This is a genomic window from Faecalibacterium sp. I4-3-84 (assembly GCF_023347255.1).
GTDB lineage: Bacteria > Bacillota > Clostridia > Oscillospirales > Ruminococcaceae > Faecalibacterium > Faecalibacterium taiwanense.
The window spans coordinates 1,544,229-2,005,601 of record NZ_CP094466.1 but is presented as its reverse complement, the minus strand read 5'-3'; the positions used below and the strand labels follow the sequence as shown (position 1 = coordinate 2,005,601).

The window sequence follows — 461,373 nt, the reverse complement described above, 5'->3', positions numbered from 1 at the left end:
CATGGCAAAAATTCCCGCACGATCTTGCCCGTGCCAAGAATGCCTAATTTCATCTGATTTTTCTCCCCATCCTGTCGTTGGTCAGCCTACCAGCGCTTCCGGCTCGCGGCGGGTGCGCTTTTTGGGGTAGGTGCGCTGTTTTGCATGGCCGTGCTGGTTCTGCCGGCCATAGTGCCTGCCGCCGCCCGCACTGTGGTGCTGCGGCTGGGACGCATTGAGCTGGTACAAAAGGGCAAGTCCCTTCATCAGCAGCTCCGGGTCGTAGGTCAGCGGGTGGCGGCACAGCGGTGTCACATACTTTGCCAGCCCTCCTGTTACCACCAGAGTGGCCGGACGGCCCAGCTCTTCCTCAATGCGCTGCACCATGCCGTCAATGAGCACAGCCGTGCCCATCACGGAGCCGGACAGCATGCATTTTTCGGTGTTGGTGCCAATGGCACTTTTGGGCGAGCCAAGATGCACCTGCGGCAGCTGGGCACAGCGGTCGCCCAGTGCCCGCAGCCCGGTGGAAAGCCCCGGGCAGATGACACCGCCCCGGAACACGCGGTTCTCGTCCACCACATTAAAGGTCGTGGCAGTGCCAAGATCCACCGTGACCACCGGCAGCGGAAAATTTGCCGCCGCATAAGCCGCATCCACAAGGCGATCCTTGCCCACGGCGTGGGGTTCCTCCACCCCCATGGTCAGTCCGGTTCGGATCTCCGGCGAGACGATGACCGGCTTCCTGCCCGTATAATGGCGGGCGCACTCGGCCAGTGCCCCGGTGATCTGGGGCACCACGCTGGTGAGCACAGCGCCCTCAAAGCGCATGGGGCGCTCAGGATGGCGGCGGTGCGCAAAAATTTTATCCATTTCGACACGATATTCTGCAGCCGTGCGGGTGCGCACCGTGTCCATGCGCGCCACAAAGCATACACGTCCGTCCCGAATGCCCCCAAGGGCGACGGTGGTGTTGCCTATATCAATGGCTAAGATCATAATTCTGTTTTCCCTTTATAACGCGGCAGTATCCGGCAGGACGGCGGAGAAAGTTCCCCGATGGCCTGCCCCTCACCGCAGTCTGTCTATTCTTTGTCAAGCTGTATTTTACCGCATTTTGTCCCCAGTTACAAGCCCGTACAAAGATTTTGTTGTGCTGGCGGAACTTTTGCATTATACTAAGGTAAGAAATGTGGAAACAGTACGTTTTTGCAGGAGGTTTGACCAATGGATCTGAACGGAAAATGCGTCCTTTTGGGCGTAAGCGGCGGCATTGCCGCCTATAAAATGGCCAATGTGGCCAGCGCACTGCGCAAGCTGGGAGCCGATGTGGAGGTCATTATGACCCGGAACGCCACCCAGTTCATCACTCCTCTCACCTTTGAGACCCTCACCGGCCACAAATGCATGGTGGACACCTTTGACCGCGATTTCAAGTTTGATGTCACCCATATCTCGCTGGCCAAAAAGGCAGATGTGATCCTTGTAGCACCGGCCACTGCCAACGTCATCGCCAAGATGGCCCACGGCATCGCCGATGATATGCTCACCACCACAGTGCTGGCCGCAAAGTGCCCCAAACTCGTTTCTCCGGCCATGAATACCGGCATGCTGGAAAACCCCATCACGCAGGATAATATCGCCACGCTGGAACGCTACGGCTTCACGGTGATCCCCTCCGAGAGCGGCGTGCTGGCCTGCAAGGATGTTGGCAGCGGCCGTCTGCCTAAGGAAGATGTTCTGATCGAGTATATCCTGCATGCCATTGCCCGGCCCAAAGATCTTGCCGGTCTGCGCATTGCCGTCACCGCCGGCCCCACGCAGGAGCCGCTGGACCCGGTGCGCTACCTCACCAACCATTCCACCGGCAAGATGGGCTATGCCATTGCCCGGGCTGCCGCCATGCGCGGCGCGGATGTCACCCTTATCCACGGCGAGACTGCCCTGCAGCCGGTCAAGTTTACCACCGATGTGCCCGTGACCACCGCCCAGCAGATGTACGAAGCTGTCACCAGCCGCTTTGATGCTGCGGATGTGCTCATTATGGCCGCTGCCGTGGCCGACTACCGCCCCGCTGCCGTGGCAAACGACAAGATCAAAAAAAAGGACGGCGACATGTCCATCTCTCTGGAACGCACGCCGGATATTCTGGGCACCATCGGCCCCCAAAAGACCCACCAGTTCCTGTGCGGTTTTTCCATGGAGACCCGCGATCTTGTGGAAAACTCCTCCGCAAAGCTGACCAAAAAGAATCTGGACATGGTGGTTGCCAACAACCTGAAAGTGGCCGGTGCCGGTTTTGGTGTGGACACCAATGTAGTCACCCTCATTACCCCGGACGGCACCCGTGAGCTGCCGCTGATGAGCAAGGCCGATGTGGCCGATGCCATTCTGGATGAAATTCTAAAACGCCGCTCCCAGTGAGAAAAAGTGGCTGTCGCATGTGCAACAGCCACTTTTTATTTTTCCTTCCGTGCAAACACGATGCCAATGGTACCCGGGCCGGAATAGCCGCCGATGGTGGTGCCGATGTCTGTCTCGTGGCATTCCTTGAAGCTGGCGTATTTCTTCAGCCCCGCCTTCACTGCGTCCATGCAGCCGGGCTTCGGCTGGCAGGAGGAGATGAACACAAGGCTGTCCTCGATGTCGTCGCGTTCCACCAGACGGTCGGTGATGTACTTGCCCACGCAGATGGGCAGGCTGCCGCGGTATTTTTTGACTACCTTCAGTTCGCCGTCGATCACTTCCAGTGCGGGCTTGATGCCCAGCAGGTTTGCCCCGAAGGCCAGCACACCGGAGCAGCGGCCGCTCTTGGCCATAAAATCCAGCCGGTCCAGTACAAAGCTCAGCTCTACCCGTTTGGCAAGGCTCTGCAGACGCATCGTAATGTTGCGGGGGGTCAGGCCATCTGCAGCCCACTTGGCCGCTTTCAGCACCAGATAGCCCTGCCCGGTACAGATATTCTGGCTGTCCACCACATAGACATTCTCGAATTCGCCTGCCGCCAGCTTCGCATTCTGGAAGCAGGACGAAAGCTTGCTGCTGACCGAAATATGGATCACCGCATCGCACTCTTTGGCAAACGGCTCAAAAAAATCGGTATATTCCACCAGATTTGCAGCGGCGGATTTGGGCATTTTGCCGCCCGCATTCACATAGGCAAACACATCTGCCGGGTGGATCGTTACGCCGTCCAGATAGCTGTCCTCGCCCATCAGAATGTGCATGGGCATCAGGGCAATGTCCCACTGTGCCAAAAGCTCTTCGGACAGGTCGCAGGTGCTGTCCGCTGTGATCTTGATTCTCACATTATTTCTCCTTTTATAAAACCGTTCTGCATCCTCTGTCGGCCGCGCCTATGATCCCTCAAAAAAATTGTCCTTTTCTATTTTACCACAGATGATTCAAAGTTGTTAAGTATTTTGGAAAGGCAAATGTAAATCTTTTATGAAGCAGTTCCCGGTTTCGGTTTTCTTGTACACTTATCACAAATTCCGAATTGGATTTATGGTTCTTTCCGAAAATTCGGGTTTACCTGTTTATTTTGTCCGCCAAAAATTATATAATAAGATGTATCCTAATAGAATGGATTGAATCGGTCTGCTCTGCGGCCGTTATTTATTTGGAGGTTGCCTTATATGTTCATGTACACCGATTACAACCAGCACCTGCTGGACAATGTAAAAAAGATCCACTTCATCGGCTGCGGCGGCAGCGGCATGTATCCGCTCATCCAGATCCTTGCCGCAAAAGGCTACGAGATCTCCGGCAGCGATGTGCTGGATGGCAGCATCATCCGCTACGAGCGTGAGATGGGTGTCAAGGTCAGCCTGGGTCACAGCGCCGATAATGTGATCGGCACCGACATGGTGGTCTACTCTGCCGCCATTTCCAAAGATAACGTGGAGCTGAATGCCGCTGCCTCCTACGGCATCCCCACCATCGAGCGCAGCGTTCTGTTGGGTTACGTGAGCCGCCTGTACAAACAGAGCATCTGCGTCTCCGGCACTCACGGAAAAACCACCACCACTTCCATGATCACCACTGCGCTGGAGTTGGCAGGCCGCGACCCGTCTGCCGTCATCGGCGGCAAGCTTCCGCTGATCAATGGCTACGGCAAGGCCGGCAAGGGCGACGATATCGTAATTGAGTCCTGTGAGTTTGCCGAGACCTTCCTGAAACTGACCCCGTACCTGTCCGTTGTGCTGAACATCGACAACGACCATCTGGATTACTACGGCAGCATGGGCGAACTGAAGTTTGCCTTCAAGCGCTTTGCCCTGATGACCAAGTTCATGATCTTTGCCAACGCCGACGACAAGAACACCATGGATGTCATGTACACGCTGGACCGCCGCGTGCGCACCTTCGGCATCCAGAACGACGGCGATTATCAGGCACTGAACGTGAACGAATACAAACCTGGCTTCTTTGAGTTCGACCTGAAGGAGTGGAGCAAAATCACCGGCCACATCCGGCTGGCCGTGCCCGGCTACCACAACATTTACAATGCGCTTGCCATGTGCGCCGTCTGCCGCTTCATCGGCCTGACCGTGGAGCAGTGCGCCGATGCAGCCCTGAATTTCAAGGGCGCTGGCCGCCGCTTTGAGGTTTACGGCGAGTGTAACGGCGCTCTGGTGGTGGACGATTATGCGCATCATCCCACCGAGCTGCGCGCTACCCTGAACACTGCCAAGGAGATGGGCTACAAGCGTCTGATCGCCGTCCACCAGCCGTTTACATACAGCCGCACCAAGATGCTGTTCAACGACTTTGTGGATGTGCTCAAGATCCCCGATATCACTGTGCTGACCCCGATCATGGGCAGCCGTGAGCCCAACGATCCCACCATTACCAGTGCAAAACTGGCCGCTCAGATTCCCGGCTCTGTTCTGGTGAACAGTCTGGAGGAGGCCGCCGAGTGGGTCAAGCAGAACGCCCGGGAGGGCGATCTGGTCATCACCCTCGGCTGCGGCGACATCTACAAGGCCAGCAAGATGATGGTGGCTGATAATAAGTAAAGTCCAGCCAATAAAATATGCGGCCCCGTCACGTTGAATGCTCAACGCGGCGGGGCCGCTTTTTATGATTGTCTGTCATTGGGAAGATACAATAACACCTCACAATGCCTGCCGACTTCTCCAATATCTTAAACTGTACTTGCTTCGAGGTCTTTTAATGCTCTTCCATCCGTTGTTTTCCATGTTCTGGGCCCACTCACACTATACCCTAAAAGGAAATCAGCTGCCGCCGAAGAACTCGAAAAAAGGATATCATCTGTCAGTACTAAATCTTTTACATGCCCATCCTGAAAATACTTTTCTCGCAACTTCACTGCACCCGCGGTCAAAGATTTGTCGGATGTTTTTTCATTTACTGTTGCACCTTTCAGCACAACGAAACCTTCCGTTGTCACTTTACCATTTGCTTTAACATTTCCAATTTCAATGCTCAACATTTCATCATCAAGTAAAGAATCATTTTGCGTAGGTGTATTTAAAACAGCTTCCAAAACCTTATATCCCAATGCACTAATCAGAATTTTCACATTGTCAATAAATTCTTCCATTACAGCAATTTGAGATTCTTTCATCACAGTATTGCGATATGTATTTTTTGTAAGAACCTCATAGCGTTTACAATTTCTCGCAATTTCAACAAAGCGATTTTCAAGATACCGTATCAATGCTTTATTCAAATCCCGACCAACAAAAATCACAGCTGTAGTCCAGTAATACTTTTCTTTTTCGGCTTGATAATCACGGATATGCTGTACAAGTCTTTCTTTTACATTTTCCGCTTCACCAATGTATACAGCTTCTGTTCCATCATCCTCTTTGCAAAATAAGAAATAAACGCCCGCCTGCATAATATCATTTCTCGTACAGGACGGAACGTCAATCCTTGGAATTTTTATTGCTTTACCGTTCCAGTTCGAAAGCTCTGCCGTTATAATGCTGTCTGGCGACCCGTTCACCAAAAATAGCTCAATAGATTTTCCATATGCCATATTCTCTTCACCTGCCCTTTTCATTCTATCGCATCGTACCTTGAATTTCAATTATTGATTTTCCGACAAAAAAAACGCCTCAGAATTTCTTCTGAAGCGTTTTCTGTTCAAGTCGGCAACTACCTATTTTCACGCGCCGTTTCCAGCGAACTATCTTCGGCACAAGTGAGCTTAACTTCTGTGTTCGGAATGGGAACAGGTGGAACCTCACCGTCATCGACACCGACCGATCTGACTGAACCAGTATAACATGTTTGTTGTACTTTGTCCAGTGTTTCTTAGAAGGACGTGCCTTCAAAACTGAATAATCACTGCTTACATTTTTTCGTTGACTCTCAGAGTCTCAAGCGAATTGTGGTCAAGCCCTCGACCTATTAGTACACGCTTGCTGAATGGATCGCTCCACTTACACATCGTGCCTATCAACCTTGTAGTCTTCAAGGGGTCTTACTTGTTTGAAACAATGGGATATCTTATCTTTGGGTCGGCTTCACGCTTAGATGCTTTCAGCGTTTATCCGATCCGTACATAGTTGCCCAGCTATGCTCTTGGCAGAACAACTGGTGCGCCAGAGGTACGTCCGCTCCGGTCCTCTCGTACTAGGAACAGCTCCCATCAAATATCCTGCGCCCACGACAGATAGGGACCGAACTGTCTCACGACGTTCTGAACCCAGCTCGCGTACCGCTTTAATTGGCGAACAGCCAAACCCTTGGGACCGAATACAGCCCCAGGATGCGATGAGCCGACATCGAGGTGCCAAACCTCCCCGTCGATGTGGACTCTTGGGGGAGATCAGCCTGTTATCCCCAGGGTAACTTTTATCCGTTGAGCGATGGCATTTCCACTCACATACCACCGGATCACTAACTCCAACTTTCGTTACTGCTCGACCCGTCAGTCTCGCAGTTAGGCTCGCTTCTGCGTTTGCACTCTTTTGCTTGATTTCCGTTCAAGCTGAGCGAACCTTTGAACGCCTCCGTTACTCTTTAGGAGGCGACCGCCCCAGTCAAACTGCCCACCTAACAATGTCCCCCGCCTTGATTCAAAGGCGCAGGTTAGAATTCCAATATCGCAAGGATGGTATCCCAACGGCCACTCCACAAGCGCCAAAGCACCTGCTTCCCAGTGTCCCATCTATCCTGTGCATGCAACATCGAAACCCAATATTAGGCTACAGTAAAGCTCCATGGGGTCTTTCCGTCTTGTCGCGGGTAACCGGCATCTTCACCGGTACTACAATTTCGCCGGGCGGGCTGTTGAGACAGTGCCCAAATCATTACGCCTTTCATGCGGGTCAGAACTTACCTGACAAGGAATTTCGCTACCTTAGGACCGTTATAGTTACGGCCGCCGTTCACTGGGGCTTCGATTCAATGCTTGCACATCTCCTCTTAACCTTCCAGCACCGGGCAGGCGTCAGCTCGTATACGTCATCTTTCGATTTAGCACAAACCTGTGTTTTTGGTAAACAGTTGCTTGGGCCGATTCTCTGCGGCTGCATTGCTGCAGCACCCCTTCTCCCGAAGTTACGGGGTCAATTTGCCGAGTTCCTTAACAACCCTTCTCCCGTTGGCCTTAGAATCTTCTTCCTACCTACCTGTGTCGGTTTGCGGTACGGGCACCGCAGAAATACACACAGCTTTTCTCGCCATCTTCCATCCCGGACTTCGGTACTAACTTCCCTCGATCGCTACCGGAACCAACACCCGGCTCCGAGACTTCATATGTGTCCCTGTGTTTAACTCTTTTGGTGGTGACGGAATCTCTACCGTCTGTGCATCGGCTACGCCGTTAGGCCTCACCTTAGCTCCCGACTAACCTGGAGCGGACGAACCTTCCTCCAGAAACCTGAGGCTTTCGGCCATGCAGATTCTCACTGCATTCGCGCTACTCATTCCGGCATTCTCACTTCTATACACTCCACAGCCGCTTGCGCTACTGTTTCACCGCGTATACAACGCTCCCCTACCCAGCATGTAAACATGCTGCCTAAGCTTCGGTGTCAGGTTTAGCCCCGTTAAATTCTCCGCGCAAAGACGCTCGACCAGTGAGCTATTACGCACTCTTTGAATGAGTGGCTGCTTCTGAGCCAACATCCTGGTTGTCTACGTATCTTCACATCGTTTTCCACTTAACCTGACTTTGGGACCTTAGCTGTAGATCTGGGCTGTTTCCCTTTTGACAATGACATTTATCTGACACTGTCTGACTCCCAAGCATCAATACTCTGGCATTCTGAGTTTGATAAGCTTCGCTAACCTCTCGGCCGCTAGGCTATTCAGTGCTTTACCTCCAGGTATCTAACTTGAGGCTAGTCCTAAAACTATTTCGGGGAGAACCAGCTATCTCCGGGTTCGATTGGAATTTCTCCGCTACCCACAGTTCATCCGCCGCCTTTTCAACGGAGGTCGGTTCGGTCCTCCATGGAATTTTACTTCCACTTCAACCTGACCATGGGTAGGTCACCCGGTTTCGGGCCCATTATATGCAACTTAACGCCCTTTTCAAACTCGCTTTCGCTTCGGCTCCAGACCTTAAGTCCTTAACCTTGCTGCATACAATCGCTCGCCGGACCGTTCTACAAAAAGTACCCTATCACGCTTTGACGCGCTCTAGGTGCTTGTAGGCACAGGGTTTCAGGTTCTTTTTCACTCCCCTCCCGGGGTGCTTTTCACCTTTCCTTCACAGTACTATACGCTATCGGTCACTGGGTAGTATTTAGGGTTGGAGGGTGGTCCCCCCGTGTTCCGACCAGGTTTCACGTGTCTGGCCGTACTCTGGAATTCGCTCGGCTCTTGTCGTTTTCACCTACGTGGTTCTCACACTCTCTGACCGGCCTTCCCATGCCGTTCGGTTAACAACTTAAGTCCTAAATGCGCTCCGTACCCCGAAAGTATTTCTACTCTCGGTTTGCCCTCTTCCGCGTTCGCTCGCCACTACTTACGGAATCTCGTTTGATGTCTCTTCCTCGCCCTACTTAGATGTTTCAGTTCAGGCGGTTCCCTCGATATACCTATTTTGAAGTTCAGTATAACGTACCTGAGTATGAACTCAGGTGAGTTTCCTCATTCAGAAATCTCCGGATCAATGCTTATTTGCAGCTCCCCGAAGCTTATCGCAGCTTATCACGTCTTTCATCGGCTCCCAGTGCCAAGGCATTCGCCCTGCGCCCTTGTTCGCTTGACCTTTCAAACGTTCTCTTAAGAACATTTGGTATCCTCTTGATTCTCTCTTGCCAACGAAGATTATTGTTACCCTTCCTTTTGAAATTGTAATATTTCTTAAAAAAGAACTTACTATAATCTTTGTTTCGCAGTTATTATTCAGTTTTCAAGGTACGTCTTTGAGTTCCCTTTTCAGGGCCCTCAAAATCGAACAATATCTACTCTACTCGTTTGTTACCTGTCCAAGGACTGTCCATCTTTTGATGTCCTGTCCTTGCCTGACTCCTTAGAAAGGAGGTGATCCAGCCGCAGGTTCTCCTACGGCTACCTTGTTACGACTTCACCCCAATCACCAGTTTTACCTTCGGCGGCGTCCTCCTTGCGGTTAGACTACCGACTTCGGGTCCCCCCGGCTCTCATGGTGTGACGGGCGGTGTGTACAAGGCCCGGGAACGTATTCACCGTGGCATGCTGATCCACGATTACTAGCAATTCCGACTTCGTGCAGGCGAGTTGCAGCCTGCAGTCCGAACTGGGACGTTGTTTCTGAGTTTTGCTCCACCTCGCGGTCTTGCTTCTCTTTGTTTAACGCCATTGTAGTACGTGTGTAGCCCAAGTCATAAAGGGCATGATGATTTGACGTCATCCCCACCTTCCTCCGTTTTGTCAACGGCAGTCTGGCCAGAGTCCTCTTGCGTAGTAACTGACCATAAGGGTTGCGCTCGTTGCGGGACTTAACCCAACATCTCACGACACGAGCTGACGACAACCATGCACCACCTGTCTCCTTGCTCCGAAGAGAAATACTGTTTCCAGCATCGTCAAGGGATGTCAAGACTTGGTAAGGTTCTTCGCGTTGCGTCGAATTAAACCACATACTCCACTGCTTGTGCGGGCCCCCGTCAATTCCTTTGAGTTTCAACCTTGCGGTCGTACTCCCCAGGTGGATTACTTATTGTGTTAACTGCGGCACTGAAGGGGTCAATCCTCCAACACCTAGTAATCATCGTTTACGGTGTGGACTACCAGGGTATCTAATCCTGTTTGCTACCCACACTTTCGAGCCTCAGCGTCAGTTGGTGCCCAGTAGGCCGCCTTCGCCACTGGTGTTCCTCCCGATATCTACGCATTCCACCGCTACACCGGGAATTCCGCCTACCTCTGCACTACTCAAGAAAAACAGTTTTGAAAGCAGTTTATGGGTTGAGCCCATAGATTTCACTTCCAACTTGTCTTCCCGCCTGCGCTCCCTTTACACCCAGTAATTCCGGACAACGCTTGTGACCTACGTTTTACCGCGGCTGCTGGCACGTAGTTAGCCGTCACTTCCTTGTTGGGTACCGTCATTATCTTCCCCAACAACAGGAGTTTACAATCCGAAGACCTTCTTCCTCCACGCGGCGTCGCTGCATCAGGGTTTCCCCCATTGTGCAATATTCCCCACTGCTGCCTCCCGTAGGAGTCTGGGCCGTGTCTCAGTCCCAATGTGGCCGTTCAACCTCTCAGTCCGGCTACCGATCGTCGCCTTGGTGGGCCATTACCTCACCAACTAGCTAATCGGACGCGAGGCCATCTCAAAGCGGATTGCTCCTTTTCCCTCTGGTCGATGCCGACCCGTGGGCTTATGCGGTATTAGCAGTCGTTTCCAACTGTTGTCCCCCTCTTTGAGGCAGGTTCCTCACGCGTTACTCACCCGTTCGCCACTCGCTCGAGAAAGCAAGCTCTCTCTCGCTCGTTCGACTTGCATGTGTTAGGCGCGCCGCCAGCGTTCGTCCTGAGCCAGGATCAAACTCTTTATAAATGATATTTATCACTTCTAAAGTGTTAAATCTTGTTCGCTCAGCACGCAATCGCTTGCGTCCTGTGTGAATTACTTTTGGAATTGTTTTTAGTGTTTTTCCAAACACTTAAAAGGTTCCTTACAAGTTTTTCGATATTGTTCAATTTTCAAGGTCCTGTGCGCCTCAGCCTTGCGGCTGACGACCTGTTTATTTTACCACCGAAGTGGTTTTTTGTCAAGCCTTATTTTTTAGAAGCTTTTGAACTTTCTGAACTTGGACATCTAAGAAGTTTCTCAGAACAAACCGAAACTTTTCAGCGTCTATTGGTTCTTTTCAAGGGCTTCCTGCTGAGGCTTCGGAAGTCATTCTTTTGCCTCAGCGCTTGGCGCTCAAATATAATACCACACCTCCCGCTCTCTGTCAACACTTTTTGACAACTTTTTTCCAATTTCTTTGCAGAGCAAAGAATCCCCCTGTTTTTCACCCGTTTCGGGGCGCGCCTTTTTCTTGACAAGGTGACGGGCAGAACGTATTATGGAGTCATCCCCATATCTTGTATAACATAGCTATACTTATTACATAAAGGAGAAGCGCCATGTCCCGTGTCAACATCCGCGGCTGCTGCATCGGCGAGGGCCGCCCCAAAGTTATTATTCCTATTGTAGAGCCCACGGAAACCGCCGTTCTTGAAAAAGCTGCCGAGTTTTCCACATTGCGCGCCGATTGTGTGGAATGGCGCATCGATTGCTTTGAAGGCGCAAAAGACCTTCCGGCTATCGTGCACTGCGCCGCGAAGCTCCGTGTTGCCTTGAAGGATCAACTGCTGCTTTTCACCTTCCGCACAAAAGCCGAAGGCGGCAAGGCCGCTTTGGCTCACGAAGAGTATCTTCATTTTATCCGCACCGTTCTTGCCACCGACTGCGCCGATCTGATCGACATTGAATTTTTCACTGCAGGCGCAGAGCTTCCCGCGCTGATCGAAGATGCCCACACCGCCGGGGCTGCAGTGGTGTGTTCCAGCCACGACTTCCATAAAACGCCGCCGCGCGCCGAACTGGTGAGCCGCATGGTTGCCATGCAGCAGGCCGGGGCTAATCTGCCCAAGCTGGCTGTGATGCCCCAGAGCCGTGCCGATGTGCTGGAGCTTCTGGCTGCCACCGCTGAAATGGCCGACCGGCATCCGGAGACTCCCATCATTACCATGAGCATGGGAGCTCTGGGCGCGGTGAGCCGCCTTTCCGGCGAAGCCCTTGGCTCCGCCATGACCTTTGCCAATCCCGGACAGGCAAGTGCACCGGGGCAGGTATCGCTGGACATCGTAAATGAAGTACTGGATGCACTGCATTTGTAACCAACAACTCGGAATTTGTGGAGGAAACAAACATGGAAGATAATAAATCAACGAATGTCAAGAAAACGGTAAAATCAGGAATAACTTTTGGAAGTGCATTAGCTATGGTTATTAGTTATACAACGTGGAAGTCTGTCGGTTGGGCGATTTTTCATGGATTACTTAGTTGGGTATATGTCGTATATTTCCTTTTGCGTTACTAAATTCCAGTTTGTCGCACATCCTGCCTAAAACAAAAACCGGAACGATCGTCCCTTTTTTCGGGTGGATCGTTCCGGTTTTTATGTTATATTGAAAATCGTTTTATGCCAGCTTGGCTTCCAGACGGGTGCGGATGGCCTTGATAAAGCCCTCGCTGTCCACAGCGGTGGGGGTGATGCCCTCAGCCAGACCGCACAGGTCTTTCGTCATGATGCCGTCGTTCAGGGTCTGCAGGCTGGCGGCTTCCAGTGCCTCGCCAAACTTCACCAGCTCCGGCAGGCCGTCCAGTTCACCGCGCTTCTTGAACGCGCCAGACCACGCAAAGATGGTAGCCATGGGGTTAGTGGAGGTCTTTTCGCCCTTCAGGTACTTATAATAGTGGCGGGTAACGGTGCCGTGGGCGGCCTCGAACTCATATTTGCCGTCCGGACTGACCAGCACGCTGGTCATCATTGCCAGAGAGCCAAAGGCGGTGGAGACCATATCGCTCATCACGTCACCGTCGTAGTTCTTGCAGGCCCAGACAAAGCCGCCCTCGCTGCGAATGACGCGGGCAACGATATCGTCAATGAGGCTGTAGAAGTAGGTGATGCCTGCGGCCTCGAACTTTGCCTGATACTCGGTGTCGTACACCTCCTGGAAGATATCCTTGAAGGTGTGGTCGTACTTCTTGGAGATGGTATCCTTTGCGCCGAACCACAGATCCTGCTTCACATCCAGTGCGTAGTTGAAGCAGCTGCGGGCAAAGCTGCGGATGGAATCATCCTTGTTGTACTGGCCCTGCAGAACGCCAGCGCCCTCAAAGTCAAACACGGTGGCGCGCTGCTCAGAGCCATCGGCACCGGTGAACACCAGTTCAGCCTTGCCGGCACCCGGGATGCGGAACTCAGTGCACTTGTACACATCGCCGTAGGCGTGGCGGGCAATGGTGATGGGCTTTTTCCAGTTCTTGACCACCGGCTTGATGCTGTCGATCATGATGGGCGCGCGGAACACGGTGCCGTCCAGCACAGCGCGGATGGTTCCGTTGGGGCTTTTCCACATCTCATGCAGCTTGTACTCGTCCATGCGCTGGGCATTGGGAGTGATGGTGGCGCACTTGACCGAAACGCCGTACTTCTTGTTGGCAAGGGCGGCCTCCATGGTCACCTTGTCGGCGGTAGCGTCGCGGTTGGGCAGGCCCAGATCGTAATATTCGGTCTTGAGGTCCACAAACGGAAGGATCAGTTCGTCCTTGATCATCTTCCACAGAATGCGGGTCATTTCGTCGCCGTCCATCTCGACGAGGGGCGTGGTCATTTTGATCTTTTCCATAGCAGGGTTCCCTTTCCTCTCTTTGGATCGTTTCTCCAGCCGCGCTGCACTGCCAGATGCCGCGCGGGCAGTTCGGCAGAATGTTTATTTGCGGTAAGCGGCTGCCAGCTTTTCAAGGGCCGGCAGGCTGCGCTTGACCTTTTCGGTATCGATGCAGTAGGCAAGGCGCACATAGCCCTTGACACCGAAGCTGTCGCTGGGCACCAGCAGCAGGTCAAACTCCCGGGCCTTCATGCAGAAAGCGTTGGCATCCTCTTCCAGAGCCTTGGGGAAGATGTAGAAGGTACCGCCGGGGCGCTCCACCTCAAAGCCCAGCGCGGTGAGCTTATCGTACAGCAGGTTCATGTTGGTCTCATACACACTCAGATCACTGGTCACATCCTGACAGCGGCTTACGGCCCGCTGGATGATGCTGGGCGGGCAGTTATGGCCGGTGAAGCGGGAGATCTGGGCCATCATGTCCACCAGCACATCCTCGCCCTCACAGCCCGGACGCACCGCCACATAGCCAAGGCGCTCGCCGGGCAGGCTCAGGCTCTTGGAATAGGAAAAGCAGGTGAGAGTGTGGGGGTAGAACGCCGCCGGGTAGGGCACCTTTTTGCCGTCGAATGCGATATCCCGGTAGGGCTCATCGCTGACGAGGAAGATGTTGTGGCCAAACGCCTTGCTCTTCTCGGTCAGGATCTCTGCCATGCGGGTGAGCGTCCCGGCAGAGTAGACCACGCCGGTGGGGTTATTGGGGGTGTTGATGAGCACACAGGTGGTCTTTTCGCCGATCATCTGCTCGAATGCGTCCAGATTGGGCTGGAAGGTCGGTGCCTGCGGCGGCACCACCTTGAGGACTGCCCCGGTGCCCGCCACATAAGGGCCGTACTCCGGGAAGTAGGGCGCAAAGGTGAGCACCTCGTCGCCGGGCTGCGTGACCGCACGGATGGCATGGGCAATGGCACCCGCCGCACCGGTGGTGGGGAAGATGTGCTTCTGCTCATAGGGCAGGCCAAAGGTCTTTGTCAGGTGCGCTGCCACATCGGTGCGGAAGCCCGGGTCACCCTGACTAGGGCAGTAGCCGTGCAGGTTTACCGGCTCTTCGTTGGTCAGCAGATCCTGCATGGCGGCAGTGAACTCCTGCGGGCAGGGCACGCTGGGGTTGCCCAGCGAGTAATCGAACACGTTCTCATATCCGATCTCGGCAGCACGCTGCTTGCCGTACATGAAGGTCTCGCGGATGACGCTCTTATTGCCGAGCATCGCGCGGTAGGTCTCATTCAGCATAATACTTCCCCCTGAGAGTTTATTTGTGGGCAGCCGTATAGCTCTGTTCCACCTTGATGATGCAGCTGTAGGCTGTATCCTGTTCCTTGATGAACTGTTCCAGCTGTGCCAGCAGCTCTACCTTATCCCCTGCATAGCCTGCCGGCAGCACCAGATCGAACAGCACGTTGGTGTGGGTCCTGCCCGGCACGATGCGCAGATCGTGCAGAGAAAGCTCCGGGTCCATCTGACGCAGCTTTTCGGTCAGGCGGGCGCGCAGCACGCCCACGGCAGCGTCCGAGGTGACGATGGGATCGTAGTGGATGGTAACCAAAAGCCGGTCATTCTTAAAAAAGTCCCGCTCAATGTTGTCGATCAGGTCGTGTGCCTCCAGCGAGTCCTGCTCGGCGGGCAGCTCCACATGCAGGGAGGCGAACTGGTGTCCCGGGCCGTAGTCGTGCACCATCAGGTCATGCATTCCCAGCACGCCGGGATAAGAGAGCACCTTCTGCTCGATGTGGTCCACCAGATCCTCGCTGGGGCTTTCGCCCAGCAGCGGGCTGAGCGTATCCATCACAAGGCCCCAGCCGGAGATCAGTATGAACGCCGCCACGCCTACACCCATCAGGCCATCCAGCACATCCCAGCCGGTCACGCGGCACAGCACCGCTGCAATGAGCACCGCGCTGGTGCTCAGCACATCGTTGCGGCTGTCCGCAGCAGTGGCAATGAGGGTCTCGGAGCCGATGATACGCCCGATGGTGCGGTTGAAGCCGCTCATCCACAGCTTGACGAGGATGGATGCGATCAGCACGGCCACCGTGAGCCAGCTGAACACCACCGGGGTGGGGTGCAGCACCTTGACCACAGATTCCTTCAGCAGCGAAAAGCCGATGCCGAGAATGGTCACGCTGACTACCAGCCCCGCCAGATATTCATACCGGGCATGGCCGAAGGGATGCTCTGCGTCCGGGGCCTTGCCGGCCAGCTTGAAGCCCACCAGACTGACCACGTTGGACGAGGCATCCGACAGGTTGTTCAGGGCATCTGCCATGATGGCAATAGAGCCGAACAGAGTGCCTACGGTCAGCTTGCCCAGACACAGCAGCAGGTTGCATGCCACGCCCACCCAGCAGGCAAGGTTGCCGTAGGCGGCGCGCACCTTAGGGTCCTGCGCATGGTCGGGCTGGCGGATGAAAAGACGAATCAAAAACTGAGTCATAACGGTCCTCCATGGGCAGCGCTGGACACCTGCATACCCTGTCATCGCTTATAGTATAGCATTTCGCTTTATCGTTTTAAAGTATTTTCCGAAAACTTTTGCCCGGTATAGAAAGACCCCGGCAGAGCGGGATGCCCTGCCGGGGAGCTTTATGGGAACGGTAAACCGGGATTCTCGGATGAATTACTTCTCAGAAGGCTTGCTCAGGTCCACGCTGCGGATGATCTTGCGCACCGGCAGGATGCTCTTGGCATTCATGGACAGCTCGTCCACGCCCATGCGCAGGAAGGTCTCGGTGAGGGCGGTGTCGGCACCCAGCTCACCGCAGATGCCCACCCAGATGCCGTGGCGGTGGCCCGCCTCAATGGTCATCTTGATGGCGCGCAGCACAGCGGGATGGTGCGGGTTGAAGAACGGCTCCAGCTTTGCATTCTGGCGGTCCAGCGCACAGGTGTACTGGGTCAGGTCGTTGGTGCCGATGGAGAAGAAGTCGCACTCGGCAGCCAGCTCGTCCGCGATCAGTACAGCGGCGGGGGTCTCGATCATGGTGCCCACCTCGATGTTCTGGCCCATCTTCACGCCCTCGGCGGTCAGTTCTGCGCGGCATTCTTCCAGAACAGCCTTGGCATCCTGCAGCTCCCGCAGGCTGGTGATCATGGGGAACATGATGCTCATGTTGCCGTAGGCAGAAGCACGCAGCAGAGCGCGCAGCTGGGTCTTGAAGAAGTCCCTGCGGGTCAGGCAGATGCGGATGGCGCGGTAGCCCAAAGCGGGGTTCTCCTCGTGATCCAGCTTCATGTAATCGACGGTCTTATCGGCACCGATGTCACAGGTACGGACGACCACCTTGCGGGGAGCCAAACTCTCCACCACCTGCTTGTAGGCCTCGAACTGGTAGTCCTCGGTGGGGAAGTCCTTGCAGTTCAGGTAGACGAACTCAGTGCGGAACAGGCCTACGCCGCCGGCATCGTTCTGCTGCACAGCACCCACATCGCTCATGCCGCCGATGTTGGCAAAGACATTGATGGTTTTGCCGTCCAGCGTGGTGTTGGGCTTGCCCTTCAGCTCCTGCAGCAGGGCCTGCTTCTTCTGATCTTCCTGCTGGCGCTTCTTCAGGCTCTTGAGCAGATCGGGGGTGGGTTCAACGTAAACGCAGGCGTTGTAGCCATCGATGACCGCCATCTTGCCGTCCCAGTCGTCCTGAATATCCTTGCACTGGATCAGGGCAGGGATGTTCATGCTGCGGGCCAGAATGGCGGTGTGGCTGTTGGAGCTGCCCTCACGGGTGATAAAGCCCAGCAGCAGGCTCTTATCCATGCGGACGGTCTCAGACGGGGCCAGATCCTCCGCGACCAGAATGCTGGGCTCGGTGCCCTGCAGGCTGGCGTTGTCCACCCCCTGCAGGATGTCCAGAATGGCCTGTGCGATATCGATGACATCTGCACTGCGGGCCTGCAGATACGGGTCATCCATGGCGGCGAACACCGCAGCCTGATTGTTGCCTGCCGTCTTGACGGCGTACTCGGCACACTTTTTCTGGCTGTTGATGATCTCCTTGATGGCATCCACAAAGTCGTCGTCTTCCAGCATCATGGCGTGGATGTTGAACACCTCGGCGATGTCCTCGCCAGCCTCTGCCAGTGCCTTTTCATACAGCGCAGTCTGCTGCTCAATGGCCTTCTGCTGCGCTTCTTCAAAACGCGCCACTTCCGCTGCGGTATCCGCTACCTCTGCGGCAGAAATGGCAGTATCCTTTTTCTTGTAGATCTTGAGCTTGCCGATGGCGATGCCATTCAGGATGCTCTTACCGGTGCCTACCTGCATTGCACACTACTCCTTCTTCATCTGTGCCGGGGCCGCACTGCTCCGACAGTCCAAAAAAAGCCCCCGCAGCTCACCCGCGAGGGCCTTCCTCATCTTAACTGCGGAATCAGACGTTCTCGGTCAGGAACTTCTGGATGGCTGCTGCTGCAGCTTCCTCGTCGTCGCCCTCGACCTTGACGGTAACGGTCTCACCCTGCTTTACACCCATGCCCATCAGAGCCATCAGCTTGCGCATATCGCAGCTCTTGCCGTCCTTTTCCAGGGTAGCACTGCTGGCAAAGCCCTTGACAGTCTTGACGAGCAGGCCGGCGGGACGAGCGTGGATGCCGCATGCATCCTTAACGGTATACTGGAATTCCTTCATAATCATTTTCTCCTTACTTGATCCCGTGCGGCGCTTCTGCACTTGCACCAGACGCGGCCGAGCCGCGGCACGGTTGATACATCTATTATAAACCCTTGCCGGGAATTTTTCACCATTTCATATTGCTAATTTTTTATGCAAAATTTTGGTACAATTGAACATACAAATGTGACAAAAATGCACGCATTTCACTTTTTCTTCTGCTTGTGCGCAAATTTTAGGCAAATTGCGGCCTGATTTTGCATCAAAACCCGAAGCTGTTCCCGGTCGTTTCCGGCTTTGGCAGGTCGTTCCGGTGCTCATTCCACCGGATATCCCTCGGCATCCAGCGGCAGTTCCGTATAAGGCACAGCCTGCGGCACGGCATCCGGCTCACCGGAGGTCTGCTGGGCGGTCAATTCCTCGTCATGGCGTTCGCCCCAATCGCCGCTGTAGTCCTCGCCGGAGGTCTGCTGTGCCGGTTCGCTGCCGGTCAGCTCTTCGTCGTGGCGCTCACCCCAGTCGCCCTCGTAGTCCTCGCCGGAAGTCTGCTTTGCCTCAGCTTCCGCCATGGCGGCCTGCATGTCTTTCAGGCCCACCACAACGCCGGAGGGCCGTTCCAGCAGGTAAGCTCCCACGGCCTTTTTGCGGTACACCAACAGCACGCCGTAGCGGCTGGTCTCGCCGCTGCTTGCCGCCGGGATCAGCGCCGTCCATTTTTCCACGGTCTTGCCCTTGTAGCGTGCAAGGTCCATGCCGCTCTGCTGCACCACCCCGTTGAAGGCCGAAAAACTGTCATCCCACTTGCGGGGGATCTTGACCTTGTCTGCCGTGATGGATGCGCCGTCCACATCCAGACCGTAGCCGGTGAACCATGTCTGGATGTCCTGTGCACTCTCAATTTTGTTCACCGCCGCCGAGACCGCAACGGTGCGGTTGCTGATGAACCGGCCCAGCAGAGCACTGCCCACCACCAGTGCGCAGCACATGGCACCCAGACCCAGTTTTTTCAGGCTCGTTTTGCTCAACGTGACTACAAACATATCCCCATGCCTCCCCAGCCTGTTTATTGCTCTGAGAACAATTTATTCAGCACAGCTGGGGTGTATGACAAAAGGGCAGGTAAAACCTGCCCTTTTGTCAATATCGATCAATGTGCTTTTGTAAAATCTTCCGAGCTTACTTCGCCGTTCTGGCGGAGCACCTGTTTCAGCACCTGCATCACGCCGTATTCCCGGTGGGACGGTGCCAGAAACGGCACCTGCGCCCGCAGCGGTCCGCTGCCGTTCTCCATCAAAAAGCCGTACTTCGCAGTGGTGAGCATCTCGGCATCGTTGTAGGTGTCGCCAAAGGCCATCATGCTGTCGGCCGGAATGCCCAGCAGTGCACCCACCTTTGCCAGTGCTGCACCCTTGTGCACACCTGGGTTCATCACGTCCACCCAGTTTCTGCCTGCCACTGCCACCGAGAATGCACCGCCATTTCCGGTGTGGAATGCGCCGTAGATCCGGTCGAAGGCTTTCTGCGAGTCGTCGTTGGGCAGATAGACGGTAAACTTATCCGCCGCCGCTTCCACCGCAGTCAGGTCATCCACGTATTCCACCCGGGTATAAAAATTCTTGAAAACTTTATCGTATTTCTCGTCCTGCTTTTCCGCGTAGGCCGCCTGCAGTCCGCACAAAAGGCCCACGTCTCCGGCCTGCTTCGTGCTGCGGGCCAGCTGCCGCCAGCCCTCGGCAGGCATTTCGGACACAAACAGGTCTTTCCCCTTCCAGCGGGCAGCGCCGCCGTTGTCGCCAATGAGAATGATCTCCTCCAGCAGATCCGGGAACATCGTTTCCAGTGTGTACAGAGGCCGCCCGCTGGCGGCGGCAAACAAGATGCCCTGCCCGGCCAGTGCACGGATGGTCTCGGTAAACTTTGGCGGCAACTGGCTGTACTCGTCCAGAAGGGTCGCGTCCATGTCCGATGCGATCAGGCGAATGCGGTCCATTGCAGTTTCCTCACTTATCCGATGTAGCTGATGTTCACGTCCATATCGCCCTTATAGCCGGGCAGGCGTGCCGTGCAGGTGCCCTGCCACAGGGCGCAGTCGATGGGGCTGCTGGCAACACCATAATGTGCGTTCCAGATGGTATATTTTTTCAGGCTGTTCAGATCGACACGCTTGCGGTACCACAGGGTAGAGGCATACACACCGGGTTTGTAGCCCTGTGCCTTGACCTCCTCACAGAAGGCGATGGCGCACTTGGTGCGGTCCTCCATACCCAGACCGTCGGCGCGGCCGGAACCATTGGAAGCGCCGGATGCTTCGGTGTCAAAGAAGATGGGGTAATCCAGCTTGCGTCCGTTCAGTACGTAGGCGCAGGCAAAGGCTTCCTCCTTGGCTTCCTCCTCGGTGGTGGCCTGACTGAAGAAATACACGCCCACCTTCAGGCCCGCATTCTTCACATTGGTGAAATGCTCCTCGAACATGGGGTCCAGCACCAGCGTGCCGGAAGCACCATAGCCGCGGTAGCCGATGCGGACGATCACAAAGCTCACGCCTGCCTTTTTGATCTGGTTCCAGTCGATGTTCTTCTGATACTTGGAAACATCCACACCGAATGTCTTGCCATTTTCCAGCACACCATCCGCATTGAAGGAATAGAGTTTATTGTCGATGCACTGGATGCCGGTCACCGGCTTGTTGGTGGTCTGGCTGTAGTAGTAGGTCTTGCCGCCGGAGGTACGCCAGCCGGAGTAGGCCGGCTCCGGCTGGGACTCGTCTTTGCCCAGCCAGCCAAACAGGAAATTGAACAGCCAGCTGAAAAAGCCGTTCTCATCGCTCAGGTCGATGCACTGGGCCTCGGCGGCATCCATGGCACCGGCATCCAGCGCGGCACGGATCTCTTCCGGTGTCAGCACCACGCTGTTTTCCGGCGTGTGCTGGTTCGTGCTGTTCTCCTCCGCTTCAGTGGCCTGTACAGGCGGTGCTTCCGGGTCCTGTGCAGCAAGCTCCGGGGTCTCCGTCTGCAGGGTGGGCATTGCCGTTTCCTGCTGTGCAGAAACAGTCTCGGTCACTGCCGCGGTACTTTCTTCCGGCTGTGCAGCCAGTGCCAGCGGTGCCCCCATTGAAAAGGTCATTGCCAATGCCAGAACTGCCGCTGCACACTGCGTTTTGCCGCGGGTGCCGCGGGCAGTCAGTTTATTCCAGAACGTTTTTTTCATGCTGTGCTCCAAACCTCATGCATTTTTATCGGGATGCCGCCCTTCGCAAAAAGGGCAGCGTTTCATCTTCTCAATACTCTTTCAGTATACACCCGCGGGCAAGCCCCCGTCAATTGCCGCACACTGCAAAGCGCAGCTCCGAAAAGCTGCCGCCCCGGTATCAGAAAATGCTCCAAAACAGATACGTCTCAGCCCGCAAAAACATTGCACAAAGCCAAAAATTGCAGATATTTCCAGCAAAATCAGCATTTTGTCTTGCTGTCTTGACATGTGTATGGTATTATACTTGACATGCAGTTTTTGCATTGAATCCACCATCTTGAAACAGAAAGGCAGTTTCTCATGTCAAATGTGAAAGATTTCTTAAAACGCAAGGATATCGTCATCACTCCGCAGCGCTATCTCATTGAAGCGCTGGGTGCCATGGCGCAGGGCCTGTTTGCCAGCCTGCTGATCGGCACCATCATCAAGACGCTGGGCCAGCAGACCGGCCTTGACGTACTGGTAGACCTTGGCGGCTACGCCACGGCCATGAGCGGCCCGGCCATGGCCTGTGCCATCGGCTGGGCACTGCACTGCCCGCCGCTGGTGCTGTTCAGCCTGATCACCGTAGGCTACTCGGCCAATGCTCTGGGCGGCGCAGGCGGCCCGCTGGCCGTGCTCATCATTGCCATCGTGGCTTCCGAGCTGGGCAAGGCCGTGAGCAAGGAGACCCGCGTGGACATCCTCGTGACCCCGCTGGTGACCATTTTTTCCGGCGTGGGCCTTTCCATGCTGATCGCCGCACCCATTGGCGCTGCCGCAAGTCAGGTGGGCACCCTGATCATGTGGGCCACCGAGCAGGCCCCGCTGGCCATGGGCATTCTGGTATCCGTCATTGTGGGCGTGGCGCTGACCCTGCCCATTTCCTCTGCCGCCATCTGCGCCGCGCTGGGTCTGACCGGCCTTGCCGGCGGTGCCGCCGTGGCAGGCTGCTGCGCCCAGATGATCGGCTTTGCCGTGATGAGCTACAAGGAGAATGGCGTGGGCGGTCTGGTCAGTCAGGGCCTTGGCACCAGTATGCTGCAGATGGGCAACATCGTCAAGAACCCCCGCATCTGGATCGCGCCCACACTGGCCAGTGCCATCACCGGCCCGCTGGCCACCTGCGTGTTCCACTTTGAGATGAACGGTGCCGCTGTGTCCTCCGGCATGGGCACCTGCGGTCTGGTGGGCCAGATCGGCGTGTACACCGGCTGGGTCAGCGACATTGCCGCCGGCACCAAAGCCGCCATCACCCCGATGGACTGGGCTGCCATGGTGCTGCTGTGCTTTGTTCTGCCCGCTGTGCTGAGTGTGATCTTCTGCGAGATCGAGCGCAAGCTGGGCTGGATCAAAGAGGGCGACCTGAAGCTGAACTAACTTTTAGAATTGTCTCCGCTTCGCTCTGACAATATCAGCGGAAAAATATTTTTATATATAGCAAAGCCGGAATGACTGCGGTCATTCCGGCTTTGCCTTTTCACGATAAGGGGCCGGGCGGTGAACAGCCTTTTGCTACTGTCAGCCTGCAGCTGTCGCGCAGCAGATGGAGCACAAACTTGCCCGCACGGTTCGTCGCGTAAGCGACTCAAAATCGGCGCAACACAAAAAATCCTCTAGCGCAGCGACTTGGATTTTTTGTATGGAGCCCATCTGCTTTGGGATTATTAAGGGCGAGCAGCCCTTAGTTTGCAACGGCGACGACCGCAGCCAGTGGCCGAAACAGAGAGGAGCTGTTGGGGCAGCGGCCTGCAGGATGCGAGTGCCGACCAAGGCACGAAGCAGACGCAGGGAGCCGCAACCCGCCGCCTCCCGCGCCTCGAAAGTAGCGGGTGCTTTTCTGGTTCTCTTTTGGCACGCAAAAGAGAACATACCCAGCGGCGATACATTTTTCAAAAGCCATTAAACCCAACCCACACGACTACGCTCTGCACAGGAAGCGCTCAAACGATCTGTTTCCCGTCCAGCACCGCCTGTTTCAGGGTATCGCCTTCATACACCAGCTTGAGGGAGAAATAAGGCCGTTCCTCATTCAGCAGCCGGAAGAAGATCTTGTCGCCCTCCCAGATGGGCAGTTCAGCCGCCTTATCCTTCGGCACCCATTCCAGCACGCCTTCCCTGCAGGCATCGCCCTGCACCATCTCGCCCGTCCATTCATCAGCGGTGTACAGGTGGATGAACTCGGTCATGTTGCCCCAAATAAAGGTCAGCAGACCCCGGGCGCGGAAGTGCTTCAACGTCAGGCCGGTCTCCTCCTTCACTTCCCGCAGCAGACAGTCCTCCGGGCTTTCAAACCGCTCAAACTTTCCGCCCACGCCGATCCATTTGTCATGGTTGTAGTCGTCCTGCTTTTTGATGCGGTGCAGCATCAGGTAGGCATCGTCCCGTTCCAGATAGCACAGCGTGGTGCTGAAAATGGGAAATTCGGGGTTCATGAAGGCTCCTAGATTCATTGAGTTCTCCTTTTGATTTTGTTTTTGTGGAAAATGCCGTTTTACGCTGCGGCCCCTCCCGGGAAAAAGCACCCCGGCAAAGCCCGCAGGCTTTGCCGGGGTGCAAATCAAAAATAACTTTTTCCTCTGAATATGCCAGAGCAACGCGGCGGCAATTTAAAATCATTGCCCCTTCCGGCTTGCTCTTCCCTTGCCCGCATTGTTCAGCTTGCGCACAAGGTCGTTCTGATGCTTGCGCTGGCTTGGTGTGGGCTGCGGGTCCTTGGCCTCCTCGGCGCGGCGGCCGCTCTGGGCGGTGTCCGGATCGATGCGTTCCAGCGTCCACTCCTGATTGCCGCCTGCTACAAAGTTCCAGATCTGGGCCTGTGCACCGTTGGCGGTGTTCATGCCCACAAGGTCAATGTATTTATCCGCCAGCACATTGCGGATGCGGGTGCGCCCGCTGCGGGTGGGCTCCAGCGCCCAGCACTGGCTCAGCCCGCTGGTGCGGCTCCACTGGTGCAGCCATGTGCCCTCCACCACACCGCCAAGGGCCAGATCCATCATCTTTCCGGTAAAGCGGTTGCAGATGCGCCAGCGGCCCTCGCCTGCGTCCACGAACTGCCACTGCTGCCACGGATGGCCCGCATAGCTCCACAGCTGGATGGCCGCGCCGTTCTCGGTGTTGAAGTTCTTTACTTCCAGCACCTTCCCATTGGGGGCTTTGATGATATAAAATTCATTTTCCAGAATGACTGCCTGCGATACCTTTGCCATAGAGCACAACTCCTTTCCAGTTTGGTAGCCCTATTATAACGTATTTACCCTTTGGCAGCAAGGACGCTTTTTCATAATCTTTTTACGTTTTATTGTGCATTTTGACATGATTTTCATCGTTGAAACGTTTACGTGCAACAAAAGCGTTTCCTACCGGTTTCTCTTTGCACTCCGGCCTTTGTTGTGATACAATAAAGGCACATGCTTTAAGGGAGGGAATTGCTATGACCAACGAAACCTTGGAAACCATCAAAAACCGCCGCAGCTGCCGTGCCTATAAGCCGGAGCAGATCACAAACGAAGAACTGGATGCCGTGCTGGAAGCCGGCACCTACGCCGCCAGCGCCATGGGCCGCCAGAGCGCAAAGATCGTGGTCGTGCAGGACGCTGCCGCCCGCGCCCAGCTCACCCGCATGAACGCCGCTGTCATGGGCAGGGACACCGACCCTATGTACGGCGCTCCCACCATTCTGGTAGTGCTGGCCGATGCTCACGCCGCAAATGCCGTACCCGACGGCAGCCTTGTCATGGGCAACCTGATGCTGGCTGCAGCTTCGCTGGGGCTGGGCAGCTGCTGGATCAACCGCGCAAAGGAAGAGTTTGAAACAGAAGAGGGCAAGGCCCTGCTCCGGCAGTGGGGCATCGAGGGCGATTGGGTCGGCATCGGCCACTGCATTCTGGGCTACCCTGCTGCAGACCCCAAGTCCGCAGCACCCCGCAAGCCGGATTATATCGTAAAAGTGTAAGGAGAACTATGAAGCCTGATTACAAGCTGGTCGCCAAGGCCAAATATATCCACGCCACCGCCGACCTTGCCAGTGAACTCTGGCATGAGGTGTACAAGCGCTATTACCCCGCAAAACAGCTGGACACCCTTGTGGAAGAGCTGCAGAGCGCCGATGCCATTGAGGAGGACATCGACAACGATGTGAACTACTTCCTCGTGGTTCTGGGCGGCAAGACCATCGGCTACTTTGCGTGGAAGATGGAGAACACCGCCCTGCACCTGATGCACCTGTACCTCAAGCCCGAATACCGCGGCAAGGCACTGGGCCGGGACATCGTGCTCTCCTGCGAGCGGCTGGCCCGCGGCGAGGGCAAGGGCCGTGTGTGGTGCACCGTGCACGCCAAGGCCCTGCCGGTGCAGCAGTTCTTCAAGGCCCTGCGCTACCGCAATTTAAAGCCCGCCGAGCAGGAAAACGGCACCGTCCCCCGGGACGAAGTGGTGTTTGAGCACACGCTGGGCTAAAAAGCCGCAAAAGCTATTGAAATTTCTCCCCGTTTGTACTACACTGGTGTAGTGTAATAAAGTGCCTGCCTGTGGGCGGCATCTGCAAAAAAGGAGAACGACATGGCAAAAGATCATCCTACCGGCCAGTCCGGTCTGTATCAGGCATTTTTGCAGCTCAAGACCCCGGAACAGTGTTACCGTTTTTTACAGGATGTGTGCAGCTATTCCGAGCTGAGCGCAATGGAGCAGCGCTACAACATTGCCGAGATGCTGGTGGACAAGCGCATCTACACCGAGATCATGGATAAGACCGGTGCATCCAGCGCCATCATCAGCCGGGTAAGCCGGGTGCTGAGTGCCGACGACAGCGTGTTGCGCGCCTTGCTGGAAGCGGAAAAAGCTGCCGACGATCAAAACTGAACTTCCACACAAACCATGCCGCGTGCCGCCCGTGCGGTATGCGGCTTTTATCATTCAACCGGGAAGGCAGAAGTCCCCACGCCAGCGGGGTACTTCTATCGTTTTTCCTCATGCGGCGCAGATGCGCCGTCTTCATCAGAAATCAGGGAGGTTTGATTTTTATGAGCAAAGCTGTTGTATTTTTTGCCGAGGGCACCGAGGAATGTGAAGCCCTGCTGGTGGTCGATCTGCTGCGCCGCGCCAAGGTGGAGGTGACCGTGGCCAGCGCATCCGGCAGCCGCGAGATCGTGAGCAGCCACAAGGTGCATATCACCGCCGACGCACTGGCCGAAGAGGTGGATTATTCGGATGTGGACATGGTGGTGCTGCCCGGCGGCATCCCCGGCACCCCGAACCTTGCCGCCAACAAGACCGTTACCGACACCTGCGTTTCCTTTGCAAAGAGCGGCAAAAAGGTAGCTGCCATCTGCGCAGCACCCAGCGTGCTGGCATCTCTCGGCCTGCTGGAGGGCAGAAAAGCCACGGCGCACGCCGGTTTCCAAGACAAATTGGCCGGTGCCGAGGTGCTGGATACCGAAGTGGTAGTGGACGGCAATATCACCACCAGCTACGGTCTGGGCGGTGCCATCCCCTTTGCGCTGGAGCTGGTGCGCCAGCTGGCCGGGCAGGCTGAGGCCGACCGCATCCAGAACGCCATCGCCTACCGCCACTGAGGGAGGAAACTGAAATGCGTTTTGTCACCTGCCGCCTGCCGGACGGCGTAGAAGATCCGGCTATTCTTTCGCCGGACGGCACACAGATCTGGCCGCTGAGCTGGCTGGGCCTTTCCTACGAAACCCTGTCCGATGCCATCCCCTTTCTGACCCCGCAGGTTCGGGCAGGCCTGCAGCTTGCCATTGCGGGCATCCCGGCCCTGCCCGTGGATGCCGTGCAGCTGCAAAGCCCCATCCCCTGCCCGGCGCAGGATGTGGTGTGCCTTGGCATCAACTATATGGCCCACTCGGACGAAGCGGAGAAATACTCTGCCGATGCCTTTGCAACCAAACATCAGGATGCCATTTATTTTTCCAAGCGCGTTTCCCGCGCTGTGCCGGACGGCGGCTTTATTGATGCTCACACCGACCTTGTGCAGAAGCTGGACTACGAATGCGAACTGGCTGTGGTTCTGGGCAAAGATGCCAGGGATGTGCCCGCCGGGCAGACAAAAGACTATGTGTTCGGCTACACCATCCTGAACGATGTTTCCGCCCGCGATGTGCAGACCGCCCACAAGCAGTGGTACTTCGGCAAGAGCCTCGATGGCTTCACGCCCATCGGCCCCTGCATCGTTACCGCAGACGAGTTCGGCACCTACCCGCCCAAGCTCGGCATCCGAAGCTTTGTCAACGGCGAAAAGCGGCAGGACTCGAACACCGGCCTGCAGATCTTTGATATCGACCACGTGATCCACGAGCTGACTCAGGGCATGACCCTGAAGGCCGGCACCATCATTGCCACCGGCACCCCGGCAGGTGTGGGCATGGGCATGGACCCGCCGCAGTTTTTGAAGCCCGGCGACACGGTGCGCTGCGAGATCGACGGCATTGGCAGCCTGACCAACACCGTGCGGTGAGCACTGGCATTTGTGCCAAATATCCACTGCGTTTTCCGTCTGTTTGCATGAAAATCCGCAGCGACACTGCTCTTTTGCGGGTAGGTGTGGTATACTGGAACACGCGAAATACTGCGGCCGCTGGCCGTCAAAAAGAGGTAAATGAAACATGAAAGAATACGCATTCGGCATCGATCTGGGCGGCACCACCGCCAAGATCGGCCTGTTCAAGACCACCGGCGAACTGCTGGAAAAGTGGGAAGTTCCCACCGACACCTCCAACGCCGGTGAGCACATTCTGAAAAATCTGGCCGCTGCCGTGCAGGGCAAAATGCAGGAAAAGGGCCTTGCCGCTGAGCAGGTAGAGGGCGTGGGCGTGGGCGTGCCCGGCCCTGTGCTGGACAGCCGCATCGTGCCCATCATCTGTGCAAACCTCGGCGGCTGGGGCAAGCATAATGTGGCCGAAGAGCTTGGCGATATGCTGGGCGGCATCAAGGTTCTGGTGGGCAACGATGCCAACGTGGCCGCTCTGGGCGAGATCTGGATGGGTGCCGCCAAGGGCTGCCGCAGCGCGGTCATGGTCACGCTGGGCACCGGCGTGGGCGGTGGTGTCATCGTCAACGGCAAGGTCATTGATGGCACCCACGGTGCCGGCGGCGAGATCGGCCACATCACGGTGGACCGCCACGAGACCGCTGCCTGCGGCTGCGGCAAGCACGGATGTCTGGAACAGTATTCCAGTGCCACCGGCGTTGTGCGCTGCATGAAGAAGCTGCTGGACGAGAACCCGGATACCCCCTGCGCCCTGCGCGGCACCGAGTTTGCCGCCAAGGACGTATTTGATGCTGCCCGCAATGGCGACGCCCTTGCCGCCCGTGAGGTGGACGAGATGACCGACACCCTCGGCATGGCGCTGGCCAATGTGGCCAACACCGTGGACCCGGAAATGTTCATGATCGGCGGCGGTGTGTCCCGCGCAGGCGAGGTGCTGTTTGCCCCGCTGCGGGAGCACTTCAAGGTCTATGCCTTCAAGTCCTGCCGTGAGACCCCCATCGTGCCCGCCATCCTCGGCAACGATGCCGGTATCTATGGTTCTGTGCGCCTGATCGTGGGTGAATAACGCCCTCCTCAGAAGGTAAACTGCTGAACAAAAATTGAAGCTCTGCCGTTCAAGCAAAAAAACCAGCCCCCGATACGTACTGTATCAGGGGCTGGTTTTTTTCATTTTTTATATTTGTTCTGTGCTATCAAATACCCTTATCCACAGCAACGTTGACCGTGACATAGTACTTAAGACCGCTCAGCTTAACCGGCAGTGCCAGATCTTCATCGCCAACTGCATCTTCCGAAGGATGAACTTTCAGGTCGCTCGGATCGGTCTCGTCCAGCTTCCAGCCTTTCTTATCGGCCAGCAGTTTTTCAATTTCAGCCTTATCAACTGCCTGACCTTCTTTTGCTGCCTTTTCAACCACCTGAATCTTGCCGCTGGGCAAACTGCTTACAACGCCCATGCCAGACTGGCAGAAAATCACAGCGACATCAACCTTCTGCGGATCCGGAACAACATCTTCGCCCTTGCAGCCCGTCATCATACCGACTGCCGCAACAGCCAGTGCAGTCATGCCTGCACCCTTCAAAAAGGAACGACGAGAAATCTTATCCATAATTTTTTCCTCCTTATGGCTTTCCCCCGCGGCACTGTGAGTCCGTTATTTCGTATCGCATACCGCTGATGGGTTCTCGTCGAATAGTTTACCCCCCCCCCCGTATGTATTTGTCAATATGCAATCCTTGATTTCTGACTTTTTCACAAAAAAATTTTTTTCTTTTATTCAAACTGCCTGTACTCCTGCCTCTGCTCAAAAAAGAAATACCGCTGAACCCAGCGGTATTTTGTGCGAACCTGCTCAGCAGGTTCTCTTTTTTTACTCAATGCTGTCTTTTCAGGACTGAACTGCAGGAGTTGCTCAGCGTGATGAGTTTTGTGTTCATTTTTCCAGTTCCAGCGTATCCTCCCCCGGCAGCTGATTCCACAGGCGGTAGTAGACGCCCTGCTTTGCCAGCAGCTGGTCATGGGTGCCGGATTCCACGATGCCCTCTTCGCCCAGCACAAGGATGCGGTCGTAGTCCTTGATGGTGGTCAGGCGGTGGGCGATGGTCAGGGTGGTGCGGCCATGGGCCAGCTTTTCAAGGCTCTGGCCCACCAGGATCTCGCTTTCGTTGTCCAGTGCGCTGGTGGCCTCGTCCAGAATGAGGATGGGCGGGTTCTTCAGGAACACCCGCGCAATGGCGATGCGCTGCTTCTGTCCGCCGGAGAGCTTGACACCGCGCTCACCCACATAGGTATCAAAGCCATCCTTCAGGGCCAGAATGAACTTTTCCGCCCCGGCCAGACGCGCCGCTTCCATGATCTCTTCGCGGGTGGCGCCGGGCTTGCCGTAGGCGATGTTCTGGGCCACCGTGCCGCTGAACAGATACACGTCCTGCTGCACGATGCCGATATCCTGCCGCAGGCTTTTCAGGGTGACATGGCGGATGTCCTGCCCATCGATCAGGATGCGGCCGCTGGTCACTTCGTAGAAGCGTGGGATGAGGTTGCACAGGGTGGTCTTGCCGCCGCCCGAGGGGCCGACCAGCGCCAGCCGTTCGCCCGCCCGGATATCCAGACTGACGTTGTGCAGGACCTTGTTGTGGTCGTCCGGGTACTCAAAGCTGACGTTTTCAAACCGGATGTCACCGGGGCCGGGCTGCAGCGGTACCGCATCCGGGACATCGCCGATGGTCACAGGAGTGTCCATGATCTCGGCAAAGCGCTCAATGCCGGTCATGCCGCGCTGGAACTGCTCGGCAAACTCCACGATGCGGCGGATGGTGGCAATAAGGGTGGTGACGTACAGCATATAGGCCACCATGTCACCGGCGGTGATCCTGCCGTACACCAGCGAGAGGCCGCCTGCCAGAATGACCACCAGATACATCAGGCCGTCGAACAGGCGGGTGGAGGTGTTGAAGGCACCCATGGCGTAGTAGCCGAGAGTCTTGATCTGCTCAAAATCCCTGTTGCCCTTTGCAAACTTCTCGCGTTCCTCATCCTCGGCGGCAAAGGCCTTCACGACGCCCTGCCCCAGCAGGCTGTCCTCGATGGTGGAGTTCAGCTCGCCGATCTGCACGCGCTGCTGACGGAACCGCGCCCGCAGCCGTCCGTTCAGGTAAACGGACACCACGCCCATCAGCGGCACGCAGGCGAACACCGCCAGCGTCAGCGGCACACTGGCCCGGCACAGGATAATAAAGGACACCACGATCTTGATGGCCGCAATGAAAAATTCCTCCGGGCAGTGGTGGGCGAACTCGGTCACATCGAACAGGTCGTTGGTGATGCGGCCCATGATGGTGCCTACCTTGGTGTTGTTGTAGTAGGTGTGGTCCAGCTTGAGCAGGTGGTCAAAGGCATCGCGGCGCATATCCGTCTCGATGTGCACGCCCATGATATGACCGATGCTGGACATGTAATAGCTGGCTGCACCGTCGATGATGCGCAGCACAAAATAGAGTGCTGCCAGCCGCAGCACGATGCCCGCCGTCAGGGTGATGCCCACGCCCATGGCGGCGTTGGTGATAGTGCTCATGATCTTGGGCAGCACGATGTCACACAGGGTGGTCAGCGCTGCACAGAACAGGTCCAGAAACAGGGTCATTTTGTACTTTGCCAGATAGGGCAGAAAACGCCGGATCAGCGCACCGCTGCCTGCGTGGTGCGCCCCGGGGTCGTTGATCTTGGTTTTTGACATGGTTCCTCCTGTTGTAAAACCCTCTCAGGGGAGGTGGCATTGCGCAGCAATGACGGAGAGGGTTCGTTCTCTTACTTTTTACTGTAATCCCGCTCGCCGTAGATGGCGGTGCCGATGCGCACAAGGGTGGCACCTTCCCGGATGGCGTTTTCAAAGTCGCCGCTCATGCCCATGGAGAGGGTCTCCATGGACACGTTGGAATAGCCGCGCTCTCCGGCCTGCGCAAACAGCTTGTACACCTCGGCCAGATAGCGGCGGTTGCGGGCATCGTCGTCGTTCACGGGCGGAATGGCCATCAGCCCCTTGACCCGGATGTGCTCCTGTGCGGCAGCAGCATCCAGCAGCGGCCAGAGCGCTTCCGGTGCCACGCCGGTCTTGCTCTCCTCGCCGCCGATGTTCACCTCCAGCAGCACATTCTGCACGATGCCGGCCTTGGCTGCTTCCTTCTCGATGGCGTTCAGCAGATGCTCGCTGTCCACGCTTTGGATGAGGCTGGCACGGCCCAGCACTTTTTTAATTTTGTTCGTCTGCAGATGGCCGATAAAGTGGCTGGGCTTGCCGCAGTAAGCACCTGCGTCAAAGTTTGCGCACAGCTCCTGTACATGGTTCTCACCGAATACATCGATGGGCAGGGCTGCGCTTGCAGCCACGGTCTGCGCCGTGCGGGTCTTGCAGGCGGCGCACAGCTGCACCGCTGCCGGGTCGCGGCCTGCTTCACGGGCCGCGGCTGCCATCTTTTCCCGGATCTCTGCCACGGCCTCCTGCATCTGTTCCAGATTCTTTTCTGCCATGATGCTCAGTCCTCCTCGGTATACTTGGCGCGCTCGCCGCCGATGAGCTTCGGGCGGGTGCGGGCGCACAGAATGTTCGCTTCACCAATTTTGGAAAGGCTCAGCCGCACCGGCACCGCCACCCGCTTCAGGTGCATCCCGATCAGGGTGCCGCCGATATCAATGCCTGCATGGGCACGGATCTCTTCCACGGCCACAGGCTCCCGGAACTTCTTCCAGCAGGTAGTGGCCCAGCTGCCGCCTGCGTGGGGGCGGGGCACCACGCACACCTCTTCCCAGCCGTATTTTTCGGCGGCTTCGCGCTCGATGATAATAGCGCGGTTCAGATGTTCACAGCACTGTGCGGCCAGCCAGATGCCGTTTTCGGCCAGCACTGGGGCAATGCCCGCGTACACGGCCTGCGCGGCTTCCAGACTGGAATCCTTGCCAATGTGCCCGCCCACGATCTCGCTGGACGAGCAGCCCACCACGAACACATCGCCTTTTTTCAGCTTTGCTTCGGCCAGCAGTTCGGTCACTGCCTGCCGGGCCTGCATCTCGATCTGTTTTTTGAATTCTTCTGTCATAAAAAACACCTCGGTTTTTATCAAAGATCAAAGATTTGCACTGCGCACCTTTTCGCTGCCTGCAAGGCCGAGATACAGCCTGCTCTCCACCGGGCACAGAGCTGTCACGCTGCCTGCACCCTTGCTGGAGACCGTCCGCTTCCAGCTGCCGTCTGCCGTATCTACAGCTTCCGCGCAGGGCGCATCGGCAGGCAGACTGAATAGCTTTTCCTGCAGATTCCGGCCTGCACGCAGGGCAATGCCCCGCAGCAGGGTGCTGTCGGCGTTCTTTTCCAGCCAGCTGCTGCGCGCCCACCGGTAGCCGATGTACAGGGTGCCATCTGCATCCACAGCAAGCGCACCGGGATACCCCGGCAGACCGGAAACAAAGCTCTGGCAGTTTTTACCGCCCGCCGTCAGGTCGCGGGCATCGGCGGCAGCGCTCCACACACAGCGGTTCCCAAGGTCAGCCACGAACAGCGTGCTGCCGTCCCGGCTCAGGGCCAGCCCGGAAGCACCGGCCACACCGCCCAGCACCTTCTGCACCGTGCGTGCTGCCGGGTCGTATACATACACGCAGCCCGTGCCGGTGTGGGCCAGCAGTTCGGTGCGCAGAGTGCTCTCCAGCCCGTCCGCGGCACTGGCACTGGAAGCAACAGCAAAGTAGATCCTGCCGTCCGGCGCGGCTTCCACCGCTGAGACTGCCCCCAGCAGTGCACCGTCGATCTGGGTCACTACCTGCTCCACCGCCGTGCCCCAGCTGTCGTGGGCGGCGCGGCACAGGCTGCCGCCGCCGGGCGTGAGGATGCTCAGCCACAGGTCCCCGCTGCCGTCAAAGGCAAAACCGGTCAGCTCACCGTCCACGGAAAGGATGGCCGCATCGTGTCCGCCGTCGGTGCGCACAAGGTCGCTCGTGCGCTTTTTTAAGGTTGCGCCGTCGTATGCTGCGGCATACACAAGGCCGTCCTGTGTGCGGATGCAGTCCACACCCTGATATTCGCCCAGATCCAGCGTTCCCTTATGATCGGCGGCAAGGGCCGTCTGTGCTGCACCGGTGTCCTGCCGGACATCCGGCGCGGTGTAGCCTTGTGGCGGCGTATCGATGGGCCGGAACACCAGTGCGTACACCAGCGCCAGCAGGATGCACACGCCAAACACCGTGCTGGCCGTGCGGAACCGCTTGAGCAGCGCGTCCCGCTCCACCGCCATCTGGGCCGCATACTCGGCACGGCGGCGGGCAGCGCGGGCATTGGCGCGGTTTGCCCGGCGCATCCAGCGATCCACGAACAATGCCACCTGCGGCCCGATGGTGAGCGACGCAATGGCAAGGATGAGCAGAAATTCAACAAGTCCGATCCTCATAGGGCTTTTTCCTTTATCTTCAGAGCTTTTTCAGGGGATATTCCCTTATCGTTTCAGTATAGCATCTGTGGCGCGGCAGTGCAAGCACCCAACTCTGTCTCCCGGCTTTTGCCGCCGCCTGCCGCCTTTTTCTCCATCTTTCCTGCCAAAGCCTTTTTTGCCGTGCTGAAATATGCTATACTGATTATAAATATGGCATTCTGCACCGGAATGCCGCATGTCAGTGTAAAAGAGGATAACATGGAAGCATTCAAATATCATGTGCAGCCGGGCCGCTACCGGCATTTCAAGGGCAACGAATACGAGGTGCTGGGCATGGCCCGCCACAGCGAGACCGAAGAGGAAATGGTGGTGTACCGCGCCCTGTATGGGGAACGCGGGCTTTGGGTGCGTCCTGCCGCCATGTGGTGCGAGACCGTGGAGCTGGACGGCAAAGTGCAGCCGCGCTTTGTGCGCATTGAGGAGTGAACCGGCAGTTTTTGCCGATGGGATAAAACGGAGGGTGATACTTTTGTACAGTGAACAAAAACAGGCGCTTGCCGCCGAACTGAGCTTCAAACATCCGGCAGTGCTGGCTGTCAGCGGTTCCGCAGGCAGCGGCAAGACCGCTCTGCTGGCCGCGCTGCTGCCGGTGCTCAAGAGCCGCGGGCTGAAGGTGGGCGTGATCCGCGAGGCTGACGACCTGCGCCTGCCCGCCGAGACCGACCGCCTGCATGAGGCCGGTGCCGAGGGTGTGGCCGTGTTTACTGCCGGGCGCTATCTGCTCACCGAGCAGTTCCGCCTGAACGAGCAGGACCTGCTGGCTTTGTTCGAGCGCCACGGCTACGACCTTGTACTGCTGGAAGGCTTTGGCGACAGCGGCTGGGCCAAGATCGAGGTGGTGCGCAGCTCGGTCAGCCCGGTGGGCACCGCCTTCCAGCCCATGGCCATCGTGGGCGATGTACCGGACGCTGATTTCGCACTGGACGATCCTGCTGCTCTGGCAGACTGGATCGAGAACCAGATGCCGTCCCTGTAACGGAGGTTCTGCATGAAACTCATCCGTACCGAAGACGCTGTCGGGCAGGTGCTCTGCCACGACATCACACAGATCATTCCCGGCCAGTTCAAGGGAGCACGCTTCCGCAAAGGGCACATCGTCCAGCCGGAGGATATCCCTGTGCTGCTCTCCATTGGCAAAGAGAATCTCTATGTCTGGGAGAAGCGCCCCGGCATCCTGCACGAGGACGAAGCCGCTGCCCTTTTGTACAAGGCAGCGGCGGGCCGCAACATCCACGGCACTGAGCCGAAGGAAGGCAAGATCGAACTGGTTGCCGACTGCGACGGTCTTTTGAAGATCGACCGCGCCGCCCTGCTGGCTGTGAACCGCACACCCCAAATGATGATCGCTGTCATCCACGGCGACCTGCCCGTGAAAAAGGGCCAGAAGCTGGCCGGCACCCGCATCATCCCGCTGGTGATCGAGCAGGAGAAGATGGATGCCATGCAGGCCGCAGTAGGCAGCGAACCCATCCTGAACGTGCTGCCTTTCCACCCGAAAAAGTTTGCGGTCATCACCACCGGCAGCGAGGTGTTCAAGGGACGCATCGAGGACAAATTCACCCCCATTCTGGTGGGCAAGCTGGCCGAATACGGCTGCGAGATGACCTATCACAAAACCTGCGACGATGACCCCGCCGGGATCACCGCCGCCATTCTGGAAGCAAAGGCCGCAGGCTGCGAGCTGATCTTTACCACCGGCGGCATGAGCGTGGACCCCGACGACCGCACGCCGCTTGCCATCAAGAACACCGGTGCCGAGATCATCACCTATGGCGCACCGGTGCTGCCGGGTGCCATGTTCCTTGTGAGCTATCTGGACGGTGTGCCGGTGTGCGGCCTGCCCGGCTGCGTGATGTACGCCAAGCGCACCATTTTTGACCTGCTGCTGCCGCGCCTGCTGGCCGACGACCCCATCACTGCCGAGGACATTGCCCGGCTGGGCGAGGGCGGGCTGTGCTTAGGCTGCGCCGAATGCCACTGGCCCAACTGCGGCTTCGGGCATTGCTGATCTTCAGCTTGCTCGCCCTCTCCGTCTTTGCTTTGCAAATCCACCTCTCCCAAAGGGAGAGGCCTTGGCAAAGAGATGAAACTTGCGTGGACTGCCAAGGGCTCCCACTTTGAGGAAAGACTTCCCCCGCGCCGGGGGAAGATGTCGCGCAGCGACAAAAGGGGGAATCTGGCGAATGAAATGAGCCTGAGAGGGCGAGGACGTTTGAAAATTTGATTTATTTTAACAAGAAAGATACGATCTTTATGAACGAAAAGAATCTGACTCATTTTGATGCGTCCGGCAGCGCCGTGATGGTGGATGTGAGCGAAAAGCCCGTCACTGCACGGCAGGCTGTGGCCCGCGGCATCATCACTATGAATGCGGCAGCCTTTGCCGCTGTTCGGGACGGCACCGCCCAGAAGGGCGACGTGCTTGGCGTGGCCCGCATTGCAGGCATCATGGCGGCCAAGCGCACCAGCGAGCTGATCCCCCTGTGCCATCCGCTGCCGCTGAGCAAGCTGACTGTGGATTTTCACCTTCTGCCCGAACAGCAGGCCGTAGAGGCCGTGTGCACCGCCAGGACCATCGGCGTGACCGGCGTGGAAATGGAAGCTCTGACCGGCGTTTCTGCCGCGCTGCTCACCATCTACGATATGTGCAAGGCCGTGGATAAGGGCATGGAGCTGGGCGAGATCCACTTGGTCGAGAAGACCGGCGGCAAGAGCGGGCACTATGTGCGGGCCGAGGGCGGCTATGTTTGATGCATACGGCCGCAATATCCACTATCTGCGCCTTTCGGTCACCGACCTGTGCAACCTGCGCTGCCGCTACTGTATGCCGGACGGCGTGCCAAAGCTGGCTCACGAAGATATTCTGACCTATGAGGAATTTCTGCGGCTGGCTGCGCTGTTCGCCCAGTGCGGCATCGACACGGTGCGCATCACCGGCGGTGAACCGCTGGTGCGCCGGGGCGTGGAACAACTGACGGCGGGCCTGAAAGCCATTCCCGGCATCCGCCGCGTTGCCCTTACCACCAACGGCGTGCTGCTGGCCCAGAAGCTGCCCGCCCTGCTGGCGGCGGGCCTTGACAGCGTGAACATCAGCCTTGACACCTTGCACCCGGAGACCTTCCGGCGCATCACCGGCAAAGACGAGCTTGCCGCCGTGCAAAACGGCATCCGGGCGGCCCTTGCCAGCGGCATTCCGGTCAAGCTGAACTGTGTGCCGCAGCCCGGCGTGAACGAGGGCGAGCTGGAAAGCCTTGCTGCCTTCGCACAGGAGCATCCGCTGCAGGTGCGCTTTATTGAGATGATGCCCATTGGCTTTGGTGCCGGGCTGCCCGGCCTTTCCGGCCCGGAACTGCTGGAGCGCTTTTACCGCCGCTGGCCGCGGCTGCAGCCGGTGACCGGTGCGGCCTTTGGCGATGGGCCGGCGGTGTATTATTCTGCGCCCGGCTGGCGCGGCAGCATCGGGTTGATTGCTGCCGTGCACGGCAAATTCTGCGCTTCCTGCAACCGGGTGCGGCTGACAAGTCAGGGCTTTCTGCGTCCGTGCCTTGCCAGCGAATCCGGCACCGACCTGCGTGCTCTGCTGCGCAGCGGCGCGGACGACGCGGCCCTTTTGCAGGCCATTCAAAACACGATTCTGGCAAAACCCCGGGAACATCACTTCGGCCAAGGCTCCATGCCCGCCACACGAGGGATGTACCGGATCGGAGGATAACACAAATTTATGGGTAAAATTCTGGCTATCTGCACAAGCCCCCGGCGCGGCACCTTGAAAACACCGGTGCCGTCCGCTGTTCTCACCCCGGAGTGGGGTATTGTGGGCGATGCCCACGGCGGCAGCTGGCACCGGCAGGTCAGCCTGCTGAGCGCGGAAAAAATTGAAGCTTTCCGTCAAAAGCTCTGGGTGGACTACGGTGCCTTTGGCGAAAATCTGGTGGTGGAAGGGTTCGATCTTGCCACCCTGCCGGTGCCCAGCTTTTTTGCCATTGGGGATGCCGTGCTGGAAATGACCCAGATCGGCAAGGAGTGCCACAGCGGCTGCGCCATCCGCCGGCAGACCGGCGACTGCATCATGCCGCGGGAGGGCGTGTTCGCACGGGTGGTAAAAGGCGGCACCATCCACACCGGCGACGAGATGAAGCTGCTGCCCACCCCGGCAGATCTGCCCCTGCGCGCGGCAGTGATCACCCTTTCCGATAAGGGCAGCCGCGGCGAACGGGAGGACAAAAGCGGCCCGCTCATTATGGAAATGCTCACCGCCACAGGCTACAAGGTGGAGGAAGCGCTGCTTCTGCCGGACGATGCCGCCCAGCTCAAAACCCAGCTGCTGCGCCTTGCGGATGCCCGTCAGGTGAACCTGATCCTCACCACCGGCGGCACCGGCTTTGCACCCCGGGATATCACCCCGGAGGTGACTTTGAGCGTAGCCGAACGCAACGCGCCCGGCATTGCCGAGGCCATGCGGTACCATAGCCTTACCATCACACCACGCGGGATGCTCAGCCGCGGTGTCAGCGTGCTGCGCGGCAAGACCCTGATCGTGAACCTGCCGGGAAGCCCCAAGGCCGTAAAAGAAAACCTCGAGTACATCCTGCCCAGCCTTGCGCACGGCATCCGCCTTGCCGCCGGGCTGGACGGCGAATGCGCCCGGAAGTAAAAAAGTATCCCGGTGGGCGGCACCGCATCCTGTACCGTATCAAATGCAAAGATTCATTTTAAAAACAGGAGCGCTTATCATGAACAACACTAAAATTTCCCGCCGCAGCTTTCTGGCTGCTGCCGGTATCGCCGGTGCCGCTGCGGCCCTGACCGCCTGCGGCTCCTCCGCTTCCAGCACTGCATCTTCCGTGGCAGGCTCTGCCGCTGCTTCTTCTGAAGCTACCGGTGGATCCATGGAGCTGATCGTGTTTGCCGCCGCATCCCTCACCGAGACCCTCACCGCCATCGGTGAGACCTACTCGGCAGAACACCCGGAGGTGACCTTCCGCTTCAACTTCGACTCCTCCGGCACCCTCAAGACCCAGATTCAGGAAGGCGCGGACTGCGACCTGTTCATCTCCGCCGGTCAGAAGCAGATGAACCAGCTGGACAGCACCGCTTCCGCCGATGTGAACACCGAAGGACTGGACTTCGTGGACAGCGATTCCCGCGTGGACCTGCTGGAGAACAAGGTCGTTCTGTGCGTGCCCGAGAATGGCGATAAGGGCATCGACAGCTTCGATTCTCTGGCCGAGCACCTCAAGGCCGAGGACATTCTGTTCTGCATGGGCAACAGCGATGTGCCCGTGGGCCAGTACACCCAGAAGATCCTTGCCTACTACGCTCTGGACGAGGAAGCACTGGCCGCAGCCGGTGTCATCACCTACGGCTCCAACGTCAAGGAGGTCACCACCCAGATCACCGAAGCCAGCGTGGATGCCGGTGTCGTGTACCGCACCGATGCCTACAGCGCAGGCCTGACCCCCGTGGATGAGGCCACCAAGGAGATGTGCGGTCAGGTCATCTACCCTGCCACCGTGCTGAAGGCCGCCCCCAACGCCGAGGCTGCCAGGGAGTTTCTGGCCTATCTGCAGACCGACCGCGCCGCGACCGTGTTCGAGAGCGTGGGCTTCAGCGCACTGTAAATCCGTTGTTTTTCAGAGCTTCCCCTCCGGGGGAAGCCTTTTTATTCGGAGGTATCATTTATGGACTGGTATCCCCTTTGGAACAGCCTGCGCATCGCCCTCGTCAGCTGCGCGGCGGTGTTCTTCCTTGGCATTTTTGCCGCCTACTATATTGCCAAGCTGCCGCGCACTGTCAAGGGCGCGCTGGACGTGGTGCTCACCCTGCCCATGGTGCTGCCGCCCACGGTGGTGGGCTATTTTCTACTGCTTTTGTTCGGCGCAAAGCGGCCGCTGGGTGCCTTTTTCATGGAGCATTTCGGCGTGAAGCTGGTCATGAACTGGTACAGTGCCATCTTTGCATCCATCGTGGTGGCCTTTCCGCTGATGTACCGCACCGCCCGCGGCACCTTTGAAAGCTTTGACGAAACGCTGGCATGGTCGGCGCAAACGCTGGGCCAGTCGGACGTGTGGATCTTCTGGCGGGTGCGGATGCCCTGCTGCCGTCAGGGCATTCTGGCCGGCACGGTGCTGGCCTTTGCCCGCGCGCTGGGCGAGTACGGTGCCACCAGCATGATCGCAGGCTACACCCCCGGCAAGACCGCCACCATTGCCACCACCGTGTACCAGCTGTGGCGCACCAACGACGAAGCCGGTGCCATGCGCTGGGTGCTGGTGGATATCGTGATCTCGGCAGTGGTGCTGCTGGCCGTGAATCTGCTGGAGAAAAAACAGAAAGCAGGTGTCCGCGCATGAGTCTTGAAGTGAACATTACCAAAAAGCTGGATGGCTTTACCCTTCACGCCAACTTTGCCGCGCGCAGCACCGCCACAGCCATTCTGGGCGCGTCCGGCTGCGGCAAAAGCATGACCCTGCGCTGCATTGCCGGTATCGTAAAGCCGGATGCGGGCCGCATCGTACTGGACGGCCGGGTGCTGTTTGACAGCGCCCAGCACATCGACCTGCCGCCGCAGCAGCGCGGCGTGGGCCTGCTGTTCCAGAACTACGCACTGTTCCCCAACATGACCGTGGAGCAGAACGTGCTCTGCGGCCTGAAAGCCGAAAAAGACAAGGCCGCCCGCAAGGCCCGCTGCGCCGAAATGCTGCAGGCCATGCGGCTGGAATCCCTTGCCAAGCGCTACCCGGCCCAGCTTTCCGGCGGACAGCAGCAGCGCACCGCGCTGGCACGCATCCTTGTGGGCAGGCCCAAAATTCTGATGCTGGACGAGCCGTTCAGTGCGCTGGACAGCTACCTGCGCGAGGAAGTGGAGGGCGAAGTGGGCAGCCTGCTGGCCGGGTTTGGCGGCACGGCGCTGCTGGTCACCCACAACCGTGACGAAGCCTACCGCCTGTGCCGGGATATGATCGTGATGGATGGCGGGCAGGTGCTGCGCACCGGCGGCACCAAAGAGGTGTTTGCAGACCCGCAGAGCACCACCGCTGCACGGCTGACCGGCTGCAAGAACATTCTGTCCTGCACCCGCGTGGATGCCCACACCGTGCGCCTGACTGGCTGGGATGCGCCCCTTCACCTTGCCGCCGAGGTGCCGGAAACCTGCACCGCCGTGGGCATCCGCGCCCACGACTTTGCCCCCTGCGCACCAGCTGCGCCGAACGCTCTGCCAGTGCAGCTGAACTCCACCAGCGAGAATCCCTTTGACTGGAACCTGATCTTTACCGCGCCGGACGGCACCACCCGCCTGTGGTGGAAGGTGAGCAAGACGAACCTGACCGCTGCGTCGCCGGAGGCACCGGCGTTTCTGGGCACTGCACCGCAGAACATCATGCCGCTGGGGTGACGGACAGCGTAAAAACCGCCCTGCAGGGCGCTGTGGAAAGCAGCGGCTTTGCAAAGCCGCACAGCACATCCCACGGCCAAACAGCCGCACCTTATCCACAAGCTCACTATTATATGCGCCAAACTCGGAATTGTGCAGGTCGGAAAGCACCACCATCCGGCTGGGCCTGCGGTCTGCCCTGCAAACTCCGGCTGTGCAGGGCCGTTTTTCTGTGGTATACTGGTACTGGAAGCAGCCCGCCGCTGCGGGCACTTTTTTTGAAAAGCATTCACGCAAACTTCACAGCTTTTTTTTATTCTTGCTGTATGATATTCTGGTCAAGAAGTCTATTATTGAGGAAGGTGTCTGTATTATGGCTAAGATCCTGATCGTTGACGATGAGCCGCGCATCCGCGAGCTGATCCGCGAACATTTACAATATTCCGGTTATATCTGTGAAGAGGCCGCTGACGGAACAGCTGCGCTGACCCAGCTTTCCGGCGGAGCCTTCGATCTGGTCATTCTGGACCTGATGATGCCGTTCATGGACGGTATGACCTGCCTGCGGGAGATGCGCGCCCGCCACATCAACACGCCGGTCATCATCCTGACCGCCCGCGGCGAGGAATACGACAAGCTGGCCGGCCTGGAGAGCGGTGCCGACGACTACGTTGTCAAGCCCTTCTCTCCCCGTGAGCTGGTAGCCCGCGTCAAGGCCGTGCTGAACCGCACCATGCCCAAGCCCGCCGCTGCCTCCGACACCATGACCTTTGGTGAGCTGACCATCGACACGGCCAGCCACACGGTGCGCGTTTCCGGCGAGGAGGTGGCCCTGACCCCCAAGGAGTTCGACCTGCTGGTGTTCCTTGCTTCCAACAAGGGCATCGCCCTCAGCCGTGAAAAGATCCTGCAGAAGGTGTGGAACTACGACTACTTTGGCGAGGACCGCACCGTGGATACCCATGTCAAAATGCTGCGGGGCCATCTGGGCAAGTGCCGCAGCTACATTGCTACCGTGTGGGGCATCGGCTACAAATTCGACCCCGACGCAACGCGCTGATAAAGGAGCGGAGGATTCATGCGGCACCATCACTCCCCCGGCATCCGCGGCCAGCTGATGTGGTTTTTGTGTTGTATCTGTCTGTTCCTGCTGGCACTGGTGTGGTTTCTGTCCACCCAGCTGCTGGAACCGCTGTACACCAAGCACATTGAAAAACAGCTGACCACTCAGGCAGAAAGCATCACCTCCGAGCTGGACAAGGCTATTGCAAACGGCGAATCCCTTTCGGCATGGTCTTTTGGCCATCTTACGGTCAACACCACGTTTTTTGACCGGCTTGCCACCCAGCTGTACGCCAGCGGTTCGCTGAACAGCTTCTGTGTGGATATTTCCGATACCACCATGCGCACGATCTATAAGATCGAGAACCAGTCCTACTGCAACCTGCACGAAACGCTGCTCTCGGATTCCGCCAACAACGATATGATCGTTTCCACCGCTGTGGCCATGCGCAAGAAATGCCGCACCACCGGCGGCTTTGTGCAGACCCTGAATCCGCCGCGGCTCTCCGGCTCGGCACAGCTGCTGGTAGGGCGCAACACCTCCGGCGGCGAGTACACCGTTCTGGTCACTACCAGCCTTGTGCATGTGGCCGAAGCCGGCAAGGTGCTGAGCACCGTGCTGCCCATGGCAGCGGCGCTGATCTTTGCCTTTGCCATGACAGCGGCATGGCTGTTCAGTGAGTGGTTCACAAAGCCGCTGCGCCAGCTTTCCAGCGCTGCCCGCCAGATGGCCATGGGCAACTATGCCGTGCAGGTGGATACCCGCCGCAGCGATGAGCTGGGCGATTTGGCCCGGGACTTCAACCACATGGCAAGCGAGGTGCAGCATTCTTCGCAGATGCAGCGCGACCTGCTGGCCAACGTCTCCCACGACCTGCGCACCCCGCTGACCCTTATCAAGGGCTATGCCGAGACGGTGCGCGACATTACCGGCGACGACAAGGCCCACCGCGATGAGCAGATGAACATTATCGTGGACGAGACCGACCGCCTGACCGCACTGGTCTCCAGCGTGATGGAGCTGAGCAAGGTGACCAGCGGTGCCGACAAATGCGAGCGCGTGCACTTTGATATGGGCCAGCTGTGCGACGAGGTGAGTGAACGGTACGATGCCATCTGCGCCCAGAACGGCTGGCAGCTCCAGCTGGAGCTGCCGGACGAGGAACTGCCCGTTTACGCAGACCCCAACATGATGCAGCGCGCACTGCATAACCTGCTGGGCAACGCCATGCACCATATCGGCAAAGACGGCATCTTCATCCTGCGGGCCCAGCGCTGCACCGAGGGCGTGCGGATCGAGGTGGAGGACCACGGCCCCGGCATCTCTGCCGACGACCTGCCCTATATCTTTGATCGGTACTACCGCTCCCGTTCGGATGCCGGCAAGCAGGGCACCGGTCTGGGCCTTTCCATCACCAAGGCCATCTTCCAGCAGCACGGCTTCCGCTTTGGTGTGCAGAGCGCCATCGGCATGGGCACTACGTTCTGGTTCATCATGAACGACCTGCCCGCCAATGCAGCCGAGATGGCCGGGCAGGAATAATCAGGAATAATTTTAAAGCCGGGATGACCGTGTGGTCGTCCCGGCTTTTGCTTTTTCTATAGAGCATCGTTTCTGCCCGCAATGTTGCGGCCATTCCAAATGATTTACTGGCTGGAATCTGCTGTGCGATAAATTCCGAATGTATTATCCGGTGCGGGCATTTCCACCCGGGAGGCACGATCATTCACAGCCCACATCATCCAGCCCATTGCAGCCAGTGCCGCCAGAATGATGATCCATTTGACAAAATTCGGCAGTTTTTTCATAGAAGATCCTTCAAATCCGTTTTATACTTTATTTTATATTTTCCGCTTTTATTCCGGTCTGCAAAGCTTCCGTGCACATCTGAGCAGCTCTTCGGCCTGCTGGCTGTCCAACTGCTTCACCCATGCACCGCGCGGCACAGCGCCTGCGCCGGTGCTGCCCGCTTCCGCAAAGCTGGCAAGGTCCGAGTCGGTGCGGCTCTGCCAGGGCGAAAAGCCTTCCGGTGCAATGTGGGCTCCCAGGCGGCAGTCCAGCACAGCCGTTTTACCGGTGGGCCGCCACGGCCTGCCCAGAAACACCGTGCCCGCCGGGCAGTTGTCCGAGACAAAATCGCAGTCCCAGAACACAAACCCGAGGCCATCGGCACGGCCCGAGGGAGCCGTGACGTAGCTTGCAGGCAGGTGGTTGTTCACGGTGCGGATGGTGCACTGCTCAAACAGAGCGTCCGCGCCGCCAAAAATAAAATCGATATCTCCCGCGATCTCGCAGTGCCGGTAATACTGGGCCGTCGGGCGGCGGGGCGCAAAACGGCCCGGGCCAAGGAAGCCATCCTTCTCCCGCTCCTTCTCCGGCAGAGGGGCGCAGAACAGCGTATCCTGATTGCTCAGCAGCCGCACATTCTCAAAGAGGGTGTGAGCGCAGTCCACATAAGCCGCCACGGCCTGCCCCACCTTTGCCCCGGGGCCGGCATCGTTTTCAATGGTCAGGTCCCGCACCCGCAGTTCTATCCCCCGGAAAAACGCGGTATAGCTGCGGAAGGTGTGGGTGGGCCTGCCGTCCGGGTGCGGCAGCCTGCCGCCGTCGCCCCACACGATGCGGGTGCTTTCTATGCCTGCGCCGATCAGGGTGATATCCTGTTTTTCGCACACCAACTTTTCGCGGTAAACGCCCGGGCCAATGCGGATCTCTGCTGCGCAGGCATAAGGCACGGCCAGCACCGCTTCGGACACCGAAGCAAAATCGCCGCTGCCATCCTGCGCTACGGTTATGGTAAGCATGTTTCTGTCCTCCCGTTTTGTTTCTATGCTTCCATAGTATACCTTCTCCTCCGTCGAAAATCAACGAAGTTTGTATGAACATCAAACGCATTTTTCCAGCCGCAGCACCGCCGCCGTAATGTCGTCCGGCCTGCCGGTCTTCTGGGCGCGCACGCGGGCCGTTTCCACCAGCGTTTTTGCAACTTTTTCCGGCGCTTCTCCTGCCGCAGCGGAAAGCTCCAGCTGCTTTGCCACCCAGCCCGGGCCGTCCACCAGCAGCCCGTCCGAGACCAGCACCGCATAATCGCCCACCGTCAAATGCACCACCCGGCTCTGTCCGTTCACTCCGCCCAGAATGCCCACCGGCAGGCTGGTGTCGCCCACAGCACGCACCCGCCCACCGTGCACAAGGAAGCCCGGTGCCGCACCGGCCTTGAACAGCCTTGCCGTGCCGGTGTAAAGATCCACGCTGATGAGGTCCAGCGTGGCACCGCTCTCATCCTCACTTTTCAGGGCAAGGGCCACGTTGACCAGCCTTGCCGCCAGCTCTGCGGTAAAGCCCGCCTTGAGCAGCCGGGCCGTCAGCTCGGCGGCAAGGTTGCCATCCACGGCTGCAGGCCTGCCGGTGCCCATGCCGTCGCACAGGATCATCTGCGCTGCCGCCGGGCTGCAGAACTGCTGCACCGCATCGCCGGAAATACTGCCCCGCGCCGCCGCGCCCGCCATGCCGAACACGGCCCGCAGCACAGGCTTTTCGCTGAACAGCAGGGTGGTCATTCCCTTGCAGGAAAGCACCTGCGGCACTTCCAGCGTGCGGCGGCAGATGCGGCCCACCTCCCCGGCCAGCGCGGCCAGCTCCTGCGCCGAGAAGCGGGTGCGCGGCAGCGTGACCGCCGCATGGGTGCGGCCCAGATCATCCAGCGTGACGGCACACTCCTGCGGCGGAGTGCCAAGCTGCGCAAAAAAGTCCGCCACCCGGCCGGATTTATAGGGTTCCGGGTCGCCCGGACGGCCCAGCTGCTCTCCCAACACGCCCAGCGCTTCGGCCACGGCGCTGTACTGCTCGGTCAGGGCAGTGCGCATGGCTTCGGCATGAAGGCGGGCCTCCTTGCGGCTGCGGTACAGCGCAAAGGAGCGGTTTGCCGCTGCGCACAGTGCTGCCGGATGGATGCACCGGGATAATTGCCCGGGCAATTGAGCCGTTTCCAGCCCGCCGCTGCTTTCCAGCAGAGGGCGCAGTGCTTCCATGCCCTCCAGCGTGGCGGCATACTCCTGCTTCCAGCAGGTATCCCGCCGTCCGCAGTTAAAACAAAGGGTATCATGGGTGTTATCAATTACCCAATGGAAATCCTCACGCCGGTGCGGCAGCGTTTCGTAGACATCGTTCACGGTCTCTGCCAGCGATGCAAGGCTCTGGGACACCTGTTCCAGCCGGGTGGCCGCTGCACTGTACTGCTGCGGCTGGGCCTGCCCTGCCTGCGGCTTTTCTTCCGGCTCCGGCACAAGCCACGCTGCGGGCATGGCCGCTACGGCCGTGATGCCGATGCAGACGTTCAGCAGATATTGGAACGCGCTCCCGGGCGGCTGCACACAGAGTGCACCGGTCACGCAGCCGCCCGCGTAGGCGGCTACCGTTTCCATGCGCCGTCCGGGTGCCAGCACTGCCGCTGCCGCCGTGGCACAGGCAAGGCCGGATGCCGCAAAGCTGAGAGCCGGGTCTGCCGCGCACAGCGCAGCGCCCAGCACCGCGCAGGCCGCAAGCGCGGCTTTGGCCTGCCCTTTGCTGCATAAATACAGTTCCAGCGCCGCGCAGACGATCACGCCCGGCAGCAGCTGCCACAGCTGTATGCTGCCCAGTGCCGCCGCTGCGGCCGCTCCCACCAGAAGCATCCCGGCACCCGGCTTTTCGGGCGCAAACTGCCGCAGACAAAAGCCCATGGCTGCGGCCAGCAGGGCATCTGCCGCACTGTAAAACACCAGCTCTGCCCCGCCGCCGCCAAAGGCAAAGCACAGCGCCACGCCCACCAGCGTGCCGCAGCCCGCCAGCACCGCCGGGGTCAGTGTTCTGGCACCCATCCACCGCGCTGCCACTGCAGCACCCAATGCGCACAGCATACAGACACTGCGCAGCGAGAGCGCGCCAAACCCGTGCAGCAGCACACCCAGCGCCGCACCCGCCGCACAGGGGGCAAAGCAATCCTCTGCAAAGCCCAGCACAAAACCCAGACCAAAAGGCATCAGTGCACCGTACAGAACGGCCCAGCCGCCTGCAAATCCCACTGCCACAGCCGCCAGCCTGCGCGCTGCCGGGCGCAGCTCCGCCCGCCGTGCCAGCGCTGCCCGCTGTCTGTTCTGCCGCCCGACCGCTGCCAGACCCATCCGCTCTGTCATAAAAACTCCCCGCTTTCCGGCGGGGCGTTGTGGTTCTGTTCCCCGCGCTTTCTGCATATACTGTAGCGCGGGCGCGCGGCGATTTTTGGCGCGGTGCAGTGTTCTGCCGCAAACCGGCCCAAAGACGCAAAAAAGCCCTGCAGCGTTCAAAAATGCTGCAGAGCTTTGTGGTTTTATGGCAAAAATCAGCCGTTCAGCTTTTCAATTGCCGCTTTTACGCGGGCAAGGGTGGTTTCGCGGCCCATCATGCAGGCAAGGTCGGTGCCGCCGCCGGGGGTGCGCTGCTTGCCAGAAAGGGCAATGCCCAGCGGGTACAGCAGCCAGCCGTTCTTCTTGCCCAGCTCCTCAGCCTTGGCCTTGCAGGCATCGAAGACGGCATCGCGATTGCCAAAATCCAGTGCTTCGTCGCTGAGCACAGGCAGCAGGGCTTCCAGTGCCTCCTTGGCGGTCTCCGGGGTGGTCTTCTGCTTCTTGTTGGCGTACATGCTCACATCGTACTCGGGCATCGCATCAAAGAAATCCAGCTGCTCCGGGATCTCGCCCAGCACTTCGCAGCGGGGCTGCAGGTTTGCGCACAGCAGCTTTTTGTCGATGGAGGTGTGCACGGCCTTGTCGATCCACGGCTCCGCCTTCTTCTGGAACTCTTCCGGGGACAGGCGGCGGATATATTCCGCGTTGATGGCCCGCAGTTTGAGGGGATCGAAGATGGCCGGAGACTTGGAGATGCCGTCCGGAGACCAGATCTTGACCAGCTCCGGCAGGGAGAAGATCTCCTGCTCGGCATACTCGCCCTTGGGGCTCCAGCCCAGCAGGCAGATGTAGTTCAGCACGGCCTCGGTCAGGTAGCCCTTTGCCACCAGATCCTGATAGCTGGCATCGCCGTTGCGCTTGGAAAGCTTATTCTGCGCATCCTTCATGACCGGCGGGCAGTGGATGTAGGTGGGGATCTCCCAGCCGAATGCCTGATACAGCAGGTTGTACTTGGGGGTAGAGGACAGATACTCGCTGCCGCGGATCACGTGGGTGATGCCCATGAGGTGATCGTCCACCACATTTGCAAAGTTGTAGGTGGGCATGCCGTCGGTCTTGATGAGGATCTGGTCGTCCATCTCGCTGTTGTTCACCTCGATGTGGCCGTACACCACATCGTCGAAGCCGGTCACGCCCTCGCGGGGGATCTTCTGGCGGATAACATAGGGTTCCCCGGCAGCAAGACGCTTTTCCACTTCCTCCTTGGGCAGGTCGCGGCAGCAGCCGTCGTAGTGGGTCATCTCACCGTTGGCGCGCTGCTCGGCGTGCAGGGCCTCCAGACGCTCCTCGGTGCAGAAGCAATAATATGCCTTGCCCTCAGCCACCAGCTGCTCGGCATACTGTTTGAACATGCCCATGCGCTCGCTCTGCACATAGGGGCCCACGGGGCCGCCGATGTCCGGGCCTTCGTCCCACAGCAGGCCGGTCTCCCGCAGGGTGTTGTAGATGACATCCACAGCGCCCTCCACATAGCGGCCCTGATCGGTATCCTCGATGCGCAGGATGAAGGTGCCATCCTCGTGCTTTGCCATCAGGTAGGTGTACAGGGCAGTGCGCAGGTTGCCAACGTGCATATAACCCGTGGGCGACGGCGCAAAACGGGTGCGGACTTTATTGCTCGGCATAGAAAAACGCTCCTTTATTCTCATGCAAAAAATTTGCGGATAGCTATGTTTTATTGTACTGATTCTGCGCAGTTTTGTCAATGCGGGATAACATCATGCATTCACATCTAACCCTTTTCCTTTTGTTCGCAACATGCTATACTTGATTCAACAAATCGAAAGTTGACAAAGGAGTTGAGCTGATATGAAAAAGAAAATCATCCTATTGCTGTCTGTTGTGATAATTCTTTTGATGGGCATTGTTGTATGGTTTAATATTCCACTCGACTTGATGGACTTAGACCCTAATGAGGTCATGGAAATAGTTGTTTTCAATGGCAATAGCGGAAACGCAACACATATTACCGACAAAGAGCAGATTCAGCATATTGTCGAAAATTTGAATGGCGTCGAATTAAAGCGGTCAAAGCCGTCTTTGGGATATATGGGATATAGTTTCAAAGTTACTATTTATTTGTCTGATGGCAACGAGGCAGGCGATTGGAATAATTTTATTATCAATTCAGATGATACAATTAGAAAAGATCCATTTTTCTATTCTGTTACAAAGGGAAATATTGATTACAGCTATATTGAAGGTATCGTAGAATAACAAAAATTCCAGTTTGCCGTACAGCGCCAAACAGCGGAAAAGCCCCTGCATTCCAAAACGGATGCAGGGGCTTTCTCTTTGTTTACTTCAAGATGATTTCGCCGTTTTCACCAGCATCCACCACAAGGGTGCCGCCGGAAGCCAGCGTGCCGTCAATCAGGCGCTCGGCGGCGGGGTCTTCCACGGCTTTGCGAATGACACGGCGCAAATCGCGGGCGCCGAACTTGCCGCCCTGACTCTTTTGCACCAGAGCCTTGAGGGCTGCCGGGGTATAGCTGTATGCGATGCCCTTGGCCTCCATGCCGGGCTTGTACTCGTCCAGCATCAGGGCCGCGATGCCCTCCAGCGTCTGCTGGCTCAGCGGCTTGAAGGCGATCACTTCATCCACGCGGCCAAGGAACTCCGGCCGCAGGAACTGGGCCAGCGCCTTGCGGGTCTTTTCCTCGCTGAGCTGTTCCTCGCTCTTATTGAAACCAAGCCCGCCGGTGCTCTGGTCGCTGCTGCCGGCGTTGGAGGTCATGCAGATGACCGTGTTGGAAAAATCCACCGTGCGTCCCTGCGCATCGTTGATCTTGCCCTCGTCCAAAATCTGCAGCAGAATGTTCATCACGTCCGGGTGCGCCTTTTCGATCTCGTCGAACAGCACCACGCTGTAGGGGCGGCGGCGCACCTTCTCGGTGAGCTGACCGGCCTCCTCGTAGCCCACATAGCCCGGAGGCGAACCGATCATGCGGGACACCGCGTATTTTTCCATATACTCGCTCATGTCCAGACGGATGAGCGGGTCGGGGCCGTCGAACAGCTGATTTGCCAGCTGCTTGACCAGCTCGGTCTTGCCCACGCCGGTGGGGCCCACAAAGATGAAGCTTGCGGGACGGCGGCGGCCGGAAAGGTCAGCGCGGCTGCGCTTGATGGCCTGCGCCACCAGATGCACGGCCTCGTCCTGCCCGATGATCTTCTTTTTCAGCTCGCCCTCAAGGTTTGCCAGCTTTGCGAACTCGGTCTCCCGAATTTTGACCGCCGGAATGCCGGTCCACAGCTCGATGACCTTGGCCACATCGTCCATGGTCACCTGGATCTCGCTGGCAGCAGCCTGCTTTGCGGGCAGGTCGGCTTCGAGCTTTGCAATGCGGGTCTTGCGCTCGGCCACGCGCTCGTAGTCGATGGGCTCGTTCACATCCGCATTCTCCATCTCGGCTTCTTCCTGCTTCAGGGCATCCAGCTCCTTCTGCATTCCCAGATACTCGGAAATGACCGGGTGGGCCAGATTGCAGCAGGCGCAGGCTTCGTCCAGCAGGTCGATGGCCTTATCGGGCAGATAACGGTCGGTGATATAGCGCTCACTCAGGGTGACAGTGGCAGAAAGCACATCGGCAGGCACCTGCACATGATGGTGCTGCTCGTAGTAGTGCTTGATGCCGTTCATCACAGCAAGGGTATCGGCCACGCTGGGTTCTTCCACCCGCACGGGCTGGAAACGGCGTTCCAGCGCCTGATCCTTCTCGATATACTTGCGGTACTCATTGAAGGTGGTGGCACCGATGACCTGAATTTCACCACGGGAGAGGGCGGGCTTCAGGATATTGCCCGCGTTCATGGCACCCTCGCTCTCACCGGCAGAGGTGATGGTGTGGATCTCATCGATGAACAGGATCACATTGCCTGCGGCCTTCACCTCGTTCAGCAGGCCCTTGACCCGCTGCTCGAACTGGCCGCGGAACTGGGTGCCTGCCACAAGGCTGGTGAGGTCCAGCAGATAGATCTCCTTATCCTTCAGGCCGATGGGCACATCCCCCTTGGCAATGCGCTCCGCAATGCCCTCGGCAATGGCGGTCTTGCCCACACCGGCTTCGCCGATGAGGCAGGGGTTGTTCTTCTGGCGGCGGCTCAAAATCTGGATGGTGCGGTAAATTTCGCGGTCGCGGCCAATGATATCGTCCAGTTTGCCTTCCCGGGCCTTGCGGGTCAGATTCTCGCAATAGGTATCCAAAAATTTGCGCTTAGGCGGCTTTTTGCCGTTTTTGCGGTCGGCCTTTTTGTCGCCATCTTTCTTCTCGCTGCTGGTAAAGCCCAGCGGGAAGGTGGCATTGCTGCCGGGGATCAGATCTTCGTCCATGCTGTCCGGGTCAGCATCCTCGCCGCCGTTCGCCATGTTCATCATCATGGAGAGCGGGTTTGCATCGCCCATCTCCTCCATCATGCTTTCCATGCGGTTCTCCATGTTATCAAGATCCTGATCCGACATGCCGAACTGCTTCATCAGATCGTCCACCGGCTTGATGTGCAGCTCACGGGCGCAGTGCAGGCAGTAGCCCTCCTGCTTCATCTGACCATTGTCCATCCGCTGGATGAAGATGATCGCCGGACGTTTCTGGCATCGAATACAGACCATAGTTCCTCCTTTATGCAAAACCCTTTACAGGAAAGGGTTGAAGAGATTGAAGATTTTGTAGTAAAGACTGCTGCTCATCACCGTATCGTTGAGCACATTCAAGTTGCCGCCTGTGATGACGATGATGCCCCACAGGATGCACAGCACCAAATAGATATCCAGCAGCGCGGTGGCACCGCCCACAAGCCAGCCAAGGCCGCGGTTTACCGTGCCAATGACCGGCAGCTTGTTCACAAGGCCCAGCACCGTGACCAGCATACTGACCAGCAGGCGCAAAAGCGCATAGAACAAGAAGAACAGCACCAGCGTGATCACCGGTGTGAGCAGCGGCTGCAGCACGTTTTCCACAATGGAATCGGCCAGCACCACCGCGTTATCGGCCAGCACAGCGCCAATGGAGCGCTCGCAGGCTGCCACGATGGAAGCGCGGAAGGAAGCAGGCAGGAAGCCCGCATACTTTTCCGCAATGCCGGAAAGGTCTACCGCACCGCCCGCAGCAATGTTTGCTGCGATCTGGGTGCGGAAGCCGCCTGCCAGCATGTGTTCGAACACCCAGCCGGCGCAGGCAGCGGAAAGCTCCTTGGCCCCCAGAAGACTGAACAGGTTGCCCACCAGCTGCACAACGGACGAAAGAAAGCCCTTGCGCGCATAGCGCACCACCAGAATAATCCATGCTACCGTGCATATGATATCAAAAAGAAATGACGGATTCTTGAACATACCTTGTTTTCCCTGTTATTTTTATCACTTTCCCCGCAAGAGTGCTATTTACGCATGATCTTCTCACCCAAAAATCACTGTCCACTGGAAGCTGTCTGCTCCGGCGGTGTGACCACCTGCACCGTGTTGCCGGTGAACGCCAAAATCTGCCTACCCTCGATCAGCGCCCGGGGCCGGGCCGAAAGCGGCTGGCTCCACTGGAACTCGCCCACACCGTTGAAGCGCTCCACCGTGCTGTCGGTGAGCAGGTAGAAGCCGTCGTTCTTTGCCCGGATGATCTGGCTGGCCGAGAGCACGCTGCCGCTGTAACCCACGGTCAGCTCCCCGTCCAGCAGCACCGCCGTGCTGGTCTGGCCATTGCTCAGCAGCAGGGCCGCACCGTTACCGGTGTTGGACACGCTGACGAGGGTGCCGCCGCCAAAATCGTAACTGGCGCGTTCGCCTGCGCTGCCGCCGCTCGTGTTGTACAGCACGGCGCGGTTCTCATAAAGCACCAGCAAAAAGCCGTTGGACATCCAGCCCATCCACTGGGGCACACTGTTCTCGGAGCCAAGGCATACCGGGTCGCCCTGCGAGAGGGGCAGTACATAAAGGTTCGTGGTCAGCTGGCCGCCCACCGCCGATACAGCGGCCACGGCAAGGCGGCGGCTGTCCGGCGCAAAGGCCATGCGCAGCGGGGTGCCCTGCTCACTGGTCAGGTTCCACACCAGCTGCTGCTGCATACTGGAATTGTAAACGGTCAGCTTTGCCACGCTGTCGGTGCTGTCGGTCACAACAGCCACCTGTCCGGCATCTGCCACAGCGCACAGCGAGATGGTGCTGTCCATGGTTTTGGTATAAAGGTTCTGGGTGCGGCTTTCCACCCGCAGCTCATTGCCGGAGCGGTTGTACAGCACAAAGCGGGTCTTGCCTGCAGCAATGGCCGGGCGGGCATAGCCGCTCTGGATGCTGTTCAGGCGGGTGCCGCCAAGACTGTATACCACGCAGCTGTCGCCGCCCATCTCCACAAAGCTGCCAGACATCTGCGCCACCGCATCCGGGTCGGTGATGCCGGTCTGCTGCGGCCAGCCTGCGGCTGGTGCCAGCGCGATGACGGCAGTATCCACAAGGTCTTTTGCGCGCGCAATGGAAGACCCCACTGCGCCGGTGGCAAACAGGACAAGGATGGTCAGCACCGCTACGATGATGACGGTGCGGCGGATGCGCCGTGTGCGCACCCGGGCCCGGGCGGCTTCCAGATATTCGACGCGTCCGGCAGAAAGCGTCTCCCCTTCGGCGGAATGTCCGCCGCGGCGAATTTTGCTCATGAATGGTTCTCCTTACAGATCATACTCCACACACTTCAAAAACAGGCCCTTGGCGGGCAGGGTCGGCCCGGCGCGGCTGCGGTCGCGGCTTGCCAGAATGGCGGGAATTTCCGCCGGGTCCAGCCGGCCTGCGCCCGCTTCGCACAAAGTGCCCGCCAGAATGCGCACCATGTTGTACAGGTAGCCGTCGGCGGTCACTTCAATGTCGATCTCGTCTCCCTTGCGGGCAACATGACAGTCCGTGATGGTGCGCACGGTATCGCCATGGGCTGCAGCGGAAGAGCCCGCCGCGCACAGGGCCAGAAAATCGTGCCTGCCCACGAACTGCTGCGCCGCCGCCTGCATTCTGGCTTCGTCCAGATGCCGGGGCACCCGGGTGTAATAAGCCGCGTCAAAAGGCGAGTCGATGGGGTGGTTGTGGATGCGGTAGAGGTAGGTTTTGGTATGGGCCGCGTACCGGGCATGGAAATCCTCCGGCACCACCTGCGCGTCCAGCACCCGGATGTCCGGCGGCAGATGCTGGTTGAGCGCCAGCGGGAGCTTTGCCGCCGGGATGCGGGTATCGGCGTGGAAGTTGAGCTTGAAGCCCAGCGCGTGCACCCCTGCATCGGTGCGGCTGCAGCCCTTGATATCGGGGCGGCTGCCCAGCACGGCCTGCAGCGCATCCTGAAAGGTTTGGGCCACGCTGCGGCCATTGGGCTGCACCTGAAAGCCGCAGTAGTTCGTGCCGTCGTAGGCAAGGGTAAGTAAAAAGTTCTGCATGGAACTCCTTCCGTCACGGCTTTGCCGTGCCACCTCCCTCAAAGAGGGAGGCTATAAGGCCCCCTCCTCGAGGGGGCTGTCGCCGAAGGCGACTGGGGGAGTTTTAAAAATTCGGGAACACCAGCCGGGAGGCAAGGATCACTGCAAAACAGGCGATGCACACGGCAAGGTCGATATAATCCTGCTTTTCGCAGCGCAGCACCTTCAGGCGGGTGCGGCCGTCGCCGCCCCGGTAGCAGCGGCATTCCATGGCCATGGCCAGCTCGTCCGCGCGGCGGAAGGCCGAAATGAACAGCGGGATGAGCACCGGCACCAAGGCTTTTACCCGGTCGGTCATCTTGCCGGTATCCAGCTGGGCACCGCGGGCTTTCTGGGCGTTCATAATTTTGTCCGTCTCCTCAATGAGGGTGGGGATGAAGCGCAGGGCAATGCTCATCATCATCGCCAGCTCGTGCACCGGGAAGTGCAGTTTGCCCAAGGGCTTGAGCAGCTGCTCAATGGCATCCGTGAGCACGATGGGGCTGGTGGTGTAGGTGAGCAGGCTGGTGCCCGCGATGAGCGCCATGACGCGCACTGCCATCAGCACAGCATAGCGCACACCCTCGGCATAAATGGTCAAAAACCAGATGTGCACCAGCGGTTCGCCCTCGCCTGACACAAAGAACAGGTTCAGCACCGCTGTGAAGATCACAATGGGCAGGATGGGCTTCAGGCTCTTGAGAATCATTTTGCCGGGAATTTTTGCCACCTTGTACATTGCTGCAAGGAACAGAATGGAAAGGGCAAGGCCCAGCGGATTGGAAGCTGCAAACAGCAGCACGATATAGGCGATGGTCAGCACCAGTTTCAGGCGCGGGTCGAACCGGTGCACCAGACTGTTGCCCGGGAAGTGCTGGCCAATGGTGATATCTCTCAGCATCCGGCAGCGCCTCCTTCCTTCTTTGCTTCCCGCGGGAGCACAAGGCTCTCGCCTGCCTCCCGGCGGCGCTTGGCCTCCAGGATCATCTTGACCGCATAGGGGATGGTGTACACATCAGCGGGCACATCCACCCCCATCTCCCGCAGCTTGAGGAAGATCTTCGTCACCTGCGGCACGGAAAGCCCCAGCTCCAGCAGCTCCGGAGCGCGGGCAAAGACTTTTTCCACGGTGTCGTACATGGCAATTTTCCTGTTGCTCATCACCAGAACGCGGTTGGCGTACTTGGCAATGTCCTCCATGCTGTGGGACACCAGCAGCACAGTGGTGCCGGTCTTTTTGTGGTACTCCTTCACCTCGCTGAGGATGTCGTCCCGTCCCTCCGGGTCAAGGCCCGCAGCAGGCTCGTCCAGCACCAGAATGCGGGGCTTCATGGCCATAACGCCCGCCACGGCCACCCGGCGCTTCTGGCCGCCGGAAAGCTCAAAGGGACTGCGCTCCAGCAGGGCCGGGTCAAGGCCGACAAAATCGGCGGCTTCATGCACGCGGCGGTCGATCTCGGCTTCGTCCAGACCCATGTTCTTGGGGCCGAACGCGATATCTTTATAACAGGTTTCCTCGAACAGCTGGTACTCCGGGTACTGGAACACCAGACCGGTGAGGAAGCGGAAGTCTCGGATCTTCTCCGGATCTTCCCACAGGTCGCGGCCATCGATATAAATTTTGCCGCTGGTAGGCTTGTTCAGGCCGTTCATGTGGGTAATGAGGGTGCTCTTGCCGGAGCCGGTGGCCCCGATGATGCCCACAAAGTCGCCCTCTTCCACCGTAAAGCTCACATCGTCCAGCGCAGTGACCGCATTGGGCATGCCGGGGTTGTAGACGTAGCTCAGATGTTCTACTTTGATGATATCTGCCATTTGCGTCTGCCCCCCTTACTGCAAAAGCTCGTACAGAGCCTGTGCGCATTCGCCGGTGTCGATGATGCCCTCCGGCATCGGGATGCCGGCCTTCACCAGCTCGTCCCGCAGCTCTGCAGCCTGCGGCACATCCAGATGCAGGGAGCGCACCTTCTCGGTCTGGCTGAACACCTCTTTGGGGGTGCCCTCCATCACCACATGGCCCTTGCTCATCACCAGCACACGGTCTGCCTGCGCAGCTTCCTCCATGTAGTGGGTGATGGACACCACGGTGATGCCCATATTCCTGTTCAGGTAGTGGATGGTCTGCATCACCTGCTCACGGCCCCGGGGGTCCAGCATGGCGGTGGCTTCGTCCAAAATCAGGCAGTCCGGCCGCATGGCAACAACGCCTGCAATGGCAACGCGCTGCTTCTGGCCGCCGGAAAGGTTGTGGGGTGCGCGCTCGCGGTACTCATAGATGCCGGCCATCTTCATGGAGTCGTCCACGCGGCGGCGCATCTCTTCGGGCGGCACACCGAGGTTTTCCAGTGCAAAGGCAACGTCTTCCTCCACCACGGTGGCAACGATCTGATTGTCCGGGTTCTGGAACACCATGCCCACGGTCTGACGGATCTCATAGATCTTGTCGTCGTCTGCGGTGTCCATGCCCTCCACGTAGACCTTGCCGCTCTCTGGCAGCAGGATAGCGTTGAAGTGCTTTGCCAGCGTGGACTTGCCGCAGCCGTTGGCACCCAGCACGGCCACGAATTCGCCGCGCTTTACTTCCGTTGAGACACCGTCCAGTGCGTAAACCGGCTGGTCGCTGTCGTAGCGGAATTTCAGATTTTGTGCTGTTAAAATCGTCTCTTCCATTTGTGTTTCTCTTTCTGGTGGTGCGCCCCTCTGAAAGGGGCTGTACCCCATTCTATTGAAATTGATTGCTTGTTTATTTTTAGCGGCCTCGCCCTCTCCGTCATCGCTGCGCGATGCCACACTCCCCCTTTTGTCACCTGCGGTGACATCTTCCCCCGGCGCGGGGGAAGTCTTTCCTCAAAGGGAGAGGCCTTGGCAGTACGGCAAAGTTTCCGGTTTTGCCAAGGGCTCCCCCTTTGGGGGAGCTGCTGAGCAACGCGAAGCTGAGAGGGCGAGCCCGTTTACCTCTTTTATTCTTCCCAGATGGCAGTTGCGCCACAGGGCACTACGCCGCCGGTGGCGGACACCGGCAGGCCGATCTCGTCGCAGGAGGTCTGCCCGCCAAAGCGGGGCACCAGCGTTGTTTTGAGCATATACTCCATGACCGCCGGGGACAGGCCGGTGGTGTAGCTGTTCACTGCAAAAAACAGCGGCGTATCGCTCAGCACCTCTTCGCACTGGCTGATGAGATCGTAGATGCAGTCCTCCAGCTTCCAGATCTCACCGCCGGGGCCGCGCCCGTAGCTGGGCGGGTCCATGATGATGCCGTCGTAGGTGTTGCCGCGGCGTTTTTCCCGCGCAACGAACTTGGCACAGTCGTCCACCAGCCAGCGGATGGGCCGGTCGGCAAGGCCGCTTGCCGCAGCATTGTCCTTACCCCACGCCACGATGCCCTTGGAGGCATCCACATGGCAGACGGTGGCACCTGCCGCCGCACAGGCCAGCGTGGCACCGCCGGTGTAGCCGAACAGGTTCAGCACCTTTACCGGACGGTTCGCGGCACGGATCTTTTTGGCGTACCATGCCCAGTTGACAGCCTGCTCCGGGAACACGCCGGTGTGCTTGAAGCCGGTGGGGCTGACGATGAGGGTGAGCTTATCCTCGCCCTCGCCGCAGCTGATCTTCCACTTTTCGGGCAGACGGCGCTTGTACTCCCACTCGCCGCCGCCCTGATTGGAGCGGTGATAAACAGCATCTGCCTTTGCCCACAGCGAGCTTTGCTTGGGCGTTTTCCACACCACCTGCGGGTCCGGTCGGATGAGGATGGTCTCACCCCAGCGCTCCAGACGGTTGCCGTCGGTGGCATCCAGCAGTTCATAGTCTTTCCAGGTATCTGCAGGGCGCATAGCGTCCTCCCTTCTCTTTTATCCGTTTCTTACTGGCCCAGAATGCGCTTGTTGATCTTATCCACGATGCGGTCGGCGCAGCGGTGGATGGCATCCAGATCCTGGCCCTCCACCATCACGCGGATCTTCGGCTCGGTGCCGGACACCCGCACCAGCACGCGGCCCATGCCCATAAGCTTCTGCTGCTCGTTCTCAATGAAACCGGCCAGCACTTCGTCCTCTTTGTAGGCTTTTTTCTGGGCGGCGTTGGCGGTCACATTCACCAGCACCTGCGGATACTGGGCGTAGATGCCGTTCAGTTCGCTCATCTTCTTGCCGCTTTCAGCCAGCAGCTTGAGCAGCTTGCCGGCGGTCAGCTCACCGTCGCCGGTGGTGGCATGGTGCAGCAGGATGACATGGCCGCTCTGCTCGCCGCCGATGGCAAACCCGTTCTCGCGCATGTTTTCCAGCACGTAGCGGTCGCCCACGGCGGTCTTTTCGGTGTTGATGCCCTGACTCTCCATATATTTGATGAAGCCCAGATTGGACATGACCGTAACCACAGCGGTGTCGCCGTCCAGACGGCCTTTTTCCTTCATGGTCATGGCCAGCAGGGCAATGATCTTGTCGCCGTCCATCTCCTGACCCTTTTCGTCGCAGCCAAGGCAGCGGTCGGCATCACCGTCAAAGGCAATGCCGCAGTCAAAGCCGCCTTCCACCACGGCCTTTTCCAGATTTTCCAGATGGGTACTGCCCACGCCCTTGTTGATGTTCTGGCCATCAGGCTCAATGCCGATGAAGGTGCACTTTGCGCCCAGACGGGGGAACAGCTTCTGCGCCACAGCGGCAGAAGCACCGTTTGCACAGTCGATGCAGACGTTCAGGCCGGTCAGGTCGCCGTGGATGGACTCATACAGGTGATCCACATAGTCCTGCAGGCCGTCATCGCGGCGGTACACACGGCCCACCTCGGCACCGGTCTTCAGCTCAATGCCCGCGCAATCGTTGTCGATGTAGACTTCGATCTGGTTTTCCACCTCGTCCGGCAGCTTATAGCCGGTACCGGCAAAGATCTTGATGCCGTTGAACTCCATCGGATTGTGGGAGGCAGAGATCACGATGCCGGCATCGGCATTGTACTTACCCACCAGATAGGCCACAGCGGGCGTGGGCAGAACGCCCAGACTTTCCACATCCGCACCCACGCTGCACAGACCGGCGGTCAGGGCTGCTTCCAGCATATCACCGGACTGGCGGGTGTCCTTGCCGATCAGGATGCGCGGACGGTGGCCGGTGCTGCCGGTCAGCACCGCAGCAGCGCCGCGGCCGATCTTCATTGCCAGCTCACAGGTCAGGTCTGCGCCTGCAACACCGCGCACACCATCGGTTCCAAAATATTTTCCCATAATAATACCCCACTTTCTATAGAAAGAAGCAAGTTTTAATATTGTAAGCATCCTCGCCCTCTCCGTCATCGCTGCGCGATGCCACCTTGTTCCCCTTCTGGCACTTCGTGCCACCTCCCCCGGCCGGGGGAAAATGGCGAAGCCAAAAGGGGGAATAAGCTGTCGAACGAAGTGAGACTGAGAGGGCAAGCCCGTTTATCTCAGAACAAACTCTGCTGCCCGTTGTCCTCGGGCGCAACGGTCTCCGGCGCTTTCAGGCCCAGATGTTCGTAGGCCAGCCGCGTTGCGCAGCGGCCCCGGGGCGTCCGGGTCAGAAAGCCCATCTGCATCAGATACGGCTCACACAGGTCTTCCAGCGTGACGGATTCCTCGCCGAGGGCCGCCGCCAGCGTTTCCAGACCCACCGGGCCGCCGTTGTACATTTCAATGATCGCACGCAGCATACTGCGGTCCAGTTCGTCCAGACCCAGTGCGTCCACGTCCATCCGCTTGAGGCCCATCAGAGCCACATCCCGGTCGATGATGCCGTCGCCCAGCACGGTGGCAAAGTCGCGGATGCGCTTCAAAAAGCGGTTTGCCACGCGGGGCGTGCCGCGGCTGCGCTTGGCCAGCTCGTAAGCACCTTCCGGCGTGATGGGCTGGTCGAGGATGCCTGCCGAGCGCTGGATGATCTTGCTCAGTTCATCCGGGCTGTACAGCTCCAGCTTGAGCAGCACGCCAAAGCGGTCGCGCAGGGGGCCGGTGATCTGGCCTGCACGGGTGGTGGCACCCACCAGCGTGAACCGCGGCAGGTTGATGCGGATGCTCTGGGCGCTGGGGCCTTTGCCGATCATGATATCCAGCGCATAGTCTTCCAGTGCCGGGTACAGCACCTCTTCCACCTGACGGGACAGGCGGTGGATCTCGTCGATGAACAGTACATCGCCCTCCTGCAGGTTGGTCAGCAGGGCGGCAAGGTCGCCGGGCTTTTCAATGGCCGGGCCGCTGGTGATGCGGATCTGCACCCCCATCTCGTTGGCGATGATGCCTGCCAGCGTGGTCTTGCCCAGACCCGGCGGGCCGTAGAGCAGGATGTGATCCATGGGCTCCCCGCGCCGCTTGGCAGCTTCCAAGTAAATTTTCAGGTTCTGCTTGACCTTTTCCTGCCCGATATAGTCTTCCAGATGCTGCGGGCGGAGGTTGTTTTCCTCGCTGTCCGCCGCCGTCATGCCGGGCTGCATCATTTTTGCGCCGTACAGCGCAGTTTCGTCCTGCATTCTTTACCTCCTGCCTGCCATGCTGCGCAAGGCCAGTTTGATGATCTCTTCCACGGGCAATGCCGCGTCGATCTTGGAAACGGCAAGCGCTGCTTCGCTCTGGCTGTACCCCAGCGACACCAGCGCCGCAATGGCCTGACTGCTGCCCTGAGAAGCCTGTGTGTCGGCAAAAGCACCTGCCACATCCTCCAGCGAGATGCCGTCCACAAAGCCCTTGGCGACCTTATCCTTCAGCTCCAGCACGATGCGCTGTGCAAGCTTCGGCCCCACGCCGGAAGCCGCCTTGAACGCCTTGTGGTCCCCCGCCGAGATCGCCAGTGCCACGCGGTCCGGCTCCATCACGCTCAGGATGGCAAGGCCCACCTTAGGCCCCACGCCGGACACGGCGGTCAGCATCTCAAAGCAGGCCTGCTGCTCCTCAGTGGCAAACCCGTAGAGGCTCACATCGTTCTCGGTGACGCTCATCACGGTATAAATGGTGGCTTCCTTGCCCACGCCGGGCAAGGCCCCGGCCACGCTGGCCGGGCACTGGGCATAGTAGCCTACACCGCCGCAGCTGAGCACCACTGCGTTCATGTTTTTTTTGACGATTTTTCCTGTCAGACAGTAGATCATTTAAAACCCTCTCCGTTTCTGTGTCGGCCAATTTTCCTCTGTTCAGCTCGCCCTTCGGGAGAACTCCGGTGCCGCGCCGCTGCAGGCGGACGGAACCGGTGAGAGGGTCAGATCGGCCCGGCCACACGGCGGACAAAGCGGTTGAGCTGGTTGCCGTTGGTGTGGCAGAAGGTGATGGCCATTGCCAGCGCATCGGCGGTATCGTCCGGCTTTGGCACGGCGGGCAGATGCAGCAGCACGCGGGTCATCTCCTGCACCTGCTTTTTCACGGCCTTGCCGTAACCGGTAACAGCCTGCTTTACCTGCATGGGGGTGTACTCGTAGATGGGCAGGCCTGCCTGCGCTGCCGCCAGCAGGATCACGCCGCGGGCTTCTGCCACGCCGATGACCGTGGTCTGATTGTGCTGGTAGAACAGCTTTTCGATGGCAAGCACCTCGGGCCGGGTGCGCTCGATCACCTCTTTGATGCCTGCATACACCTCGTCCAGACGGCGCTCGAACGGCACGCCCGCGTCGGTGCACACCGCACCGAAATCCACCGGCGCAAATCGGTTGCCTGCGTAATCCACCACGCCCCAGCCCACGATGGCGTAGCCGGGGTCGATGCCCAAAACTCTCATGCTGCAAATACCTTCCGATACTATTCCTATTATAACTTTATTATTATATCACAACAAAACAGTGTGAGCAACAGAAAACCTTTCGCATGCCGCCGCCAAATGTGCGCTGGCGCGTAAAAAGGGCAGTCAGCGCCCCTGCCTTTAAAAAAGTTTTACAATTTTTGAAAAAGCACTTGCTTTTTGGCAGAAGGTATGGTAATATAATCAAGCTGATTTCGGCAAAACAGAATATGGACGGTTAGCTCAGCTGGTAGAGCATCTGCTTGACGTGCAGGAGGTCACAGGTTCGAGTCCTGTACCGTCCACCACGAGTCCCCAGACCAAAAGGTCTGGGGACTTTTTTCGTGGTGGACGGTACAGGTCTCGAACAGGGCGGCGGCGCATAGCGCCGTAAGCAAAGCCACAGTGCGGCTTTGCTTAGCCCGCGGTTCCCAACGGCTAGGAATGTCTACCAAGAAAGATGTCGCCCGACCATTCGGTCTGAGAATGTGGTGAGCGGTACAGAACTCGAACAGCAATAAACAAAGGCAGGGTATCACCGTGGCGCTGTGCCCTGCCTTTTGTTTTGCATCCCCCTATATTGTGCGTTTCGGGTCAATCGCTGCGTACGTCCGTACATGGTCGGTACGCACGTACGCAGGAAAAAGGGCAAGTTCTGATATATAACAGTAGTCTTTTATTGTGTAATATGATATACTCACGTCAACATAACAATTGTGAATGAGCGCAATTTCAAATGGACATCAATCGTATTTTAAGTGAACGAGCTATCTAAAAAAGGAGGCATTTGCTATGAAAAAAGCATCGAACATTTGGGTTCGCAGAGGTCTTTTGCTTCACCGTTTGCATGGACAGGAATTAGCATTAGCTCTCCTATTAAAGCAAAAACCGATGTCTGCTCCACAAATTTGCTCGTCCCTTTTGGAAAAAGAAATACGCTTTGACCGCAAGAAGATTGGAAAACTTTTGGCAGACCTTGAATGGTAGGGAGTTGTCTCTAACGATAGTGGTGTATATAGCTGCCAATGCGCTGTGCTGGATAACTGTCAAGAGCGCTATAACGAGAGCCAGTTGATCGATTTGATTGGGTTGACTCAAAACACTGTGAACGGCCAATCTTTTTATAGTTCTATGCCTCCGATGAGCGTCAGTTCTCGTGGACCCAGTGGTGCATAATCATGTAATTTCCAAATAGTAAGAAGCAGGGTTTGTGGCTCCGCACGCCCCAACAAGACCGCGTTTGCGAAGCAACGAACGCCCCAGCGGGGCGTTTGAGTGGCAGCCCGGTCTTGCGCCGGAAAATTATAAAAACCCGGAACCTTCTCAGGGCCAAAATGGCTCAAAAAGGGTTCCGGGTTTCTGATTTTTGCGCTATCTCTTTGTGCAAATTGCTATCGCATTTTTATTTTGCAACAGTCCCTCTTTTTTATTTCCGGAGATTTTATTTTCGGGTATAGGCTTCCATGCCATGCTCGGCGGGGTCGTAATATTCCATCAGGGTGATGTAGTTTTCCGGGTAGTGGCAGAATGCCGCACGCAGAACGCTGTCTGCCGGGCTGTTCACGCTCATCAGGCTGAGGATGTAGTACACCAGCAGCTTCAGCACATCGCTCTCCACCTCGTAGCACAGACCCACCGCCAGCACCGGCACCACCACCTGCTGCGCCCGCAGCGGCACGATGGCCCCCACCTGCTCCAGAATGGGTCTGCTCATGGCCGAAGCCATCATCACGCAGCGCAGCACCTTCGTCCACGACATTTTGCGGATGTTCTCCATGCTGCGCAGCCGTTCCGTCACAGCTTCATCGTCCAGGATCACGCCCTCGGCTGCCTCTTTCTCCGAGAGGGTAAAGGCACACTGCAGCATATCCATAAAGGCAGCTTCATATTTTTCGTGGTAATTTGCAGCGCTTTTGCAGAACGCCAGAGCCGCCGCGACCACCGAATCCACATCTTCCTTTGTGGCCAGCTGGTCGAACCGCAGCGGCACGCCGCCCATCCGGCTCTCGATGATGCTCAGATCATCCAGCTCGTTCTGGTACGCCGTGGAGGGCAGAAAGCGGTCGTTTCCGTTGCGGTGGTAGCCCCACTCTTCCGGCATCACGCGGGCCACGATGTCGCCGCTGGAAATGATGTTGAAGATATTGCTTACATCCCAATCCGTTTTCAGTCCGCCGTCTGCAGTGTGGTCGTTGTCGTAGTCCGCCTGCAGATCCGGGCGGTCCGCTGCCGTCAGTGCCGCCGGTGCGGCAAAGGTGTAAACAAAGGTATTTTCCTGCGCGATCTGCGGCAGCTGCTGCCGGATGCGCGCCGCCGTCAGGTTTGCCACAGCCGCGCCGCGGCTGTAGCCGCCCAGCCAGAGCTTGATGGTGCCCAGCGTTCCCGCTGCAGCCTCGGCTTTTTTCAGGTAGTCCTGCAGATCCTCAAAAAAATGCTCTGCTGCTGTCACAAAGCCATAGTGCCCGCCGCCTTCGCCCACATGCAGGTTGCTGGCCCACTCGGCACCATAGCCGACACCGCGCAGCATGGCAGCAATAATGGTGGTGCGCTGGCCATCCTGTACCAGTGTTTTCTGCGCAAAAGCACAGCCCGCAGTATCCACCGGGGTGTTCAGACTGCACTGGTAGCCCACATAGACCGCATTGGCAAAGCCAAGCTTCTGGTAGGCATCCGCAATGCTGTCCTCACGGCCCGCTTCACCCTCCACCCAGTAAAGCGCATCGCTCTGGTAGGTGCTGCCGCTTGCCGCCACAAGTCCCAGCGTTGCCAGTGCCAGCTTGTGGCTGTACTGCAGCGCCGTGTTCTCAAAAAAGGCATCTGTATAATAAAAATCGTGGGAGAGATCTGTTTCGCTGTGGTCGCTGCGGAAGGCAAAGGAGTAGTAATCCTCCGGCACCGCGCTGCCCACCACAGCCTGCGGCAGCAAAGCCTCTGCCGCCGCGTGCGGGGCCAGCACGCCTGCCACGGCAGCTGCTGCCGCCTTGCAAAAGGCACGTCGTTTTATGGTCTTCATCTTTCTGCTCCAATCAAGGCTTCTGCATAAAACCAGTCTGTTTTTCTAAGTATAGCGGATTTTGCACGCTGATACAATCGCTCTTTTTTAATAAAAAACAGCCCATGCTCCACACACAGACTGTTTTATGGTATAGTATAAAGGTGTCCGGCTCACCTCAGCTCGATCTGTCTGCAGTAGTCCACGATGTGGTGGAACATCTGTTCCACTGCTGGGGCCATTGCGGCGGGGCGCTGCACAGCCAGGCCCACCACACGGTCTTCCTCTGGCTCGATGGGATAGATCTTGATCGCAGCCTTGCAGTCGCGCAGCAGCATCTGCGGCATGATGGAAATGCCCAGACCTGCTTCCACCATGGCGATGTTGGACTGGTCGTCGATGACATGGCAGCGGCGCTCGGTGCCGATCTTATATTTTTTCAGGAACTGGCGCATCTCAGCATCGGTGGCATCGCACTGCACAACGAAGCTTTGGCCGTTCATCAGGGCGGGAGTCATCACGCCGTTTTCCGGTTCGGGCCAGTCCTGCGGCACGATGCACAGCAGCGGCTCGCGGAACAGCTCGGTGAGGTTGAACTCTTCACGGCAGGTGGAGGAAAGGAACGCGATATCCACCTGACCGGTTCGCAGCCATTCCTTCACATCATCGTAGGTGCCCTGATACACCTCGATCTCGATCTGCGGGTAGTGGGTCATAAAGCTTTTGAGCAGGCCCGGCAGCAGCGAAGCACACACCGAGTTGAATACGCCCAGCTTCACCTTGCCCTTTTCCAGGCCGTTCAGGCGGGCGATGCTCTGCTTGAGGGCCTCGTCGCTGTTGAGCACATCGCGAATAGAGGGGTACAGGGATGCGCCGTAGCTGGTCATGGATACGCCGTTCTTGCCGCGGTTGAACAGAGCAAAGCCCAGCTCCTCCTCCATTACGGCAATGGCGTGACTGATGGCCGATGGGGTCAGGTGCAGCTGCTGTGCCGCCTTGTTGAAGCTGCCCTGCCGGGCCACGGCATCAAAGATCTCGTAGGAAAAAAGCGTCATGCCCAAAGCCTCCTTCCGTCTTTACTGGTTCGGAGACGCCCGATTCTCTGTGAATCTTTTTCATCTTTCATTTGAGATAGTTCAATTATATTCTTGATTGTACTATCCCGCGCCTTTTCTGTCAAGCATTTTGCCCGATTTATGCGCTTTTCCGGCGTATTTTGTCAAAGATGACGCAGGAGCCTGCCAGCCTGCGCCGTATCATTAAAAAAGCACAAAAAGTAGATTTTTTATCAAGTGAGGGATTCCTTATGACCAAGACTGCCAAAGCCCCTGTCCGCTGTGGACTCAGCGGCACAGCGCTCAAATACATCGCCTGCATCACCATGCTCATTGATCACATCGGCGCTTCCTGCATCGAAACCGGTATCCTGCTGCCGGCCCTCGCCGCCGGTGCTGCCAGCTGCGGCGGCATCCCGGTCAGCACCCTGCTGGCTGCAGACCGTGTGCTGCGGTATATCGGGCGGCTGGCCTTTCCCATCTTCTGCTTTCTGGCCGTGGAGGGCTTTCTGCACACCCACGATGTAAAAAAATACGTCCGGCGGCTTCTGCTGTTCGGGCTTGTCAGCGAGGTGCCTTTTGACCTTGCCTTTTTCCGCACACCGTTCGCCCCGCAGCACCAGAATGTTTACTGGACGCTGGCGCTGGGCGTGCTGGCTATGGCAGGGCTCAAGCGCTTTGAAAAGGAAAACGGCCTGCCCGGCTGGCAGGGGCTTGTGTGGGCGGGCGGCTGCGCCGCGCTGGCGCTGGCTGCCAACACCGACTACCACGCCATCGGCGTGCTCATCATCTGCACCCTGTACCTGACCCGCGCAGACCGCAAGCGGCAGTGCCTTGCAGGTGCGCTGCTATTTTTGTTCGAGCTGACCGCGCCGCTGGCCTTTGTGCTGGTCTGGTTCTACAACGGGCAGCGCGGCGCGTGCAGTCCGCTGCAGAAAAAAGCCTTTTACTGGTTCTACCCGGTGCACCTGCTGGTGCTAGCAGGTATCACGAACCTTATGCTATAACAGCAGAAAGCCCGCCGTCCAAAGACAGCGGGCTTTTTTACAGCTTCTCACATCGGGAACATAACGCCTGTCAGCAGCAGCATGGCAGGCACTGTGACCAGCATACACACGGTGGAGTGGGCCACCGCCTGACTGGCAAGGGTCGCCTCGGTGCCGGTCTGCTTGGCCAGCACAGCGGCAAGGCTGCCGGCTGGGCAGCATGCAATGATGGAAAGGCCAGTGCGCAGCACATTGTCCAGCGGCAGCAGCCACAGCAGCAACATGAACAGCAGCGGGAACAGGATGCCGCGCAGCAGGGTGACCCGGTACAGGAAACCGGTGTGCAGCAGCGCACGGATGTCGCTGTCTGCCAGCAGCACACCTACGATCATGAGCGCCAGCGGCGTGGTGCAGCCGCCCACCGCACTGCAGAACTGTTGCACCGGTGCTGGCAGCCGCCAGCCGGTTGCCAGCAGCACCAGCATAGCCACCGTGGCAATGTTGGTGGGGGTGATGAAGGTCTTGAGCCGGATCTTCTCGCCGGGGCGGAACAGGCACACCACATAGGTAAAGAACCATACATTATAAGAGGCCATGGCCATGCCTGCAAACACAGTGCCGCGCGCGGTGCCCAGCAGGGCGCTGCACAGCGGCAGGCCGATGAAGCCGCAGTTGGGCATAGCTGCCGTGCCCACCAGCACCGCATACTTGCCCGGCGTGTCGTGGTGCAGCCAGCTGCTCAACCGGCACAGGCCGGTGGTCACTACAAACAGTGCCAGCAGCAGCACGAACAGCACCCCTGCCTGAGTGAGCAGCTCCGGCTCACCGTCCACGGCTGCACCAGCCAGCATGGTGCAGGGCAGCAGAAGCTTCATGATAAAATCCGACAAAAACTTGCTGTCACGATCCTTGATGATGCCGCTGCGTGCACCTACATAACCCAGCAGCACTTCCAGAAAGATCACCGTGATCTGACCCGCCAAAACGCCAAACGCCATTGGTTCCTCCTTTTTGTTCCGCAAGCCGCATTTTTCCTTTACAAAGGAAAAAGCCCATTGATTTCAACGAATCAACGAGCTTTTTCTTGGCGGAGTAGGAGGGATTTGAACCCTCGCGCCGTTGTTTAGACGACCTACGCCCTTAGCAGGGGCGCCTCTTCGACCTCTTGAGTACTACTCCAGAGCAAAGTGTGTTACACTTATTCAATAAAAAATGGCGGAGAGAGTGGGATTCGAACCCACGGTACGTTTCCGTACGGCAGTTTTCAAGACTGCTTCCTTAAACCACTCGGACATCTCTCCTTGTGGACATCCGCCTTACGCCGTGTCGAATGCCTATTTAATTTACCAGATTTGCACGCCGGTGTCAAGCCTTTGGCGCAATTTTTTTCTTTCAGCCCTTAAAAACAAAATTTACCACAACCTTTTTGGGTCTCGGCCTGTTTCAGGTCTTTACAAGTACACCTTTTTGTTGTATAATAAACACAAGAAAATTTCCTCGCGGTGTAAAGGAGAAATATACCATGTCGTTTTCAGAACTTTTGAAGCAGTGCCGCAAAAAGCAGGGCATCAGCCAGGCTGAGCTGGCTTCCAAACTGGGCGTGACACAGCAGGCTGTCGGCAAATGGGAAAGCGGCAAGTCCTCTCCCGATCCGTCTACCGTGGCCCGCATTGCCGAGCTTTTGAACACCACAGCAGATTATCTGCTGGGCCTGTACCGCCCGGTAAGCAATGTTTCCGCCCCGGAAGAGCGGTTCTTTGGCAGCTATTCTGAAAGCCTGATCCCGGTGATCGGCACGGTAAAGGCCGGTTACGGTGCCCTCGCCTTTGAGGAGGACTACGGTCAGGAGTATGCCCGTGTGAAGGACCCCTCCAACTATTTTTATCTGGTGGTACGCGGCGACAGCATGGAGCCCCGCATTCAGGACGGCGACCTTGCCCTTGTGCACAAGCAGGACACACTGGAAAACGGCGACCTTGGCGTGCTGATCTACGGCGATGAGGGCGAGGGCACCCTGAAGCGCTATATCCAGCGCGGCAACTGCGTGGTGCTGCAGCCCTTCAACCCGGCCTACAGCGAAATGGTCATCAAGGGTGAGGACCTGAACCATCTGCACATCGCCGGCCGCGTGGTGGAAACTAAGGCAAAATGGTAATTTTATAAGGGAAGCGGGCTCGCCCTCTCCGTCACTGCTGATGCAGTGCCACCTCTCCCAAAGGGAGAGGCTTTGGCAGTACAGCAAAGTTTCTGGTTTTGCCAAGGGCTCTCCCTTTGGGAGAGCTGTCGAACAAAGTGAGACTGAGAGGGCGAGGACGCTAACCGTGAAGCCATAAAAGCCATCTGCATTTTGCGTATGGCTTTTTATTTTATACCCTTTTTGAGGTAAACCCAATGGAACAGACTTTAATGGACAAGCTGACCATTCTGGCGGACAGCGCCAAATATGATGTAGCCTGCACCTCCAGCGGCGCATCCCGCACCGCGCGGGCAGGCATTCTTGGCAGCTGCTATGCGCCGGGCTGCTGCCACGCCTTTACCGCCGACGGCCGCTGTGTAAGCCTTTTAAAGGTTCTCATGACCAACTGCTGTGCCTTCGACTGCAGCTATTGCGTCAACCGTAAGTCCAACGATATCCCCCGTGCCACCTTCACGCCCCGGGAGCTGGCCGAGCTGACCGTGGAGTTTTACCGCCGCAACTACATTGAAGGGTTGTTCCTTTCCAGCGCGGTGCTGGGCACGCCGGACTACACCACCGAACGGATGCTGGCCGCCCTGCGGCTGCTGCGGGGCGAATACCGCTTTGGGGGCTACATCCACGCCAAGGCCATCCCCGGCACAAGCCCGGAACTGCTGCAGCAGCTGGGATATCTGGCCGACCGCCTGAGCGTGAATGTGGAGCTGCCCAGTGAGCAGAGCCTGAACCTGCTGGCCCCGGACAAAGGGCGGCACTCCATTTTCCGGCCCATGAAGCAGATCGCAGTTTCCGGCGCGCAGAGCAAACAGGAGCTGACCGTCTACCGCCATGCGCCAAAGTTTGCACCCGCCGGACAGAGCACCCAGATGATCGTGGGCGCTTCGCCGGAGACGGACTACCACATTTTAAAGCTCACTGAGGGCATGTACCAGAAGTACAGTCTGAAACGGGTGTTCTACTCCGCCTACATCCCGGTAGCCGAGGACACCCGCCTGCCTGCGCTGGACACCAAACCCCCGCTTTTGCGGGAGCACCGGCTGTATCAGGCTGACTGGCTGCTGCGGTTTTACCAGTTCAAGGCAGACGAAATTCTGGATGAAGCCAACCAGAGCTTCAATCCCTACCTCGACCCAAAATGCAACTGGGCCGTGCAGCACTACGGGCTTTTTCCGGTAGATGTGAACCGCGCGCCCTTTGAAATGCTGCTGCGTGTGCCGGGCATCGGCCCCAAAAGCGCCCGGCGCATCTGGCACGCGCGCAAGCTTTCCAGCCTTGGGCTGGACGAGCTGAAGCGCATGGGCGTGGTGCTCAAGCGGGCACAGTATTTCATCACCTGCAAGGGTTTTGCGGGTGCGCACCCGGGCCGCGGCACCGCCGGGCGGGAGCGCATCACGCAGGCGCTCATCGACCCCAACGTGTTCGGCGGCAGCTGCGAACAGCTCAGTCTGTTCACGCCGCCTGCGGTGGACGATCTGATCACGCAGGGCGTGGCACCGCGCGCAGCCATGCGCATGGTGCGGGAGGAGGCAGTGCAATGTCTGGCGAAGGCGCTGTAAATGTTCAAGTTCAGAAAGCCCGCAGGCTCCACGATGCGGATGTGGTCTATCTCTACGACAGCAGCTTTGAAGGCTTTCTGTGCTGCGTGTTCGAGAGCTTTGCCCAGCACGAGATCCCCTTTGCGGTGTGGACACCCCAGCGGGAAACTTCCACCCTGTACCCGGTCAAGGACATTCCCACCGACCACGCCAAGGCTCAGCGGGTGTTTGCCAGCTTTGGCAGAAAGCTTGGCCCCGAGACAGAGTATCTCGTCAGCCGGGATTTCCTCTCCGGGCGGGAGGACAAAGAGCTGCTGCTCATCCGCTTTCTGCATCTGGCCTTCGCCCTCGGCCCCGGCACCGTGAAGCGCACCGGCCACCCGGACGTGGCCCCGCTGTATGAGATGAAGAAAAGCCTTGACTGGGAAGTGGACAAGTTTCAGGGCTTTGTGCGGTTTGAGGAGCACGACGGGATGCTGGGTGCCGTCATCCACCCCAAAAACTACATCCTGCCGCTGCTGCGGCCCCACTTTTGCGGACGGTTCCCGGAAGAGAACTTTATGATCTACGATGCGGTGCATCAGGCTGTGCTGCTGCAGGAGGACCACAAGGCCCGGCTGCTGGAGCTGGCTGCACCGCTGGAGCTGCCGCCGCCCAGCGAGCGGGAGCAGCAGTTTCAGGCATTGTGGAAGCAGTTCTACCAAACGCTGGAGATCAAGGCCCGCCACAACGAAAAATGCCGCATGACCCACTGCCCCAAGCGCTTTTGGGCCGATATGGTGGAGATGAAAGATGAATTTTAACAAAAACGTTGCATCTGCGGCGTTGCAACCCCCAAAACCTATGGTATACTATAAGAGATATCCGGCAGGCCTTCTGCCGAACACTCCCGCACTGCTGCGGGGCAACACAAAAGGAGTATTGTAGCGTTATGGTTCGCATTACTATGGAAGACGGCGGCATCATCGATATCGAGCTGAACGAAGAAGCCGCTCCTATCACCTGTGAGAATTTTAAGAAGCTGGTCAGCGAGGGCTTTTACAACGGCCTGACCTTCCACCGCGTGATCCCCGGCTTTATGATTCAGGGCGGCTGCCCGCTGGGCAACGGCACCGGCGGCCCCGGCTGGAACATCAAGGGCGAGTTTGCTGCAAACGGCGTGAACAATCCGCTCAAGCACACCCGCGGCGTGATCAGCATGGCACGCGCCATGAACCCCAACAGCGCAGGCAGCCAGTTCTTCATCATGCATCAGGATGCACCTCATCTGGACGGCCAGTACGCTGCCTTTGGCAAGGTGGTTGCAGGCATGGATGTTGTGGATAAGATCGCAGCTGTCCGCACCGACTGGAACGATAAGCCCACCACCCCGGTCAAGATGAAGACTGTGGAGCTCATTGAGGGCTGATTTTTAAACCTAAAAAATCCCGACACCTTACGGTGCCGGGATTTTTGTTTTCGTTGATGCTTGTTTTTAGCAGCCTTCCTTTTCGGCCAGCTTGCGGCCCATGAGCACGCCCATGACCGAAGCCATCATCAGGCCGCGGGTCCAGCCGGAGGAGTCGCCCAGACAGTGCAGGCCCTTGATGTTGGTGTCAAGGTTCTCGTCCATCTTCACCTTGTTGGAGTAGAACTTCAGCTCCGGGCTGTACAGCAGGGTCTCGTTGGCGGCAAAGCCGGGCACCACCATATCCAGCATCTTGATGAACTCAATGATGTTGGTCATGGCGCGGTAGGGCATGGCGGCGGTAATGTCGCCTGCCACGGCATCCTTCAGGGTGGGCTTCACGTTGGACTGGGCCAACTCCTTCTGCCAGGTGCGCTTGCCGTCCAGAATGTCGCCGTAGCGCTGCACCATGATGTGGCCTGCGCCCAGCATGTTGGTCAGCTCGCCCACCTTCTGTGCGTAGGCAATGGGCTGGTTGAACGGCTCGGTAAAGTTGTGGGAGACCAGAATCGCAAGGTTGGTGTTCTCGCTCTTTTTCTCCTTGAAGCTGTGACCGTTGACCACGGCAAGATCGTTGTCGTAGTTTTCCTGCGCCACAAAGCCGCCGGGGTTCTGGCAGAAGGTGCGCACCTTGTTCTTCCAGGGCTTGGGGTAGCCGATAAGCTTGGACTCATACAGCACCTTGTTCACCTTTTCCATGACCTCGTTGCGGCACTCCACGCGCACACCGATGTCCACGGTGCCGGGCTTATGGGCGATGTGATGCTCGGCGCAGATCTTTTCCAGCCAGTCCGCACCGCGGCGGCCGGTGCCAATGACCACGGTATCCGCATACACAGGCCGGACCTGATCGCCGTCCTTCAGCAGCACGCCCTTGCACTCCTCGTTCTCAAGGATGATGTTCTCGCACTCGGTATTGAACAGCATCTCCACGCCGTTGTCGGCCAGATAGTTCTGGATGGCCAGATACAGCTGCTGCGCCTTCTCTGTGCCCAGATGGCGGATCGGGCAGTCCACCAGCTTCAGGCCGGCATGGATGGCGTTCTTGCGGATCTCCTTGATCTCCTCGCCGGTATAGATGCCCTCCACATGGGGGTCTGCGCCGAACTCAAGATAGATCTTGTCGGTGTAGTCGATCAGCTCCTGTGCAAACTCCTCTCCGATCAGGGCGGGCAGGTCGCCGCCCACCTCATAGGAGAGGCTCAGCTTGCCATCCGAGAAGGCACCTGCACCGGAAAAGCCGGTGGTGATGGCGCAGGTGGGGCGGCAGTTGACACAGTGGCCCACTTCGGCTTTGGGGCAGTGGCGCTTTTCCACGGGCTTGCCCTTTTCCACCAGCAGCATCTTCTTTTTGCTGCCGTGGCGCAGCAGCTCCACAGCGGTAAAAATGCCAGCCGGGCCGGCACCGACAATGATCAGATCATACTTTTCCATTTCTCTTTTATCCTTTGCTGTTTTGATTGCGAACTTCTTCCGTCAAACCCTTCGGGTTTGCCAGCTCCCTCATTGAGGGAGCCTTTGGCATTCCGGCAAACTTCCGCGGAAACGGAAAAGTCTCCGGTTTGGCCAGAGGCCCCATCCCAGAGGGGGCTGTCTGCGAAGCAGACTGGAGGAGTTTCCTTATTTCTCGTTCTCCTGTTCTACAGTGGCGCTCTCGTCCACCTCATCCAGCTCCACAGCGCTGGCTTCGGCATCGGTGCGGGTCACATCCGGGGCGACCACGCCGTCGCCGTTCAGGTCTTCACCGGTCAGGGACTCCAGCATGGACTGAGTCTCCGGGTGCAGCTTGGCAAAACGGCGCACGGCCAGCACCGTGTACAGGGCGCTGAGCAGGTTGATGGAACCCTCCACGATCAGGATGATGCCAATGGCCATGACCAGCGTTTCCATGGTGCCGAAGGGGTTCAGGATCATGATAACGCCCAGCACCACGCTGAGCACCGGCAGCAGCAGAAAGCTCTTCCAGCTGGAATAGCCGCAGCGGCGCAGGTCCAGTGCGTTCTGCACACGACTGATGCTGTCAAAGATCACGAACAGGCCGAACACGATGGGCAGGATACTCACCACGATGTCGCTGCGCAGGATCAGGAACGCACCCAATGCCAGACAGATGATGCCGGAGATCAGGGTGAGCTGGCTCTGGAACACACCGCGTTCCACCACAAAATAGCGGATGAGCTGCACCGCCGCGCAGGCCAGCACCACAGCGCCCAGCGCATAGCACACGATGTTCAGGGCCGTGGTGGGCTTCATGAGCAGAAAAACGCCCAGACCCAGATACAGCGCACTCATGAGCACCAGATTCCATTTGAGCTTTTTTACCATAGAGATCACGTTCCTTTCCTTTGCAGGGACAGTTTTTCACGCCCTCATTCGGCAGGGGAATACATGGGGGCAATGATGTTTTTGTTGATGCGGGCGTAGAAGCCAAGGCTCAGCAGGACACTGACGATCTCAGCGATGAGGAAGGCCCACCAGACATTGTTGACATTGCCGGTCTGTGCCAGCAGCCATGCGGCCGGCAGCAGCACGAACAGCTGACGGCAGACCGAAACAATCAGGCTGAACACACCGTTGCCCAGTGCCTGAAACACCGAGCTGAGCACGATGCTGGCACCCGCCAACAGGAAATGCAGGCAGATGATGCGCATGGCCGGGATGCCAATGTCCAGCATGGCATCACTGGCTGCAAAGATGCCCAGCACCTTATCCGGCGCGAACTGGAAGATGCAGAAACCAATGAGCATGATGCACTCGGCATAGCAGACTGCCAGCATGATGGTTTTTTTCACGCGGTCCGGTCTGCGGGCACCGTAGTTGTAGCTGATGATGGGCACCATGCCGTTATTCAAGCCAAAGATGGGCATGAACACGAAGCTCTGCAGCTTGAAGTACACACCGAACACCGCCACCGCCGTGGCCGAGAAGCTCATGAGGATCAGGTTCATGCCAAAGGTCATCAGGCTGCCCACGCACTGCATGGCAATGCTGGGCAGGCCCACCGTGTAGATGCGGCCAATGGCCTTTGCACTGGGGCGGAAGCCCTTGAAGCCGATCTGGATATCCGGGTTCCTGTTCAGGTTGAAGAACAGGGTCATGCCTGCGCCGCAGAACTGGCCGATGACCGTTGCCACAGCCGCACCGGTGGTACCACTGAGGGCCTCACCGCAGTAACCAAAGATGAAAATGGGGTCCAGAATGATGTTCACCACTGCACCCACCAGCTGACTGATCATGCTCAGGTAGGTGCGGCCGGTAGCGGCCAGCAGCTTTTCGCCCATGGTCTGGGTGAAAAGGCCCAGGCTGAAGATGCAGCACACCGAAAGATACTGGATGCCCTGCTGCGCAATAGCCGCATCACTGGTCTGTGCATAGAAATAGGGCTTCATGCAGGTAAGGCCAATGACGAGGAACACCACGAAGCTGCACAGTGAAAGAAAGATGCCGTTTTTCGCCGTGGCATTGGCGCGGCTCTGGTTCTTTTCGCCCAGACTCTTGGACAGCATGGCGTTCACGCCTACGCCGGTGCCCACGCCCACAGCGATCATCACATTCTGCAGCGAGAAGGCGAGGGACACAGCGGTGAGGGCGCTTTCACTCACATGGGACACGAACACCGAGTCCACCACGTTGTAAAGCGCCTGCACCAGCATGGAGATCATCATGGGCACGCTCAGCTTGACCAGCAGAGGGTTGATCTCCATGGTGCCCATAATGTTTTCCCGCGTTTGGGCGGGAGAGGTTTGGGGTTGCTTTGTTTCCACGTTTGCTCCTTTTTACATTGGGATTCAGGTGATATGGCAAGGCCGCTGCCGAATAACTCCTTCCGTCATCGCTGCGCGATGCCACCGCTCCCCTTTTTGTCACCTGCGTGACATCTTCCCCCGGCCGGGGGAAGTCTTTCTCAATGAGGGAGGCATTGGCAAAATCAGAAACTTCATTATACTGCCAAAGGCTCCCTCTCCGAGGGAGCTGGCACGGCGGGAGCCGTGACTGAAGGAGTAAAACAGTCGCCGTTGCCCGAAACGTGGGCAGGGTGCAAAAGCACCCTACCCACGAATCATCGTTGTTTTATTTTGAAGTGCCCGGGCGGTCAGCCAAGGTTCTTCTCCTTGGCGGCGGCTGCGTCCAGGATCATCTTCACGCAGGTCTCGCGGCCCAGAGCAGCGTTGATGGCCAGATCATAGTTGTGGGCATCACCCCAGCGGTTCTGGGTGTAGTAGTTGTAGTAGGCAGAACGGTTGCGGTCGGTCTTTTCCACCTCGTCCTTGATGCCCTTTTCGTCCTTGGCCTTGACCAGAGGATTGGTCTTTGCGTATTCCAGCCGCCACTCCTTGGGGGCGTACACGAACACGCGCAGCACATCCTTGCGCTCACGCAGCACATAGTCGCCGCAGCGGCCCAGGATCACGCAGGGGCCTTCCTCGGCCAGCTGCTTGATGATGCGGCTCTGAAGAATGAACACCTGATCGCCCAGCGGCAGCTCATTGCCCATGGTGTACAGACTGTACAGCAGGCTGTGAGTATGCCGTTTTTCACTGGCGGCAACAGCTTCTTCCGAAAGACCGGAGTGCTTTGCTGCCATGGTGATCAGCTCTTTGTCGTAAAGCTTGATGCCCAGCGCATTTGCCACATCTTCAGCGATGTAGCGGCCGCCCGTGCAGTATTCACGTCCCAAAGTGATGATCGTCTTTGCCATAATGTGTTCCTCCTATGTCTTGATCTATAGCCCAAAGGCTTTGGGTCGGGCCGGTCATTCCGCCGGCTTTTCCTGTGCCTGGGAAACAGGTTGCTCCGGCGTGGGGCGCGGCTTTGGCAGCCGCACCTCCGCCACGCGCATGGCACCGGTCTGGTCCACTGCATACACGCTGCAGCGGCAGCCTGCGGCCATGATCTTTTCCGGGAAGCGGATGCCGCCCTCCGGCGTGCGCTCCATCCGGCAGAAGCTGCGGTGGGCGGTGGTGGCGTGGGCCACACCGTCGTGGCACGCACAGGCCACCCAGCCGGAAAAGCCCTCCGGCAGCGGGTCCTTCACGCCGCGCTGCTCAAAATAGTAAACGTCTGCCGTCTCGCCGGGCACCAGCTCGCAGCGCATTCGCAGCGGACGGTTGGCGGCAACATCGCGGGGTTTTGCCCGCAGGGCGATGGCGCGCCCGGTAAAGTAACGCATAAAGTCCACCAGCGCCATGGTGCAGTTCACTGCGCCGTTGGAATCTGCGGTGGGGTCGTTCAGCAGCACATAATCTGCCATTACGGCATCGTCGTGGCCAAAGCCGCGCAGGCCCATCCAGACCCGCACCGGGTCCCGCTGGCCGCGGATGCGCCGCTCCACCTGCACTGCCACACAGCAGTCATCGTGGATCTGGGCACGCAGGTCGGCAAGGTCCATCCATGCCTGCCAGCAGGGGTAGCCGCAGCAGCCGGCGGCAGCAGCCGCAAAGGCCGCATTGGCGGTGGTGCTGTGGGCCATGTCCTCCATCACATAGGCCACTTCTTCGGGCAGGACATCCTCGCCCCAGCAGTTCATCAGTGCCGCCATGACCAGCGGCAGATCCATGGTGCGGCCAAAGCTGGGATCGTGGGCGGAAAGGCAGTATTCCGGCAGATAGAGCTGCCGGTTCAGCGGGTGGCCGTTGTGCTTTTCCCACGCCAGCGGCCGCACTGCCGCGGCCAGCAGGCGCACTGCGGGCGAGACCTTGTCATCGTTGGTGGAAAGGTTCACCTGCAGCTGCACGCCGGTGCCGCCGCCGGGCGTTGCCACGGTCACGGTATCGCCCATGAGGAAGATCATGCCGTCGTCACTCTGGGAATTGCAGCTGCAGCGGGGGTAGCCCGGCGCCCACTTGCCAAAGCTCATCCAGCCGGTCCAGTTTCCTCCGGCATATACCCGGCAGCGCACCTCCACCATGGTGTTGTGGGGCGCAAAGGCGTTCCAGCTGACATTCAGGTTGCAGAAGGCCGGCATGGCAAATTCCGGCGTGGTGTAGCTGCCGTATTGCAGGCAGCGGCCCGCCACGCTGTCCAGCACCAGTGCACCGCCGTCCAGTGCCACATTGTCCAGCTGCCCGCGGGAGAAGGTCTCGGTGCCCTGCAAAACCAGATTATTCCGTTGTTCCATGGAGCACCCCTCCTTTGCGGAAGTTCAAATTTACTCTTCGGTGTCGTCGGTTCTTTCGCCGTAATCCTCTTGGAGGGCGGCTTCCAGCTCGGCATCCTTCATTTTGCGGATGCTCTCCTCAATGTGGAACACCTTTTCAATATCGCCGTAGATGATCTGGCAGGATACTTCGGTCACGAACCAGAAGCCGAAGATCAGCATGAGCAGCAGGCCCAGCGGCATGCACAGGATCACCACGCCCCAGAACAGGATCTGCACGATGGCCGCCGCCAGTGCGTGGGGCAGGAACGCGATCATGCAGTTGATGCTGTTTTTCACGGTCAGGCTGAAGGGCTGATCCAGCAGCACCACCTGCGGCCACATGTAGGCGAACAGCATCTGGAAGATGAGCAGGTTCAGCACCGTGGCCACCCACAGCGGCACGCCCACATTGGTGCCCTTGCTCAGCATATTGAAGCAGAAATACACAAGGAAGATCTGCGCCGTGACCACCACACAGTAGAAGATGCCCGGCGCAATGCTGGCCTTGAAGTTGCGCTTGAAGGCACGGCGATAGGTCACCCACCAGTAACCGGCTTCGTCACGCAGGGCACGCAGCACGGTATCGTACATGCCGGCCAGCGCAGGCCCGGCCAGAATGCCGCCTACCACCGCGCTTGCCAGCATGACAGGCAGGCTGTTTGCCAGAAAGCCGATGTACACCAGACAGATCACCGGCAGAAAGCCGATGCAGGCCAGCAGGTTTGCAAGGAACATGCCGTTCATATCACGGCCCACAAGCTCAAAAAAACGGCCCACGCCGGTCTTGCGGGGAGCATCCTTTTCAACGCCCTTACCGGCCTTGAAGTCATTTGCGGAAGGAAATAAACCCATGTTCGTATGGTACCTCTCTCTTCATCCATTGGGCCGGCAGAAAGCATTTCGTGCAGAAAGTGCCATTGTGCTGGCTTTACAACTATAAATATACCCGCATTTTGTCAATTTTGCAAGACCGCAGATCCTCCGATTTGTAAAAAAAGTGTTATTTCTCCCCTTTTTACAAAAAGTGTGATACAATGACAATGGCATATTTTGCCGGAGGGAGGAAAACGCAATGAGCATTTTTCGCACGATTGCGATGTTTATCTACTTATTTGGTTATATGATCGTCCATTATGGCGTGCTGCGCCGGGCGGAACGCGCTCTAGCTGCAGGCGACATGCAGCTGGTGGAAGAACTTGTCAACAAGCATATCCCGCACTGGAGCCGGGGCATTTTAAAGGTGACCGGCGTTTTCCTGAGCGTGGAGGGCCTTGAGAATATCCCCAAAGATACGGCCTGCGTGTTCGTGGGCAACCACCGCAGCTACTACGACATCCCGCTTTTGCTGGCCAGTCTGGATAAGCCCCACGGCATCCTTGCCAAGGAAGAGCTGGAAAAGATCCCGCTGCTGAACCGCTGGATGAAGCTGCTGGGCTGCGTGTTCGTGCAGCGCGACGACCTGCGGGCATCCGTGCGCGCCCTGAACGACGCCACTGCCATTGTGGAGAGCGGCAAGAGCTTCGTCATTTTCCCGGAGGGCACCCGCTACAAAGGGGAAGAGGGCGGTGCCGGTGAGTTCAAGGCCGGTGCATTCCGCATTGCCGTCAAGACCGGCGCACCGGTGGTTCCGGTGGCCATTACCGGTGCACGTGCCCTGTTCGAGAACAATGGCAACCTGTGCCATCCGGGCAGCGTGCATATCAAGGTGCTGCCGCCCATCCGGACTGCAGGCATGAGCAAGGCCGAGCAGAAGCAGCTGCCGGACGCTGTGCGTCAGGCCATTCTGGCACAGCTGTAAATCAGAACTTGGAGGGAACTGCCCCATGGCAAGCTACCGTTACGAACGCGATATCGACCCCAAAGACCTCCAGCCCCGCAAACAGCGCCAGTACACCCGCAAGGAACGCTGGGCCAACTGGTGGGATTATAACCTCAAGTGGGTCATCATCATCGGCATCATCGTGGTGTTCTTCGGCTACAACTTCATCGGGCAGTATTTCTTTACCGTCCATGCAGACTATAACGTGGCCGTTGTGGCACCCCACTACCTGCCGGAAGCCACCCAGACCGCCCTGCAGGACGCCCTTGCCGCCTACGGCGAAGACCGGAACGGTGACGGCAAGGTGGTGGTAAAGCTGAACCTCTACACCATGGACTTTGGCAACGAGGACTCGGACGCCTACCTTGACATGGCAGGCACCACCAAACTTTCCACCGACATTCAGGGCGCGCTGAGTTCCATCTTCATCCTGTACGACCCCGCAGGCTTCCAGAAGACCACCGGCACCCTGCGCTACCTCGACGGCAGCCTGCCGCAGTCCGACGCAGACAGTGACTGGTGGAACATGGTCTACCGCTGGACCGACTGCCCGGTGCTGGCGGGCCTTGATCTGGGCGATTACGCTTCTGATGCTGTGCAGAGCGAAAGCGGCTCCAGTCAGGAGCTGATGAGCCGGTACTATATCGGCATCCGCGGCGCATGGAACAAGGACTCCGCCGACCTGCTTGAGGGCGGCGAAGAACTGTGGAACAAGCTGACCGCCGGGGCTGTTTCTACCGCCACTGCAGAGGGCTGAGCCATGCGGTTCCGGGTAAAGCGCGGCGGGCCTGCCGCCGGGTTCACATTTGACCGCACAGCAAAGCCGGTGCAAAGGCCAGAGCCGGAAAAGCCGGTCTCCCTTGCACAGGCGCTGGATAATCCCTATGGGAGATATTACGGCAAAGCCCGCAGCAGGGAAGAGCTGCTGAAAAACAGATAATATGCAAATAGAACTCCCCCAGTCGCCTTCGGCGACAGCCCCCTCGGGGATGGGGCCCTTGGCAGAGCCGGAAACTTTTCCGCTTTGTCAGCGGCTCCCTCTTTGAGGGAGCTGGCAAACCCGCAAGGGTTTGACTGAGGGAGTTCGTTTTCTATTTTGTTCTTTTTACACATATCTGATTTGAAATATTCTCCCCTTTGAAACGCCGGAGGTTTTGTTGTTTCTCCGTCCCAGTTATGGTATACTTACTGGGTATCTATTATCTTGATGGTATTTATCATACATGCAAAAGGATGTGAACCCATGGACGCACTGGAACAGGCACGCGCCGAGATCGACACGGTGGATGCCCAGCTGGCTGCGCTGTTTGAGCGGCGGATGGCTGCTGTGCTGCAGGTGGCCGAATACAAAAGAGCCCATGGCCTGCCCGTTTACGATGCCGCCCGCGAGACGGCAGTGCTGGAAAAGGCTGCGGCCCGCATTCAGGACCCGGCCCTGCGGCCCTACTATAAAGACCACGTGCAGAACCTGATGGACGTGGCAAAGCAGTACGAAGCCGTGGTGCTGGGCCAAAACCGCGCCGCCTATCAGGGCGTGGAGGGCGCTTTTGCTCACATTGCCCTCCGGGCGCTGTTCCCCCACGCCGAGGCTGTGAGCTATCCCACCTGGGACGAGGTGTTTGACGCGGTGGAACGCGGCGATGCTGCCCGGGGCGTCGTTCCCTTTGAGAACAGCCATGCGGGCGATGTTTCTGCCGTGCTGGATCTGTGCTACAATCACCCGGCGCTGTGGGTGGTGGATGTGTACGATCTGCCCATCTCCCAGAACCTGCTGGTGCTGCCGGGCACAAAGCTCGACCAGATCAAAAGCGTCTACAGCCACCAGCAGGCCATCGCCCAGAGCGAGACCTTTTTAAGGCAGTTCGGCCTGCCCGCCACCGCCATGGCCAACACCGCCATGGCCGCAAAGTTCGTGGCCGAAAGCGGCGACTCCTCCAAAGCGGCCATTGCAAGCGTGGAGACGGCGGCACTGTACGGGCTGGAGGTGCTGGTGCCCAGCATCAACACCGACGGCGACAACACCACCCGCTTTATCGTGCTCAGCCGCGAAAAGCCTACCGGCGGCAACCGGTTCTCGCTGCTGTTCACGGTGGACAACAAACCCGGCAAGCTGGGCGAGGTGATCCAGATCATCGGTGCCAGCGGCTTCAATATGGAGTCCATCAAGAGTCGGCCCATGCCTCATGTGCCGTTTGAATATTATTTTTACGTGGAGCTGGTGGGTGACCCCACCGCCGACGAGACCGCCGCGCTGCTGCGTGAGCTTGACCGCACCTGCCGTACCGTGCGGCTGTTAGGAGTGTATACCAAATGAGTGAATTTATCGGAACCAAGCTGACCATGAATCTGGGCGAGCGCAGCTATGACATCATCGTCAAGAGCGGCTCGCTGGAAAACCTGTACCAGTTCGCCCGGCTGGACCGCCGTGTGGCCGTTGTGACCGACAGTGGTGTGCCCGCACAGTACGCCCAGATGGTGGCCGACCAGTGCAAGGATGCCCACATCATCACGGTGCCGCAGGGCGAAGCCAGCAAGAGCTTTAAAATTCTGGAATCCGTCCTCAAGCAGATGCTGGAATTCGGCATGGGCCGCGGTGATCTGGTGATCGCCGTAGGCGGCGGCGTGGTGGGCGATCTGGCCGGTTTTGCCGCTTCCATCTACATGCGGGGCATCGACTTCATCAACTGCCCCACCACCACCCTTTCCATGATCGATTCCTCCATCGGCGGCAAGACCGCCGTGGATCTGGGCGATACCAAAAACATCGTGGGCGCCTTCTGGCAGCCCAAGCTGGTCATCGTGGACCCGGACACCCTTGCCACTCTACCCCGCCGTCACTTCATCAACGGTCTGGCAGAAGCCGTCAAGGCAAGCCTGCTGGCAGACCCCGAGCTGTTCGCGATCTTTGAAAATGGCGACGTGGATGCCCAGATCGGCGAGATCATCTGCCGCAGCCTGCGGTTCAAGAAGAACATCGTGGAGCAGGACGAGACTGAGCAGGGCATGCGCAAGGCCCTGAACTTCGGCCACACTATCGGCCACGGCATCGAGGCCGTCAAGGGCATCAAGGGCCGCCGCACCGTGGGCCTTTACCACGGCGAGTGCGTGGCGCTGGGCATGCTGCCCATGATCGAATCCAAGGCACTGCAGAAGCGGGTGCGCGCGGTGTACCGCCGCCTTGGTCTGCCCACCCGCACTACTTACGATAAGGAAAAGGTGCTGGCTGAAATGCTGCACGACAAAAAGGCACAGAGCGGCCAGATCACCATTATCAAGGTGCCGGGTCTGGGCTGCTGGCGCGCCGAGACCATCCCGGTGGAGGGCCTGCGTCCCCTGCTGGGCATTGAGGAGTAAGCCATGAAAAATACATTCGGCAGCGACCTTTCGCTGACCATTTTCGGCGAGAGCCACGGCCGCGCCATCGGCGCGGTGCTGGACGGCATGGCCGCAGGCCTGCCGGTGGACGAGACTTTTCTTGCCGCCTGCATGGACAAGCGCCGCGCCCGGGGCGACGGCCTGTCCACTCCCCGGGTGGAAGCGGATGCCGTGCAGCTGCTGTCCGGCGTGGTGAACGGCCGCACCACCGGCACCGCCATTGCCCTGATGATCGAAAACACCAACACCCGCAGCGGCGATTACGCCAAGACCGCAGACCTTCTGCGCCCCGGCCATGCAGACTACACCGCCTACGCCAAGTACCACGGCTTTCAGGATGCGCGTGGCGGCGGGCACTTCTCCGGCCGGGTGACGGCCGCCCTTGTGGCGGGCGGTGCCATTGTGCTGAGCGCACTGCGCCGTGCGGGCATCGACATCACCACCCATATCGCAGAGTGCGCTGGCATTGCGGACACCCGCTTTGCACAGGATGATGCCGCACAGCTCTCTGCTCAGGTGGAAGCCCTTGCCAGCAAGCCCGAGGGCTTTGCGGTGCTGGATGAAACCGTAGAAGAACCCATGAAAGCCGCCATCCGTGCCGCCGGTGCGGAGGGCGACAGCGTGGGCGGGATGCTGGAAACCGCCATCCTCGGCCTGCCGGCAGGCATCGGTGAGCCCTATTTTGACAGCGTGGAAAGCGAGATCGCACATCTGGTGTTCTCCGTCCCCGCCGTCAAGGGCATTGAGTTCGGCACCGGCTTCGGCTTTGCCGGGATGCGCGGCTCCGAAGCAAACGATGCCTTCCGCATGACGCCGGAGGGAGCAGTCGTCACTGCCACCAACCACAATGCGGGCATCAACGGCGGCATCGCCAACGGGATGCCGGTGGTGTTCCGCACCGTGGTCAAACCCACACCCAGCATCTACAAGCAGCAGGATACAGTAGACTATCTTGCCAAAAAGGACGCACAGCTGTCCATTCAGGGCCGTCACGACCCCTGCATCGTGCCCAGAGCCGCCATCGTGCAGACCTGCGCCGCCGCACTGGCTGTGGGCGACCTGCTCACGGCACGCTACGGCGAGGCTTGGATGACCCACCCCACCAGCTTCCGGAAGGAGGACGAGTAAAATGGAATACGGACTCATCGGCGCAAAACTCGGCCACTCCTACTCCAAGATCATCCACGAGATGCTCTGCGGCTACCACTACGACCTGTGCCCTCTGCCCACCGAGGAAGAGGCCCGGGCCTTTCTGGCAAAGCGGCAGTTCAAGGCCATCAATGTGACCATCCCCTATAAAAAGCTGGTGATGGAATACTGCTCCTACATCGACCCGCGGGCCAAGGCCATCGGGGCGGTGAACACGGTGGTGAACAAAAACGGCCTGCTCTACGGCTATAACACCGATTATATGGGCTTTGCCCACCTGTGCGACGCCCACGGCGTGAGCTTTGCAGGCAAAACGGTGGTTATTCTGGGCACCGGCGGCACCCACAACACCACCAGCGCTGTGGCCCGGGACAAGGGCGCGGCAAAGGTGCTCACCGTCAGCCGCCATCCGGACCCGGAAAAGGGCGAACTGAGCTATGCAGAGGCCGTTTCCAGCGGGGCGCAGATCGTGATCAACACCACCCCGGCGGGCATGTACCCCAATGTAGGCGTGTACAATCTGGACGTTGCCGCCATGCCGGACCTCGAGGCTGTAGTGGATGTGGTGTACAACCCCGACAAGACCGAGCTCATCCTCCGCGCCGAGGAAGCGGGCGTGCCGGTGGCTGTGGGCGGCCTTGAAATGCTGGTGGCGCAGGCGGTGTATGCCGCAGAATATTTTCTGGACCGCAAGTTTGAGGATGCGCCGGTTGAAATTCGGCGCATCACTGCCGCACTGCGCCGGGATATGCTGAACATTGCCCTGATCGGGATGCCCTCTTCCGGCAAGACCACCCTCGGCAGGATGCTGGCAAAGAGCCTTGGCCGTACCTTTGTGGATCTGGATGAGGAGATCGTAAAGACCGATGGCCGCAGCATCCCGGATATCTTTGCAGCCGAGGGCGAGGACGGCTTCCGCACAAAGGAAACTGCCGAAACACAGCGCTTTGGCAAAGAGGGCCGACAGCTCATTTCCTGCGGCGGCGGCATTGTAAAAAAGCCGGAGAATCTGCGTGCTCTGCACCAGAACGGTGTCATTCTGTTCATCGACCGGCCGGTGGATGCGTTGGCCGTGGGCGGCGGCAGGCCGCTTTCTTCCAGTATGGACGCCCTGCGCCAGATGGAAGCACAGCGCCGTCCGCTGTATCTGGCAGCGGCAGATGCCGTCATTCCCAACAACGGCACGCTGGACGATGCCCTGCATGCCGCCATGGAGGCACTGGATGAAATTTTTGATTCTTAACGGCCCGAACCTCAACATCATGCGCTGGTCGGAGCCGGGCGTACCCGGTGAGCTGGATTATAACGCCATCATGGACTATGTGCAGGCAGGCTGCGAACAGCTGGGCATCGAGACCGACTGCTGCCAAACGAACCACGAGGGCGACCTTGTGGACGAAATCCAGGCCGCAGCGGGCCGGGTGGACGGCATCGTGCTGAACCCCGGGGCCTACGCCCACTACAGCGTGGCCATTCTGGATGCGCTGCGCCTGTGCGGCGTACCCGCCGTGGAAGTGATGCTGCACGCCCCGGACGAGCGGGAGCCTTTCCGCAAGACGGACGTGGTGTCCTTTGGCTGTCAGGGCCACTTCATCGGCGAAGGCCCGCAGGGCTACCTGCACGCCTGCATTTATCTGGCCCAGCTGCTGCGCACCGACGGCTCCAGCAAGGCGCATATCGTGATGTAAAAACGAAAGGAAATTATCACCATGATCATCTCCACCAAAAAAGGGACTCCGAAGGACGAACTGGAAAAGATCGTTGACAAATTCGAGAAGCAGGGTCTGGACGTGACCCTGATCACCGGAAAGGACTACAACGTGTTCGGTCTTGTGGGCGACACCACCAAGATCGACGAACGCGACGTGCTGGCAAACCCGTGGATCGACAACGTTACCCGCGTGTCCGCGCCCTATAAGCGTGCAAACCGCCTGTTCCACCCGGCAGATTCCGTGATCGACTGCGGCGGCGTGAAGATCGGCGGCAAGGAAAAGATCGCCGTCATGGCAGGCCCCTGCAGCATCGAGGGTGCAGAGCAGGCTCTGCGCATTGCACAGGGCGTCAAGGCCGGCGGTGCCACCCTGTTCCGCGGCGGTGCCTACAAGCCCCGCACCTCTCCCTACTCCTTCCAGGGCCTTGAGACCGAGGGCATTCTGGATATGGTAAAGGCCCGCGAGGCCACCGGCATGCCCATCGTCTCCGAGCTGATGAGCGAGGACCGCATCCCCGAGTTTGAGGAGTACGTGGACGTGGTGCAGATCGGTGCCCGCAACATGCAGAACTTCCAGCTGCTCAAGGCCGTTGGCAAGATGCACAAGCCCGTGCTGCTCAAGCGCGGCCTGTGCAACACCATTGAGGAGTGGATCATGAGCGCCGAGTATATCATGGCCGGCGGCAACGAGCAGGTCATTCTGTGCGAGCGCGGCATCCGTACCTTCGAGAAGTACACCCGCAACACCCTCGATCTCTCTGCAGTGCCCATCATCCACGAAAAGACCCACCTGCCCATCATCGTGGACCCCAGCCACGCCACCGGCAAGGCCAATCTGGTCGAGCCTATGATGATCGCTGCCGTGGCCGCCGGTGCCGACGGTCTGGAAGTGGAGGTCCACTACGACCCGCAGCACGCATGGAGCGACGGCGCACAGTGCCTGACCCCGGATTCCTTCGCACAGGCCATGGCAAAGTGCCGTCAGGTGGCATGGGCCATTGGCCGGGATATGTAACGGCCTATGCTGGTAACGATTCAGAACGCGCGTCCCGTGGGCGGCACTATCACCGCACCTCCCAGCAAGAGCATGGCCCACCGTGCTGTGCTCTGTGCGGCACTGGCCGAGGGCCGCAGCCACATCACCAATCTGGAATTCAGCAAGGACATCTCCGCCACCCTGGGCGCAGCGGCACAGCTATGCGCCCGTGTGCGCACCGGCGCAGACGATGCTGTGGTGGAAGGGCTGGGGCATTTTGTGCCCCTTGCCGCGCCGGTGGACTGCTGCGAGAGCGGCAGCACCCTGCGCTTTCTCATCCCCATCGCCAGCCTGACCGGACAGGCAGTTTCCTTCACCGGCCGCGGGCGGCTGATGGAGCGGCCTCAGTCGGTGTATGAAGCTCTGTACCGGGAGCAGGGCCTGCGGTTTGAGCAGAGCGCTGCCGGGCTGACCGTGGAAGGAGCACTGACCCCCGGCGAATACCGCCTTGCAGGCAATGTATCCAGCCAGTTCATCAGCGGGCTGCTGTTTGCTCTGCCGCTGCTTTCCGGCAACAGCACGCTGCACCTCATCCCGCCGGTGGAGAGCCGCAGCTACATCGATATGACCCGCTCTGTGCAGGCAGCCTTCGGTGTGCAGAGCCATTGGCTGGACGAAAACACTCTTGCCATCCCGGGCGGGCAGCACTATCACCCCTGCGATTACACCGTGGAGGGCGATTACAGTCAGGCCGCGTTCCCGGCGGTGCTGGGTGCAGTGTGCGGCGGCGTGACCATCACCGGCCTTGCCCCGGAAACGCTGCAGGGCGATGCCGCCATTCTGGATATCCTGCGCCGCTGCGGCGCAAAGTTCACCCAAACAGAAGCGGGCATCCCCTTTACAAAGTCACCGCTGCACGGGGTGGACATCGACCTTGCGGACTGCCCGGACCTTGGCCCTGTGCTCATGGTGCTGGGCCTGCTGTGCGAAGGCACTACAGTCATCCGCAACGCAGAGCGTTTACGCCTGAAGGAGAGTGACCGCATCGCTGCCATGGAGGCCGAGCTGCGTGCCTGCGGCGGCGTGCTGGAAAGCGAGGGCGGCACCATTACGGTGCACGGCTGCGCGAACAGGCTGCACGCTCCGGCGGGTGTTCTGCATGGGCACAATGACCACCGTGTGGTCATGAGCCTTGCGGTGCTGGCCCTGAGTACGGGCATCCCCCTGACCGTGGACGATGCCGAAGCCATTACAAAAAGCTGGCCGAATTTCTTTGAAGCCATCAAGCCCTTGGGCGCGGAGGTGGAATATGCTTGATAAAACAAAACGTTATCTCGTGGTGGGTCTTGGCCTGCTGGGCGGCAAATACGCGCTGGAACTGACGAAAGCTGGTTTCCATGTGGACGGCATCAACCGCAGCGAGGGGCATTTGCAGTACGCGCTAGAGCACGGCTATATCGCCAGCGGCAAGACCCACGATTTTGAGGACCTTGTGAGCAGCGCCGACCACATCATCTTTGGTCTGTACCCCACGGCCCTCATCGAGTGGTTCCACACCTACGGCCATCTGCTCAAGCCCGGCTGCATCTTTACCGATGTTTCCGGCGTAAAGACCGGCCTTGTGGAGCCGGTGCAGGCCATGTGCCCGGCGGGCGTGGAGTTCATTGCCAGCCACCCGATGGCAGGCCGTGAGACTTCCAGCGTGGAGCACGCCGCCGAGGTGAACTTTGCCCCGGCCAACTTCATCATCACCCCCACGGAAAAGAACACGCCAGAGGCCATTCAGTGGGCAAAGGACCTGGCCGAAGTGCTGGGCTTCCACCACATCTGCACCCTGACGGTGCAGGAACACGACAAGATGATCGGCTATGTGAGCCAGCTGTGCCATGCCATCGCCGTGAGCCTGATGTGCGCCAACGATAACTCTTCGCTGTGCGAGTACACCGGCGACTCCTTCCGTGATCTGACCCGCATTGCACGCATCAACGATAAAATGTGGGCAGAGCTGTTTTTGTGGAATAAGGAAAACCTCATCAGCGAGATCGACCAGTTCGATGCTGCGCTGCAGCAGATGCGCGCTGCCCTTGTGGCCGACGACCGGAACAAGCTGGAAGAGATGTTCCGTCTTTCCACCCAGCGTCGCGCGGCGTTCGACAAAAAACTGCCCGAATAAACCGGAGGTGCTCCCATGCCCAAGCAGGAAGGCCAGAAATCCAAGCTTTTGACCCTTTTGCGTATTCTGGAACAAAAGACCGACGAAGAACACCTGCTCAATGTACCGCAGCTGGTAGAGCTGCTGGAACAGCAGGACATTCTTGCCGAGCGCAAAAGCATCTACAGCGATATCGACACCCTGCGCAGTCTGGGGTATGACATCCAGCTGCGGCGCGGGCGCGGCGGCGGCTACTGGCTGGCCAGCCGCACCTTTGAGCTTTCTGAGCTGAAGCTGCTGGTGGATGCCGTACAGGCCAGCAAGGTTGTGTCGGCACGCACCAGCAGTAAACTCATCCATAAACTGGAAGCCCTCTGCTCCGACTACGAGGGCACCCAGCTGCAGCGTCAGGTGTATGTGGACGGCCGCCCCAAAAGCGACAGCCACACCCTGCTTTACAGCATCGATGCGCTGCACAGCGCCATCAATGCGGGCAGAATGGTGCGGTTCCGCTACAAGGACGGCGGCACCCGCACCGTCAGCCCGTGGCAGCTGGCATGGGAAAACGGCTGCTACTACCTTATCGCTTATCAGGACGAGAAAGAGCCTGCGGGCATCCGCAACTACCGCGTGGACCGCATGTCTTCCGTGACGGTGCTGGGCGATGCCCGCCGGGGCAAGGCCGAGTTCCGCCAGTTCGACCTGCCCGCCTATCTGCGCAAGCACTTCAACATGTTCGGCGGGCCGGAGTACCGGGTCACCCTGCGCTGCACCGCCGACCTGGAAAGCGCCATGCGCGACCGCTTTGGCAAAACGCCGCTGTTCGTGCCGGAGGAAGACGGTGCATATTTTCACTTTGATGTGCCGGTATGCGTCAGCCCCCAGTTCTACGGCTGGGTGTGCGGCTTTGGCGGCAAGGTGGAAGTAACGGCTCCCGCCGAGGTGCGGCAGGGCCTGCGGGAAATAGCCAAAAAATTAGCGGAGATGCATCAATAGCTAAAAAAAAAACGGCTCCTGCCCATTGGGTAGGAGCCGTTCTCATATATGGAAGTTATTCTTCAAATTCCAGATCGCTGGGCAAAATCAGGTCCAGCTCGGCGGCAGGTTCTGCCACAAGGCGGCGGCTCTGGTGGAAAATGGCCTTTTCCAGCGTGTTGCGGGCAAGACGGCCGTTGCCGGCGGTGCGGCTGTCCAGCGCCTGACGGCGCTTGTAGTAGCCCAAAAGCGGGAAGGTACAGCCCTCGGCAAGGCGGTAGCCCTTGCCCTTTGCCAGCACGTTGGTGATGTCCAGCAGCTCGTCTGCCGTGTAGTCCGGGAACTCGATCTTGTTGGGGAAGCGGCTGGCAAGACCGCTGTTGGCGGTAAGGAACACCTCCATCTCCCGGGTGTAGCCCGCCAGAACGACCACCAGCTCGTCCCGGTGGTCCTCCATGCCCTTCACAAGGGTGTCGATGGCTTCGAGCCCAAAGCTGTCCTGCTCGCCGCGGTAGAGGCTGTAGGCTTCATCGATAAACAGCACGCCGCCCAGCGCACTCTCGATGACGCTGTTTGTCAGCGGGGCGGTGTGGCCGGTGTAGCGGCCCACAAGGTCGGCACGGGTCACTTCCACCAGCTGGCCGCCCTTCAGCGCGCCGATGGCCTTGAGGTACTTTGCCACCAGCCGGGCAATGGTGGTCTTGCCGGTGCCCGGGTTGCCGGTGAAGATCATGTGCATGGAAAGGCTGGCAGTCTTGAAGCCTGCCGCCGCGCGGCGCTGCTGCACCTGCAGGTTATCCGCCAGACCGAACACATACTCCTTGACCGCCCCAAGGCCCACAAGGCCGTCAAGCTCTGCGCGGACCGCTTCTGCGGCCCCCGTGTACTCGGCGGGCAGCAGGGCAGACAGCTCCTGCTCGGGCTGGTCGTTCAGGCTGAACCACACACCCTCCGGCTTTGCGGTCAGGGTGACGGTGCCGGTAAGCTTTGCATCCGTCTGCAGGCAGTATTCGCTCAGGGCGCGGAACATTTTATCGCAGCATTCCGCAAGGCCCGCTGCGCCCTTTTCTTTGGTGCACCGGGCTGCAACATAGTCCCGCACATCGGCCCCGGCAGAGAGGGTCAGCCCAAGGCGTGCGCTCACCTTCTGGGCCAGCGCATTCAGCTGCTGCGCCGCCAGCGCTGCAAGGTCCTCGCGGGCAAAGGCGCTGGTGGCGCACACATCGCCCACCGCCGCCACAAAGGGCGCACCGAACTTATCTGCCAGCGCGTCCCGGCCCTTGCGGGAAAAGAAGATGAGGTACTTGCCGCAGGGCGTGATACTGCTCACCGCGCCCGGTGCCAGCGCCGTGCCTGCATCTACAAGGATGCCCTCCTTGTTCACCAGATACCGGCTGGAAAGCGGTGCGCTGCCCTTCACAGCAAGGTCTGCAAGAGTCTTGAGGAAAGCCGCATGGCAGCTTTCGTAGTGCTCAAAGATCACGATCTCCCCGGGGGCGTGCAGGGCCGCATACAGATCCTGCAAAAACAGCTTTTCCGCACCGGAATTGGGGTAGAGGGCAAGGTCCACCACCGCGGTTTTGTCGCTCTGCAAAAGGCCCCGCGCCGCCATGATGCGGGCGGTCTCTTCCAGCGCAAAGTGCCGTCCGGTGCCTGCACCTCCGCAGATCAGGATCACATTGCGTGCCGCCGGGCGCTCAGTGCCCAGCACAAAGGGCCGGCGCATGGCGCGCACCACGCTGTCCACAAAGGCATCCTGCCCGAGAACGGTCTTTTTCACCTCGGCGGCAAGGCCCTCAAAGCTGCCAAGGTGCTCTGCGGTCACATCGGCAGTGCCCTTGGCAAGCAGGCCGTCCGCTTCCATATCCCGCAGCATCTGGCGGCTGTCCTCCAGAGCAGACTGCACCGCAGTGTCCTGCGTTTTCAGCTGGGCGTTCTGTTTTTTGAGCAGGGCATCCAACTGCTTCTGGTTTTCCAGCAGGGCAGCATTCAGGTCCGGCACTGCGGGCGCTTTGGCCTTTGGCGTTTTGCTTTCCGGCTGAGCCGTGCCGCCAAAGCGCGGTTTTCCCCCTGCGCCGAACACACCGTTCATAAGGTTTTCCCAATCGTCGGTATATGCCATGGTTTGCCCTCCGTTTTTGTCGTTTTCTTCCAGTATAGTGTACCCGGACAGGTTTTGCAATTCCCCCTTGAAAAATCCACACCGGTTGTTTACACTTACTGTATGGAAAATAAGAAGAAGGAATGAAGGAAACCATGAGTGCCAGAACCCCTGCTGAACTGAAAGAACTGTTCGAGAGCGACACCTTTGCCCGGGACACCACCTGCACCGGGCCGCTGGGGCCGGAGTATACCCTTTCCGGCACGCGGCTGCGTCTGTGGACACCTACAGCTCAGAGCGTGTGTGTGAACCTTTACCGCAAGGGCAATGGCGGCGTGTGCATGGGCACCCTGCCGCTGGAACGCGGGCCGCAGGGCGTGTGGAGCATCTATCTGCCCGGCGACCAGCACGGCCGTTATTACACCTTTACGGTGACGGTGGACGGCGTGAGCCGCGAGACCGGCGACCCTTACGCCCGCGCTGCCGGTGTGAACGGCACCCGCAGCATGATCGTAGATCTTGCCCGCACCGCCCCCTCCGGGTGGGAGCGGGATGTGCGTCCGGTCATCCCGCCGGAGCAGCGCGCGGTGTGGGAGGTGAGCGTGCGCGACTTCTCGCAGGACGCTGCCAGCGGCGTGCGCCCGGCATGGCGGGGCAAGTTCATGGCCTTTACCCAGCAGGGCACCACCCTGCACGGGGACGGCATCCACCCCACCTGCCTGAACTATCTCCGGCGTCTGGGCGTGAAGTATGTGCAGCTGCTGCCCATTTTCGACTTTGGCAGCGTGGACGAGGCAAAGCCGCTGCTGCGGCAGTACAACTGGGGCTATGACCCCACCAACTACAATGTGCCCGAAGGCAGCTATTCCACCGACCCCACCCGCGGCGAGGTGCGCATCCGGGAGTGCAGGGAAATGATCGCAGCCCTGCACGCGGCGGGCATCGGCGTGGTGATGGATGTGGTGTATAACCACATGTACCGCAATGCGAACCCGCTGAACGACACCGTGCCCTGCTACTTTTTTCGCCAGAACGAGGACGGCAGCTTTTCCAACGGCAGCGGCTGCGGCAATGAATTTGCCAGCGAGCGGCCCATGGCCCGGCGGTATATGATCGATTCCATCCTCTACTGGGCGCAGGAATACCACATCGACGGCTTCCGGTTCGACCTGATGGGCCTGTACGACGTGGAGACCATCAACGCGGTGCGCGCCGCGCTGGATGCGCTGCCCGGTGGGCGGGATATCCTGATGTACGGCGAACCGTGGCAGGGCGGCGGCAGCCAGCTGCACCGGTACGAGGCCAACAAGGCGAATCTTGCCATGCTGAACGATCGCATCGGCATCTTCTGCGACGACACCCGCGACACCATCAAAGGCGGCTGCTTCAACGCCCGGGAGCCGGGCTATGTGGAGGGCAGGCCCGACAGCTTCTGGGACATCGGCGGCGCGGTGGCGGCATGGTGCCGCAGTGACCGTCTGCCGCCCCACGCGCCCAGCCAGATCGTGAGCTATGTTTCCGCCCACGACAACTTCACCCTGTGGGACAAGCTGCTGCTGGTGCGGTACGAAAAGCCGGAGTTCACAGCGGCAGACAGCACAGCCCTTGCCCAGAACCGGCTGGCGGCGGGCATTTACCTGACCAGCTTCGGCCTGCCTTTCCTGCAGGCGGGCGAGGAGTTTGCCCGCACCAAAAAAGGGAAGGAAAACAGCTACCGCTCTTCGCCTGCGCTGAACCGGCTGGACTGGGAGCGGGCCGAAAAATATCATGCACTGGTGGACTACTACCGCGGCCTGCTGGCTCTGCGGGCAAGGTTTCCGCGGCTTTCCAGCACCGACCCCCACGCGCCGGATGCCCTGTACTTTTTCTCACTGGAGCAGCCGCTGGTGGGCTGGCAGCTGCCCGCCCAGTGGGACGACGGCGCAGCATGGCAGGCGCTGTGCGTGTTCTATAACCCCACCGAGATCAGCAAGGCCGTGCCGCTGCCGGTTGGACGCTGGCAGATGCTGAGCGACGGCATCTCGTCCAGCCTGTGGCGCGGCCCGGCAAGAGTGTATGAGCACGAGGCCGTGCTGATGCCTTACAGTGCCGCCATCTTTGGACAGATATAAAAACAGGAGCGGATGGAAAACTCTCATCCGCTCCTATTTTCTATTTTGCTCAGCTGTTGGAAGCCGTCTTTTCGCCCAGTGTCACATTGACCGTCTGCATCTGGCCGTCGCGTGCAATGGTGATGGAAAGCGTATCGCCTGCTGCGTGCTTCTGCATCAGGGTGCCAAGGTCGTCCTTGGAGGCGATCTCGGTGCCGTCCACGCTCACGATGCGGTCACCGGCCTGCAGGCCTGCCTTTTCGGCAGGGCCGCCCTTGACCACCTCCACAACGTAAACGCCGTAGGCATTCACGCCCAGTTGAGAAGCAGTCTGTGCGTCGGTCACAGCCAGATAGGTGATGCCCAAATAAGGCCGTCCGGTCACATAGCCGTTCTCCAGCAGTTCCTGTGCCACCTTGATGGCATCGTTGATGGGGATGGCAAAGCCCAGACCCTCTGCATCGCTGGAAGAGGATTTTGCATTCACAATGCCGACCAGCTCACCGTTCATATTGAACAGGCCGCCGCCGGAGTTGCCGGGGCTGACCGAAGCATCCATCTGGATCAGGGACATGGTGTTCACAGAGCTGCTGCCCTGAATGGTGACACTGCGGTTCAAAGCGCTGATCATGCCGCCGGTCACGGTGCCGCCCAGCTCACCCAGCGGGTTGCCCACAGCCATCACGCTCTGGCCCACCTTCAGGCTGTCGCTGTTGCCCACGGTGGCGGGGGTCAGGCCGTCAGCATCGATCTTGATGACCGCGATATCGCTGGTGGTATCTTCGCCCACGAGGGTGGCGGTGTAGTCCTTGTCACCAATGGTAACGGTGATGGTGGAAGCGCCGTCCACCACATGTGCACAGGTGAGGATGTAGCCGTCCGAGCTGATGATCACGCCGCTGCCGGCACCGCTCTCCACCTGATTCTGGCCGTACCACGACCACTGAGAGTAGACCACCTGCTCCGTAGTGATGACCACCACGCTGGGGCTGACCAGATCAGCCACCTGTTCAGTGGTCAGGCTGCTGCCGCTGCTGGATGCTGCGGTGATGGAACTATCCGAACCGGATGCACTGTCGGCCGTAGAGGAAGGTGCCACCTGCTGAATGACCACCTTGCCGCTTCCGCCAAACTTTGCCCCCACAAAGCCGCCCGCAAAGCCCATGGCTGCGGCCAGCAGCAGCGCCACGGCGCTGCGTGCAACGCGCTTGCCATTGAACTTTTTCTTCTTTTTAGGGGGCTGCGCGTCCTGCGGCTGTACCGGATGTACCGGCGGCGTTGCACCGCCTGCGCCGTTGTCTGTCTGCGGGGCGGTGTAAGCGGTCTCCGGTTCCGGCTGCGGGTCGTTGTACTGGTTGGCGGTGTTCATGCCGCTGCTGCCCACATTGGGATAACCGGTATCTCCGCTTTCGTTTTTATCCTGAGAGGAATAATCATATTCCCATTTGTTCTCATTGTCCATGCTGATACTTCCTTTCCGTAAGGGATACGTCCACAGGAGCCCTGTTCCGTTGAACTGCTCCTATTGTAACCATCAATTGTGAAAATCAATCGCGCGCGCCGTGAAGAAACTGTGAAATAAAGACGCGCTTTCCGCCCTTGACAGCGGCCTTTGCGCTTGCTATTGTAAAAGTGTAAATTCAGGAGGAACACACCATGGAACTGCACCGCACAGACGAGGGCTTTGCCCTCTATAAGGAAAAAACACAGATCGGCTTCTGCGCGCTCACGCCCGCCGCAAAGGGGGCTGCCATCACCGCGTTTGGCATCGAACCGCAGTGGCGGCGCAAAGGCTACGGTTCCTATCTATTAAAAGAAGCCTTGCGCGCCTACGCCGGATACGACCGCGAAAAGGCTACCGTATTTACCGCCCCGCTTCCCGCCGATGCCGCAGAGCTTGCGTTCTGGGCAAAGTTCGGCTTTGCGGCAGAAGGCAGGCAGCTGGTGCGCCGCCGCACGCCGGACCTGACCGCCGTCAAGTTCGTGCAGGACTTTCTGGCCGCGCGGCTGGCACAGCCGCGCCTTTGCATCGATGCTACCTGCGGCAACGGCGGCGACACGGCCTTCCTGTGCGGCATCACCGCGCCGGAAGGAAAGGTAGTCGGCTTTGACGTGCAGGAAGCTGCCATTGCATCCACCCGGAAGCATCTGGAGCAGCTGGGCGTGCCTGCCGCCCGGTATGAGCTGCACTGCCAAAGCCACGCAGACCTTTTACAGGTTGTGCAGCCCGGCACGGCAGATGCGGTGATGTTCAACTTTGGCTGGCTGCCCGGGGCCGACCACGCAGTGTTCTCCACCGCGCAGAGCAGCATCCCCGCCCTGCAGGCGGCTTTGGAAGCCGTGCGCCCCGGCGGCGTGGTGAGCGCCATCCTCTACAGCGGGCAGGTCATCGGCACGGATGAAAAGCAGACGGTGCTGGAATATCTCCGGGCACTTCCGCTCAAAAGTTTTACCGTTCTGGTGTGTGATTTTGCCAACTGGGCCGAAACCGCCCCTCTGCCCTGCATCATCCTGAAAAAATAACGAAAACACTTGCATTATGGAGCGTTTTCGGATAAAATAGGGTACGTATGTGTAAAAATATACTCCTTCCGTCATCGCTGCGCGATGCCACCTCCCTCTGAGAGGGAGGCTTTGGCAGGGCGAGAAGCTTTTCCTTTTCGCCAGAGGCTCCCTCATTGAGGGAGCTGTCACGGCATCAGCCGTGACTGAAGGAGTTCCATCCATTTCAGGAGAAATACTAGTTTATGACAAATCGTGAAGAAATCGAGCGCCGCCGGACGTTTGCGATCATCAGCCATCCCGACGCCGGTAAGACCACTCTGACCGAAAAGCTGCTGCTGTACGGCGGAGCCATCAATCAGGCAGGCTCCGTCAAGGGCAAGCAGAGCGCAAAGCACGCCGTGTCCGACTGGATGGACATTGAGAAGCAGCGCGGTATTTCCGTCACCTCTTCTGTCCTGCAGTTCAACTACGCGGGCAAGTGTGTGAACATTCTGGACACCCCGGGCCATCAGGACTTCTCGGAGGACACCTACCGCACCCTGATGGCGGCAGACTCTGCCGTCATGGTCATCGACGCTGCAAAGGGCGTTGAGGCCCAGACCATCAAGCTGTTCAAGGTGTGCACCCTGCGCCACATCCCCATCTTCACCTTCATCAACAAGATGGACCGCGAAGCCCGCGACCCCTTTGAGCTGATGGAGAACATTGAGGAGATTTTGGGCATCAAGACCTACCCCATGAACTGGCCCATCGGCTGCGGCAAGGAGTTCAAGGGCGTGTTCGACCGCAACACCCGCAAGGTGCTGGCATTTTCCAGCGACGGCCGCGCCAACGGCGTGAAGAAAGTGGATGAGACCGAGGCCGAGCTGGGCGATCCCGCACTGGACGAGCTGCTCACCCCGTATCTGCACCAGCAGCTGGTGGATGAGATCGAGCTGTTGGACGGCGCTGCCGAGGAATTTGACCTCGACAAAGTGCTGCGCGGCGAGCTGAGCCCCGTGTTCTTTGGTTCCGCTCTGACCAACTTTGGCGTGGAGCCTTTTCTGGAGAACTTCCTGCGGCTCACCCCCACCCCGCTGGCCCGCGTGGACAGCCTGACCGGCGAGACCGTGGACCCCTGCCGTGACGAGTTCTCTGCCTTCATCTTTAAAATTCAGGCCAACATGAACAAGGCCCACCGCGACCGCATCGCCTTTATGCGCATCTGCTCCGGCAAGTTCGAGCGCGGCATGGAGGCCTTCCATGTGCAGGAGGGCAAGAACATCAAGCTGGCCACCGGCACCCAGCTGATGGCGCAGGACCGCGCCATCGTGGACGAAGCCTACGCCGGCGATATCATTGGCCTGTTCGACCCGGGCATCTTCTCCATCGGCGACACCTTGTGCACCGGCAAAAAGAAGGTCCAGTTCGCAGGCATCCCCACCTTCTCGCCGGAGCACTTTGCCCGCATTGAGCAGAAGGACACCATGAAGCGCAAGCAGTTCGTGAAGGGCATGGAGCAGATCGCGCAGGAGGGTGCCATCCAGATCTTCCGCGAAGTGGGCGGCGGCATGGAAGAAGTGGTGGTCGGCGTGGTCGGCGTGCTGCAGCTGGAAGTGCTGGAGTACCGCCTGAACACTGAGTACAACGTGGAGATCCGGATGCAGCAGCTGCCCTTTGAACAGCTGCGCTGGGTGCAGAACGACCCCGACACCTACAACCTGCGGGATCTGGACCTGACCAGCGACACCAAGGCTGTGGAGGATATGAAGGGCAACCGTCTGCTGCTGTTCACCTCCGACTGGGCGGTGCGCTGGGCTGAGACCCACAACGAAACGCTGAAACTGAGCGAGTTCGGCAATATCTGAGTTGAAAGAGAGCTGCGGTGCGGGAATATCCTGCAGCTGCGGCTCTTTTTTCATAAAGCACAAAAAATACAACAAAGAATGCCAGTTATGGAATGAGCTGCTCCCATTGCGGGGAACACTGCTGGCATGGAGGGTAAAGTATATGCAGAATATCAATATTGGCAAAAGCGGCATTCAGGTGCCATTTCTCGGCATGGGCACCTGGGCCATCGGCGGCGGTGCATGGTGGGGCGATAACGACGACAGCCTTTCAGTCAAGGCCATCCAGACTGCTGTGGAGCAGGGCATCCAGTGGATCGACACCGCCCCCATCTACGGCCTGTACCACAGCGAGACCGTGGTGGGCGAAGCCATGAAGCACATCGACCGCGACAAGGTGGTGCTTTCCACCAAGTGCGGTCTGGAGTGGCGGCATGAAACACCGGTGCTGCACAAGGTCGTGGACGGCACCACCGTTTACCGCGACCTTTCTGCAAAGAGCATCATCGAGGATGTGGAGGACAGCCTGCGCCGCCTGCACACCGATCATCTGGATGTGCTGTACACCCACTGGCAGACCCCCGATTTCGGCATCTACCCGCTGGAAGAGACGGTGGAAGCCATGATGAAGCTGAAGGAGCAGGGCAAGATCCGTGCCATCGGTGCATCCAACGTCACTGCAGACATCATCCGCGGCTACTGCAAGTACGGTCAGCTGGACGTCATTCAGGAAAAGTACAGCCTGCTGACCCGCCGCGTGGAAAAGCAGCTGCTGCCCACCTGCAGGGAGCTGGGCGTTTCGGTGCAGGCATACTCTCCGCTGGAGCAGGGCCTGCTGACCGGCAAGGTGACTATGGAAACCACCTATCCCGAGGGCAGCACCCGCAACTCCAACCCCAGCTTCCAGCCCGCCCGCCGGGCACAAGCGCTGGACATGCTGGCAAAGTGGGGCGACCTGACCGAGAAATACGACTGCTCTCTGGCACAGCTGGTGATCGCCCTGACCGCCCGCATGATCCCCGGCCTGCATGTGCTGTGCGGTGCCCGCACTCCGCAGCAGGTAATGGACAACGCCGGTGCGCTGAACATCAAACTGGACGGTGCCGATGCCGTCCGCATGAAGTGGGACGTGGATGCTATTTCCTGAGTTTTTGATTTAAGACGCAAAAAGCCTCTGACCGCAATGGTCAGAGGCTTTTTTGCATCTCAGCTGTTCTCCTTCCAGAACAATCCGCCGCTGGTCTGGAACAGCAGCCATGGGTTCACGCTCTTGCTGCCAAGCTTGAAGTCCATGGTCAGCTCCTCGCCCAGCACGCCCACGGCCTGCCCCTTTTCCACCGTCTGCCCGGCAGAGACGGAAAGAGTCTGCAGCCCGTACAGGTAGCTGCGCATCCCGCAGCCGTGGTCGATGACCACCGTGTTGCCGGTAAGGGCCAGCTCTGCGGCCAGCACCACCACACCGTTTGCCGGGGCGCGGCAGGGCTCACCGGGGATGGTATAAAGCTTTGTGGAGTTGGAACGGCTGCCCTGCCTTCCGTTGACCACCCTGACCTGACCGTAATCCACAAGGGTGGTATAGCTTTCCACCGGGTTCACAAAGCCGCCCTGCCACATTTTTTCCCGCGCGGGCGCTTCGTACAGGCCCCAGACTGCATTGCGGAACTGGGTGTTTGCCGCATCCGATGCATCCGGTTCCGGCTCCACGTCCACCGTGCCAAAATCCTTGGGCAGCACGATGATGCTGCGGGTGATGGTCTCGCCATTCACGGTAATGTTCACCTCATGCCCGCCGGAGGAAGCGTTGTATGCCGCCGGGATGTAGGCCCGCCAGCCATCGGCTGCACGCACGCACTGCACATTGCCAAGGTCGGTCTCCACAGTGGGTGCTGCATCGCCGGTCATGCCGGAGATGCGCAGGCCCACAATGCCGCCCTGCTCCACCCGCTCGGCGGAAAGCTCCACCTCCGCGCTGGCCTGCAGGGTGAACCGGAAGGCATAACGATACCAGCCGGTGGGCTTTGCGGGCTTTTCCAGCCCCAGATTTTTGCGCACTGAGCCGGTGCTGCCGCCCTCAAATTGGGTGGCCATGCCGCCCTCCGGCACCCGCCAGACCGATAGCTCTGCCTTATATTCGCCGTTGGCCGGGAACAAAAAGCTCTCGTATTCACTGGCTGTGCCCGTGAACACCGTCTCGCCGGAAGCCGTCCGGATGGTCAGGGTGGTGTAGCTGGCCCAGTCCGGCAGGATGAGGGCCGGGTGGGCCGTGTACAGCGTGCCCAGCTTCTGCACCGTGAGGGTGGCGGGGCTGGCAAACACCTTATCGAGCTTTCCGCCGATGAGCGGCACCTGCCAGCACCAGCCGTTGGGTTCCAGCGCTTCGGTGCCAAACTGCGCGGTGCTGTCCGGGCAGCCGCCCTCGGTGGTAAAGGCATAGCTCACGCCCATCACTGCGCCCAGAAAGATGCCTACGCCCAGCACCACACCCACGAGCCAGAGCAGAAAACGCTTCATGATACACTCCTTCTATGTAGCAAAAAGGGCGCACCGGCACAGCCTTTTGCAGACTGCCGGTGCGCCCGAAGGTTTACGGTTCGTGTTTTTTATTCTGCAGCATCCTTTGCAGGGGCAGCCTCTTCGGCAGCAGCCTCCGGCTCTACCGTTGCAGCATCGTCCTCGCCGAACAGCAGACGCTCGTACTCGTCCAGCTCCTTCTCACGGCGGTGCAGGTAAACAGCAACAGCAGCAAGGGCACCGGCAACAGCGGCCAGAACAGTGATCACAGCGACCAGACAAGATTTCTTCATAGGTTCAATACACTCCTTTTTTCGTTGAAACGATGTTTCAGCTTTCATTCCAGTGCTTGTTGGCTTTTATTATACCCGTTCCTGTCAAAAATTACAACTGTTCCGGTCAAAAAGGCCAAAATTTCATACTATAAGCTTCCTGTATGCCTTGAATGCGCCGGGCAGCGTATACTCGGCCTGCAGGGCTTCCCGGCTTGCCCACACGCAGCCTGCCGGGGCATCTTGGGCGGGCACATGCAGCAGGATGCCGTTCATATGCCACTCGATGTGGCTGAAGATGTGCTTTGCAGCGGGCAGCGCTTCCGGCGCGGCGGTGCCGGTATCCACTCCCATGGCCTGCAGGCGGGCAAGGACCTCTCCGGCTGCAAGGGCTTCACCCTCCCACAGTACCGGCTGCCACAGCCCGGCAAGCAGGCCCTTTTGGGGCCGCTGCTGCAAAAGGAAGCCTGCCGGGCTTTCCAGCAGGGCCAGCGTCACAGGCTGCAGTCTGCGGGGCTTGGGCGCTGCTTTGCGGGGCAGCTCCAATGCAGTGCCCGCAGCACGGGCGGCGCACAGGTGGGCAAGCGGGCATTTTTCGCACAGGGGCGCACCGTTCGGCACGCAGACCAGTGCTCCCAGCTCCATAAGGGCCTGATTGTAGTCGCCGGGCGCATCCGGCGGCTGGTGCTCCATCACGCGGGCGGTGAACGCTTTTTTCACTGCCGGTTCGGTGACGGCAGCGGGGTCGTTGTACAAACGGGAGAACACCCGCAGCACATTGCCGTCCACGGCGGGCACCGGGATGCCGAAGCTGATGGACGCAACGGCTCCCGCCGTGTAGTCCCCGATGCCGGGCAGGGCCCGCAGGGCATCATAGTCGGCGGGCAGCTGTCCGCCGTACTGCTCGCAGACGATGCGTGCAGCCTTTTGCAGGTTGCGCACCCGGCTGTAGTAGCCAAGACCCTCCCAGAGTTTGTGCAGCTTTTCCTCTTCGCAGACGGCAAGGGCCGGAATGTCCGGCAGGGCGGCGAGAAAGCGTTCGTAGTAGGGCAGTGCCGCCGAGACCCGGGTCTGCTGCAGCATGATCTCGCTGAGCCACACATGGTAGGGGCTGGGGTCGGTGCGGAAGGGCAGGATGCGGTGGTTTTTGTAAAACCATTCCAGCAGGGCAGAGGAAATGTTTTCCACTTGTTTTGTGCTCCTTATCAAAAAACGGGCCGCCGCAAGGTGCAGCAGCCCGGTAAAAGTATGCGCGCTTATCAGAAGCCGTATGCGGTGCGGGGGAAGGGCAGCACGTCACGGATGTTCTGGATGCCCGTGAGGTACATGATCATGCGCTCGAAGCCCAAGCCGTAGCCGGCGTGCTCCACGCCGCCGAACTTGCGCAGGTTCAGGTACCAGTCGTAGTTGGTCTTGTCCATGCCCAGCTCGTCCATGCGGGCCACCAGCTTGTCGTAGTTCTCTTCACGCTGGCTGCCGCCGATCAGCTCGCCGATGCCGGGCACCAGCATATCTGCGGCTGCCACGGTCTTGCCGTCCGGGTTCTGCTTCATGTAGAAGCTCTTGATCTCCTTCGGGTAGTCGGTGACGAACACAGGCTTTTTGAACACTACCTCGGTCAGGTAGCGCTCGTGCTCGGTCTGGATGTCCACGCCCCACTCCACAGGGAACTGGAACTTCTTGTTGTTCTTCTTCAGGATCTCGATGGCCTCGGTGTAGCTGATGCGGCCAAACTCGCAGTTTGCCACCAGCTCCAGACGCTCGATGAGGCCCTTGTCGATGAACTGGTTGAAGAAGGCCATTTCATCCGGGCAGTTGTCCAGCACGTAGCGGATGACATATTTGGTCATGGCCTCAGCGGTGTCCATGTAGCCGGACAGATCGCAGAATGCCATCTCCGGCTCGATCATCCAGAACTCGGCGGCGTGACGGGTGGTGAAGCTCTTCTCGGCGCGGAAGGTGGGGCCGAAGGTGTACACCTTGCCGAATGCCATGGCCATGGCTTCGGCTTCCAGCTGGCCGGAAACGGTCAGGTTGACCGGCTTCTCGAAGAAGTCCTGGGTGTAATCCACAGTGCCGTCCTCGTTCTTGGGCACATTCTCAAGGTCGAGGGTGGTCACGCGGAACATCTCGCCTGCGCCCTCACAGTCGGAAGAGGTGAGCAGCGGGGAGTGAGAGTAAACGAAGCCGTTCTCCTGGAAGAACTTGTGGATGGCGTAGGCCGCGGCGCTGCGCACGCGGAAAGCGGCGTTGAAGGTGTTGGTGCGGGGGCGCAGGGTGGGCATGGTGCGCAGATATTCCATGCTCATCTTCTTTTTCTGCAGCGGATACTCGTCCGCCGGGCAGTCGCCCAGGATCTCCACACTGTCGGCATTCAGCTCAAAGGGCTGCTTTGCCTGCGGGGTGAGCACCAGCTTGCCCTTGACGCGCAGGCTGCTGTACAGACCGGTGTGGATCACCTCATCGTAGTTGGCCAGCTTGCCTGCTTCCAGCACGACCTGCAGGGTCTTGAAGCAGCCGCCGTCCGACAGGGCGATGAAGCCGATGTTCTTGGAGTCGCGGATGTTCTTTGCCCAGCCGCAGACGGTGATCTCGGTGCCGTCGGCGGGGGTGTTTTTGAACAGCGAAACGATCTCAGTGCGTTCCATAGTGTTTGTTCTCCCTTTCGATATAAAATGAAAAAGACAGCTTTGTTCTCCCTGAAAGTTCAGGGCGAACAAGCTGTCTTGTAATGTCCGCGGTGCCACCTGAATTACCGGAAGTGTCCGGTCGCTCACGCGCTCAATAAAAGCGCTGCCCCTGTAACGCAGGGCCTGCGGCGCACCTACTAATGGCAGCTGCCATGTTCAGTTTGCTGCTCCCGGGTGTTCGTTCACGCGGCGTGCGGGCGCGGCTCTCAGCTGTGCCGCACTCTCTGGGCCGGACGGCCCGCGCTACTTTTCCCGATCTTTGCATTTGACCTTTAAAAAATAGCACTTTGGCGGCGTTTTGTCAAGCACCGCCCAGCAATGCGGCAGCAAGGCCCTTTGCCGCCAGCTGCCCGGCATAAAGAGCCTCGTTCAGGTTATTGCCGTGCCCGCCGATCTCAATGAGCAGGCTGCCGGTGGTCAGATCCTGATTGTAGAACCGGTAGCTGAACAGCACCGGCCGGGTAAAACCGGGGTACATTCCTTCCATGCTGCGCTCCCACGCAGCGGCAAAGCGCAGATTCTGCCGCCAGCCCGGCAGCTGAACGGTGGTGCCGTTGTCGCACCCGCAGATGATCATGACCTGTGCGGCCTGCCGTCCGTCCACCGTGCACACCGGGGCATAGCGGCTGCCGCTTTCCGTTTCGATGGCATCCCGGTGGACATCCAGCACCACCTTGATGCTGGGATACCGGGCCAGATACTGCTGCACCACGGCCCGGCTGTTGGCATAGCTTCCGGTGTAGCTGGGGTAGTCGTTCAGGGTCTCGTCGTGCAGGGTGTTGATGCCTGCCGCATTGAGGGTATCGGCCACCACACGGCCCACCGCGCACATGTTCACGCTGCAGTCGGTGCTGCGGGCACCATCGCCGGGGGCAAACCACAGCCCGGCCGAAAGGCGGTAGTCCTCGGTGGCGTGAGTGTGCATCACCAGCACCTGCGGGTCGGGACTGTTCGGCTCAATGGCAAAGGGCAGCGGATTCTCAATCTCCGCCGCAATGTCTGCCGCCGTCTGCCGGGTATTGTTTTTGATGCTGCCCGCCCCGCAGGGAATGTACTTTTCGCCGCTGCCCTGCGGATAATTTTTTTCAATGACAGTACCCGCATCCGCCGGGCGGGCTTCCTCGCCCAGCAGCGGCACAAAGTAGTCCTCAATGTTCCCGGTCAGCGCCTGCACGGCCTGCGGCAGAGAGGATGCCGCCGCTTCCGGCGTGCTGTCCGGTGCGGCTTCCACCTGCACAGATGATGCGGGCTGCTCCTGTGCGGCCTGCCGCCCCAGCCAGAAAAGAGTTTCGGCCATTGGCAGCGGTGCAGTAATGGCCGCAGCCAGCATCAGTGCCGCCGTGCGGGCAAAGATACACAGTGCGGCAAACAGAGCAGCCGCTTCCAGAAACGGCACGATATGCCCCTGCGCCCGGGCGGGCGGCAGTGCTTTGCTGCGCATAAAATAACCTCCCTTCCGGCCCACCGGTGTTACCCCGCCAGCCAGAACAGCTGCGCCACGCTGAGCCTTGGCTGCAAGGCCCGGTTGATGGCACCGGCCAGCAGAGCCGAGCCGTGGGCGATCACGCTGTCCAGCGCCCGGGGCGTGACCACAAGATCTGCTCCTTCGTCCGAATCCATCAAGGTGGGGATGCCCGCCGCGATCACCGGCACGCCCAGCGCTGCCGCGTCCAGATGCTTTGCATGATCCGCCTGCGCCGGGTACAACCCGGTGTCGGAGAACTGCACGCTGCGGCCCAGCCGCGCGCCCTCGGCACTGCAAAGGCTGTCCACGCAGATCAGGGCCGCCGGCCGCACCGCTTCCACCATGGCCCCGGCCAGCTGGCGCAGAGTCAGCCCGGTGGAGGCCGACACCCCCGGCGCAATGGCGGCCACCGGCCGGATGCCTTTTACCGGCAGCGTGTGCTGCGGCCCCATGGTGACTAAAATCTTCTGCGCCGTGCGCGGGCCGAGGGCATCCGCCGTGACCCGCCGGTTCCCGATGCCCAGCACCAGCACCGGCCCTTCCGGCGGCAGCAGGGCGCGCAGTTCTGCCGCACAGGTCTCGATCACCGCAGCGTCCCGCTCGTCCAGCACGCTGACGCTGGGCATTTCCAGCGTGACATACCGTCCGCGGGGCTTCGCCAGCCCTTCGCGCGCGATCTCCACCCGCGTTATTGTGACCCCGCCGCGCTTTGCTGTGGCAAGCCTTACCCCGGCAGGCAGCGCCCCCTGTGCCGCGCCAAACATCTCGTCTGCCATATCGGTAAAACGCATTTTTCTGCTCCTCCTGCCTGTTTTGGGGCCAAATGCCCCCTCTGCACGCAGAAAGTATGGAAAAAATAAAACTTTTCTAAACAAAAATCAAAAAAACGCTTGCGCTGGTACGCGAAATATGGTATCATAGGGTGCGCTGTTATAGGTAGCCAAGGAGGTGGAACGAATGCCTAACATCAAATCTCAGAAGGACCGCGTCGTGCAGGCTGCTGCAGAGCAGGCTCACAACAAGGCCATTAAGACCAACCTGAAAACAGTCGTCAAGAAGGCAGACGCTGCCATCGATGCGAATGCCGCTGACAAGGACGCAACCGTCCTGGCTGCTGTTTCCGCGATCGACAAGGCTCGCGCTAAGGGTGTCATCAAAAAGAACACCGCCAGCCGCAAGATCAGCCGTATGGCAAAGCGTGCTAACAAGAACGCTTGATCGCTTTCTGATTGACGAACAAAACCTCTGTACCGGGTTCCCGGCACAGGGGTTTTTGTTTTGCCCGCTTTTCAGGGCACGGCAGCAGGCCGCTCAAAATCGCACAGGGTGGCAAAATCGAACCCCGGTGCCTGCTCCAGAAGCTGCTCCGGCGGCAGGCCGTCGGGCGGCTCGGCCAACAGCGCCCACGCAGCCCATGCCGTGGGCACCGCCGCCGCAAGGGCCAGCCCCGGCAGCGCCAGTGCCGGGCATGTATGGAACGCACTGCCCGGCGGCAGGGCTGCCACCGCGCACAAGGCCTGTGCAGCCCAAAGCTCCCACAAAAGGGTCGTCCAGCGGTGCTTCATCCGCATCACCTCCTGTTTTGCACAGTTTACCGCAGTGCGGTGGAAAAACAGGGCGAAGGGTGGCGGACAAAGCAGCAATGTTCTGGTGTATTTCTTCTTCAGTTCTGGTCGTGACTTTTGCCCACCCAGCTGCACACCACGCCGCACACAAGGCTGGTGGTAACACCGGCCGCAGCGGCGGTCAGCCCGCCGGTGAGGATGCCCACAGCACCTTCTTCCTGCAGCGCAGTGCGCACGCCCTTTGCCAGCAGATGGCCAAAGCCCAGCAGGGGAACCGTGGCCCCGCACCCGGCAAACTCGGCCAGCGGGGCATACCACCCAATGGCCGAAAGCACCACGCCCGCCACCACATATCCGGTCAGGATGCGGGCCGGGGTCAGGCCGGTCAGGTCGATGAGCAGCTGTCCCGCCACGCAGATGGCCCCGCCCACACAGAAAGCCCAGAAATAGTTCATCTTACTTCTCCTTTTCCGGCGCACGCAGCTCCACCAGATGCGCCACCGCCGGGATGGTCTCCTTCTGCAAAAAGGTGGTCTGGCTCATCAGGGCCCCGGTGGCTGTGAACAGCACCCGCTTCTGGCTGCCCCGGCGCAGGCGCGGCAGGATGTGCCCGCACAGCACCGCCGCGCAGCAGCCCGGGCCGGAGCCGCCGCTCTTTACACTCTGCTCGTTTGCGTCGAACAGGATGCACCCGCAGTCCACATGGTTTTTGATCAGCAAGCCTTCTGCGGCCAGCAGCTCCCGCAGCAGCTGACTGCCCACCTGCCCAAGGTCGCCGGTATAGATGCAGTCGAACTCCTGCGGTTCGGTGCCGGTATCCTTAAAATAATGCAGCAGGGTGGAAGCTGCTGCCGGGGCCATGGCAGCCCCCATATTGTTGATGTCCTTTACCTGATAATCCTGCACACGGCCAAAGGTGGCAGCGGCAATGCCAACGCCTTCGCCCTGCGGCTGCAAAAGGCAGCATCCGGCAGCGGTGGCAGTCCACTGGGCCGTAGGCGTGCGCACCGCGCCGTAGCTCAGCGGCGTGCGGAACTGCCGCTCTGCCGCGCAGAAGTGGCTGGAAGCCATGGCCAGCAGATTGCGCGCAGCACCGCCCTCGCACAGAGCAGCGCCCAGCGCAAGGCCCTCGGCCATGGTGCTGCAGGCCCCGAACAGCCCGGCAAAGGGCACGCCCAGCTCCCGCATGGCATAGCTGGATGCCGTGCACTGGGCCTGCAGATCCCCGGCAAGGGCCAGCTGCACCTTTTCCTGCGGAAGCGCCGCCTTTTGCAGGCATAGCCGCGCGGCGCGCAGCTGCAGGTATTTTTCCGCAGCTTCCCAGCTGGACTGGCCAAAGCGGTTGTCTGCGCTCAGCTCGTCGAACTCTGCCGCCAGCGGGCCTTCGCTCTCTTTTTTGCCGCCCACCGCTGCACCCGCAGAGATCACCGGCAGTGTCTGGAACAGCAGGGTATCCCCGCACCGGACCGTCATAGGCAAAATTTCTCCTTCGTGGAAAATAGATGAAAAACGTTCCATAAAATGTTGTATAATAACATCATGCTGCAATCTTACGGCACACTTGTCCGTGTTTATGACAGCACAGGCACACCCGCCATGCCCAGCACCCACAGCACCGCGCCGTACACCACCGCCGCCAGCGTGCCGTACACGATCACCGGCCCGGCAATGGTGAACATCTTGGCCCCGGTACCCAGCACCCGGCCCTCGGCCTTGAACTCGATGGCCGCGCTGACCACCGCATTGGCAAAGCCTGTGATGGGCACCAGCGACCCGGCCCCGGCCTTTGCGGCCAGCTTCTGGTACCAGCCCAGCGTGGTAAGCACCGCTGAGAGCACGATCAGGCTGCAGCTGGTCAGGGTGCCGGCAAGGTCGGCTTCCACGCCCATGGCAAGATAGCTCTGGCGCAGCACTTCGCCCAGCAGGCAGATGCCGCCGCCCACGCCAAAAGCCCACAGGCAGTCCAGCCCCAAGGGCGAGTGCGGCCCGATGCGCCGCACCCGGCGCGCATATTCCTGTGCTGTCATTTTCATATTGTTTCCCCTCCGGGCATAGCTTGCCCATAGGAAGCAAACTCTATGCACATCCACCGGAAAGAAGGTATTCCAGATGAACCTGTCTGTCCATCCTCATCACCGCCGCCATCTGCGGCCCGCCGTGCGGCGCGTGCTCACCGTTACCGTCGTGGCCTGCATTGCCGTGGGCGGGGCCTCGTTCGTGCTGCACAGCCGTTCCGCTGTGCCTGCTGCCTCGGCAACTTCCACGTCCAGCGCCTCGGCAGCATCAGAGGCAGAAAGCAGTCTGCTGACCGCCCGGCAGGCGCAGGCCATTCTGGATGATCCCCGCATGGTGCTGGTGAACCACACGAACAAAATGCCGGACGATCATACCTTTACCACCAAGGCGTGCGGCTCGGCCACCGCTGTGAACAAGACCCTGCAGACCGAAGCCGCCGATGCGTTCCTCGCCATGCAGGCCGCCGCCGCAAAGGACGGCGTGACCATCTGGATGCAGAGCGGCTACCGCAGCGTGGACTACCAGAAGAACCTCTACGACCAAAAGACCCAGTATTTCCGCAATAAGGGCCTGAGCGAAGCCGAAGCGAAAAAGCAGGCGGCAAATATCGTGAACCCGCCGGGCTACTCGGAGCACAACTGCGGCCTTGCTGCCGACCTGAACAGCCCGGAGCACACCGACCTGACCGAGGGCTTTGAAAACACCGAGGCCTTCCGCTGGCTGAGCGCCCATGCCGTGGAATACGGCTTCATCCTGCGGTACCCCAAAAACGCAGAAGCCGTTACCGAGATCACCTACGAGCCGTGGCACTGGCGCTATGTGGGGCCGGAAAATGCGGCCCTGATCCAGCAGAGCGGCCTGTGCTTTGAGGATGCCGTTGCCGTGCTGCAGAAGCTTGCTGCAGGGGAGAAGATCACCGGTTAAAAATCCGTAAAACCGAGGGGCTTTTCGTTGCATTTTGCACACAGTTATGGTAAGATAACAATAGTCTGCCCTGATGCAGGACCGCTTTGGGCAGCTGCAAGAATGTTTTGAACAAAAGAAGGAATATTTTATGATAAATCGCACAAAAATCTTTACAATTGCTCTCACCGGCGCGCTGGCTGCTGTCGCTCTTACCGGCTGCGGCGGTTCCGCCAGCTCTTCGGCCGCTCCCTCCTCCGTTTCCACCGCTGCTGCGGAATCTCCCGCTTCCAGCGCCGCCGCATCCGCTGTTGTGGACAATGCTGCCGAGAACGGCTCTGATGCACTGGACGGTGTTTTCAATGCTTTGCTGGAAGCCGACCCCATCTCCAACCAGTTCGAGATCGCAGCCATGAACATTGAGTACGATTTCGGCCTGAAGGCTGAGGACGTGGTGAGCTACAAGGGCGTGAAGAGCAACGACAACGGCGATGCCGGTCTGGTGCTGGTGCTCGAAGCTGCCGACGGCAAGGCCGAGGACGTAGCCAACCAGCTGGCTTCCTACCAGCAGGATCAGGTGGCCTTCTACGGCAACTACGCCGAGTTTGCTCAGGCGCAGGATAACGTGGAGAACGCCGTCATCGCCTTCAAGGGCAACACCATTGTCATGGTGATCGCATCCAACGAGTGCACTGCCGATCTGGACAGCGCCGTGGACAGCGCACTGGCAGACTGAATCTGGATCCACCCAAGGCCGGTGCCATTTGCGGCATCGGCTTTTTTCGGCTAAAAGGAGGCTGACGCTTTGGTTTTCAGCACCATCATCTTTCTGTTCCGGTTTCTGCCCATCACGCTGGCGCTGTATTACCTTGCGCCCGCAAAGCTCAAGAACACCGTGCTGTTCCTCTGCAGTCTGGTGTTCTACTGCTGGGGCGAGGTACGGTTTTTCCCGGTCATGGTGGCCCTCATCCTCATCAACTACATCAGCGGCCTGTGCATCGAGCACTTCGACCAAAAGCCGGCCCTGCGCAGGACATTTCTGCTGATAGCCCTCATTGGCAGCCTTGGGATGCTGTTCTACTTCAAATACGCAAACTTTGTGCTGCGCAGCGCAAACGCCCTGCTGGGCACCGCCTTTGCCGAGATCCAGGGCATTGGCACTCTGCCGCTGGGCATCAGCTTTTACACCTTCCAGACCCTTTCCTACTCCATCGATGTTTACCGCCGGGATGTAAAGGCAGAGCGTAATATCATCGACTTTGGTGCCTATGTGGTCATGTTCCCTCAGCTCATCGCCGGCCCCATCGTGAAATACCGCGATGTCTCGAACCAGCTGCACGTATACCGGCACCGCTACAGCCTGCAGCAGATCGAAGAGGGCATGACCCTGTTCACCTTTGGCCTTGCCAAAAAGGTGCTGCTGGCGGATGCCATCGGTGCTTTGTGGACAGACATCATCGGCGTTGCGGACAGCCCTTCCACCACCTTTGTGGGCCTTGCCAATGCATCCACCCCGCTGGTGTGGCTGGGCATCATCGCCTACAGCCTGCAGCTCTACTTTGACTTTTCCGGCTACTCCATGATGGGCATTGGCATGGGCAAGATGCTGGGCTTCGACTTCCCCGCAAACTTCAACTACCCTTATATCTCCGCATCCATCACCGAGTTCTGGCGGCGCTGGCACATGACCCTTTCCGGCTGGTTCCGGGAGTATGTGTATATCCCTCTCGGCGGCAACCGCAAGGGCCTGAAGCGCCAGATCTTCAACCTGTTCGTGGTGGAGCTGCTCACCGGCATCTGGCACGGCGCGAACTGGAACTTTATCTGCTGGGGCCTGTACTACTTTGTGCTGCTGGCTGTAGAAAAGCTGTTCCTGCTGCCCCACCTGCAAAAGGGCAGAGTGTGGCCCCACATCTACACCCTGTTCCTCGTTGTGGTGGGCTGGGCCATGTTCGTGGGCAACGATACGGGCGTAAGCTTCGGTCTGCTGTTCCACAAGCTGTTCGTTCCTTCCGGCGGTGTTTCGCCGCTGTACTTCCTGCGCAACTACGGTGTGCTGCTGGTGGTCAGCATCCTCTGCTGCACCCCGCTCATTGAAAAGATTTGGAACCTGCTCAAAAAGAATGCCGTCACCCGCTGTGCCGCCATTCTGGCGCTGCTGGTGGTCTCCACCGCCTATGTGGTGGGCAGCACCAACAGCCCATTCCTCTATTTCAACTTTTAAGGAGGCGTGAAGATGGACAAGCATTCCAAAAAGTCTTCCTTGCTCCTGCACTACCCGGTGCTGGTGGTGTTCAGCCTGTTCTTTATTGGTCTGTTCGCACTGGACCTTATTACACCGGACCGCGCCTACAGCGAGATGGAAAACACCACCCTTTCCCAGCGCCCGGCGCTGACCCAGCTTTCCGCCAAGGGGCTGAACAGCTACTTTACCGCCTACACAAAGTACGTGAAGGATCAGGTGTTCGGCCGCGATGAGTGGATCAGCCTGCAGAGCGTAGTGGAGACCACCCTGCTGCAGAAGGAGCAGAACGGCGGCATCCTGCTGGGCAAAGAGCACATGATGTTCCCCCGCACCTTCAGCCTGCTGGACAGCGAGAACCGCACCCTGCCCAAGAACACCGCCGCCGTGGAAGCACTGTGCCAGCGCCACCCGGGTAAGGTGGATGTACTGCTGGCCCCGGCAGCATCGGTCATTTACCCGGAAAACGTGCCTGCAAACGCGCCGCTGCTGGATGAGGATGCCTATCTCGACCAGCTTTCCGCCGCCGTACAGGCCGCCGGAGGGCGCTTTGTGGATGTGCGGCAGACCCTTGCCGAACACAAGGACGAATATATCTACTACCGCACCGACCATCACTGGACGAGCCTTGGCGCTTATTACGCCTACCAGCAGCTGTGCGGTACGCTGAGCCTGACCCCCTTCGACCCCGCCGCGCACACGGCTCTGACCGCCGAAAATTTCTACGGCACCCACTACTCCAAGGCCCGCACATGGAATGCCGTGCCGGATACTATCACCTACTATGACCTGCCGAACAGCCTGACCATCTATAATGTCACTGCTGCAGGTCAGCCCGCAGACGGCCAGACCACCGGCCTGTACGACACGGACAAGCTGAACGTGTACGATAAGTACGCCATGTTCCTGCATGGCAACAACGGTCTGAGCCGCATTGAGGGTGACGGCACCGGGCGCATTCTGGTGATCAAGGACAGCTACGCCAACTGCTTTGCACCGTATCTGACGGCAAACTACGCCCAGATCGATGTGGTGGACTTCCGCAACTACAACTACGGTCTGGATCAGCTGATCGCGGATAACGATTATGACCAGATCCTGGTGCTGTACAGCTTTGACAGCTTCAAGAGCGACCCGTACCTCTACCGTGCCGGTGTGGCCGGGTAAACATGGCAGCGCCTTTTCCGCAAAGGAAAGGGCGCTGTTGTTTTTATGTCAAATTATTGCAGTCTTTTTTCACAAATTTTTCCAGTTCTTTTCGGAAGTCTCTCCAGTTTTTGCGCACTCTGCCCATTCACCCCTTGAAAAAATGCAACGGGTGTTGTACAATGGCGATATAGAGCAGTTGCTCTTCACCGATGGTTCGATCTGGTGTGAACAGTGCATAGAATGTGCTGATACGATCTTTGATTCAAAGGAGTGTTATTATGGAAAACAAGATCATGATGCCTGCTTTCTACAACGTTCTTTCCTGCGAAGAGATGACCTACACCGAGGGCGGTGCTACCTTTACGGAAGCTCTGCTGAACTGGATTCCGCCCATTGGCTGGTACATGGGTGTTACCGCCATGCGCAACTACCGCAAGAGCCACCCCAACGACTGGCTGGATACCGGTCTGGATGCTCTGAGTCGCGATATGGATTCCAGTGCGCAGAACATGCTGCGTGATCTGGGACGCATCGTCTGGGTCACCGCGACCAGCGCTACCGGCATTGGTTTTCTGGTCAATGCTGCCATCGTCCTGCTCTGACCCTGCTCATAAGATCCGTCCGGAGAGACCAAAGACCCCTTTACCCGCGGCCTTTTCCGCCAGAGAGGGCCGCGGGCTTTTCATCAAGCAGAAATAAGAAATCGGCTGCCTGAGCACTGTATACCGTCTGAACGGCCTTTTGCCTGCAGAGAACAGCACTGCTTTCCTTTTCCTGCAAGCAACTACTCGCGTCATGCGGCGGCGCACCCTGCTTTATGAGAACGATCTCCAAGCGCATATCCCGGTTTATTTTTGGGTTTTAAACAGTGCGATCTTGCACTGTCTGGATAGCTTTGATTCAAAGGAGTGTTATTATGGAAAACAAAATGATGATGCCTGCTTCTTACAATGTCCTGTCTAATGAAGAAATGACCTACACCGAAGGCGGTGCTACTGTCGGTCAGGCACTGGCAGCTTGGTTCTGGCCCGGCTATGCTACCCAGATCGGCATTGGCAAGTGCCGTGAGGAAGTTGCAAAGGACCGCAACAACTGGCTGTCCAATGCATGGAACAACATGTTGGCCGAGTGCAAGGGCAACGTGACCAACGGCTTCTACTACGCTGGTATCATTGTCAACAACGCAGTCTTTACCATCGGCAGTCTGGGTCTGTATGCTGTTGCTGCTCTGGGCAACATCTACTTCTAATTTTCAGGAGTACACCAAAGGGCTTTTTGCGGCGGCTCTTCAGCGGAAGAGCCGCCGCTTTTTTTATCAAACCTAAAAAAGGAGTTTTGCTTTATGACGAACGCCATTACTTATCCTGCTGCATACAATGTTTTGTCCTGCGAAGAAATGACCTACACCGAGGGCGGCGTAGGTGTTGTGGAAGCCGCCATGGCATGGTTCCCGCTGTACGGCTGGTACAAGGCTGTTTCTGCCATCCACGATTACCGCAAGGCAAATATCAACTCCAACTGGGTGGAAAACGGCATGAACGCTCTGGTTGCCCATGCTGAAAAAAGCCCCACGAACACCATCCATGACATCGGCTGCAGCTTCTGGTTCATTGGTTCCTGCGCAACCATCATCGGCCTGGTGCCCAACGCCCTGCTGATCTTCGGCAACTAAGTCCCGGTCTCTGTTCTGAAAAAAAAACAAAAGCGGCGGCACCTCCCGTTTGGGAAGTGCCGCCGCTTTTTATGTTATGCGGTTTTCCGTCTCAGCTGTTGAACATGTCCTTCAGCTTTTTGAAGAAGCCCTTGCGCTTTTCGTAGTTTTCTTCTTTCAGGGTGCCTTCGAACTTCTTCAGGGCCTCCCGCTGGGTCTTGTTCAGCTTCTTGGGGATCTCCACCTCGCACTTGACGTACATATCACCGCGGCCGCGGCCATTCAGGTACTGGATGCCCTTGCCGCGCAGGCGGAAGGTGGTGCCGCTCTGGGTGCCCTCGGGCACGGTGTACTCCACCTTGCCGTCAATGGAGGGCACCTGCACGGTGTCGCCCAGCACGGCCTGACTGTAAGTGATGGGCACTGTGACCCACACATCGTAGCCATCGCGCTGGAACACCTCGCTGGGGCGCACCGTGACCATGACGATCACATCACCGGCAGGACCGCCGTTTGCACCGGCATCGCCCATGCCGCGCAGTGCAAAGCTCTGGTCGTCGTCGATGCCCATGGGGATGGACACCTCCAGCGTCTTTTTAGCAGCCACCTTGCCTGCGCCGTGGCAGACCTTGCAGGGGTTCTTGACCAGCTTGCCCTTGCCGCCGCAGCGGGAGCAGGGCTGCTGGGTCTGCATCACGCCGAAGGGGGTGCGCTGCTGACGGATCACGAAGCCGCGGCCGCCGCAGTCCGGGCAGGTCTCGGGGCTGGTACCGGCGGCACAGCCGCTGCCGTGGCACTCGGTGCACTCCTGCTGGCGGGTGATGGTGATGTTCTTCTTACAGCCGTGCACGGCCTCGTCAAAGCTCAGGGTGATGCGCACACGGATGTCCTGACCCTTGCGTGGGGCGTTGGGATTGGCCCGACGGGACGAACCGCCAAAGCCGCCGAAGCCGCCGCCAAAGATATCGCCGAAGATGTCGCCCAGATCCACGCCGTCGCCGCCAAAACCGCCAAAGCCGCCCGCACCGGGGCCGCCGCCGTTCTGTGCTGCATAGGCAGGGTCAACGCCTGCAAAACCGTACTGGTCGTACAGCTGGCGCTTTTTCGGGTCCGAAAGCACCTCGTTTGCTTCGTTTACTTCCTTGAACTTTTCCTCGGCGTCCTTATCGCCGGGGTTATAGTCCGGGTGGTATTTCATTGCAAGTTTGCGGTATGCCTTTTTGATCTCGGCATCGGTCGCAGTCTTGGATACCCCCAGCACTTCGTAGTAATCACGCTTTTCCTGTGCCATATCCACTCACCTCTCCGGGAACGTTTGATCCGGGAAACGCCCCGGTTGGTTCCTCGCTCTATAACCAGCAAGAGCCGCTCCGGCAAAACCGGAGCGGCTTTTGCTATTCCACGCGTGCGTCCGCCGGTTTGGCCGGGCACACACTGCTGTGTTTTTTATCAGACTTCCTTGAAGTCGGCATCCACAACGCCGTCATCCCCCGGCTTCTGCTGGTTGTTTGCACCTGCATCGGGGCCGGGCTGTGCACCGGCGGCCTGCTGTGCGGCAGCGGCTGCCTGATACATCTTCTCGAACACCTGGCTCAGAGCTTCCTGCTTTGCCTTGATGTCGTCCACGTTGCCGGACTGAACAGCGGTCTTCAGGTCGGCCAGCTTGCTCTCGGCCTCGCTCTTCACGTCGGCGGGCAGCTTGTCGCCGTTCTCCTTCAGCATCTTCTCGGTCTGGAACACCATCTGGTCGGCACCGTTGCGGATATCGACCTCTTCACGCTTCTTCTTATCGTCGGCAGCAAACTGCTCAGCTTCCTTCACAGCCTTGTCGATGTCCTCCTTGGACATGTTGGTGGAAGCGGTGATGGTGATGTTCTGCTCCTTGCCGGTGCCCAGATCCTTTGCGCTGACCTTCACGATGCCGTTTGCATCGATATCGAAGGTAACTTCGATCTGAGGCACACCACGGGGAGCCGGAGCAATGCCGTCCAGATGGAAGACACCCAGGCTCTTGTTGTCGCGGGCAAACTCACGCTCGCCCTGCAGCACGTTGACCTCAACAGAGGGCTGGTTGTCTGCAGCGGTGGAGAACACCTGACTCTTGTGGGTGGGGATGGTGGTGTTGCGGTCGATGATCTTGGTGCACACGCCACCCAGAGTTTCAATGCCCAGGCTCAGCGGGGTGACATCCAGCAGCAGCAGACCCTTCACATCGCCCTGCAGCACGCCGCCCTGAATGGCAGCGCCCACAGCCACGCACTCATCGGGGTTGATGCCCTTGAAGGGCTCGCAGTTCAGTTCCTTCTTGACTGCATCGTAGACAGCGGGGATACGGGTGGAACCACCGACCATCAGGACCTTCTTCAGGTCAGAGGGACGCAGGCCTGCATCCTGCAGAGCCTTGCGGACGGGGCCCATGGTACGATCGACCAGATCAGCGGTCAGCTCGTTGAACTTTGCGCGGGTCAGGGTCATATCCAAGTGCTTGGGGCCGGTAGCATCGGCAGTGATGAAGGGCAGGTTGATCTGGCTGCTCATTGCGCTGGACAGCTCGATCTTTGCCTTCTCGGCAGCTTCCTTCAGACGCTGCGCAGCCATCTTGTCCTTGCGCAGGTCGATGCCGTTCTCGGTCTGGAAGGCATCTGCCATCCAGTTGATGATGCGCTCATCGAAGTCATCGCCGCCCAGATGGGTATCACCGTTGGTGGCCAGAACTTCGGTAACGCCGTCGCCCATCTCGATGATAGAGACATCGAAGGTGCCGCCGCCCAAATCGTAGACCATGATCTTCTGGTCTTCTTCCTTATCGATGCCGTATGCCAGAGAAGCGGCAGTAGGCTCGTTGATGATACGCTTGACGTTCAGGCCTGCAATGGTGCCTGCGTCCTTGGTAGCCTGACGCTGGCTGTCGTTGAAGTATGCAGGAACGGTAATGACAGCCTCGGTAACAGGCTCGCCCAGATAAGCCTCGGCATCAGCCTTCAGCTTCTGCAGGATCATAGCGCTGACCTGCTGGGGAGTGTACTCCTTGCCGTTCAGGGTCACCTTGTGGTCGGTGCCCATGAAGCGCTTGATGGAAGCAACGGTGTTCTCAGGGTTGGTGATTGCCTGACGCTTTGCCACCTGACCAACCAGACGGTCGCCGGTCTTGGTGAAGCCCACCACAGACGGGGTGGTGCGTGCACCTTCAGAGTTTGCGATAACAACGGGCTCGCCGCCCTCCATGACAGCCACGCAGCTGTTGGTAGTACCAAGGTCGATGCCAATGATCTTACTCATAATGAAAACTCCTCTCGAAAGAACAAATCTTATTGTTTATGTGATGCTCAAATGTTTGTAAGCGGATGTTATATTCAAAACCCTTTCGGGTTTCTGCTTTGTTATTCGGCCACTACAACGGTCGCATGGCGGACGATCTTATCGCCCAGCTTGTAGCCCTTCTGGTAGACGGTGATCACGGTGCCGCTCTCCTGTCCATCCGGGGCGGGGATCTGCTGCACTGCGTTCATGAAGTTGGGGTCAAAGGGCTTGCCCAGCGCTTCGATCTCCTCCACATGGAGGGCATCCAGCGCCTTGGCGGCCTTGTCCAGCGTCATGGTCACGCCCTTTTTGTAGTTCTCGTCGGTGGTGGGGGCGTTGGCCGCCATCTCCAGCGTGTCCAGAATGGGAATGATCTGGTTCACCGCAAAGGAAATGCCATCGTTGAACTTCTGGTCGGCTTCGCGGGTGGAGCGCTTGCGGTAGTTCTCGTACTCCGCTGCCATGCGCAGCAGCTGGTCTTTGGCCTGTGCGGCGTTGGCTTCGGCAGCATCCAGCTTTGCCTTTACGGCTTCCAGCTCGCGGGCCTTCTTGTTGAACCAGCCGCCATCTTTCTTCTTGTCATCCTTCGGGTCGGCAGCTTCAGCAGCAGGTTCCTGTTCGGGTGCTGCCTGCTGGGCCTTTTCCTCGGGAGCCGTTTCGGGCTGCTCCGCTTCCTGAGCCGGAGCCGTCTTTTTTGCTTCTTCGCTCATTCCAGATCCTCCTTATAGATCACAGTCCGCCGCGGTACGGCAGCCTGCGGGGTGTCTTTTCGTTTGCCGCTCATGCCCTCGCCCAGCTGGTCTGCAAAGTAATGCAGCAGCGGCATCAGTTTCTGGAAGGGCATCCGGGTGGGGCCGATCAATGCAATGGAGCCCCACAGGCCTCCGCCCACCAGATACCGGTCGCTCACGATGCACAGGCCCGGGATCTGCGGTTCCAGATCCTCGCCCAGCAGCACGCTCTCACTGCGTTCTGCCGGAGGTGCGATCAGGCCAGCGGCCTGCTCCTCGTCGTTCAGCAGTGTGAGGATGTCGCCCACCTTGCCGTCCAGCTGGGGCCAGTCCAGCAGATACTGCTCGCCGCCCAGAAAGACATGGGGCTTGACGGAATCCTGCAGGATGGCAGCCGCCGCGCTGATGACGGGCACCAGCTCCGGGTCGATCTGGCTGCACAGCTCTGCCAGCAGCCGGGTGGAAAGATCCACCGGCGCTACAAAGGTAAGGTTGCGGTTGAGCAGTGCGGCAAGTGCTGCCGCATTCTCGCGGGAGAGGCCGGTGCGCACCCGTGCCACACGGGTACGGACGTAACCGGCCGTGGTAACGGCCAGCACAGCCGCTGCGCTGCGGCCCACCTGAACCACTTCATAGTGGGCGATGCACAGGTCTTCGGCACATGGGGTGCTGACGGCGGCGGTGCAGCCGCTGATGGCGGCCAGCGCCCTGGCGGCACCTGCGGCCAGCTTTTCCGGCTCATGGTCGAGGCTTGCGAACACCGCATCCACACGGGCGCGGGTCACACGGTCCAGCGGCTGATCGTCGGCAAGCAGATTATCAAGGTAGTAACGGTAGCCCTTGGCACTGGGCACACGGCCCGCGCTGGTGTGGGGCTGCTCCAGCAGGCCCAGCTTTGTCAGCGCCGCCATCTCATTGCGGAGCGTTGCACTGGAAACCGCCATATCAAAGTAGTTTGCCAGCACGCTGCTGCCAACGGGCTCGCCTTCGAGACCATACAGCGCCACGATCGCCTGCAAGACTCGCTGCTTGCGTGCATCCATCGTCATAGCGCCTGCCTCCTTTTTGCGTTTGCTTTGTTTGTTTAGCACTCCTTGTTCCTGAGTGCTAAGACCATTATAGCCAATTTTCCGGTGCTGTCAAGCCCCTTGGAAAAATGTTTTAAAAGATTCATAATTCTGTCATAAACGAAGAAAGCGCTCTCCTTATTATAAGGAAAGCGCTCCGGCATGTTCTTTACTCTTCCATCTGCCTTGCCAGAAATGCCGCTGCCACATTCACGGCCTTGAGCTGGGCGGCATCCGGCGTGGCCGTGCGGTCTTCGGTCAGCAGGGCCACCACGCCGGTCACATCGCCCGCCGCAATGATGGGTGCGGCGCACAGCACTGCTCGGGGCGAGCCCTCGCAGGGCAGGATGCACTTTTCGGCAATGCCCTCGCTCTGGTACGGCCTGCGGCCGTCCATCAGCTTTTCCAGCGGCTGGCTGATGCTGCGGTCGGCCAGCTCCCGTCGGCCGGAGCCGCTCACCGTCAGGATGCGGTCACGGTCGGCCACCAGTGCGGTCAGTGCAAAGCTTTTGCTGAGCACCTCGGTATACTGGGCCGCTACTGCGTTCATCTCGCCAATGGGCGAATACTTTTTAAAGATCACCTCGCCGTCGCCCGTGGTGAAGATCTCCAGCGGGTCGCCGCGGCGGATGCGCTGGGTGCGGCGGATCTCCTTGGGGATCACCACCCGGCCCAGCTCGTCGATGCGGCGCACGATTCCTGTTGCTTTCATGTTTTTGCTCCTCCGTTTCCTTAAAAATGCCTGCAGCACTAGTATCTGTCAGGCCGGGCCATTTATACCTGCTGCCCCCGCGCAAAAAGACCTGCACGGAAAGCTGCCTCTTCGTTGCGTTTCCGGCAGGGTTCTGCTACAATGATACAAAAAGCCGTTTTCATAAGCACAGCACCCCGCTTATGAAGACAGATCCTAAAATTCTGCTGAGAAAGGCAGGTGTCCGGATGCCGAACATCCTCATTCTGGGCGGCGGTGCCGCCGGTCTTGCAGCCGCGCTGGCGGCGGCACAAAGTGCCCCCGCTGCACAGGTCATTGTGCTGGAGCGCAACCCGAAGCCGGGCAAAAAGCTGCTTGCCACCGGCAATGGCCGCTGCAATCTGGATAACACCGGCATTGCACCGGAGCTGTATTTCACCGCCGACCCGGCAGCACTCCGTCCGCTGCTGGATGCCGTAAATACCGCCGACCCGCTGCGCTGGTTCCGTGCGCTGGGGCTTTACACCCGCACCGACGAGGCGGGCCGGGTGTATCCGTACTCCAATCAGGCGGCGGACGTGCTGGCCCTGCTGGAGCACCACCTTGCGCAGCACCATGTGCAGCTGCGCACCGGCTGCACCGTGCGCACCCTGAGCCAGAGCCGCAGCGGCTACGCCGTGCAGTTCGAGACGGCAGAGGGCTCTGCCGAAACGCTGCACGCCGATGCCGTCATCTGCGCCATGGGCGGCGAGGCAGGGCCGCAGTTCGGCACCGACGGCTTTGGCACCCGGTTCGCTGCCCAGTGCGGCGGCAGGGTGGAGCCGCTGTATCCCTGCCTGACCGCCCTGCAGTGCGCAAAGCCCAGCAAAGCGCTGGCTGGCATCCGTGCCAAGGCAGCAGCATCCCTGCTGGACGGTGCCCGTGTGCTTGCCTGCGAGAACGGCGAGGTACAGTTCACCGATTACGGCCTTTCCGGCATCTGCATCATGCAGCTGTCCGGCCTGCTGGCCCCGGGCCGCGGCCCCAAGGCTCCTGCTGTGGAGATGGACCTCTTCCCGGCAGTGGACGAAACCGCACTTGCCAGCCTGTTTGCGGCCCACGCCGCCCAGACGGCAGGGGGCAGCGCCGCAGACTTCTGGCTGGGCCTGCTGAACCAGAAGCTGGGCCGTACTGTGTGGTCTGCCGCCGGGCTGCAGGACAGCGACGCGCCTGCCGTGCTCACCGCCGCACAGTGGCAGAAGCTGGCCCACACCGCCAAGCACTGGCGCTTTGAAGGGCTGACCCCCTGCAGCTGGAAGCAGGCCCAGACCACCGGCGGCGGGCTGGCCCTGCGGGAGGTGGATCAGCACTTCCAGTTCAAGGGCTGTCCGGGCCTTTACTTTGTGGGCGAAACGCTGGACTGCGCAGGCAGCTGCGGCGGTTTTAACCTGCACTGGGCGTTCGGCTCCGGCCTTGTGGCCGGGCGCAGCGCTGCAGGCCATGCTGCAGCAGGCCGTTCTCTGCCAAAAGCCCCCGCGCCCGCAAAGAGCAGGAAAAAGCCGCACAGGTAAAAATGAGCTTTAAATTTTCAACAAACGCTTGACATCTTGTGCAGATCGCATTATCATAAAGACAATAAAAGTTTGTTCAGAGGATCGAGCAGAACAAGCAAGGGGAGAGTCGAAAGGCCCTTTTGTTTGTCCTGCTCTTTTTCTTTTATTCGGCAAACGGAGCGATCAGGAGGTTTTTATGCTGGATGTAGCAATTATCGGCTGCGGTGTCATTGGTGCGGCAGCCGCCTATGAGCTGTCCCATTACCCGCTGCAGACCGCCATTTTCGAGGCTGAAAATGACGTGGCAGACTGCACCACCAAGGCCAACAGTGCCATTCTGCACGCTGGCTACGACCCCGAACCGGGCACCCGGATGGCGCGGCTCAACGTGGAGGGGTCCGCACTGGCCAAGGAGATCTGCGCCCGGCTGGATGTGCCGTACCTGCAGTGCGGCAGTCTGGTGCTGGCCCTCAGCCCGGAAGAGCTGCCCCACCTGCAGAAACTGTATGAGAACGGCATCGCCAACGGCGTGCCGGGCATCCGGCTGCTTTCTGCAGAGGAAACGCTTGCCATGGAACCGAATCTGGCCCCCACTGTCGTTGGCGCGCTGTATGCGCCCAGCGCCGCCATCGTCAGCCCGTGGGAGTTTGCGCTGGCAATGGCAGAAGTGGCTGTGCGCAACGGCGTGGAGCTGCACCGCAGCTGCCCTGTGACCCGCATCGAAAAGACCGCCGGCGGCTGGGCGCTGACCACCCCCTCCGGAATTGTGGAAACGCGCTATATCATCAATGCGGCAGGCATCTCGGCGCAGGCCGTGCACGATATGGCCGCACCCCACGAATTTACCATCCAGCCCACCCGGGGCGAATACTACCTGCTGGATAAATCCGAGGGCAGCCGTGTGCACCACGTCATCTTCCAGTGCCCCAACGAAAACGGCAAGGGCGTTCTGGTGGCCCCCACCGTCCACGGCAACCTGATCGTCGGCCCAAACGCCGACCCCGTGGAAGGGGACGATACCGCCTGCACCGCCGCCGGGCTGGCCTTCGTCAGCGCCGCAGCGCGCCGCAGCGTGCCGAACATCCGCTTCAGCGAGTCCATCCGCAATTTTGCGGGTGTCCGTGCTAATGTGGACACGGGCGACTTCGTTATCGGCGAAGCGGAAGGCGCACCCGGCTTCATCGATCTGGCCGGTATGAAATCGCCCGGCCTTTCCAGTGCACCGGCCGTTGCCAGAGAAGCCGTCAAAATTCTGGAAGCTCACGGCGATCTGCCCGCCCCCAAGGCGGATTACAGGGATGGCCGCACCCGGGTGCGCTTCAAGGAGCTTCCGCCCGAAGAAAAAGCCCGGCTCATTGCAAAGGAACCCGCCTATGGCCGCGTGATCTGCCGCTGTGAGACGATCACCGAGGGCGAAATTCTGGACGCTCTGCACGAAGAGATCCCCGCCACCACCATTGACGGTGTCAAGCGCCGCTGTGGTGCCGGTATGGGCCGCTGTCAGGGCGGCTTTTGCGGGCCGCGGGTGCTGGAACTGATCAGCAAAACGCTGGGCATCAGTCCGCTGGACGTGCTGCAGGATAAGGCCGGCACCAACGTCTTACTGTGCGAAACCAAGCAGGAGGGAGAGCACCATGATTGATCTGGTCATCGTCGGCGGCGGCCCTGCAGGCCTTGCCGCAGCTTACAGCGCATGGCAGCATGGTCTGCGCGATATCCTTATCTTAGAGCGCGACAACGAGCTGGGCGGCATCCTGAACCAGTGCATCCACAACGGCTTCGGCCTGCACCGCTTTGGCGAGCAGCTCACCGGCCCGGAATACGCAGGCCGCTGCATTGAACTGCTGCGCTCCACCGGTGTCCGGGTGGAGCTGGGCACGATGGTACTGGACGTCACCCCGGACAAAAAGATCCACTGCGTCAGCCGGGAAAAGGGCTATCAGATTTTGGAAGCCAGAAGCATCATCCTCTGCATGGGCTGCCGGGAGCGCACCCGCGGTGCCATTGGCATTCCGGGCAGCCGCCCTGCCGGTATCTACACCGCCGGTGCGGCCCAGCGCTATGTCAACATGGAGGGCTATCTGGTAGGCAAGCGGGTGCTCATCCTCGGCAGCGGCGACATCGGCCTGATCATGGCCCGCCGCATGACGCTGGAAGGTGCCAAAGTACTGGCCTGCGTGGAGGTCATGCCGTATTCCGGCGGCCTGACCCGCAACATCGTGCAGTGCCTGCAGGACTTCGACATCCCCCTGTATCTGTCCCATACCATCGTGGATATTCAGGGCAAGGCCCGCGTGGAAAAGGCCACCGTTGCCAAGGTGGACGAAAACCGCCGCCCCATCCCGGGCACCGAGATGGAATTTGATGTGGACACCATCCTGCTCAGCGTCGGCCTGATCCCGGAAAATGAGCTGACCCGGCAGGCCGGGATCCCCATGGACCCCCACACCAAGGGCGCTGTGGTCTACGAGAATATGGAGACCGGTATCCCCGGTGTGTTCGCCTGCGGCAACGTGGTGCACGTGCATGATCTGGTGGACTTCGTTTCGGGCGAAAGCGACCTTGCCGGTGCTTCTGCGGCGGCCTATGTTTTTAAGGGCGAAGCCGCCGATACGGTTGTGCTTGACCTTATCCCGGGCAATGGCTTGGGCTACACCGTGCCGCAGCGGGTGCGCCCCGCTGATGTGGACAGGAGCGTGAACATTTCCTTCCGTGTGCGGCAGAACTACGGCCCCAGCCAGATCACCGTGACCTGCGGCGGCAGGCAGCTGGCCCGGTTCAAGCGCCAGCGCATGGCTCCCGGTGAGATGGAACACATCGCACTGCCCAAAGTCCTGCTGGAAAAAGCAGACGGCCCGCTGACCGTTGCGGTAGAGGAGGTTATTGCAGAATGAGCAGCATCAAAGAAGTCATTTGCATCTGCTGTCCCTGCGGCTGCCACTTGCAGGTAGACCCGGAAAATGATTATAATGTAACTGGAAACGCCTGCCCCAACGGTGCCGCCTACGGCAGGGAAGAGCTGACCCATCCCACCCGCATCCTCACCAGCACCGTGCGGGTAGAGGGTGGGCTGTATCCGCGCTGCCCGGTAAAGACTGCGCAGGCTGTGCCCAAAGAGAAGATGACCGAGGTCATGGCTGCGCTGGACCGCGTCACCCTGCACGCCCCCGTCCGCACCGGACAGGTGGTGCTGGCAGATGTGTGCGGCACCGGCGTGGACGTTGTGGCGACGCGAAATCTGTGATACACACTCCTGAAACGATACGGAGGTAGCAAAAGCATGAGTACAAAATATGTTCTGGCGTTGGATCAGGGAACCACCAGCAGCCGTGCCATCCTGTTCGACAATGAGCAGAATATCATTGCGGTGCAGCAGCGCGAGTTTGAGCAGATCTATCCGCAGCAGGGCTGGGTAGAGCACAACCCCATGGAGATCTGGTCCACCCAGTATGGAGTCATGAACGAGGTGGTGGCCCAGAGCGGTGTCGATGCCCACGATATCGCCGCCATTGGCATCACCAACCAGCGGGAGACCACCATCCTGTGGGAAAAGGCCACCGGCCGCCCCATCTACAATGCCATCGTCTGGCAGTGCCGCCGCACGGCACCGCTGGTGGATGAACTGCTGCAGCAGCCCGGCATGGCAGACTACATCCGGGAGAACACCGGCCTGATGCCTGATGCCTATTTCTCCGCAACGAAAATCAAGTGGATCCTGGACAATGTGCCCGGTGCGCGGGAGCGGGCCGAGGCAGGGGAGATCCTGTTCGGCACTGTGGACACATGGCTGGTCTGGAAGCTGACCGGCGGCAGAGTGCACGTCACCGACCGCACCAACGCCAGCCGCACCATGCTGTATAACATCCGCACGCTGGACTGGGACGACACCCTGCTCAAAGCGCTGGATATCCCGCGCTGCATCCTGCCCCGCGTGACGGATTCCAGCGAGGTCTACGGCACCACCGATCTGTGCGGTGTGCAGATCCCGGTGGCCGGCATTGCCGGTGACCAGCAGGCTGCGCTGTTCGGACAGAGCTGCTTTGGCAAGGGGGAGGCCAAGAACACCTACGGCACCGGCTGCTTTTTGCTGATGAACACCGGCGATACCATCTGCCGCAGCCGGAACGGCCTAATCTCTACCATCGCCATCAGCCTGAACGGTAAGGTGGAGTATGCGCTGGAGGGCAGCGTCTTTGTGGGCGGTGCCGTCATCCAGTGGGTGCGCGACGGCCTGCGCATGATCCAGGAGAGCCGCGATGCGGAATACTATGCCCAGAAGGTGCCGGATAACGGCGGCATTTACATCGTGCCGGCCTTTACTGGTCTGGGTGCACCGTACTGGGATATGTACGCCCGCGGTGCCATTGTTGGCATCACCCGCGGCACCACCCAGAACCACATCATCCGCGCGGCAGAGGAGTCCATTGCCTACCAGAGCGCAGACCTCGTGGCTGCTATGGAAAAGGACACCGGCGTGCCCATCACCTCGCTGAAGGTGGATGGCGGTGCATCCCGCGACCAGTTCCTGATGCAGTTCCAGGCCGACATCCTGAACAAGACCGTGCTGCGCCCGGCCATCCGGGAGACGACCGCTCTGGGCGCAGCCTATCTGGCGGGCCTTGCCACCGGTGTGTGGAAGGACCGGGACGAGATCCGCAGCCTGTGGCACTGCAATATGACCTTTGCCCCGCAGATGGACGAGACCGAGCGCACCCGTCTGCTCTCCGGCTGGCACAAGGCTGTGGGCCGAAGCTGCGACTGGGCAGAGCATTGACGATCTTTGCCCGAACCTATAGCTCATACACAAAATATTTTTTAATTGTTTATTTTCTAATGTTTATCGTCATGGTCAGCTGTTCCAATACCACTACCATTCTGGGCGGCGGTGAGCTGATTGCAACCACATTCTGATCAACCCAAAATTTTACATTACAGCCGCCGTGCAGCTCATTTACACGGCGGCTGTTTTATAGGATAATAGAAGCACTTGATAAAAAGGAGTCTTACCCAATGCATCCTCTTGCCGAAACTTTGTTGAACGAACCGGTGATCGCCGCTGTGAAAACGGACGAAGCCCTGGCTGCTGCGCTGGCCTCGCCCTGCAGTACTATTTTTCTGCTGGCAAGCACCCTGCTCACCGTAGACGGTCTGGTGCACCGCATACATGATGCCGGAAAACTGGCCGTGGTTCACATTGACCTTGTGGACGGCCTTTCGTCACGGGAGATCGCGGTGGACTCCCTCAACGCCCTATGCCACCCGGACGGCATCATCTCCACCCGCCCGACCCTGATCCGCCGGGCGCGCCACCGCGGCCTGCTGACCGTCCAGCGGGCATTCATCCTGGATTCCCTCTCGCTGACCAGCCTGTCCGGCCAGCTGGAGCAGGGCAAGCCGGATTTTGTCGAGATCCTTCCCGGCATCATGCCCCGGGTCATCGCCGAGATCAGCACCCGCACACAGGTGCCTGTCATTGCAGGCGGCCTGCTGCGGGACAAAGCCGACGTCATGGCCGCCATGCGCGCAGGTGCCGCCGCAGTTTCCACCTCTGCGCCCTCCCTGTGGGATATCTGAGCCAGAACAAGATCCCAGCTGAAGTACGAAAAGCATAATAGTATCCTGGTGTTTTATCTGTTGAACATAAACTGTATCCTGCGCCGCAGAGCGTTCTACTGTCGCAGTAAAGTCATCGTAGATGCTTTCAATTGCCTGATAATACTTTGCTTCATTCAAAATCTGCCGGTATTTTCCGCGGGCAAAACAGGGGGCCACCACCGCATTGACCGCTGCGCCAAAAACGATTGCATCTTTTGGTGTGTTATGTAAATTGGGATCGTTTTTGCTCAGATACGCTTTGTTCTGATAGGTTGCTTTTGTCGAACCAGATAAGTAGTCTTTTTCCTGATCCAGATACGCACCTCTGCAAGATAATCCATTTCTTATTGATAAGTCTAGCACAAATCGATCAATCGTTCTATCTACTTGCATCGATTCACGGCTGACTGCTCATCTGACAGGAACTTCAAAAACCGTGTAATATCATATCGATAGCCGTTCAACGTGGCTTCTGCTGTGCCAGAATACTTCTTATCGTCCAAAAAATCTTGCTTTAGATTATCAAATCGGGCTGCATTCTTCTGAATCTTCTTCATTTTTGTACCTCTGACCTCTAAAATTTTTGAAAAAATCATAGGTACAAGCTCAAAAAGCCCGTATAAAACAAAAAAAGGACGATAAACCGTTTAGTTCAACGATTTATCGTCCTTTTGGTGCGCTCGAGGGAACTCGAATCCCTGGCCCTCTGATTAAAAGAATCCAAGGTGCATCATTCGTCAAATTTCAAAAGTTCGAAGAAGCATTATTTTTATCGCATCATCGCAAAACACGCCTTTGCACACACCGCATTGTTTGCATACAGCGTAATGCTTTGCAACTGTTATCCAGCTATTCAGGTGTGCAAAAAGTGTGCAAAAATGTGCAGACGGGCAAAACAAAGCCCAATGGACAAATCAACCACCGGTTTTATGGCAGGGTTTAGGACATCCGAACAGACACCGTTTGATATAGAAATGAGGTTCACCATGAACAAACTGCTTTCCTGCCGCTTCAATATGGACACCAACCGGGTGGAAGCCCGGTTCGAGGATGGCACCACTCTTGCCATCGACTGCATCGCCGTGGAGGACGAGTACGGCAGCACCCCGGCACAGCGGGCAGAGCTGGACTGGCTGCTGTATAATAAGCCCTTGGAGTACGCCCAGCTTGTGCTGGGTGGAGAGATAGAGCGTTATCTGTCGCTTGGCTGCGACCATGGCAGACTGGAAGATTAAGTCCCTATAAAGAACACGATGCCCACCGACCTATGGTTTGCCATAAGCTGGTAGCATCGCTTCTTATCCATAAGCAACTCGCTCTTTTCGGCTAACGCTTTTTTGTAAATGTTTCCCTTGCAGAATCTTTCCAGATTCTCTATAATAAGAAAGAGCTTTATAAATCTTCTTTCAAATGTTGAATCTGCTCTTGGAGGTGAGTAAGCCCATGACCGGCAGCGGCGCAAATAACCGTGATGTTAAAAAAATCAACCGCATCCGAACGATTCGCAGCATTTTTTCCTGCGACCGAATCTCGCAGCCGGAGCTTGCGGCAAAAGTCAACAACAGCTGGCCGACCGTATTGCAGAATGTCAAAGAACTGATAGCGATGGGACTGGTGCAGGAGGTCGGCACCTTTGAATCTACCGGTGGGCGCAAGGCGAGAGCATTTGCTCCCGTGCGGAATGCCAGACTTGCGGTCGGACTGGAGATCACCCAGAATCATGTCGGAGCAGTTCTGGTCGATCTGTCCGGTAACCTTCTCCACTATGAGCGTAAAAAGCGTCTTTATGAGCGGTCGGACACCTATGCGGAAATGCTTGCCGGAATCGTGCAGGGGCTGATTGAAAAAGAGGGCTGCCCGGTCGAAAAAATCTTGGGCGTCGGCATTTCGCTGCCCGGTATTCTGGACAAAGAGGGGCAGACATTGGTTTACTCTCATGCCTTGGGTCTGCGGAATGTTCCTACCGAAGAATTCAGCCGTTACATCCCATTCTCCTGCCGGTTCATCAACGACGCGAACGCTGCCGGACTTGCTGAAGTGCGCGACCTCGAATCTCCCCGCAGCCTTGTCTACCTTTCTCTGAGCAACAGTGTCGGCGGTGCGATTCTGACCGGTGGAGCGCTCTATGGCGGCGACCATCTTCGTGCCGGAGAGTTCGGGCACAACACGCTCGTTCCCGATGGCCGCCCCTGCTACTGCGGAAAAAAGGGCTGTCTGGATGCCTATTGCTCTGCAAAAGTCCTCTCCCAGCTGACCGACGGAAATCTTGCACTATTCTTTGACGGGTTGCGCTCCGGCAATGCAGCTTTGCAAACGGCATGGAATGAATACCTTTCTTACCTTGCTGTAGCAGTCAATAATCTGCGCATGACCTTCGACTGTGATGTAATTGTTGGCGGCTACGTTGGCGGCTTTCTGGCAGAGTTTGGCGAACCGCTCCGGGAAATGCTGGTCGAGCGTAATACGTTTGAGCCGGACAGTTCCTACCTGAAGTTCAGCCGCTATAGGCTGGAAGCCTCTGCGCTGGGAGCCGCTCTGCTCCATATCGAAGCCTTTATTCAGAACCTATAAACCTTCCCATCGAGGACGGCACCTGCCGTCCTCGATTTTTTGCACAATTCCGCCGCTTTTTCCTTGTGCAGTTCTCCGAATCCGCGAAAAAGGGCTTGACTTTGGTTGTGCGGTGTGTTAATTTGTAGTCACATTCATAAACACTTTATAAAAGTCAATAAACAAATAAAAACGGAGGTCATCTTATGAAAGGCACAATGAAAGTTGCAGTCATGAACGGCATCGGCAAGATGGGCTACACCACCCGCCCGATCCCCACACCCAAAGAGGACGAAGTTCTTGTCAAGCTGGAATACGTTGGCATCTGCGGCAGCGATATGCACTACTATGAAACGGGTGCGATCGGCAATTATGTGGTCAAGCCACCGTTCGTGCTGGGCCACGAGCCGGGCGGCACAGTCGTGGAAGTTGGCAGTGCTGTCAAGCATCTGAAAGTTGGCGACCGCGTTGCGCTGGAGCCGGGCAAGACCTGCGGTCACTGCAAGTTCTGCCGTGAGGGCAAATACAACCTCTGCCCGGATGTTGTGTTCTTCGCTACCCCGCCGGTAGACGGTGTTTTTCAGGAGTATGTGGCACATGAAGCAAACCTCTGCTTCAAGCTACCGGACAACGTAAGCACCATGGAAGGTGCGCTGATCGAGCCTCTGGCCGTTGGTTTCCACGCCGCCAATCAGGGCGGTGCTCATGCCGGTCAGACTGCGGTGGTCATGGGTGCAGGCTGCATTGGTCTGGTCTCCATGATGGCGCTGAAAGCCGAGGGTGTTTCCCGTGTTTACGTTGTAGATATCATGCAGAAGCGTCTGGATAAGGCTCTTGAACTGGGTGCAGACGGTGTGATCAACAGCCGCGAAAAGGATGCTGTCCAGACGATTCTCGACCTGACCGATGGTCTGGGCTGCGACCTCGTTATCGAGACTGCTGGTACAGAAATCACTACCCGCCAGGCCATTGAGATGGCGCAGAAGGGCGCAAACATCGTTCTGGTTGGTTACTCCAAATCCGGCGAGATGACCCTGCCTATGAGCCTTGCACTGGACAAGGAACTGACCTTCAAGACCGTGTTCCGTTATCGCCACATTTACCCCATGGCGATTGATGCCGTTGCTTCCGGCAAAATCAATCTGAAGGGCATTGTGACCAACATCTTTGACTTTGACGACATCCAGAATGCCATGGACAAGAGCATTTCGGACAAGGCCAACATCGTCAAAGCAGTGGTGAAGATTGCGGAGGAAACGAAGGTATGAGCTTTCCGCAGGTTCTGACCGGTGTGGCGCACATTGGCATCCCAACAAATGATCTCGACAAGACCATTGTATTTTACAAGAAGCTGGGGTTTGTTTCTGCGCTGGAAACGGTGAACAAAGCCGCCGGGGAGCGCGTTGCGTTTCTTCAGCTTGGCGATCTGATGATCGAAACCTATGAAAACCATCGTGCGGCGGAAAAGGCCGGAGCAATCGACCATGTAGCTCTGGCAACGACCGATATCGAAGCCGCCTTTGCTGCGGCAAAAGAGGCAGGGATGCACCTGCTGCATTCCAGCATCCAGTCACTGCCGTTCTGGGAAAACGGTGTTCGCTTTTTCATGGTCGAAGGCCCGAATAAAGAGAGAATAGAGTTCTGCCAGAAATTATAAGCATCGCGTCAAGAGGAGAAAGGAGCGCGCCGTATGAGTTACACAGCAGAGCCGAAACAGCAGGATACGAACATCAAAGTCCCTCTGATCAGTAAAATCGCTTACGGCATGGGCGATGTGGGCTGCAACTTCAGCTGGATGTTCGTTGGCAACTTCTTGATGATTTTTTACACCGATGTCTGCGGCATCAGCATGGCGGCAGTGTCCCTCCTGATGCTGGTCTCCCGCTTCTGGGATGCCATCAATGACCCCGTGATCGGTTCGCTGAGCGACCGCACCCGTTCCCGCTGGGGACGCTACCGTCCATGGCTGCTGTTCGGCGCACCGGCAACTGCTGTGGTGCTCGTGCTGACGTTCTGGGCGCACCCCACATGGTCAGACAGTGCTAAGAGCCTGTATATGTACATTACTTACTGTGTACTGGTTCTGGGCTATACTTGCGTGAACATCCCTTATGGTACGCTCTGCGGCACCCTGACCCAGAACATCGAGGAGCGTGCGAAAATCAACACCTCCCGCTCCGTCTGTGCCATGATTGCCATCAATATCATCAACATCATCACCCTGCCTTTGATCTCTGCTTTTGGCGGTGATAATGCAGCACGGGGATATCTTCTGGTGACCGTCCTTTACGGCGGTATCTTCACCCTCTGTCACTGGTTCTGTTTTGCCAAAACCAAAGAGGTCGTCCAGCCCCCGGAGCGGAAAAAAGTCTCACTGAAAAAGCAGTTGGATGCAGCACTTCAGAACAAGCCCTACCTGATTGCACTGGCGGGTCAGTTCCTGTTCGGTGTGACGCTGTATGGCCGCAATGCCGACCTGCTCTATTACTTCAAATATGTGGAAGGCAACGAGAATCTGTTTACCATCTACTCGATGATCCTGATCGTTCCCTCTATTCTGGGTGCTGCGGCATTCCCCTTCGTGTTTGAAAAGCTGGGCAACAAAGGGCACACCGCTTCCCTTTTCGCTGCCGGAACCGGCGTTTCCCTGATTGCGCTCTATTTCTTCAGTGCAGTTTCTTCTCCCATTCCGTTCTATACATTCGCTGCACTGTCCCAGTTCTTCTTCTGCGGATTCAATACCGCCATCTACGCCATCGTTCCCGACTGCGTGGAGTATGGCGAGTGGAAAACCGGTGTCCGCAACGATGGTTTCCAGTACGCATTCGTTTCACTGGGGAACAAACTGGGCATGGCGATTGGCACCTCTGCGCTGGCTGGTGTGCTGAGTGCATTGAGTTTTGCCCCCAATCAGGTGCAGAATGCTGCCGTGCAGAATGCGATGCACTATGCATTCTCGCTGCTTCCCGGTGTGCTGTGGCTGATAACAGCGATTGTCCTGTTCTTCTACCGAATCAGTAAGCGTTCGTATAACCAGATTATGTCCGAACTGAACGCTAAAAAAACAGGTTGAGGTGATACCATGTTTGATGTTGTAGCTTTGGGAGAAAGCCTGATCGACTTTACCCCGAACGGAACCAATGCACAGGGCATCGAATTGTTTGCCCGGAATCCCGGCGGTGCACCCGCCAATGTCCTTGCCATGAATGCCCGTCTGGGCGGCAAAACAGCATTCATCGGAAAAGTCGGCAAAGACGGATTTGGCGATTTTCTCCGCCAGACCCTTGTGGAAAGCAGCATTGATGTGTCCGGTCTGGTGATTGACGAAAAGATTCCCACGACCCTTGCCTTCGTACAGCTTGACAGCAAGGGAGACCGCTCCTTTACCTTTTACCGGAACCCCGGTGCCGATGTGATGCTGACTTCGGCAGAAGTCAACAGGAATCTGATTGACGATGCTGCCATCTTCCATTTCGGCTCTGTCTCTCTGACCTCCGACCCGAGCCGCACCGCCACGTTGGAAGCTGCGCGGTATGCACGGCAGCAGGGCAAGCTGGTCAGCTTTGACCCCAATTACCGTCCGCTTCTGTGGGAGCACCCGGCAGATGCCGTTGTCCAGATGCAGGAAGGTGTCAAGCTGGCGGATCTTCTGAAAGTTTCCGAGGAAGAAATGCAGCTTATCACAAACGAAAGCGACCTTGCCCGCGGCTCACAAGCCCTGCTCGAAATGGGGCCATCTCTTGTGCTGGTATCGCTGGGTGCAAAGGGTGCTTATTACCGGAACGCTGTGGGCGCAGGGCATCTTCCCACCTATGATGTGCCTACCGTGGACACGACGGGTGCAGGCGATGCTTTCATGGGCGCAATTCACTACCAGCTGCGGAGAAAAGCTGCGGAGGATTTGCGTACCCTCCCCGCATTTGAGCTTGAAGAAATCGTCCGCTTCGGCAATGCAGCGGGCAGTCTGACCACGACAAAGGGCGGCGCAATCCCTGCAATGCCCTCCATGGTGGAAATTCAGAACTGCATTGCCTCTATCCCACTGATGTAAAAGAAAGGATACCCTATGACAAAATTACAGATCAGAATGCGGCAGGTCGATCAGGTCAAGGACTTTGTAGATTTGCTGTCCAAATATCCCTATGAGATGGACTTAGTCTCCGGGCGATATACCATTGATGCCAAATCCCTGCTTGGCATTTACAGTCTCGACCTGAGCAATCCGCTTACCCTTGTGATTTATTCCGATTCCTGCGAAGAACTGCTGACACAGCTCCATGCGCTGCTCCCAGATTGCATCGTCTGATTTTCTACGCTTTTCTCCTTCTTCCATTTGCACCGTTCAATTCTGGTTCTCCTTCACCAGAATCGGGCGGTGTTTTGATTTGTATAAGTCTTACTATCACTGCTTTACTGCAATAAAATTTGCAAAACCATCTTGACGTGCCCTGCAATCCATGATACCCTCTATCGCAAATCCCACCGAATTTGTAGAAAAGTACAGAACGGCGAGGATTTATTCCCCATGAAGATTTTTACCGCCCCGCAACACACCCGATTCATTTTGCCGCTTACTTCATCCGACAAAATCATCGCTGCGCTGCGTGGGCGGTATTTTTCTTTTTCACAAATAAAATCTTATGTAGTTGTTCAATCTACCAAAATTTCTTTTCGGTTGTTGACCGCACAACCGCAAAGTGTTATTCTTGTGCTTGAAAGAAGCAGGTTGTAGTGTCTGCACTGCGTCCGGCTTTCTTCATACTGTACCTTGAATCTTACATAAGCCGTCTGAACGAGATACTGCGCCATGACCTCACGCTTTCTGTGGGCGAGCCGGACAACGCCGCTGCACAAACAGGGGCAGGAACTGCGTTCGGTGTGAACGGTGACCATGAGCAGAGGCTTTGCCTTTTCACACGTTTTGTTCTGCAAAATTTTCAACGTGCATTGCGGTTCGACTTCTGAAATTTTCAGTGTTGCACGGAAAGGGCGAAAGCAAGTATCGACCTGTGGCCACAAATTTTCAATGCTTGAAAATGTTCTGTCACATGGTCTGCCACTTGTTGGGGAGTGCCTTCCCCAAACCCTGCTCCAGCGTTGCGCTGGTTTCAGCGCAAAAGCGGCGTGTCGCTTTACATAGCCCTCTCCATCCCGGAGTGGGCATTTATCATTTTCACAGGAGGTCGAATATGACTGAAATGAAAAGTCCGAACGTACACGCACGAGAGAACCGCAATGACACGCCGCGAAAACGAAAGACACACATCATCAAGGTCCGAGTGACCGCAGAAGAAAAACTGCGGATCGCATACGCCTGCAAAGAACTCCACCTCACCCAATCCGAACTCGTCCGCCGCGTCCTGTACGGCGTGAACGTCAAGCACACCGTTGTGGTGGCGCAGGGCGGCGAGGATGCACTGGCGGCGCTTGCCGCCTTGTCTGCCCAGTGCAGCAAGGTGGGAAGCAACCTCAACCAGCTTGCACGGCACTTCAACTCCGGCGGCAAAGACACCGAGCAGCTCCGGGCGCAAATTCTGGAGGAACTGTCCGCACTCACGAACTTTCGGCTGAAAGCTGAAGAAACGGTTGGTGAACTGTATGGCAACCATCAAGCATTTGACCTCGAAAAACTCTAACTATGCCGCCGCCGAAAGCTATCTCACCTTTCAGCACAACGAGTACACCGGTCTGCCCATTCTGGACGAGAAGGGCAGACCCAAGCTACGGGATTCGTACCTGCTCGACACTCTTGAGTGCGGCGAATCTTCGTTTGCTATGGCCTGCCTGATTGCCAATCGCAAGTACGGCAAGAACGGCGGGCGGGAGGACGTGAAGACCCACCATTATATCATCAGCTTCGACCCGAAGGACGCAGTAGAGAACGGCCTGACCATGGAGAAGGCACAAGCCCTTGGCTTGCAGTTCTGCAAGGACAACTTCCCCGGTCATCCCGCCATCGTCTGCACCCACCCGGACGGTCACAACAGTGCCGGGAACATCCACGTCCACATCGTCATCGGCAGCTTGCGTGTCCGCACCGTGGAACGGCAGACCTTCATGGACAAGCCGTGCGACTGGGAAGCGGGCAAGAAGCACCGCTGCACCTCTGCCATGCTCCGGCACCTCCGTGTCGCAGTCATGGAGATGTGCGAGCAAGCCGACCTGAACCAGATCAACCTGCTGGAAGCCCAAGGCGACCATGTTTCGGAGCGCGAGTATTGGGCGCAGCGGCGCGGACAACGCCGCCTCGACCATGCCAACGCCAAACTCGCCGCCGAAGGGCAGCAGCCCACCCAGACCGTCTACCAGACCGAGCTGGACAAGCTGCGAAAGCAGATCTACGCTGTGCTGAACAAGACCACCACCTTCGAGGAATTTTCTGCATTGCTCATGCAGGAACACGGCATCGCCGTGAAGGAGAGCCGAGGCCGGTTGAGCTACTGCCCGCCCGGCCGGACAAAGTTCATCACCGCCAAGAAACTGAGCAAAAAGCTGGAAAAAGAGCAGGTGCTGACCGCCCTCTCCCAGAGCATCCAGCTTGCCGCCATCATACAGCCCAGCAGCGAGAAGAAGCCGGATAAAATCAGGAAACTGGTTGACATTCAGGCGAACGTTGCCGCAGGTAAGGGCATCGGCTATGAGCGTTGGGCGAAAAAGTTCAACCTCAAACGCTGGTCGCAGACCTTGTGTCTCCTGCAGGAGAAAAAGCTGCTCAGCGAAGATGCCCTGAACCAGCGCATTGTCGAACTGAAAACCCAGCACGACGATGCACTGGCGGTGGTCAAAGACTTGGATGCCCGCATGGTCTCCCTCAAGGAGCTGCGCGGGCATCTTGTGGTCTATCGGCAGTACAAGCCTCTTGCACAGAAGCTCCAGACTGTGCGGAACCCCGCCAAGTTCAAGGAGCAGCACCGTGCAGAGTTTACTGTGTACGAGGCCGCTTGCGCCTATTTCAAGGCCAACGGGCTCAGGACACTGCCGGATCTCAAAAAGCTGGATGCCGAATATCAGACCCTTTCCTCGGAGAAAAACGGGTTCTACACCCGCTACAAGAAAGCGCAGATCGAACTGCGTGAACTCCGCACCGCACAACAGAACGTGGAAGCCTTCTTCCGCAAGGAAGAGCGCAGCCACACCGTACCGCAGCAGGAGGTCAAATGAACAACACTCTGACGGATCGATGTGTGAATAAACCCAACCTCACCCACGCCCCTCACCGGGCTTCGTCCTTTCGCCTGTACCCCACCCATTGGGACGGAGGGTAGCACCTCTGTCTTTTCGGACGTAAAGAACGCTATCTCGACCCGGCAGGCAGCGGAGCTGTACGGCTTAGCCGTAAACCGGAACGGTATGATGTGCTGCCCCTTCCACGGGGATAAACACCCCAGCATGAAGGTGGACAGCCGTTTCCATTGTTTCGCCTGTCAGGCAGATGGCGATGTGATCGATTTTGTCGGCAGACTTTTTCAACTTTCTCCCTATAAGGCCGTGGAAAAGTTGAAGAACGATTTCGGCATGGCACTTGCCGACGGCAAGGTGCGGCTTGCTCCCCGCAGACCGCCCACCGTCCGGCAGCAGTTGCTGGACTATTACCGCTGTCTGCAGCGTTGGCGGATCCGATACGCACCGCAGTCACCCACAGAAGAACTTCACCCCTGCTTCCTTGAAGCGATAAAGAACCTTGACATCGTTGAATATTATCTGGACTGTTCGGTGCTCCCGGACCCGAAGACCGAAGACGAGCTACGGAAGTATTGGGAGGGATTGCATGAGCGACTGGAAAAAGAGGAACGACGATTGGCGTGATGAGGACGAACTGGAAGAAGAGGAAGAATGCGAATGCCCTTGGGTAGACAGTAAGGGCAAAGTGCGTGAAACCGCTTACTGCCAGTACCTTTTAGAGAAACACCCCATGATGTGCCTGAAACAGAAGCTGTTCGACCAGAACGGCGAGGTAGACGAGGACGCACTGCTCTACGAAGTCCACAGCGACCTCCGTGACTTTGTGCTCGACAACCTTGCCAAGAAGGAGAAGCAGGTTCTGGACGCACTCCGTATCGAAACCTATACCCCTGAATGGAAACCCCAGCTTGACCGCATCCATCTCCAGAACGGAACCTACTTTCTGGACGAGCGGGGCTTTGTGCCGGAAAAGGAACTCTGCCTGAACCGGCTCCCCGTGGAATACCAGCCCGATGCCCCCGCACCGACCAAGTGGCTGGAATTTTTGGACGGTCTGCTCATCCCGGAGGACATTCTGACCTTGCAGGAATACCTTGGCTATCTCCTGATTCCGTCTACCAAGGCGCAGAAGATGCTGGTCATGACCGGCAAGGGCGGAGAGGGCAAATCCCGCATCGGCTTGCTGCTGAAGAAGCTGTTCGGGGAAGCCTCTCACTCCGAATCCATCCTCCGCATCGAAACGAACCGCTTTGCCAGCGCCAATCTGGAGTACAAGCTGGTCATGGTCGATGACGACCTGAACATGGTGGCTTTGCCCGAAACACGGAACATCAAGTCCATCGTCACCGCCGAGGACCGTTTGTGCATCGAGCGGAAGAATAAGCAGGCTGTGCAAGGCTTGCTGTACGTTCGTTTCATCTGCTTCGGCAATGGCAACCTTGTGGCTGCTCACGATGACAGCGATGGCTTCTGGCGTAGACAGATCCTCATCACGGTGAAAGACCGTGACCCTGCCCGGGTGGATAATCCCTTTCTCATCGAAGAGCTATCCGAGGAGCGTCCCGGCATCCTGCTGTGGATGCTGGAAGGTCTACACCGTCTGCTGGCGAACCGCTATCAGTTTACGATCAGCGAGCGCTCCATCCAGAACCTTGAAGCAGCCATGGCGGACAGCGACAACCTGACCCAGTTCATGCAGGCAACGGCGTATGTCCGCTTCAAGCCCGACACCGAGGAACGCTCCACCTACCTCTATCGCGCCTACACCAAGTGGTGCGAGGATAATCTGGAATCGCCTGTTCCGCAAAAGAAGTTCAGCCAGTTCCTGCTGAAAAATGCGGGGAAGTATGGCCTGACCTTTTCCAAGCACATCGAGGGGAAGTATCGCGGCTTCCGGGGCGTATGCGTCCACCCCGCCTTTGCTGCGGCATAAAACACACGAAAAGTGAAAATCTCCCGCCCTACGCGCCCCAAAGCATTTGTTTTTACCTGTTATCGCCGTTTTCTCCGGGCGCGTATCTGCCCTTTCCGGGCGGATGTGGGGCGGGAGAGAAACCAGGATGCGCCCCAAGAGGGCGCGTGCGTCCCAGCCATGCGCCCTGTAAAATCAGCACAGGAAGGTACTTTTGTGTGGTTTGGGGCGCGTGGGGCGCGTAAATTCAAGTTCTCGCACTTTTTTGGGCTGCTGCTTCGGGTCAGGAGCGGCAGGCCCTTACATATTAGCCAGCCCACAAGGGTGCAGCTCAACCGGAGCTGCACCGGGTCTGGAGAAGTGCAAAGGAGACATGCCTATGACGAATGTCCGCAAAAATTCCACCAAACTGACCCGTGAGGACTTGAAAATCGCGCCCGAATCCCCTACAATGAAATTGTCCGAAACCCCTGCCGTAGAACCTTCTGACCAGACCAGCAAAACCGTCCGACACGCCCCGCTTGTCTACCGGGTGGAGGAGATTGCCCAACTGTTGGCGATCTCCAACCGTGCTGCGTACAATCTGTGCAACACCACGAAAGATTTCAAGGTGATCCGCCTCGGTACCAGCATCCGGGTAAGCAAGCAGAGCTTCGATGATTGGTTTGCAGCGGTCTGAGGGAGGGAACATCTATGGCATCTATTCTCAGGCGCGGAGATTCCTACTCCGTTCGTTTCAAATACAAAGACCATGCTGGCCGGATCTGTGAAGGCTGGGAGAGCTTCAAAACCAAGAAGGAAGCGCAAGACCGCAAGATCTCGGTAGAGAAAGAACTCTTGGACGGTACGTTCCTCATACCCGATGCAATGACGGTAGCGGAAATGCTGTACAAGTGGCTTCCCATCCAGTCCAGCAAGCACAAGTGGGCACCCAAAACCTACACCCACACGGTAGCCATGATCCAGAATCTTGTCGTGCCCTATCTTGGCAAGAAACAGATTCAGAAGGTTCAGACGTATGACCTTGAACAGTTCTACGCCACGCTGAGCCGGACACCGCGCGGACTGTATAAGCAGGGTGTCAAGCAAACGCTCACCGACAAGCAGAAGCGGCAGTTTCTGACGGGTGCTTCCATCCGGGAAGTCCACGCTATGCTCAAGACTGCTTTTTCCTATGCCGTTGAGTGGGGTCTGCTCCTCAAGTCACCGATTCCGAGAGAAGCCCCGAAATCGACCTCGGAAGAACGTGCCATCTGGGACGAAAAGACCATGCTTGCTGCGTTGCAGACCATGACCGACCCTACGCTTCACCTTGCTGTTCATCTGAGCATGATTCTCTCGCTGCGTGTCGGAGAGATCCTTGGCTTGCAGCCGGGAGACATCGACTTCGATGCAGCGGATGGACGTGGGACCATCACGGTCGGCAGGAGCTTACAGCGCACCGAAAAGGCTGCACTGGAAAAGACCGACCCGAACCAGATCTACCACATCTTCCCCGACCAGCGTGAGGGCAGCAGCTCCGCACTGGTGCTGAAGAAGCCGAAAACCAAGAAATCCAGCCGCACCCTTTATCTGACGAGACCCTTGAAAGAGGAACTGCTGGCTTGGCTGGAAAAGCTCCGTCAGGACGAGCTTGCCATGGATGGCAGATATCGCAACTGTGGCCAGCTCTTCCGCCTGCCCAACGGTATGCCTGTTGCCCCGGAAGCCCTTTCTAAATGGTACCGCACTTGGCGTGCAGAGCACCCGGAGTTTGAGAAGATCGTGTTCCACGGTCTGCGCCACTCCAGTGCCACTTACCAGTTGATTGAATCCGGCGGCAACATCAAAGCCGTGCAGGGCAACACCGGTCACGCCACCACCGGCATCCTGATGGACACCTACGCCCACACGCAGGACAAGCCCCGGTTGGAGCTGGCTGAGAAGCTGGAAGCAGACTTCTATTCGCAGGACATCGGCTCCCCCAAATCCGGCTCTGTGCCGGTAAAAGAAAATCTGCCGGACAGCATCCAGATCACCCCAGAAGGGATGCTGAAAGTTGTCCGACAGATGAACCCCGAGCAGCGGCGTGAGTTCGCCCGCCTGCTGTTCGCCTGAAAAAAGTATGGAAAAAACGCTCACGATGCACAGAATGCAGACAATGCAAGGAAAAACACGGCTTTCCCGCCGGTGTGCAAAAAGTGTGCAAAAGTGTGCAGAGCCCCAGAAAATGGAAAATCCCACGAGGAATCTTACGATTCTTCGTGGGATCTTGGTGCGCTCGAGGGAACTCGAATCCCTGGCCCTCTGATTAAAAGTCAGATGCTCTACCGGCTGAGCTACGAGCGCATATTTCCGCAGTGAACATACTGCCGAATAATATTACCACAACTTGCGCAAAAATGCAAGGGTTCCCGGGCAAAAAGGCGCAAAAAGCTCCTGCATCGGTGTGGGCTTCCGCTTTTCATCCGCGCAGCAGATCGAAGATGCTCCGGTGTCGGCAGCGGAAGGGGCTTCATCCCGATAACTTCCTCTTTACAAACCCGGCAAGAATCGTTACAATCAAATCAAATCCGTCTGCAGTGCGCTGCGTTTTACTGCCCGGCAGTGTGCGCCCCGCCGCGCTGCACCCGCAAACTTTTTCCCGGCTTTGGCATTCTGCCGGGCCGCGCCGATACGTTTTTTGCAGGAGGTTTTTCCTATGAAGATCACTCGCCGTGCTGTTCTTCGCCTGACCGGTGCCGCTGCCGCTTCGCTGGCGCTTTCCAACTGCAGTGCTTCCGGCAGTGCCATTCTGGGCAGCAATTTTTCCAGCTGGCTCCAGCAGACACTGGGCATCAGTTCTTCCGGCGCAGCTTCTTCTGCTGCATCCTCGGAGGACATGGTTGCTTCCTCGCTGGCAGCAGGCGAGCAGCCCGCTGCCAGTCTTGCCGCACTGCCCGCTTACGATGCCGACCCGCTGACCGGTGAGGCCAAGCGCAGCAATGGCCGTATCGTGGGCGTGATGGTGAACAACATCTCCAACACCTCCCGTCAGAACGCCCGTCCGCAGCGCGGTCTTTCCTCTGCCGATCTGCTGATCGAGTGCAAGGTGGAGGGCGGCATCACCCGCTTCTGCGCGGTGTTCCACGATGCCGACTCCATCCCGGAGATCGGCCCGCTGCGCTCTGGCCGCGACCAGTTCCTGCAGCTGCTGATGCCCTATCAGGCGCTGTACTACCACGACGGTGAGAGCGCCGCCTGCACCAAATTCATCAGCGTATACAACTATTCCGGCCTGAACATCGGTGGCAAGAGCTACTTTAATACTCCCACCCATCCGCATGCGGCTCACCGCGACAGCCGGGGCCGGGATGTGGCCTATGAACACACCGAGTTCACCTCCGGCAAGGAGATCCGGCAGGCCGCTTCCAACGCGGGCATCGGGCTGAAGTACGATTACGACGCCACCTTCTTCCGCTTTGCGGACTACCGCACCGGCGAGGAGAACGCCATGCAGGGTGCAGCATCCGGCAAGACGGTCAGCATCACCCACTCGGACCACTACAAGACCAGCTTCCGCTATGATCCGCAGTCCCGCACCTATAAAATGCAGATGTACAGCCGCATCTCCGGCAAGTTTGAAAACACCGTGGACGAGCTGAACGCAAAGCAGCTGAGCTTTGACAACCTGCTGGTCTGCTTTGCTCCCATCGAGCGCTATTCCGGCGACTCCGGCGATGTGCAGCAGGTAAGCTACATCTCCGGCGGCGATGCCTATTATTTCAGCCGCGGCGCTGTACAGCATGGCCGCTGGGAAAAGGCTTCGCCTGAGCATCCGCTGCTGGTCTACGACAAGACCGGTGCGCAGATGCTTTTCAACCGCGGCAAGACCTATCTTGCCATCGTGGACGACGACGAGTGGTCCAACTTCAGCTATCAGTAACGAGGGAACCGCATGAAACGCATCTGGAATCTGGCCCTTGGCACGGCGGTGCTGTGCACAGCCCTGCTGTGCGGGTGTGCGCTGGCCGGCCCCACTGCCCCGGACAGTGCAGCGCCCACCGACCCGCTGACCGGGCAGGAGCTGCAGTATCCCGGCGAACGCACCGCCGCCGTGGTGATCGACAACGCCGCTTCCAGCACCACACAGTGGGGCATTGGCAGCGCATCGGTGGTGCTGGAAGCCCTGACCGAGAGCGGCCAGCCCACCAGCCTGTGCCTGGCTTATCCTTCGGTATCGGCCATGCCAACCGTCGGCCCAGTGACCCTTGGGCAGGATCTTTACTGGCGGCTGCTCAGCGGGCAGGAAGTACTGCCCATCCAGCGGGGTGCAGGGCAGTTTGCCCGCAACTATCTGGATTATTATAACCTGCGGGCCGTGGACGCGCTGGAAGTGGGCCGCAACGCCTTTTCCTGCGATGATGTCTGGAGCGGCGCGCCGCTGTGGCATACCAGCGGCGCGGAGGTCGCTTCCGTGCTGGGCAGCCTGAACCTTTCCGGCGCATTGGGCGACCACGGCAGCAGCGCTTCCTCCTCGGCCAGCACTGCCGAGGACAGCTCTGCCATTTCCGCTCTGCCCGCCCTGCTGCCGCAGGCCAAAGAGCCCCGCCTGCCGGAGCCCGGTTCCCGGGATGCCGAACAGGTGCAGATCAACTTTGCGCCCCAAAGCACCACCGGCTTTGCCTACGATGCGGCCAGCGGCACCTACGGAATGCTCCGTGCAGACGGCACCGCCCAGCTGGATGCCAACACCGGCGCGCAGGCGCAATTCGACAATCTGCTGGTCCTTTACTCCGCTTCCAGCCTGCGGGACGACGGCACCACGCTGGACTACGACCTGTCCCTTGGCGGCGGTGTCTGGCTGAACGGCAGCCAGCTGTGGCACATCACATGGACGCAGGGCACAGACTCCACCTTTGCCTTTTATGATGCCGACGGCAGGCCGCTGACCATCCGCACCGGACGCAGCTACATTGCGCTGGTCTCCAGCGTGACCGGGCAGGAGCTGACGGTATTGGATTCCGCCGGGCAGAATGTGCTGAATTGACAAAACAAAAAAGACCATCTGAGGCATTTTTAACTGCATCTCAGATGGTCTTTTATCTTTTATTCCGCTCAAGGACTTCTTCGGGAGCTGTCGAGCATATGCGAGACGGAAGGAGTTTACAGATCCACCACGCTGCCAACCTCGGCAGGAGAGGTGGGCACCACGCCCAGCACGGCACGGTCCGTGCTGCGGTTGACCGTAAAGGTCACGCTGCGGCCCGCCGCGAAATCCGGGTGATAGGTCAGCTCCAGCGTCTGCCAGTTGTCCGGCACTGCGCAGAAGCAGTGCAGCAGCGCGCCGCGGCCTGCCGTCAGGTTCAGGGTGAACACCGAAGCATCCGCCGCGTTCTCGCCGTAGAGCGGCGCAGCAAAGCTGCCGCAGCGCACCGGCTTGCCATCGCACACAGCGGTAACGCCGGTGCCCATACTGTACAGCTCACCAAGCGTGCACACCTCACGGCTCTGCAGATAGCTTGCGCCCACCGGCAGGGTGGATGCGGAGAGGTTTTCCACCGAGAGGTACACCAGCACATTGCCCATTTCCTGCGCAGGGGCATAGCCCAGCAGCTCCACGGCAGCTTTGCCGTCCAGCAGGGCAGGTTCGCCTGCAAGATGCGGCTGCTGCGCCGCAGCAGATACACCGGTGAGCAGCGCTGCCGCAAGGCTGACCGCACCGGAACCGGCACATTTCAGGAATGACCGGCGGGAAATGGACTGGGACATGGAACTTCCTCCTAAAACAATCGTTTCCTTATACAATAAAGGATTGCGCCGCTTCTGTCAAGGGATGGGCCGAAACTGTAACCGAATCCTTACTCAAAGGCTTCGTTCTCCTCGGTCTCAGCCTGACCGCGCAGGGTATCGGCATAGCCAAAGGGCACGATGTCGATGGCTTCCACCAGACGGTCCCGCATCCACAGCTGCACATCGGTCTGCACCGTGTAGCCGCAGCCGGGGTCTGCCATCCACTGCTCCGGGCGGCGGGTGGGCACGGCGCGTTGGCTGAGCATGCTCATGATCACGCCGCCATGGGTCACACAGGCTGCTTCGGTCACATCCATGCGGATCATATACTCAAACAGCTTCATCAGGCTTTCGGCGCAGCGGGCGTGGAACTGGTCGGTAGGCTCTGCGCCTTCGGGCACATAGCCGGAGCCGGGGGTGATCCACTTTTTAAAGTCCTCGTCGTGCACCAGCTCCTTGACCGGCTTGTTCTCAAACTTGCCAAAGCCGGCCTCCCGCAGGTCGTGCACGGTAAAGGTGTGCTTTGCATCCGGGAACAGGATGTTGGCTGTTTCCACCGCGCGCAGCAGCGGAGAGGAGAACACGGTATCCACCTGCGGATACTCGAACCGCTCTTTCAGTTCATTGAGCTGAGCGCGGCCCTCGTCGCACAGAGGGATGTCGGTGCCGCTGCCGATGTACAGGCCCTGCAGGTTGCCCGCAGTCATGCCGTGGCGGATGAGATGAAGCTTGAACGTTTTCATGGATAGTGCCTCTCTTTATCGCTGTGCGGCGGCACGGGAACGGGCGGCAAAACCCGCTGCGGAGAAAAAATCTGGCAGAAAAACGTGTCGTCTGCCAGATTTTTTGCTCTTTGGCGGCAGCTACGGCCCCGCGTACGCCACAAAATGTATGCGTTAATACCTATAGTTTAGCATAGATATGGTGTCCAGAGCAAGCCTTTTGACAGAAATGACGAAAATCAACGAAAAATATCGTCACTTTTCTTGCTTTACAAAAGGTTTTCCGTTGTGTATAATCAACCTGCTGTAAACCAAAAACAAGGATGTCCCCCTACATCGAACTTTGAGGAGCCAAAAATCATGGAATTCAACCGTATCATCAAGCTGCTGCGCAAGGAACGCGGCATCACCCAGAAGCAGGCCGCCGAGGATCTTGGCGTCTCGCAGGCGCTGCTGTCCCACTACGAAAAAGGCATCCGCGAATGCGGCCTGGACTTTGTGGTGCGCGTGGCAGACTATTATAATGTTTCCTGCGATTATCTTCTGGGCCGCAGTGCAGAGCGCAACGGCATGATGCTCTCGGCAGAAGACATCCCGAACCCGGACAAGATGAAGGACAACATCTACCACGGCAGCGTGCTGCCCACCATGAACAAAAAGCTGATCTCCAACAGCCTGAACGTGCTGTACGCCAAGATCGGCCAGTGCCACAGCAAGGCCCTTACCACCGAGGTGAGCGCCTACCTGATGATGGCCGTAGCCAAAATGTTCCGCCTGCTGTACTCGGCCGAGCCGCACAACGCCGCCAGTATGTTCAGCATCGATCCCATCCGCTGGCGCGGCTGCTCCGATGCCGTGATGCGCATGTCCGAAGCCAACGTGGAAGCCCTGCTGGACGGACAGGATGTGAACGGCGGCGAGGGAGTAAAGGACCCTTCCTGCCTGACCATGACCACAGAAAGCCTGACCCGCGAGTTCCCGCTTTATACGCCCAGCCTGTTAAATCTGGTCAAAACCAGCGAAACACATGTGAAGGGCCTTACCCACGAAGGGTGATATTCCTGTGAAAAAGCTGTAAATTCACCCCCAAAACCCTTGCATCTTTCGGGCAGAAAGGGTATAAACAGAATAGAACATTCTGGAATACGGTTTTTTCCTATCAAAAGGAGGATTTATTCTATGTCCAACTCCATTTCCCGCCGTACCTTCCTCAAGTGCACCGGCGCATCCGTTGCTGCTCTGGGCGCAGCAAGCCTGCTGGGCGGCTGCCAGCAGAATGGCAGCGCCACCATCGTGGATGTCAAGGTCGGTGATAAGGTCAGCAACTGGAACGGCCTTGGCGTTCAGCTGACCAGCCTGTTCAACATTGATACCGTACCTGCACAGGCCGGTTACGAATACATTGCTGTTCTGGTCACCGTGGTCAACCGCACCAAGAACCAGACCTTCAACATCGGCGCACAGAATCTGGCCGAGATCAACGCCGCTTATCCCGTGCCCCCGCAGGAGAACGTGGATGCAAACTTCCATGCACTGGCAGCAGCTTCTACCGATTTCTCTGCTTCCTGCGACGGCCAGAGCGTGGAGTGCGGTGCCAACATCTCGCTGTACAACTCCAACTCTCAGACCTTCTCGGATTCCACCAATCTGCCCCCGCAGGGTACCGGCTATCTGCAGCTGATGCTGATGGTCCCCAAGGGCTGGCAGCAGCTGAGCGTTACTTACATGCCCACCTTTGCAGCGGATAAGACCATGACCTTTGTCATGACCGCCGCAGACGTGACCCGCGCCTGAGAGAACGGTTTCCCGGGACGAAATTTCGTCGCAAAACAACGTCACAGCTCAAAATTTCATCATTTTATTTTGCCAAAAGGCATTGACATCCGGCCCGGTTTCGCCTATCTTATAGGTAGTGCCGTAAGGCCGTACTGATCTGCTTTTTAAAGGAGGAACGAACATGTCCTATACATTCTCCCGCCGTGACTTTATGAAATATACCGCACTGGCCGCCGCTGCCGTGGCAGTCTCCGGCTCCCTGACCGGCTGCTCCAACCCGAACCGTCCTGTCGGCAAGGCCGGTGACACCCTGAAGCCGGGCAGTGGCATCTGCGAAGCTACTCTGCTGAACAGTGCTGACAAAAAACCGAGTTATAATTCTGCCACCCATGCCCTGACCTGCAACTTCAAGATCGTCACCAAGATCGAACTGCTGGAGATCACTGACAGCCATTTCCAGGTCGATGTTACGACTGCTGCGGGCACGAAGCACTATTATTATAATACCACTCCTGCACCCAGTCTGGGCAATACCGCCAACCCCAAAGCTAAAAAGAACAGTGTCACCGAGGCCACTCTGACTCTCGATCTGGACCTCTCCGGCGCTACCAAAGTAGCTGTGCTGTATACTCCCAAGCATGGCGCTACTGGTGAACCCAATGATTCCTACAATGATATCTACGGCACTTGGGATATCACCGATGCCATCAAGGATAGTATCCCTACCGCTTGATTTTATATTATGTCTAAGGCCCGCACCCACAAGGTGCGGGTCTTTTTGCGTATGCGGGCCATTTGTATCCAAGTTTTGGGCGATATCATGTAAAATGTACAAAGTTTTTTAGTGGATTTATGCCTTGTGCACAGGTTTCTTTTCCGGTACAATAGGGTTATAAAAATGTGCAGGAGCATCGCAGCGATGCGGTGCTTTTTGCATTTGAGGGGCAACCCGGAAAACCTGAAAAGGAGTGCTGTTTCGATGATCAATATGGTAAAGCTTCCCACCAAAAAAAGTAACCTGTTCCTGCGCGTAGCAAAGGGCCACTTTGCTACCAGCCACAGCCATATCAACTATTACATCGATGTCACCACCCAGAAGTCCCGCCTTTCCGAGGCCAAGGCCGTGGCAAAGGAGCTGGTGGCCGCTTACCAGCACAGCACCATTGTGGACACCGTGCTCTGTCTGGACGGCACGCAGGTGATCGGCACCTGCCTTGCCAACGAGCTGACCAAGGACGGCTTTGCCAACATGAACGCCCACCAGACCATTTATGTGATCACCCCGGAGTACACCACCGGCAGCCAGATCATCCTGCGCGACAATCTGGCCCCCATGGTCAAGGGCAAGCATGTGCTCATTCTAGCGGCTTCCATCACCACCGGCTACACCGTGCAGGCCGCTGTGGAGGCCGTGAACTACTACGGCGGCACCGTGGCAGGCCTTTCCGCTATTTTTGCCACCACCCATGAGTGCATGGGCTATGAGGTCACCTCCATCTTTGACCCCGCCAGCCTGCCGGACTACGCCAGCTTTGACAGCCGCGACTGCCCCCTGTGCAAGGCCGGCCAGCACATCGATGCGCTGGTGAACAGCTTTGGCTATTCGGCGCTGTAACCCCTCTCAGTCTGCTCACTTTGTTCGCATCCAGCTCCCCCGAAAGGGGGAGCTTTCTTTGTGCTTCCCGTAAAATGCAAAAAGCTCTCCCTTTCGGGAGAGCTGGCATCGCGCAGCGATGACTGAGAGGGTTATTTTTTCGGGAACACAAAGGGCTCGTGCAGGTACACCGCCACCAGATATGCCGCCATGAAGCACCAGATGATGGGCTCGCACAGGATCACGGCGTTGTACTGGAATTTCGGGATGAACACCAGCACAAAGATCACCTTGCCCACCAGCTCGATCACGCTGGAGAACAGCGGCAGCACCTTCTGGCCAAGGCTCTGCAGCGCGTAGCGGGTGCACAGCAGCACGCCCAGAACGGCATAGAAGGGTGCGTTCCAGATCAGATACCGCGCACCGTTTTCCAGCACGATGGGTTCCGAAGAGCCGGAGATCAGCTGCACCATCCACTGAGCACCAAAGTTCATCAGCACTACGGCGGCGACCATCACCACCACCGAGTACAGATACATCTGCCGCATTCCCCTGCGCACACGGTCGGGCTGGTTTGCGCCGCGGTTCTGGGAAACGAAGGTAGAACCGGCGTTCGCCATGGAGATGAGCGGCATATCCGTAAAGGCAAACAGCTTGCGGGCAGCGGTGTGCCCCGCAATGGTCAGGGTGCCAAGCCCGTTGATGCCGTACTGCAGCACCACCGAACCCGCAGACACGATGCTGCTCATCAGGCCCATGGAGATGCTCTGGCTGAACAGCTCCCAGTAGAGATGACTGCCCACGGCGAAATGCTTTTTCTCCGGGATGAGGATGCGCACCCTTGCCAGCACGTACAGAACGCACAGCACCACCGAGATGCCCTGTGCAATGACCGTTGCCACCGCTGCGCCCCGCACGCCCATGCCAACCCCGGCAATGAACCACAGGTCCAGCCCCACGTTCAGCACCGAGCTGATGAGCAGGAACACCAGCGGCATTACGCTGTTGCCAATGGCGCGCAGCAGGCCTGCGCACAGGTTATACATAAACATGACCACAACGCCAAGGTCGATCACGATGATGTAGCTGTAGGCATCTTCCAGAATTTCCGCCGGGGTATCCAGCAGCTGCAGCAGGGCATGCAGGCCGAAAAAGCCTGCCGTTGTAATGACCAGCGAGGCGATCAGGCCAATGACGACCGACCCCACCACCGTGCGCTTGAGCAGGTCTTCGTCCTGCGCGCCGTAGGAGCGCGCTGCAACGATGGCAAGGCCATTGCCGATACCGATGCCAAAGCCGACTAAAAGCTCGTAGATCGAACCGCAGGAGCCAATGGCGGCAAGGGCTGTATCGCCCAGCACATTGCCCACGATCATGGTATCCACCGTGTTGTAGAGCTGCTGGAACAGGTTGGAAACCAGAATGGGCAGCATGAACAGCAGCAGGCTTTTTAAAATAGGCCCGTGCATCAGGTCTACGTTCATGTTGAAGAAGCTTTTCTTTTGGGGCTGCGCGTGGGTCATAGGGTTCCTCCAAAATTATAACTTTTAAGATATCTGTACATAAAACAAAACATCTGCAATCCCTTCCCGATTTATAAAAAGCAGGAAAAGGCATTGCAGATGATCGATCTTTTGCTGGCTCGCCCTCTCCGTCACCTTCGGTGCCACCTCTCCCAAAGGGAGAGGCCTTGGCATAACGATGCACTTTGCGTGGACTGCCAAAGGCTCCCACTTTGGGGGAGCTGGCATCGCGTCAGCGATGACTGAGAGGGCGAGGATGCTGGCAATAAAATAGCGCTCTTACAGCTCCTGCGTCTCGAAGCCGCTGCCGGTAAGCACCTGCACGCTGGTAAAGCCTGCAGCCTTGATGGCGGCGGCAGCTTCGTCAAAGCCGTAGGTCAGGCTGTTGATATCATGAGAATCAGAAGTGATGATGACCTTGCCGCCCATCTTCTGCCACTCGCCCAGCAGCCACGGGCCGGGGTAGAAGTCCTTGCGGTAGCCGCGGTACACGCTGCCGGTGTTCACTTCCAGCAGGCAGTCGTTCGCCTTTGCGGCCTGCAGTGCCTTGAGGGCAGCGGCCTTGTAGCGGGGCGACTCTTCGTCGAAGAACTCACCGTTGGCATTCAGCTTCTTGATGAGGTCGATGTGGGCCAGAATATCCGGCTTGAGGGCAGCCACCTTTTCCACCTCGGCAAAGTAGGCTTCCACAGCGGCAAGGGGGTCTGCGTCAAAATCATCGTTGATGCAGTCCCACAGGTCCTGCGGGCGGAAATCGATCTCGTAATACTTGCCGGTGTTCTTGCCGTACAGGTGGTGTGCGCTGCCGATCCAGTAATCGTAGCCGATGCGCTTATCCTCGCTCAGGATATCCCACTCGATGCCGCACAGGATATCCACCTTGCCCTTGTACTCAGTCTTGAGCTTGGCAATGGTGGCCTTGTACTGGGCGGTGCGGCTGGGGCTCATGCAGTATTCACGGTCGCGCTGGGTGTAGCTATGGCCGGTGAAGCCCAGCGTGGTCAGGCCCTGCGCACACGCAGCACTTGCCATATCCTGCAAGGTATTTTTGCCATCGCACATGGTGGAGTGGCAATGGACACTGGACTTCTTATAATCTGCCATAGATAATTCACTGCATCCTTTCCTGTTTGACCTTGTGGTCAATGACGTGACGTTTTTCCAGTTCACGGGTCACATCCTCCACCGTGATGCCGGCGCTGACCATCAGCACCAGAACATGGTAGGCAAGATCGCTGATCTCGTAAACGGTCTCTTCCTTATCCTCTTTTTCGCCCGCAATGATGACCTCGGTGCACTCTTCGCCCACCTTTTTCAGGATCTTCTCCTTGCCCTTCTCGAACAGGTAGGTGGTGTAGCTGCCCTCCTTGGGGCTATCCTTGCGGCCCTTGATGAGCTGGTACAGGCCCTGCCAGCTGAACTGCTTCAGCTCCGGCGAGACGTATACTTCGTTGAAAAAGCAGCTCTCGGCGCCGGTGTGGCAGGCGGGGCCGGATTTGACCACTTCCACCACCAGTGCATCGGCATCGCAGTCGGCGGTGATGGACACCACCCGCTGCACATTGCCGCTGGTCTCGCCCTTACGCCAGATCTCCTGACGGCTGCGGCTCCAGAACACAGTGCGGCCCTCGGCAATGGTGAGCGCCAGCGTCTCGGCGTTCATGTATGCGAGGGTGAGCACCTCTTTGGTGTAGTGGTCCTGCACGATGGCAGGGATCAGGCCCTTTTCATCAAATTTCAGATTCATAACGGTTCTCCCTCCCCGGATGGGGATATTACTAGTTTAGCGTATTCGGTGCGCAAACGCAAGAGTTTGCGGGTTGTTTTTGCGGAAATCCAGTTTCGCGTTACGGCTTTTCCCCGCGCCGGGGAGAAACACCCCGGCGTTACAGCCGCATCTCCACGCCGTTTGCGTTGAGGTATTCTTTCAGGTCGCGGATGGTCAGCAGCTTCTGGTGGAAGATGCCCGCCGCAAGGCCTGCGTCGATGCCCTTGTGGTGGAACAGCTCCAGAAAGTCTTCCTTTTTGCCTGCGCCGCCGCTGGCAATGATGGGTACATTCACCCGCGCCGCAACTGCATCCAGCATCTCAAGGTCGAAGCCGCTGCGCACGCCGTCGGTATCGATGCTGTTCAGGCAGATCTCGCCCGCGCCGTGGTCCACGCACCAGCTGATCCAGTCCAGTGCATCCCGGCCGGTGTCCTCGCGCCCGCCCTTGGCGAACACCCGGAACTGGCCGTCCACCCGCTTCACATCGGCAGAGAGCACCACGCACTGATTGCCGTAGCGCTGTGCTGCCGCCGGGATGAGGTCAGGGTTTTTGAGTGCGCCCGAGTTGACGCTGACCTTATCCGCACCGCACTTGAGCACCCGGTCGAAGTCTTCCAGCGTATTGATGCCGCCGCCCACCGTGAGCGGGATAAAAATTTCGCTGGCGACGCGGGTCAGGATATCCGTAAACAGCGCCCGGCCCTCGAAGCTGGCAGTGATATCGTAGAACACCAGCTCGTCGGCACCGGCAGCATTGTACATGCGGGCCATTTCCACCGGGTCGGCCACATCCCGGATGCCTTCAAAGTTCGTGCCCTTGACCACGCGGCCATTGCGCACATCAAGGCAGGGAATAATGCGTTTGGTGATCATGTCGTTTCCCCTCCGTTCACTTCTGTACCAGCTGCACGCAGCGCGCAAGGTCCAGTGCGCCGGTGTACAGGCTCTTGCCTAAAATGGCAGCGGCAGTGCCCATTTTTTTCAGTTCCAGAAGCTCTGCTTCGGACGAGATGCCGCCGCTGGCCGTAAAGTCCACGCCGGGCACCTCTTTGGCAAGCGTGCGGTACAGGCCGAGGTTCGTGCCCCTCATGGCACCGTCGCAGGCAATGTCCGTGTAGATGATGGCGGTGCATCCGGCATCTGCCAGCCGCTTACAGAAGTCCACGCCCGGCTCGGCGCTCACTTCCTTCCAGCCATGGATGGCCACACAGCCGTCCTTTGCGTCCACGCCCACGGCAATTTTATCGCCGTATTTTTTCAGCATCCGGGCGGTAAAGGCAAAATCCGTCACCGCCACGCTGCCAAGGATGCAGCGGCCCACGCCGAGGGAGAGATATGTTTCAATGCGCTCCTCGGTGCGGATGCCGCCGCCCACCTCAATGTATAAGCCGCCCTGTTTTGCCAGCGCGGCAATGGTATCGTAGTTGGAAAGGGTGCCGTCCTTTGCGCCGTCCAGATCGACGACGTGCAGATTTTTGGCCCCCGCTGCAAGGAACTCCCGCGCCTGTGCACAGGGGTCCTCGCCGTAGACGGTCATGCGGCTGTAGTCGCCCTGCGTCAGGCGCACCACCTTGCCGCCCCGCAGGTCAATGGCTGGAAAAAGCTGCATAATTTTTCTCCTTACAATTCCGCAAATGCTTTCAGAATGCGCAGGCCGGTATCCCCGCTCTTTTCCGGGTGGAACTGGGTGCCGTACACCCTGCCTGCCCGCACCGCGCCGGTGACGGGAATGGAATAGTCGCTCACAGCCAGTGTACTCTCCGTACAGTTCTTGCCGTAGTAGCTGTGGACGTAATAGACGTATTCGCCCTCACGGATGTACTTGAACAGCGGGTCGTCCTTTACAATGTGCAAGGCGTTCCAGCCGATCTGCGGCACCTTCAGGCTCTTGTCCGCAAGGTCGGGCTCCAGCGGGCAGACCTCGCCCTTCACAAAGCCAAGGCCTTCGTGCTCACCGTACTCGTAACTCTTTTCAAACAGCAGCTGCATGCCAAGGCAGATACCCAGCAGCGGCTTCCTTTCGGCTTCTTCTTTCATGACCGGCACAAGACCCGTTGCCTCCAGCTTTGCCATGGCATCGGCAAAAGCGCCCACGCCCGGCAGGATGAGCCGGTCGGCTTTGCGGATGGTGTCCGCATCCGCAGTCACAACAGCTTCCAGTCCCAGCTGTTTCAGGCTGGACTTCAGGCTGAACAGGTTGCCCACGCCATAATCGATAATTGCGATCATACCAGCAGTCCTTTCGTGGAAGGGATCTCGTCCTTGTGGGCTTCGTCGATCTTCACGGCCACGCCCAGTGCATGGCCTGCGCCCTTGAAGCAGGCTTCGAGGATGTGGTGTGTATTTTCTCCCGCAAATTGTACAAAGTGGACAGTGGCGGGCACGCTGCGGGCAAAGCCCAGCCAGAATTCCTTGGCGCACTCCACATCAAAATCGCCCACCTTTTCGGTGCTGCAATGGATGTCCCAGTTCAGGGTGCAGCGGCCCGAGAGATCGACGGCGCACAGGATCAGCGCTTCATCCATGGGCAGATAAAAGCTGCCGTAGCGCTGGATACCGCGCATATCGCCCAGCGCCCGTGCAAAGGCCTGACCCAGTGCAATGCCCACATCCTCGGTGGTGTGGTGGTAGTCCACCTGCACATCGCCGTGGCAGGTGAGCACTAAGTCAAAACGGCCATGGCGGGCGAACAGCTCCAGCATGTGGTTCAGAAAGCCGCACCCGGTGTCCACCTCGTAGCGGCCGGTGCCGTCCAGATCAAGGGTAAGGTCGATCTGGGTCTCATTGGTGTTGCGTTCCAGCGAGATCATTCGGTTCGGCATGGTTCATTCCTCCATGATCTTATCCAGCGTTTCCATAAACGTCTGCATCTGTTCCGGCGTGCCAATGGTGATGCGCAGCCAGTTCTGGATGCGGGGCGCGTCAAAATGGCGCACCAGAATGCCATTTTTCTTCAACTCTTTGTAGAGTGTTCCGCCGTCTTTCCTGTTGGTACTTGCAAACAGGAAGTTGGAGCGGCTGTCCAGCACGGCAAATCCGCGCTGTTCCAGCTGTTGTTTTGTCCATGCGCGGGTGTCCACGATGGCGGCGCGGGTCCTGTCAAAATAAGCGGTATCTTCCAGCGCAGCCTGCCCGGCCTTCAGGGTCAGGCGGTTGATGTTGTAGGGGTTCAGGCTGAACTTGACCCGGTTCAGGTCGGCAATGAGCTTTGCATTGCCCATGGCAAGACCCAGACGCGCACCGGCCAGCTGCCGGGACTTGGAAAAAGTCTGCACCACCAGCAGGTTCTCGTACTGGTCGATGAGGGGCACGCAGCTCTCGCCGCCAAAGTCCACATAGGCCTCGTCCACGATGACCACATTGTTCGGGTTTGCCTTTAAGATGCCCTCAATTTCCACCCGGGGCAGTGCAATGCCGGTGGGGGCGTTGGGGTTTGCAAGGACGATGGTCTGGTTCAGGCCGTAGTAGTCCTTCGGGTCAAGGGTGAAATCCTCTTTCAGCGGGATGATGTGGCTGGGAATGTGCATCAGCCCACACCACACGCCGTAGCAACCGTAGGTGATGTCGGCATAGGCCAGCGGGTGGTCTGCGTCGCAGAAGGCACGCAGCGCAAAGAAGAGGTTCTCGTCGCTGCCATTGCCGGGCATGATCTGCTCCGGCTGCAAACCGAAGTGGGCTGCGGCCGCCTTGAGCAGGTCGGCACAGGCGGGGTCGGAGTAAAGGCGCAGCTTTTCCACCTCGTGCTCGCTCACGGCGGCGATCACCGCCGGGGAGGGCAGATAGGGGCTTTCGTTAGTGTTCAGTTTGATGTACTGCTGATCCTGCGGCTGCTCACCCGGGGTGTAGGGGGTGACAGCGGCCAGCGTGGGAGAAAGGAATTTACTCATGGTTCAAATCCTCACTTTTCATACCGGATGGTCACGCTGCGGGCGTGGGCGTGCAGGCCCTCGCGCTCGGCAAAATCGGCGATGCGGGGGGCTACCTCGCCCAGCGCTTCCCGGGTGTAGTAGAGGAAGCTGGACTTCTTTACAAAGTCGTCTACGCCCAAGGGGCTTGAGAAGCGGGCGGTGCCGCTGGTGGGCAGGGTGTGGTTGGGGCCTGCAAAGTAATCGCCCAGCGCTTCCGGCACGTTGCGGCCAAGGAAGATGCTGCCTGCGTTTCTGATCTCGTTCAGCACGCCGAAGGGGTCCTCCACGCACACTTCCAGATGTTCCGGTGCAATGATGTTGCAGGCTTCAATGGCCTTGTGCAGGTCGGTGCAGAGGATGATCTTGCCGTTGTCGTCCACGCTGGCGCGGGCGATGGCGGCACGGGGCAGCTGAGGGATCTGCATCTCCAGCTCCGCCTGCACGGCCTTGGCCAGCTCCGGGCTGTCGGTGACGAGGACCGGGCTTGCCAGTTTGTCGTGCTCGGCCTGACTCAGCAGGTCTGCTGCCACCCATGCGGGGTTGCAGCCGCCGTCGGCCAGCACCAGAATTTCGCTGGGGCCTGCGATCATATCGATGCCCACCTTGCCAAACACCTTGCGCTTGGCGGTGGCAACGTAGATGTTGCCGGGGCCAACGATCTTATCCACCGCAGGGATGCTCTGGGTGCCGTAGGCGAGAGCCGCCACAGCCTGTGCGCCGCCGGTCTTGAAGATCCTGGTCGCGCCTGCGGTGGCAGCGGCGGCAAGGATGACCGGGTTCACCCTGCCGTCCTTTCCGGCGGGGGTGGTCATGACGATTTCGGACACGCCTGCCACCTTTGCCGGGATCACGTCCATGAGCACGGTAGAGGGATAGGCCGCCGTGCCGCCGGGCACATAGACACCGGCCTTTTCAATGGGGGTATATTTCTGCCCCAGCACGATGCCGGGCTTGTCGTTCACCACAAAATTCTTGTGCACCTGCTGGCGGTGGAAGCTCTCGATGTTGGCAGCGGCTTCGCGCAGCGTTTCGAGGAAGTAGGGGTCCATGCCCGCAAAGGCTTCGTCGATCTCCTCCTGCGTCACCTGCAGGGCATCGATCTTCGCGCCGTCAAATTTCAGCGCATAATCCTTCAGGGCATCGTCGCCCCGGGCGCGCACATCGGCAATGATGCCGTCCACCACATCCTCCACGTTCTTTTCCGCGCGGATATCGCGGTTCAGAATCTCTTCGGGCCTGAGCTCGTCAAAGTTATACAGCTTGATCATTTTGCTTCCTCCTTGTTCTGCAGTTCCGCCCGCAGCTTTTCCAGCATGGTGTCCATTTCGGCGTGCTTGAACTGGTAGCTGGCCTTGTTGGCAATGAACCGGGCCGAGATGGGCATGAACTCGGTGACCACCTTCAGGCCGTTCTCCCGCAGGGTGGTGCCGGTCTCCACGATATCCACGATGACGTCCGAAAGGCCCAGAATGGGGGCCAGCTCAATGGAGCCGTTCAGCTTGATGATATCGATGTCCCGCCCCATGGATGCGTAATAGCTCTTTGCAATGTTGACGAATTTTGTGGCCACCCGCACCGGGCGGCTGGGGTCGTCCTTGTAATCGGCCGGGGCGGCAACGCACATGCGGCATTTGCCAAGGCCGGTGTCCAGCAGCTCGTACACATCGGCAGAAGCCTCTGTGAGGATGTCCTTGCCCACGATGCCCACATCGGCGGCACCGTGCTCCACATAGATGGCAACGTCGCTGGGCTTGACGAGGAAGTAGCGGATGCCGGCCTCCGGGTTTTCCACCACCAGCTTGCGGGTGGCGTTGTAGTCCTCCGGGCAGCCGTAGCCGATGCCCGCCAGCAGGTGATACACCTTATCGCCCAGACGGCCCTTGGGCAGAGCCACGTTCAGCATCACCCTGTCGGTGCTGTTCTTCTGCACCGGCGGCAGCGGGGCGCTCAGGCGGTCCAGCTCGTCCAGATAGACCGCAAAGCCGATGGCACCGGCACCGGGGGTGAACTTCTGCATCAGCAGGTCGTAGCGGCCGCCCTTGAGCAGGGGGCGGGGCAGGGCTTTCAGGTAGCCCTGAAACACAAGGCCGTTGTAGTATTCCATCTCACCGGCCAGCGTCATGTCCAGCCGGATCACGCCGCCCGCCTTTTCCAGCGGCACAGCCAGCGCTTCCAGCTCGGCCACCGCCGCGCGCATGGCGTCGTTGCGGCACAGGGCTGCAGCCTTTTCCAGCGTTTCGGCATAGGCACCGGAAAGATCCAGCACACTGCACAGGGTATCGGCGGCATCGGCAAGGCCGGCGGCTCCGGCTGCAGCCCGCAGCTCGTGGGCGTTTTTCTCCCGCAGCTTTTCCAGCAGCTTTGCGCGGGCGGCATCCGGCACGCCCAGCGCGTCGAACAGGCCGAACAGGTAGCCCATGTGGCTCACTTCCAGCACCCAATCGGCCCCCAGCGCATCCAGCGACCGCGCCGCCAGACACACCGCCTGCTGCACCTGTGCTTCGCCCACCGCACCCAGCATCTCAAGGCCCATCTGGCTGATCTCTTTAAAGGTGTGGCTCTCGGCGGAAGGGCGGTAGACGTTCTCGTGATAGTAGTAGCGCAGGATCTCGCCGGGGGCGGGCTGCGCCGTCTTGGCAATGGAGAGGGTCACGTCCGGCTTGAGGGCCAGCAGACGGCCGTCCAGATCGGTAAAGGTAATGACCTGCTCGGACGACAAAAAACTGCGGTTGGCCTGATACAGGCCGTACTCCTCAAATCGGCCCATATGATACTTGCGGCAGCCCGCCGCTTCGTACAAGGCGCGCAGCGCAAAGGAGGCGCGCTCCTTGGGCTGCAGGTTTGCAAGGCTGAATTCCATTGTCGGTTCCCCCATTTCTTACTTGAGTTTATTTTACTTTATCTCGGTAAAGTTGTAAAGTAGGAAAGTGACGGTGTTTCCAACTCAATGATACGATTTTTCTGTGCGTTTGTACAGGGAAAAGAAGAAAAGGAGCCGTCGCATGGCGCAACAGCTCCTTTTCAGCACGCATATTTACCCAAGCAGCTCCAGCACACTGGCCTTCGGGCGGGCACCCACGGCCTGACGCACCAGCTTGCCCTGCTCAAACACCAGCAGAGTGGGGATGCTCATGACGCCGAACTCCCCGGCCAGCTCCGGCTGCTCGTCCACATTCACCTTGCCCACCTTCACATCGGTGCGCTCCTCAGCTACCTCGTCCACAACGGGGCTGAGCATGCGGCAGGGGCCGCACCAGCTGGCCCAGAAGTCCAGCAGGACAGGCTTTGCGCTCTGCAGCACCTCCTGCTCAAAATTTTCTTTCGTGATCGTAACAACTGCCATATTTCTACCTCCTGAAAGGGTTCGTTCGTGGTTGTTCTTATGGCATCAGTATACCCAAAACACCGGGGTTTTTCCGTAACCGGGTCACATTGGGGCGCAAAAAGGGGCTGCTGCACATCGTTTTGAACAAACGTGCAGCAGCCCCTTCAGCTTTTGTGAGATTCCGGCAGCTTTATTTGCCCAGCATTTCGTGGGCAGTCTTGCAGATGGTAGCGGCATCCAGACCGTACTCACGCAACAGGTCCCATGCAGGGCCGGAGCAGCCAAACTTGTCCTGCACGCCCACACGGCGCACAGGGGTGGGCAGCTTTTCGCTCAGCACGGCGCAGACAGCCTCGCCCAGACCGCCGATGACATTGTGCTCCTCGGCGGTGATGACCTTGCCGCACTCCTTTGCAGCCTTGAGGACGATCTCCTCGTCCAGAGGCTTGATGGTGTGGATGTTGATGACCCGGGCATGGATGCCCTCAGCGGCCAGCTGCTCCGCAGCAATGCGGGCTTCGTTGACCATCAGGCCGGTGGCGATGATGGCAATGTCGCTGCCCTCGGTGATCTGCTCGCCCTTGCCGATCTCGAAGTGATAGTTCTCGGCATCGTGGAACACAGGCACAGCCAAACGGCCAAAGCGCAGGTAGACGGGGCCTTCCATTGCGTAGGCAGCACGCACAGCGGCGCGGGCCTCCACATCGTCGGCGGGGCAGATCACGGTCATGCCGGGGATGCTGCGCATGAGGGCAAAGTCCTCGCAGCACTGATGGGAAGCGCCGTCCTCGCCCACCGAGATGCCGCCGTGGGTGGCACCGATCTTCACGTTCAGGTGGGGATAGCCAATGGAGTTGCGCACCTGCTCGAAGGCACGGCCGGCGGCGAACATAGCAAAGCTGGAAACAAAGGGCACGTAGCCCATGGTGGACAGGCCCGCAGCCACGCCCATCATGTTTTCCTCGGCAATGCCGCAGTCAAAATGACGATCCGGGTAAGCCTTGCGGAACATACCGGTCTTGGTGGCAGCAGCAAGGTCTGCGTCCAGCACCACCAGATCCTCGTGGCCTTCGGCGGCCAGCTCCTTCAGGGTGTTGCCGTAGCTTTCACGGGTAGCGATCTTCTTCACATCTGCCATCTTAGTTTTCCTCCTGCTCCAGCGCGGCGTATGCGGCGTTCAGTTCCTCAATTGCGATCTTGTACTCGTCATCGTTGGGGCCCTTGCCGTGCCAGTCCACAGAGTTGGTCATATAGGAAACACCCTTGCCCTTTGTGGTGTCCATAATGATGCAGGTGGGCTTTACAGTCTCTGCATGGAACGCCTGCATGGCGGCTTCGATCTGGTCGTAGTCGTGGCCGTCGATGGTGACGACATTGAAGTTGAAGGCCTTCAGCTTCTCTTCCAGCGGGGCGCTGTTCATCACGGTCTCGGTGGTGCCGTCGATCTGCAGGTGGTTGCGGTCCAGCACAACGCACAGGTTGGAAAGGCCGTAGTGTGCGGCAAACATGAAGGCTTCCCAGCACTCGCCCTCTTCCACCTCGCCGTCGCCCAGGATGGTGTAGACGTTGATGGGCTTACCGGCGTGCTTGGCACCCAGTGCCATGCCGCAGGCGGCAGACACGCCCTGACCCAGACTGCCGGTGGACATATCCACGCCCGGGGTCTCGTTCATGTTGGGGTGGCCCTGCAGATAGCTGCCGATCTTACGCAGGGTCTTAAGGTCTTCCACCGGGAAATAGCCGCGCTCTGCCAGCGCTGCATATAGTGCCGGTGCAGCATGGCCCTTGGACAGCACCAGACGGTCGCGGTCGGCCTTCTTGGGGTCCTTCGGGTCAATGTTCATTTCCACGAAATAGAGGTAGCTCAGCAGCTCGGCGATATCCAGACTGCCGCCCGGATGACCGCACTTTGCGCTGTGCGTGCCCTCGATCACGCCCATGCGGATGTGGCAGGCGTGCTTGGCCAGAGTAAGTTTTTCTGCATTTGTCATGATGGTCCTCCCGTATGAACCTCAGATTTGCACATGTTCAAAAAAGCCTTTCGTCAGCGCCGGTGCAGTCCTGCTGCCCGCAGCGCGCTCTTTTTCAAGTTTATATTAGCTATTCTATGCAAAAAGGTCAAGCTTCTTCATGCAAAATGTACACACGCGGGGAAATATGCATGGAAATTTGCCGCTTTTTGGTTAAATTGCAGGCTTTTTGCCGTATCTTGACAAAGCCAGAGGCATCTGCTATATTTTTCACAGATTCCGGTACGAAGCCGGGTGTGCGGACAGAAGCCCGTGTTCTCCATCCTGATGGAGCATTTTATCCACCGCTGCGCTTACGCAGCGGTGCAGCGCAAAGCCCACAGGGGGCCTTTGCGTTCTGCCATCTTATTTTTGCTGCTATAGACACCACGAAGGGGTCTGCCGTTGGCTTGTAAGCCGGGCAGGCCCCTTTTTTGTCTGGCCAAAAGAGGAAGCTTTTTATGAAAACGAACCCCCATTCCACCACCCGCAGCCTCGTGCTGGCTGCACTGTTCCTTGCACTGGCCTTTGTGCTGCCCATGATCACCGGCCATGTGCCGCAGGTGGGCAACATGCTGTGCCCGATGCACTTTCCCATTCTGCTGTGCGGCTTTGTGCTGGGCGGCCCATGGGGCCTTGCCGTGGGCTTCATTGCTCCGCTGGTGCGGTCGGTGCTGTTCGGCATGCCGCCGATGTTCCCCATCGCCATTGCCATGGCCTTTGAGCTGGCCGCCTACGGCCTTGTGTCCGGCGTGCTCTGGCACAAGGTGAAGCACACCGTGCCCATGATGTATGCTTCTCTTGTCACCGCCATGGTGGCAGGCCGTTTGGTCTGGGGTGCGGTACGCTTTGTGCTGGCCGGCCTGACCGGTTCCAGCTTCCCGTTCAGCGCGTTTTTGTCCGGTGCGCTGCTCACCGCCGTGCCGGGCATCGTGGCTCAGTTGGTGCTCATCCCGCTGATTTTGGTGGCTTTGCAGAAGGCAAAGGTCATCGACTGACAAAAAATGGCTGGCATCGCAGGATGCCAGCCATTTTTTTGCTCTTTTAATTCTTCTTGCCGCTCAGGAACTCCGGCAGGGGCTTGCCCTGCTTGCGCCACTGATGGTACTCGGCGGTGGCAGCGAACTCCACGTCACCGGCAGAGTTCAGGGCAGTCTCAACAGAGTCCTGCACCACGCCGATGATGAAGCCGACGCCTACCATCTGCATGGCGACATCGTTGGAAATGCCGAACAGGGAGCAGGCCATGGGGATCAGCAGCAGGGAACCGCCGGCCACGCCGGAAGCACCGCAGGCACCCAGAGCGCTCATAGCGCTCAGCACGATGGCTGCAGGCAGAGACACCTGAATGCCCAAGGTGTTGGCAGCGGCCAGCGTCATGATGGTGATGGTGATGGCGGCACCGTCCATGTTGATGGTAGCGCCCAGCGGGATGGAGACGGAGTACATATCCTTGTCCAGACCCAGCTTTTCGCACAGGGCCATGTTCACGGGGATGTTGGCGGCGGAGCTGCGGGTGAAGAAGGCGGTCAGGCCGGACTCACGCAGGCAGCAGAACACCAGCGGATAGGGGTTGCAGCCCAGATAGATAAACATGATGAGGGGGGAGACGATGAGGGCCATGAACAGCATGGTGCCCACCAGCAGGGCCAGCAGCTTGCCGTACTGGGTGAAGATGGCAAGGCCGTTGCCGGAAACATTGGTGTAGACCAGACCCATGATGCCGAAGGGTGCCAGATTGATGATCCAGCGCACGATCTGGGAGACCGCATCGGCGGTGTTTGCCATAAAGGTCTTGGTGGTGTCAGAGCCGATCTTCTTCATGGCCACGCCGAACATGCAGGCCCAGAACAGGATGCCGATGTAGTTGCCGCTCATGATGGCACTGACGGGGTTTGCCACAAAGTTGGTGAGCAGAGTGCCCATCACTTCGCCCAGACCCTGCGGCACCACGTCCGACTGGGCAGCGTCTGCCAGCACGACCGTGACCGGGAACATAAAGCTGGTCACCACTGCGATGGCCGCAGCCAGAAAGGTGGTGAGCATGTACAGCCAGATGACCGTGCCGAAGCGGCGGTCCAGCTTGGAAGAACCCTGTGCCAGAGCACTTGCCACAATCACGAACACCAGCACCGGGGCGATGCCCTTCAGTGCGCCAACGAACAGGCTGCCCAGTTCACCCACCCAGCCTGCACCGGGGGCCACCAGAGCCAGCACCGCACCGATGATCAGACCGATCAGAATGCGAACGATCAGGCTGATGCCGTTGTAGCGGGCAACTGCCTTGTTCAACGTTTTCATATAGACACTCCTCTTTCCTATTGTACGCCAACGGCGCACAGCTTCCTGTCTCTTACACAAGGACGGGTGTTATTATAGCACATACGGCAGAGAAATGAAAGCATTTTCAGACATTTTTCGTTCACAAATTTGCATTCAGGTCGGTGCCCATGGGGTTTTTCTGTCAATCTGTATTTGTAGCAAGGACAGGTTTGCTTTTCAGGAAAAATAAAAGGGGCTGTTGCGCAAGGATAAAATCCAGTGCAACAGCTCCAGAGGTTTTTGTATTTTTATGCTTCCAGCGGCTGGGTGGGGGCAAGCTTCTGGTAGGCAAAGCGGGGCGAGCCGTCTGCCACATGGATGACACCGCAGCGGGTAAAGCCGTTCTTTTCCAGCAGATGCTGCATGATCTTGTTGTCGGCGTGGGTGTCGGCACGCAGGCTCTGGCAGTGCTCCATGCTCCAGTCCAGCACTGCCGATGCCACGCCCTTGTGCTTTCCGGCCGATGCCAGACGGTGCACCGTGCCATAGGGCAGGGTATCGTCCAGCCACTGGCCGTCCTCAATGGCGGCGTAGGTGGGGTCTGCCCCCAGAATAAAGGCAAACACGGCCTCGATCTGGCCGTTGACCACATAGAGGAACAACCGGTTCGAGTCGATATCCTCCTCCAGCAGTTCCTGCGGCGGGAAATTATCCCCCCACTGGGTCGGGTTGCCGGATGCCTTCATGACTGCACGTGCATGGGCGTAGATCTTCAGGATCTGGGGCAGATCCCCTCTCACTGCTCCACGAAACATTCATTCCACCTCGTCTTTTCTGCGCTGCGCTCGGTCCGGCACAGCACTTTGAGAATTGTTCTTATTGTACTACAAATTACCATAAAAATCCAGTTCCCGCACCAAAGTACCTTAAAATGCTCCAAAACGGCAAAAAGCAGGGGCTGCTGCACTTTCGGCTAAAACGATGTGCAGCAGTCCCTGCTTTTAGAGTAAGTACCTTATGCGCTGGCGCGGCCATGGCCGGTGCGCACCAGCCGGTATTCCCGCGGGCTGAGACCATACCGCTCGTGGAACAGGCGGTAGAAATAGCTGGTGTTCTCGTAGCCCACCAGAGAAATGATCTGCTGGATGTTCATGTCGCTGCGGCGCAGCATGCGGGCAGCGGTCTCCATACGGTGCTTTTGCAGCAATTCCTTATAGGTGCGTCCGGTCTGGGCACGCACGCACTCGCTGACATATGCCAGCGAAACGCCGTACTCCCGTGCCACGTTGGAAAGGCTTGCTTCGCGGTAATTCTGGGTGATCTCTTTGAGTGCCGCCTGCACCAGTGCTTCGCGGCTGACCGTTCCGGCCCTGACTTCCGGCAGGATAGGATTCGTCTGTGTCATCTGCGTTTCCTCCGTAAAGGGTGCGGCGGGCGGGGACTGGGGGATGTCGGACGCCCGCCGCACAGGGAATGGCGGCTCCTGCCGCCCTACACCTCAGATACGAACCGACGCACCGGAATATTGCAGAAAGCTAAAAAATTTTTATTATTTTTCGTCCACGAGTTTCGTCTTACAGAAAAAGACCGCTTCCGCACCGGGCAGAAACGGCCTTTTTCAGGAGAAATAAAGAAAACACGAACCCTCAAAAATGAGGAAGGGAAATGCTCAGAACATGCTCTCGTCCTTATAGTGGCCGGTGCGCACGAACTGCACCCACTCGGCCACATTCACGGCGTGGTCGCCGATGCGCTCCAGATACTTAATGACCATCAGCAGATCCAGCGCTGCATCCACCTTGCCGGGGTCTTCGGCGATCTCCTGCGCCAGCTGATGCTTGATGGCGTTGAAGTCGTAATCCACCTCGTCGTCTGCGGCGATCACCCTGCGGGCGGCATTTTCGTCCTCTGCCGTCAGGGCATCGAGGGCATCCAGGATCATCTGGTGGGCCTTTTTGCCCATGGCAATGGCCTGACTTACCGCCGGGTCGCCCTCTTTGCGGACGGTGACAAGGTGGGGGATGATCTCGGCGATGTCGGCGGCATGGTCGCCGATGCGCTCAATATCCGTGACCACCTTCATGGCAGTGGAGATGCGGCGCAGATCGCCTGCCACCGGCTGCTGACGCAGCAGCAACGTCATGCAGCGGTGCTCGATATCCCGCTCCATATTGTTGATGCGGGCATCCCCCTTCACGATGGCCGCAGCTGCATCGGCATCAGCAACGCAGAGCGCTTCCAGAGCGTTCTCCACGGCATCGGCAGAGTTGCGGCCCATTTCGGTCAACGATTTTTTCAGCGATTCCAGATCGGTGTCGTACTGTTTACGGATACTCATAGCTGTTTCCTCCTTTAACCGAACCGACCGGAAATGTAGTCCTCGGTACGTTTATCCTGCGGTGCGCTGAAGATCTGCGCCGTGGGGCCCACTTCCACCAGCTCGCCCAGCAGGAAGAAGGCGGTGCGGTCACTGATACGGGCCGCCTGCTGCATGTTGTGGGTAACGATGACCACCGTGTAGTTCTTCTTCAGCTCACTCATCAGCTCCTCCACCTTCATGGTAGAACCGGGGTCCAGTGCGCTGGTGGGCTCGTCCATCAGCAGCACTTCGGGCTTCACTGCCAGCGCCCGGGCGATGCACAGACGCTGCTGCTGGCCGCCGGAAAGGCCCAGCGCGCTCTTTTTCAGGCGGTCCTTCACCTCGTCCCACAGGGCCGCGCCCCGCAGGCTACTTTCCACCAGCTCGTCCAGCTCAGCCTTATTGCGCACGCCGTGCAACTTGGGGCCGTAGGTGATATTGTCGTAAATGCTCATGGGGAAAGGATTGGCCTTCTGGAACACCATGCCCACCCGGCGGCGCAGGTCGGTAAGCTGCATTTCCCGGGCAAAGATATCCTCGCCCTTGAGCCGCACATCGCCCTCGATGCGCACATTCGGCACAAGGTCGTTCATGCGGTTGAGGGTCTTTAAAAAGGTGGATTTGCCGCAGCCGGAAGGACCGATGAGAGCGGTGATCTCCCGCTCGCCCACGTCCAGCGAGATGCCTTTCAGTGCCTTGAAGTCGCCGTACCAGAGGTTCAGGTCTTTTGCCGAAATGACCGGCACATTCGTGTTTTCCATAGAATACCTCATATTTTATAGGACGATCGCATTTTTTCAGCATCCTCGCCCTCTCCGTCATTGCTTGCGCAATGCCACCTTGTTCCCCTTTTTGTCGCTCACGCGACATCTTCCCCCGACCGGGGGAAGTCTTTCAAAGTGAGAGGCCTTGGCAGTCCATGCGAAGCTTTCGGTTTCGCCAGAGGCTCTCCCTTTGGGAGAGCTGTCGAGACACGAAGTGCCGAGACTGAGAGGGCGAGGCCGCTATCAAATATCTGCAATCTTTTACTGTTTCTGTTTCAGCTTGGTCTTTGCCAGCCGCGCCGCAAGGTTGATGGCCAGCACCAGCACCAGCAGCACCGCACCGATGCCCCATGCGGAAGCAAAATCGCCGTCCTCAAAGGCACGCAGGTACAGCAGCACCGACAGGGTGGCTCCGTTGGAGGTGTAGGCTTTGGCCACGCTCTTGGCAATGACCTCTGCGGCACCGGCGGTGAAAAGCAGGGCGGCACTTTCGCCCACGATGCGGCCCACAGCCAGAATGCAGCCGGTCACGATGCCGTCGATGCTGCAGGGCAGCACGATGGTGCGGATGATGTGCCACTTGCCTGCACCCAGACCCATGGCACCCTCCCGGTAGCCCTGCGGCACCGTCTTGAGGGATTCCTGCGTGGTTCGGATGATGGTGGGCAGGTTCATGACCACCAGCGTGAGTGAACCGGACAGCAGACAGGTCTGGAAGCCCAGCGCCTGACTGAACACCAGCATGCCCACCAGACCGTAGATGATGCTGGGGATGCCCGCCAGCGTTTCATTGGTGAACTCGATGACCTCGATAAGCCGCCGGTTGGAGGCATACTCGGTCAGGTAGACCGCCGCGCCCACGCCCAGAGGCAGTACGATCAGTAATGTCAGCACGATGACATACAGTGTGTTGAGGATGGCAGGCAGGATGCCGTCGGTCTTTTTCAGCACACTGGCAGTGGTAGAAAGGAACTTCCAGCTGATGTGGGGGATGCCCCGCACCAGCACCATGCCGATGATACCGGCCACCAGAACCATCACCAGAACGGCGCTGGCCCAGACCAGTGCGGTCATGACCCGGTTCCACATCTGACGGGAAGGCGAAAGGCCCTTATTCATCCCGGCTTCCTCCCTTCAGCACAACGTTCAGCACAACATTGATGATCATGATAAAGACGAACAGCACCAGCGCGATGCTGAACAGCGCCTGCCGCTGCAGACCGCCGGCATAGCTCATCTCCTTGGCGATGGCGGTGGTCAGGAAGGTGACGCTGCGGAAGGGACTGTCCGGCATGTTGGGGCTGTTGCCTGCCACCATCATCACCGCCATGGCCTCGCCGATGGCGCGGCCGATACCCAGCACAATGCCTGCGGCAATGCCGCTTTTGGCTGCCGGAATGCTGATCTTGAACCATGTTTCGGTGTCGGTGGCACCCAGTGCCAGACTGCCCTGCTCATACTCCGGCGGCACGGCGTTCAGTGCCGTGACCGACACGGACACGATGCTGGGCAAAATCATGATGGAAAGCACCACGATTGCGCTCAGCAGGCAGGCACCGGAAGCCTTGCCGAAGGTCTTTGCCACGGCGGGCACCAGCACCTGCATGCCCAGCAGGCCGAACACCACGCTGGGGATGCCGGACAGCAGCTCGATGGCGGTGACCACCACGGTGCGCAGCTTGGGGTCGGCGGCCTTGGAGAGGAACACCGCCGTCAGCAGGCCGATGGGCACACCGATGATGGCAGCGCCCAGCGTGCCGTAGATGCTGGACAGGATAAAGGGCAGGATGCCAAACAGCGGCTGGGCTGCTGTGGAGGCCCACTTTGTGCCGAACAGGAATTGGAACAGGCCGATCTTGTGGATGGCCGGCACGCCGGAGATCACCATGTACACCGAGATAAGCACCACGCAGCCCACCGCCAGCATACCGCACAGGAAGAAGATGAAGTTCATCACCGCTTCCAGCCATTCGGCGGGGGTGCGGGGCAACCGCACCCGGCTCAGATAGGATTTTTTGTTCATAGCTGAAATCCTTTATAAAAGCCGCGTCGGCCCGCAGAAACGGCAGCCCGACGCGGCAGTTTTCTTGTTCAGATGCGGGGCGGGCGGTTCACCGGGAAGCTTTCCCCGGCAAACCACCCGGTAATTACTCGTTTACCGGCACAGCGCCTGCGGTGCGGATGAGGTCGGCAGCGTCCTTGCTGGTGGCAAAGTCCACAAAGGCCTGTGCCTGCTCCGACAGGGTCACGCTCTTGTTGGTGACGAACACGAAGGGACGCTGGATCTTGTAGCTGCCGTCCTTCACGGTGTCCTCGCTGCACTCCACACCCTCCACTGTAACCATGGCGACGGTGTCGCCCACAGCGGACAGGGAAGCGTAGCCGACGGCCAGAGGATTGGCCTCCACAGCGCTGATGACTGCGCCGGTAGCGGTCAGCTCCTGTGCGTACTTGCAGCTGTCCTTCACGTCCACGATGCTCTCAAAGCCATCGCGGGTGCCGGAACCGGCCTCGCGGCCCACCAGAACGATCTCGCCGTCGTCGCCGCCCACATCCTTCCAGTTGGTGATCTCGCCGGTGAACATCTGCTTCAGCTGGTCCACGGTCAGGTCTGCCACCTTGCTGGCCTTGTTGACAACGATGGCGATGCCGTCCAGAGCCACGGTGGTGCCGTCCACGTCGTTCTTCTCGTCGTCCTTCAGGGCGCGGGAGGACAGGCCGATGTCCAGCGTCTTATCGGTAGCACCGGTGATGCCTGCGCCGGAACCGGTGGGGTCGTAGCTGACGGTGACACCCGGCTCCACCTCGGCAAAGCCCTCGGTCAGGGCAGCGATGACGTTCTTCATAGAGGTAGAACCGCCGGTAGCCACATTGCCGGACAGGGTGCCTGCAGCAGCGGTCTCAGCAGCGGCAGAAGAAGAGGCAGACTCTGCAGCAGAGGATGCCACAGTGGAAGAGGCTGCGCCGCCGCAGGCGGTCAGAGCCATCGCTGCAGCAGCAGCGCCGCAGACAGTGATAAACGAACGACGAGTGATCTTTTTCATAACCCTTTTCCTCCAATAAATGCCGGAACGTCGTTCCGGCCGATGTTTTCTTGTGTTTTCCTTGGGAACGGCCTTATTGTACCGCACCGCCGTGTGCGCTGCGACCATGTACGCGCAAAATGGAGGTAAAGCTTTTGCACAGGCTCCGGCGGCTGTGTCAAGCCTGCGTAAAGCCGGGATGAAAAACCTGCACTCGGATTTTACAAACAGGATAAATATGCCGAAAATGCCATTTTCTGGCTGGATAAAGTGACAAAAAAAGAAGGCGCTCTCTATGGAGCGCCTTCTTTTTTGATCGCTGTCTAACGTGATCTGCGTTTAAAATCACTCTGCGGGCGTCGGGTCTGTATTCAGCACAAGGAACGTTTGATCCTTTTGTACGATATACAGCTTTCCCTCTACATTGTTGAGCTTGACCGTTACCTCCACCGGGGTTCCGGCGGCGATCTTCTTATAGGCTTCCTCTGTCGGGATCGTCATTTCGACCTCGACGGTCGCCTTGCTCATAAACCAATTCAGGCCTGCAAAATTCGACATCTTAAGGCTGCCGGTCGGTTTGTCTGTATTCAGAGAAACCGTGTCGATCTTACCCGTAAACATTCCTTTACAGGGCAGTTCCTGGAATGTGCCTCCCGCATTCTTATCAAATGTAATATCTGCCTTTGCCGTGATCTTATACGAAGAGCCGCCGGTGCCCTGTACTTCTGCATGTGTATTCGCACTGTACAGTTTCACCGTATATGCGCCCAGCTTCACCTCATCGGCCGCAGCACTTCCACCGCCGCAGCCGACCAGCACGCCGGACAAAGAGATTGCTGCAGCCGCAGCTGCTGCGCCCTTCATAAAGGTACGCCGGGTCATTTTTTCTGCCATAATATTGCCCTCCTCTACAAGCATTTTGCTGTGCTTTTAGCGTACCACTTTTTGGGAGTCTGTCAACAAAAATATGACAAAAAGGCGCTCTGTACACATAATTTGCACAGAGCGCCTTCTGCTCAGCAGTATTTTGTTCCGTCCGGGCAGTAGAACTGCACGTACTTCTGCCACTCGGTCTCACTGATGGTGCGGCGGTAGCAGTCCACCAGTGCATCCACGGCCTGCCGGTCCGCAAAGGTACCGGCACCCGGGCAGTCCAGCACCAGAATGCGGAACCATGCATCGAACAGGTGCTCGGTGAATCCGGTGTCCCGCGCGCCGCACCGGGCGTAAAAGCCCAGCCGCCGCACAGCCATAGCTTCGTCCTCCGCCTTATCCGGGCATTCGGCCTCAATGAGGATGGCCTGCGCACCGCGCTCATGCTGCGGCAGGTCGGCCAGCAGCTGCGCGCCCAGCCCTGCAGCACGGTATTCCGGCAGCACGGCAAAGTAATCCAGCTGGCTCACCCTGCTGCCTGCCGGGCGCACCATGAGCAGGTACGCCGCCAGTGTTTCGCCGTCGAACACGCCCCATGTGTGGGCTGTGCCGTCCGCTTCGCTGTTCAGGATCATGCTCAGGGGCTTTAGCTCCGTGGGCGGAAAGTCCCGCCGCATTTCGTCCAGATAGACCCGCGTCAGTTCTTTTTCGTTCAGTTTCCGCCAGCTGTACACTTTGCTCATGGTTTTTCCTCCCGTATCTGCCTTTTGAACCAGTATAGCACACTCCGCGCGGGAACGCAAAAGCCGCCGGGAGCGGCAGGTTCTGCCCTTCTCCCGGCGGCTTTTATGGGAATGCAGGAGCAACCAGTCTCCCGCACAAACTCCGTTCAGAATGCTGTGTGCGTTACAGCATCTTCTTCAGCTCGTCGTACACGAACTGAACCTTGGTGCCGATGATCACCTGGCAAGCGTTCTTGCTGGGGCGGATGACACCGGCAGCACCAGCGGCCTTGACAGCCTTCTCGTCCACCTTGGCGTTATCCTTGACCTCAAAGCGCAGACGGGTTGCGCAGTAACCAACTTCCTTCACGTTCTCCTTGCCGCCGACAGCAGCCAGAACAGCGGAAGCGACTTCGGTATAGTTGTTGTTTGCCAGAACGACCTTCTTCTCGGCCTCTTCGTCCTCGTCCTCACGGCCGGGGGTCTTCAGGTCGAACTTGGTGATGGCAAAGTAGAACACTGCGTAGAACACCACGAAGGCTGCGATGCCCAGAGGAATGATCATCCAAGTCTTGGCAGCTGCGGGCAGGGAAGCGGAGAACACCAGGTCGGTGGCACCTGCGGAGAAGCAGAAGCCGGCACGGAAACCGGAGTAGTAGGTGATGACGGTAAAGATGCCGTACAGAGCAGCGTACACAACGTACAGGGGGAAGCACAGGAACATGAAGCCGAACTCGAAGGGCTCGGTAACGCCGCAGACGAATGCGCAGATGGCAGCGGACAGAACCAGACCGATGGCGGCCTTCTTGTTCTTAGCGGTCTTGACCATAGCCAGAGCAGCGCCCAGGACACCGAACATCATGCAGGGGAAGAAGCCGGACATGTACATACCAAGGCTCCAGCCCACATCAGCAGAGGTCTCGCCAGCCCAGAAGTGGCTCAGGTCGCCCAGACCGATGGTGTCGAACCAGAACACGTTGTTCAGAGCGTGGTGCAGACCGGTGGGGATGAGCAGACGGTTCAGGAAGGCGTAGATGCCGGCGCCGATGCCGCCCATGCCAGCGATGCCGTTGCCGATTGCGACCAGAGCGTCGAAGATGACGGGCCAGACGAACAGCAGAACAACGGACACCAGAATGGAGATCAGACCGGTAGCGATTGCAACGAAGCGCTTGCCGGAGAAGAATGCCAGCCAGTCAGGCAGCTGGATATCCTTGAACTTGTTGTAGCAGGCAGCGCCCACAACAGCGGCCAGAATGCCGATGAAGGAGTTGCCGGCGACCTTCTGGAAGGCGATGTAGGTAGCAGTGCCTTCTTCCAGGTGACGGACCATGCCGACCACACCGGGGTTCAGCAGCTGCTGCATCATCAGGAAGCTGACCAGACCGGCCAGACCTGCGGTGCCGTCGTTGTCTGCAAGGCCGACAGCGGCACCAATGGCAAACAGCCATGCCATGTTATCGATCAGAGCGCCGCCTGCCTTGACCAGCAGGAAGCCAACGGTGTAAGCTGCGCCGGAGGTTGCTGCACCGGGAACGCCCATAACGCCCGGAGCAAGGGCATAACCAAGACCCATCAGGATGCCGCAGATCGGCAGGACCGCGACGGGAAGCATCAAAGCTTTGCCCAGTTTCTGGAGATACTTCATCATAAAGCACATTCCTCCTTAAGAAATGTTTGTGTTTACAGACGCCTCTGGTTGCAGGCCGTCCATAATTCCGTAATAGAATAGTAACATATTTCCGCAAAAAAAGAAAGTCCCTTTCGCCTTTTTTCTATCAAAATGCATCAAAAGTCCTCATTTGGCAGTTTTTCAATCAATAATTTTTGGTTTTTCCGCACAAGGGTCGTCTTTATGTTGAAAATTCTTTTCTTTTTACGTACATTTTGCCCAAAGGCTTGCATCCCACAGCCGAATCAGGTACTATACTATTATAAGAAAAGCGGGAACCCGAAGGAGGTTTATTTTATGGAATGGACTGATATCCGCCTGACCGTGGCCAAGGCCGACGCTGACAACGCCGAAGCCGTTGCCACCATGATCGCCGAGGGCGGCATCTATATCGAAGACTACAGCGACATCGAGCAGCAGGTGGCCGAGATCGCCCATGTGGATCTGATCGAGCAGGAGCTGCTGGACAAGCCCCGCGATACCGTTATCATCCATATGTATCTGGAGCCGGGCGCTTCCCCCGTGGAGACGCTGGCCCTCATTGCCGCCCGCATGGAAGCTGCAAACATCGCCTACACCGTGGAGACCGAGGGCGTGGAGCAGGAGGACTGGCAGAACGGCTGGCGCAAGTATTATCACCCCCTGGAAATCGGCAAACGGCTGGCGGTGGTGCCCTCGTGGCAGCAGTACGACACTGACCGGGTGAAGCTGATCCTTGACCCGGGCCTAGCCTTCGGCACCGGCGGCCACGAGACCACCAGCCTGTGCATGGAAGCGCTGGACGAGCGGGTGACCGGCGGCGAGCGGGTGCTGGACATCGGCACCGGCAGCGGCATCCTTGCCATTGCGGCGCTGAAGCTGGGCGCTGCTGTGGCCGAGGGCGTGGACATCGACCCTGTGGCCGTACGCACCGCAGGCGAGAACGCCGCGTTGAACGGCGTGCAGGACAAGCTGACCGTGCTGGTGGGCGACCTTTCGGACAAGGCCAGCGGCAAATACGACATCATCACCGCCAACATCGTGGCCAACGCCATCCTGTCTCTGGCTCCCGCCGTGCCGGGCCTGATGGCGGAGGGTGCCACCTTTATTGCCAGCGGCATCATCGACAGCCGCAAGGATGAAGTGATCGCCGGGCTGGAAAAAGCCGGCCTTGCCGTTGTGGAAGTGAAGGAAAAGCGCGGCTGGGAGTGCATCGTCTGCAAGAAAGCGTAAGGAGATTTTATGCCGCACCGTTATTTTACCACCGAGATCTCTGACGGCACCGCCACCCTGCGCGGGGCCGATGCCCACCATCTTGCCCGCGTGATGCGCGCAAGGCTGGGCGATACTGTCATTCTATGCGACGGCAATGCCGTGGAATACACCGCCACCATCACCGGCTTCGGGGATGAGTGCGTAGAATTTTCGGTGGAGCCGGGCTATCCCAGCGCCGCCGAACCCAGCGTGGAGGTCACTCTGCTGGCCGGCTACCCCAAGCAGGACAAACTGGAACAGATCATCAAGCACGGCGTGGAGCTGGGCGCAGCCCATATCGTGCCCTTCTTCAGCCGCTACTGCGTGGCGGCCCCCAAAAAAGAGGAGCAGAAGAACGAGCGCTACAACCGCATTGCGGTGGAAGCCGCCAAGCAGTGCGGCCGGGGCATTCTGCCGGATGTGGCCCTGCCGCTGGCAAACTTCGGTGCCGTGTGCCGCACCTTTGACCAGTATGACCTTGTGCTGTTTTGCTACGAGTGCGGCGGTGCGCCCCTGCGCCGGCTGCTGGCAGAGACCGCGCCCGCCGATGGCGAAAAACTGAAAATCGCCATCGTGACTGGTGCCGAGGGCGGCTTTGCCGCCGAGGAAGCCGAGATGGCCGCAAAGGCCGGAGCCAGAACGGTGGGCCTTGGCCCCCGCATCCTGCGGTGCGAGACCGCCCCGCTGGCGGTGCTTGCGTCCGTCATGACCCTGACGGGGAATCTGGAATAACAAAAAAGCAGCTGCGTTGCAGCTGCTTTTTTGTTATTTTCAGGGTTTATGTCTCTGCTTCCAGCAGAGCTTTCTTCACATTCAAAAGGTTCTGCGGACTCACCGAGAAGCTGCGCAGGCCCAGCTGCAGATACTGCACCGTGTTGGCCGGGTTGCCTACGGCAAGGCCGCAGATGGTCACCGGCACATTGCGCACCTTTGCGGCATCCATCACCATAGTGATGAGCTTTTTCATGGCATTGCTGGCCGGACGGTAGTAGTGCTCGGCGCTGGCAAGCTCCCGGTCTGCCGCGTGAGTGTACTGGGTCAGGTCGTTGGTGCCGACCACAAGAAAATCGACCCCGTGCTCTACAAATTCCTCAGCGGTCAGGCAGGCAGCGGGTACGCTGAGCATCACGCCGAACTTTGTATCTTCGTTGAACGCCACGCCGCGCTCCCGCAGGTGCTCGCGGCAGCGCTCCACCACACGCATGGCTGCGTCCCAGTCCTCCACATTCGTCACCATGGGGAACATCACCCGCAGCGGGCCGCGGGCGGCGGCGCGCTGCAGCGCACAGAGCTGCGTCTCGAACTGGTGGGGCTGGCGCAGACTGTTGCGGATGCCCCGCAGGCCAAGCTTGGAAGACTGCAGGCCCTGATAAGCGTCCGCCATGGTGCGGTCGGCACCAAAGTCAAAGGTGCGCACCGTTACCGGGCAGCCCTTGGCGGCAGCAAGGCAGGAACAGTAGAAGAAATACTGTTCCTGCTCATCGAGGATGCGGCCCGGCAGCATCATATAGCTGCTGCGCAGCAGGCCCACACCCCGCGCACCGGACTGCATGGCCGTGTCGATATCTTCCGGGCCAAAGCAGTTGGCCAGCAGTTCAAAGGGCTGGCCGTCCTTTGTGTTGTCGGGCAATGCGTGCAGACGGCCCAGCTCTTCGTTCTCGCGCTGCAGCTCACAGATGCGGGTCTCGGCCTGCTGGCGGGCGCTGGCATCCGGGTCCAGTGTGCACTCGCCCTTGGTGGCATCCAGAATGACGGCGCGGCCGTCGCAGTCGTCCAGAAAATCACGGCCCACCTGCACAAGGCCGGGGATGTTCATTGCCCGGGCAATGATGGCGGCATGGCTCTGGCCGCTGCCCTCTGCCGTGATGATGCCTAAAATCATGCCGGAGGGCACGCTGAACAGGTCGGTGGGCATCAGCCGCTCTGCGGCAAGGATCACCGGGTGATCCAGCGCCAGCCACATGCGGGGGCGGTTGGTGATGATGTTGATGACCCGGCGGCTTGCGTCGAGGATATCCACGCTGCGCAGCTGCATGTAAGGGTTGTCCTTCATGTTGGCCAGCTGGTCGGCGTAGCGCTGGCCCACCTGATTCATGGCCGCTGCCGCGCCAATGCCTGCATTGATGCAGAAGCGCACCTCGTTCATCATGCCCTCGTCGTCCAGCATCATGCTCTGGAACTGGAAGATGGCCTGCTCGCTGGGTGCGGCACGGTCTGCCATGGATTCCAGCTCGTCCTGCGCCGTGCGGATGGCATCGGTGAGCAGCTGCAGCTCCCGGGACGGTTTAAAGGGGCCCACGGTCGTGGTCTCCACATGGTGCTCCAGACGGCTCACCTGCCCCAGCACAAGGCCGGGAGAAGCGCAGGAACCTTTATACACTTTCATGTTCGGTCACCTCCGGCAAAAGCTCGGCTTCCGGCGTGGTCAGGGTGCGCCAGACCAGCGCCTGCAAAAAGGTATTGGGCAGCAGCGCGGCCAGTGCAGCCCGCGCCGCATCGGCACTGCCCTCAAACAGCGGTGCAAAGCTCTGCATCCGTGCCTGATCGCACTTTGCAAGGAATGCATCGCACAAAGTATGGGTGGTGTAGTAATGGGCCGGGTCCACACCGGCATCTTCCGCGGCGGCTTCCAGCGGGGCAAGGTCGGCATCCTTCATCTTGGCCAGCAGCAGGGCCGCATCTGCCGTCAGGGTGACCGGATATTTCTCCCGCACGGCCTTTTGCACCCGCTCAAATTTTGCGTGGAACGCAGCAGCGTCCGTGCAGCTCTGGACATCACAGGAGACAGCATAGGCACACCCCCGCAGATATCCCATAGCGCGGCGGGTATCATAGTAGCCCAGCTCGATGTTGCGGCGGGCGGTGTCGGGGTCAAAGTGCAGGATGTCCCCCAGCTCCCAGTAGCTGCGCACCATCACGGTGGGCAGGCCGGTGAGGTTGGGGCGGGTGATGCCCACGCCTTCCAGATCGACGCACACCAGTTCATCCGCGCCCATGCGTTTGGCAAGACCGGTGGGCATGTTGTCGCTGTAGCCGCCATCCAGAAACTTGACCCCGTCGATGTCCCGCGCACGCAGCGCCGGGAAGCAGGCAGCGGAGGCCATCAGGTAGTCCTTGACCTTTCCTGCCGGGATCTCGTCCAGCGTCAGCTCCCGGGACTTTAAGCCCCGCTGCTCCACCGTGACAAGGCCGAAGCGGATGGGAGCCGCGCGCAGGGCATCCTCGTCCAGCACCCGCTCCACGATCTCTTCCAGCGGGGTCACATCCATGCCGCCGGCTTTCACCACGCTGCGCAGGAACTGGTGCAGGGCCGAAAGGTCGGCATCCTCCTCCGGCAGCTCCATCACATCCTTGCTGCGGATGGCCAGCCACATATCGCGGGCCGTCTCGTACTGGTCCAGCACGAACATGGCACCGTTCAGGCTGCCAACGCTGGTGCCGGTAATGATCTGCGGGTGCCAGTCCAGCTCCATCAGCGCGCGCCACACACCCACCTGATAGCTGCCCCTAGCTCCGCCGCCCGCCAGTACCAGAGCTTTGCACGGAGCACTGCGTTCATCCATTGCATCCGCCTCCTTTGATCGTTTCCGGTTTTGTTCAGATTATAGCATATTTCCAGAGAAATTTCTTCCGTTTTTTGTAAATTGATGCCTTTCTCCCGGCAAAGAAACATGGTATACTTGTCAGGATCTCAAAAGGAGGCATTCTCATGCACTGCAAGCAATGGATCTTTGATATGGACGGCACCCTGACCGACAGCATGACCGTGGTGTGGGAGGGTGCCCCCGACGCACTGCTGCGCCGCTATGGCCGCACCCCGCGGGGGGATCTGCGCGCCACACTGCTGAACATGGGAATGCAGGAGGGCGCACAGTATCTGATCCGGGAGTACGGCCTGCCGCTGACCGAGGAAAGCTATTTTTCCGTGATGCGCGAGGTGATCGCCGAATTGTACGAGACCGTGGAGCTGAAACCCGGCGTGCGCACGATGCTGGCAAAGCTGCAGGCCGAGGGCGCACGCATGTGCATCTGCTCCAACACCTGGGCCGAACAGTGCCGCACCGTGCTTACCCGGCTGGGCATCGCGCAGTATTTCTCCTTCATCGTGGAAGCGCAGGGCGTGCTGCACAAAAGCCACCCGGAGGTGTTCTTTGAGTGCATGAGCCGTCTGGGCGGTGCAGACCCCGCCGCCTGCGCCGTGTGCGAGGATGCCGTATACGCCGCCGCCACCGCCCACAAGGCCGGGTATTACGTCATTGGCATCGCAGACCGCACCTCTGCCGCCGACGAGCCGGAGATGCGCCGCATCTGCAGCCAGTTCGTGCCCCGGTGGGATATGCTGGACTGGACACGTGTGTAATAAAAAAGGGCCGCAGCGTGCGGTTCTTTTCTTTATCTGATCCTTCTTTGCTCTTGCATTTTGTTCGCAAGAAGAGTATGATATTATAAATAGGACTGCCCCAAGGGGGAAGTGTCCTTATTTGTGAGAATACACTCTGTGATTTTCAATATAAAGGTATAATATCCGTAAAGAGGAGACCTTCCGTCATGAACAACCCACTCGTCAGCATTATCGTGCCTGTGTACAACGTGCAGAATAGTGTTGCCCGCTGTCTGGAGAGCATTTGTGCCCAGACATGGAAGGATATCGAGGTCATTCTGGTCAACGACGGGTCCCGGGACGAAAGCTTTTCCATCTGTGAGCAATTCCGTGAAAAGGACCCCCGCATCGTTCTGGTGGACAAATCCAATTCCGGTGTGTCGGAGACCCGCAACTGCGGCATGTCCCTTGCAAAGGGCAAGTATGTGCAGTTTGTGGACAGCGACGATTATCTCGACCCTGATTTTACTGAGCGGCTGGTGACTGCTGCCGAAGCGAACAACGCCGATCTGGTCATTGCACCTTACTGGATGGTGATTCCCGCCAACTCTTCCAAGGCCACGCAGGCACTGGAAAACCTGCAGGAGAACCTTGGCATCGATGCCGAGAAAAAGCCTGATGATATCCGTGAATACGGCTTCCTGCCCGAGGGCATCTATGACCGCGATACCTTTGCCCTGCGCCTGATGGAGAAGCCCGCATCCTTCTTCTACAGCGTGCTGTGGAACAAGCTCTACCGCCGGGATATTCTGGCAGACCATCATCTTCAGTTCACCAGCGAGGTGCGCTGGGCCGAAGATCTGGTTTTCAATCTGGAATACATTTTGTACGCCAATGTTTTCGTATCCATTTCCAAAGCGGGCTACCACTATGTGCAGAACCCCCAGAGCATCTGCCACACCCAGATCAATCTGGCTTCCATCGTGCAGAACAAACTGCAGGTGTTCCGCTATTACAAGGAGCTGTACACAAAGCTGGGCCTGTACGATCAGGTGCAGCCGCAGCTGTATAAATTCCTGACCGCGTTCTCCGAGAACGCCTATCCCTCCGGTTCTCCCCAGAAGATCATCATGGACATGGCCAACCGCTGGGGCTTTGGTGTTCTGGATGCTTCCGACAAGGAAAAGAAACACAAAACCGAACCCGATGCCTGATCTCCGGGCACGAAAAAAAGAGCCGTGAAAGCGGCTCTTTTTTTGTTTGCCATTTTACCGGTCGATCCAGCTGCGGAAGGCTTCGCGCACTGCACCCTCCCGTCCGCGCGGGATGGGGATGCGCGCACCGCTGCACATCTGCAGCTCGCCCGCCGTCAGCAGCTGTGCCGCCGCCAGATTGACCACATAGGAGCGGTGCGGCTGCAAAAAACGCCCGTCTTCCAGCAGCGGCTTTGCTACCTCGGCAAAGGACACCCGCAGCGAAAGGGACACCACATCCTCGCCGCTGAGCAGATGGAAGTGCACCACATGGTGGGTGCACTCCAGATATTCGATCTGCGCATAGGCCAGCGCCCGCATGCCTTCGGCGGTGGCAACGGTCATTGCCGGGCCGTACTCCGGCTCGGTGGCGCGGGCAAGCAGGGCCGAAAGCTCCTGCTGGTGTACCGGCAGAAGCAGATACTGCATGGCATCCACCCGGAAAGCGCTATAGGCGTGGGCCGGTGTGCGGGCCGCAAAGGCCAGCGGAGCCCTGCGGCCCCGGCGGCGCAGCTCCGCAGCCGCCGAAAGCCCTGCCGGGGCCGCTACAGCGCCCAGCTCGATGAGATACAGGTCAAACCGCTCTCCCTCGGTGTCCCGGCGCAGCAGCGCATCTGCATCCGGCAGCTGCTGCACGATGCACGCATCCTGCCGCCGGGCAAAATATTCCATGCACTGGCGTTCCAGCCCGCTGCGCAAGGCCGCGTCCGGGCTGCATACCGCAATGTGAAATACCATCTCACATCCTCCTTTCTGCCAGCCGCCCGCCTTGATTTTTGCGCAGGGCTGGAGTATGATAAATAAAACTTTGCTGCATCGAAAAAAGAAAAAACGGAGGGACCCGCCATGCCGCAGCCGCTTGTCAGCGTTATTGTGCCCGCCTATAACGCGGCGGGCTTCATCTCCCGCTGTGTGGAGAGCATCACATCCCAGAGCTACCCGGAGCTTGAGATCCTTCTGCTGAACGACGGCTCCACCGACGACACCCTTGCTGTCTGCCGGAAGCTTGCTGCCGCCGACAGCCGCATCCGTGTGGTGGACAAGCCCAACACCGGCGCAGCAGACACCCGCAGCTGCGGCCTTGCCCTTGCCCACGGCGAATACATCCAGTTTGCGGACAGCGACGATCACCTGCTGCCGGGCTGCACCGCAAACCTGGTGGCTGCTATGCAGCGCAGCCATGCCGACCTTGTGCTGGCTCCCTACCGGATGATGGTGCCCCGCAAGGATGGCGGCTATGACACCCGGGAGTACAGCCTGCTGCCCGCTGGGGTGTACAACAAGGTGGATTACCTGTGGCAGCTCACCGGCAATGCCGCTGCCTTTTACTACGGCGTGCTCTGGAACAAGCTCTACCGCCGGGATCTCATCCAGATGGCGCACATCCGGTTCGAGCATGTGGTATACGCCGAGGACCAGCTGTTCAACACCCGGTATCTGCAGGTGGCACAGCGGTTTGCCGCCATCAACGAAGCCGCCTACTGCTACATCCAGAACCCGCAGAGCGTATGCCATACGCAGGTGAGCGCGGCGGACATGCTGCGCCACCGCAGCCGGATGTACCACACCTACAAGGAAATGTGTATCCAGCTGGGCGTGTACGATAAATTCCGCCTGCGGCTGCACGGCATCTATCTGAGCCTGTTTGAAAGCCCTCTGCCCAACGGCCCGGTGCAGAAGCTTTCCGACGCATTTGCCCGCACCCACAGCCGCATCTGAGAAAAGGAGAACCTATGGAATTTCCCCTTGTAAGCATCATCGTGCCCATGTACAACACTGCCGGGTGCATTGCCCGCTGTGTCAAAAGCATTTGCGCCCAGACTTATAAGAGCATTGAGATCCTGCTGCTAAACGATGGCTCCACCGACGACACCCTTGCCGTTTGCCGCGCCCTTGCCGCCAGCGACCACCGCATTGCACTGGTGGATAAAACCAACACCGGCGCAGCGGATACCCGCAATCAGGGCATTGCGCTGGCCCACGGCAAATACATCCAGTTTGTGGACAGCGACGACTGGCTGGCCCCCGATTTTACGGAAAAGCTGGTCTCCGCCGCCGAGGCCCACACCGCCGATCTTGTGATCGCGCCCTTCTGGATGGTGTACCCGGAAAACTATGTGGAGCGCATCCGCCCATGGGAAAAGGCGCTGCAGCATGTGCTCCAGCGCAATCCGCCCCGCACCCGGGCCTATGGCTATCTGCCTGCCGGGGTGTACACCGGACAGGAGTACGCAAAGCATCTGATGCAGAAGCCGAACACCTTCTACTATGGCAGTCCCTGCAACAAGCTCTACCGCCGTGACCTCCTGCGGAAGCACAGCCTCCATTTCCGCAAAGAATTGTTTGCGGAGGATCAGCTGTTCAACACCGAATATCTGCGCTATGTGCGCACCGCCGTTTCCATCCCGGACATCGGCTATTACTACCTGCAGAACAGCCAGAGCGTCTCCCACTCCAGAGTGACCACCGCCGGCATCCTTTCGCTGCGGCGGCGGGTGATGCTCCTGTACCGGGACATCTACACCGAACTTGGCATCTACCCGGAAACGCGGGCGGCCATCCTGCGTTCGCCCTTTGGCGAAAACGAGTTCACTCTTCCGCCGCTGGACACCCCACAGACGCACTGCTGCAAGCTGTGACCCTATAAAAAGCACCCGGCTGCCGCCGAGAGCCGCTCTGGCTCCTGCACGGCTCCGGGTGTTTTTTGCGCTTTCTCAGCAGCCGATGGCGGCACACTTCTCCGCCAGCCAGCTGCGCTCTTCGTCGTTCAGGTGCGGTGCCAGCTTTGCAAACACCTGACGGTGGTAATCGTTCAGCCATGCGATCTCGTCCTTATCCAGCACACCGGGCAGGATGGGAGAGGTGGCAATGGGCACGAACATCAGCGGTTCAAAGCCAAGGAAGGTACCGTACTGGTTATCGGCCTTGTGCACGCACACCAGCTCGTTCTCGATGCGGATGCCCACGAGGTCGGTCTCGTAAACGCCCGGCTCGTCGGTGACGACCATGCCGGGGCGCATCAGGGTGGTGTTGCGGCCGTTCAGGGCGTGGGGGCCTTCGTGGACGTTGCCCACAAAGCTGACGCTGTGACCTGTGCCGCAGCGGTAGTTGATGAGGTGCCGCCACAGCGGTTCCCGGGCAATGGTGTCGATCATCTTACACTCGCAGTAATCCAGCCAGACGGCCTTGGCAAGGTCGATGTGGCTCTGCAGAGTCCATGTGTAGAAGCGCTTTTCGTCCTCGGTCAGCGGGCCAAGCGGGTAGGTGCGGGTGATGTCGGTGGTGCCGTCCATGTAGGTGGCACCGCTGTCCACCAGCAGAAAGCCCTTCTTTTCCAGCACAGCGTGATCTTCCGGGGTGGCGTGGTAGTGCATCATGGCTGCGTTGCCGCCGTAGGCCGCAATGGTGCCAAAGCTTTCCACAAGGAATTTATCGTCCGCACTGCGGTACTTGTGCAGAATTTCATCCACCGTCAGCTCGGTCAGGGTCTCACCGGCAGCAAGGCGGCTTTCCAGCTCGATCTGGAACCGCACCATGGCCACAGCGTCCCGGATATGGGCCTGCTTTGTGTGGGCAAGCTCCGTTTCGTTCTTCACGCCCTTCATCATCAGCAGCGGGTCGGTGCCGTCCTTCACGGTGAGGGCAGGGTTCTGCTCCAGCACCTGATACACGGCGTAGTTCACCGTGGCCGTCTCGGCCAGCACGGTCTGGGGTTCCGTCTCAGCAGCGAGGAACTCCAGCACATCGTCGTACTCCGCCAGCGTGATGCCGTTGGCTTCCAGCTCTGCCTTTGCCTCCGGGGTGACGCGGGCCGTGTTGATGAAGAGTACCGCGCGGCTTGGGGTCACATAGCAGTAGGCCATGGCATAGGGAGTGCACTCAATGTCCATGGCGCGCAGGTTCAAAAGCCATGCCAGATGATCCAGCTTGCCCACAAACTGAGCGGTACAGCCCAGCTCCTTGAGCTTGCTGCGCAGCTGATCCAGCTTTTCCGCCGGGGAGAAGCCCGCATATTCCTTCGGCAGGATCCACGCTGGGGTATCCGGCAGGGCAGGGCGGCCCTCTGTCCACAGCTCGTCCTCAAGGTTCAGGGGCTTGATGGAAGCGCCCTTCTTTTCCAGTGCCTTTTTCAGGTCGTTCACGAGGGCCGTGCTGGCGGTCAGGCCGCACAGGCCCAGTGCTTCGCCCTCATTCAGGGCATTTGCGCAGTATTCCTCCACGGTGGGCACGCCGGGTTCCCCCATGCGCTGCAGCTTGATCTCGGTACCCGCAATTTCCTTCTCGGCCTGCACAAAATAACGGCCGTCGGCCCACAGGGCGCTCTCGGTGCGGGTGACCACGAAGTTGGAGTTCTCGCCGTGGAACCCGGAGAACCAGGTCAGGCTGGTGTAATGGCAGGGCAGGTATTCGCTGGCGTGGGGATCACCCACAGGGATCAGATAAACGGCCACGCCGTTTGCAGCCATGGCGGCACGCAGCGCGGCAAGGCGCTCTGGAACGGTATTCATGCTCATATGATTTGCTTCCTTTTCTCTCACCGGAAAGCCCGGCAACGGTGCATTTCTGTTTGGCCTTATTGTATCATTCCGGGAAAAAGATTGCAATGCAGGGGCGGGACGGTTTGGAATGACCTCCGCTGCCGGGGAGCATCCTCGCTGGCTGGACCCTCTCAGTCAAAGCCTTGCGGCTTTGCCAGTTCCCCCGAAAGGGGGAGCTTTATTCGTGCCGACCTTCAGAAAACAAAAAGCTCCCCCTGAGTGGAACGACTTCCCCCGGCCGGGGGAAGATGGCGAAGCCAGAAAGGGGAACGGTTGGCGAACGCAGTGAGCCTGAGAGGGTTGGCGTCCTCTCAGCAAAACCGTCAGGTTTTGACTGAGGGAGTTCGTTCTCCCTCAAAATGCCGCCAATTTGCAAAAAAAGTTACAATTTTTTCTTGAAAAAGGCCGTTTTCCCATTGACAGCCTTGTTATAATAGGAGTGTAAGATTTTTGAGCCAGCACTCTGCGGCTCTGTGTGCTATTCAAAGAAAGAGGCAATTGAATCATGACCAAAATCGATATTTTCTCCGGCTTCCTTGGTGCCGGTAAAACTACCCTGATCAAAAAGCTCATCAAAGAGGCCTTTGCCGGCCAGCAGGTGGTGCTGATCGAGAACGAGTTCGGCGAGATCGGCATTGACGGCGGCTTTCTGAAGGAAAGCGGCATCCAGATCAACGAGCTGAACGCCGGCTGCATCTGCTGCTCTCTGGTGGGCGATTTCCGCACCGCCCTGCAGCAGGTGGTGGAGCAGTACCACCCCGACCGCATCGTCATCGAGCCCTCCGGCGTGGGCAAGCTCTCCGATGTGACCCGCGCTGTGGAAGGCGTGGCCGAGCATCTGGATGTGCAGCTGAACAGCTTTGTCACCGTGGCCGATGTGAACAAGGTGAAGATGTATATGAAGAACTTCGGCGAGTTCTACGACGACCAGATCAGCCACGCAAGCTGCATCCTGCTCAGCCGCACCCAGACCGCCAGCGAAGAGAAGATCGCCGCTGCGGTCGCCATGCTGCGCGAGAAGAACCCCACCGCTACCATCGTGACCACCGCATGGGACGAGCTGACCGGTGAGCAGATCCTGAAGGCCATGTCCACCAAGGACGACTTCAAGGCAGAGCTGATCGCCATGGCTGCAAAGGCCAACGAAGAGCACGCCCACGAGGACGAAGAAGAGCATCACCACCATCACCACGATGACGAGAACGGTGTGTGCAGCTGCGGCCACCATCACGACCACGATCATGACGATGATGAGGACGAACACGAGCATCATCACGACCATGACGGCCACTGCTGCTGCGGCCATCACCATCATCATGACCACGACGCCGACGAGGTGTTCACCAGCTGGGGCGTCGAGACGGCCCGCAAATTCACCAAGGCAGAAGTGGAGCACGCCCTCACCGAGCTGGATACCGGCAATTACGGCATGATCCTGCGCAGCAAGGGCATCGTGAACGGCGGCACAGACGGCTGGCTGGAGTTCGACTATGTGCCCGGCGAATGGGAAGTGCGTGCCCGCGGTGCAGATGTGGGCGGCAAGCTGGTCGTGATCGGCTCCAAGCTGAACGAAAAGGCCATTGCAGAGCTGTTCGGCTGCTGAGCTTAAAGTAAAAAGGAGAAACCATTCCTATGGCAAAAGAAATTCCGGTCTACCTGTTTGTGGGCTTTCTGGAAAGCGGCAAGACCAAATTCATTCAGGAGACCTTTGAAGACCCCAACTTCGACTCCGGCGACAAGACCCTTCTGCTGATCTGCGAGGAGGGCGAAGAGGAGTACAACGAGAAGAAGTTCGCCTTTCCCGGTGTGACCGTCAAGGTGCTGGAGGACAAGGCCGAGCTGAACCCGCAGAATCTGCTCAAGCTGGAAAAGGAATCCGGTGCAGGCCGTGTAGTCATTGAGTACAACGGCATGTGGCTGCTGCAGGATCTGGCCGAGGCTCTGCCCGAGAGCTGGATCGTGTACCAGTGCATCGCCACCGCCGACGGCACCACCGCCTTGACCTACGCCCGCGACAACTCCATGCGCAGCCTGCTGCTGGACAAGATCGCCCGCAGTGAGCTGATCGTGTTCAACCGCGCTGAGGCCGTGAACAACGATGCCGCCCGTCAGGAGCTGCACAAGCTGGTGCGTCAGGCTTCCCGCAAGTGCGATATCGCCTACGAGTTTGCCGACGGCAGCGTGGCCTACGACGATATCCCTGATCCGCTGCCCTTTGACATCAACGCGGACATCATCGACATTCCGGATGACGATTTCGGCATCTGGTATATGGACTGTCAGGACGAGCCCCAGAAGTATACCGGCAAAACGGTCAAATTCCTTGCACAGGTGTGTCAGACCAACCGTGCCGGCAAGAACAGCTTCGTGCCGGGCCGTTTCGCCATGACCTGCTGCGTGCAGGACATCCAGTTCGTGGGCTTCCCCTGCAGCTACGATGGCTACAAGGCGCTGGAGCAGCGCGCATGGGTGCGGGTGACCGCAAAGGTAGGCTACAAGTTCCACAACATCTACCGCGGCAAAGGCCCGGTGCTCACCGCCATTTCGGTGGAGCCTGCCGAAAAGCCGCTGAACGATGTGGTAACATTCTCTTGATCTGATCTTTCAAGGAGGTCCCGGCATGAAAACACTGTTTCGTATCCTTGGCACGGCCGCTGCTGTGGCCGTTACCGGTGCTGCCATTGTGGCACTGGACAAGATCCTGAACCAGAAAGACCCGCTCCATGTGGAGGAAGTAGAGTTCCCGGAGGACGCCGAGCAGAACGCTGAGGAAGCCGCCAAGACTGCCGAAGCCTACGCCGAAGCGGAAACCAAAGCCTCCGATGCTGCCAACGAAAAGGCTGCAGAAGAAGCTGCGCCGGAAGCTCCTGCCGAAGAAGCGGCAGCTGCTGCCCAGCCCGCCGAAGAAGCCTCTGCCCCGGCGGCACCCGCAGAGGGCGGCGAGAAGCCGGTGTTCGACCCGGAAGCTCCCAACCAGAACCCTGTGGAAGCAGGCCCCGCTGTTGCTCCCAAAGACGAGAGCGGAAAATTCGACCCCACCAAGATCGCCGAAGCCAGCGACTTTGGCGACTGGGAAGAACAGGGCTGCAAAGGATAACCTATGACCCAAAAAGGGACGATGTGATGTTCACATCGTCCCTTTTTTGTTATTGTCCTCTTGCCAGCTGCTGCAGCTTTTTCCTGTCCAGCACCTGCACGCCGCCCCGGAACAGCCGCACCCAGCCCTCCTGCGCAAAGTATTTCAGCATCCGGCTCACCACCTCGCGGGCAGACCCCATGTATTTTGCCATCTGGTCGTGGGTCATGCGCACCTCATCACCGCCGGTCTTGGCCAGCTCATCGGTAAGAAAAATGGCAAGCCTGCGGTCTGCGCTCATGAACAGCACCTGCTGCATGGTCCACATGCTGTCGGAAAAGCGCTCCGCCGTCATCTGGTAGGCGTAGCAGCGCACATGCACGTTCTGCTGCATCAGCCTGCGGAAAACGCCCGCGCTGATGCAGTAGGCCTCGGTGTCCTCTTCGGCATCAATATACAGGTCGATGTTCACCGAGTCCATCACGCAGGATGCCGACAGGATGCACACCTCCCCGCCGAACAGGCGGTAGAGCGTCACGTCCCGCCCGTCCTCCGAGAGCAGGTAGGCCCGCAGCTGGCCCGAGCGCAGCAGCAGGATGCCCACGCAGCTTTCCAGCGGGCTGTGCACCCGGGCGCCCTTTGCGTAGTGCACCGGCCGGGTATAGCGGCAGAGCATGTCCTGTTCGTCGGGTGTCAGGTCGTTCCAGAAGGGAAAACCTTTGGCCAGACAATCGCGGTGTTCCTTTGTTGTTTCCGACATTGCTTTTCATCCTTTCCGCAGGGCCTTGGCGGCTTCAGTGCCCGCCTGCGCGCCCTCATACACGGCCTTTGCCACCTGCAGAAGGCCCCCGGTGCAGTCGCCCGCCGCATACAGGCCGGGCACGGTGGTCTGCATTTTTTCGTCCACCACGATGCGGTTCCCGTCCACCTCTGCGCCGATCTTCCTAGCCAGTGCGGTGCTGCCCGCCACGCCCAGTGCCACAAATACACCGCTGACAGGCAGCTGCACACCGCCGGACAGCTGCACGCCGGTGACAACGTTTTCGCCCAGAACAGCCTCCACGGCCTGCGGATAGACTGTGACCTCCGGCGGGAAGTCCGCCGTCAGCGGTGCGCCGTTGGTCAGCAGGGCAACGCTTTTTGCCACCGGCAGCAGAGCCTGCACCTCGTGCAGGGCATACTCGCCGCTGCCCAGCACCGCCACGTCCTTTCCACGGTAGAAAAAGGCGTCGCAGGCGGCACAATAGCTCACACCGTGCCCCTCCAGCCCGGCAAGGCCCGGGATGCGCGGCACCGCCCGGGATGCGCCCGTGGCAAGGATCACAGCGTCCGCCGGGTAATTTTTATCCACTGTTTCTACGGTGAGTTTATCCGTATAGGTCAGGCCCACGGCTTCGACTGTGACGAATCTCACACCAAGGCGCTTTGCATTCTCGATGCTGCGGCGTTCCAGCTCCGCCCCGGAAACGGGCTGGGCAAAGCCGTAGTAGTTTTCAATTTTTTCGGCGCGGTCCAGCGCACCGGGGCCTTTGGTGAGCACCGTGGTATCCACACCGGCGCGGACAGCGTACAGCGCGGCGGATACGCCCGCCGGGCCGGAACCGATGATGACAATATTGGGCATAACATTCTCCTTTTATCATTTTCTATTACAATAAACATGGAACCGGATATGGCAGCCAGCCATATTCCATTCCAACTCGTACCTAAGCTACAATAAGAGAGTAATCGGCTAACGCATCATTCTCTGGGCTTCTACGCCCGTTCTAAAGACAGTTGACCATCTCTCTTGTTGTAGCATTCGTTTTAAGCAGGTTGAGCCACCCGCCAAGCGGAGCGTTCGTGTCACCCAATAGATTGAATCGGCAACGAGTAAAAGATGGATTCCGGTTGCAAATACAAAGTAATGGAGGAACCGTTATGAACGCTGTAGGCATTGACGTTTCCAAAGGAAAGAGCATGGTTTGCGTCATGCGCCCCTTTGGAGAAGTAGTACTCGAACCCTTTGAAGTTTTACACACCGCCCAAAGCCTGAACGATCTGGCTGGGAAGCTCAAAGCTTTGGACGGAGAGACCCGTGTCGTCATGGAAGCCACCGGGAATTACCACAAACCAGTTGCTTTCGTTTTACACGATGCGGGCTTATTCGTTTCCGTAGTCAATCCTGTTCTGATTCATGACTATGACAACAACAGTTTAAGACGTGTCAAAACGGATAGAAAAGACGCTGTTAAAATCGCCAACTATACGCTCGACAAGTGGACACGGCTACGACAGTATCTTCCCGAAGATGATACCCGGCTGGCTTTGAAGAATTGTTATCGTCAGTACCAGCAAGCCGTGGCAGTTCGTACTATGCTGAAGAATAATCTGATCTCATCTCTTGACCTGACCTTTCCAGATGCAAACAAGCTATTTTCAAGCCCCGCAAAGAGCAACGGGTGCGAAAAATGGGTCGATTTCATTGGAGACTTCTGGCACAGTGAGTGTGTTTCAAGCCTTTCCTCTGATGCCTTTGCTAAAAAGTATTTAAAGTGGTGTCAGAAGCACGGATATAATTTCACTCGCTCAAAATCGGATACGATCTATGCCTGTGCAGTCAATGCTGCTTCTCTTCCAAAATCCCCAACCTCAAAACTCCTTATTCAGCAACAGGTCGCTCAGCTGAAAGCCGTATCTCAGTCCGTGGCTGCATTCCAGCAGGAGATGCTTCGCCTTTCTCAACAGCTTCCGGAATTTGATACTGTGATGGAAATGTACGGCGTCGGCCCTTCTCTCGGTCCTCAACTGATGGCTGAGATCGGAGATGTCCGTCGTTTCTCATCCAAGAAATCACTCATTGCATTTGCAGGAATTGAACCGCAGCCAAATGATTCTGGCAAGATTGTGGGCAACGATAGCGGAATTAGTAAAGTGGGTTCGGCTGTTCTACGTAGGACGCTCTTTCTGATTATGACTGTCATCTTGAAGACACAACCTCAGGATGAGCCGGTTTTTCAATTCATGAACAAAAAGCGCTCTGAGGGAAAACCCTACAAAGTTTACATGATGGCTTCAGCCAACAAGTTCTTGCGAATCTATTATGCTAGAGTGAAAGCTGTAATGGACTCCAAACACTCAAAATAAGCATGGATATTTGTTTTTGGTCGTAATTTCCTCTTGAGCCTGAGCTGAATTCAAAGAACCGCTTAGCTGGCGCAGCGAACCCTTGACAAACCGAAGCATTCAAATGCTATCCTGATTTTGCGAGGGCTGGCTGGGCTTGCTTTGCTATCCCCTCCGTCGCCCTCGCTGTGTTTTGACCAGCATTTGAATACTGTTTGTCATGGGCAGCGGTCGGTTAGCGAATTTTCTTGTTTTGGGACTTGACTTTTATTAGCAGGTCTTTAGTATACACCAAATTCCCCCAAACTTCTATGACCGGGTCGCAAAAATTGCGCTTTGCGGCGGCTGGCCGCTTTTCAAGCGGAAAAGAGTATGTTATACTGTTTCAGTTATCTGAATTTTCTGCCACGGAGGCTTATTTTATGACCAAGCAACGTCTCCTTTTCATCACCACCGGCGGCACCATTGCCAGCGTACGCACTCAGCAGGGGTTAAAACCCGTGCTTACCAGCGAGGAGCTGCTTGCCCATCTGCCGGAATTGAAAGAACTGTGCTGCCCGGAAACGCTGGCGCTGTGCAGCATTGACAGCACCGACCTCGGGCAGGAGCACTGGCTCATGATGGCACGCGCTATTCAGGAAAACTACGCTTTATACGATGGTTTTATCATCTGCCACGGCACGGATACGCTGGCCTACTCTGCGGCGGCGCTCTCCTACCTGATTCAGAACGCGGATAAGCCCATCATCCTCACCGGCGCACAGCAGCCCATCTCCAACGAGATCACGGATGCCAAGAAAAACCTGCGGGACAGCGTGGTCTGCGCCATCGACCCGGGCAGCCGGGGCGTAATGGTGGTGTTTGGCGGACACGTCATTGCGGGCACTCGTGCCAAGAAGAACAAGACCATCAGCTACGATGCCTTTGCCTCAGTCAACTTCCCGGAGCTGGCGCTGGTGCAGGGTGACCGGCTGGTGCGGTACATTTCCTCGCCGTGGCCCACCGGCCCGGTGGAGTTCAGCCGTGTGCTGGACCCGAAGGTGTTCCTGCTCAAGCTGACCCCGGGCATGTCCCCGGCGCTCATCCCGGAGATCTTCCGCCTGTACGACTGCGTCATCGTGGAAAGCTTCGGCGTGGGCGGCATTCCGCAGCAGCTGATGGATGCCTTTGCCGAAGGCCTGGACGACTACGAGACCACCCATAAGGTGCTCATCATGACCACGCAGGTCACCTACGAGGGCAGCGACGTGGGCGTTTACGAGGTGGGCAAGCGGGCGAAGAACCGCTTCCGTTTTCTGGAAGCCCACGATATGACCATCGAGGCCGTAGTGACCAAAAGCATGTGGCTGCTGGCGCAGAACTGCGAAAGCTTTGACCAGCTGCAGCAGCGGTTCTACCGTCAGGTGAACTTTGACACCTTCTATCACTGAGGATAAAGCCGCCGGGCAGGCCAGTGCTTGCCCGGCGGTTTTGCCTGTGCACCCTTGCGCCGGGAGGGCTGCGGTGTTACACTAGACAAAAAGGGAGGCGCATCTTACTGTGTGGTTCGTGTTTGCACTGGGCAGTGCCGTGTTTGCGGCCCTTACCTCCATCCTGGCCAAGATCGGCATCCAGGGGGTCAACTCCACCCTGGCCACCGCCATCCGCACGGTGGTGGTGCTGGTCATGAGCTGGGGCATGGTGTTCCTCACCGGGACCCAGGGCGGCGTGGGGGATATCTCTCGCCACAGCTGGCTGTTTTTGATCCTTTCCGGCCTGGCCACCGGGGCCAGCTGGCTGTGCTATTACCACGCTTTGCAGATCGGGGCCGCCTCCAAGGTGGTTCCGGTGGACAAGCTCAGCGTGGTGATCACCCTGGCTTTGGCCTTTGTGATCCTGAAGGAACCCTTTACCGCCAAAAACCTGGTGGGCTGTGCCCTGATCACCGCCGGCACCCTGTTTATGGTGCTGTAAAGCCGCCCTACCAAAAATGCGCCCGGGATACTCCCGGGCGCATTTTTTATTCCGACAGCCGCTGCCGGGTCTTGTTCATCAGGTCCAGCTCCGGCATCAGCTCATCGCTGATGATGGTGAGCATCTGCTCCAGCTTGTCCACGTCCTCTTCCGGGAAGCGCTTGCGCACCCGCTCGATCACGGTGCTCAGATAGGAATAGCTGATGTTGTAGTAATCGATATACTTCTGGGTGGGGCGCAGGTGGTACTCGCGCCGGTCGGTGGTGGACTGGATCTTTTCCACATAGCCCTTCTTCACCAGACTGCCGATCTTATACGCCGCGTTGGGGGTGGAGATCTGCATCATGCGGGAAAACTCCGCAATGGTGGGTTCGCCCATGGCCATGATGCCCTCCATGCAGAAGGACTCCACCGTGGTCAGCGTGGCTTCCCGGGTGGCAAAACGCTGAAAAATGTTCTGGTAGAAATGCAGCTTGAATTTGGTGTATACGTCCTGAAATGCCTGTTCCAGCATAGGTCGTGTGCCTCCGATAGTTCATTTTATTTAAAAATACCACGTTTTGGCCGCGGCGCAAAGCGAAACAGCTGAATTTTGGGCAGGAATTTATTCTGCCGCCTTTTTGTTCGTGCGCACACGGATCACGCTGAGCACCACCAGCTCTACGGCAATGGCAACGGCCAGCAGGATCAGCGAGGTGAACAGGCTGCCGTTTGCGCCAAGGAAAGCCTGTGCAATGCCCGTGATCACATAGCACACTGCCGCGCAGGAAGCCGCCGTAATGGCGTAGGGCAGCTGGGTGGACACATGGTTCACATGGCTGCAGTGGGCACCGGCGGATGCCATGATGGTGGTGTCCGAGATGGGGGAGCAGTGGTCGCCGCAGACGGCACCGGACAGGCATGCCGCAATGGAGATGACCAGCATCTCGCCCTCCGGGAAGGCATGGCACACGATGGGGATGAGGATGGAGAAGGTGCCCCAGCTCGTGCCGGTGGCAAAGGCAAGGAACACTGCCACAAGGAAGATGATGACCGGCAGCATGTACTGCAGCGCTGCAGCAGAGCCACTCAGCAGGTTGGCAACGTAATATTTTGCGCCCAGCAGGCCGGTCATGCCGGACAGGGTCCATGCGAGGGAGAGGATCAGCATGGGGCTGACCATGGCCTTGAAGCCCTCGGGAATGCAGGCGGCAAAGTCCTGAAAGGTCATCACATTGCGCACGCGGTAGAACACAAAGGTGAACAGCAGGGCAATGCTGCTGCCCAGCACCAGACCTGCAGAAGCGTTGCAGTCCGCAAAGGCGGTAACGAAGTCCACGCCCTCAAAGAAGCCGCCGGTGTAGATCATGCCGAAGATGCAGGCCACGATCAGCACCAGCACCGGGGCGAGCAGGTCTGCAACATGGCCGCAGGTATCGGTGCCGTCGTCCACATCGTTGCCGTAGGGACGGTCGGCGGTGGTAAACAGGTCGCCGTTTTTGGCGTTGTCCTCGTTGAGCTTCATGGAGCCAAAGTCCGTGCCGGTGAAGATGAGGAACAGGCTCATCACGATGGTGAGCAGGGCATAGTAGTTATAAGGAATGGTGCGCAGGAACATGGTAAAGCCGTTGATGCCGGAGCCTTCCGGCACGCTGGAAGTGACCGCAGCTGCCCAGCTGGACACCGGCGCAATGATGCACACGGGTGCTGCGGTGGCATCGATCAGGTAGGCCAGCTTTGCGCGGGACACCTTCTGCCGGTCGGTGACGGGGCGCATGACAGAGCCCACGGTCAGGCAGTTGAAGTAGTCGTCCACAAAGATCATCACGCCCAGCAGCAGGGTGGCAAACTGCGCACCGGCCCGGGAGTGGATGTGGGTGGAGGCCCAGCGGCCAAAGGCGGCAGAGCCGCCGGCCTTGTTCATCAGGGCCACAAGGATGCCCAGCATGACAAGGAACACCAAAATGCCCACGTTGCTGCTGTCCGAAAGCTTGGCCACCATGCCGCCGTCTTCGTTGAAGAACAGGGTGTTGATGGCCAGCTCCAGATTGCCGTTGGCATACAGCAGTGCACCGGATGCGATGCCCACCAGCAGAGAGGTGTACACCTCCTTGGTGTTCAGCGCCAGCACAATGGCGATCACCGGCGGCAGCAGCGAAAAGATGGTGCTGTACACCGCACAGGTATAGGTGGACGGGTCCGCGATCTTGCCGGGCGTTGCCGCTGTGCACCACAGCAGCAGGGCAAACACCAGCAGGGCCGCGAACCATGAAAGGTTCTTATTTTTCATAACGGATTCCTCTTTTTTCAAATTTCCGGGGATGCATACCCCTCTTTGCGCAGGAAAAACTATCCCCATCGAATGCAAAGGGAGGTGTGCGCCGCGCCGGACTATAAAGCGATGTATTTTGAGCTGTTCCGGGCCAGCGTGCAGGCCGCCCAGCTCTTGCAGGACGCGCAGAAGCGTGCTGAGCAGCACTTGCTGGAAGCTGACCCGCCGCCGATCCGATTGGAGCAAACAGAGCAGACGGATGAAGAATAGTTTTCTTCGGTCAGCGTCCTCGCCCTCTCAGTCACCTTCGGTGCCAGCTCTCCCAAGGAGAGAGCCTTTGGCAAAACCGGGAACTTTACCGTACTGCCAAAGCCTCCCTCATTGAGAAAGACTTCCCCCGGCCGGGGGAAGATGTCGTGTAAGCGACAAAAAGGGGAACGGTGGCATCGCGCAGCGATGACGGAAGGAGTTTTACCCCTTCTTTGCCTCCGCCTTGGCTGCGAACTTGGCGTTGTTGATGACAAAACGTTCGTGGGTGCCGCCGCCTACAGGGCCTTTTTCGTCGTGCAGGGCCACCTTGAAGGTGAGCTTGCGGCCTTCTACCGCCACCAGCTCGCTCTCGCAGGTCACGGTCATGCCCACGGGGGTGGGGGCGGTGTGCTCCAGCTCGAGCTTGGTGCCCACCGAGCCATTGCCTTCGCCCAGCGCGTCGGCCACGCTCATCCAGCAGGTCTTTTCCGCCAGAGCCACAAGGGCCGGGGTTGCAAACACCTCCAGCGTGCCGCTGCCCATGGTCTTTGCTGTATTGGCTGCGGTGACGAGCACGCTCTGTTCCCCGCGGATACCGGTTTCCAATGTCATATACTTTCCTCTCCTTTTGTGCGCCGTATGGCGCATTTTATTTTTGAACACCTTTATAAGATACCACATTTTGCACCAGAACGCACCCTATTTTGCACTTTTTTGTGAATTTCTCTTTTTCTTTTTGCGCAAACGGGCTGCCAAGTCCTCTCTCTTTGGGAGAGGTGGCACCGAAGGTGACGGAGAGGGCGAGGACACTGACCATGCGGCGACCTCTTTTTTGTTTTCGCCTTCCCTCCAATCCGCATCCTTATTGCGATTCAAAAACGCAAATTTTCTGCGTTTTAAGGCAAATTTCATCAATTTAGAGCAGACGCCGAAAATCTTTAAAAAAGCCTTGACAAGGAGCATTCCGCGTGATACTATGAACACATGAACAAGCGTTCATGTGAATCCACAGCGAAGGGAGACGTCAACATGGCGGAAATAAAGGAAGCAATGCCCGCGCCGCAGCCGGAAGCCTTGGATATGCCGGACGACGAGGTGCTGTACGAGTTGGCCGACCTGTTCCGGGTGTTCGGCGACTCCACCCGCATCAAGATCCTGTATGCACTGCACGACAACGAGCTGTGCGTGCAGGACATTGCAAACGCCGTGCAGCTGAGCCAGTCGGCGGTGAGCCATCAGCTGCGGGTGCTCAAGGATTCCAAGCTCGTGCGGTTCCGGCGCGAGGGCAAAACCGTTTACTACGCACTGGACGATGACCATGTGCGCAGCATCCTCTCCATGGGGATGGATCATATCGAAGAATAACGAAAGGCTGGTATTACTTATGAAGAAGAGCTACAAGATCGAAGTGGACTGCGCAAACTGCGCTCAGAAGATGGAAGACGCTGCCAACACCGTTGCAGGCGTGGCAAATGCTACCGTCAGCTTTATGACCCAGAAGATGAAGGTGGAGTTCTCTGAAGGTGCAGACCCCCACGACACCATGGTGAACGTTCTGGCCGCCTGCAAGAAGGTGGAGGACGACTGCGAGATCTTTGACATCTGATGCGCGGCAGGTTGCTGCACACGATCAACAGCCTCGCCCTCTCCGTCACCTGCGGTGACACCTCTCCCTTTGGGAGAGCTGGCAAATCCAAAGGATTTGACTGAGAGGGCGAGCCCGCTAAAGAAAAAAGCATCTGCAGCAAGAATTCGTAGATTTTCTGAGAGCTCAAACGAATGTGCAGATGCTTTTTACTTTGTGTGCGATTGTGTTGTGCAATAACTTTTTCTGTTGAAAAATCAGACAGTTTTCAACAGTTTCCACTCAGTTTTCAACACCATTTGCGGAAAAAGCGTAAAATAAACGTGGAAAAGCGCTTTTACGCCTGAAAAACTGTGTGGAAAACACGGGTAAAACCGTGGAATATCCATTTTTATGGGGAAAAGTTGTTGAAATCCCCGCCCGCCGCAGCGTGATGCGGCCCATGGATCCCGCAAAAGGAGAGTTTTGTATGAACAAAAAGCAGAAAAAGAACCTGCAGCGCATCATCATTGCGCTGATTTTGGTGCTCATCCTCAAGCTTTTGCCCCAGTTCCCCACGCCGGTGGAGCTGGTACTGTACTGCATCCCGTATCTGGTGGTCGGCTGGGACGTGCTGCGCAAGGCACTGCTTGGCATCAAGAACCGTCAGCCCTTTGACGAGTGCTTCCTGATGGCCGTTGCCACTGTGGGTGCATTTGCACTGGGCGACTACGTGGAGGGCTGTGCCGTTATCATCTTCTACCAGATCGGCGAGCTGTTCCAGAGCGTGGCTGTGGGCAAAAGCCGGCAGAGCATTTCCAGCTTAATGGACATCCGCCCGGACTACGCCAACATTGAGGGCGAGGACGGCAGGCTGGAGCAGGTGGACCCGGACGATGTGGAGATCGGCACCGTGATCGTGGTCCAGCCCGGTGAGCGCGTGCCCATCGACGGCGTGATCGTGGAGGGCGCTTCTGCCCTGAACACCGCCGCCCTGACCGGCGAGAGCCTGCCCCGCGATGTGCAGACCGGCGATGAGGTCATCAGCGGCTGCGTGAACATGACCGGCCTGCTGAAGGTAAAGACCACCAAGGAATTCGGCGAATCCACCGTTTCTAAAATTCTCGATCTGGTGGAAAATTCCAGCATGAAGAAGGCCCGCGCCGAGAACTTCATCACCCGTTTTGCCCGCGTGTACACCCCCGCCGTGTGCTATGGCGCACTGGCTCTGGCCTTTATCCCGCCCATCGTGCTGCTGCTCATGGGCCAGCCCGCCCGCTTTGGCGACTGGGTCTACCGTGCCCTGACCTTCCTTGTTATCAGCTGCCCCTGCGCACTGGTCATCAGTATTCCCCTGAGCTTCTTCGGCGGCATCGGCGGTGCATCTGCCTGCGGCATTCTGGTCAAGGGTTCCACCTATCTGGAAGAGCTGGCCCGCACCGGCATCGTTGTGTTCGACAAGACCGGCACCCTGACCCAGGGCACCTTTAAAGTGACCGGCATCCACCCCGCAGAGGGCACCAGCGAGGAGCAGCTGGTGGAAGCTGCCGCGCTGGCCGAGAGCTGGTCCAAGCACCCCATCTCCCTCAGCATCAAGGCCGCTTACGGCAGGGAGATCGATCCGAACCGTGTCACCGATGTGCAGGAGCTTGGCGGCCACGGCGTGACCGCCAAGGTGGACGGCAGGACCGTTGCTGCCGGCAACGCCCGCCTGATGGAAAAGCTGGGCCTGAAGGCTCCCGCCGTCAGCGAGACCGGCACCATCGTGCATGTGGCCATCGAGGGCATGTACGCCGGTTATCTTCTGATCGCCGACGTGGTAAAGCCCCACAGCGCACAGGCCATCCGGGGCCTGAAGGATGCCGGTGTGCGCAAGACCGTGATGCTGACCGGCGATGCCGAGCCGGTTGCAAAGGCCGTTTCCGCAGAGCTTGGGCTGGATGAATACCATGCGGGCCTGCTGCCGGGCGACAAGGTAGACCAGATCGAAACGCTGCTCGCCGCAAAGCGGCCCAAGGAGAACCTTGCCTTTGTGGGCGACGGCATCAACGATGCCCCGGTGCTGTCCCGTGCCGATGTGGGCATTGCAATGGGCGCTCTTGGCTCTGACGCTGCCATTGAGGCCGCTGACGTGGTGCTGATGGACGACGACCCCGCCAAGATCGCACTGGCCATGCGCATTGCCCGCCGCACATTACGCATCGTGTACCAGAACATCGTGTTTGCACTGGCCATCAAGTTTGCCTGCCTTGTGCTGGGCGCGATCGGCATGGCCAGCATGTGGACCGCCATCTTTGCCGATGTGGGCGTGATGGTGCTGGCTGTGCTCAACGCCACCCGTGCCCTGTACACCAAGGATCTGGCGAAAAAGAATGAACAGTAAAAAACAGTGCCGGACAGCCTGAAAACTGTCCGGCACTGTTTTTATATATGAGGTGCATACAGGCGTTCTATTTCATGCACAAGCTCCGGTTCTTTTTCGATATCAAATTTTCTGGCAAACATGCAGGGCGATGCTTTCAGCTGTTCCAGATCAGCGTATTTCCAGACCCACGGATTGCCTCTGTCCCAATCGATGGCACGGGCACTGGTATCACCCGGCCCCTGATAGATCTTATCCTGATACGGCGACTGCGCGATCAGTGTCTGCACAAAGAACTCGTCCGAGCAAAAGGTCTTGTCCAGCACCTGCAGGACCCACTCTTCTTTTGTCAGCAGATACCGTGCAAAGCCGTCAGTGCAGCTGAACCAGTTGCTGCCCTTTGTGAAGTGAACGTCCTGATTGCGCTTTATTTTCAGCAGCTTCTGGCCCGACAGCAGGATTCCATTGATCACGCCGAGCACCGGATGGCGGCGCAGATCGATATTCTGGAAAAAGTGCCGGTAATAAACGCGCTCATCATTGAACGGGCTGAATGGGTGCGGGTCGAAATGGACAAATTCCCTGTCCGGGTTTGCCTCAAAGAATGCGCGGATATCTTCTTGTGTTTGAATGGGCAGATCCACACCGGAGATCAGGTGGTAATGCTGATACGGGCCATGGGCCACTGCTGTTTTCAATAGCACAAGCTCCGCTTTTACCTGACTGACACCGCCCCACACAACACTGTGCCGTTTTGCGTGAAACACTTTCGCATATTTCATGCGGCACTCCACCGTTTCCGGCTGGTAGTCCGTATTTTTGCTGTCCATGTGGATGAATATATCATTCCACGGTACATCCAGCATCCGCAACAGGGTCAGAAGCATCTCATCACATTTATGTGCTTCTATCAGGTACGCCTGTTTTTCTCTTGTTTCCATCGCTTTCTCCTCTTAATTCTGCGCCGCATTTTTATTTTATTATAACAGAACCCTCTTTAAAAACAATCCCACCACCCCTTTTTTACAGCACAAAGCCGCTGCTTTCCCTTGCAGAGGGAGAGCGGCGGCTTTGTTTGGGTATGGAGAAAATGGAGGAGGTCTCAAAGTTTATCCGCGGAAAGCAGCGGTATATACCGCCACCACCTCGTCGCGGGTGGGGGTGATCTGGTTGGTGGACATGCAGGTGTCGTGCAGGGCAAGCTCTGCCAGCGCGGCAAAATCTGCAGGGTCCACCTTGTTCAGCTGCGCAAGATTGGCGGGGATGCCCACGCCTGCACTGAGCTGACGGACAAACTGGATCACTGCCGGTGCGGCAGTGTCCGGGGTAAAAGTGCCCTGCAGGCCCATGGCAGCGGCAATGGTCATGAACCGCTCCCGGCACACCGGGCTGCGGCTGTTGAAGGCCAGCACGTAGGGCAGCAGCACCGCATTGCACACACCGTGGGGCAGGTTGTAGTGTCCGCCCAGCGCGTGTGCCATCGCATGCACCATGCCAAGGCCCGCGTTGGAGAAAGCCATGCCTGCCACATTTTCGGCGTAGGCCATCATGGTGCGGGCGGCTTCATCCTGACCGTTGGCAACGGCTCGGGGCAGGTTCTGCACGATCGCCTGCATGGCCCAGTAGGCATCCTTGTCCGTGAGCGGGTTGGCGTTTTTGGAAAGCGCCGCCTCGATGGCGTGGGTCAGCGCGTCCATGCCGGTGGCTGCGGTGAGCTTGGGCGGCATGGAGGACATGAAGTCGGTGTCGTTCACCGCAATGCTGACCATGCAGTTGGGGTCCACCATGGCCATTTTGCTGTGGCGGACAGGGTCGGTGACGATGTAAAAGGAGGTGCACTCGCTGCCGGTACCGGCGGTGGTGTTCACCGCCACGATGGGCAGGCCGGGCTTGGAGGACTTGTTCTCGCCCTCGTACTGTTCCACGGTACCGCCGCAGGCCACCACGATGCTGGCTGCCTTAGCGGTATCGATGGCGCTGCCGCCGCCCAGAGCCACCAGCAGCTGCACCTGCAGGGTACGGGCTGCGGCAATGCAGTCGTTCACCACCTGTACGGTGGGGTTGGGCTGCACATTGTAGTACACGGCGTACTCCACACCGGCATCGGACAGTACCTGACCGACCCGGGCAGCGGCACCGGAATCATAGAGAAAGCGATCCGTCACCAGCAAAGCACGGCGGATGCCCATCTTCTGAAGCTCCGGTCCCAGAAGACGGATGGCACCCTTGCCAAAAAAGCTGGTCTTGACGGCGTTGATGCGTTCTGCCATGTGTTCACCCTCCGCTTACTGTGCCTGACCGCAGACGATCTGCACCGGGTCCCAAATGGAACAGGACGAGGAGGAATAGACGAAATCCACCTGACCCAGTGCTTCCACGGTCATGCCAGCGCGGATGGCAACGGCAATGGCGTTGATGCGGGCCGAAACATTCTTTTCTCCCCATGCCTGCGCACCCAGCACCTGACGGGTATTGGCCTCATACACCAGCTTGATGGTGATGCGGTGGGGGTTCGGGCAGATGCCAGGACGGTCGGTGCCGGTGGCCATTGCACTCTTGACCCGCAGACCGGCCTTGCGGGCCTCGGTCTCGGTCAGGCCGGTGCGGGCGATCTCCAGATCCGCCACCTTCAGGCTGCTGGTGCGCAGAGAGCCGTCGCGGCAGGCTGCGCAGTCGCCCACGGCATAGAGATTGGGCACACTGGTGGCAAGGTCGGCACCAATGAGCACAGCGCCATTGGGTGCCAGCTGCGCCCCGGTACCGGCCAGCAGGCCGGTGTTGGGGGTAACGCCGATGGCTACCACGCAAAGGTCACAGGGGTAGGTGCCGCGGTTGGTCTGTACCTGCTCCACGAAGGTACGGCCCGGGAAGGAGCGCACCTGCTCGCCCAGATTGAACTGCACGCCCTGCGCTTCCAGCTCCTTCTGGATCAGCTTGCTCACCTCAGGGTCAAACTGGGGCAAAAGCTGCTGCTCTTTTTCAATGATACGCACATTGCGGCCCAGCTTGAGGAAGGACTTTGCGATCTCCAAACCGGCCCAGCTGCCGCCCAGGATCACGATGTCCCGCACATAGGGGGTGCGGACGAACTCCTTGAGGAAGATCAGATCTTCCACAGTCTTGAGGGTCTGCACGCCCACGCGGTCACTGCCGGGCACCTGCGGCACACGGTTGGAAGAACCGGTGGCCAGCACCAGCTTGTCGTAGTGGTCTTCAAACACGCGTCCGGTGGCAAGATCACATACCGTCACCTTGCGGGCGGCTGCGTCGATGCCGCGCACCTCATGGCGCAGATGTGCGGTGATGCCCTGCGCGTTCAGCTCAGTCTCCTTGGCCTGAATGGCCTTGTTCAGGCTGTCCAGATCCTCGCACAGGTAATGGGGCAGGCCGCCGGTGCCGCAGGAGTAGAAGCCGCCTTTTTCGTAGACGGTGATCTGCGCTCCGCGCTGGGCGGCGGCAAGTCTGGCGGCGGCCGAAACCCCGGCGGCAATGCTGCCGATGATAATAATTTTCATTGTTTAAGCCTCACGATCCCGCCGGGAGGAAGCCCCTCTCTGCGGCAAAACTTGCAGGGTGTTACTTACTCAGGGTGGGAGGATTGTCCACGATGCCCACGATGAAAGCATCAATGGGCGACGGATGGTCCAGACCATGCTGGGTGGTCTCGTCGGTGGTGACCAGAACCATCTCGCCTACACCCGCGCCGATGTTGTCGCCCGCCACGATGGTATCCTTTTTGGAGCCGAACACCGGCTCCACCAGCAGGAACTTATAGCCTACAAGCTCCGGCATTTTGCGGGTGGCGACAACGGTCCCCTTGACGATCCCTAAAATCATAGCTTACTCCTCTTTGCCCAGTACGGTGACCAGCTGTCCCTGCTTGAGCAGGAAGGCATTGCCATCGTCCGTGTCGATGTGAAAATCCAGTGCACATTTGTCGTTTGCGCGGATCAGCACCCCGCCCATCACGCCCGGCTTGGGGCCGTCGATCTTTACCTTCACGCGGTCGCCGTCGGCAAGGCCGAAGGCAGCTGCCTGTGCGGGAGTCATGTGGATGTGGCGGTCGGCGATCATCACACCCTCCGGCACGGTCAGGGTGCCATTGGGGCCGCGCAGGGTCACGCCCGGCGTGCCCTTTGTATCCCCGCTGGAACGCACCGGCGCTTTGATGCCGATGTTGCGGCAGTCGGTCTGCGCCAGCTCGATCTGAGTGGCACTGCGCTCCGGGCCAAGGATGCGGACATGCTTCAGTTCGCCCTTGGGGCCGATGATGTCCAGACATTCCTCGCAGGCAAACTGGCCGGGCTGGCTCAGCGCCTTTTTGGGGGTGAGCTGGTAGCCATAGCCGAACAGCTTGTCCACATCATCGCGGGTAAGGTGGATGTGCCGCACCGAGATGCCTACCGGCACCTGACGGCTGCGCTTTTGCAGCTCTGCCTGCACGGCCTGCGTGATCAGGAGCAGCAGCTGTTCCTGACTGATGTCATGGTAAACCAAGGCACAGCGCTCCTTTCTTATGCAGCGTCAGCGCAGGGCTCAGCGCAGCTCAGGCATGCACTCGGACACGCTTGCGTGCGGGCGGGGAATGACCAGTGCGCTGACCACTTCGCCAATGCGGGAAGCAGCGGTCTGGCCTGCCTCAACAGCAGCCTTCACAGCGCCAACGTCGCCCTGCACGAACACGGTAACAAGGCCTGCGCCGATCTTCTCCTGACCCACCAGAGAGACATCTGCGCTCTTCAGCATGGCATCGGCTGCCTCGATGGAAGCGGTCAGGCCGTTGGTCTCGATCATGCCCAGAGCGGCATCCAGCGGCACCTGCTCGCCTGCGGGCAGGCCGGACTTGCCGGTCGCGGGGCCCTTGGCGGGCATGATGCGGGCCAGATCTGCGTGAGGACGTGCAATGACGTTGACACAGAACAGCTCACCCACGCGGGAAGCAGCCTCTTCGCCAGCCTCGGTAGCAGCCTTGACAGCGCCCACCTCGCCGGTAACGATCACGGTGGTCAGACCGGCACCGATGGTGTCGGAACCAATGAACTCAACGTCAGCAGCCTTCAGCATTGCATCGGTAGCGTCGATGTTGCCAACCAGACCCTTCGTCTCGATAAAACCCAGAGCTTTCATAAGTTGTTCCTCCTGTCAGAACACTGAAAAAATTGTATGTGATGGTTTCGTCCTTCAAAAACTCAGATGATGCGCAGCCCGCCCTCGGCCAGCATGCAGCGGCGGCGGCGGCAGAAGCTCTTTGCGCAGGTGATGCCCTCGCCGGTGGGGCCGGCAATGGTCATGGTGCAGTGGCCCTCGCCGCCAATGCCAACACCGGCCTTGGTGGCGCTGTTCTTTACGTAGATGGTGGTCTCAATGACCCGGGCAAAGCGGGTCATGTGGTCCACATCCTTGGAGAAGATGGAAGCGGTGTGGCGGTTGCCGTGCTCGGCCACCACGGCATCTTCCACAGCCTGTTCAAAGCTCTGGCAGCGCACGATGGGCAGCACCGGCATCATCTGCTCCACCAGCACGAACGGATGGTCGGCAGGCACCTCGCAGATGGCAAGGCGGCAAGTATCCGGCACATGCACGCCGATGGTCTCCAGAATGCGGGCGGCATCCTTGCCCACCCACTTTTTGTTCACCTCGTGGCCGCCGCCCTTCTTGGGCTGCAGCACGATGTTCACCAGCTGTTCGGTCTGGGCCTTGTTCAGCAGGTAGGCACCCTGCTTCTGCAGCTCGTGCAGCAGGCCGTCGTAGGCGGTGTTCACGGCGAACACTTCCTTCTCTGCAAAGCAGAGGATGTTGTTATCGAACGAAGCGCCCTCGTAGATCTTGCGGCCTGCCAGCTCGATGTCTGCGGTCTCGTCCACGATGACGGGCGGGTTGCCTGCACCGGCACCGATGCACTTTTTGCCGCTGCGCAGCAGGGCGTTCACCATGCCCATGCCACCGGTGCCTGCCATCAGGCGGATCTTGGGGTTTGCGGCCATCTTGTCCACATTCTCCATGGTCGGCTCACGGGTCATGGTAATGAGGTTTGCAGGGCCGCCCGCCTCGATGATGGCGGTATTCAGCGTCTGCAGGCAGTCGGCAGACACCCGCTTTGCGCGGGGGTGCACGTTGAACACCACGGTGTTGCCGCCTGCGATCATGCTGATGGTGTTGTTGATGATGGTCTCGGTAGGGTTGGTGGTGGGGGTGATGGAGCAGATCACACCAAAGGGTGCGTACTCTTCCAGCATCAGGCCCGCGTCACCGCTCTTGGCTTCGGTGGTCAGGCATTCGGGGCCGGGGGTCTTGTTGATGACGGCCAGATGTTTTTCCACCTTGTCCTCATAGCGGCCCATGCCGGTCTCTTCCACGATCTTGTGGCACCACTCCTCCACATGTGCGCGGGCACAGCGGCGGATGGCTTCAATGATGCGCTGGCGGTCCTCGATCTTGTAGTTGGCCGCCCAGTCGCGCTGGGCCTTCCATGCAGCTTCCACTGCATCGTCTACATTCTCGAACACGCCGCGGTCGCCTGCTGCACCGCCGGGTGCAGCCGTGTAGGCTGCGGGGGCGGCGCTTGTCTGTGCACCGCCCATACCGGCAAGCACCTGCTTGACGATCGCTTCAATTTCCTGCGAACTGATATCCATGGTTTTCGTTCCTTTCCGTAAAGGTCATATCCGTTGGATCAAACGAAACTTTTTGTTATTGAAAGCTCTTCAGCGTCCGGCGGATGACCTCGGCCATTGCGGCATCGCGGGCATTTGCGGACTTCGGTGCGGCCGGGGCCGCTTCCATTGCAGGGACTGCCGCAGGCTGTGCGGCGGGCACCGGGGCAGGGGCAGGAGCCGCCTGCTGTTTGGGCAGGGTGGGCAGCGCCATGCCCGGCTGGATCAGCCCGGTAACGCCCGGCAGGCTCACCGGCTGGGCAGGCTGTGCGGAGGGTACTGCCATTGCCACAGGCTGTGCAGCGGGCTGAGCCATGGGCTGCACGGCAGGTGCGCCGCACTTGCTGCAGCCGGTGCAGTGACCGCCGCAGCTGCCGCATTTGGAGCAGCCTGCGCAGCCCAGCTTTGCGGTGACGGCTGCGTAGTAATCCAGTGCTTCCACCAGATGGGCCGCATCTGCCGGGGTCTTGCCCCAGGTCAGGCAGCCGTCATTTTCCAGCAGGACAGCCTTATCGGTGCGGCACAACAGGCTGACAGCCTGTGCCTGTGCGTCCACGTTCTGGGCGGGCAGCAGCTGCACCCGTCCCAGCGCCCGCACTGCGGGGCTGAATGCTGCAGGCTGCACGGTCTGGCCCTGCATCCCCATCACAGCCGCGCAGGCCGGATAGGTGTGCATCACGCACTGGGCGTTCTCGTTTTCCTGATAGATTTTCAGATGGATGGGCAGGTCTTCGGGCAGGGGCTTGGGCTTTGCGCTGAGCATCGCCTTGCCATTCATATCCACGCGCACCAGCATATCCTGCGTGAGCGCGGCCTTGTCGGCACCGGCAACGGTCACCCACACGGCCTGCGGTCCGACGCGGACGCTCATGCTGCCGTCACCGGCCACCAGCCAGCCCTTGGCTTCCAGCCGACGGGCCATTTCCATGATGGCTTTTTTTGCCTCAAAGTCTGAGAGGTAAGTAACGCCTTGAATCACCATACGTTTCTTTCCTCCTTTTTAACGGCGCAGCGGCGGGATCTTGAGCATGGCGCGCACCTCGTCGGGAGTCATGGGCATCATGCCCTTGGACTTTACGATGTCCGACACCTTTGCGATCAGCGCTGCGTTGTTGTCCACATGGACACCCGGCGCGATCATGTCCGAATCCTCAAAGCCGATGCGCACGGTGGAAGCGCCCATATCCAGCGCAGTCTTGACCATTTCCCAGTCCTCGCGGTGGGCCTGCGTGTAGCCCCACAGGTAGTCGCCGTTGGGAAAGTTCTCTTCCAGCGCCTGGATCATGTGGCGCAGGGCCGGCACCGTGGCAGGCATCTCGCCGCCATGGCCGAACACCAGTGCAAACAGGATGGGTTTTACAAAGTGGAACTTGTCGTTCAGTTCCCGCACGGTGTTGATCATGCCCAGCTCAAAGACCTCGGTCTCCGGGATCTTCTTGTTGTCCATGATGGTCTTGACGCAGTACTCCACATCCTTGATGGGGTTCTGGTACACCGAGGTACCCAGATTCACCGAGCCGACATTCAGGCTGTTGGCTTCCACCCAGGAGGGGTAGCAGGGCTGCACGCGCTCCTCAATGGTCAGGTTGGACACGCCGCCGGTGGAGATCTCCACCACGATGTCGCACATCTCGCGGATGTAGGCCACCGTTTCTTCCAGCAGGCTCAGATCCGGGGTGAGGTTGCCGTTCAGGTCGCGGCAGTGCAGATGCACCATGGACGCGCCGTTTTTGTAGCACTCATACACATCCCGGGCAATGGCCCGCGGATTGATGAGAATGTCTGTGGCCGCAACGGGGGCCACGGAGATCATGATTTTTTTCATTGGATGAACACTCCTTGCATGTCGCATTGGAGAAGCTTAACAAAGGATGCTAACGCTATTTTAGCATAAACATCCCATCTTGTAAACTCACCGTCCCCTGCCCGCCTTTTACGGCAGGCAGGAGGCCTGTATGCTTACTTCTTCCAGAAGATGTAGTGATCCTGCACTGTAGCGGCGATCTCGTCCACCTGCCTGCGCTCGATCACGCTAAGCAGCTGGCGGTGCAGCTCTACGAACCGCTCGATCTCCGCTTCGCCCTTGGCAAGCACCTTGCGGGTGGTCTCCAGACGGCTGGGCAGCGTCAGCCGGGTGATGTACTCGGTGATGGTGGCCAGCATGGGGTTCTGGGCCGCATTGGCGATCTGGGTGTGGAACCGGCTGTCCAGCTCCAGCACCTTATCCACCGAAGGCTCCGGCGAGTGCATTTCGGCAGAAAGCTCGCCGAAGGTGCGGTACAGGTCCGGCAGAAAGGATGCGATATCCTTGCGCTGAATGATAATATTCAGCGTACCGATATCAATTACGGAGCGCAGCTCCACAAATTCCTGCCAGCTGTTCTTCTGCAGGATGATGCTGTACAGCATCGGGTCCAGCATTTTCTGGTTGTAGTTTTCGCTCACAAAGGTGCCGTCGGCACGCTTGATGTACAGGATGCCGTAGGCCTGCAGCTTTTTCACAGCTTCCCGCACCGAGTTGCGGCCCGCGCCGAACTGCTTGCACAGTTCCATTTCGGTAGGCAGCTTGTCGCCCGGATGCAGGGTGCCGTCGATGATCTGGGAGATGATCCCATCCATGACCTGATCGACTACAGACTTTACCGCATTCTTCTGTTTTTCAGGATGTTCCATTGACATAGTTCCGCCTCCAAATCCGGTTTTGTGGATATTCGGGGTCGTTCAGCGTGGAACGTTCCGGGGCAGAAAACCTCCAAACATCACACGTTGAATTTCCGCCACTATTTTACCATATCTGAAAAGCGGACGCAACGGTTACGCCATCAAATAGGTGGGCAGCAGGATCAGCTGGGGGAAGGCGACCATCAGCGCAATGCAGACGAAGGTGGCCGCAATAAACGGCACCAATGTGGGGAACACCTCGCCGACCGTAACATCCATCAGATCGCAGGCAACGTAAATGCACATGCCCACCGGAGGAGTGACCAGGCCAACACCGATGACCACGGTGATCAGGACGCTGAGCACGATGGGGTCGATGCCCACACCCAGAGCAATGGGATACAGGATGGGCATGAACAGGGTCAGCGTTGCGATGGACTCCATGAACATGGTGACGATGAAGAAGATCAGCAGGATCATGATGAGAATGACAGTGGGGTTGGTGGAGAAGCCCAGCATGGTCTTGGCCACCCACTTATCAAAGCCCGCAGTGGTCAGCATGACGGTGTACAGCTTTGCAGCGCCGATAACGATGAAGATACGGCCGCTGGTGCGGACGGTCTCTGCAAAGGCAAACTTGATGTCCTCCCACTTGAGTTCGCGGTAGATGATGCCGCCGGCAAACAGACCGTAAACAACAGCGATCACGCCTGCCTCGGTGGGGCTGACGATGCCCATGGTGATGGTGCCCACGATGATGATGGGCATGAGCAGGGCGGGCCAGCTCTCCCACAGGCCATGCAGCACGGGGCCGATGGTGAAGTGGCCCGGCTCCTTGGGCACGCCTTCCTTCTTGGCCATGAAATAGCTGACGATCATCTGTGCCAGACCGCACAGGACACCGGGGATGATGCCGCCGAGGAACAGCTTACCGGTGGAAATGCCGCAGATACCGGCAATGACCACCATGGGGATGGACGGAGGAATGATGATGCCGATGGTGGAGGAAATGGCGGTAACGGCAACGGTAAAATTCTTGGAGTAGCCCTTGCGCACCATTTCCGGCATGAACATACCGGAAACGCCTGCGGTATCGGCAACAGCGGAACCGGAGATGCCCGCAAAGATCATGCTGGAAAGCACGTTCACGTGAGCCAGACCGCCGTAGATGTGGCCGACGATGGAGTAACAGAAGTCCATCAGGCGCTTGGAAATACCGCCCTTGGACATGGTGAAGCCGGCAAAGGTGTACAGAGGGATGGCCAGCAGTGCAAAGCTGTTCATGCCCTCAAACATGCGCTGGGCAATGGTGACGGTGCTGCCGCCGCCTAGGAACAAGATGCCGCCCATGGCGGACAGGCCCAGACTCATGGCGATGGGCACACCCAGAAACAGCAGAACAAAGAATGAGATCAGCAGCCATGCGATCATTTGGATTTGCCCCCTTCCGGTTTTGCGGTCAGTTCAACGATCAGGTTGAGAACGGCGGACAGGATGCACAGCACACCGGCAATGGGGAAGATGGTGTACACCTGACCCATGGTGAACTGCGGCATGGTGGAAACGGCCTGCTTTGCGCGGGTGCACAGCTGGTAGCCGCCGTAGGTGACCATGACGTAGAACAGGATGATGAACACATCACGGATGATGACAACGATCTTTTTGCCCAGCGGAGTCTTACCAAGGATGGAATCCACCACTTCCACGCGGAGGTTGGTACCCATGGCGTTGATGCCGATGCAGGCAATGAGCATGGACCAGACGTTCAGATACTGGCTGCTCTCCATATACCACTTGAAGCCGCCGATGCCGGGGATCAGGCGCAGCACAACGTTTGCGAACAGAATTACCATCATAGCCGCGCAGAGAATGGCGGAAATGAGGGTGGTGATCTTGTCCAGAGTGGTTTGCAGTTTTTTCACAGTACAAACTCCTTTCCAAGTGCGATTCAGATAAAATGCAAAGGGACGAAGGGCACGCCCCCTCGTCCCTTTGCTTCGGTTTTATTTCAAGGTTTTCTGGTCAGTGATCTCAGCGGGCTTCTTTCCATGCCTTCAGCTGATCCAGCAGGTCGCCGTAGGTATCAGCGTTGTCGGTCAGGACTTTTTCGGTCGCAGCTGCAAACGGAGCCAGTTCCGGGCTGTTGATCTTCATGCCCTTCTCTTCCAGAGCGGAGACCAAATCGTTGGTCTGCTGCTCGTTCAGCTCACGGTCGTAATCGGCAGATGCCTTTGCAGCGTCGGAAACGATCTGCTGCTGGTCAGCGCTCAGCTTGTTCCAGCTGCTCTCGGCAATGGTAAAGCACATGCCGGAGTAGATGTGGTTGGTGATGCTCAGGTACTCCTGAACTTCGTAGAGGTTATTGTTGTAGATAACGGGAATGGGGTTCTCCTGTGCATCGTAGGTCTTCTGCTGCAGAGCCTGATACAGCTCAGAGAAGCTCAGCGGCTGGGGGTTGGCACCCAGAGCGGTCATGGTAGCCATGATGACGGGGTTCTCGGGGGTGCGGATCAGCAGACCGTTCATGTCGGCAGGGCTGTTGATGGGGCCCTTGGAGTTGGTCACGCAGCGGAAGCCGTTGCAGTAGTGGGCCAGCACACGCATATTCTGGCTCAGCAGGCCTTCCTCAGCGGCAGCCTCGATGTCGCTGTCCATGAATGCCCATGCATCGTCGAAGGTCTCGAACTGGAACGGCAGTGCGGAAATGCCCATCTTTGCATCGTAGGTGGAAAAGTTGGAAGCGTCGGTGATGATGATATCCACCGTGCCGGAATCCAGAGCGATAGAGTTGATCAGGTCAGCATCGCCGCCCAGCTGGCCGGAGGGGTACAGCTGAACTTCCACAGCGCCGCCGGTCTTTTCGGCAACTTCTTCTGCAAACTGCTTTGCGCCCTTTGCACGGGGGTCTTCTTCGTTGGTGGAGAAGCCCAGCTTCAGGGTGACAGCCGAGCCGGAAGCGGCAGCGGAAGAACCGGTGGAAGCTGCAGTAGAGGCAGTGGAAGCAGCAGTGCTGGTGCCGGAGCCGCCGCAGGCAGCCAGACCCAGAGCAGCAGCGGAAATGCCAGCCACCTTCAGGAAGTCACGACGGGAAATCATCTTTTTCATAAGAATTCTCCTTCAAAAAAATATCTTCTCCTGAGCCGGTCTCGTGCTCCGGCTCTTGTTCCTTTTTTAAATGGTGCCCTTCTTTTCCAGCGCCTTTTTCAGCTCGGCTGCACCAAAGCGGGGGCTGCTGAGGACCACCTTGCCAAACTTATCGGCGATATACTGTTCGCAGTAGGCCATGCTGCCCTGTGCAAACACGATCACATCCACCTTGTCGGCAATGGTACCGGCCATCTCGGTCATGCGGGCCTTGAACTGGTCCTGATCCAGACCGAATGCACCGTCCACCAGACAGTCCACCAGCTCCACGTGCCTGTTGCACTCGCGGGCCATGCGCAGGATGGTGCCCTTGGTGGGTTCCAGCGTGGTGGGCAGGGTAGCCATCACGCCGATGCGCTGGCCCTTGCGGACAGCCTCGCGGCACATCTCCTCGTCCACGCGGACGATAGGCACACCAATGTACTTTGCCACGTCCTGTGCGCTGTCGGCAACTTCGCCCACGCTGCTGCACAGGTTCAGCATGGCATCCACGCCTTCCTCAGCGGCTTTCATGTACATGCCGATCAGGCGTGCTGCCGGTGCAGTGGTCACATAGCCTGCCGCGCGGACATCTGCCAGAATGCTGGGGTCCTGCAGGCTGTACAGCTCCACATCATCGCCCAGCTGCTTTTTGACCTCCTGCTCCACCAGTTCGATCAGTTCCGGGGTGGTGCTGGTATAGATCAGACCTACCTTCATAACGGAAAAGCCTCCTTTTGTTTTTCGCGTTCTCGTGCCGGACAAGCCCGCAGCAAAGGTTCTTTGCTACATCCTACCTTTAGTTCAATCTCAACAGCTTGTCCGTCTTTACATCCTACCATTAGATTACTCTTCGGCCCGCAAAAAGTAAATTGGCGAATAGCCGATATTTCGGGCCGGTTTTGGTCGTTCTGCACAAATATGGGATGCAGGTGGTGAAAAATCCACTTCTTTCTGGACATCATCCCATCTTTCGGCGTATAATACCCTTAAAGAAAAAGACAGGGAAGGAGCCACCGGAACATGAATCCGTTTCAAAGTGATAACATCTGGAAAAAGAAGGCCCGGCAGGGCAAGGCGCAGCAGCATCCGCTCACGCCGCAGCAGGAGTGGCAAAAGCAGGTGAACAGCAGCAGCCTGTGGCTGGGCGGCGGCGTTGTGCTGCTGGCACTGTATCTGGCCGCTGTCCGCGCCGGCACCGTGGCGCTGGACGCAAGCGCCGTCGTGCTGATCGTGGTGGTGGGCTGCTTCTGCGTATACACTGCCGCATCCCTCGGCAGGCTGATGAAGAACAAGCCGGAGGAAAAGGCAGCAAAGAAGAAAAAGAAAGCCAAAAAAGAGTGATCGTTCCTTTAAAATGGCTCCGCGTGCGCTGCGCCATAAACAGCGGAATTATTATTTTTGTATATTGCAAAGCCGGAATGACTGCGGTCATTCCGGCTTTGCTTTTTCACGGGAAAGGGTCGTAACAGGTAGTGGCATTTGCTTCGCAAACCGGTCTGCGGCTCAAAAGTCCCACTGGGGCTTTCATGCCCTGCGGGCACCGCCGTCCTTTCTGGTTCTCTTTTGGCGCGCAAAAGAGAACGTATCCGGCGGCAATGCATTCTATAAAAGCCATACAAACCTGCCCCACACGAATACCCACTGCACAAGAAGCAGCTTATCTTCGTGAAAAAGCAAAACAGCCAGACCCGCGGAACTTGTCGGGGCAAGGCCCCTCCATCTTGCTCCCGCAAGAACGTTCTGCCGCTTGAAAGCCCCACTGGGGCTTTCATTGCTGCGCAACCGCGGTCTGGCTGTTTTGCAATCATGATAATTTTTCCGCTGAATATGCCCAGAGCGAAGCGGAGGGCATTCTAAATCATCAGAGTGTCAGCCCAGCAAAATTTCCACCGCTTCCCGCAGGGTGGGCACTTCGCCCACATTGCCCGGGAAGATGATGTACGGCGTGCCGGGGAACAGGCTTTCGGCACCGGTCTGCCATACCGGGATGCCCGGCCGGATCTGGCCCAGCACCTTGGCGCATTTCACGCGCAGGGCCTTCACGCCCACGTCGCTGCTGGTGATGCCGCCCTTTGCCACCACAAAAGCCGGGGAAGCGGTCAGCCTGCCCACGCAGCTTTGCAGTGCATCGCTGATGGCAACGCTGCGCACGAGGGCTGCTTCCGGGGTGTCGTCCGGCAGGGTGAGCACCACGCGCTTTGTGGACACGCAGCAGGTGATGCCCTTTGCGATCTGCTGTGAGCAGTGGGCCACGATGGCGGCTGCTTCCTTTTCCAGCTCGCCCGGCACCAGCACCTTGTCGCTGTCCATCTCAATAAACTCGATGTCCTGTACTTTTTTCAGTTCTTCCAGCTGGGCAGTGGTCTTTTTGGTGTGGCTGCCCACCACGATGATGCCGCCTGCCTTGCTTTCCTGCGTGACCATCTTTTCCCGGGTGAGCAGCGGCTGGTCGGAAATATTGCCGATGGCCTTGACCAGTGCGGCCGCACTGCGGATGGTGAAGTGACGGCCCTTTGCCATGGTGCGGTACAGTGCCACTGCAAACACCTTCACGTCGCAGTCCGCCACTGCGTTCACGATCACATGGCCGTAATCGTGCACCGCCAGCAGCTGGGCCTCGATGCCGTCAAAGTCCATGGCGCGCAGGCTTTCCAGCGAGATGCAGGTCACGTCTCCTGCACGGACTTTGCCGCCGGTTTTTTCCTCAATGTATTCGCACAGGTTGCTGGCGTGGTAGCCAAAGGTCTCGTCCTTGGCAAATTCGGTCTGGCCGCAGGGCACAAGCTCTGCGCCGTAGCGCACATAATGCACGTTGTCCAGTGTAAAGCGTCCGCCCTCGCGGAAGTAGGGGCACAGGATGTCGCCATCCATTTTGTAACCGTTCTCAGCCTCCGTCACCTCGCGCAGCAGATCGGTCTCCAGCGGGTAGTGGCCGCGCAGGGTGGAGTCGCCGCGGCTGATGATAAGGTAGTCCATGCCGAACTCGCGGGCCACCTTGGCGGTGTTCTCCGCGATCTCGCGGTGGGCCTTGGTGGTCTCGGCCACGGTAAAGCCGCGGCTGTTGGTCAGAATAAAGAAGAGCTTTTCCGGCGCAGCAAAGCCCTTGCGCAGGCTTTCTACCGTCCAATCTGTATAAACATAAATATCATGTACCGTCTGTACGCCGGTAGGGTCGTCGTCCAGCACAATGATCTTGCGGTTGCTGGCGGCAGCTTCGGCGGCAAGGGCGGCGTTCAGTTTTTCCTCATCCACCTGCGGAAAATTGGCCAGAACATCGGCACTGCGGATCTGTTCCATCTGAAGCTCCTCCTTTATTCGTACAGCACCTGTGCGATCAGCACCAGCGGTTCGTCGCTCAGGCAGGCGATCTGGTGGGTGTCGCCGGGCATGGCGGCAATGATGTCGCCCTTCTCCAAGATCTGCTCCTCGCCGTTGATGATGTGGACAGCGCGGCCGGAGACGATGACCATGCTTTCCATCTCGTGCTCATGCGTGTGCCTGCCAATGGTCACGCCCGGTGCCAGCGTGTGGCGCACGTAGGCGCGGCCCTTGCCCAGCATTTCGGCAGGCGCATCCAGCAGGCGTTCCATCATCACGGTGCCCTCGCCGCCCATGCAATGGGGGATCGGAGTGGGTTTCATCTCAGAAGCTTTCTTATACAACATCCCATGTTCCACCTTTCAAGTCATCTGCAGCAGCATACGGCAGAGTGTTTTTAAACATCCTACCTTTCAAGTTAAATCCATTATACATGAGCGCAAGCGGAATAGCAAGATTTTTTCCTGAAAAGCTGTTCAATTTTGTACAATGCGTTTTGTGCAATCTGGCTGATATCCCGCCGTTCCTGCCCCTCAGGCATACAAAAAAGCTTTCCCGCCGCAGGCACACAGCCCACGGAAAGGGAAGCTTTTGTCTGATTCAATTTCGGGTGCATCTGACGGAAGCAGTACACCGCAGCATAACACTCCGCTTTCCTTTTTTCGGATCCCGAAATAAATTGGAACTCTGCACATGTTCAAGCTGCAGTTTTTGTGTTTTTTTCAGAGAATCCGTTTTTTGTTGCCGGAGCAGCGTTTCTTTTGTATAATGGCAGTGATGGAAGGCCGATGCCTTTTGCAGATTTTTGATCACGACGTTTCAAAAGCGAGGTGTACTGATTATGGAATGGGCAAAATTGCTGTCAACTGAAAAACTTTCTTCTGAACCTCCTGAGCCCGATTCGTTCAAGGAGTATCCCATCAATGCATTTGAAAAGGACTACAGCCGGATCGTTTCCAGCGCTGCATTCCGCAGGCTGCAGGATAAAACGCAGGTGTTTCCTCTGGATAAGAGTGATTTCATCCGAACCCGCCTGACGCACTCGATCGAAGTCTCCACGATCGCCCGGCAGCTTGGCATCATGATCTCCAAAAACACAACACAGTACAAGCCAACTGATATTGCCGTTCCGGAGGATGCCGAAGCCATCGCATCCGTCCTGCTCTGCGCTGGCCTTTTGCACGACCTCGGCAATCCGCCCTTCGGGCATTTCGGCGAGACCGTGATCGGTGACTGGTTCAAAGAGAACCTCGACCATGTAAAATACAAAGGACAGCCCCTTCGCAGCTGGTTATCCGAGCAGATGATCGCTGATCTGGAAAATTTTGAGGGCAATGCACAGGCGCTGCGGATCCTGCTGAAAGCAAAACACGGTTCCAGCCTCAATCTGTCCAAAGCGATCATCAGCACGCTGGTAAAATACCCCACCGACTCCTGCTCCGTTGATAAAGGCAGTGCGGATATCCGAAAGCACAAACTCGGCTTCTTCGCTGCAGAACAGGAGACTTTTGAGCAGATCTCGGAAGCGGTTGGGACCGCCACTCCCGACAAAGGCATTGTGCGCCATCCGCTGACCTACCTGCTGGAAGCAGCCGATGACATTGCGTACTCTACTGCCGATCTGGAAGATGCCTTTAAAAAGGGCCTGTTCACCCTTGACCAGTTCATTGAATATTACACAAATTCTTATGACCATTCAAAGATCATTCCCAGCAGAAGCCCTGAGTACTTCTCCAATGAGCAGATCCAAGCGCTTTCCAAGCAGCACGGTGCAGACCACACCCCAGAAAACGACAGCGTTGCATTTAAAAAATGGCTCACCCAAACGCGTCAGTGGCTGATGTATGTAGCCATCTACCGTTTTTCCTGCAAATATAAAGAGATCATGGCCGGAACCTACTGCGGTGATCTGTTTGAAGGAACCAATCACGCCATCACCATTGACATCCTGAAAGGGGCCATGCGGAAATTCGCCTTTGATACGCCCGGCATCCTGAAACTGGAGCTGTCCGGACAGGTCATTCTCGATTTTCTGCTGGATCATTTTGTTCCCGCCGTGCTGTACTATGACTCTGCATACTGCACCGACGGGCAGGCACCTTCCAAGGCCGACAAAAAGCTTCTCGCCATCTTCTCCGGCAATTACAAGCAGGATTACCAAAACGCCCGAACCGGCACTGAATCTTTTGACTTGTACCTCCGGCTGCTGATGGTCACCGACTATATCAGCGGCATGACAGATTCCTATGCCCGCACGCTGTACCGCGAGCTTAGCGGTATTGAATAACGCTGCCCTGTTCAGATCCCACGTGCCCGGTTCGTCTGCCGCTTATGGGCTACGGCATGATCGTTCAAAAACTGCTGATACATCACTCTGGAAGCCTCGCACAACTTCAAATCAGGTGCCAGCTTTTTTACGAAGACACTGCTTGCGAATGCGAACGCCTTTTGAATTGCAAAATGATTTTTCAGTTGCTATACTGGGCTTATCGAAAATTTTCGGGAGGATGCCGCAGTGACCGCACAGACAATGCTAATCGGGAACCGACCTTGCCGCATTTACGGCGAAGCCCATGCAAAATACCTGCTGCTCCAAATGACCGGCGAACACGAGCTGCAAAGCATGGAAAGCGAGGTTACCGCTATTGCACAGAGTGCGCACCACTTTCTGTTTGCGGCCATCCCAGTGGAAAGCTGGAACGATGCACTTTCTCCGTGGGAAGCTCCTGCGGTGTGGGGCAAAGAAAGTTTCGGCGGCAATGCAGCGGATACCCTGCGCTTTCTGACCGAGCAGGTGATCCCCACTCTGAAAAAGCAGTTTGCACTGCCGGGAAACGTCCGGATCATTCTGGGCGGCTACTCGCTGGCCGGATTGTTCGCGCTGTGGGCATCCACACAGACAGCGTTGTTTTCCGGTGTTGCGGCTGCTTCGCCTTCCGTATGGTTTCCGGGATGGATGGAGTTTGAACAGCAGCACCCGATGCAGGCACAGCGCGTTTATCTGAGCCTTGGCGACAAGGAAGAGCATACGAAAAACGCTGTCATGGCTGCGGTAGGTGATAACATCCGCACCCTGCACAGCCGGCTTATAGAGCGTGGCACAGACTGCACGCTTGAATGGAACAGCGGCGGGCATTTCAAGGATACCGACCTGCGCACGGCAAGGGCGTTTCGATGGGTGATGGAGGATATTCGATGAATGTTTTGATTGATGCGGATGGCTGTCCCGTGGTTGATCTGACTTTGCAGATTGCAAAGCAGTTCGGCATCCCGGTCATTATCCTGTGTGATACCTCGCACCAGATCGAACGTGAGGGGGCGCAGACACTCGTATTCGACAAGGGTGCTGACAGTGTGGACTTTGCGCTGGTCAACCGAGTAAAGCCGGGAGATATTGTCGTAACACAGGACTATGGGCTGGCGAGTATGTGCCTTGCCCGGTGTGCCAGAGTGCTGAATCAGAACGGCTTGGAGTACACTGCTGACAACATGGATGCCCTCATGCTGCGGCGGTACGAAAACAAAAAGCTCCTTCGTGCCGGCAAGCACCCGAAAGGGAGTGCAAAGCGGACGAAGGAGCAGGACATGAAGTTTTCAGAAACACCGAAAAAGATTTTGAATTGCAAACATTGATTGATTTTCATACATATCACCGCGGATGGTCTTTTTTAGAAGATTTTCGCTGTATCTCCCTGTATTCAGCACCCGTCCTTGCAACTTTCTACCCAATATGATACTATTCTATAAAATCTCTTATTCTTCTCAGAAGCTTAAACAATAACGGTAAAATGACATGGAAGTTTTGCTTACAGGAAACACGATGTTTCTGACAAAGGAATGGATCGAGGAAGCCTTTCCCGATGATCACGTTCTGACGACACATCGCAAAGACGATATGCTTTCGGACACTCGCATAAAATCAGTTATTCTGGATAGCAGGCAGCTGTTGGATCGGCTTTACACTACCTACGATTTTGACCGGATCGTCTACTTTTCAGAATATCTGTTGCCTCACAACAACCCGGAAGGCGAGCTGGATCGGCTTCGCCGCGTTTTGCAGGAGTTCCGGGAGAAGGAAGTGGAGCTGATCTACTTTTCCGGCCCGGAGAGCGTCCTGACACCGCCCACAAGTCAATCCATACTGACGCGGACGGCAGAAGAGCTTTGTCTGCACTATGCAAAAACAAGCAAGATCCAGGTCAAGGTTTTCCGGCTTCCCTACATCTACAGCATTTCGGCAGCTGGGCCGAAATGCTTTGAGCGGCTTTTCCAGCAGATCCCCACCGAAAATGTTTCGTTTGACGAGCAAGCCGCGCAGCCTGTTTACGCACTCTGTTTTGACGAACTGGCCAGCCTTGTAAATCGCGTGTTTGATACATGGACGCCTCAGCCGGAGCTTTTCACGCTTCCGGAGGTATTTCACATCGACTACCGGATGCTGGGCACCGCGCTGCAAAAACTACGCCCGACACTGGAAGTGACCTACGGTACCGATACGCTCCAGACGTATCCTGCAGACGACAAGGTGGTACGCAACCGATATGGGTGGTTTCAACGCTATTGTCTGCTGGACGACCTGCCGCAGATCTATCATGCATGGCAGAAAAGCCAAACGCCGAAAAAGCCGCTGCTCCACCGGATAATCGATACTCTGCGCAATCAGATCCGGCTGCTGCGCTTTCTCGAGATCTTGTTGGCATCGGGGGTCACGGAACTTCTGGTACAGCTTACCCACACAGACGCGCAATTCCAGATGGTTGATTTCCGGTTGGCTTTCGTAATGCTTATCGGCACTGTATACGGCCTGAACGCCGGTGTGTTTGCAGCTTTTCTCGCGTCTCTTTCTTTGATTTTTGGATACTTTCGGCAGGGAATGACGCTTGTACTGCTGTTTTACGAGCCGTCCTACTGGCTGCCGTTCCTTGTTTATTTCATAATAGGTGCTTCCTGCGGATATGTGCAGCTGCGCAATACGGAAACCTCGCGCTTTGTACAGAATGAAAACAACCTGCTGCGGCAGCGGCTTCAATTTACGCAGGAGCTCTATGAGGACACCTTGGAGGATAAGCAGCTTTTCCGGCATCAGATCCTTGGCCGCAGAGACAGTTTTGGAAAGATCTATACTGTAACGCAGCAGCTGAACACCCTGCAGCCGCAGGAGATTTACCGCAAGACCATACAGGTCATGGAAGATATTTTGGAAAACCACAGCCTCACGATCTATCACTTGGAAAAGGGGTATGCCTTTGCGCGGCTGACCGCAGCAAGCTCCGGATTGCAGCCTGCTCCTGCCCGTTCACTTGCCGTTGATAAATACATCGATGTGTTTCGTGCCATTGAACAGGATGGTGTGTGGGTCAATCGGACGTTTGCTCCGGATCTTCCCATGTATGCAGCCGGTGTACGCCAGAACGGTTCGATCGTAGTGCTCATCAGCCTGCGGACAGCCGGGGAAAACCAGATGACACTCTATTATCAGAACCTGTTCCGCATCCTGTGTGGTCTGGTAGAAACCGCACTGATCCGCGCTTTTGAATATGAAAGTGCCATTCAGGAAACATGGTATCTTCCGGGCACCTGTCTGATGCGGCCCGTGCCATTCGCGGAGCAGCTCGCAAACGCCTGCACCTTACAGGAGGACAAGATGGCGCAGCATTTGCTGCTGCGCGTCTCCGGTAAGTTTGCAACTTCAGAGGAATTTTATGCGCAGTTGGAGCGCAGCATCCGCAGCAGCGATATTGCCGGACTTGGCACAGACGAGAACGTTTACCTGCTGCTGAATCAGGCCACAGAGGAAAACCTGCCGCTCCTTACCCAGCGCATGGCCGAAAAAGGATTTCAGGTCACATCTGTATCGTTGGATGGACAGCACCGCCTGATCGCTGCTGCAAAAAAGGATCCTGCTAATGAATGCTAGTATTTCAACATTGGTATTGTTACTTCTTCATCTTTTGGTCTGTCTTGTGCTATGGCTGCTTATACGCTGCGGCATTCTGGATATAAAGGGATACTTTTTTCCGGTGATTCTGTTGATCCCCATCTGGGGACCTTTGTGTGTTCTGATCCTGCACACCAACCGGGCATTATTTGGCGATGACCTGCTGGAAAAGACGTTGGAAAAAATGCACATCAACGAAGAGATCCACCGAAGCATTCTTGTTCCCGGAAACGCAGACGAGGAGCAGGTCATTCCGCTGGAAGAAGCTCTTCTGGTAAACAACCCCCTTCAAAAGCGGCAGCTGATCCTCTCAGTTCTGACAGAAGCTCCTACCAGTTATTATCACCTTTTGCAGCAGGCCCGGCTGAATAACGACAGTGAGGTTGTGCACTATGCTTCCACTGCTCTGGCGCAAATTTCCAAGGAAGCTGATCTCACACTGCAACAGCATGAACAGCAATATGCTTCTGACCCGGACGACCCTGATATCCTGTGCAGTTACTGCGATTATCTGGAAAGCTACATCGAATCCGGGTATGTGCAGGGCCGTGCGGCCGAGATCCAGCAGCGCCAGTTGGAGCGGCTGCTGAAAAAACGCATCGGCACGCGTCGGGATTTTACCTTGGGGTGCAAGCTGGCTTCTGTCCAGTTAGACTTAGCGGAATATGATACCGCCCGCCAGACCATTGACGCACTTTCCGAACGCTGGCCGCAGAGAGAAGAGCCTTGGCTGCTCCAGCTGCGAATAGCCGCCATACTGCACAATGGCACTGCGATCCAGGACATTCTGCACAAAATCAAGGAGCAGAATGTCTATCTTACCTCCAAAGGACAGGAAATCGTAAATTTCTGGTATGGCAAAGAGGATTCCAAATGAAACTCCGCTTTCTATCAAAACTAAAACAATTTCGCTGGAGCAAACTGCTGCTGATCTGGCTGGTATTTCTGCTGATTGCCGGCGTGCTTTTTGCAGAGCGCTGCGGCATAAAGTATGCATCAACCAATTTCAAGATCGATTACCTGAGCCGGACCTCTGTGCTGCCGGCTCAAAATGCGTTATTTGGCCAGCCGGTCACCAATCTCCTGTTGTATGACAGTACCCAGGACAATGTGTCCGAGGCAAAAAAGCAGTTTGATCAGATCCTTCTGGACATGAAAGTCAGTACACAAGCAGTGGATATTTCCAAATCGTCCACTCTCCTTCCGGACTTTTCCAATTACAAGACGGTTGTGGTGTTAGTGCCTGATCTGGATGTACTGGGACAGGATCTGATCACTTTGATGAACTGGGCACAACAGGGCGGCAGCATCCTGTTTGCTATGACGCCGAGCAAAACCTCCTATTTTGACGTGATTTCTCTGAAACTGGGTGTGCTTTCCTCTTCCTGGAACTATAAACTTGCAGAGAGCATCGTTCCTGCGGAGGAATTTATGCTTGGCGGTGGACAGCGCTATGAATTCAGCGACCCGTTTGAATCCGCTCTGAGTGTCAGCCTCCGGGAAGAAGCCACAGTGCATGCCCGTACCGGAGACGAAGGCACGCCGCTGGTGTGGAGTGTTTCACTGGGCAGCGGAAGAATCGTGGTAGACAATATCGGCATTTACGACAAAATCATGCGCGGTATCTATGCAGCATCCTTCAGCTTGCTATGCGATGCCACTGCTTACCCTGTCATTAACGGTTCCGTGTTCTATCTGGACGATTTTCCTTCTCCTGTTCCCGGCGGTGATGGTACCTATATCCGCAGAGATTACAGCATGAGCATCAGCGACTTTTACAGCAAAGTCTGGTGGCCGGATCTGGTGCAGCTGGCGCAGAAATACGGAGTTCGTTTTACCGGTGTCATGATTGAAAACTACGAGGATGACACCGTGGATGAACCGACACGTCAAAAAGATACACAGCAGTTTCGTTATTTTGGAAGCCTTCTGCTGCGGCAGGGCGGCGAGATAGGGTTTCACGGTTACAACCACCAGCCTCTGGTGCTGCCAAATACCGATTACAAGGGTCTGTACGCCTATCGGCAGTGGCCCAGCGAAGAAGCCATTACAGCCGCCATGGAAGAGCTGATTGAATTTCAGCAAACCGTTCTCCCTTACACGAATGGCACGGTATATGTTCCGCCCTCCAACATTCTCTCTGCCGAAGGCCGACGGGTGCTTGGCACAAAAGTTCCGCAGATCCGTACCATTGCCAGCACCTATTTTAAAGACGGCACAGATCTGCCCTATGTACAGGAGTTCGGTGTGGCAACGGATGGTATCGTGGAGCAGCCTCGTATCGTGTCCGGTGGTATGGTTGGTGATACTTATATGCGCCTAGCGGCTATGAGTGAGCTGAATATGCACTATGTCAGCACGCATTTTATGCACCCGGATGACTTGTTGGATGAAGACCGCGGTGCAGCGGAAGGCTGGGAAGTGTATAAAGGCGGTCTGGAGGACTATCTGAAATGGCTCAGCACCTCTGCACCGGATCTTCGCCGTCAGACCGGGACCGAGTGTTCCGGTGCCATCCAACGGTACGCGCAGCTGACCGTTGCGCTGGACAGCACCGACACCGCGTGGACCCTGCATCTCGGCAATTTTGTCGATGAAGCATGGCTTTTCTTCCGTGCCAATGAAGGAACGCCCGGCCGCGTAACAAATGGCGAGCTGACCCATCTGACCGGAGATCTCTACTTGCTGAAGGCCACCGCCGAAACAGTGCGCATTGAGCGGAAAGGAGCATGAACCGAATGCGGATCTGTCTGATTCTGGAAGGCTCCTACCCTTATGTGCATGGCGGTGTTTCCACCTGGATGCACGCCTATATTCAGGCCATGCAGGAGCACGAGTTTGTGCTGTGGGTCATTGGCGCAAAAGCGGAAGGACGCGGCAAATTCGTCTACGACCTTCCATCCAATGTTGTTGAGGTGGAAGAGGTATTTCTGGACGATGCCTTACGCCTGCACGGAGAACATGTGCCTGTTTTGTTTACCGAAGAAGAGCGTACTGCCTTGCGGGAATTACTGCGGCTCGGAACGCCGGACTGGGACGTGCTGTTCCGGCTGTTTCAGCAGAAAAAGGTGCATCCTCTCTCCTTTTTGCAGAGCCGGGAGTTTATGAAACTGTTTACCGATATCTGCTTGGAGGAATATCCCTATGTCCCCTATGCTGACGCTTTTCACACCATGCGCTCCATGCTGTTGCCGGTGTTGTACCTGCTGACCGGACGCGTGCCAAAAGCGCAGATCTATCATGCGATCTCCACCGGATATGGCGGCCTGTTGGCCTGTCTGGGCGGCAGCATGAACCATGCGCCGGTGCTTCTGACAGAGCACGGCATCTATACGCGCGAGCGTGAAGAAGAGATCATCCGTGCTGACTGGGTCGTTCCCTCTTTCAAAAGCCGTTGGATCCGCTTCTTTTATATGTTGTCCGAGGATATCTACCGCAGAGCGTTCCGGGTAAGCAGTCTGTTCTATAACGCCCGCCGTACTCAGATCGAAATGGGCTGTGATGGCAGCAAATGCATCGTTATCCCCAATGGCGTGCAGTATCAGCGCTTTTGCGACATCCCGCTCAAGCCTGAGGACGGTTGGGTCGATATTGGCGCTGTAGTGCGTCTGGCCCCTATCAAGGATATCAAAACCATGATCTACGCCTTCTTTGAGCTTTCCTCCCGGGTTCCGCAGGTTCGCCTGCACATCATGGGCGGCGTGGACGATGAGGACTATGCGCAGGAGTGTTATGCCCTGGTGAAGCAGCTCCGGCTGGACAATCTGATCTTTACCGGCCGTGTGGACGTGGTGCAATACATGCAAAAGCTGGACTTTACTATCCTGACCAGTATCTCGGAAGGTCAGCCACTTTCCGTACTGGAATCCATGGCTGCGCGCCGCCCCTGCGTGACGACTGAAGTGGGCTGCTGTCGGGAACTGCTGGAAGGCGCGCCCGGCGATGATCTGGGTGTAGCGGGGTACTGTGTGCCGCCCATGTACCGGCAGGGTCTGGCAGATGCCATGGAGCGGATGTGTGCCAGCCGTGCCCGTCGGGAAGAAATGGGGCGCATCGGTCAGCAGCGCGTAGACCGATATTTTCATCACGAACAAATGTTAGACAACTATCGGAAGATGTACCAGGCAACTGCAGAGCATTTTCATTTGGAGTAACAAATGGCAGGAATCGGATTTGAATTAAAAAAGTTATTTCGGCGCAAGGGTTTGTTTGCATGGCTGCGCGCCTACGGCTATGCCGGCATCATCTGCACCGGACCGATGCTGCTGGGTATTGCGCTGCAGCTTGGTATTCTGTTGCTGTGCAGCTGGGCCGGGGCCGAGCGTACCCAGCAGGACTTGCTGGTGTGTATGGTCACCTATACGCTGCTGTCCTCGCTGACTGTCACCAGCTTTTTCTCCATGCCTGTGACCCGCTATCTGGCCGATATGCTGTACGAAGAACGCGAGGATGCAATTCTCCCCTCTTTCTGGGGGTCCAGCGTCCTGATGCTGCTGATTGGCTGCATCCTGTACGGCATCTTTCTGTTGTTCTCCGGCGCAACGCTCCTGCAGGGGCTGTTATGTTTATGGCTGTTTGCCGAGATGATCCTGAACTGGAACGGCATGAGCTACCTGACCGCTATCAAGGATTACCGGGGCATCCTGTGCTCCTTTCTGGCGGCGATCGCGCTGTCTTTCGGGCTGGGATATCTGCTCGTCTTTATTCTGGGTGCTCCTGTACTGGAAGGCATGCTGTTTTCCATTACGATGGGGTATGGCCTGATGATGGTGTGGGATGTGGTGCTGCTCTACCGCTATTTCCCGCAAAGCGATGACAGCCCATGGACCTTTCTGCGCTGGGTCGATCGGTTTCTGCCTCTGGCGTTTACCGGCCTGTGCACAAACCTCGGCCTGTTCTCCCATCTGGTCCTATATTGGTCCGGGCCGATCGGCGTGCAGGTAAAGGGCCTGTTTTACGGTGCACCTTACTACGACGTTCCGGCTCTGATCGCCTTTTTAAGCATCCTGATCACCAGCATCAACTTTGTGGTGTCTGTAGAGGTAAACTTCTATCCGAAATACCGGGATTATTACAGCCTGTTCAACGATGGCGGTGTTGTGGGCGATATCGTTACCGCTGAAGAAGAAATGCTGGCAGTGCTCAACCGGGAGCTTCGCTTCACTGCCCTCAAGCAGCTGTTCTGTACGGCAGGGGTCATTTCACTGGCGGGCACGCTGCTGAATCTTTTACCGCTTGGCTTCAATGATCTGATGCATGGCTATTTCCGGACATTGTGCGTGGGATACGGCTTATACGCCGTTGGTAATACGGTGCTGCTGATCCTGCTTTACTTTACAGATTATCTGGGTGCTGTTCTGGCGGCAGCTGTGTTTGCAGCCAGCACCACTGCCTTTACCCTGCTCTCACTGCTCTTCAACACAGCATTTTATGGTTTCGGATTTCTGGCAGGTGCAGCGCTTTTTTATCTGGTTGCTCTGTTTCGTCTGGATGCCTTTACCGCCAACCTGCCCTATCGGGTATTGGGTCAGCAGCCTATCGTAGCCGAAACCAAAGAACATCTTTTTACACGCCTTGGCATTTTTCTTGAAAAACAGGATGCCAAAAACAGCAAGGCAGACCATCAGGAGGGAAAATCGATCACATGAATGAGGAGTTTCTGATTTCGCGCCGCAGGATTCTGGGGTTGAGCGTTGCGCTGGCTGGTCTGTGCGCAGGCTGCGCAGTTTTACCTGTGGAAAGTGACAGCGCCGGATCCGCTGCCGCCAGTGCAGAAAGCAACCAGTCCATTGAAAAGGCTCCCGCATCTGAAATCAACAGTGTCCACCTGCGCGACAACGCAGAGCTGTACAACGTCTACGATGACAGCGGCATTGTGACGATGTATCTTACCGTGAGCCGCGGCAATGACAGCGAAAATACAAACCACAGCTGGGCAGAGATCAACCATTATTCCGCTTACGACTACACGGCGATGGGCGTAGCACGCTATCAGGTGAATGGTCTTTTGCAGGTGGGCGATGAAAACGGCCCCCTTGCCGGCGAAGTTGGTTACGATACACTTGCCCCAAATGCCACGGTACAAATACGCGGTCAGACTTCCAGCCGTTATACTCAGAAAAACTACAAGGTCAAATTAAAGAAAAACAAAGGCAGCTGGCGAGGCCAGCGCACGATCGCACTGAATAAGCATCAGGGTGAGGGACTGCGCTTCCGTAACAAAATGGCCTATGACCTTATTAAAGGCATCGACCAGATGATGGGCTTGCGCACCCAGTTCGTTCATCTTTATGTGAAGGATCTGACCGATAGCGCCAGCGGTGTTTTTGAGGATTATGGTTTGTACACGCAGGTAGAACAGCTGAATAAAACAGCCCTTAAGGCGCACGGTGTGGATCCAAACGGACAGCTGTATAAAATCAATTCTTTTGAGTTCTACCGATATGAAGATGTCATTCGTCTTACAACAGACCCAGCATATGACCAAACTGCGTTCGAAAAGCACTTGGAGATAAAAGGAGACAGCGACCATTCCAAACTGATCAAAATGCTGGATGTTCTCAATGATGAATCCTCTTCTATGGACGATGAGCTATTTGTAACGTACTTTGATAAAGAAAACATTGCATATTGGATGGCATTTCAGTTGTTAACCGGCAATACGGACACCCAAAATCGCAACGTCTACTTGTACAGCCCTCAAAACTCCAGCAAATGGTACTTGTGGGACTGGGACAATGACGGTATGCTCCGCCGCCGGGAACGTGAGATCATTAACTTCTCCGACTCCGAAAGTTGGGAACGTGGTGTAAGCAATTACTGGGGCAATGTCCTGTTCCGGCGCTGTCTGCAAACGCAAAGTTACCGCGATCTGCTGGATACCGCCATGAAGGAGCTTTATGCTTACATGAATGAGGAACGCATTCAGTCCATGATGGAGCATTACCGAAGCGTAACGGAAAAATATGTCTGGCAGATGCCGGACCGAATGAACGTTCCCATCACACATGACGAATACGAAGAGGTCCTGAAAAGTATCTGGCCGGAAATTGATGAAAATTATAATTACTATTGGGAGAGCTATCGCAAACCCATGCCATTTTATATTGGCGAGCCGCAGGTGGTAAACGGCTCCCTTCTGCTGACCTGGGACCCCTCTTATAACTTCGAGATTGAAAACATTTACTATACTGTTGAGCTTGCAAAGGATTATCTGTTTACGACTACGTTCTTTCGGCAGGAGAATCTGATCCTGCCAGAGCTTACCATGGATACGCTCCCGGCCGGGCAGTATTTTTTGCGCGTAAGAGCGACCAATGCCTCTGGTTATACGCAGGATGCCTTTGACTACTATGTTACCGAAGCAGGCAAGCATTATGGCATGCTCTGCTTTTACGTCCAGCCGGACGGCAGCATTGCGGAGGACACCTATGAAGATGTCTAAGCCTCAGATATCGATGCTGTATCATCAGTTGTTGGCCCCTCCACGATGCACAGGCACAGAGCACTATCGTCATGAACTAAAGTATCTTATCTCGTGGGCCGACAAGGCCGAGCTGACCGCGCGGATGTCCCCTATCCTCAAACTGGACCCCCATGCAACGAACGGCGGCTACTTCATTCGCAGCTTATATTTTGACGATTACTGGAACACCGCTTATGAAGAAAAGGATGCCGGCGTGCTGCTGCGCAAGAAATACCGCATCCGCATTTATAACTGCAGCGACCGCAGCATCAAGCTGGAGCGAAAGAAAAAATTTGGCAGTTATATCTATAAAGAAGCCGCGCCTCTGACCCACGCAGAGTTTGATTCCATTCTCGCCGGGGACTATGATTTTCTCCTGCATAGCCGTTACCGCCTGTGTCAGGAGTTCTATACCGAGTGTATCTGTAACATGCTGCGTCCCCGTGTTATTGTAGACTACGACCGCGAGCCATGGATCATGGATGCCGGTACGGTACGCATCACCTTTGATACGGATGTACGCGCCGCGGTTGGCAGCCGGGATATCTTCGACTCCACGCTTCCTGCGCTTCCGGTGCTGGAACCGGGTAAGCTGGTAATGGAAGTAAAATTTACAGAATATCTGCCCCAAATCGTCCGGAATCTTCTGCCGCCCCGTGCGCAGGAGCTTACGGCTGTATCAAAATATGTCCTCTGTTGTGACAAAACCGCCTATATGAACGGATTTGCTTACTGGCAGGAGACCTGAGCCCTATAGAAAGGAACCTTTCGCCCATGAGCACAAAAGACTTTATCAAAAAATCCGTCCTGAACACCTTTACCCAATACGATGCTCCCAAACTGGCGCTTGCCCTGCTGACTGCACTGGCATTGGGAATCCTCATCTATCTTGTCTATCGGCAGTTTTATACCGGCGTTGTATATTCCCGCAGCTTTGCTGTCACGTTGGTTGGCATGTGTGTGCTGACCTGCATGGTAACACTGGCCATCAGTACCAACGTTGTCATCTCCCTTGGTATGGTCGGTGCGTTGTCTATCGTCCGCTTCCGTACTGCCGTCAAAGACCCTCTGGATCTGTTATACCTGTTCTGGTCGATCACTACCGGCATTACAGCCGGTGCCGGTATGTACGCATTGGGCCTTGTAACAGCCGTTGTCATGATCGGGATGATCCTCTTTTTCTACCACTGGCAGGCCAAAGGCAGAGTGTACATTGCGGTCATTCACTATCTTGGTACAGACGCAGAAGACGATATCGTTCGTGCCTTTGGCCGCTGCAAATTTGTGGTAAAGTCCAAGACCATGCGCAAGGATAGCACCGAAATGGCGGTAGAGGTATTCAGCAAAGACCCGAATCTGGAATTTACAGATCGCCTGCGCGCCGTAAATGGCGTACAGGATGTTACACTGATCCAATATAATGGCGAATACCATGGATAAGCTTTCAAAAGGTTTCGTATCTGCGGTTTGTCTGCTTGGGGTGGGGTTTGGTATGGTTCGGAATATGATCTGCACGCGTACCTATCAGGAAGATCCGTCTGCCTTTGCCAACGCACAGATCGGCTACGCTCCAATGGTAGGCAGTACGGACCATCCGAATGCCACATTGCGCTATCTGGAGCTGACATGGCGAGAGGTGGAACCAACGGAAGGCCAGTATGCGTGGGATGCTATCGAACAGCGGTACGGACTTGCCGCCCTGCGCGAGCAGGGCATCCATCTGGTACTGCGGTTCGTTTGTGACGTACCCGGCCAGAAGAAGCACCTTGATATTCCGGAGTGGTTATATGCTCAGACTGCCGATGGCAGCTGGTACAGTACCTCGTATGGCAAAGGTTATTCCCCGGATTATGCAAACGATATCCTTCGTGCCGCACACCATAAAGTTGTTTCAGCCTTGGCCGAGCATTTTGACGCAGATGGCTTTGTGACTTATGTAGAACTGGGCAGTCTCGGCCACTGGGGCGAATGGCATATCAAAAGCAGCGATGGTCTTGTACCTATGCCGGACGAAACCATTCGGGATCAATATGCAACAGACTATCTGAATGCATTTTCCAATGCAAAGCTCCTGATGCGGCGACCGTTCAACATCGCTGTAAGTAACCGGCTTGGTCTTTACAACGATATGACCGGCCACGAAAAGGACACCAATGAGTGGCTGAACTGGATCAAAAACGGCGGCTGGTACGGCAAAGAAGCGAATGGACTTTCTGCTATGCAGAATTTCTGGCAGGATGCGCCCGTAGGCGGCGAGTTTACCAGCAGCCTGCCGATGGAGGAGCTGCTGGACACAGAGCTTTCCCGCACACTGCAGCTATTGGATGCTTCTCACATGAGCTTTCTTGGTCCGAAAGCAGCACAGCCTGCATATTCACAGGGATATCAGGCGGTCTTAAAGCGTTTGGGCTACCGGCTCCGTGTGACAACACTGAAGCTGATGCCGCATGACGGAGAAGCTGTGGTCAGCTTGACTGTGGCAAATGAGGGTGCCGCCCCATTTTATTGGGATTGGGCAGCGAATCTTTATCTGGAGAGCGCAGACGGTACCACGCTAAGCACGGTGCAGCTTCCTCTTTCTCTTCCGAAATTGATGCCCGGCGAAACGCAGACCGTAGAGGTTGTTCTGAAGGAAGTTGATCTATGGGCGCTCTTATTGCTTCACAAGGAGCACCTGACGATTGGCATTGTAGATCCCATGACCGACCGTGATGCCGTGCGATTTGCTATGAATGCACCGCAACAAAACGGACGAACCGTTTTGTTTTAATTGTTCCACTGTATCATTACACCGCTTGATCAGGCAAAGGCACAGTTCGATACGAACTTCTTCGGCACAGTCAATGGGAACAAGGCGGTCCTGCCGTACATGCGCGAAGCAGGAAAAGGACACATAGAGAAATATATTTGCCAGACAGGAGATTTAATATGATTTTGAGAGCAAAGAAATATGTGGCAGTGTTACTGGTTTTTGTATGCGTGTGTATGATGTTTTTTCCCCTGACTGCATATGCAGCCGAGGACAGTTCGCAGCATGAAACTGTCAAAGTCGGTTTCTTTGCCATGGATGGTTATCATGTGATGGATGAAGAAGGCAACCGCAGTGGGTATGGCTATGATTTTCTTCGGCTGATGGCCCGTTATTGGGATGTAGATTACGAATATGTCGGATATGATAAGAGCTGGGATGATATGCAGCAGATGCTTGAAGATGGCGAGATTGATATGGTAACATCTCCCCGCAAAACACCGGAAAGAGAAGAAACGTTTGATTTTTCACGTCCGATCGGAACCAATAATGGGATTCTGACCGTCCGCAGTGACAACAGCACGATTGTGGATGGCAATTACAGTACCTACAACGGTATGCGTGTGGCATTTTTGAACGGAAGCTCACGAGATAAAGAGTTTACGGATTTTGCAGACAATAAAGGATTTACATATGATCCATTTTATTTTGATACGACAGCAGAGATGGAGGAAGCTCTTCAGAGCGGAAATGTTGATGCGATTGCTGCCACTTCTATGAGAAAAACAAACAATGAGCGTATCGTGGATAAATTTGACAGCAGCGATTTCTATGTCATTGTTAAAAAAGGTAATACAGAATTGCTGAATGAGATCAATTATGCAATCGACCAGATGAATGCAGTTGAGGGTGACTGGAAAACGACGCTTCGTAATAAAAATTATGAAAGCATACAAACTAAGAATCTGGAATATACGGAGAAAGAAAAAAGTATAATTTCACAGTATTCCAAGGAAAACCCGCTTCATGTTCTGTGTGATCCGACCCGTTATCCATATTCTTATAATGAAAATGGTGAGATGAAGGGTATTATCCCGGATTACTTCCGGAAAATTGCAGACTATGTCGGGATTTCCTATGAGTTTCTTACACCTGCCACCAGAGATGAGTATATTGCTTATCAGAAAAATAAGGAAACTACAGATATTAGCATCGATGCGCGCCTGGAAACAGATAACTATGCTGAGACGAAAAAATGGGGGATTACTGCACCTTTCATTACGATGCAGCTGGCAAGGGTGACACGGCGTGACTTTGATGGAAAAATCAATGTTGTTACTACTGTTGACCAGACAGCATCTAATTCAATTGAAGATGCAATGGCACCCGGTGCAGAAAAACTGATGTGCAGTACCCGACAGGAAATGATGGAAGCTGTCCGTAAGGGTAAAGCAGATGCTGCCTTCGTCTACTATTACATGGCACAGGCGTTTGTGAACAGTGACACTACGGGCACAATGACATATACTCTGCTGGAACAGCCTACATTCACCTACCGCATGGTGATTTCATCAACTGAGAACCATGCGCTGGCTGGTATTCTGACGAAAGCAATGTATGCCATGCCCCAAAATCTTGTTGAAGATCTTGCAGCACAGTATACCACATACAAAGCAACAGAGCTGACATTTGTTGACTGGATCCGTCTGTATCCTGTTGTTACTGTTTGGGCTCTACTTATTTTTGGATGGCTGCTGACTGCTATGGCTGTGATAATGGTGCGTCTCAGTGCAAGAAAAAAAGCTCAGAAGGCGGCTCAGGAGAAAGCTGAGGAAATGGCGGAACTGGCAGAGCATGCACAGGCTGCAAACAAGGCAAAAACAGCATTTTTGTCACATATGTCCCATGATATGAGGACACCGATGAATGCAATCATAGGATTTACCGGTATTGCAATGAAAAACAATCCGTCAGACGAAGTGAAAAATTGTCTGGAAAAGATTGACGAAAGCTCAGAGTATTTACTGTCGCTGATCAATGATGTATTAGATCTGACCCATATCGAAAGTGGAAAAGTGAAATACGATCCGGTACCGGCGGATGTGAAAAACATTACAGATTCTGCATTGGATATTATAAAAGGCTTTCTTACGAACAGGGATATCAACTTTAAGATTCAGCGTGAAGACGCAAAGATTCCAAATGTACTTGCGGATCCTGCACGCCTGCGCGATGTGCTGGTCAATATTCTGAGCAATGCCGTAAAATACACTCCGGATGGAGGGACGATTACATTTGAAGCCCGGTGTCAGGAAAAGGGCGGGGATGGATATATAAATATACGTTACCGCATTTCGGATACTGGTATTGGCATGAGTGAGGAATTTACAAAAGAAGTTTTTGAGGAATTTACACAGGAAGATTCCGATGTGAGAACGCAGTACCACGGAGTTGGACTGGGGATGGCTATCGTAAAGAAGTATGTGGATATGATGGGCGGAACCATTTCTGTGCAGAGTAAAAAGCATGAGGGAACCACATTTACTGTGGATATTCCTTTGGAAATTACAGATAAGGAATGTAATAAGTCAGACACAGGTTTTTCTGAAAAGGTAGATCTTACAGGTGTGAAGGTCCTTCTTGTAGAGGATAATGAACTGAATGCAGAGATTGCTGCCGTGCAGTTGGAAGAGCTCGGGATGAATGTAGAAAGAGCTGTGGATGGAAAGAATGCTGTTGAGATTTTCAGAAATCATCCGAAAGGCACATTTGATGTAATCCTGATGGATGTCATGATGCCTGAAATGAATGGTTATGAAGCGACAAAAGCAATCAGGGCAATGAATGACAGACCGGATGGAAAAAACATTCCTATTATAGCAATGACAGCTAATTCATTCGCAGAAGATGTTCAGGCATCACTGGATGCAGGAATGAACGCACATTTGTCAAAGCCGATTGTGATTGATGAAGTTATAAAAACGATTTTAAGGTATGTACATAATTGACGAGTGGACTTGTTCCGCTGTGGCTTTTCTGGTGGTGGGGCGGTGCAATCTCCACGCTCCTTCTGCCTGAAGACCGGTGGCCCCTTTTGCGTGAAAAAACGCAAAATTCATAGGCCGGGGGCAGCAGATTATCAGAAGATTCTTCAGGCAATCTCTCCGATTCTTGCCTTGCTGAGCGAAAAAAGAGCGTCCGCGATCCGCCAGTATCTGAAATACCGTCTGCACTACCTGAAATCTGCCATGGGGTGATAAAATGGCCTATGGCAATGCGTCAGCATGATGCCATACGCCCACAAGACAGGGTGGACGGGCGATGTTCCGGCAAAAAAGAATGGACAGACGAATAAAATTCACCTGTCCATTCTTTTTGGCGGAGCATCAGGGAGTCGAACCCTGGCACCGGTCTCCCGGCCTATCGCATTTCGAGTCTTTGAAATTGTTGGATGAAGCTGGTTCCTCGCGGCTGTCATTGGCAGCTGAGGGCATTCTTGTAACCTCCAAAAAGGCACGTCACACCGCAATTTGCAGGCAAAAATCAGCCGCTTTTTGCGAAATGACGTTAGAAAAAGCTTTTTTCACACAGGCCGTCAGCGGCTGCATTTCAGGTGTAGTTGTGTTAGATGTCCGTTAGAAATATGCAGTGTTGCCGTTGCTGTGCCAGCTCACAGCAGGCTTCCCTGTCTGAACGCAGCGTTTCCCGAAAGCCGGGAAATGCTGCGTTTTCTCTTGCCCGCATTGGGCTGAAAGGGAAGCCGCCATGTCAACATTCCGCGTCAATAAAAATGTCAACTACACCGTCATGAGCAACCACCACCTGCAGGATAAGAGGCTGTCCCTGAAAGCCAAGGGACTGCTGTCCTATATGCTCTCCCTGCCGGACGATTGGGATTACAGCCTGAAAGGGCTGACCGTTGGTTGCAAGGATGGTCTGGACAGTGTACGCACCGCTGTTCTGGAACTGGAAGAACACGGCTACGTCCGCCGTCAGAAAGTCCGCAATGCCAAAGGGCAGATCATCGACTACGATTATCAGGTTTATGAATCGCCTGTTGAGGACGATCCTGCCGTTCCCGGCAAGGAAGGCGGGCCATCGAACCCGTCCGCAACCAAAAGCCCGAAAAGCCGCATGAAACCTTGTTCTTCACCATTTTTGGATTTTCCAAATTTGGCTGAGCCCAATTTGGAAAAGGCAACGCAACAAAATACTAATAAACAAAATACTAAAAGACAAAGTACTAATCTATCAGGGCAGGCAGGCGAATCCGCAGATTTTGACCAGATGGAAGCACAGGTACGGGAGGAGTTTCGGGAACGTTTGGAGATCGACACCCTTGCCCAGCGGTACGACCCCGACAAGCTGGAGGAACTGCTGGACAACATTGTGGAGATGTACTGCTGTCCACGACAGACTCAGTACGTCGGCAGGCAGCCGCAGACCACCAAAGCCATTCGGCTGCGGCTGGACAAGCTGACCAGCCAGCACGTTGAGTACATCTTCGATGTGATGTCCAACACCACCCAGCCCATCAAGAACATCATGGCCTATCTGCGCACCACCATCCTGAACGCCCCCACCACGATGGAGCACTACTATCAGGCGCAGGGCAACTGGCTGACCGCACAGAATCGGAAGAAGTGACTGCTGTTTTCCACCATTGCCGCAAAAGACGTTGAAAACCAAACGAAAAGGAGATTCACCATGAAAAAGGAAACGATTGTCCGCACCGCAATTCCCTATGCACAGGTCGGGGACTATCAACTGCCCCTGCTCACTCTGCCGCATTCTATCAGTTGAATTAAAATTATAAATATGAAATAATAAGTTTTATTATTTCTACAACTCCTCCACCTAACGCTGAGAACAGAACGACAAATATTGCATATATAAGGAAGCTCTTTTTATTGATATATTCTTTATAAAATGTAGTAGTTAAATTATAATGACTTCCATTAGGCTTTTCTTGCAACCATTGGTATACCATACAATTTTCCGAGATAAAATTGGATGGTATATAATCTTTGTATAGTGCTTTCTCAAGTGTACGAGTTTTATAACACGTATTGTTGTCTATAAGAAGTTGACCATTCATACAAACCGTCAAAATTATTTTCTTTACTTTTTGTTCTTGCAAAAAAATATCACGTCTGATCTCATCCGGCAGACAGCGCATTTCATTAACCCGTATAGTATAAGAATAACCCTCTTTAATAATCGGACTCGACAAAAGGGTTGCAAATGACTCAATCATTTTAGATTCTTTTTCTAAAAAAACACCTAATTTACTATTTTTGATTCTGAAGCGCACATACACTTCATCTTTTGTTAAACTGTCAATGATCGATTTCAAATCAAAGGTCACAAGTACCCCATTATTTACCCCCTTCATACGGGGGATCATTTCTAAAACGTTTGATTGATGAGAATTATAGCTCAATTCAAAAATATTTTTTCCATCATTCGCATTTATTGTGCAATTCGTGTTAAAAATTCCGCGTGAGATATCTGGATTTTTCAATTTTTTAGATAAATCCGTATAACTCTCTTTCATATCAAAAGGCACAAAAAAGCAAATGTTACTTATATTGTGCGCGTGACTAACTCTTATACCAAAATCAGAGAATACTTTCACTGAAGACGTTTTTCGGCTTGGCATAATCCACTGATTTATATGAAGGTCAACATCACATGATCCGTCTCGTTTATCAATAGGAACAACCCATACCGCGAATCCATCATCTTCCACATGATGATTATTCATATTCTGATTCCTCCATTGCATCTCAATTTTACTTTACAGAAGTATACTCTCTCTTTTGCGTATTTTCAACATATAGTGCAACTATCGAACATTAAAATAGTAAATAACTATCTCTCGAACTAGGAAATGTGTTTTTGTCGAACGGAGCTCAAGAATGTTTTTAAATTAGACCGAGCTGAAAGCACCGGCCGAGGAGGTAATGTTGAGGGAGATCGTGTACGCAGAATAATCTTTGATAGTATCTGAGCGGTATCAAAAGCTGATATTTCAAGTTTTGTTCTTAATTTTTGCATGATGCTTGCAAATTTCAAAATTAAAATTTGAGTTTCCGCCTAGAATAGAGTACACTGGATTCAGAAAATCATCTGGGAGGAATTGCGATGCTGCTTCAATTTTCAGTCACCAACCACCGTTCCATCAAGGAAACATCCATTATCAGCCTGAAAGCATCCACGGACAAAAGTCTGGCTGACTGCCTGATTTCACCGGACGAGAAGAAACAGCTTGTGCCTGTGCTGGCACTGTATGGCGCAAATGCGGCCGGAAAGAGCAATGTTCTCCATGCTCTTTTGCTCATGCGGGAAATGGTCTGCGGCCGATATGCCAAGCTGCTGAAGGGTGAACCGCTTCCGCAGGAACCGTTTGCTTTTACCAATCAGCCTACACAACCGACCAGCTTTGAAGCCATCTATTTTTATGGCGGCATCAAGTATGCCTATGGGTTCTCGTTTGACAAGTCCAAAGTCCTGACCGAATATCTCTATCACTGGCCAAATGGCCGGGAAGCGTTGATTTTTTCCAGAGAGGGAAGCAGCTACCAATTTCGTGAAAACGTCCAAGAACAGCTTACACTTTCTGGACGAACCGCCGAAAATCGTCTGTACCTATCCAGTTCCAACGAGTGGAATTGTCCGCAGACCGAGAAGGCATATCTGTGGTTTTTTGAAAAACTGACAGGATTTATGGGAACAGAAATGCGGCTGGATGCCACATTGTCTGCTATCCGGCAGGGCGGCTCTGAAAAGAGCCGTATCCTGCATGAAATGCTGTGCGCAGACCTCGGCATCAAGGACATCCGCATTACCGGCTCCAAGGACGAACCCGTCATCTCTGCCCTGCACACGCTGGATTCCAGGGAGGGCACTTCCAAGGGATTCTGGCTTCCTTTGGGGCTGGAATCGGTCGGCACACAGCGTTTCTTCTCCCGCATCGGAATGTGGCTGGCCGCTCTGGAATCCGGAGCCGTGCTGGTCGTAGACGAGATCGAATCCAGTATGCACCCGCTTTTGACCCGACATCTGATCGAGATGGTACAGGATACTGCCATCAATACGAACCACGCCCAGCTTATCTTCACCACCCATGATAATGGCCTTCTCGACCTGACCCTGCTGCGCCGTGACCAGATCTGGTTTGCAGAGAAGAACGAAAAGACCATGCAGACCGATATTTATGCTTTGACGGAATTCTCCCCGCGGAAAGGCGAGAACATCGCCAAAGGCTATCTGCAAGGCCGGTATGGGGCGATTCCACACATGAGGAAAGAATTATTAAGGAGCGTATAAATATGGCTTACCTGAAACTGATGTTAGATAAACGGGAAATCGCTCATCTGAGCGAAGATAGGTAGTATCTCTGCGTTAATGAGGGCGTGCTATAGTACGACCTGCCCTTGAACCTTTTTATTGGAAACAGCCGCAAGGTGCCGCTGGTCGATGTAGTCGTCTGGGCAAAGAAACGCATTTTCCCCGAAATCGGATGGATTGCAAAGAGATTCTGGAGATGATGAGACTGCCCGACTACAACGCATGGGAAATTGTCAAGCGCACCAATGCCTGCCTGATGGAAGACCCTTTCTGGCTGCGCTTCAGCGAAGATGAGACCTTTGAGGACACTACCCGTGGCAGGGCAAGAAAAATCATGGCTGAATATCAGAAGTCAGCTGACACCAATTAATATCATTTATATCATTGTTAGGGCAAAAACCACCGCCTTTTCACTTTAAGGCGGCATTGCTGCCGTATATGCTTGTTCTTCTCGAATGTCCAACTTTTTTAGAGCAGAATCCCTTAATCGTCTTGCTTTTCCCTTAAAATGTAGTATATTTTAAGGGAAAGAGAGGGTGGTAAGGGCATGAGAGCATTCAATTACTCCAAAATCAAAGAGCAAAAATGGGATTCCGAGATTCTCGGCTATATTGCTGCAATCTATAAAGAAGCGGGTAAGCAGGAACTTTACTTGAAGCAGCGTCCTGAAGAGCTGGAACGTCTGGTGGAGATTGCAAAGGTGCAAAGCACCGAAGCATCCAATGCCATCGAGGGAATCGTGACCACCAGCACCCGAATCAAGCAGCTCGTGGAGGAAAAAACGACGCCGCGCAACCGTGATGAACAAGAGATTGCAGGCTACCGTGATGTCCTGAACCTCATTCATGAAAATTTTGATGTGATTCCGATTACGCAGAATTATATTTTGCAGCTGCATAAGGTTTTGTACAGCCACATGAACAACCCCGTCGCAGGACGGACGAAGAACGTACAGAATTATATCAGCGCAACCTATCCCGATGGACATAGCGAAGTTCTTTTCACCCCATTGGCTCCTTACGAAACGCCAGCGGCTCTTGATCGAATCTGCGAAGAATATAACCGTGTGATCGGGAACTTTGAAGTAGAACCATTGATCGCAATTCCTGTGTTCATCCATGATTTTCTCTGTATTCATCCGTTCAACGATGGCAATGGCCGGATGAGCCGCCTTCTCACGACCCTGATGCTGTATCAGAACGGTTTCTATGTCGGGAAATACATCTCACTTGAAGCCAAGATTGCCAAGAACAAAGACCTCTACTATTCAGCTCTTGCGCAGGCGCAAAGCGGATGGTACGAGGGCACAGAGGATGTTGTTCCATTCATCAAATATATTTTGGGAACCATTCTCTCTGCATACCGCGATTTTGAAGAACGCTTTGCCCTCGTGGAAACAAAACTTCCAGCCATTGAAGTTGTTCGGAATGCTACGAAGAACAAGATCGGGCGCTTTACCAAGCAGGATATCCGGGAACTCTGCCCTTCGCTGAGCCTTAGTTCCATTGAGGGTTCCTTGCGGAAACTCGTTGAAAACGGCGAGTTGAAACGCGAGGGAGCAGGCAAATCAACTGTGTACCTACGGTTGAAGTAATCCCTTAATCGCTCCATCTTTCCCTTAAAATACGGCCAATTTTAAGGGAATCCGCATTGAGTAAGGGATAAAGTAGCCCTATTTACTTGACTTTTTGTTGGTTGTCAGTATATTGATACCAATTGGTATCAATAAGTATCAGCAAATGGATACAACAAGACCCACAGATTGGATGCTCATCCCAATCTGTGGGTCTTGTTGTATCCATTTGAGTTCAGTCATCATCGTCCGGGTCAGGAACTTCCACCCACTCTGAAAGCTCTTCGCAGTAGTCCTCATATTTTCCGCCTTCGGTGGTCCTGATGACACGCCGCAAGTAGTGTCCTTACCGCCATCTACACAGCAGAGACCACAGCTACACCTTTCTGACTTCTTTCCAGAGATTAGTACAGAAATATGTCAGCAACCTGCCTGTTTATTGTGCTTTTGAGTGGTTAAGCAATGTCTCATCCGTATTGTGAGCATTGAATAGGGCTTTTGTCCGCGCTATAATAGAAAAAAACTGCAAGGAAGTGTCATCATGCTTCACCCCGGACTGTACGAACAGGTCATTAACAATGCGCTGAACCGCGAGCTTTCGGAGGTTCCGGAAGCTCGTAAATCCACTGCGCCCATCGACACGGCAGAAGCCTCTAAAGTGCTGGCGCAGTACCTGACCGAAGTGGTACAGAAAGGCTTCGACAACGTACAGGACAATGGCGGCGGCATCGAAGCACAGATTGCTCTGGCAAACCAGATCGTAAGCACCATCCAGACTACCACCAAAGAACCTGACTTTGCCGCGCTGGGCGTTGACCAGCGTGCAGAGCAGCTTCTTGCGCTTTTACGGGAAAATGACCCCCGCCTTGCAACCGGAAAAGCGGCCAAAGACATCGAACGGCCGGAAACGTCTCTTGCGCAAAGCTCGTTGTTCACCGGTGCCATCCACGAGCCGCAGATGTACACTGAACTGAAAAAGGAGATCGTGTCTGCCGACCACATCGACATGCTGGTATCCTTCATCAAGTGGAGCGGTCTGCGCCTGCTTATGGACGAGCTACGACAGTTTACCCAGAACGGCGGAGAGCTGCGCATCATCACCACCTCTTATATGGGCGCTACGGACGTAAAAGCCATTGAGGAGCTGCACGCGCTGCCCAATACGAAGATCAAGGTCAGCTACGACACCAAGCGTACCCGGCTCCACGCAAAGACCTATGTGTTTTACCGGGACACCGGTTTTACTACGGCGTATGTAGGCTCCTCCAACCTGTCCAATGCGGCAATTTCCAGCGGTCTGGAATGGAACGTCAAGGTGACCCGAAAGGACCTGCCGGAGACCATTGAAAAGATCGCAGCCACTTTTGAAAGCTACTGGAATTCCAGCGAGTTTGAATATTACGATGAAGGGCAGCGGGAACGGCTGACCCGCGCCCTGAAGGCTGAAAAATACAGCGAGACCGACCACAGCGGGATCTATACCCTGGATATTTTGCCCTATTCCTACCAGCAGGAAATTCTGGACCGACTGGATGCCGAGCGCACCGTTCGGGGTTACAACTGCAACTTGGTAGTCGCCGCCACCGGCACCGGCAAAACTGTGATCTCTGCACTGGATTACAAGCGCTTCTGCAGGCAGTATCCGGGGCAGCCCTGCCGTCTACTGTTTGTGGCACACCGAGAGGAGATCCTGAAGCAGAGCCTGTACACCTTCCGGGCGGTACTGAAGGATGCCAATTTCGGCGAACTGTATGTGGGCAGTCACAGAGCCGACAGCATTGATCATCTGTTTGTTTCCATCCAGACCTTCAATTCTCAGGAGCTTGCCGCCAAAACGGCAGCAGATTTTTACGATTACATCGTTGTGGACGAGTTCCATCATGCAGCTGCACCCACTTATCAGAAGCTGTTGGAATATTACCAGCCGAAGATCCTGCTTGGACTGACCGCTACCCCGGAACGTATGGACGGCAAAAGCGTTCTGGACTATTTCGGCGGGCGCATTGCCGCCGAGATCCGTCTGCCGGAAGCGATCGACCGGAAACTGCTCTGTCCCTTCCAATATTTCGGCGTCACCGACACCGCAGATCTGAGCAGCCTGAAATGGCGTACCGGCGGCTACGATAAAAACGAGTTGTCCAACCTGTACACCCTCAGCGGCATGGTGGCGGAGCGCCGCGCTGACCTTGTGGTGAACTCCATCCTGAAATATGTCACCAATATCGACGAGGTAAAGGGTCTGGGCTTCTGCGTTTCCATCGCTCATGCCCAATTCATGGCGCGCTACTTTAATACCCACGGCATTCCATCTATGGCACTGACCGGCGACTCTCCTGACGAGGAGCGCAACGCCGCCAAGCAGCGGCTGGTTTCCGGGGAGCTCCGTTTTCTCTTTGTGGTGGACATTTACAACGAGGGCGTGGATATCCCCGAGGTGAACACGGTGCTGTTCCTACGTCCTACCGAGTCGCTGACCGTGTTTTTGCAGCAGTTGGGGCGCGGCTTACGTCTGGCAGAAAACAAGGATTGCCTGACCGTTCTGGATTTCATCGGACAGGCCAACAAAAAGTATAATTTTGAGGAGAAATTCGCAGCACTGCTCTCGAACACCACCCGCAGCGTCAGCCGGGAGCTCAAAGAGGGCTTTGTCTCTGCACCTAAAGGCTGCTATATTCAGTTGGAGAAAATTGCTGCAAAGTATGTGCTGGATAATATCAGCGCTTCCTATGACCGCACCTCCGGGCTTGTGGCGCGGGCGGCTGCCTTTACCGAGGATACCGGTCTGCCCCTGACACTGGGGAACTTCCTCGACTACTATCATCTTGACCCGCGTGCAATTTACAGCAAAAAGGTCTGCTTCAGCAGGCTGTGCGTCCGCGCAGGGGCGGCATCCGATTTTGCAGAGCCTTTGGAAGAGACCATGACCAAAGCCTTTGCACGCTTTGCAGTCGTGGATTCCCGCAGGTGGATTTGTTTTTTGCTGGGGCTTCTGCCAAAATTGGATAACACCGACTTTGCAGCTCTATCGCCAGTAGAGAAGCGGATGCTGCAAATGTTCTATGTGACCCTCTGGGGCAAAACTGCAGAAAGCTGGGAGGATGAAGAAGTTCTCGATAACCTGTATGCTCTCTCGGATAGTCCCGTTTTGCTGGGGGAGCTGCAGGCACTTTTGCAGTATCAATATGACCGCATTGATTTTATTGACGAGCCGGTAGATGTGGGCTTTGATTGTCCGCTGGACCTGCACTGCACCTATACCCGCGACCAGCTGCTGGTAGCACTGGACTTTTTGAAGCCCGCCACTGTCCGCGAGGGCGTGAAGTGGCTGCCGGAAAAGCAGCTGGACGTATTCTTTGTGACCCTGAACAAGGCAGACAAGGATTACTCCCCCACCACCATGTACAAGGATTATTCCATCAACGAGAGCCTGTTCCACTGGCAGAGCCAGAGCACCACCGCCGAAAACTCTGCCACCGGGCAGCGCTACATCCATCACCGGGAAAAAGGAAGCCGGGTGCTGCTGTTCGTGCGCGAGTTCAAGGCAGATGCCCGTTTTGGCGGTGCAGGAGCGTATACCTATCTGGGCACGGTGAACTATGTGAAACACGATGGTTCCCGCCCCATGAATATCACATGGCGGCTGAACCGCCCAATCCCTGCAAAGTTTCTCAAAAAGACCAACAAGCTGGTGGTCGGTTAAAAGGAGAATATCATGAAGGTTGTTCGCGTTGTTGCAGCTGTGATCTGCGACGATATTCAGACGAAACATAAAATTTATGCCACCGCCCGCGGCTACGGCGAGTACAAGGGCGGATGGGAATTCCCGGGCGGCAAAATCGAGCCGGGTGAAACCCCGCAGCAGGCACTGAAACGAGAGATCCGGGAAGAACTGGATACCGAAATTGCGGTACATGATAAAATCGGCACCATCGAATACGACTATCCTGCATTTCATCTTTCGATGGACTGCTTCTGGTGTGAGGTCCTTTCTGGTGACCTTGTTCTGAAAGAAGCCGAAGCCGCGCGCTGGCTGACAAAAGACGAACTGGATTCTGTACAGTGGCTCCCGGCTGACCAGACGATTCTGGAACGGATTCGAGCGACATTGGGATGAAATCCATCGTCCAGATTTTTATTGTTGCAATTTTACAAAAATTACCAATTTGCTGTATGGGGATCAATTATACATTTAAATTAAAAATCGGTTCTTTATTATACTCAACAGCTACAGAAGCCTTACGTTATTCAATCCACAATATTTATCATTGAATATATCAACTATCACTACAAAAGCATGGATGAATCTCCGTAATGTTAGAGAAACACCTATGCTTATTTTCAGTTCAAATATTTAAGCTGAAAGCTTCTATGCGTAAAATCAAATTCCATTACTTTGCATTTCAAGATGTCTCCTGGTTTGATTTTCGAATAAACATCGCGCGGAAATGAGTACTTGGGTTCCAAGCTTGAAATGAATCCTTTTACATCTTTATCAGCAATCGTACAAACTACACCGCCACTATTTTTACTAACCACACATGCATCTACATCCATATCAACTGTAAAATAATCAATCTCACTGATTGTCTTTTTAAGGTTTTCATCTGCCTGAATCCATTGTTCAACAGCATGAAGCGAATCATTCAAATCAACAGAACTTATAATTGCTTTTTCCGACACTAATTCGTCACTATTTGTCAAATATTCCTTTCGATATTCAATCAAATAATTCACCAAATCTCTTGCATTTAGTGCAACAACAAGTTTTGAATCACTTTCATGAAATTTAAGTCGATTAGATATACGCGTCATAACCTCAGTGTTTTTAAAGAGAGTATCTTCTGCGCATGCCGAAAGATACGAAACGTTTCTTAACATTTGCAAATGTAAGGCACCCGGGATAGTAATCTTAACCAAATCGCCTTCCTCAATTGGCATCGCCGAATTTTCACAAAGCACTAAATTCTTCCTTGCCAAGTAAGCCAATTCACGATAAATAACAGCAAGGCTATGACCATATACCTGCAAGCTTCGTGCAAGCTCTGACACTTGAAATAGACCTTTATCACCCGTTGGACCACTCAGTGCTTGCACTTGATATAGCCAATTCAATATATCGGCACGAACAAACGGATCCGGAAAATCGTCATTGTAATCAGATGCAAACAAATTCACAAAATTCGATTCATCACCGTTATAAAAACGACGGTTCTTACGAAGAAGGACATTTTCAAACCGATACGCAGGAATCTGCGCATCATCGCCAAGCACTCGCATTGCAAGAATATCCTTTTCCTTCATATGCCCGCTTTTACAGAAATCTTCAAAAATTTGAATGCCATTACGTGTATTTTTGTCTGCTAATCTATAGAACAAATTTGCGACCCAACGATCTTTGCGAATAGCAACTATGGCTGTCCTGTTGTTGACCTGACCTTGCAGATTGCAAAGCAGTTCGGTGTCCCCGTCATCATCCTGTGCGAAACCTCGCACCAGATCGAACGTGAGGGTGCGCAAACACTGGTATTCGACAAGGGTGCTGACAGCGTGGACTTTGCGCTGGTCAACCGGGTAAAGCCGGGGGATATTGTCATGACACAGGACTATGGACTGGCGAGTATGTGCCTTGCCCGGTGTGCCAAAGTGCTGAATCAGAACGGCTTGGAGTACACTGCTGACAACATGGATGCCCTCATGCTGCGGCGGTACGAAAACAAAAAGCTCCTTCGTGCCGGCAAGCACCCGAAAGGGAGTGCAAAACGGTCGAAGGCACAGGATGAAGCATTTGTCGCCACACTGACAAATATTTTAGTAACCATCTAATTTTTCTTGAATTAAGAACTTGAATTGCAACCGCCGCTCACTCTTTCCCGGAGTGGGCGGCTGTTGTTTCTTGTTCAGCGCATCTTGCTTTGTTAACTTTCTGTTGATTTTCAAAATGGAGGTTGTCAACCAGCCTTTCTCGATGCCTACCAAATGAGGGAACGCTCTCAACCTTCAATGAAGGCAAAAAAATCAACGTCAACACCCCCATTTCAAGCCACTTTTTCTGTTAATAATAGAACCTCCTCTTTGAAGGCCGGTCATTTGTGACCTTTTTGTTAATTCTCAAAAAGATGGTTGTCTTTGGGCTGTTTTCGTCGGCTACCAAGTGAAAGGACTTTTTCAAAAGCGAAGATTCGGTCTCAAGAATTACAATTTGATTACAAGTTCCTCACCAATGCTACGAAACAGGCGTTCTCGACACCTACCAATTAGAGGGATAATTTTTCGGTAGCTCAACTTCCGGGGATTTTCTACAAAACTCTGTTCCTTGAAAACAGAATAGCTCAATCGTCCGGTACTTCACAAAAGGTACTTCTGTAACTCGCAGCCCGGCCATGACGAAGGCGGGGTGGCTGAAATGCCAATGGTACGGTTTAAGCCCGCCGCTGGACGATTCCCCACTCCTAGGGAAGTCGAGGACCAATATGGGAGACCTTAACTTATTAACGCAGACGGGTTTGAAACCATCTGCGATGGGGGAGCTGGAATTGCTGCCAGTTCTCTTTACATTGTCACCTGACCGCCGCTTTGCTGCAAAGGATATAACCGCAGGTAACACACTTTTTGACCTTAGACTACTTATGCTGAAGGAGTACCTATGAAGTTTAACAATGCCTATTCCCAGATGTTTCCCGGCTACCCCGATGCCGTCAGCCTTCAGCAGGCTGCGGAGATGCTTGGTCTGAACCGCCACACGGTCGGGGAACTGATCCGATCCCGCCGCCTGTTTGCGCTTAAAATCGGCCGCACCTATCGTATCCCGAAGCTGAGCGTCATCGAGTTCCTGCTCACCGGGCAGAGTGCGTTTCCGGCTGGAAATCCGCCGCTGGATGTGGTATGCTGTGGGTGCAGCAACGGACAGCACGCCTGTTGACCCAAAGGAGGTTTATGATGAAAACTACAGGGTCTGTCCAAGAGAAAAATGGACGTTTCTATTTCGTACTCAACCTTTACGATGCCAACGGCAAACGGAAGATCAAGTGGATCTCCACCGGCCTGACCGTGCGTGGCAACAAGCGCAAAGCCGAGGCGATGCTCCACGAAGTCCTGCTCCGCTACGACGAAACCGGCGAATTGCCCACAGGCCGGGGCGGTGCTTACGAGAAAGTAGACACCCGGACGGCAAAGCCCATCCCTGCGCCGGTCAGAACGGCCAGCAAGTCGGAGATGCTGTTTCTGGATTATCTCAACGAGTGGATTCAGATTCACAAGGCATCCATCCAGACCGCCACCTTCATCAGCTACAACCAGATGATTCAGGGCCGCATCACACAATACTTCAAGCCGCTGGGTCTGAAGCTCTGCGAGGTCACGCCGCAGGTGCTGGACGAGTTTCAGGAAAAGATTTTGCTGGATGGCTGCACCACCAACACCGTTATCCACTACCACGCCATCTTCGGCAAGGCGTTCAAGGATGCTGTGCGCAAAGATTATCTGGAAGTCAACCCGATGCTGAAAGTAGACCGGCCCAAGAAGAACAGCTTCCGGCCCAACTTCTACACCAAGGACGAGGTTCAGCAGCTGCTGGAAGTTTCGCAGGATGACCCGCTCCACCTGTGCATCCTCATCACGGCCTATTACGGTCTGCGCCGGAGTGAGGTGCTGGGACTGAAGTGGTCGTCCATCGACTTCGAGCGGAAGTCCATGACCATCAACCACAAGGTCACGGAACAGCGGGTGAACGGCAAGTATGTCCCGGTCGTCAGCGACGTGATGAAGAACAAGACCAGCTGCCGCACCCTGCCGCTGATTCCGGCGGTGGAAGCCGAACTGCTCAAGCAGAAGGAAAAGCAGCAGCTTTACCGCAGGCTGTTCGGCAAGAGCTACCGCACCGATTATCTGGACTTCGTCTGCACCGATCAGGAGGGCAAGCTGCTCCGTCCCAACTTTGTGACGGAACACTTTGAATGGTTGCTCCGGCAGTACAGTCTGCCGCACATCCGCTTCCACGACCTGCGCCACCCGTATGTCAAGCACACGACAAAAAATATTTCCTGCAAAAGCAGAAATCCCAAACCACCAACAAGTGGTAATCTGGGATTTCTGTTTTTACTATGGTTCGATTAATCAAATATCTGAGTCAGGCTTACTAAACTTATATGCTGGAATAGACTTATCAGAGAAATGAATATCGGTTGCTTTGAATACCCCGTTTTCGCAGGGGTTCTCCATAGCAAAAACAACACTATGCTTCGCTCGCGTACATGCAACATAAAATTTAGCTCGCGTTTGATTGGACGTGATTTTCACCTGTCTTTCTATAAATGGTAACGTTGTACTGACAGGTATGATTACTACTCTTTCATATGTTGCGCCTTTGGACCCACCGTAGTTGAAGACATCGCAGTCATGTTGAAAACCAACCTTCGCCTTTTTGTCATATCGCAATATTATTGGATGGTAGTATTCGCAGTATTCACGCAGACTATCCACGTTCATCATGTAGACTCCGCTATTTTCTACTGGCATTTCTTGCTGATTATTTGGATCGGGTTCAACCATCGAATCCGCATCTCCGTGGATCGTATTGATAAAATCACATATTTCCTGATTGAATCGTCTTGTGGTATTCGCATATGAAGTAACGCATAAACCCTGTGCTTCAAGCATGAGAAAATAGGCTCGAACTTTCTCGTCTCTATACTGTTTATTCTTCAGTGAATTATTTGTCCTATATGTTGCCTGCTTGTAGTCGCCTACACATGTTATAGGTATTTTGGACTTGAATAGCAAAGTTATGACTTCCAAATCCCAACCAGCATAGTCTTGGAGTTCATCAATAAATATGTGGGAGTATATTTCTTGGATTCGCCTAATCACTTTTCCGCTAGAATGCTCATTGCATAGCCAAGCTAAATGGCTTGTCCTGTCAGGAACAACATCGCCACGCTTATTCACGTAATATTGTACGTGGGTCTGGTTATACCATTTAGGCGGTGCTTCTGTATCATAAAATGCAATGGAATTTACAAAATTTTCTGGCAATGTAACTGGAAACTCTTGCTTATAGCGCTTTTCTTTTAGTTTAAGTGAGCACTGGTATGGTTTTATAAATTCAGAGAGAAGAGTGCTGTACCAAGATTTGAATATGACTCTGGCATCCAATACACCGCCGTTTTGCTTCCGGTACTCATTCTCTAAAGAACGAACTCCCTCATTTGTATATGAAATAAGCAGCACATGTTTATTGGTGTTATCTATGGCGGTTTTGGCTTGTGAACACAGTGAATATGTTTTTCCATGCCCCGCTGCCGCAAATACTACTTGATTATTCATCTCTATCACCCACATTTTCACTATCTATCCCGATGGCTTTTAAAATATATGATGGGTAGTTTATCTTCTTCTCACTGGTAAAGACACGCATACTCCATTCAGTTTTGTTTCCTATCATAAAGCTCTTAATGCTATCTGGATCTCTGCTTTCTATGTCCTTTCCTAAGTAGATGATGGATTTGAACGATTCAAAGGTATCAAGATTTGCTGCAAGGACAGAGGGTTCAAGCGTGTTTAGGGTATTATCAGATTCCACACAAAGAGTAACAAGGCCTGTGTATTTTTCGTAGCGCTTACGAACAGCTTCAGCGTTACCGTCATTATCTGTAACTACAGTCAGCGGTTTACTAATTAGAGAAGCAAGCTCACAATATCGTTGGAACGCCAAGCTATCGACAGCGACTACGTCAATTCCGTCTTCTATCGGTTGTTTTCCATAGTTATCAATATATGCTCTTTGCAGTATCAATTCGTCAGCCGGTCCTTCAACCAATATTGCCTTATTCGCCAAAAGAATTCGTAGCGTGTTATAGCCCGGTAATTTTAGAAAGTAGTTGTAAGTATCACTGCTTAATGATTTGAATGGTGTCGTCCTCGCATTTGCAACAAGATGAAGGCACTGCAGGCCCAGTTTATTTGCGACAAAGCTGCTATGGGTTGAAATAAACAACTGCTTTCCGTTGCTCTCAGACAGTTTAGAGATGAGAATAGACATGTTTGAGTAGGAAAGGTTATTTTCGGGTTCCTCAATTATTAAAATATCAACATCCGTATTTTGAAGCAGGAAAATTTCCGACTTAAACATATTTTGAGTGCCGAAACCCGAATTTTCAAGAGGAATGCCATCTAATGAAATAGACATATCTCCCTTCCATTCATCAATTCCACTTTCTCTTAAGTTTAGTCCTATCGTTTTGCCATCAAAGCTGTGACCCTCTTGTAGTTTTTGATTAAGCCGTATTACTGCTTGATTTTCAGTAAATTCATGTCGATTTGCTCTATAAGCATGACGCAACTCGGTCATATCTTCTTCCGAGAGATATTCGTTTATGCTGGTAGAAACAAAGCGACTCAGCACCGGACCATAGTCTTTCTTTGTAGTATCAATACATGCCACTTTTCTTGCCGTTGTCTGGACATAGTATTCTGGATTTGCAAAAGACCTGAAATTGACCCTGTAGTATTCAACAGGGATGTCTCTGACTTTTCCTTCAACCAGGAGCTGCTTGTATGCTGGTGCATACTGGGTGTCAAATATTATTTCCAGTTTGACACCCTCAGCATCCTCATGAAGTGAATTATTTGTGCCTCTATACTTTTTTATTGCAATTTCATCTTCATCGGGAGAAGCAAAGTATACCTCAATTTCAATGGTGGGCAAGTCAGGCGTATTACCAGCCTCAATAGATTCCTTGAATTTTTGTCGGACTTGAGCATTAAACCAATCCAAATTAAGCCGATTTGCGACACTGCTACCGTTAATTTTACCGGTCAGAACCATTGATAGGGCCTCTAAGATGGTGCTTTTTCCCGAATCATTCTCTCCAACAAAGATATTTATATTCTCGTTCATTTCAATGGTAACATTCTGAAAAAGCTTGTAGTTGACAATTTTTAGCCTGTTGATTTTCATATTATTCATCAAACTCCATCTGAATAGTCGGGGTATAAATGCTGCAGTTATCTTACTCAACACCCCTGCCAGTAGTATACGATGGGCTATCGCCGCTACTTTTTTCAAAATCGACTTCTGTTATGGAACCACATTTCTCGCAGCGTAAGTAGCATTTTTGAACCATTCCATTCTCGTCTGAGTCATCACCATCAATGCTGACCTTTTTGCTCTTGCATATTGAACAATGATACTGTGCAAGATGGTCAAATACTTTTTGAAGAATATTTTCGTAAGTGCCAACAAGAGCGATGCAAAGAGTGACACAAGTTGATTCAACGCAACAGACATCGTCTGTTGAATTGGATCAATAATAGTGCTTAAAGTCCTCGCAAAACTGCTCAATATGTTTTGAGTATTTTTCTATATCCGTTTTGATCTTGTGAGTAAATACATTGATTTTTTCATTCTGCGGAGCAGTTCGAACTTTTTCATCATAAAAATTACAAAATTGGGTAGCAGAATACTCTCTAAAATTTTCGGCAGAAATGCCAAAGTCCTCTGACAAGACCATTGCAGAATGCTGTAAGTTCTTCAACGTTTCTTGCTCCCATGTTGTTAGTAGATTCTCATATGCAGCCAACACTTTATCACAAGCGGCCCGAACTTCATATACATTATGTACGTAAGCACAAAACAAGTCCGCGGGTTCGTCTATAGGAGGGTAATCTACCAGTTGAGAATGCTGCATTTTAACGGATAGCAAAAGCTCATATAAGGCATATTTCTTGATTTGGGAAACATCTTCTCTCTGCTTTTTTGCAAAACCAATTGCAAAGAAAAACAATGTTGCACTGAAAACAATCATTGTAGAGAAAATATTTGTCAGAATTTCCTTGATTCTTGGTATATCAAATACAAAATTCAACGTAACAAGGTCTTTTAAGGACACATCCGAATTAGCACCTATGAGTCCAATAAAACTCAGAATCAATCCGGCTATACAAGCTAATACATAATAACGCGAGCGTTTCATGTAGTTTTCTCCTATCTGTAAGTCCAATCGTCTTGCCAGTTTTTTAAGATTTATCTGTAGGTCATTTGAAGTTCGACAACAAACAATTGTATTTGGTAGGCTCTTTCTGATAGCCGATACTTTTGAAAGGTTTATTCCAGAAAAGCGAATTACTTGCCATTTCATTTTCTTTTGTTCTGATTTGGAACCTTTTATTCTGATGAAGATTTGTTCGTAAGTATTGTATAATGCCAATCCATATACAACCGGAAGATTGAACACTAACAGTACCAGCGGGAGCAATAGTGATTTTAAGGTGTCAAAACTTAAAAATTGATTTGGAGCATGGATAAGGCTGTAAATTGCATTAATCAACAGTATTATTCCCCACAGTACCAGCAAACCATCAAAGAAGCGTTTCACAGATCGGTGCTTTTTATCTTGTCCAGCCAATACTTGTAGGACTGAAATCAAAACTGTTAAAGGGATAAGGATAATTTCCGTTATTAAACTGAAAGTCCAAAATCCTACAAAAAACTCAATTGCAACTACAATAGCAACATTTTCCCGAATTAGCTTTGAAAAGAATCGTCCACCGTCTGCTTTCTCAATCGCCTTGGCAAAAAGGGGAAGTTCAACAAACAATACCCAAAAGACAGTGTCTTTTAACAAAGTGAGATCCCAAAGTCCTGCCCAATTTAATGCGAACAACACCAAACCCAAAAAGCTGAGAAATACAATGTAAAATATCACAAATTTCTTGCAAAACAAAATTGGAATAGCAGTTTTTATAAATTGTCTTGCAGGTTTAGTAGGGAGAATGACAGCAAGACCAATAATAACCCAAATCCCGATAGCTATCTCTCGATTATTAAAGAATTCTTGGATTACTCCCATTTCGTTCACCTTTATAATCTGGCGTCGTGATTAATCAGTGTAGAATTACCGGTACCAGCAGAGCCATAAATCATATCGACGTGAGAATTGGCAAACATCTGCCGAAGGGTTTCTTTCTTTCCATCATATTACGCTGTTTGTATCGGGAATTGCTTTATCAATTCTGAGTATCTGACCGCGCGCCTTCTTCTTTACTCAGTCCATTTTACCATAATCTTTCGATCAACATCAACCACGATCCGTTCAATACAATCAATAATCTCGCTCAACGGGACTTCCTTTCTGCTAGCTTTCAGCAGTTTGAAAAACACCTGATACTGTTTTTCATAGGCTTCTTTGTCTGCAATCGCCCTGTTCAGTTCCGCTTCGGCCTGCTCCTTTGCAGGCCGTGCAGCCGCAATGGCTTCTTTAGAACCTTCACCCATGACATACTTTTCATATTGCTTCATGCTGAAATCAGTAGCTTCCTCATATTTGAGAGAAGCTGCTTCAATGATGGAATCCATGCGTTGTATTTCCTGCTTATAGAATGTTCTGCCGCTCCATCCTGCATCAATGTACCATCGCGATATGGGATGCTGGTTTTCTCGCGCCCATGCCTCAATAACTTTCTTTTGGTTTTCTATGGAATCATCGCCGCCCTTTCCTGTGACAGACAAACGGATGTACCCGGCAGTCTTTGAATGCAGATGTGGCAGCGTTACAGTCTGACGCTTCCGGCTTTTTCGTGCCATGCGCAGTCCTCTCCTTCTAATGCAAAACAGGCTACGGCAAAACCATAGCCTGTCTGCATTATAGCATATTCTGCTTTCCGCTACCACGAGTAATGCCCTGTTTTCCGCTTCCACGAGCTTAGGCACAGCTGTGCCAGCCTGATGGTTATGAACGGCGTATCGATGAAGCAGGTTCAGGAGTGGCTGGGACACAGCACCTTCTCGACCACCGCTGACATCTATGCGCATCTTGATTACAAGAGCAAGGAGGGGTCTGCTGGCGTGATCGCAGAGCTGTTAGAAATGAAAAAGTAAGAAAGCCGCCATGAAATCTCATAGCGACTTTAGATAACATCTATATGCAAACGGCTCTTTCCCGTCATTATGTCCGTATGCGGGAGTCGAACCCGCGACCTAAGCCTTGCGAAGGCTACGCTCTATCCAACTGAGCTAATACGCCTAAAAAGAAGCGCACTATCGAGCAAAAAATGTCCGATAGTGCGCTCTGGCGGAGTAGCAGGGATTTGAACCCTGGCGCCCCTTGCAGGGCCTACGAGATTTCGAGTCACGCCTCTTCGACCACTTGAGTACTACTCCACGTTGTATTTTAAGAAGAAATTGCAATTTGTATATTGTCGATTTCCTCTTGAATCTTAGAAATTTAATGCTAGAATATTGTTAGAAAACGCATCGTTCAAACAGGTTCTGAAGCCTGTCGGGACATCAAAATTGACGTTCTCCCGTGTGATATGGAGATCTCTGGCGAAGCATCCACTTGGATTTCGAGTCGTTCTCGTTACGACCGCTTCGATACATCTCCATATATTAGCCTTTACAGTATAGCAAAAAAGCGGTTTCCCGTCAACACTTTTCTCCCGTTACGGCACGGCACGGCTGCAAGCCATACGCAGCCGTGCTGTTTTGCGTTTTTGGGGCAAAAAGCGCGGTTTCTTTGCAAAAAAGGCTGTTCTTTTGGGCGGGAGCCGAGTATAATAGGAACGATATTTTTCAAATTTGAAGTACAGAGGAGAGCATTCCAATGGCACAGGCAAAACAAGATATGGGCACCGGCAGCATCAAAAAGCTGATGCTGCAGCTCATGATCCCCGCCGTGGTGGCGCAGGTGGTGAACCTGCTGTATAACATCGTGGACCGCATTTACATCGGCCACATTGCGGGCATTGGCGCGGCAGCGCTGACCGGCGTAGGGCTGTTCACACCCATTCTGATGCTGCTGAACGCTTTTGCCATGCTGGTGGGCGCGGGCGGCGCGCCGCGCACCGCCATTGCTCTGGGGCAGGGGGACAGGCAGCGGGCCGAAAAGATCATCTCCAACAGCTTTACCGTGCTGATGTTCTTTGCCGTGGTGCTGACCATCGGCTTCTATGCCGGGGCACCGGTGCTGCTGCGGCTGTTCGGTGCCAGCGATGTCACCCTGCCGTACGCCCTGAGCTACAGCCGCATCTACATTGCAGGCTCGGTTTTCGTGCTGGTGGTGCTGGGCATGAACCCTTTTATCACCACGCAGGGCTTTGCCAAGACCAGTATGCTTACCACCGTGATCGGCGCGGTGATCAACATTATCCTCGACCCCATCCTGATCTTCGGGTTCGGACTTGGTGTGCGGGGCGCAGCCATTGCCACAGTGCTCAGTCAGGCCGTGGGCGCGGTGTGGATCCTGCGCTTTCTCACCGGCAAAGAGACCCTCCTGCGCCTGCGCAGGGACTATCTGCGCCCGGAGCGCAATGTCATCCTGCCGGTGATGGCTCTGGGCATCTCCACCTTTGTGATGCTCTCCACCGAGAGCCTGCTTTCCATCAGCTTCAGCTCCAGTCTGGCGCGGTACGGCGGCGATGTGGCCGTGGGTGCCATGACCGTCATCACCAGCGCATCCCAGCTGTGCACGCTGCCCATTCAGGGCATCTGTCAGGGCGGACAGCCGGTGATGAGCTTCAACTTTGGCGCAGGCAAAAAGCCCCGCGTCAAGGAAGCCTTCCGTTTTCAGCTGACGCTGTGCGGGGCCTACACCTGCTTGTTCTGGCTGTTGATGATGCTGTTTCCCGGCGCGGTGGCGGGCATTTTCACCTCGGACACCGCACTGATCCAGTACACCACGTGGGCCATGCGCATTTACATGGCGGGCATTTTTGCCATGGGCTTCCAGATCGCCTGCCAGCAAAGCTTTATGGCGCTGGGGCAGGCTAAGGTCAGCCTGCTGCTGGCCTGCCTGCGCAAGATCATTCTGTTGATCCCCCTCATCTTCATTCTGCCGCACGTTCTGCCGAACCCGGTGTTCGGCGTGTTTCTGGCCGAGCCGGTCAGCGACATTCTGGCCGCCACCATCACCACCATCACCTTCTTTGCCCGGTTCGATAAGATCCTCGACCGCGGTGCGGCAAAGGTTTGATTTTTTTGTATGCAGAAAGGGCATCTGCCGTTGGCAGATGCCCTCGCTGTTTATTCGGGAAACCCTGACCGGCACTGAAAAATCAGTCCATGTTCAGAGCGCTCTTGAGGTTGTTTTTGTAGATATCGGCCTTGGCACCGTAGATGATCTGCACGCCATCTGCGACCTGAACGACGCCGTTTGCACCCGTCTTCTGCTTCCAGTCAGTATCCGGCATAACGAGAGCCTTGTCTTTGACTTTGACGCGCAGTCGAGTAAAGCAGGCATCCACATGCTGGATATTGTCTGCACCACCCAGACCTTCAATGATGGTCGCCATCATCTCGTCGCTCATTTTCTTGTCCAGCTTCTTGACCTCCTGGCCATCATCTTCGCGGCCGGGAGTCTTGTAGTTGAACTTGGTGATCATGAAGCGGAAGGTGAAATAGTACAGGAAGAAGCAGGGAATGCCAATGATGAACACCCAGATCCAGTTAGAGCCTTTATCCGCCTGCATGATGCCATTGAAGATCGTGCTCAGGAAAGGGCCGCCGAAGGAACTGGGCCCCGGGATATTCACCTTGCAGATGTAAGTCAGCAGGTAGGCCAGACCTGCATAGCCAGCGTGCACCACGAACAGCAGCGGAGCCGCAAACAGGAAGCTGTACTCAATGGGCTCGGTGATGCCAGTGAAGATGGAGGGGATGATGGCTGCGATCAGCAGCGCCTTGACCTGAGGCTTACGCTCCGGCTTTGCGCAATGGTACATGGCCAGAGCCGCACCGGGCAGACCAAACATAGCAAAAATAACCTTGCCGTTCATGATAAAGCGGGTAATGTTCACGTCAAACATGGCATCCGGAGAAGCCAGCATGGCGTTGTAAATGTTCACTGCGCCTTCATACAGCGTGCCATCAATGACCATGGAACCGCAAAGGTTTGTGAAGAAGAACGGAGTGTAAATAAAGTGATGCAAGCCAAAAGGCAGCAGCGCACGCTCTGCCAGACCATAGATCACACTGCCTGCCATGCCAGTGTCATAAATGATCTCGCCCATGAAGCCCAGACCGGTCTGAACGAAGGGCCACACCACAGACATTACCAGACCCAGCGCAGAGCAGGCCAGCAGCGAGATCATCGGCACGAATTTTGTGCCTGAGAAGATGCCCAGAACCGGCGGCAGCTGAATATTATAGTATTTGTTATGCAGCTTTGCAACCAGCAGACCCACCAGAATACCGCCGAATACACCGGTGTCAAGCGAAGCGATGCCCATGACCATGGACTGGCCGGTCTTCATCGCCGCAGGGTCCAGAATGCCCAGACTGGTCAGCAGGATATTCATCACATTGTTCATGGCGAGGAAACCGATCACGCTGGACAATGCTGCGATGCCCTTTTCCTTTTCCGCATAGCCGATGGCAACGGAAACAGCAAAAATGATTGGAAGATAGGAGTTAATGGTATTGCCCATGGCCTTGAGCAGATTAAAGAACAGCTTGACATAGGTATTGCCCAGAACCGGCCACAGTGCCACAATGTTCTTTGTCGTGAACGCAGAGCCAATGCCCACCAGAATACCTGCGATGGGCAGGATCATGACAGGCGTCATTAGAACTTTTCCCAGTTTCTGGAACTGTGAAAAGGTAACTTTTTTCTCTCTCTTCTCCATGATTTACCTCCTGCGGGTCTCAGTGCAGTTCAGGCCAGTAGCCCTTATTGGCTTCGATCATCTTATCCAGGATCTTGCGTGCCACCTTGGCAGAGGGAACTGTCTTGTTCATCGTGAATGCTTCCAGTGCCTTCTGGTAGGAGTGTTCAAAATAAGCATCCACGATCAGCTTTTCCGAAGAGACCTGCTGCATCATCATGCCCAGCTGGAACTGGGGGATATTGCCGATGGTAACAGGCTCCGGGCCCCACTTGCGCAGGTAGCAGGGAACTTCCACCATGGCATCATACGGCATCTGCGGGATGCAGCCCTTGTTTTCCACAATGACCAGATAGCGGTCCGCATTGTTATAGGCAATGGAACATGCCACATCCACAATAAAATCGCCAAAAGCATTGAACAGATTCAGGTTTGCTTCCTTCTTGCCGCCGCTCTCGCGGATCAGCTTTGCCTGCTCGATCATGTCCTTCTCACGGCCATCCATGACCATGTTGGCACGCGTGTAGTTGGGATCCATATCCTCGGCGCTTTCCTTGGCATACAGATAGTACTGCAGGTAGGTATTGGGCAGATACTCCGGGAAGTCGGTGAGGATTTCCTTAAAGTTTTCCCATGTGTGGCGCCAGGAAGGATCGGAGTGGTGCTTATCATGAGAAGCAGCCAGACCGAACTTCATGATCTTTTCCTTCAGTTCCGGCATACGGTCCACACCGCTCTTGTCGTACAGGTGGGTCCACCAGCCAAAGTGGTTCAAACCAAAGTAGACCGGGTCCACATCGTTGTATTTTTCCAGACCCAGCATCTTTGCGAAGGACAGCATGATGGCTACCGGCATATCGCAGATGTTCAGGATCTTATAGTTGTTGTACTTGCGGCGGGTGGCCTCAGCCACGATCGCAGCAGGGTTGGAGTAATTGATGATCCATGCCTCGGGTGCGTACTTGCGCACATCGTCGATCACCTGGAACACGCCGGGGATGGAACGCAGGCCGTATGCCATGCCGCCGGGGCCGCAGGTCTCCTGACCCACAACGCCAAACTCCAGCGAGATCTTTTCGTCCTTTTCGCGCATTTCCATGCCGCCCTGACGGATCTGAGCAAAAGCAAAATCAATATCGGTATAGGCCTTTTCCGGGTCTGTGGTGGTGAAGTAGACGCACTCCGGGTCCAGCTTTGCGATCAGCGAACCGCACAGGGTATCCACCAGCTCCAGACGATCCGGATCAATATCATACAGCACCAGTTTCTTCAGCGGGAAACGATCAAGATTTGCAATCAGGCTCTGGATAATGCCGGGAGTGTGACTGGAACCACCGCCAACAATGACAACTTTAAAACCTTCCATTTTTGAAACCTCCCATTCGTTTTTCGATCATGTTTCTGATTTTACCCTTGCGCGCGCTTTGGAGAGTGACTATAATATAATCGATATAAACATTTTTTTAAAGGCGTTTTGAAAGTTTTGAATCAGTTTGCCCAAGTTGAAACAATTCCAGAGTCTGAAAATATTTTCACACCTGCTAACTTTCTTCAAAGCCTTCCCGCCGGAGGACATCATGGACTTTTTCACCCGCATTGCAGAACACACGCCCCAGCTGAACAAAAACGATAATGAGCTTCTTTCTTACTGCATTCGCAACCACACCGAAATCGCCAATCTCAAGGTGACGGAACTTGCGGACCGGTTGTTCATCTCACCGGCTTCTGTCGTCCGCTTTTGCAAGAAGCTCGGTTTCAGTGGTTATTCCGATTTTAAGGCATCTTTGCGCATGGATCTGTTTGAGCCGGAGGAAACGCCGCGAAAATCTCACCCGACCGACTTTTTCCGCGATATCCACAAAACCATCGAGATGGTTCCGGAGGAGACCGTAGAGCGTATCGTAGAGCTGATCCACTGCAGCCGCCGCATTGAGCTGTATGCCGTAGGCAGCAGCAGGATGCCCGGCTCCGAACTTGCAAAGCGGCTGCAAACCATCGGCAAGGCCGCCTTCTGTTACGATGACAGCACCCTGATGAATATCAGCGCACGGCAGCTGACTTCCGATGATCTGGTTCTGGCTCTATCCATTTCCGGCGAAACAAGTCTGATCATTGCCGCTGCAACGGTTGCCAAAAGCCGTGGGGCCGCATTGGTTTCCTTTACAAATCTCGGCAGCAATACTCTCAGCGGCATGGCAGATGAAAACCTGTATGTCAACGCCACAAACTTTGTGTGCTCCGGCATTCAGGTGCAGTCCCGCGTACAGCTGCTGATGCTGTGCGAATACCTGTTCTTCCGCTACATAGAGACCTATGGCGACGAGCACCAGCAACATATCGGTTGACGCCATTTCACCGCAGCGCACAGCCAGCGCTCTATTCCGCCGCGAACTCTCCCACGATAAAAAACAGGGCCGCCGCACAAACGATGTGCGGCGGCCCTGTTGGCGTTCTGTTTTTATTTCCCCGCCAGCAGAATGGCCAGCACGGCTTTCTGCACGTGCAGGCGGTTCTCGGCTTCATCGAAGATCTCCGGTGCGTGCTGCTCGAACACCACCGAGGAGATCTCCTCACCCCGGTGGGCGGGCAGGCAGTGCAGCACCATGACATCGGGCTTTGCGCTTTCCAGCAGCTTGCCGGTGAGCTGGAAGCCCACAAAATCCCGCAGGCGCTGCTCACTTTCCGGCGTGCCGGGCTTGGCGGTGTTCCACACAGCCGTTGCCACCACGTCGGCATCCTGAATGCCCTCGGCAGGGTCTGCGGTCAGGTGGAAGGCGCTGCCGTACTTGTGGGCGAACATCAGCACATCCGCCGCCGGGCGGTAGCTCTGCGGGCAGACGCAGGTGACCTGCATCCCAGCCAGCAGTCCGCCCACGATGAGGCTGTTTGCCATGCTACTGCCGTCGCCGACAAAGCAGAGCTTCCGGCCCGCAAGGCTGCCCCGGCGCTCCCGAATGGTCATCAGGTCGGCCAGAACCTGGCAGGGATGGGCGTAATCCGTCAGGCCGTTGATCACCGGCACACCGGCCAGCTCGGCAAACTCTTCCAGATCGCTCTGGCGGTAGGTGCGCCACACCACGCAGTCGTAGTAGCGGCCCAGCACCCGGGCGGTGTCCTTGAGGGGCTCGCCGCGCCCGGCCTGCAGCTCGGCGGTGTTCATGTAGTTGCCCAGACCGCCCAGCTGGTACACACCCACCTCAAAGCTGGTGCGGGTGCGGGTGGATGCCTTGGAGAACATCAGGGCAACCGTCTTTCCTGCCAGCAGCGGGGCCGTGCCGCCCAGCTGCTGCTGTGCCTTGAGTTGATCGGCCACATCCAGAATGTGGGTCAGCTCGGCAGGGGAGAGGTCGCTCATTCTCAGCAGATTTTTCATGCCTGCTCCTTCGGAGCCGTCGGCTCCATCTTGCCCAGCACATTGCTCAGGATCTCCAGCGCCATGTCCACATCGTGCTCGCTGAGGGTCAGCGGCGGCAGCAGACGCAGGCGGGTCTTGGCTGTCAGCACCAGCAGGCCCGCTTCGCGGCAGGCGGCCAGCACATCTGCGGCCTTGAGGTCGTAGAACTCGATGCCCACCATCAGGCCGATGCCGGAAATGCTCTTGACATGGGGCAGCTTTGCGATGCCTGCGCGCAGCTGGACGGCGCGCTCGTTGACATTGGCAAGGAAGCTCTGGTCCATGCGGTCCACCACCACATTGGCACCGGCGCAGACCACCGGATTGCCGCCGAAGGTGGAGCCGTGGGTGCCGGGGCCCATGCCCTCGGCCACCTTTTCGTTCATCAGCACTGCGCCGATGGGCAGGCCGCCGCCCAGACCCTTGGCCAGCGTGACCACGTCCGGCTTGAGGTTGTAGTGCTCGCAGCACAGGAAGGTGCCGGTGCGGCCCACGCCGGTCTGCACCTCGTCCACGATGAGCACAAGGTCTTTTTCGTCGCAGAGCTTGCGCACGGCCTGCACGTAGTCCGGGTCCAGCGCCATCACACCGCCCTCGCCCTGAATGAGTTCCAGCATCACGGCGCAGGTTGTGCGGTCCACCAGCTCCTCCAGCGCTTCGATATCGCCTGCCGGAGCATACAGGAAGCCCTCATTGAAGGGGCCGAAGTAGTTGTGGAATACTTCCTGACCGGTGGCGGTCAGGGTGGCGATGGTGCGGCCGTGGAAGCTGTTCACCAGCGTGATGACCGTGGTACGGTCCTTGCGGTAGTGGTCCACGCTGTACTTGCGCGCGGCCTTAATGGCACCCTCGTTGGCCTCGGCACCGGAGTTGCCAAAGAACACCTTGCTCATGCCGGTGCGCTTACACAGCTTTTTGGCCAGCTTGCCGCAGGGCGCGGTGTAGTAAAGGTTAGAGGTATGCTGCAGCTTGTGGGCCTGCTCGGAGACGGCTTCGGCCCAGTCCAGATCACAGTAGCCAAGGCTGTTCACGCCAATGCCGCTGGTAAAATCCAGATACTGCTGGCCCTCGGGGCCTGCGGCGCGCAGGCCGTGGCCTTTTTCCAGCACAATAGGGTTGCGGTTATAGGTGTGCAGGACGTATTCGCCGTCCCGCTTGATGACTTTTTCAGAATCCATAGGTGTACCCTCCTGTGAACAGAAACTGCGAACAGAAAACCCTCTCAGGCGCTTTCGCGCCAGAAAATGCTGGCAAAGGCTTGAGAGGGTCATTTTTCTTATTATACCGCCTGCACGGCACCGGCGCAATGCTTATTCGCGGTGGCTGCGGCGGTAAAAGCGGGTGCCGGAGCCGCGGTTGGAGAACAGCTCCAGCAGGATGGAGTGGGGCACGCGTCCATCGATGATGACCGCCTCGTGCACGCCCTGATAGATGGCATCGGCCATGCCGCCGATCTTGGGGATCATGCCGCCCGCAATGATGCCGGCGGACTTATAGCCCTCGATCTCGGACACCTCCACCTCGGGGATGAGGGTGCTCTCGTCGTCCTTATCCCGCAGCAGGCCCGCGATATCGGTCATGGATACCAGCTTCTCCGCTTTCAGCGCAATCGCGATCTGCGCAGCGGCGGTGTCGGCGTTCACGTTGTAGGCCTGACCCAGATCGTCCATGCCCACCGTGGCGATCACGGGGATGAAGCCACCGTCCAGCAGGCTTGCGATCAGGGTAGCGTCCACATGCACGATCTCGCCCACATGGCCCAGCTGGGGGTCCAGCTCGGTACAGCGCAGCATCTGACCATCCATGCCGCACAGGCCCACGCCGCGGCCGCGCAGCTTTGCCACCAGATCTTTGTTCACCTTACCGGCCAGCACCTGCTGCACGATCTCCATGGTGGCATCGTCGGTCACGCGCAGACCGTTTGCGAAATGGCTCTCCACGCCCACTTTCTTCAGCATCTCGTTGATGGCCGGGCCGCCGCCGTGCACCAGCACCACGCGCACACCCAGCAGGGTAAGGGTGACCAGATCGTTCATGACGGCATTTTTCAGTTCTTCGTTGATCATGGCATTGCCGCCGTACTTTACCACCATGGTCTTTCCGTGATACTTCTGGATGTAGGGTGTCGCCTCAGAGAAAAGGCGCGCCATTTCTTCGTTTTTCATATACTCTCCTTGCCGCCAGCACGCTTGCTCCGGCATTCGTTTTCCACCAGACGAACTCCTTCCGTCATCGCTACGCGATGCCACCCATTCCCCTTCTGGCACTTTCGTGCCACCTCCCCCGGCCGGGGGAGTCTTTCTCAAGGAGGGAGGCTTTCAGGCTCCCTCCGTGAGGGGGCTGTCGCCGCAGGCGACTGGGGGAGTTCCATTAAGTTCTATAATCGCCGTTGATCTTGACGTAATCGTAGGTCAGATCGCAGCCCCATGCCTTGGCGGATGCATCGCCGGTGCCCATGTCCACCTTGACCAGCACATCGTGCTCAGCCAGCACCTTGGCGGCTTCGTCCTCGCTGTAGGGGTGGTAGGCGGCGTTTTCGCACACATACACCTCACCGGCCTTGCTGGAAAGCCACACGCAGACCTTATCAATGGAGAAATCGCCGGGGGTATAGCCGATGGCGCACAGGATGCGGCCCCAGTTGGCATCGCGGCCGAACACTGCGGCCTTGAACAGGTTGGAGCACACCACGCTGCGGCTGACGGCACGGGCGGTCTTCAGGTCGGGGGCGTGGGTCACTTCGCAGGTGATGAGGTGGGTGGCACCCTCGCCGTCACCGGCGTGCTCGGCACACATGTGCTCTGCAATGGCGGTGAGCGCGGCAACAAAGGCTTCGTAGTCCGCGTTCTCCTCGCAGATCTCCGGGTTGCCTGCAAGGCCGGAAGCCATGATGATCAAGGTATCGTTGGTGGAAGTGTCCAGATCCACGCTCATCTGGTTGTAGGTGCCGGGCACCACGGTCTTGAGGGCCTTTTCCAGCAGGATGGGCGAGACGGCGGCATCGGTGGTGTAGAAGGCCAGCATGGTTGCCATGTTGGGGGCGATCATGCCGCTGCCCTTGCCAATGGCACCCACCGTGCAGGTCTTGCCGCCCAGCTCGAACTGGATGGCGTATTCCTTTTTGTGGGTGTCGGTGGTCATGATGGCGGTGGCGGCATCGGTGCTGCCCTGCTCGTCCGCAGCCAGCTTTGCGGCGGCGGCGGGAATGCCCCGGGCAAAGGGGTCGATGACCATGGGCTGACCGATGACACCGGTGGAGGCGGGCAGAACGTCCTGCGGGTCGATGCCCAGCTCCTTGCCCACCAGCTCACAGCATTCTTCGGCCAGAGCCACGCCGTTGGCGGCGCAGGTGTTGGCGTTGCCGCTGTTCACGATGATCGCCTGTGCGTAGCCGTCCTTCAGGTGGGCGCGGTCCACCTTGATGGGTGCGCCGCAGACCTTGTTGGTGGTATACACACCGGCGGCGGCGCAGCGCACGTCCGCCTTGATAAGTGCCAGATCGTATTTTTCTGCATGGTTTGCGCGGATGCCGCAGTGCACGCCAGCCGCTGCAAAGCCCTTGGGCGCGCAGATGCCGCCCGCAACTTCTTGATACTGCATAATGATCTTCCTTTCCCACAAAGAAATACTTCTCACTCGAACGGGCTAGCCCTCTCAGGCTCACATACGTTCGCCAGCTCCCCCAAAGTGGGAGCCCTTGGCAGTCCACGCAAACTTCATCTTTTTGCCAAGGCCTCTCCCTTTGGGAGAGGTGGATTTGCGAAGCAAAGACGGAGAGGGCGAGGACGCTGCCCGTGTACGAGCCATCTTTATTCCAACCCTTCGGTCTCTTCCAGCCCCAGCATCAGGTTCATGCACTGGACGGCCGCGCCGGAAGAGCCCTTGCCCAGATTATCGAACAGGGAGACCAGCATCATCTGGTCGCCTGCAGCGTTCACGGTCATGTACAGCTCCATGCGGTCGGTACCGGCCATGGCATTGGAGTACAGACCGTTCTCCGGCAGGGCTTCGTTCAGAGCGTGCACCTTGACGGTGGCAGCATCCTTGTAATATGCCGCAATGCCCTCGGCCACCTGTTCGGCGGTGCTGCCCGCCAGCGTCAGATCCAGCGGCACCAGCACCTGCATGCCGCAGTAGTAATCGCACACCACGGGCACGAACATGGGGGTGTGGGCAAGGCCGCTGATCTTCTGCATTTCCGGCAGGTGCTTATGGGCAAGGCCCAGACCGTAGCTCTTGGGTGCATCCAGCTTGCTGTGCGCCGGGCGATCAGCGCTCTCGTACTCGGCGATCATCTTTTTGCCGCCGCCGGAGTAGCCGGAGATGCCGGTGCAGCTGAAGGGATACTCTGCCGGTGCAAGGCCCAGCTCCACCAGCGGGCGGGCAATGCTGATAAAGCCGCTGGCATAGCAGCCGGGCACTGCCACGCGGCAGGAATTTTTGATTTTTTCCTTCTGGCCCGCCAGCTCCGGGAAGCCGTAGTCCCATGCGGCATCGGTGCGGAAGGCGGTGGAGGTGTCCAGCACCTTCACGTCCGGGCGCAGCAGGGGCATGACCTCTTTGGAAGCGGCATCCGGCAGGCAGAGGAAGGCGAGGTCGGCAGAGTTGATCACCTTCGCCCGCTCGTTCACATCCTTGCGGCCCTCTGCGGAAATGGAAAGCAGCTCGATCTCCGGGCGTTGTGCCAGACGGTCGGCAATGCGCAGACCAGTGGTGCCGGAAGAGCCATCAATAAAAACTTTCACGCTCATGCGTTCTTTTCCTCCCACGCATCCAGCTGTGCGTTTGCCAGTGCGATCTGGTTGTTCACGCTGGCTTCGCTGGGGCCGCCGTAGCTGGTGCGGCCCTCGCAGCACTTGACCAGATCAATGGCATCGTAGATATCGTTCTCAAACAGAGCGCTGTAGCCCTTGAACTCGTCGAGGGTCAGCTCTTCAAGGGTCTTGTCCTTTGCAATGCAGTCCGACACCATGCAGCCGGTCAGCTTGTAGGCATCCCGGAAGGGCATTCCCTTCTTGGTGAGGTAGTCGGCGCAGTCGGTGGCGTTGATAAAGCCCTTGGCGGCGGCGCGGCGCATGTTGGCCGGAATGGTCTTCATGGTGTCCAGCATGGGAGTGACCGTCTTCAGGCACAGCTCCAGCGTATCCACTGCGTCGAAGATGGCTTCCTTATCCTCCTGCATGTCCTTGTTGTAGGCGAGGGGAATGCCCTTCATCATCACCAGCAGAGTGTTCAGGTCGCCGTAGACACGGCCGGTCTTGCCGCGGATCAGCTCGGTAACATCCGGGTTCTTCTTCTGCGGCATGATGGAAGAGCCGGTGGTAAAGGCATCGTCCAGCTCAATGAACTTGAACTCCCAGCTGCACCACAGGATGATCTCCTCGGAAAGCCGGGACAGGTGCATCATGCAGATGGAGATGGCATTGGCCAGCTCGATGCAGAAATCGCGGTCGGACACGCCGTCCAGACTGTTGGCACAGGGAGCCGCAAAGCCCAGCTTTTCGGCGGTGAACTGGCGGTCCAGCGGGTAGGTGGTGCCAGCCAGCGCGCCGCTGCCCAGCGGGCACTGTGCGTCCATGCGGGCGGTGGCATCCTCAAAGCGCTGCAGATCCCGCAGCAGCATGGATGCATATGCCATCAGGGCGTGGCCAAAGGTGATGGGCTGGGCACGCTGCAGATGGGTGTAGCCGGGCATGACGGCGGTGGTGTTCTCACCGGCCTTTTTGCAGATGACCTTGATGAGCTCCACGATGTAGGCCTGCAGGGTGTGGCTGTAGTCCCGCAGGGTCAGGCGGATATCCAGCGCCACCTGATCGTTGCGGCTGCGGCCGGTGTGCAGCCGCTTGCCCGCATCGCCAATGCGGGCGGTGAGGGTCTGCTCCACAAAGGTGTGCACATCCTCGGCATTGGGGTCGATGGTCAGCGCACCGCTGGCCAGATCATCGGCGATGGAAGCCAGACCGTTGAGGATGTCCTCACAGTCCTTTTCCGAGATGATGCCCTGCTTTGCCAGCATGGCGGCGTGCACGCCGCTGCCGCGCATATCCTGCGCGATCATGCGCTGGTCGAACCGGATGGAGGAGTTGAAGTCGTTCACGCGGGAATCCACGGCCTTGGAAAAACGGCCCTTCCAGAGTTGTTCTGCCATAATTTTATCCTTTACTGATAGGCGGCTCGCCGAGACTCCTTCCGTCACCTTCGGTGACACCTCCCTCAAGGAGGGAGGCCTTGGCAGTGCGGAAAGCTTCACCTCTTCGCCAGAGGCTCCCTCACTGAGGGAGCTGGCAAACCCGTCAGGGTTTGACGGAAGGAGTTTTTGCCGCTCATTTTATTTCTTCTAAAAACGGCAAAGCCGCCGCAGGGGAAAACGCTCCTGCGGCGGTGCCGCCGGCAACGATGCCGGTTGGATGGAACTTCCGTGTGAAAGTGTGAAAACACACGAAAGGGAAGATGTTACAACTGCTTACTTGATCTCCGGCCAGTTCTTGGACAGCTTTGCGCGCTCCTTGATGGACAGGCCGAACAGGTTGATGAAGCCTGTTGCATCAGCCTGATTGTAGTCCTCGTCCTCGCCGAAGGAAGCGGTCTGCTCGTCGTACAGGGTATACGGAGAGGTGACACCGGCGTTGATCATGTTGCCCTTGTAGAGCTTGAGCTTCACATCGCCGGTAACGGTCTTTTCCAGACTGTCGGCAAAGGCATCCAGAGCCTCGCGCAGCGGGGTGAACCACTGGCCGTTGTAAACGATATCAGCATACTTCTGGGCCAGCTGAGCCTTGAAGTGAGAGCTTTCCTTATCCAGAGTGATGGTCTCCAGAACATTGATGGCCTTGTACAGGATGGCACCGCCGGGGGTCTCGTACACGCCGCGGCTCTTCATGCCCACCAGACGGTTCTCCACGATATCCAGCAGGCCGATGCCGTTCTCGCCGCCCAGCTTGTTCAGGTATTCCACCAGCTCCACAGCGCCCATCTCCTTGCCGTCCACGGCGGTGGGGATGCCCTTTTCAAAGTGGATGGTCACATAGGTGGGAACGTCGGGAGCCTGCTCGGGGCTGACACCCAGCTCCAGGAAGCCGGGCTTGTTGTACTGCGGCTCGTTGGCGGGGCTTTCCAGATCGAGGCCCTCGTGGCTCAGGTGCCACAGGTTCTTGTCCTTGGAATAGTTGGTCTCACGGTTGATCTTCAGGGGGATGTGGTGAGCCTCGGCGTAATCGATCTCCTCGTCACGGCTCTTGATATCCCACTCACGCCACGGAGCAATGATGGCCATATCCGGGCACAGGGCCTTGAGGGTCAGCTCAAAACGCACCTGATCGTTGCCCTTACCGGTGCAGCCGTGGCAGATGGCATCTGCACCTTCCTTGATGGCGATATCTGCCAGAGCCTTGGCGATGCAGGGACGTGCAAAGCTGGTGCCCAGCAGGTAATCTTCGTACTTCGCGCCGAACTTCAGGGTGGGGAAGATGTAGTTCTCCACAAAGTCCTTCTTCAGGTCCAGCACGTACAGCTTGGAAGCGCCGGTAGCCTTGGCCTTTTCTTCCAGACCGTCCAGCTCGGTGCCCTGACCCACGTCACCGGAGACGGCAACGACCTCGCAGTTGTTGTAGTTTTCCTTCAGCCAGGGAATGATGATGGAGGTATCCAGACCGCCGGAGTATGCCAGAACGACTTTTTTGATGTTTTCCTTTTTCATGATGATTGCTCCTTTTAAAAATACACTTTTGTTTTCTGATGCAGGCATCCCTCCCGCACCCTCTTGCATCTGCATTTCTGTTGATGCTTTTATTATACGCCGCGCGGCTTTTCCGTCAATGCCGAAAACCGCCAAACCTTACACGGATTTGACCTCTGTTTTGGTTCAATTTGTATCTTTATGCGTTATTTGCAGAATATATTCATATTTTATGCATTTGCGCAGTATATATTCGGGGCACATGCAGCCTGTCCGGAGGCATGTGCGGACTACAGCACACGGAAAGAATTCACACCGCAAAAACAAAACGCCCGGGACCCTTTTGTGAGCCGTCTGGCCCTGAAAGAGTTCCGGGTTTCGTTTTGTCTTTATGCGCCGGAAAAGGGCCCGCCCGCCGCGCTCCATGCGCGGCACAGCAGCTCTTTTTGCGCCTTGGGCAGCTTTTTGAGCGCAGCTTCCCGCCGCAGGGCGCTGCGCTTGTCCGCACAGCGCTCCACGTAGGCAAAGGCCGCTGCACCTCTGGCCCGGGTGTAGCGGGCCCCTCTGCCGCTTTTGTGGACCTGCAGGCGGGCGGCAGGGTCGGTGGTCCAGCCGGTGTACAGCGTACCGTCGGTACACCGCACCATATACACAAAGGCGGGCTTTGGCCGGGCGCACGGCTCAGATGCGGCCATTGTTCTTTAACACCTGACGGCAGGCAGCAAGGGCAGTTTCCTTATCCTTGGCGGTGATGAGGAAGCGGCTGGCGTGGCAGAAGCTGATGCCCGGGATGCCGCTCTTCTGCTCAATGACCTCCTGCGGCTGGCCGGCCCAGCTCTGGGGGAAGGGGAGTTTGGGACGCTTGGTCTTGTGGTCGGTGACGCACTGGGCGCTCCAGCCGCCGCGCTGGCTGGGGTAGATCACGAACAGCGCGTCCGTCTTGTACAGGCCGTTCTTCCACGGCAGATAGCAGGGCAGCACCACGATGCCGTCCCGGGAGTTTTTGTAGGCTTGCTGCACCTTTTCGTCGGCGCGGTTCACGGCGTTGGCGCTGGCGATCTGGTTTTCCAAGATCTGCTTTGCCACGGCCACCGCCTTGAAAAAGCAGGTGTCCTGATCCTCTTTGGAGTCCCACACCGGGTTAAAAAAGCCAATGGCATCGCACAGGCTGTTCTGCTCGCCGGTGTTATCGTTGAGGTCCAGCGGCTGGATGAAGTTCTCGTCAATGAGCCGGGCCTGACGCTCGCCCACAAGGCCGGGGCCGAGCACCCGCCACAGCAGGCCGAAGGCCGCGTAGGGCACACCGTTTGCGCGGTACTCCCGGGGCTCCTGATGGTGGTCGAACATCCCAAAGCCCACATCGTACACGATGCCGTCAAAACCGTCCGGCACCACAAAGCCGCGGGTGATCCTGATATCCGGGCGCAGGATCTGCAGCAGCGCAGTGGCAAACACATCGTCGGCGTGGAACTTGCCGGCATGGGTAAAGCCGTTTGCAGGAATTTTCATAGATGTACCTCGTTCCCAATAAAATCTCTGGCAACAGTATACCACACTTTGCCAAAAGGGACAACGAAAAGCCCCGGCTGTCGGGGGACAGCCGGGGCAAAACATCTTGTTATTTTTTTGAGAAAAGTGCTTTAACCTTTAAAATACTTAACAAACCATGCAAAGTCTTTCGTCGTTACATCCTTGCCATTGCTGTCTTCGACTTTCACTTCAGTAACCTTGTGGGTAGTCTCGTCAATCTTGAAAGTAACTTTATACTTGTTGCCACTTTCATCGACCAGAATCGGTTTACCTTCCGCATCGTTCTCCATCGTATAAGCCTTATAGCCGTTCACCTGACACAGGTTGTTAGAGTTACCGATTCGGATGGTCTGGTACACCGTAGTCTCAGAGGTGCCATCCTTTCGCTGAGAAAATTGATATTTCGGCATGCCATTTTCGTCAAAGCAAATGATCTGTTCGGAACCGTTTTTATCTGTATAGGTTTCTGCGTAATATTCTTTGCCGCCGACTTTTACAGTAGTGCGGTACATTTCGTTCGGCAATTCTTCCTCTTTAGAAAAGTCCATGGGCGGATCGTTCCGAATACTTTTCAATGCAGTCTTAGCATCCTCAAACAGCAGGTAACTTGCATACTTGCCATCGTTTGTCTTTTCTGCGAACACCGCATGCTCTTGGGTCTTGCTGTTTTGAGTAAAGGCAGCTTTCATGTAAACATCGGTGCCTTTGCGGGCCAAAATCATCTGTCCTTCGCTCGTTTTTGTTTTATTGGCATCATAATCGGCCATAGTAGCCAGGACATAGAACTCGTTCGAATTGTAGATCTTCTTCGAGGACTGTGCATACTGACTCTTTGTCACATCCGGGATTTTTGTCTTCTCGGGCTGAGTCGTAGTGCCGCCAGTCTCACCGCCCTGATCCGGGTCCGTTGTATCCGGACCGGGAACCGGTTGAACGATTTCAGTGTCGCCACCATTACCGCCATTCCCGCCATTGCCACCGTTGCCGCCGCCTGCGCCACCGCCGCAAGCGGTCATCATGGAAACAGCCATTGCTGCCGCCAGCAGAACGGCGGCTGCTTTTTTGTACAATCTCATAATACAAGCCTCCTGTTTTTTTGTTCCGAAGCTCCCCAAAAATATGCTTCGCACCCACATCTTACCCCCCCCGGGCATCTTGTCAACCAATCTGAAAAATTTTGTCATTTTGCCCGGAACAGATGACCATTTTTTAGCAATATAACAACAGCCCCGGGACGGGCACGCCATTCCGGGGCTGAAGATTATTGGTTGTAAATTATATTCTTGTTTTACTCGCCCTGCATAAGCCACTTGAACTGGTCTGTAACGACATTGCCGTTTCCATCCTTAACGGTCAGGCCATTGGGGACGCCTTCCACGACAGTGATCGTATACTGCTTGCCTGCTTCATCGGCCAGCACGATCGTTGCCGTATTGCCGGATTGAGAAGTGCTGACGTACTTATAGACCTTATAGCCGTCTTTCGGCCACTGGCACAGGCCGTTGGTGGTGTACTGGATGGTCTTATACTCGGTGACGTAATACTGCACACCGTCTGAATCCGGATGCGCATATTCAATCATCGTATACTTCGGCATACTGCCCTGATAGCAGATAGTGTACTTGGTTCCATAGGAATCCGTAAAGGTCTCAGCGTCATAGGGCTGGCCGTTCACTTTTACAACAGTCTTGTACATCTGATAGGGCAGAGCATCTGCACTAAAGCCAATATCATCCCACAGCTGGCCTTCATTATAGGCTCCCTGCTCGCCCACTGCAACCTTCGACTTTTCATACAAGGCGTACAACCACTCTGTATTGTTCTCGACCGTTCCGAATACCACACTCGGAACCGAGGATGTGCTGCCGACAGACCTCATTTTCAAATAGATGTCATTTCTATCCGCTGCAAGAATATAATTTATTCCAGATTTATATGCTTTGTTCGCATCATATTCCACAGTGGTGTATTCCATGTACAGACCGGTGGACTGATGATTCTTCACATTCTGAACAAAAGCTGCATACTGGCTTCCGCTGAAGCTTGCGATCGGCGTACCCAAAGTGCCGGACCCGCCACCCTCACTTTCGGAACCAGTGCCAACATTTTCAAACTTGTCCGGTGCAGGCACAGCCACGGATGTGCTTCCGCCATTGTTTCCGCTGCCGCCGCCATTGCCGCCGGTGGAACCACCGCCACCGCCGCAAGCGGTCATCATGGAAACAGCCATTGCTGCCGCCAGCAGAACAGCGGCTGCTTTTTTGTACAATCTCATAATACAAGCCTCCTGTTTTTTGTGCCGAAGCACCCCAAAAATATGCTTCACACCCACATCTTACCCCCCCCCGGCATCTTGTCAACCAATCTGAAAAAATTTGTCATTTCGCTCAGAACGGGTGACCATTTTTTTGCAATATAACAACAGCCCCGGGACGGGCATGCCGTTCCGGGGCTGTTTGAGCGTATTCTTACTTTTTCTTTGTGGTGCGTGCCTTTTTAGCGGCAGGAGCGGCGGGCTTTTCCGCCGGGGTGGTCTCCGGCTCGCCCAGAGCCAGAATGCTGCTCAGTTCCTTCTGTACAGCGGCGTTGTTGTCGTCGGTGGTGGCCAGCACGTCGGCGTAGAACTGCTCCATGCCCTCGCGGGTGGAGAATGTGGCAACGTACATCTGGTTGCCCATGGCACCGCTCAGGGCATCCGGGATGCGGTCCACCATGCGCATGTTCTGCTGGTACTTCTGCATGATCTGCTCGTGGCTGTACACAAAGTGCTTGCCGTCGCGGCGGCCTGCAAACGGGCAGTAGAAGTGCTCGCCCACCGGCATATCGGTGCCGCCAAAGGCGATCATGTCCGCCCAGATCTTATACACGTTGGTGGAGCGGGCAAAGTTGATCATGTCCGGGGTAAAGCCGCCGCAGGGGCGCATGTTGACCTCCAGCGCCACGATCTGGCCCTTTTTGCCCATGCTGGCCTGATTCTCGGTCATGCGGAAGAACTCAAAGTGGATGAAGCGGCTCTTCACGCCAAAGCTCTTGACGGCGGCACGGCCTGCAGCGCGGGTGTCCTCGGGCAGGTCCTTGATGATGTAGTAGATGGAGTTGTCGTTGTCGTTGACGATATCCATGATGGACATGGGGCTGACGTTGCCGGCCTCAAAGATGGGGTTGCCGTTGGCATCGATGATGGCATCGTAGCTGTTCACCTCGGCCCGGACGAACTCCTCCATGATGTACTCCACATCCGGGTGATGGGCCGTCTTCTGCACGAGGAACTTTTTCAGGTCCTCGTCGCTGGACAGCTTGTGGGTATCGGATGCGCCCACGCCGTTATCCGGCTTTACCACCACCGGGTAGCCCACCTCGTCGATGAACTTCCGGCAGCCCTCGTAATCGTCCACCATGTGGTAGCGTGCGGTGGCGATGCCGGCCTTCTGGTAATACTCCTTCATCTTGCTCTTGTACTTGATGCGGGGCATATCGGAAGTCTGGAAGCCGGAGGTGATGTGGAAATCGGTGCGCAGGGCTGCGTCCCGCTCCAGCCAGTATTCATTGTTGGACTCCAGCCAGTCGATGCGGCCATACTTGAATGCAAAGAAGGCCACGGCGCGGTAGACCTCGTCGTAGTTTTCCAGACTGCCCACCTTGTAGTACTCGTTCAGGCTGTCCTTCAGCTCCGGCTTCAGCTCATCGTAGGGCTGGTCGCCGATGCCCAGCACATTCATGCCGTTGTTTTTCAGCTCACGGCAGAACTGCCAGTAGTTGGTGGGGAAGTTGGGCGAAATAAAAATAAAATTCTGCATGGTTTTATGATTCCTCTTTCCTCTATAAAAACTCCCTCCGTCACGGCTTCGCCGTGCCAGCTCCCTCCGGGGGGGCCTTTTTCCGTTGCGGAGAGCTTTTACAAGGCCCCCTCCATGAGGGGGCTGTCTGCGAAGCAGACTGGGGGAGTTCCCTGTTTACTGCTCTCCCAGCACGTAGGGCATGTAATATGCAGTCTGCTTATACCACCAGTTCCAGTCGTGGTTCACATCGTGGCCCCACAGGTCTACCCAGATGGGGATGTTCTTGGCCTCGAAGATGCGCTTGAGGAACCATGTGGTGTCCGGCTGCTCCCAGTCGCCCTGACCGCAGCAGATGACCGCCTTCTGGCTGCGGAACAGCTGCATGTAGGGGTGATCCTCCGGGAAGTTCTTCATGTAGTCCACGGGCGAGTTCATGTACACCAGCTCGTCCATATAATTGCCGAAGCCATAGTGGGCCGTGTAGATGCCGCTGAGGGCCAGACAGCCGCAGAACACATCCGGGCGGCGCAGGTACAGGTTGACCGCATGGGTGGCACCCAGACTGCAGCCAAAGGCAATGACACCGGGCAGGTCGTCCCAGCCGTTGCGCTCCTTGGCCAGATACTGGATCTTGGGCACAGCCTCCTCCACGATATAGCGCAGCCACTGCTCATAGCGGCGGATGCGCCAATAGGGGTCGCCCTGCGTGTCGGACCAGGTCTCCTTGTCCATGGTATCAATGGAGATCACCATGATCTTACCAGCATCGATCCATGGGGCAAGGGTATCGTTCATGTGGAAGTTCTCAAAATCGAAGAAGCGGCCATCCTGACAGGGGATGTACAGCATCGGGCGGCCTGCGTGGCCGTAAATTTTGCACTCCATGTCGCGGCCCAGCGCCGGGCTGTAGTCCTTAAAATACTGCATTTCCATGGTGTTTCCTCCTTTTAGGGTTTACTCCTCCACCTCATACATCAGAGTATGGAACATAAAGGGCAGCTGTTTTTCCCAACTGGCTTCGCTGTGGGTGCCGCCGGGCACGATGCGGCTGGTAAGGTGGATGCCCCGGGTCATGACCTTTGCGCACATCTCTGCAAAGCCGCGGCGCATCCCGTCGTGGTTGCCCATCTCGCGGGAGCCGTAGTCCATGTACAGCACGGTGCCCGGCTCCAGCTTTGCCCGGCCCACAAGGCCGGAAAGCTTTTCCGGCGACACCCAGATGGACGGCGACAGCGCCGCCGCACGGCTGAAAGTGTCGTTGTGCTGCAAAAGGGCGTACAGGCTCATCAGGCCGCCCATGCTGCTGCCGCCGATGAAGGTGTGCTCCCGGTCGGGCAGGGTGCGGAAGTTGCGGTCGATGAAGGGTTTGAACCGGTGGATATACCAGCTCATGGTGGCCTGACCCGTGCCGTCGAAGTGGCCGAACTGCGGGTCATCGAACCGGTAGGGCGAATACTCCACCAGCCGTTCGTTGTTGGCTCCGGCGTTGCACTCCACCGCCGCCACGATCAGCGGAGTGTCGGTGTAGTCCAGATAATCGGCCACGCCCCAGCTTTTGCCATAGGTGGCATCCTCGTCAAAAAAGACGTTCTGGCCGTCGAACATATACAGCACCGGATACCGGCGGTCGGGGTCAGCTTCATACATCGTGGGCAGATAAACATATACTCTGCGCTGCTCGGTGCCGTTGACGGCAGGGTAGCTCACGCTCCATTTTTTGACCATGGGTCCATTCCTCTCAATCTTTCCTGCACATGGCCTGCCGCAATGCAGGCCGCTGTTCTGTTTTCAGTTTAGCACTGCAGGGCACAGAAAGCAATTGCGCCGGGAAATTTTGGAGTTTTGACGGAGAGGGCGAGGACGTTATCCTAATATACGGCAAACGCCGCCGAGCGGAGGCCTGGCGGCGTTTGCTGCTATTCTGAATAAAAAGGTTCTCTCCGGAGAATCGGGATCAGTTCTTTTTCTCAACAGGCACGATCCAGCCCTTGGTATCGGGGATCTTGCCCCACTGCATACCGGTCATGGTGTCGTACAGCTTCTGGGTGACAGGGCCGATCTTGCCGTCGCCGATGTAGGCGTGCTCGCCCTTCCAGACCAGCTCCTTGACGGGGGAGACGACAGCGGCGGTACCGGTGCCGAACACCTCTTCCAGCTTGCCTTCGCGGGCAGCAGCCATAATGTCGGCAATGGCGATCTTGCCCTCGACGACCTCATAGCCCCAGTCCTTCAGCAGCTCGATGCAGCTGCGGCGGGTAACGCCGGGCAGAACGGTGCCGACGGTAGCAGCGGTGTACACCTTGCCGTCGATCTTGAACATGATGTTCATGCTGCCAACTTCCTCGACGTACTTCTTCTCCACGCCGTCCAGCCACAGCACCTGTGCGTAGCCCTGCTCCTCGGCCAGCTCACCGGCCTTGATGGAAGCAGCATAGTTGCCGCCGCACTTGGTGAAGCCGGTCAGGCCGGGAGCGGCACGGATGTACTCGTCTTCAACATAGATGCGGACGGGGTTGATGCCCTCGGCATAGTAAGCGCCCGAGGGAGCGCAGATGATGCAGAAAATGTAGTGCTTGGAAGCGTGCACGCCCAGACCCACGTCGTTTGCAAAAATGAAGGGACGGATATACAGGGAAGCACCATCGGAATGGGGCACCCAGTCACGGTCCACGTCCACCAGAGTTTCAACGGCCTGAATGTAGTCCTCCACAGGGATCTTGGGGATGCACAGACGGTCGGCGGAGTCCTGGAAACGCTTTGCGTTGCAGTCCGGGCGGAACAGCTGGACCGTATCATTGGCCGTGCGGTATGCCTTCATGCCCTCAAAGATCTCCTGAGCGTAGTGGAACACGACAGTAGCCGGGTCCAGTTCAAAGGGGCCGTAGGGGACAATGCGGGCATCGTGCCAGCCTTCGCCCTCGGTGTAATCCATCACGAACATATGGTCGGTGAACTTCTTGCCAAAACCCAGATTGCTCTCGTCAGGCTTTGCCTTCGGAGCAGTGGTACGGGTGATCTTGATATCCAACATGATTTATTTTCCCTCTTTCCTGATCTCGGGCGCAGCGAGTGAAAATGCGCCCGCAAACACCGAATGTTGTTTTCTATTATAATAATATGAATGTGATTTACAAGGAAACGAAAAATCTTTCATCTTTGGACAGGTTAAGTTGCGCTAAATTGCCTGCTTTTCCATGTGCAAACTGCCCAAAATATGATACAATGAAGGCATAAGCCGGATCTTACAGGCTCAGAAAGGAGCTTTTGCACAATGATAAAAGGTGTTATTTTTGATATGGACGGGCTGATGTTCGACACCGAGCGCATCTGGGCCACCCTGTGGAAGCCCGCACTGGCCACACTGGGTCTTCCTTATAAGGAAGGGCTGGACGCTGCCGCGCGCGGCTCGGCAGGCGATTCCATGCGGGCCGTGCTGCGCCGCTTCTACGGCCCGGACTGCGACACCGATGCCATCATGGATGCCCTGCACGCGCAGGCGGAGACGGCCTTTCAGGCACCGCCGCCCAAAAAGCCGGGTCTGGATGAACTCATCGCCTATCTGGAAGCGCAGCACATTCCCATGGTGGTGGCTTCCTCCAGCCGGATGGCGTCCATCCTGCGGCACCTCAACAACTGGAAGATGACCAGCCACTTCAAGGCCCTTATTTCCGGCGAGCAGTTCACCTCGTCAAAGCCCGACCCGGAGATCTTCCTCACCGCGGCCAAGGCGCTGGGCACCACCCCGGCTGAAACGCTGGTGCTGGAGGACAGCTACAACGGCGTGCGGGCCGGTGCGCGGGGCGGCTTTGTCACCGTGATGGTGCCGGACCTTGCCCCCGCCGACGACGAGATGCGCCGTCTGTACACCGCCGAGTGCAAAGACCTGCGCGAGGTGAAAAAGATGCTGGAGGAAGGGAAGCTTCTTTCCGAAGCCTGAAATATACAGTTGGTCTTTTACATTTTCACGCTAAGAAAAAGGGCACTGATTGCAATGCAATACAGCGCCCTACATCATCGGACATGGATAACACCCACCGTGCAAAATCCGTGCAGAAACCGTGCAACTATGGCTTACAAAGCAAAAAAGCCATGAAATCTTTCGGTTACAGCTTCCACGGTAGACATTCCTACGGGTTGGGACCCGCAGGCTATCCGACAACGACTTGACGGCATTGGTTCGAGTGACCGCACGCCAAAAATCAAGTCTTGGAGGATACTATTATGACAAAATTGCTTTCCTGCAGCTACAACATGGACACCAACCGGGTAGAAGCCCGGTTCGAGGATGGCTCTGCTGTTGACATCAACTGCATCGCCATTGAGGACGAGTACGGCAATACCCCCTGCACAGCGGGCAGAGCTGGACTGGCTGCTGTACAACAAGCCCTTGGAGTACGCGCAGATGGTGCTGAGAGGGGAGATGGAGCACTACCTGTTATTGGGGTGTAATCACGGCAGGCTGGAAGATTGAGCCTTAGAAAACGCGCGGCAAAATCGCTAATCGCGCGGCGCGCGTTTCGGCGCGCGATTGACGATTTCAGTTTTTATCGAATTGCAGTCATTTTTTGCTCTTTCCCAAGAAAATCGCGCGTTTCTTTGCGCGTAATAATCGCGCGGCGCGTGTTTTTATCGCTGATTTTCTTTTAAGCAGTATCTTCTTCCGCGCCCTGCTCCTTTTACTTCAATCTTCCCTTCTTCTACAAGCTTTCGGAGAATACGGTATGCCTGATCTTTTGTGTATCCACACAGCTCTTGTGCTTTCTGATTCGTAATCGACGGCTTATGCTTCAGATATTCAAGAATCCGATCCTTTGCCTGAATCTGGCTGACCGTCTTATCCTGCACATAGGCCACATCGGTTTTCACCGTTTCGTAGACCTTGAGGGACAGCATATAGGTCTTGCCGTTGAGTTCCAAAAGCCCCTCGTCTCGGAGAGCGTTCAGAACCTTGTGGGCGTTGTCATCGGTTTCCTGAATCGTCTTTGCCGCCTGCTTCAGGGTGATTTTCTGGTGCTCCCGCAGATAGTGCAGAATCATCAGCTCCGACAGCGTGAACATCTTGGACCGCTTATCCTGTGTCTCTGCGATGAAACGCACGAAGCTCTGATTCTCCATCGTGCTGCGAAGGGTCAGCCGGACGGAGTTGGGCGTGCTGGCATACTCCGGGTAAGGTTTGCCCTCGGTGAGCATACTCTGGAACATAATGTCCACACCCTGCCCGGAACGCTGCACATACTTCAGATGCTGAAGGGTCATGGCAATCAGCTTGTTCCGGGGAATGGACTGGTGGGTGATGATGTTGCTTTCGTTGATGTCCCCCGGAAAGCCGCCGGGGTTCTCAATCACGATCTTTGTGGGGTAGTGCTTGACATAGATCGGTGCCATATCCTCATAGGAGCGGTGCGCCAGCGCATTCAGCAACGCCTCCTGAAAAACCGCTTCGGAGAAATCGTACACCTCCAGCCGGAACAGCCCCACCTGCACATTGGTCAGGCGGTTATAGGTGCGGATGCGCTCGGTCAGCTTATCCAGAATCGAGATCACCGGCTCCTGCATATCCATGCGGTTGTCGTACTCCGTCTGTGCTTCGTCGCTGTAATGGAGGTAGATCACCTCTGCCTGCGGCAGCAGCCGCGCAAGGGAGGTCGCCTTGCCCACAAACAGAAGCCCTGCCACCGTCACACGCACTTCGTCCTTGTCCATGCGGATCAGGTTCAGGTTGTCCAGAAAGGTGGTATCTGCCAAATCCGGCAGGGCAGAGCCTGCATCCCGAATCCGCAGCTTTTCTTTCAGGCGGTACACTTCCAGCAGGTCAATGTCGCTTTCGGATGCCCCCTCCACGATCTTTGCCGAAAAGTCCGGGTTATCGGCAGGGGAGTACACATCGTTTGCCGGGTAGTCAGGCTTCGTCACGTTCCCCAGCCGTCTGTAATAGATGCCGCCGGTGGTGGCAACATGAGAATTGGATTTCTCCACCGATACCACCAGCACCACGCCGTCAGAGGTTTCCACCGGCTCGATTTCGGTAAACAGGCTTGGTCGGGTCATATCGTAGATGGCTTCCATCAGTGCCTGCGGGTCACTCTTGGGGCAGCCCGTAATGGTGCCGTCATCTTCCACGCCAAACAGCAGAACGCCGCCCTTTGTATTTGCCAGCGCAACCGCACTTTTTACCGCCAACTCTTTCCGCTGCCGGTAGTCCTTGCACTTCACCCATGACTTAAACTCCTGCCGGGTGCTCTCCCCGGCAGTAATCATTTTACGGAGCGCTTGTTCGGTCATGGTTGGGGCCTCCCTTCTCAAAATCGGTTCTTATTCCACAAACGTTCCCTTTTTAATATGATAGGCTATTTTTCGTTCTTCGCAAAACGCTATAACTTTTTTAGCGCAAGCATTATAAAAATCTTGATAACCTTTATACGCTGTTACCTGCTTATTGTAATGTAGTCTTCCAAAAATAATTCGATTCGCAAAAGATACTCGTTCCAAAAGCTGTTCGAGATTTTGCTCATGAATATTGGGGGTTGGATACGGTTCAATGCTAATCCATGTATAGCATCCCTGTTTGCTTAGTGCTTCTAGCGCGCTAATACGATCTTCCATCGGTGCCGCACCCGGCTCCATCTCTTTTCGGAAATCCTCGTCAAGCGTAACAGCTGTTATGCCGTACTCATTTTTTAACGGCATTTTTGCAAGTTCTACTGGCAAAATGCCTTTTGTCAGCACCGAACAATGAACTCCAAAAACGTTTGCTTTCTCAATAATTTGTGTACTCGCATTGCAAATATCGGGATGTCCATACATATATGGGTCAGTCGAAAAGCAAAGATGCAACGTCTTTATTTTATCCTTGTATCTAGGCAGTTCCTTTGATAAAAGCGGAAAAATGTTATCAACCAGTTTCGGTTGAATCCACTCCTCATAGTCCTCCACTTTTTTAAACCGCTTAGCCATCATGTAAGCATAACAAGGATATTTACAGCCGTGTGAGCAACCTGTCACATGGTTCAACGTATAATCGCCGTATTCAACAGCCGTTTTGTATATCAGGCTTTTTCTGATATTTTCATGTACTTTTTTTTCACTCATATAAATGTGTAATTATCCTCTGTAAAATTGGTTTTTCCTGCATCATTATGTTTTCTTACTTTTCCTTCAGCTATCATCGGCTTTAACACGTGCTTTATAATTTGGGAACTTCTAAGCATGGTTTCTACAAGAATTTTTTCTTCAATCTTTAAAAACGGCACAGTCTTCCCCTTGAATGCTTCATATACAATGTTTTGAGCTTCCAACTCATATTCTTGCAGATTCAGTGCTTTTATATCTTCGGTTGTAAACATCGACAACTGCCCGCTATCGCAATGATTTCGATGGTATTCTTCGCCATCAAACACATCCCAGATGCTATCTTTAAGGGCTTTAAGTCCTTTCAAACTTGGTGTCGCGTAAAGTATCTGGTACAATTCCGCATTTGTTACCGTGCGGAAAGAATACAAATAGACATATTTAATTTTTCCAACTTTTAAAGCCCGAACCACATCATCAACCACTTGCTTTCTATCTTTTGGTTTCAAATCTCCTAGACATCGCTGTATCCGACCTCGATCTTGATTTTTATTGCGATTAAAGTCACTCGTAAAAAAGTTGAAAAGTAATTCACAGTAGTTGTCCTTCAAAATATTATGGAGTTTGGGGATTTGAACAGTACCAAAGCTATATGGATCCACATATATTAGGCTACAGCTTCCATACTTAAACAATTCTCTGTGAAGTGGAGTCGCATTTGCAATGTCATCCAGTATGTAATTAACATCTGCATGGGCAGTAAATATCTTTAAGTTTTTGCTTTTCTTAACGGTTCCGTTAATTATACTTATAAAATTATTTATTCTATCCTCTCGCAAATCATTCAGAAAAACCACAAACTTTTTCGATGCGTAACGTGGATCTTGAGCCAGTTCATTAAAGATATTAATAACTTCCATTCCTGTACAAAAATCGCCATCTTTATATATTCCAGCATTGCACATGCAATCAATAAAGTTTATTTGGCTAATAGTTTTCCTTCCTGCTTCAACAATCGCCCATTGCCGAACATATCGCGTAACATATTTTATTTTATAAGTAGTCTGCTCTTTTTTACTCTGAATTGCAGAACTATCTATACCAATCTTTTTAAAATCGTCAGGTGAAATATTCATAATTCCTCCATAATGAATTATTATCCCAGCGTTCTAAATTCATCGTCCATCATTGCGTGTCCTGTATCTCACCTCCACTCTACCTCATATACTATTTTACATTAAGCTTCCCGCAAGCTCTTATATATTTCTTCTGTAAAAATACCGAGCACCTGCCGTTTGATTTCTTCATTGCTTAGCAGAAGTGAGAAGAAATCCTGATTCTGTTCTAATCCTTCAATCAAGGCATCGTCAATATCATCAAAATAAGAAAATTCAAAGTCTTTGACGGTATTGTTTCGCGCACTGGTTTTCAGTTTATCCGATTTTAAAAGGATGTCCCTGATCTGTAACATAGCCTTAACTGCCACATCATTGTTATAGGCCTTTCCGGTACGGCTATTGATCTCCGCAATGATCTCTGAAAGCCGTTCCTCTTTTGCTTCAGTAAGCCCGAAACTTTCGGCAGTCGGCAATTTCACCACTGGCTGTGCAACAAGGTTTGACGTTGTATGTTCCTCGACCTTTTTCTGAACAAAATTGGTTGCCTTAATCTTTCCGTCTAGGTTGTATCCACCGCCCGGATGTTTGATGTTGATATAGGCCAGAAGATATGTGATAAAGTTGTATTTCTTGTGCAGATCAGTATCCTCAAAACAGGATGCCTGCAACAGAAACTCATAGAATCGGACAAAGTGCCGCATCGCAGATACGATCTCGTGCTGTTTGATAAGATCGTATTTTTCGATCATATTCTTTGCCCGTTTAGAGTAAAACGTCAGCTTCTGCTTGTCCTTGGCAGATATATTCTTCTTATACAGCAGCTCGTTGGCTTTTTCGATATCATCCGGGTCAAGCACGGTGTACGCATCGATTTGAGCTTCCAGATCATAAATCGCCGTCGGCGTTACGGAAGTGGAGAGCAGCGTAGTCGTATAGTACGGTGAAAATGCCGCTTTGATATCTTCGTATGTATTTGCAAAGTCCAGCACGAAGGTTTTCTTCTCGAACGGCGGGCAAATACGATTCAGGCGGGAAAGCGTCTGAACAGCAGATACGCCCTTCAGCTTTTTGAGAACATACATAGCGCAGAGTTTCGGCTGGTCAAACCCGGTCTGATACTTATTCGCAACCAGAAGTACCTGATATTCGTCCTTATCAAATTCTTTTGTCAGACGATCCTCCGGGAAACCGTTCATGGAAGCCTCGGAATATTCGGTTTCATCGTCCGGGAGCTTTACTTTGCCAGAAAATGCAACCAAAGCTTTGATATCGGTATAGCCTTTTTTCTTTGTATAATTCTCAAACGCCTGACGGTATTTGACCGCGCCCTGCCGGGAAGCAGTGATGACCATTGCCTTTGCCATACCGCCAAGTTCCGGCATCACTGTTGTGCGGAAATGTTCAATGATAACCTCTACACGCTGTGCAATGTTCGTCTCGTGCAGTTCCACAAACCGCGCAATTTGCCGCTTTGCATCAGCAGTCTTGCATCGAGGATCTTCTTCAATCTCCTTGTTCAGCTGATAAAAGGTATCATAAGTGGTATAGTTCTGAAGCACATCAAGGATAAAGCCCTCCTCAATGGCCTGTTTCATAGAATAGATATGAAACGCCTCACGCTGCCCTTTGGTGTTCAGTCGACCAAACAATTGAATCGTTGTGGGCTTGGGGGTGGCGGTGAAAGCGAACATGGAAACATTCGCCTGTTTGCCGTTTCTGCGGATTTCACCCGTAATCATATCTTCCACATCGATGCCTTCTTGTTCTCCTGCACCCAGCGACTTTGTGACCGCTGCCATGTCCTTACCTGCCGTGGAGGAATGTGCCTCATCGATAATAACCGCAAAATGCTTGTTTTTCAGCCCGGCAACACTGTCTACAATATACGGGAATTTCTGAATTGTAGTGGCGATGATTTTCGTATTGCCGTTCAGAGCAATGGCAAGGTCTGCCGAGTTGCACTTATCGTCCATGACACGGATAAGCCCCGCTTTATGCTCCATGCCCATAATCGCTTTCTGCAGCTGACGATCAACCACAACTCGATCAGTGATGATCACAACATTGTCAAAGATGATTTTATTATCCGCATCGTGCAGAGAAGTCAGGCGGTGCGCCAGCCATGCGATAGAGTTCGTTTTGCCGGAGCCTGCGCTGTGCTGGATCAGATAATTCTGCGTTGTGCCATTATCACGGACATCACCCAGCAGTTTGCGGATCACATCAAACTGATGATACCGAGGGAATATGACATTTTCGGATTTTTTCGTTTTCTCTGTCAGCTCATCCTTGCTTTCCTTAGTTTCGATAAAGATGAACTTACTGATGAGATCAAGGACGGTATCCTTGGTCAGAATATCCTCCCACATATAGGACACGCTGTATTTGTCTTTGAAGGTCGGGTTTCCCGCACCGGCGTTGACCCCTTCACCGTTGCCCATGTTGAACGGCAGGAAGAAGGTGGCGTTGCCTGCGAGTTTAGTGGTCATATAGACCTGTTCCAGGTCCATAGCGAAGTTCACAAGGCAACCTGCTTTAAACCAGAACAGACGGGTTTTCGGGTCACGGTCAACACGATACTGATAGATGGCATCCTGATAGGACTGACCTGCAGCATTGCATTTCAGTTCAAAGGACATGATAGCAAGACCGTTCAGGAAAATCACCAGATCAACGCGCTCTTTGTCGCTTGCCCAGACCTCCTCCATAACGGAAAAGATATTCTTTTCATACTTTGCCAGCAGTTCCCGGTTAAAGGTAGTAGCGGGTTTGGTATACATGAGTTCCAGCTTCATGTTGGAGATTTCTATGCCATGCTTCAGCACATCCAACAAGCTACCGCGCGCTTTGGTGACCTCGGCATTGATGAAACCGACAATCGTATCCTCCAGATCCGTTTTATAGATCTTGCGGAGCGCATCCATCTCATTCGGCTGTGTATCGTTCAAAAATCGAAACAGCAGTTCCCGATCCATAGCAAAGAAGCGGTCATAGTTTGTTGCCTTACGGACAATGTAGCCATTGTCCTGCACAAGCCTGTCCATGATGAAATGCTGATATTCTTTTTCTGAGAGGATATTATTCATGTCTATCAATGCCTCATCTCACGGTTTACGATTCAATTCTCGTTTTGTCTTTTCTGAATAGTTGATGTTAACATTTTCACCGTCACTGCTTGTGAGAACCGGAATAATTTTGTTATCTGTGATAACATATATCTCACACCACGCAAATTCCCCGGCCAATTTAGTTGCAAGAACAATGGTTCCGTCTTTTTTAATATGTCGGAACGCTTCTTCTAAATCTCTGCTCTTGATCTTATTCCTGCTTTGATTTGTTTGAGTATAGGATCGTACTGCAAACATCAGGTTTTGACGGTCACTCCACCCATCTTTGCTGTTAACTCGCTTATACTCGGCGGCAGAAATATAAAGTTCGGTTCCTCCGCCAATAGGTGATGTTACATATTCAACTTTCATGATGTGGGTACCTCCTTTTTTCCAGTTACATACTCAAAAATGAGTGATTTCTTGTATTCGTCAAGCGTTGCAAGCTGTCTATTCTTGTCCTCGATAACCAGATTGATTTCCACACATTTTTTATCGAGAAATTCCGCAATTTGAACCTGTTCCTCATAAGGTGGATTTGGAGCTTTGATTGCACCAAGCTGGTCCTCTGTCAGCGAATGACGTAGATTTTTTGCCATATGCAGTAGTTCTTTCGTGTAATCCACCATTAGATAGTAGTAATAGTAATACGGCGCGTATGCGCCAGTCCTCATAACAAACTGACTGTATGCAGGGCTTGTTAGTCCAAAATTTTTTACCAGGCCGATACACCGGGGCGTTACATCAATGTCGAACAAACACATAAGCAAATTGCCGGGAGTGACCTTCTGGTATCCATCAAATGATGTCGGCATCTTTCCGCCACCATTTAGGTCTCGAATAATTACGCCGTTTGTAGTGAGTGAAAGAATATCTTCGCCGTTATAAACCGGGCAGATATTTTTAACCTTGTACATTAGGTATTTGTTTGGGACAGCATCCCATGCCAATGGCATCTTCCCTACCCACTCAATCCCACTGTCCTTCATCTCGGCATCGGGATTCAGCCCTTTGGTGACGGTTTCGGTGATAACAGATCTCTTGTACTGCTCCAGCGTGTCGATCTGGGTTTGGATGTCGGCGGTCAGTGCGTCAATCTCGGCACATTTGGCATCAAGAAAATCAGCAATGCGCTGTTGTTCCTCTGCAGGCGGAAACAGTATTGGTAACTGTATAAAATTCGACCACCGCATAGCCTGACCGTCGCGCACCAGATTTGAGGTACTGCTTAACGCATCAATATAGTTGCTGGACTTAAAAAACCACTTATAGTATCTCGGTTCACGAATGGTATTGCTTGGAATTAACATAACATAAGCAGAGCTAATGCTTCCGGTCTTTTCACTATATTCCAGTCCCCCCTGAAAACTCCTCATGTGGATCACAAAATCTCCAGCACATACGAGTTTCAGTATATCAAAGTCCTTTTGAACTGTGACTATATTTGCACCTGTCCTCTCCATGTATTCGGTTTGAGTAATCACCCCATATTTTTGAGAAGCAGTCAACTGTACCATGCCTTGTTTCGCACGATCTTTTCTCTGACTAAAGTGGTATTGGGGATTATCAATTTTCCATTCAACGGGCACCTTCCCAATCCACTCAATCCCACTATCCTTCATTTCACGCATAGTTTTACCGCCTTACCCAAACAATTTAGCGACACGCTCGGAGACAGACCGTTCCAATTCTGAAAACTTTGCTTCCAGTTCTTCACTTGCTGTCGGCTGCTGATATTTATAGAAATACCGTGTGAACGGAATCTCTGCACCGGTTTTGATAACAGGCTTCTTGGCGCTAAGGTTCTCCTCGAAGAATGCGGCGGCATCCGGGATGTGCGGCAGGACTTCTCTTGCCATATAGTCCTCGATATTCTCTTCCCATTTTACCTGTTCGGTATCCTTGGTTTCTTTGTCGTAGATGATGCTGCCCTTGCGATCCCGCTGAATCTCAGCTTTTTTATCCATAACGGAAAGGCCGTCTGTAATCTTTTCCAGCAACTTTTTGTCGGCAGTCACCGCAAACAGTGCTTTGGACAGCACCGGAGTAAACTCTGCCGGGCAATTATAAATCTGCTCCGAAACTGCCGCTTTCAGTGTGGCGACAATGGCATCATAAACCGGCTTATTTGCCTGATATACCTCCAACTTCTTCTGATCCTTGCCGGTCAGTTCTTCGGCATTTTCCAGTTCGTCCACCTTGGACTGGTCATACAAGGCAGATAGCGATCCCTTGGAAAGCATGGATTCAATGCGTTCCTCCGTAATAGCATAGCTGCGCTGAAGCGGCTGCATCACCGTGTACTCACGGTAAATAAACTCCTCGTTAGGGTAAATCTTGCAATATTCATTCTCTGTAAAATCCGCATACAGCTTTGTAATGGCGCTGCGATCCTCAGGAGAAATTTCATTTTTCTTATCACCCAGTGCTTTCCGCAGTTTTTTGAAAAACGTAGAAGCATCAATCAACTGAATTTTGCCCTTGCGCTCCGGGCGCTTGTTCTTGGAGAGAACCCAGATATATGTAGCAATGCCGGTGTTATAAAACAGGTCAGTAGGCAGCGCAATAATCGCCTCAATCAGATCGCTTTCCAGCATCCAGCGGCGGATCTGGCTCTCACCGGACGCTACGCCACCGGAGAAAAGAGGACTGCCGTTTTCAATAATGGCAGCACGGCCAAGGTTATCGTCCATCTTATCAATGGCAGACTGAAGGAACAGCATCTGCATATCACCGGAACCGGGCAGTCCTGCGCCCCAGCGGCCGTCAAAACCTTTCTGATATTCTGCGTTGACAGCATCTTCCACGCCTTCAGCCGCATCTTTACCGCCCCAAGCGGTGCCAAAAGGAGGATTTTCCAGCACAAAACGCATTTTCGTGCCTTTAAAGCGGTCTGCTTTCATGGTGTCCTGATAGCAGATATTTTCGGCATTCTGTCCCTTGATGAGCATTTCAGCAAGGCACATGGCGTAGGACTCCGGGTTGATTTCCTGCCCGAACAGGCGCACATCTGCCGTGGGATTATAGCGTTTAATAAAATTAAAGCCGGTGGACAGCATACCACCCGTACCACAAGCCTGATCCAATATTGTGATGACCTTACCGTCATCGAAGATATCATCGCACCCTTCAGCAAGAAGAATATTGACCATCAGCTTGATGATATCTCGTCCAGTGTAGTGGTCGCCAGCCTCAGCGTTTTCAGAAAATTTGCGAATCAGATCTTCAAAAATATACCCCATCTTCACATTGTCGATGGTGCGAGGATCAAGGTCAAGTTCAGAAAATGCTTTAACGACAGAGAGCAGCCGGTTGTTTTTGTCCATCTTGTCGATTTCTTCTCCGAAGTTTAAACCGCGCTCCTTGGACATCAAAATTTCCAGCACATTCGCAGAAAATCCCTGCAGATAACTCTTGAAATTGGCAGCAATATGGTCTGCGTCATTTACAAGCTCTGCGAGGTCAAATTCACTGGTGTTGTAGAACTGGAAGCCGGAAATACGGTACATCGCCTTTGCCGGAAAATTCGGATTTGCTTTGAACTGCTCCACGACCTTCTGCTTGGTAGGTGCAAGAGCACACTCAAAGCGACGGATGATTGTCATCGGAATGATAACATCCTTATATTTGTCGCTGCGGTACGGTCCGCGCAGTTTATTTGCAATGGACCAGATAAAATTCACTTCGGCAGATACATCCACCGGACTGTCATCCCACATGACATCAACAACTTTTTTCTCAGGCATATCGACTTCCTCCGTCGGTGTTTTTTATTGTAACGCACTTCTCATCCCAAAAAGCGGACCATATACTAATCTTCCTATGATTCTAGTATAATTCCTTGTCTGAGTATAACACATTTGTGCAGTATTTCCAATTATGATTGGACGTGTGCCCAGATATTTTCCCACGCAGTCAAGACGGAGCCTCTGCATCAGGGCACCCCATTTTCCAGTGCCCTGCCGGGAAGAATCCAAAGAGCGGCGGAACGCTCGTTGGCACACGACTTTGCCTGCAAAGTCTAGTGTGTTACACCTTGGTTCCGGCTGACGCGGAAAAGGGGCTGCGAGAGGCTCCGGCAAGCACCTGTTCTGCGGCAGAAGGATGCGCGGATGGGCGTGGCAGTTGACAGTCTCTGCCCACCCAGCGCAGGCTTGCAGAGGAACCAATGGTGTACGTTCCCCTTTCCTGCCGCAGCAGCGCACCCTATAAGCTGCAGGGCAAATAATCAGCGTCTGTGCTTGCCCCGGTTGCCTGCAAGTGTCCCCGGTTTTAGCATTGCCGTTTTATAAAGGATCTTTTTTATCAGCTTTCTTTCATCCTCTGTCAGCTTATCGTAGTTGATGCCGATTGCCTTCAATGCTGTTCGGATCTTCTTTTCATCCGCAGACCCTTCAAGTTTCTGTGCATCCTCCAGTTCCTTCATCAGGTTGTCGATCATTGAACCATCCGAAGTGGTCTTGTCCTTGCGGTGTTCCGTCTTGATGTTCTTCAGGATAGCCACCAACTCGTCATACAAGACCCGGCCAAAGTACTCATCTTCATCGATCTGCCCCAGCTTCAAGGTGCTCATGTATAGATCGTTTTCATCTGCTGCATACTTCTTTTTCAGCATTTGCCGGGTCGCTTCCAGACCAGCATTGAGGTTTTGAATGTTTGCGCTGACATATCCATCCACATAGATTTCCAGATCGGTCATGAACCGCCGGAAATTCTCATGCACGATCAGCTCGCACAGCAGCCGATGATTGAATTTTCCATTCCTTAATACGTCCACTGCGCCATCGCTCAGATGCAAGTCCAAAAGGACTGCATCTGGGCGTTTTTTGTTTTCCGTCACACCCAGCAGGTAGTCGGTGGTCACACCATAAAACTCAGCCAGCGTTGTCACCGCATAAATGCTGAGGTCGGTCACATCGTCGCTCTCATACTTCGACAGCGCCGATTTGGACAGACCCGTCTGCTCTGCCAGCGTTTCCAACTTCAGATGCCGCTCCACACGCAGGTCTTTGAGCCGTTCTCCCAGTGTCAGCTTGATGTTCATGGTCGCACCTCCGATGTTTTTTGCACAGTATACCACTTCCGGCAGTTCCTGTCCATAAGCGTGGAATTTTGCAGTTTCTGCACCTGTTTTCCGACATTATGGATATACGGCACAGCGGCCATTGCGGTGCTATCCTATAGACAGAAAGAAAACATATAACTCCCCAGCAGCGAACATATTAAGGGCTTCCCGCGAAAGCCCTCTGAAATATCTTTCATACCAGAACCTTGAGAACAGAATGACCGTCCGAACTGCCCAGACCGCCAAGACCTCCCATCGGGGGAGCGAGCGCCCTGCATAGGGCCGACACAGAGTCCAAAAAGATTTCCTGTCGGGAGGCAGCAAGGGAGACCGGCTTTGAACGTGGTAGGGATCAAAATGATCCGTGCCAAAACCTTTGACCAAAGGAGAGATTTTGAGTTTATATCAAAAGATCAAGTCCGCCATCACCGTTCGGCAGGTGGGAGAGATGTACGGCATGGAGCCAGACCGCCATGGCATGGTGTGCTGTCCGTTCCATTCCGACAGCGACCCCAGCATGAAGCTGAACGACACCTATTATTACTGCTTCGGCTGTGGAGCCAACGGCGATGCCATCGACCTCACCGCCAAGCTGTTTGACCTGAACCCCCGGCAAGCCGCCGAGAAGCTCGCAAGTGACTTCGGGCTTGACCCGGATAAGCCGCCCGCCAATGCCATCGCCCTGCCGCCGCCCAAGCGTGGCCTGACGGACGAGCAGTGGGCAGACATCGCCTACTGCCTGCGGGTGCTGACCGATTATCTTGACCTGCTGCACGACTGGCAGGAGCGCTACAAGCCCGCCACCCCGGAGGAACCGCATGACCCACGGTTTGAAGAAGCCCTCCACACGACCGAGACCATCGAGCACCTGACGGACTGCGTTGCATTTGGGACGCCCCAGCAGAAGGCCGATGCCGCCGCACAGCTGCTGTCCGGGTCGTACCTGCTGATGCTGGAAGAGCGCACCGACCGCCTTGCTCTGGCAAAGTGCGCCTGACGATTGATTCACCCGAAGTGGTGGGTCTCACCGTGAGGCCCACCACTTCACTTTTCTAAAGGAGAGTCACTCTATGAAGAAAAACATTTCCCGCAACCCTTTATGGCCGGACTGGTATAACGGCAAGAAGATCGATGAAGTCCAGTTTGGCCGCGCCTTTCTGGAACAGTGGCCGCTGAAATGCGTCAACGGAACGCTGTACACGCTGGACGGCCCGGTGGAGGACGAGAGCGAGATCAAGCAGCGCATCTTGGAGAACATCGAGGAATATGTCACCTCCGGCCTGTCCAAAAAGGTCACCAACATTCTGGAGACCATCAAGCTGCTGGCTTTTTCCGACCCGTTCCCCATCGAACAGGACTGCATCCACCTCCAGAACGGCGTGTACCATCTGCCGGATGGCTCTTTTCAGGAGAGCCGCCTGTTCTGCCAGAATCGCCTGCCTGTGAAGTATGACCCCAAAGCCGCCACCCCTGACCGTTGGCTGACCTTCCTGCACGAGCTGCTGGACGAAGCCGACATCCCTACCTTACAGGAATATCTGGGCTACTGCCTGATCCCCAGCACCAAGGGACAAAAGATGATGCTCATTGTCGGCAAGGGCGGCGAGGGCAAATCCAGAATCGGGCTGGTGCTGAAACGGCTCATGGGAGACGCCGCCAGCAATGGCAGCGTCCAGAAAGTCGAGAACAATCGCTTTGCCCGTGCCGATCTGGAACGCCGCCTGCTGATGATCGATGATGACATGGACATGAACGCCCTGCCCAAAACGAATTATATCAAGACCATCGTGACCGCCGAAGCCAAGCTGGACTTGGAGCGCAAGGGTGTCCAGAGCTACCAGCGGGACATCTACGCCCGGTTCCTCTGCTTTGGCAACGGTGCGCTGACCTCGCTATACGACCATTCGGATGGCTTCTTTCGCCGCCAGCTCATCCTGACCACCAAGGACAAGCCCACCGACCGCATGGATGACCCCTTCCTTGTGGAGAAGATGTGCGCCGAGTTGGAAGGCATCCTGCTCTGGTGTCTGGAAGGGCTGCACCGGCTGGTGCAGAACGATTTCCGCTTCACGGTCAGCCCCAAAGCTGCTGCCAACGTGGACACCATCAAGCGCAGCAGCAACAATGTCATCGACTTCATGGAATCTGAGGGCTACTTCCGCTTTAAGGCAGACTACTCCATCAGTTCCAAAGATTTCTATGAAATCTACAAACTGTGGTGCGAAGATAACGCCTGTCACAGCGTATCGGCGATCCGTTTCAGCGCAGAACTGCGCCAGAATGACCGCCGCTATAACCTTGAAGCCACCAACAACATCTATCTGCCCGGTGGCCGCAGGGTGCGGGGTTTCGTGGGCATTGAGCCGCTTGTCCACCCCTGCCCGTAAAAAGTGCATTTTTTCACGGAAGAAGTTCGTACAACCTGTACGGTCTGTACTTGTACGTACCTGTACGACGAGTCGAAACAAATTAAGCGAATTATCGTTTATATTTCAGATTTCCGTACGCCGTACGAACCGTACAGGTTATTTGAAGTCCGTACAGATTTTTTGTACACCCCAAGAAGGAGCGTGGTCTATGAAAGCCCAATACGGAATCCTGCGATTCAAAAAGTACAAGGGGCCTGCCATCAGCCCCATCGAAGCCCACAACGAGCGCACCAAGGAGCAGTACGCCAGCAACCCGGATATCGACACGAACCGGAGCCGCTACAACCTCCATCTGGTGCAGCCGCAGGGCAGGTACCGGGAAGAAGCCGACCGCATGATCACGGCGGCTCACTGCCGTGTCCGCAAGGACAGCGTGCGGGTGGTAGAGGCTCTTGTCACCGCCAGCCCGGAGTTTTTCAAGGATAAGACCAACCGGGAGATCAGGGCGTACTTTGCGTACGCCCTGAAATTTTTGGAGGGCAGACAGCGCCCGGATACCTTTCTCTCTGCTGTTGTCCACATGGACGAGAAAACGCCCCACCTGCACCTCTGTTTTGTGCCCCTGACTGCTGACGGACGGCTGAGCGCGAAAGAGATCATTGGCAACCGCAAGAATCTTGTGAGGTGGCAGGACGAGTTCTGGCAGCACATGGTCAAGCAGTACCCGGAGCTGGAACGGGGCGAAAGCGCCAGCCAAACCGGGCGGGAGCACATCCCGCCCCGCATCTTCAAGGAGATGCCCCAACTGACCAAGCAGAAGGAGCAGTTGGATGCCCTGCTGGTGGGTATCAACCCCTTCAACGGTAAGAGCCGTGCGGCGGAAATCAGCAAGGTGCTGGACAGCTATATCCCGGCAGTGTCCAAAATGCGCACCGAACTGAACCGCTATCAGGTCGCCTTTACGGAGACCACCGCCGAGAACAGACAACTGAAAAAGAAAAACAAGACACTCTCTGCCTCGCTGGACAAAGCGAAGGAGGGGAGCGTCTTGAAGCGTCTGGAGGATGCCAAGCTGCGGCAGGACTATGAAGCCGCCCTGAAAACGCTGGACAGCATCCCGCCGGAGGTCATTCGTTTTTATGAGAACCGCAGCACGCAAGAACCTGTGGTGCGTCACGATAAGTAAGGAGCAATGCCTATGTGTAATAAAATGTACGAAAATGTGAAATCTTTGGATTATACGAAAAAATCCTTGCAGTCAGACTCGAATCCGGCTACAACGGAGGTGGTCACTCGAACCAATGCCGTCAAGTCTCCGACCAACAGCCCTGAGACCACAAAGCTGGTGTACACAGTAAAGGAGGTCGCGCAGATGCTGGCCATCAGCCAGCGTGCCGCCTACAACCTGTGCAACAGCACCACCGAGTTCCGTGTCCTGCGGGCAGGCGGAAGCATCCGCATCCCGAAAGACAGCTTCGATACGTGGCTCCACCGGGCAGCTTGATAAGGAGGCAAATCTATGGCATATATCACGAAACGCGGCAGCTCCTATGGTGTCCGCTATACTTACCAAGACGAGCAGGGTAAAGACTGCAACAAATGGGAAAGTTTTTCTACAAAAGAGGAGGCAACAAATCGCAAAAAACAAATCGAACATGAACTTGCAAACGGAACGTTTCTGATTCCATCCACGGAGAAAGTGCATCGTTCCAGCTTTCCACCGGAATAGCCGCAAACAGAAAGTGGTGCGCACTCTGTGCAATAGCGGTAACCTCGCTTTCCATGCTTTGCAGCTCATGTTCACCGGTCATTTGGAGCAGTAGGTATTCTGCATGGGCTTCGCCGTAAATGCGGCAAGGTCTGTTCCCGATTTGCATTATCTGTGCAGTCACTGTAGCAGCCTCCTGACAAAATTTTGGTAAGCCCAGTATAGCAACTGAAAAATCATTTTGCAATTCGAAAGGCGTTCGCATTCGCAGCAAGCAGTGCAAGTTGGTACCAACTTGCGATTTTTGAATCGGATTTTTTAAAATCCAATTTCAAAATGCTTGTTGGGAAATCCCAAACCCTTTCAGATCTGCACCGTACCGATGCAGGCTGCGCGTTTTTACAAAACGCTTTTTGGTGCGCCGTAGAAGCGCGCAGCCATCACGGAAGCATGATAATTACAGGGTTTGAGGTTTCCCAATAAGTGCGCAGATGTATATACGTCTGCATTGCTTAAGAAAAAAGCCAAACCTCAAGCAGTACAGGATGTACGGTGAGATTTGGCTTTTTAACATCAGCTGGTTTTCTGATTTTCATTCATGATCCTTCTGGCTCGGCCGCACGTGGTGTCCTCAAAGGTTTCATCCTCGCTGAATCGCAGCCAATAGGGGGCTTCCATCAGGCAGGCATTGGTGCGCTTGACGATTTCCCAAGCGTTGTAGTCCGGCAGACCCAGCACCTGTGCAATCAGCGAGGCCATCACCTCAGAATACGGCTCATACCCAGCGGTTCCGGCCTCTGTAATGGAGTTGCCCCTGACCATGAAAAGCTGGTCGTCTACATGATGCCAACTGTATTATTAGCATATCCCATGCGCTGCAAGCGCCTCAGCTATACCATCATGGTCACGATCGGTAGTATGCCTGGGCAGATGCTTCTTCAGCAGCTCCGGTGCATTGCTCATCAGATAGCCGTGACCAACAAGCTCCAGCATTTCCACATCATTGTAGTTATCCCCAAAGGCAACAGCATCCTTCGGGGAGATATCCCGCAGGGCGCAGATCCTTTTCACGGCTTCTCCCTTGGTCGTTCCTCCGGGCATGATTTCCAGCAGAGCATTCGATGATTTGACAATTTCGTATTGCGGAAACTGAGCCTTCAATGTGGCTTCTATGGTGTCTGTCCAAGCGGGAGCACAGATGAACAACAGCTTATGCACTTCATCGGCGATCATATCCGCGATCACGCCCTGCTGGGCGGTCGCCTTAACGATTCGCTCTTCCCGTTCAATGCGCGGATCCGTACGGTCCGGTGTGACCCACTGGTCAAACGAGTATGCACCCCATGCCATATCAAAGTGCTGCTGCGCCGTAAAGTCAAGGATTTTTGCTGCTTCTGCTCGGCTCATCCCGCGGTGATAGATGATCTGTCGCTCCTCGTTCAGTATCAGGCTTCCACTATAGGAAACAATACTACACCGCAGGCCGTATTTCCTCACAATGGGTTCGATGCCAGAAGGACTGCGCGCCGAGATAATAACGAATGGGATCTCCTTTTTTTGCAGGAGCTTCAAGGCCCGAAGCGTCCTTGGCGTGATCTCCTGACGAGAATCAAGCAGCGTTCCATCTACATCACTAAATACGATTTTAAGGTCGTCCATGATCGTTCTTTCCTGCGAAAGCATTATTAAAAATATCCGTTGTGTCGTCCGGCTCCTTATCTTGTTTGTTAGCTCTTCGCCACGCCGGTCTCGCGGGCAGCCTTTGCCACGGCAGCGGCCACAGCCTCGGCCACGCGGGGGTCGAACGCGCCGGGGATGATGTTCTCCTCGCTGCGGTCTGCATCGGTGATGAGGTCTGCAATGGCGTAGGCAGCAGCCAGCTTCATCTCATTGTTGATATCCCGGGCACGGACGCTGAGCGCACCCTTGAACAGGCCGGGGAAGCACAGCACGTTGTTCACCTGATTGGGGAAGTCGCTGCGGCCGGTGGCCATCACCCGCACGCCGCCGGCCTTGGCCTCGTCCGGCATGATCTCCGGGGTGGGGTTGGCCATGGCAAAAACGATGGCATCCTTATTCATGGTCTTGCACAGCTCAGTGGTCAGGATGCCGGGCTTGGAAACGCCGATGAACACGTCGGCACCTTCCAGTGCTTCCTTCAGGCCGCCCTTGACCTGACGGGGATTGGTCACCTCGCCCAGCCAGTTCTTGTGGGCCTCGGCGCTGTTGCAGCCCTTGTACAGGGTGCCGAACTGATCCACTGCAATGATGTCCTTTGCGCCTGCGGTCATGAGCATCTTGATGATGGCAGTACCGGCAGCACCGGGACCGTTCAGCACGATGTGCACATCCTCCATCTTCTTGCCCACCACACGCAGGGCGTTGATGAGGGCAGCGGTGACAACGATAGCGGTGCCGTGCTGGTCATCGTGGAACACCGGGATGTCCAGCTCCCGCTCCAAGGTTTCCTCGATTTCAAAGCACTCGGGGCTCTTGATGTCCTCCAGATTGATGCCGCCAAAGGTGGGCGCAATGGCCTTGCAGGCAGCAATGACGCTGGCAGCGTCGTGGGCGTCGATGCAGATGGGGAAGGCATCCACGCCGCCGAACTCCTTGAACAGCACGGCCTTGCCCTCCATGACCGGCAGACCGGCTTCCGGGCCGATATCGCCCAGACCCAGCACGGCGGTGCCGTTGGAGACAACGGCTACCATGTTGCCCTTGAAGGTGTACTTATATACATCGTCAGGGTTTTCCTTGATCTTGCGGCAGGGCTCGGCCACACCGGGGGTGTAGGCGGTGGACAGGTCGTCACGGGTGGCGACCTCCACCTTACTCACGATGCCCACCTTTCCCTTGTGGGTCTCGTGCATTTCCAGAGCTGCTTTATTGTAATCCATTTGAATTTCCTCCTATTGGTTCAAAACTCATTTTTCCAAGGACTTTCATCGCTGTAATCGTGGGAAATATAATCGTAAATATAGCCGATCTCACTGTCCGGCAGGTTGATGCGGTACTGCTCGGCAATGTTGGCAAAGCAGCGCCGCGCCAGTGCCACAAAGTCCCGGTGCTCTTCACAGAAGCGTTCCAGATCACGGTAGCTCTTGATCTCCTCTTTTTTCACCAGCCGCTCGATCAGGCAGCTGATGTGCAGGTTCAGACCCACCACGGTCTTGGGCTGGAAGTGGGAGCCAAGCGCCCGCTGCATCTCCTCCAGCATATCTGCTACCAGCGAAAGCACCCGCGATGCATTCAGGATGGTGAGCGATTCCACCACGTTTTCCAGCGAGAACTGATTGACCAGATTCTGCTTGAAGTGCTCGAACTCTTCCTCGGTCAGATAACCGCTGAGGCCGCTCTTGATCTTATCCAGTCCGCGCTGGGTGATGATGTCCTCCACGGCCACCACCGGGAAATCCGCCGGGCCAAGCTCCATGGTGGACGCTGCAAACAACACGTTGCAGGTGTCCCAGTGGCCATTCTGACGCAGCTGCTCATAGGTCTGCACATCGTAGCACAAAAAGCGCGCGTTTACCTTCGTGTTCAGATGATTCAGGCTGTGCATGAACAGCTCGCTCACCTTTGCAGCGACGTTGCTGCCGCTCTCGCTCACAAACAGGATCACATCCTCTTTGCGGGCTTTTTCCAAGATCTTATAGCGGATCTGCGAAGCATTTTTGGCATTTTCCAGAACCTCTGCCAGCGGCATCCCGTCCAGAATATGGCTGCCCACCGAAAGTGCCATCGCTGTGGAAACATTGTTGATGATCCCGAGGTTGACATTCGGCAGGTCGTCCAGAAGCTCGGTGATGTTTTCCAGTGAGCCGAGGTCTACCAGGATCAGCACATCGCGGTTCTCGTTGAAATAAAGGATCTTTTTGACCTGACTGACGATCTCGCTGACCGGCACATCATAGGGCATATCGATGGCGTTGAACAGATACTTATGCAGCATCTTGTTGCACACGTCTGCAATGCTGCTGGCCGTAGCGTAACCGTGGCAGATGATGAACGCCTGCACTGGCAGCTTGTTGCCGGGGCGGTGCAGCACCTCCACAAAAGCGCTGATCATCAGGATGCCGATGGACGAGAAATGCACATCGGTGGTGTTCTGCACCATCAGCAGCAGATCACTTGCCACCGCAAAACTGTAGGGCGCATCCCGCCGGACAGCCTCGGTCAGGTCTGCCACCAACTGCTGCATCTCGGCGCTGTCCTCCGGCAAGGCATCATCGAACACATTGCCGAAATACACCCACCGCGCCAGCATCAGGATAAAGCTGTTGGGGAAGCCGACACCGTACAGCTCATGGATGCGCTCCGAGATGCGCAGCATTCCCTGTTCGATGCCCTTGATGCGCTCATCTGCGATCTTGTTCTGGAACAGGATATAGTTGTTGTACTCCTCCAGCCGGTGCACCATGCGGGTGCAGAATCCGGCACATTCCAGACTGCCCTGTAAATACAGCCGCCCCTGCTCCCGGATCTCCTCCAGCAGATGATGCTCCCTTTCAAAGCCGCAGTCCTCCCGCAGGTCGTCCAGTGTCAGCGCACGGTTCTGTGCACCGGCCTCCGGCAGCAGCAGGCAGCTCTCAAACACGGCATCCGGCAGCACCGGCAGACCGATGCAGATGTCGCCGTCCCGGCTGCGGGAGTATGCATTGGTGCAGCTGGTACGGATGACCTGCTCCAGCTGACCCACGTTCCGCTCATACGGATACTGCATCAGCATCTGGTATGCCTGACCCGTCACCTGCACCCTGCGGCCGATGCGCTGCTCCTCCTGCATCAGAAAACGATAGATGAGCCGCTTTTTCTCCAGCAGCGACCGGCTGCGCAGCGGCAGAAGCTCTGCCTGCACCGGCACACTGTTCTTGAGCGAGGGCGGCACCGTCTGCACACCGAAGATCAGGCGCGGATACTTCGCGCCCAGCTCCGGCAGCACTGCCGTTAAAAAGCGCACCGCCTCGGCCTGCACACTGCTCTCCAGCTGGTCAAAGCCGTGCAGGTACAAAAAATCGCTGCCGGTGCCAGCCTCCAGCCTGCGTTTGAACGAAGCGGCAAAGCCGGTGCCGCCCGGCTCTGCTGCGCCCCACATGGCGCAGTCCAACTCGGCAAAACGGCTCTCTGCCGGCACGACCTGCTTTTCCTTTGCATACTCCCATGTCTTGCCGGCCAGCAGACGCTTGCCGGTGCCTTTTTCGCCCGCCAGCACCAGCGGCAGACCGGTGGGCGGATACTCCACCGCCACACGGCATTTTTCCACGGCGGATTTCAGACTGAGGTGATAGCCGATGACTCCCGCAAAGCAGCTGTCCGCACGGCGGCCATGGTTCAGATCCTGCTGCAGAAACTGCAGATCCTCATATTCAGAATCCAGCGTCTGAACGTTGAATTTCCGGCTCAGCGTCTCCCGCAGGAAATAATAGACCGGCCGGGTATTGATCTTGACCATCCAGCCCTCTTTGAAAAACTCGTTCAGGTACTGGCTCACCGTGTTGCGGCTGATGTGCAGCACCGCACCCATTTCCTGCGTGGTAAACGGTTGCAGCACCTCAAAGTTCACCTGTCCGGTCTGCTGTTCCAGATAGTTGTACAGCTCCTGCTGGGTCGGATTCAGCTTCTGCAGATTTGCCATTGTCACCTTTGCTCCTGTTGTTTTTTACGCTCAGCCCTTGTTCAGAAAGGGGACTACCAGCTCCGACCACACATCGTCGAAGAATTTTTTACTGTCCAGCGCCTGCACCGTGATCACCGCTTTGCTCTTGGGCACCACCACGATGTACTGACCATACATACCGTCTGCGCGGTAGGATTCGTCGTCCGGGTTCGTCCAGAAGAAATAGCCGTAGCCGTGCTTGGGGGCATTGACCGGGTACTGGTTTTTTTCTGCCTCATGCAAATATGCGGGGTCCAGAAGCTGCTCGCCGTTCCAGCAACCGTCGTGCAGCAGGAACTGCCCGATGCGGGACATCTCGTCAATGCTCAAAAACAGGCCGTTCGCTCCGGCAGAATGTCCCATGGGGCAGGTGAGCCAGTCCGGGTTGCCGATGCCCAGCTTATCAAAAAAGCGGGGCGTCATGTAGTCCTTTAGGGTACAGCCCGCAGCGCGCTCCACGATGCAGCTGCACATATAGCTGTTGAAATTGTTGTACTCGAACCGAGTGCCCGGCTCATAGGGGAACGCATTGCGCAGGAAATAATCCTGCCAGTCCCTGCACTGCAGCCGCTGCGCATCATTCCAGAAGAACATTTTATCCTTGGAGCCGCAGCCCATCATCAGCAGGTCTCGCACGGTCATGCGGCGCAGGTTCGGTGCAAGCTCTGCGGGGTCATACTCCGGATAGAACCTGAGCACCCGGTCGTCCAGTCGCAGCAGCCCTTCCTGCACGGCAAGACCCACACCGATGGAGGTAACGCTTTTGCTTATCGAATAAGCGTGCAGGCGCGTAGGCTTATCCAGCCGGGCATAGCTTTCCTCCAGCGTATCATTGCGCCATGCCTGCACAAAGTTGATGACGATATCCTTCTGCTTCATTTTCGCAATAAATTCTTCGGTACAGTTCATTGCAGCCTCCTGATAAGTGGGAAAGCGGATGTCAGCCCACGCTCCCATCCGCTTTCCATTTTACTATAAAATCGCCGTCTTGAAAAGTTCTGCTCAGAAAATACCGATGGCAGTGAGCAGCACACTGACTACGATGATGCCAAGCAGGATCGTGTTGGGCTTCGTGCCCTTCTTGAGCAGCCTGTAGACGCCCAATGTGGTAAGCAGCGAGAGCACCTTGGGCATGATGCCGTTGATGACATCGATCAGCTTGATGGCGTTGTCGCCGCTGCCAATGGCAACGACCGGGTTGATGCTGACCATGGAGGCCGACATACCGCCGATGACCAGCAGACCAATGATGGCCGCTGCGGTAAAGATCTTTTCGGTCAGGCCCAGCTCCTCAAAGCGGTTCAGTGCCTTCATGCCGGAGTTGTAGCCCCAGTGGCAGCCGAAGTAGCGCACCAGCACGTTGGGGATGTTGAACAGCAGCAGGAACAGGAACGGTGCAAACAGGTTGCCCGTAAGTGCCAGCGAGCAGGCGATGCCGCCGGCCAGAGGACGCAGGGTGCCCCAGAATACCGAGTCGCCGATACCGGCCAGAGGGCCCATCAGACCAGCCTTGACCGAGTTGATGGTGTTGGGGTCAAAGTCCTCCTGTGTGGCGTTCTCCTCCTCCATGGCCGCTGTAATGCCGAAGATAAAGGGGCAGAGCATGGGCGTGGTGTTGAAGAACTCGGCGTGACGCTGCAGTGCCTCGCCCAGCTCCTTCTTGTCCGGATACAGCTTCTGTAGAATCGGGGACAGCGCATACTGCGCACCCTGACTCATCTGACGCTCGTAGTTAAAGGATGCATTGACCGTAAAGGATCTCCAGAAAACCCTGTTGATATCGCTCTTGGTGAGCAGCTTTTTCTCGTTATTAGAAGTCATCGTCAGCACCTCCGTCAACCACAGCAGTATTATTCGGCTTGTTCTGGTCGTTGACCAGCATCAGAGCCACAATGATCACGCCCAGCAATGCAATGCCCAGCACGGGAACATTGAGGTATGCAGCCAGCAGGAAGCCCAGCAGGAAATACGGAGCAACCTTGGGGCTGATGAGGATCTTGCCCAGCATAGCAAAGCCCAGTGCAGGCAGAATGCCGGCGGCCACGGAAATGCCGCGGATGATGAAAGCAGGGATGATGGCAAGGAAGCTCTGCACGGCGTCGCTGCCGCAGTAGAAGCAGATGGCGATGACCAGAGACATGACGATATCGTAGGAAAGGAAGCTGATCATGTGCATGGCATTTACGCCGGCGGCGTTGCCTTCAGCCGCATATTTATCAGACTTATGCAAAAACCAGCTGCGGGCGGTCAGATAGAAGGTGTTCTTGATCAGCAGAGCCACCGTTGCAATGGGCAGTGCCAGTGCAAGGGCAGCCTCTGTGCCATTTCCGGAAACAATGGCCAGCGCCGTACCCAGAATGCCGCCTGCGGTAATCTCCGGCGGCAGCGCTGCGCCGATGGTCACGTTGCCCATGAAGGCCAGCTCCAGCGTAGCACCCACGGCCAGACCCGCGTTCACATCGCCCAGCACCAGACCGACCAGCGGGCCCATCACGATGGGGCGCTGGATCATGGAGTTGCCGACGCCGCATTCCAGAAAACCGATAAAGGAAACCAGTGCGATCAATAATGTCTTTACAAGCATGTTGTTTTCCTCCTGTTCTTGATGGATCAGGTCAATATTTTCTTGGCATCACTGGGCACTGCCTGGATGAACACCTCAATGCCCTCCGCAGCGGCCTCGTGCAGCAGCTTTTCCTCTTCGTCCGATACATAGACCGTATGGGACAGTGCGTGGCGGTCCGGCGCAGACTTTGTGCCGCCCAGATTGATGCTCTTGATCTGGGTGGTCTCCCGCGCCAGACGCACCGCATCCTTGACATTGCCGGTCACGATCATCAGGCTGTACTTGTCCGTCTTGCCTTCATTGATGGCGGCGATGGAATCATCCACCGTCTTGATGACGAGTTTGGCATTGTTGGGCTTGCCCAGACGCAGCGCAGCCTTGCGCACATCATCGGTAGCGGCCGCATCGTTTGCGATCAGGATGCAGTTGGGGTTCAGCTGGCCACACCAGCTGAAAACCACCTGACCATGCAGCAGACGATGGTCAACGCGCAGTAGTTGGATCATAAATTTTTTCCTCCTTATCAGAAATCTTCTTCTTTACTGACGAACTCCGGCTGCTGAATGGAAGCCTGTGCCTCTGCGATGCCGGTTCTGACCAGTTCATCCAGCGGCAGCTCCTCCTCGGTCAGCAGAGTTGCGACCAGCGTCAAATTCATTCCGGTGATCACGCGCACACCAGGCTGTGCCGCAAAGACGACAGCTTCCTTATTCACGCTGCCACCCAGCACATCCGTAACGATGACGCATTCTCCGTCTGCCTGACGGAGCATCGCCTCCAGTGTGTCATGGACATTGCACTCCGGCGTTGTGTAGGCATCGAACGCCTTGAGCGCCTCCTGTTCTCCCAGGATCATCTCCACCGTGTTCTTCATGCCGGATGCCAAATGTCCGTGTGACGCTAGGATTACAGTTCTCATATGCATCCCTCCTTGTGCTTGCAGTATACACCCTGCACAGTTTTTATTTCATTGTGACAGTCTTTTTGGTAATTAAACCCCGCGCTTTCGACACTGTTCGCGCTCTCCTCGACACTGCTGCGATAAAACCGTGCATACAAGCACCGGTTTCCATCAAATTTCCCAGAATATAAGTCCTACTATCACTGTTTTACTGCAATAAAACTTGCAAAACCATCTTGACGCTCACCGCAATCCATGATACCCTTTATCGCAAATCCCACCAAATTTGTAGAAAAGTACAGAGCGGCGAGGATTTATTCTCCATGAAGATTTTTACCGCCCCGCAACACACCCGATCTATTTTGCCGCCGATTCACCCGACAAAATCATCGCTGCGCTGCATGGGCGGTATTTTTCTTTTTCACAAATAAAATCTTATGTAGTTGTTCAATCTTCCAAAATTTGTTTTTGGTTGTTGACTGCACAACCGCAAAGTGTTATTCTTGTGCTTGAAAGAAGCAGGTTGTAGTGTCCGCACTGCGTCCGGCTTTCTTCATACTGTACCTTGAATCTTACATAAGCCGTCTGAACGAGATACTGCGCCATGACCTCACACTTTCTGTGGGCGAGCCGGACAACGCCGCTGCAAAACAGGGGCAGGAACTGCGTTCGGTGTGAACGGTGATCATGAGCAGGGGCTTTGCCTTTTCACACGTTTTGCTCTGCAAAATTTTCAATGTGCATTGCGGTTCGACTTCTGAAATTTTCAGTGTTGCACGGAAAGGGCGAAAGCAAGTATCGACCTGTGGCCACAAATTTTCAATGCTTGAAAATGTTCTGTCACATGGTCTGCCACTTGTTGGGGAGTGCCTTCCCCAAACCCTGCTCCAGTGTTGCGCTGGTTTCAGCGCAAAAGCGGCGTGTCGCTTTACATAGCCCTCTCCATCCCGGAGTGGGCATTTATCATTTTCACAGGAGGTCGAATATGACTGAAATGAAAAGTCCGAACGTACACGCACGAGAGAACCGCAATGACACGCCGCGAAAACGAAAGACACACATCATCAAAGTCCGAGTGACCGCAGAAGAAAAACTGCGGATCGCATACGCCTGCAAAGAACTCCACCTCACCCAATCCGAACTCGTCCGCCGCGTCCTGTACGGCGTGAACGTCAAGCACACCGTTGTGGTGGCGCAGGGCGGCGAGGATGTACTGGCGGCGCTTGCTGCCTTGTCTGCCCAGTGCAGCAAGGTAGGCAGCAACCTCAACCAGCTTGCACGGCACTTAAACTCCGGCGGCAAAGACACCGAGCAGCTCCGGGCGCAAATTCTGGAGGAACTGTCCGCACTCACGAACTTTCGGCTGAAAGCCGAAGAAACGGTTGGTGAACTGTATGGCAACCATCAAGCATTTGACCTCGAAAAACTCTAACTATGCCGCCGCCGAAAGCTATCTCACCTTTCAGCACAACGAGTACACTGGTCTGCCCATTCTGGACGAGAAGGGCAGACCCAAGCTGCGGGATTCGTACCTGCTCGACACCCTTGAGTGCGGCGAATCCTCGTTCGCTATGGCCTGCCTGATTGCCAATCGCAAGTACGGCAAGAACGGCAGGCGGGAGGACGTGAAGACCCACCATTATATTGTGAGCTTCGACCCGAAGGACGCAGTAGAGAACGGCCTGACCATGGAGCGGGCGCAAGCCCTTGGCTTGCAGTTCTGCAGGGACAATTTCCCCGGTCATCCCGCCATCGTCTGTACCCACCCGGACGGGCACAACAGTGCCGGGAACATTCACGTCCACATCGTCATCGGCAGCTTGCGCGTCCGCACCGTGGAACGGCAGCCCTTCATGGACAAGCCGTGCGACTGGGAAGCGGGCAAGAAGCACCGCTGCACCTCTGCCATGCTCCGGCACCTCCGTGTCGCGGTCATGGAAATGTGCGAGCAAGCCGATCTGAACCAGATCAACCTGCTGGAAGCCCAAGGCGACCATGTTTCGGAGCGCGAGTATTGGGCGCAGCGGCGCGGACAGCGCCGCCTCGACCATGCCAACGCCAAACTTGCCGCCGAAGGGCAGCAGCCCACCCAGACCGTCTACCAGACCGAGCTGGACAAGCTGCGAAAGCAGATCTACGCTGTGCTGAACAAGACCACCACCTTCGAGGAATTTTCTGCATTGCTCATGCAGGAACACGGCATCGCCGTGAAAGAGAGCCGAGGTCGGTTGAGCTACTGCCCGCCCGGCCGGACAAAGTTCATCACCGCCAAGAAACTGAGCAAGAAGCTGGAAAAAGAGCAGGTGCTGACCGCCCTCGCCCAGAACATCCAGCTTGCCGCCATCATCCAGCCCAGCAGCGAGAAGAAACCGGATAAGATCAGGAAACTGGTTGACATTCAGGCGAACGTTGCTGCAGGCAAGGGCATCGGCTATGAGCGTTGGGCGAAAAAGTTCAACCTCAAACGCTGGTCGCAGACCTTGTGTCTCCTGCAGGAGAAAAAGCTGCTCAGTGAAGATGCCCTGAACCAGCGCATTGCCGAACTGCAAACCCAGCACGACGATGCACTGGCGGTGGTCAAAGACATGGATGCCCGCATGGTCTCCCTCAAGGAGCTGCGCGGGCATCTTGTGGTCTATCGGCAGTACAAGCCTCTTGCACAGAAGCTCCAGACTGTGCGGAATCCCGCCAAGTTCAAGGAGCAGCACCGTGCAGAGTTTGCTGTGTACGAGGCCGCTTGCGCCTATTTCAAGGCCAATGGGCTTCGGACTCTGCCGGACCTCAAAAAACTGGATGCCGAATACCAGACCCTTTCCTCGGAGAAAAACGGTTTCTACACCCGCTACAAGAAAGCGCAGATCGAACTGCGTGAACTCCGCACCGCACTACAGAACGTGGAAACCTTCTTCCGCAAGGAGGAGCGCAGCCACGCCGTACCGCAGCAGGAGGTCAAATGAACAACACTCTGACGGATCGATGTGTGAATAAACCCAACCTCACCCACGCCCCTCACCGGGCTTCGTCCTTTCGCCTGTACCCCACCCATTGGGACGGAGGGTAGCACCTCTGTCTTTTCGGACGTAAAGAACGCCATCTCGACCCGGCAGGCAGCGGAGCTGTACGGCTTAGCCGTAAACCGGAACGGTATGATGTGCTGCCCCTTCCACGGGGATAAACACCCCAGCATGAAGGTGGACAGCCGTTTCCATTGTTTCGCCTGTCAGGCAGATGGCGATGTGATCGATTTTGTCGGCAGACTTTTTCAACTTTCTCCCTATAAGGCCGTGGAAAAGTTGAAGAACGATTTCGGCATGGCACTTGCCGACGGCAAGGTGCGGCTTGCTCCCCGCAGACCGCCCACCGTCCGGCAGCAGTTGCTGGACTATTACCGCTGTCTGCAGCGTTGGCGGATCCGATACGCACCGCAGTCACCCACAGAAGAACTTCACCCCTGCTTCCTTGAAGCGATAAAGAACCTTGACATCGTTGAATATTATCTGGACTGTTCGGTGCTCCCGGACCCGAAGACCGAAGACGAGCTACGGAAGTATTGGGAGGGATTGCATGAGCGACTGGAAAAAGAGGAACGACGATTGGCGTGATGAGGACGAACTGGAAGAAGAGGAAGAATGCGAATGCCCTTGGGTAGACAGTAAGGGCAAAGTGCGTGAAACCGCTTACTGCCAGTACCTTTTAGAGAAACACCCCATGATGTGCCTGAAACAGAAGCTGTTCGACCAGAACGGCGAGGTAGACGAGGACGCACTGCTCTACGAAGTCCACAGCGACCTCCGTGACTTTGTGCTCGACAACCTTGCCAAGAAGGAAAAGCAGGTTCTGGACGCACTCCGTATCGAAACCTATACCCCCGAATGGAAACCCCAGCTTGACCGCATCCATCTCCAGAACGGAACCTACTTTCTGGACGAGCGGGGCTTTGTGCCGGAAAAGGAACTCTGCCTGAACCGGCTCCCCGTGGAATACCAGCCCGATGCCCCCGCACCGACCAAGTGGCTGGAATTTCTGGACGGTCTACTGATCCCGGAGGACATTCTGACCTTGCAGGAATATCTCGGCTATCTTCTGATCCCGTCTACCAAGGCGCAGAAGATGCTGGTCATGACCGGCAAGGGCGGCGAAGGAAAATCCCGCATCGGCTTGCTGCTGAAGAAGCTGTTCGGGGAAGCCTCTCACTCCGAATCCATCCTCCGCATCGAAACGAACCGCTTTGCCAGTGCAAATCTGGAGTACAAGTTGGTCATGGTCGATGACGACCTGAACATGGTGGCTTTGCCCGAAACACGGAACATCAAGTCCATCGTCACCGCTGAAGACCGTTTGTGCATCGAGCGGAAAAACAAGCAGGCTGTCCAAGGCCTGCTGTACGTTCGTTTCATCTGCTTCGGCAATGGCAACCTTGTGGCTGCTCACGATGACAGCGACGGCTTCTGGCGCAGACAGATCCTCATCACGGTAAAAGACCGTGACCCTGCCCGGGTGGATAACCCCTTCCTCATCGAAGAGCTGTCCGAGGAGCGTCCCGGCATCCTGCTGTGGATGCTGGAGGGGCTGCACCGTCTGCTGGCGAACCGCTATCAGTTTACCATCAGCGAGCGCTCTATCCAGAACCTCGAAGCAGCCATGGCGGACAGCGACAACCTGACCCAGTTCATGCAGGCAACGGCGTATGTCCGCTTCAAGCCCGACACCGAGGAACGCTCCACCTATCTCTACCGCGCCTACACCAAGTGGTGCGAGGATAATCTGGAATCGCCTGTTCCGCAAAAGAAGTTCAGCCAGTTTCTGCTGAAAAATGCAGGGAAGTATGGCCTGACCTTCTCCAAGCACATCGAGGGAAAGTATCGCGGCTTCCGGGGCGTATGCGTCCACCCCGCCTTTGCTGCGGCATAAAACACACGAAAAGTGAAAATCTCCCGCCCTACGCGCCCCAAATCAGTGGTTTCGACTTGTTATCGCTGTTTTCTTCGGGTTCGTGTCCGCCCCTTCCGGGCGGATGTGGGGCGGCAACACGCCCTTCGGGGCGGGAGAGAAACCAAGATGCGCCCCAAAAGGGCGCGTCCATCCCAGCCATGCGCCCCATAAAATCAACACAGGAAGGTACTTTTGTGTGGTTTGGGGCGCGTGGGGCGCGTAAATTCAAGTTCTCGCACTTTTTTGGGGCTGCTGCTTCGGGTCAGGAGCGGCAGGCCCTTACATATTTACCGGCCCACAAGGGTGCAACTCAACCGGAGCTGCGCCGGGTCTGGAGAAGTGCAAAGGAGACATGCCTATGACGAATGTCCGCAAAAATTCCGCCAAACTGACCCGTGAGGACTTGAAAATCGCGCCCGAATCCCCTACAATGAAATTGTCCGAAACCCCTGCCGTAGAACCTTCTGACCAGACCAGCAAAACCGTCCGACACGCCCCGCTCGTTTACCGGGTGGAAGAGATCGCCCAACTGTTGGCGATCTCCAACCGTGCTGCGTACAATCTGTGCAACACCACGAAAGACTTCAAGGTGATCCGCCTCGGTACCAGCATCCGGGTAAGCAAGCAGAGCTTTGACGATTGGTTTGCAGCGGTCTGAGGGAGGGAACATCTATGGCATCTATTATGAAACGTGGCAACACGTATTCCGTCCGATACAACTACAAAGATCATGCTGGCAAGCCCTGCAAGGGCTGGGAAACCTTCAAGACCAAGGCCGAAGCGCAGGAGCGCAAGATTACGGTGGAGAAGGAACTGCTGGACGGCACCTTCCTCGTGCCCGACACCATGACGGTGGAGGAGATGCTGTACAAGTGGATCCCCATTCAGTCCAGCAAACACAAGTGGTCTCCCAAGACCTACACCCAATCTGTGGCGATGGTGCAGAACCTCATCGTGCCGTATATCGGAAAGCGGAAGGTGCAAGACCTCCGCACCTACGATATTGAGCAGTTCTACGCCACCCTGAGCCAGACCCCCTGCGGGCAGTATGTGCACGGTGTGAAGCAGGAGCTGACGGAAAATCAGAAGAAACGGCTGTTATCCAGCACATCCATTCACGAAGTCCACACGCTCCTGAAGACCGCCTTTTCGTATGCCGTTGACTGGGATCTGATTCACAAATCGCCTACTCCCCGTGAAGCCCCCAAGATCAACACCGAAGAACGCACCATCTGGGATGAGCGCACCATGTTGGCGGCGCTGCAGACCATCGAGAACCCCGCTCTGCATCTGGCGGTGCACATGAGCATGATCCTCTCGCTCCGTGAGGGCGAGATCCTCGGCTTGCAGCCGGGAGACCTCGACTTTGATGCAGCAGACGGACGGGGAACCATCTCGGTGAACAAAGCCCTGCAGCGTGCCGACAAGGTCGCCTTGTCCAAGATCGACCCCACCCAAATCTACCACACCTTCCCGGACAGACGGGAGGGGAGCAAGTCCTCGCTGATTCTCAAGCGGACTAAGACCAAAAAGTCCAACCGCATTCTGTACATGACCAAGCCCTTGAAAGAGGAGCTTCTGGCATGGCTGGAAAAGATGAAGCAGGACGAGCAGAGCGCCCCGGAAAAGTACAGCAACTGCGGTCAGCTGTTCCGCTTACCAGACGGCTTACCCATTGCCCCGGACGTTCTGACCAAGTGGTATCGTATGTGGCGGGCAGAGCACCCGGAGTTTGAGAAGATCGTGTTCCACGGTCTGCGCCATTCCAGTGCCACCTACCAGCTGCTGCAGTCTGGCGGTGACTTCAAGTCGGTGCAGGGCAACACCGGCCATGCAACCGCCACCGTCCTGATGGACACCTACGCCCACACGCAGGACAAACCCCGGTTGGAGTTGACCGAGAAGATCGAAGCAGACTTCTACACGCAGGATGTGGCCGGTGCAAAGCCGCAGAAACCCCCGGAAAACAAAACGCCGGTGGCAACAAAAATCACGGGTAAAATGATCCTTGAAGCCATCCGGCAGATGGACGCAGAGGAACGCCGCGAGCTGACGCGGGTGCTCTTCGCGTAAAAGATTCTTTTTTGTGCAGCGAAATACACGCTGTGCAAGCGATGCAAAGAGTTCATGGCTTTTTTGTAAAGTGTGCAGGAGATGTGCAAAAGTGTGCAGACCCTGCCAGAAAAACAAAAAAGCCATGAAATCTTTCGATTTCACGGCATTTTCTGGTGCGATGGAAGGGACTCGAACCCCCGGCCTACTGATTCGTAGCGCACGCCGGGCGATTCCCTCAATTTTTGGAAGTTACGTTTCAACGTCATTTCTTTGCGATACATCGCAGATTTTGAACCTCGAGTTTCTGCACCCTTTGTCCGATTTTGCAATGATTTGCACCCTTTGCACGTTTTGAAACCGTGCAAAAACCGTGCAGAAACCGTGCACTTACTCTCAGACAAATGAAAAATCGACTTATCCGACAACGACTTGACGGCATTGGTTCGAGCGACCGCACACCATAAATCAAGTCTTGGAGGATACTATTATGACAAAATTGCTTTCCTGCCGCTACAACATGGACACCAACCGGGTGGAAGCCCTGTTCGCGGATGGCACCACCGTTGTCATCGACTGCATTACCGTGGAGGACGAGTACGGCAACACCCCGGCACAGCGGGCAGAACTGGACTGGCTGCTGTATAATAAGCCCTTGGAGTACGCACAGATGGTGCTGAGAGGGGAGATGGAGCGTTATCTTTCCCTCGGCTGTGACCACGGCAGGCTGGAAGATTGAGCCTTAGAAAACGCGCGGCAAAAATGCTAATCGCGCGGCGCGCGTTTTTATCGCTGACTTTTATTCAGGCAACATTGCACGCGCGCATTCCAGCGTGCGATTCCACTTTTCCGAAATTCAATCGTATTACAGTTTATTTTTACAAGTTCCAACTTTCACGTCGCACCTTCCCACGCATGAAGAATGCACGCCCGTGCGATCTTTGTTCGCGGTTTATTCGCGGTCAGCCGGATTTATTCGCGCTTTGTTCGCGCGATTGCGCGTTTTCAGCGTAAATTCAGCGTAAACCATGCCAAGTCAGCGTATTTTCAGCGTAAATCCCGGGAAGTCAGCGTAAACAACCATTTACCATATATAATAATGCCCGCCCACCTGTGGAAAGCCACAGTGGGCGGGCATTCTGCGTTTTCAGATGGACTGGAACCCTTTGCCGATGATCTCGCTTGAGTTGACAATGGTCAGAAAGGCCTCCGGGTCCTCCCGGCGCAGGAAATCCCGCAGCAGCCCTGCCTGCCGCCGGGTCAGCGCCACCATAATCATGGTGCGGGGCTCGCCGGTGTACACGCCGGTGGCGTTCTGCTGGGTCGCTGTGCGTCCCAGTGTTTCCGTAACGAAATGCCGGATGGGCTCCGGCCTTGAGGTGATGACCGTACACACCTTGCGGAGATTCAGGCTCTCGATAGCTGTATCCACGATGGTGCTGCGCCCGATGAGTCCCAGCACGCAGTACATCCCGGTCTGCGGGCCGTAGAGGTAAGCCGCAAACAGCACTGTGCCGATATCGCTGAGCAGCAGAGCCCTGCCGATCTCCACCTTGATGTACTTGTGCAGGATCATCGCCACGATCTCGGTGCCGCCGGTGGATGCCCCGATGTTGAATACGATGCCGCTGGCAATGGCAGGCAGCGCCACCGCAAAGCACAGCTCCAGCAAAGTATCATCCGTCAAAGGCTGCGACACGGGAAACATCTTTTCGCACATACTGGAATAAAAGCTGAGCATGAAGGAGGAGTACAGTGTCCAACCCATGGTCTTTATGCCCAGAAAGACGCAGCCCAGCACATCCAGCACCGCATTGGTGATCCACATAAAGGTGCTGACGCTCAGAGCCGGAAAGCAGGTGGCCAGAACGATGGAAAGACCGGTGGTGCCGCCAAATACAAAGTGGTTGGGCGCACAGTAAAAGTTCAGTGCTACTGCATAGATGATAAGTCCCAGATTCAGCAGTAGAAAAAAGCGTGCGCCGCTCCACAGCTGTGCCGGAGTCAGGTTTTTGCGCAGACCGTTCTTGATCGCTTCCATCTCAGTCCAGATGCTCCTTTACATCCATCAGCTGGGTGATGATGCAGTCTGCGGCGGACTGGTCCAGCGGCTCGCCGTGGCGGGGCTTCAGTGCCAGCACCTTCAGCCCTGCCGCCTTTGCGGAGGCAATGCCTGTGGGAGAATCCTCCACCGCAATAGCCTTGTCTGCCGTCAGCCCCAGTGCCTTCAGCGCCTTGAGATAGATATCCGGTGCAGGCTTATGGGCGGCGCAGTCCTCGCCGCTGAAGGCGAAATCCACCATGGCTTTCAAGCCGCCCTCCGTGAGCATCTTCATGATATCCGGTGCTGCGCTGGAGGACGCCACCGCCACCTTCAGCCCCCGGCTGCGCAGCGCATTCATCAGCGGCTCTGCCTGCGGGTCGGTAAGCTTGCCGTAGGGGGTGGGGCGAGCCTTGCGGTACTCCCGGTAAGCCATCAGCATCTCCTGACGGCGCACAGGGTCGTTGGGGACAATGGCTTCCCAGATGGCTTTTTCGTTGGAGCCGATGAAGTTGCCCTCCGGGATGGGGATGCCGTTTTCCAGCAGAAAGTTTTTACGGCGGTTCTCGTAGTAATATTCTGTATCTGCCAGCACCCCATCCATATCAAAAATCACTGCTTCAATCATTCTTCATTTCCCTCTTCATCAAAAAAGGGGAGGGGCAAGCCCCTCCCCCAAGCATGGGTCTATTGATCCCGGTCGATCGCTTAGTACTCCAGCTTCCACATATAGCGGCGCAGGGTCAGCGGATGCTGACGGACGTAGGACAGCTCCTCAGCATAGACGCGGAACACGGCGGTGTGCATCAGCGGGTTGAAGTAGGTGATGACGCTGCTGTCCACAGCATTGCCCAGACCGTAATCCTTTGCATCCACAACGGTGGTCAGAGCATCGAAGCGGTGCAGGAAGGTCAGTGCGCGGGCATCCACGGGACGGGTCTTGCCGTCGTTCATCAGCAGGATGAAGGGCACGTCCTTGTCCACGATCTCGAAGGGGCCGTGGAAGAACTCGCCGCTGTGGAAGGAGCCGGAGTTGACCCACTGCATCTCCATCATCAGGCAGATGGAGGTGGAGTAAGCGACCTCCATGGAAGCGCCGCTGGACATGACGTAGACGACGGGAGCGTCCTTGTACTTCTCAGCGAACTCCTTGGCAGACTTGCGGGCAGAGTTGGCAGCGTTCTCGGCAGCCTCGAACACGTTGGTCAGGCCCTCGATCATCTTGTCGTACTTGTCGAAGCCTTCCACCTGCTGCAGGATCTCCACAGCCAGTGCCAGAACGTAGCCCATCTTCTCCAGCTTGGCAGCGTAGTTTGCCTCAAAGCCGTGAACGATGGTGTAGTCAGCTTCCTTGGTCAGGGCAGAACCGGCAGCGTGGGTAACGCTGACAACGGTTGCACCGGCAGCCTTTGCCACGCTGTTGGCCTTGACGGTCTCAGGGGTGCTGCCGCCCAGAGAAGCGGTGATGACCACGGTGGTGTCGCCCAGCCAATCGGGGGTATCGTAGTTGAACTCGTTGGCGGTGTAGTGTGCCACACGCAGCTTCTTGCTGCAGTTTGCCAGGAAGTACTTTGCGGGGTACAGCTCTGCCTTGGAAGCACCGCAGCCAACAAAGGCCACGTTCTCCACGTTGTGCTTTGCCACGATGTCTGCCACGATGGACTTGACGTTTGCCAGATCAATGTTATACATAATGCAATCCTCCAAATTATTTTTCTTTTTGTTCTGATGAATCACAAATTACAGGCGTACGGATATCTATGTAAGCCGGAAACCCGGTTACACCAACAGACCAAGGGCGTTGATGGCAACACCGCCCACGATGCAGATGCCCAGCAGCCAGCCGGTCTTGACCTTTTTGCGGATCAGGGTGTACATCAGCATCACGATGCCAAGGTTCAGAAGGTTCGGCAGAATGCTGTTCAGCACATCCTGCAGCACCAGACCGGTGCTTGCGAAGGTAATGGGGGTAGTCAAACCCACCATGCTTGCCACCATGGCACCAATGACCATCAGGCCTACGATGCCGCAGACGTACATCAACTTGTCCATCATGCCGCCGTTGAGCTTGGTCAGGTACTTGCTGCCCATGGTGTAGCCCAGCTTACCGGCAAACCATGTGACCAGCACAGAGGGGACGATGGAGATGATCATAGCCAGAATGGGGCCCAGAACGCTGCCCTGCTGTGCCAGAGAGATGCCCAGACCAAAAGCGATCAGGCGGACAGTGCCCTGGAAGAAGGAGTCGCCCACGCCGGACAGGGGGCCCATCAGCGAGGTCTTGACGGCGTTGATGGTCTCCGGGTTGAAGTTCTCACGGTCGGCGGCGTACTGCTCCTCCATGGAAGCAGCCAGACCCAGCGTAAAGGCACTGGTCTGGGGGGTGCAGTTGTAGAACGCCATCTCACGCTCGTAGGCTTCCTTTTTGTGCGCCAGCTGCTCGGGGTCGTTCTCGTTGGGGTACAGCTCGTCCAGCGTGGGAGCGATGCCGTACAAAAAGCCCATGTTCATCTGACGTTCGTAGTTCCAGGAGGCCTGAATGTTCAGGGAACGCCACATAAACTGGAAGTATTTCTTGAAGTCGCTGCGCTTTGCAGTCTTGGTTGCGTTGCTCATTTCAGCTTCCTCCTATCAAAGATCGTCGTCATCTTCCAGCGGGTCGTAATCCGGGTTGGCAGCAGCTGCACCGGCAGCGGCTGCGGCGGGTGCGCCCTTGCCATACTTCAGACCGGTCAGGATCACAGCCAGAATTGCGGCGAAGATTGCCACAGCGGTAACATCCAGACCCAGATAGCCCACAAAGAAGAAGCCCAGCAGGAAGTAGACGGTCAGGTCGCGGTTGAGCATGGTGGACAGCAGCAGGGCAATACCGTAAGCGGTAAGGAACTTACTGCCGAGGTTCAGGCCATCGGTCAGCCATGCGGGGATGAAAGCCACGATCTTCTGCACCAGATCCGTGCCGAAGTAGACGGACAGGAAGATGGGGATAAAGTACATCAGGCTGTACAGCAGCGTGCCCCAGACGATGTGCATGCTCCATGCCTTGCGGAACTTGCCTTCTGCAATGGCGTGGTCGGCAACGTGGGTCAGGTTGGACAGGATGGTGCGCATCAGCACGCCCAGCATCTGGCCCAGAACAGCGATGGGAATGGCCAGCGCCAGTGCGGTCTCGGCAGAAGCATCGGTCAGGATGGCAAAAGCTGCGCAGATGATGGCAGCCATGTTCATGTCCGGGGGTGCTGCTGCGCCGATGTTCACGATGCCAAGGCTCATCAACTCGATGGATGCGCCAAGGGTCAGGCCGGTCTGCAGATCACCCAGCAGCGCACCGACGATGGTGCAGGTGATGAGCGGACGCTCGAAGTTCATGCGGCCCAGAATGCGCGAGTCCAGAATACAGAACACGCCAACCAGACCCAGAAGCAGTGCGGTAACAAACATGGGTCAATTCCTCCTTCTTATCTCCTTACGATCAGATGTGATCGATGGGTACTACCTTAAAGGTGGGGGTCTGCTGGCTGTAGATCTTAATGCCCATATCCAGCAGCTTCTGGGTGTCTGCCTGCTCCTCCGGGGTCAGGAATACCGACTGGTCAAAGGCCTTGGAGCCGGGCTTGTTTGCCACAGCGCCGTAGTTGATCTCTTTGATCTTGGGGTATGCCTGGCAGAACTTGAGCAGGGCAGCGGTGTTGCCGAAGATCATCATGATCTTCTCGTCCAGCTGCTCCACCTTGGGCATCTTGGCGATGGCCTTGTCCACCGTAAAGATGTTCACCCGGACACCGGCAGGCTTGCTTAGCAGCAGGGCGGACTTTTTCATTTCGTCGTTGGCAGCGTCATCGTCCACCACGATGATGCGCTGTGCGCCCACATGGCCGGTCCACGAGAATACCACCTGACCGTGCAGCAGGCGGTAGTCCAGACGTACTAATTTGATCATAGGTCATCCTCCTCATCTTGGGCTGCGTTTTTCAGCAGCAGGTTGCAATCAATGATCTGCGCCTTGGCATCTGCAATGCACTCGGCCAGTTCGTCCTGTGTCAGGGCTTCGTCGTTGGAAGCAAGGGTCAGCACCAGAGAAGCGTTCATGCCGCAGATCAGGTGCACCGCCGGATACTCCGGCAGAAGGGTCAGCATCTCGTTGTTCACGCTGCCGCCCATCACATCGGTCACGATGTACACAGCATCCTCTGCTGCAAAGCCCTCCAGCAGCCGGCGTGCCGCTACCGTGATAGGCTCGGTCTCATCCCGCAGGGTAGCAAGGGCATAAAGGTTCGGCATCTCGCCAAGGATCATCTGCACGGTGTCCTTCATCCCGGCAGACAGCCCTCCGTGCGAAGCAAGAATGATTCGGTTCATACGCATCCACGACCTTTCTTGTGTTTCCTTCATCTCTTCGGCGTCTGTATCATCCTATTCGTTATAGACGTCATAATCGTCATGTACATAGTATCACATTTTGCACAGACGTCAAGAGGTTTTTCTAAAAAAATCTTTACTTTGGTAACGTGCACAAAGCATCTCCCCTATATTTTAGCAGTTTCACCAACAATTCTCCTTGGAACGACAAAAAGAGCGTCTTTTCCGGGTGGAAAAGACGCTCTTTTGGGACAGAATTCTGCCCTTAAAACTCAAACATATACCGGCTTCCAATGTAATACTGCCGCCCGATGCACAGCGGGTGGTCATATTGGTCATGGAAGTAGGCGTTCAGATACAGCAGCGGCTCGCCCAGCGAAAGGTTGAGCAGCTGTGCCTGTTCTGCCGAAGCCCGTACCGCCTCGATACGCTGGCAGGAGGTCGTTGCAGGGCGCAGCCCGGAGATGCGCTCAATGGTGTCAAACATGGAAACATCATTGAGATTCTCGCTCATCAGGCTCTTGTAGGGCTCGTAGGGCAGGAAGAGATTTTCCAGAAACACCGGCTGACCATCGGCGGTGCGCAGACGCTGGATATAGATGAGCAAGGCTTCCGGGCCTACATGGAAGAAGGCTTCCTCATCCTTACGCACCGGCACGATCTGACGGTTCAGCAGCCGGGCGCCCGGCACCATGCCGTACTCTTTGCAGGTCTCCGTAAAGCTGGCAGTTCCTCTGCCGCTGGCAAACTTACGATGGATGCGGGGCTTGCTGACAAAGGTGCCCCGCCCCTGCATTTTGACCAGATACCCTTCGGCGCACAGCTCTTCCACGGCACGGCGCACCGTGATGCGGCTGACCGAGTACTCTGCACTCAGCTCCGGCTCCGGGGGGATCTTCTCGTTGGTTTTGTACTTGCCGCTCTCGATCGCGGCACGAATGTCATCCTTTACCTGCTGGTAAAGCGGGACGACAGCACTATCATTGATTGCCATGGAATACCTCACCCTCAAATTGAGTATATCGTTATAAACATTATATTCATCTTATGGCTATGATAGTGCATATTCTGCGAATTGTCAAGTAAAACTTGCAGTCAATTTTTTGTGCGAGGTGACGGATGCGCCCCGTGCTGCACAGGGCACCCCATTTTCCAGTGCCCTGCCGGGAAGAATCCAAAGAGCGGCGGAACGCTCGTTGGCACACGACTTTGCTTGCAAAGTCTAGTGTGTTACACCTTGGTTCCGGCTGATGCGGAAAAGGGGCTGCGAAAGGCTCCGGCAAGCACCTGTTCTGTGGCAGAAGGATGCGCGGATGGGCGTGGCAGTTGACGGTCTTTGCCCACCCAGCACAGGCTTGCAGAGGAACCAATGGTGTACGTTCTCCTTCCTGCCGCAGCAGCGTTTTTCCCCTATAAGCCGCAAGGTAAATAATCAACGTCTGTGCTTTCCCCGGTTGCCTGCAAGTGTCCCCGGTTTCAGCATTGCCGTTTTATAAAGGATCTTCTTTATCAGCTTTCTTTCATCCTCTGTCAGCTTATCGTAGTTGATGCCGATTGCCTTCAATGCCGTTCGGATCTTCTTTTCATCCGCAGACCCTTCATGTTTCTGTGCATCCTCCAGTTCCTTCATCAGGTTATCGATCATTGAACCATCCGAAGTGGTCTTGTCCTTGCGGTGTTCCGTCTTGATGTTCTTCAGGATGGCCACCAACTCATCGTACAAGACCCGGCCAAAGTACTCATCTTCATCGATCTGCCCCAGCTTCAAGGTGCTCATGTACAAATCGTTTTCATCTGCTGCATACTTCTTTTTCAGCATTTGCCGGGTCGCTTCCAGACCAGCATTGAGGTTTTGAATGTTTGCGCTGACATATCCGTCCACATAGATTTCCAGATCGGTCATGAACCTCTGAAAATTCTCATGCACGATCAGCTCACACAGCAGCCGATGATTGAATTTTCCATTCCTTAATACGTCCACTGCGCCATCGCTCAGATGCAAGTCCGAAAGGACTGCATCTGGGCGTTTTTTGTTTTCCGTCACACCCAGCAGGTAGTCGGTGGTCACACCATAGAACTCAGCCAGCGTTGTCACCGCATAAATGCTGAGGTCGGTCACATCGTCGCTTTCGTATTTCGACAGTGCCGATTTGGACAGACCCGTCTGCTCTGCCAGCGTTTCCAGCTTCAGATTCCGCTCCACACGCAGGTCTTTGAGCCGTTCTCCCAGTGTCAGCTTGATGTTCATGGTCGCACCTCCGATGTTTTTTGCACAGTATACCACTTCCGGCGGTTTCTGTCCATAAGCGTGGAATTTTGCAGTTTCTGCACCTGTTTTCCGACATTATGGATATACGGCACAGCGGCCGTTGCGGTGCTATCCTATAGACAGAAAGAAAACATATTAACTCCCCGGCAGCGAACATATTAAGGGCTTCCCGCGAAAGCCCTCTGAAATATCTTTCATACCAGAACCTTGAGAACAGAATGACCGTCCGAACTGCCCAGACCGCCAAGACCTCCCATCGGGGGAGCGAGCGCCCTGCATGGGGCCGACACAGAGTCCAAAAAGATTTCCTGTCGGGAGGCAGCAAGGGAGACCGGCTTCACCGAGATTCCCACTTAGGAACACCGGTGACTTTGAACGTGGCAGGGATCAAAACGATCCGTGCCAGAGCCTTTGACCAAAGGAGAGATTTTGAGTTTATATCAAAAGATCAAGTCCGCCATCACCGTTCGGCAGGTGGGAGAGATGTACGGCATGGAACCCGACCGCCATGGCATGGTGTGCTGTCCGTTCCATTCCGACAGCGACCCCAGCATGAAGCTGAACGACAACTATTATTATTGCTTTGGCTGTGGAGCCAACGGAGATGCCATCGACCTCACCGCCAAACTGTTCGACCTGAACCCCCGGCAAGCCGCCGAGAAGCTCGCAAGTGACTTCGGGCTTGACCCGGACAAGCCGCCCGCCAATGCCATCGCCCTGCTGCCGCCCAAGCGTGGCCTGACAGACGAGCAGTGGGCAGACATCGCCTACTGCCTGCGGGTGCTGACCGATTATCTTGACCTGCTGCACAACTGGCGAGAGCGCTACAAGCCTGCCACCCCGGAGGAATCGCATGACCCACGGTTTGAAGAAGCCCTCCACATGACCGAGACCATCGAGCACCTGACGGACTGCGTTGCATTTGGGACACCCCAGCAGAAAGCCGATGCCGCTGCACGGCTGCTGTCCGGGTCGTACCTGCTGATGCTGGAGGAGCGCACCGACCGCCTTGCTCTGGCAAAGTGCGCCTAATAGTTTATTCACCCGAAGTGGTGGGTCTCACCGTGAGACCCACCACTTCACTTTTCTAAAGGAGAACCACTCTATGAAGAAAAACATTTCCCGCAACCCCTTATGGCCGGACTGGTACAACGGCAAAAAGATCGACGAAGTCCAGTTTGGCCGTGCCTTTCTGGAACAGTGGCCGCTGAAATGCGTCAACGGTACGCTGTACACGCTGGACGGTCCGGTGGAGGACGAGAGCGAGATCAAGCAGCGCATCTTGGAGAACATCGAGGAATATGTCACCTCCGGCCTGTCCAAAAAGGTCACCAACATTCTGGAGACCATCAAGCTGCTGGCTTTTTCCGACCCGTTCCCCATCGAACAGGACTGCATCCACCTCCAGAACGGCGTGTACCATCTGCCAGACGGCTCTTTTCAGGAGAGCCGCCTGTTCTGCCAGAACCGCCTACCTGTGAAGTACGACCCAAAAGCACCCAGCCCTGACCGCTGGCTGACCTTTTTGCACGAGCTGCTGGACGATGCCGACATCCCCACCTTACAGGAATATCTGGGCTACTGCCTGGTCCCCAGCACCAAGGGGCAGAAGATGATGCTCATTGTCGGCAAGGGCGGCGAGGGCAAGTCCCGCATCGGGCTGGTACTGAAACGGCTCATGGGAGATGCCGCCAGCAATGGCAGCGTCCAGAAAGTGGAGAACAATCGCTTTGCCCGCGCCGATCTGGAACGCCGCCTGCTGATGATCGATGATGACATGGACATGAACGCCCTGCCCAAAACGAATTATATCAAGACCATCGTGACCGCCGAAGCCAAGCTGGACTTGGAGCGCAAGGGTGTCCAGAGCTACCAGCGGGACATCTACGCCCGGTTCCTCTGCTTTGGCAACGGTGCGCTGACCTCGCTATACGACCATTCGGATGGCTTCTTTCGCCGCCAGCTCATCCTGACCACCAAGGACAAGCCCACCGACCGCATGGATGACCCCTTCCTTGTGGAGAAGATGTGCGCCGAGTTGGAAGGCATCCTGCTCTGGTGTCTGGAAGGGCTGCACCGGCTGGTGCAGAACGATTTCCGCTTCACGGTCAGCCCCAAAGCTGCTGCCAACGTGGACACCATCAAGCGCAGCAGCAACAATGTCATCGACTTCATGGAATCTGAGGGCTACTTCCGCTTTAAGGCAGACTACTCCATCAGTTCCAAAGATTTCTATGAAATCTACAAACTGTGGTGCGAAGATAACGCCTGTCACAGCGTATCGGCGATCCGTTTCAGCGCAGAACTGCGCCAGAATGACCGCCGCTATAACCTTGAAGCCACCAACAACATCTATCTGCCCGGTGGCCGCAGGGTGCGGGGTTTCGTGGGCATTGAGCCGCTTGTCCACCCCTGCCCGTAAAAAGTGCATTTTTTCACGGAAGAAGTTCGTACAACCTGTACGGTCTGTACTTGTACGTACCTGTACGACGAGTCGAAACAAATTAAGCGAATTATCGTTTATATTTCAGATTTCCGTACGCCGTACGAACCGTACAGGTTATTTGAAGTCCGTACAGATTTTTTGTACACCCCAAGAAGGAGCGTGGTCTATGAAAGCCCAATACGGAATCCTGCGATTCAAAAAGTACAAGGGGCCTGCCATCAGCCCCATCGAAGCCCACAACGAGCGCACCAAGGAGCAGTACGCCAGCAACCCGGATATCGACACGAACCGGAGCCGCTACAACCTCCATCTGGTGCAGCCGCAGGGCAGGTACCGGGAAGAAGCCGACCGCATGATAGCCGCCGCCCACTGCCGTGTCCGCAAGGACAGCGTACGGGTGGTGGAGGCTCTTGTCACCGCCAGCCCGGAGTTTTTCAAGGATAAGACCAACCGGGAGATCAAGGCGTATTTCGAGTATGCCTTAGAGTTTCTGAAAAGCAAGCAGAACGCCCAAACTTTTATCTCGGCTGTTGTCCACATGGACGAGAAAACGCCCCACCTGCACCTCTGCTTCGTGCCCCTGACTGCTGACGGACGGCTGAGCGCGAAAGAGATTATTGGCAACCGCAAGAACCTTGTGAGGTGGCAGGACGAGTTCTGGCAGCACATGGTCAAGCAGTACCCGGAGCTGGAACGGGGCGAAAGCGCCAGCCAGACCGGGCGAGAGCACATCCCGCCCCGCATCTTCAAGGAGATGACCCAGTTGACCAAGCAGAAGGAGCAGTTGGATGCCCTGTTGGTGGGCATTACCCCCTTCAACGGCAAGAGCCGTGCGGCGGAGATCAGCAAGGTGCTGGACAGCTATATCCCCAACGTGGCACGGATGAAGGACCATCTGCGAAAGTACAACGTAGCCTTCACCAAGACCGCCGTCGAAAATGAAAAGCTGAAAGAGAAAAACAGGACGCTCTCTGCCTCGCTGGACAAAGCGAAGGAAGGGAGCGTCTTGAAGCGTCTGGAGGATGCCAAGCTGCGACAGGACTATGAAGCCGCCCTGAAAACGCTGGACAGCATCCCGCCGGAGGTCATTCGATTCTACGAAAACCGCACGCAGGAGCCTGTGGTGCGTCATGAAGTATAAGGAGAAAAGCATATGGATATGAATTTTGAGAAGAACGCATCTGTGAAATTTGAAGATTATACGAAAAAATTCTTGCAGTCGGACTCGGATCCGGCTACAATGGAGGTGGTCACTCGAACCAATGCCGTCAAGTCTCCGACCAACAGCCCTGAGACCACAAAGCTGGTGTACACGGTGAAGGAGGTCGCACAGATGCTGGCCATCAGCCAGCGTGCCGCCTACAACCTGTGCAACAGTACCACCGAATTCCGTGTCCTGCGGGCAGGCGGAAGCATCCGCATCCCGAAAGACAGCTTCGATGCGTGGCTCTACCGGGCAGCTTGATAAGGAGGCAAATCTATGGCATATATCACGAAACGCGGCAGTTCTTACAGCGTCCGCTACACCTATCAGGACGAGCACGGCAAGAGCTGCGACAAATGGGAGAGCTTTCCCACCAAAGAGGAGGCGGTGAAACGCCAGAAGCAGATCGAGCATGAGCTGGCGACCGGCAATTTCCTGATCCCGTCCACGGTGACGGTGGCAGAGTTCCTCATGGACTGGCTACCCAAGCAGTGCAGCAAGCACAAGTGGGCACCCAAGACCTACCAGTCCAATCTGGCGCTCATTCAGAACCTCATCATCCCTTATATCGGGGAGATGCAGATGCAGAAGCTGCGGCCCTACCACATCGAAGCCCTGTACGACACCCTGAGCAAGACCCCCTGCGGACAGTATGTGGGCGGCAAGCGGCGAGACCTCTCGCCCAAGCAGCAAAAGCGCACCCTCTCCGGCACTACCCTCCATGAGGTCCACCAACTGCTGCACAATTCCTTTCTGCTGGCAGTGGAGTGGGGCATCCTTATCAAAAGTCCCGTCCCGGTGGAAGCGCCAAAAAAGACCACTCAAGAGCGCAGTATCTGGGAGGTGGAGGAGATGCGGGCAGCGCTGGACAGCATGGAGGACCCCATCCTGCATCTGGCGGTGCACCTGACGCTGGTGGGTGCGCTGCGGGAAGGGGAGGTGGCAGGTCTGACCCCGGAGGACATCGACTTTGATGCTGCCAACGGCATGGGCACCTTCACCGTCAACCGTTCCATGCAGCGGGTGCAGAAGGACACGCTGGCACAGGTGGACAAGGGCTGCATCCTCCGCATCTTCCCGGACAAGCTGGAGGGCAGCAAGACCTCCCTCATCCTGAAAGACACCAAGACCGAAGCCTCCTGCCGCACCATCTTTATGACCGCTGCCCTGCGGGAGGAACTGAAGCAGTGGCTGGAACGGCTGAAGCGGGAAGAAGCCCTCGACCCGGAGCGGTACCGCAGCAGCGGGATGCTGCTGCGGCTCCCCAACGGTCTGGCGGTGGAGCCGGTGCTCATCCGCAAAAAGTTCCTGAAATGGCAGGACGCGCACCCGGAGTTCCCCCGTATCGTCTTTCATGGGCTGCGGCATTCCAGTGCCACCTATCAGCTGATGATCTCCGGCGGTGACATCAAGGCGGTGCAGGGGACCACAGGACACGCCAGTGCGGATATGCTGGTGAACACCTACGCTCATATCCAGCAGTCCTCCCGTGTGGAGCTGGGCAAGAAGTTTGAAAGCGGCTTCTATGCCAAGCCCGACACCTCCAGCCCGCAGGCTGTACCCGCCGCAGGCGAACCCACCATCTCCATGACGGCTCTTTTGGAATTGCTGAAGGATGCCGACCCGGAAATGAAGGCAAAGCTGCGCCTGGCACTGCTCACCTGATGCAAAAAAGGGCACTGATTGCAATGCAATACAGCGCCCTACATAATCGGACATGGAAAACACCGACCGTGCAAAAACCGTGCAGAAACCGTGCAGCCATGGCTTACAAAACAAAAAAGCCATGAAATCTTTCGATTTCACGGCATTTTCTGGTGCGATGGAAGGGACTCGAACCCCCGGCCTACTGATTCGTAGTCAGTCACTCTATCCAGCTGAGCTACCAACGCATACGTTCCGTTCGGAACATGATGTATTCTATCACTCAGACTGGGTTTTGTCAACCGTTTTTTGCAAATATTTTTGTCTTTTTCAAAAAGCAGCATTTTTTATGATTTTTCTTGTATCGTTTTTGTCGTTCTTGTGCTATAATAGCCTTACTATATGTTTTTAATCTGTGTCCGTGCAGGGGTACAGGAGCTTTACGGGCAGCACCGCGTGGAGGCTGCGCCGCCTGGTTTTCTCTGCAGCGAGACACCACGGAGGGTAGATCCTATGAAACTGGTAAGCGTGGAAACTCCCGAAAAGAGTGTCTGCAAAATGACCTTCAGCGCCAGCCCCGAAGAGCTGGAAGCTGCATCCAACGCCGTTTACGAACGCACCCGCGCCTCCTATACGATCCGCGGCTTCAAGAAGGGCGAAGCGGACCGCGCACAGATCGAGGCTGACCGCGGCGAGCACACCTTCTGGTACGATGCCATCAACGATCTGATGGACAAGGACGTGCCCGCGCTGTATGATGCCGCCATGGCAGAGCACGGCTTTGTGGCTGTTGACAATCCTGTGTACGATCTTGTGAGCGTGAAAAAGGACGAGGGCTTTGTGGCCACTGCCACGGTTGCTCTGCAGCCTGAACTGAACCTGACCAAGACCACCGGCTTTACCGCCGAGTGCGTCACTCCGGAAGTGACCGACAAGGAGATCGACAATGTGCTGGAGCGCCGCCGCGCTGCTGCCGCTGAGCTGGTGCCGCACAAGGGTCCGGCCGTAAAGGGCAACATCGTACATATCGATTACGAAGGTCTGCTGGAGGGCAAGCCCTTCCAGGGCGGCACCGCAAAGAACCAGGCCGTCCAGCTGGGCAGCGGCCGCATGATCCCCGGCTTTGAAGAGGGCATTCTGGGCCACAAGGCAGGCGAGGAATTCGAGATCTTCGTCACCTTCCCGAACCGTTACCACGCAAAGGATCTGGCCGGTAAACCCGTCGTGTTCAAGATCAAGCTGATCGACGTATGTGTGCGCCAGATCCCTGCTCTGAACAGCGACTTTGCCAAGAAGGTTGCCAATCTGGACACCATGGACGAGCTGCGTGCACAGGTCAAGCAGCAGCTGCACGACGGCAAGCACGCCGGTGCGCTGAACCGTGCCAAGGATCAGATCCTGACCCAGCTGGCCGATGTTTCTGAGGGCGAACTGCCCAGTGTGCTGGTGGAGACCACCTACCAGCAGCAGATGGAGCAGATCCAGCAGCAGCTGCAGATGCAGCGCCTGAGCCTGGATCGCTACCTGAGCCAGATCCACGAGACCCGCGAGAGCTTTACCGCCAAGGTGCGCTCTTCTGCCGAGAAAACCGCCCGTGTGCACATGGCTCTGCTGCAGATCGCGCAGCAGGAAAATCTGGTGCCCACCGAGGAAGATATCGATAAGGCTCTGGCCGCTCGTGCAGAGCGCGCCAAAAAGACGCTGGAAGAGATCAAGGAAAAATCCGATATTCCCGCCATGCGCCGCAACGAGGGCATCCGCAAGGCTGCCGACTGGGTGATCGAGCACTCCACCATTGAAGAAAAGTAAGTTCTGATACAGAGAAAGCCCGTGCAGTTTCCGGCTGCACGGGCTTTCTTTTTTTATTTGAAGGGCAGGGGATATCAGCTCAGAAGGTTGAAGCCCATAATGACCACGCCCAGCACCACCAGCACAATACCGGTGGCACGGTTCAGGGTCTTGGGGTCTGCCTTATTGGCAAACACAGCGGCAATGCGCGCCCACAGCAGGGTGAACGCCACGCACAGCGCCCAGACGAACCAATTGGGCGCACCGCCGATCATGAAGTGGGAGACAGCACCGGTCAGAGCGGTGAAGGTCATAATGAACACGCTGGTGCCCACGGCGGTCTTCAGCTCGTAGCCCAGCACACTGGTGAGGATGAGCAGCATCATCATGCCGCCGCCTGCGCCGATGAAGCCGCAGATGAAGCCGATGAGCACACCGCACACGATGGACTGGATGGCACGCTTTTTGGCGCTGACACCCTGCATAGCTTCCTTGGTCGTCATGACCGGGCGCACAATGAACTTGATGCCCAGCAGGAAGGTCATGAACACCGAGAAGCCGCCCATGGTGGCAGCGGGCATTCTGCTGGCCACCCAGCTGCCCACCACCGTGAACACCAGCACGCTGGCCATCATGATCAGGCCGTTTTTGATATCCAGGTTCTTGTTTTTGTGGTAGGTATAGGCCGAAACGGCGCTGGCCAGCACATCCGAAGAAAGGGCGATGCCCACCGCCATATAGGGGTCCATGTGCAGGAAGGTGATGAGCATGGGGCTGATAACTGCAGCCGCACTCATACCGGCAAAGCCGGTGCCAAGGCCGGCCCCCATGCCGGCAAAAAAGGTGACAAGAACCGTAAACAACACGTTCATTTTATGCGTTCTCCTTTATAATTTCGTCCAGATTTTTCCCGATCAGCTCCATGGTCCGGAAAAAGACCTCCTGATCGGCCGGCTCCACATGATCCAGCAGGCGCTTGAAAAAGGCGTTCTGCACGGCACGGCCCCGGCGGATGATCGGGTCTGCCTTGCCGGTGCAGAGAAGCTTCGTTTTGCGGCGGTCGCCGACCACAGCGTACCGTTCCAGATACCCTTCCTGCACCAGCTTATCCACATTCATGGAGACGAGGTTCGCCTTGATATGGCGCACCTCCACGATATCCCGGGCCGTTTTATAGTCCGGGTTGTTGGCAAGAAACATCAAAATGTCAAATGCCGTCTGCGGCAGCTTCAGCTCCTGACACAGCGGCTTACAGACGGCATTGTACGCCTGCGAGGTCTTGATCGCAAATTCTACGTTCGGGTTCACAGCAGGTCCGTCCTTTCATCTTTGAATGATTCATTTTTGAAGTATTATAGTGCAGAAGAGGAGAGATGTCAAGAGAAAAAGAGGTCCTGAAAAGCCCGCAGGCTTTTCAGGACCTCAAAACCAAACGAATATTTCAGAACAGCACCACAGCCGCCAGACGCACCAGCAAAGCGCACAGCCATGCCACGGCGCACTGATTCACCACCATGATGACCGCCCACTTGTTGCCCAGCTCCCGCTTGACCGATGCCACTGCCGCGATGCAGGGGGTGTACAGCAGGCAGAACACCAGCAGGGGAGCCGCCTGCGCCGGGGTGAGGGCCGCCGACAGCGCAGCTTCGGAGCCAAAGAGGATGAGCAGCGAGGACACCACGCTCTCCTTTGCCATGAAGCCGGTGATGAGGGCGGTGGATATGCGCCAGTCCGCAAAGCCCAAAGGCCCGAACAGCGGGGCGATGTCGCCCGCAATGCGGGCAAGGATGCTGGCCTGCGGGTCGGCGGTCAACCGCAGCTGCAGGTCAAAGTTCTGCAAAAACCAGATGACGATGGTGGCCGCAAAGATCACCGTGAAGGCCTTCTGCAAAAAGTCCCGGGCCTTTTCCCACAGCAGCTGTGCCACGTTTTTCAGGCCGGGCAGGCGGTAGTTGGGCAGCTCCATGACAAAGGGCACCGCCTCGCCCTTGAACACCGTGCTCTTGAGCAGCAGTGCCGCCAGCACGCCCACCGCGATGCCGGTAAAGTACAGCAGCACCATCACAAGGCCCGCATACTGCGGGAAGAACGCCGCCGCAAACAGGCTGTAGATGGGCAGCTTTGCCGAGCAGCTCATGAACGGGGTGAGCAGGATGGTCATTTTGCGGTCCCGCTCCGAGGGCAGGGTGCGGCTTGCCATGACGCCGGGCACCGTGCAGCCAAAGCCGATGAGCATGGGCACGATGCTGCGGCCCGAAAGGCCGATGCGGCGCAGCAGCTTATCCATCACAAAGGCCACGCGGGCCATGTAACCGGTATCCTCCAGCATGGAGAGGAAGAAGAACAGCACCACGATGATGGGCAGAAAGCTCAGCACGCTGCCCACGCCGGTAAAGATGCCGTCGATGAGCAGGGAGTGCACCGCCGCATTGACGTTCCAGTTGGTAAGCGCCGTGTCCACGATGCCGGTCAACGCGTCGATGCCCGTTTCCATCAGGTTCTGGAAGAACAGGCCGATGACATTGAAGGTGAGGAAGAACACCAGACCCATGATGGCGATAAAGGCCGGGATGGCGGTGTACTTGCCGGTGAGGAATTTGTCGATGCGGTTAGAGCGCAGCTGCTCTTTGCTTTCGTGGGGCTTGACCACCGTCTTGGCCACCAGCTCCTGAATAAAGGAGAACCGCATATCCGCAATGGCGGCGGCGCGGTCCAGCCCGCGCTCCTGCTCCATCTGCACGATGATATGCTCGATCATCTCTTTTTCATTCTGATCCAGCTTCAGGGCTTCCTCAATGCGCTGGTCGCCCTCCACCAGCTTGGTGGCGGCAAACCGCACCGGAATGCCCGCCGCCTTAGCGTGGTCCTCGATCAGGTGGATGATGCCGTGGATGCAGCGGTGTACGGCGCCGCCGTGGTCGTCCTCACTGCAGAAATCCATGCGACCGGGCCGCTCCTGATACTTTGCCACATGAAGGGCGTGGTCTACCAGCTCATCCACGCCCTCATTCTTGGCGGCGGAGATGGGAATGACCGGGATGCCCAGCATGGCCTCCATCTTGTTGATGCGCACCGTGCCGCCGTTGCCGCGCACCTCGTCCATCATGTTCAGTGCCAGCACCATGGGGATGTCCAGCTCCATGAGCTGCATGGTCAGGTAGAGGTTGCGCTCGATGTTGGTGGCATCCACGATGTTGATGATGCCGGTGGGCTTTTCGCCGATGATGAACTGCCGGGTGACGATCTCCTCGCTGGAATAGGGGGACATGGAGTAGATGCCCGGCAGGTCGGTGACCTCGGTCTCCGGGTGGCCCTTGATGGCACCGCTCTTGCGGTCCACCGTCACGCCCGGGAAATTGCCCACATGCTGGTTGGAACCGGTGAGCTGGTTGAACAGGGTGGTCTTACCGCAGTTCTGGTTGCCAGCCAGCGCAAAGGTGAGGGTCCTATCCTCGGGCAGGGGATTCTCCCCCTTTTTGATGTGGTATTTTCCGCCCTCGCCAAGGCCGGGGTGATCCACCATTCTATCATCTGCCGGAGCCGCCGACATTGCCGGGGCCTTTTCGGTGGGGGTGATGCCGATCTGCGCGGCATCGTCCAGCCGGAGGGTCAGCTCGTAGCCATGGATGCGCAGCTCCATGGGGTCGCCCATGGGTGCCAGCTTGACCAGCGTGACCTCCGCCCCCGGGATCAGACCCATATCCAGAAAATGCTGGCGCAGTGCGCCGCTGCCGCCGACGGTATCCACAACAGCGCTTTTTCCGATCTGCAATTCTTTTAATGTCATAAGATCGACCTTCTCATTTTATCCACTGTCAAAGTGTGTTAGTTTGTGTTAACAATAGTAATATAGGCTAACTTTGCGCGGTTGTCAATAGATAAAATGGTGAAGGTTTAACTCCCCCAGTCTGCTGCGCAGACAGCCCCCTCTGGGATGGGGCCTTTGGCATAGCGGGAAAGTTTGCAGCTAAAACGCAAAGCTTGCAGGCACGCCAGAGGCTCCCTCTCCGAGGACGACTTCCCCCGGCCGGGGGAAGATGTCACCGCAGATGACAAAAAGGGGAATCTGGCAAAACCGTCAGGTTTTGACGGAGGGAGTTTGCACACAAAAAAGCCGTGCCCCCTCTTTTCAGAGAATGCACGGCTTTGAAAGCTTATGCGTTTACTTCACAGTGTGGTAGCCATCGGGGTTGTTCTTCTGCCAGTTCCAGCTGTCGGCACACATTTCCTCGATGCCGTATTCCGCCACCCAGCCAAGCTCGTTCTTTGCCTTGGTGGGGTCTGCATAGCACTCGGCAATGTCGCCGGGGCGGCGCGGGTCGATCACATAGGGGATCTCCTTACCGCATGCCTTGGAGAATGCGTGGATCACATCCAGCACGCTGTAGCCCTTGCCAGTGCCCAGATTGCAGATGAACAGGCCGCAGTTCGTTTCCAGCTTCTTGATGGCGCACACATGGCCGCGGGCCAGATCCACCACGTGGATGTAGTCGCGCACGCCGGTGCCGTCCGGGGTGGGATAGTCGTTGCCAAAGACATGCACCTTTTCCAGCTTGCCTACGGCCACCTTGGCGATATAGGGCATGAGGTTATTGGGGATGCCGTTGGGGTCCTCGCCGATGAGGCCGGACTTGTGCGCACCAATGGGGTTGAAGTAGCGCAGCAGGGCCACGTTCAGGCTGGGGTCTGCCTTGCACACATCCTGCAGGATGCGCTCGGTGAACACCTTAGTCGTGCCGTAGGGGTTGGTGGTGGCACCGGTGGGGAAGTCCTCGGTGATGGGCACGCTGGCGGGGTCGCCATAGACGGTTGCGGAAGAGCTGAACACGAAGTTGTGGCAGTTGTGATGGCGCATCACGTCCAGAATGACCAGCGTGCAGTTGAGGTTGTTGTAATAGTATTCAATGGGCTTGGAAACACTCTCGCCCACTGCCTTGTAGGCTGCGAACTGGATCACAGCAGTAATGTCCGGGCACTCAGAGAAGATGTGCTCCACATCCTCGTGCTTGGTCATATCTGCCTTGTAAAAGCGGAAGTCCTTGCCGGTGATCTGCTTGATGCGGTCCAGCACCACCGGAGATGCATTATAATAGTTATCTGCCACAACAACGTCGTAGCCAGCGTTCAGCAGTTCGATGCAGGTGTGGCTGCCGATATAACCGGCGCCGCCGGAAACCAAAATTGCCATAGCCTAGTACCTCTCTCGCTCATTTACATTACAGTTGATGCCGGCATTCCCCGGCCTTGCCTAAAGAATACCGCTTTTATGGCTCAGAATCAAGGGATGTGTCTTTTATTTAGATGAATTTTTGTTGCATCTTTGTTTTTGAGGTTTTGATTTGAAAACGTTTTTTGTCATTTTGTCATGGATAAAAGGCACGGTTTGTGCAAAACATAGAAATGACGCGAAAACTCCCTCCGTCAAAGCCTGACGGCTTTGCCAGCTCCCTCGGAGAGGGTTGTCGCCGTAGGCGACTGGGGGAGTTTTCCTCCTGCCACGCAAAAAACGCCTGCCGGAGCAGGCGTTTTTGTGTGGTACATCATTTTTTACAATTTTCCGCACTGCTTGCCGGTGAAGAAGCGCAGGGTGGTGGTGGCGCGGAACACCTTGCCTGCCCGCAGCACCGTGGTGGGGAACTCCGGGTGGGAAGGGCTGCAGGGGTAGTGCTGGGTCTCCAGCGCAAAGCCGCCGTACTTCTGCATGGGCACGCCGCCCTTGCCGGGGGTGGGGCAGTCCTGCAAAAAGTTGCCGGTGTACAACTGGATGCCCGGCTGGGTGGTGTACAGTTTCATGCTGATGCCGGTCTTTTCACTGGTGACCCATGCGCAGATGCTCTGGCTGGAGCCGCGGGCGCGGTCGATCACAAAGCAGTGGTCGTAGCCACCGCCCACCATGGTGGTCTGGGCAAAGCCGGTATCGATATCCCGGCCAATGAGCTTTCCCTCGGTAAAATCCATGGGGGTGTTTGCCACCGGCAGAATGGCACCGGTGGGGCAGGTCTGATTGTTGCCTTCCAGATAGTTGGAGGCATAGATGCGCAGCTTCTGGCCCAGAATATCGCCCTCACCGTTCAGGTTGAAGTAGCTGTGGTTCGTGAGGTTCACGATGGTATCCGCATCCGAAGAGACGCGGTAATCCATGCGGAAGGCATTGTCCTCGGTGAGGGTATAGCGCACCGCCAGCTTCAGGCTGCCGGGGAAGCCGTCCTCGCCGTCTGGGCTTTCAGCCTCCATGAGCAGGGTATCGCCAAAGGATTTTACCCGGTACAGCTTGCGCGAAAAGCAACCGTGCAGATGGTTGGGGCCGTTGTTGGCTTCCAGCTGGTAGGTCTTGCCGCCCACGCTGAAGGTGGCATTCTCGATGCGGTTGGCATAGCGGCCTACGAACGCGCCGCAGCAGGTGCTGCTGGAGGACGTGAAGTCATCCTCATAATCTGCCATGGTGTCGTGGCCCAGCACGACATCCACCGGGCCGTTCTTGGCCGGAACGATGATGTTTTTAATGATGCATCCGTAGTCCAGAACGCTCACCGTCAGGCCGCCGGGATTGGAAAGGATGTACTCTGTAACATTTGCGCCCTGTTTGGTCACACCGAAGGGCTTGGAGCGGATCTGTGCCATTGGGCATTCGCCTCCTCAGATTTTACTCGGACATACAGTCAGGCAGACTTCCACTGTATTCTATCTTATTTATGATTATATCACAGTTTTATATCTTTGTGGGGAACCGATTTTAGAATTTGCATCCAATTTTTCCAGCTATTTTTTGTTGAAATTATTCAGGTGGCGAGGCATGTAACACAAAAAAATCCAAGCCGCTCCGCTAAATGATTTTTTGTGTTACGCCGATTTTGAGTCGCTGCGCGACGGCGATAAGCCGACAGCAGCAGCTGCCGTTTCCCGTTACGACCCTTTCCGTGAAAACATAATGCCGGGCGGTCCGCAGACCGCCCGGCATTGCTCTGTTCTAAAATGATCCTTCCGCCGAAGATGCCCAGCAAGACGTGGAGGGCCTTCTGAATCGTCAGGCTTCCGGCCGTGCCGTGCCCGCAGACTTCTGCGCCGCAATGAACTCGGCTGCATCGTCCGGGATGTCGTCCAGATCATCGTCGCTGCCAACATCCACGTTGAGCGGCGGCTTCTTGAACAGGATATCGTACAGCACCGGAACGATATACAGGGTCATCAGGGTGGCGTAGCTCAGGCCGCAGATGATGACGATGGCCATGCCGCTCATCAGCTGGCTTGCCATATCGCCGCTGAACACCAGCTGCAGCATGGCCAGCACGGTGGTCAGGGTGGTCATGAGGATGGGGCGCATACGGGTCTTGCCGGTAGCCACCAGCGCAGCGCGGCGCTCCATGCCGCCAATGCGCAGCTGGTTTGCATAGTCCACGAACACGATGCCGTTGTTGACAACCGTGCCCATCAGCACGATGAAGCCCATCAAGGAGATCATGGTGAGCTGCTGGCCGGTGATCAGCAGGCCCAGCAGGCCGCCGGTAAAGGCCAGCGGCACCGTGAACAGCACGATGAAGGGGGACAGCAGGCTCTGGAACTGTGCCACCATGACCAGATATACAAAGGGCAGGGCCAGAGCCATCCACTGCACCATTTCGTTCACCATGTAGTCGGTGCTCTCGGTCTCGCCGCCCAGCGTGACGCTGCAGCTCTCCGGCATTTCGCCGCTGGCTGCGTACTCGTCCAGCTTCTTCTGCAGCACGCGGGACTGCACCATGGTGTTGTAGCCATCCAGCGTATCCGCCGTCACAGTGACATACTCGGTCTGGTTCTCGCTGGTAATGGCATCCGGTGCGGTGCCGGTGGTCCAGCTGGCGATATCGTTCAAGGTGCAGGTACCATTGGTCACTGTGCCGTCTGCCGACATTTCGGTGGTCTCAAAGGTAAGCTCCATCATGTTTTCCTTGGTGACGGGGTCCAGATTATTGGTGATCTTCACCTCCATGGTGGTGCCGTTCACCGTGACGGGGGTCTGGGCCGTGGCGGTGGTGGTGAGCTTTGCCGCGATCTGCTGGTACACCTGCGCAACGGTCAGGCCGTAGGCGCGCACCTTGTCGCGGTCCACCTTCAGGATGATGGTGGCATCGCCGCTGCCAAGGCCGTTGTCCGCATTGGCAAAGCCCTCGGTATCGTTGACGATCTCCATTACCTTCTCGGAAACGGTGGTCAGCGTTTCCGGATCCTTGCCGTAGACCTTGACCGACAGGCCGGTGGCCAGCTGGCTGGTCAGATCATCGGTCATGCCGTACAGCTTGACCTCAGCGGTGCAGTTCTCGATCTGGGACACTGCATCCTCCATGGCCTGCCGGGTCTTTTCCACCTCACGGGAGGAAAGGCTCTCGCTCATCATGACGTTGATCTTGTATCTGCCGTAGGCATTGGCGGAGTTCAGGATATCAGTGATGGCAGTGGGCAGGCCCAGCTGGCTGATATCCAGACCGGCCATGCTGGTGTCGAGGGTGATGCCCACCTCTTCCACATTTTCCACATTCAGGGCCGCCTGTGCCACCTGACCCGCAATGGCATAGGATTCCTCCTTGGTCAGGCCGTCAGCGGTGGACAGGGTGATCTGCGCCTCGTTGCTGGTGATGCTGGGCAGCAGCTCCACGCCCATGTTCAGCACCTGCCAGCCGCTGAACACCAGCAGCACCACCGCCGCGATCAGGGGCAGGGCACGGTGCTGCAGGCACCATTCCAAACTATGGGCATACTTTTCCTGCACCTTTTCAAACCAGGCAAGGCGCTTGGGTTCAGCTTTTTTCAGCACAGTAGAGGATGCCGCCGGGACCACCGTGAGCGCCACGATGAGGGAGGCCATCAGGCAGTAACCGATGCACAGGGACATGGGCATCATCAGGCTGCGCACAATGCTGGCCGAGAACACCACCGGCAGGAACACGCACACCGAGGTAAGGGTGGAGGCCACCACCGACATGCCCACCTGTTTTGTGCCCTGCACGGCAGCGCGGGCCGCAGGCACGCCGCGGCTGCGCAGACGGTAGACGTTCTCAATGACGACCACCGAGTTATCCACCAGCATACCAATGCCGAGGGAAAGGCCGGCCAGGGTCATCACGTTCAGGTCCAGCCCGGTAAAGTACATGAGCACCACCGCGAACAGAACGGAAAGCGGGATGCTGATGCCGACCACGAGGGTGGGCTTGATATCCTTCAGGAAGATGGCCAGCACGATGATGGCCAGTGCAGCGCCCACCACCATGCTGGTGAGGATGCTGTTGATGACGATGGTGATGTAGTTGCCCTGATTGGACAGCACCACCATGTGCAGGCCGTCGTATTGTTTTTCCAGCTCTTTAAATGCGGTCAGGCAGTTGTCGGAGACCTCGCCTGCGCTGGAAGTCGCATTCTTATAGATTTTGAGGATGGATGCCTTTTCGCCGTTCAGGCGGGTGTAGCTGTCGGCGGAGTTATCAATGACCTCCACATCCGCCACATCAGAAAGGCGCACGTCGCCGTAGCCCTCCACATGCAGCAGCAGGGCACCGCTGATATCCTTCACACTGTCGTACTCTTCGCCGACTTTCAGCAGCCAGGACTCGCCGTCCTTATCCTGCACGTAACCGGCCGGCATGGAGAAGTTCTGGGCATAGATGAGCTGCGCCAGCGTTTCAATGTCCAGCTGCTTTGTCACATCGGCCTGTGCCAGAGCGTTGGTCTTGGCCGTCTCGTACTCTGCCTTGGCGGCCTCCAGCTGCTTTTCGTACTCGTTCAGCATTTCACGCGCTTCGGTGAACTGCATATAGGCGTTGAGCTGCTGCTGGGAGAAGCTGCCCAGTGCGCCGGAGAACTCGGTCATCAGCTGGGGCACATTGTCCATGGCCTTGATAGTGCTTTCCAGCGTGTTATAGACCACATTCAGGCTTTCCTGCAGCTGCATCTCATTGGCAAGATCCTCTGCGGTGCTGCCTTCGGAGCCGGTCTCGGTGTTCACGCGCTCCTGCAGCTTCTGCAGGGCGGTAGTGAGCTTATCGGTAATGGTGCGCAGCTCAGCCACAATATCGATCAGAGAGTCGATATCTCGCATACCGGTCTCGTTGAACTTGTCCATGACCTTCTGCAGACCGTCGCGCACTTCGATCAGGGCCTGCTGGATCTCAGGCTCCTTGACCACAGCGATCAGGCTGTTCACGCTCTCCAGAAGAGCCTGCGCCTGCGCGCGCACCGTTTCCACTGCGGCACCCACCTCGGTGCTCATCTGGCTCATGACCGAGTTGGACACCGTATTGCCAAAGTTTTTCAGCTGCTTTTCGTATTCCTTGCGTCCGGCAGTGATCTGCGCCTCGGCGCTTTCCAGCTGGGAGCGGGCTGCAGCCAGCTGGGTATCGATCAGTTCCAGCAGCTTTGCGTTGATCCCGTCGATCTTATCCTGATTGAGCTGCACCTGCACCAGCTTTTCCACCAGACCGCTGGACGAAACGCTGGACACACCGCCCTTGCGCTGCACTTCCGGCACAAGGGTGTTCTGGATAAACTCAGAAAGCTCGTACTGGTCGGCACCTTCGCGGCTGACAGCCACCGTCATGAAAGCGTTCATGTTCAGGCTGTACTCAATGATGGAGGGGGTCAGACAGGTGCTGGGCAGGTCGCTTTTGGCCTGATCCAGCTTGTTGGACACCTTGACCAGCGCGCTGTTCATATCCGTATCCTCGGCAAACTCCATCAGCAGCAGGCTGTAGTTTTCTGCCGATGTTGCGGTGATCTTGGACACGCCCGGCACTGTGAGCGAGTTCTGCAGCACATCCGAGACCTCGCTCTCCACGCGCTCCGGGCTTGCGCCGGGATACACGGTGACCACCATCAGATACGGTGTGTTCACGTTGGGCAGCAAGTTCGTATCCATCTTTGTGACCGCCACAAAGCCCAGAATCAGGATCATGACCACTGCAACCAGCACCGTAAACGGCTTTTTGACACTGAATTTTTCCATTTTCTCCTACCGTTTCTCTGCCTTGCCGCAAAGCAGGACAGCTGCTTTCCCTGCGGGAAAGGCTACACTTCAACATTTTTATTATACACGCAAGCCCCCGCCTTGCAAGAGCGGGGTGGGATTCTTTTGCGATTCTTTAGATACTTTCGCAAGATTTTAACATTTGCCGTTCCATTTTTCCATTTTTCGGCTGCGGGTGCGACCAAATTCGGTCAGTCTTCCTTTATGGATACGCGGCAGCCGGGCAGATTGTTGCACCTTTTTAAAATTTTTCTGCTGAAGCGCCAGAGCCGCTTTTTGTTTTTTGCGTGGAAATGTGCATTTGAATATGTTATACTAGAGTACAGAATGGATCAGCAGGCTCTTTTTCGGGCCTTATCCTATAGATTCGACCGATAAAAACGAGGAACACTATGAAAAAAGTCATTTCCGTCCGTTTCAAAGAGAACGGCAAAAGCTATTATTTTGATCCCGCCGGGGCCGACATCAAAACCGGCGAATACGTGATCGTGGAGACCGCCCGCGGCATTGAGTGCGGCGAGGTGGTGCAGGGCGTGAGGGAGATCGCCGATGCGGCAGTGCCCAAGGCCCTCAAGCCCATTACCCGCATGGCCGACAGCGTGGATATCCGCCGGATGCGCCAGAACCGTGAGGACGAAAAGCGCGCCTACCGCACCTGTCAGGAGTGCATTGCCCGCCACGGCCTGGAAATGAAGCTTGTGGAGGCCGAGTATACCCTGGACCGCTCCAAGATCATGTTCTACTTTACCGCCGATGGCCGCGTGGACTTCCGCGAGCTGGTCAAGGATCTGGCCGGTATCTTCCACACCCGCATCGAGCTGCGCCAGATCGGCGTGCGCGACGAAAGCAAGATGATCGGCGGCCTTGGCATCTGCGGCCAGCCCTTCTGCTGCAGCCGCTTTTTAAAGGACTTCCAGCCCGTCTCCATCAAGATGGCCAAGGAGCAGGGCCTTTCGCTGAACCCCACCAAGATCAGCGGTGCCTGCGGCCGGCTGATGTGCTGCCTTGCCTATGAGGAGAGCGCCTACGAGTACCTGAACAGCATCATGCCCATGGTGGGCAGCACCGTGCGCACGCCGGACGGTCTTGGCACCGTGCTGGAGGTGAACCCGGTCTCCGGCTACCTGCGGGTGCGCTGCGGCACCGAAAGCCTTTCGCCCCGTTACTATAAGGTGGGCGTGTGCGAATATATCAGCGGCGGCAAGCGTGCGCCCCGCCGCCCGGACCCGGACGACGATTACTCCGGCGTGCGCAACCCGGCCCCGGTGGTGGCTTCCTCCGACGATGGCGAAAAGCGCTGCGCGGGCGGTGGCTGCGCCCGGAAGCGCGCTGCCGAAAAGGAGTGAGGGCCGCGCCGGCGGCTCTGAGGGGTTAGTCTGCCAAAACTAACTGTTCTTCGTGATTTTTGCCAAAAAACTCCTGCAAATTTGGCCATAAGTTAGCCTGTGCTTTTGTGCAACCCAACAAAAAACAGACTTTTGTGTTTTTCGGGTCACGGTTAGTCTTGCCTTTTCTCACCTGCTTTGTTAAAATGCAGGCAAGGATATGATTTCCGGAGAGACATGCACAGCCGTGCCATACATGACTCTTCATACAATACTTCGGGCACGGAGATAAAAAGGAGAGTTTATTATGGCACACAAGGTTTCTGACGCATGTGTTGGCTGCGGCGCTTGCGAGGGCGCTTGCCCGGTTGGCGCTATCACCGTTGATGGTGTTGCTTCTGTGAACGCAGACGCTTGCATCGACTGCGGCGCTTGCGAGGGTGCTTGCCCCACCGGTGCTATCACTGCTGAATAATTTTAGCAGCTGCACAAAAAACGCATCAAAAGCAGCAGGCCTGTCCAAAGCAGGTCTGCTGCTTTTTTGTTTTGCAGTAATTCGCACAAATTCCCCGAGCAATTCCACGCATTTTTTTGAGAGGGTACGGCACACTTATCTATGGAACATTCTACCGAAGTCTTGTATAATAGAACTATGGTTTATTGCTCGCCGGAGCATCGTTTCGGCTCCGACGCGCTGCTGCTGGCCCGTTTCTGTGAGCCAAAGCGTGCCCAGAAGGCCGCAGACCTGTGCTCCGGCTGCGGCATCGTGGCGCTGGAATGGCACGACAGGGGCCACCGCGGCCCCTGCATGGGGCTGGAGCTGCAGCCCGAGGGCAGCGCTCTGCTTTCCGCTGCGGTGCAGGAGCAGGACATCGGGCACATTGAGCCTGTCTGTGCCGACCTGCGCGCTTTTCGGCAGGGCGATGGAAGTTTTGACGTGTGTGCGTGCAATCCGCCCTATTTCACGGATGGCCCCCAAAGCCAAAACGCAGCCCACGCCCTTGCCCGGCACGAGAACACCTGCACACTGGACGATGTGTGCCAGTGTGCGTTCCGCCTTTTGAAGGATGGCGGGCGTTTTGCGCTGTGCCACCGGCCGGAACGGCTGGCGGAGGTGCTGGCGGTGCTGCGGGCTTCCCGGCTGGAGCCGAAACGTCTTGCCTTTGTAAAGAACAAGGCGGACGGCGCGCCATGGCTCTTCCTTGTGGAAGCGCAGAAGAACCGCAAGACCGGCCTGCGGGTGGAGCCGGATGTGTTGATCAGCGCCGGTGCGGCGTTATATGGGAGGTAAACTATGGCAGGAACTCTTTATATCGTGGCAACGCCCATCGGCAATCTGGACGATATGCCGCCGCGCGTAGCGGCCACCTTTGGCGCGGCCGACTTTATTGCCGCCGAGGACACCCGTGTGACCATGAAGCTGCTGAACTTTCTGGGCCTGAAAAAGCCCATGGTCAGCTACTATGAGCACGCCCTGCAGAAGGGTGAGGGCATCCTGCGCCGCATTGAAGCAGGCGAGAGCTGTGCCCTGTGCAGTGATGCAGGCATGCCCTGCGTCTCCGACCCGGGCGAGGTGATCGTGCGGGACGCACTGGCCCGGGGCATCAAAGTGGTGCCGGTGCCGGCGGCTTCCGCCTGCGTCACAGCGCTGGCCGTGTCCGGGCAGGACACCTCCCGCTGGGTGTTCGAGGGCTTTCTGCCCGTGAACCGCAAGCAGAAAAAGGAACGCCTTGCTGAGCTTTTGCAGGAAAAGCGCACCACCATCTTTTACGAAGCGCCCCACAAGCTGCGCACCACGCTGGACGATCTGGCCAATGCCTTTGGCGCAGACCGCAGCATCACCCTGTGCCGGGAGCTGACAAAGCTGCACGAGGATATCTGGAAGACTACCCTCGGCGAGGCGGTGGAGCACTACAAGACCAACGAGCCGCGCGGCGAGTATGTGCTGGTGATGGCCGGTGCGCCGGAGACCGTCGACCCGGAGCAGGAGCTGACGCTGGAGCAGGCAGCGCATCGGGCGCTGGAGCTGACCGGGCAGGGCTTTGGCCCCACCGCCGCAGCCAAGGCGGCGGCACAGGGTACACCTTATTCTAAAAGCGAAGTGTACAAGCAGCTGCTGGTATTGCAACAGGGCCAGCAGGCTGGTGAATGACAGCATCTCAGGTAAATGGTAATAGAGGAGGACCCCTTTTGTGACAAAACTTCTGGTTTTGAGCGACAGCCACGGTGGACGTGCCGCCATTGAGCGCGTGCTGATGAAAGAGAGCAAAAGCATCGATGCCCTGATCTTTCTGGGCGACGGCCTGCGGGATCTGGAACTGGCTCTGACGCAGTACCCCAAGCTGCGGGCCTACTCGGTGGCGGGCAACTGCGATTACGGCGCACTGGAACCCACCGACGGCCTTGCCGCCTTTGACGGCGTGGTGATCTTTTACACCCACGGTCATATGTACGGTGTAAAATACGATCTGGATACGCTGGCAGATGCCGCATCTGCCCGGGGTGCCGAGGTGGCCCTGTTCGGCCACACCCACATCCCCCATGCAGAGGCCCGCAGCGGGGTGTTCCTGTTCAACCCCGGCTCCTGCGGCCGGTGTTACACCGGGCCGGACACCTACGGCATCCTGACGCTGGACGAAGGCAAAGTGATCACATACGAACACAAAGAGGTACCCAAACAATGAGCATCAATGAGGTGCGCTATCTGCCGGAATGCGGCAGCACCAACGCTTACGCCAAAGAACATTTTGAGGAGTTCGGCCCGGTGGGCGCGGTGTATACCGAGAACCAGACCGCCGGCCGGGGCCGTCTGGGCCGCAGCTGGGTGAACGCCGAGGGCAAGGCCCTGTATTATACAGCAGCCATCCGGGAACCGCTGGCCCAGCCTGCCACCCTGCCGCTGCTGGCAAGCCTTGCCGTGCGCACCCAGCTCAAACTGCGCTACGGCGTGGACTGCCAGATCAAGTGGCCCAACGACCTTCTGCTCAATGGCAAAAAGGTCGTGGGCATCCTGTGCGAGAGCGTGAGCTACGGCTACCAGCAGCAGGGCAGGGGCATTTTGTGCGGCATCGGCATCAATCTGGCCCAGCCGCAGAGCTACTTTGATGCCGCCGGTCTGCCCAACGGCACCTCGCTGGCGCTGCAGGGCGCAAAGGTGGATCTTTCCACCGACCCCGCATGGCTGGCCGAGGGCCTGACCGACTTTGGCTTTGACCGCAACATGTATGTGTTTGCCCGCGATGGCTTTGCACCCTTCCGGGAGGAATACAAAGCCGCCTGCGTCAATCTGGGCCGCCGGGTCACTTTTGACCTGCCGGACGGCGGGCAGGGTGCCGGTGAAGCTGTCGATGTGGACGAAGAGGGCCGTCTGGTGGTGCGCACCGACAGCGGCGAAGTGCACGTTTTTACCGGCGAAGTATCGGTGCACGGCATCTACGGGGCCGTCTGAGTTTTATAGAACTGTACGCTCCACGCAGACAGTTTTAAGTCTGCATGGAGTTTCTTTGCACATTTTTGCTCGATTTTTCCGCAAAACGCTTGAATTCACGAACTTTTTGTGAATTTGTTGTGTACATTTCCAGTTGCCAATTCAGCCATACTTTAGTATAATAGAGTACGTGCCAGCGTATCCTTTGTTGGATAGGATGCGCGTGTTTTAGGAAATAGGAAAACGGACAGCACAAGCGCCATGCCCCAAAAAGCAAGGCACTTGTGCTGTCGCAAGGAGAGCAAGCATGAAAGATCAAGAATCCTTCAAGCCGTATATTCCTGCGGAAAAGATCACCGCGGAAATGACGGCGACCTCTGTGATCATGGGCATCATCCTGTCCGTGGTCTTCGGCGCTGCAAACGCCTATCTGGGCCTGCGCGTCGGCATGACTGTTTCTGCCTCTATCCCGGCAGCAGTCATTTCCATGGGCGTGATCCGCGTCCTGCTCAAAAAGAACTCCATTCTGGAGAGCAACATGGTGCAGACCATCGGTTCCGCAGGCGAGAGCCTGGCCGCCGGTGCCATCTTCACCATGCCCGCACTGTTCCTGTGGGCAAAAGAGGGCCTGTGCGACAAGCCCAGCATCCTGGAGATCACCCTGATCGCCCTGTGCGGCGGCATTCTGGGCGTTCTGTTCATGGTGCCCCTGCGCAATGCCCTGATCGTCAAGGAACACGCCACCCTGCTGTACCCGGAAGGCACCGCCTGTGCAGACGTTCTGCTGGCCGGTGAAGAGGGCGGTGCAAACGCCTCCACCGTGTTCTCCGGCATGGGTCTGGCAGCCATCTTCAAGTTCATCGTGGATGGCCTGAAGATGATCCCCGCCGACATTGCCGTGGCCTTCAGCTCCTTCAAGGGTGCTCTGGGCATGGAAGTGTACCCCGCTCTGCTGGGCGTGGGCTACATCGTCGGCCCCAAGACCGCTTCCTACATGTTCGCCGGTTCTCTGGTGGGCTGGATGGTCATTATCCCGCTGATCTGCCTGTTCGGCGCGAACATCTCCCTGTACCCGGCAGCAGCCGGCACCACCATTGCTGATCTGTATGCAGCAGGCGGTGCAGACGCTATCTGGTCCAACTACGTCAAGTATATCGGCGCAGGCGCCATTGCTACCGGTGGTATTATTTCGCTGATCAAGAGTCTGCCTCTGATCGTATCCACCTTCCGCGACGCCATGAAGAGCATGAAGGGCGGCAGCGCTTCCGGCACCTCCCGCACCGATAAGGACATGCCCATGCCCTTTATTCTGGGCGGCATCCTGCTCATCATCCTCATCATCTGGCTGGCTCCGGCCATCCCCGTCAGCCCGCTGGGTGCTCTGCTGATCGTCATCTTCGGCTTCTTCTTCTCCACCGTCTCTGCACGTATGGTCGGCATGATCGGCAGCTCCAACAACCCGGTCTCCGGCATGACCATTGCCACCCTGCTGATCGCTACCATGATCCTGAAGGCCACCGGCAACGTTGGCATCGAGGGTATGATCGGCTCCATGGCCATCGCCTCTGTCATCTGCATCTGTGCTGCCATTGCTGCGGATACCTCTCAGGACCTGAAGACCGGCTACCTGCTGGGTGCGACCCCGGTCAAGCAGCAGATCGGTGAGCTGATCGGCGTGATTGCCGCCGGTCTGGCCATCGGTGGTGTGCTGTACCTGCTGGACAGCGCATGGGGCTACGGCGGTGCCGAGGTCCCCGCACCGCAGGCTACCCTGATGAAGATGATCGTCGAGGGCATCATGGGCGGCAACCTGCCCTGGAACCTGGTGTTCACCGGTGTGTTCCTTGCCATTGCTCTGGAGGTCCTGCGCATCCCCGTGATGCCCTTTGCCATCGGCCTGTATCTGCCCATCTACCTGAACACCTCCATCATGATCGGTGGTGCGGTGCGCTGGTTCATGGACAGCCGCAAGAATGTTGACGCGAAGCTCAAGGAAGAGCAGACCACCCGCGGCACCCTGTTCTGTGCCGGTATGATCGCAGGCGAGGGCCTTGTGGGCATCCTGCTGGCTGTGTTTGCCGTGTTCGGCATCAGCACTGCCCTGAGCATTGATCTGGGCAACATTGGCGGCGTGGTTCTGATGATCGTGATGATCGCATGCCTGCTGGCCTTCTCCATGAAGAAAAAGAAGAACTGATGAGTAAGAAAAAGCAGTCCATCAACTATCTGGACCTCATTCCGCAGCGGGCGGAAACCCTGCGCTGGCACACAGACGAAGCCACCGGCCTTATCACCCTTGAGGTGGAGAACACCGGTGTGTTCAATACGATCGCGCAAAAAGTGTTCCATAAACCGCGCACCACACAGGTGCATCTGGACGAGACCGGCAGCTATCTCTGGCCGCTGATCGACGGCCAGAAGACCGTTGCACAGCTTGCTGACTGCATGAAGCAGCAGTTTGGTGAAAAAGCTGAACCGCTGTACCCGCGCATCATCAAGTATTTCCAGATCGTGGAATCTTACCACTTCATCCAGTTTCTGAACAAGTAAGCAAAAGCGGCACATCGGGCCTTTGTGCAAGGCTCCGAGTGCCGCTTTTTGCTGTTCTTTATTGTTTTTTGCAGTTTGCCGTGGTATTCTGTAATCGCCGCATCTGCGGCCACGGCATTTTATCTGCGGCGCTTTCTTCTTTTAAGGTTCAGTGAACCGCCGCCGGCCGCAAGCGTGAGCACCATCATTGCAAACAGGATGAGCACCAGTGCGCACAGCAGAAGCACTGTCGCCTTCATGTCGGTGCGGAAATCGGAGACATACTCCTTGTGGGTCACAAGGTCTACCGTGCCCACCTCGTAGCCATCCAGATAAACAGTGGCCGAGCCGATCACACTGCCGCTTTTGACGGTAGCGGAAACACTTTCCGGCAGGTCGAAGGAGTAGGTAACGATATCGTCTGCGTGGCCGTAGCCGCTGACCGGCGCAGCGGCATACAGCGCCACCGCCGGTTCGGTGCGGCACTTGGTCAGCGCCACGGTGGTGAGCTCGGTCTGGGTATCCACCAGCGGACGGTCCGCAAAGCTCTCAAAGGCCCAGTCGAACAGATCATCGCACTCGGCAAAGAGGTGGTCCGGCGTATCGCAGCCAAGGATCACCAGCCCGTAGGTGTGTCCGTCCTTTTCCGCAAAGGCCACGATGCAGCGGCCTGCCAGCGTGGTAAAGCCGCCCTTGACCCACCGGACATACTCCCGGTAGTTGGCGCTCTCGCTGTTCATCAGGCTGTTGGAGCTGCTGATGGTGTGCTCAGCCTTGCGGAGGTTAGTGGCCGGCAGGACATAGCTGGCGGTGCCCGCCACCTGTGCAAAGGTCTGGTTTGCCGCACAGGCGGCGGCGATCTTTGCCAGATCCTGCGCGGTGGACACGTTGCCGTAGTCAAACAGGCCGTGGGCACAGGTAAAGTTCGTGCCGGTGCAGCCCAGCTCCTCAGCACGGGCGTTCATCTGCTTGACGAAATCCAGCACGCTGCCGCCCACATCGTATGCAATGACGCTGGCTGCGTCGTTGGCGCTGACGATGAGCATGGCGTTCAGCAGGTCGATGCGGCGCACCGTCTCGCCGATGCGCAGGCCCATGGTGGTGCCGTTGGCGTTCTGGATATCCCGGAACTCCTGGGTCAGGGCGGTGGGCACGGTCACTTCACCGTTCAGATCCTTGCCGCTTTCCAGCAGCAGCAGGACCGTCATGAGCTTGGTCAGGCTGGCAACATACTGCTGCTGGTCAGCATTCTGGTTCAGGATGGTCTTGCCGGTGTCGGCGTTGAACAGGTACACCGCCTCGGTCTCGCTGACGGTCTGGATGGGCATGGGATATACCGCAAGGCCCGGCAGTGCAGCAGCAGCGGCCAGTGCCAGCGTGAGCACCAGCGCCGTCATGCGGCGGAAGATGGTGTTTTTGAACATGAGCGTGCCCCCTTGTATCTGCTTGCCGACGCACGGCAAAAATTTTTGTTTTGAAACAGCTCCTACTTGCCGGAAAGGCTCTGGCTTGCTATACTACTTTAAAGAATACCATAAACCAGCCAAAAGAGAAAGAGAGAAAGGCGGTTTTTAACAATGTTTCTGTCCTTTTGTGGAAAAGTTCCCCGCGACGAGGGGGCTGCTTTTGTTGCGCCCAACGCCACCGTGCAGGGAGATGTGATCCTGAAAGCCGGTTCCACGGTGTGGTACGGGGCCGTGCTGCGCGGCGACGACGGCACTTTGACCATTGGCGAAAACTCCAACGTGCAGGATAACGCCGTGCTGCACTGTGATGTGGGCGGTGCTGTAATGCTGGGCAAAAGCGTCACCGTGGGCCACAGTGCGCTGGTGCACGGGTGCACGGTAGGGGACGGCAGCCTGATCGGAATGCACGCCACCCTGCTCAACCACTGTGTCGTGGGCAAAAACTGCATCATCGGCGCGGGTGCGCTGGTGCCGGAGGGCATGGTGATCCCGGATAACTCGGTGGCTGTGGGCGTGCCCGCAAGGGTCATCAAGCAGGTGAGCCCCGCACAGGCCGAGGCCAACCTGCACAACGCCGCCCACTATGTGGAGCACGGCAGAGTGCACGCAGCACAGTGCAAAATGGATTGACCCCCGTTTTTAGCCATGGTATACTGTACAAAAAGCCCTTGTTTTGGGGGCAGGAGGTAAAAAACATGAAAAATCTTTCAAGACGCGCATTCCTTAAGCTTTCCGGCGCAGCACTGCTTGCGGCAGGGCTCACCGGCACCCTGACCGCCTGCGGCGGCACAGGCAGCATTGACATCCCCGGCACTGTGAACGGCATCGGATACGTAAGCGGAAGCGCAAACCGCACGATCCTTGGCACGCAGGAATACGGCACCATCCATGTGGTCAAGGTGGTTGTCACCCTGAAAAACGTCAGCAGCCGTGCCGTCACCCTGACCGCCGACAACTTCCCGGCTGAGATCGACCATTCTGCTGCATCGCCCATCTACTTTGGCTTTGCGGACAACGCCAGCGGCGACAGCTGGTGGACCCAGAAGGACTACGAATTGCAGCCGAACGAAGAAAAGACCTTTGTGCTGATCTACCGCATCAGCGAGAGTGCCTACAACAGCTGGTTCAAGCAGGTTCATACTGTCAGCCTCACCTTTACCAGCGGCCACCAGAAGGTGACCGGCAGCTACTCCTCCGAGACCGGTGAGCTGGTGGTGGGCGAAGTAGAAAAGGCATAAGGGAAAAACTGCGATTCAGATTGACACTTTGCACCTTATCTACTATAGTGAAAGTGACAGTCTGCCGCATTCTGGAATACCAGAATTTTTGTACACCGCGCTGTTTGGTTTTTATCATTGGGGGAATTTTGTAAAAAGTTCATTGTGGGATGTTTTTTCACAGAAATGTAATGACTTTTCACTTAAAATCGGGTATACTATATCCTGCGGGGAGACGGGGCCGCAACCGTCTTTCCGCACATGATTCCTCCTCACACCAAAGCAATACCCCAAACAGAAACTCCCTCCGGTGTACCGCAAGCGCCGGAGGGAGTTTCTGTTTGCATCAGCTTTTGTATTTTATGATTTCCTGCAATCAAAGGAGAGATTTTTATGTCTGAACTGATCACCCGCCGTACTTTTTTAAAGGCCACTGGTGCCGCCGCACTGGTCGCTGCCGCCGGCAGTATGCTGGTTGGCTGCGGCGAAGGTTATGGTGCAACCCCCGGCAACCCGACCCTGCCCACCATTGACACTCTCAATTACAAGGGACTTTCCAGTTATTCCGTTGGCATGGGCACATTCAGCGGCACTTTTGAATCAAATTCTGTGTATGAACGTGACGGATGTCGTCACTATTATCTCTACACCGCCCTTGGTTTTCAGAGTGTAGATACTTCTTTTTCTCTCAGCAAAAACCAGATCACTTTTACATTTAAGAAAGGCAATATCTCCAAAAACGCCCGCAGCCTTGACAACTTCGTTATTGACAGTGCCACACAGAAATATAAATACTTTGAAACTGTACCGATCAATACCGGTAACTCTGTTATTCCTCTCTATGTTGATCTTGGCTCTATCTACGATGTGGACATCTCTCATGTCGGCCCCTTTGATGTCACCTACACGGATGGCTCCAATAAGGTCACCTTCTCTTACAGTTCGCCCCTTGACACTCCCACGATCAAATAATTTACAATTTAAAATCCCGGCAGATTTACATGTCTGCCGGGATTTTTCTTTTACAGCGCGCGGAACTTTGCCGCAAACACGCTGAGCACGATTTTAGGGTTCACCTGCGCGCCAAGGCGCTGGATGGCGGCTTCGGCCAGCCGCAGGGCACGCTGGGCGGCAATGCCCTGCACCGGTGCGTGGGGGCTTTGCCGCAGGCCCGCAGCGGCCACCGCGCGGAAGTCCGTCAGCAGGGCGGCGGCTCCGGCCTTGTCCTTTTCGTAGGCGGCCAGCAGGCAGGCTGCGGCATAGCTGTCACGGTCGGCAGCGGCCTTTGCCAGCTGCAGGGCCTTTTCCACCTGCGCGGTGCGGGCTTCGTCCTGTGCGGCGGCAAGCACCGTACCAATGTGACCGTCGAACAGTTCGCTGTACAGCGTGGCCGTCTTTTTGTCCACCCCCTGTGCGGCGCAGTAGCGGGCGCACTGCTCCGGCGAGACAGGAGCCACTGCAAAGCTGACGCAGCGGCTGCGGATGGTGGGCAGCACGCCTGCCAGCGAATCCGCCGTAAGCAGGAACAGCACCCCCTCCGGCGGCTCTTCCATCACCTTCAGCAGGGCATTGGCGGATTCCTCATTCATCTTTTCCACATGGTAGAGCAGCACGGCACGGCCCTCGGCCGAAAGGCTGGTGTTGAAGATCTCGCTGCGCATAGCCTTGACCTGACTGACCAGATATTTTCCGCCTGCGCCCATACCGGCAACGCTGATCGCTTCACGCACGATGCCGGTCTCCACATGGCCGCTGTCGCGGTCGCCAGGCTTACCCACAGCACGGCAGCATTCGCCCCGCAGAAGGGCCTCAGCGGGCGCTCCGCCTGCAGGGTAAAGATAATCTGCCGCAATGCAGCGGGCCGCAAAACCGGCTCCAAGGCCCTCTTCACCCACCAGCAGCACGCTGTGGGTCAGGCGGCGGGCTGCCAGCATCAGCTGCACGCTGCTTTTCAGTTCTGCATTGCCCTCCATGCGGTCCAGCATCATGGTGTTTCTCCTTACCTTCTGTTTCTCCGCTTCCACTGCTCACGGCGTACCCACGCGCGGACGGAACGATAAGCCATCGGGCCAAAGAACAGCCAGACATTCGCCATGCTGAGCAGCAGGCTCAGCTTTTGCGGCAGCGGCGCGCCCAGAAAGCTGAGCACCCACAGTGCTGCCGCAAAAAAGCCAAAGTATTTCACCCGGATGGGGATGACAAAGAACAGCAGTACCTGTACTTCCGGGTACAGCATGGCAAAGGCCAGCAGCAGCGAAAGGGACAGGCAGTAGGTGCTGCCGGTCACGCCGGTGAGTAGGCAGGCCAGCACGGTGCCCAGCATCCCGGAGAGCAGATACACCGTATAGCGGAAATCGCCCCATTCCTGTTCCAGCGCTGTGCCGATGAACCATGTGAAATAGATGCCCAGCACCGCGCTGAGGATGCTGCCGCCGTAAGAGGGGATGAACGCAAAGGTGATGATGCGCCAGATCTGGCCGCGCAGCAGAAAATAGCGGCTGAGTGCCAGCCAGACACTGACGGTCTGGTTGACAAACAGCTCGATGGCCAGCACAAGGATCTGCCCGCCCACCAGAATGTTGGTCAGATTCGGGATGCCGAAGCGGCCGTATTTGCGCTCCAGCTGGTTGAGCCAATTGTTCATATAGGGTGCCTCCAACGCATTGTATTCCGATATCGGTGAGTTTTGCCGCATTTTTCTGCTGTTATTGTACCATGATTGGCCGGGGCATTCAAGGCAATGCCACAGTGTGGAAAACTGCCGCATCTTCCGCCCAAAAATACAGCTGTCAAGCGGATCTTGCGGCACAAAAGCACAACCGGAAAGTGTATGGAGTTTCCTGTCTGGAATGAACTTTTCACTTTTTCCACCGGGTTTTCCACCGTTTTTGTGAAGAAAAGGGCAAGTTTTCCATGAGGTTTTCCACTTTTTCCACCGGGTTTTCCACAACAAAAGGGCATCAGCCCTATACACACCGTAATTCAGGCCGCAGCTTTCTGGTAAGTTTTGGGCAAAAATGCGGGCATTCTGCCTTTTATAAAAAAGAAAGTCGAAGGATTTTCTTTGCATTCTACAAACCGTTTCTGGGCGGTGATTTATTTTTCTCCAATCCGGAATGGCTGGCCCCAAGTTTTCAACACCGGGCCGCTGCCGTTTTTCTGTGTGGAAAAGGCGGGGAAACATGCAGTTTTCCACACCGGAAAAAGCTGCTGCTCGCGGGCGCGCCGGGAGCAAACTCCCCCAGTCTCGCTGCGCTCGACAGCCCCCTCTGGGATGGGGCCTTTGGCAGTACGGAAAAGTTTCCGGCTAATGTGCAAAGCTTGCGGCACGCCAGAGGCTCCCTCTTTGAGGGAGCTGGCAAAACCGTCAGGTTTTGACTGAGGGAGTTGGCATCGCGCAGCGACGACTGAGAGGGTTCGTCCTATAAAAATGCCGGGCAGTCACTTCAAGACCGTCCGGCATTGCTTTATTATTTACATCATATTGTGGAACACCAGCTGTGCGATCTGGAAATACAGGATCAGGCTGCAGGCATCCACGATGGTGGTGATGAAGGGGGTAGCCATGATGGCCGGGTCGGCACCCAGCTTCTTGGCTGCCAGCGGCAGCATACCGCCCACCAGCTTTGCCAGAATGACGCTGAAGAACAGCGAAACGCTGACCACGATGGCATAGCCCATCACGTTGGCGTACTGGCCGGGGAACAGGAAGGTGTACATCAGGTAGATGCGCAGGCCGTTCACGATGCCCAGCACCGCGCCCACGATGGCAGACACCCGCAGCTCCTTGCCCAGCACCTGCAAAAAGTCGCTGGGTTCCACCTCGCCCAGAGCCAGACCACGCACCATCAGGGTGCTGATCTGGTTGCCGCAGTTGCCGGCGGTATCCATCAGCATGGGCATGAAGGAGACCAGCAGCGGCAGGCTGACAAAGGCCTCTTCATAGTGGGTGGTGACCATGCCGGTAAAGGTGGCGGACAGCATCAGGATCAGCAGCCATGGGATGCGCTGCTTTGCGTGGGTCCAGACGCTGGTGCCGAAGTAGGTGGTGGCATCGTCGTCCGGCAGAATAGCAGCCATCTTCTGCATATCCTCGGTGCTCTCGTCGGTCAGAACGTCGATTGCATCGTCGATGGTGATGATACCCACGAACATGCCCTCGTTGTCCAGAACAGGCATAGCGGTAAAGTCGTAGCGCTGCATCTCACGGGCCACGTACTCCTGATCGTCGGTCACTTTCACAGTGACCACGTTATCATCCATGATCTCGTTGATGGGAGTATGCGGCTCTGACAGAAGCAGGCTTCGGGCAGAAACAACGCCCTTCAGGCGGTTGCGCTCCACCACGTAGCAGGTGTACACGGTCTCTGCGTTTTCGCCCTGCTTGCGGATGGCTTCAAAGGCCTGCGCCACGGTCATATCCTCGCGCAGACGGACATATTCGGGGGTCATCAGGCTGCCGGCAGAGCTTTCGGGGTAGTTCAGCAGCTTGTTCAGGCTCTCACGGGTCTGCTTGGAGGATTTCTCCAGCACCCGCTTCACCACGCCTGCAGGCATATCCTCCAGCAGATCGGCGGCATCGTCCAGACTCATCTCTTCAATAGCGCCCACAAGCTCCACATCTGAGAAGGCGTTCACCAGATCGTCGCGGGCTTCGTCGGACATATAGGCAAAGGCCTCGGTGGCCACTTCCTTTTTGAGCAGGCGGAACACCACAAGGCGGTTGTTTTCGTCCAGCTCTTCCAGCAGCTCGGCCAAGTCAGCAGGCTGCTCTTCCTCGGTCACTTCGCGCAGCTTGACGTACTGCTTCTTGATGAGCAGCTTGAGCAGGCGGCTCTTGGTGAGCATCTCAGGGTTGGCCCTGACCTCTTCGTCATTGGCTTCCTCTTTTTCGGCCTCGCGCATATCCTGCTTGAGGTCTTCAGTAGCTTCCTCGTTCAGATCTTCAGCCAGCTTCTGGCGGACCTCGGCGGGGATATCAGCAGGCAGCTCCTGCACCGGCAGAGCCTGTTCCGCAGCATCAGCCGTCAGCTTTTTTTCTTCCATATCCATTGGGCGTACCTCCTCAGTTTTTACGGAACAGGAGCAGCTCCTGTATCCGGAGGACGCAGCAGATCGGGAAACAAAAAACGCGCCGCCTTGCCTGCCGGAATGCCGCAAACGCCGCATTCTGCGCACACAAAGCCGCGCCTTCCTCTGCTCTGTTTTGCGGAAAGATGCACCGTTGAAGCGGTGCTTTTCCGCAGGACTCAGCGAAGGAGGCGAACGGTTGGGGAAAACGCAGTTGTTTTTGTTTTCTGATCCACCGCGCCGGTGGTTCTACTTCGACTATGATCCGGGTCCATTTTCCTGCGTTCACCTCCAAGTTTTCATATTCATTTTTATTATAGCGCCGCAAAAAAACGGGGTCAACCCTAAACCACCGATTTACCAGAATTTTGCAAAACAAAACACCCTCTTCCGTGTTGCGGCACACGAAAAAGGGTGTTTTGCTTGGATATTGCCTTGGTGTGAGGAGGAATCATGTTACTTGGGTAAGCGGTTGCGGCCCCGCTTCCCATGGCAAAAGTATAACAGCTTTCACAATTGAATTCGTTAAGAAGCTATGAAGAAACTGTAAAAAGGGAATGGTATCTTTTGGAAGATTTTGTGATAACATTTTTTGATTGACCTTCGTTTTTTCACATGCTAAAATGGAACTGTAAAAGCGGCTGTTGTGATGCCAGATCACAGCAGCCGCTTCTCTTTTACACAAAAAATACGCCCCGGTCACCTTGCGGTGAACGGGGCGCTAAAACGAAGCTCGTTTTTACTGCGGCAAGATCCCTGCAAAGCAGGTCTTATGCAGCAGGCGGAGCAAGGTATCTGCAAGCAGACCTTATGCTCCTGACACACGCGGGGTGTGCTTTCAAGGACCCTCGCGGGCGCTTTGGTATCTCATATCCCGCTGCGGTGCTTCGCACGGAACAAAGCACCGCCCGGGAAGTGAAATCAGATAGAACTCGTATGGCGAATGCTGTACTTCAGCACATCACCTGCATGGATGGATGCATTTCTCCGCTTCGTACCGCTGCATTGCGCAGTAACCGCCGGTACGGGGCAGCCGCCCTCTTGCATTGTGGGGCTAAGGTGCCGCAAATATCTGCATCCAAAGCGCAGAAGAATGCTTACTTGTACAGGTCGACCAGACGGGTCAGGTGCTCGTAGCGGTCGTTTGCAACTTCCTGGTTGCGTGCGAACAGCTCCTTAGCACGGTCGGGGAATGCACGAGTCAGGCGGCTGTAACGGGTCTCGTTAGCCAGCAGTGCCTGATACTTCTCGTTATCCACAGCCTTGGAGGTCAGGGTGAACGGATTCTTGCCCTGAGCCTTGTTTGCCGGGTTGAAGGTGAACAGGTTCCAGTAACCGGCCTCAACTGCCTTCTTCATCTCGTTCTGGCAGTTGGTCATGCCGCCCTTGACACCGTGCAGCTCGCAGGGAGCGTAGCCGATGATCAGAGACGGGCCGGGGTAAGCCTCAGCCTCAGCGATGGCCTTGACAGCCTGAGCCGGGTTAGCACCCAGTGCGATCTGAGCAACATAGATGTAACCGTAGGTCATAGCGATCTCGGACAGGCTCTTCTTGCTGATTTCCTTACCAGCAGCAGCGAACTGGCAGACTTCACCAATGTTGGAAGCCTTGGATGCCTGTCCACCGGTGTTGGAGTACATCTCAGTATCGAAGACCATCACGTTGACATCCTCGCCGGAAGCCAGAACGTGGTCCAGACCACCGAAGCCGATGTCGTATGCCCAGCCGTCACCACCGAAGATCCAGACGGACTTCTTGGCGATGAACTGCTTGCTCTTCAGGATCTCTGCAGACTTCTCGCAGCCGGCAGCAGCAGCCTTCTCCAGCTCAGCGATCAGGGCCTTTGCGGGCTCGTCGTTGGCCTTGGTGTTGTTCTTGGTCTCCAGGAACTTCTCAAAGGCAGCCTTCAGCTCAGCAGAAGCCTTGTCGGAACCAGCAACCTCTGCGATCTCCTTGATCAGGTTCTCGCGGACGGTCTTCTGGCCGATGTACAGGCCCAGACCATGCTCTGCGTTATCCTCGAACAGGGAGTTGCACCATGCAGGACCATGGCCGCTGTCCTTGTTGACGGTGTACGGAGAGATGGAAGCGGTGCCGCCCCAGATGGAGGAGCAGCCGGTAGCGTTGGAGATGTACATCTTCTCGCCGAACAGCTGAGTGATCAGGCGAGCGTAAGAAGTCTCGGCACAGCCTGCGCAGGAGCCAGAGAACTCCAGCAGCGGCTGGTTGAACTGAGAACCGATGACGGTATCGTCAGCAAACTTGGAAGGCTTCTTGGAGATGTTGGCCACGCAGTAGTCGAACACTGCCTGCTGATCGGCCTGGCTGTCCTGCGGCACCATGGTGATAGCCTTGGTGGGGCAGACGGTGACGCACTCGCCGCAGCCCATGCAGTCCAGAGGAGACACAGCCATAACAAACTTGTACTCGTTTGCGGGCTTGTTGTCGCGGCTCTTGGTCTGTGCAGGAGCAGCTGCCAGCTCGTCGGCGGTCAGCTGGAAGGGACGGATGGTAGCATGAGAGCAGACGAATGCACACTGGTTACAGCCAACGCACTTTGCAGCATCCCACTCGGGGACGTTGACAGCGGTGCCGCGCTTCTCGTATGCAGAAGCGCCCTGCTCCCACTCGCCGTTTGCATTTGCCACGAAGGAAGAGACAGGCAGGCTGTCGCCGTCCATACGGGCAATGGGCTCCATGACATCGCGGATCTGCTTGACCAGCTCCGGACGGCCGGTGAGAGCCTTGGGTGCGGGATCAGCCTCGGGGTTGGACCAGGATGCGGGCACGTCCACCTTGTGGATGGCGTCAACGCCTGCATCGATAGCCTTCCAGTTCATCTCAACGACGTCCTGGCCCTTCTTGCCGTAGCTCTTCTGAGCTGCCTGCTTCATGAAGTTGACGGCATCCTCGATGGGCATGACGTCAGCCAGCTTGAAGAATGCAGACTGCAGGATGGTGTTGGTGCGCTTGCCCATGCCGATCTCGATAGCCTTATCGATTGCATTGATGGTATACAGCTGGATGTTGTTGTCAGCGATATACTTCTTTGCCTCGGCGTTCAGGTGCTGGCCCAGCTCCTCATCGGACCACTGGCAGTTGATCATGAACACGCCGCCGGGCTTGACATCCTGGACCATCTTCATGCCCATGTGGATGTAAGCGGGGTTGTGGCAGGCCACGAAGTCAGCCTGGTTGATGTAGTAGGGGCTGCGGATGGGCTTGTCGCCGAAACGCAGATGGCTGATGGTCACGCCGCCGGTCTTCTTGGAGTCATACTGGAAGTATGCCTGAACATACTTGTCGGTATGGTCGCCGATGATCTTGACGGAGTTCTTGTTAGCACCGACAGTACCGTCGCCGCCCAGACCCCAGAACTTGCACTCCTTGGTGCCAGCAGCTGCGGTGATGGGAGCGGGCTTGACTTCCGGCAGAGACAGGAAGGTGACATCATCGGTGATACCCAGAGTGAAGCGCTCCTTGGGCTGATCCTTCTCCAGCTCCTTGAACAGAGCAAAGATGGAGGACGGCGGGGTATCCTTGCTGCCCAGACCGTAACGGCCGCCAGTCAGAACGACATCGTTCAGGCCAGCCTCACGCAGGGTAGCGGCAACATCCAGGTACAGGGGCTCGCCCAGAGAGCCGGGCTCCTTGGTGCGATCCAGCACAGCTACCTTCTTGGCGGTCTTGGGCAGGACCTTCAGCAGGGAAGCGGAGACCCAGGGACGGTACAGGCGGACCTTGACGATACCGACCTTCTCGCCCTTGGCGTTCAGGTAGTCGATGACCTCATCAGCAACGTCGCAGATGGAGCCCATAGCCACGATCACACGGTCAGCATCGGGTGCGCCGTAGTAGTTGAACAGATCGTAGTTGGTGCCCAGCTTTGCGTTGATCTTGGCCATGTACTTCTCAACAACAGCAGGCAGAGCGTTGTAAACGCTGTTGCATGCCTCACGATGCTGGAAGAACACGTCGCCGTTCTCGTGGGAGCCGCGCATCTTGGGGTGTTCGGGGTTCAGAGCCTTCTTACGGAACTCCTCCACAGCCTCCATGTTGCACATTTCCTTCAGATCGGCGTAATCCCACTTCTCGATCTTCTGGTACTCATGAGAAGTACGGAAGCCATCGAAGAAGTTCAGGAAGGGAACCTTGCCCTCGATGGCGCACAGATGTGCGACAGGGGACAGATCCATGACTTCCTGCACGCTGCTCTCGACCAGCATTGCAAAGCCGGTCTGACGGCATGCCATAACGTCGCTGTGATCACCAAAGATGTTCAGGGACTGGGTAGCAACGGTACGTGCAGAAACATCGAACACGCAGGGCAGCTGCTCAGCAGCGATCTTGTACATGTTGGGGATCATCAGCAGCAGGCCCTGAGAAGCGGTGAAGGTGGTGGTAACAGCACCTGCACCCAGAGAGCCGTGCACAGCGCCAGCAGCGCCGGCCTCAGATTCCATCTCGACGACCTTGACCTGATTGCCGAAGATGTTCTTCTGGCCAGCTGCGGACCACTGGTCCACAGAGTCAGCCATCGGAGAAGACGGGGTAATGGGGTAGATGGCAGCCACGTCCGTGTAGGCATACGCTACATGGGCGGCAGCGGTATTGCCATCCATAGTTTGCTTTGCTCTAGGCATTTTTCTTCCTCCATTATTCAGAATTTGGTACCTTTTGCGCGGGGCAATATGCCCCACATGGGACCGGAGAACCCCATAAAGGCACTATTGCTTGTATACTATAATAGCAAATTCCGCCCATAAAGTAAACGCAAACCGCTCAACAAACGCACCAAAAATAAAGAAAATTTTTTAGCGCTTTTGTACGTCTTTAGTTCGTTAAAGTGAGCAATGGCGCGGATTTTCCGGTTTTGGCCTGCCTGCTTTGCCAGATCCTGTAATTTTTTTCGCAAAAAGGGGAGGGAACCCTCTCCCTTGTATTTATCACATCTTTATTGACAACAAACCTCATTTTGCCGTAAACTGAAGCCATAGAAAACCGGCGCTGTGCCGGGCAAAGAGGGTAATAAAATGGAGAAGACCGTGCATTACGAAAAAACACTCACCAGTGAGGTGCTCTTCGAGGGCCGGGTGATCACCCTGACAAAAGACACTGCTCTGCTGGAAAACGGCAAGACCGCCGAACGCGAAGTGGTGCATCACCACGGCGGTGCGTGCATCCTGCCCTATTTTGAGGACGGCACCATCTGCATGGTGCGCCAGTTCCGCTACGCCATGCAGCAGGAGCTGTGGGAGCTGCCTGCCGGCAAGCTGGAAAAGGGTGAGGACCCCTTTGAAGCCGCCAAGCGGGAGCTGGGCGAGGAGTGCGGCCTGACCGCGGACAATTATATCTCTCTGGGCCAGTTTTTCCCCACCGTGGGCTATGACACCGAAGTGATCTATACATGGGTCGCCACCGGCCTGCACAAGACCCAGATGCATCTGGATGCCGATGAATTCCTGACCCCTGACCGTGTGCCGCTGGATAAAGCTTATGAGATGGTCATGAGCGGCGAGATCCGGGACGGCAAGACCATTGCCGGTATCCTGAAGCTCAAGGCCCTGATCGCCGAGGGCAGGCTGTGAACATCCTGTACGAAGATGCCGCCCTTGTGGTGCTGGACAAGCCCGCCGGACTTTCCAGCGAAGAGGGCGTGCCCGCAGCCCTGCGGCAGCTGTGGGGCCAGCCGGATGCCTTTGTAGGCGTGGTGCACCGGTTGGACACGGGTGTGTCCGGCCTGATGGTGTTTGCCAGAACGCCCGGGGCTGCGGCCGCACTCAGCCGTCAGATCACCCAGAGCCAGAACGCCTACGCTGTGCAGGATGGCAGGGCCGAAGGGAAGCCGGAAGTGCCGCAGTTCATCAAGCGGTATCGGGCCGTCATTGCAGGCGGGCCGGACGAAGCACTGCCCGCCGAAGGCACCCTGCGGGACTGGCTGTTCAAGGACAGCCGCAAAGGCCGGGTATTCCCTGTGAGCCGTCCGCGCAGAGGTGTGCGGGAAGCCGTGCTGGATTACCGCATCGTGAAAACGGCAGGAGAGATGAGCCTTGCTGAGATCACGCTGCACACCGGCCGCACCCATCAGATCCGGGTGCAGTTTGCATCCCGGAAGCATCCGCTGGCCGGAGACGGCAAATACGGAAGCCGCGTAAAAGGCAGCATTGCCCTGCAGAGCTGTGGCCTGCAGTTTTTGCACCCGGAGACCGGAAAGCCCATGGCATTTACGCTGCCGCTGCCGGAGGGTGCGTTCTGGAAACCGTTTGAAGAATAATGCATTTCCATTAGGTGAGAGGTATGGAACAATACAAAACTGATGCTGAGATCTATGCTGTGCTGGAGCGGGAGATCATTGACCTGACCATCCGCCCCGGCTCTTTGCTGAGCGAAAATCCGCTCTGTGCCCGCTTTGGCGCACCGCGCACCCTGATCCGGGTGGTGCTGCAGAAGCTGCAGGAAAACGGGCTGGTAAAGATCGTGCCTTACAAGGGCACCACCGTTACCCGGCTGAACCGCCGCATCGTGGACGAGCTGATCTACGAGCGCACCGCCGTGGAAGCACGCGTATTGCGGGATTTTTCGCCCCGGTGCACCCCGGAGCAGCGGGCGTTGATCCGCAGGCGGGTGGAAGCCTACGAGGCCCTTGCGGCCATGGAGAGCCCGGATTACAACAAGCTGTACGAAGCCGACCGTGCCCTGCACGAGACATGGTTTGCGGCCATGGATAAAATGTACCTGTGGAGCACCCTGCAGAACGCCCACGCCGACTACAGCCGCTTCCGGATGCTGGACACCATGACCACCGGCGGCCTTGCCGAGGTGATCGCAGACCACCGCAACCTGATGAACGCCATCGAGCGGTGCGACCTTGCCGCCTTTGAACCGTTGGTGGAACGGCACCTGTACGGCGGCATCCGGCGGCTTGGCTCCAAGCTGACCGAAGAATATGCCGATTATTTTGAGCCGGAAAAGTAATTGTTCTATGTGGAACATTTTATAAAACGAAAGGGCACAGCGCATTGCAGCGCCGTGCCCTTTTGTTTTATGCTGTCTGAATTTCAGAACACCCCGGAAATAAAAATTTCCAGACCAATGCCAATGAGGATGATGCCGCCCAGAATGGATGCCTTGCCGGAGAGCTTGGTGCCAAACTTTTTGCCGATGCGCAGGCCCGCCATGCAGATAAAGAAGGTGACCACCGCAATGATGAGCGATGCCGCAAGTGCCATCAGCCAGCCGTATTCCGAAATGGTGAAGCCCACCGAAAGCGCATCAATGCTGGTAGCCACGCCCTGCATGAGCAGTGCACCCGCACTCAGCTCTGCTGCTTCTTCGGTCTCTTCGCCCTTGATGCCATCCACAAGCATTTTGCCGCCAATATAGCCCAGCAGAGCCAGCGCGATCCACGGGATGAATTTTTCAAACGAAGAGAACAGCTCCACAATGGTGTGCACGCACACCCAGCCCGTCATGGGCATCACGGCCTGAAAAAGGGCAAAGGTGCCCGCGATCCTGCACATGGTTCCCCTGCTCATGCGGGGGTCGTGCAGGCCGTTTGCCATAGACACCGAGAACGCATCCATTGCAAGGCCCACGCCCAGCAGGGCACTGTTGAGGAAAAATACAAAACTCCATTCCATATTGTCTGCCTCCTGAATCTGACCAGAATATCGGGCAATACAAAACCCGGTCACGGGCGCACATGTACGTCCGGGACCGGGTGATTTTTTGAAACCAACTCCATGTGCACGGGCGCTGTTCTATGCGCCAAAAACACATGAGTCTCGCAAATGAAAGCAAGCCAGACCGGAACCAACGGTCATCATGTTGACTTGCTGCGCCCTGCAAAAGCGCCTGCTACTCCCCCACGGGTATTTGTGATTGTTTTGCCATTGTAGCATATCTTTGCAGGGAAGTCCAGACAAACCTGCGCGGTTACACGGTATTTTTCCATCGGCGGGCAAAATACCAGTCCTGTGAAATAATAAAACACAGGGTGTTGCCCAGTGCCCTCAGGGTAACAGCATGTTCCTGACGCAAGGCCCGGCGGGCGCAGCTCTCGTACTCCCGCGCCTGCTGCATCCGGGCACTCCGGCGCTCTTCGGCGGTCAGGTGCATTCCCACATCGATCAGGGAGTGCAGCAGTGCCCAGTACAGCTCACACAGCGAACCCGTGATGCCATGGCGGCGGACGCACTCGAACACGGTATAGTTTGCTTCCACACGGTCGAGATTGCGCAGGGTGACTTTGCTGTTGACGATGCTGCCCGCCACCTTGCGGTAAAGGTACAGCACATCCGGGATATTAGCGATTCTGTCCGCTTTTTCGTAGGCGTAGGCGATCAGCAGGGTGTCCTCGTTCAGCTTGCCCTCTGCAAAGCGCAGCTGCGCAAAAATGCTGCGGTGGTACAGCTTGTTCCACACCACCATGTAGGGCAGAAGGGTGCTGTGCTCCAACGCCTGCTCCGGGGTCAGCACCTCCCGCCGCACATGCAGATACTGCTCCCGGATGGGGGTCAGGGCTTCGTCCACCTGCCGGTAATTGCACACGGCCATCTGTGCACCGGTCTCCTGCGCCGCATGGTAAAGCTTTGCGCAGAAGTCCGGCGTGATGGTGTCGTCTGAATCCACAAAGGCGATCCATTCGCCCTCTGCCGCGTCCAGCCCGGCATTGCGGGCCCCGCTCAGACCACAGTTCTTCTGGTGGATGACCCGGATGCGGCTGTCCTTTGCCGCTGCGGCATCGCACAAAGCAGGGCAGCTGTCCGGAGAGCCATCGTCCACCAGAATCAGCTCAAAATCCGTGAAGGTCTGGGCAAGGATGGAAGCGATGCAGGCATTCAGAAAACGCTCTGTCTTATATACCGGCACGATAATGCTGATCTCCGGCTGTTTTTTATGTTGTTCCTGCACAATAAACTCCTCATTGCTTCAGGTCGTTTTCTGCCGTCTTTCCGCCCTTTTGCGGCATAGATCCAGATAACTGCAGGCCGATGCAGCGCAGACCACTGCCGCCCACAAATTTTTTAGTGTTACGCCGCGGGCTTGCATCAGCCGATGGCGGGCTGTACGCTCATACGCAAAGGCTTCCTTCATCCGGGGGCTTTTGCGCTCTTCCGGTGTCAGGTGCAGCCAGATGTCCCACACGGCAGTCAAAATCGGGCGATAGGCTGCACACAAAGCATCCCGGATGCCGTTTTGGTACAGCACATCAAACAGGCGGTACCATGCTTCCACCCAGTCCAGTGTTTTCAAGGTAGTCTTGCGGTGCATGGCACTGCCGGTAACGATGCGGTAATTGTATAAAAAATCCCATACACCGCAGGCAGAAGCCGCTCTTGCGTAAATGACCGGCATGAGACAGGTATCTTCAAACGCCTTGTTTTCTGGATAGCGCAGATTTTCCAGCAGTTTTCGGCGATAAAGCTTATTCCACGGAACCTGAAAATCCGACACCACCATCCGGCGCAGAACTTCCTCCTGCGGCAAAAACTCGTTCAAAAGGCGATGTTCTCCGCCTGCAAGCGTTTTGCCCGTTTCATCAATGCACTGACTGCTGCAGATTGCAAAATCTGCACCCATTTCCAGCGCTGCCTTATGCATTTTTTCCAGATATTCTGGTGCTACTGTATCATCCGAATCCACAAATGCGATCCAATTTCCCTGTGCTGCATCCAGACCCGCATTGCGGGCTGTGCTTACACCGCCGTTTTGCTTATGGATCACCCGCACGCGGCTGTCCTTTTTTGCTGCTGCATCACACAGGGCAGGGCAGTTGTCCGGTGAGCCATCGTCCACAAGGATCAGTTCAAAGTCCGTAAAGGTCTGAGCCAGAATGGAATCAATGCACTCATTCAGATATTTTTCCACCTGATACACTGGCACGATGATGCTGATTTCCGGTCTTCCACTTTCTGCTCTTTCACTCACAGTATTTCTCCCATTCGGAATTCAGTTTTATTTCCGGTACTTGAAGTTGAAGTAGAACTGCGGGTTTGCAATACAGAGTGCGGTTTCTGCTGCGTTGCGCAGGGTACAGGCCCCCTGTTGACGAACCTCTCTGCCTGCTTTTTTCAAGCACGCTTCCGCCTGCTGAACCCGTTCACTGTTTCTCTGTTTGGGTGGCAGATTTTTTTTTGTGTTTCGGAGCATGCGTTTCATCAGTACATACTGCAGGAATGCTGTGTCTTTTTTCCCATACTTGAGTGCACAAGCAAGAAGGCCGTAGTTTGCATCGATCTCATCCAGATTTTTCAAGGTGACCTTTCCATGCATGATGCTTGCCGGATGCAGCCGGTAATGGTACAGTTTTTCCTTTATACAAGCCACAGCTGTTGCATGTTCAATGATTTCCGGTGTGGTAAATGCATCTTCATAGTTTTTGCCCACAGGAAAAACGATTCCTTCCAGCACATCTCTCCGATGCAGTCTTGTTGCTGCCTGAATCAACGGCGTAAGGCGGATGCGGTGTATTGCTTCCTCACGGGAAAGCACTTCTGTACGTAAAGGCTGTTCCTGATAATCACAAAGACTTCCATCCTCTTCCATAAAAACTTCGTTGCAGACTGCAAGTTCAGCACCTGTCTGCTTTGCTGCCCGCAGCATTTTTTCGTAGTAAGTCTTGTCTACAAAGTCATCCGGGTCCACAAAGCCGATCCAATTTCCCTGTGCAGCTGCCAAACCCGCATTACGGGCTGTGCTTACACCGCCGTTTTGCTTATGGATCACCCGCACGCGGCTGTCTTTTTCCGCCGCTGCATCACACAGGGCAGGGCAGTTGTCCGGTGAGCCATCGTCCACAAGGATCAGCTCAAAATCCGTAAAGGTCTGTGCCAGAATGGAATCAATGCATTCGTTCAGGTATTTTTCCACCTTATACACCGGCACGATGATGCTGATCTCCGGGGATTTTTTTTGCTCTGTCATGTTCCTTAAACCACTTTCTGTGTTTATTTTTATTCCTCACACGCTATTTCTATTATACATGGTTTGGATGGATTTGAAAAGAAGCCGCCGTACAGAAATCTCTGCGCGGCGGCTTCTTTCAAATCTTATTGTGTTTTCAAGGTTTACTCTTCGCCCTTATCGTCTGCTTCCGGGGCTTCTGCAGCGGCGGCAGCATCCGCAGCTTCCATGGCGGCAAGCTGCTCTGCGGTGGGTTCGGCATCGGCATCAGAGGTGTCGATCTGCTCGGTCTGGGCCTCGTCGTCGTGGTCGGTGCGGGCAAGCACCATCACCTTGTCGTTCTCACCCAAGCGCATCACCCGCACGCCGGAACCGTAGCGGCTCTGCAGCGGGATCTCGTTGGCGTGCAGACGGATGATGATGCCCTCCTGACTGCTCAGCAGCACATCGTCCACGTCGTCCACGATCTTGACCGCAGCCACCTTATCCTTGGCGGCATCGTAGTTGCGGATGCCCTTGCCGCCACGGGCGGTGATGCGGTAGGTATCGATGTCCGACCGGCGGCCCTTGCCGTTCTCGGTGACGGTGAGCACCGTGCCGCCCTCGCGGCAGATGCACACGCCCACAACTTCATCACCCTCGGCCAGACGGATGGCGCGCACGCCGTGGCCGCTGCGGCCCATGGGACGTGCATCGGCTTCGTTGAAGCGGATGGCCTGACCGTTGCGGGTGGCAACGATGAGCATATCGTGGCCGGAGGTCAGGCGGGTCCATGCCAGAGCGTCGCCCTCGTTCAGGGCAATGCCGATCAGGCCGGACTTACGGATGTTAGCATACTGTTCCAGCGGGGTGCGCTTGATGAGGCCCTGCTTCGTGACCATGGTCACAAAGCCGCCCTCGGTGTCGGCTTCCTTCGACTGGCAGATCATGTTGGTGACCTTTTCGCCCTCGGCCAGCTGCAGCAGGTTGACGATGTTGCTGCCCTTGCTGGTGCGGCTGCCCTCGGCGATGGTGTAGCCCTTGATGCGGAACAGACGGCCCCGGTCGGTGACAAAGAGCACATAGTCGTGGGTGGAGCCTACGAACATCTCCTGCACGATATCCTCTTCCTTGCGGGTCATGCCGGAGATGCCGCGTCCGCCGCGGCGCTGTGCCTGATAGGTGGCCTTGAGCTGGCGCTTGATATAGCCGGCCTCGGTCAGGGTGTAGACACACTGCTCCTCGGCGATCAGATCCTCGATATCCACCTCACCGGTCACGGACTGGATCTCGGTGCGGCGCTCGTCGCCGAAGCGCTTTTTCATTTCCAGCAACTCTTCCTTGACGATGGCAAGCACCCGGGCATCGTCGGCCAGAATGGCTTCCCAGTTCTCGATCTTGGCCTGCAGGCTGGCAAGCTCTTCCTCGATCTTCAGGATCTCAAGGCCTGCCAGACGGCCCAGCTGCAGCTTGACGATGGCATCTGCCTGCGGGTCGTCAAAGCCGAACTGCTCCATGATGGCAGCCTTGGCCTCTGCCATGCCGCCCTTGCAGGCGCGGATGGTGGCGATCAGCTCGTCCACGATGTCGGTGGCCTTCTTCAGGCCTTCCAGAATGTGGGCGCGCTCCTTGGCCTTTTTCAGGTCGTACTGGGTGCGGCGGCGCACCACCTCGTCCTGAAATTCCACGTATTTCTGAAGCATCTGCTTCAGGGTGAGAACTTTCGGCACCTTGTGGTCGATGGCCAGCATGATGACGCCCACGGTATCCTGCAGCTGGGTGTACTGGTACAGCTGGTTCAGGATGACCTGTGCGTTGGCATCCTTGCGGATGTCCACCACGATGCGCATACCCTTGCGGTTGGTCTCATCGTTCAGGCCGGTGATGCCCTCGATGCGCTTATCCTTGACAAGGTCGGCCATGTTCTCAATGAGGCGGGCCTTGTTGACCATATACGGAATTTCCGTAATGATGATTTGGGTGCGGCCGTTCTTGGTTTCCTCGATGGTGGCGCGGCCCCGCAGGGTGATCTTGCCCCGGCCGGTGGCGTAGGCGGCGCGGATGCCGCTGCGGCCCATGATGATGCCGGCAGTGGGGAAGTCCGGGCCCTTGATGTATTCCATCAGGCCGGGCAGGTCGATGTCCGGATCGTCGATATAGGCGATGCAGCCGTCAATGACCTCGCTCAGATTGTGGGGCGGGATGTTGGTGGCCATGCCGACCGCAATGCCCTGACTGCCGTTGACCAGCAGATTGGGGAAGCGGCAGGGCAGCACGCTGGGTTCCTTCTTGGTCTCGTCAAAGTTGGGGTCCCAGTCGATGGTGTCCTTCTCGATATCGGTCAGCATCTCCACCGCCATGCGGCTCATGCGGGCCTCGGTGTAACGGTAGGCAGCCGGGGGGTCGCCATCCACAGAACCAAAGTTACCCTGACCATCCACCAGCGGATAGCGCAGAGAGAAGTCCTGTGCCAGACGGACCATGGCATCGTAGACCGATGCGTCGCCGTGGGGATGGTAGGAACCCAGCACCGCACCAACGGTGTCGGCGGATTTGCGGTAGGGATGGCTGGGATCATTGCCGCGCTCGTGCATGGTGTACAGAATGCGGCGGTGAACAGGCTTCAAACCGTCGCGCACATCGGGCAGGGCGCGGGACACGATGACCGACATGGAGTAGTCCAGGAATGCGGTCTCGATCTCCTTTTTCACATCGCGGATGATCTTTTTGGTTCCGCTGCCCGGTATCATCACATAATCTTCTTCCATTGTTTCCTCCAATTACACGTCCAGCTTTGCGTACTGGGCGTTGGTCTCGATAAAGCGGCGGCGCGGCTCCACCTGATCGCCCATCAAGATGGTAAAGGCTTCATCGGCCTTCTCGGCATCGTCAATGGTGATCTGTACGATCACGCGGTTATCGGGGTTCATGGTGGTCTCCCACAGCTGTTCGGGGTTCATCTCACCAAGGCCCTTATAGCGGTTCACCTTTGCGCCGGGCATTTCCTGCGAAAGCACGGCCATTTCGGCGTCATTGTAGGCGTACTTGATGGTGTTGCCCTTCTGCACCTTGAACAGAGGCGGCTGGGCCACATACACATGGCCCTGCTCAATGAGCGGGCGCATATAGCGGAAGAAGAAGGTGAGCATCAGGGTGCAGATGTGGGAGCCATCCACATCTGCATCGGCCATGATGAACACTTTATCGTAGCGCAGCTTGGAGATATCGAACTCGTCACCAATGCCGCAGCCCAGTGCCAGCACAACGGGCATCAGCTTGTCGTTGCCGTAAATTTTATCGGCGCGGGCCTTTTCCACGTTCAGCATCTTGCCCCACAGCGGCAGGATGGCCTGAATGGCAGAGTCACGGCCCATCTTGGCGGAACCGCCTGCAGAATCGCCCTCGACGATGAAGATTTCGGTGCGGCTGGGGTCTTTTTCGCGGCAGTCTGCCAGCTTGCCGGGCATCCGGCTGGTCTCCAATGCGCTCTTGCGGCGCACCAGTTCGCGGGCCTTTTTGGCAGCGGCGCGGGCGCGGGCGGCCTGGGTGGCCTTTTCAAAGATGGCCTTTGCCACGCCGGGGTTCTCCTCAAAGAATTCCATCAGCTTGGAGTAGACCATGTTGGAAACAAGGGTGCGGATCTCCGTGTTGCCCAGCTTTGCCTTGGTCTGGCCCTCAAACTCCGCCTCCTGCAGCTTGACAGAGATCACGCAGATCAGACCCTCGCGCACGTCCGCACCGGACAGGTTCTCGTCCTTATCCTTCAGCAGGCCGTGGCTGCGGCCATAATCGTTGAACACACGGGTCAGGCTGTTCTTGAAGCCCTCCTCGTGGGTGCCGCCGTCCGGGGTGTTGACGTTGTTGGCAAAGCTCAGCAGCAGCTCGTTGTAGCTGGAATTATACTGCAGTGCGATCTCTGCCATGCCGCGGTCGGTCTGGCCCTTGAGGTAGATCACATTGGGGTGCAGCACGTCCAGCTTGCGCTTCTCACCCAGATAGGTGACGAAGCTCTTGATGCCGCCCTCGTAGCACATGACCTCGGTGCGGTAGCAGGGTTCACCCTCCTTGCCGTCCTCCAGTACGGGAGTGTACATCTCACGCTCGTCGGTCAGAGTGATCTTGACACCGGCGTTCAGGAAGCTTTCTTCCCGCAGGCGCTTTTCCAGCGTGTCGAAGTCGTACACGGTGGTATCCCGGAACATCTCCGGGTCCGGCTTGAAGGTGACCCGGGTGCCGGTGACGCCGTCGGCTACGGTGCCGATGCACTTGAGCGGGCCGTCCGGGTCGCCGCGGCGGAAGGTCTGCTCGTACTCGTGGCCGTCGCGGCGCACGTTGACGGTGAGCCACTCGGAGCAGGCGTTGACCACCGAAGCGCCCACGCCGTGCAGGCCGCCGGCCACCTTGTAACCGGAGTTCTCGCCGCCGAACTTGCCGCCGGCGTGCAGGATGGTGTAAACGACGGTGACGGCGGGCAGGCCGGTGTCGGCCTGAATGTCCACAGGGATGCCGCGGCCGTTATCCGTGACCTGAATGATGTTGTCTTTCAGGATCTTGACCTCGATGTGGTCGCAGTAGCCGGCCAGTGCTTCATCGATGGCGTTGTCCACGATCTCGTAGACCAGATGATGCAGGCCGCGCTCGCCGGTGGAACCGATATACATGCCCGGGCGCTTGCGCACCGCCTCCAGACCCTTCAGGACCTGGATCTCGCTGGCATTATACTCATGGTCGGTAGCGGTTTCGGCATTTGTGCTGGTAATGATTTCTTCTGCCATTTCCTTTCTCCCTTTTGTTCAATGTTTGCATTTTTGTTCGATCTATCGTAAAAGCAGAGCATATTCTCCGCCTGTTGGCTGGTTTACTCGATCATTTTTTCGGCTCTGCGCCGCATGGCAGCAGGCGACAGCTCCGAAAGATACACCGTATCCACCACGGCCCCGTCTGCCAGAACATAGCTCTGGGGCAGCTCGTCCGAAAGGCTCACCACCGCGCCGTTCTTCTGGGCGTAGTTCAGAAACTCCCGGCCCCGGGGGGTGATGGTGGTGGTTTCCAGATTGAAGATGCCGATGATGTCCCGGTCATTCAGCACGTAGTCACGGCCCAGATGAATATACATACAGTATTTTCCTCATTCTGGCAGTTCATGCATAAAACGCCGTTTATTCACCGGCGGCTGCATGTACTTTTGCATCATTTCTTCATGCTTTGCTCAGCACACCGCCGTTCATGCGGTACACTTCGCCGTCCGTTTTCAGGAACGCGGTATCATCGCAGCTGGTCACGAAGGTCTGCTTTTCCTTCATGCGGGTGAGCAGATACTGCTTGCGGCCCTCGTCCAGCTCGCTGAGCACATCGTCCAGCAGGAGCACCGGGTGCTCTCCGGTGATCCGGGCAGCGGCAGCCGCTTCGGCCATTTTCAGGCTCAGCACCACGCTGCGCTGCTGTCCCTGACTCGCAAACACCTTTGCGGGCTGGTCGTCCAGCAGCAGCTCAACGTCCTCGCGGTGGATGCCGCACAGGCTCTGCCCGGCGCGCAGCTCTTCGTTCTGGCGCTGCTTCAAAAGTGTGGACAGCCCGCCCGGCTCAAACTGGGCGGCATACCGCACCGCCATGCGCTCTGCCCCGTGGGAAAGCTCGGCATAGTTGGCGCAGGCCAGCGGTGTGAGCAGGGCCAGATACTCCCGCCGCCGCTTCTGGATGGCCTCGCCCTGTGCGGCAAGTTCCAGGTTCAGCACTTCCAGCAGGGCGCATTTTTCTGCCCACGGGCGCTCTACGCCAGCCGCCGAATGACGAAGCAGTGCGTTTTTCTGCTGCAATGCCCGCACATAGCGGCGGTAGGTGGCAAGGTAGCCGGGGTACAGCTGGCACAGCGCTGCGTCCAGAAACCGCCGCCGTCCTTCCGGTGCACCTTTTACAAGGCTCAGGTGCCCGGGGTCGAACACCACAGCCGGAAAGCTGCCCGCAAGGCCCGCCGCCCGCTTGGGCGGAGAGCCGTTGACCGATGCATACCGGCCGGGGCGCTGTGCATCCGGCGTGCCCACCGTAATGCGCACATTTGCCGGTTCGTCCGGTTCCTGATCCTCCTGCCGGGTGCGTTGGGTGACGGCCTCCAGTACCGCGAATGTTTCTCCGCGGCGCACAAGCTCGGCATCCTTGCCGCCCCGGAAGCTTTTGCCGCCGGTCAGAAGCCAGATGGCCTCCAACAGGTTCGTTTTGCCCTGACCGTTGTTGCCGCAGATCACGGTCAGCTCCCGGCCCGGTTCCAGCTGCGCTGCCGCAATATTGCGGTAATTCGCAACTTCCAGTGAAAGCAGACGCATTACTGGCCCTGACCCACTTCCACGGTCTGGCCGTCCAGCTCGATCACATCACCGGCACGGCACTTCTTGCCGCGCATGGTGCACACCTCGCCGTTCACCTTCACGGCACCGCCCTGCACCAGCTCCTTGGCTTCGCCGCCGGTCTCGCACAGGCCTGCATATTTCAGCAGGGCATCCAGCTTGATAAATTCCGTATGGATGAGAATTTTCTGCATAATTTCGCCCTCTTAATCGTTCTTGAAGCGCACCGGCAGCACCAGATACAAAAAGTCGTTGCCCTCGGCAGGCAGCACCTTGACCGGGCTCAGAGGGCCGCTGATCTCCATGCGGACCTTCTCGGTGCGGGCGTTGCGCAGCGCATCCAGCAGATAACGGTTGTTGAAGCCGATCTCCACTTCGTCGCCCTCGCAGTCGGCGTTGAACTCGTCCACCACGCGGCCAAGGTTGGTCTGGCAGCGCACCACGACTCTACCCTCTGTAAAGGAGATGCGAAGAGGATTTTTTAAACGCTCTGTAATAATCAGCGAAGCACGCTCGATGGTCTCGATGAATTCCTTGGTGTCGATGGTCACGCGGGTGCGGCTGTCGGCGGGGATCACGTTGCGGTAGTTGAGGAACTCGCCCTCGATCAGACGGCTCATGATGGTGTAGCCGCCGGCCATAAAGACCACATAGCGGCGGTTGGCGCTGATGTGCACCGGCTCTTCGTCGTCGTTGGGCAGCAGGTGGGCGACCTCGGTCATGGTCTTGCTGGGCACGATGATGCGGATATCCTTTACCGCCGTCACCGGGCGTTCCACGATGGCCAGACGGTAGCCGTCCAGTGCCACCACAGTCAGCTTGTCGGGCAGGATCTCGAACAGCTCACCGGTGTGGGCGGGCTTTTTCTCGTCCTGGCTGACAGCATATAACGTACGATCGATCATATCTTTCAGCACGCCGGTCTTGATGGTCAGGGTCTCTTCCGCTCCGGTATTGGGCAGCTCGGGGAAATCGTTGGCCGGCATGGACTGGATCTCGAACTGGACCACGCCGCTCTGGATGGTGGTCTTGCCGTTCTCGGCAGAGAGGATGCTGACCTGACCGGCGGGCATCCGGCTGATCATGCTGCTGAGCAGCTTTGCATTCAGCACAACCTCGCCGGCTTCCTTGACATTGGCTTCGATGGTGGTCACGATGCCCATTTCCAGATCGTAGCCGGTGAGGTTGAGCTGGAAGCCTTCGGCTTTCAGCAGGATGCCTTCCAGCACAGGGATGGCAGAACGCATGGTGACGGCTTTGGACACACCATCGATGGCTGCGCTCAGCAGAACTTTATCACATACGATGTTCAAACTGAATTCTCTCCTTTGTTTTTTCGTTTCTGATGTTGTTTTGTGTTTGAAAACAGTTTCAGAATCGGTCTATCTTATTGAACTTGTTGTAGTAACCGTAGTAGGGGGTGGGGAACTTGTGGAAAACCCCGAAAAGCCTTGTCGGAATGCGGGGGTTTTGGTTTCCACGGGGTTGTGAATGTGTTGTGAATGGATCGTGGAAAGGTTGGGATAGGTCTTTCTTTCCACAGACCATGTGGAGAACGGAGGTTGAATGTTGAAAACTCTGTGGAAAGTGTGGAAAGGTTTGCGTTTTTACCACAAGATATAGGTTCTTTTTTCCCGTTTTGTTCCGTTTTCTCCCCATATTTTGGGGTTTCACCCATAAATGAGTACGACTTTTGCACGATTTCTGAGGTCAGGCCTTCACGTTCTTGATGATGTCGCTCACGGTCTCGCGCAGGTGCTGGTCGTTCTTCATGTCACGCTCCATGGTCTTGAGGGAGTAGACGATGGTGGAGTGGTCACGGCCGGAGAATTCACGGCCGATCTCTTCCATGCTCATGCCGGTGACCTCGCGCAGGATGTAGATGGCCACACGGCGGGCAGAGGCAACGTTGGCGTTGCGCTTGGTGCCGCGGATGTCGGCAGGGGAGACGTTGAAGGTGCGGGACACCTCGCCGATGATCTTCTCGATGGTCACGGGTACCGGCTGGGTCTCGTTGAGGATGTCCTTGATGGCATTCTGGGCCACACTGATGACTGGCTGGATGCCCTCCAGCATGTAGTAGGCGTTCAGTTTTTTTACAGCGCCTTCCAGCTGACGGATGTTGTTCTTCAGGTGGTTGGCAATGAACTCGGCCACATCCTCGGGAAGATCCAGATGCAAAAGCTCTGCCTTGCGCTTGACGATGGCCACGCGGGTCTCAAAATCCGGCGGCTGCACATCGGCGGTCAGGCCCCACTCAAAGCGGGTGCGCAGCCGCTCTTCCAGACTTTTGATCTCCTTGGCCGGGCGGTCGGAGGCAATGACGATCTGCTTGTGGGCATCGTGCAGGGAGTTGAAGGTGTGGAAGAACTCCTCCTGCGTAGACTCCTTGCCGGCGATGAACTGGATATCGTCTACCAGCAGCAGGTCTGCCACGCGGTACTTCATGCGGAAGTCCTCGGTGCTGCCGGCGCGGATGGCGGCGATCAGCTCATTGGTGAACTGCTCGCAGGTAACGTACATGATGACGAAATCGGGGTGGGTGCGCTTGATCTCGGTCTGGATGGCCGTGAGCAGATGGGTCTTGCCAAGGCCGGAGCCGCCGTAGATGAACAGCGGGTTGTATGCGCCGGAGGGATTGGCCGCAACCGCCTGTGCAGCAGCAAACGCAAACTGGTTGGAAGGGCCTTTGATGAAGTTTTCAAATGTGAACTCGTAGTTGCCCTGCGGGGAGGCGGGGTTCGCCTCGTACTGCTGGGCCAGCACCACCTCGTGCGGCGGCGTGCTGGGCACCACCAGCGTGATGTCCACGTCGAAGCCTAGCACGGTCTTGAAGGCTTCCTTGAGCAGGCCAAGGTAGCGGTCCGTCACGATCTTGCAGATGAAGTCGTTGCGCACCGAAAGGGTGATGTGGCTGGAATCCTCAAAGCTGATCGGCTCCAGTCCGTCGATATAGAGATTATAGGTCGGCTCGGCCATCTGCGTTTTGCAGTACGCCTGGGCGGCCTCTAAAACGTCCTTAAAAGAATCCATAAAACATCCACTCCGTTAAAGTTTTCAACAATGCTGCTGATACTAGGTTAGTATACCACAAAAAACGCTGTGCGTCCATATTTCTATAATGTAATTTATAATACATAAGAAAAGCCCCTGCACGGCCGTTGTGGCATGGGCAAAACAGGGCCACAATATCTTGTGGCAAAAGAGTTTTCCACGGCAGAATGGTGAAAAAGTTGAAAATCTTTTCACAAAAAAGTTTGAAGGAAAGCGAAAAAAATGCTTGACAGAACGCCATACTATGCGATATACTGTTGAATTGCAAGCCTGTCCCCAATCTGGGACCACATCAGACCCCATACCGGGGATAAGTTTTTACGGAGGATACAACCATGAAGAGAACTTTTCAGCCCAAGAAGCGTCAGCGCAAGGAAGTTCATGGCTTTCTGACCCGCATGAGCACCAAGAACGGCCGTAAGGTCATCAATGCTCGCCGTGCAAAGGGCCGCAAGAGCCTGACTGTCTGATCCGGCCTTTTATGACGGGATCCGGCGCAGAAATGAATATGCGCACAAAAGACCGCTGATATTGGATTAGCGGTCTTATTTTTTTTTTTGAAAATTGAAAGAATTTTCGTAAAAATGCCCGCATGGGCTTTCAAAGTCGAAAAATTTTTGATATACTGGCTGAAGAATGCACCCTTCGGGGCGTGTTCTCAGCCACAGAAAGGAGGCGCGGAATCATGCGCTATCGTCCCATCCGCCGCAACAGCGAGTTTGGCAGAGTGTATGCCCGCGGCAAATCCTATGTGAACCCCGGTCTTGTGATGTATGTACTCAAGACCCGCAGCAAAAAGACCCGCGTGGGTCTGACCGCCACCAAAAAGATCGGCCACGCCGTGCAGCGCAACCGCGCCCGCCGCGTGATGAAGGCGGCCATCGACGAGCATCTGGACTACAACATCGGCGGCTATGATCTGATCTTTGTAGCCCGCGGTATGACCCCGCGGCTGAAGAGCTGGCAGCTGAGCAGCGTTGTGGCAAAGCTGTTTGCACAAGCTGGTCTGCCGGATAAGGCCAAACGGCCGGATGCGCCGCCCCCTGCCACCGTGCCCCCGGCACGCAGGGCACAGGCGGAAAAGCCGGACGCATGAACCGCCTGCAGTACATCTGCCGCCGCGCGCTGTGCGTGCCCATCCGGGCCTACCAGTACACTCTCAGCCCATGGATCGGCCGCAGCTGCCGTTTTACGCCCAGCTGCAGCAACTACACCATGCAGGCCATCATGACCCATGGGTGCGTAAAGGGCATCCTGCTGGGGGCATGGCGCATCGCCCGGTGCAATCCCTTCGGCAAATGGGGCTTTGACCCGGTGCCGGAGCAGGGAAGATGGCAGAACCCTGCCCGCCGGCTGCAGCCCGCAAAGCTGTTTTCCACACGGCACAAGCAAAAGGTGGAAAAGTAAATATGCTTCTTGTGACGCGGTGCACTGTGGGCAGCGTGTCCTACGATAAAAATAACAAGTCCCGTGCCACAGACGGGGCAGAATGGACAAAGGTATGAACTTCTTTTACATCCTGAGCGGTCCTCTCGGCTATGTCATGGAGTGGATCTACAAGCTGCTCCCGAGCTACGGCTGGGACATCATCATCTTCACGCTGCTCATCAACATCGTCAAGATCCCTCTGCAGCTGAGCCAGCAGAAGAGCATGGCTAAAATGTCGGCCTTCCAGCCCATGATGATGGAGATCCAGACCAAGTACAAGGACAAGCCCGAAAAGCAGCAGGAAGAAATGCTCAAGCTGCAGCAGGACTACGGCTATAGCCCCACCGCAGGCTGCGTGCCCATGCTGTTGAACTTCCTTGTCATGTTCGGCGTTATCGGTGTCGTGTACAATCCGCTGGAGCGCATCTTCCACATCAGCGCTGCTGCCCTGACCGCCGCCGGTGAGGCCCTGACCGCCTCCGGCGTCGCCTTTACCGCCATCACCCGCGATACCAACATCATCGCACAGGTGATTGCTGGCAACGGCGGTGTGCTGGGCTGCTTCAGCGCCGAGCAGATCGCTACCATTACCGAGTTCAGCCAGCACATGAACTTCCTCGGCATCGACCTGACCCGCATCCCCAAGCTGGGCCTTTCTCTGGACATCGTGCTGCCGCTGCTGTCGGTCATCACCATGCTCCTGTCCACCCATATCAGCATGAAGGCCAGCGGCCAGCAGATGCAGGGCAGCATGAAGCTGACCATGTATATGATGCCGCTGATGTACCTGTTCTTCTGCTTCACCTATCCTCTGGCATTCTCTCTGTACTACGTCATTTCCAACATCGTGATGACCGTGCAGACCCAGGTCATGCGCAAGGTGTACGACCCCGATAAGATGCGCAAGGAGATCGAAGCGCAGATCGCAGAAAAGAAAAAGCAGGAAAAACGCGGTGTGAAGAACACTACCGTCAAGGTCACCGATCCCAAGACCGGCAAGACCACGGAAAAGAACCTTTCTGCCAGCGAGATGAACAAGCGCCGTCTGGAGTATGCCCGCCAGCTGGACGAGGAGCGCTACAAGGACGAGCGTACCGTGCCGCTGAGCGAGCTGAACAAGCAGGATAAAGAATAAGAGGAGGATGAACGGTTATGATCCGTAAGCAGGAAGCGACCGGCAAAACGGTCGATGAAGCCCGCGCAAAAGCCTGCGCTCTGCTGGGCGTGCAGGCCGATGATCTGAATGTCAGCTGCGAAGTGCTGGAAATGCCCCAGAAGACTGGTTTTCTGGGACTGAAGCTCACCCCCGCTAAGGTGTGCGTGAGCGTGGAGGAGCCGGATGCTCCGGCTGCAGCACCCGCTGAGCCTGTTGTTGAGAAAAAGACTCCCGTGCAGGAGGCTGTCAAGGCCGCTCCCGTGGCAGAGGAGCCTGCTGCTGCGGCAGCACAGCCGGAAGCAAAGGCCGAAGAGCCTGCTGCCCCCGCTGCAGAAGCTGCTGCAGAGCAGCCCGCTGCCGAGGAAGAGGAGCCGGAAGTCCCCATCGTGATCGAAGAGAACGCTAAGATCAAGGCTGCTGTGGACTACCTGCGTGAGGTCATTGCCCTGATGGGCGTGGAGAATGTCACCTTCAGCGCTGTGCAGAAGGGCGAAGCTACCATCATCCGTCTGGACGGTGAAAAGCTGGGTGCCCTCATCGGCCGCCGCGGCGAGACCATGGAGAGCCTTTCCTATCTGGCAAGCCTTGTGGCAAACCGTCTGGAGGGCGATTACATCAAGCTGGGTCTGGATGTGGCCGGCTACCGCGATAAGCGCGAGAGCGACCTGACCGCACTGGCACAGCGCATTGGTGCCAAGGTGCGCAAGACCGGCCGCAGCTTTGCCATGGAACCCATGAACCCCTACGAGCGCCGTATCATCCACTCTGCCATCAGCAAGATGGAGGGCGTGCGCAGCGAGAGCAAGGGCGAAGGCCGTGACCGCCGTGTGGTCATCTACTCCACCGCACCCGATGCACAGACCGAGAACACCTATGGCGAGCGCCGTCCCCGCGGCGGACGCGGCAATGGCCGTCGTCCCGGCGGCAGCCGCAATGGCGGCTATCGCGGCGGGAACCGTTCTGAGCATGGCGACCACAATGGAAACCGCGGCGGTTACCGTGGCAGCCGCAATGGTGCACCCCGCGGCCCGCGGCCTTCCGGCGTGCCGGAGCGCACCTATGCACCCCGTGATGCAGAGAATGCAGCACCGGTAGCACCCAAGCGCACCGAGCGCGTGGACGATTTTGCCGATTTCAGCTTTGGCAAGATCGAGCTGTAATACGGAATTACTTTTGAAATCAGGGTCTCCGGAAGATCTGCGGATTTTCCGGAGACCTTTTTTCACGCAAAAAGGATTTTACCAAAACCTGATGCCAAGGTGGTTTCGGGGCGGGCAGCCGTTGCGGTATACTGAGCCTGTCAAAAGTCATTCTTCTCAAAATTTGGAGAACCTGCCTGTTTTTTGCCGAAATCTTTCTCTTAAATGGCAATTGTAAAACAATTGGTCAAGGATTTATACTGTAGTCAAGAGCGTTCTGTTCGTGAGGAACAGACAGAATGATGAAAAGAGAGGTATTCAACTATGGCTCAGAACAAGATCTCCCGCCGCAGCTTCCTGCGTGGTGCAGGGGCATCCGCAACCATCGCAGCCGCCAGCTGCATGGCACCCTCTGCAGCCGCCTGTGACATCAAGTCCCTGTGGAGCATGGATCTGCAGATCCTTGCCACCAGCGATACCCACGGTAAATTCGATCCATGGGACTACGCCGCCAATAAGGCAGATGCTTCCGGCAGTGTGGCCCAGCAGGCGACCGCCATCAAGCAGTGCCGCACCCGGAACACGCTGGTGGTGGATGCAGGCGATACCATTCAGGCCAACTCCGCAGAGCTGTTCCTGAACGATGACCTGCATCCCATGGTCGCTGCCATGAATGCCATCGGCTATGATATCTGGACCACCGGCAACCACGAGTACAACTACGGCATGGATGTGCTGAAAAAGGTCATGGGACAACAGAAGGCCAAGGTGCTCACCGGCAACGTTTACGCACCGGACGGCACCCCGCTGGCCGACGGCTACACCATCATCAAGAAGGGCACCGTCAAGATCGGTGTCATCGGCATGGTCACGCCCAACATCACCCGCTGGGATGCCAAGAATCTGGAGGGTTGGACTGTCACCAACCCCGTGGACGAGAGCCGCAAGATCATTGATAAGATCAAGGATCAGGTGGATGTTCTGATCGGCGTCATGCACATGGATACCGAGAACGAGTACGGTGTGTACGGCTCCGGCGTTACCGATCTGGCAAATGCCTGCCCGGAGTTTGATGTGATCGTGGGTGGCCACGGCCACAGGAGCATCCCCAACATGATGATCAACAACGTGCTGGTGGTGGAGAACAAGAACGCCGGTGCCACCCTGTCCGAGATCCACGTCTATCTGGAGCGCCAGCTGGACGGTAAGTGGAAGGTCGTGAACCGCACCTCTGAAAACCTGCAGATCAAGGAGTACGAGCCCGATCCGGAGCTGACCGCTTTGCTGGCCTCCTACGACACTCGCGCCAAGGAAGATGCTGTTACTCCCATTGGCGAGCTGAAGGGCGGCGATCTGGCCCCCGAAAACGAGATCGACTGCCTGCCGCAGGCCATGGTGCAGGATACCGCGCTGCTGGACTTCATCAACGAAGTGCAGATGTACTACACCGGTGCGCAGGTCTCTGCTACCGCCCTGACCTCCATGACCTCCCAGATGCGCGCAGGCACCATCCGCAAGTGTGATATGGCCAGCATCTACACCTACCAGAACACCCTGTACAAGCTGCAGATGACCGGCGAGCAGCTGCGCCGCTTCATGGAGTGGTCTGCTGCCTTCTTCAAGACATGGAAGCCGGATGAAGTGACCATTGCCTTTGACCCCTCGGTGCGCTACTACCTGTACGATGCTTTTGAGGGTGTCAGCTACGAGCTGGACATCTCCAAGGAGCCGGGCCACCGCATCAAGAACCTCAAGTGGCCGAACGGCAAGGCCGTAAAGGACACCGACACCTTTGTTGTGGCAGTGAACAACTACCGCGCAACCACCCAGCTGCTGACGGCTGCGGACATCTTCCTGCCGGGCGAAGAGCTGCCCAAGCTGTTGGAGATCGATGTGCGCGGCGACGTGGGCGGCATCCGCGAGCTGCTGGGCGAGTACATCCGCACCGTGAAGGGCGGCACCATTGAGCCGCACGTGAACAACAACTGGAAGATCGTGGGCAACAACTGGAAGGCTGCCGATCACCAGAAGGCTGTGCAGCTGCTGCGCGAAGGCAAGCTGGCCCTGAATGAGAACGCCGATGCACGCACGCTGCCCGGCAAGGCCATCACCACGGCGGATATCGCCAAGTTCTAAAAAACAGATCTCTGTAAAAACGGGGGCTTTCCGGTTTGGGCCGGAAGGCCCCTTTTGAGTAATAGAAGACGCTTTTTTCAACCTTTTCCCGGGAAATGGTTGAAAAACAGTATCATTCTGTGAATTTTCGTGGTACAATAAAAAAGTATTGGTATCTTTTTTGAAAGAAAAAGGATCACAGGGATCTTGCAGAAAGAAGGCAGACAGCATTGAACCAGATCCAAAAGCTCCTGTGTTATAGCGGGCTGGAAGTGCAGGATTACAGGGACTGTCAGCCGGAGATCGAGGAAGAGAACCGCAGAAAGATGCATGTGTACCTGAACATGGCGTGCGGCCTGTTGTTTGCAATCACCTGCCTGTCGGGAGGGATCGGTGTTCTGCGAGAGCACAGCCTGCTCTATTGCATCGCCCTTGTGGTGTGCGCGGGCCTGCGTGTTGTGGATCTGATGTTTCCGGATCAAAACGGCCTGCTTCTGCGGTGGCTGATGTATGCCTTTGCAGCTATGTTGTATGCGCTGGGCATTGCGGAAGCGGTGCACGCGCCGGAAGAGCTTTCTGTCACCTTCATTGCATTTTTGCTGGCGGTGCCACTGCTGTTCATGATGCCGCCCATCCAGCACATTGCCAATGTGCTTCTGTTTGACGGCATCTTTATCGGGATGGTGGTCGTGTTTGAAAGCGGCCGCACCGTGACGGTGGATATCGTCAATGCGGTGTTTTTTGGGGTGATCTCCTGCATCATTTCCACATTTACCATGATCACCATGTACCAGAACGCACTCTCCCGCAAAAGGATGCGCGAAATCGCCAGTTTTGATATCCTTACTGGCATGAAGAACCGCAATGCTTACGAACGGGAGCGGGAGGACTGGGCTTCCCGCTGCTCGGTGTCGCTGAGTTGCATCTATATGGATGTGAACGGCCTGCATGACCTGAACAACAGCGAAGGCCACGACAAAGGTGACCGGATGCTGCAGGTGGTGGCGCTGGAAATACGGGAAATGTTTGGCAAAAACAACTGCTACCGCATTGGCGGCGATGAATTTTTAGCCTATGTGACGGACCGGCAGGATCCGGCTGTGCGCAAATGTGTAAAGGATTTTGTCTCCATCGTGGGCAGCGCAGGTTACTCGGTGGCCGTGGGGGTTGCCACCGAGAGTGCGGGCGGCATCGATGTCGGTGCGCTGTGCCGCAAGGCAGAAAAGCGGATGTATCTTGATAAGGAAGAGCATTACCGCGTCCTGCGAGAGCAGCAGGGACGCTGAAAGGAAAACCATGCAGGAAACGACCATTGCAGCCATTGCAACAGCGCCGGGCGCAGGCGGCATTGCCGTCGTGCGGCTCTCCGGTGCGGAGAGCTATCCCATAGCAGCCCGGGTGTTCCGCCCGGCCAACGCCGCAAAAAAGGTGGAGGATGCCAAAGGCTACACCGCCATGTACGGCACATTCCGGGAAGGGGACGAAGCCTTTGATGAGGGCGTGGCCCTGTTTTTTCGCGCGCCCCACAGCTATACCGGCGAGGACGTGGTGGAGCTTTCCTGCCATGGCGGCAGCGCCGTGGCCCGCCGTCTGGTGGAAGCCTGCCTTGCTGCCGGTGCTCAGCCTGCCGCGCCCGGCGAGTACACCCGCCGCGCGTTCCTGAACGGCAAGCTGGGTCTGACGCAGGCCGAAGCGGTGATGGATCTGATCTCGGCGGATGGCCGTCAGGGTGCCGCGCTGGCCAATGCCGCGCTGGGCGGTGCGCTGGCAAAGAAGATCAGTGCCCAAAAGGAAGCGCTTACCGCCATTCAGGCTCACCTTGCCGCATGGGTGGATTTTCCCGAAGAGGATGTGCCGGAGCTGGACGGTGACCATCTGCACCGCGTACTGAGTGGGGTAAAGGCAGAGCTGGACGAGCTGATCCATAATTATCAGGCGGATACCGTCCTGCGCGAAGGTGTGGACTGCGCCATTGTGGGCAGACCAAATGCGGGCAAATCCACACTGCTCAACCTGCTGGCCGGGTTCGACAGGGCCATCGTCACGCCGGTGGCTGGCACCACCCGTGACGTGGTGGAGCAGGCGGTACAGCTGGGGGATATCCAGCTGAATCTGTTCGATACCGCCGGTCTGCGCGAGACCGAAGATGCCATTGAAGCCGAGGGCATCCGCCGCAGTTGGAAAAAACTGGAGGAGGCAGGCCTGATTTTGGCTGTGTTCGATGGCTCTGAGCCGCCCACGCGGGAAGATCTGGAGCTTGCACAGCGTTGCACAGGCCGTCCTGCCATTGCACTTATCAACAAAGAGGATAAACCGACGCAATTTGATGCAGAGTTGATAGCGCCCTGCTTTGCCATGGTGCTGCCGGTGTGCTGTCAGGAGGAGGAGAGCCGCAAGGTGATCTCCGCTGCGGTGGCCCGCCTGCTGGGTACCAGCCAGATCGACCCCCATGCCGCCAGTCTGTCCGGCCAGCGTCAGCTTTCCGCCGCACTGCGTGCGCGGGACGCTGTGGCCGGTGCACTGGATGCTGCCGCAGGCGGCTTTGGGCTGGATGCCGTTTCCGTCTGTGTGGACGACGCACTGGCCGCCCTGTGCGACCTGACCGGTGAGAACGCCTCGGAAGCTGTGATCGAACAGGTGTTTGAACGTTTCTGCGTGGGAAAGTGACGAAGAGCTTCCCGCGCGAAGCGTGGTCGCGTGTTTAAAGTTTGATGCCTTTTGCAAAATGCATCGCCGCCGGGGATGTTCTCTTTTGCGTGCCAAAAGAGAACCAGAAAAGCACCCGCTACTTTCGAGGCGCGGGAGGCACGAATTAAGGGCTACTCGCCCTTAATAATCCCAAAGGAGATGGGCTCCATACAAAAAATCCAAGTCGCTCCGCTAGAGGATTTTTTGTGTTACGCCGATTTGTAGTCGCTTGCGCGACGAGCCATACGGACAAGTTTATGCGTTATCTGCTGCGCGACAGCTGCAGGCTGACAGCAGCAATATGCCGTTTCCCGTTATGACCCCTTTTTGTGAAAAAGTAAATTGGAAAAATCCGCAGATTTTTCCAATTTACAAAATATAAATAATATTTCCGCTGATATTGTCAGAGCGAAGCGGAGACAATTTTAAATCATTATCTTACCGATAGAGGGAACCCGAGAAAGTATGAACCACTTAGGAGATTATGACGTTATCGTCATCGGTGCCGGCCACGCTGGCATCGAGGCAGCTCACGCCGCCGCAACGCTGGGCGCGAGAACGGCCGTGTTTACCATGAGCCTGGATGCCATTGGCAACATGCCCTGCAACCCCAGCATTGGCGGAACGGCAAAAGGAACGCTGGTACGTGAATTGGATGCGCTTGGCGGCGTGATGGGCCTTGCTGCAGATGCCACCTATCTGCAGAGCCGGATGCTCAACAAGGGCAAAGGCCCGGCGGTGCACGCCCTGCGTGTGCAGACTGACCGCAAGCGCTACCATGAATATATGAAGCATGCATTGGAACTCACGCCCGGCCTTGCCATCCATCAGGCTGAGGTTGTGAGCATCGAGACCGAGAACGGCCGTGTGAAGGGCGTCGTGACCCAGCTGAACGGGGAATACAGCGCCAAATGCGTGGTCATTGCCACCGGCACGAACCTTGGCGGCAAAATTTTTGTGGGCGATGCGTGGTACGCCTCCGGCCCGGACGGGATGCACGCCGCTAACGCCCTGACCGACAGCCTGAAGGCTGCCGGGCTGCCGCTGCGCCGGTTCAAGACCGGCACCCCTGCCCGGGTGCACCGCCGCAGCATCGATTTTTCCAAGCTGGAATGCCAGCCCGGCGACCCGGACAATGAGCTGCAGCCCTTCAGCTTTATGACCGATGCACCCATGCACAACAAGGTGGAGTGCTGGATCGCCTATACCAACCCCGAGACCCACAGGATCATTCTGGATAACATCCAGCGCAGCCCGCTCTATGGCGGCATGATCGAGGGCGTTGGCCCGCGCTACTGCCCCTCCATCGAGGACAAGGTGGTGCGCTTTGCGGGCAAGGACAGGCATCCCATCTTTGTGGAACCCTGCGGCGAGAACACCGAGGAGATGTATCTGCAGGGTGCCTCCAGCAGCCTGCCGGAGGATGTGCAGAACGCCTTCTACCGCAGTATCAAAGGGTTTGAGAACATCGAGATCATGCGCCCGGCCTACGCCATCGAGTACGACTGCGTGGACCCCACCAGTCTGGAAGCCACGCTGGAAAGCAAGGTGGTGCGGGGCCTGTACGGTGCGGGCCAGTTCAACGGCACCTCCGGTTACGAGGAAGCCGCCGCACAGGGCCTGCTGGCAGGTTTGAACGCCGCCCGCAATGCGCTGGGCAAAGAGCAGCTCATTCTGCCGCGCCACACCAGCTATCTGGGCACGCTGGTGGACGATCTGGTCACCAAAGGGGTCATGGACCCCTACCGCATGATGACCAGCCGCAGCGAGTACCGCCTGACCCTGCGTCAGGACAACGCCGACCAGCGGCTGACCCCCATCGGCAGGGAATACGGCCTTGTGCAGGATGATCGCTGGGCCAAGTACCAGCACACCCAGAGCATTCTGGAAGCGGAGCGCCGCCGCCTGCACGAGACACATCTGCGCACCGCAGACCTGCGCACCGCCATGGAAGCGGCCGGTCTTGCCCCTGCTGCCGAAGGCGGCATTGCGGAAGAGCTGCTGCGCCGCCCGGAGATCAGCTATCCGCTGCTGGCCGGTGTCATCGGCTGGGGCGAGGAGATCACCCCCATGCTGGCCGAACGGCTGGAGACCGAGATCAAGTATGCAGGCTATATTGCCCGGCAGGACCGGATGATCCGGGACGTGGCCCGGCACGAAAAGACCCTGATCCCGGACAACTTTGAATATGCGGATCTGGCCGGCCTGACGCTGGAAGCCCGCGAAAAGCTGGCCCGCATCCGGCCGAAGAACCTCGGTCAGGCGGGGCGCATCCCGGGCGTATCGCCCTCCGATGTGGCGCAGCTGAGCATTGCACTGGCAGCGAGAGGAAAATAAAATGGAAGAACTGAAGCTTTACGAGGGCCGTCCTGCCGACTGCGCCGGGCGGCTGGAAAAAGAGATCCGTACCTATGACCTGCTGGACAAGCTGGGCATCCAATTCTGGCGCACCGACCACGGCTGGATGAAGGCCGACACCATGGAGGACTGCCATGTGATCGATGCCTGCCTGAATGCCACCGTGTGCAAGAACCTGTTCCTGTGCAACCGGCAGAAGACGAACTTCTATCTGCTCATGATGCCCGGGGACAAGCCCTTCAAAACCAAAGAGCTTTCCCATCAGCTTGGCATTGCCCGCCTGAGCTTTGCCTCGCCCGAGGATATGGAGCAGTATCTGGACTGCACGCCCGGCTCCTCCTCCATTATGGGCCTTGCCAATGATGCTGAAAATAAGGTGCAGCTGCTGATGGATGAGGACATAAAGGCAGGGGAGTACCTCGGCTGCCACCCCTGCATCAACACCTCTTCGCTCAAGCTGCGCACGGCAGATGTGCTGGAAACTTTCCTGCCTGCCGTGCACCACGAGCCGATCTTCGTTCACTTGACCGGCGAATAACAGAAAGGAAAACCTGCGTATGATCGATAAACCGCGCCTTGAAGCAAAATGTTCCACATGGAACATCACTCTCACCGGCACCCAGCTGGACCAGCTGGATGCCTTTGCCGAAATTCTGGTGGACTACAACCAGAAGGTCAACCTGACCGCTATCACCGACCCCGAGGGGATCGAGGATAAGCACTTCCTCGACAGCCTGCTGTTTGCCAGCCAGCCGGAAGTGGCGGGCCGCATGGTGGATGTGGGCGCAGGCGCAGGCTTCCCGGGCATCGTGACCAAGATCTACAAGCCGGAGCTGCAGCTGACCCTGATGGAGCCCACCGGCAAACGGGTGGAGTTTTTGAAGTACGCCTGTGCCCAGCTGGGCTTGACCGGCGTGGAGTTTGCAAAGGAGCGCGCCGAGGAAGCCGCCCGCAAGGCGTGGCGTGAACAGTTTGATCTGGCATCTGCCCGGGCTGTGGCTGCGCTGCCCATGCTGGCCGAATACTGCCTGCCGCTGGTAAAGGTGGGCGGCAATTTCCTCGCCATGAAAGGCTCCTCCGGTGAGGAAGAGCTGACCGTAGCGCGCGGTGCCATCAAAAAGCTGGGCGGCGAGTACAAAGAGACCCGCACTCTGCACCTTCCGGGCGGCGACACCCGTACACTGATCCTGTGCAAAAAGATTTCGCAGACTCCGACAGCCTACCCCAGAAACGGAGGAAAAATTGCGAAAAGTCCGTTGAAATAACGAAATATCGATAGAACTTTGTAAAACCCTGCCGAACGAAACTTCTGGCAGGGCTTTTATTTGTGTGATACACTGTGCCTGAAGCCTGAGTTTTCCACGCTTTCCCGGGAAAATGTGAAAAACAAAACCCATCCACCACGCGAAAGGAGCCGTGTATCCATGTTTGAACGCAAAAAGCAGGCGGGCAAGATTTATTTCCTGCCCATCGATCAGATCAGGCCGTCGCCGTTTCAGGCACGGCGGGAGTTCAGCGAGCAGGAGCTGGCTGCACTGGCCCAGAGCATCCGTGAAAATGGTCTGCTGCAGCCCATCTCGGTGCGAAAAGTGTCGGATGGCGGCTACGAGCTGGTAGCCGGGGAGCGGCGGCTCCGTGCCTGCCGCCTTGCTAAAATGAACACCATCCCTGCCATCCTCTGTGATTACGACGATGAGCGCACCGCCGCGCTGGGTCTGCTGGAAAACATCCAGCGGGCCGACCTGAACCCCTTTGAGCAGGCGCAGGGCTTAAAGGATGTGATGGTGCTGTGGGACTGCACCCAGGCCGAAGCCGCCAAGCGACTGGGCATGGCGCAGCCCACCCTTGCCAACAAGCTGCGGCTTTTGCAGTTGAACGCCGACCAGCGGCAGTTCGTGCTGGACAACAGCCTCACCGAGCGCCATGCCCGGGCGGTGCTGCGTCTGCCGGAGAACCGCCGCAGTGAAGCATTGATCAACATTGCCAAGCGCCGCATGAACGCCCGCCAGACCGACCTCTACATTGAACAGCTGCTCAACACCCCTGCAAAAGGCAGGCACCGCATCTCGATGGTCAAGGATGTGCGTATTTTTGTGAACACCATCGACCATGCCATCCGTCTGATGACCGATAATGGTGTGCCCGCCACTGCCCACCGGGAGGAGAAGGACGGGTATATCGAATATACGGTGCGCATCCCAACCACCGCCGCCGAACGGTAAAATTGTTCCATGTGGAACAGGAAACTCCCGTGCAGAGCGTAGTCGCGTGTTTAAAGTTTCATGCCTTTTGCTAAAGCATTGCCGCCGGGTACGTTCTCTTTTGCGTGCCAAAAGAGAACCAGAAAAGCACCCGCTACTTTCGAGGCGCGGGAGGCACGAACTAGGGGCTGCTCGCCCCTAGTAACCCCAAAGCTGTTGGGCTCCATACAAAAAATCCAAGTCGCTTCGCTAAAGGATTTTTTGTGTTCCGCCGATTGGAAGCCCCTCAGTCGCTGCGCGACAGCTCCCCCAAGTGGGAGCAAGCGCACCCGCAAGCGTTGCGGTCTGCCCGGAAACTTTGCCGTCATGCCAAGGGCTCTCCCTTTGGGAGAGCTGGCAAGCCCGACAGGGCTTGACTGAGAGGGTTAGCCAGCTTCCCGGCGCGCATTCAAAATCGTTTGTTTTGTCTCCCGAAACAGTGCAGTTTTTGATTTTCCCACCTCTAAAAGTTAAAAATCCAGCGGAAAAACGCTTCAGATGGTTCAAAAACCGATTTGGATGTGCTATACTAGGTGTTAAGGTGCCTGTATGGACGGGAAACCGGCGGGCATGACTGCGAATGTTCCACATGGAACAATTAAATTTTCCCGGAAGGAAGAATTGTGCGTGGCAAAAATTGTAGCAATTGCGAACCAGAAGGGCGGCGTTGGCAAAACAACCACCGCCGTCAACCTGTCGTCCTGCGTTGCGGCGCTGGGCAAGCGGGTGCTCATCGTAGACCTTGATCCGCAGGGCAATACCACCACCGGCTACGGCATCCCGAAGCGCAGCGTGGAAAAGGGAACCTACGAGATCCTGATCGGTGAAGCACGAGCATCCGAGGCCATCCGTAAGACCGAGTACCGCACCGATGTCATCGGTTCCAACACCCGTCTGGCCGGTGCCAGTCTGGAAATGATCGACCTGCCCGCTCGTGAGAGCCGCCTGCGCAAGGCGCTGGCCGAGGTGCAGAAGGACTATGACTTCATCTTTATCGATTGTCCGCCCAGTCTGGACCTGCTCACCCTGAACGGCCTGAGTGCCTGCGACAGCGTTCTCATTCCGGTGCAGTGCGAGTATTACGCGCTGGAGGGCCTTTCGGAGCTGATCAGCACCTTAAAGACCATTCGCAAAAAGTACAATCCGTATCTGGATATCGAGGGCGTGGTGTTCACCATGTTCTCGCTGCGGTATAACCTGACCGTGCAGGTGGTGGAGCAGGTGCAGAAGTATTTCGGCTCCAAGGTGTACAAGACCACCATCCCGCGCTCCATCCGCATTTCGGAGGCACCCAGCTACGGCCAGCCCATCAATTTCTATGAACCCAAGGGCAAGGGCAGCGAAGCGTACATGGATCTGGCAATCGAATTTGTCAAGAACAACCGCCCGCACGAGCCCAAAAAGGCCCGCAGAAAAAGTGCACCCGTCGCAGAGCAGACGAAAAATGCTCTGGAAGATTAAACCTCAGGGGGAACATGAATGGCAAGAGGAAAAGGAGGACTTGGCCGCGGGCTGGACAGTCTGTTTGAAGATGCCGCCCCGGTTTTTGAGTCCGGTGCAAAGGTAGACACCTTGCCCCTGCGTGAGATCGAACCGGACCCGGAACAGCCGCGCAAGACCTTTGATGAACAGGCGCTGGGCGAGCTGGCGGCCAGCATTGCAGAGCATGGTCTGCTGCAGCCCATCGCGGTGCGTCCGCGCCCGCGCGGCGGCTACAGCATCGTGGCGGGTGAGCGCCGCTGGCGTGCCTGCCGCATGGCAGGGCTGAACGATGTGCCGGTGGTCATTAAGGAAGTCAGCGACGAGCAGGCCATGGAGCTGGCTCTGGTGGAAAATCTGCAGCGCGAGGATCTGGATCCGGTGGAAGAAGCAACCGGCATCCGGGAGCTGATGACCCGCTGCGGCCTGACGCAGGAGCAGGCGGCACAGAAGCTGGGCAAGAGCCGCAGCGCATTGGCCAACAGCCTGCGCCTGCTGAACCTGCCGGAAAACGTGCTGGAACTGCTGAAAAGCGGCTTTATCAATATCGGCCACGCAAAGGTGATCCTGAGCCTGCCCACACCGGAGTTGCAGGAGCAGGCGGCGCAGATCATTGCGGACAACCAGTTGAATGTGCGTCAGGCCGAGGCGCTGTGCAAAAAGCTGGCAAAGCCCGCAAAGGAGCCCAGAGAGCCCCAGCCGCGCGGCACCCTGCCGGTGGAGGTGGAAGAAAGCCTCAAGCAGGTGCTGGGCAGCGAGGTGAACGTGGCCTACCACGACGGCAAGGGCAAGCTGACCGTGCATTTCTATTCAGACGAGCAGCTGCGGGCCTTTGCCAACCTGCTGGGACAGTACCAGAACGAAGAATAAAGCGATCCAAGGCGGGCGACCGTCTTTGAACGGCACAGGGGAGGGGATCTTCTGTGCGAACCGAAATAGAGCAAGGAGAGTCAATCATGCTTGATATCAAATTTGTCCGTGAAAACCCGGACGCTGTCAAGGAAAACATCAAGAAGAAGTTTCAGGATGCAAAGCTCCCGCTGGTGGACGAGGTCATCGAGAAGGATGCCAAGTACCGCGCATGCCTGAAGGAAGTGGAAGCCCTCAAGGCTGCCCGCAACAAGCTGAGCAAGGCCAACGGCCCCCTGTTCGGCCAGCTGAAGAAGTGCACCGATGAGGCACAGAAGGCTGAGCTGCAGGCTCAGATCGACGCCAACAATGCCGCCGTCAAGGCCGACGCCGACAAGATGGCTGAGCTGGAAAAGGAAGAAGAGACCCTGTCCGCACGCATTCAGGAGATCATGTACACCATTCCGCAGATGATCGATCCCAGCGTGCCCATCGGCCCGGATGATACCTATAACGTGGAAGCACAGCGCTTTGGTGAGCCTGTGGTGCCCGATTTCCCCATTCCGTACCACACCGAGATCATGGAGAGCTTCGACGGCATCGATATGGACGCTGCAGGCCGCGTGGCCGGCAACGGTTTCTACTATCTGCTGGGCAACATCGCCCGCCTGCACGAGGCTGTGCTGGCCTATGCCCGCGACTTTATGATCAACAAGGGCTTCACCTATGTGATCCCTCCCTTCATGATGCACGGCAACGTGGTGCAGGGTGTCATGTCCTTCCCGGAAATGGATGCCATGATGTATAAGATCGAGGGTGAGGACCTGTACCTGATCGGTACCAGCGAGCACACCATGATCGGCCGCTTCATCGACCAGACTCTGGACGAGGCCACTCTGCCCCTGACCCTGACCTCCTACAGCCCCTGCTTCCGCAAGGAAAAGGGCGCTCACGGCATCGAGGAGCGCGGCATTTACCGCATCCATCAGTTCGAGAAGCAGGAAATGATCGTGGTCTGCCGCCCCGACGAGAGCGCTGACTGGTACGAGAAGCTGTGGAAGAACTCTGTGGAGCTGTTCCGCAGCATGGAGATCCCGGTGCGTCAGCTGAACTGCTGCTCCGGCGACCTGGCCGACCTGAAGGTGAAGAGCTGCGATATCGAAGCATGGAGCCCCCGCCAGCAGAAGTACTTCGAGGTCTGCTCTTGCTCCAATCTGGGCGATGCACAGGCACGCCGCCTGCACATCCGCGTGAAGGGCAAGGACGGCAAGACCTATCTGGCCCACACCCTGAACAACACCTGCGTGGCACCTCCGCGTATGCTGATCGCCTTCCTGGAGAACCATCTGCAGGCCGACGGCACCGTGACCATCCCCGAAGTGCTGCAGCCGTATATGGGCGGCCTGAAGGTCATGGTTCCCACCCATAAGAAGGGCTGAAGAATTGACCGACTTTTCCACAAGGTTCGGATAAATGGTTGAAAAATCCCGCTTTCTATTCAATGGAAAGCGGGATTTTTACGTATCTCCGTTTGTATTTTGGACGACACGAAAAATATGATTTTTTTAAAAATATGTGTTGACAAAAGGGGTATCTGTGGGTATAATAATAGAGCACTGTTCAAGTGCACAAACAATATGTGGCGGTATAGCTCAGTTGGCTAGAGCATTCGGTTCATACCCGAAGTGTCACCGGTTCAAATCCAGTTACCGCTACCACTTTTACAGAGTTTCGCTAAGGTTAGGGGGACGGTCGTCTGCAGTAGTGGACGATGGAAGTCGGAGGTTTTAGCGAAGCTCTGTATTTCTAAGGCCCGTTGGTCAAGCGGTTAAGACACGGCCCTTTCACGGCTGTAACATGGGTTCGATTCCCGTACGGGTCATAAAAACGCCTTTGCGCATTGCGCAAGGGCGTTTTTAATTTGACCCGCACGGGAATCGAACAGCACGGCCCTGCGCAGCAGGGTAAGCAATCAGCCCAGTGGGCTGTTGCTTAGTGCGCGGGTCCCAACGGCTAGGAATGTCTAATGTGGTAGCTGCCGCTGCATTCGCTCGGGGGATTTTTAATTTGACCCGTACGGGAATCGAACAGGGCGGCGGTGCGCAGCACCGCAACCAAAGCCCCAGTGGGGCTTTGGTTAGCCCGCGGGTCCCAACGGCTAGGAATGTCTAATGTGGTGGCTGTTTCATGCAACCCGTACGAGGAATCGAAGGAACACGGCCGCCCGCAGGCGGCAAAAAAGAGCCCAGTGGGCTCTTTTTTAGTGCCCCGGGTTGCGGCTCCCAGCATCCGCGCGTGCCTTGGGCGGCACTTGCGTCTTGCTGGCCGCTGCCCCAACAACTCCTCCCTGCATCGGCCACTGGCTGCGGTCGTCGTTGTTGCAAGTCCCATCCTGTAGGAATGTCTAATGTGGTAGCTGTTTCATGCAACCCGTACGAGGAATCAAAGGAACACGGCCGCCCGCAGGCGGCAAAAAAGAGCCCAGTGGGCTCTTTTTTAGTGTTTGGGTCCCATCCTGTAGGAATGTCTAATGTGGTTGCTGCCGCTGCAATGCGCAAGGGCGTTTTTAATTTGACCCGTACGGGAATTGCAGCTGAGCTGACCGCCGCCAGCGAGCAAAGACTTCCCCCGGTCGGGGGAAGATGTCGCATAGCGACAAAAAGGGGAGTACAGGAAAGCGAAGCTGGGGCCGTGGTCAGCGGGATGCGAACGCCGCTCCAAGGCGTGAAGCATACGCTGGGAACCACAACCCGGGACAGGGCGGCGGTGCGCCTTCATCTTGAATACCACATGCCATTTTATGGATAAAAAGCCCGGCAGGGGAACACGTTCAGGTGCTCTTCTGCCGGGTTTTTCTGCATTTTCCGTAAATTTCTGGCCTGAAATAGTAACAAAATTATGTCAATGAGACATCAATCCTCCATTTTTAACTGCGAAAATTGGCTTGCACACCAAAAACTCTGGAATATTCTAGCACTTTCCATATAAATTCATGACAAAGTTTGGTAGAAATAATATCTTGTATACAGGCTGCACTTACGTTACGATACAGATGATATTTCAATTGTACGAGCAGAAGGGAGGAAATGGAGTCCACAAGGGCAATTTTCAATCACGAGTACGGGCCGGTGGCGGATGCAGCGTGCAGTTTTTGCAGCATCTGTTCCCATCGCCTGATGCTTAGAACGGGAGGATGTCAATGGAAGTCTTTTTGCAAGCACTGGTAAACGGGATCCTGCTGGGCGGTTTCTACTCCCTGATGGGTATGGGCCAGAACATCATTTTCGGTGTTATGAACATCGTCAACTTCTGCCACGGCGAAATGTTGATGGTGGGCATGTACATTACCTATGTTCTGTATACCTACTTTGGGGTGGACCCCTATGTAGCCCTTCCCATCGTTGCAGTGCTCATGTTCGGGCTGGGCGCGCTGATCCAGTCCACTCTGATCACCCCTTCGCTCAAGACCAAGAGCTTTACGAACCTGCTGTTCCTCACCGTCGGTCTGGGCCTGCTGCTCACCAACGGCGCTCTGGTCATCTTTGGTTCCACCTATTATAAGATCATTACCCCTTATTCGCAGACCTATATCCCGCTTGGCCCGGTCACCATTGCACTGCCGCGTCTGGTCAGCTTCCTGATCCTGATCGTGGTCGCCATTGCACTGTTTGCCTTCCTCAAGTATTCCACCACCGGCAAGCAGATCCGCGCCGTATCCCAGAACCCCATTGGTGCTGAGGTCGTGGGCATCAACGTCAAGAAAATTTACATCCTGACCTATGGTCTGGGCGTTGCTCTGGCCGGTATCGCCGGCTCTCTGCTGACCCAGTTCTACACCATCTATCCCACCGCAGGCGCAAGCTTCGGTTTCCGCGCACTGATCGTCGTGGTCGTGGGCGGTCTGGGCTCCATCCCCGGCGCATTCTTCGCCGGTATTTTCCTGGGCCTGCTGGAGCAGATGAGTGCATTGTTCATCAGCCCGTCCTACAGTGATATGATCGTGTTCGTCACCTTCATCATCATTCTGGTCGTGCGTCAGGTCATGATTCTGAGGAGGCGATAAGATGGATACCAGAAAAGCAGTTAAAACCTATCACCGCAATCTGGCGATCGTTCTGGCTATCATCGTCGCCATCTTCGCAGCGATCCCGCTGGTCGTGGATAAACCTTACATCATCAACATTTTCGTTCTTACCTTCTATATGTCCACCCTGTCCATGGCATGGAACATTCTGGGCGGCATCACCGGCCAGAACTCGCTGGGTCTGGCCGCTTACATGGGTCTGGGTGCCTATGTGTGCTGTCTGGTGGTCACAAAGACGGGCATGAACCCCTGGGTGGCCGCTGTGCTGGATATGCTCGTTGTGGGCGTTGTGGCCGGAGTCATCTTCTTCCCCAGCCTGATCCTGCGCGGCCCCTACTTCACGCTGGTGTCCATCGCGTTTGCCGAGTCCATCCGTCAGTTCATCATCAACTCGGAGTTCTTCGGCCGCGCATCCGGTGTGGGCCTGCCCTTCGGCAAGGACTCCTTTGCGCAGTTCCGCTTTACCAGCAAGGTGCCGTACTACTACATCGGCTTCATCATGATGGTGGGCGTTTATCTCATCATGAAGAAGATCGGTCGCTCCAAGCTGGGCTTTGCGCTGCGCACCATCCGCGAGGATGAGGACGCAGCCGCCGCTATCGGCATCAACCCCACCAAGTACAAGGTCATTGCCGTTGTCATTTCGGCTATCATTGCCGGTCTGGTCGGCTTCTTCTATGTCAGCTACATCCGCTACATCGACCCCGATGTTATGATCCAGTCCAAGTCCACTGAGATCGTGCTGCCCGCAGTCGTGGGCGGCGCTGCCTACATCGAAGGCCCGCTGATCGGCGGCCTCATCATGATCCCGCTGAGCGAACTGCTGCGTGCAAACTTTGCCGCCATCCTGCCCGGCATCAACATGCTGATGTACGCCATCGTGCTGATCGTGGTCATCCGCTTCCGTCCGTCCGGTATTCTGGGCTGGTACATGAACTCGAAGGTCAAGACCTTCATCGATGAAAAGATCCTCAAAAAGCCGTCTCTGGACGTGCTGGAAGAGTATGAGCTGATGGCAGACAAGGGAGGGAAGTAATCATGGCAGAAAAGCCTATTATTGAAGTCCAGGGCCTGACCAAGCGGTTCAAGGGTCTGACCGCCGTGCATGATGTTTCTTTCTCGGTGGAGAAAGGCTCCATCACCGGCATGATCGGCCCCAACGGTGCTGGTAAATCCACCACCTTCAACATGATCTGCGGCTACTACCCGCCCACCGAAGGCAAGATCTTCTACAATGGTGAGGACATCACCAACAAAAAGGCGTATGAGTACACCAACATGAAGATCGCCCGCACCTTCCAGATCATGAAGCCTCTGAAGAACCTGAGCGTTCTGGATAACGTCACCGCCGCCGCCTACTTCGGCCACGCCGGTGCAAAGAGCGAAAAAGAGGCCAAGGAGCGCGCCATGGAGGTGCTGCACTTCACCGGCCTGTACGAAAAGCGTCATGTGATCTCCAAGGACATGGGCACGCCGGACCAGAAGCGTCTGGAGATGGCCCGCGCTCTGGCCACCAAGCCCGAAGTGCTGTTTCTGGACGAGAACATGGCAGGCTTGAACCCGGCTGAGACCGAAGAGGCCATCCAGCTGATCCGCAAGATCAACGAGTCCGGTGTCACCATCCTGCTCATCGAGCACATCATGAAGGCGGTCGTGAGCCTGTGCGAGAAGGTCATCGTCCTTCACCACGGCGAAAAGATCGCTGAGGGCACGCCCGAGCAGGTCATGAACGATCCTTACGTCATGGAGGTGTACCTGGGCACCAAAAAGGAGGGCGCAAGTGCTTAAAGTTGAAGGTCTGAACGCCGGTTACGGCTCTGTGAACATCCTGTGGGACATCGGCTTTGAGGTGAAGGATGGCGAGATCGTTGCCATCCTTGGCTCCAACGGTGCCGGTAAGACCACCATGGTGCGCACCATCACAGGCATGGTCAAGGCCAGCTCCGGCAAGGTGGAGTTCAACGGGGAGGACCTCTCCGGCAAAAGCTCCCGCGTTATTCTGGACAGCGGCATCGTGCAGGTGCCGGAAGGCCGTCAGCTCTTTACCGAGATGACCGTGCTGGAAAATCTGGAACTGGGTGCATTCAATAAGGAGACCAAGGCGCATTTTGCAGAAAATCTGGAAAAGTGCTATAACTGGTTCCCCAAACTGCGCGAGCGCGCAAAGCAGGCTGCCGGCACCCTGTCCGGCGGCGAGCAGCAGATGGTGGCCGTGGCCCGTGCGTTGATCGGTATGCCCAAGCTGCTGATCCTGGACGAGCCCAGTCTGGGCCTTGCTCCCAACATCGTGGACGACATTCTGGAAGTGGCCAAGACCATGGTGAAGAATGACGGCATCTCGGTTCTGCTGGTGGAGCAGGATATCACCAAAGCCCTTGCAGCGGCTGACCGCGGCTATGTCATTGAGAACGGCCGCGTGGCGCTGGAAGGCACCGCCGCCGAGCTCTCGGCAAACGAGCACGTCAAGAAGGCGTACCTCGGCATCTGATTTTGGAAACTGGATGTCCGGCGGGCACTACTTCACACGGTGCGGCGGGGCATCTCGGATTAACAAGCTGTTTTTTACAAACAGAATTGGAGGACAATTATGAAAAAGATCTCTCGTAGAAGCTTCCTGAAGGCATCCGCTGTTCTGGGCAGCGCAGCTGCTCTGACCGCCTGCGGCGGCTCTTCCGCTTCCACCAGCACTGCAGCATCTACCAGCGCCGCAGCATCCGGCAGCACTGCAGCAGCCAGCGGTGATACCATCAAGATCGGCACCATCTACGCAATGTCCGGCGGCAACGCAGCCATCGGCGAGAACATCCTGCGCGGCATCGATTTTGCAGTGGACGAGATCAACAAGGCAGGCGGCGTGAACGGCCAGATGCTGGAAGTCGTCCGCGGCGACCACGCAGGCGACGCAGCTACCGGTAAGTCTGAGGCAGAGCGCCTGATCACTCAGGAAGGTGTCAACGTCATTATGGGCTGCCACATGTCCGTTGTTACCGAGGTCGTGGCTCAGGTCTGCCAGCAGTACGGCATCCCCATGATCACCGCTATCTCCACGCTGGACCGTCTGACCGACGAGGACCACAAGGACTACGATTACTTCTTCCGTCTGTGCCCGCTGAACTCCGTCTACGTGGAAGATATGCTGAAGTATCTGCAGGACTCCAAGGAGCAGACCGGCAACGAGATCAAGAAGGTCGCCATCTTCACCGATAAGGCTGCCATCGGTCAGGAGCTGATCCGCTGCGTCAACCTGTTCGCACCCGATTACGGTCTGGATGTTGTGGCCGAAGTGGACTACAGCTCCAACGCTACCGACCTGTCCTCTCAGGTCCTGGCTCTGAAGCAGGCTGATCCCGATGCCATCCTGTGCGACTCCTACATCGGCGACGCTACTCTGTTCGTCCAGACCCTGAAGGAGCAGAACTACAAGCCCAAGATGATCGTTGCCAAGGCCAACGGCTTCACCGATCCTTCCTTCATCCCGAACCTGGGCGCATCCGCAAACGGCGTGGCTTCTGTTGTCGAGTTCAACCCCGACCTGACCAACGGCGTGGAGATCAACGAGGACTTCAAGAAGGTCTACAATGTCAACATGAACGGTCACTCTGCTGAGTCCTACACCGTTGTGTGGCTGTTCAAGACCGCCATCGAGAAGGCCGGCTCCACCGACGGCGCCGCTGTCCGCGACGCTCTGGCAGAGCTGTCCATCGACGGTGCATTCGAGGGCGGCCGCAAGATCGTTCTGCCCTACTCCAAGATCGAGTTCGCTCCCGAGTACGAGATCGGCGGCGCAAAGCACTACCGTGACAACACCTACGCTTCTGTTGCTATCGCACAGGTGCAGGATCAGGAGTGGAAGACCGTCTGGCCCTTCGAGTTCGCTTCCTCCAAGATCCAGGAAGTCACTCTGGGCTGATAAAGTTACCCCAAAGAACACAAAAGGCGAGCCGTCCAATGGGCGGCTCGCCTTTTTGCGTCTTCAGTTGTTTTTGATATAAGTAAAAATATCCTCCGGCACCGCTGCCAGTGCATCCGCACCGGCAGCGGTCAGTTCTGCGCGGCCCCGGAAGCCCCACAGCGCGCCCATGGCGGGCAGTCCGGCATTGTGTCCGGTGAGGATGTCCACATCGCTGTCGCCCACAAAAAGGGTGGCAGAGCGGTCTGCACCGATCTCGTCCATCAGCGCATACAGCCCGGCGGGGTTCGGTTTGGTGGGCACGCCGGGCCTGCTGCCGCGCACAGCGGCAAAGCGGCCTGTGCCGAAATAGTGGGCGATGATCTTGCCGCAGAGCGGGTCGGCCTTGTTGGAGAACACTGCGCACTGGATGCCCTGTGCTCGCAGCTCGTCCAGCAGCTCCGGGATGCCGGGATAGGGGGCCGTCTTGTCCTCCTTGTGGGCGTCGTACCGGGCAGTGAACTCGGCCAGCGTGGCCGCCAGCTGCTCCGGTGTGCGGGCATTTTCCGGCGAGAAGCGCTCCACCAGCTTCGGGATGCCGTTGCCCACCATGTGCTTGAACTGTTCCACCGTAAAGGTGGGCCAGCCGTGCTGTGCACACACCCAGTTTCCCGCATCGGCAAGGTCGTCGATGGTGTTCAGAAGGGTGCCGTCCAGATCGAATAATACAGTTTTTATCACAGAAAAAGACTCCTTACAGTTTCAGAAAAGCAAAAAAGGCAATTCGATGCACTTTACGCTGCGCACCCTGCACTTCACCCCGCCCGGAAAGGTGAGGGTGAGGTTCGTGCGGTGCACCGCCGCGGCCCATGGCGACTGCATGGCCGTCAGGGCCGGAACAGGGCAGAGCACGCAGATGTCGTGCAGATGGAAGCCGTGCTGCCAGCGCAGGGTCAGGCGGCCGTTTTGCAGCCAGATGCCCTCTTTGCGCCAGCCGTTGTACGCACCCACCAGCAGGGCGGCAAACACAGCGGTGACCACCAGCAGCGGCACCGTGAGGGCGGGCAGGGTGTAGCGGGATACCGCTGTCAGCAGCAGGCACAGCCCGCAGGGAATGCCGGCAGGCAGAAAAAACGCCGGGATGCTGCGGCCTGCGGTGTCCACCGGGGCTTTTGGCGGCAGGGCAAAGCCGGGCAGCAGCTCCTGTAGAAAAGGGCCGTCCTCCCGCCAGACCAGCAACGGGATCTCTGGCTGGAAGCTGCCTGCTGTAACGAACACCGGGCAGCAGCCCAGCGCCCATGTGGCAGGCGAGCGGCGCAGGTCCGCATAGCTCAGATGTTCCAGCGCAAGGCGCATCTCATACCGGCGCACAAAGCCGCCCCTGCTGCCAAGGTGACTCTCGGTGCGCCACACGGTGTAATGGGCCGCATGGGCCGCACTGCGCACAAGGCTGGCGCAGAACAGCACACCGCCCAGCACCAGCAGCCATGCTGTGCCCATGGGCAGCCAGCGCGCCGCCCACGCCGCAATGCGGTTCAGGTGGGCAAAGGCCGCCGTCTGGGCATCCGGCGCATAGGGCCTGCTCTGTTTGATGGCCAGCGCCAGCAAAGCAAGGGTGGAAAGGCCGTTGGCACCCAGCACCGCAAAGGCCAGCTTTTCGCCGCCGCGCGGGGTGTGGGCCACAGCATCCCGGCGCGGCATCATGCGGTCAGCTAAAAACTGCGCGTCCTGCGCGCTCAAAAGCAAGGTCAGGGTGCGCTTCTGCCCGGCAGGATACAGCACCACCCGGCTGGCACCGGCCAGCCGGTAGAGCAGGGGCCGCTCGATGGTGAGCGCTGCCAGCTGGCTGGCTTTCAGGCAGCGGTCCAGCCGCACGCCCAGCCGCCAGCGCACCCGCAGGGTTCCCTGTGCATCCACCCGCCAGCGGCTTGTATGGAGCACGGCAGCACTCACGGCAGCGATCACCGCCAGCAGCACTGCGCCCTGCACCAGAGCCGTGCGCAGCGCCGCCCAGTTGCGGGCAAACAGCACCTGCAAAAGCGGCAGCAGATACAGCAGGATGGTCTTGCGCAGAAAATGCAGCACCGCAAACGGGTGGAAGCCGCGTTCGGTCATGGCGTTTCCTCCATCAGCACAGCGGCAAGGGCCTGCGCCTGCAGGGCATCCACGCCCGGCAGGAACAGCTGTACGCCCGGGCCGTGCACCACCAGCACGCTGCACCCGGCCAGCCACAGAAGCGGCGTGCGCAGGGTCCACACGCCAGTCACGGCCCGGCGGGGCAGCTGCCGTGTGATGGGAACGGCGATACCGGCCCGCACGGCAGTGTTCCGGGCGGTGAGCACTGCGGTAAAGCTGCAGGCTCTTGCCCACGCGGCGAACACAAGGCACGCCCACAGGGCACAGAAAATACACCCGGCAAACAGGCTCTGCCAGAACACAAAAGGCGCGCAGAACACGCCGGGAACAGCGGCCCAGACGCACAGCACGGCCCGGCCCTTGGGCGGGATGATCAGCGCCGTGCGCAGCAGGTCACGTTCGGTCATTTGCCGGAAAGGCCCCAGGCATCCATCAGCAGGTGCAGGGTGTCATCCTGCGTCAGGCAGAGGATGCGGTCCCACGGCAGTAAGGTGGTGTTGCCGTGGGGGATGATGAACTCCGCATCGCGGGTGATGCACACCAGAATGACATCGCCCGGCATGGGGATGTCCTTGACCGCCTGCCCTGCAAACTTGAAGTTCTCCGGCAGCAAAATTTCGTTCAGGCTGGCAGTGCCGCCGCCCAGCGACAGCAGCTGGCGGATGGTATCCGTCTCGATCTCGCGCTCAAGGATGTGGCTCAGGTTGTCGGTGCCGCACACTACGGTGTCCACGCCTAAGGTGTGCAGCAGCTCGCGGTTCTTGGGGTTGGAGGCCCGGGCCACAGTGCGGTTCACGCCAAACTCCCGCTTTGCGATCTGGCAGGCCACAAGGTTGTTCTCGTCCGCACCGGTCACGGCCACAAAGGCATCGCAGTTGGCAACGTCGGCCGTGCGCATGGTGTCAAAGCTGATGGCATCGCCGCAGATCACCGGGATATCCAGCGAATCGGCCAGCGAACGGCACAGCATTTCCTGCGGTTCAATGATGGTCACTTTGTGGCGGTGGGCCAGCAGGCTCTGGGCCAGATACATGCCCACCTTGCCGCCGCCTGCGATACAAACTTTCATATGCTTCCCTCACTTTTTACTTTGCCAGTGCGCGGAACACCGATTGCTCGGTGAGCACCGTGGGGCAGATGGTGTCGATCTCGTAAGCCTTGTGGTACAGCACCTGCAGGTGCGGGTCGGACACGCGGCAGATCACCTTCTCACGGCGGAAGATGCTTTTTGCGATCTGTGCCGCCATCAGGTTTACCGAGTCGTCCTCGCTCACAGCGGCCACGGCATCGCAGTTGTCAATGCCGCCCTGCCGCAGGGTATCCGGGTCGGTGGGGTCGCCCACCAGAGCCGTGCCGCCAAAGCTGTAGTCGTCAAAGGCATCCAGACGCTTGAGCTGTTCGGGATCCTTTTCAATCAGCGAGATATCATGGCCGATGCGTTCCAGATCGCGGATGAGGGAAGCACCCACCTGGTCGCAGCCGATCACCAGAATATTCATATGGATTCACCTCGTTGTAGAATAGTTCAACAAAAATACCAAGGGTGTTTAAACGCTGCTTTGATTTGCGGATAAAATAGAAGGAAAAGGGTCTTTGCATCAGTATAACACATTTCCCAGCGCAGTAACAGCCTGCAGGGCAAAAGTGGCGGCGGGCGTAAAAATTTTCGCATTCTGCGTGCGTGCAGAGACATAGTATGGTATACTGGAAGAAAATAAGTTACTGTGCCTTTGTGCACAAGGAGGGGTACTTACGTTTTTTGAGATCATCAAAGCCATCCTGATGGGCATTGTGGAGGGCATTACCGAGTGGCTTCCCATTTCGTCCACCGGTCATATGATCCTGCTGGAACAGATCATCAAATTCAACGCAAGCGAAGAGTTCATGTCCATGTTCCGTGTGGTCATCCAGCTGGGTGCCATCATGGCCGTGGTGGTGCTGTTCTGGGGCAAGCTGTGGCCCTTTGGCATAAAGCAGGGCAGAGTCATTTCCAAGCCCAGCGTGTGGAGCCTGTGGTTCAAGGTGGTAGCGGCCACGATCCCGGTGCTCATCATCAGCCCGCTGGACGACTGGATGGAAGCTCACTTCTACAATTACATCACTGTTGCCGCGATGCTCATTCTGTACGGCGCGCTGTTCTTTGTTGTGGAGAACCGCCGCGCCGCGCCGCACGTGAGCCGGCTGGAGCAGATCACCTACCGCGATGCCATCATCATTGGCCTGTGGCAGTGTCTGGCCATCATTCCGGGCACCTCCCGCTCCGGTGCCACCATCGTGGGCGGCCTGCTGCTGGGCCTGTCCCGCGCCTGTGTGGCAGAGTTCACCTTCTATCTGGCCATCCCGGTCATGGCGGGCGCATCCCTGCTCAAGGTGGTCAAGTTCGTTGTCGGCGGTTCTGTGATGACCGGCACCGAGGTGGCTGTGCTGGCAGTGGGCTGTGTGGTGGCCTTTGGCATGAGCCTTGCCGCCATCCGCTTCCTGATGGATTACGTCAAGCGCCACGATTTCAAGTTCTTTGGTGCCTACCGCATCGTGCTGGGCATCATCGTGCTGGCAGTGGCGGCTGCGACGGCAATCTTCTGATTTAGAATGCTTCCCGCACAGAGCGTAGTCGCGTGTTTAAGGTTTCATGCCTTTTGCAAGATGCATCGCCGCCGGGGATGTTCTCTTTTGCGTGCCAAAAGAGAACCAGAAAGGACGGCGGTGCCCGCAGGGCATGAAAGCCCCAGTGGGGCTTTTAAGCCGCAGACCGGTTTGCAAAGCAAATGCCGCGTGTTCAGCGCGGCAAGGTCACAGCGATTTCAACGCGCTGGATCCATGAAAAAGGGGCTGCTCGCCCCTAGTGACCCCAAAGCTGTTGGGCTCCATACAAAAAATCCAAGCCGCTCCGCTAAAGGATTTTTTGTGTTCCGCCGATTTTGAGTCGCTTGCGCGACGCGCCGTGCGGGCAAGTTTGTGCTCCGTCTGCTGCGCGAACGCTTCCGTAGGGAGCCGGCGCTGCACGATGCCGCTGACTGCTACGACTCTTTCCTGTGAAAATAGAAAGCCGGAAATCCGCAGATTTCCGGCTTTCTTTACTTATGAAATAATAGTTCCGCTAAATATGGCCAGAGCGATCAGCGGAGGCCATTTTGATCGTGGGACACAGAGGTGTGCCCACCGCCCTTTACGACTGCACTTTTTCTTTGCAAAAAGATGTGCTATACTACAAAACAAGAGAGTATGCGGCAGCGTGCCGCGCAAACAAAATGGAGGAAACTGCTATGGAAGCATCCAAGGTCTATTATACAGATTTCCGCTGTCCCGTGGGCACCAGCCTGCTGGACAAGCTGCGCCGCGTGTGCATTGCTGCCGGGATTAAGGATATTGATATGGATGGCAAGTTCGTTGCCATCAAGATGCATTTCGGTGAGCTGGGCAATCTGGCATTCCTGCGCCCCAACTACGCCAAGGTGGTGGCCGATCTGTGCAAGGAGCAGGGCGGTCTGCCGTTTCTGACCGACTGCAACACCCTGTATCCGGGCAGCCGCAAGAACGCACTGGAGCACCTCACCTGTGCCCAGCTGAACGGTTTCTGGCCCATGACCACCGGCTGTCAGGTCATCATTGCGGACGGCCTGCGCGGCACCGATGAGGCAGAGGTGCCGGTGCCGAACGGCGAATACTGCAAGACGGCAAAGATCGGCCGCGCCATCATGGACGCAGATATCTTTATCAGCCTGACCCATTTCAAGGGCCACGAATCCACCGGCTTCGGCGGTACTCTCAAGAACATCGGCATGGGCTGCGGCTCCCGCGCAGGCAAGATGATACAGCACGCCGCCGGACACCCGGAGGTGCAGCAGAGCCTGTGCCGCGGCTGCCACCGCTGCGCCAAGGAGTGCGGCTCCGATGCCATCACCTACGATGCAAACAACAAGGCCGTCATCGACCAGACCAAGTGCAAGGGCTGCGGCCGCTGCATCGGTGCCTGCAACTTTGACGCTATCTATTCCCAGTGCGACAGCGCCAATGAGATGCTGGACCGCAAAATGGCCGAGTACGCGGCTGCCGTATGCGCAGGCCGTCCCTGCTTCCATGTTTCTCTGGTGCAGGACATCAGCCCCAACTGCGACTGCCACTGCGAGAACGATGCACCCATCCTGCCGGATATCGGCATCTTTGCATCCTTTGATCCGGTGGCGCTGGATCAGGCCTGCGCCGATGCCTGCCTGAATGCACAGCCGCTGCCGAACAGCCAGCTGGGCCAGAACCTTGCAAAGCCCGGCTGGAACTGCCACCACGACAACTTCAAGGATTCCAACCCCAATATCGAGTGGAAGGCCACGCTGGATCAGGCCGAGAAGATCGGCATGGGCACCCGCCAGTATGTGCTGAAGAAGGTCTGATGCCGCAGGCGGCCCCGGCCTTTTCCGCAAAAACAAAAAGAAGCTGACCAGCCCGGTCAGCTTCTTTTTATGTTGGGTTCACTGGCCCGCTGCGGGCACGCAGTCGTCCAGCACGGTCTGCAGGGCCTGCCAGTTCTTCAGGGTGCAGCCGGGCAGGGTGTCCGGGTCAAGGCCGGCATCCTCAATGCGGCCAGCCATGCTGTCCTTGTCGCTCAAAAGGCTCAGCGCGTCCGGCTCGATCATCGTCCAGGCCTCGGCAAAGCTTTCCTGCTCATCAGCGTCCAGCGTGTCGTACCAGCTGTAGAAAGCTTCCTGCACGGCTTCCGGGGTGCGGGAGGCAAGGCGGGCGTTTTCTGCCCACTGCAGCAGGGATGCCGCTGCGATCACCGATTTGAGCGAGCAGCCGGAAACACCCGGCCCCCAGCCCAGACAAGGCTCAAAGGCGGCAGCGGTGCCGGTGATGGAGAAGATGGAGTTCTCGTCAAAATCGCCGGGGTTCAGGCCGGAGGTGTCGGCCCGGGTGGTGGAATCAGGCAGGTCCTCGCCGGAAGCAGCGGAGCTTGCAGAACTGCTGGCAGAGCCTGGCGCTTCGGAACTGCTGGCGGTTGAGCCGCCGCAGCCTGCCAGAATGCTGCAGGCCAGCGCTGCGCAGAGCAGCAGCGAGAGGATGCGGGTATATCTCAATTTCATAGTAATGTCCTCCTTGAGCGGTGCCGCAGCCGGGCCGCAGCACTTCAAAACGATACACCCTAAGTATACGTTCTGCCGCGGCGGTTGTCAATCGGACAGCGCAGAACGAATTTCAAGCGGGAAATATGCACCCTGCACAAAGAAGGGATGTATTTTTGGGAACTTTGCATTCTTGACATTTTTTGCAAAAATCGGTTGACTACAAGTATAGTGTCTGCCCACGTCAGCCGGAAAGGAGGGAAACGCCCATGAAGCACCGCATCACAGCCGCATTGGAGCGGTTCTCCCGCGCAATGCTGGCACCGCTGAGCTATCTTTCGGCGGCGGGCCTGCTGCTGGTGGTGGGCGCACTGCTCACCAGTGCGCCGCTGGCCGGGGTGCTGCCCTTTCTGCGGTGGGAGCCGGTGCAGCTGGCGGGCAGGATCATTTACAAATGCCTCACGGCGGTCATTTCAAATCTGAGCGTGCTGTTCTGCACCGGTCTTGCGGCGGCGCTGGCAAAGCGGGAAAAGCATCAGGCGGCGTTCATCGCCCTGATGAGCTATCTTGTCTACCTGACAGCGGGCAATGTAACGCTGACCGAGTTGGGCCTGCTGGCGCAGCCGGATGCGCTTACCGGCCTGTACAGCGCAGGCCAGACCATGGTGCTGGGCATCCAGACTGTGGATACCGGCGTGTTCGGCGGCATTCTGCTGGGCCTGCTCACCGCCTTTGTGTATGACCGCACCTGCGAAAAAGCCCACCGCGGCATTCTGGGCGGTGTGTTCTCCGGTGTGCGGTGGTCCTTTGCCTGCATGGCGGCACTGGCGGCGGTGCTGGGCTTTGGGGCCTGCTTTGTCTGGCCGCCTGTCCAGAAGGCCATTGCGGCCGTCACCGGCTTCATTGCCGCTTCCGGCAATATCGGGTTGTTTTTGTACGGCTTTCTGGAACGGCTGCTCATCCCTACAGGGCTGCATCATCTGGTGTATATGCCGTTCCAGTTCTCGCAGCTGGGCGGTCAGCTCACGGTGGGCAGCATCACCTATACCGGTGCCTATGTGGTCACGATGACCGAATATAACCTCGGCCTGCCGTTTTCGGATGGCATCGTGTGGATGTACACCGGCTTTACCAAGACCTTCGGCTACTTTGGCATTGCGGCGGCATTCATCTTCTGTGCCCAGCGGGGCAGCCGCAAAAAGACTGCTCTTCAGCTGCTGCCGCTGGCCTTTACGGCATCGCTGGCTTCCATTACGGAGCCGCTGGATTTTCTGTTCTGCTTCTCGGCACCGGTTTTGTGGCTGGCGCACGCAGCCATCTCCGGCAGCTTCATCGTGCTGCTGCACCTGTGCGGAGTCACGGCGTTTACCTCGAACCTTCTGGGGTCGCTTGTGATGAACCTTTCCGCTGGTGCGGCCCGCACGAACTACCCGGTGCTGTATCTGCTGGGCCTTGCCCAGATCGCGGTGTATTTTGTGGTGTTCACTGTGCTCATCAAGGCGCTGGACCTGCCCACACCGGGCCGCCGCCCGGAAGAGCCGTCCTGGCCGGAAAAGGCCCTGCCGCTGGACGAGCAGGGAGTAGAAAAGCTCATTGCAGCCTTTGGCGGGCGGGAGAACATCCGCACGGTGGATAACTGCTTTACCCGCCTGCGTGTCACGGTGAACGACCCGGCCTTCGTCAAGGAGCAGGCCCTGAAAGCCCTGCCCTGCAGCGGTGTGGTGCAAAGCGGCTGCGATGTGCAGATCGTGTACGGCATCCGCGCGCCGGAGGTGCGGCAGGCGGTGGAGCGGCGGCTTGGCCGGGTGGTCTGTTGACCTTTGGCGGACGGGCAACTATAATAGGGAAAAAGCGGCTTCCTGTGCAGAGCGAAAGGATTTTTTGTGTTCCACCGATCTATAGTCGCTGCGCGACGGCGATAAGCCGACAGCAGCAACATGCCGTTTCCCGTTACGACTTTTCCCGTGAAAAAGTAACTCCGAAACGACCGCAGTCGTTTCGGAGTTACAAATTTAAAAATAATATTTCCGCTGATATTGCCAAAGCGAACGCGTCGGCAATTTTAAATCGTCCGGCGGCTGAAAGGATACACATGCAAGAACAAGCAGTTTTTACGCAAAAAACAGAGCCTGTACCGCCAATCGGCCGCTTTGCACCCAGCCCCAGCGGGCGGCTGCATCTTGGCAATCTGGCTTGCAGCCTGCTGGCGTGGCTCAGCGCAAAAAGTCAGGGCGGGCGCATCGTGCTGCGCATTGAGGATCTGGATGCCGAGCGCTGCCCGCGCATCTATGCTGACCTGCTGGAACAGGATCTGGACTGGCTGGGCCTTGCGTGGGACGAGGGCGGCAGCACCGGCGGGCCGAACGGCCCCTATTACCAGAGTGAGTGCGCGGAGATCTACACCGCAAGCTACAAAAAGCTGGAAGAGCGCGGCCTTGTGTACCCGTGTTTTTGCTCCCGCGCCCAGCTGCACGCGGCCAGTGCGCCCCATACCTCGGACGGCAACGTGGTCTATCCGGGCACCTGCCGCAGCCTGACCGCTGCCGAAATTGAGGAAAAACGCAAAAAGAAGGCCCCTGCCTACCGTCTGATGGTGCCGGACGAGGACATCACATTTGTGGATGGCTGCATGGGCCTGCACACCGAAAATCTTTTGCACGACTGCGGTGACTTCTACCTGCGCCGGGCGGATGGCGTGTTCGCCTATCAGTTGGCCGTGGTGGTGGACGATGCCCGCATGGGCGTTACCGAAGTGGTGCGCGGTGCAGACCTGCTTTCGTCCACGGCACGGCAGCTGTATTTGTACCGCCTGCTGGGCCTGCAGGCACCGGGGTTTGCCCACTGCCCGCTGCTGCTGGCCCCAGATGGGCGGCGGCTCTCCAAGCGCGACGGCGACCAGAGTCTGGAAAACCTGCGGGAAAAGTATACCGCGCAGGAGATCGTGGGCAAGCTTGCCTACGCCTACGGCCTGCAGCCGGAGCCTGCGCCCCGCACACCGGAAAGCCTGATCAAGGACTTTTCCTGGGCAAAGGTGCCAAAGCAGGATGTCTGCCTGCCGGAGGATCTGTTCTGAACAAAAAAAGATGCGCTGTCCCCCGATGACAGCGCATTTCTTTTTTATAGAGATTCAGATGCGGCGCATCTGCGGCAGATCGTTGGTGTCCATCATACGGCTGAACGCGGTATCCAGTGCCAGCGCCAGCAAAGCGCCCAGCGCTGCATCGATGCAGCTGTGCTGCTTGAGCAGCATGGTGGAGCATACGATGGAGATGCACAGCACATCAGCGGCCGGGCGCATCCAGCGGAACCGGGGCTGCTCAAAGATGCGGCAGCGGTGATAGGCCAGCATCAGCGTGACCGAGTTGAACACATGGATGGACGGGCAGACATTGATGGGTGTGTCGGTGCTGTACAGGAACCGCACCGCACGGGCGAAGATGTCTGTGCCCGGCACATAGCAGGGGCGCAGATTCAGCCCGGTGGGCAGGATCACGTAGCAGGCCAGCGCAATGGTCATACCGCTGAACAGCGGCATACACAGCCGCCAGAAGTCCTCCCGGGGTGCCTTCCACAGAAGGAAGAACAGGGTGAACGGGATCCACGGAAACCATGCAAAATAGGGGATGGCCGCATATTTGCAGAAGGGAATCAGATCGTCCAGCCGGCAGTGCACGAGGATGTGCGGCATATGGATCTGGGTGTTCAGGAAATTGAATGCGGAAAGATAAAGTATGAGATACAGCGCCATGAAGCAAATCGGATGGCGCGAAAACCAACTGCGTTTCATTGAAAAAGCCTCCTTTTTGCAGAAGTGAAAGCTCTTAGCACTGTGAAATTATACGCCGGGAATGTGACAAAAACAAGAACGAAAGCAGACAACATTGCTGAAAAACAAATAAATTATTTGTGCGTATTGCGTAAAAAAGAGCCTGCCTTCGCGGCAGGCTCTTATAAAATGCAGAGGAAAGATTCAGATGACCTGCTGTTCCAGCCACTTGCCGCGCAGGAAGCGTACAAAGAAGCACAGGGAGCGGAACGCCCAGTCCAGATACATGCCCATCCAGATGGCCAGCAGGCCGCCGTGGAAGGCCAGCACACACAGGTAGCAGAAGCCCACCCGGAAGGCCCACATGGACACGATGCTCACGGTCATGGTAAAGCGGGCATCGCCTGCCGCACGCAGGATGTTGGGCATGGTAAAGCTGGAAGGCCAGATGAACAGCGAAACGATGTTGAACCACACCATCACTTCCAGCGCCATGGCGTAGGCTTCCGGCGAGAGGTTGAACAGGCCCAGTGCAAATTTGTTGGCAAACAGGAAGGCCGAAAGGTTCATGAACCATGCGCCGCAGTAGGCAAACAGCATCAGGCGGCGGGAGTAATACACGGCCTGATCTTTTTCGCCTGCGCCAAGGCACTGGCCCACCACGGTCAGCGCAGCCATGCCCACGGCGTTGGCCGGGATGTTCAAAAAGGTGGTGGTGGTGTTTGCCACGGCGTTGGCCGCAATGGCGGCGGTGCCAAGGGTGGAGGTCAGGCTGGAAACGGACAGCTTGCCGATCTGGAACATGCCGTTTTCAATACCGGCAGGGATGCCCACCCGCAGGATCTGCTGGATGAGCCGTGCCTTCGGGGCAAGGGCCTGCAGGCCGTCCACCCGCAGCGGGCAGGCGGGCCGCTGCAGCAGGTACAGCACAGCCACGCAGGCAATGGCGCGGGACACAAGGCTGGCCAGTGCGGCACCCATCACGCCCATTTTGAAGCCGTAGATCAGCACGGCGTTGCCGCCAATGTTCACCACATTCATTACAAGGCTGGACATCATGCTGATCTTGCTGTTGCCCTGCGCCCGGAACAGGGCCGCACCGGCGTTGTACAGGCCGATGAAGGGGTAGCTCAGGGCCGAGAGCAGAAAGTAGGTCTCGGCATAGCGCATCACGTCCACGTCGATGGAGCCGAAGATGCCGCGCAGGATGGCATGGCGGCCCGCCACCACAACGGCGGCCACCAGCAGGCTGAAGCTGGACAGGATGAACAGGATCTGCGCCGCTGCATTCTTGGCATCCTTTGGCTCCTGCCGGCCGATGTACTGGCTGGTGACCACCGCGCCGCCGGTGGCAAGGGCGCTCATGATCTGGATCATCAGGGTGTTGAAGCTGTCCACAAGGCTCACGCCGGAAACAGCGGCTTCCCCCACCGAGGAGACCATCAGCGTGTCGGCCAGACCGATGGTCACGCTGAGCGCCTGCTCTGCAATCAGCGGCAGCAGCAGGGCAATGAGCTGCTGCCGGGTGAACAGCGGCGGCTTATGGAACGCGGGCGTTTTGGTTGCTGTCATAGGTTCCTCCGTAACGGTGACAAGATGCACTTGGATACATGACCTATATCATACAGCAGAACGCGCAGAATTACAAGAGAAAATCTTCTGTCAGGAAAATTCCTGACTGGGGGTCAGGCTGGTGCCGTAATATACGATATAATCATACGGGACGGTCGGCCCGAACACCGTCTTGTCTGGGTACTTCCTCAGCATGTCCGCTTTCAGGTCGGCCGGGGTCTCGGGCACACCGGCGCAGAGCGTATCGGAGCACACGGCATTCCAGAGGCCCGCAGAGAACGAGGTGCAGTTGTAAATGGCCGACCAGTGGTCTGCGTTGGCCAATGCCAGATTTACCGTGTCCAGCTGGCTCTGGTCCAGTGAGACCTGAATGCCGTAAAGATTCTGATAGTAAGAAGCGTTCAGGTAATATTTGTAGTATCCCTCCAGATTGTACCAGATGCCGGAATGCTCGCAGCGGTTGCCACGGGTGCTTACGGTGATGGACGTATCCGGCGCAATGAGCAGTCCGCCCACATTGATATCCTGCTCCGAGACATTGGTGATGGTGAGGAAGCTGTGTCCGCTGGTGTTGAGGGGAACATCGCCGTGGTCATCGGCGCGGGCAAAAAGCCGCAGCACCGCAACGGCTCCCTCGGCAGGGGCATCACCGTAGGCCTGCGCAGGGGACTTGTGGTCTGCCTGCGCAAAGTGGTACGGCCCGCCAAAGTTGGTGGTAAAGCCAACGACATTGCGCATCAGGTCGGCAGAACCGGTGACGTCTGTTACCACCTTATCCTCTTTTGAGGCGGGCTGTGCGGCCTTGGGTTCCTGTGCGTAGGCGGGCAGGGCGCACAGGCAGGCCAGCAGCACGCAGCAGGAGAGGATGCGGAAAAAATGTTTTTTCATAGATGCCTCCATTTGTGCTTTTTTTCAGGTAAAGCTTACTGTTTTTTGCAGGGTCTGTCAAGGACTGCGGCAGGCGGAAAAGCCGCGCCGCAGCGTGTTTGTTCCACTTTACCCGTGCAGGCAATTGTGATAAAATAAACCTGAGGTGCACCGTGCTTTGCAGGAGAGGAGAGTGCACTGTGGTAAATGAGATAAGAAATAAAAGGTAAATCAGAACCCAAAGGGGGAACAATATGCCAAAAGCAGCCCATAAGGTGGTCGTGATCGGCCACCGCAACCCGGATACCGATTCCATCTGCTCGGCCATTGCCTATGCAGAGTTGAAAAACAAGACCAGTGATCTGGTCTGTGAGCCCCGCCGTGCAGGCAAAATGAATCAGGAGACCGAGTTCGTGCTCAAAAAGTTCGGGGTAAAGCCCCCGCGTATGTGCACGGACGTGAACCCGAAGATCCGCGATGTGGACTACCGCGAGATGCCCGGCATCCCCGGCTCCACCAGCCTGCGCAAGGCGTGGGAGATCATGCGCGACAAGCAGATCGACACCCTGCCGGTCACCAGCCCGGACAACGAGCTGGAGGGCGTGATCACGGTCAAGGACATTGCCACCGCCAACATGGACGTGTTCGACACCGGCATCCTGGCCAAGAGCCAGACCACCTACCGCAATATTTTGGAAACGCTGGGCGGCACCATGGTGGTGGGCCGCGAGGACGACGTGTGCACCACCGGCCACATCCGCATCGGCACCGCCACGCCCGAAATGCTGGAAAATACCGTGGAAAAAGGCGACATCGTCATCCTGACCAACCGCTACGAAAGCCAGCTGTGTGCCATCGAGAAGGAAGCGTCGCTGCTCATCATCTGCAACGGCTCCAAGGTGGGCCGCACCATCCAGCGCATTGCCGAGGAAATGGGCGTGGCCATCATGTCGGCCCCGGTGGACACCTACGCCGCCGGTAAGCTGATCAGCCAGTGCGCTCCCATCTCCTACTATATGACCCGCAGCGACATCATGAAGTTCACCCTCGTCACCCCGGTGGCAGACGTCACCCGCGTGATGGCCAAGGTGCGCCACCGCTATTTCCCCATCCTCGACGAGGACGGCAAATACTGCGGCATGGTCAGCCGCCGCAACATCATCAATCTGCAAAAACGCCGCATCATCCTGGTGGACCACAACGAGGCCACGCAGGCCGTGGAGGGCTTCGATCAGGCCGAGATCCTGGAGATCATCGACCACCACCGCATCGGCAGTCTGGAGACCAGCGGCCCGGTGTACTTCCGCAACCAGCCGGTGGGCTGCACGGCCACCATCATCACCCAGATGTACGACGAGAACGGTATGGAGATCCCGCCGCAGATCGCAGGCCTTCTGCTGGCGGCCATCCTTTCGGATACGCTGGTGTTCCGCAGCCCCACCTGCACCCCGCTGGATGAGGCCCTTGCAAAGCGTCTGGCAAAAATTGCCGGTGTGGACATTGACGAGTTTGCCAGCGAGATGTTTGAAGCAGGCGAAAAGCTGGACGGCAAGACCGCCGAGGAGGTGTTCCTGCAGGACTTCAAGGTGTTCATGTGCGGCGATATCCGCTTTGGCGTGGCGCAGGGCAGCTACATGACCCGCAAGAACCTGCTTGCCGCCGAAGCGCTGCTGCAGCCCTATCTGGAAGAAGCCCGCAACAAGCAGAACGTGGAGGATATCTACATGCTGCTCACCGACGTGCCCAAGGAGGAGAGCGTGGTCATCAGCGATGGCCGCTATGCTTCCGAGGTGCTCTCGGACGGCTTTGAGACCCAGCCTGCCGAGGACGGCAGCTTTACCCTGCCCGGTGTGGTGAGCCGCAAAAAGCAGTTCATCCCGGCGCTGATGACCGCCTATCAGGAGCTGTAAGATGTTTGATTTTCTGCATAAAAAAGCACAGGATGCCACGCCGCCCGCCCTGCCGGAAGGCACTGTGCGCCGCCGCTATTCCATTGAAGGGCAGGTGCAGGGGGTGGGCTTCCGCTACCGCGCCCGCTATGCGGCCCAGACGTTGGAACTGACCGGCTGGGTGGAGAACGAGGACGACGGCAGCGTGACGCTGGAAGTGCAGGGCGACCCGGAAAAGTTCCTGCGGCTGTTCGCCATGATCCAGAAAAGCGATTATATCCAGATCACCGGCATCCGCCAGAAGGATCTGCCGCCCGACCCATGGGAGCGGGGCTTCTCGGTAAAAGGGTATTGATGCGAGACCCTCTCAGTCAAAGCCTGTCGGCTTTGCCAGCTCCCCCGAGGGGGGAGCTTTTTGACATTTTTTGGCAAGCACTGCCTCTCGGGAAGAGGATCTTGAATGATCCCCGCTTATAAAGCTCGCCCTTCGGGAGAGCTGTCGAGCAAAGCGAGACTGAGAGGGTTCGTACAAACAAAAAAGCTGACGCGAAAGCGTCAGCTTTTTTGCTCTTTCTAAATTTATCAACCTGCCGTTTTCAGCGGGGAATTGTCTGTCCAGATGGTGCCGTCCAGCAGCCGGGTCACAGCCAGAGTGCCGTTTGCGGAAACACGGGCCGGGTCCAGCGCGTAGAAATCGCTCTCCTTCAGGTTCGCGGGGTCTGCATCCGCACGGATGCCCACCACACAGACCCAGTGGCCATACGCAGCGCTGGTGGCGATATGGGGGTAGTTCACCTCGTTCCAGCCGGAACTGGTCAGGTGGTATTCATAGCTGGAGGTGCGGTTCGTGTGCCGTTTTACACCGCTCACCGCAGTGTTTTTCAGATGCACGATCACCGGCTTCCCGGCGGAAAGCTCGGTGTAAAGCTTCTGCAGGCACTCGGACAGGCTGCCGGAATAACCGTAGTAGCCGCCCGCAGACCAGACCGCACCGTTTGACCACATGCCGCTGCCGGAGGAAACTTTTCCATCCAGAATGGTGCGTGCATAGCGCAAGGCGTACCAGCTGCATTTGCCGGAGGTCTGGTTGCCGATGGAAAGGATCTGGCTGGTGTTGAAGTCTAGCATCCGGATGCCGTGCGTTTCCTGCAGGGCAGCTGCGTGTGCGTGGGGAACGGCCAGAGCCAGCACAAGGCACAGCGCCAGAACTGCCGCCGCCAGCCGCTGTGCCGCGCGGGCGGGACAGTGTTGCATATTAAGCCACATCCTTTGTTTTTTCTACGACCTTATTTTACCATGCAAAAATGGTAGAATTGTGTAAAATCGTAATTTTTTGAAAGGATTCTGAAAGATGGATCAAGATGGATCGGAACACAACATCTGTTCAAACCGGGAAGGACTGTGCCCCGGAAAAGAACCGCATGGAGCTTCCGGCTGGAAGAAGATTTTCCAGCACGGTAAAGAACCTTTGCGAAATAAGGACAGTGTATCTCAATACTGCAACAAAAAAGCCGCTGTTTCATTGATTTTGAACGAAAATGTTTCGGAAACTTTATGCATCTTCTCGATTGACAAAACCAACTGCTGTCGGATATAATCAGGCCAGAACGACACCCGTTCTGTAGTGCGAAAACACAGCACTGAAATGAGACAAATCAACAAAATCTTGAAATGACAGGAGGCGCTTTACAATGAAAAAGCTGAAGAAATTTGCTGCCCTGCTTCTGGTGGGTGTGATGGCTCTGGCCCTGCTGACGGCCTGCGGCGGTGGCGGCAGCCCAACCGAAGAGCAGAAAGTACTGGCCCAGATCAGTCAGGAGAAGAGCGTCCAGGTGACCAATGACGCAGAGCTCCGCGCAGTGGCTGAAAGGAACTTGAACGATGATCGCAAGGATCTTGATGCTAAGTTCAAGTTCCTCGGATATGCAGGAGCGTTCAATTTCCATACGGATAGGTTGGAAGGTGATCTGGTCATCACCATCACCGCCCGATATGACTATAAGGACACTCTCCTGAGCTATGTGCTGGATAAGATCTCTCATCACGTTGACACTGATCATAATGCCAGCGTAGAGCAGGACGGCAACTGGTCGAATATAGGCGTTGTGGTCAAGAGCAACAACGAGCAGAGCTACATTGGTATTTCCATCCGCATCAAGGGCAAAAAGTAAAAAATTCCTCACCCTTTCTCCCCGGAGCGTGGCTGCAAGGCCGCCCTTCGGGGCTTTTTTGCGTTTGAACCCTCTCAGTCACGCCTTACGGCGTGCCAGCTCCCCCAAAGGGGGGAGCTTTTAGGCATCTGACGGTTTGCAGCAAATAAGCTCCCCCTCTCGGGGGAGCTGGCATCGCGCAGCGATGACTGAGAGGGTTGCCTCCCTCACTGAGGGAGGTGGCAAACCCACAGGGTTTGACGGAAGGAGTCTGCCCCGCCCCGGGGCTTTTTGTATCCAACGAACTGACGTATTGGCTCAAAAATGATTGGAAACGATAGGTAGTCTGTACATTGACGAGGGGGAGGGGAAAACTGTAAAATATACATAGGCCCTCCGGGCATTTGGGACGCGGAAAAGGCCTGTAATTCATTTTATGATGGAGAGACCTAATATGAAAAAGATGAAACGTCTTGTGGCCGTCCTTCTGGTCGGCATCATGGCGCTGGCAATGCTCACCGCTTGCGGCGTTACTCCCAGCGCACCTTCAATGCGCGATACTGCGCTGGAAAGGGATGTTGCCCAGTGGACTGTGGAATGGGGCAAGAACCAAAACCCGACACTGACCGTTGATTCGGAATTGACAGAGATCAGCAATAAGTGCCTGCCTGTTGCTGTCAAGGCGGTGGATGCTAGGCTTACTTCTCCGATTGATCCGAAGGCTTATTTTGACGCAGTGGAAAAGCGGGAGACGTTTTTTGCTGAAGCAAAGAAGGGCAAAACGGCTGCGCTGGTGCCCGTGGACTTTCCGAGCGGAACAGAAGTCACCAAGGATACTCTGGCCGATGCCGTTTCGAAAATGGATGTTCCGAGTAACTTGGAACAGGCTTGTGTTTACAATCCGACCAAGTTCGGCGTTACCGTTACCAAGCAGAAGGAATACACTCTGGTTCTCTTCGTGGTCAGCGAATAAGCGTACCTTCTCAAAACTTGCATCCCTGCCCCGCAGAGCACCCGCTCTGCGGGGCTTTTTTGTGTTTGGGGGCAAACTCCTCCAGTCGCCTGCGGCGACAGCCCCCTCAAAGAGGGAGCCTTTCGCCTTCCGGTCAGATGCAATAAACCTCCCCCTTTCGGGGGAGGTGGCATCGCGCAGCGATGACGGAGAGGGTTGCCTCCCTCACTGAGGGAGGTGGCAAACCCGCAGGGTTTGACGGAAGGAGTCTGCCCCGCCCCTCCCGGCGGCAATTCTGAATGGTTTCTCTGTCAAACCGTGTCGTTTTGTGGTACAATAAAAACGTATTCTGATGTGAACAGGAAAGGACGTTTCCATGCAGCTGTTTGAACTGGTGTCCCCGCGGCTGTTCCGCCCGCTGGCGGGGCCGAACCGGGCTTTTTATGCAGAATTGCTGCTTCTGCTCTGGGAGGAGTGCCGCCACACGGCGGATTACAGCATTTCCCGTGCGGAGGCCGTCTGGCGTGCCGAGGATTACTTTGCCGCACTGGCAAAGCCCCTTGCGCTGGATGCCGACGGTGCGGGCGATGAAGAAGAGCAGCCCACCCGCGACCCTCACACGCTGGCCGTGGGCTTTCTGCTGCGGCTGCGCCGCACCGGCTGGCTGGAAGAGCAGCCCGGCAGCTACGAGGGGGAAGCGTCCCTTGCCTTTGTGCCGGAGGTAACGCCGCTGCTGGAAGCGCTGGAAGAAATATTGAATCCCCGCGTAGTTACCTATACCGGAAAGCTGTACAAGGCATGGCAGCTGCTGGGCAGCATCGGGCAGGAAAAAAGCCCCTATGAGAACGTTCTGCGGGAGGTGGACGCAGACCTTGACGTGCTGAACCGCTCTCTCCGGGCGCTCAACGCCTCCATCGGCCACTACATCGACCGTCTCACCCGCAACCGCACCCCGCAGGAGGTGCTGGAACTGTTCGACCAGTACGAGGAAAAGGTGGTGGCGGCGGCCTACCACCGCTTCAAGACCAGCGACAACCTGTTCAACTACCGCGCCTATCTGGAAGAAGAGCTGGACGACTGCGAGGAGAACTACCTGCCGCAGCTGGCCTTTGATTATGCCCGGGTGGAGCGCTGCGCCCCGAACGAAGCGACACCTGCCGTGCGTGCACTCATCCAGAAGCAGCGGGACGCGCTGGAAGAGATGAGCCTGCTCATGCGCGAGATCGATGCAAGCCACATCCGCTACCGCAAGCGGGCTGTGCAGCGGGCACAGTTCCTGCTGCTGAGCGACCGTTCTTCGCAGGGCAGCGTCACCGCCCTGCTGCGCCGCTACGCCGAGGACATCCGCACTCCGGAGCAGCTGTTTGAGCCGGACGACGGCCCGGTGGCAAAGCGGCTGCATCTGTACCCGGCGGCAGTGTTCGGGGAGAAATTCCTCTACCCGCCCGCTGCCCAGCGCACCGCCGAGCCGCTGGCCCCGGTGCGCACCGAAGGATTCGATCCGGAACAGCTCAAAAAAGAGCAGCAATTGCTGCTGGATTACGCCCGCCTTGCCGTTACCGAGGAGAACGTGGCCCTGCTGGCCCGGCAGGCCCTTGCCGCCCGCCCGCAGGTGAACGCGGCACTTCTGGCAGACGAATACCCGAACGATTTTGCCCGCATCATCGGCCTGCATACCTACTCGCAGTCGCCGCACCGGGATTATGACATTCAGCTCACCGGCAATTGGGTGGAGCGCGGCGGTTTCCGCTTTGAGGACTTTATCCTCACCCGCCGCAGGGAGGAAGAAAATGGCAACCATTAACATGCTGGAAGAAACCGCGAATTACCTGCTGAACCACTGCTTCGTGCTGGGCGGCGTGGAGGATCAGCGGGCAAAATATCTCTACGTGCAGGATCATCTGGACGAGGTCCGCGCTGTGTTCGCCCCGCTGGGCTATTCTGTATTGCTGTACCCGGCACCCCTGCAGGCGGCGGCTCTGGTCAACGGCCACGAGGGCAGTCAGGCCCGGCTGCTGAAATACGAGAGCATCCTGCTTTTGGTATTGCGGCTTTTGTACCTGCAAAAGCGCGAGAGCCTTGCGGCCAATGCCGACGAGGTGCTGGTGACGGTGGAAGAGGTGCAGACCGAGCTGCAGAAGATGAACCTGCCCCGCCGTCTGGACCAGAAAACGCTGGAAAACCTCATGCGCACCCTGCGCCGGTACAATCTGGCGCGGCCTGTGGGGCGGCTTTCCGGGCTGGACAGCCGCATTGAAGTATTTCCCACCGTGCTGCTGGCCCTGCCGGATGCTGACCTTGCGGATGCAGCGGCAGAATCTGCCCGCACCCGCACAGAGCTTGGCCTTTATGAACGACCGGAAGAAGCAGGGGAGGGTGAAGAATGATCGAACTCAAACGGCTGAAGCTTATCAACTGGCACAACTTTGAAAATGTCACCTTCGACTGCGCACGGCTCACCTATATGATCGGTGTGAACGCCGTGGGCAAGACCACCATTCTGGATGCCATCCGCTACTGCCTGACCACCAACCGCAATTTCAATGCGCTGGGCAATAAAAAGAGCGGCCGCACCCTGCAGGGTTCGGTGCACGCAAAGCAGCGCGGCGAGAACGCCTACCGCCGCCCGGGCCATACCGTGGCCTACATCGGGGCGGAGTTCTGGGACAGCGTCAAGCGCACCCCCTTCGTCATCGCGGTGCGGGTGGAGTCCGAAGGCCCCATGCAGGAACTGCACCCCGGCGATCAGACATGGTACCTTTCGGAGGACGGCTGCACGCTGGAACAGCTGCCCTTCATCGACCCCAAGACCGGTGCACCCAGCGCAAAGGAGGACTTCAAGCCCGCAACGGGCCGTCTCTCCTACACCCGCAGCCCCAGCGAAGCGCGGGACCGCATCTGCCGTGCGCTGGGCATCGGGCGCGCCTCCAGCCCCTTGGGCAAAAAGTTCAACGAGGTGTTCCAGATGGGCACCAGCATGGACGAGATCCCCAACTTCCGGGAGTTTTTGTACCAGTACATCCTGCCCCAGCCGGAGCTGGATCTGGACGCTTTGCAGGGCGACCGGCTGGAACTGGAAAATCTGCACGCCGTGCTGGCCGAAGCACAGACCCGCGCCGACGCGCTGGAAGAGATCGTGGATTTTGGCCGCGAAGCTGCCGAAAAGCAGACCCAGACCCTTGTGAACCGGGGCACGGCGCTGCTGGCCCGCGCCGCTGCCGACGGCAGCGAACAGACCGTCTGGCAGGAGCATCTGGATGCGGGCCGCCGCCAGCTGGAACAGCTGAACGCCCGCTATGCCGAGGCCAAAAATGCCGAAGCGGAAGCCCGCCGGGCCTATCTTTCCGCCCACGGTGCCGCCAGCGCCAGCGGCGAGGGCCGGGCACTGGACACCCTGACCGAGGAGCTTTCCCGCCGCAAAACGGCGCTGGATACCGCCGCACGCATAGCCGAAAAGGCAGAAAGTGCCCTTGCCCGCACCCAGAGCCTGCTGGCTGTGCTGCGCCGCAGCGGCTTTGCTGCCGGCATCAAGGCCGAAGAGCTGACGGCGGACACTCTGCCGCAGCTCACCGCATGGCTCTCCGCGCAGGAAAAACCGCTGGAGGAAGCCTATTTTGCTGCCCGCCAGAACACTGCTGCTTTGCAGAAGGAGCAGGCCGGCAAGCGTGCGGAGCTGGATGCCGTGTCCGGCGGCAAGTGGGTCTACCCCCACGGCGATGCCGCCACCCGGGTGCGGGATGCCGTGAATGCGGAACTCAAGAGCCGGGGCATGCAGCCGGATGCGAAAATTTTCTGTGAACTGTTGAACGTGGAGGACGAAAGCTGGCAGGACTGCGTGGAAGCCTGCCTTGGCGACCGCCGCTTTGATATCCTTGTGCCGCCCGCCCACTACGAAGCCGCCAAAAGCGCCTTTGTGGCTCTGAAGGACAAGGTAGGCCCCATCAGCCTGCTGGACACCCCGGGCATCCGCAAGGCCAACCGCCGCGCCGACAAGTACGGCCCGGACAGCCTTGCCGCGCAGGTGAGCAGCGAAAACCCGCTGGCTGCACAGTATGCCCAGACCATTCTGGGCCGCATCGTCTGCTGCGACACCCCCGATACGCTGGAACAGCATCCCGACAGCGCCACCCGCGACCTTCTGCGCCACCACCCCTTCCGGCTGGAACGGCTGCGCACTCCCCAGCGGTATATCGGTCTGGACGCACGCCGCGCCCGCGCCGGGGCGCTGGCGGCCGAGCTGGAAGCTCTGGGGGAAAGCGCCCGTGCTGCCGCCCAGACAGAACAGAACCTGAAAGCCGCCTATAACCAGTACCAGACCCTGCTGCGGGGCACGGCACTGGACGAGCTGGCTGCGCTGTGGGATGCCCGCGCCGCACTGACTGCCGCACAGAATGCTGTGACCGAACAGGAAGCAAAGCTCACCGAGTGCCGCGAGAACCCGCTGCTGCAGCAGCTTTACAAGGAGGAAGAAGCCCGCGAAGCCGCGTGGGAGACTGCCCGCGCCGCCGTGGAGCAGGCGGGCGGCGATATCCGCGTGTGCCAAAAGCAGATCGCCTCCTGCGAAGCAGAGCAGAAAAAGGCAGGGGAAACGGCACAGCAGAGCGCCGATGCTGCCCGGAGCTTCTTTGCGGCGCATCCGCTGGTGGAGCCGCTGGCCCGCACCCGGATGCTGGCGCTGGCCCCGGCAGATAAGCCCCGCGCCGCCGCACAGGCTGCGGAAAAGGCGCAGGCCAAGCTGGACGATGCGCTGGCCGTCTATCTGACCGGTACGCTGGAACCGGCCCAGAAGGCCTACAACGAGCACTATGTGTGCGATTATCCGCTGGGCCTTGCAGGGCTGGACCAGTACCGCGCCCAGCACGAGAGCCTTGTGCGCATCGATCTGGAACGCTACGCCGCCCGTCTGGAGCAGGCCCAGCGGGACTGCAAGGACCGCTTCCGCAAGGATATCCTGTTCCGCATGAAGGACGATATCTTCAACGCACGGCGGCAGTTCCGGGAGCTGAACAAGGTGATGGAACAGCTGACCTACGGCGAGGAGGTCTACCGCTTTGAGCTGGAGCCCAGCCGTGACCCGCAGCTGGCGGCCTTCTATCAGGTCATCGTGGACAAGGGCAACCAGCAGATGACCGAGGGCGACTCGCTGGACAACCTTGCCGCCACCGCCGACCCGGCCTATGAGCGTCAGGTGGACGAGCTGATGGAAAAGATCATGGCGGACGTGGACGAGAACACCCGCGCCCGGCAGGAGGGCCGCACCGGCGGCGTGACCCTCTCGGACTATGTGGACTACCGCACCTATCTGGACTACGACATCAAGGTGACCAACCGGGTCACCGGCCAGCAGGCATACTTGTCCCGGGTCAGCCGCGACTCCTCCGGCGGCGAGAATCAGGCCCCCTTCTATGTGGCCATCTGCGCCAGCCTGCTGCAGATCTACGAAAAGAGCGAGAACAGCATCCGTCTTGTGCTGCTGGACGAAGCTTTCAGCAAGATGACCAGCGACCGCATCCGCCCCATGATGGAGCTGTTCCGCCGCCTGCAGCTGCAGGTGCTGCTCATCTCCACCGTGGAAAAGAGCACCGCCATTCAGCCCTACTGCGACATCACCTACTCCATCGTCCGCCACGGCGACACCAACGCCATAGCGCCCTTTGTCCGCCTTGCGGCGGAATGATGTGCGCATTGTATGCGCAATGATGTCTGCCTGCGGGGCATGATAGAATGTGCGATAGCACACATCATTTTGCGCAGCAACCTCATTTCTGCGCAGCAGAACATCATAAAAAAAGAAGCACGCATCTGCGTGCTTCTTTTTTATTGCTACCGCAGTGGTAGCACATCTTCATCCTCGTTGATCTCTTCCATCATCCCGTCCGCAAAGTACCAGCCTTTGCCGTACAGCGCCTCGCTGCCGTCGGCGCACAGGATATACGAGCCGTCCGGCAAAGCGAGAAAATGCCGCTTTTTGCTGTCGGCAAGGGCGATGTCCTCCATCTTCTGTCCGTCCAGCACATGATCCCGGATGAACTGGTAGTGGGGCAGGATGCGGGTCTCGGTCAGGCCAAGGCCGTTCATCCAGCGGGAGTAGTGCGGGTCGGCGGCTTCGCCCGGTTCCTCGGGCGCGGCGTACACGATGTGGGCGGCGTTCATGCTGCCGGCACTCACGCCCAGCACGATGCCGTGGTAGTTGTGGAACAGCCCCGGCAGGCCCAGCTGAGCAAAAAAGTGGTTCTGGGTGGGCACGTGCCCGCCGCACAGCATCACAAAGCCGCTCTGGGGCAGAAGAGAACCGATCTCCTCGGCATTGCGGGCATCGCAGGGGATGAGCGCTGTCAGGGGCAGGTGGGCGTTCGCAAAGCTCTGGGCAAACACCCGGCACATCTCATCGTTCTGCTCGTAGGCATAGGGGTCTGCCGCAATGGCAAGGCCCAGCACGGCGTGATCCGGCCAGACGGCCCGCAGGTTCGCCACAAAGTGGTTGCGGGTGTCCAGCACCGGAATATCCGGCCCCGGCTCAAAGGGGCAGCCGCTGGGGCTGCTGGTCAAAAACAATGTCATAATGATTCCTCATAAAAAGTGAATAAAGACTGTGTCCATTTTAACACGATTTTGCTGCCAGCGGCAGAGCCAGAATCACCAAAAAAATCCCCCGCTTTTCGCCGTTTCGCAGAAAGCAGGGGATCTTATCATGCCTTGCGGTAATGGAACACCTTGTCCTTGGTGAGGAGCATGGCAGCGCTCACGGCCAGAGCCGCCAGCTCGGCGGCGGTGACGGCCAGCCAGATGCCGTCGATGCCCAGCAGCAGTGGCAGCAGGAGAATGGCAATCACCTGAAACGCCAGCGTGCGCAAAAAGGAGATCAGCGCGCTGGTCACGCCGTCGCCCAGCGCCGTGAAGAAGGAGGACGCATACACGTTGAAGCCCATGATGAGGAAGCTCAGCGCATACAGCCGGAAGGCCCGGCTGGTCAGGGCCAGCAATTCCGCATCGTAGCCCACGAAAACGCGTGCTACACAGGGGATGATGAACATGGAAGCCAGCGTCAGGGTCACAGCCACCACGGCGATGAGCCGCAGGCTCTTGCGGTAGAGATTGTGCACCTCGGCGTGGTTGCGGGCACCGTAGTGGAAGCTGACGATGGGCGCACTGCCCACGGCATAGCCCACGAACACCGCCACGAACAGGAAGGCTGCGTACATGATGACACCGTAGGCGGCCACGCCGTTCTCACCGGCCAGACGCAGCAGCTGGTAGTTGTACAGGATATTGACCAGCGACATGGAAAGGTTGGTCATCAGCTCGGAAGAGCCGTTGATGCAGGCATCCCGCAGTACTTTGCTGTAAAAACTGGTCTTGCACAGGTGCAGGCGGCTGGAGTTGCTGCGGTCGATGAAGTAGAACACCGGCAGTACACCGCCCACCAGCTGGCTGATAAAGGTGGCAATGGCCGCGCCCTCCACGCCCCAGCCCCAGATACCAACCATCAGCACATCCAGCACCATGTTGGTGCAGCCCGCGCCCACGGTGAACCAGAAGCCGAGGTGCGGCTTTTCGGCGGTGACGAAAAAGCTCTGGAACATATTCTGCAGCGCAAAGGTGGGCAGGGACACCATCAAGATGCGTCCATAGCGCACCGCATAGTCCAAAAGCTCCCCCTTGGCACCCAGCAGCACGGCAATGGGCCGCAGGAACACAATGCCCAGCACGGCCAGCACACTGACCGAGACCAGAGCCGCCAGCAGGAACAGGGTAAAATAGCGGTCGGCCTTTTTCTGGTCGCCCTCGCCCAGCGTGATGCCCACGATGGCGCTGCCGCCGGTGCCAAGCATAAAGCCGATGGTGCCCAGCAGCATGGGCAGCGGCATGATGAGGTTGACCGCCGCAAAGGCTGTCTTGCCCACAAAGTTGGAGACACACAGGCCGTCCACGATGCCGTAGATGGAGGTGAACAGCATGGTGCCGATGCAGGGCAGCACGAACCGCAAAAGGCGGGAATAGGTAAAATGATCGGAAAGCTGGATCCGCTGCTTGGACATGGTGTCCTCCTTTCTGCACAAGGTGCAAAAAACGGGCCGGATAAATGTCCGTGAGTGCACGCCCGGCCTCGATCTGCTTCGTCACTACGGCAACGAAACCTCCGGCGGGGCGCTGTCTGCACGGCATCTTATCCGGCCCGTTTCAAATTACGTTGAAAACGGTCCTCCGATGAACCGAAAAAAAGCATATCAGAATTTATTTTTGTTGTCAAGGCAGAAAAATCAAAAAAATCGGCATTCGAGGGTCAAAATTCATAAACTGTCTCTTCCCAACGTTTATCAAACCTGTTAGAATGATAAAAGTTTTTTTATGGATCCGGAAAGGAGAACTCCTGTTTTGATGAAACGTTTTTATACCGCCATCGTGCGCCGCCGCAGGCTGGTGCTGGCGGTGTTTGCACTGGCGGCTGTGCTGAGTGTGTTCGCTGTGCGTCAGGTAAAGGTGGATTACGATATCAACGACTACCTGCCGCCGGAATCCCCCTCCACCACCGCCATCGAGGTGATGAACGGTGCTTTCACCGGCGGCATCCCCAACATGCGGGTCATGGTGCGGGATGTCACGGTACCGCAGGCGCTGGAGTACAAGGAAAAGCTTGCCGCCATCGACGGAGTGTCCTCCGTTGCATGGCTGGACGACAGTCTGGATGTGACAGTGCCTTTGCAGATGCAGGACACCGCCACGGTGGAGAGCTATTATAAGGATGGCTGCGCCCTGTTCACCGTGACGGTGGAGGACGAGAAGCGTCTGGAAGCCGTGGCTGCCGTGCGGGATCTGATCGGGGAGGGCAACGCGCTGGAGGGCGCGGCGGTCTCCACTGCCGTTGCCACCAACTCCACCGTGACCGAGGTGGCAAAGATCGCCGCCATCGCGGTGGTGTATGTGCTGTTCATCCTGATCCTGACCACCGATTCCTGGGCGGAGCCGCTGCTGGTGCTGACGGGCCTTGGCGCGGCTATCCTGCTCAACAACGGCACGAACCTCATCTTCGGCACCATCTCGTTTGTGACGAATGCGGCGGGCAGCATCCTGCAGCTGGCGGTGTCGCTGGACTACTCGGTGTTCCTGATCCACCGCTTTGCGGAGTGCCGGGCTGAAAACCCGGATGCCAGCCCGGAGGAGTGCATGGTGGATGCCCTGTGCAGATCCACCGGCTCCATCCTGTCCAGCGGCCTGACCACCGTCATCGGCTTTCTGGCACTGGTGCTCATGCAGTTCCAGATCGGCCCGGATTTGGGCCTTGCGCTGGCAAAGGGCGTGGTGCTGAGCCTTGTCACCGTGTTCACCTTCATGCCTGCGCTGACGCTGGCGTGCTACAAGTGGATGGATAAGACCCACCACAGGCCTCTGCTGCCCAGCTTTGACAAGTTCGGCCGCTTTGTGGCCCGCATCATGCTGCCCATGGCACTGGTGCTGGTCATTCTGATGGTGCCCAGCTATCTGGCCTCCAACTCGAACCAGTATTATTACGGTGCCGCCCACATGTTTGGAGAGAACACCCGTCTGGGTGCGGACACCGCCGCCATCGAGGAGACCTTTGGCCGCAGCGACACCTACGTTGTATTGGTGCCGGAGGGCGACACCGCCACGCAGCAAAAGCTTTCGGATGCACTGCACGCCATCCCGGAGGTGACCGGCATCCTTTCCTATGTGGACAACGCAGGCGCGTCCATTCCGCCGGAGTTCGTGCCCGGGGATACGCTGGGGCTGCTGGTCTCCGGCGGCTACACCCGCATGGTGCTTACGGTGGATGCCGACACCGAGGGCGATGCGGCCTTTGCGCTGGTGGAGCGGGTGCGCGCCACGGTGCAGCAATATTACCCGGACAATTATTATCTGGCCGGTCAGGGCGTGAGCACCTATGACCTGATGGACACCATCACGGCCGACATGGTCAAGGTGAACCTGCTGGCCATCGGTGCGGTGTTCCTGATCCTGCTCCTCATGAAGCGCCAGCTGCTTTTGCCCATCATTCTGGTGCTCAGCATCGAGACCGCCATCTGGATCAATCTGGCCATCCCGTACTTCCGGGGCCAGTACGTGTTCTACATTGCCTACCTCATCATCAGCTCGGTGCAGCTGGGTGCTACGGTGGATTACGCCATCCTCTTCTCCGACCGTTATCAGGAGTTCCGCGAGACACTGGGCCGCAAAGAAGCCGTTGCGGCCACGGTGTCCGCCGTGACCACCTCGGTCAGCACCACCGGCAGCGCCATGGCGGTGGTGGGCTTCCTGATGGGAGCCATTTCCACAAACCAGCTGCTGGGCCAGCTGGGCAATTTTCTGGGCGTGGGCAGTCTGGTGTCGCTGGCCATCGTGCTTTCAGCACTGCCGGGCTTTTTGTATCTGGCCGACCCGCTCATTATAAAAAAGAAAAAACAGCCGAAGGAGGCTTGACCGAGATGAAACATCGATTTGTGCGCCGGGTGTCGGCGCTGGCGCTGGCAGGCTGCCTGCTGGCGGGCAGCAGTCTGCCGGCTTTTGCAGCAGCCTCCGCTGCCAAGGAAGAGGTCATTTATGCAAACCTGACGGCCTCCGGTGCTGTGACCGGCGTGTACGCCGTGAACAGCTTTTCCGTGCAGGCGGGGGACACCGTTGCGGACCACGGCAGCTACACTGCCGTGCGCAACATGACCACGAGCGATGCCGTGGAGCAGAGCGGCGATACGGTCACAGTGCATGTGACCGAGGACGGCAAGCTCTATTATGAGGGCACCATGGACGCCGCCACGGCCCTGCCATGGGTGGTAAAGCTGACCTATACGCTGGACGGGGCAGAAATCAGCCCCGACGAGCTGGGCGGCAAAAGCGGTGCCCTTTCCATCCGGCTGCAGGTGAGCCGCAACCCAGACTGCACCGGCAGCTTTTTTGACGACTACGCGCTGCAGGTGACCATGAGTCTGGATACCGGCCTTGCCCGGAACATCAGCGCGCCGGGCGCTACGGTGGCGAATGTGGGCAGCAAAAAGCAGCTTTCCTACATCCTGCTGCCGGGCGCGGACAGCGATGTGACCGTCACCGCCGATGTGACGGATTTTGCCATGGATGCCGTTTCCCTGAACGGCGTGCGGCTGAACCTGAACCTCGACCTCGGGGATATGGACCTGACCGGGATGCTGGAACAGCTGCAGAGCGGCTCCGCGCAGCTGGACGATGGTGCCAACGCGCTGGCAGACGGCATTGCGCAGGTGCAGGCGGGCATCGACACCCTGAACGGCAATTCCGGTGCCTTGACCGGCGGCTCAGCCCGGGTGCGTGGGGCCCTCACCCAGATGCAGACCGCGCTGAACGGCATCTCTGCCTCCACCGACGAGCTGAACACCCTGCTGGATGCCTCCACCCAGATCCGGGACGGCATTGCCCGGCTGGATGAGGGCGCGGCACAGCTGGAGCAGCAGGTGAGCTTTGAAGCCTACAAGGCCATCCTCAAAGAGAACGGCCTTGACCTTGACGTGGTAAAGGATGGCAATGCCAAGGCCATCCAGCAGCTGCAGGGCATGGTGTGGATGATGCCGCAGCTCAAGGATGTGATCCTGCTTTTGCAGGGCTCCACCGCCAACATCGATGCCATGCAGACCTATCTCGACACCGTGAACGGCGGAATTGCCCAGCTGCACGAGGGCAGCAGCACCCTGAACGGCAGCTACGGCGAGTTTGATGCCGGGGTGCGTCAGCTGGCCGGTGTGCTGACTGGGATGCTGGGCAATCTCTCGGTGCTCACCGACGGCGTGAACCAGCTTGCCGCCCAGTACGTCCAGCTGGACGACGGCCTGAACGCCTACACCGACGGTGTAGCCCAGCTGAAGGCGGGTGTTGCGCAACTGGCGGAGGGTGCTGCACAGCTGACCGGCGGCACCGGCGAGCTGCGCAGCAGCGTTTTCGATATCGACATGGGTGCCCAGCTGGACGGCCTGCTGAACAGTTTTTCCGGCGGCGGGGAGGTGCAGAGCTTCACCTCGGCAGAGAACACCGAGGTGAGCGCGGTGCAGTTTGCGCTGCAGACCACTGCCATCACAGCCCCAGCCCCGACAGCCCAGCCGGAACCGGTGGCTGTGACCCTGACCTTCTGGCAGAAGCTGCTCAAGCTGTTTGGGCTGTATAAAGGCTGACAGATTTAAAATTGTCTCCGCTTCGCTCTGGACGAGTTGTGGCACCCAGCGGCTACTACGGCCCTTGAGCGGGCCTTGCATCCTGCTGGCCACGGCCCCAACAGCTCCTCCCTGCTTCGGCCGCAGGCCGCAGTCGTCGCCGTTGCAATATCAGAGGAAAAATTATTTTTTATAGAAAGAAAGCCAGAAAATCTGCGGATTTTCTGGCTTTCACTTTTCACGGGGAAGGTCGTGGAGATAAACGGCATCTTGCCGCTGTCGGCCTGCGGCCGTCGCGCAGCGGAAAAGATGCATTTGACCGGTACGGCCCGATCGGTGAAAAAGCAGTTCCGAAACGACCGCAGTCGTTTCGGAACTGCAAATTATAAAAATAATATTTCCGCTGTTTATGGCGCAGCGCACGCGGAGCCGTTTTAAACCGTTCGCTTGCTGTGGGCATCACTCAAAATGGTATTCCACCAGTTCGCAGTTTCTGATGCCCGCAGCTGCGTATTCCTCGTTGGTCATGTCGTAGAAATAGGACTGCACCACCCGGGCGATGCCGTTATGGGCTACCAGCAGATAGGTTTTGCCGGTGTCGGCCTTCAGCTCGTCCAGCAGGTTATAGATGCGCTGGGCCAGCTGCATCATGCTCTCGCCGCCGTCGTAGCGGTCGGCGAAGTGGGTCTTGGAAACGCGGAACTCGCCGCCGTTGCGGGGCGTGCCCTCGTATTTGCCAAAGCACTGCTCCCGCAGGCGCGGCTCACACCGGGCGGGCAGGCCGGTGGCCTCGGCAATGGCCATGGCCGTGTCGGCGGCGCGGGACAGGGGAGAGTACAGGATCTCATCGATGTGCACCCCGCTGGCTTTGACGGCTTCGCCCAGCTTCCGGGCCTGCTGGCGGCCCCGCTCGGTGAGGGGGCTGTCGGTCATGCCGCAGATCTTGTTTTCAACGTTCCAGACGGTCTCTCCGTGGCGGGTGAAATAAAGCGTATGCATGGGTGGCTCCTTACTGGTCGTATCCCGCCTCGATCTCGCGGATGCGGGTGTAGAAAAAGTCGTTGGCAGGGGTGGGCATCCCGTACTTCTTGGCCCGCTGGCGCACCACACCGGCAAACTCCTCCACCTCGGTGGGGCGCTTTGCCAGCACATCCTGCCGCATGCTGGGCATGCCCTCGGGGTTAAAGGTGGGCATCATGGCATCGATGAACTGCACATCGTTGTCCGGCGGCAGGGGCACGCCCTCAAGGTTCGCCAGCCGGATGACCTCCTGCATGGCCGCGCGCATCATGTCCTGTGCTTCGCCGGGCTGGCGCAGGCCGCCGTAGGGCTGGTCAAAGGCGGCTGCGGCCTGATTCAGGCCGTCATTCACCATCAGCTTGTTCCACTGCTTGTAAAGGATATCCCCACAGGGCTCGTTGGCAATGCCGCACTCGTCCAGATAGTCGGCCACGGCCTGCACACGGTCGGTCATCTCGCCGCTGCGCTCACCGAACTGGATCTTGCCCGCCTGATTGAACACCAGCGTGCGCCCGGTGCGGGTGGCATCCATGCCGATGGCAACGCTCCACAGGGTGTGGCCGGGATAGGCTGCGTCAATGTGCTCCTCGCTGGTGATGCCGTTCAGCACGCTGAGGATCACGGTGTCCGGGCCAATGAACTTTGCAATGTCCTGAATGGCCTGTTCCAGCACCGTAGCCTTGACGGCCACCAGAAGCAGGTCTACCGGCCTGCCCTCGGCGGGGGTGACATAAGAGAACTTGCATTCTTCGCCGTTGCAGACGACCGGTTCGGCAGAGTAGCGGGCAATGCGGTCCTCATCGGCGATGACCTGCACGCCGGGCATTTTGCGGCCGAACAGGATGCCCAGTGCGCCCAGACCGATCAGGGCAGAGGTTTTGATCTTTTTCATGTGTTCCTCCTGTGTTTTATGCCTTTTTCAGCGTTCCGTCTGCGGTCAGGACGACCGTGCTGCCCTCGTCGATGCCTAGGCGGGTGAGCTCTTTGTCCGGGTAGGGCAAGGTGCGCCGCTCCCCGGCGGGATCGGCCAGCGTGACATCGCACAGCACCGGCTGACCGGCGGGCAGCTCCTCGCAGCCATACATCTGCTCTTCAATGCGCAGAACGCGGTAGGTAGTCTCCATAGCAGCTAAACTCCTTTTTGTAAATACAGCATTTTTATTATAAAGCTCTGCGCGGGGCGCGTCAACCGCATTTGGCTTGACAGCCGGCCGCCCGGCTTGATAAAATAGGAATGATTTTTGGAACAGGGGGGCAGTCACATGAATATTACGGAACTGCGTTATCTGGTGGCCATCCGCAAGTGGGGTTCGGTGAGCGCGGCGGCAAAGCAGCTGTATGCGGCCCAGCCCAATGTGAGCAAGGCACTCAAGAATCTGGAAGAGGAATACGGCATCCGCATCTTTGAGCGCTCGTCCACCGGCATGATCCCCACCGAACAGGGACGGCATTTTATCCGGCAGGCAGAGCGGGTGCTGGACGAGGTGGACCGGCTGGATCTGGATGCCCGCAGCCGGCAGAGCAGCTGTGCGGAGCTGCGGGTGGTGCTGCCCCACGCCACCTACGCTTCCTACGCGACGGTGGATTTTTTGCAGCAGATGGCAGACAGCCAGCAGCTGCGGGTGCATATCCGGGAATCCGGCACCATGGAAGCGCTGGACCATGTACTGCGGCGGGGCTATCATCTGGCCCTGCTGCGCTACGCGGAGGAGGATGAGGATTATTACCGCCGCTACTGCGACCGTCACGGCCTGCACCGGGAGCCGGTGATGGAGTTTGAATACCGGCTGCTGACCAACCGCGAAGGCCCGCTGGCAAAGTGCGAAGTGACCGACATCATCCAGCTGAACAGCTATATGGAAGTCCTGCACGGTGATTTCCAGCTGCCCGGCGGTGAGGACAGCGGCCTGCGCTGGCATACGAACCCGAACCGCCGCATCCATGTGTATGAGCGGTGCAGCCAGTTTTCCATCCTGCAGAACCTGCCCAATGCCTATATGTGGGCTTCGCCCATGCCAAAGCGGGCGCTGGAACAATACCATCTGGTGCTCAGGAAATGCCCGGCCCAGCGCCAGCGCATGAAGGATGTTCTGGTCTATCCGGACAGGGGGACCCTGCGCCCGGAAGAGCAGACCTTTGTGCAGCTGCTGCACAAGCAGGCGGCGCTGACCGTGAAATGACCGCCGAAACCGGTTAAGAACTGGCAAAACATCGGAATGAGGAAAAACCGGAAAGCAAAGGAATTTGGCCGACAGCCGCAGCGCTTTATGCGCTGCGGCTGTCTTTTTGCTGATAAATCGAGCAAAAAAGAGACGAAACATCGGCTAAAAAACTTTGCGGCTATATGGTCTTTGATATGCCCCCATACCAGAAGCATATTATCACTTTTATGAAAAATATGTTAACATAGACCCAGAAAGCTGGCCGGGATGAATGGAAAATATGGAAAATGCTTCCATAATTCCGGCACAAAGAAAAAGGAGGTTTCTGGTATGATCAGTTTCTTACTCTGTCTGGCGATCCTGATCGTGGGCTACTTTGTCTATGGTAAGATCGTGGACAACACCTTCGGCCCGGACGACCGCGAAACGCCTGCTGTGCGCATCAATGACGGCGTGGACTACGTTGTGATGCCCCAGTGGAAGCTGTTCCTCGTTCAGCTGCTGAACATCGCCGGCCTTGGCCCCATCTTTGGTGCCATGCAGGGCGCATTGTGGGGCCCGGTGGTCTTTTTGTGGATCACCTTCGGCACCATCTTTGCAGGCGGCGTGCACGACTACTTCTCCGGCATGATGAGCGAGCGCAACGACGGCGCTTCCATCGCCGAGATTACCGGCAAGTACTTAGGCCCTGTGATGCAGAACGTCATGCGCGTGTTCTCGGTGGTGCTGCTCATCATGGTGGGCACCGTGTTCGCGGTGGGTCCCGCTGGCCTGATCGTGGAGCTGTGCAGTCAGAGCGGCGCTTCCGGCGTGCTCACCTCGCTGCTGTTCTGGCTCATCATCATTCTGGTGTACTACTTTATTGCAACCTTTATCTCCATTGATGCCGTCATTGGCAAGATCTACCCCATCTTCGGTATCTGCCTGATCATCATGGCCATCGGCGTCATCTTCGGCATCTTCACCAATCCTGCCTACACCATCCCGGAGATCTGGGATCACTTCGGCAGCATGCATCCGTCGGGAACCCCCATCTGGAGCTTCATGTTCATCACGGTGGCCTGCGGTGCTATCTCCGGCTTCCACTCCACCCAGTCGCCTCTGATGGCCCGCTGCATGAAGAGTGAAAAGCAGGGCCACTTCGTGTTCTACGGCGCAATGGTCTGTGAGGGCGTTATCGCTCTGATCTGGGCCGCTGCTGGCTGCAGCCTGTACGAGGTGACCGGCGGCCTGAACACCGGTCTGGCCGAAGCACTGGCCATGGGCCAGTCCAAGGCCATTTATGATGTCTGCTCCAAGACCATGGGCGGCGTGGGCATCGCACTGGCAATGGTCGGCGTTGTGGTGTGCCCCATCACCTCCGGCGATACCGCATTCCGTTCCGCCCGTCTGACTCTGGCCGACTGGTTCAAGATCGATCAGGACGGCTACGCAAACCGCCTGAAGCTCTGCATCCCGGTTCTGGGCGTGGGCGCTTTCCTTGGCATCGGCAACGCGCTGGGCTTCATCAACTACACGGTCATCTGGCGCTACTTCAGCTGGACCAACCAGACGCTGGCCATGATCGTTCTGTGGGCTGCATCCATGTACCTGTTCAAGGAGAAGAAGAACTACTGGATCACCGCTGTGCCCGCTACCTTCATGAGCGCGGTCTCTTCCACCTACTTCATTCTGGCTCCCGAATGTCTGGGCGGCCTGCTGAACGCCAAGACCGCAGAAGGCGCAACCATCTACAACACCGCCGTTGCATACCCCATCGGCATCATCTTTGCCATTGCAATGCTGGCAGTCTTCCTCCACGCAACGAAGAAGGCAGCCCAGAAGGCATGACACGATATATACAAAGATATATACAAATGATCTGCTGAATAAGGCACCCTCCGCTGAAATGGCTCGGCGGAGGGTGCCTTGTATTTTGCGGCGTTTCAGGCAAAGAAATCACGATTTGCGGAGAAAATTGAAAACGATTGAGCAACTTGCACAAAAGCAGGCCAGAAAGTTTGGCAGCAGCGGCTTTGACCGGTTCCGGGAAAGGTCTTTGCCGGGGAATTAAGAAAATTTGTCGTGAACGCGATAAAAATTCTTTGCAGGTATTCCGCGGAAGCATCTTGCCATATACTTTTTGATATGGGAACCATACCAGAAAAATATTAACTGCTTTATGAAAAAAGTGTTAACATGAAGCCAGAGATTGGTCAGAGCCGCAGCTGGGCACGCAAAATGCTGGCTGTGGTTTGAATCAAAAAGGAGGTTTCTGGTATGATTAGTTTCTTACTCTGTCTGGCGCTCTTGATCATCGGCTACTTTGTCTATGGCAAGATCGTTGACAACACGTTCGGACCGGACGACCGCGAAACTCCTGCTGTGCGCATCAACGACGGCGTTGACTACGTTGTGATGCCCCAGTGGAAGCTGTTCCTCGTCCAGCTGCTGAACATTGCAGGTCTGGGCCCCATCTTTGGTGCACTGCAGGGTGCTCTGTGGGGTCCTGTGGTGTTCCTGTGGATCACCTTCGGCACCATCTTTGCAGGTGGTGTGCATGACTACTTCTCCGGTATGATGAGTGAGCGCAACGATGGCGCATCCATCGCTGAAGTCACCGGCAGATACCTCGGACCTGTCATGCAGAACATCATGCGTGTGTTCTCTGTTGTGCTGCTGATCATGGTTGGTACCGTGTTCGCAGTGGGCCCCGCAGGCCTGATCGTTACCCTGTGCAAGAACAGCGGCATGTCCGGTCTGCTGACCACCACCCTGTTCTGGCTGATCATCATTCTGGTGTACTACTTCATCGCAACCTTTATTTCCATTGATGCCATCATCGGTAAGATCTACCCCGTGTTCGGCATCTGCCTGATCATCATGGCTGTGGGCGTTATCTTCGGCATCTTTACCAACCCCGCCTACACCATCCCCGAGATCTGGGCAAACTTCGGCAACATGCATCCGTCGGGCACTCCTATCTGGAGCTTCATGTTCATCACCGTTGCCTGCGGCGCTATCTCCGGCTTCCACTCCACCCAGTCGCCTCTGATGGCTCGCTGCATGAAGAGTGAGAAGCAGGGCCACTTCGTGTTCTACGGCGCAATGGTCTGCGAGGGCGTCATCGCTCTGATCTGGGCCGCTGCCGGCTGCGCACTGTACACCATCACCGACGGCAAGATGGCTGGTCTGGCCGAGGCTCTGGCTGCTGGTCAGTCTGCTGCCATCTACGACGTGTGTGCAAAGACCATGGGCGGCATTGGCATTGCTCTGGCAATGATCGGCGTTGTCATCTGCCCCATCACCTCCGGCGATACCGCGTTCCGTTCCGCTCGTCTGACTCTGGCCGACTGGCTCAAGATCGATCAGGACAGCTACGCAAACCGCCTGAAGCTCTGTGTCCCCGTTCTGGGCGTTGGTGCTTTCCTGGGCATCGGCAACGCACTGGGCTTCATCAACTACACTGTGATCTGGCGCTACTTCAGCTGGACCAACCAGACGCTGGCCATGATCGTTCTGTGGGCTGCATCCATGTACCTGTTCAAGGAAAAGAAGAACTACTGGATCACCGCTGTGCCCGCTACCTTCATGAGCGCTGTGTCCTGCACCTACTTCGTGCTGGCACCTGAGTGCCTGGGCAAGATGATCAATACTTACGCAGACGGCAAGCTGGTCGCTTACAACACTGCCGTTGCATACCCCATCGGCATCATCTTTGCAATCGCAATGCTGGCACTCTTCATCCATGCTACCAAGAAGCACACCGCTTCTCAGAAGGCATAAGGATGTCTGCCGCACCGCATAAGCCTTAAACTCTGACACCCCCGCCGCTGCACCCCGCAGTGACGGGGGTGTTTTGACATAACAGACAAACCTTTTGTGCAAATCTTAGCAGCAGAAGGGGTTGCATTTTGAGGGCTGCAGTGCGAAAATAGAACCGGTGATTTTATTTGGAATGGCTGCAGCATCTGCGGCTGGACCGGAAACTAACAGTAAAGAAGGGAACTTCCATGATCTTCAAACCTGCACAGCTGGGTATGGCAAAGCTTGATAAACAGGAGCTGGTGGAGGACAGAAAGTCCTGCAAAAAGATCGGCCCCTGCGGCGTTGGCAAAAAGGCGCTGTACCTCAACAGCTTTTACATCGACCGCCGCTATTATCTGCCCTACGGCAGCATCAGCCGCGTGTTCAAGCGGGTGGCTATGAGCTCCGGCGGCTTTACCGGCAAGGGCATGTTTGCCTCCATGGCCTACCTTGTGGTGGAGTACGATGGCGGCAAGCAGAAGCAGTGCAACTTCAAGGACGAGCGGGATGTGGACAAGCTGCTGGAGGTGCTGGCCAAAGAGCAGCCGCAGATCCATCTGCTCAGCGCAGCCGGTGAGCAGATGCTGCAGAAGAAGGAAGCCGAAAAGGCCTCCCGCAAGCTGCCGGAAAGCGAGCTGACCGACGATGCCCGTCACAGCATCACCGTGCTGCACAGGGCAAAGGAATATCTGGAAGCAAAGCCGGAAATCGCCGATGAGCTGAGTGCAGCCGAGCGCCGCAAGCGCGCCCAGCTGCAAAGCAAGCCGGTGTACCGCTATGTGGCACTTGCCATCTTTGTTATGGGCATCGTCTCCGCGGCCTACGGCCTGTATGCCGTTACCACCCACACCGGCGGCTATGGCATCTACTTTGCACTGTTTGGCTTTGCAGCCATCTTCCTGTTCTCCAGCTACAACATGCTGCCCACCGCCCACAACAACCACAGCGCCATCATGAAGCGGGCCGAGAAGGCCGAAGCTGCTATGGCAGAATACGTGAAGCACTACCCGAACGGTGCCTTCCCGGTGCCCAGCCATTACGCACATCCCATCGTGCTCAAGCAGATGGCCGATGCCATTGAAGAGGGCCGCGCCGTCACCGTGCCGGAGGCTTTGACTGCCGTGGAAAACCGCCTGAAGTCCCTGAACGCAGACGTGCAGGTGGAACAGGAGGAATACGACGAGGTGGTGGTCATCAAGGCGATGTTCCTGAACCACGATTATCAGTAAAAAGTAAGCAAAGAGGGCTTTTCCTTCGGGGAAGGCCCTTTTGTTTTGCCTAACTTCTTGCACAGCAGAATCGTTCGTTTTATAATGAAAAAGGAGAGTCTTTACACCCACGAGTGGAGGAAACAGCTATGGATATGGTCACCCTTGGCAGCACCGGCATCACGGTGAACAAAAATGGCTTCGGCGCACTGCCCATCCAGCGCATCTCGCAGGAAGATGCCGTCTATCTGGCCCGCAAGGCTTACAAGGCAGGCATCCGCTTTTTTGATACCGCCCGCGCCTACACCGACAGCGAGGTGAAGCTGGGCGAAGCCTTTGACGGCATCCGCACGGAAGTGTATATCGCCACCAAAACGGCAGCGCAGAACGCAGAGGACTTCTGGAAGGATCTGCACACCTCACTCACCAACCTGCGCACCGATTACATTGACCTGTACCAGTTCCACAATCCCGCATTCTGCCCGAAGCCCGGCGACGGCTCCGGCCTCTACGAGGCTATGCAGGAGGCCAAAACCAAGGGCATGATCCGGCATATCGGCATCACCAACCACCGCCTGAAGGTGGCCCACGAGGCCATTGACAGCGGTTTGTACGAGACGCTGCAGTTCCCGTTCAGCTATATCTCCGGTGAGCAGGAGCTGGAATTGGTGAACAAGTGCAAGGCGGCAAATATGGGCTTTATCGCCATGAAGGGCCTGTCCGGTGGACTGATCACCAACAGCGCCGCAGCCTATGCCTTTGAGGCGCAGTTCGATGGAGTTCTGCCCATCTGGGGCGTGCAGCGTGAAAGGGAACTGGACGAGTTCCTCTCCTATATCGACAACCCGCCGCGCATGACCGACGACATCCGTGCCGTCATTGAGGGGGATCGTACCGAGCTGTGCGGCGAGTTCTGCCGCGGCTGCGGCTATTGTATGCCCTGCCCGGCAGGCATCGAGATCAACAACTGCGCCCGCATGAGCCTGCTGCTGCGGCGTTCGCCCTCGGCAGAGCATCTCAGCCCCGCAGGTCAGGCCAAGATGAAAAAGATCGAGGGCTGCCTGCACTGCAACCAGTGCAAGGCCAAGTGCCCATATGGTCTGGATACCCCCGCCCTGCTGGCCCGCAACTATGAGGATTACAAGCGCGTTCTGGCCGGTGAAGTAAAAGTTCAGTAACACAAAAGCTCCTGCCCATTCAGACAGGAGCTTTTGTGCTTTATGCGGCAGCTTTTGGCTGCTCAAAAATCCTCATCGATTCCTTATAGCAGTGTGCGAAGTACACGATCTCGGCAAGGGCGGTCAGCGCCCAGCTGCAGGGGTACAGTGCGTACAGCGAGGGAATGGTGTGAAAGTGCGCGAAGATGGTGTATACCCAGATCACCCGGAACACGCAGGAACCCATTACCACAATAATGGTGGGCACCACAGTCTTGCCAAGTCCGCGGGAAGCGGCGATGGTGCAATCCATAAAGGCGGAGATGCAGTAGGCAAAGCCCATCACGCCCACGCGTTTCATGCCGGCATCAATGACGGCGCTCTCGGTGGTGAACAGGGCAAGGAAGGTGCGGCCAAAGAGGAACAGGCTTCCGCCCAGGATCAGGCCCACACCAAAGGAGTAGGCCAGACTGATGAAATAACTCTTCTTTACGCGGTCCGGCTTGCCAGCGCCGTAGTTCTGGCTCATAAAGCTTGCACAGGCCATATAGAATGCGGCCATGCAGTCGTAGATCATGGCATCGGCATTGGCGGCGGCGCTGTTGCCCTTGACCATGAGAGAGTCGAAGGAGTTGACCCCTGCCTGAATGAACAGGTTTGCAATGGCGAAAATGGCATTCTGGAAACCGGCCGGAAGACCAAGGCCCAGAATGCTCTTTGTTGTGGCGGGGTCCAGATGCAGCTTTTTGGTGTCCAGCACGTAACAGTCCTGCACTTTGGTCAAAGCGTGCAGGATCAGCCCGGCAGAGACGCACTGCGAAATGGCACTGGCCAGCGCCACGCCCATGACGCTTAACTGGCACACGATGACAAAGAACAGGTTCAGTGCAATGTTCAGTGCGCCCGCAATGGACAGGTACATCAGCGGCTTTTTGGTGTCGCCGATGGCGCTGAACACAGCGTTGCCGAAGTTGTACAAGGCCAGAGCGGGCATACCAAGGAAGTACACCCGCAGGTACAGGATGGCACCGGGCAGCAGGTCGTCCTTGGTGTTCAGCAGCCGCAGCATGAAGGGGGAGCCCAGCAGGCCGACGAACAGCAGCACCACACCCGCGATCAGGCTGACGATGGCGGCGGAGTGGACAGTCTTTTCCACATCGTGCTCGTGCCGTGCACCGTAGAAGCGGGCCACCAACACGTTGATGCCGCCGCTCAGGCCGATCAGGAAGCCGGTGAACAGGCTGACGAGGATGCTGGTGGAACCCACCGCGCCCAGCGCTGTAGAGCCTGCAAACCGGCCTACCACGGCCACGTCCGACATGTTGAACAGCACCTGCAGCAGATTGGAAAGCGCCAGCGGCAGACTGACCAGAAAGATCTGTTTGGCCAGAGGGCCTTCGGTCAGTGTTTTGGTATTTGATTTCATGTTCTCTTTTTATCCTTTAACCTAAACCGTGCCCGCGCACACCGGGGCACACCTCTATTATATGGGCCGCTGCGGCTTTTGCAAGATAGCATCGACATTTCCTATTTGATTTTTTTGTGTGGCTGTGCTATACTACTTTACACCGATGAAATAAATATGTGCGATCGTAGCTCAGCTGGATAGAGCGTTCGGCTCCGACCCGGAAGGCCAGAGGTTCGAATCCTCCCGGTCGCACCAAGAATCCCCGACACACTTTCGTGTGCCGGGGATTCTTTTTGTGCGACCGGGAGGATTCGAGCTATCCCTTTTTGTTTTTCATCCAGATGCGGTACAGCCCGTCTGTGATGAGGGTCTCCCGGTATAGAATGGGGGTGCAGCATGCTTCCCGGATGGGAATGGGCAGATTGCCGGTGGCGTAGAATGCTGTCTGCGGGCCAAGCTCTGCGCAGAAACGTTCCGCCAGACCGTCCAGCAGACTGGCGGTGCCCAGCACAAAGCCGTTCTGCAGGCAGGAAGAGGTGCTCTTGCCCAGAATGGATGCAGGAGCCTTTGCAGCAAGGTCGATCTGCGGCAGCTGGGCAGTATTCTGCACCAGTGCGCTCAGCGAGAGCTGCGGCCCGGGCAGAATCACGCCGCCCACAAGCTCCTGCTTGGCATTGACTGCCATCATGGAGATAGCGGTGTCGGCTGAGATCACCACCAGCGGCCCAGAACACTCTGCCAGTGCAGCAACAGCACCGCATAAAAGCTCGGCGCCCAGCTGGGCAGGATTGTCCAGCCGAAGCTTGATGCCGCTTTTCAGGCCGGGGCCGACCGTCAGGATGCGCGCATTGCAGAGGATACGCAAAGCGGAAAGAACCCGGCCGCTCAGCACGGGCACTACACTGCCCAGAATACCGCCTTCAATTTGTGCCGGCGAAGCACCGTGCAGAGAGAGCAGATTCACCAGACGGATGGCGTATTCGTCCACCGTTGCGGAGGTATCAGAGTGCAGCCGTCCACAAAAACGCAGAGTATCCTGCTCGTAGCCGCCCACGGTGATGTGGGTGTTGCCAATGTTGACGGTGAGTATCATAAACAAAGCCCTCCTCTGCAGCGCAATATAATGTATATATAATATAATAGCGCGCCCGCCGCGGATGTTGACACAGGACATGGCGCTTCTCCCTTATAGAATAAGTATAGCTATATAACACAGGATACGGGGATGATTCCATAATACGTTCTGTGCACAGTCTTGTCAAGAAAGAAGGAGCGTCTTGTAACGGGTGAAAAACAGGGAGAAGCTTTGCTCTGCAAAGAAATTGGAAAAAAGTTGTCAAAAAGTGTTGACAAGGAGGCGGGGGTGTGGTATTATACTTGAGCGCCAAGCGCTGAGGCAAAAGAATGACTTCCAGAGCCCCAGCAGGAAGCCCATGAAAAGAACCAATAGACGCTGAAAAGTTCCAGTTTGTTCTGAGAAACTTCTTGGATGTCCAAGTTCAGAAAGTTCAAAAGCTTCTAAAAATAAGGCTTGACAAAAAACCACTTCGGTGGTAAAATAAACAGGTCGTCAGCCGAAAGGCTGGGGCGCTACAGGACCTTGAAAATTGAACAATATCGAAAAACTTGTAAGGAACCTTTTAAGTGTTTGGAAAAACACTAAAAACAATTCCAAAAGTAATTCACACAGGACGCAAGCGATTGCGTGCTGAGCGAGCAAGATTTAACACTTTTAAGTGATAAATATCATTTATAAAGAGTTTGATCCTGGCTCAGGACGAACGCTGGCGGCGCGCCTAACACATGCAAGTCGAACGAGCGAGAGAGAGCTTGCTTTCTCGAGCGAGTGGCGAACGGGTGAGTAACGCGTGAGGAACCTGCCTCAAAGAGGGGGACAACAGTTGGAAACGACTGCTAATACCGCATAAGCCCACGGCTCGGCATCGAGCAGAGGGAAAAGGAGTGATCCGCTTTGAGATGGCCTCGCGTCCGATTAGCTAGTTGGTGAGGTAACGGCCCACCAAGGCGACGATCGGTAGCCGGACTGAGAGGTTGAACGGCCACATTGGGACTGAGACACGGCCCAGACTCCTACGGGAGGCAGCAGTGGGGAATATTGCACAATGGGGGAAACCCTGATGCAGCGACGCCGCGTGGAGGAAGAAGGTCTTCGGATTGTAAACTCCTGTTGTTGGGGAAGATAATGACGGTACCCAACAAGGAAGTGACGGCTAACTACGTGCCAGCAGCCGCGGTAAAACGTAGGTCACAAGCGTTGTCCGGAATTACTGGGTGTAAAGGGAGCGCAGGCGGGAAGACAAGTTGGAAGTGAAATCTATGGGCTCAACCCATAAACTGCTTTCAAAACTGTTTTTCTTGAGTAGTGCAGAGGTAGGCGGAATTCCCGGTGTAGCGGTGGAATGCGTAGATATCGGGAGGAACACCAGTGGCGAAGGCGGCCTACTGGGCACCAACTGACGCTGAGGCTCGAAAGTGTGGGTAGCAAACAGGATTAGATACCCTGGTAGTCCACACCGTAAACGATGATTACTAGGTGTTGGAGGATTGACCCCTTCAGTGCCGCAGTTAACACAATAAGTAATCCACCTGGGGAGTACGACCGCAAGGTTGAAACTCAAAGGAATTGACGGGGGCCCGCACAAGCAGTGGAGTATGTGGTTTAATTCGACGCAACGCGAAGAACCTTACCAAGTCTTGACATCCCTTGACAGACATAGAAATATGTAATCTCTTCGGAGCAAGGAGACAGGTGGTGCATGGTTGTCGTCAGCTCGTGTCGTGAGATGTTGGGTTAAGTCCCGCAACGAGCGCAACCCTTATGGTCAGTTACTACGCAAGAGGACTCTGGCCAGACTGCCGTTGACAAAACGGAGGAAGGTGGGGATGACGTCAAATCATCATGCCCTTTATGACTTGGGCTACACACGTACTACAATGGCGTTAAACAAAGAGAAGCAAGACCGCGAGGTGGAGCAAAACTCAGAAACAACGTCCCAGTTCGGACTGCAGGCTGCAACTCGCCTGCACGAAGTCGGAATTGCTAGTAATCGTGGATCAGCATGCCACGGTGAATACGTTCCCGGGCCTTGTACACACCGCCCGTCACACCATGAGAGCCGGGGGGACCCGAAGTCGGTAGTCTAACCGCAAGGAGGACGCCGCCGAAGGTAAAACTGGTGATTGGGGTGAAGTCGTAACAAGGTAGCCGTAGGAGAACCTGCGGCTGGATCACCTCCTTTCTAAGGAGTCAGGCAAGGACAGGACATCAAAAGATGGACAGTCCTTGGACAGGTAACAAACAAGTAGAGTAGATATTGTTCGATTTTGAGGGCCCTGAAAAGGACACTCAAAGACGTACCTTGAAAACTGAATAATAACTGCGAAACAAAGATTATAGTAAGTTCTTTTTTAAGAAATATTACAATTTCAAAAGGAAGGGTAACAATAATCTTCGTTGGCAAGAGAGAATCAAGAGGATACCAAATGTTCCAAGAGAACGTTTGAAAGGTCAAGCGAACAAGGGCGCAGGGCGAATGCCTTGGCACTGGGAGCCGATGAAAGACGTGATAAGCTGCGATAAGCTTCGGGGAGCTGCAAATAAGCATTGATCCGGAGATTTCTGAATGAGGAAACTCACCTGGGTTCATACTCAGGTACGTTATACTGAACTTCAAAATAGGTATATCGGGGGAACCGCCTGAACTGAAACATCTAAGTAGGGCGAGGAAGAGACATCAAACGAGATTCCGTAAGTAGTGGCGAGCGAACGCGGAAGAGGGCAAACCGAGAGTAGAAATACTTTCGGGGTACGGACTGCTTTTAGGACTTAATCTGTTAACCGAACGGCATGGGAAGGCCGGTCAGAGAGTGTGAGAACCACGTAGGTGAAAACGGAGAGAGCTGCGCAGGATCCAGAGTACGGCCAGACACGTGAAACCTGGTCGGAATACGGGGGGACCACCCTCCAACCCTAAATACTACCCAGTGACCGATAGCGTATAGTACTGTGAAGGAAAGGTGAAAAGCACCCCGGGAGGGGAGTGAAAAAGAACCTGAAACCCTGTGCCTACAAGCACCTAGAGCGCGTCAAAGCGTGATAGGGTACTTTTTGTAGAACGGTCCGGCGAGCGATTGTATGCAGCAAGGTTAAGGACTTAAGGTCTGGAGCCGAAGCGAAAGCGAGTTTGAAAAGGGCGTTAAGTTGCATATAATGGGCCCGAAACCGGGTGACCTACCCATGGTCAGGTTGAAGTGGAAGTAAAATTCCATGGAGGACCGAACCGACCTCCGTTGAAAAGGCGGCGGATGAACTGTGGGTAGCGGAGAAATTCCAATCGAACCCGGAGATAGCTGGTTCTCCCCGAAATAGTTTTAGGACTAGCCTCAAGTTAGATACCTGGAGGTAAAGCACTGAATAGCCTAGCGGCCGAGAGGTTAGCGAAGCTTATCAAACTCAGAATGCCAGAGTATTGATGCTTGGGAGTCAGACAGTGTCAGATAAATGTCATTGTCAAAAGGGAAACAGCCCAGATCTACAGCTAAGGTCCCAAAGTCAGGTTAAGTGGAAAACGATGTGAAGATACGTAGACAACCAGGATGTTGGCTCAGAAGCAGCCACTCATTCAAAGAGTGCGTAATAGCTCACTGGTCGAGCGTCTTTGCGCGGAGAATTTAACGGGGCTAAACCTGACACCGAAGCTTAGGCAATACAGCAATGTATTGGGTAGGGGAGCGTTGTATACGCGGTGAAACAGTAGCGCAAGCGGCTGTGGAGTGTATAGAAGTGAGAATGCCGGAATGAGTAGCGCGAATGCAGTGAGAATCTGCATGGCCGAAAGCCTCAGGTTTCTGGAGGAAGGTTCGTCCGCTCCAGGTCAGTCGGGAGCTAAGGTGAGGCCTAACGGCGTAGCCGATGCACAGACGGTAGAGATTCCGTCACCACCAAAAGAGTTAAACACAGGGACACATATGAAGTCTCGGAGCCGGGTGTTGGTTCCGGTAGCGATCGAGGGAAGTTAGTACCGAAGTCCGGGATGGAAGATGGCGAGAAAAGCTGTGTGTATTTCTGCGGTGCCCGTACCGCAAACCGACACAGGTAGGTAGGAAGAAGATTCTAAGGCCAACGGGAGAAGGGTTGTTAAGGAACTCGGCAAATTGACCCCGTAACTTCGGGAGAAGGGGTGCTGCAGCAATGCAGCCGCAGAGAATCGGCCCAAGCAACTGTTTACCAAAAACACAGGTTTGTGCTAAATCGAAAGATGACGTATACGAGCTGACGCCTGCCCGGTGCTGGAAGGTTAAGAGGAGATGTGCAAGCATTGAATCGAAGCCCCAGTGAACGGCGGCCGTAACTATAACGGTCCTAAGGTAGCGAAATTCCTTGTCAGGTAAGTTCTGACCCGCATGAAAGGCGTAATGATTTGGGCACTGTCTCAACAGCCCGCCCGGCGAAATTGTAGTACCGGTGAAGATGCCGGTTACCCGCGACAAGACGGAAAGACCCCATGGAGCTTTACTGTAGCCTAATATTGGGTTTCGATGTTGCATGCACAGGATAGATGGGACACTGGGAAGCAGGTGCTTTGGCGCTTGTGGAGTGGCCGTTGGGATACCATCCTTGCGATATTGGAATTCTAACCTGCGCCTTTGAATCAAGGCGGGGGACATTGTTAGGTGGGCAGTTTGACTGGGGCGGTCGCCTCCTAAAGAGTAACGGAGGCGTTCAAAGGTTCGCTCAGCTTGAACGGAAATCAAGCAAAAGAGTGCAAACGCAGAAGCGAGCCTAACTGCGAGACTGACGGGTCGAGCAGTAACGAAAGTTGGAGTTAGTGATCCGGTGGTATGTGAGTGGAAATGCCATCGCTCAACGGATAAAAGTTACCCTGGGGATAACAGGCTGATCTCCCCCAAGAGTCCACATCGACGGGGAGGTTTGGCACCTCGATGTCGGCTCATCGCATCCTGGGGCTGTATTCGGTCCCAAGGGTTTGGCTGTTCGCCAATTAAAGCGGTACGCGAGCTGGGTTCAGAACGTCGTGAGACAGTTCGGTCCCTATCTGTCGTGGGCGCAGGATATTTGATGGGAGCTGTTCCTAGTACGAGAGGACCGGAGCGGACGTACCTCTGGCGCACCAGTTGTTCTGCCAAGAGCATAGCTGGGCAACTATGTACGGATCGGATAAACGCTGAAAGCATCTAAGCGTGAAGCCGACCCAAAGATAAGATATCCCATTGTTTCAAACAAGTAAGACCCCTTGAAGACTACAAGGTTGATAGGCACGATGTGTAAGTGGAGCGATCCATTCAGCAAGCGTGTACTAATAGGTCGAGGGCTTGACCACAATTCGCTTGAGACTCTGAGAGTCAACGAAAAAATGTAAGCAGTGATTATTCAGTTTTGAAGGCACGTCCTTCTAAGAAACACTGGACAAAGTACAACAAACATGTTATACTAGGCCAGTCAGATCGGTCGGTGTCGATGACGGTGAGGTTCCACCTGTTCCCATTCCGAACACAGAAGTTAAGCTCACTTGTGCCGAAGATAGTTCGCTGGAAACGGCGCGTGAAAATAGGTGGTCGCCGACTTGAGTTATCAGAATGAAGAAACCGCATTCTGATAATATGCACCTCTAGCTCAGTTGGTAGAGCAACTGACTCTTAATCAGTGGGCCCAGGGTTCGAGTCCCTGGAGGTGCACCAGATATTGAACGTCAAATCGTAAGATTTGACGTTCTTTTTTGTTATGTAACCCCGAAAAATCGGGGTTTGCACGGTCAATGCACGGTTTTTGCACGGTCGGCGTTTTCGTGGGAATCCTCTGCATGGGCTGGAATTGCTTTGAAATGCGTGGTAAATTTTGCATCAGGTCAGCAGAGCCAGACGGAGCTGCGCCTTTACTTCGGGGTCTGCGTCCTTCAGAAGTTCCAGCAGAGCGGTCATGGAGATGGTCGGTTCGCCTGCGGCGGGTACAGCCTGCGGGCTGGGGCTTTCCTGTTTAGCATAGAACCCTTCCTCAAATTTCCTGCCCAGTTCTACACGAGAGGACTGCTGGATATGAGCGTAGGTGTTCACCAGCATATCCGCCGTGGCGTGCCCTGTGGTGCCCTGAACGGCTTTCACATCGCCGCCGGAGATCATCAGTTGATAGGTGGCACTGGAATGCCGCAAACCGTGGAACACAATGCGGGGGAATTCCGGGTGGGCATCCTGCCATTTGAGGAACTTCTTGCGGATCAGCACCGGCTCCACTGCCAGACCATTGGGTAGACGGAACAGCATTCCGCTATCATGGTAGCGTGCCGGGTCTTTCATCTCGTCTGCCGCCAACTGATTCAGCCACTTCTTCAATTCCTCTTTCAGTGCAGAGGTCATGAAGATGGTACGGCAGGAGGATGCGGTTTTGGTGCTTTTCAGGATGAGGGAAGTGGTGCTGCGCTCCAGCTTGTCCGGGAATATCTTGATGATGCAGCCATCGTCCACTTGGTTCAGGGATTCTTTTCGCACCCGCTGCATGGACTTGTTGATACGGAAGGTTCCGATGCCATCTGCTGCGTCAAAATCGAGATCTTCCGGGGTCAGACCTACGATCTCGCCCTCTCGCAGTGCGCCCACCAGTGTGAGGTGGACTGCCAGATGCAGGATGGGGTCCTCCATGCTGTCCAGAGCCGCCCTCATTTCCTCTACCGTCCAGATGGTGCGCTCCTGCGTAGACTTCTTGGGGCTGTCCACGGGAACAGGGCTTTTGACAAGGATGCCCCACTCTACGGCATACTGGAAGGCAGTGCCCAGCAGCCGGTGCACCTCATGGATCGTTGTGCCGGAAAGGAAACGCTGCTTCTGCTTTTCGGTCAGTTTCTGCTTCTTGCCCTCGATATACGAACCACAGGGCGTTTTGCTCAGGGTCGTGTAGAGGTTCTCCATGTGGTAGGGCTTGAGCTTCTGCATCTCCATGCTACCGATATAGGGGATAATGAGATTCTGAATGGTGGAAAGGTTGGATTCGTAGGTTTTGGGTGCCCACTTGTGCTTGCTGCACTGTTTCGGCAGCCAGTCCATCAGGAACTCTGCCACCGTTACCGAGGACGGGATCAGGAAAGTGCCAGCGGCCAGTTCATGCTCGATTTGCTTTTTTCGGTTCGTTGCCTCCTCTTTTGTGGGAAAGCTCTCCCATTTGTCGCAGCTCTTGCCGTGCTCATCTTCGTAGGTGTAGCGGACGCTGTAAGAGTTGCCGCGCTTCGTAATATATGCCATACTGTTTGCCTCCTTATCAAGCTGCCCGGTAGAGCCACGCATCGAAGCTGTCCTTCGGCACACGGATGCTTCCGCCTACTCGCAGGACACGGAATTCGGTGGTGCTGTTGCACAGATTGTAAGCAGAGCGCAGGCTGATGGCCAGCATTCGTGCGATCTCTTCCACCGTGTACACCAGTTTCGTGGTTGCCGGGCTGTCAGTCGGAGACTTGACGGCATTGGTTTGAGTGACCACTTCCATTGTAGTGGGATTCGAGTCCTTTTGCAAGAACTTTTTCGTATAATCGGAAGATTGCACAGGGACGGTCATAGAATTACGGTCAAAATCCATAAGCATTGCTCCTTATATTGTCATATCATCTAAAAATTCAGCTTAAAGTTCTACATCTTGCCCACGCTTACGGTTTTGCTGCGGCACATTCATGGTGTGCTCCTGCTTGGGGGCAAGAATCTTTTCCAGAAAGCCACGCACCAGTTCGGGCGCACGGTGGAGAGCATCCAGATAGGGTTTCACGTCGTACCACAGGTCGTGGTACTTGTTGCTCCAACGAACGGCCTCTTTCTTGGCGGTGGAAAGTTCTTCTTTCAGGCGGCGGTTCTCCACATCCATCATATAGCCGTGGTCGGCTTGCTTTTTCAGCTTGGAAAACTCTTCTTCGGTCAGCGAATAGTTGCCGAGAAAGGTGCGCTTACCAATATAATCCAGATCGCGCGCATGAATGAGGGCTTCTTTTGTGAGCGCGACCTTTTTCTGCACAGCGGCAAGTTCCTTTTCGGTCTTGGAGAGGGTTTTGTTGGTTTGGGTGAGGTGCTGCTCTTTCTGGTCAATCTGGGCGGTCAGAGTGTCCAGTCGCTCCTGCTCCCGCTGGACTTTGAACTGGGTGACGGTCAGGTGTTCTTCAGTGCTGCCACGCTCACCGCGCTCTACATCCGTATACCCGGCGTTGCGCATATAGTGGAAGAAATCGTTTTGCAGGACACTGTACGACTTCTTCAGGACTGGCTTGCCGTTCTTTTGCAGCACAGGCTTTCCGGCATCGTCCAGCAGGGGCTTGGATGCCCACTTCTTGCTCCGGCTGACCTGCATGACGGTCTCCTTGACTGTTCCGACCAGTGCCTTGTCCTTGCAGCGTTTCGACCACAGGATCTGCTTTTCCACCACAGGTACATAGACCACATGGAGGTGGTAGTGGTAAACTTCGCGGCCTAGTGCTTCGGTCATGGCACGGTTGATCTCATCGGCGTGCATGACTGCCGAGAGGATATACTGCTCACCGCCCACGATTTGAACGGCAGCTTGGTAGGCATCCTCATAGAACTGCTTGGCGAACTCGTAGCCGCCGTGGTTGTCAAAGTAGGCCGAGTTGACATCAAAGACAAGTTCGCAGTAGTGGGTGGCATCCGGCTTCAGGCCGCGCGTGGAAATGGTTCCAGCGGCTTCCAGTTGGGCGAACAGGTCGGTGTAGCTGGCGGTTGGCTTCTTGAAGTGGACGTTCCATGCAGCGCGCTGGGGGATAATATCGGGGTTCCGATAGCTGTCCTTTTCACGCTCATTGTGCTGCTGAGTGTTGCCAACGGCCTTGTCCGAAACGGCGAGATTTCGGACACTGGTGCGGTCAATACCATCATTTCTTGCCAAAGGGCATCCCTCCTTTCAAGGTTCATCGAGAGGTGACGGGGAACGGAGATGCACTTCCGAGGAAGTGTAATAACCCACTATGACACTTTCATCCCTGCGGTCTGCAAAGTGTAGTGGGCTCTTCGAGGACTCTCCGAGGGGGAACGTCTCCTGCGGGAGAGCTACGATCAAGTTCGCACAATGCGAACTTGATCGCTCCGTACGCATCTGAAAAAATTGCGTACGGACTTCAAATAACCTGTACGGCTCGTACGACGTACGGAAATCCGAAATATAAACGATAATTCGTTTTAATTTGTTTCAATTCGCCGTACAGATGCGTACAAGTACATACCGTACAGGTTGTACGAACTTCTTCCGTGAAAAAATGCACTTTTTACGGGCAGGGGTGGACAAGCGGCTCGATGCCCACAAAGCCCCGCACCCTGCGGCCACCGGGCAGGGCGATGTTATGTACTGCACCAGAGTACCCCAAAGTGGGAACTCTGGTGTTTTTTGCTTCCTGCCTGAATATACGGAAAATTTTGCAGGAAAGGCGCAAAAGCGGCAGAACTGCAACGGAAAAAGAAAAATGCCCTCACTGGTTGCAGGACTGCAACAGCAAGGGCGGAGAGGTAACCGTATATTGAACAAAACGGCAGAGCGTATTATAATGAGGAAAAAGATCAAAAAGGAGGGCCGACCACATGGCACAGGAATATCTGCCCGCACCATCCAACGTCCGTCTTGCGGACTTGATGAAAGAGCACAACATAAGCCAACCGGAGCTTGCCAAGGAGATCGGCTGCTCCAAAAGCACCATCAGCCGCTTCATCAGCGGCGCAAAAGGGACTCTGACCCATGAGCAGGTGCTGAAGATCGCAAGGCTGTTCAACGTGTCCACGGATTTTTTGCTTGGAGAAACCAACATCCCCGACCGCAAGAACTACGACATTGCCGAACTTGGCCTGTCCGTAGAAGCCGCAAAGAACCTCTACACAGGGCGTGTCAATACAGAGGTGGTCAATCTGCTGCTGGAAAACGCCCGCTTTGCAGAGCTTACTTACCGCATAGCGCAGTATTTTGACGATACTTTTGCATCCGGCATCGCAGCACAGAATGCCATGCTCACGACATTGAGCACCCTGCTGCGTACAAGGGTCAAGACCCCGGAAGCAGCCAAAGCCGCAAAGGACATCAGCCTTCGGAGAAAGCCCGTATATCAAGGCGACCTTGATGACATTGAGATGTATTTCATGGCGGCAATCAAGGAAATCAAAAAGGGTATCGGGAGCCATTATGCCGAACAGGAAGCCATGAGCAAGAAAGTGGCAGAAAAAATGTTTACAGAACTGACCAAAGGGCAGGATGTGCAGCACCCAACGATTACGGCAGAGCAGTTGACGGATGCAATGTTGGACAGCGTTTCGGGCATGGAGGGAGCTACGCCGGAGGCACTGGAACAGCTGCGGAACGGCCTGTTGGGAATCTTGCAGTCTGCCGCAGAGCAGGAAAACGCCCATGAAGCAGACGAATGAACGGCTTTGTGCGCTGGCACAGAAAGCCGATGCTGCCGCGCTGGACAGCCTGATCGACAACAACAAGTCCTTTATTGGCAAGGTGGCAAATGACCTTTTCCGCAGCATGAATCTGGCACAGTCCGGCCTGAACCTTGACACGGACGATTTGAAACAGGCGGGCAATCTGGGCTTATGGAATGCTGTGCCAAAGTTCGATGCAGCGCGCGGCATGAAGTTCCTGACCTATGCGGCTCCTGCCATCCGCAACGCCATGATGGACATGGTGCGGGATGCCTTTGCCGCTTTTGAGCAGCGGATGGTAACGGAGGACAAGGACGGCGTCTGCTACCAGCGCGTTTCGCTGGACGATGTTCTGCCGGGAGAGGAACAACTGCGGCGCATTGAAGCCATAGCCGACCCCTACGCCATGCAGCCGCAGAGTATTATGGAAGAGCAGGAATCGCGCCGGGAACTGTACGATGGCCTGAAACGGCTGACCCAACGGGAGCAGACCTATCTGCTGTACCGCTATGGCTTTACCGATGGCGAGGAACATCCGCTGATCGGCACGGCGATATACTTTCGCCTGACAAAAGGCCGCGCCAAAAAGACCGAGGAACAGACCATGGATAACCTGTGGCTGGAACTGCCGTGGTGGTTTGATTGAATGAAAAGAAAAATCGTGATTGTGCTACAAGTTTTCTGGAAATTTATGTGCAGCTATACGATTTTGAAAAATTTTGTGGACAAACGAAATAAAATAGGCTTGAAGTTCGTTGTTTAAACAGAAAAGTTAATAATTATGGTATGATAAAATGCGATAACAAATAAATCGACAAAAATAGATTGAATAAAGGAGAAGAATGCTATGAAAAAAGTAATTTACCTGTTTGTGCTATGCATGGTTTTGGGGTTAGCTGGATGTGGGCAATCTCAGGAAAATAAAGAATCATCGACTGAAAGCACTTCAGTACAAGTAGAAAACAAAAATGTTAGTGATATAGTATCAAACGAGCATTTAACCAATAATGATACTGCGAATTTTCAAATGCCAGAGGAAGTCTATTATAGTAATGATTTTGATGAAATTCTGAATATCACTAAAGAAGATGATGGCACATATAGGATCGAGTATAGCGTTACCCATTTGCTTTATGTCGAAAACGCGATTGGAACTTACGATTCTGAAACAGGGATTCTTAGCTTTAGCGGCAAAGACGACAGAGGAAATGATATAAAAGCAGAAATTGAAAATAAGGGAGATCATCTGGAAGTCACAGTAACTCAGAGCAACTATGAAGATATTATCGGGACGAAGCAGGAATTTTTTCAAGCAGAGGAGTAAGAACAAATAGGCGACAAAAGTTGTGGAAAAACTTGATAACTATTAACAAACCGATAGCCCTCTATTTGCAATGATCGCAAGTAGAGGGCTGTTGGTCTGTTTGGAATATTCTAATTAAAGGTCAATCTTCTAATCTGCCATGGTCGCGGCCGAGCGAGAGATAATGTTCAATCTCACCACCCAGTACAAGCTGGGCGTACTCCAATGGTTTATTGTAGAGCAGCCAGTCCAGTTCTGCCCGCTGTGCCGGGGTGTTGCCGTACTCGTCCTCAATGGCAATGCAGTCGATGGCAACAGCAGAGCCGTCCGCAAACTGGGCTTCCACCCGGTTGGTGTCCATATTGTAGTGGCAAGAAAGCAGTTTGTTCATAGTCGTGTCCTCCATGACTTGATTTTGATGTTCGGCCACTCAAACCAATGCCGTCAAGCCGGTGGGGGATAGAGCGATTTTATTTGTCGGGGAGTAAGTGCACGGTTTCTGCACGGATTTTGCACGGTTTCAAAACGTGCAGAAGGTGCTTTTCGTTGCAAAATCCGACAAAGGGTGCAGAAATTACTGGGTGAAAAATCACGTTGTCTTGATTAAAAATAACGATGACTCGAAACTTCCATAAATTGAGACGAACCGGCGGCTTGCTCTCTTAATCAGTGGGCCCAGGGTTCGAGTCCCTGGAGGTGCACCACATCAACAAAATCCGAACTTTTTTCCGATAGGAGAAGGGTTCGGATTTTTTGTTTTCTTTGGAAAACAAAACGAATCTCTTGCTTCCCTCGAAAAACGTCCTAGACCTTATCACAAAAAAGCACGACAGACCACGGTAAGAGTGCCGTAAGGCAGAAAGGACAAAATTATGAAGTACGATGCAAGAGTTTGTTCGTTCAACATGGACGCCGGGTGCGTGGAGCTGCTGCTCCGGGATGGGAGAAAAATCTCTATCGACTGTACCGAGGTCGAGGATGCGTTGGACGTTACCATGGCGCAGAGGTCGGAGTTAGAGTATCTCATCTATAACGACCCTCTGGCGTATGCAGACCTGATTCTAAACGGCGAACCGGAGGAATATTTGAAGAATGTGGCTGGAATCCATGGACTAGAAGACTAACCCCCAAAATCCACACACGATAAGGAAGGCGGAGTGTTCCATCAAAAGAACACCCTGTCTTCCTTTTATTTCAGCTTGAAGCTCAGTGACGGAGAAAATCATGATCTAGGATCTTGATTTTTGCCCCGGAAAATTCAATAACCTTCTCATCCCGCATCCGGCACAATTCGCGGGAAAGCGCGCTGCGGTCTACACAGAGGAAGTCGGCAAGTTCGGTGCGGCTGTACAGCAGATGATAACACCCTTTGCTGTCCGGTGTCAGCGTCTGCAAATAAATTTTCAGCCGATCCCGCAGACGCTTCTGGGCAAGAATACGCACCTTTGTATTGAAGAACAGAAGCTGTTGCGCCATATCCTGCATCAGATTAGCGGTCACCTGCATCCGACAGGGGCAGGTCATGGTCTGCTGGGACATGAGCGCACTGAAATCCAACCGGAGCACCGTACAGTCTGAGTCGGCCCGCAGGCAGACCGGACTGGTACTCCAGCCGGTACAGGCCAGTTCGGCCCCGAAAATCTGCCCACTTGCCAGCCGGCAGATGCTGACCTGATTGCCATTTTCATCATACAGAAACTCTTCCACTGTGCCATCCAGCAGGATGCCTGTATTGTGGCTTTGTTCGCCCAGTTCCACAAGATGCGTATTGCGGGGATATTGATAATCTCCAGAATCACATCACGCTGCGCATTATCGGGCATCTGCTCCAACTGGTAGTTGAACGAAATGCGGAAACGAGTAGTGAGTTCTTCCAACGCCACATACTCGTACCGTACATCCTCCGGGTAGGCATCGCTGTCGTAAACCGATTCGAACTTTCGGAATGGCATGACAGGCGCTTTGCCCGGAACGCGGATCACACCATCAGCGTCAGGTGTCGGTTCCACCTTCAGCTCCGGGTGCAGAATATCCTGCAAAATCTGTGCGCGGTCATAGTAGGCCGCCTTGGCAAGGCGGTGCATATCTGCTTTGGACACTTTTGTCTGTCCGGACAGAATGCTCTGCTTCAGGCCAGGCATCAGTTCTTCTGCAATCTCTACGCCTCTCATATACTTCGAGGCGCGGATAACGGTGTCTTTGCTCACTCCGTTTTCTGCTGCGATTCGGTCGCAGGTTTTGCTGCTGTCGATCAAGTTCGCATCGAACTTGTCACCGAGATGTTTCGCTCGGATAAACTTCGTTCTGCCAGCGGGCAGATAGCTGAGCTGCCCACGGCTTTCCTTGACGGCAATGCCGTATTGCTGCAAGAGCCTGTCGGAAAAATCTTTATAGCTGGTGGAACGGTACAATACAGATGAAATCTGTTTCCGCAGGGTATCTTTTACGGTTTCAAACTTCTTCTGCCGGGGCTGCTGTCCAGTTGCGGTAAGGGCAGCATTCTCACGGTCAAGTTTCATCTGACCGCGCCTACGCGCCCAATACTCGGCTTCGCTGACACGCTCTTTCGAGCCGTTGAGCAGGTCAATCTGGTACAGTCCGACACCTTCGCACAGCTCCATGACCTCAACACGCAGGTGCCGCATAGTCTGGGCCGTACTGGAATGCTTAATACCCTCACGCCAGTCGCGGGGCTTTTGCATATAGGGCTTGCGCTCCACTTCTCGTGTCCGGACGCTGCCGATCACGATGTGGACATGGATGTTTCCCGAATGGTTATGCCCATCCGGATGGGTACAGACGATGGCAGGATGACCGGGAAAGTTTTCTTTGCAGAAGTTCAGGCCGAGAGCCTGTGCTTTTTCCATAGTCAAGCCGTTGTCGGCTGCATCCCGTGGGTCGAAGCTGATGATATACTGGTGGCTCTTGATATCATCCGGGTGGTTATTCTTGTTGTACTTGCGGTTTGCCAGCAGACAGGCAGTTGCAAACGAGAAATCGCCACACTCAAGGGTGTCTAGAATGTACGATTCTCGCAGCATGGGTCTGCCATGTTCGTCCAAAAGTTGCTTCCCGGTGAACGCATCGTGCTGGTAAACGAGGTACGCTTCGATGGCGGTGTAGGCCGAGTTCTTAGAGGCGATATGCTTGAGCGTTGCCATACAGTTCACCCAGAACTTTCTCGGCGTGGAGCCGGAATGCAGTCAGGTCTGCAAGTTCGTCAAGGAGTTTCGCCCGGAGCTGTTCGGTGTCTGCTCCGCCAGAGTTAAAGTGTCGTGCGAGTTGGTTCAGGTTGCCGCCCACCCTGCTGCACTGGGCAAGCAGGGTGGAAACAGCGGTCAGGGTTTCTTCTCCGCCGCCAGCAACGACAACAGTGTGCTCAATCTTCGCATTGTGCAGTGCACGGCGGATGAGAGTGGACAGGGAGAGATGAAGGAGTTTTGCTGTGCATCAGAACAAACCCCATTTTCTGTCTGCGGTAGATCTTTCTATTGCCGGCAGCAACAGGATGTTGCATTTTTGACCATTGTCTAACAATCGATGCAAAAAATGCAGGGGAAAAACCCCTCAGATGGTTAGGCAAAACAAATTCGCGAAGTAAAAATAGCACTCCCACCGGGCGTTGTCAAGCAGAAACAGACAAGTTTACAGGGGCGAAATTTTTTCGATGCGGGAAACGTTTTGCCTCCTCTATGCCGCAGGGGAAGCTCCAATAACGAAATCTTTTTCAAAATCTCCGAAAATGACTAAACTCCTTGACAGAGGAGACGGCAGGGCGTATTCTTTTGGTAGAAGGACCGCTGAGAAGCGGCTTTTCACAGGACTGAAAGTTAGCCTTATATAACTTGCGACTCTACCCTATACGAAGGAATATATCTCTTCTATTTACAGGTGGAAAATAAATAGAGAAGGAGCGTATCAGGATGAAGATCTACCATTTTGGTGCAGAGGATGCCCCGGTGCTGTTGCTGCTGCCGGGCACCTGTTGCCATTGGAAAAGCAATTTCGGTGCCGTGATCCCGCTTCTGGCTGACAGCTTCCGGGTGCTGTGCGTCAGCTACAATGGCTTTGATGAGACTGAACAGACCGAATTTCCCACCATGCTGGAGGAGACCGAAAAGATCGAGGCCTACCTCAAGACCCACTGCGGCGGTCACATCCGGGCAGCCTACGGCTGTTCTCTGGGCGGTTCCTTCGTGGGGCTGCTGGCGGCGCGGCAGAACATCCACATGGACTACGGCATTCTGGGTAGCTCCGATTTGGATCAGGCATCGCCGTTGACGGCAAGCTTGCAGACGGATTTTCTGCTGCCATTGATCTACCCTGTGGTGCGGGACGGAAAGATTAAGGCGAAATTTCTCCAAAAGCGTCTGGACAAGTGTGCTAAAGAGTCGGGGGATTATGTCAAGGCTTTTCTGAAAATGTTTGGCGATGCCCGCCCTTATGTGACCATGCAGAGCTGTAAAAATCAGTTCTATTCCGATCTTATCACTCCGCTGCCGGATAAGATCCATGTACCCGGTACCGAGATCCATATTTTTTACGCCCTGAAAATGGGCGCAAAATATCGCGCCCGGTATCAGCAGCATTTTGCACATCCTGTTCTCCATGAGCAGAACTTGCAGCACGAGGAATTGCTGGCCTGTCACCCGGAGCAGTGGGCGCATCTGGTAAAAAGCATTGCATTGTGAACGGTAAAACGTATCTGGAGCAAGCAGGATTTTGTAAGATCCAGAACCACAAAAATAAAAAGGGCTGGCTGTGCATCACAGCACAGAAATGAGGTGCGATCATGTCGAAAAAAGCAACGGAATTTCAAAGAAAAGCAATGAGCTGGATGTACCGGGGCAAGGAAATCTTCAAGCCTTTGAACACTGGCTGGATCGACGAGAATGTTGCCTGCGTGCGCGAATGGGTGGCTAACATCTTCTTCTACCGCAAAGGCGATACGACCATTATGATCGATGCGGGATATAACTACGACCGCCTTGCCGAAAAAATGGGCTGGCTTGAGATTGATCCGAAGTCGATACACCATATCCTTATCACCCATCAGGACACCGACCATGTGGGGGCGGTGGAAGCAGACAGTCCGGGGCTGTTCCGGAATGCGAAGCTGTACATCGGCGAGATCGAGAACCGGTATCTCACCGGCGAGGTGCGGCGAAAAGTCATCTATCATCTCTATAAATTGCCGCAGGTCACGATCAACAACGAAAAGGTACTGCTGCACGATGGGCGGGTACTTGACATTGACGGCATCAAAATCGAGTGTTTTCTCGTTCCCGGTCATACATGGGGGCACATGGTATACCTTGTGGACGGGAAATATCTCTTTACCGGCGATACCATCTGGTTCGGCGCGGACGGTGGATACAGCTTTATTTCCGCATTGGCAGAGGACAACAAGCTGGCGGTGAAGTCCTTGGCATTGCTGGAGAAAAAGCTGAAAAAACGTGGGCTGCATCCGCTGTTCATTACCGGACACACCGGCTGGACGGACAACATGGAGTTTGCCTTTGCGCACAGAAATGAGTTGAGCTCACCGTTCAAGAAAAAAGTCCACGACCCATCGGCACCCTATGATGCCTACGACGAATCGGACGACACCGAAGAAAATGCAAAGAGCGGTTTTCTGAAAGGCGTGGGAAGATGAAGGACAGCGAATTACAAATTGACCGTAGCTGCCATGTGCTATATTCCAAACCCTGCAAAAAGGAAATTCTGGCGAAAATCACTCTGCACTATCCGGAGGTGGAGCGCGAGGCGGTCTGGGAGCAGGTGCAGCTGAGATACGAAGAGCTTCTTTCCAAGTGGCGCACCGACCTCGGCGGTAAAAAGAATTTTCACAACGGCGTAGGCGGCACCTACGACTGCATCGCCATCATGTGCTTTTACGATGTGTGCCGGGATGTGGTCACATTCCGCGAAATGGAAGAGATCGAAGAAAATCTGATCTTGCCGGCTTTCCGGAAGCTACGTTTTGTTGATATCAACAAGCCGTTTTGGAGGAAGCTGATGTATCGGGCATTCAGCACCGCCCAAAAGCACTGTGACACATGGCATGATTACGAGATGGATGTTGCGCCTTACGAAAACAGCAAGCCCATCTATTATGAATTTACGGCGTGTCCGGCGGCGGAATTTGCCAAGCGGTTTGGATTTGCGGACATTATGCCCGCCCTGTGCAATGTGGACTATGCGTCCATGGAACTGCTCCATGCCAAGCTCGTGCGGACGACCACCTGCGTGGACGGCTGCCGATGCGACTATACCATCTGCGGCGATAAGGATCCATACGTAAAGGAACATCCCGAATACCGGGATGAAAACGGATACAGGAGGAATAAGTAATGCTTTTACAGGTGATTCTGGAAGGTCTTGGGCTGGGGGCACTGCTGGTTCTGGTCTGCGCTGCGGGCATCCGCAAAGGGGCTGTTGGGATGGTGCATCTTTACAGCCCGGCGGTGCAGCAGCGGTGCGTAAAACTGGGGCTTACAAGCCCGGAACGCATCCGACGCAACAGCCTGCTGTTCAAAGCAGTCTGCATTCCCGGCTATATCGGCTATGTGCTGGTCTGTGTCTATGGGATAAACGGTGCAAAGGGCTTTGTTCAGGGTTTCTGGCAGTTACTCGTTATCTTGTCCGTTATGAATCTCATGGACCGCCTGTTGGTTGACGGCTATTGGGTGGGGCATACGAACGCATGGACGATCCCCGGAACAGAGGATCTGAAGCCGTACATTACCGCAAAAGACAAGCAGAAAAAATGGCTTTTTGGTACGGTAGGCATGGCAGTCATAGCGGCGGTGCTGTCGGCAATGATGACTATTTTTCTTTACTGAGAGAGGAACCTATGAAATACAAAATCGAGAAAAACACCGTGCAGGAGACGCTGATCCTCCCGCTGTATTCCCGGAAGCTGTGTACCGAGCTGTATCCGAACCTTTACCAAGACGAAACAGCGGTGCATCTGATCGACCAGATCGACTACGATTTTTCAGGGGCGGAGAAAAGCTCCCGCAGTCTGATGCAGCGGTTCGGTGCGCTGGAGGTGGCCATGCGGCAGAATGACCTTGCCTTTGAGGTGCGGGAATACCTGAAAAAACACCCCGGCGCAGCGGTGGTCAATCTGGGCTGCGGGCTGGATAACACCGGCAGAGCCTGCGACAACGGCAGATGCAAAATTTACAATCTGGACTTCCCGGATGTTATTGCCTTGCGGCAGCAGCTGCTGCCCGCCGGGGAGCGGGAGCAAAACATTCCCTGCGACCTGAAAGACCCCGCATGGTTTGGCAGAATCGATGCCTCCGGCGGGGCGGTGTTTTTTGCCTCCGGGGTGTTCTATTACTTCCCGACCCAGCAGGTCCGGAAACTGGTGCGGGGGATGGCAGACGCTTTCCCCGGCGGTGTGCTGGTCTTTGATGCCGCCAACCGTACGGCGGTGAAGATGATCGCAAAAACATGGCTCAAGACTGCAAAGATCAAGGATGTGGGGGCATATTTCGCCGTTTCGGATGCCAAAAGTGAGCTTTCCCCATGGGACAGCCGCCTGCAGGTATCCAGCCGGGGCTATATGCTGGGTTACAGCGACCTGAAAGACCCTTCCGTCAGCGGCTTTTTCCGATTCCTCGCAAGGGTTGGGGACAACGGGATGAAAATGCAGATCGTGAAGATCGGATTTGGAGGGAGAGCATGAAACACCTGCACTTTGATGTGGAACTCAATGGCTTTTACGGTGCGTATTGGGCGTGTGCCGGCGGTTCAGACTGTGCGGTCATCACGATGATCGGGGATGATCCGGAGGATCGGCTTGCGCGCTCGGCAGTGAAATGGCTTTGCGGGTGCGGCGTGAACGTGCTCACAATGTCGCCCGCGAAAAAAGATTACGGACATCATAATTACCCGCTTGAGCGTGTGGAGACGGCAATTTCATGGCTGAAAGCTAACGGTAACAGAAAGATCGGCATTGCCGGTGCATCGACCACCGGAACGCTTGCGCTGACAGCGGCTGCCATGTTCCCGGATATCACCCTGACCATTGCCATGACACCCAGCGACTTTGTGTGGCAGGGCTTTCTGCAGGGCAAAAGGGACGGCTGCAAGGAGTGGCCGGTCGAGGGTGAATCGCTGTTCTCCTACCGGGGCAAGCCGCTGCCCTATATGCCGTTTTGCTATCAGCATCCCGACTATTGGCATTGCATCGCCGCCGAGAGCAAACGCGCCGGCGATATGGTAAACTCCCGCAAGCTGTTTGACGATTCCGAGACAGCTCATCCGATCGAGCCGGAAGAATACATTCCCGTTGAAAACATCCGGGGAAAGCTGCTGCTGATCGGCGCGGAGGACGATGCGCTGTGGGACACCGCAAAGTATATCCGCCGGATGGAAAAGCGCCTTGCCGAAAAACCGCATGAATGCGAGATCGAGACGATGGTTTATGCCCACGGCACCCACTTCGTTTTCCCGGAGGGGATGCTGAAAATTATGCTGCCGGTTGGCTCCGGCCTATTTGTGAAATGGGCCTTCCATGCGGCCCGGAAATATCCGAAGGAATGCCGGGAGACCCGGAAAGACATCGAGAAACGGATGTGCCGGGTGCTGGCAGAATGGAAAGGGGAAAAGTAAAATGCGTTGGATGGGAATCCCTATGGCGATGTGGGCCGTGTTTGCGAAATCGTTTCAGACGCAGCTGACGGCGGTACTGGGCTATGATGCAGCCACCGCAAAGCAGATCACCAAAAGCGCCAAGCCGAAATACAAAGAGATCATCGCCAAATTGCCGGAGTTTGAAAAAGCGGACCGCTTCAAGATGAACATCGTCAACTGCGCAATGCTCGGCGCGTTCATTCTCTCCATGCCGGAGCGCCCGGAAGCGGACAGGCTGACGGATTACTATGCAAGATCCATGATGACAAAGCCCATGCAGTGGTTCTGCCGCAAGAGCGGAAAAAGCAAGTTTACCGCAAAGGACATTGCCGCCATGAAAGCCACCGCCGCTCTGAAAGCCGCCGACCGCAACCCCTACTCGTGGAACATGGACTTTTACGAATACCCGGATGGCAGCGGCTACGAGGGACGCTTTACAAAATGCGGCATCTGTGTGCTGATGAAG

415 protein-coding genes, 11 tRNA genes, 6 rRNA genes, 5 pseudogenes and 1 other annotated feature (2 of these 438 running past the window's edge) are annotated in these 461,373 nt (G+C 56.6%); of the genes and pseudogenes, 217 read left to right on the top strand and 220 right to left on the bottom strand.

What is annotated here, in order from left to right; all coding sequences use genetic code 11:
• Together MTP41_RS09840 and MTP41_RS09835 are read right to left on the bottom strand one after the other, a co-directional pair.
• On the bottom strand, positions 1–53 hold the 5' portion of the coding sequence (locus MTP41_RS09840; RefSeq protein ID WP_005943855.1) for a Gfo/Idh/MocA family protein. Its footprint begins 928 nt before the window's first position; only the first 53 of its 981 coding nucleotides appear in the window; its start codon is at positions 51–53; its stop codon lies beyond the left edge, outside the window.
• Positions 54–81: 28 nt separating this feature from the next.
• Positions 82–978, bottom strand: a complete 897-nt coding sequence (locus MTP41_RS09835; RefSeq protein WP_097777381.1) for a type III pantothenate kinase — start codon at positions 976–978, stop codon at positions 82–84.
• A 228-nt stretch (positions 979–1,206) separates the two neighbouring features.
• Here MTP41_RS09835 and coaBC point away from each other — a divergent pair, with 228 nt between their 5' ends.
• Complete coding sequence (gene coaBC, locus MTP41_RS09830) at positions 1,207–2,403, top strand: bifunctional phosphopantothenoylcysteine decarboxylase/phosphopantothenate--cysteine ligase CoaBC (RefSeq protein ID WP_249235435.1); 1,197 nt, start codon at positions 1,207–1,209, stop codon at positions 2,401–2,403.
• A 35-nt stretch (positions 2,404–2,438) separates the two neighbouring features.
• Here the strand turns inward: coaBC and MTP41_RS09825 are convergent, their stop codons facing one another.
• Positions 2,439–3,287, bottom strand: coding sequence for a DegV family protein (locus MTP41_RS09825; RefSeq protein WP_097777379.1), 849 nt, complete (start codon positions 3,285–3,287; stop codon positions 2,439–2,441).
• A 330-nt stretch (positions 3,288–3,617) separates the two neighbouring features.
• Here MTP41_RS09825 and murC point away from each other — a divergent pair, with 330 nt between their 5' ends.
• A complete protein-coding gene (murC, locus tag MTP41_RS09820; RefSeq protein ID WP_097777378.1) occupies positions 3,618–5,000 on the top strand; it encodes a UDP-N-acetylmuramate--L-alanine ligase in 1,383 nt (460 codons plus the stop codon).
• Between the two features lie 128 nt (positions 5,001–5,128).
• Here murC and MTP41_RS09815 read toward each other — a convergent pair whose 3' ends face one another.
• The 4 genes from MTP41_RS09815 to MTP41_RS09800 all read right to left on the bottom strand — a co-directional run bounded on the left by MTP41_RS09815 (position 5,129) and on the right by MTP41_RS09800 (position 10,957).
• The gene (locus tag MTP41_RS09815; RefSeq protein WP_097777460.1) at positions 5,129–5,989 is read right to left on the bottom strand and encodes a GIY-YIG nuclease family protein; all 861 of its coding nucleotides are present in this window, start codon (positions 5,987–5,989) and stop codon (positions 5,129–5,131) included.
• Between the two features lie 110 nt (positions 5,990–6,099).
• Positions 6,100–6,216, bottom strand: a 5S ribosomal RNA gene (gene rrf, locus MTP41_RS09810).
• A gap of 127 nt (positions 6,217–6,343) precedes the next feature.
• Positions 6,344–9,178 (bottom strand): 23S ribosomal RNA (locus MTP41_RS09805).
• Positions 9,179–9,446: 268 nt separating this feature from the next.
• Positions 9,447–10,957: ribosomal RNA gene (locus tag MTP41_RS09800) — 16S ribosomal RNA — on the bottom strand.
• Positions 10,958–11,532: 575 nt separating this feature from the next.
• On the opposite strand from MTP41_RS09800, the gene aroD reads away from it, so the two are divergent.
• Together aroD and MTP41_RS09790 are read left to right on the top strand one after the other, a co-directional pair.
• Positions 11,533–12,288 carry a type I 3-dehydroquinate dehydratase gene (gene aroD / locus MTP41_RS09795; protein ID WP_249235434.1) on the top strand — a complete coding sequence of 252 codons (756 nt, stop codon included), beginning with the start codon at positions 11,533–11,535 and terminating at the stop codon, positions 12,286–12,288.
• A 32-nt stretch (positions 12,289–12,320) separates the two neighbouring features.
• Positions 12,321–12,491 carry a hypothetical protein gene (locus MTP41_RS09790; protein ID WP_165852900.1) on the top strand — a complete coding sequence of 57 codons (171 nt, stop codon included), beginning with the start codon at positions 12,321–12,323 and terminating at the stop codon, positions 12,489–12,491.
• Positions 12,492–12,591: 100 nt separating this feature from the next.
• On the opposite strand, the gene MTP41_RS09785 is transcribed toward MTP41_RS09790, so the two are convergent.
• The 8 genes from MTP41_RS09785 to MTP41_RS09750 form a co-directional block, all read right to left on the bottom strand.
• Entirely contained in the window at positions 12,592–13,803 is a 1,212-nt protein-coding gene (locus MTP41_RS09785; protein WP_249235433.1) for an NADP-dependent isocitrate dehydrogenase, read from the bottom strand.
• An 84-nt stretch (positions 13,804–13,887) separates the two neighbouring features.
• Positions 13,888–15,075 carry a pyridoxal phosphate-dependent aminotransferase gene (locus tag MTP41_RS09780; RefSeq protein ID WP_097774283.1) on the bottom strand — a complete coding sequence of 396 codons (1,188 nt, stop codon included), beginning with the start codon at positions 15,073–15,075 and terminating at the stop codon, positions 13,888–13,890.
• Positions 15,076–15,094: 19 nt separating this feature from the next.
• Entirely contained in the window at positions 15,095–16,276 is a 1,182-nt protein-coding gene (locus tag MTP41_RS09775; RefSeq protein ID WP_249235432.1) for a cation diffusion facilitator family transporter, read from the bottom strand.
• A 183-nt stretch (positions 16,277–16,459) separates the two neighbouring features.
• Positions 16,460–18,100, bottom strand: a complete 1,641-nt coding sequence (gene ptsP / locus MTP41_RS09770) for a phosphoenolpyruvate--protein phosphotransferase (protein ID WP_249235431.1) — start codon at positions 18,098–18,100, stop codon at positions 16,460–16,462.
• A gap of 106 nt (positions 18,101–18,206) precedes the next feature.
• Positions 18,207–18,470, bottom strand: coding sequence for an HPr family phosphocarrier protein (locus MTP41_RS09765; protein ID WP_005937619.1), 264 nt, complete (start codon positions 18,468–18,470; stop codon positions 18,207–18,209).
• A 293-nt stretch (positions 18,471–18,763) separates the two neighbouring features.
• Positions 18,764–19,486 carry a DUF4830 domain-containing protein gene (locus MTP41_RS09760; RefSeq protein ID WP_005937622.1) on the bottom strand — a complete coding sequence of 241 codons (723 nt, stop codon included), beginning with the start codon at positions 19,484–19,486 and terminating at the stop codon, positions 18,764–18,766.
• A 107-nt stretch (positions 19,487–19,593) separates the two neighbouring features.
• On the bottom strand, positions 19,594–20,436 hold the full coding sequence (locus MTP41_RS09755) for an HAD family hydrolase (RefSeq protein WP_120120466.1): 843 nt from the start codon (positions 20,434–20,436) through the stop codon (positions 19,594–19,596).
• A 14-nt stretch (positions 20,437–20,450) separates the two neighbouring features.
• Complete coding sequence (locus tag MTP41_RS09750; RefSeq protein WP_249235430.1) at positions 20,451–21,653, bottom strand: GH25 family lysozyme; 1,203 nt, start codon at positions 21,651–21,653, stop codon at positions 20,451–20,453.
• A gap of 342 nt (positions 21,654–21,995) precedes the next feature.
• Between MTP41_RS09750 and MTP41_RS09745 the strand changes: the two genes are divergently transcribed.
• A complete protein-coding gene (locus tag MTP41_RS09745) occupies positions 21,996–23,054 on the top strand; it encodes a PTS transporter subunit IIC (protein ID WP_118527775.1) in 1,059 nt (352 codons plus the stop codon).
• Positions 23,055–23,617: 563 nt separating this feature from the next.
• Here the strand turns inward: MTP41_RS09745 and MTP41_RS09740 are convergent.
• Together MTP41_RS09740 and MTP41_RS09735 are read right to left on the bottom strand one after the other, a co-directional pair.
• Positions 23,618–24,127: an NUDIX hydrolase gene (locus tag MTP41_RS09740; RefSeq protein ID WP_249235429.1), complete on the bottom strand. Its 510-nt coding sequence runs from the start codon at positions 24,125–24,127 to the stop codon at positions 23,618–23,620.
• A gap of 162 nt (positions 24,128–24,289) precedes the next feature.
• Positions 24,290–24,883: an RICIN domain-containing protein gene (locus tag MTP41_RS09735; protein ID WP_120020130.1), complete on the bottom strand. Its 594-nt coding sequence runs from the start codon at positions 24,881–24,883 to the stop codon at positions 24,290–24,292.
• Between the two features lie 224 nt (positions 24,884–25,107).
• Here MTP41_RS09735 and MTP41_RS09730 point away from each other — a divergent pair, with 224 nt between their 5' ends.
• The 6 genes from MTP41_RS09730 to MTP41_RS09705 all read left to right on the top strand — a co-directional run bounded on the left by MTP41_RS09730 (position 25,108) and on the right by MTP41_RS09705 (position 29,245).
• A complete protein-coding gene (locus MTP41_RS09730; RefSeq protein WP_249235428.1) occupies positions 25,108–25,629 on the top strand; it encodes a nitroreductase family protein in 522 nt (173 codons plus the stop codon).
• An 8-nt stretch (positions 25,630–25,637) separates the two neighbouring features.
• Entirely contained in the window at positions 25,638–26,132 is a 495-nt protein-coding gene (locus MTP41_RS09725; RefSeq protein ID WP_249235427.1) for a GNAT family N-acetyltransferase, read from the top strand.
• Positions 26,133–26,234: 102 nt separating this feature from the next.
• Positions 26,235–26,534: a YerC/YecD family TrpR-related protein gene (locus tag MTP41_RS09720; RefSeq protein WP_097776983.1), complete on the top strand. Its 300-nt coding sequence runs from the start codon at positions 26,235–26,237 to the stop codon at positions 26,532–26,534.
• A 161-nt stretch (positions 26,535–26,695) separates the two neighbouring features.
• On the top strand, positions 26,696–27,247 hold the full coding sequence (locus tag MTP41_RS09715) for a DJ-1 family glyoxalase III (protein ID WP_097774274.1): 552 nt from the start codon (positions 26,696–26,698) through the stop codon (positions 27,245–27,247).
• Between the two features lie 14 nt (positions 27,248–27,261).
• The gene (locus MTP41_RS09710; RefSeq protein WP_249235426.1) at positions 27,262–28,146 is read left to right on the top strand and encodes a fumarylacetoacetate hydrolase family protein; all 885 of its coding nucleotides are present in this window, start codon (positions 27,262–27,264) and stop codon (positions 28,144–28,146) included.
• A gap of 148 nt (positions 28,147–28,294) precedes the next feature.
• On the top strand, positions 28,295–29,245 hold the full coding sequence (locus MTP41_RS09705; protein ID WP_249235425.1) for an ROK family glucokinase: 951 nt from the start codon (positions 28,295–28,297) through the stop codon (positions 29,243–29,245).
• 127 nt (positions 29,246–29,372) lie between these two features.
• Here MTP41_RS09705 and MTP41_RS09700 read toward each other — a convergent pair whose 3' ends face one another.
• From MTP41_RS09700 to MTP41_RS09680, 5 genes are all read right to left on the bottom strand, one after another.
• The gene (locus MTP41_RS09700; protein ID WP_097774271.1) at positions 29,373–29,789 is read right to left on the bottom strand and encodes a twin-arginine translocation signal domain-containing protein; all 417 of its coding nucleotides are present in this window, start codon (positions 29,787–29,789) and stop codon (positions 29,373–29,375) included.
• Between the two features lie 324 nt (positions 29,790–30,113).
• The gene (locus tag MTP41_RS09695; RefSeq protein WP_249235424.1) at positions 30,114–31,916 is read right to left on the bottom strand and encodes an ABC transporter ATP-binding protein; all 1,803 of its coding nucleotides are present in this window, start codon (positions 31,914–31,916) and stop codon (positions 30,114–30,116) included.
• Between the two features lie 71 nt (positions 31,917–31,987).
• Positions 31,988–32,707, bottom strand: coding sequence for a YggS family pyridoxal phosphate-dependent enzyme (locus tag MTP41_RS09690; protein ID WP_249235423.1), 720 nt, complete (start codon positions 32,705–32,707; stop codon positions 31,988–31,990).
• 5 nt (positions 32,708–32,712) lie between these two features.
• Positions 32,713–33,273, bottom strand: a complete 561-nt coding sequence (locus MTP41_RS09685; protein ID WP_097774267.1) for a TIGR01440 family protein — start codon at positions 33,271–33,273, stop codon at positions 32,713–32,715.
• A 27-nt stretch (positions 33,274–33,300) separates the two neighbouring features.
• The gene (locus tag MTP41_RS09680) at positions 33,301–34,614 is read right to left on the bottom strand and encodes an SMP-30/gluconolactonase/LRE family protein (protein ID WP_249235422.1); all 1,314 of its coding nucleotides are present in this window, start codon (positions 34,612–34,614) and stop codon (positions 33,301–33,303) included.
• Between the two features lie 240 nt (positions 34,615–34,854).
• Between MTP41_RS09680 and MTP41_RS09675 the strand changes: the two genes are divergently transcribed.
• The 11 genes from MTP41_RS09675 (at position 34,855) to MTP41_RS09625 (ending at position 44,636) form a co-directional block, all read left to right on the top strand.
• Positions 34,855–35,082, top strand: a complete 228-nt coding sequence (locus tag MTP41_RS09675) for a DUF1653 domain-containing protein (protein WP_249235421.1) — start codon at positions 34,855–34,857, stop codon at positions 35,080–35,082.
• Positions 35,083–35,116: 34 nt separating this feature from the next.
• Positions 35,117–35,632: a molybdopterin-guanine dinucleotide biosynthesis protein B gene (locus MTP41_RS09670; protein ID WP_243089047.1), complete on the top strand. Its 516-nt coding sequence runs from the start codon at positions 35,117–35,119 to the stop codon at positions 35,630–35,632.
• Positions 35,633–35,644: 12 nt separating this feature from the next.
• Positions 35,645–36,664, top strand: a complete 1,020-nt coding sequence (locus MTP41_RS09665; protein ID WP_249235420.1) for a molybdopterin-binding protein — start codon at positions 35,645–35,647, stop codon at positions 36,662–36,664.
• A 245-nt stretch (positions 36,665–36,909) separates the two neighbouring features.
• Positions 36,910–37,407, top strand: coding sequence for a cyclic pyranopterin monophosphate synthase MoaC (gene moaC / locus MTP41_RS09660; RefSeq protein WP_249235419.1), 498 nt, complete (start codon positions 36,910–36,912; stop codon positions 37,405–37,407).
• Entirely contained in the window at positions 37,400–38,368 is a 969-nt protein-coding gene (moaA, locus tag MTP41_RS09655; protein ID WP_249235418.1) for a GTP 3',8-cyclase MoaA, read from the top strand. Before moaC ends, moaA begins: the two co-directional genes overlap by 8 nt.
• Before the next feature lie 9 nt (positions 38,369–38,377).
• Positions 38,378–39,310, top strand: coding sequence for an MOSC domain-containing protein (locus MTP41_RS09650; RefSeq protein WP_249235417.1), 933 nt, complete (start codon positions 38,378–38,380; stop codon positions 39,308–39,310).
• Positions 39,311–39,389: 79 nt separating this feature from the next.
• Positions 39,390–40,277 (top strand): molybdate ABC transporter substrate-binding protein, encoded by an 888-nt coding sequence (modA, locus tag MTP41_RS09645; protein ID WP_249235416.1) that lies wholly within the window; start codon positions 39,390–39,392, stop codon positions 40,275–40,277.
• Between the two features lie 60 nt (positions 40,278–40,337).
• A complete protein-coding gene (gene modB, locus MTP41_RS09640; RefSeq protein WP_249235415.1) occupies positions 40,338–41,009 on the top strand; it encodes a molybdate ABC transporter permease subunit in 672 nt (223 codons plus the stop codon).
• Positions 41,006–42,052 (top strand): sulfate/molybdate ABC transporter ATP-binding protein, encoded by a 1,047-nt coding sequence (locus tag MTP41_RS09635; protein WP_249235414.1) that lies wholly within the window; start codon positions 41,006–41,008, stop codon positions 42,050–42,052. The genes modB and MTP41_RS09635 overlap by 4 nt, the downstream gene beginning before the upstream one ends.
• A 352-nt stretch (positions 42,053–42,404) precedes the next feature.
• A complete protein-coding gene (locus tag MTP41_RS09630) occupies positions 42,405–43,091 on the top strand; it encodes a response regulator transcription factor (RefSeq protein ID WP_044953253.1) in 687 nt (228 codons plus the stop codon).
• An 18-nt stretch (positions 43,092–43,109) separates the two neighbouring features.
• On the top strand, positions 43,110–44,636 hold the full coding sequence (locus MTP41_RS09625; protein WP_249235413.1) for a sensor histidine kinase: 1,527 nt from the start codon (positions 43,110–43,112) through the stop codon (positions 44,634–44,636).
• Positions 44,637–44,740: 104 nt separating this feature from the next.
• On the opposite strand, the gene MTP41_RS09620 is transcribed toward MTP41_RS09625, so the two are convergent.
• The 4 genes from MTP41_RS09620 to gltX all read right to left on the bottom strand — a co-directional run bounded on the left by MTP41_RS09620 (position 44,741) and on the right by gltX (position 49,923).
• Positions 44,741–44,902 carry a hypothetical protein gene (locus tag MTP41_RS09620; protein ID WP_165852638.1) on the bottom strand — a complete coding sequence of 54 codons (162 nt, stop codon included), beginning with the start codon at positions 44,900–44,902 and terminating at the stop codon, positions 44,741–44,743.
• 48 nt (positions 44,903–44,950) lie between these two features.
• Positions 44,951–45,898: a pectinesterase family protein gene (locus MTP41_RS09615; RefSeq protein ID WP_249235412.1), complete on the bottom strand. Its 948-nt coding sequence runs from the start codon at positions 45,896–45,898 to the stop codon at positions 44,951–44,953.
• 81 nt (positions 45,899–45,979) lie between these two features.
• Positions 45,980–48,268, bottom strand: coding sequence for a PP2C family protein-serine/threonine phosphatase (locus MTP41_RS09610; protein WP_249235411.1), 2,289 nt, complete (start codon positions 48,266–48,268; stop codon positions 45,980–45,982).
• 185 nt (positions 48,269–48,453) lie between these two features.
• Positions 48,454–49,923: a glutamate--tRNA ligase gene (gltX, locus tag MTP41_RS09605; RefSeq protein ID WP_082210819.1), complete on the bottom strand. Its 1,470-nt coding sequence runs from the start codon at positions 49,921–49,923 to the stop codon at positions 48,454–48,456.
• A gap of 184 nt (positions 49,924–50,107) precedes the next feature.
• Between gltX and MTP41_RS09600 the strand changes: the two genes are divergently transcribed.
• Positions 50,108–50,515, top strand: a complete 408-nt coding sequence (locus tag MTP41_RS09600) for a hypothetical protein (RefSeq protein WP_207698823.1) — start codon at positions 50,108–50,110, stop codon at positions 50,513–50,515.
• Positions 50,516–50,597: 82 nt separating this feature from the next.
• Here MTP41_RS09600 and MTP41_RS09595 read toward each other — a convergent pair whose 3' ends face one another.
• From MTP41_RS09595 to ruvC, 12 genes are all read right to left on the bottom strand, one after another.
• Positions 50,598–52,907: an ATP-dependent Clp protease ATP-binding subunit gene (locus MTP41_RS09595; RefSeq protein ID WP_249235410.1), complete on the bottom strand. Its 2,310-nt coding sequence runs from the start codon at positions 52,905–52,907 to the stop codon at positions 50,598–50,600.
• A gap of 24 nt (positions 52,908–52,931) precedes the next feature.
• Complete coding sequence (locus tag MTP41_RS09590) at positions 52,932–53,627, bottom strand: hypothetical protein (protein WP_249235409.1); 696 nt, start codon at positions 53,625–53,627, stop codon at positions 52,932–52,934.
• Between the two features lie 74 nt (positions 53,628–53,701).
• Positions 53,702–54,934, bottom strand: a complete 1,233-nt coding sequence (locus MTP41_RS09585; protein ID WP_249235408.1) for a DUF5711 family protein — start codon at positions 54,932–54,934, stop codon at positions 53,702–53,704.
• Positions 54,935–54,946: 12 nt separating this feature from the next.
• Positions 54,947–55,696, bottom strand: a complete 750-nt coding sequence (gene truA, locus MTP41_RS09580) for a tRNA pseudouridine(38-40) synthase TruA (protein WP_249235407.1) — start codon at positions 55,694–55,696, stop codon at positions 54,947–54,949.
• Positions 55,697–55,799: 103 nt separating this feature from the next.
• Positions 55,800–56,615, bottom strand: coding sequence for an energy-coupling factor transporter transmembrane component T family protein (locus MTP41_RS09575; RefSeq protein ID WP_154256808.1), 816 nt, complete (start codon positions 56,613–56,615; stop codon positions 55,800–55,802).
• Positions 56,609–57,529, bottom strand: a complete 921-nt coding sequence (locus MTP41_RS09570; RefSeq protein WP_249235406.1) for an energy-coupling factor transporter ATPase — start codon at positions 57,527–57,529, stop codon at positions 56,609–56,611. The genes MTP41_RS09575 and MTP41_RS09570 overlap by 7 nt, the downstream gene beginning before the upstream one ends.
• 15 nt (positions 57,530–57,544) lie before the next feature.
• Positions 57,545–58,384, bottom strand: a complete 840-nt coding sequence (locus MTP41_RS09565; protein ID WP_249235405.1) for an energy-coupling factor transporter ATPase — start codon at positions 58,382–58,384, stop codon at positions 57,545–57,547.
• Between the two features lie 290 nt (positions 58,385–58,674).
• The gene (locus tag MTP41_RS09560; protein WP_097776960.1) at positions 58,675–59,550 is read right to left on the bottom strand and encodes a class I SAM-dependent methyltransferase; all 876 of its coding nucleotides are present in this window, start codon (positions 59,548–59,550) and stop codon (positions 58,675–58,677) included.
• 29 nt (positions 59,551–59,579) lie between these two features.
• The gene (gene glmM / locus MTP41_RS09555) at positions 59,580–60,935 is read right to left on the bottom strand and encodes a phosphoglucosamine mutase (protein WP_249235404.1); all 1,356 of its coding nucleotides are present in this window, start codon (positions 60,933–60,935) and stop codon (positions 59,580–59,582) included.
• A 200-nt stretch (positions 60,936–61,135) separates the two neighbouring features.
• A complete protein-coding gene (gene ruvB, locus MTP41_RS09550) occupies positions 61,136–62,191 on the bottom strand; it encodes a Holliday junction branch migration DNA helicase RuvB (protein ID WP_249235403.1) in 1,056 nt (351 codons plus the stop codon).
• 3 nt (positions 62,192–62,194) lie between these two features.
• On the bottom strand, positions 62,195–62,806 hold the full coding sequence (ruvA, locus tag MTP41_RS09545; protein WP_097776958.1) for a Holliday junction branch migration protein RuvA: 612 nt from the start codon (positions 62,804–62,806) through the stop codon (positions 62,195–62,197).
• A gap of 107 nt (positions 62,807–62,913) precedes the next feature.
• On the bottom strand, positions 62,914–63,426 hold the full coding sequence (gene ruvC, locus MTP41_RS09540) for a crossover junction endodeoxyribonuclease RuvC (RefSeq protein WP_005943476.1): 513 nt from the start codon (positions 63,424–63,426) through the stop codon (positions 62,914–62,916).
• A gap of 232 nt (positions 63,427–63,658) precedes the next feature.
• Here ruvC and MTP41_RS09535 point away from each other — a divergent pair.
• Together MTP41_RS09535 and MTP41_RS09530 are read left to right on the top strand one after the other, a co-directional pair.
• A tRNA-Val gene (locus MTP41_RS09535) sits at positions 63,659–63,734 on the top strand.
• A gap of 484 nt (positions 63,735–64,218) precedes the next feature.
• Positions 64,219–64,413, top strand: a complete 195-nt coding sequence (locus MTP41_RS09530) for a hypothetical protein (RefSeq protein WP_249235402.1) — start codon at positions 64,219–64,221, stop codon at positions 64,411–64,413.
• 454 nt (positions 64,414–64,867) lie between these two features.
• Here the strand turns inward: MTP41_RS09530 and MTP41_RS09525 are convergent, their stop codons facing one another.
• Together MTP41_RS09525 and MTP41_RS09520 are read right to left on the bottom strand one after the other, a co-directional pair.
• Complete coding sequence (locus MTP41_RS09525) at positions 64,868–66,439, bottom strand: lipase family protein (protein WP_249235401.1); 1,572 nt, start codon at positions 66,437–66,439, stop codon at positions 64,868–64,870.
• A 152-nt stretch (positions 66,440–66,591) separates the two neighbouring features.
• On the bottom strand, positions 66,592–67,473 hold the full coding sequence (locus MTP41_RS09520) for a LysR family transcriptional regulator (protein WP_005943485.1): 882 nt from the start codon (positions 67,471–67,473) through the stop codon (positions 66,592–66,594).
• Between the two features lie 251 nt (positions 67,474–67,724).
• Between MTP41_RS09520 and MTP41_RS09515 the strand changes: the two genes are divergently transcribed.
• On the top strand, positions 67,725–68,480 hold the full coding sequence (locus MTP41_RS09515) for a TraX family protein (protein WP_120120440.1): 756 nt from the start codon (positions 67,725–67,727) through the stop codon (positions 68,478–68,480).
• Between the two features lie 47 nt (positions 68,481–68,527).
• Here MTP41_RS09515 and MTP41_RS09510 read toward each other — a convergent pair whose 3' ends face one another.
• The 3 genes from MTP41_RS09510 to MTP41_RS09500 form a co-directional block, all read right to left on the bottom strand.
• Positions 68,528–69,457: an AEC family transporter gene (locus tag MTP41_RS09510; protein ID WP_097774648.1), complete on the bottom strand. Its 930-nt coding sequence runs from the start codon at positions 69,455–69,457 to the stop codon at positions 68,528–68,530.
• An 87-nt stretch (positions 69,458–69,544) separates the two neighbouring features.
• Positions 69,545–69,638 (bottom strand) — tRNA-Ser (locus tag MTP41_RS09505).
• A 34-nt stretch (positions 69,639–69,672) separates the two neighbouring features.
• Positions 69,673–69,760 (bottom strand) — tRNA-Ser (locus tag MTP41_RS09500).
• A gap of 221 nt (positions 69,761–69,981) precedes the next feature.
• On the opposite strand from MTP41_RS09500, the gene MTP41_RS09495 reads away from it, so the two are divergent.
• From MTP41_RS09495 to MTP41_RS09480, 4 genes are all read left to right on the top strand, one after another.
• Complete coding sequence (locus MTP41_RS09495) at positions 69,982–70,614, top strand: LexA family protein (RefSeq protein ID WP_005943491.1); 633 nt, start codon at positions 69,982–69,984, stop codon at positions 70,612–70,614.
• 236 nt (positions 70,615–70,850) lie between these two features.
• Positions 70,851–72,209, top strand: coding sequence for a putative DNA modification/repair radical SAM protein (locus MTP41_RS09490; RefSeq protein WP_044953876.1), 1,359 nt, complete (start codon positions 70,851–70,853; stop codon positions 72,207–72,209).
• Positions 72,188–72,991 carry a TIGR03915 family putative DNA repair protein gene (locus tag MTP41_RS09485; protein WP_005943494.1) on the top strand — a complete coding sequence of 268 codons (804 nt, stop codon included), beginning with the start codon at positions 72,188–72,190 and terminating at the stop codon, positions 72,989–72,991. Before MTP41_RS09490 ends, MTP41_RS09485 begins: the two co-directional genes overlap by 22 nt.
• Positions 72,992–73,119: 128 nt before the next feature.
• On the top strand, positions 73,120–73,596 hold the full coding sequence (locus MTP41_RS09480; protein ID WP_005943496.1) for a peptidylprolyl isomerase: 477 nt from the start codon (positions 73,120–73,122) through the stop codon (positions 73,594–73,596).
• 66 nt (positions 73,597–73,662) lie between these two features.
• Here the strand turns inward: MTP41_RS09480 and MTP41_RS09475 are convergent, their stop codons facing one another.
• From MTP41_RS09475 to MTP41_RS09450, 6 genes are all read right to left on the bottom strand, one after another.
• A complete protein-coding gene (locus MTP41_RS09475; RefSeq protein ID WP_005943497.1) occupies positions 73,663–75,069 on the bottom strand; it encodes an NAD(P)/FAD-dependent oxidoreductase in 1,407 nt (468 codons plus the stop codon).
• A gap of 186 nt (positions 75,070–75,255) precedes the next feature.
• Positions 75,256–75,960 (bottom strand): HdeD family acid-resistance protein, encoded by a 705-nt coding sequence (locus MTP41_RS09470; RefSeq protein ID WP_097774646.1) that lies wholly within the window; start codon positions 75,958–75,960, stop codon positions 75,256–75,258.
• 44 nt (positions 75,961–76,004) lie between these two features.
• Positions 76,005–77,399 carry an MATE family efflux transporter gene (locus MTP41_RS09465; protein WP_097776951.1) on the bottom strand — a complete coding sequence of 465 codons (1,395 nt, stop codon included), beginning with the start codon at positions 77,397–77,399 and terminating at the stop codon, positions 76,005–76,007.
• A gap of 329 nt (positions 77,400–77,728) precedes the next feature.
• Positions 77,729–78,334: a cytidylate kinase-like family protein gene (locus MTP41_RS09460; protein ID WP_097774644.1), complete on the bottom strand. Its 606-nt coding sequence runs from the start codon at positions 78,332–78,334 to the stop codon at positions 77,729–77,731.
• 54 nt (positions 78,335–78,388) lie between these two features.
• Entirely contained in the window at positions 78,389–79,753 is a 1,365-nt protein-coding gene (locus tag MTP41_RS09455) for a hypothetical protein (RefSeq protein ID WP_005943502.1), read from the bottom strand.
• A gap of 30 nt (positions 79,754–79,783) precedes the next feature.
• On the bottom strand, positions 79,784–80,626 hold the full coding sequence (locus tag MTP41_RS09450; RefSeq protein ID WP_097781200.1) for a DUF624 domain-containing protein: 843 nt from the start codon (positions 80,624–80,626) through the stop codon (positions 79,784–79,786).
• A 220-nt stretch (positions 80,627–80,846) separates the two neighbouring features.
• Between MTP41_RS09450 and MTP41_RS09445 the strand changes: the two genes are divergently transcribed.
• The 12 genes from MTP41_RS09445 (at position 80,847) to MTP41_RS09390 (ending at position 91,952) form a co-directional block, all read left to right on the top strand.
• Entirely contained in the window at positions 80,847–81,572 is a 726-nt protein-coding gene (locus MTP41_RS09445) for a lysophospholipid acyltransferase family protein (RefSeq protein WP_154260572.1), read from the top strand.
• Between the two features lie 25 nt (positions 81,573–81,597).
• The gene (locus tag MTP41_RS09440) at positions 81,598–82,350 is read left to right on the top strand and encodes a hypothetical protein (protein WP_249235400.1); all 753 of its coding nucleotides are present in this window, start codon (positions 81,598–81,600) and stop codon (positions 82,348–82,350) included.
• Between the two features lie 3 nt (positions 82,351–82,353).
• Entirely contained in the window at positions 82,354–82,533 is a 180-nt protein-coding gene (locus tag MTP41_RS09435) for a hypothetical protein (RefSeq protein WP_005943509.1), read from the top strand.
• 303 nt (positions 82,534–82,836) lie between these two features.
• On the top strand, positions 82,837–83,907 hold the full coding sequence (locus MTP41_RS09430; RefSeq protein WP_120020030.1) for a bifunctional chorismate mutase/prephenate dehydratase: 1,071 nt from the start codon (positions 82,837–82,839) through the stop codon (positions 83,905–83,907).
• Positions 83,904–84,947 carry a 3-dehydroquinate synthase gene (gene aroB, locus MTP41_RS09425; RefSeq protein WP_097774639.1) on the top strand — a complete coding sequence of 348 codons (1,044 nt, stop codon included), beginning with the start codon at positions 83,904–83,906 and terminating at the stop codon, positions 84,945–84,947. The genes MTP41_RS09430 and aroB overlap by 4 nt, the downstream gene beginning before the upstream one ends.
• A gap of 3 nt (positions 84,948–84,950) precedes the next feature.
• The gene (gene aroC / locus MTP41_RS09420) at positions 84,951–86,096 is read left to right on the top strand and encodes a chorismate synthase (protein WP_097781198.1); all 1,146 of its coding nucleotides are present in this window, start codon (positions 84,951–84,953) and stop codon (positions 86,094–86,096) included.
• A gap of 1 nt (position 86,097) precedes the next feature.
• Positions 86,098–87,360, top strand: coding sequence for a shikimate kinase (locus MTP41_RS09415; RefSeq protein ID WP_249235399.1), 1,263 nt, complete (start codon positions 86,098–86,100; stop codon positions 87,358–87,360).
• A complete protein-coding gene (locus MTP41_RS09410; protein ID WP_005943518.1) occupies positions 87,341–87,805 on the top strand; it encodes a type II 3-dehydroquinate dehydratase in 465 nt (154 codons plus the stop codon). Before MTP41_RS09415 ends, MTP41_RS09410 begins: the two co-directional genes overlap by 20 nt.
• A 21-nt stretch (positions 87,806–87,826) precedes the next feature.
• Positions 87,827–88,843, top strand: coding sequence for a 3-deoxy-7-phosphoheptulonate synthase (aroF, locus tag MTP41_RS09405; RefSeq protein ID WP_097781196.1), 1,017 nt, complete (start codon positions 87,827–87,829; stop codon positions 88,841–88,843).
• Positions 88,844–88,849: 6 nt separating this feature from the next.
• Positions 88,850–90,121, top strand: coding sequence for a 3-phosphoshikimate 1-carboxyvinyltransferase (gene aroA, locus MTP41_RS09400; protein WP_249235398.1), 1,272 nt, complete (start codon positions 88,850–88,852; stop codon positions 90,119–90,121).
• Positions 90,114–90,977, top strand: coding sequence for a prephenate dehydrogenase (locus MTP41_RS09395; RefSeq protein ID WP_249235397.1), 864 nt, complete (start codon positions 90,114–90,116; stop codon positions 90,975–90,977). The genes aroA and MTP41_RS09395 overlap by 8 nt, the downstream gene beginning before the upstream one ends.
• Positions 90,978–90,992: 15 nt before the next feature.
• The gene (locus tag MTP41_RS09390; RefSeq protein ID WP_097776940.1) at positions 90,993–91,952 is read left to right on the top strand and encodes a helix-turn-helix transcriptional regulator; all 960 of its coding nucleotides are present in this window, start codon (positions 90,993–90,995) and stop codon (positions 91,950–91,952) included.
• Between the two features lie 55 nt (positions 91,953–92,007).
• Here MTP41_RS09390 and MTP41_RS09385 read toward each other — a convergent pair whose 3' ends face one another.
• A complete protein-coding gene (locus MTP41_RS09385) occupies positions 92,008–94,053 on the bottom strand; it encodes an AAA family ATPase (RefSeq protein ID WP_249235396.1) in 2,046 nt (681 codons plus the stop codon).
• A gap of 134 nt (positions 94,054–94,187) precedes the next feature.
• On the opposite strand from MTP41_RS09385, the gene pulA reads away from it, so the two are divergent.
• Complete coding sequence (gene pulA, locus MTP41_RS09380) at positions 94,188–96,143, top strand: type I pullulanase (RefSeq protein WP_249235395.1); 1,956 nt, start codon at positions 94,188–94,190, stop codon at positions 96,141–96,143.
• Between the two features lie 49 nt (positions 96,144–96,192).
• On the opposite strand, the gene MTP41_RS09375 is transcribed toward pulA, so the two are convergent.
• Positions 96,193–97,584: a S1C family serine protease gene (locus MTP41_RS09375; RefSeq protein ID WP_249235394.1), complete on the bottom strand. Its 1,392-nt coding sequence runs from the start codon at positions 97,582–97,584 to the stop codon at positions 96,193–96,195.
• 194 nt (positions 97,585–97,778) lie between these two features.
• On the opposite strand from MTP41_RS09375, the gene MTP41_RS09370 reads away from it, so the two are divergent.
• The 3 genes from MTP41_RS09370 (at position 97,779) to MTP41_RS09360 (ending at position 101,600) form a co-directional block, all read left to right on the top strand.
• Positions 97,779–98,645, top strand: coding sequence for a GNAT family N-acetyltransferase (locus tag MTP41_RS09370; RefSeq protein ID WP_005943531.1), 867 nt, complete (start codon positions 97,779–97,781; stop codon positions 98,643–98,645).
• A gap of 224 nt (positions 98,646–98,869) precedes the next feature.
• The gene (locus MTP41_RS09365) at positions 98,870–100,474 is read left to right on the top strand and encodes a peptide chain release factor 3 (RefSeq protein WP_005943533.1); all 1,605 of its coding nucleotides are present in this window, start codon (positions 98,870–98,872) and stop codon (positions 100,472–100,474) included.
• A gap of 142 nt (positions 100,475–100,616) precedes the next feature.
• Positions 100,617–101,600, top strand: coding sequence for an aldo/keto reductase (locus MTP41_RS09360; RefSeq protein WP_097774628.1), 984 nt, complete (start codon positions 100,617–100,619; stop codon positions 101,598–101,600).
• Between the two features lie 59 nt (positions 101,601–101,659).
• On the opposite strand, the gene MTP41_RS09355 is transcribed toward MTP41_RS09360, so the two are convergent.
• The 6 genes from MTP41_RS09355 to gpr all read right to left on the bottom strand — a co-directional run bounded on the left by MTP41_RS09355 (position 101,660) and on the right by gpr (position 108,182).
• A complete protein-coding gene (locus MTP41_RS09355; protein ID WP_249235393.1) occupies positions 101,660–102,964 on the bottom strand; it encodes a murein hydrolase activator EnvC family protein in 1,305 nt (434 codons plus the stop codon).
• A gap of 89 nt (positions 102,965–103,053) precedes the next feature.
• Positions 103,054–103,257 (bottom strand): phosphatase, encoded by a 204-nt coding sequence (locus MTP41_RS09350; RefSeq protein WP_249235392.1) that lies wholly within the window; start codon positions 103,255–103,257, stop codon positions 103,054–103,056.
• Between the two features lie 123 nt (positions 103,258–103,380).
• A complete protein-coding gene (locus MTP41_RS09345) occupies positions 103,381–104,424 on the bottom strand; it encodes an A/G-specific adenine glycosylase (RefSeq protein ID WP_249235391.1) in 1,044 nt (347 codons plus the stop codon).
• Positions 104,425–104,495: 71 nt separating this feature from the next.
• Complete coding sequence (gene asnS, locus MTP41_RS09340) at positions 104,496–105,884, bottom strand: asparagine--tRNA ligase (RefSeq protein WP_005943546.1); 1,389 nt, start codon at positions 105,882–105,884, stop codon at positions 104,496–104,498.
• Between the two features lie 57 nt (positions 105,885–105,941).
• Positions 105,942–106,195: a binding site (T-box leader), on the bottom strand.
• A gap of 32 nt (positions 106,196–106,227) precedes the next feature.
• Positions 106,228–107,367 (bottom strand): stage II sporulation protein P, encoded by a 1,140-nt coding sequence (spoIIP, locus tag MTP41_RS09335; protein ID WP_249235390.1) that lies wholly within the window; start codon positions 107,365–107,367, stop codon positions 106,228–106,230.
• 29 nt (positions 107,368–107,396) lie between these two features.
• Complete coding sequence (gene gpr / locus MTP41_RS09330) at positions 107,397–108,182, bottom strand: GPR endopeptidase (RefSeq protein ID WP_005943552.1); 786 nt, start codon at positions 108,180–108,182, stop codon at positions 107,397–107,399.
• A 166-nt stretch (positions 108,183–108,348) separates the two neighbouring features.
• Between gpr and rpsT the strand changes: the two genes are divergently transcribed.
• Positions 108,349–108,609 carry a 30S ribosomal protein S20 gene (rpsT, locus tag MTP41_RS09325; protein WP_005943554.1) on the top strand — a complete coding sequence of 87 codons (261 nt, stop codon included), beginning with the start codon at positions 108,349–108,351 and terminating at the stop codon, positions 108,607–108,609.
• 71 nt (positions 108,610–108,680) lie between these two features.
• Here the strand turns inward: rpsT and MTP41_RS09320 are convergent, their stop codons facing one another.
• The 4 genes from MTP41_RS09320 to MTP41_RS09305 all read right to left on the bottom strand — a co-directional run bounded on the left by MTP41_RS09320 (position 108,681) and on the right by MTP41_RS09305 (position 110,989).
• Positions 108,681–108,956, bottom strand: a complete 276-nt coding sequence (locus tag MTP41_RS09320; protein ID WP_118527663.1) for a peptidoglycan synthetase — start codon at positions 108,954–108,956, stop codon at positions 108,681–108,683.
• 98 nt (positions 108,957–109,054) lie between these two features.
• A complete protein-coding gene (locus MTP41_RS09315) occupies positions 109,055–109,411 on the bottom strand; it encodes a SpoVA/SpoVAEb family sporulation membrane protein (RefSeq protein WP_005943559.1) in 357 nt (118 codons plus the stop codon).
• 1 nt (position 109,412) lies between these two features.
• Positions 109,413–110,429, bottom strand: coding sequence for a stage V sporulation protein AD (locus tag MTP41_RS09310; RefSeq protein ID WP_249235389.1), 1,017 nt, complete (start codon positions 110,427–110,429; stop codon positions 109,413–109,415).
• A gap of 98 nt (positions 110,430–110,527) precedes the next feature.
• A complete protein-coding gene (locus tag MTP41_RS09305; protein WP_097774624.1) occupies positions 110,528–110,989 on the bottom strand; it encodes a SpoVA/SpoVAEb family sporulation membrane protein in 462 nt (153 codons plus the stop codon).
• A 76-nt stretch (positions 110,990–111,065) separates the two neighbouring features.
• On the opposite strand from MTP41_RS09305, the gene MTP41_RS09300 reads away from it, so the two are divergent.
• The 7 genes from MTP41_RS09300 (at position 111,066) to MTP41_RS09270 (ending at position 116,938) form a co-directional block, all read left to right on the top strand.
• Positions 111,066–111,896, top strand: coding sequence for a M15 family metallopeptidase (locus MTP41_RS09300; protein ID WP_044953885.1), 831 nt, complete (start codon positions 111,066–111,068; stop codon positions 111,894–111,896).
• Between the two features lie 130 nt (positions 111,897–112,026).
• Positions 112,027–112,611, top strand: a complete 585-nt coding sequence (locus MTP41_RS09295) for a DUF4358 domain-containing protein (RefSeq protein ID WP_044953887.1) — start codon at positions 112,027–112,029, stop codon at positions 112,609–112,611.
• 69 nt (positions 112,612–112,680) lie between these two features.
• Complete coding sequence (locus MTP41_RS09290) at positions 112,681–114,099, top strand: MBOAT family O-acyltransferase (RefSeq protein WP_249235388.1); 1,419 nt, start codon at positions 112,681–112,683, stop codon at positions 114,097–114,099.
• A 12-nt stretch (positions 114,100–114,111) separates the two neighbouring features.
• Entirely contained in the window at positions 114,112–115,284 is a 1,173-nt protein-coding gene (locus MTP41_RS09285; protein ID WP_249235387.1) for a DHHW family protein, read from the top strand.
• A gap of 260 nt (positions 115,285–115,544) precedes the next feature.
• Complete coding sequence (locus tag MTP41_RS09280; protein WP_097776932.1) at positions 115,545–115,868, top strand: hypothetical protein; 324 nt, start codon at positions 115,545–115,547, stop codon at positions 115,866–115,868.
• 314 nt (positions 115,869–116,182) lie between these two features.
• Positions 116,183–116,515: a hypothetical protein gene (locus tag MTP41_RS09275; RefSeq protein WP_249235386.1), complete on the top strand. Its 333-nt coding sequence runs from the start codon at positions 116,183–116,185 to the stop codon at positions 116,513–116,515.
• Positions 116,516–116,608: 93 nt separating this feature from the next.
• Positions 116,609–116,938, top strand: a complete 330-nt coding sequence (locus MTP41_RS09270) for a hypothetical protein (protein WP_005943576.1) — start codon at positions 116,609–116,611, stop codon at positions 116,936–116,938.
• Positions 116,939–117,029: 91 nt separating this feature from the next.
• Here MTP41_RS09270 and dnaJ read toward each other — a convergent pair whose 3' ends face one another.
• From dnaJ to MTP41_RS09245, 5 genes are all read right to left on the bottom strand, one after another.
• Positions 117,030–118,208, bottom strand: a complete 1,179-nt coding sequence (gene dnaJ / locus MTP41_RS09265) for a molecular chaperone DnaJ (RefSeq protein ID WP_249235385.1) — start codon at positions 118,206–118,208, stop codon at positions 117,030–117,032.
• A 158-nt stretch (positions 118,209–118,366) separates the two neighbouring features.
• Positions 118,367–120,196, bottom strand: a complete 1,830-nt coding sequence (gene dnaK / locus MTP41_RS09260; RefSeq protein WP_005943578.1) for a molecular chaperone DnaK — start codon at positions 120,194–120,196, stop codon at positions 118,367–118,369.
• Between the two features lie 101 nt (positions 120,197–120,297).
• Positions 120,298–120,927, bottom strand: a complete 630-nt coding sequence (locus tag MTP41_RS09255) for a nucleotide exchange factor GrpE (RefSeq protein ID WP_005943579.1) — start codon at positions 120,925–120,927, stop codon at positions 120,298–120,300.
• A complete protein-coding gene (hrcA, locus tag MTP41_RS09250) occupies positions 120,924–121,997 on the bottom strand; it encodes a heat-inducible transcriptional repressor HrcA (RefSeq protein ID WP_249235384.1) in 1,074 nt (357 codons plus the stop codon). The genes MTP41_RS09255 and hrcA overlap by 4 nt, the downstream gene beginning before the upstream one ends.
• A 187-nt stretch (positions 121,998–122,184) precedes the next feature.
• Positions 122,185–122,727 (bottom strand): stage V sporulation T C-terminal domain-containing protein, encoded by a 543-nt coding sequence (locus MTP41_RS09245; RefSeq protein ID WP_249235383.1) that lies wholly within the window; start codon positions 122,725–122,727, stop codon positions 122,185–122,187.
• A gap of 227 nt (positions 122,728–122,954) precedes the next feature.
• On the opposite strand from MTP41_RS09245, the gene MTP41_RS09240 reads away from it, so the two are divergent.
• The 6 genes from MTP41_RS09240 to MTP41_RS09215 all read left to right on the top strand — a co-directional run bounded on the left by MTP41_RS09240 (position 122,955) and on the right by MTP41_RS09215 (position 129,812).
• Positions 122,955–124,256 carry an aminoacetone oxidase family FAD-binding enzyme gene (locus MTP41_RS09240; RefSeq protein WP_249235382.1) on the top strand — a complete coding sequence of 434 codons (1,302 nt, stop codon included), beginning with the start codon at positions 122,955–122,957 and terminating at the stop codon, positions 124,254–124,256.
• Between the two features lie 178 nt (positions 124,257–124,434).
• Positions 124,435–125,880, top strand: a complete 1,446-nt coding sequence (locus MTP41_RS09235) for an NAD(P)/FAD-dependent oxidoreductase (protein ID WP_249235381.1) — start codon at positions 124,435–124,437, stop codon at positions 125,878–125,880.
• Positions 125,873–127,132: an NAD(P)/FAD-dependent oxidoreductase gene (locus MTP41_RS09230; protein WP_249235380.1), complete on the top strand. Its 1,260-nt coding sequence runs from the start codon at positions 125,873–125,875 to the stop codon at positions 127,130–127,132. The genes MTP41_RS09235 and MTP41_RS09230 overlap by 8 nt, the downstream gene beginning before the upstream one ends.
• Complete coding sequence (locus MTP41_RS09225) at positions 127,129–127,482, top strand: DUF1667 domain-containing protein (protein ID WP_005943592.1); 354 nt, start codon at positions 127,129–127,131, stop codon at positions 127,480–127,482. The genes MTP41_RS09230 and MTP41_RS09225 overlap by 4 nt, the downstream gene beginning before the upstream one ends.
• A gap of 36 nt (positions 127,483–127,518) precedes the next feature.
• Positions 127,519–129,012, top strand: a complete 1,494-nt coding sequence (glpK, locus tag MTP41_RS09220) for a glycerol kinase GlpK (protein ID WP_249235379.1) — start codon at positions 127,519–127,521, stop codon at positions 129,010–129,012.
• Positions 129,013–129,248: 236 nt separating this feature from the next.
• On the top strand, positions 129,249–129,812 hold the full coding sequence (locus MTP41_RS09215; protein ID WP_249235378.1) for a glycerol-3-phosphate responsive antiterminator: 564 nt from the start codon (positions 129,249–129,251) through the stop codon (positions 129,810–129,812).
• 404 nt (positions 129,813–130,216) lie between these two features.
• Here MTP41_RS09215 and MTP41_RS09210 read toward each other — a convergent pair whose 3' ends face one another.
• Complete coding sequence (locus tag MTP41_RS09210; RefSeq protein ID WP_249235377.1) at positions 130,217–130,390, bottom strand: hypothetical protein; 174 nt, start codon at positions 130,388–130,390, stop codon at positions 130,217–130,219.
• Positions 130,391–130,819: 429 nt separating this feature from the next.
• Here MTP41_RS09210 and MTP41_RS09205 point away from each other — a divergent pair, with 429 nt between their 5' ends.
• From MTP41_RS09205 to MTP41_RS09140, 14 genes are all read left to right on the top strand, one after another.
• Complete coding sequence (locus MTP41_RS09205) at positions 130,820–131,068, top strand: DUF6061 family protein (protein WP_097780442.1); 249 nt, start codon at positions 130,820–130,822, stop codon at positions 131,066–131,068.
• 208 nt (positions 131,069–131,276) lie between these two features.
• A complete protein-coding gene (locus tag MTP41_RS09200; protein WP_179859449.1) occupies positions 131,277–132,404 on the top strand; it encodes an ROK family transcriptional regulator in 1,128 nt (375 codons plus the stop codon).
• Positions 132,405–132,589: 185 nt separating this feature from the next.
• Positions 132,590–133,651: an NAD(P)-dependent alcohol dehydrogenase gene (locus MTP41_RS09195; RefSeq protein WP_005940978.1), complete on the top strand. Its 1,062-nt coding sequence runs from the start codon at positions 132,590–132,592 to the stop codon at positions 133,649–133,651.
• Positions 133,648–134,040 carry a VOC family protein gene (locus MTP41_RS09190; RefSeq protein WP_097791228.1) on the top strand — a complete coding sequence of 131 codons (393 nt, stop codon included), beginning with the start codon at positions 133,648–133,650 and terminating at the stop codon, positions 134,038–134,040. Before MTP41_RS09195 ends, MTP41_RS09190 begins: the two co-directional genes overlap by 4 nt.
• 33 nt (positions 134,041–134,073) lie before the next feature.
• Positions 134,074–135,456: an MFS transporter gene (locus tag MTP41_RS09185; RefSeq protein ID WP_097791229.1), complete on the top strand. Its 1,383-nt coding sequence runs from the start codon at positions 134,074–134,076 to the stop codon at positions 135,454–135,456.
• Positions 135,457–135,465: 9 nt separating this feature from the next.
• Positions 135,466–136,434 (top strand): carbohydrate kinase family protein, encoded by a 969-nt coding sequence (locus tag MTP41_RS09180; RefSeq protein WP_005940986.1) that lies wholly within the window; start codon positions 135,466–135,468, stop codon positions 136,432–136,434.
• A gap of 15 nt (positions 136,435–136,449) precedes the next feature.
• The gene (locus tag MTP41_RS09175; protein ID WP_015564590.1) at positions 136,450–136,689 is read left to right on the top strand and encodes an HPr family phosphocarrier protein; all 240 of its coding nucleotides are present in this window, start codon (positions 136,450–136,452) and stop codon (positions 136,687–136,689) included.
• Positions 136,690–137,114: 425 nt separating this feature from the next.
• Positions 137,115–137,348 carry a hypothetical protein gene (locus MTP41_RS09170; protein WP_249235376.1) on the top strand — a complete coding sequence of 78 codons (234 nt, stop codon included), beginning with the start codon at positions 137,115–137,117 and terminating at the stop codon, positions 137,346–137,348.
• Positions 137,349–137,572: 224 nt separating this feature from the next.
• Complete coding sequence (locus MTP41_RS09165; RefSeq protein WP_005937050.1) at positions 137,573–138,019, top strand: plasmid mobilization protein; 447 nt, start codon at positions 137,573–137,575, stop codon at positions 138,017–138,019.
• Positions 137,982–139,544: a relaxase/mobilization nuclease domain-containing protein gene (locus MTP41_RS09160; RefSeq protein WP_249235375.1), complete on the top strand. Its 1,563-nt coding sequence runs from the start codon at positions 137,982–137,984 to the stop codon at positions 139,542–139,544. Before MTP41_RS09165 ends, MTP41_RS09160 begins: the two co-directional genes overlap by 38 nt.
• A 228-nt stretch (positions 139,545–139,772) precedes the next feature.
• Positions 139,773–140,189 carry a CHC2 zinc finger domain-containing protein gene (locus tag MTP41_RS09155; protein WP_242700885.1) on the top strand — a complete coding sequence of 139 codons (417 nt, stop codon included), beginning with the start codon at positions 139,773–139,775 and terminating at the stop codon, positions 140,187–140,189.
• Entirely contained in the window at positions 140,152–141,498 is a 1,347-nt protein-coding gene (locus MTP41_RS09150) for a DNA primase family protein (protein ID WP_005937058.1), read from the top strand. Before MTP41_RS09155 ends, MTP41_RS09150 begins: the two co-directional genes overlap by 38 nt.
• 352 nt (positions 141,499–141,850) lie before the next feature.
• The gene (locus MTP41_RS09145; protein WP_112143827.1) at positions 141,851–142,156 is read left to right on the top strand and encodes a helix-turn-helix domain-containing protein; all 306 of its coding nucleotides are present in this window, start codon (positions 141,851–141,853) and stop codon (positions 142,154–142,156) included.
• 14 nt (positions 142,157–142,170) lie between these two features.
• Positions 142,171–143,574 (top strand): site-specific integrase, encoded by a 1,404-nt coding sequence (locus MTP41_RS09140; RefSeq protein ID WP_249235374.1) that lies wholly within the window; start codon positions 142,171–142,173, stop codon positions 143,572–143,574.
• 155 nt (positions 143,575–143,729) lie between these two features.
• Here the strand turns inward: MTP41_RS09140 and MTP41_RS09135 are convergent.
• Positions 143,730–143,805: transfer RNA gene (locus tag MTP41_RS09135), tRNA-Lys, on the bottom strand.
• Positions 143,806–144,157: 352 nt separating this feature from the next.
• Here MTP41_RS09135 and MTP41_RS09130 point away from each other — a divergent pair.
• Both MTP41_RS09130 and MTP41_RS09125 read left to right on the top strand, forming a co-directional pair.
• Positions 144,158–145,381 (top strand): DUF3048 domain-containing protein, encoded by a 1,224-nt coding sequence (locus tag MTP41_RS09130; protein WP_249235373.1) that lies wholly within the window; start codon positions 144,158–144,160, stop codon positions 145,379–145,381.
• A 12-nt stretch (positions 145,382–145,393) separates the two neighbouring features.
• On the top strand, positions 145,394–146,485 hold the full coding sequence (locus MTP41_RS09125) for a DUF3048 domain-containing protein (RefSeq protein ID WP_097776919.1): 1,092 nt from the start codon (positions 145,394–145,396) through the stop codon (positions 146,483–146,485).
• A 116-nt stretch (positions 146,486–146,601) separates the two neighbouring features.
• Here the strand turns inward: MTP41_RS09125 and MTP41_RS09120 are convergent, their stop codons facing one another.
• Entirely contained in the window at positions 146,602–147,207 is a 606-nt protein-coding gene (locus MTP41_RS09120) for a Tat pathway signal sequence (RefSeq protein WP_249235372.1), read from the bottom strand.
• Positions 147,208–147,296: 89 nt separating this feature from the next.
• On the bottom strand, positions 147,297–147,971 hold the full coding sequence (locus MTP41_RS09115; RefSeq protein WP_005943629.1) for a histidine phosphatase family protein: 675 nt from the start codon (positions 147,969–147,971) through the stop codon (positions 147,297–147,299).
• Between the two features lie 339 nt (positions 147,972–148,310).
• On the opposite strand from MTP41_RS09115, the gene MTP41_RS09110 reads away from it, so the two are divergent.
• The 4 genes from MTP41_RS09110 (at position 148,311) to MTP41_RS09095 (ending at position 151,341) form a co-directional block, all read left to right on the top strand.
• Entirely contained in the window at positions 148,311–149,006 is a 696-nt protein-coding gene (locus MTP41_RS09110) for a helix-turn-helix domain-containing protein (protein ID WP_249235371.1), read from the top strand.
• A 123-nt stretch (positions 149,007–149,129) separates the two neighbouring features.
• Positions 149,130–149,744, top strand: a complete 615-nt coding sequence (locus MTP41_RS09105; protein ID WP_120120407.1) for a twin-arginine translocation signal domain-containing protein — start codon at positions 149,130–149,132, stop codon at positions 149,742–149,744.
• A gap of 163 nt (positions 149,745–149,907) precedes the next feature.
• Positions 149,908–150,459 (top strand): twin-arginine translocation signal domain-containing protein, encoded by a 552-nt coding sequence (locus MTP41_RS09100; RefSeq protein ID WP_249235370.1) that lies wholly within the window; start codon positions 149,908–149,910, stop codon positions 150,457–150,459.
• Positions 150,460–150,705: 246 nt separating this feature from the next.
• A complete protein-coding gene (locus MTP41_RS09095; RefSeq protein ID WP_118527625.1) occupies positions 150,706–151,341 on the top strand; it encodes a phosphoribosyltransferase in 636 nt (211 codons plus the stop codon).
• Between the two features lie 131 nt (positions 151,342–151,472).
• Here the strand turns inward: MTP41_RS09095 and MTP41_RS09090 are convergent, their stop codons facing one another.
• From MTP41_RS09090 to MTP41_RS09030, 13 genes are all read right to left on the bottom strand, one after another.
• A complete protein-coding gene (locus tag MTP41_RS09090; protein ID WP_249235369.1) occupies positions 151,473–152,843 on the bottom strand; it encodes an MATE family efflux transporter in 1,371 nt (456 codons plus the stop codon).
• Between the two features lie 279 nt (positions 152,844–153,122).
• Complete coding sequence (locus MTP41_RS09085) at positions 153,123–153,947, bottom strand: histidinol-phosphatase HisJ family protein (RefSeq protein ID WP_097776911.1); 825 nt, start codon at positions 153,945–153,947, stop codon at positions 153,123–153,125.
• A gap of 7 nt (positions 153,948–153,954) precedes the next feature.
• Complete coding sequence (gene hisIE, locus MTP41_RS09080) at positions 153,955–154,590, bottom strand: bifunctional phosphoribosyl-AMP cyclohydrolase/phosphoribosyl-ATP diphosphatase HisIE (RefSeq protein WP_005943640.1); 636 nt, start codon at positions 154,588–154,590, stop codon at positions 153,955–153,957.
• A 139-nt stretch (positions 154,591–154,729) separates the two neighbouring features.
• On the bottom strand, positions 154,730–155,485 hold the full coding sequence (hisF, locus tag MTP41_RS09075; RefSeq protein WP_005943642.1) for an imidazole glycerol phosphate synthase subunit HisF: 756 nt from the start codon (positions 155,483–155,485) through the stop codon (positions 154,730–154,732).
• 16 nt (positions 155,486–155,501) lie between these two features.
• A complete protein-coding gene (gene hisA / locus MTP41_RS09070) occupies positions 155,502–156,221 on the bottom strand; it encodes a 1-(5-phosphoribosyl)-5-[(5-phosphoribosylamino)methylideneamino]imidazole-4-carboxamide isomerase (protein WP_249235368.1) in 720 nt (239 codons plus the stop codon).
• Between the two features lie 11 nt (positions 156,222–156,232).
• Entirely contained in the window at positions 156,233–156,841 is a 609-nt protein-coding gene (gene hisH, locus MTP41_RS09065) for an imidazole glycerol phosphate synthase subunit HisH (protein ID WP_005943646.1), read from the bottom strand.
• Positions 156,838–157,434: an imidazoleglycerol-phosphate dehydratase HisB gene (gene hisB / locus MTP41_RS09060; RefSeq protein WP_249235367.1), complete on the bottom strand. Its 597-nt coding sequence runs from the start codon at positions 157,432–157,434 to the stop codon at positions 156,838–156,840. Before hisB ends, hisH begins: the two co-directional genes overlap by 4 nt.
• Before the next feature lie 3 nt (positions 157,435–157,437).
• Positions 157,438–158,499 (bottom strand): histidinol-phosphate transaminase, encoded by a 1,062-nt coding sequence (gene hisC, locus MTP41_RS09055; protein WP_249235366.1) that lies wholly within the window; start codon positions 158,497–158,499, stop codon positions 157,438–157,440.
• A gap of 11 nt (positions 158,500–158,510) precedes the next feature.
• Entirely contained in the window at positions 158,511–159,788 is a 1,278-nt protein-coding gene (gene hisD / locus MTP41_RS09050; protein ID WP_249235365.1) for a histidinol dehydrogenase, read from the bottom strand.
• Entirely contained in the window at positions 159,785–161,380 is a 1,596-nt protein-coding gene (gene hisG, locus MTP41_RS09045) for an ATP phosphoribosyltransferase (RefSeq protein WP_249235364.1), read from the bottom strand. Before hisG ends, hisD begins: the two co-directional genes overlap by 4 nt.
• 174 nt (positions 161,381–161,554) lie before the next feature.
• Positions 161,555–161,863, bottom strand: coding sequence for a thioredoxin (gene trxA, locus MTP41_RS09040; RefSeq protein ID WP_097776904.1), 309 nt, complete (start codon positions 161,861–161,863; stop codon positions 161,555–161,557).
• A gap of 172 nt (positions 161,864–162,035) precedes the next feature.
• Entirely contained in the window at positions 162,036–162,983 is a 948-nt protein-coding gene (locus MTP41_RS09035; RefSeq protein WP_249235363.1) for a transketolase family protein, read from the bottom strand.
• Position 162,984: 1 nt separating this feature from the next.
• Entirely contained in the window at positions 162,985–163,836 is an 852-nt protein-coding gene (locus tag MTP41_RS09030; RefSeq protein WP_249235362.1) for a transketolase, read from the bottom strand.
• Positions 163,837–163,850: 14 nt separating this feature from the next.
• Here MTP41_RS09030 and MTP41_RS09025 point away from each other — a divergent pair, with 14 nt between their 5' ends.
• Both MTP41_RS09025 and MTP41_RS09020 read left to right on the top strand, forming a co-directional pair.
• Positions 163,851–164,270, top strand: coding sequence for a hypothetical protein (locus MTP41_RS09025; protein WP_249235361.1), 420 nt, complete (start codon positions 163,851–163,853; stop codon positions 164,268–164,270).
• 45 nt (positions 164,271–164,315) lie between these two features.
• A complete protein-coding gene (locus MTP41_RS09020; RefSeq protein WP_249235360.1) occupies positions 164,316–164,852 on the top strand; it encodes an ECF transporter S component in 537 nt (178 codons plus the stop codon).
• A 46-nt stretch (positions 164,853–164,898) separates the two neighbouring features.
• Here the strand turns inward: MTP41_RS09020 and sstT are convergent, their stop codons facing one another.
• The 11 genes from sstT to MTP41_RS08965 all read right to left on the bottom strand — a co-directional run bounded on the left by sstT (position 164,899) and on the right by MTP41_RS08965 (position 175,508).
• Positions 164,899–166,146 (bottom strand): serine/threonine transporter SstT, encoded by a 1,248-nt coding sequence (gene sstT, locus MTP41_RS09015; protein WP_442900367.1) that lies wholly within the window; start codon positions 166,144–166,146, stop codon positions 164,899–164,901.
• Between the two features lie 278 nt (positions 166,147–166,424).
• The gene (locus tag MTP41_RS09010) at positions 166,425–166,931 is read right to left on the bottom strand and encodes a GNAT family N-acetyltransferase (RefSeq protein ID WP_249235358.1); all 507 of its coding nucleotides are present in this window, start codon (positions 166,929–166,931) and stop codon (positions 166,425–166,427) included.
• Positions 166,932–167,131: 200 nt separating this feature from the next.
• On the bottom strand, positions 167,132–167,521 hold the full coding sequence (locus MTP41_RS09005) for a helix-turn-helix transcriptional regulator (protein WP_097776900.1): 390 nt from the start codon (positions 167,519–167,521) through the stop codon (positions 167,132–167,134).
• Between the two features lie 264 nt (positions 167,522–167,785).
• Positions 167,786–168,454 (bottom strand): phosphate signaling complex protein PhoU, encoded by a 669-nt coding sequence (gene phoU, locus MTP41_RS09000; protein ID WP_249235357.1) that lies wholly within the window; start codon positions 168,452–168,454, stop codon positions 167,786–167,788.
• Positions 168,455–168,468: 14 nt separating this feature from the next.
• Positions 168,469–169,236, bottom strand: coding sequence for a phosphate ABC transporter ATP-binding protein PstB (gene pstB, locus MTP41_RS08995; RefSeq protein WP_005943706.1), 768 nt, complete (start codon positions 169,234–169,236; stop codon positions 168,469–168,471).
• A 264-nt stretch (positions 169,237–169,500) separates the two neighbouring features.
• Positions 169,501–170,358: a phosphate ABC transporter permease PstA gene (pstA, locus tag MTP41_RS08990; protein ID WP_097774559.1), complete on the bottom strand. Its 858-nt coding sequence runs from the start codon at positions 170,356–170,358 to the stop codon at positions 169,501–169,503.
• Entirely contained in the window at positions 170,351–171,262 is a 912-nt protein-coding gene (gene pstC / locus MTP41_RS08985; protein ID WP_097774558.1) for a phosphate ABC transporter permease subunit PstC, read from the bottom strand. The genes pstA and pstC overlap by 8 nt, the downstream gene beginning before the upstream one ends.
• Before the next feature lie 124 nt (positions 171,263–171,386).
• Positions 171,387–172,283 carry a phosphate ABC transporter substrate-binding protein gene (locus MTP41_RS08980; RefSeq protein WP_249235356.1) on the bottom strand — a complete coding sequence of 299 codons (897 nt, stop codon included), beginning with the start codon at positions 172,281–172,283 and terminating at the stop codon, positions 171,387–171,389.
• A gap of 324 nt (positions 172,284–172,607) precedes the next feature.
• Complete coding sequence (locus MTP41_RS08975; RefSeq protein WP_249235355.1) at positions 172,608–173,156, bottom strand: twin-arginine translocation signal domain-containing protein; 549 nt, start codon at positions 173,154–173,156, stop codon at positions 172,608–172,610.
• A gap of 122 nt (positions 173,157–173,278) precedes the next feature.
• Complete coding sequence (locus tag MTP41_RS08970) at positions 173,279–173,878, bottom strand: GNAT family N-acetyltransferase (RefSeq protein WP_120019986.1); 600 nt, start codon at positions 173,876–173,878, stop codon at positions 173,279–173,281.
• Between the two features lie 163 nt (positions 173,879–174,041).
• Positions 174,042–175,508: a PTS transporter subunit EIIC gene (locus tag MTP41_RS08965; protein ID WP_249235354.1), complete on the bottom strand. Its 1,467-nt coding sequence runs from the start codon at positions 175,506–175,508 to the stop codon at positions 174,042–174,044.
• A 318-nt stretch (positions 175,509–175,826) separates the two neighbouring features.
• Here MTP41_RS08965 and prmA point away from each other — a divergent pair, with 318 nt between their 5' ends.
• Both prmA and MTP41_RS08955 read left to right on the top strand, forming a co-directional pair.
• Positions 175,827–176,741 carry a 50S ribosomal protein L11 methyltransferase gene (prmA, locus tag MTP41_RS08960; RefSeq protein WP_005943732.1) on the top strand — a complete coding sequence of 305 codons (915 nt, stop codon included), beginning with the start codon at positions 175,827–175,829 and terminating at the stop codon, positions 176,739–176,741.
• A 9-nt stretch (positions 176,742–176,750) separates the two neighbouring features.
• Positions 176,751–177,494 (top strand): RsmE family RNA methyltransferase, encoded by a 744-nt coding sequence (locus MTP41_RS08955; RefSeq protein ID WP_249235353.1) that lies wholly within the window; start codon positions 176,751–176,753, stop codon positions 177,492–177,494.
• A gap of 46 nt (positions 177,495–177,540) precedes the next feature.
• On the opposite strand, the gene MTP41_RS08950 is transcribed toward MTP41_RS08955, so the two are convergent.
• Complete coding sequence (locus MTP41_RS08950) at positions 177,541–179,148, bottom strand: phosphoenolpyruvate--protein phosphotransferase (RefSeq protein WP_249235352.1); 1,608 nt, start codon at positions 179,146–179,148, stop codon at positions 177,541–177,543.
• Entirely contained in the window at positions 179,135–180,325 is a 1,191-nt protein-coding gene (locus tag MTP41_RS08945) for a patatin-like phospholipase family protein (protein ID WP_249235351.1), read from the bottom strand. The genes MTP41_RS08950 and MTP41_RS08945 overlap by 14 nt, the downstream gene beginning before the upstream one ends.
• Before the next feature lie 146 nt (positions 180,326–180,471).
• Here MTP41_RS08945 and MTP41_RS08940 point away from each other — a divergent pair, with 146 nt between their 5' ends.
• Complete coding sequence (locus MTP41_RS08940) at positions 180,472–181,122, top strand: HAD family hydrolase (protein WP_097776893.1); 651 nt, start codon at positions 180,472–180,474, stop codon at positions 181,120–181,122.
• A 188-nt stretch (positions 181,123–181,310) separates the two neighbouring features.
• Complete coding sequence (locus MTP41_RS08935; RefSeq protein ID WP_097776892.1) at positions 181,311–182,297, top strand: glycosyltransferase; 987 nt, start codon at positions 181,311–181,313, stop codon at positions 182,295–182,297.
• Between the two features lie 54 nt (positions 182,298–182,351).
• Here the strand turns inward: MTP41_RS08935 and MTP41_RS08930 are convergent, their stop codons facing one another.
• Positions 182,352–183,074: a LytR/AlgR family response regulator transcription factor gene (locus tag MTP41_RS08930; RefSeq protein WP_118527571.1), complete on the bottom strand. Its 723-nt coding sequence runs from the start codon at positions 183,072–183,074 to the stop codon at positions 182,352–182,354.
• A gap of 108 nt (positions 183,075–183,182) precedes the next feature.
• Between MTP41_RS08930 and MTP41_RS08925 the strand changes: the two genes are divergently transcribed.
• Entirely contained in the window at positions 183,183–184,055 is an 873-nt protein-coding gene (locus tag MTP41_RS08925; RefSeq protein ID WP_097776890.1) for a glycosyltransferase family 2 protein, read from the top strand.
• 14 nt (positions 184,056–184,069) lie between these two features.
• Positions 184,070–184,975, top strand: coding sequence for a glycosyltransferase family 2 protein (locus MTP41_RS08920; RefSeq protein ID WP_249235350.1), 906 nt, complete (start codon positions 184,070–184,072; stop codon positions 184,973–184,975).
• 75 nt (positions 184,976–185,050) lie between these two features.
• Here the strand turns inward: MTP41_RS08920 and MTP41_RS08915 are convergent, their stop codons facing one another.
• Positions 185,051–186,850 (bottom strand): aminopeptidase P family protein, encoded by a 1,800-nt coding sequence (locus MTP41_RS08915; protein ID WP_097776888.1) that lies wholly within the window; start codon positions 186,848–186,850, stop codon positions 185,051–185,053.
• A gap of 529 nt (positions 186,851–187,379) precedes the next feature.
• Here MTP41_RS08915 and MTP41_RS08910 point away from each other — a divergent pair.
• Genes MTP41_RS08910 through MTP41_RS08900 form a run of 3 tightly spaced genes read left to right on the top strand, consistent with a single transcriptional unit; the run spans position 187,380 to position 189,971 of the window.
• On the top strand, positions 187,380–188,477 hold the full coding sequence (locus MTP41_RS08910) for a CobW family GTP-binding protein (RefSeq protein ID WP_249235349.1): 1,098 nt from the start codon (positions 187,380–187,382) through the stop codon (positions 188,475–188,477).
• Positions 188,478–188,506: 29 nt separating this feature from the next.
• Positions 188,507–189,469, top strand: a complete 963-nt coding sequence (locus tag MTP41_RS08905; RefSeq protein WP_097774543.1) for a TIGR03943 family putative permease subunit — start codon at positions 188,507–188,509, stop codon at positions 189,467–189,469.
• A 25-nt stretch (positions 189,470–189,494) separates the two neighbouring features.
• Positions 189,495–189,971: a hypothetical protein gene (locus MTP41_RS08900; RefSeq protein WP_154260092.1), complete on the top strand. Its 477-nt coding sequence runs from the start codon at positions 189,495–189,497 to the stop codon at positions 189,969–189,971.
• A 49-nt stretch (positions 189,972–190,020) separates the two neighbouring features.
• Here the strand turns inward: MTP41_RS08900 and MTP41_RS08895 are convergent, their stop codons facing one another.
• Both MTP41_RS08895 and MTP41_RS08890 read right to left on the bottom strand, forming a co-directional pair.
• On the bottom strand, positions 190,021–190,710 hold the full coding sequence (locus MTP41_RS08895; protein ID WP_097781127.1) for a Crp/Fnr family transcriptional regulator: 690 nt from the start codon (positions 190,708–190,710) through the stop codon (positions 190,021–190,023).
• Positions 190,711–190,716: 6 nt separating this feature from the next.
• Entirely contained in the window at positions 190,717–191,574 is an 858-nt protein-coding gene (locus MTP41_RS08890) for an NAD(P)/FAD-dependent oxidoreductase (protein ID WP_249235348.1), read from the bottom strand.
• 296 nt (positions 191,575–191,870) lie between these two features.
• Here MTP41_RS08890 and MTP41_RS08885 point away from each other — a divergent pair, with 296 nt between their 5' ends.
• The 3 genes from MTP41_RS08885 to MTP41_RS08875 all read left to right on the top strand — a co-directional run bounded on the left by MTP41_RS08885 (position 191,871) and on the right by MTP41_RS08875 (position 195,008).
• A complete protein-coding gene (locus tag MTP41_RS08885; protein ID WP_154244678.1) occupies positions 191,871–193,076 on the top strand; it encodes an IS110 family transposase in 1,206 nt (401 codons plus the stop codon).
• Positions 193,077–193,477: 401 nt separating this feature from the next.
• Positions 193,478–194,485 carry an asparaginase gene (locus MTP41_RS08880; RefSeq protein ID WP_249235347.1) on the top strand — a complete coding sequence of 336 codons (1,008 nt, stop codon included), beginning with the start codon at positions 193,478–193,480 and terminating at the stop codon, positions 194,483–194,485.
• Positions 194,486–194,594: 109 nt separating this feature from the next.
• Entirely contained in the window at positions 194,595–195,008 is a 414-nt protein-coding gene (locus tag MTP41_RS08875; RefSeq protein ID WP_097776883.1) for an EamA family transporter, read from the top strand.
• 46 nt (positions 195,009–195,054) lie between these two features.
• Here MTP41_RS08875 and MTP41_RS08870 read toward each other — a convergent pair whose 3' ends face one another.
• Entirely contained in the window at positions 195,055–195,522 is a 468-nt protein-coding gene (locus tag MTP41_RS08870; protein ID WP_249235346.1) for a MarR family winged helix-turn-helix transcriptional regulator, read from the bottom strand.
• Positions 195,523–195,612: 90 nt separating this feature from the next.
• Positions 195,613–197,277, bottom strand: coding sequence for a Na+/H+ antiporter NhaC family protein (locus MTP41_RS08865; RefSeq protein ID WP_154260099.1), 1,665 nt, complete (start codon positions 197,275–197,277; stop codon positions 195,613–195,615).
• 72 nt (positions 197,278–197,349) lie between these two features.
• On the opposite strand from MTP41_RS08865, the gene MTP41_RS08860 reads away from it, so the two are divergent.
• Complete coding sequence (locus MTP41_RS08860; RefSeq protein ID WP_097774539.1) at positions 197,350–197,529, top strand: hypothetical protein; 180 nt, start codon at positions 197,350–197,352, stop codon at positions 197,527–197,529.
• Positions 197,530–197,730: 201 nt separating this feature from the next.
• On the opposite strand, the gene MTP41_RS08855 is transcribed toward MTP41_RS08860, so the two are convergent.
• The gene (locus MTP41_RS08855; RefSeq protein WP_120080450.1) at positions 197,731–198,120 is read right to left on the bottom strand and encodes a thioesterase family protein; all 390 of its coding nucleotides are present in this window, start codon (positions 198,118–198,120) and stop codon (positions 197,731–197,733) included.
• Between the two features lie 37 nt (positions 198,121–198,157).
• Entirely contained in the window at positions 198,158–198,325 is a 168-nt protein-coding gene (locus MTP41_RS08850) for a hypothetical protein (protein WP_154255759.1), read from the bottom strand.
• Positions 198,326–198,537: 212 nt separating this feature from the next.
• On the opposite strand from MTP41_RS08850, the gene MTP41_RS08845 reads away from it, so the two are divergent.
• The 3 genes from MTP41_RS08845 to MTP41_RS08835 all read left to right on the top strand — a co-directional run bounded on the left by MTP41_RS08845 (position 198,538) and on the right by MTP41_RS08835 (position 201,455).
• A complete protein-coding gene (locus MTP41_RS08845; RefSeq protein ID WP_044953513.1) occupies positions 198,538–198,873 on the top strand; it encodes an ArsR/SmtB family transcription factor in 336 nt (111 codons plus the stop codon).
• A 19-nt stretch (positions 198,874–198,892) separates the two neighbouring features.
• Positions 198,893–199,114, top strand: a complete 222-nt coding sequence (locus MTP41_RS08840) for a cation transporter (protein ID WP_005940491.1) — start codon at positions 198,893–198,895, stop codon at positions 199,112–199,114.
• A gap of 448 nt (positions 199,115–199,562) precedes the next feature.
• The gene (locus MTP41_RS08835) at positions 199,563–201,455 is read left to right on the top strand and encodes a heavy metal translocating P-type ATPase (protein ID WP_097776879.1); all 1,893 of its coding nucleotides are present in this window, start codon (positions 199,563–199,565) and stop codon (positions 201,453–201,455) included.
• 41 nt (positions 201,456–201,496) lie between these two features.
• On the opposite strand, the gene MTP41_RS08830 is transcribed toward MTP41_RS08835, so the two are convergent.
• The 14 genes from MTP41_RS08830 to MTP41_RS08760 form a co-directional block, all read right to left on the bottom strand.
• The gene (locus tag MTP41_RS08830) at positions 201,497–202,375 is read right to left on the bottom strand and encodes a beta-1,6-N-acetylglucosaminyltransferase (RefSeq protein ID WP_249235345.1); all 879 of its coding nucleotides are present in this window, start codon (positions 202,373–202,375) and stop codon (positions 201,497–201,499) included.
• Positions 202,376–202,543: 168 nt separating this feature from the next.
• Complete coding sequence (locus MTP41_RS08825; RefSeq protein ID WP_005939601.1) at positions 202,544–203,704, bottom strand: iron-containing alcohol dehydrogenase; 1,161 nt, start codon at positions 203,702–203,704, stop codon at positions 202,544–202,546.
• 15 nt (positions 203,705–203,719) lie between these two features.
• Entirely contained in the window at positions 203,720–204,949 is a 1,230-nt protein-coding gene (locus tag MTP41_RS08820) for an FAD-dependent oxidoreductase (protein WP_118527545.1), read from the bottom strand.
• Between the two features lie 61 nt (positions 204,950–205,010).
• A complete protein-coding gene (locus tag MTP41_RS08815) occupies positions 205,011–205,271 on the bottom strand; it encodes a EutN/CcmL family microcompartment protein (protein ID WP_005939597.1) in 261 nt (86 codons plus the stop codon).
• A gap of 3 nt (positions 205,272–205,274) precedes the next feature.
• A complete protein-coding gene (locus tag MTP41_RS08810) occupies positions 205,275–205,931 on the bottom strand; it encodes a phosphate propanoyltransferase (RefSeq protein ID WP_207653429.1) in 657 nt (218 codons plus the stop codon).
• Between the two features lie 39 nt (positions 205,932–205,970).
• On the bottom strand, positions 205,971–206,561 hold the full coding sequence (locus tag MTP41_RS15715) for a BMC domain-containing protein (RefSeq protein ID WP_005939592.1): 591 nt from the start codon (positions 206,559–206,561) through the stop codon (positions 205,971–205,973).
• Between the two features lie 62 nt (positions 206,562–206,623).
• Complete coding sequence (locus MTP41_RS08795; protein WP_097776877.1) at positions 206,624–208,069, bottom strand: aldehyde dehydrogenase family protein; 1,446 nt, start codon at positions 208,067–208,069, stop codon at positions 206,624–206,626.
• 55 nt (positions 208,070–208,124) lie between these two features.
• Entirely contained in the window at positions 208,125–209,069 is a 945-nt protein-coding gene (locus tag MTP41_RS08790) for a class II aldolase/adducin family protein (RefSeq protein WP_154260112.1), read from the bottom strand.
• Positions 209,070–209,087: 18 nt separating this feature from the next.
• The gene (locus MTP41_RS08785) at positions 209,088–209,912 is read right to left on the bottom strand and encodes a 3-keto-5-aminohexanoate cleavage protein (protein ID WP_097774529.1); all 825 of its coding nucleotides are present in this window, start codon (positions 209,910–209,912) and stop codon (positions 209,088–209,090) included.
• A gap of 134 nt (positions 209,913–210,046) precedes the next feature.
• The gene (locus MTP41_RS08780) at positions 210,047–210,766 is read right to left on the bottom strand and encodes a FadR/GntR family transcriptional regulator (protein WP_118527541.1); all 720 of its coding nucleotides are present in this window, start codon (positions 210,764–210,766) and stop codon (positions 210,047–210,049) included.
• Positions 210,767–210,901: 135 nt separating this feature from the next.
• Positions 210,902–212,179: a TRAP transporter large permease gene (locus MTP41_RS08775; protein ID WP_097776874.1), complete on the bottom strand. Its 1,278-nt coding sequence runs from the start codon at positions 212,177–212,179 to the stop codon at positions 210,902–210,904.
• Positions 212,176–212,670 (bottom strand): TRAP transporter small permease, encoded by a 495-nt coding sequence (locus tag MTP41_RS08770; protein WP_097774526.1) that lies wholly within the window; start codon positions 212,668–212,670, stop codon positions 212,176–212,178. Before MTP41_RS08770 ends, MTP41_RS08775 begins: the two co-directional genes overlap by 4 nt.
• Positions 212,671–212,779: 109 nt before the next feature.
• Complete coding sequence (locus MTP41_RS08765) at positions 212,780–213,853, bottom strand: TRAP transporter substrate-binding protein (protein WP_249235344.1); 1,074 nt, start codon at positions 213,851–213,853, stop codon at positions 212,780–212,782.
• A gap of 66 nt (positions 213,854–213,919) precedes the next feature.
• Positions 213,920–214,591, bottom strand: a complete 672-nt coding sequence (locus MTP41_RS08760) for an aspartate/glutamate racemase family protein (protein ID WP_097774524.1) — start codon at positions 214,589–214,591, stop codon at positions 213,920–213,922.
• Positions 214,592–214,894: 303 nt separating this feature from the next.
• On the opposite strand from MTP41_RS08760, the gene MTP41_RS08755 reads away from it, so the two are divergent.
• On the top strand, positions 214,895–215,215 hold the full coding sequence (locus tag MTP41_RS08755) for a hypothetical protein (protein WP_097774523.1): 321 nt from the start codon (positions 214,895–214,897) through the stop codon (positions 215,213–215,215).
• A 528-nt stretch (positions 215,216–215,743) separates the two neighbouring features.
• Here the strand turns inward: MTP41_RS08755 and MTP41_RS08750 are convergent.
• Positions 215,744–217,171, bottom strand: coding sequence for a four-carbon acid sugar kinase family protein (locus MTP41_RS08750; RefSeq protein ID WP_442900296.1), 1,428 nt, complete (start codon positions 217,169–217,171; stop codon positions 215,744–215,746).
• A 14-nt stretch (positions 217,172–217,185) separates the two neighbouring features.
• Positions 217,186–217,539 carry a cupin domain-containing protein gene (locus MTP41_RS08745; protein WP_249235343.1) on the bottom strand — a complete coding sequence of 118 codons (354 nt, stop codon included), beginning with the start codon at positions 217,537–217,539 and terminating at the stop codon, positions 217,186–217,188.
• 494 nt (positions 217,540–218,033) lie between these two features.
• Here MTP41_RS08745 and MTP41_RS08740 point away from each other — a divergent pair, with 494 nt between their 5' ends.
• From MTP41_RS08740 to MTP41_RS08670, 15 genes are all read left to right on the top strand, one after another.
• A complete protein-coding gene (locus MTP41_RS08740) occupies positions 218,034–219,479 on the top strand; it encodes a deoxyguanosinetriphosphate triphosphohydrolase (RefSeq protein ID WP_249235342.1) in 1,446 nt (481 codons plus the stop codon).
• Between the two features lie 243 nt (positions 219,480–219,722).
• Positions 219,723–220,391 carry an alpha/beta hydrolase gene (locus tag MTP41_RS08735; protein ID WP_249236564.1) on the top strand — a complete coding sequence of 223 codons (669 nt, stop codon included), beginning with the start codon at positions 219,723–219,725 and terminating at the stop codon, positions 220,389–220,391.
• Positions 220,388–220,825 (top strand): YaiI/YqxD family protein, encoded by a 438-nt coding sequence (locus MTP41_RS08730; RefSeq protein WP_249235341.1) that lies wholly within the window; start codon positions 220,388–220,390, stop codon positions 220,823–220,825. The genes MTP41_RS08735 and MTP41_RS08730 overlap by 4 nt, the downstream gene beginning before the upstream one ends.
• A 313-nt stretch (positions 220,826–221,138) precedes the next feature.
• A complete protein-coding gene (locus MTP41_RS08725) occupies positions 221,139–223,109 on the top strand; it encodes a DUF4118 domain-containing protein (protein WP_143405477.1) in 1,971 nt (656 codons plus the stop codon).
• A gap of 103 nt (positions 223,110–223,212) precedes the next feature.
• On the top strand, positions 223,213–224,007 hold the full coding sequence (locus MTP41_RS08720; protein WP_249235340.1) for a hypothetical protein: 795 nt from the start codon (positions 223,213–223,215) through the stop codon (positions 224,005–224,007).
• Entirely contained in the window at positions 224,004–225,863 is a 1,860-nt protein-coding gene (locus MTP41_RS08715) for a DUF2194 domain-containing protein (protein WP_249235339.1), read from the top strand. Before MTP41_RS08720 ends, MTP41_RS08715 begins: the two co-directional genes overlap by 4 nt.
• A gap of 5 nt (positions 225,864–225,868) precedes the next feature.
• Entirely contained in the window at positions 225,869–227,284 is a 1,416-nt protein-coding gene (gene pelF, locus MTP41_RS08710; RefSeq protein WP_118527519.1) for a GT4 family glycosyltransferase PelF, read from the top strand.
• Positions 227,285–227,287: 3 nt separating this feature from the next.
• Complete coding sequence (gene pelG, locus MTP41_RS08705) at positions 227,288–228,778, top strand: exopolysaccharide Pel transporter PelG (protein ID WP_249235338.1); 1,491 nt, start codon at positions 227,288–227,290, stop codon at positions 228,776–228,778.
• The gene (locus MTP41_RS08700) at positions 228,775–230,574 is read left to right on the top strand and encodes a CotH kinase family protein (RefSeq protein WP_249235337.1); all 1,800 of its coding nucleotides are present in this window, start codon (positions 228,775–228,777) and stop codon (positions 230,572–230,574) included. The genes pelG and MTP41_RS08700 overlap by 4 nt, the downstream gene beginning before the upstream one ends.
• Positions 230,561–231,343 carry a polyphosphate polymerase domain-containing protein gene (locus MTP41_RS08695; protein WP_097776861.1) on the top strand — a complete coding sequence of 261 codons (783 nt, stop codon included), beginning with the start codon at positions 230,561–230,563 and terminating at the stop codon, positions 231,341–231,343. Before MTP41_RS08700 ends, MTP41_RS08695 begins: the two co-directional genes overlap by 14 nt.
• 26 nt (positions 231,344–231,369) lie before the next feature.
• Positions 231,370–232,035 (top strand): DUF4956 domain-containing protein, encoded by a 666-nt coding sequence (locus MTP41_RS08690; protein ID WP_097776860.1) that lies wholly within the window; start codon positions 231,370–231,372, stop codon positions 232,033–232,035.
• Complete coding sequence (locus MTP41_RS08685) at positions 232,028–233,365, top strand: DUF4832 domain-containing protein (protein ID WP_249235336.1); 1,338 nt, start codon at positions 232,028–232,030, stop codon at positions 233,363–233,365. Before MTP41_RS08690 ends, MTP41_RS08685 begins: the two co-directional genes overlap by 8 nt.
• Positions 233,366–233,523: 158 nt before the next feature.
• Positions 233,524–236,352 carry a transporter substrate-binding domain-containing protein gene (locus MTP41_RS08680; RefSeq protein ID WP_249235335.1) on the top strand — a complete coding sequence of 943 codons (2,829 nt, stop codon included), beginning with the start codon at positions 233,524–233,526 and terminating at the stop codon, positions 236,350–236,352.
• Positions 236,353–236,442: 90 nt separating this feature from the next.
• On the top strand, positions 236,443–236,601 hold the full coding sequence (locus MTP41_RS08675) for a hypothetical protein (RefSeq protein WP_158576332.1): 159 nt from the start codon (positions 236,443–236,445) through the stop codon (positions 236,599–236,601).
• A gap of 508 nt (positions 236,602–237,109) precedes the next feature.
• Positions 237,110–237,991, top strand: a complete 882-nt coding sequence (locus tag MTP41_RS08670; RefSeq protein ID WP_249235334.1) for a DUF6017 domain-containing protein — start codon at positions 237,110–237,112, stop codon at positions 237,989–237,991.
• Positions 237,992–238,154: 163 nt separating this feature from the next.
• Here the strand turns inward: MTP41_RS08670 and MTP41_RS08665 are convergent, their stop codons facing one another.
• Entirely contained in the window at positions 238,155–239,111 is a 957-nt protein-coding gene (locus tag MTP41_RS08665; RefSeq protein ID WP_097776856.1) for a hypothetical protein, read from the bottom strand.
• A 380-nt stretch (positions 239,112–239,491) separates the two neighbouring features.
• Here MTP41_RS08665 and MTP41_RS08660 point away from each other — a divergent pair, with 380 nt between their 5' ends.
• The 5 genes from MTP41_RS08660 (at position 239,492) to MTP41_RS08640 (ending at position 246,384) form a co-directional block, all read left to right on the top strand.
• Positions 239,492–240,676, top strand: a complete 1,185-nt coding sequence (locus MTP41_RS08660) for an AAA family ATPase (protein ID WP_097776855.1) — start codon at positions 239,492–239,494, stop codon at positions 240,674–240,676.
• Between the two features lie 217 nt (positions 240,677–240,893).
• Positions 240,894–241,067, top strand: a complete 174-nt coding sequence (locus tag MTP41_RS08655; protein WP_165852893.1) for a hypothetical protein — start codon at positions 240,894–240,896, stop codon at positions 241,065–241,067.
• Positions 241,068–241,244: 177 nt separating this feature from the next.
• The gene (locus MTP41_RS08650) at positions 241,245–242,291 is read left to right on the top strand and encodes a Fic family protein (protein WP_097776854.1); all 1,047 of its coding nucleotides are present in this window, start codon (positions 241,245–241,247) and stop codon (positions 242,289–242,291) included.
• A gap of 520 nt (positions 242,292–242,811) precedes the next feature.
• Entirely contained in the window at positions 242,812–245,970 is a 3,159-nt protein-coding gene (locus MTP41_RS08645) for a DUF3427 domain-containing protein (RefSeq protein ID WP_249235333.1), read from the top strand.
• Between the two features lie 12 nt (positions 245,971–245,982).
• A complete protein-coding gene (locus tag MTP41_RS08640) occupies positions 245,983–246,384 on the top strand; it encodes a (deoxy)nucleoside triphosphate pyrophosphohydrolase (RefSeq protein WP_097776852.1) in 402 nt (133 codons plus the stop codon).
• Positions 246,385–246,608: 224 nt separating this feature from the next.
• On the opposite strand, the gene MTP41_RS08635 is transcribed toward MTP41_RS08640, so the two are convergent.
• Positions 246,609–247,571, bottom strand: coding sequence for a hypothetical protein (locus MTP41_RS08635; RefSeq protein WP_097776851.1), 963 nt, complete (start codon positions 247,569–247,571; stop codon positions 246,609–246,611).
• 135 nt (positions 247,572–247,706) lie between these two features.
• On the opposite strand from MTP41_RS08635, the gene MTP41_RS08630 reads away from it, so the two are divergent.
• The 3 genes from MTP41_RS08630 (at position 247,707) to MTP41_RS08620 (ending at position 250,382) form a co-directional block, all read left to right on the top strand.
• Positions 247,707–248,093, top strand: a complete 387-nt coding sequence (locus MTP41_RS08630) for a YaiI/YqxD family protein (protein WP_242959166.1) — start codon at positions 247,707–247,709, stop codon at positions 248,091–248,093.
• An 820-nt stretch (positions 248,094–248,913) separates the two neighbouring features.
• Entirely contained in the window at positions 248,914–249,189 is a 276-nt protein-coding gene (locus tag MTP41_RS08625; protein ID WP_097776848.1) for a helix-turn-helix domain-containing protein, read from the top strand.
• Between the two features lie 14 nt (positions 249,190–249,203).
• Entirely contained in the window at positions 249,204–250,382 is a 1,179-nt protein-coding gene (locus MTP41_RS08620; RefSeq protein WP_097776847.1) for a tyrosine-type recombinase/integrase, read from the top strand.
• Here the strand turns inward: MTP41_RS08620 and MTP41_RS08615 are convergent, their stop codons facing one another.
• From MTP41_RS08615 to MTP41_RS08600, 4 genes are all read right to left on the bottom strand, one after another.
• On the bottom strand, positions 250,383–251,591 hold the full coding sequence (locus tag MTP41_RS08615) for a UvrD-helicase domain-containing protein (RefSeq protein ID WP_179859615.1): 1,209 nt from the start codon (positions 251,589–251,591) through the stop codon (positions 250,383–250,385). It abuts the gene before it with no gap.
• Entirely contained in the window at positions 251,584–253,332 is a 1,749-nt protein-coding gene (locus tag MTP41_RS08610; protein ID WP_143405474.1) for an ATP-dependent nuclease, read from the bottom strand. The genes MTP41_RS08615 and MTP41_RS08610 overlap by 8 nt, the downstream gene beginning before the upstream one ends.
• Before the next feature lie 238 nt (positions 253,333–253,570).
• On the bottom strand, positions 253,571–255,115 hold the full coding sequence (locus tag MTP41_RS08605; protein WP_097776844.1) for a hypothetical protein: 1,545 nt from the start codon (positions 255,113–255,115) through the stop codon (positions 253,571–253,573).
• Positions 255,116–255,306: 191 nt separating this feature from the next.
• Positions 255,307–255,849 (bottom strand): recombinase family protein, encoded by a 543-nt coding sequence (locus MTP41_RS08600; protein WP_097776843.1) that lies wholly within the window; start codon positions 255,847–255,849, stop codon positions 255,307–255,309.
• A gap of 105 nt (positions 255,850–255,954) precedes the next feature.
• Between MTP41_RS08600 and MTP41_RS08595 the strand changes: the two are divergent.
• A pseudogene (locus MTP41_RS08595) lies at positions 255,955–256,143 on the top strand (tyrosine-type recombinase/integrase); the annotation flags it as partial.
• A 70-nt stretch (positions 256,144–256,213) separates the two neighbouring features.
• Here MTP41_RS08595 and MTP41_RS08590 read toward each other — a convergent pair.
• A tRNA-Ala gene (locus tag MTP41_RS08590) sits at positions 256,214–256,288 on the bottom strand.
• 46 nt (positions 256,289–256,334) lie between these two features.
• Positions 256,335–256,425 (bottom strand) — tRNA-Ser (locus tag MTP41_RS08585).
• A gap of 442 nt (positions 256,426–256,867) precedes the next feature.
• Between MTP41_RS08585 and MTP41_RS08580 the strand changes: the two genes are divergently transcribed.
• A complete protein-coding gene (locus tag MTP41_RS08580) occupies positions 256,868–258,235 on the top strand; it encodes an MATE family efflux transporter (RefSeq protein ID WP_249235332.1) in 1,368 nt (455 codons plus the stop codon).
• A gap of 82 nt (positions 258,236–258,317) precedes the next feature.
• Here the strand turns inward: MTP41_RS08580 and MTP41_RS08575 are convergent, their stop codons facing one another.
• Positions 258,318–259,886, bottom strand: a complete 1,569-nt coding sequence (locus MTP41_RS08575; RefSeq protein ID WP_249235331.1) for a PTS transporter subunit EIIC — start codon at positions 259,884–259,886, stop codon at positions 258,318–258,320.
• 19 nt (positions 259,887–259,905) lie between these two features.
• The gene (locus tag MTP41_RS08570) at positions 259,906–261,231 is read right to left on the bottom strand and encodes a 6-phospho-alpha-glucosidase (RefSeq protein ID WP_097774516.1); all 1,326 of its coding nucleotides are present in this window, start codon (positions 261,229–261,231) and stop codon (positions 259,906–259,908) included.
• A gap of 211 nt (positions 261,232–261,442) precedes the next feature.
• On the opposite strand from MTP41_RS08570, the gene MTP41_RS08565 reads away from it, so the two are divergent.
• On the top strand, positions 261,443–262,210 hold the full coding sequence (locus tag MTP41_RS08565; RefSeq protein ID WP_249235330.1) for a MurR/RpiR family transcriptional regulator: 768 nt from the start codon (positions 261,443–261,445) through the stop codon (positions 262,208–262,210).
• Between the two features lie 113 nt (positions 262,211–262,323).
• Here the strand turns inward: MTP41_RS08565 and argF are convergent, their stop codons facing one another.
• The 15 genes from argF to MTP41_RS08490 all read right to left on the bottom strand — a co-directional run bounded on the left by argF (position 262,324) and on the right by MTP41_RS08490 (position 279,274).
• On the bottom strand, positions 262,324–263,238 hold the full coding sequence (gene argF, locus MTP41_RS08560; protein ID WP_249235329.1) for an ornithine carbamoyltransferase: 915 nt from the start codon (positions 263,236–263,238) through the stop codon (positions 262,324–262,326).
• A complete protein-coding gene (locus MTP41_RS08555; RefSeq protein ID WP_249235328.1) occupies positions 263,235–264,437 on the bottom strand; it encodes an aspartate aminotransferase family protein in 1,203 nt (400 codons plus the stop codon). The genes argF and MTP41_RS08555 overlap by 4 nt, the downstream gene beginning before the upstream one ends.
• 132 nt (positions 264,438–264,569) lie before the next feature.
• Positions 264,570–265,424: an acetylglutamate kinase gene (gene argB, locus MTP41_RS08550; protein ID WP_005938551.1), complete on the bottom strand. Its 855-nt coding sequence runs from the start codon at positions 265,422–265,424 to the stop codon at positions 264,570–264,572.
• Positions 265,425–265,629: 205 nt separating this feature from the next.
• Positions 265,630–266,859, bottom strand: a complete 1,230-nt coding sequence (gene argJ, locus MTP41_RS08545; protein WP_005938553.1) for a bifunctional glutamate N-acetyltransferase/amino-acid acetyltransferase ArgJ — start codon at positions 266,857–266,859, stop codon at positions 265,630–265,632.
• A 209-nt stretch (positions 266,860–267,068) separates the two neighbouring features.
• Positions 267,069–268,010: an N-acetyl-gamma-glutamyl-phosphate reductase gene (gene argC, locus MTP41_RS08540; protein WP_249235327.1), complete on the bottom strand. Its 942-nt coding sequence runs from the start codon at positions 268,008–268,010 to the stop codon at positions 267,069–267,071.
• Positions 268,007–269,407, bottom strand: coding sequence for an argininosuccinate lyase (argH, locus tag MTP41_RS08535; RefSeq protein WP_118527464.1), 1,401 nt, complete (start codon positions 269,405–269,407; stop codon positions 268,007–268,009). Before argH ends, argC begins: the two co-directional genes overlap by 4 nt.
• A 315-nt stretch (positions 269,408–269,722) precedes the next feature.
• Positions 269,723–270,955, bottom strand: coding sequence for an argininosuccinate synthase (locus tag MTP41_RS08530; RefSeq protein ID WP_249235326.1), 1,233 nt, complete (start codon positions 270,953–270,955; stop codon positions 269,723–269,725).
• Between the two features lie 368 nt (positions 270,956–271,323).
• Positions 271,324–271,629 (bottom strand): GIY-YIG nuclease family protein, encoded by a 306-nt coding sequence (locus MTP41_RS08525; RefSeq protein WP_249235325.1) that lies wholly within the window; start codon positions 271,627–271,629, stop codon positions 271,324–271,326.
• On the bottom strand, positions 271,616–272,443 hold the full coding sequence (locus MTP41_RS08520) for an MYG1 family protein (RefSeq protein ID WP_120120345.1): 828 nt from the start codon (positions 272,441–272,443) through the stop codon (positions 271,616–271,618). The genes MTP41_RS08525 and MTP41_RS08520 overlap by 14 nt, the downstream gene beginning before the upstream one ends.
• A 131-nt stretch (positions 272,444–272,574) precedes the next feature.
• A complete protein-coding gene (locus tag MTP41_RS08515) occupies positions 272,575–273,540 on the bottom strand; it encodes a hypothetical protein (protein ID WP_249235324.1) in 966 nt (321 codons plus the stop codon).
• A 212-nt stretch (positions 273,541–273,752) separates the two neighbouring features.
• Positions 273,753–274,739 (bottom strand): hypothetical protein, encoded by a 987-nt coding sequence (locus tag MTP41_RS08510; RefSeq protein ID WP_120019943.1) that lies wholly within the window; start codon positions 274,737–274,739, stop codon positions 273,753–273,755.
• A gap of 193 nt (positions 274,740–274,932) precedes the next feature.
• Positions 274,933–276,261: an ATP-grasp domain-containing protein gene (locus tag MTP41_RS08505; RefSeq protein ID WP_249235323.1), complete on the bottom strand. Its 1,329-nt coding sequence runs from the start codon at positions 276,259–276,261 to the stop codon at positions 274,933–274,935.
• A gap of 156 nt (positions 276,262–276,417) precedes the next feature.
• Positions 276,418–277,176: an esterase family protein gene (locus MTP41_RS08500; RefSeq protein WP_249235322.1), complete on the bottom strand. Its 759-nt coding sequence runs from the start codon at positions 277,174–277,176 to the stop codon at positions 276,418–276,420.
• 21 nt (positions 277,177–277,197) lie between these two features.
• On the bottom strand, positions 277,198–277,968 hold the full coding sequence (locus tag MTP41_RS08495; protein WP_249235321.1) for an alpha/beta hydrolase: 771 nt from the start codon (positions 277,966–277,968) through the stop codon (positions 277,198–277,200).
• A gap of 229 nt (positions 277,969–278,197) precedes the next feature.
• Positions 278,198–279,274, bottom strand: a complete 1,077-nt coding sequence (locus MTP41_RS08490; protein ID WP_249235320.1) for a branched-chain amino acid aminotransferase — start codon at positions 279,272–279,274, stop codon at positions 278,198–278,200.
• Between the two features lie 240 nt (positions 279,275–279,514).
• Between MTP41_RS08490 and MTP41_RS08485 the strand changes: the two genes are divergently transcribed.
• Together MTP41_RS08485 and MTP41_RS08480 are read left to right on the top strand one after the other, a co-directional pair.
• Complete coding sequence (locus MTP41_RS08485) at positions 279,515–280,180, top strand: HAD family hydrolase (protein WP_249235319.1); 666 nt, start codon at positions 279,515–279,517, stop codon at positions 280,178–280,180.
• A 284-nt stretch (positions 280,181–280,464) separates the two neighbouring features.
• Positions 280,465–280,714, top strand: a pseudogene (locus MTP41_RS08480) (DUF6061 family protein).
• Between the two features lie 155 nt (positions 280,715–280,869).
• On the opposite strand, the gene MTP41_RS08475 reads toward MTP41_RS08480, so the two are convergent.
• The 8 genes from MTP41_RS08475 to MTP41_RS08440 all read right to left on the bottom strand — a co-directional run bounded on the left by MTP41_RS08475 (position 280,870) and on the right by MTP41_RS08440 (position 292,580).
• The gene (locus tag MTP41_RS08475; RefSeq protein WP_097776824.1) at positions 280,870–282,525 is read right to left on the bottom strand and encodes an RNA-binding domain-containing protein; all 1,656 of its coding nucleotides are present in this window, start codon (positions 282,523–282,525) and stop codon (positions 280,870–280,872) included.
• A gap of 30 nt (positions 282,526–282,555) precedes the next feature.
• Complete coding sequence (locus MTP41_RS08470; RefSeq protein ID WP_097776823.1) at positions 282,556–283,332, bottom strand: radical SAM protein; 777 nt, start codon at positions 283,330–283,332, stop codon at positions 282,556–282,558.
• Positions 283,329–284,447, bottom strand: a complete 1,119-nt coding sequence (gene tcmP / locus MTP41_RS08465) for a three-Cys-motif partner protein TcmP (protein ID WP_097776822.1) — start codon at positions 284,445–284,447, stop codon at positions 283,329–283,331. Before tcmP ends, MTP41_RS08470 begins: the two co-directional genes overlap by 4 nt.
• Positions 284,448–284,548: 101 nt before the next feature.
• On the bottom strand, positions 284,549–287,515 hold the full coding sequence (locus tag MTP41_RS08460) for a type I restriction endonuclease subunit R (protein ID WP_097776821.1): 2,967 nt from the start codon (positions 287,513–287,515) through the stop codon (positions 284,549–284,551).
• An 18-nt stretch (positions 287,516–287,533) separates the two neighbouring features.
• A complete protein-coding gene (locus MTP41_RS08455; protein ID WP_097776820.1) occupies positions 287,534–287,908 on the bottom strand; it encodes a hypothetical protein in 375 nt (124 codons plus the stop codon).
• Positions 287,905–289,167 carry a restriction endonuclease subunit S gene (locus MTP41_RS08450; RefSeq protein ID WP_097776819.1) on the bottom strand — a complete coding sequence of 421 codons (1,263 nt, stop codon included), beginning with the start codon at positions 289,165–289,167 and terminating at the stop codon, positions 287,905–287,907. Before MTP41_RS08450 ends, MTP41_RS08455 begins: the two co-directional genes overlap by 4 nt.
• 12 nt (positions 289,168–289,179) lie before the next feature.
• Positions 289,180–291,282: a type I restriction-modification system subunit M gene (locus MTP41_RS08445; protein ID WP_097776818.1), complete on the bottom strand. Its 2,103-nt coding sequence runs from the start codon at positions 291,280–291,282 to the stop codon at positions 289,180–289,182.
• 482 nt (positions 291,283–291,764) lie between these two features.
• Complete coding sequence (locus tag MTP41_RS08440) at positions 291,765–292,580, bottom strand: helix-turn-helix domain-containing protein (protein WP_249235317.1); 816 nt, start codon at positions 292,578–292,580, stop codon at positions 291,765–291,767.
• A 415-nt stretch (positions 292,581–292,995) separates the two neighbouring features.
• Between MTP41_RS08440 and MTP41_RS08435 the strand changes: the two genes are divergently transcribed.
• From MTP41_RS08435 to MTP41_RS08415, 5 genes are all read left to right on the top strand, one after another.
• Complete coding sequence (locus MTP41_RS08435; RefSeq protein ID WP_249235316.1) at positions 292,996–293,598, top strand: CHC2 zinc finger domain-containing protein; 603 nt, start codon at positions 292,996–292,998, stop codon at positions 293,596–293,598.
• A 73-nt stretch (positions 293,599–293,671) separates the two neighbouring features.
• Positions 293,672–294,988 (top strand): DNA primase family protein, encoded by a 1,317-nt coding sequence (locus MTP41_RS08430; protein ID WP_249235315.1) that lies wholly within the window; start codon positions 293,672–293,674, stop codon positions 294,986–294,988.
• Positions 294,989–295,178: 190 nt separating this feature from the next.
• Positions 295,179–296,156: a MobV family relaxase gene (gene mobV, locus MTP41_RS08425; RefSeq protein WP_249235314.1), complete on the top strand. Its 978-nt coding sequence runs from the start codon at positions 295,179–295,181 to the stop codon at positions 296,154–296,156.
• Between the two features lie 24 nt (positions 296,157–296,180).
• Complete coding sequence (locus tag MTP41_RS08420) at positions 296,181–296,474, top strand: helix-turn-helix domain-containing protein (protein ID WP_249236563.1); 294 nt, start codon at positions 296,181–296,183, stop codon at positions 296,472–296,474.
• Positions 296,475–296,489: 15 nt separating this feature from the next.
• On the top strand, positions 296,490–296,699 hold the full coding sequence (locus MTP41_RS08415) for an Arm DNA-binding domain-containing protein (RefSeq protein WP_242994693.1): 210 nt from the start codon (positions 296,490–296,492) through the stop codon (positions 296,697–296,699).
• 552 nt (positions 296,700–297,251) lie between these two features.
• On the opposite strand, the gene MTP41_RS08410 is transcribed toward MTP41_RS08415, so the two are convergent.
• From MTP41_RS08410 to MTP41_RS08370, 9 genes are all read right to left on the bottom strand, one after another.
• On the bottom strand, positions 297,252–297,500 hold the full coding sequence (locus MTP41_RS08410) for a hypothetical protein (RefSeq protein WP_118527432.1): 249 nt from the start codon (positions 297,498–297,500) through the stop codon (positions 297,252–297,254).
• A 36-nt stretch (positions 297,501–297,536) separates the two neighbouring features.
• The gene (locus MTP41_RS08405) at positions 297,537–298,337 is read right to left on the bottom strand and encodes a Cof-type HAD-IIB family hydrolase (RefSeq protein WP_158576320.1); all 801 of its coding nucleotides are present in this window, start codon (positions 298,335–298,337) and stop codon (positions 297,537–297,539) included.
• A gap of 68 nt (positions 298,338–298,405) precedes the next feature.
• Positions 298,406–299,578, bottom strand: coding sequence for an NAD(P)-dependent malic enzyme (locus MTP41_RS08400; RefSeq protein WP_249235313.1), 1,173 nt, complete (start codon positions 299,576–299,578; stop codon positions 298,406–298,408).
• A 20-nt stretch (positions 299,579–299,598) separates the two neighbouring features.
• Positions 299,599–302,316 carry a PRD domain-containing protein gene (locus tag MTP41_RS08395; protein WP_249235312.1) on the bottom strand — a complete coding sequence of 906 codons (2,718 nt, stop codon included), beginning with the start codon at positions 302,314–302,316 and terminating at the stop codon, positions 299,599–299,601.
• Positions 302,317–302,346: 30 nt separating this feature from the next.
• Entirely contained in the window at positions 302,347–303,246 is a 900-nt protein-coding gene (locus MTP41_RS08390) for a serine hydrolase domain-containing protein (protein ID WP_249235311.1), read from the bottom strand.
• A 93-nt stretch (positions 303,247–303,339) separates the two neighbouring features.
• The gene (locus MTP41_RS08385; protein ID WP_117529934.1) at positions 303,340–304,158 is read right to left on the bottom strand and encodes a PTS system mannose/fructose/sorbose family transporter subunit IID; all 819 of its coding nucleotides are present in this window, start codon (positions 304,156–304,158) and stop codon (positions 303,340–303,342) included.
• Entirely contained in the window at positions 304,148–304,921 is a 774-nt protein-coding gene (locus MTP41_RS08380; RefSeq protein ID WP_117529935.1) for a PTS mannose/fructose/sorbose/N-acetylgalactosamine transporter subunit IIC, read from the bottom strand. Before MTP41_RS08380 ends, MTP41_RS08385 begins: the two co-directional genes overlap by 11 nt.
• 26 nt (positions 304,922–304,947) lie before the next feature.
• Entirely contained in the window at positions 304,948–305,409 is a 462-nt protein-coding gene (locus tag MTP41_RS08375; RefSeq protein ID WP_117529936.1) for a PTS sugar transporter subunit IIB, read from the bottom strand.
• Positions 305,410–305,426: 17 nt separating this feature from the next.
• A complete protein-coding gene (locus MTP41_RS08370; protein ID WP_249235310.1) occupies positions 305,427–305,822 on the bottom strand; it encodes a PTS sugar transporter subunit IIA in 396 nt (131 codons plus the stop codon).
• 967 nt (positions 305,823–306,789) lie between these two features.
• Here MTP41_RS08370 and MTP41_RS08365 point away from each other — a divergent pair.
• From MTP41_RS08365 to MTP41_RS08335, 7 genes are all read left to right on the top strand, one after another.
• The gene (locus MTP41_RS08365) at positions 306,790–307,236 is read left to right on the top strand and encodes a plasmid mobilization protein (RefSeq protein WP_249235309.1); all 447 of its coding nucleotides are present in this window, start codon (positions 306,790–306,792) and stop codon (positions 307,234–307,236) included.
• Positions 307,199–308,761: a relaxase/mobilization nuclease domain-containing protein gene (locus tag MTP41_RS08360; protein WP_249235308.1), complete on the top strand. Its 1,563-nt coding sequence runs from the start codon at positions 307,199–307,201 to the stop codon at positions 308,759–308,761. Before MTP41_RS08365 ends, MTP41_RS08360 begins: the two co-directional genes overlap by 38 nt.
• A gap of 228 nt (positions 308,762–308,989) precedes the next feature.
• Entirely contained in the window at positions 308,990–309,406 is a 417-nt protein-coding gene (locus tag MTP41_RS08355; RefSeq protein ID WP_242700885.1) for a CHC2 zinc finger domain-containing protein, read from the top strand.
• Positions 309,369–310,715, top strand: coding sequence for a DNA primase family protein (locus tag MTP41_RS08350; RefSeq protein WP_005937058.1), 1,347 nt, complete (start codon positions 309,369–309,371; stop codon positions 310,713–310,715). Before MTP41_RS08355 ends, MTP41_RS08350 begins: the two co-directional genes overlap by 38 nt.
• A 373-nt stretch (positions 310,716–311,088) precedes the next feature.
• Entirely contained in the window at positions 311,089–311,394 is a 306-nt protein-coding gene (locus tag MTP41_RS08345) for a helix-turn-helix domain-containing protein (protein ID WP_006735272.1), read from the top strand.
• A 14-nt stretch (positions 311,395–311,408) separates the two neighbouring features.
• Entirely contained in the window at positions 311,409–312,809 is a 1,401-nt protein-coding gene (locus MTP41_RS08340) for a site-specific integrase (protein WP_097781083.1), read from the top strand.
• Positions 312,810–313,278: 469 nt separating this feature from the next.
• The gene (locus tag MTP41_RS08335) at positions 313,279–313,527 is read left to right on the top strand and encodes a DUF6061 family protein (protein ID WP_249235307.1); all 249 of its coding nucleotides are present in this window, start codon (positions 313,279–313,281) and stop codon (positions 313,525–313,527) included.
• A 408-nt stretch (positions 313,528–313,935) separates the two neighbouring features.
• Here the strand turns inward: MTP41_RS08335 and MTP41_RS08330 are convergent, their stop codons facing one another.
• From MTP41_RS08330 to MTP41_RS08290, 9 genes are all read right to left on the bottom strand, one after another.
• The gene (locus MTP41_RS08330) at positions 313,936–314,829 is read right to left on the bottom strand and encodes a YitT family protein (RefSeq protein WP_015565011.1); all 894 of its coding nucleotides are present in this window, start codon (positions 314,827–314,829) and stop codon (positions 313,936–313,938) included.
• A gap of 1 nt (position 314,830) precedes the next feature.
• The gene (locus MTP41_RS08325; protein ID WP_015565012.1) at positions 314,831–315,457 is read right to left on the bottom strand and encodes an HAD family hydrolase; all 627 of its coding nucleotides are present in this window, start codon (positions 315,455–315,457) and stop codon (positions 314,831–314,833) included.
• An 80-nt stretch (positions 315,458–315,537) separates the two neighbouring features.
• On the bottom strand, positions 315,538–316,521 hold the full coding sequence (locus MTP41_RS08320) for an SIS domain-containing protein (RefSeq protein WP_015565013.1): 984 nt from the start codon (positions 316,519–316,521) through the stop codon (positions 315,538–315,540).
• Positions 316,522–316,608: 87 nt separating this feature from the next.
• Positions 316,609–317,445 (bottom strand): PTS system mannose/fructose/sorbose family transporter subunit IID, encoded by an 837-nt coding sequence (locus tag MTP41_RS08315; RefSeq protein WP_055186627.1) that lies wholly within the window; start codon positions 317,443–317,445, stop codon positions 316,609–316,611.
• 15 nt (positions 317,446–317,460) lie between these two features.
• Positions 317,461–318,270: a PTS mannose/fructose/sorbose/N-acetylgalactosamine transporter subunit IIC gene (locus MTP41_RS08310; RefSeq protein WP_117476613.1), complete on the bottom strand. Its 810-nt coding sequence runs from the start codon at positions 318,268–318,270 to the stop codon at positions 317,461–317,463.
• Between the two features lie 31 nt (positions 318,271–318,301).
• Positions 318,302–318,769, bottom strand: a complete 468-nt coding sequence (locus MTP41_RS08305) for a PTS sugar transporter subunit IIB (protein WP_097773854.1) — start codon at positions 318,767–318,769, stop codon at positions 318,302–318,304.
• Positions 318,766–319,194 (bottom strand): PTS sugar transporter subunit IIA, encoded by a 429-nt coding sequence (locus tag MTP41_RS08300; RefSeq protein ID WP_249235306.1) that lies wholly within the window; start codon positions 319,192–319,194, stop codon positions 318,766–318,768. The genes MTP41_RS08305 and MTP41_RS08300 overlap by 4 nt, the downstream gene beginning before the upstream one ends.
• 259 nt (positions 319,195–319,453) lie before the next feature.
• Complete coding sequence (locus MTP41_RS08295; protein ID WP_015565018.1) at positions 319,454–320,182, bottom strand: GntR family transcriptional regulator; 729 nt, start codon at positions 320,180–320,182, stop codon at positions 319,454–319,456.
• A gap of 438 nt (positions 320,183–320,620) precedes the next feature.
• A complete protein-coding gene (locus tag MTP41_RS08290; protein ID WP_113991720.1) occupies positions 320,621–321,436 on the bottom strand; it encodes a helix-turn-helix domain-containing protein in 816 nt (271 codons plus the stop codon).
• A gap of 450 nt (positions 321,437–321,886) precedes the next feature.
• On the opposite strand from MTP41_RS08290, the gene MTP41_RS08285 reads away from it, so the two are divergent.
• The 5 genes from MTP41_RS08285 to MTP41_RS08265 all read left to right on the top strand — a co-directional run bounded on the left by MTP41_RS08285 (position 321,887) and on the right by MTP41_RS08265 (position 326,772).
• Complete coding sequence (locus MTP41_RS08285; protein ID WP_249235305.1) at positions 321,887–322,489, top strand: CHC2 zinc finger domain-containing protein; 603 nt, start codon at positions 321,887–321,889, stop codon at positions 322,487–322,489.
• Between the two features lie 73 nt (positions 322,490–322,562).
• Positions 322,563–323,879 (top strand): DNA primase family protein, encoded by a 1,317-nt coding sequence (locus MTP41_RS08280; RefSeq protein WP_249235304.1) that lies wholly within the window; start codon positions 322,563–322,565, stop codon positions 323,877–323,879.
• Between the two features lie 190 nt (positions 323,880–324,069).
• Positions 324,070–325,044: a MobV family relaxase gene (mobV, locus tag MTP41_RS08275; RefSeq protein ID WP_249235303.1), complete on the top strand. Its 975-nt coding sequence runs from the start codon at positions 324,070–324,072 to the stop codon at positions 325,042–325,044.
• 12 nt (positions 325,045–325,056) lie between these two features.
• Positions 325,057–325,368: a helix-turn-helix domain-containing protein gene (locus MTP41_RS08270; protein WP_249235302.1), complete on the top strand. Its 312-nt coding sequence runs from the start codon at positions 325,057–325,059 to the stop codon at positions 325,366–325,368.
• 15 nt (positions 325,369–325,383) lie between these two features.
• A complete protein-coding gene (locus tag MTP41_RS08265) occupies positions 325,384–326,772 on the top strand; it encodes a site-specific integrase (protein WP_249235301.1) in 1,389 nt (462 codons plus the stop codon).
• A 150-nt stretch (positions 326,773–326,922) separates the two neighbouring features.
• On the opposite strand, the gene MTP41_RS08260 is transcribed toward MTP41_RS08265, so the two are convergent.
• Positions 326,923–326,999: transfer RNA gene (locus MTP41_RS08260), tRNA-Arg, on the bottom strand.
• A 265-nt stretch (positions 327,000–327,264) separates the two neighbouring features.
• On the opposite strand from MTP41_RS08260, the gene tig reads away from it, so the two are divergent.
• Positions 327,265–328,560, top strand: coding sequence for a trigger factor (gene tig / locus MTP41_RS08255; protein ID WP_249235300.1), 1,296 nt, complete (start codon positions 327,265–327,267; stop codon positions 328,558–328,560).
• A 74-nt stretch (positions 328,561–328,634) separates the two neighbouring features.
• Here tig and MTP41_RS08250 read toward each other — a convergent pair whose 3' ends face one another.
• The 6 genes from MTP41_RS08250 to MTP41_RS08225 form a co-directional block, all read right to left on the bottom strand.
• A complete protein-coding gene (locus tag MTP41_RS08250; RefSeq protein WP_249235299.1) occupies positions 328,635–329,411 on the bottom strand; it encodes a sulfite exporter TauE/SafE family protein in 777 nt (258 codons plus the stop codon).
• Position 329,412: 1 nt separating this feature from the next.
• Positions 329,413–329,847 (bottom strand): MarR family winged helix-turn-helix transcriptional regulator, encoded by a 435-nt coding sequence (locus tag MTP41_RS08245; protein ID WP_249235298.1) that lies wholly within the window; start codon positions 329,845–329,847, stop codon positions 329,413–329,415.
• 133 nt (positions 329,848–329,980) lie between these two features.
• Entirely contained in the window at positions 329,981–332,326 is a 2,346-nt protein-coding gene (feoB, locus tag MTP41_RS08240; RefSeq protein ID WP_249235297.1) for a ferrous iron transport protein B, read from the bottom strand.
• A 375-nt stretch (positions 332,327–332,701) separates the two neighbouring features.
• Complete coding sequence (gene galE / locus MTP41_RS08235; protein ID WP_005937424.1) at positions 332,702–333,727, bottom strand: UDP-glucose 4-epimerase GalE; 1,026 nt, start codon at positions 333,725–333,727, stop codon at positions 332,702–332,704.
• A gap of 359 nt (positions 333,728–334,086) precedes the next feature.
• Positions 334,087–335,160, bottom strand: coding sequence for an aldose epimerase family protein (locus MTP41_RS08230; RefSeq protein WP_120020787.1), 1,074 nt, complete (start codon positions 335,158–335,160; stop codon positions 334,087–334,089).
• 403 nt (positions 335,161–335,563) lie between these two features.
• The gene (locus tag MTP41_RS08225; RefSeq protein ID WP_249235296.1) at positions 335,564–339,508 is read right to left on the bottom strand and encodes an efflux RND transporter permease subunit; all 3,945 of its coding nucleotides are present in this window, start codon (positions 339,506–339,508) and stop codon (positions 335,564–335,566) included.
• Positions 339,509–339,921: 413 nt separating this feature from the next.
• On the opposite strand from MTP41_RS08225, the gene MTP41_RS08220 reads away from it, so the two are divergent.
• The 8 genes from MTP41_RS08220 (at position 339,922) to MTP41_RS08185 (ending at position 346,831) form a co-directional block, all read left to right on the top strand.
• Positions 339,922–340,875 (top strand): PSP1 domain-containing protein, encoded by a 954-nt coding sequence (locus MTP41_RS08220; protein ID WP_120020790.1) that lies wholly within the window; start codon positions 339,922–339,924, stop codon positions 340,873–340,875.
• Between the two features lie 286 nt (positions 340,876–341,161).
• Positions 341,162–341,329 carry a DUF362 domain-containing protein gene (locus tag MTP41_RS08215; RefSeq protein ID WP_005937576.1) on the top strand — a complete coding sequence of 56 codons (168 nt, stop codon included), beginning with the start codon at positions 341,162–341,164 and terminating at the stop codon, positions 341,327–341,329.
• Positions 341,330–341,470: 141 nt separating this feature from the next.
• The gene (locus MTP41_RS08210; protein ID WP_249235295.1) at positions 341,471–342,145 is read left to right on the top strand and encodes a tRNA1(Val) (adenine(37)-N6)-methyltransferase; all 675 of its coding nucleotides are present in this window, start codon (positions 341,471–341,473) and stop codon (positions 342,143–342,145) included.
• A gap of 3 nt (positions 342,146–342,148) precedes the next feature.
• Positions 342,149–343,006, top strand: coding sequence for a 16S rRNA (cytidine(1402)-2'-O)-methyltransferase (gene rsmI / locus MTP41_RS08205; RefSeq protein WP_249235294.1), 858 nt, complete (start codon positions 342,149–342,151; stop codon positions 343,004–343,006).
• Positions 343,007–343,046: 40 nt separating this feature from the next.
• The gene (locus tag MTP41_RS08200; protein ID WP_120020793.1) at positions 343,047–343,538 is read left to right on the top strand and encodes a YfcE family phosphodiesterase; all 492 of its coding nucleotides are present in this window, start codon (positions 343,047–343,049) and stop codon (positions 343,536–343,538) included.
• Complete coding sequence (locus MTP41_RS08195; RefSeq protein ID WP_118529175.1) at positions 343,535–344,302, top strand: biotin--[acetyl-CoA-carboxylase] ligase; 768 nt, start codon at positions 343,535–343,537, stop codon at positions 344,300–344,302. Before MTP41_RS08200 ends, MTP41_RS08195 begins: the two co-directional genes overlap by 4 nt.
• Positions 344,303–344,588: 286 nt before the next feature.
• On the top strand, positions 344,589–346,478 hold the full coding sequence (locus MTP41_RS08190; RefSeq protein WP_249235293.1) for an OPT family oligopeptide transporter: 1,890 nt from the start codon (positions 344,589–344,591) through the stop codon (positions 346,476–346,478).
• Complete coding sequence (locus tag MTP41_RS08185) at positions 346,478–346,831, top strand: PqqD family protein (RefSeq protein ID WP_249235292.1); 354 nt, start codon at positions 346,478–346,480, stop codon at positions 346,829–346,831. The genes MTP41_RS08190 and MTP41_RS08185 overlap by 1 nt, the downstream gene beginning before the upstream one ends.
• Before the next feature lie 119 nt (positions 346,832–346,950).
• Here the strand turns inward: MTP41_RS08185 and MTP41_RS08180 are convergent, their stop codons facing one another.
• A complete protein-coding gene (locus tag MTP41_RS08180) occupies positions 346,951–348,234 on the bottom strand; it encodes a D-alanyl-D-alanine carboxypeptidase family protein (protein WP_249235291.1) in 1,284 nt (427 codons plus the stop codon).
• A gap of 153 nt (positions 348,235–348,387) precedes the next feature.
• Here MTP41_RS08180 and MTP41_RS08175 point away from each other — a divergent pair, with 153 nt between their 5' ends.
• The 3 genes from MTP41_RS08175 to MTP41_RS08165 all read left to right on the top strand — a co-directional run bounded on the left by MTP41_RS08175 (position 348,388) and on the right by MTP41_RS08165 (position 350,465).
• On the top strand, positions 348,388–348,906 hold the full coding sequence (locus MTP41_RS08175; protein ID WP_249235290.1) for a gamma carbonic anhydrase family protein: 519 nt from the start codon (positions 348,388–348,390) through the stop codon (positions 348,904–348,906).
• Positions 348,907–348,971: 65 nt separating this feature from the next.
• On the top strand, positions 348,972–349,514 hold the full coding sequence (locus tag MTP41_RS08170) for a twin-arginine translocation signal domain-containing protein (RefSeq protein WP_097776800.1): 543 nt from the start codon (positions 348,972–348,974) through the stop codon (positions 349,512–349,514).
• A 372-nt stretch (positions 349,515–349,886) separates the two neighbouring features.
• A complete protein-coding gene (locus tag MTP41_RS08165; RefSeq protein WP_249235289.1) occupies positions 349,887–350,465 on the top strand; it encodes a twin-arginine translocation signal domain-containing protein in 579 nt (192 codons plus the stop codon).
• Positions 350,466–350,515: 50 nt separating this feature from the next.
• Here MTP41_RS08165 and MTP41_RS08160 read toward each other — a convergent pair whose 3' ends face one another.
• Entirely contained in the window at positions 350,516–351,481 is a 966-nt protein-coding gene (locus MTP41_RS08160) for a hypothetical protein (protein WP_249235288.1), read from the bottom strand.
• Positions 351,482–351,492: 11 nt separating this feature from the next.
• Complete coding sequence (locus tag MTP41_RS08155) at positions 351,493–352,137, bottom strand: rhomboid family intramembrane serine protease (protein WP_044953336.1); 645 nt, start codon at positions 352,135–352,137, stop codon at positions 351,493–351,495.
• Between the two features lie 269 nt (positions 352,138–352,406).
• On the opposite strand from MTP41_RS08155, the gene MTP41_RS08150 reads away from it, so the two are divergent.
• Positions 352,407–352,871: a hypothetical protein gene (locus tag MTP41_RS08150; RefSeq protein ID WP_249235287.1), complete on the top strand. Its 465-nt coding sequence runs from the start codon at positions 352,407–352,409 to the stop codon at positions 352,869–352,871.
• 96 nt (positions 352,872–352,967) lie between these two features.
• On the opposite strand, the gene mgtE is transcribed toward MTP41_RS08150, so the two are convergent.
• Positions 352,968–354,545 (bottom strand): magnesium transporter, encoded by a 1,578-nt coding sequence (gene mgtE, locus MTP41_RS08145; protein WP_249235286.1) that lies wholly within the window; start codon positions 354,543–354,545, stop codon positions 352,968–352,970.
• Positions 354,546–355,660: 1,115 nt separating this feature from the next.
• The gene (gene nifJ / locus MTP41_RS08140) at positions 355,661–359,206 is read right to left on the bottom strand and encodes a pyruvate:ferredoxin (flavodoxin) oxidoreductase (protein ID WP_005939143.1); all 3,546 of its coding nucleotides are present in this window, start codon (positions 359,204–359,206) and stop codon (positions 355,661–355,663) included.
• A 390-nt stretch (positions 359,207–359,596) separates the two neighbouring features.
• Here nifJ and MTP41_RS08135 point away from each other — a divergent pair, with 390 nt between their 5' ends.
• From MTP41_RS08135 to MTP41_RS08125, 3 genes are read left to right on the top strand one after another with little or no spacing between them, the layout of a single operon-like run.
• Positions 359,597–360,151 carry an NUDIX domain-containing protein gene (locus MTP41_RS08135; RefSeq protein WP_005940449.1) on the top strand — a complete coding sequence of 185 codons (555 nt, stop codon included), beginning with the start codon at positions 359,597–359,599 and terminating at the stop codon, positions 360,149–360,151.
• Positions 360,148–360,837 (top strand): RluA family pseudouridine synthase, encoded by a 690-nt coding sequence (locus tag MTP41_RS08130; protein WP_249235285.1) that lies wholly within the window; start codon positions 360,148–360,150, stop codon positions 360,835–360,837. Before MTP41_RS08135 ends, MTP41_RS08130 begins: the two co-directional genes overlap by 4 nt.
• Positions 360,838–360,860: 23 nt before the next feature.
• Entirely contained in the window at positions 360,861–361,538 is a 678-nt protein-coding gene (locus MTP41_RS08125) for a GntR family transcriptional regulator (protein ID WP_249235284.1), read from the top strand.
• 83 nt (positions 361,539–361,621) lie between these two features.
• On the opposite strand, the gene MTP41_RS08120 is transcribed toward MTP41_RS08125, so the two are convergent.
• The 11 genes from MTP41_RS08120 to dnaA all read right to left on the bottom strand — a co-directional run bounded on the left by MTP41_RS08120 (position 361,622) and on the right by dnaA (position 374,821).
• Positions 361,622–362,203 carry a manganese efflux pump MntP gene (locus MTP41_RS08120; protein WP_249235283.1) on the bottom strand — a complete coding sequence of 194 codons (582 nt, stop codon included), beginning with the start codon at positions 362,201–362,203 and terminating at the stop codon, positions 361,622–361,624.
• 295 nt (positions 362,204–362,498) lie between these two features.
• Positions 362,499–363,476 carry a glycosyltransferase family 2 protein gene (locus tag MTP41_RS08115; protein WP_249235282.1) on the bottom strand — a complete coding sequence of 326 codons (978 nt, stop codon included), beginning with the start codon at positions 363,474–363,476 and terminating at the stop codon, positions 362,499–362,501.
• An 18-nt stretch (positions 363,477–363,494) separates the two neighbouring features.
• Positions 363,495–364,493: a glycosyltransferase family 2 protein gene (locus MTP41_RS08110; protein ID WP_249235281.1), complete on the bottom strand. Its 999-nt coding sequence runs from the start codon at positions 364,491–364,493 to the stop codon at positions 363,495–363,497.
• Between the two features lie 27 nt (positions 364,494–364,520).
• On the bottom strand, positions 364,521–365,435 hold the full coding sequence (locus MTP41_RS08105; protein WP_249235280.1) for a glycosyltransferase family 2 protein: 915 nt from the start codon (positions 365,433–365,435) through the stop codon (positions 364,521–364,523).
• A gap of 197 nt (positions 365,436–365,632) precedes the next feature.
• Positions 365,633–368,215: a DNA gyrase subunit A gene (gene gyrA / locus MTP41_RS08100; protein WP_118529190.1), complete on the bottom strand. Its 2,583-nt coding sequence runs from the start codon at positions 368,213–368,215 to the stop codon at positions 365,633–365,635.
• Positions 368,216–368,227: 12 nt separating this feature from the next.
• Positions 368,228–370,222, bottom strand: a complete 1,995-nt coding sequence (gyrB, locus tag MTP41_RS08095) for a DNA topoisomerase (ATP-hydrolyzing) subunit B (RefSeq protein WP_097774101.1) — start codon at positions 370,220–370,222, stop codon at positions 368,228–368,230.
• Positions 370,223–370,305: 83 nt separating this feature from the next.
• Entirely contained in the window at positions 370,306–370,563 is a 258-nt protein-coding gene (gene remB / locus MTP41_RS08090; RefSeq protein ID WP_005937016.1) for an extracellular matrix regulator RemB, read from the bottom strand.
• Between the two features lie 82 nt (positions 370,564–370,645).
• Positions 370,646–371,767, bottom strand: a complete 1,122-nt coding sequence (gene recF / locus MTP41_RS08085) for a DNA replication/repair protein RecF (RefSeq protein ID WP_249235279.1) — start codon at positions 371,765–371,767, stop codon at positions 370,646–370,648.
• Complete coding sequence (locus MTP41_RS08080) at positions 371,767–371,982, bottom strand: RNA-binding S4 domain-containing protein (RefSeq protein ID WP_005937022.1); 216 nt, start codon at positions 371,980–371,982, stop codon at positions 371,767–371,769. Before MTP41_RS08080 ends, recF begins: the two co-directional genes overlap by 1 nt.
• Positions 371,983–371,994: 12 nt before the next feature.
• Entirely contained in the window at positions 371,995–373,101 is a 1,107-nt protein-coding gene (gene dnaN / locus MTP41_RS08075) for a DNA polymerase III subunit beta (RefSeq protein WP_097776786.1), read from the bottom strand.
• Between the two features lie 397 nt (positions 373,102–373,498).
• The gene (dnaA, locus tag MTP41_RS08070; RefSeq protein WP_005937115.1) at positions 373,499–374,821 is read right to left on the bottom strand and encodes a chromosomal replication initiator protein DnaA; all 1,323 of its coding nucleotides are present in this window, start codon (positions 374,819–374,821) and stop codon (positions 373,499–373,501) included.
• Positions 374,822–375,177: 356 nt separating this feature from the next.
• On the opposite strand from dnaA, the gene rpmH reads away from it, so the two are divergent.
• The 12 genes from rpmH to MTP41_RS08010 all read left to right on the top strand — a co-directional run bounded on the left by rpmH (position 375,178) and on the right by MTP41_RS08010 (position 387,948).
• Positions 375,178–375,312: a 50S ribosomal protein L34 gene (gene rpmH / locus MTP41_RS08065; protein WP_005924258.1), complete on the top strand. Its 135-nt coding sequence runs from the start codon at positions 375,178–375,180 to the stop codon at positions 375,310–375,312.
• A gap of 215 nt (positions 375,313–375,527) precedes the next feature.
• Positions 375,528–375,938 carry a ribonuclease P protein component gene (gene rnpA, locus MTP41_RS08060; protein WP_044953169.1) on the top strand — a complete coding sequence of 137 codons (411 nt, stop codon included), beginning with the start codon at positions 375,528–375,530 and terminating at the stop codon, positions 375,936–375,938.
• On the top strand, positions 375,935–376,249 hold the full coding sequence (gene yidD, locus MTP41_RS08055) for a membrane protein insertion efficiency factor YidD (protein ID WP_097776785.1): 315 nt from the start codon (positions 375,935–375,937) through the stop codon (positions 376,247–376,249). Before rnpA ends, yidD begins: the two co-directional genes overlap by 4 nt.
• Before the next feature lie 94 nt (positions 376,250–376,343).
• Complete coding sequence (locus tag MTP41_RS08050; RefSeq protein ID WP_249235278.1) at positions 376,344–377,405, top strand: YidC/Oxa1 family membrane protein insertase; 1,062 nt, start codon at positions 376,344–376,346, stop codon at positions 377,403–377,405.
• Between the two features lie 17 nt (positions 377,406–377,422).
• Entirely contained in the window at positions 377,423–378,586 is a 1,164-nt protein-coding gene (gene jag / locus MTP41_RS08045; protein ID WP_005936973.1) for an RNA-binding cell elongation regulator Jag/EloR, read from the top strand.
• A 303-nt stretch (positions 378,587–378,889) separates the two neighbouring features.
• Complete coding sequence (locus MTP41_RS08040; RefSeq protein ID WP_249235277.1) at positions 378,890–380,701, top strand: 5'-nucleotidase C-terminal domain-containing protein; 1,812 nt, start codon at positions 378,890–378,892, stop codon at positions 380,699–380,701.
• A 209-nt stretch (positions 380,702–380,910) separates the two neighbouring features.
• The gene (locus MTP41_RS08035) at positions 380,911–381,966 is read left to right on the top strand and encodes a GGDEF domain-containing protein (protein WP_097776781.1); all 1,056 of its coding nucleotides are present in this window, start codon (positions 380,911–380,913) and stop codon (positions 381,964–381,966) included.
• A 10-nt stretch (positions 381,967–381,976) separates the two neighbouring features.
• Positions 381,977–383,347, top strand: coding sequence for a tRNA uridine-5-carboxymethylaminomethyl(34) synthesis GTPase MnmE (gene mnmE, locus MTP41_RS08030; protein ID WP_097774094.1), 1,371 nt, complete (start codon positions 381,977–381,979; stop codon positions 383,345–383,347).
• A gap of 486 nt (positions 383,348–383,833) precedes the next feature.
• Positions 383,834–385,705, top strand: coding sequence for a tRNA uridine-5-carboxymethylaminomethyl(34) synthesis enzyme MnmG (mnmG, locus tag MTP41_RS08025; RefSeq protein WP_249235276.1), 1,872 nt, complete (start codon positions 383,834–383,836; stop codon positions 385,703–385,705).
• A gap of 1 nt (position 385,706) precedes the next feature.
• Entirely contained in the window at positions 385,707–386,264 is a 558-nt protein-coding gene (locus tag MTP41_RS08020) for a prolyl-tRNA synthetase associated domain-containing protein (protein ID WP_442900295.1), read from the top strand.
• Between the two features lie 19 nt (positions 386,265–386,283).
• Positions 386,284–386,991: a 16S rRNA (guanine(527)-N(7))-methyltransferase RsmG gene (gene rsmG / locus MTP41_RS08015; RefSeq protein ID WP_249235275.1), complete on the top strand. Its 708-nt coding sequence runs from the start codon at positions 386,284–386,286 to the stop codon at positions 386,989–386,991.
• 159 nt (positions 386,992–387,150) lie between these two features.
• Positions 387,151–387,948: a ParB/RepB/Spo0J family partition protein gene (locus MTP41_RS08010; protein ID WP_097774092.1), complete on the top strand. Its 798-nt coding sequence runs from the start codon at positions 387,151–387,153 to the stop codon at positions 387,946–387,948.
• 50 nt (positions 387,949–387,998) lie between these two features.
• Here the strand turns inward: MTP41_RS08010 and MTP41_RS08005 are convergent, their stop codons facing one another.
• Entirely contained in the window at positions 387,999–388,295 is a 297-nt protein-coding gene (locus MTP41_RS08005) for a hypothetical protein (protein WP_249235274.1), read from the bottom strand.
• 298 nt (positions 388,296–388,593) lie between these two features.
• On the opposite strand from MTP41_RS08005, the gene MTP41_RS08000 reads away from it, so the two are divergent.
• From MTP41_RS08000 to MTP41_RS07955, 10 genes are all read left to right on the top strand, one after another.
• Positions 388,594–389,427, top strand: a complete 834-nt coding sequence (locus MTP41_RS08000; RefSeq protein WP_044953183.1) for a ParA family protein — start codon at positions 388,594–388,596, stop codon at positions 389,425–389,427.
• 18 nt (positions 389,428–389,445) lie between these two features.
• On the top strand, positions 389,446–390,315 hold the full coding sequence (locus tag MTP41_RS07995) for a ParB/RepB/Spo0J family partition protein (protein WP_154255984.1): 870 nt from the start codon (positions 389,446–389,448) through the stop codon (positions 390,313–390,315).
• Between the two features lie 86 nt (positions 390,316–390,401).
• On the top strand, positions 390,402–391,733 hold the full coding sequence (gene serS, locus MTP41_RS07990; RefSeq protein WP_005937144.1) for a serine--tRNA ligase: 1,332 nt from the start codon (positions 390,402–390,404) through the stop codon (positions 391,731–391,733).
• 202 nt (positions 391,734–391,935) lie between these two features.
• A tRNA-Met gene (locus MTP41_RS07985) sits at positions 391,936–392,012 on the top strand.
• Positions 392,013–392,104: 92 nt separating this feature from the next.
• Positions 392,105–392,176: transfer RNA gene (locus MTP41_RS07980), tRNA-Glu, on the top strand.
• A 1,317-nt stretch (positions 392,177–393,493) separates the two neighbouring features.
• The gene (locus MTP41_RS07975; RefSeq protein WP_005937151.1) at positions 393,494–394,357 is read left to right on the top strand and encodes a branched-chain amino acid ABC transporter permease; all 864 of its coding nucleotides are present in this window, start codon (positions 393,494–393,496) and stop codon (positions 394,355–394,357) included.
• Between the two features lies 1 nt (position 394,358).
• On the top strand, positions 394,359–395,414 hold the full coding sequence (locus MTP41_RS07970; protein WP_249235273.1) for a branched-chain amino acid ABC transporter permease: 1,056 nt from the start codon (positions 394,359–394,361) through the stop codon (positions 395,412–395,414).
• Between the two features lie 2 nt (positions 395,415–395,416).
• The gene (locus tag MTP41_RS07965) at positions 395,417–396,166 is read left to right on the top strand and encodes an ABC transporter ATP-binding protein (protein WP_005937157.1); all 750 of its coding nucleotides are present in this window, start codon (positions 395,417–395,419) and stop codon (positions 396,164–396,166) included.
• Positions 396,159–396,866 (top strand): ABC transporter ATP-binding protein, encoded by a 708-nt coding sequence (locus MTP41_RS07960; RefSeq protein ID WP_005937160.1) that lies wholly within the window; start codon positions 396,159–396,161, stop codon positions 396,864–396,866. The genes MTP41_RS07965 and MTP41_RS07960 overlap by 8 nt, the downstream gene beginning before the upstream one ends.
• 99 nt (positions 396,867–396,965) lie before the next feature.
• Positions 396,966–398,288 (top strand): ABC transporter substrate-binding protein, encoded by a 1,323-nt coding sequence (locus tag MTP41_RS07955; RefSeq protein ID WP_249235272.1) that lies wholly within the window; start codon positions 396,966–396,968, stop codon positions 398,286–398,288.
• A gap of 63 nt (positions 398,289–398,351) precedes the next feature.
• On the opposite strand, the gene MTP41_RS07950 is transcribed toward MTP41_RS07955, so the two are convergent.
• Genes MTP41_RS07950 through MTP41_RS07930 form a run of 5 tightly spaced genes read right to left on the bottom strand, consistent with a single transcriptional unit; the run spans position 398,352 to position 401,902 of the window.
• Positions 398,352–399,008, bottom strand: a complete 657-nt coding sequence (locus tag MTP41_RS07950) for an HAD family hydrolase (protein WP_249235271.1) — start codon at positions 399,006–399,008, stop codon at positions 398,352–398,354.
• Between the two features lie 21 nt (positions 399,009–399,029).
• Positions 399,030–400,382, bottom strand: coding sequence for a PH domain-containing protein (locus MTP41_RS07945; RefSeq protein ID WP_249235270.1), 1,353 nt, complete (start codon positions 400,380–400,382; stop codon positions 399,030–399,032).
• Positions 400,379–400,810, bottom strand: coding sequence for a hypothetical protein (locus tag MTP41_RS07940; protein WP_097774085.1), 432 nt, complete (start codon positions 400,808–400,810; stop codon positions 400,379–400,381). Before MTP41_RS07940 ends, MTP41_RS07945 begins: the two co-directional genes overlap by 4 nt.
• A complete protein-coding gene (locus MTP41_RS07935; RefSeq protein WP_249235269.1) occupies positions 400,807–401,472 on the bottom strand; it encodes a potassium channel family protein in 666 nt (221 codons plus the stop codon). The genes MTP41_RS07940 and MTP41_RS07935 overlap by 4 nt, the downstream gene beginning before the upstream one ends.
• A 16-nt stretch (positions 401,473–401,488) precedes the next feature.
• Positions 401,489–401,902, bottom strand: coding sequence for a potassium channel family protein (locus tag MTP41_RS07930; protein ID WP_097776768.1), 414 nt, complete (start codon positions 401,900–401,902; stop codon positions 401,489–401,491).
• 283 nt (positions 401,903–402,185) lie between these two features.
• Here MTP41_RS07930 and MTP41_RS07925 point away from each other — a divergent pair, with 283 nt between their 5' ends.
• Together MTP41_RS07925 and MTP41_RS07920 are read left to right on the top strand one after the other, a co-directional pair.
• Positions 402,186–402,986: an undecaprenyl-diphosphate phosphatase gene (locus MTP41_RS07925; protein ID WP_249235268.1), complete on the top strand. Its 801-nt coding sequence runs from the start codon at positions 402,186–402,188 to the stop codon at positions 402,984–402,986.
• A 680-nt stretch (positions 402,987–403,666) separates the two neighbouring features.
• Positions 403,667–404,791, top strand: a complete 1,125-nt coding sequence (locus MTP41_RS07920) for a DUF362 domain-containing protein (RefSeq protein ID WP_097774082.1) — start codon at positions 403,667–403,669, stop codon at positions 404,789–404,791.
• Between the two features lie 78 nt (positions 404,792–404,869).
• Here the strand turns inward: MTP41_RS07920 and MTP41_RS07915 are convergent, their stop codons facing one another.
• Entirely contained in the window at positions 404,870–405,481 is a 612-nt protein-coding gene (locus MTP41_RS07915; protein WP_249235267.1) for a hypothetical protein, read from the bottom strand.
• Positions 405,482–405,729: 248 nt separating this feature from the next.
• Between MTP41_RS07915 and MTP41_RS07910 the strand changes: the two genes are divergently transcribed.
• Positions 405,730–407,277, top strand: a complete 1,548-nt coding sequence (locus MTP41_RS07910; RefSeq protein ID WP_249235266.1) for a PTS transporter subunit EIIC — start codon at positions 405,730–405,732, stop codon at positions 407,275–407,277.
• A gap of 275 nt (positions 407,278–407,552) precedes the next feature.
• On the top strand, positions 407,553–408,533 hold the full coding sequence (gene gluQRS / locus MTP41_RS07905; protein ID WP_249235265.1) for a tRNA glutamyl-Q(34) synthetase GluQRS: 981 nt from the start codon (positions 407,553–407,555) through the stop codon (positions 408,531–408,533).
• Positions 408,534–408,587: 54 nt separating this feature from the next.
• Here the strand turns inward: gluQRS and MTP41_RS07900 are convergent, their stop codons facing one another.
• The 3 genes from MTP41_RS07900 to MTP41_RS07890 form a co-directional block, all read right to left on the bottom strand.
• Positions 408,588–409,247 (bottom strand): phosphatase PAP2 family protein, encoded by a 660-nt coding sequence (locus tag MTP41_RS07900; RefSeq protein ID WP_118529211.1) that lies wholly within the window; start codon positions 409,245–409,247, stop codon positions 408,588–408,590.
• Positions 409,248–409,430: 183 nt separating this feature from the next.
• Positions 409,431–410,798, bottom strand: coding sequence for an MATE family efflux transporter (locus MTP41_RS07895; RefSeq protein WP_118529212.1), 1,368 nt, complete (start codon positions 410,796–410,798; stop codon positions 409,431–409,433).
• Positions 410,799–410,888: 90 nt separating this feature from the next.
• The gene (locus MTP41_RS07890; RefSeq protein WP_249235264.1) at positions 410,889–411,686 is read right to left on the bottom strand and encodes a hypothetical protein; all 798 of its coding nucleotides are present in this window, start codon (positions 411,684–411,686) and stop codon (positions 410,889–410,891) included.
• Positions 411,687–411,919: 233 nt separating this feature from the next.
• On the opposite strand from MTP41_RS07890, the gene MTP41_RS07885 reads away from it, so the two are divergent.
• Complete coding sequence (locus MTP41_RS07885) at positions 411,920–413,575, top strand: putative manganese-dependent inorganic diphosphatase (RefSeq protein WP_097774076.1); 1,656 nt, start codon at positions 411,920–411,922, stop codon at positions 413,573–413,575.
• 1 nt (position 413,576) lies between these two features.
• Positions 413,577–413,909: an acylphosphatase gene (locus MTP41_RS07880; RefSeq protein ID WP_097774075.1), complete on the top strand. Its 333-nt coding sequence runs from the start codon at positions 413,577–413,579 to the stop codon at positions 413,907–413,909.
• Positions 413,910–414,136: 227 nt separating this feature from the next.
• On the opposite strand, the gene MTP41_RS07875 is transcribed toward MTP41_RS07880, so the two are convergent.
• Positions 414,137–414,808 carry a hypothetical protein gene (locus MTP41_RS07875; RefSeq protein ID WP_097774074.1) on the bottom strand — a complete coding sequence of 224 codons (672 nt, stop codon included), beginning with the start codon at positions 414,806–414,808 and terminating at the stop codon, positions 414,137–414,139.
• Between the two features lie 437 nt (positions 414,809–415,245).
• On the opposite strand from MTP41_RS07875, the gene MTP41_RS07870 reads away from it, so the two are divergent.
• The 5 genes from MTP41_RS07870 (at position 415,246) to MTP41_RS07850 (ending at position 422,333) form a co-directional block, all read left to right on the top strand.
• Positions 415,246–415,725 (top strand): hypothetical protein, encoded by a 480-nt coding sequence (locus tag MTP41_RS07870; protein WP_249235263.1) that lies wholly within the window; start codon positions 415,246–415,248, stop codon positions 415,723–415,725.
• A 433-nt stretch (positions 415,726–416,158) separates the two neighbouring features.
• Positions 416,159–416,677, top strand: a complete 519-nt coding sequence (locus MTP41_RS07865) for a hypothetical protein (RefSeq protein ID WP_249235262.1) — start codon at positions 416,159–416,161, stop codon at positions 416,675–416,677.
• Between the two features lie 355 nt (positions 416,678–417,032).
• Positions 417,033–418,460 carry a Wadjet anti-phage system protein JetA family protein gene (locus MTP41_RS07860; RefSeq protein WP_249235261.1) on the top strand — a complete coding sequence of 476 codons (1,428 nt, stop codon included), beginning with the start codon at positions 417,033–417,035 and terminating at the stop codon, positions 418,458–418,460.
• A complete protein-coding gene (locus MTP41_RS07855; RefSeq protein ID WP_005937508.1) occupies positions 418,447–419,043 on the top strand; it encodes a DUF4194 domain-containing protein in 597 nt (198 codons plus the stop codon). The genes MTP41_RS07860 and MTP41_RS07855 overlap by 14 nt, the downstream gene beginning before the upstream one ends.
• Entirely contained in the window at positions 419,040–422,333 is a 3,294-nt protein-coding gene (locus MTP41_RS07850) for an ATP-binding protein (protein WP_249235260.1), read from the top strand. The genes MTP41_RS07855 and MTP41_RS07850 overlap by 4 nt, the downstream gene beginning before the upstream one ends.
• Before the next feature lie 146 nt (positions 422,334–422,479).
• Here the strand turns inward: MTP41_RS07850 and MTP41_RS07845 are convergent, their stop codons facing one another.
• Positions 422,480–423,217 (bottom strand): Type 1 glutamine amidotransferase-like domain-containing protein, encoded by a 738-nt coding sequence (locus tag MTP41_RS07845; protein WP_249235259.1) that lies wholly within the window; start codon positions 423,215–423,217, stop codon positions 422,480–422,482.
• Between the two features lie 128 nt (positions 423,218–423,345).
• Positions 423,346–424,695 (bottom strand): MATE family efflux transporter, encoded by a 1,350-nt coding sequence (locus tag MTP41_RS07840; RefSeq protein ID WP_249235258.1) that lies wholly within the window; start codon positions 424,693–424,695, stop codon positions 423,346–423,348.
• A 340-nt stretch (positions 424,696–425,035) separates the two neighbouring features.
• Between MTP41_RS07840 and MTP41_RS07835 the strand changes: the two genes are divergently transcribed.
• The 3 genes from MTP41_RS07835 (at position 425,036) to MTP41_RS07825 (ending at position 429,222) form a co-directional block, all read left to right on the top strand.
• Positions 425,036–427,093, top strand: a complete 2,058-nt coding sequence (locus MTP41_RS07835) for an efflux RND transporter permease subunit (protein WP_249235257.1) — start codon at positions 425,036–425,038, stop codon at positions 427,091–427,093.
• Positions 427,094–427,098: 5 nt separating this feature from the next.
• Complete coding sequence (locus MTP41_RS07830; protein ID WP_249235256.1) at positions 427,099–428,805, top strand: hypothetical protein; 1,707 nt, start codon at positions 427,099–427,101, stop codon at positions 428,803–428,805.
• Between the two features lie 75 nt (positions 428,806–428,880).
• A complete protein-coding gene (locus MTP41_RS07825; RefSeq protein ID WP_249235255.1) occupies positions 428,881–429,222 on the top strand; it encodes a hypothetical protein in 342 nt (113 codons plus the stop codon).
• A gap of 21 nt (positions 429,223–429,243) precedes the next feature.
• On the opposite strand, the gene MTP41_RS07820 is transcribed toward MTP41_RS07825, so the two are convergent.
• From MTP41_RS07820 to MTP41_RS07810, 3 genes are read right to left on the bottom strand one after another with little or no spacing between them, the layout of a single operon-like run.
• Positions 429,244–429,783, bottom strand: a complete 540-nt coding sequence (locus MTP41_RS07820; protein WP_154255999.1) for a histidine phosphatase family protein — start codon at positions 429,781–429,783, stop codon at positions 429,244–429,246.
• A 10-nt stretch (positions 429,784–429,793) separates the two neighbouring features.
• A complete protein-coding gene (locus MTP41_RS07815; protein ID WP_249235254.1) occupies positions 429,794–430,696 on the bottom strand; it encodes a ketopantoate reductase family protein in 903 nt (300 codons plus the stop codon).
• 16 nt (positions 430,697–430,712) lie between these two features.
• Positions 430,713–430,928 (bottom strand): hypothetical protein, encoded by a 216-nt coding sequence (locus tag MTP41_RS07810; RefSeq protein ID WP_097776747.1) that lies wholly within the window; start codon positions 430,926–430,928, stop codon positions 430,713–430,715.
• Between the two features lie 138 nt (positions 430,929–431,066).
• On the opposite strand from MTP41_RS07810, the gene MTP41_RS07805 reads away from it, so the two are divergent.
• The 5 genes from MTP41_RS07805 to MTP41_RS07785 all read left to right on the top strand — a co-directional run bounded on the left by MTP41_RS07805 (position 431,067) and on the right by MTP41_RS07785 (position 438,138).
• Positions 431,067–431,984, top strand: coding sequence for a LysR family transcriptional regulator (locus MTP41_RS07805; protein ID WP_249235253.1), 918 nt, complete (start codon positions 431,067–431,069; stop codon positions 431,982–431,984).
• Between the two features lie 312 nt (positions 431,985–432,296).
• Positions 432,297–433,796 (top strand): carbon starvation CstA family protein, encoded by a 1,500-nt coding sequence (locus MTP41_RS07800; protein WP_097776745.1) that lies wholly within the window; start codon positions 432,297–432,299, stop codon positions 433,794–433,796.
• Positions 433,797–434,225: 429 nt separating this feature from the next.
• Positions 434,226–435,731: a carbon starvation CstA family protein gene (locus MTP41_RS07795; RefSeq protein WP_249235252.1), complete on the top strand. Its 1,506-nt coding sequence runs from the start codon at positions 434,226–434,228 to the stop codon at positions 435,729–435,731.
• Positions 435,732–435,958: 227 nt separating this feature from the next.
• Positions 435,959–436,981, top strand: coding sequence for an ATPase P (locus tag MTP41_RS07790; RefSeq protein WP_249235251.1), 1,023 nt, complete (start codon positions 435,959–435,961; stop codon positions 436,979–436,981).
• Positions 436,982–437,109: 128 nt separating this feature from the next.
• Entirely contained in the window at positions 437,110–438,138 is a 1,029-nt protein-coding gene (locus MTP41_RS07785) for an aldo/keto reductase (protein ID WP_249235250.1), read from the top strand.
• Positions 438,139–438,178: 40 nt separating this feature from the next.
• On the opposite strand, the gene MTP41_RS07780 is transcribed toward MTP41_RS07785, so the two are convergent.
• Positions 438,179–439,543, bottom strand: coding sequence for an MATE family efflux transporter (locus MTP41_RS07780; RefSeq protein ID WP_097781031.1), 1,365 nt, complete (start codon positions 439,541–439,543; stop codon positions 438,179–438,181).
• A 160-nt stretch (positions 439,544–439,703) separates the two neighbouring features.
• Here MTP41_RS07780 and MTP41_RS07775 point away from each other — a divergent pair.
• A tRNA-Arg gene (locus MTP41_RS07775) sits at positions 439,704–439,780 on the top strand.
• A 61-nt stretch (positions 439,781–439,841) separates the two neighbouring features.
• Here the strand turns inward: MTP41_RS07775 and MTP41_RS07770 are convergent.
• Positions 439,842–440,618: a type III pantothenate kinase gene (locus tag MTP41_RS07770; RefSeq protein ID WP_249235249.1), complete on the bottom strand. Its 777-nt coding sequence runs from the start codon at positions 440,616–440,618 to the stop codon at positions 439,842–439,844.
• A gap of 656 nt (positions 440,619–441,274) precedes the next feature.
• Here MTP41_RS07770 and MTP41_RS07765 point away from each other — a divergent pair.
• The 4 genes from MTP41_RS07765 (at position 441,275) to MTP41_RS07750 (ending at position 446,245) form a co-directional block, all read left to right on the top strand.
• Positions 441,275–442,785: ribosomal RNA gene (locus tag MTP41_RS07765) — 16S ribosomal RNA — on the top strand.
• Between the two features lie 267 nt (positions 442,786–443,052).
• Positions 443,053–445,887, top strand: a 23S ribosomal RNA gene (locus MTP41_RS07760).
• A gap of 127 nt (positions 445,888–446,014) precedes the next feature.
• Positions 446,015–446,131 (top strand): 5S ribosomal RNA (gene rrf / locus MTP41_RS07755).
• 38 nt (positions 446,132–446,169) lie between these two features.
• Positions 446,170–446,245: transfer RNA gene (locus MTP41_RS07750), tRNA-Lys, on the top strand.
• A 162-nt stretch (positions 446,246–446,407) separates the two neighbouring features.
• On the opposite strand, the gene MTP41_RS07745 is transcribed toward MTP41_RS07750, so the two are convergent.
• The 3 genes from MTP41_RS07745 to MTP41_RS07735 are packed head-to-tail and all read right to left on the bottom strand — an operon-like array spanning position 446,408 to position 449,435.
• Positions 446,408–447,796, bottom strand: a complete 1,389-nt coding sequence (locus MTP41_RS07745; RefSeq protein ID WP_249235582.1) for a site-specific integrase — start codon at positions 447,794–447,796, stop codon at positions 446,408–446,410.
• A 16-nt stretch (positions 447,797–447,812) separates the two neighbouring features.
• Complete coding sequence (locus tag MTP41_RS07740; RefSeq protein WP_097783233.1) at positions 447,813–448,127, bottom strand: helix-turn-helix domain-containing protein; 315 nt, start codon at positions 448,125–448,127, stop codon at positions 447,813–447,815.
• A 42-nt stretch (positions 448,128–448,169) separates the two neighbouring features.
• Positions 448,170–449,435: a plasmid recombination protein gene (locus MTP41_RS07735; protein WP_249235583.1), complete on the bottom strand. Its 1,266-nt coding sequence runs from the start codon at positions 449,433–449,435 to the stop codon at positions 448,170–448,172.
• 686 nt (positions 449,436–450,121) lie between these two features.
• Between MTP41_RS07735 and MTP41_RS07730 the strand changes: the two genes are divergently transcribed.
• The 3 genes from MTP41_RS07730 to MTP41_RS07720 all read left to right on the top strand — a co-directional run bounded on the left by MTP41_RS07730 (position 450,122) and on the right by MTP41_RS07720 (position 452,279).
• Complete coding sequence (locus MTP41_RS07730) at positions 450,122–450,952, top strand: helix-turn-helix domain-containing protein (protein ID WP_249235584.1); 831 nt, start codon at positions 450,122–450,124, stop codon at positions 450,950–450,952.
• On the top strand, positions 450,936–451,601 hold the full coding sequence (locus MTP41_RS07725; protein WP_249235585.1) for a sigma-70 family RNA polymerase sigma factor: 666 nt from the start codon (positions 450,936–450,938) through the stop codon (positions 451,599–451,601). Before MTP41_RS07730 ends, MTP41_RS07725 begins: the two co-directional genes overlap by 17 nt.
• A gap of 201 nt (positions 451,602–451,802) precedes the next feature.
• Positions 451,803–452,279, top strand: a complete 477-nt coding sequence (locus tag MTP41_RS07720) for a hypothetical protein (protein ID WP_249235586.1) — start codon at positions 451,803–451,805, stop codon at positions 452,277–452,279.
• 121 nt (positions 452,280–452,400) lie between these two features.
• Here the strand turns inward: MTP41_RS07720 and MTP41_RS07715 are convergent, their stop codons facing one another.
• Complete coding sequence (locus tag MTP41_RS07715) at positions 452,401–452,649, bottom strand: DUF6061 family protein (RefSeq protein ID WP_097778996.1); 249 nt, start codon at positions 452,647–452,649, stop codon at positions 452,401–452,403.
• A gap of 481 nt (positions 452,650–453,130) precedes the next feature.
• On the opposite strand from MTP41_RS07715, the gene MTP41_RS07710 reads away from it, so the two are divergent.
• A complete protein-coding gene (locus tag MTP41_RS07710) occupies positions 453,131–453,382 on the top strand; it encodes a DUF6061 family protein (RefSeq protein WP_097777111.1) in 252 nt (83 codons plus the stop codon).
• An 82-nt stretch (positions 453,383–453,464) separates the two neighbouring features.
• On the opposite strand, the gene MTP41_RS07705 is transcribed toward MTP41_RS07710, so the two are convergent.
• The 4 genes and pseudogenes from MTP41_RS07705 to MTP41_RS07690 form a co-directional block, all read right to left on the bottom strand.
• Positions 453,465–453,797, bottom strand: a complete 333-nt coding sequence (locus tag MTP41_RS07705; RefSeq protein ID WP_242959186.1) for a Crp/Fnr family transcriptional regulator — start codon at positions 453,795–453,797, stop codon at positions 453,465–453,467.
• A gap of 60 nt (positions 453,798–453,857) precedes the next feature.
• Positions 453,858–454,016: pseudogene (locus tag MTP41_RS07700) on the bottom strand (Crp/Fnr family transcriptional regulator); the annotation flags it as partial.
• A 470-nt stretch (positions 454,017–454,486) separates the two neighbouring features.
• Positions 454,487–455,419, bottom strand: a pseudogene (locus tag MTP41_RS07695) (relaxase/mobilization nuclease domain-containing protein); the annotation flags it as partial.
• Positions 455,391–455,705 (bottom strand): annotated as a pseudogene (locus MTP41_RS07690) (plasmid mobilization protein); the annotation flags it as partial. The pseudogenes MTP41_RS07690 and MTP41_RS07695, both read right to left, overlap by 29 nt.
• 476 nt (positions 455,706–456,181) lie before the next feature.
• On the opposite strand from MTP41_RS07690, the gene MTP41_RS07685 reads away from it, so the two are divergent.
• From MTP41_RS07685 to MTP41_RS07655, 7 genes are all read left to right on the top strand, one after another.
• Positions 456,182–456,949, top strand: a complete 768-nt coding sequence (locus MTP41_RS07685) for an alpha/beta fold hydrolase (RefSeq protein ID WP_097777109.1) — start codon at positions 456,182–456,184, stop codon at positions 456,947–456,949.
• A gap of 101 nt (positions 456,950–457,050) precedes the next feature.
• Complete coding sequence (locus tag MTP41_RS07680; RefSeq protein WP_097777108.1) at positions 457,051–457,914, top strand: MBL fold metallo-hydrolase; 864 nt, start codon at positions 457,051–457,053, stop codon at positions 457,912–457,914.
• Entirely contained in the window at positions 457,911–458,612 is a 702-nt protein-coding gene (locus tag MTP41_RS07675; protein ID WP_097777107.1) for an L-2-amino-thiazoline-4-carboxylic acid hydrolase, read from the top strand. Before MTP41_RS07680 ends, MTP41_RS07675 begins: the two co-directional genes overlap by 4 nt.
• Entirely contained in the window at positions 458,612–459,103 is a 492-nt protein-coding gene (locus tag MTP41_RS07670) for a hypothetical protein (RefSeq protein ID WP_249236538.1), read from the top strand. The genes MTP41_RS07675 and MTP41_RS07670 overlap by 1 nt, the downstream gene beginning before the upstream one ends.
• An 11-nt stretch (positions 459,104–459,114) precedes the next feature.
• Entirely contained in the window at positions 459,115–459,957 is an 843-nt protein-coding gene (locus MTP41_RS07665) for a class I SAM-dependent methyltransferase (protein ID WP_249236537.1), read from the top strand.
• On the top strand, positions 459,954–460,886 hold the full coding sequence (locus MTP41_RS07660; RefSeq protein WP_242915932.1) for an acyl-CoA thioester hydrolase/BAAT C-terminal domain-containing protein: 933 nt from the start codon (positions 459,954–459,956) through the stop codon (positions 460,884–460,886). The genes MTP41_RS07665 and MTP41_RS07660 overlap by 4 nt, the downstream gene beginning before the upstream one ends.
• Before the next feature lies 1 nt (position 460,887).
• Positions 460,888–461,373: the 5' portion of an L-2-amino-thiazoline-4-carboxylic acid hydrolase gene (locus tag MTP41_RS07655; RefSeq protein ID WP_249236536.1), read on the top strand. The gene runs 147 nt beyond the window's last position; only the first 486 of its 633 coding nucleotides appear in the window; the start codon lies at positions 460,888–460,890; the stop codon falls past the right edge of the window.

Excerpts from the sequence above, each read along its gene's own strand:
- MTP41_RS07705 (WP_242959186.1), bottom strand. The coding sequence starts at position 453,797 with ATGTCCCAGCAGACCATGACCTGCCCCTGTCGGATGCAGGTGACCGCT.
- MTP41_RS08165 (WP_249235289.1), top strand. The coding sequence starts at position 349,887 with ATGTCTGAACTGATCACCCGCCGTACTTTTTTAAAGGCCACTGGTGCC.
- MTP41_RS09320 (WP_118527663.1), bottom strand. The coding sequence starts at position 108,956 with ATGAAGCACCGCTGGACGACCCTTTTGTGGGAGCTTTGGGCTGCACAG.
- MTP41_RS07820 (WP_154255999.1), bottom strand. The coding sequence starts at position 429,783 with ATGCATACGCTTTATTTCACCCGCCACGGAGAGACCGTCTGGAACGTT.
- MTP41_RS09165 (WP_005937050.1), top strand. The coding sequence starts at position 137,573 with ATGACTGAAATGAAAAGTCCGAACGTACACGCACGAGAGAACCGCAAT.
- MTP41_RS07975 (WP_005937151.1), top strand. The coding sequence starts at position 393,494 with ATGGAAGTCTTTTTGCAAGCACTGGTAAACGGGATCCTGCTGGGCGGT.
- MTP41_RS07925 (WP_249235268.1), top strand. The coding sequence starts at position 402,186 with ATGGGCATTGTGGAGGGCATTACCGAGTGGCTTCCCATTTCGTCCACC.
- ptsP (WP_249235431.1), bottom strand. The coding sequence starts at position 18,100 with ATGCAGGTAGGCACCGGTAAGAGCATCCTGAATGGCATCGCCATCGGC.
- MTP41_RS09395 (WP_249235397.1), top strand. The coding sequence starts at position 90,114 with ATGCTTGATAAAACAAAACGTTATCTCGTGGTGGGTCTTGGCCTGCTG.
- MTP41_RS09225 (WP_005943592.1), top strand. The coding sequence starts at position 127,129 with ATGAGCAGCATCAAAGAAGTCATTTGCATCTGCTGTCCCTGCGGCTGC.
- gpr (WP_005943552.1), bottom strand. The coding sequence starts at position 108,182 with ATGCGTTTTACCGATATGGCAGACGAGATGTTTGGCGCGGCACAGGGG.
- MTP41_RS08615 (WP_179859615.1), bottom strand. The coding sequence starts at position 251,591 with ATGAATAATCAAGTAGTATTTGCGGCAGCGGGGCATGGAAAAACATAT.
- MTP41_RS08525 (WP_249235325.1), bottom strand. The coding sequence starts at position 271,629 with ATGGCCGCATCTGAGCCGTGCGCCCGGCCAAAGCCCGCCTTTGTGTAT.
- MTP41_RS07900 (WP_118529211.1), bottom strand. The coding sequence starts at position 409,247 with ATGAAACGCAGTTGGTTTTCGCGCCATCCGATTTGCTTCATGGCGCTG.
- MTP41_RS09630 (WP_044953253.1), top strand. The coding sequence starts at position 42,405 with ATGGCTAAGATCCTGATCGTTGACGATGAGCCGCGCATCCGCGAGCTG.
- rnpA (WP_044953169.1), top strand. The coding sequence starts at position 375,528 with ATGCGCTATCGTCCCATCCGCCGCAACAGCGAGTTTGGCAGAGTGTAT.
- hisC (WP_249235366.1), bottom strand. The coding sequence starts at position 158,499 with ATGAGTAAATTCCTTTCTCCCACGCTGGCCGCTGTCACCCCCTACACC.
- MTP41_RS08050 (WP_249235278.1), top strand. The coding sequence starts at position 376,344 with ATGAACTTCTTTTACATCCTGAGCGGTCCTCTCGGCTATGTCATGGAG.
- MTP41_RS09720 (WP_097776983.1), top strand. The coding sequence starts at position 26,235 with ATGGCAAAAGATCATCCTACCGGCCAGTCCGGTCTGTATCAGGCATTT.
- hisH (WP_005943646.1), bottom strand. The coding sequence starts at position 156,841 with ATGATCGCAATTATCGATTATGGCGTGGGCAACCTGTTCAGCCTGAAG.
- MTP41_RS07915 (WP_249235267.1), bottom strand. The coding sequence starts at position 405,481 with ATGAAATTGAGATATACCCGCATCCTCTCGCTGCTGCTCTGCGCAGCG.
- MTP41_RS09590 (WP_249235409.1), bottom strand. The coding sequence starts at position 53,627 with ATGTTCAAGAATCCGTCATTTCTTTTTGATATCATATGCACGGTAGCA.
- MTP41_RS09755 (WP_120120466.1), bottom strand. The coding sequence starts at position 20,436 with ATGGACCGCATTCGCCTGATCGCATCGGACATGGACGCGACCCTTCTG.
- MTP41_RS08855 (WP_120080450.1), bottom strand. The coding sequence starts at position 198,120 with ATGACATTGGAAACCGGTATCCGCGGGGAACAGAGCGTGCTCGTCACC.
- MTP41_RS08940 (WP_097776893.1), top strand. The coding sequence starts at position 180,472 with ATGCACTGCAAGCAATGGATCTTTGATATGGACGGCACCCTGACCGAC.
- MTP41_RS08125 (WP_249235284.1), top strand. The coding sequence starts at position 360,861 with ATGGAACAATACAAAACTGATGCTGAGATCTATGCTGTGCTGGAGCGG.
- MTP41_RS09175 (WP_015564590.1), top strand. The coding sequence starts at position 136,450 with ATGACAAAATTACAGATCAGAATGCGGCAGGTCGATCAGGTCAAGGAC.
- mnmG (WP_249235276.1), top strand. The coding sequence starts at position 383,834 with ATGAACCACTTAGGAGATTATGACGTTATCGTCATCGGTGCCGGCCAC.
- MTP41_RS07815 (WP_249235254.1), bottom strand. The coding sequence starts at position 430,696 with ATGAAAAAGATCAAAACCTCTGCCCTGATCGGTCTGGGCGCACTGGGC.
- MTP41_RS09120 (WP_249235372.1), bottom strand. The coding sequence starts at position 147,207 with ATGTCCCAGTCCATTTCCCGCCGGTCATTCCTGAAATGTGCCGGTTCC.
- MTP41_RS09305 (WP_097774624.1), bottom strand. The coding sequence starts at position 110,989 with ATGAAAATGACAGCACAGGAATATGCGCGCCGGGTGCGGCGCATCGGG.
- MTP41_RS09675 (WP_249235421.1), top strand. The coding sequence starts at position 34,855 with ATGGAAGCATTCAAATATCATGTGCAGCCGGGCCGCTACCGGCATTTC.
- MTP41_RS08415 (WP_242994693.1), top strand. The coding sequence starts at position 296,490 with ATGGCATATATCACGAAACGCGGCAGCTCCTATGGTGTCCGCTATACT.
- MTP41_RS08885 (WP_154244678.1), top strand. The coding sequence starts at position 191,871 with ATGAACGCTGTAGGCATTGACGTTTCCAAAGGAAAGAGCATGGTTTGC.
- MTP41_RS09280 (WP_097776932.1), top strand. The coding sequence starts at position 115,545 with ATGGAAAACAAGATCATGATGCCTGCTTTCTACAACGTTCTTTCCTGC.
- MTP41_RS09035 (WP_249235363.1), bottom strand. The coding sequence starts at position 162,983 with ATGGCAGATGTGAAGAAGATCGCTACCCGTGAAAGCTACGGCAACACC.
- MTP41_RS09615 (WP_249235412.1), bottom strand. The coding sequence starts at position 45,898 with ATGCTTACCATAACCGTAGCGCAGGATGGCAGCGGCGATTTTGCTTCG.
- MTP41_RS08605 (WP_097776844.1), bottom strand. The coding sequence starts at position 255,115 with ATGGGAGTAATCCAAGAATTCTTTAATAATCGAGAGATAGCTATCGGG.
- MTP41_RS09430 (WP_120020030.1), top strand. The coding sequence starts at position 82,837 with ATGGACGCACTGGAACAGGCACGCGCCGAGATCGACACGGTGGATGCC.
- MTP41_RS09470 (WP_097774646.1), bottom strand. The coding sequence starts at position 75,960 with ATGGTAAAAAAGCTCAAATGGAATCTGGTGCTCATGAGTGCGCTGTAT.
- tig (WP_249235300.1), top strand. The coding sequence starts at position 327,265 with ATGAAACTGGTAAGCGTGGAAACTCCCGAAAAGAGTGTCTGCAAAATG.
- MTP41_RS07945 (WP_249235270.1), bottom strand. The coding sequence starts at position 400,382 with ATGACCGAACGCGGCTTCCACCCGTTTGCGGTGCTGCATTTTCTGCGC.
- modB (WP_249235415.1), top strand. The coding sequence starts at position 40,338 with ATGGACTGGTATCCCCTTTGGAACAGCCTGCGCATCGCCCTCGTCAGC.
- dnaA (WP_005937115.1), bottom strand. The coding sequence starts at position 374,821 with ATGGATTCTTTTAAGGACGTTTTAGAGGCCGCCCAGGCGTACTGCAAA.
- MTP41_RS08215 (WP_005937576.1), top strand. The coding sequence starts at position 341,162 with ATGGCACACAAGGTTTCTGACGCATGTGTTGGCTGCGGCGCTTGCGAG.
- mgtE (WP_249235286.1), bottom strand. The coding sequence starts at position 354,545 with ATGGATATGGAAGAAAAAAAGCTGACGGCTGATGCTGCGGAACAGGCT.
- MTP41_RS09195 (WP_005940978.1), top strand. The coding sequence starts at position 132,590 with ATGAAAGGCACAATGAAAGTTGCAGTCATGAACGGCATCGGCAAGATG.
- MTP41_RS08650 (WP_097776854.1), top strand. The coding sequence starts at position 241,245 with ATGAGAGCATTCAATTACTCCAAAATCAAAGAGCAAAAATGGGATTCC.
- rsmG (WP_249235275.1), top strand. The coding sequence starts at position 386,284 with ATGATCGATAAACCGCGCCTTGAAGCAAAATGTTCCACATGGAACATC.
- MTP41_RS08900 (WP_154260092.1), top strand. The coding sequence starts at position 189,495 with ATGAAAACACTGTTTCGTATCCTTGGCACGGCCGCTGCTGTGGCCGTT.
- MTP41_RS08485 (WP_249235319.1), top strand. The coding sequence starts at position 279,515 with ATGATAAAAGGTGTTATTTTTGATATGGACGGGCTGATGTTCGACACC.
- MTP41_RS09775 (WP_249235432.1), bottom strand. The coding sequence starts at position 16,276 with ATGACTCAGTTTTTGATTCGTCTTTTCATCCGCCAGCCCGACCATGCG.
- MTP41_RS09680 (WP_249235422.1), bottom strand. The coding sequence starts at position 34,614 with ATGAGGATCGGACTTGTTGAATTTCTGCTCATCCTTGCCATTGCGTCG.
- gyrB (WP_097774101.1), bottom strand. The coding sequence starts at position 370,222 with ATGGCAGAAGAAATCATTACCAGCACAAATGCCGAAACCGCTACCGAC.
- MTP41_RS09185 (WP_097791229.1), top strand. The coding sequence starts at position 134,074 with ATGAGTTACACAGCAGAGCCGAAACAGCAGGATACGAACATCAAAGTC.
- MTP41_RS08765 (WP_249235344.1), bottom strand. The coding sequence starts at position 213,853 with ATGAAAAAGATGATTTCCCGTCGTGACTTCCTGAAGGTGGCTGGCATT.
- MTP41_RS08980 (WP_249235356.1), bottom strand. The coding sequence starts at position 172,283 with ATGAAAAAGATCACTCGTCGTTCGTTTATCACTGTCTGCGGCGCTGCT.
- MTP41_RS08350 (WP_005937058.1), top strand. The coding sequence starts at position 309,369 with ATGAGCGACTGGAAAAAGAGGAACGACGATTGGCGTGATGAGGACGAA.
- MTP41_RS09310 (WP_249235389.1), bottom strand. The coding sequence starts at position 110,429 with ATGACGGTCCGGTGCGGGGATACCCTGCTGTTCCAGACACTGCCGGTG.
- MTP41_RS09520 (WP_005943485.1), bottom strand. The coding sequence starts at position 67,473 with ATGACGCTTTTTTCCTACGAGATCTTTGATGCCGTGGCCCGGCAGGGC.
- MTP41_RS09620 (WP_165852638.1), bottom strand. The coding sequence starts at position 44,902 with ATGAAAAAACTGCCGAATTTTGTCAAATGGATCATCATTCTGGCGGCA.
- MTP41_RS09155 (WP_242700885.1), top strand. The coding sequence starts at position 139,773 with ATGAAGGTGGACAGCCGTTTCCATTGTTTCGCCTGTCAGGCAGATGGC.
- MTP41_RS07875 (WP_097774074.1), bottom strand. The coding sequence starts at position 414,808 with ATGCAACACTGTCCCGCCCGCGCGGCACAGCGGCTGGCGGCGGCAGTT.
- MTP41_RS08640 (WP_097776852.1), top strand. The coding sequence starts at position 245,983 with ATGAAGGTTGTTCGCGTTGTTGCAGCTGTGATCTGCGACGATATTCAG.
- mobV (WP_249235314.1), top strand. The coding sequence starts at position 295,179 with ATGAAAGCCCAATACGGAATCCTGCGATTCAAAAAGTACAAGGGGCCT.
- MTP41_RS09695 (WP_249235424.1), bottom strand. The coding sequence starts at position 31,916 with ATGTCAAAAACCAAGATCAACGACCCCGGGGCGCACCACGCAGGCAGC.
- trxA (WP_097776904.1), bottom strand. The coding sequence starts at position 161,863 with ATGGCAGTTGTTACGATCACGAAAGAAAATTTTGAGCAGGAGGTGCTG.
- MTP41_RS09085 (WP_097776911.1), bottom strand. The coding sequence starts at position 153,947 with ATGGCAGATTATAAGAAGTCCAGTGTCCATTGCCACTCCACCATGTGC.
- MTP41_RS08355 (WP_242700885.1), top strand. The coding sequence starts at position 308,990 with ATGAAGGTGGACAGCCGTTTCCATTGTTTCGCCTGTCAGGCAGATGGC.
- MTP41_RS08230 (WP_120020787.1), bottom strand. The coding sequence starts at position 335,160 with ATGGCACAGATCCGCTCCAAGCCCTTCGGTGTGACCAAACAGGGCGCA.
- MTP41_RS09025 (WP_249235361.1), top strand. The coding sequence starts at position 163,851 with ATGAACCTCAGATTTGCACATGTTCAAAAAAGCCTTTCGTCAGCGCCG.
- asnS (WP_005943546.1), bottom strand. The coding sequence starts at position 105,884 with ATGGAACGCACTGAGATCGTTTCGCTGTTCAAAAACACCCCCGCCGAC.
- aroC (WP_097781198.1), top strand. The coding sequence starts at position 84,951 with ATGAAAAATACATTCGGCAGCGACCTTTCGCTGACCATTTTCGGCGAG.
- MTP41_RS09300 (WP_044953885.1), top strand. The coding sequence starts at position 111,066 with ATGAACCTGTCTGTCCATCCTCATCACCGCCGCCATCTGCGGCCCGCC.
- rpsT (WP_005943554.1), top strand. The coding sequence starts at position 108,349 with ATGCCTAACATCAAATCTCAGAAGGACCGCGTCGTGCAGGCTGCTGCA.
- MTP41_RS08175 (WP_249235290.1), top strand. The coding sequence starts at position 348,388 with ATGTTTCTGTCCTTTTGTGGAAAAGTTCCCCGCGACGAGGGGGCTGCT.
- MTP41_RS08925 (WP_097776890.1), top strand. The coding sequence starts at position 183,183 with ATGCCGCAGCCGCTTGTCAGCGTTATTGTGCCCGCCTATAACGCGGCG.
- MTP41_RS07885 (WP_097774076.1), top strand. The coding sequence starts at position 411,920 with ATGCCAAAAGCAGCCCATAAGGTGGTCGTGATCGGCCACCGCAACCCG.
- MTP41_RS08440 (WP_249235317.1), bottom strand. The coding sequence starts at position 292,580 with ATGAACATCAAGCTGACACTGGGAGAACGGCTCAAAGACCTGCGTGTG.
- murC (WP_097777378.1), top strand. The coding sequence starts at position 3,618 with ATGTTCATGTACACCGATTACAACCAGCACCTGCTGGACAATGTAAAA.
- MTP41_RS08520 (WP_120120345.1), bottom strand. The coding sequence starts at position 272,443 with ATGAAAATTCCTGCAAACGGCTTTACCCATGCCGGCAAGTTCCACGCC.
- gyrA (WP_118529190.1), bottom strand. The coding sequence starts at position 368,215 with ATGGAAGAAGATTATGTGATGATACCGGGCAGCGGAACCAAAAAGATC.
- MTP41_RS09715 (WP_097774274.1), top strand. The coding sequence starts at position 26,696 with ATGAGCAAAGCTGTTGTATTTTTTGCCGAGGGCACCGAGGAATGTGAA.
- MTP41_RS07810 (WP_097776747.1), bottom strand. The coding sequence starts at position 430,928 with ATGGAGACTACCTACCGCGTTCTGCGCATTGAAGAGCAGATGTATGGC.
- MTP41_RS09295 (WP_044953887.1), top strand. The coding sequence starts at position 112,027 with ATGATAAATCGCACAAAAATCTTTACAATTGCTCTCACCGGCGCGCTG.
- MTP41_RS09815 (WP_097777460.1), bottom strand. The coding sequence starts at position 5,989 with ATGGCATATGGAAAATCTATTGAGCTATTTTTGGTGAACGGGTCGCCA.
- MTP41_RS08400 (WP_249235313.1), bottom strand. The coding sequence starts at position 299,578 with ATGGATTACAATAAAGCAGCTCTGGAAATGCACGAGACCCACAAGGGA.
- MTP41_RS09390 (WP_097776940.1), top strand. The coding sequence starts at position 90,993 with ATGCCCAAGCAGGAAGGCCAGAAATCCAAGCTTTTGACCCTTTTGCGT.
- MTP41_RS08390 (WP_249235311.1), bottom strand. The coding sequence starts at position 303,246 with ATGAACTGTACCGAAGAATTTATTGCGAAAATGAAGCAGAAGGATATC.
- MTP41_RS08510 (WP_120019943.1), bottom strand. The coding sequence starts at position 274,739 with ATGAGATTGTACAAAAAAGCAGCCGCTGTTCTGCTGGCGGCAGCAATG.
- MTP41_RS09245 (WP_249235383.1), bottom strand. The coding sequence starts at position 122,727 with ATGAAAGCAACAGGAATCGTGCGCCGCATCGACGAGCTGGGCCGGGTG.
- MTP41_RS08700 (WP_249235337.1), top strand. The coding sequence starts at position 228,775 with ATGAATGAGGAGTTTCTGATTTCGCGCCGCAGGATTCTGGGGTTGAGC.
- moaA (WP_249235418.1), top strand. The coding sequence starts at position 37,400 with ATGTTTGATGCATACGGCCGCAATATCCACTATCTGCGCCTTTCGGTC.
- MTP41_RS08580 (WP_249235332.1), top strand. The coding sequence starts at position 256,868 with ATGGCACAGGCAAAACAAGATATGGGCACCGGCAGCATCAAAAAGCTG.
- MTP41_RS08495 (WP_249235321.1), bottom strand. The coding sequence starts at position 277,968 with ATGGTCAAAAAATGGAGCGTGAGCTACCCTGCCGTCAACGGCACCGAG.
- MTP41_RS09785 (WP_249235433.1), bottom strand. The coding sequence starts at position 13,803 with ATGGAAAAGATCAAAATGACCACGCCCCTCGTCGAGATGGACGGCGAC.
- ruvC (WP_005943476.1), bottom strand. The coding sequence starts at position 63,426 with ATGAGAGTTTTGGGCATCGACCCCGGCTACGCCATCGTGGGCTGGGGC.
- pelG (WP_249235338.1), top strand. The coding sequence starts at position 227,288 with ATGGCAGGAATCGGATTTGAATTAAAAAAGTTATTTCGGCGCAAGGGT.
- MTP41_RS09765 (WP_005937619.1), bottom strand. The coding sequence starts at position 18,470 with ATGATTATGAAGGAATTCCAGTATACCGTTAAGGATGCATGCGGCATC.
- MTP41_RS09600 (WP_207698823.1), top strand. The coding sequence starts at position 50,108 with ATGAAAAAGAAAATCATCCTATTGCTGTCTGTTGTGATAATTCTTTTG.
- MTP41_RS09460 (WP_097774644.1), bottom strand. The coding sequence starts at position 78,334 with ATGGCAAAGACGATCATCACTTTGGGACGTGAATACTGCACGGGCGGC.
- remB (WP_005937016.1), bottom strand. The coding sequence starts at position 370,563 with ATGTATATTCATCTGGGCCGTGACTACGTGCTGAATGACCGGGACATC.
- MTP41_RS08930 (WP_118527571.1), bottom strand. The coding sequence starts at position 183,074 with ATGGTATTTCACATTGCGGTATGCAGCCCGGACGCGGCCTTGCGCAGC.
- MTP41_RS09270 (WP_005943576.1), top strand. The coding sequence starts at position 116,609 with ATGACGAACGCCATTACTTATCCTGCTGCATACAATGTTTTGTCCTGC.
- MTP41_RS08645 (WP_249235333.1), top strand. The coding sequence starts at position 242,812 with ATGCTTCACCCCGGACTGTACGAACAGGTCATTAACAATGCGCTGAAC.
- MTP41_RS09125 (WP_097776919.1), top strand. The coding sequence starts at position 145,394 with ATGAAACGCATCTGGAATCTGGCCCTTGGCACGGCGGTGCTGTGCACA.
- gluQRS (WP_249235265.1), top strand. The coding sequence starts at position 407,553 with ATGCAAGAACAAGCAGTTTTTACGCAAAAAACAGAGCCTGTACCGCCA.
- MTP41_RS09145 (WP_112143827.1), top strand. The coding sequence starts at position 141,851 with ATGCCTATGACGAATGTCCGCAAAAATTCCACCAAACTGACCCGTGAG.
- aroA (WP_249235398.1), top strand. The coding sequence starts at position 88,850 with ATGCTGGTAACGATTCAGAACGCGCGTCCCGTGGGCGGCACTATCACC.
- MTP41_RS08890 (WP_249235348.1), bottom strand. The coding sequence starts at position 191,574 with ATGCCCAATATTGTCATCATCGGTTCCGGCCCGGCGGGCGTATCCGCC.
- MTP41_RS09240 (WP_249235382.1), top strand. The coding sequence starts at position 122,955 with ATGCCGAACATCCTCATTCTGGGCGGCGGTGCCGCCGGTCTTGCAGCC.
- MTP41_RS07880 (WP_097774075.1), top strand. The coding sequence starts at position 413,577 with ATGTTTGATTTTCTGCATAAAAAAGCACAGGATGCCACGCCGCCCGCC.
- MTP41_RS07855 (WP_005937508.1), top strand. The coding sequence starts at position 418,447 with ATGGCAACCATTAACATGCTGGAAGAAACCGCGAATTACCTGCTGAAC.
- MTP41_RS08555 (WP_249235328.1), bottom strand. The coding sequence starts at position 264,437 with ATGGATTCTGAAAAAGTCATCAAGCGGGACGGCGAATACGTCCTGCAC.
- MTP41_RS08475 (WP_097776824.1), bottom strand. The coding sequence starts at position 282,525 with ATGACCGAACAAGCGCTCCGTAAAATGATTACTGCCGGGGAGAGCACC.
- mobV (WP_249235303.1), top strand. The coding sequence starts at position 324,070 with ATGAAAGCCCAATACGGAATCCTGCGATTCAAAAAGTACAAGGGGCCT.
- aroB (WP_097774639.1), top strand. The coding sequence starts at position 83,904 with ATGAGTGAATTTATCGGAACCAAGCTGACCATGAATCTGGGCGAGCGC.
- MTP41_RS09315 (WP_005943559.1), bottom strand. The coding sequence starts at position 109,411 with ATGAACTATTTCTGGGCTTTCTGTGTGGGCGGGGCCATCTGCGTGGCG.
- MTP41_RS08155 (WP_044953336.1), bottom strand. The coding sequence starts at position 352,137 with ATGAACAATTGGCTCAACCAGCTGGAGCGCAAATACGGCCGCTTCGGC.
- MTP41_RS08410 (WP_118527432.1), bottom strand. The coding sequence starts at position 297,500 with ATGGTCAGGGGCAACTCCATTACAGAGGCCGGAACCGCTGGGTATGAG.
- MTP41_RS08655 (WP_165852893.1), top strand. The coding sequence starts at position 240,894 with ATGATGAGACTGCCCGACTACAACGCATGGGAAATTGTCAAGCGCACC.
- MTP41_RS09690 (WP_249235423.1), bottom strand. The coding sequence starts at position 32,707 with ATGGCAGAAAAGAATCTGGAACAGATGCAGGAGGCCGTGGCAGAGATC.
- MTP41_RS09665 (WP_249235420.1), top strand. The coding sequence starts at position 35,645 with ATGAAACTCATCCGTACCGAAGACGCTGTCGGGCAGGTGCTCTGCCAC.
- MTP41_RS07920 (WP_097774082.1), top strand. The coding sequence starts at position 403,667 with ATGGAAGCATCCAAGGTCTATTATACAGATTTCCGCTGTCCCGTGGGC.
- MTP41_RS08685 (WP_249235336.1), top strand. The coding sequence starts at position 232,028 with ATGGATAAGCTTTCAAAAGGTTTCGTATCTGCGGTTTGTCTGCTTGGG.
- MTP41_RS08020 (WP_442900295.1), top strand. The coding sequence starts at position 385,707 with ATGGAAGAACTGAAGCTTTACGAGGGCCGTCCTGCCGACTGCGCCGGG.
- MTP41_RS07965 (WP_005937157.1), top strand. The coding sequence starts at position 395,417 with ATGGCAGAAAAGCCTATTATTGAAGTCCAGGGCCTGACCAAGCGGTTC.
- MTP41_RS07675 (WP_097777107.1), top strand. The coding sequence starts at position 457,911 with ATGAAGGACAGCGAATTACAAATTGACCGTAGCTGCCATGTGCTATAT.
- MTP41_RS08780 (WP_118527541.1), bottom strand. The coding sequence starts at position 210,766 with ATGTCAATGGAACATCCTGAAAAACAGAAGAATGCGGTAAAGTCTGTA.
- MTP41_RS07725 (WP_249235585.1), top strand. The coding sequence starts at position 450,936 with ATGAAGCAGACGAATGAACGGCTTTGTGCGCTGGCACAGAAAGCCGAT.
- hisF (WP_005943642.1), bottom strand. The coding sequence starts at position 155,485 with ATGATCACCAAACGCATTATTCCCTGCCTTGATGTGCGCAATGGCCGC.
- MTP41_RS07730 (WP_249235584.1), top strand. The coding sequence starts at position 450,122 with ATGGCACAGGAATATCTGCCCGCACCATCCAACGTCCGTCTTGCGGAC.
- MTP41_RS09005 (WP_097776900.1), bottom strand. The coding sequence starts at position 167,521 with ATGACACAGACGAATCCTATCCTGCCGGAAGTCAGGGCCGGAACGGTC.
- ruvB (WP_249235403.1), bottom strand. The coding sequence starts at position 62,191 with ATGCAGGACGAAACTGCGCTGTACGGCGCAAAAATGATGCAGCCCGGC.
- pelF (WP_118527519.1), top strand. The coding sequence starts at position 225,869 with ATGCGGATCTGTCTGATTCTGGAAGGCTCCTACCCTTATGTGCATGGC.
- hisG (WP_249235364.1), bottom strand. The coding sequence starts at position 161,380 with ATGGAATTCAGCCTTGCAAACCTGCAGCCCAAGGAGCGCGCCTCCTTT.
- gltX (WP_082210819.1), bottom strand. The coding sequence starts at position 49,923 with ATGCCGAGCAATAAAGTCCGCACCCGTTTTGCGCCGTCGCCCACGGGT.
- MTP41_RS08730 (WP_249235341.1), top strand. The coding sequence starts at position 220,388 with ATGAATGTTTTGATTGATGCGGATGGCTGTCCCGTGGTTGATCTGACT.
- MTP41_RS09415 (WP_249235399.1), top strand. The coding sequence starts at position 86,098 with ATGGAATACGGACTCATCGGCGCAAAACTCGGCCACTCCTACTCCAAG.
- MTP41_RS09140 (WP_249235374.1), top strand. The coding sequence starts at position 142,171 with ATGGCATCTATTCTCAGGCGCGGAGATTCCTACTCCGTTCGTTTCAAA.
- MTP41_RS08910 (WP_249235349.1), top strand. The coding sequence starts at position 187,380 with ATGACCAAAATCGATATTTTCTCCGGCTTCCTTGGTGCCGGTAAAACT.
- dnaJ (WP_249235385.1), bottom strand. The coding sequence starts at position 118,208 with ATGGCACAGGAAAAGCGTGATTACTACGAAGTGCTGGGGGTATCCAAG.
- MTP41_RS08945 (WP_249235351.1), bottom strand. The coding sequence starts at position 180,325 with ATGGATGAACGCAGTGCTCCGTGCAAAGCTCTGGTACTGGCGGGCGGC.
- hisD (WP_249235365.1), bottom strand. The coding sequence starts at position 159,788 with ATGATCAAGCTGTATAACTTTGACGAGCTCAGGCCCGAAGAGATTCTG.
- MTP41_RS09010 (WP_249235358.1), bottom strand. The coding sequence starts at position 166,931 with ATGTTTCGTGGAGCAGTGAGAGGGGATCTGCCCCAGATCCTGAAGATC.
- MTP41_RS08830 (WP_249235345.1), bottom strand. The coding sequence starts at position 202,375 with ATGGAAACAAGAGAAAAACAGGCGTACCTGATAGAAGCACATAAATGT.
- MTP41_RS07955 (WP_249235272.1), top strand. The coding sequence starts at position 396,966 with ATGAAAAAGATCTCTCGTAGAAGCTTCCTGAAGGCATCCGCTGTTCTG.
- MTP41_RS08620 (WP_097776847.1), top strand. The coding sequence starts at position 249,204 with ATGATGAAAACTACAGGGTCTGTCCAAGAGAAAAATGGACGTTTCTAT.
- MTP41_RS07835 (WP_249235257.1), top strand. The coding sequence starts at position 425,036 with ATGAAACGTTTTTATACCGCCATCGTGCGCCGCCGCAGGCTGGTGCTG.
- MTP41_RS08430 (WP_249235315.1), top strand. The coding sequence starts at position 293,672 with ATGAAGAAAAACATTTCCCGCAACCCTTTATGGCCGGACTGGTATAAC.
- MTP41_RS09735 (WP_120020130.1), bottom strand. The coding sequence starts at position 24,883 with ATGGCAAAGGTATCGCAGGCAGTCATTCTGGAAAATGAATTTTATATC.
- MTP41_RS09020 (WP_249235360.1), top strand. The coding sequence starts at position 164,316 with ATGAAAACGAACCCCCATTCCACCACCCGCAGCCTCGTGCTGGCTGCA.
- argF (WP_249235329.1), bottom strand. The coding sequence starts at position 263,238 with ATGAAAAATCTGCTGAGAATGAGCGACCTCTCCCCTGCCGAGCTGACC.
- MTP41_RS09100 (WP_249235370.1), top strand. The coding sequence starts at position 149,908 with ATGTCCTATACATTCTCCCGCCGTGACTTTATGAAATATACCGCACTG.
- MTP41_RS07715 (WP_097778996.1), bottom strand. The coding sequence starts at position 452,649 with ATGAACAAACTGCTTTCTTGCCACTACAATATGGACACCAACCGGGTG.
- MTP41_RS09215 (WP_249235378.1), top strand. The coding sequence starts at position 129,249 with ATGCATCCTCTTGCCGAAACTTTGTTGAACGAACCGGTGATCGCCGCT.
- glpK (WP_249235379.1), top strand. The coding sequence starts at position 127,519 with ATGAGTACAAAATATGTTCTGGCGTTGGATCAGGGAACCACCAGCAGC.
- MTP41_RS08935 (WP_097776892.1), top strand. The coding sequence starts at position 181,311 with ATGAACAACCCACTCGTCAGCATTATCGTGCCTGTGTACAACGTGCAG.
- MTP41_RS09350 (WP_249235392.1), bottom strand. The coding sequence starts at position 103,257 with ATGAAGAAATCTTGTCTGGTCGCTGTGATCACTGTTCTGGCCGCTGTT.
- modA (WP_249235416.1), top strand. The coding sequence starts at position 39,390 with ATGAACAACACTAAAATTTCCCGCCGCAGCTTTCTGGCTGCTGCCGGT.
- MTP41_RS08380 (WP_117529935.1), bottom strand. The coding sequence starts at position 304,921 with ATGCTTGTAAAGACATTATTGATCGCACTGGTTTCCTTTATCGGTTTT.
- MTP41_RS07685 (WP_097777109.1), top strand. The coding sequence starts at position 456,182 with ATGAAGATCTACCATTTTGGTGCAGAGGATGCCCCGGTGCTGTTGCTG.
- MTP41_RS09130 (WP_249235373.1), top strand. The coding sequence starts at position 144,158 with ATGAAGATCACTCGCCGTGCTGTTCTTCGCCTGACCGGTGCCGCTGCC.
- MTP41_RS08460 (WP_097776821.1), bottom strand. The coding sequence starts at position 287,515 with ATGAATAATATCCTCTCAGAAAAAGAATATCAGCATTTCATCATGGAC.
- MTP41_RS08345 (WP_006735272.1), top strand. The coding sequence starts at position 311,089 with ATGCCTATGACGAATGTCCGCAAAAATTCCGCCAAACTGACCCGTGAG.
- MTP41_RS09485 (WP_005943494.1), top strand. The coding sequence starts at position 72,188 with ATGTCTGGCGAAGGCGCTGTAAATGTTCAAGTTCAGAAAGCCCGCAGG.
- MTP41_RS09525 (WP_249235401.1), bottom strand. The coding sequence starts at position 66,439 with ATGAAGACCATAAAACGACGTGCCTTTTGCAAGGCGGCAGCAGCTGCC.
- MTP41_RS08880 (WP_249235347.1), top strand. The coding sequence starts at position 193,478 with ATGACCAAGCAACGTCTCCTTTTCATCACCACCGGCGGCACCATTGCC.
- MTP41_RS09510 (WP_097774648.1), bottom strand. The coding sequence starts at position 69,457 with ATGGCGTTTGGCGTTTTGGCGGGTCAGATCACGGTGATCTTTCTGGAA.
- prmA (WP_005943732.1), top strand. The coding sequence starts at position 175,827 with ATGGAATGGACTGATATCCGCCTGACCGTGGCCAAGGCCGACGCTGAC.
- MTP41_RS08395 (WP_249235312.1), bottom strand. The coding sequence starts at position 302,316 with ATGGCAAATCTGCAGAAGCTGAATCCGACCCAGCAGGAGCTGTACAAC.
- MTP41_RS08420 (WP_249236563.1), top strand. The coding sequence starts at position 296,181 with ATGTACGAAAATGTGAAATCTTTGGATTATACGAAAAAATCCTTGCAG.
- MTP41_RS07870 (WP_249235263.1), top strand. The coding sequence starts at position 415,246 with ATGAAAAAGCTGAAGAAATTTGCTGCCCTGCTTCTGGTGGGTGTGATG.
- MTP41_RS08490 (WP_249235320.1), bottom strand. The coding sequence starts at position 279,274 with ATGTTGGATATCAAGATCACCCGTACCACTGCTCCGAAGGCAAAGCCT.
- MTP41_RS07935 (WP_249235269.1), bottom strand. The coding sequence starts at position 401,472 with ATGAAAGTTTGTATCGCAGGCGGCGGCAAGGTGGGCATGTATCTGGCC.
- MTP41_RS08505 (WP_249235323.1), bottom strand. The coding sequence starts at position 276,261 with ATGCAGAATTTTATTTTTATTTCGCCCAACTTCCCCACCAACTACTGG.
- MTP41_RS09445 (WP_154260572.1), top strand. The coding sequence starts at position 80,847 with ATGAGCATTTTTCGCACGATTGCGATGTTTATCTACTTATTTGGTTAT.
- MTP41_RS08755 (WP_097774523.1), top strand. The coding sequence starts at position 214,895 with ATGAATCCGTTTCAAAGTGATAACATCTGGAAAAAGAAGGCCCGGCAG.
- MTP41_RS08785 (WP_097774529.1), bottom strand. The coding sequence starts at position 209,912 with ATGAAAAAAATCATGATCTCCGTGGCCCCCGTTGCGGCCACAGACATT.
- MTP41_RS08745 (WP_249235343.1), bottom strand. The coding sequence starts at position 217,539 with ATGTTGTATAAGAAAGCTTCTGAGATGAAACCCACTCCGATCCCCCAT.
- MTP41_RS08305 (WP_097773854.1), bottom strand. The coding sequence starts at position 318,769 with ATGATCAAATTAGTACGTCTGGACTACCGCCTGCTGCACGGTCAGGTG.
- MTP41_RS07860 (WP_249235261.1), top strand. The coding sequence starts at position 417,033 with ATGCAGCTGTTTGAACTGGTGTCCCCGCGGCTGTTCCGCCCGCTGGCG.
- MTP41_RS08250 (WP_249235299.1), bottom strand. The coding sequence starts at position 329,411 with ATGAACGTGTTGTTTACGGTTCTTGTCACCTTTTTTGCCGGCATGGGG.
- MTP41_RS08120 (WP_249235283.1), bottom strand. The coding sequence starts at position 362,203 with ATGGAATGGAGTTTTGTATTTTTCCTCAACAGTGCCCTGCTGGGCGTG.
- MTP41_RS09115 (WP_005943629.1), bottom strand. The coding sequence starts at position 147,971 with ATGAAAACGTTCAAGCTTCATCTCATCCGCCACGGCATGACTGCGGGC.
- MTP41_RS09725 (WP_249235427.1), top strand. The coding sequence starts at position 25,638 with ATGAAGCCTGATTACAAGCTGGTCGCCAAGGCCAAATATATCCACGCC.
- MTP41_RS09090 (WP_249235369.1), bottom strand. The coding sequence starts at position 152,843 with ATGACCCACGCGCAGCCCCAAAAGAAAAGCTTCTTCAACATGAACGTA.
- aroF (WP_097781196.1), top strand. The coding sequence starts at position 87,827 with ATGATCATCTCCACCAAAAAAGGGACTCCGAAGGACGAACTGGAAAAG.
- MTP41_RS07770 (WP_249235249.1), bottom strand. The coding sequence starts at position 440,618 with ATGATACTCACCGTCAACATTGGCAACACCCACATCACCGTGGGCGGC.
- MTP41_RS09475 (WP_005943497.1), bottom strand. The coding sequence starts at position 75,069 with ATGGAAAAGTATGATCTGATCATTGTCGGTGCCGGCCCGGCTGGCATT.
- MTP41_RS07660 (WP_242915932.1), top strand. The coding sequence starts at position 459,954 with ATGAAACACCTGCACTTTGATGTGGAACTCAATGGCTTTTACGGTGCG.
- MTP41_RS08185 (WP_249235292.1), top strand. The coding sequence starts at position 346,478 with ATGAGTAAGAAAAAGCAGTCCATCAACTATCTGGACCTCATTCCGCAG.
- MTP41_RS08320 (WP_015565013.1), bottom strand. The coding sequence starts at position 316,521 with ATGTATAACATTGATCTGGCAAACGTCAAGTCCATCGTGGCAGACATC.
- MTP41_RS07845 (WP_249235259.1), bottom strand. The coding sequence starts at position 423,217 with ATGACATTGTTTTTGACCAGCAGCCCCAGCGGCTGCCCCTTTGAGCCG.
- MTP41_RS09575 (WP_154256808.1), bottom strand. The coding sequence starts at position 56,615 with ATGCTGAGAGATATCACCATTGGCCAGCACTTCCCGGGCAACAGTCTG.
- argH (WP_118527464.1), bottom strand. The coding sequence starts at position 269,407 with ATGGCAGAACAACTCTGGAAGGGCCGTTTTTCCAAGGCCGTGGATTCC.
- MTP41_RS08170 (WP_097776800.1), top strand. The coding sequence starts at position 348,972 with ATGAAAAATCTTTCAAGACGCGCATTCCTTAAGCTTTCCGGCGCAGCA.
- MTP41_RS09650 (WP_249235417.1), top strand. The coding sequence starts at position 38,378 with ATGGGTAAAATTCTGGCTATCTGCACAAGCCCCCGGCGCGGCACCTTG.
- MTP41_RS09095 (WP_118527625.1), top strand. The coding sequence starts at position 150,706 with ATGATCAATATGGTAAAGCTTCCCACCAAAAAAAGTAACCTGTTCCTG.
- MTP41_RS08450 (WP_097776819.1), bottom strand. The coding sequence starts at position 289,167 with ATGCGTGAAATGAAGGATAGTGGGATTGAGTGGATTGGGAAGGTGCCC.
- MTP41_RS08680 (WP_249235335.1), top strand. The coding sequence starts at position 233,524 with ATGATTTTGAGAGCAAAGAAATATGTGGCAGTGTTACTGGTTTTTGTA.
- MTP41_RS08915 (WP_097776888.1), bottom strand. The coding sequence starts at position 186,850 with ATGAGCATGAATACCGTTCCAGAGCGCCTTGCCGCGCTGCGTGCCGCC.
- MTP41_RS08315 (WP_055186627.1), bottom strand. The coding sequence starts at position 317,445 with ATGAGCAACGCAACCAAGACTGCAAAGCGCAGCGACTTCAAGAAATAC.
- MTP41_RS08360 (WP_249235308.1), top strand. The coding sequence starts at position 307,199 with ATGGCAACCATCAAGCATTTGACCTCGAAAAACTCTAACTATGCCGCC.
- MTP41_RS07840 (WP_249235258.1), bottom strand. The coding sequence starts at position 424,695 with ATGTCCAAGCAGCGGATCCAGCTTTCCGATCATTTTACCTATTCCCGC.
- aroD (WP_249235434.1), top strand. The coding sequence starts at position 11,533 with ATGTCCCGTGTCAACATCCGCGGCTGCTGCATCGGCGAGGGCCGCCCC.
- mnmE (WP_097774094.1), top strand. The coding sequence starts at position 381,977 with ATGCAGGAAACGACCATTGCAGCCATTGCAACAGCGCCGGGCGCAGGC.
- MTP41_RS08715 (WP_249235339.1), top strand. The coding sequence starts at position 224,004 with ATGAAACTCCGCTTTCTATCAAAACTAAAACAATTTCGCTGGAGCAAA.
- MTP41_RS09230 (WP_249235380.1), top strand. The coding sequence starts at position 125,873 with ATGATTGATCTGGTCATCGTCGGCGGCGGCCCTGCAGGCCTTGCCGCA.
- MTP41_RS09385 (WP_249235396.1), bottom strand. The coding sequence starts at position 94,053 with ATGGCATATACCGACGATTGGGAAAACCTTATGAACGGTGTGTTCGGC.
- MTP41_RS08500 (WP_249235322.1), bottom strand. The coding sequence starts at position 277,176 with ATGGAAATGCAGTATTTTAAGGACTACAGCCCGGCGCTGGGCCGCGAC.
- MTP41_RS09480 (WP_005943496.1), top strand. The coding sequence starts at position 73,120 with ATGGTTCGCATTACTATGGAAGACGGCGGCATCATCGATATCGAGCTG.
- pstB (WP_005943706.1), bottom strand. The coding sequence starts at position 169,236 with ATGGAAAACACGAATGTGCCGGTCATTTCGGCAAAAGACCTGAACCTC.
- MTP41_RS15715 (WP_005939592.1), bottom strand. The coding sequence starts at position 206,561 with ATGAAAGCTCTGGGTTTTATCGAGACGAAGGGTCTGGTTGGCAACATC.
- MTP41_RS07745 (WP_249235582.1), bottom strand. The coding sequence starts at position 447,796 with ATGGCATATATTACGAAGCGCGGCAACTCTTACAGCGTCCGCTACACC.
- MTP41_RS07865 (WP_249235262.1), top strand. The coding sequence starts at position 416,159 with ATGAAAAAGATGAAACGTCTTGTGGCCGTCCTTCTGGTCGGCATCATG.
- truA (WP_249235407.1), bottom strand. The coding sequence starts at position 55,696 with ATGCAGAACTTTTTACTTACCCTTGCCTACGACGGCACGAACTACTGC.
- MTP41_RS08665 (WP_097776856.1), bottom strand. The coding sequence starts at position 239,111 with ATGAATAATCATCATGTGGAAGATGATGGATTCGCGGTATGGGTTGTT.
- MTP41_RS08865 (WP_154260099.1), bottom strand. The coding sequence starts at position 197,277 with ATGAAAAATAAGAACCTTTCATGGTTCGCGGCCCTGCTGGTGTTTGCC.
- MTP41_RS08225 (WP_249235296.1), bottom strand. The coding sequence starts at position 339,508 with ATGGAAAAATTCAGTGTCAAAAAGCCGTTTACGGTGCTGGTTGCAGTG.
- MTP41_RS09610 (WP_249235411.1), bottom strand. The coding sequence starts at position 48,268 with ATGACAGAGCGGATGGGTCTGGCAGCGGTCGGGCGGCAGAACAGACAG.
- rpmH (WP_005924258.1), top strand. The coding sequence starts at position 375,178 with ATGAAGAGAACTTTTCAGCCCAAGAAGCGTCAGCGCAAGGAAGTTCAT.
- MTP41_RS08820 (WP_118527545.1), bottom strand. The coding sequence starts at position 204,949 with ATGAAAATTATTATCATCGGCAGCATTGCCGCCGGGGTTTCGGCCGCC.
- MTP41_RS08635 (WP_097776851.1), bottom strand. The coding sequence starts at position 247,571 with ATGAAGGAAAAGGATATTCTTGCAATGCGAGTGCTTGGCGATGATGCG.
- MTP41_RS08660 (WP_097776855.1), top strand. The coding sequence starts at position 239,492 with ATGCTGCTTCAATTTTCAGTCACCAACCACCGTTCCATCAAGGAAACA.
- pstA (WP_097774559.1), bottom strand. The coding sequence starts at position 170,358 with ATGAATAAGGGCCTTTCGCCTTCCCGTCAGATGTGGAACCGGGTCATG.
- MTP41_RS09255 (WP_005943579.1), bottom strand. The coding sequence starts at position 120,927 with ATGAGCGAAGAAGCAAAAAAGACGGCTCCGGCTCAGGAAGCGGAGCAG.
- MTP41_RS08750 (WP_442900296.1), bottom strand. The coding sequence starts at position 217,171 with ATGGAACAGATCCGCAGTGCCGATGTTCTGGCCAATTTTCCGCAGGTG.
- MTP41_RS08870 (WP_249235346.1), bottom strand. The coding sequence starts at position 195,522 with ATGCTGGAACAGGCATTTCAGGACGTATACACCAAATTCAAGCTGCAT.
- MTP41_RS08815 (WP_005939597.1), bottom strand. The coding sequence starts at position 205,271 with ATGATTTTAGGGATCGTCAAGGGGACCGTTGTCGCCACCCGCAAAATG.
- MTP41_RS08735 (WP_249236564.1), top strand. The coding sequence starts at position 219,723 with ATGCTAATCGGGAACCGACCTTGCCGCATTTACGGCGAAGCCCATGCA.
- MTP41_RS08310 (WP_117476613.1), bottom strand. The coding sequence starts at position 318,270 with ATGTTTGTTACCGCACTGCTTCTGGGTCTGGTTGGCGTGTTCTGTATT.
- yidD (WP_097776785.1), top strand. The coding sequence starts at position 375,935 with ATGAACCGCCTGCAGTACATCTGCCGCCGCGCGCTGTGCGTGCCCATC.
- MTP41_RS07805 (WP_249235253.1), top strand. The coding sequence starts at position 431,067 with ATGAATATTACGGAACTGCGTTATCTGGTGGCCATCCGCAAGTGGGGT.
- MTP41_RS07665 (WP_249236537.1), top strand. The coding sequence starts at position 459,115 with ATGAAATACAAAATCGAGAAAAACACCGTGCAGGAGACGCTGATCCTC.
- MTP41_RS08220 (WP_120020790.1), top strand. The coding sequence starts at position 339,922 with ATGAAAAAAGTCATTTCCGTCCGTTTCAAAGAGAACGGCAAAAGCTAT.
- argJ (WP_005938553.1), bottom strand. The coding sequence starts at position 266,859 with ATGCAGTATCAAGAAGTTGCGGGCGGCATCTGCGCGCCCAAGGGCTTT.
- MTP41_RS08385 (WP_117529934.1), bottom strand. The coding sequence starts at position 304,158 with ATGACTTCTAATAACGAGAAAAAGCTGCTCACCAAGAGCGATATCAAC.
- MTP41_RS09235 (WP_249235381.1), top strand. The coding sequence starts at position 124,435 with ATGCTGGATGTAGCAATTATCGGCTGCGGTGTCATTGGTGCGGCAGCC.
- MTP41_RS08300 (WP_249235306.1), bottom strand. The coding sequence starts at position 319,194 with ATGCGTATGAACCGAATCATTCTTGCTTCGCACGGAGGGCTGTCTGCC.
- MTP41_RS09200 (WP_179859449.1), top strand. The coding sequence starts at position 131,277 with ATGACCGGCAGCGGCGCAAATAACCGTGATGTTAAAAAAATCAACCGC.
- MTP41_RS09565 (WP_249235405.1), bottom strand. The coding sequence starts at position 58,384 with ATGGAAGAGACGATTTTAACAGCACAAAATCTGAAATTCCGCTACGAC.
- MTP41_RS09730 (WP_249235428.1), top strand. The coding sequence starts at position 25,108 with ATGACCAACGAAACCTTGGAAACCATCAAAAACCGCCGCAGCTGCCGT.
- serS (WP_005937144.1), top strand. The coding sequence starts at position 390,402 with ATGCTTGATATCAAATTTGTCCGTGAAAACCCGGACGCTGTCAAGGAA.
- MTP41_RS08365 (WP_249235309.1), top strand. The coding sequence starts at position 306,790 with ATGACTGAAATGAAAAGTCCGAACGTACACGCACGAGAGAACCGCAAT.
- MTP41_RS08325 (WP_015565012.1), bottom strand. The coding sequence starts at position 315,457 with ATGATTGAAGCAGTGATTTTTGATATGGATGGGGTGCTGGCAGATACA.
- MTP41_RS08695 (WP_097776861.1), top strand. The coding sequence starts at position 230,561 with ATGAAGATGTCTAAGCCTCAGATATCGATGCTGTATCATCAGTTGTTG.
- MTP41_RS08180 (WP_249235291.1), bottom strand. The coding sequence starts at position 348,234 with ATGTTCAAAAACACCATCTTCCGCCGCATGACGGCGCTGGTGCTCACG.
- MTP41_RS09710 (WP_249235426.1), top strand. The coding sequence starts at position 27,262 with ATGCGTTTTGTCACCTGCCGCCTGCCGGACGGCGTAGAAGATCCGGCT.
- MTP41_RS09360 (WP_097774628.1), top strand. The coding sequence starts at position 100,617 with ATGCAGAATATCAATATTGGCAAAAGCGGCATTCAGGTGCCATTTCTC.
- feoB (WP_249235297.1), bottom strand. The coding sequence starts at position 332,326 with ATGACATTAAAAGAATTGCAGATCGGAAAAAGCGCTGTTGTGGATACC.
- MTP41_RS09570 (WP_249235406.1), bottom strand. The coding sequence starts at position 57,529 with ATGGCAGATATCATCAAAGTAGAACATCTGAGCTACGTCTACAACCCC.
- MTP41_RS08445 (WP_097776818.1), bottom strand. The coding sequence starts at position 291,282 with ATGCCTGAGAAAAAAGTTGTTGATGTCATGTGGGATGACAGTCCGGTG.
- MTP41_RS08330 (WP_015565011.1), bottom strand. The coding sequence starts at position 314,829 with ATGGAAGCGATCAAGAACGGTCTGCGCAAAAACCTGACTCCGGCACAG.
- MTP41_RS09150 (WP_005937058.1), top strand. The coding sequence starts at position 140,152 with ATGAGCGACTGGAAAAAGAGGAACGACGATTGGCGTGATGAGGACGAA.
- MTP41_RS08570 (WP_097774516.1), bottom strand. The coding sequence starts at position 261,231 with ATGGAAGGTTTTAAAGTTGTCATTGTTGGCGGTGGTTCCAGTCACACT.
- MTP41_RS09110 (WP_249235371.1), top strand. The coding sequence starts at position 148,311 with ATGGAATTCAACCGTATCATCAAGCTGCTGCGCAAGGAACGCGGCATC.
- MTP41_RS08010 (WP_097774092.1), top strand. The coding sequence starts at position 387,151 with ATGTTTGAACGCAAAAAGCAGGCGGGCAAGATTTATTTCCTGCCCATC.
- MTP41_RS08895 (WP_097781127.1), bottom strand. The coding sequence starts at position 190,710 with ATGTCGGAAACAACAAAGGAACACCGCGATTGTCTGGCCAAAGGTTTT.
- tcmP (WP_097776822.1), bottom strand. The coding sequence starts at position 284,447 with ATGAATATTTCACCTGACGATTTTAAAAAGATTGGTATAGATAGTTCT.
- MTP41_RS09355 (WP_249235393.1), bottom strand. The coding sequence starts at position 102,964 with ATGAAGCGTTTTCTGCTCTGGCTCGTGGGTGTGGTGCTGGGCGTAGGC.
- hisA (WP_249235368.1), bottom strand. The coding sequence starts at position 156,221 with ATGCAGCTTTTTCCAGCCATTGACCTGCGGGGCGGCAAGGTGGTGCGC.
- MTP41_RS08340 (WP_097781083.1), top strand. The coding sequence starts at position 311,409 with ATGGCATCTATTATGAAACGTGGCAACACGTATTCCGTCCGATACAAC.
- MTP41_RS08470 (WP_097776823.1), bottom strand. The coding sequence starts at position 283,332 with ATGAGTGAAAAAAAAGTACATGAAAATATCAGAAAAAGCCTGATATAC.
- MTP41_RS07785 (WP_249235250.1), top strand. The coding sequence starts at position 437,110 with ATGGATATGGTCACCCTTGGCAGCACCGGCATCACGGTGAACAAAAAT.
- argC (WP_249235327.1), bottom strand. The coding sequence starts at position 268,010 with ATGAGCGTGAAAGTTTTTATTGATGGCTCTTCCGGCACCACTGGTCTG.
- MTP41_RS08965 (WP_249235354.1), bottom strand. The coding sequence starts at position 175,508 with ATGATGAAGTATCTCCAGAAACTGGGCAAAGCTTTGATGCTTCCCGTC.
- MTP41_RS08370 (WP_249235310.1), bottom strand. The coding sequence starts at position 305,822 with ATGAGAACTGTAATCCTAGCGTCACACGGACATTTGGCATCCGGCATG.
- MTP41_RS07795 (WP_249235252.1), top strand. The coding sequence starts at position 434,226 with ATGATTAGTTTCTTACTCTGTCTGGCGCTCTTGATCATCGGCTACTTT.
- MTP41_RS08455 (WP_097776820.1), bottom strand. The coding sequence starts at position 287,908 with ATGAAAGTTGAATATGTAACATCACCTATTGGCGGAGGAACCGAACTT.
- MTP41_RS08575 (WP_249235331.1), bottom strand. The coding sequence starts at position 259,886 with ATGGAGAAGAGAGAGAAAAAAGTTACCTTTTCACAGTTCCAGAAACTG.
- MTP41_RS09685 (WP_097774267.1), bottom strand. The coding sequence starts at position 33,273 with ATGACAGAAGAATTCAAAAAACAGATCGAGATGCAGGCCCGGCAGGCA.
- MTP41_RS09760 (WP_005937622.1), bottom strand. The coding sequence starts at position 19,486 with ATGTTTGTAGTCACGTTGAGCAAAACGAGCCTGAAAAAACTGGGTCTG.
- hisB (WP_249235367.1), bottom strand. The coding sequence starts at position 157,434 with ATGCCGAACCGAATGATCTCGCTGGAACGCAACACCAATGAGACCCAG.
- MTP41_RS08740 (WP_249235342.1), top strand. The coding sequence starts at position 218,034 with ATGGAATGGGCAAAATTGCTGTCAACTGAAAAACTTTCTTCTGAACCT.
- MTP41_RS09635 (WP_249235414.1), top strand. The coding sequence starts at position 41,006 with ATGAGTCTTGAAGTGAACATTACCAAAAAGCTGGATGGCTTTACCCTT.
- MTP41_RS08190 (WP_249235293.1), top strand. The coding sequence starts at position 344,589 with ATGAAAGATCAAGAATCCTTCAAGCCGTATATTCCTGCGGAAAAGATC.
- MTP41_RS09180 (WP_005940986.1), top strand. The coding sequence starts at position 135,466 with ATGTTTGATGTTGTAGCTTTGGGAGAAAGCCTGATCGACTTTACCCCG.
- MTP41_RS08040 (WP_249235277.1), top strand. The coding sequence starts at position 378,890 with ATGGCTCAGAACAAGATCTCCCGCCGCAGCTTCCTGCGTGGTGCAGGG.
- MTP41_RS09750 (WP_249235430.1), bottom strand. The coding sequence starts at position 21,653 with ATGAAAAAAACGTTCTGGAATAAACTGACTGCCCGCGGCACCCGCGGC.
- jag (WP_005936973.1), top strand. The coding sequence starts at position 377,423 with ATGATCCGTAAGCAGGAAGCGACCGGCAAAACGGTCGATGAAGCCCGC.
- MTP41_RS09515 (WP_120120440.1), top strand. The coding sequence starts at position 67,725 with ATGACCAAGACTGCCAAAGCCCCTGTCCGCTGTGGACTCAGCGGCACA.
- argB (WP_005938551.1), bottom strand. The coding sequence starts at position 265,424 with ATGAAAAACGAAGAAATGGCGCGCCTTTTCTCTGAGGCGACACCCTAC.
- MTP41_RS09745 (WP_118527775.1), top strand. The coding sequence starts at position 21,996 with ATGTCAAATGTGAAAGATTTCTTAAAACGCAAGGATATCGTCATCACT.
- MTP41_RS08860 (WP_097774539.1), top strand. The coding sequence starts at position 197,350 with ATGCAAAGGGAGGTGTGCGCCGCGCCGGACTATAAAGCGATGTATTTT.
- MTP41_RS09530 (WP_249235402.1), top strand. The coding sequence starts at position 64,219 with ATGAAAAAAGCATCGAACATTTGGGTTCGCAGAGGTCTTTTGCTTCAC.
- MTP41_RS08290 (WP_113991720.1), bottom strand. The coding sequence starts at position 321,436 with ATGAACATCAAGCTGACACTGGGAGAACGGCTCAAAGACCTGCGTGTG.
- MTP41_RS09595 (WP_249235410.1), bottom strand. The coding sequence starts at position 52,907 with ATGGTCTGTATTCGATGCCAGAAACGTCCGGCGATCATCTTCATCCAG.
- glmM (WP_249235404.1), bottom strand. The coding sequence starts at position 60,935 with ATGGGAAAATATTTTGGAACCGATGGTGTGCGCGGTGTTGCAGGCGCA.
- MTP41_RS09450 (WP_097781200.1), bottom strand. The coding sequence starts at position 80,626 with ATGGGTTTATTTCCTTCCGCAAATGACTTCAAGGCCGGTAAGGGCGTT.
- galE (WP_005937424.1), bottom strand. The coding sequence starts at position 333,727 with ATGGCAATTTTGGTTTCCGGCGGCGCCGGTTATATCGGCAGCCACACC.
- MTP41_RS07680 (WP_097777108.1), top strand. The coding sequence starts at position 457,051 with ATGTCGAAAAAAGCAACGGAATTTCAAAGAAAAGCAATGAGCTGGATG.
- MTP41_RS07740 (WP_097783233.1), bottom strand. The coding sequence starts at position 448,127 with ATGGATTTTGACCGTAATTCTATGACCGTCCCTGTGCAATCTTCCGAT.
- MTP41_RS07710 (WP_097777111.1), top strand. The coding sequence starts at position 453,131 with ATGAAGTACGATGCAAGAGTTTGTTCGTTCAACATGGACGCCGGGTGC.
- MTP41_RS08335 (WP_249235307.1), top strand. The coding sequence starts at position 313,279 with ATGACAAAATTGCTTTCCTGCCGCTACAACATGGACACCAACCGGGTG.
- MTP41_RS08975 (WP_249235355.1), bottom strand. The coding sequence starts at position 173,156 with ATGGCAGAAAAAATGACCCGGCGTACCTTTATGAAGGGCGCAGCAGCT.
- MTP41_RS09625 (WP_249235413.1), top strand. The coding sequence starts at position 43,110 with ATGCGGCACCATCACTCCCCCGGCATCCGCGGCCAGCTGATGTGGTTT.
- MTP41_RS08690 (WP_097776860.1), top strand. The coding sequence starts at position 231,370 with ATGAGCACAAAAGACTTTATCAAAAAATCCGTCCTGAACACCTTTACC.
- MTP41_RS08150 (WP_249235287.1), top strand. The coding sequence starts at position 352,407 with ATGAGGTTTTCCACTTTTTCCACCGGGTTTTCCACAACAAAAGGGCAT.
- hisIE (WP_005943640.1), bottom strand. The coding sequence starts at position 154,590 with ATGAATCTGAAATTTGATGAAAAGGGCCTGATCCCTGCCATCGTGCAG.
- MTP41_RS09455 (WP_005943502.1), bottom strand. The coding sequence starts at position 79,753 with ATGGAACAACGGAATAATCTGGTTTTGCAGGGCACCGAGACCTTCTCC.
- MTP41_RS09210 (WP_249235377.1), bottom strand. The coding sequence starts at position 130,390 with ATGAAGAAGATTCAGAAGAATGCAGCCCGATTTGATAATCTAAAGCAA.
- MTP41_RS07895 (WP_118529212.1), bottom strand. The coding sequence starts at position 410,798 with ATGACAGCAACCAAAACGCCCGCGTTCCATAAGCCGCCGCTGTTCACC.
- MTP41_RS08825 (WP_005939601.1), bottom strand. The coding sequence starts at position 203,704 with ATGGCAGAACGCATCAACGCCGTCAAGACCAGCTTTTTTGGCAAGGGT.
- MTP41_RS08160 (WP_249235288.1), bottom strand. The coding sequence starts at position 351,481 with ATGATGCTGGACCGCATGGAGGGCAATGCAGAACTGAAAAGCAGCGTG.
- pulA (WP_249235395.1), top strand. The coding sequence starts at position 94,188 with ATGAGTGCCAGAACCCCTGCTGAACTGAAAGAACTGTTCGAGAGCGAC.
- MTP41_RS08295 (WP_015565018.1), bottom strand. The coding sequence starts at position 320,182 with ATGGCAATCAATGATAGTGCTGTCGTCCCGCTTTACCAGCAGGTAAAG.
- pstC (WP_097774558.1), bottom strand. The coding sequence starts at position 171,262 with ATGAACAAAAAATCCTATCTGAGCCGGGTGCGGTTGCCCCGCACCCCC.
- MTP41_RS08080 (WP_005937022.1), bottom strand. The coding sequence starts at position 371,982 with ATGCAGAAAATTCTCATCCATACGGAATTTATCAAGCTGGATGCCCTG.
- MTP41_RS07910 (WP_249235266.1), top strand. The coding sequence starts at position 405,730 with ATGAAGCACCGCATCACAGCCGCATTGGAGCGGTTCTCCCGCGCAATG.
- MTP41_RS09560 (WP_097776960.1), bottom strand. The coding sequence starts at position 59,550 with ATGCGCCCTGCAGATACCTGGAAAGACTATGAACTGCTGGATGCCACC.
- MTP41_RS08280 (WP_249235304.1), top strand. The coding sequence starts at position 322,563 with ATGAAGAAAAACATTTCCCGCAACCCCTTATGGCCGGACTGGTACAAC.
- MTP41_RS09285 (WP_249235387.1), top strand. The coding sequence starts at position 114,112 with ATGGACAAGCATTCCAAAAAGTCTTCCTTGCTCCTGCACTACCCGGTG.
- MTP41_RS09790 (WP_165852900.1), top strand. The coding sequence starts at position 12,321 with ATGGAAGATAATAAATCAACGAATGTCAAGAAAACGGTAAAATCAGGA.
- MTP41_RS07800 (WP_097776745.1), top strand. The coding sequence starts at position 432,297 with ATGATCAGTTTCTTACTCTGTCTGGCGATCCTGATCGTGGGCTACTTT.
- MTP41_RS09780 (WP_097774283.1), bottom strand. The coding sequence starts at position 15,075 with ATGCTGAATGAGACCTACCGCGCGATGCTCGGCAATAAGAGCGTCATC.
- MTP41_RS08265 (WP_249235301.1), top strand. The coding sequence starts at position 325,384 with ATGGCATATATCACGAAACGCGGCAGTTCTTACAGCGTCCGCTACACC.
- MTP41_RS08950 (WP_249235352.1), bottom strand. The coding sequence starts at position 179,148 with ATGAAAGTGTATAAAGGTTCCTGCGCTTCTCCCGGCCTTGTGCTGGGG.
- MTP41_RS08210 (WP_249235295.1), top strand. The coding sequence starts at position 341,471 with ATGGAACATTCTACCGAAGTCTTGTATAATAGAACTATGGTTTATTGC.
- MTP41_RS08515 (WP_249235324.1), bottom strand. The coding sequence starts at position 273,540 with ATGAGATTGTACAAAAAAGCAGCCGCCGTTCTGCTGGCGGCAGCAATG.
- ruvA (WP_097776958.1), bottom strand. The coding sequence starts at position 62,806 with ATGATCTACTGTCTGACAGGAAAAATCGTCAAAAAAAACATGAACGCA.
- MTP41_RS08405 (WP_158576320.1), bottom strand. The coding sequence starts at position 298,337 with ATGGACGACCTTAAAATCGTATTTAGTGATGTAGATGGAACGCTGCTT.
- MTP41_RS09440 (WP_249235400.1), top strand. The coding sequence starts at position 81,598 with ATGGCAAGCTACCGTTACGAACGCGATATCGACCCCAAAGACCTCCAG.
- dnaK (WP_005943578.1), bottom strand. The coding sequence starts at position 120,196 with ATGAGTAAGATCATTGGCATCGACCTTGGTACTACCAACAGCTGCGTG.
- MTP41_RS08670 (WP_249235334.1), top strand. The coding sequence starts at position 237,110 with ATGTCAACATTCCGCGTCAATAAAAATGTCAACTACACCGTCATGAGC.
- recF (WP_249235279.1), bottom strand. The coding sequence starts at position 371,767 with ATGCGTCTGCTTTCACTGGAAGTTGCGAATTACCGCAATATTGCGGCA.
- MTP41_RS08790 (WP_154260112.1), bottom strand. The coding sequence starts at position 209,069 with ATGGTGATTCAAGGCGTTACTTACCTCTCAGACTTTGAGGCAAAAAAA.
- MTP41_RS08005 (WP_249235274.1), bottom strand. The coding sequence starts at position 388,295 with ATGACGGCAAAGTTTCCGGGCAGACCGCAACGCTTGCGGGTGCGCTTG.
- MTP41_RS07720 (WP_249235586.1), top strand. The coding sequence starts at position 451,803 with ATGAAAAAAGTAATTTACCTGTTTGTGCTATGCATGGTTTTGGGGTTA.
- MTP41_RS09835 (WP_097777381.1), bottom strand. The coding sequence starts at position 978 with ATGATCTTAGCCATTGATATAGGCAACACCACCGTCGCCCTTGGGGGC.
- phoU (WP_249235357.1), bottom strand. The coding sequence starts at position 168,454 with ATGAGTATCCGTAAACAGTACGACACCGATCTGGAATCGCTGAAAAAA.
- MTP41_RS09160 (WP_249235375.1), top strand. The coding sequence starts at position 137,982 with ATGGCAACCATCAAGCATTTGACCTCGAAAAACTCTAACTATGCCGCC.
- MTP41_RS09370 (WP_005943531.1), top strand. The coding sequence starts at position 97,779 with ATGGAACTGCACCGCACAGACGAGGGCTTTGCCCTCTATAAGGAAAAA.
- MTP41_RS09435 (WP_005943509.1), top strand. The coding sequence starts at position 82,354 with ATGCGGTTCCGGGTAAAGCGCGGCGGGCCTGCCGCCGGGTTCACATTT.
- MTP41_RS09105 (WP_120120407.1), top strand. The coding sequence starts at position 149,130 with ATGTCCAACTCCATTTCCCGCCGTACCTTCCTCAAGTGCACCGGCGCA.
- MTP41_RS08835 (WP_097776879.1), top strand. The coding sequence starts at position 199,563 with ATGAACAAAAAGCAGAAAAAGAACCTGCAGCGCATCATCATTGCGCTG.
- MTP41_RS09495 (WP_005943491.1), top strand. The coding sequence starts at position 69,982 with ATGTCGTTTTCAGAACTTTTGAAGCAGTGCCGCAAAAAGCAGGGCATC.
- MTP41_RS07790 (WP_249235251.1), top strand. The coding sequence starts at position 435,959 with ATGATCTTCAAACCTGCACAGCTGGGTATGGCAAAGCTTGATAAACAG.
- MTP41_RS08905 (WP_097774543.1), top strand. The coding sequence starts at position 188,507 with ATGGCAAAAGAAATTCCGGTCTACCTGTTTGTGGGCTTTCTGGAAAGC.
- MTP41_RS08845 (WP_044953513.1), top strand. The coding sequence starts at position 198,538 with ATGGCGGAAATAAAGGAAGCAATGCCCGCGCCGCAGCCGGAAGCCTTG.
- MTP41_RS09490 (WP_044953876.1), top strand. The coding sequence starts at position 70,851 with ATGGAACAGACTTTAATGGACAAGCTGACCATTCTGGCGGACAGCGCC.
- MTP41_RS07890 (WP_249235264.1), bottom strand. The coding sequence starts at position 411,686 with ATGAAAAAACATTTTTTCCGCATCCTCTCCTGCTGCGTGCTGCTGGCC.
- MTP41_RS09275 (WP_249235386.1), top strand. The coding sequence starts at position 116,183 with ATGGAAAACAAAATGATGATGCCTGCTTCTTACAATGTCCTGTCTAAT.
- MTP41_RS09365 (WP_005943533.1), top strand. The coding sequence starts at position 98,870 with ATGACAAATCGTGAAGAAATCGAGCGCCGCCGGACGTTTGCGATCATC.
- MTP41_RS08270 (WP_249235302.1), top strand. The coding sequence starts at position 325,057 with ATGGATATGAATTTTGAGAAGAACGCATCTGTGAAATTTGAAGATTAT.
- MTP41_RS07940 (WP_097774085.1), bottom strand. The coding sequence starts at position 400,810 with ATGACCGAACGTGACCTGCTGCGCACGGCGCTGATCATCCCGCCCAAG.
- MTP41_RS07850 (WP_249235260.1), top strand. The coding sequence starts at position 419,040 with ATGATCGAACTCAAACGGCTGAAGCTTATCAACTGGCACAACTTTGAA.
- MTP41_RS08760 (WP_097774524.1), bottom strand. The coding sequence starts at position 214,591 with ATGAAGGTAGGTCTGATCTATACCAGCACCACCCCGGAACTGATCGAA.
- moaC (WP_249235419.1), top strand. The coding sequence starts at position 36,910 with ATGAACGAAAAGAATCTGACTCATTTTGATGCGTCCGGCAGCGCCGTG.
- MTP41_RS08795 (WP_097776877.1), bottom strand. The coding sequence starts at position 208,069 with ATGGATATCAGTTCGCAGGAAATTGAAGCGATCGTCAAGCAGGTGCTT.
- MTP41_RS08970 (WP_120019986.1), bottom strand. The coding sequence starts at position 173,878 with ATGAGCAAAGTGTACAGCTGGCGGAAACTGAACGAAAAAGAACTGACG.
- MTP41_RS08850 (WP_154255759.1), bottom strand. The coding sequence starts at position 198,325 with ATGGTCAGTGTCCTCGCCCTCTCCGTCACCTTCGGTGCCACCTCTCCC.
- MTP41_RS09705 (WP_249235425.1), top strand. The coding sequence starts at position 28,295 with ATGAAAGAATACGCATTCGGCATCGATCTGGGCGGCACCACCGCCAAG.
- MTP41_RS07780 (WP_097781031.1), bottom strand. The coding sequence starts at position 439,543 with ATGAAATCAAATACCAAAACACTGACCGAAGGCCCTCTGGCCAAACAG.
- MTP41_RS09585 (WP_249235408.1), bottom strand. The coding sequence starts at position 54,934 with ATGAGCAAAATTCGCCGCGGCGGACATTCCGCCGAAGGGGAGACGCTT.
- MTP41_RS08955 (WP_249235353.1), top strand. The coding sequence starts at position 176,751 with ATGCCGCACCGTTATTTTACCACCGAGATCTCTGACGGCACCGCCACC.
- MTP41_RS09700 (WP_097774271.1), bottom strand. The coding sequence starts at position 29,789 with ATGGATAAGATTTCTCGTCGTTCCTTTTTGAAGGGTGCAGGCATGACT.
- nifJ (WP_005939143.1), bottom strand. The coding sequence starts at position 359,206 with ATGCCTAGAGCAAAGCAAACTATGGATGGCAATACCGCTGCCGCCCAT.
- MTP41_RS08375 (WP_117529936.1), bottom strand. The coding sequence starts at position 305,409 with ATGATCCAACTACTGCGCGTTGACCATCGTCTGCTGCATGGTCAGGTG.
- spoIIP (WP_249235390.1), bottom strand. The coding sequence starts at position 107,367 with ATGCGCAGCAAAGCACTGCCGCCCGCCCGGGCGCAGGGGCATATCGTG.
- MTP41_RS07830 (WP_249235256.1), top strand. The coding sequence starts at position 427,099 with ATGAAACATCGATTTGTGCGCCGGGTGTCGGCGCTGGCGCTGGCAGGC.
- MTP41_RS07930 (WP_097776768.1), bottom strand. The coding sequence starts at position 401,902 with ATGAATATTCTGGTGATCGGCTGCGACCAGGTGGGTGCTTCCCTCATC.
- MTP41_RS07995 (WP_154255984.1), top strand. The coding sequence starts at position 389,446 with ATGGCAAGAGGAAAAGGAGGACTTGGCCGCGGGCTGGACAGTCTGTTT.
- MTP41_RS08920 (WP_249235350.1), top strand. The coding sequence starts at position 184,070 with ATGGAATTTCCCCTTGTAAGCATCATCGTGCCCATGTACAACACTGCC.
- MTP41_RS08195 (WP_118529175.1), top strand. The coding sequence starts at position 343,535 with ATGAGCATCAATGAGGTGCGCTATCTGCCGGAATGCGGCAGCACCAAC.
- MTP41_RS08135 (WP_005940449.1), top strand. The coding sequence starts at position 359,597 with ATGGAGAAGACCGTGCATTACGAAAAAACACTCACCAGTGAGGTGCTC.
- MTP41_RS08565 (WP_249235330.1), top strand. The coding sequence starts at position 261,443 with ATGGACTTTTTCACCCGCATTGCAGAACACACGCCCCAGCTGAACAAA.
- MTP41_RS09410 (WP_005943518.1), top strand. The coding sequence starts at position 87,341 with ATGAAATTTTTGATTCTTAACGGCCCGAACCTCAACATCATGCGCTGG.
- coaBC (WP_249235435.1), top strand. The coding sequence starts at position 1,207 with ATGGATCTGAACGGAAAATGCGTCCTTTTGGGCGTAAGCGGCGGCATT.
- rsmI (WP_249235294.1), top strand. The coding sequence starts at position 342,149 with ATGGCAGGAACTCTTTATATCGTGGCAACGCCCATCGGCAATCTGGAC.
- MTP41_RS08530 (WP_249235326.1), bottom strand. The coding sequence starts at position 270,955 with ATGAAAAAGGAAAACATCAAAAAAGTCGTTCTGGCATACTCCGGCGGT.
- MTP41_RS09030 (WP_249235362.1), bottom strand. The coding sequence starts at position 163,836 with ATGACAAATGCAGAAAAACTTACTCTGGCCAAGCACGCCTGCCACATC.
- MTP41_RS09190 (WP_097791228.1), top strand. The coding sequence starts at position 133,648 with ATGAGCTTTCCGCAGGTTCTGACCGGTGTGGCGCACATTGGCATCCCA.
- MTP41_RS09375 (WP_249235394.1), bottom strand. The coding sequence starts at position 97,584 with ATGGACAATGAGAACAAATGGGAATATGATTATTCCTCTCAGGATAAA.
- MTP41_RS08775 (WP_097776874.1), bottom strand. The coding sequence starts at position 212,179 with ATGATCGCATGGCTGCTGATCTCATTCTTTGTTCTGCTGTTTCTGGGT.
- MTP41_RS09205 (WP_097780442.1), top strand. The coding sequence starts at position 130,820 with ATGAACAAACTGCTTTCCTGCCGCTTCAATATGGACACCAACCGGGTG.
- MTP41_RS07970 (WP_249235273.1), top strand. The coding sequence starts at position 394,359 with ATGGATACCAGAAAAGCAGTTAAAACCTATCACCGCAATCTGGCGATC.
- MTP41_RS08625 (WP_097776848.1), top strand. The coding sequence starts at position 248,914 with ATGAAGTTTAACAATGCCTATTCCCAGATGTTTCCCGGCTACCCCGAT.
- hrcA (WP_249235384.1), bottom strand. The coding sequence starts at position 121,997 with ATGACGATGGATGCACGCAAGCAGCGAGTCTTGCAGGCGATCGTGGCG.
- MTP41_RS07670 (WP_249236538.1), top strand. The coding sequence starts at position 458,612 with ATGCTTTTACAGGTGATTCTGGAAGGTCTTGGGCTGGGGGCACTGCTG.
- MTP41_RS08840 (WP_005940491.1), top strand. The coding sequence starts at position 198,893 with ATGAAGAAGAGCTACAAGATCGAAGTGGACTGCGCAAACTGCGCTCAG.
- MTP41_RS08600 (WP_097776843.1), bottom strand. The coding sequence starts at position 255,849 with ATGGCACGAAAAAGCCGGAAGCGTCAGACTGTAACGCTGCCACATCTG.
- MTP41_RS09740 (WP_249235429.1), bottom strand. The coding sequence starts at position 24,127 with ATGAATCTAGGAGCCTTCATGAACCCCGAATTTCCCATTTTCAGCACC.